This is a genomic window from Fodinibius salicampi (genome assembly GCF_039545095.1).
Taxonomy (GTDB): Bacteria; Bacteroidota; Rhodothermia; order Balneolales; family Balneolaceae; genus Fodinibius; species Fodinibius salicampi.
Genome location: NZ_BAABRS010000002.1, coordinates 346,030 through 776,849, shown reverse-complemented (window position 1 = coordinate 776,849; position 430,820 = coordinate 346,030). Strand labels below are relative to the sequence as shown.

Sequence of the window (430,820 nt, the reverse complement as noted above, 5' to 3'; positions counted from 1 at the left end):
CTATTTTGTTACCTATTCTCTTGATTCCAATCCCATCCCGATGGGTGGCTTGGCAGGCACTTTTTCGTACCCCTTTCATATAACAAGAGTCATTTCAACCGTTTTTGTTACAAAAAAGTTGGGGAAAATATAGAAAAGCCTAAATATGTTTGGGCGTTCTATTTTTATAAGTTAAAAACAGAATTATCTTTTCACTAAAGCTCTATATCTTCCACATCCTTTAGCAGGGTGTAGGCGGTCATATCATACTGAATGGGTGTCAAGGCGGCATATCCCTTCTTGAGTACGTTAATATCCAGATCTTCTCCTTCATCCAGAAGCTCTAATCGGCCGGTAAGCCAGTAATAGGACCGATTATTCGGATCTACTCGCCCCTCAAATTCCTCTACATAGCGGCTATCTGCCTGACGTGCCCATTTAATCCCCTTTAATTCTCCGGGTGGCACATTCAAATTTAAGGTAACGCCTTTGGGTAGTCCCTGACTGAGCACGTACCCAATTACCTTGCGTGCCGCATCCCTTGCTCCGCTCAGGTCTGCTTCTTCATCAAAATCCGTACAGCTTACGGCAATGGACGGATACCCCAAAATCGTACCTTCGGTGGCAGCACTTACAGTGCCGGAGTATAAAATATTAACTCCTGCATTGCTTCCGTGGTTAATACCGCTAACAACCAAATCCGGTTTTCGCTTCATTAGCTGATCGTGCGCAAGCTTTATTGAATCGGCCGGGGTTCCGGTTACGGCCTGCCCGTTAAATCGGCCATCCACCTGGAACGAACGGGAACGCAAGGGTGTATCTACCGTCACCGCATGCCCCACAGCACTTTGCTCGCGATCGGGCGCTATAATGTGGACTTCCCCAAACTCATCGGCTACTTCAGCCAAAGCCTGGATGCCCGGTGAAAAAATACCGTCATCATTACAAACAAGAATTACCGGGTCTTCAGAATTACTCATCGTATCTTTGTTAAAAGTTTAATGCGTTACAAATATAATGATCAGCAGCAGCTTGAAACAAAAGTAGTATAGCTAAATTAACTATCGTACTGTTCTTCTTCATTAGGAAAGTCCCCGGACTGCACATCCCGGATGTAATTTTGTACCGCTTCGGTCATTTTCGTATCCAGATCGGCATACCGTCGGAGAAAGCGTGGTTTAAACTCTTTATTAAGTCCCAGCATATCGTGTGCAACCAGTACTTGTCCGTCACATTTCTTGCCGGCCCCGATACCGATGGTAGGAATAGAAAGTTGATTTGTTACCTTTTCTGCCAGACCAGCGGGTATCTTTTCCAGTACTATGGAAAAGCATCCGGCTTCTTCAAGCTTTTTGGCATCTTCCAGCAGTTGTTGGGCTTCCTCACTTTCAGTGGCACGTACTTTATACGTTCCAAATTTATAAATGCTTTGAGGCGTAAGTCCGAGATGTCCCATAACAGGAATACCCGCCTCCACAATTTTCCGGATAGTCTCAACAACAGGCTTTCCTCCTTCTAGTTTCACACCGTGAACCCCTGCCTCCTTCATCATGCGTCCTGCACTAATCAAAGCCTCTTTAGGTGTTACCTGATAGCTCATAAAAGGCAGGTCTGCAATAACAAGCGCGGTTTCTACTCCGCGTACCACGCAGGAAGAATGATATATCATATGATCGAGCGTCATGGGTACCGTAGTATCGTAACCAGCCATTACGTTACTGGCTGAATCGCCTACCAGGATAATATCAATACCCGCCCGGTCAATAATTTTAGCCATCGTAAAATCATAGGCGGTGAGCATACTAATTTTCCGCTCTTCACCCTTCATATCCACGATAGTCTGGGTCGTTACTTTGGGAGGACGGTTTGGGGATTGTGTACTCATTCGTCTTCTTTAGGTACAATTGCAGAAGTAGCTTCAAGCTCGCAAACAACTTTATCATTCACACGTGCGGTTCCTTCCATAGTCGTAAAATTACGTCGGCGGTTAGTCAGAAATACCTCCATCATAAGCTGGTCGCCCGGCACTACAGACTTTCTGAATTTTGCCTGATTGATATTAGTAAAAACGATCAGACTTTCATCAGGATTCTCAATATGATTTTCAGTTAACATTATGCAACCTGTTTGTGCCAAGGCTTCTACCTGCAATACGCCCGGCATCAATGGTTTTTCCGGGAAATGACCGTTAAAGAAGTCCTCGTTTACCGTAACATTTTTATAGGCTAGGATGCGTTTTTCTTCCAGTTCTAAAACGCGATCTACCAATAAGAACGGATAACGATGTGGTAATACTTTTTTAATTGCTTCAATTTGCATTACTGACATGATAAAAGATGTTTTTCGTAGTAAAATTTAGGATTTAATATACACATTTTTATTTCACAGTACCCACATATACATAGGCAATGCCGCCGGTTAGCTTTTCGAACATCTGAGAAGTAAAAGCACCAGATTCTTTCATCAATGAAATGAACTCATTGCCAGCCGGAAATTTAGCACTCGTTCTGGGCAGATAAGAGTAGGCTTCCCGATTTCCACTAATCCACCCGCCTACTGTGGGCATAATATATTGGCTATAAAGCTCATAAGGATATTTTAGCAATCCTTTCGGCTGACCGAATTCCAGAACCACTACCGTGCCACCGGGCTTGACAACCCGCCCCATCTCTTTAAGAGCCTGTACCGGATCATCTACATTACGAATGCCGAATGCAATACTGGAAATATCGAAACGGTCATTTTCATAAGGCAGATTCATTGCATCCGCCACTTCGAACTCAACTTCCAGATTATGTTCTCTGGCTTTCTCCGGTGCGTGCTCAATCATTTCCTTACAAAAATCTGTACCTAGCACAGATCCACTATCACCAACAGACTCCTTAAATTTCAAAGCTAAATCCCCGGTACCCGTTGCACAATCGAGCACATTATCCCCTTCCCGGGCACCACTTAACTGTACCGCCCGATTTCGCCAGATATGGTGAACACCAAATGATAATATAGAATTTACCCGATCATAATCATCGGCAATATCCGCGAACATCTTGCGTACTTTTTCGCTCATAATTATTTAACCCTCAAATACTTTTCCAAACTATTGTAGCTCAATTCTCGACCATTTTTCATTCGATAATGAGTCCAGACTCCCATTTTTCAAATGATCAGTATTATTTAAAAAGACTGACCTAAACTGTTGGCCATCCCATTGAAGATGGTATAAAGCACCATTGCTGTGAGCAACTTTATGCATGGATGAGAGCCCCATACCTAACCAATGTGAAACTAAAATCCGAATAAGGCGGCCGTGAAGAACAAATAAGATATTTGACCTGTGTTTTTCACGAATGATGTTCTCTGCTCGTCCTCCGGCTCGTTCCAAGACCTTACGAGGACTTTCAGCTTTTTCTAAAGCAAATGAAACTTCCCCTGACTTCCAATTATCATGCAGCTGTTGCAGCTCTGATTCTATCTCCTCAATGGGGCGACCTTCCAATATTCCAAAGTTCATTTCATCCAGCTCCCGGTACGATTGGTTCTCCAGATTACAATATTTACCTACATATTCTGCTGTTTCCCGAGAACGCTTTAGGCTGCTGCTATATAAATAATCAATATCAAGGGTATGAATATGTGCTGAAAGGGCCTTCGCCTGCAGTTGACCGGTCTCATTCAGAGATACATCAATACCCCTGCCTTGTATTTGATTTCGTCGATTATATTCGGTCTCCCCATGACGGGCTAAATAAATATTCGATATACTCACGCTAGTTCCCTTTTTTCCTGCTTATTGCTAGTTCTTTAAATCGTTCTTCCATTGTTTGTACTTCAGCCGGTGCCATATTATAAAACATTGCATACCTCACCAGAATCATCTTAAATACACGATCGTTAAGTGTTAGATGATTATCGCTACCTTTATCCATCTTATCCCAAAGCATCTTAAGGAGTCCCAATTTCATTAGGAAAAAGAAGACTAGCCCTATTCCCACCGCCAAATACTGTCCGTCTATTCCTAAAAGGCTAATAATGACCAAAGAAGTCATTAAGAGGTACCCATCTTTATTCATAAACTTGAGCAGTTTGCCCAAGTAAATCGTAACAAAACCACTTTTAAAGCGATACCAAAAAAAATGGAAAGCAATAGCAATAACGGCTGCAAATATGGGATGGATAAAAAGCAGTAAAAGAAGCAACAAAGTCAAGGACAGGCTATCCGCACTACGCACCCAGGCAATAGCTTCCTCGACGAGTAAATCAAGTGATCGTTTCTCCAAAAGCCCTGGGACAAACTCTTTAATATGTTTGGATGTAGTATGGAACCAGTCTCCTGTTCGGGTAACGATACCCAGCTTTGTTTCTAAAAATAAGTTTTGACGTTGCGAGCTAAATCTATTCATAACCTTAAAAATATCCTTCTTTTTTTGAAAAAACGAATTAATACTGAGGATTAAGCCTGTGCAACCGTCAATACTACTATTTCTTTGGCACCACTATCTAAAACCGTATGAGCAAGCTCAAAAGTAGTGGCTCCGGTGGTAAAAACGTCATCTATAATGACGACAAGCTTATCTTTTATCTCAGCAGGCTTTTTTACCTTAAATGCATTTTTCAAATTTTGACGACGTCTTTTTAGAGAAAGTCCCGTTTGAGTGCGCGTATTTTTATCTCTTACTACGCTTTTAATATCACAAATAGACAGATCGTTCCAAACCTGCTGAAATCCCAAGCTTATTTTAAATGCCTGATTAAACCCCCTGTACCGAAATTTTAGATAGTGCAATGGGACAGGCAAAAGGACAGCTGGAAAAAAGCTTAGTTTTTGCTTCAACAAAGAATGCTTCTTTATTCGGACTCCCAATTCACGTCCCAAGTCAACCCCAATACCTGTCAGTTGTTCGTATTTCAATAAGTGTAATAAGTCCTGTAGGTCGCCCCCTTTGTCAAACTGCCATAGGGCGTGTTGGGCAATCACGCCTTCCGGTAAAATAATATCACTTGAAACAGGGGCATTGTCAGGATTAGCATCCTCAAACCGTTCCTGAAGGCAAAAAGAACAGAGCAGACGCTGATGTTCAGTATTTTCAAGTCCACAGCATGCACATACATTAGGGAAAACCACCCCTGAAATGCCTCTTACCATATTTTGAAACATCTTCTTCATTGAATACTTTTCTAGGTAAGATCATTTTGCAATCAAATCCTTACAAATAAAATTGTATTACCTATTAAAACTTTTGCCTACCGTCATATTTGTTTAGATTTACGGTCAATTCAACGGTTATTAATCACTTATAATCTGTCATTTATCCTATGCCATCACTTGGAAATGATTTGGCGATCATTCGGAAGGATCAAGGAATTAGTTTAGAAGAGATCCATCAGTCCACAAAAATTCCGAAACATATTCTAAATGCTATTGAGGATGATTCTCTTTTCCAGGATATCACCGGTACAACGACATATATCCGTGGCTATGTTCGCAGTTATGCCAGTACACTTGCTATTGATGAAAGGGAAATCATCCATGCGCTCGACCAGATGGAAAAAGGCCACTATAACGGCAGCCTTGTTGATGATGAGTTACGTCCGGAAGAACCGACAACGGATAAAAAAGAAACTAATTCCGAAAAAAGACAAAAAAACGACCCTGCTACCAGCACTACCCAAAAAGATATAGTTTTAAAAAGATCTGAAAAGGTTACTTCTATCGACTGGGTTAATATGGCTGAACGTTTTTCTCCATTCAGCAAGCAGCGACCAAAATGGAAGCCTGTCTTTTTTACCCTTCTTTTATTTGGTGTGGCAGCATTCCTTGTTTACTGGTTTTATTTTCGTCCACCGACAGAGAATGGCCAAAGCTCTTCACAGCAGGAAACGCCTATACAGGCGACCGTTCCATCTGGTACTCTTCAGTCCAGCTCTCCAGCTATAGAAAATAATGATAGTGCCGAATTGACTTCATCAACAAGAAATCAGTTAGAGGCTCCAAAAGACGAGCTGTCCGATACTCTTTCCATAGTACTTTATGCAGCACACGGTAAACTGGAACCTGTTCGTGTATTTACGGATGTTACCGGAGCTCTTAATCCATATTGGATTGAAGAGGGGGAAGCCATACGATTTAATTTTGTAAATGAATTTCAATTCCGTAATGGGATCAATAATATTGTTTTGCTAATGAATGGTCACCCTATTACTAATTTCAAGGAACAGTTTTTTAATCCACAAACGGGGCGCATAGAAATAAACAGATCTTTTTTCGAAGGCGATCCGAAATGGCTGCAACCTTCACCCGATTCTCTGGGAATTGGGGCCCCGCCTCCTTCGGTTATTCGTCAGCTCGAACGTCAATAAATTTTAGCAATGGATAAGAAACAGGCACAAGAACGTATCAATGAACTACGAGACTTACTTGAAAAAGCCAATAAAGCCTACTACCAGGAAGCCCAGCCTTTTATTTCGGATAAGAAGTTTGACGAATATCTATCCGAGCTAGAAAAACTTGAGAACAAGTTTGACCTTCAGGATCCGGATTCCCCTACTCGCCGCGTCGGTGGTGAACCCAGCAGTGATTTTGAAACGATCCAGCACCCAGTACCTTTACTAAGTCTCGATAACACTTATAATGAAGAGGAGCTGAATGATTTTGACCGCCGGGTACGTGAACGGCTAGATCACAGCAACTTCACCTATATGGCAGAGCTAAAATTTGATGGCACTGCCATTCGCCTTCGATACGAAGATGGGGACCTGGCATTGGGTGCAACTCGTGGAGACGGGGAGCGCGGCGATGATATTACCCGTAATCTCCGTACAGTCCGGGATATTCCATTATCTTTGGAAGGTGATTATCCTGAGGTCTTGGAAGTTCGGGGAGAAGCTTACATGGAGCGAGAGGCTTTCGCAAGGATGAATGAGCACCGGGAAGAACAAGGATTATCGCCATTTGCCAATCCCCGGAATTCTACGGCTGGTTCCCTTAAAATGCAGGATCCCAAAGAGGTTGCACGAAGACCTATTCGCTTTTTTAGTTTTGACCTGCTATTGGAGGAATCCCAGCCGCTCACCCAACTGGAAAAGATGAAGATGCTGTCTGAGTTCGGGCTTCCTGTATGCGAGTACTATCAAAAGTGTAAGAATATTGATGAAGTCCATCAACAGCTTGAAGAGTGGAAAGAGCTAAGACACAACCTACCGTTTGAAACGGATGGGGTTGTGATTAAAGTCAATGAAGACAAATTCAGGTCGCAGCTTGGTTCAACTTCAAAAGCACCTCGCTGGGCTATCGCTTATAAGTTTGAGGCGGAACAAGCTACGACCACCATTAATGATATTAGCCTGCAAGTGGGACGATTGGGCAAAATAACCCCCGTAGCCGAACTTAAGGCTGTAGAGCTAGCCGGAACAACAGTTAAACGAGCATCACTCCATAATGAAGATGAGATCCACCGTAAGGATATCCGTCCGGGTGACCGCGTTGTTGTAGAAAAGGCAGGCGAAATTATTCCCCAGGTGGTTAGCGTCGTTAATCCGAATCGGGAAGATCGTAATCCACCATTTAAGATGCCGAAAGACTGCCCGGCCTGTGGACATGAGCTGACAAAACTTGGGGATAATGTAGATTGGCGCTGTACTAACGCTGAATGTCCCCCGCAAATACGTCAGCGTATTGCCCATTTTGCTTCCCGGGATGCCATGGATATTGAAGGACTCGGGGAAAAAGTGGTTGACCAATTGGTTTCGGAAGGACTAATCAAAAATTATTCAGATCTGTATCAGCTCAACAAAGAACAACTTCTGCCTCTTGAACGCATGGCTGAAAAAAGTGCTCAAAATTTATTATCAGCCATAGAAAAGAGTAAAGAGCAATCCCTAGACAGACTCATTTATGCTCTGGGAATCCGCTTTGTTGGTAAAACAGTTGCCCGGGACCTTGCCAATGCTTTTGGAACAATGGAGGCACTTATCAAGGCGGATGAAGAGAGCATCTCAGAAATCGATGCTATAGGCCCTAAAATAGCGGAATCAGTGGTTACTTTCTTTAATGATGAGTCTAACTTAAAAATGGTCTACTCTCTCAAATCAGCAGGCCTTACTTTTAGAAAAGAAGAAGACAAACAGAAAACACAAAAACTAGCAGATAAAATCTTTGTTCTTACCGGTAGTCTGCCTGACTTTACCCGGAAAGAAGCTACCCAAAAAATTGAGGAACATGGTGGCCGGGTTACCTCCTCCGTAAGTGGAAATACCGATTACTTGCTGGCAGGTGAATCTCCCGGAAGCAAATACGAGAAAGCCCAACAACAAAATATTTCTATCCTTAATCAAAATGACTTTCTAAAACTTATTGAATAAACCACTACAGCATTTTATTGAAAAACATCACTTAATAAATTGTAAGTTGGTATAATTTGTTAATCAAAGTATCTTGCAGGTACATTTTAATGTCTTCCAAGTGTTTCTACCTCTTGAAAGACAGATCTAAAGATATTTATGAGCATTCTTGAAAAACTTGGGCTGGCCCCTAAAAAACAGCGAAAGGTTCCTGTAATCGGGGAAAAGAAAAAGCAACAAGAGCAATCTTCGTCTCTGCAAAACAATATCTATATTCGGTCTCTTATTATACTCGGCTTTTTGGGAGTATTAATTGCGTCCATCCCACAGACAAGCTTTAAAGAACCTATAAATTATAGTATCGGAGAACCATGGAGGGCTGACAATTTAACGGCCCCCTTTACCTTTCCCATTAAAAAAGATCAGGAAACCATTGCAATGGAGCGCGAAAACATCAGAGATGCTACGCTCCCGATTTACAACATTGATCCCCAGGCTAATGTACAAATACAAAACCGACTTGACTCACTATACAAAAGTCTGGAACCTGTTTTAAACAGCTACGAACAGTGGCAAATAGCCAAGGAAGATACTGCTACTGACAGCCGTTCAGACAGCCTTCAATTTGTAAACATGAAAAAAAATGCTCCTCTGGATTTTTCAGAAGATACCTGGAAGGCTTTGATAACCCATTATGAGCAAACGGTGATTCAAAATAAGACTGCTGCTTCCAGCTTTAATGTTCGTAATGAGTTTGTTCTCAATGTCTTGAAACAGCAGATTACTGATATTACGACACAGTTACTTGAAGAAGGCATTATTGATACTTCCAAAAGTGCTCTGGAGAAAAACAAAGTAATTGTCCGTGATCTCAAAGAACGTACTGAACGAACACGTAATGTTGCTAATCTGTACGATATAAAAGAGTCTATAGTATTTACTCAACAAACCTTATCTGAAACTTTTAGTGAGGACATTGTATCTGCCGGCACAAGAATATTTGAACAGGTTATTCAACCGAATATTCTTTTCGATCCTGTAGAAACTCAAAGCCATATTCAGGAAGCCCTGTCAGAAGTATCTACTACACAAGGAGCGGTAGCACAAGGACAGGTTATTATCCGCAAAGGTGATATTGTTACCGAAGAAAAGTTAACTATGCTTGAAAGTCTGGCTGAGGCCCGTTCCCAAAATGCCACTACTATGGAACGCTGGCTTCGCTACGGGGGAGATATCATAGCCGTAATAGCTATTGTCACCATCTTTTTCTTCTATCTGTACCTTTACAGACGTTATATCTTTAAGAATAATGCCCTGCTCCTGCTGGTGCTCATTGCTATGTCAATTATTTGTATAGGCAGCTCTATTGTCTACGAGCTGGATACAATTTCATCCTATATTGTCCCGGTAGCTATTGCCCCCATTATTCTCACAATCATATTTGACTCCAGGGTAGGATTATTGGCAACTATTACACTTGCGCTACTCACAGGACTTATTGACGGCAATAATTTTGAACACGTAACAGCAACTACAGTTGCGTGTAGCCTAGGCCTGTTCTCGGTTCGTGATATTAAAAAGCGTTCGCAGTTTTTCTTTACCACTCCCGGCATCGTATTTTTATCATATACTATTGTTGTGATAGCCTTTAGCATGACGGCTTTTCAGGGATGGACAGCACTGGCCAATGAGCTGTTTTTCATAGCGATTAATGCCATTTTCATCCTGTTTACCTATCCACTTATTCTCTTATTTGAAAAAACATTTAATGTTACTACTGACTTTACCCTATTAGAGCTGAGCGACACCAACCTGCCGTTATTAAAGGATCTTATGACCAAAGCTCCGGGCTCGTTCCATCACAGCCTGCAGGTATCTAACCTTGCGGAAGCGGCAGCAGGAGCCATCGGTGCCAATAGCTTGTTGTGTCGTGTAGGAGGACTTTATCACGATATCGGCAAAATGGAGAACCCCGGTTATTTTACAGAGAACCAAACTGAAAGCAATGAACATGATAAGCTGAAGCCCCGAATGAGTGCTCTGGTAATCAAAGCCCATGTATCCAATGGAGTAAAAATAGCAGAAGAGCATAAACTGCCGGAGATCATTATTGACTTCATTAAAACACATCACGGCACTTCCCTCATTAAATTTTTCTGGGATAAAGCACAGGAAAATGCTGATGAGGATAAAAAAGAGATTCGTGAAGAAGATTTTCGATATGATGGCCCCCTCCCCCAAACTAAAGAGACCGGCATCCTGTTATTGGCTGATTGTATTGAAGCATCCTCCCGGGCCATGAAAGACCCCAATTATCAAAAGCTCGAAAATCTTATTGATAAAATGATCGAGACTCGTGTGAGTGAGGGTCAACTTAGCAAGACTCCCCTTACCTTCAAGGATCTTACTACTATTAAGGAAACATTCCTTAATATTTTAGTCGGTATTTATCACAGTCGTGTCGAATACCCGGATGAAGAAAAAGAAAGTGAATCAACTGATCAGTCTTCAGAAGATAAAAAGCCAGAGAGATCAAAAATATCGGAAAGTAAACAAGCCGAAGAACAAGAAGAAGGAGACTCCACTCCACCTGTTGATGAGTATTATAACTCGTAACACTATGCACTACGAGGAAGAGTTACAACGCTATTTGCAGTTTATTAAACTTGAAAAAAGTCTCTCTGAAAATTCTGTTTTTTCCTACAAGAATGATCTCCAGCGATATCTGAGATTTGTTGCCCGTGACCTTCGGATTCATAATCTAAATGGAGTCACTCTTCAACATATAGAACAATATATAGAAGAGCTTTCTGCAATGGATCTAGCGGTAAGTTCTATTGCACGAAATATATCCAGTATACGCGGGTTCCATGAATTTGCTGTGGTAGAGGGAATGGCAGAAGCCAATCCGGCAGAATTGATTGAACTTCCTCAAAAAACGAAAGAACTACCTGATGTTTTAGATCCGGATGAAGTTGCTGCGCTTATTGACAGTCCCAATCGCGAAACCGATGCGGGAATCCGTAACGCAGCCATAATGGAAACCCTTTATGCCACAGGAATGCGCGTCAGTGAATTGACGGGACTTGAATTAAATAACCTCATCTTTGAAATCGGTTTTATCCGCGTACTGGGAAAAGGAAATAAAGAACGATTGGTCCCGGTTGGAGAGGCTGCTCAACTAGCTATTGAACATTATATTGAGACGGTCCGACCAAAATTTCAGAGTGATAAAAATCCTCAAAAATCCCAAAATAAAGTTTTCCTCAGTCAGCGGGGCAACCCACTGTCGCGCATGAGCATCTGGAATATTGTCAACGATGCGGCGGAACGGGCTGGAATTGAAAAGAATGTATATCCCCATATTTTTCGCCATTCCTTTGCCACTCACCTTTTAGAAGGCGGGGCCGATTTGCGCGCCGTCCAGGAAATGCTGGGGCATTCTTCGATCATCACTACAGAAATATACACTCATGTGGATCGTTCACTGCTGCACCAGGTGCACAAAGAATTTCATCCCCGGGCGTAAAATATTGTTATATGTGTAAGATATCAGCTATGAATATCTTTTATGTTTTGTAACCCCTAAAAGAGCATATATATTTAAAAAGGTCGTTGGAAAACTCAAAAGAACTGATTCGGGGATAATGAAAAAAAAGTCAGAGGTCACCAATCTGTTAATAAAAGTTCAACGGGGTGATGAAGAAGCCTATTCCCAACTTTTCCCACTTATCTACAAGGAATTAAAACGACTGGCCTATTCCCAACTTCAATCGGAGCATGGAGAAGTTACCATCTCGGGAACCGAATTAGTTCACGAAGTTTATATCAAGATGATTGATCAGGAGGCTATCGAGGCCAAAAATAAAAGTCATTTTATGGCCATTGCCGCCAGATGTATGCGTCAAATACTGGTTGATCATGCCCGTAAAAAGAAAGCAAAAAAACGCGGGGGAGATCAAAAAGACGTTACCTACGTTGACCAGTTGTTAAAAGTTCACCAGGAGTCAGAACAAATCATCGACCTTGATGAGGAACTCGATAAACTTGCTCAGCTGGATCAACGAATGGCCGATGTTGTAACACTCCGTTTCTTTGGACAGATGACCGTTCACGCTACGGCAGATGCTTTGGGAGTCTCAGAACGAACAGTAAAACGAGACTGGGCTAAAGCACGGGGGTGGCTCTACAAGGAATTAAAAAAGAAAGAGAGTAAATAGGTCTTTTTCGGTATGAATCAACAGCAGTGGAAGAAAATAAATAACATTGTAGATACCGCACTTGAACTGACAAAAAAAGAACGAGACGCCTATATACAGGAACAATGCAAGGGAGACAAGCAGCTCAGGCAGGATGTTACCGCCCTTATTGATGCTATCGAACAATCTGATACTGAAGGTTTCCTGGAAGAACTTAGCGATTATCAGCAACAGCTTGCCCAGGATGTTTTAAATGAAGAGGTCCAGAAGAAAGATGCTGCTCTTGTTGGAACTACTATAGACAGCTACGAAGTTATTGAACTCATCGGTCACGGCGGCATGGGTTCTGTATTTTTAGCTAAGAGAGCGGATGATACTTACAAACAACAGGTAGCTTTCAAAGTATTACGACGTGGATTGCAAACTCCTTCAAATGTAGCCCGATTCAAGCGTGAACGACAGATACTTGCAAAACTGAATCATCCCAATATTGCCCAACTTCTGGACGGGGGGCTAACCCCGGAAGGGTTGCCTTACTTGGTCATGGAGTATGTAGAAGGAAAGTCTTTATACGAATATTGCAACCAGCATTCCTTTTCCATTGAGGAACGGATCCAGCTCTTCCGGTCAATATGCCGCGCCGTTCAACATGCACACAAAAATGCTATTATTCATCGAGACCTTAAGCCATCCAATATTTTAGTTACTGAAGATGGGGAAGTCAAAATTCTCGATTTTGGCATTGCAAAATTACTTGAGCATGAAGACCCGGAACAACCCCTTTACCAGACCCAAACGGGAGCCCGCCTGCTTACCTACAGCTATGCGTCACCGGAACAAATAGAGAACAGGACGATTACCACTGCGACGGATATTTATACGCTCGGCATTGTATTTCACGAGTTGCTTTGCGGAGCACATCCCTTTGATTTTGAAGGGAAAAAACTGACAGAAATTGAAAATATAATCCGGACGAAGCCTCATTCGACACCCCGCAAGAGGTTTTTGCAATTACCGGATGATATTCGTCAAAAGAAAGCAAGAGATCGTCATACAAAGCCTACTTCACTTAGCCAAACGTTAAAAGGTGATCTGGATGCTATTGTTCAGAAAGCGTTAAGAAAGGAACCGGAAGAACGATACGATTCTATTGAACAATTTTTGGAAGATCTCCGGCGCTATAAACAAAACAGACCGATTATTGCCCGAAAGGATACATTACGTTATAAAGCAAAAAAGTTTATTAAAAGGCATCAAACAGAATTGGCAGCCACAATGGGTTTTATATTCCTGATTGTCTCATTTGCTGGCATTTATACCTGGCGTATAACCCAGGAAAGAAACAGAGCTCGTCTACAGGCAGAAAGAGCACAAGAAACTTCTGAATTTTTAGTCAGTCTCTTTTCTGCTAGCAATCCCGCTGAAACCAACGGAGAAACAGTACCAGTCAAATCTATTCTTGAAGAAGGACTCAACCAAATTGATCAGCTCGGTGAACAACCGGGGGTTCAAAGTCAAATGTTGCATACTATGGGAAGGGTTTATACAAATCTGGGAGAATATGACAGGGCCGAGATGCTGTTAAAACGTGCCCTCAACATTCAAACTAAAATAAATGGCGAATTAAATACTGAAGTTGCATCTATCTATAACGATCTTGGCGGGTTACACCAAAAAGCACAAGAAACCCAGCAGGCAGAACCATATTATGCCAAAGCACTGGATATCCGAAGAAATATTCTGGGTCCCAATGATATCCAATATGCCGAAACACTCAGTGATCTGGGAGCCTTGATGAGGTACAAAGAGAATCTCGATTCGGCTGAAGTACTTTATAATAGGGCTCTGGAAATTCGACAAAATAATTTAACGCCCAACCATCCCGATATTGCCAACAGCCTGAACAACCTGGGGGTCCTCGAAAAGTCAAAAGGAAATTTGGAAACAGCAAGACAGTTTTATCAAGAAGCCCTGAGAATAAGACAAAATAATTATGGCAATATTCATCCTAAAGTCGCCAACATAAAAAATAATTTGGCTGTCCTATACCGGACAAGGGGTGAGTTTGATTTGGCAGAGACTTATTATACTGAAACGTTGAAAATACGAAAAAAGATTTATGGTCTAAATCATCCAATAACAGCTCAAAGCCTGAATAATTTTGCCGGATTCCTTGTCGATCAAGGAAATTATGATCAAGCTGAAACCTACTATCGCCAAGCCCTCAAAGTCCGAAAAAACCTTTTAGGTTATTCCCATATACAAACCGGCACTGCTTACAATAATCTGGCAAATGCTTTGTTTGAGAAAGCACAACTGAATTCTGCAGAGCATGCCTACCGCAATGCTATCGATATTTACGCCTCATCACTGGGAGAAAACCATCGCTATGTTGGCATCGTAAAATCAAATCTGGCAAAAACGCTTACAGCTAAAAACAACCTTGAGGCTGCCGATAAAGTCTTCAAAGAAGCCCTTTCAATAATGAGGGATAGGTATGATTCCGAAAATATCAGTTTTGCTAACCTATACAGTTACAGGGCAAAGCTGGAATTAAAAAGAAAAAAAATTTCACAGGCAAAAGATTTACTGGAAAATGCTCTGGATATAAGAAAAGAGTTGCAGGGGACTGGACACCCGGACTTCCAACAGAATGTAAAGCGACTCAGCTCGGTTTATCAACAGCTTGGATACCATTCCAGCGCTGATTCTTTGGCAAAGACTTATTCATTAAAATAATTTTCCCACCATAGCTACATTTCTGCTTGCATATTTTCCTGCGATCAGCCTCTTGATTTGTTCCGTTAAAAAGCCCTCAGTGGCTTTCATACCGCTGAGGGCATTTCATGATTATCTACAGACTATCTCATTCCCCATCCACAAAATCCAAATAAATTACTTGATCAGTTAACCTAAAATCCTTCGGCAAACTGAAGCAGGTTATGGGCTGCACTTCCATGATACGGGCTGGCCAGCTGTGTACTCAGATTAGAATGGCCTCTTCTCCACCATCCCCAACTGGTTTCGCCGTTTATATAGCAACTGGGACAATTCTCAAAAGCGACAACCCAGGGACCTCCACTTGCTCCTCCGGTCATATCACAATCAACAATGGCAGAAGTACGTGGGCCTGGATTTGAACCGACGCCATCTGCACCGTCATATGGTGCGAAGCATTCCCACATCTTCTGTCCACTGAATAAATTACCAGAACCGGGATAGCCAAGCACTCTCCAATCTTTATTTCTGGAAGCATTAAACCACCATCCGAGCGAACCGGTAACGGAGGCAATAGGTCGTTCGTCGCGTTTTTCAACAACAACCGCACCTAAGTCATAGTTACGATTTCCGCCCGAATGCCAGGCAACTATCGTTGTTTTTACACGAGCTGACCATCTTCCAAGTGGCTCGTCCCCACTTTCATAAGCAGGTATAAAGATCCAATTATCATGCCAGTCTTCTTCTCCTTGTTCAGACACACAGTGCCCTGCGGTCCAAACCACACTCCGGTTCTCCGATGCTATAACTGAAGCGCTACATGAAAACCAGTTGTCATCTTTTGTAAAAAATACCTTACCCACTGATCGGTATGGATACTGAGTATAGTTCTCACTAACCTGGGAAGCATCACGTACCTGGGTATCTTTATTTACTCTCTTGGTACCCGTATCACTTCCCTTCATCACTTCAGGAGGATTTCCTTCCCTTTGCAGTAACTCCACGGATTCTCCAGGTACATCATAGTTAGGTTGTGTACCTGGAGGATCTTCCTCTTCGTGGCTTTCCCACTCAGGCTGATACGGTTCCGCTTGCTGTAGTCGCTCAGTGGTCCAGAAATCCCGGGCTTCTGCAGCCTCTTCAGTTGAGATTTCCTGATTAACAAACTCTACTTCTTCCTGTCCCTCCTTTTCTTCTGCCTGTTCCTCGGTAATATCACAGGCGGAGATTCCAAACAACAGGAATAAACCTGCAAATAAAATACCACCCTGCTTAACAATAAACCGAAGAGAAGATAAAAAATTAGAATTCTTAGTTGTTAAGTAACTTTTCTGTGTTCCCATAAAGGTCACCTCTTGAATTTAACTTGAATCATTGATTTGTCTTATAATTCTTCTACATAGTAATATGCGTGATTAAATACGGAATGAGGACAAATCGATCCAAATACCCACTAGCAGACTGTAAAGTTAGCTTCTCTGTCATCGCCTTTTCTAGTAGGAAATCACTCTTCTCTCATGAGCAAACCAAACGGTCGTATAGTTTGTTCTCTCTCCGGAGACTCTCCTGCAAGTTGAGCATACACCACGAAGAGCGTCTCATTTTCTTCAAGATCAACTTCTGATAAAATCGCATCCTCAATTTCAGAAGGAGACCAACTCTCATTCACTTCCCAAAGCTCAATATGTTCCTGAACCTTTGTATTATTCCACTTCAAGTTTATATCGGATATTACTTTCCAATCACCCCAACCCGGGACGTGAAAATCGATAGTTAAATCACTTCCAAGAATACCATCTCCGGATAGCATTTCAGAATTAGCCGGATAGGAATTAGTGGTAATTCGATCTATAATTTCATTATTTGCAATCTGGAAACCGGATAATACCAGTTCTCCTTCCCAGTCATTATCTGACTGAAGGCTAATTTGAATATTTGGCCCGAAATACTCCCAGGTAAAATCACTCGGAGTTTCTTCAATCATTTGTGTTAAATCATCAGAAGGTTCAGTTACAAATTCGAGGGGTTCTGGTTCGGTACCGGTGTTATCACAAGAAACAAAAAATAGTATTAACAGTGAAAAGAATAGGGTAAATATCGATTTTTGCATAATATTGAACTTTGGTTCACCTTTAAAAATTCTACATAGTACTATGCGTAATCTCTTACGGGATGGGGACAAATTCACATTTGCAATACCAAACAGAAAGTCTTGTTATGCATTGACGAAAATAAAAAGGCCCTGCCTTTCAGCAGAGCCTTTTGAAGTTTTACTACCTTCCAAACATATTTATGCTAATAGGTATAATCAGCGATTAAATACCATTCTTAACAACTGATTACTATTCACTGTAAAAGTTATAATAGTCCGCTACGGCTTCATAGTCGGAGGTATCCAAATCATCGGGAATGATGGAGTCCCCTTTCTGCTTGCGGTAATCCACCGTTTCACTGGATTCAATTCGTACGATCTCGATTGGATCATAGACCTCACCCGTGCCCTCTTTTAAATCAATTACCATAATGGCACTACTTGTAGCGTGATAAAATTTATAAACTGAACCATATGCCTCCCCGTTGGTAATTTGGTATTTCCATCCATTAGTACTAACCATATACGCAAGCCAGACACTTTCATTTACATCATCACCGTCTATATTTATTGATTCATTAAAGCTAGAATCAAATGAAAAGTCGTGAGCTGGGAAAATATACCGCGTTACATTGGCATTGCCATCCGCCCCTTTCAAGTTTATAGGAGTACCCCAGCCATTATTTGTTTTAGGTCCGTATAACTCATAGCTGCTTTTATCAAGGTAATAATCTCCTTCAACTCCCAGCGACGCATCGGGGGTACCCGTGCCGGCATAAATCTGGCTGCCGTCTTCCCCATCCTGTCCGTCATCGCCACTCAGGTTCGTGGGCGTTCCCCAGCCGCTGTCCGTTTTAGGGCCGTACAAATCCTTATTGGCGGTATCAAAATAATAATCACCGGTGGTTCCCAGCGAGGCATCAGGGCTTCCGGAGCCCGAATAAATCTGACTCCCGTCTTCCCCATCAGCTCCATCTTGTCCGTCGGCCCCATCTTCACCGTTCAGGTCAATCGCACTGCCCCAGCCGTTGTCTGTTTTCGGTCCGTACAGGTTTTGGTTAGCCGTATCGATATAAAAATCGCCCACTACTCCAACAGAGGCGTCCGGGGCTCCACTTCCGGCGTGGATCTGGGTACCGTCTTCTCCGTCAGCTCCATCCTGGCCGTCTTCCCCCATCAATACAATAATCGGATTCCCCCAGCCGTCGCTGTCTTTGGGGCCGTACAGCTCACCGGTATTTTGATTCAGGTAATAATCACCATTATCTCCAATATCAGCACTAGGTCCTCCTTGTCCTGAATACATCACACTACCGTCCTCCCCGGCCGGTCCAACCGGACCCTCAGGTCCCTGTGGACCTTGTGACCCGTTTGGTCCCTGTGGACCTTCACAGCCCAAGAAAAACGGTAAGATTATAATTACAATTAACGTCATGATTCTTGATAGTCGATACATAACTTTATAGAAATGTTATTTAGAAATAGTGAATAAATGAAAATCGATACATAGTTATATACGTAAGGTTCATACAAATTGGATCAAATCGATTCACCTGGCCGATATATCGAAAAACGATTTCTTTTCGTATCAATAAAATTTGGCCTTTTTTACATTTCCTTTACGCATATAATATTGGAAGGAAGGTAAAACGCCTTAGTAAAGAGAGGGACTATGAAACAACAACGGTGGAAAAAAATTGAATTAATAGTCGATCAGGCTTTATCACTAAACACTATACAGGAACAAAAAAAATTTATAAAGGATAAGTGTAAGGATGATCATAAACTCCTTTTGGAGGTACGTCTTTTGCTGAATGCAATACATGAAGCAAAACAAAACAACTATTTAGATAAATAGCACTCATCATATTAATTATTGATGGGTTAAGCCGAAAATTTCTTCGATATTTTATGCTTATCATTATATCAATCCATAAATCTGGATATGATCTATGATTAGGTTTCGAATTACAGTCGAATAAACCCACTCCGATTTGATGTGATTTCCCATAATTTTATATCTATACTCATTTCAGGAATAATCTCATTTATTGTATAGTACCCAGCACTCTCTATAAAATCACCCTAGCGAAAAAAATAAACAAAATGAGTAGGCTGATGAAGACCACGTATTTTTATCGATGTCCGTTTTGGATTTTTACTATATCTCTTTTTTTAAGCTTACCACTTGAAATCAAGGCCCAGATAGGATGGACAAAGTCTTATGAAAATGGAATTGTTGTAACCGCTGAAAAGCATGCATCTGAAGTTGGACGTCGTATACTCAAACAGGGTGGCAATGCCATTGATGCAGCAGTGGCCGTCCAGTTTGCTCTCGCAGTAACCCTACCCCGCGCCGGCAATATCGGAGGCGGTGGATTCATGGTGATTCACCTCGAAGACGGCAGCAGTATAGCCCTGGACTTTCGGGAAAAGGCCCCGCTTAAGGCAGACAAGGATATGTATATTCGGGATGGACAATATGTCCCCAAACTTAGTCGTGAAGGGGCCTTGGCTTCCGGGGTTCCCGGAACCGTCGATGGCATGGTGAAGGCTCTCAATAAATATGGGACTCTCTCCCTTAAAGAAGTTATTGAACCCGCCATTAAGTTGGCCCGTAACGGCTATCCGCTCTCCTATAAACAAACCGAAACGCTAAACAACTACCGGAAGGTTTTGGGAAAATATGAGGGGACATCACGCTACTTTCTGAAAGCAGACAGTACTAAATGGAAAGAAAATGAACATTTTGTCCAAGCTGATTTGGCCAAAACATTAGAGCGCATTGCGAAAAACGGTCGCGCAGGATTCTATGAAGGACATACGGCAGATCTAATTGTGAAAGAGATGGAAAATCAGGGTGGACTAATTTCCCACAAAGATCTCAAGGCTTATGAAAGTATCTGGCGGACACCCGTTCGTACTCCATTTAGAGACTTTAATCTCCATATAATGCCGCCCCCCAGCAGTGGAAGTATTGCTATTGCTCAAATATTGAATATGTTAAATCCCTATAATCTTAAAAAATTAGGATTTAACTCCGCAAAATATATTCATCTTTTGACTGAAACCATGCGGCGTGCGTTTGCCGACCGCGCCCACTTTTTAGGCGATCCCGACTTTGTAAATATTCCACAGGATAAACTTTTGGATTCTGCCTATAACAAAAAACGCATGAAGAGTTTTAGCTGGGATACCGTCTCAAACAGTGATAAAATTGATCATGGTGATATTCCCTTTCCAGAATCCAAAGAGACAACCCACTTCTCAATAGTAGATGAACAGGGAAATGCCGTAGCTGTTACCACTACTCTCAACGGTAACTTCGGTAGTAAGGTCGCTGTTGACGGGGCCGGTTTCTTTCTGAATAACGAGATGGATGACTTTACAGCCGAACCGAGCGAACCTAATATGTTTGGGTTGATACAGGGAAAAGCAAATGCTATAAAATCTCAAAAAAGAATGCTTAGCAGTATGTCGCCTGCCATCGTAACAAAGAATGATTCAGTACGCATGGTATTGGGGGCCGCTGGCGGACCACGCATTATCACTGCAACCCTCCATAATTTTTTGAATATGGCCGTTTTTGAAATGCCGACTCAAAAAGCAAACTCGGCCCCCCGTTTCCATCACCAGTGGATGCCCGATACACTCTATTATGAGGAGTATACTTTAAGTCCCGATACCCAACATAGCCTGGAAGAATTGGGACACAAATTAAAATCAATTGAAAGCTCAGGACAAGCTCATACTATTTATATTGATGAGACAGGAATCAAATACGGCGCTGCAGATCCCAGGGGTAACGGGATTGTAACCGGATATTAGAACTAAATTACAAAATATTAGAAATTTTACCCGCAAATCAATAAGTTTGGTCAAGATTGCTGATCCTTTCAAAGCTTAGCTTTTCCTTCAAAGAAAAGGGATCAGTTGGGGTACAAACAATTGGCTTCTTTGAAAAAATAATTTCTAGATTCTTTAGACAAAATAATATATGAGCAATGATAGCGATGCTGCTATTCAATCTATTGAATGGCGCGAAGACCATCTCCGCATTCTCGATCAAACTTATTTGCCTGGTAGAGAAGTCTATAGTGACATACGCGATGTGGGGCGCATTTGGGAGGCTATTCAAAAGGAACGCATACGAGGGGCTTCAGCCATTGGGATTGCGGCGGCCTACGGCTTATATCTCGGAATCAAAGAACTACCCAATGATTCTTTCCATAGTTTTTCTATCGAAGTAAAACGACTATCGGAATACCTGGAATCTGCTCGCCCATCTGTCCGGAATCTACAATGGTCATTAAATAGAATCCAAAAAACCATCCAGGCACATGAGGAGAAAGAAATAGCTGAAATTAAGGATATTGTACTTAAAACAGCTATTACCATCGATGACGAGACCAAAAGAGGGTGTAAAAAAATTGGTGAATATGGGATGGATCTCATCCCGAAAAAAGCTCGTATTCTTACCCATGCCAATACCGGAAGTTTAGCTACCGGAAAATATGGAACGGCCCTTTCCGCTATTTTTCAGGCTCATAAGAACAATACAGATCTAAAAGTTTGGGTAAGTGAAACGCGGCCTCTCCTCCAGGGAGCACGGCTTACGGCATGGGAGCTTAAAAATGCCGAAATTCCAATGACATTAATTACTGACTCAACAGCCGGACTATTAATGCACCAAAAAGAGGTGGATTTGATACTTGTTGGCAGCGATCATATTGCTGCTAATGGAGATTCGGCAGGTAAAGTGGGAACTTATCCCCTTGCGGTTTTAGCCAAGGAAAATAACATCCCTTTTTATGTTGCGGCTCCTTTTTCCACAATTGATATGGAACTACAGGCAGGAGATGCATTCTCCCATGAAGAACGGGAAAGTGAGGAAGTTACCCATTTTGAAGGGACAGAAATAGCTCCCTCAAAAGTTGAAGCTTATAATCCCGCTTTTGACATCACTCCCAATAAGTATATTACGGCTTATATCACTGAAAAAGGTATTGTGAAGCCTCCTTTTGAGCAGAACTTCAAAGAGCTTTTAAAGCGAAACTAAAGGTGTTCCCGCAACTTATCTGTAATCATATCCGACTGTATTTCCCGATGTGACCCATGCCATACAACCTCCCTGTCGTATATTATCAACAATTGAGGCGACTCATGGGTAATGGAAAACTCTTCTGCAATCGCATCGGATACTTCCCGCCAACCTATTACATCGACAAAATACAGATCAAGCTGCTCCCGTATAGTCTCCGGTATCTCTTCAATCTGTTTCTTTGCAAAGAAACAGACACTACACCGGGAACTGTGCTTATAGATTAATTGTGGACGATGTTCAGAGGCTAAAATAGCTGCTTCAATTTGGCTTATATTATCCAAATCGTTCCAAAAATCAGCACGCCCCGATGAAGAAAAAGCTTCTTTAACCGTATCGAAAATACCCATATTAATCCCCCAGGCAAACGCCAATATCTCTTGCAGTTTGCACAGTGTCACTATCCAGTGAAACAGATTTCATCTTACCTTCAATGCTGGTGATAGGAACACGCTTGAGTTGATTATCCTGTAAAACTACCAATTTATTATAATCATGTTCCTGCACGCAACGTATTGCGGCTGCTCCAAAACGGAGCGAAATGAGACGGTCATAGGTAGATGGAGATCCCCCTCTCTGTAAATGTCCCAACACAACCGTGCGCGATTCTTTCCCCGTTCGTTCACTCAACTCATCCGCAATGCGATCAGCAATACCGCCGAGTTGTACCTGTTGACCCACACTTTTACCCTTGGTAACAACTTCTCCGTCCTGTGCCTTGGCCCCTTCCGCCACCACAATCATCGTATAATGGCGTCCGTTGGCTTCTCGCTCTTTAATCTTTTCTTCGATGGAATCGTAAGAAAACGGTATTTCAGGAATGAGCACCACATCCGCCGAGGAAGCGATACCGGCATAAAGAGCAATCCAGCCTGCATACCGCCCCATCACTTCCACCACCATCAGTCGATGGTGAGATTCGGCCGTCGTAGTTATGCGATCTATGGCCTCGGTTGCTATATCAATAGCTGTATCAAAACCGAGCGTTACATCACAGCCATAAATATCATTATCGATGGTTTTTGGAACACCAACAATGTTAATCCCCTTCTTAATAAGCTTGCTGGCTATATTCATTGAGCCATCTCCACCTATGGCGATAAGGGCATCAATATCATATTCTTTAAAGGTTTTTACGAGGCGATCGGATACATCCTTTGTCGTCCATGTACCATCTTCTTTCTGATGAGGCATTTCAAAGGGATTACCCCTGTTTGCAGTACCCAGGATGGTCCCACCCTGCATTGTAATTCCGTGGACCGTTTCCGCATCCATTTTTATAAATGGTTCATCGGTATAAATAGATCCATACCCATTTTTAATGCCATAAACTTCCCAGCCTCTCTTTAAGGCGGCTAGCGTTGCTGCCCGAATAGCTGCATTGAGCCCGGGAGCATCCCCACCGCCTGTATTTATTGCTATTTTCATATAATTAATTTTAACTAACTTCCTCTAATGGTTCCCGTTGCATCCGAAACACTTCTTCCAATGCCTCCATTCCAAGGCCTTCTCTCAATAGCTTGGTATTATCATCGGTCATATCCAAAATAGATGTACCTCGCGATGGCAATTCTTGCTGATTGTCAATAATAATATCTACCTGCTTCTCAAATTCTCTCAAAAATGGTTCTCGTTCATAAGTATTTAAAGCTTCTTCCTCCATTTCCGGCTTTTTGGCTGTAATTGCCAGCATCGGATGTCCTACCTCCCGAACCAGTCCCTGAGCTATAGGATAGTCCGGCACCCGAATACCAACGGTTTTTTTCTTTGGATGAACCAACAGTTTGGGTACTTCTTTTGTTGCCGGCAGAATAAAAGTATAAGGACCCGGGATAAGTCGTTTAATCAGCTTAAAATTATGATCAGAAATATGAGCAAACTTTGAGATACCAGAAAGAGAATCACATAAAATTGTTAAGTGATCGTTTTTGTCCAGTTGACGGATCTCCCGGATTCTCTCAATACCTTTTTTATTTTTATAGTCACAGCCAATTGCATACTGGCTGTCGGTAGGAAAAAGTATTACATCCCCCTGCTTAATCTTATCAGCAATTTCAAAAATACGTTTAACATGGGGCGTTTCCGGATGTAATTTAATACGTTCTGCCATAAAAAACTCCTTAATAGTATTTAAGTGATCGTTTTATTTAGATATGCAACAAAGGTGCGGGGAATGATTCCGTTTAAAAAGTTGTGATAATAATCTAACTTCGATAGTGTGTATCATTCGCATGGAGCCTCCTGCTTTATGCACCTTTGAAACTCATTTATAACACAATGATTACGGATAGTCAACAGCTTTTTAACGAAAATCATAATTAACCTTAAATTTTGATTATTATGGAAACAGCAGTTCAAGCACAATGGCTGGGACATTCGGCCTTTAAACTTATAAGTCCCGCCGGGAAAAAGATATTAATCGATCCTTTTCTTTCACAAAATCCAACAACCCCAGATCAATATGCTCAGCAGGATGACATTGATTATATTCTGCTTACCCACGGACATGAAGACCATGTAGGCGATACTCTGGATATTGCCGAAAAAACCGGTTGTACGGTAGCTACGATGGTTGAGCTATCCCGACTGCTTGTTGGTAAGCACGGACTAAGTGAAGATCAGGCGGTTGAATTCAACAAAGGAGGCACCGTTTCATTCGATGATTTTTCCGTATCCATGGTATCCGCCAATCACAGCTCTTCTTTTCAGGGTGATTACGCCGGAGATCCCGCAGGACTTGTTGTTGCATTCGACGATGACATTACGTTTTACCATTTGGGAGATACCAATATTTTTTATGATTTGGAGTTATATGGAGAACTCTATGAACCGGATATTATTGCCGTACCTATGGGCGACCACTATACGATGGCTCCACAGGAAGCAGCAATGGCATGTGACTTAATCCAGGCCGATTATGCGGTGCCTATTCACTATGGGACTTTTCCTGTACTGACGGGCGATCCTGAAGATTTTAAAGAATTTACGGAAGAGTCCACAAACACAGAAGTTTGGATTCCGGAAGTAGGAGAAGATTTCTTGATTTAAACATTTCACCTAGTATCCTTACTGATAACCCTTTTATCTCTCTACTTCTATTATTAAAGGCCTCCATCGACGGAGGCCTTTAATATCCCCCCTGATCTTTGATCTTTACCTGCCTACAATCAAAAGATCAAAATTTCGTTTTACAGTCGGGTACTTATCTTAATCAGGAATAGGCACGGAGCATAAAAAATATCACAACCCCCGTTACCGATACATAAAGCCAAACCGGTAATGTTACTTTGGATACCTTGCGATGTAATTGAATTTTACCGGAAAACGCCAAATAAAAACTGGTTAGAATCATGGGCATGACCAGTGTCGAAAGAATAATATGAGATATTAATATGAAGAAATAGATAGGACGAATGTATCCCTCACCGGTAAAAGGAGTATCGCCATGAAAGTTGTGGTAAATAACATAACTGATAAGAAAAAGAGAAGAAGTTACGAATGCAGTCAAATTAAACTTCATATGCCGTGTAATGTTCTGTTGCTTGATAGCCTGGAAACCAAATAATAATAGTACCGTACTTGTACTATTTAATAAAGCATTAAGCGCTGGTAAGCTGGCAACTAATTCAGAACTGTAATCTTCCCCACCCTTGAAATAGATCAGCCAAAACAAAAAACCAAGTGCTCCCGCGCTAATAGCAAGGATAACTCCTATCGCTTTGGATAAACTTATATCCTTAAGGAGTTTCAAGGTATACGGATTTTCAGAATTCATTAAGAAATAGATCTAGAGTCAAATTTTAAACCGGGTATAATATACAAATAAGATTTCCACCTAGTGAAAGAATTCCCTCGCCTACATAGAAAAGCATTCTCAGCAAAAATCTTAATTTTCAGATAAAATAGACTTTAATTAAGCATCTTTTAAAAATAGATTATATCTTTGCCCATCAATTTGTACAGGCAGTTAATAAGGCGGTCCTATTTAGAATCGATTTAAATATTTGCCAAGGCATTTTTACGGGTTCTAAAAAAGGTGGATTTTCCATACCTTCAGGCCGAAACTATTACAATCATTTGATTAATAAGTAACGATAAATTTCACGTGACCTATGGCTCAGATTTTTCCAAAATGGGCAAATGATGTTCCACGCCAAATTCTTTTAGGGCTTATTATTATTGCGACAGCAACTGTAGCCGGCGTTTGGTACTACTTTTCCCCTGAATATACAGATGTTGGCTATGCTCCTGAACAACCCGTGCAATTCAGCCATAAGTTACATGCCGGTCAGCTGGATTTTGACTGCCAGTATTGCCACACAGATGTTTTTAATTCTGACAAGGCCAATGTTCCCGGAACCGAGACATGCATGAACTGCCACAGCCAAATTGATGGAACACAGAATCCAGAAGAAGTCCAAAAAGTTCGGGAGAGCTGGGAAACAGGAGAAGCCATTGAATGGATTCGAGTCCACAACCTTCCTGACTATGCCTTTTTTAATCATGCAGCACATGTAAATGTTGGAGTTGGATGTGAAAGCTGCCATGGCCGCATAGATCGTATGGATGTTGTTCGTCAAGTAGAACCCCTGAGTATGAGCTGGTGCCTTGATTGTCACAGAAACCCCGAACAACATGTTCGTCCCATTGAAGAAGTCACAACAATGGGTTATAAAGTTGAAAATCAGATAGAAAAAGGACGAGAGCTGGTATCTAAGAATAATATCAACGCTCCAACCTATTGCCAGAGTTGCCATTATTAATATCAATGGATGGAAGCAAGAAACCGAACGAATCTGAATTAATGCAATCGTAACCGAATGAGCGAAGAAGTAACAAGTCCCAATTACTGGAAAAGTCTGGGCGAACTTGCCAAAAATGAGGAGTATGAAAAGTTCGTCGAGCGTGAGTTCCCTGAAAATGCTACTGAACTAAATGATCAGGTATCAAGGCGAAGCTTCCTGCGTGTTATGGGGGCTTCTATTGCCCTGGCTGGATTTGCTGCCTGTCGACGACCGGTTCAAAAGATTATGCCTTATAGCGAGGAGCCGGAAGATATTGTACCAGGCAATCCTCTCTATTATGCTTCAGCAATGCCCTTCCAAGATGCATTGGCAGGTATTGTCGTAGAAAATAATGAGGGCAGACCCAGCAAGGTGGAAGGAAATGAGCTTCATCCCGCCAGCAAGGGCAATACCAGTATATTCGGCCAGGGATCACTGTTAAATATGTACGATCCAGACCGTTCACGCTATATCCGCAAGGATGGCGAACGGTCATCTGTCAGTGCTTTTGCTGAATTTTGCAGCGAGCATTTTGCCAACACCGATCAAAATATTGCTTTTATATCGGAGGCAAACTCATCCATTACCTACAGTCGCCTAAAGGAGCAGGCACTGGAGACATTCTCCAACGCACAGTGGATTACATATGAACCCTTTGGAGAAGATCATGCGCTTGAAGGCACAAATATTGCCTTTGGACAACGCCTGCGAACGTACAATCACTTTGGACAGGCAAATGTCATCGTTTCTTTTGATGACGATTTCCTGAATCCCGCGGCTAACAAAAATAGCGTTGAGGATACCAAACAATTTACGGATGGACGAAGCGTAAGCTCTCCGGAAGATGGTATGTCCCGACTTTACACGGTTGAGAGTACGTTTTCACTCACCGGATCAAATGCCGATAACCGATTGCGAATCAAGTCGGGTGATATTGAACTATTTGTCTATGCCCTGGCTGCTGAACTGTCCCAATCGGTAAGCGGACTAGAAGCCTTTAATGGATACAGCAATGAGTTTTCTGATCACGAATGGATTCCCGTATTAGCAGAAGAACTACTAGAAAACCGTGGTGATTCCATACTAACAGTTGGACGGGATCATAAACCTGCCCTGCATGCCACAATAGCAGCCATGAATGTTGCGCTTGGCAATGCCGGAGAAACGGTCAGTTATTATGATGTGCCCCACATTGAGGACCAGAACAATCAGGAAGCATTTACGGAATTGGTTGACAATCTTAACAGTGGAACCATTGATACAGTAGTATTAGTGGGAACCAACCCGGCATTTACCGCTCCGGCCGACCTTAACTTTCCTGAGGCGATCTCAAATGCCGAGCAGGTTGTCCATCTCTCCGACTATTACGACGAAACGTCTAAATTAGCTAACTGGCACATTAACCGTGCCCATTTTCTTGAGGCTTGGGGCGATGGAACTTCTTATACGGGGACGCGCTCCATCATACAGCCACAGATTGAACCGCTTTATTCCGGAATCAGTGAAATAGAGTTTCTGAATACGATTCTAACCGGAGAAGAAAGCGATGGCTTCGATCTGGTTCAGGAAACCTGGCAAGATTACTTTACCTCAAACTTCCAAGACCAATGGGAAAGAGTGCTCCATGACGGAGTAGCTGAAGAAGAGGAGTATCCCACTGTTTCGGTCAATATTGCGGAAGAGTTTGGTTCCCAGGCAGCGACCTTTGTCGGTGAAGCTCAGCCCTCAGAAGGAATGGAGCTTGTCATTCGGGCGGATTCAACCGTATTCGACGGTCGATATGCCAATAATGGCTGGCTGCAGGAACTTCCCAAGCCGATGACAAAAATAACTTGGGATAATGTGGCTTTGATGAGTAAAAAGACCGCAGACGAACTTGGAGTTACGGAGGCCGGACTTGGAAAATCAGAAGTTGAAGTGGTTTCCATCACTGTAGATGGAACAACGATTGAGATCCCGGCTTGGGTACAACCTGGACATGCCGATGACAGCATTACTATTACCGTTGGGTATGGACGGGAAGGCATCGGGCGTGTTGCCAATACCATGGGAACGGATACTTATCCGCTTCGCACTACTGAAAACATGCTTGTTGCGGATAATATTTCCATAGAAAAGACCAACAGAACTTACGAAATTGCCTGTACGCAGGATCACAATACAATGGAAGGGCGATCGCTGCTGCGTCACGCTACCCTTCAGGAATACCGTGAAGACCCTAATTTCTCTTCTTATGAATCTTCATATGATGCCGAAATGCCGGGTCTATCCTATGCGGAGGAACATGGCGAAGATCGTCCGCTCTCTATTTTTAACTCTATTGATGAGCAAGAATATCCAGCCGACGAGCCGCAATGGGGAATGGCGATTGACCTTAATGCCTGTACCGGCTGTGGCGTTTGTACTATAGCATGTACGGCTGAGAATAATATCCCAGTCATTGGTAAGCGAGAAGTAAGTGAAGGGCGCGAAATGCACTGGATACGTAACGACCGCTATTTTGACGGAGATGTAAACAATCCCAAAGCGTTACATCAGCCTGTGCCATGTATGCACTGCGAGCTGGCCCCTTGCGAGCAGGTTTGTCCTGTTGCGGCAACCACTCATAGTGATGATGGCATGAACCAAATGACCTATAATCGTTGTATTGGTACTCGCTATTGTGCAAATAACTGTCCCTATAAAGTTCGCCGTTTCAACTTCTTTAATTACTCTAAGGAATTTTTGACGACCGGCGACGATCCCGAAATCGTTCAGATGGCAATGAATCCGGAAGTAACCGTACGATTCCGTGGTGTGATGGAAAAATGCACCTATTGTGTGCAGCGCGTAAACCGTGCCAAGATCAATCGAAGCATTGAAACAAACGGTGAAACCAAGAAACCTAAAGATGGAGCTGTAGAAACAGCATGTCAACAGGCTTGTCCCGCAGATGCTATCTATTTTGGAGATCTTACCGATCCAGAAAGTGAAGTAGTTAAAGCAAAGAAGGACAACCGTAACTATCTGCTTCTTGAAGAGCTAAATACACGACCTCGAACGTCGTATCTTGCTAAACTTCGTAATCCCAATCCCAAATTGGCTTAATTTTCAATAAATTTACGATGAGCACAGATTATCAATACGTACCAGAGCCAAAACTCGTAAAAGGCGATCATAATTTTGGGGATATTACCGATCTTATTGCCAAAACTCCCTTATCGCCCACTCCTAAATTATGGTATCTGGCCTTTGGACTCGCAAATATTTTACTTCTTGTTCTTTTGGGAGCAATTGGCTATCTGATTTGGGAAGGTACCGGTATATGGGGATTAAACAATCCCGCAGGCTGGGGTTGGGCCATTATTAACTTTGTCTGGTGGGTTGGTATCGGTCACGCAGGAACACTTATTTCAGCGATTCTATTCCTTTTCAGGCAAGGTTGGCGAACGGCTATTAACCGCTTTGCGGAGGCTATGACGATCTTTGCTGTGATGTGTGCGGGTATTTTCCCTGCTATTCACGTAGGTCGTATCTGGGTAATCTACTGGGTTTTTCCTATTCCCAACCAGATGGCAGCCTGGCCTAATTTCTCAAGTCCGCTCCTATGGGATGTATTTGCCGTAAGTACCTATTTTACGGTTTCCCTACTTTTCTGGTATGTGGGACTTATTCCCGACTTTGCAACACTGCGCGATAAAGCAAAAAGCAAAGTTGCTAAAATTTCTTACGGTATTGCAGCTTTGGGATGGACTGGTAGTTTCCGCAACTGGTGGAATTATGAAAAGGCTTATATGATCCTGGCCGGACTGGCAACACCATTGGTACTCTCAGTCCACACTATTGTATCCTTTGACTTTGCCGTTTCAGTTATTCCCGGATGGCACAGTACTATTTTTCCGCCCTATTTTGTTGCAGGAGCTATTTTTTCTGGTTTTGCAATGGTTCTTACCCTGATGTTAATCGCCCGAAAAATTTATGGGCTCGAAGATATCATGAACATCGACATCATGGAAAAGATGAACCTTGTATTACTATTGACCGGTAATCTGGTTGGGTTTGCTTACCTAACCGAGGGTTTCGTTGCCTGGTACAGTGGCTACATATATGAACAAGGTATTTTTTGGCTATATGTGGTAGGACCTTATGCCTGGGGATTCTGGACACTTATGTTCTGCAATGTGGTTACACCCCAGTTTTTATGGATCAAGAGTATTCGGCGAAATGTTGTTGCGACATTCATCATCTCCATTATTGTAAATATCGGCATGTGGTTTGAGCGATTTATGATTTCTGTTGCCTCACTTGCAACCGATTTTATGCCTTCTGCGTGGGACTACTACTCCCCGACCATTTGGGATATATTGACTTACATTGGTACTTTCGGACTCTTTTTCACCTTTTTCCTGCTTTTTCTCCGATTCCTGCCAATGGTTGCCATTGCAGAAGTTAAAGGTGTGATGCCGCAAGCCGATCCACATAACTACGATGAGAATAATGAATTTGAAGAAGCGAAAACTGAGCCTGTAGTGGTTCAACAAGAGCAAACTGTTTAGAGAATAATATTTTATGGAATCTGAAAACAAACAAGTTCACGGTGTTTTAGCGGAGTTCCGTAATCCAAAAGAGTTGGTGGATGCCGCCAATTCGGTACGAAAATCCGGGTATCAGGATTTTGATACCTATGCCCCTTTTCCTATCCATGGGATGGAGAAAGCCATGGGTATTAAAGAATCCCCATTGGGCTGGATTGTATTGGGCGGAGCACTGACAGGCATGATTGGAGCCCTGTCGTTGATGATCTGGGTAATGGGTTATGAATATCCAATGAACATCAGTGGAAAGCCTTTTATTAACTATCCCATTTATGTTCCTATTACTTTTGAAATTACCGTGTTACTCTCTGCTTTTGCAGCTGTTTTCGGAATGTTATCCTTAAATAAACTTCCACGGTTTAACAACCCTCTTTTTAACGTTGATCGCTTTGATAAAGCTTCGGACGATGGTTTTTTCGTGTGTATTGAAGCCTCCGACGATCTTTTTGCCGAAGAAAAAGTATCTCAGCTGTTTCGTGAGAATGGAGCTTCACACATAGAAACCGTTTACGATTCGGAATAATTAACAAATACAATCTATAGTTTTGCATTACAATCCGATGAAAGCTACTAACTATTTACTTCTGGCGGCTATTACTTTGCCCATTGTCCTGACTTCATGCCGCGGTCAAACCTCGGAAAAGCCTCCGATTCATCCTAATATGAATATGGATCAACAGGAACGATTTGATCCACAAGAACGAAATGAATTTTTTGCCGATAATCGGGCCATGCGTCAGCCGGTTGAAGGGACGGTCGCCCGCGGCAAGTTAAAAGACGACAAAGCGTTATATTATGGAATAAATGAAGACAGCAGCTACGTACAAGAGATTCCCGTTGATCTCACAAAATCATTTATTTACCGGGGTAAGGATCAGTACGACGTATTCTGTACCCCCTGTCATGGTGGAACCGGGGCTGGTAATGGCATTATCATGGAAAATAACTATGGTTATGTGCCCGCGCCAAGCTTTCATTCCGATCGCCTGAGAAACCAAGCCGATGGCTATCTGTATTCTGTTATTTCGGACGGTATTCGTAATATGCCCGCATATGGTAAACAGATAGGAGTCAAAGACCGCTGGGCAATTGTTGCTTATGTACGTGCTCTCCAAAGAAGTCAAAATGCTACTGAAGAACAGCTGCGTAGCTATGACGTTGATATCGCTGCACTGCAAGATGAGTTTGAGCAGCAAATGGCGGACGCACAGGCTGAGGAACCTGCTGCTGAAGATGGCGGTGAAGTTTCAGTAGAGCGAGGAAAAACTATCTCTACAGAAAATGCATGTGGAGCCTGTCACTCTACGGATGGTTCCTCAATGGTTGGACCAACCTGGCAGAATTTGTATGGCTCGGAACGTCCTCTTGAGGATGGATCAACGGTAATTGCGGACGAAGATTATTTGCATGAATCAATTGTAGAACCATCGGCAAAAGTTGCTGAAGGGTATCCACCCTCTATGGTTCCCTATGATCATCTTAGCGAAAGCGAGATCAATTCACTGATTGAATATATAAAATCATTAAGTGACCAGGAACCGCCTGAAGGGAATATGGAACCTGAGCCAAGTAATAATGTATCTGCGCAAGAAACTTCTGATACTGCAACTGATGAGTCTCCTATTGCAAAAGAAAGTAAGTAACTCCGTGGATACCGACAATACAACAGATACGGTTACAACTGAACAAGCAGATACGCTTACAACCAGTGCTCAAAGGGGCAAAACACTTTTTGAACAACATAAATGCCAGAGTTGTCACCCTATTGATGGTTCAAATCAGCTGACACCACCCCTTAGAGGGTTGTATGGAAATGAGCGAAAACTTAAGAATGATTCCACAATAGTTGCTGATGAAGGTTATATAAAAGAGTCGATACAATATCCCGGTGCTAAGGTAGTACAGGGATACAACGATAATATGCCCTCTTTCAGAGATTTGATGTCTGATCAGGAGTTGCAGGAAATTACAGATTATATTAAAGCATTACGTTAAATTTTAAAATGCTTACACCAAAAGCTTAATTGTGTTTAAAAAATTATGAGCAAGCCTAAATTAACAGATACGCTGGACTTTCCCTCTGACCTGAATATTACCAAATCGCTATTTGGTGTTGGTGTGGTAGGGTTATTGGCCAGTGGTATTGGCTATTACTTAGACCACGGCCAGTTTTTCTTCTCATATCTGGTTAACTTTACTTTCTTTTCCAGTTTTGCACTGGCCAGCTTATTCTTTGTAATGGTTCAGCATTTAACGAGATCTCATTGGAGTGTAGCCATTCGAAGAATTCCGGAAGCTATTTCTTCAAATTTTTGGATTTGGGGCCTTTTTATAATTCCTATTTTCTTTGGAATGCACACGCTTTTTCACTGGACCCATGCGGATGCCATTGCACATGATCCCGTCCTGGAAGGAAAGGTTCCCTATTTGAATACTCCTTTCTTTATCGTTCGCCAGTTCATCTATTTTGGACTGTGGAGCTATCTGGGATACAGCTTGTATAGCAATTCCGTGGAAATGGATGAAACCGGTGATTGGGGACTTCAAACATTGATGCGTAAAGTGAGTGGTCCAGGATTATTTTTCTTTGCTATTACACTTGGCTTTGCCTCTTTCGACTGGCTAATGGTGCTCGATCCCCATTGGTATTCTACCATTTTCGGAGTTTATTACTTTGCCATGAGTTTCCAGGGGCTCTTTGCAGCACTCATACTTATCATATTCTTTCTTTGGAGCAAAAATTTACTGACTTCCACTATTAAAAAAGGACATATTTACGACCTCGGTGTCCAGCTCTTTGGGTTTACGGTATTTTACGCCTACATCGCATTTAGTCAATTTTTATTAATCTATTACGCCAACATCCCGGAAGAAACGCTTTGGTTTTTAGAGCGTCTTAGTGGAGGTTATGAATATTTGGCCTATTTCTATTTGTTCGGACGCTTTGTGATTCCTTTCATAGTTTTACTACCAAAAAGGGCAAAGTCCAATTCTAAGGTTGTAGGAAGCATTTCAGTGTTAATACTTGTCTCCCATTTTGTTGAACTCTACTGGATTGTTATGCCGGTTCTCGATCATCACGGCTTCCATTTTAACTGGATGAGCATAACCAGCTTTTTTGGACTTGGGGGGATTTTTCTGGGCTTATTTTTCCGTAAGTTTAAGCAAAGCAAAATGGTACCCGTTAAGGATCCACAGTTGGAAAGTTCTCTTAATAAACACTAAGTAAAATATTCAATACTTTTTAACGCAAAAGAAACACTCTGCTGCGTTCAAATAAAGATCTAATGTTATGCCTAACGAAGGAAATAAATACACTCCGGAGTTCAAGAAAAAGATTGCTCAAAAAGCTTTAGAAAATGAAAAACAAAATCTTGAGCAATTATCTGACCAATATGATATTCCTGTTTCCGTCATTCTTATGTGGGCAACGGAACTCGAAAAAGGAGGCGAAGAAGCATTTAAAGAAGCCTCGGATACGGAGAGCACTGCACAAAAAGATAAGTTAAAAGAAGCTGATGTAGATATTTCTGATGAAGAGTTAACAGACTCCATGCAACATGGCGTGATGTACGACAAACTCAACTATAAACGCCTCACTTTCTGGAGTGTTTTAGGTATTATTTTAGTTCTCGTATTTGTACAGGCGCTTTTTGAAATGTATCAATATCACATGGATACAACACAACTCCGTGTTTCTTCTGAAAGTGAATTTTACCAAGCTAAAGAATTAAAGGAAAATGCAGAAGAAAAACTGAATACTTTCGGTGTTGTTGACCTTGAAGAGGGTACCTATAGGGTACCTATAGACAGCGTAATCAATGAAATGGCTGTCAATGAAGAATAGAATAATATGAAATTATGCGCTCGGTAGGAATAGCTTTAGGAATATGTTGCTTGTTCCTACAACCAATGTACTCTGTTGCTCAGCTTAACAAACAAAAACCTGAAAATATTCAGGACGTAGGAGTTACAGAACAACTGGGAACAAAAGTCCCCTTGGATTTGAAGTTTGCCAATGCAAAGGGAGATTCCGTAACATTGGAAAAACTTTTTAATAATGATAAACCGATATTGCTGAACCCGGTCTATTATGAATGTCCGCAACTTTGTACTATGGTAAAAGATGCTATTTATAATGGCGTAAAAGATTTGAAATGGAATCCGGGCACTGACTATAATATTGTAACCTTTAGTTTTGATCCCAGTGAGAGCTATGAACTGGCAGCAGAGAACAAAGAAAAATATTTGAATAAACTAAAGCGTAAAGGTGCCGAAGAAGGCTGGTATTTTTTGACCGGCAATAAAGAAAATATCCAACGATTAACTGAAACAATTGGATATGATTATAATAAACTTGAAAACGGAGACTTTGCCCACGGGGCTGCAATCATGTTTTTAAGTCCCGACGGGACCATTACCCGATATCTTTATGGTCTTAAGTTTAATGAATTTGACATGAGGAATGCACTCTATGATGCAGCAGATGGAAATATCGGCAGCACAGCTGAACAGGTATTGCTCTACTGCTATCAATACGATGCGGATTCTAACTCTTATGTACCTGTTGCCTGGAGATTTATGCAGATAGGCGGCTTTGCCACCCTTATCATTCTGGGTATATTTTTAGGTTTCATGTGGTTACGGCACCGAAATTATACTAATGAAAAGCAAATAAAGGAACCGAATGGACGCGCTTAACGATTTACTATTACCACCGGCGAAATCAACGCTGGCCCATCAGACCGATACTCTCTTTTGGTTTGTTCATCTGAGCAGCTTGGTCCTTACCATAGGACTTATTGCTGTCATCGTATACTTTGTAATCAAATATCGACGGAAGTCTGAGGATGAGGTCACACCACTTATCACACATAATAATAAGCTTGAGGTAACCTGGTCTGTTATTCCGCTTATTATGGTACTCATTGTATTTGGATGGGGATATCAGGTTTTTATAGATCAACGTGTTGCCCCAGAGGATTCATATGAAGTTAACGTGACGGCGCAAAAATGGCTCTGGCAGTTTAGCTATGAAAACGGTGCTCGAACTACCGGAGAATTACATGTACCTGCCGGACGGCCTATTAAGCTGATTATGAATTCTAATGATGTTATTCACTCCTTTTATGTTCCCGATTATCGAATAAAGCAGGATGTATTACCCGGACGTTATACTGAAGTCTGGTTTAACGCCCCGGAACCAGGTGAGTCAATTATCTTTTGTACTGAATACTGCGGTACGGCCCACTCCGATATGACAGCCAATGTAATTGTTCATGAACCAAACGAATTCAAAAAATGGCTGGCTGATAATGCAGGTGGGGGTTCAGCACCTGAAGATATGGAGCCGGCAGAGTGGGGAGAACAACTCGCTCAGGAGTACGCATGTACAACCTGTCACTCTACCGACGGGACCCAACTGACCGGCCCAACCTGGCAAGGAGTCTTTGACAGCGAAGAAACCCTAACAGACGGATCTACCGTAACGGTTGATGAAAACTACCTCCGCGAATCTATACTCGAACCCAGTGCAAAAGTCGTTGATGGCTATCCTGATGTAATGAACACCTATCAAGGCCAGCTGAACGACGAACAGATCAATGCTATTATCGAATATATAAAAACACTGAATTAACATGGCTACAGCAGAATCAAACCTTGAGAAATTTCAGGTTCAACGCTTTGAACCTGAAGCAGACCCTGAGAAACACTATTTAAATGAGGAAACGGGCTTATGGGCTTGGTTAACTACCGTTGACCATAAGAAAATTGGCCTTATGTATCTGGCTTCTATCACCTTCTTCTTTTTTGTGGGAGGCATTATGGCCCTTTTGGTTCGCACTGAACTTTGGACCCCGGCCAAAACTTTTATTGAGGCCAATACTTATAATCAGCTCTTTACGTTGCACGGAGCCATAATGGTGTTCCTGTTCCTTGTGCCGTCTGTTCCTGCTGCCTTAGGTAACTTTTTTCTTCCTATCCAACTGGGAGCAAAAGATGTAGCATTTCCAAGGCTTAACTTACTGAGTTATTATCTCTATTTGGCCGGAGCTTTTATCGCAATTATATCTATTGTTAATGGTGGCATAGATACCGGATGGACATTCTACACCCCCTATTCATCAACTACGGGAGGTGCTGTCACTACCATGGTGTTTGGTGTTTTTGTTATCGGATTCTCATCTATTCTTACAGGTGTAAACTTTATAACTACGATCCATAAAATGCGGGCGCCGGGCCTCACTTGGGATAAACTTTCTCTTTTTTCCTGGAGTCTCTATGCAACCAGCATTATCCAGATTATGGCTACTCCTGTACTGGCGATTACGCTAGCCCTGGTTGGGATGGAACGGCTTTTAGGAATCGGTATTTTCGATCCGGCACTGGGAGGAGATCCTGTACTCTTCCAACATTTTTTCTGGTTCTACAGCCACCCCGCCGTTTATATTATGATTGTCCCTGGTTTTGGAATCGTCTCTGAAGTGATTACCACCTTTTCCAGGAAGCATATTTTCGGTTACTGGGCTATTGCTTTATCTTCCTTAGCTATTGCCTTTATTGGATTTTTGGTTTGGGGGCACCATATGTTTGTCTCAGGCCAGGCTTCATTGGCCTCTATGGTCTTCTCTTTTCTCACTTTCTTGGTGGGGATTCCAACAGGTATTAAAATGTTTAACTGGACGGCCACCCTATATAAGGGCTCAATCGATTTAAAATCCCCCCTGCTCTATATATTTGGCTTTTTCTTTCTCTTTCTTGTAGGTGGATTTACCGGAATTGTACTCGGCTCAATTGGCCTTAATGTACATCTGCACGATACCTACTATGTAGTTGCTCACTTTCACTTTGTGATGGTTGGTGGTATGGTGATGGCGTTCCTAGCCGGTGTTCATTACTGGTGGCCTAAAATGACGGGGCGTATGTACAACGAAACAATGGCCAAGATTGCATGCGGCATCATTTTCATTGGATTTAATGCTACTTTCCTTCCCCAGTTCGTAATGGGTTCTCTTGGAATGCCCCGACGCTATTTCAATTACATTGAACAATTTCAGCCTTTCCACCAAGCTTCTACTATTGGATCATACATCCTCGGCTTTGGATTTGTAATGATCTTCTACTACTTGGTGAAATCTATTTATACCGGCAAAAAGGCACCGGTTAACCCTTGGGGAAGCCGCGCATTAGAATGGCAGGTAAATAGCTTGCCGCCTCTTCATAATTTCAACTATACTCCGGTAATCATCAATGGCCCGTACGACTATCATAAGCCAATGGATGAATTCCAGCTTGGTCTGGCTGAAACCGGGCATGGAGAAGAGGCCGAAACAACTGATGAAATTGAAGCAAAAGCTGAATAATTGAGTATTAAACTATAAACAGCAGAATCTGAATTATGGCAAATCATTCAAGTTCCACACATTCTAAATTTTTACAGCATCATTTTGTAGATGCTGAACAGCAGTTTGATTCTGCAAAAATGGGGATGTGGGTATTTTTAGTAACTGAAATCCTCTTTTTCGGTGGCCTTTTCGCCGCTTATATCGTCTACCGGCTATGGTATCCCGAACTCTTCACCCTTGCTTCTGAGGAACTTAATACGCTTTGGGGTGGAGTTAACACTGTTGTACTTATCGGTAGTAGTCTGACGGTAGCAATGGCCATTAAATCGGCTCAGCTTAACCAGAAAAAAAATATTGCCATAAACCTTGGCATTACGCTGGCACTTGCTGCCGTCTTTATGGTTATTAAATATTTTGAGTGGACGCATAAATTCCACCTTGGAATTTTCCCCGGCGAATTCTATGCCTTTGAAGGTATAGATCATCCTAAAGCCAATGTCTTTTTTAGCCTTTATTATTTAATGACCGGCCTACACGGTATTCACGTGGTTATTGGTATAGGCTTAATGATTTGGCTTCTTTTGCGATCGATGAAGGGCCATTTTGATAGCGAATACTATACACCGGTTGAAATAACAGGCCTGTACTGGCACCTGGTTGACATTATTTGGATTTTCCTCTTCCCCTTATTCTATCTAATTGACTGATAACTAAAAACGTTTTTTCTCATGAGCGGACATCACATTTCATCCGATAAAACTTTATTAGGCGTGGCGGGCGCGCTTTTTATCTTAACAGTACTTACCGTTGGCGTTCATTACGTGCATATTCCTGATCCCTGGTCTATTATCGTTGCTATGGGTATAGCTATTTTTAAAGCTACATTGGTTGCTCTATTTTTCATGAATCTGTACTGGGATGACAGATTTAACCTGATGCTTTTTCTCGCCTCTATTGCCTTTTTTATCCTCTTAGTAGGACTTACTTTGCTCGATACCCTATTCAGAACGGATGTTGTACCAGGATTTTAAATTAAACTTTTTTAAATCCTTTTATCATCTTAAGCCGGCCTCGTTGGGTCGGCTTTTTATTTAGATATTTTCAATCTGGAATTAATAAAAAAATGTATTAAATAAAAGAAGGCTGCGAGTAACCTCGCAGCCTTTTTACTACCTAATTAATGTTATTAGAATCTACTTATCATCTCGTACGCAGTCGATTTTTGGTTCCTTCTTACACGGATCAACTGCTGTAGCTCCGCATTTTGGACATTCACTTGGTTTAGCCATAACTACTCCTCGGTTTTTTGTTAACCTTCATTAGGAACATACCAAAGTTTTGCTAAGATGATTCCCTGAATCCAAAATTTATACTTGATCTAAGTTAAATAGATATATTTACTTCCTTAATAATTAAAAACAGAAAAATCCTTACAATTATAGCTAAAACCACTTCTCATTTTTATCACCTTTTTTGAACATTCTATCACCCGCCTGTCGTTCAAATTTAGTAATTACGGAACCTTCTCCCTTCTGCCGTATAAAGCGTACAATGCGCGCCGATAAATAACATATAAAAAAGGCCAACAGCGCAGCTAAAATAGTACTTAGCGGTCGTTCAGCAAGATTTACATACACTTGCTGAAGATACTCGACTCCTTCATTAAGATAATCCATTACATAATTTACTGCCCCAGCCCCGTATTTTTGATTAAATTCAGCGGCGGTTAAGGTATTATAGTCATCAATAATATTACTTATCTCGGGAATATTACGAATCCACCAGATTATTTCCCTTACGGTATCCGGCAGCGAATGAAATCCTTCTAAAACTTTCTGAATAAAATTACCCGATGCGGCCATACTAATGATAGCAGATAGCGGTGCTGCCAGCTTAAGGGCAAGCTCAATCAGAAAAAAAATAGGTTGTATTATGTACCTCACGATATTATTTCTTAAATAAATTGTGATTCACCACTACTTAAGTCTTACCTTTAGCTTCAAGTAATATATCAAAACTCTTTAAGTTAACCGAAACGAATGCTCGCAAAACGAATTATTCCTTGTCTCGATATCAAAGACGGACGAACAGTAAAAGGGGTGAATTTTGAGGGACTACGTGATGCCGGAGATCCGGTAGAACTGGCCCGCCGTTATGCGAAGGAAGGTGCAGATGAGCTTGTCTTTCTGGATATAACAGCTACCAAGGAGAAGCGAAAAACACTGGTAAAGCTCGTAGAAAAAATCGCCCTTGAGCTGGACATACCCTTTACTGTTGGTGGTGGTATTGGAAGTGTTGAAGAAATAGCTGACTTGCTGCATGCCGGGGCCGACAAGGTATCTCTAAACAGCGCCATCGTACGCAATCCTGATTTGATTAATGAAGCTTCCCGACAATTTGGATCTCAGTGCATTGTTGCTGCTGTAGATGCCAAAAGTCAAGGAGACCAGTGGGAAGTTTTTATTTCAGGTGGATCTAAAAATACGGGCAAAAATGCTCTTAAATGGATTAAGGAAGTTGAAGAGCGGGGAGCGGGAGAAATTTTACTGACGAGTATGGACCGCGACGGTACAAAGTCCGGCTTTGATCTGGAACTGCTTTCAGCAGTGAACGATATCACCTCCATTCCTGTCATTGCCAGCGGCGGGGCGGGAACTTCTCAACACTGCATCGACGCCATTAAAAAGGCGAAGGCCGACGCAGTATTGGCGGCCAGTATTTTCCACTTCCAGGAAATTGAAATTCATGATCTCAAAGAAAAACTAAAAAATGCAGATATCCCGGTTCGAGAAACTATATAATTACCTTCTTTATCTTTGCTGTCAAAGATAAAGAGCTAAAATATGCCATAAGAAATTCACCATAACTATTTTAAAATGATTGATATTGATTCTATAGACTTTGACAAAGGAGACGGACTTATTCCTGCCATCATTCAGGATGCGGATTCATTTCAGGTGCTCATGCTGGGCTATATGAACCGCCCAGCTCTGGAAACAACTCTTGAAAAAAAACAAGTTACTTTCTTTAGCAGAAGCAAACAGCGACTTTGGACCAAAGGGGAAACCTCCGGCAACTATCTAGATCTGGTTGAGCTTCAGCAGGATTGTGATAATGATACGCTATTGGTACTGGCTCATCCGCAGGGTCCCACTTGTCATACGGGCAATAAAAGCTGTTTTTTTAAAAAAGACTTTAAACCAACCTCATCACCGGACTTTTTATCCCAGCTGGAAAACCTTATTGCCAGCAGAAAAAAAGAACGGCCGGAAGGCTCCTACACTACCCATCTATTTGATGAGGGACTGGACCTGATCACTCAAAAAGTAGGTGAAGAAGCCATTGAAACAGTTATTGAAGCAAAAAACAACAACCCGGATGAATTTAAAGGTGAAGTCGCAGACCTGTTATATCACCTGCTGGTGTTGCTAACCGAAAAAGGGATACGTTTAGATGATATTATTGAGCGATTACAAGAACGGCATCAATAAGAAAGAGCATTACTTCTTAACGGCAACCTTGTAAAGCCAGATAATAAAGAAGACCGCTGCCAGTCCGCCCAGCCAGTTTGCATAAGGAGTAAAGGATTCCGGAACAATACGAAGCGCATCGGTACTCTCCTGGATAGCGAACGGAATAGCCAAGACAATTCCTATCAGCGCCTCTCCTGTGATAAGTCCAGATGAAAAGAGTAAGCCGTTATTTTCAGCTTTTGTTTTGGCTTTTTCCGGATCTTTCCCTGCTTCTTTAGCCCGCTTAGCCACGACTCTTCCAGCAAACCAGGCAATCATACCGCCCACAAAGATAGGGACCGTTAATTCCAGCGGGAGATAGATTCCCACGGCTACGGCCAACACAGGTGTTTGAAAATCTGTTCCCCGCTTTTCCAGGAACTTATCCAGTATAATAATAGCCACCGCTATGGCTGATCCAATCCAGATCATATTCCACTCTAAATTGCGGGCAAATACCCCTTCGGCCACGGACTGCATTAATGTGGCCTGTGGTGCGCTAAGCATCTCATCGGGATTCATTCCCTCTCTTGGAAATACTCCTCCCATGCCATATGCATTAAAAAGAAGACTTAAGATAGGTGCAATAACAAGGGCCGCAGCTACCACTCCTATAATCTGCATAATTTGTTGCTTGTAGGGCGTGGATCCTACCAACTGACCTGCTTTTAAGTCCTGCATATTGTCACCAGCTATGGCCGCAGCACAGGCAACCATGGCTCCCACAACAATGGCAGCCGCGGCAGCAGCCTGAGCCCTCTCCGTATCAGCACTAAACTCAAGCTGCGATCCCAGCAGTACAAGTAAAATCAACGAGGTAGCTAAGATAGTTGCTATAGTTACTCCTGAAATTGGATTATTGGAAGAACCGACCAGTCCCGCCATATAACCGGCGACGGATGCAAACAAAAATCCGGCAATGAGCGAAAACAGCATCCCGATCGCCATCGTTGACCAGTACAGTCCGCTGCTAACGGGTAAATGGGAAGTGTCAATAACCTGGGTAAAAACCAAAAAAATCGGTAATGCAAGTCCTGCAACTCCCCACAGGACATAATTAATCGGCATATCCCTTTCTGTTCTAAGTCGGGTATCTTCTTCACCTGACCGTATTTTTTGAACGGTCTTCCATGATGATTGGATACCGTCTTTTAGGGGCTTGGCTAAGGAAATAAGAGCCCAGATACCACCAACAACCATAGCACCTACTCCCATATAGCGTATTTTCTGGCTCCAAATCTCTAGAGCGGCACTATAGCCCGAAGCCTCTCCCACAACAGCTGACACTTCAGCGGGATCCGTAAAAGCCATATACAACGGTATTCCGAATAGCCAGGAAATAAGTCCACCGGCAAAAACCAATACCGCAATATTAAGTCCCACGATATACCCCACGCCAAGCAACGCTACCGAAAGCTCTGTTCCTAATCCAAAAATAGAACGGCCTACTGTTACCGATCCACTAGCTGCTCCTGAAAATACCTTTAGCCCCGTTTGTCCCAGTTTAAATAACGCACCAGCCAATCCAGCCCATGCAATTTGTTTAATTCCCTGACCACCCTCGGTTCCAGCTTTCAGGACTTCCCCGGTAGCTACCCCTTCCGGAAATTTCAGATCCTGTTCAATAATCAAAGCGCGACGCAAAGGGATGGTAAAGAGTACACCTAGCACTCCTCCCAGCATGGCAATAGCCATTGTATCGAGGAAGGGGAAGTCCACCCAGTAACGAAGCAAGATAAGGGCAGGAAGGGTAAATATAACACCAGCGGCGAGTGATTCCCCGGCCGAGGCTGCTGTCTGAACGATATTATTCTCAAGAATATTAGAGTGCTTAAATAATCGCAGAACAGCCATTGAAATTACTGCTGCCGGGATAGAAGCTGAAACCGTCATTCCAACCTTTAATCCCAGATAGGCGTTGGCCCCGGCTAAAATTGCAGATAATAAGATACCCAATACTACCGCTTTGAATGTTATTTGCGGAAGGTCATCTTCAGCGCTAACAAAAGGCGTGAACTTCTTTTTTGAATTACTCAAGGGCACTCCTCTTTTTATTGGCTTGATAATTGATATCAAAACAAAGTTAATAGATGTAATTAAGAAAACAAGAGCATTTTAGCATTACATAGGATTATCTGATATTGGTAATGACCTTTCTTCCCCCATCCGATTTAATTAACTTCCGCCTGTCATTAAATAGTTAAAAAATTATTATATATGAAGATCACAGTTGAGCAGCTAAAAGGAACGCATATGCAGGCTGAAAATGAAGAAGAAGGACTTATTCGCATGGACGGCTCTACCAGTATTGGCGGACTTGAAGGTGGATTTAGTCCCATGCAGCTTCTGCTGGCCGGCGCAGGCGGATGCAGCGCTATTGATATTATTGGTATACTTGAGAAACAAAAGCAGAATTTAAAAGATCTTAAAGTTGAAATCGAAGGGGATCGACAGAAGAAAGATACCTATTCAGAGTTTACGACTATCCATATGCACTATATATTTACCGGAGATCTTGACAAACAAAAAGTAGAGCGTGCCATCAACTTATCTTTGGATAAATACTGTTCTGTCTCAAAAACCCTCGAAAAGACATCAGAAATTACCCATAGCTACGAAATCAAATCCGAATAATATTTTATTATGAGTGAGCAGCAAGCCGAAACAAAATCTATTCGTACCCAAACTGAACGCACTGAACAGCGCGAGCATTCTACTCCCCTTTTCATGACCTCCAGCTTTGTTTTTGATTCAGCTGAGCATGCGCGTGCACTTTTTGCCCGGGAGGTAGATGGAAATGTTTATAGTCGATACTCCAATCCCAATACCAATGAGTTTGTAGAAAAAATGTGTCGGCTGGAAGGTGCCGAGGACGGTGTTTCTACAGCTTCAGGTATGTCTGCTATCTTCTCGAGTCTTGCTGCTCTGCTCGAACAGGGAGATCATATACTGGCCTGTCGTTCTCTATTTGGATCCTCTCATCAAATTTTAAATGAGATTTTACCTAAATGGGGTATCGACTACTCTTATGGCAATATCGACCAACCGGAACAATGGGAGCAATATATACAGGATAATACCAAAGTATTATTTCTTGAAACCCCGTCTAACCCGGGGCTCGATCTTATTGATCTGGAATGGGCCGGGGAGCTGGCCGAAGCCCATAACCTGATTCTTATTGTTGACAACTGCTTTGCCACCCCATACCTTCAAAAGCCGATAGAATACGGAACCGATATCGTCTTACACTCTGCCACGAAGTTTATCGATGGACAGGGTCGCGGGATAGGGGGCGTAATCGTAGGAAAAGAAGAATATATTGAAGATATCAGTTTCTTTTGCCGGCATTCCGGTCCGGCCCTCTCCCCTTTTAACGCCTGGATGTTTTCCAAAAGTCTGGAAACCCTGCCCGTACGTATGGATCGCCACTGCGATAATGCGTTGGCCCTGGCTCAATTCCTGGAAGAACAGTCTACTGTTGAATGGGTAAAATATCCTTTTCTGCCGAGCCATCCACAATATAAACTGGCACAAAAACAGATGAAGAAAGGAGGCGGAGTCGTGGCCTTCAACATTGAAGGCGGATATGATGCTGCCAAACAATTCCTGGACAAACTGAATACTCTTTCTCTTTCAGCTAACCTGGGAGATACCCGAACCATTGCTACACATCCGGCCTCTACGACTCACTCTAAACTCACGGAAGAAGAGCGTGCGGTAGTAAATATAACACCCGGAATGGTTAGAATAGCCGTAGGACTTGAAGCAATAGAAGATATTCAGCAGGATATTGATCAAGCCCTGCATTAAATTTTCTGAAAACTATCTTCCTGCTTAAAGGAAAACATCAGAATTACATTATTTATCCGTAACGCATCCTTCGGAGGCTGAAGAAACCAACTTGGCATATTTGTACAGTGAGCCGCTGGTAACCTGCAGTGGAGGAGCTTCCCAATTTTGGCGTCGGTCTTCCAGCTCTTCGTCGGAAAGATCCACATTAATAGCTCGCTCATCGGCATCAATCGTAATGAGGTCTCCATCCTTGATCAATCCAATAGCTCCGCCAACTTGCGCCTCCGGTGTCACGTGACCAATGACAAAGCCGTGACTCCCTCCGGAAAAGCGTCCGTCAGTAATAAGTGCTACTTCCTTACCGAGTCCAGCGCCCATAATCGCTGCCGTTATCGACAGCATTTCACGCATTCCGGGACCGCCTTTAGGGCCTTCATATCGAATTACAACGACATCTCCTTTTTGCACCTCTCCGTCCTGAATTGCTTTCAAACTTTCCTCTTCTGAGTTATAAACGCGCGCCGGACCTGAAAAACGGGTTCCCTCCTTGCCTGTAATCTTGGCTACTGCCCCTTCCAAAGCCAGATTGCCATACAAAATTTCCAAATGCCCCGTGGACTTAATAGGCTTATCAACCGGTGCAATGATATTCTGTTCCTCAAAAAGTCCCGGTACATCAGCTACATTTTCTGCCAGCGTCTCTCCGGTTACCGTTAAACAATCCCCTTCTAAGTAGCCTTCTTCGAGAAGTAACTTTTGAACCGCCGGAACCCCGCCTACATTATAGAGATCTTCCATAACATATTTTCCACTGGGCTTGAGATCTGCCAAATAGGGTGTTTGGTTGCTAATTTCCTGAAAATCGTCAATCGTAAAATCCACTTCAGCTGCATGCGCAATCGCCAGGATATGCATTACGGCATTCGTGGATCCCCCAAGAGCTATAGTCATGGTAACCGCATTCTCAATCGCCTGCCGTGTAATAATGTCCCTCGGTTTGATATCCTGTTCAAGTAAAAGTCGGATTGCTTCTCCCGCTTTTTTGCATTCCTTGATCTTTTCGGAATGGGTAGCCGGGATAGAAGAACTAAAAGGCAAACTCATTCCCATTGTTTCAATAGCCGAAGCCATGGTATTGGCCGTATACATTCCTCCACAAGCACCGGCTGTGGGACATGCATGACGGAGCACATCCTTCATTTCTTTTTTAGTAATTTCCTCCGAGAGGTAGGAGCCATACGATTCAAAAGCAGATACAATATCTAACTTCTGTCCGTTAAGCTCTCCAGGTCGAATGGATCCTCCATATACCATAATTGATGGACGATTAAATCGAGCCATAGCTATTACGGCCCCAGGCATATTCTTATCACATCCTACAATAGAGATATTAGCATCATACCATTGGGCACGCATTACTGTTTCTATAGAATCTGCAATAATTTCGCGGGATTGCAGGGAATATTTCATACCCTGGGTACCCATGGAGATGCCGTCACTCACACCAATACTATAAAAATTTAATCCTACCAGCCCCGATTCCCATGCACTATCACGCACATGCTCAGCAAGATCATTTAAATGCATGTTGCAAGGATTTCCTTCCCATCCGGTGCTGGCAATTCCTACCTGCGCTTTATCAAAATCTTCATCAGTCAAACCCGCGCCGTATAACATAGCTTGTGAGCCAACCTGAGATTCCTCCTGTGTTAATCGAGAGCTGTACTTGTTAAGTTTAGGAGACATAGAGACGTTATTTACGATATATTTTCTAAAAAAGGTTAAAGAGATAAATAAAAAAGAACGCTGTAATCAACAGCATGCTAAAGCTAACATATTCGTAAAACTATACAAGGAGAAAAAGAAACAAAAATATTTGTTTTTTTATTTGACAAGCAACTCTCCATTATATATACTACTGCTTCTTAATTCAAAGAAACAGCCAAAATTGAATAAACCAGCATCACATACAAACTCTGTTGTCCAACTGGCGGAAATTCCTTCCAGCTTTAAAACAACTGATAGTATATCTGTACTGGTTGCTCTTACATTCATTTCTATTGTATTACCTATTATAGCTGTTTCTGTCTCTCCTGTGGTAGGTCTAATTAGCATTCTAATTGGTCTACCTATTCTAATTTCTGGCATTATTAACCTAATTCTAATTATTAGCTAACCAAAATAGCCAGAGGTTAGAAACTCACAGTCCACTAAAAATGCTGCTTTATTTCTGACCTCTGGTAGGAAAAGTATATCTACCGGATTACATATGGCACAGCCAAAAACAGAACCCGCTGAACACAAAAATAAGAACCAAGCTACGAATACGCCTGACACGGCTGTATTAAATGGAGCGGAGATTTTAATTAATACTCTAAAGGATGTCAATGTGGATACCATTTTCGGTTATCCCGGTGGGGCTGTTCTGCCTATTTATGATTCCCTTTTTGACGAACATGACATCAACCACGTTTTGATACGTCACGAACAGGCCGGCGCTCATGCCGCAGATGGTTATGCCCGTGCCACTGGAAAAGCCGGAGTAGTATTGGTGACTTCTGGTCCCGGTGGAACAAATACGGTTACCGGTATTGCTACCGCCGCCATGGATTCTATTCCCATGGTGGTTTTCACCGGCCAGGTTCCCACAGATATGATTGGAAATGATGCTTTCCAGGAAGCGGATATTGTAGGCATCACTCGTCCCATAACCAAGCATAATTATTTGGTTAAGGATGTCAGTAATCTTGAACAGGTTATCCGGGAAGCATTTCATGTAGCAACAAGCGGGCGACCGGGGCCTGTACTCGTTGATCTCCCAAAGGATATGATCAAAAGCGAGGCCCACTACAGCGGCTTAAAGAAAGTTTCTATCCCCAGCTATAAACCTACGCGTGAGGGACATTCCACACAGGTTTCCAAAGCAGCCCAAATGCTTAGCAATGCCAAGAAGCCGCTTATTTATGCCGGCGGTGGTGTTATTCTTGGGGAAGCCTGGGAAGAACTCACTGCAATGGCTGAACGTCTCAATATTCCGGTAACAACTACATTAATGGGCTTGGGTGGATTTCCCGAAAGTAAACCCCAATCACTCGGAATGCTGGGAATGCATGGCACCTATTATGCAAATATGGCTACTACCGAATGCGATGTACTTTTGGCCGCAGGCGCAAGATTCGATGACAGGGTTACGGGCCGACTCGATGGATTTTCTCCGCATTCCAAGAAAATCCATATTGATATTGATCCTTCTAATATTGGAAAGAATGTTCCGGTTGAGGTACCTATTGTTGGAGATGTAAAGAATGTCCTTTCAGCTATAGATCAACAGGCCAGCAAGCCTGATACTACTGACTGGTGGAATACTATTGAAGACTGGAAAAAGAATCACCCCCTGAAAGTTCCGAAATCTGAAGGGCTTATTAAGCCGCAACGTATGATTGAACGAATCTCTGAAGTAACAAATGGCGAGGCGATTGTAGTTACCGATGTTGGCCAACACCAAATGTGGGCTGCCCAACACTATACTTTTAATCATCCGCGGTCATTTCTCTCCTCAGGTGGATTAGGAACAATGGGGTATGGTTTCCCCGCCGCAATGGGTGCTGCTTTTGGTTGTCCCGATCGGCCGATTGTATGTATTACCGGCGATGGTGGATTTCAAATGACAGCATACGAATTGGCAACGGCTGTTGAATATGAAGTGCCGGTAAAAATCGCCATTATGAATAATGAATGCCTCGGCATGGTCCGGCAGTGGCAAGAACTTTTCTACAATAAGAGATATAGCCACTCTATCCTTAAGAAAGGAAATCCCGATTTTGTAAAACTTGCGGAAAGTTATGGCGCCGTTGGATATCGAGCCTCCAATGATGAGGAGATGGATGATATACTTGAAAAAGCAATGAAGATTAACGACCGGCCGGTCGTAATGGATTTCCGCGTTGAAGCACGAGAAAATTGTTATCCTATGGTTCCCTCAGGAGCCGCATTGAACGAAATGGTTGAAGGTCCAGAATAATGACAGTATCAAAAAACGGTATTTCATCTCAAACATCCGACAGACATACACTTTCCGTACTGGTTAGCTATAATCTGAATGCACTCTCCCGTATTATTGGAATTTTCAGCGGGAAAGGCTTTCACATTGACAGCATAAGTTTCGGTTCGGAAAAGGAATCGGACTTAGCACGAATTACGATTACTACCCATGGTGATGAGCAGATTATTGAACAAATAACCAAGCAGCTGCACAAAATAATTGATGTTGTTACCGTCACGGACCTCACTTATGAGCGATTTGTGGAGCGTGAGTTAGCACTGATTAAGGTAACCGCCACGCGATCCAGCAGATCTGAAATCATGCAGATTGCTCAGGTTTTTCGGGCCAAGGTAATCGATATAAGTCCCGGCAAACTGTCGATTGAGGTCACTGGAAATCGGGACAAAATCAATGCTTTTATCGGTATGCTGGATCCCTTTGGTATTGACGAAATTTCACGGACAGGCAGTGTAGCACTCAAAAGAGAATTTGAAGGATCTGTATAAGACAACGAACAACTCAAACATATTATAACTACAAACAATAAAGATGGAAGCAAAAACTTATTATAACGACGACGCTGACCTTAAGTATCTAAGCGACAAAACCGTTGCCATTATTGGATACGGAAGTCAGGGGCATGCCCACGCCTTGAATCTTAAAGAAAGCGGCGTAGATGTTGTAGTGGGCCTTCGGAAAGGAAGTTCTTCTCGTGAAGAGGCACAAAATGAAGGATTAGAAGTACTTAGCACTGCTGAAGCAGCAAAGAAAGGCGATATTGTGATGGTCCTCATTCCCGATCAATTCCAGGCTGAGGTATATAAGAATGAAATCCAGCCCCATTTGTCGGATGGTAATGTGTTGGCATTTGCCCATGGATTTAATATTCATTTTGGTCAGATTGAGCCGCCTTCAAATGTTGATATTTTCATGGTAGCCCCGAAAAGCCCGGGTCATCTGGTTCGTCGAGTTTATACAAAAGGATCGGGCGTTCCCTGCCTTATTGCTATTGAGCAGGATTATACAGGAACAGCAAAAAATACGGCTCTGGCTTATGCCAAAGGACTTGGCGGAACACGTGCTGGGGTACTTGAAACAACTTTTGAAGAGGAAACAGAAACTGATCTTTTTGGCGAACAGGCTGTTCTGTGCGGTGGCGTTTCTGAACTCGTTAAACAGGGTTTTGAAGTCCTTACCGAGGCTGGATATCAGCCCGAAATTGCGTATTTCGAATGCCTCCATGAACTCAAACTTATTGTAGATCTCATGTATGAAGGAGGAATCGAAGGCATGTATTACTCTGTAAGTGATACAGCCGAATACGGCGGGTTGACCCGCGGCCCCCGAATTATTGATGAGGTCACCAAGAAGCGAATGGAAGCGATACTCAGTGAAGTACAGGATAGTACTTTTGCTGATGAATGGATTGAAGAAAACAAAAATGGAATACCTAAGCTTAAAGCGCTCAGAAGTGATTTAGATAATCATAAGATTGAAAAAGTGGGTAAACAACTCCGCTCAATGATGAACTGGCTGGAAGAAGATAAAACTGCAGAAGCTGCTGAATAATGGACCAACAAATCCAAATATTCGATACCACCCTTCGGGACGGGACTCAGGGAGAAAAGGTCGCCTTTTCTGCTGAGGACAAACTGCGAATAGCACAACGTCTCGATAGTCTGGGCATAGACTATATTGAAGGAGGCTGGCCGGGATCCAATCCCCGTGATATGGAGTTCTTTGAACTGGCTGGCCAGGCTTCCTTCGACCATGCCAAAATTGTTGCCTTTGGCAGCACCTGCCGGGCTCATACCCCGCCGGAGAAAGATCGTAATCTTGCATTACTGGTGGATGCCGGTACGCCAGCCGTTGCTATTTTTGGCAAAAGCTGGCTCCTGCATGTAGAAAAAGCGCTTCAAATTTCTGCAGAGGAAAACTTAACTATTATCAAAGACTCGGTTCGCTATCTTAAAGAACACGACAAAGAAGTCATATACGATGCCGAGCATTTCTTTGATGGCTACAAGGCCAATCCAGATTATACGTTGAGTACTCTCAAGGCCGCAGAAGATGCTGGTGCTGATGTACTGGTTCTCTGCGACACCAATGGAGGAACACTGCCCCATGAAGTTTCGGAAATCGTTAATGAAGTTGGAAAACAGATAGATGCTCCGTTGGGGATACATGCACATAACGACTGCGAGTTGGGTGTGGCGAATGCTCTTTCAGCAGTCCAAAATGGGTGTGTGCATGTGCAGGGAACAATCAACGGATATGGTGAACGCTGTGGAAATACGAATCTCTGCTCGTTGATTCCGAACTTGCAGCTCAAGCAAAACTATCACTGTATCCCAACTGATAATTTAGACCAGCTTACGGCTGTTTCCCACTTCGTCAGCGAAGTGGCCAACCTCAATCCGGATATCAGACAACCATATGTGGGTCGCAGTGCTTTTGCCCATAAAGGAGGCATCCATGTAAGTGCTGTCATGAAAAATGAGGAAACCTATGAACATATACGACCACAACAGGTCGGTAATAGTCGTCGTGTGCTTGTTTCCGATTTATCCGGCAAAAGCAATATCAACTATAAAGCCGAACAGCTGGGTATTGAGCTGGAAAAATATGGCGACAAAGTACCTGAAATTGTTCAGAAACTGAAACAACTGGAAAACAAAGGATATCAGTTTGAGGCAGCGGAAGCTTCTTTTGAGCTCCTTGCAAAAAAAATGACCGGAGCTTGGGAAGAGTTTTTTACCCTCGAAGGATTCCGCATCATTGCTGAGAAAAATATTTCCGGCAATTCCCGTACCGAGGCCACTCTGCGCATAAAAGTCAATGACCAGGTTGAACACTGTGCCGCCGAAGGTAATGGACCTGTACACGCTCTGGATAAAGCACTTCGAAAAGCACTGATTAAGTTCTATCCGGAAATAAGCGAGATGCACCTGACAGATTACAAGGTACGGGTACTGAATGAAAAAGACGGAACTGGAGCTGATGTACGCGTATTGATTGATTCAGCTAAACGAAGCGACAGTTGGGGTACCGTAGGAGTTTCACACAATATTATTGATGCAAGCTGGCAAGCACTGACGGATAGCTTTAGTTACTATCTGGCAAAACAAGCGAAAAATATTCACCAAAAAGAAGCAATCTAATAACATGATTCGTTCTACCTGCAACATACAAACACTCCTAAGCAGCCAGACTGCTAACAAGTGCAATATGCTTTCACCTCAAACTAACCGATTTACGATTGTAACCTAATTCTGAATAGATCAACACTGCTTAATACTATGGAAAACCAAATTTCAATATTCGATACGACTCTTCGAGATGGGGAGCAGTCCCCAGGCTTTAGCATGAACCAGGATGAAAAACTTCGTCTTGCCCTTCAGCTCGAGCGTCTACAGGCTGATGTTATTGAGGCCGGTTTTCCTATTGCATCAGAAGGAGACTTTAAGACGGTTCGTAAAATAAGTGAACATATTAAAAGGAGTACTGTTGCAGCTTTATGCCGGACGCGGAAAAAGGATATTGAAAGAGCCGCTGAAGCAGTAGAACCGGCTCCAAAGCCACGCATCCATACCTTCATTGCGACTTCTGATATCCACATGAAGTATAAGCTCAAAAAGAACCGCGAAGAAGTATTGGAATCTGCTGTGGGAGCCGTGGAGCATGCCCGGAAATACTGTGACGAAGTGGAGTTTTCTGCTGAAGATGCATCCCGCAGCGATCCGGAATTCCTCTATGACATATTTACGGCTGTTATTGATGCCGGAGCAAAAATCATCAATGTCCCGGATACCGTGGGATATGCTATGCCCTGGGAGTATGGAGAACTCATTCGCAAAATTCGTGAAAATGTTCCCAATATCGACCAGGCAATACTGAGTGTACACTGTCATAACGATTTGGGAGTGGCAGTAGCCAACTCACTCTTTGCTATTAAGAACGGGGCTCAACAGATAGAATGTACTATTAACGGTATTGGTGAACGGGCTGGTAATGCCTCTCTTGAAGAGATCGTAATGGCTATTGCAACCCGAAAAAATATCATTGGGAAGGAAACCAATATTGTAACGGATCAAATTGTACCCACAAGTAAACTGCTGACAGAGATTACCGGGAACCAAGTCCAGCCCAATAAAGCGATTGTCGGTGAAAATGCCTTTGCACACGAAGCGGGCATCCACCAACATGGGGTGTTAAATAATCCGATGACCTACGAAATCATGACCCCGGAATCAGTTGGCCTGACCGGCAATAAAATAGTACTCGGCAAACACTCCGGACGGTTTGCACTTAACAAGAAGCTTCAAAAGCTGGGATATACTCTCGGTAAGGATGAACTGAACCAGATATATGTGAAGTTCACGAATCTTGCTGATGAAAAGAAAACCATAAAAGAGCAGGAACTCCTTGCGCTTGTCAGTGAAACCCTGCCCCACAAGAAAGTATCCGGCGATACAACAGTTACACAATAATAAATATTAAACAACGACATAAACGTATTTGAACTATGGGAATGACTCTCACCGAAAAGATTTTAGCAAACCACAGTGACTCCTCCTCCGTGGAGCCCGGCGAAAGTGTTTGGGTTGATGTGGATGTTCTTATGACTCACGATGTATGCGGGCCGCCATCCATCGGCATTTTTCAAAAGCAATTTGGAGAAGATGCCCGGGTATGGGACAAGGAAAAGTTAGTTATTATTCCGGACCACTACATTTTTACCGAAGATAAATACGCTAATCGTAATGTTGATATCCTCCGCGCTTTTGCTGCTGATCAGGACCTTCCCTATTTCTATGATGTAGGATCGGATGATTATAAAGGCGTTTGCCATATTGCGCTGCCCGAAGAGGGATTTACCCGTCCGGGTGAGGTTCTGTTCGGTACTGACTCTCACACCTGTACGGCCGGCGCTTTTGGACAATTTGCTACGGGTATAGGAAATACTGATGCCGCTTTCATCATGGGAACCGGCAAGCTCTGGGTCAAAGTACCAGAAACAATGCGTTTTGACTTTGAAGGCACCTCCATGCCTCCCTATTTGATGGCCAAGGATCTTATTCTGCAAATTATTGGCGATATAGGGGTTGACGGAGCAACATATCGCACGATGGAATTCGGCGGTCCCGGTATAAGTGCCATGACAATGGAAGATCGAATGACACTCACCAATATGGTTATCGAAGCAGGCGGTAAGAACGGGGTGGTAGAACCGGATGCGAAAACCGAAGCCTATGTCCGCGAACGAACCGACAAAGACTTTGAACCTGTTTACAGTGATGCTGATGCCACCTACCACAGCCGGTACAGCTATAATCTGGAGGATATGGTTCCAATGGTTGCAAAACCACACAGTCCGGATAATAAAGCCACTGCATTAGAACTCGAAGGCACCAAACTCGATCGAGCCTATATAGGTTCGTGTACCGGTGGAAAACTGTCGGATTTTGAAGCGGCTGCAGAAATTATTGCGGGCAATGAGTTGAAACTCGATACTTATATTGTACCGGCAACAACGGAGATAGCTGATAAGCTTGAAACTCATACCTTAAATGGCAAGCCGCTGATTCAAATTTTCAGAGATGCCGGATGCCATATTGGACAAGCTTCCTGTGCTGCTTGCCTTGGAGGTCCATCTGATACCTTTGGCCGCTTGAATAATGCTGAAGTTTGTATCTCCACTACAAACCGGAATTATCCCGGGCGTATGGGATCCAAGCAGGCCCAGGTATACCTCGCTTCTCCTTATACAGTAGCTGCTTCTGCTGTAACAGGAAAAATCACCGATCCACGCGTATTTATTCAAGAAACTGTTATTTAGAATTATTAATCGCTAATACAAATTATGTCGAACGAACAACAAATTGAAGGAAAGGCTTTTGTTCTTGGGAAAAATATCGATACCGATCAAATTATCCCGGCTGAGCACTTAGTCTATAGCCTCGATGATCCCGAGGAACGAAAATTTTATGGGCGATATGCCCTCTCAGGTGTCCCAGATGCTGAATCTGGTTTGCCTGAGGGTAATACCCCATTAGTTGAAGAAGATAAATTCGAAAGCGAATATAGTATTATAGTTGGGGGGCCTAATTTTGGATGTGGTTCGTCTCGCGAGCACGCTCCTGCATCTCTCGATATTGCAGGCATCCAGGCTATTATTGCGCCCACTTTTGCCCGGATCTTCTATCGTAATTCTGTAGATGGTGGCTTTGTCGTTCCCTACGAAAGCCTGGAAGACCTCAGTTCCAAAGTATCTACAGGCGATACTCTCCGGATTGATCCTCAAAATCGTTCGGTTCACAATATTACACAAGATGAAACCTATGAAATTCGCCCCTTGGGCAGTGTAGCAGATATCGTTCAGGCAGGCGGAATTTTTGAATTTGCACGTAAAGAAGGAATGATCCCATGTCAGTAACCAAAGAAATTGTTGTTTTACCCGGCGACGGTATTGGCCCGGAAGTAACCCGGGAAGCCGTAAATGTTTTAGAAACCGTTTGTAAACGTCACGGCTATAAGCTAAAAACCCGCTCTTTTGACGTGGGAGGTGCAAGCATAGATCGCTATGGACGCCCCCTCACCGAAAAAGCGCTCGAAGCCTGTAAAGAAGTACCGGCGGTTCTATTAGGTGCTGTTGGAGGCGACAAATGGAATGAAGAACCTAAAGATAAACGTCCCGAGGCTGCTTTATTAGGTCTTCGCAAGGAGCTCGGACTATTTGCTAACTTGCGTCCCATAACAACCCATCAATCGCTTATTCATTCTTCTCCGCTTAAAGAAGAAATTGTTAATGGAGTTGATATTCTCATCCTGCGTGAATTAACAGGTGGAATCTATTTTGGGCGACCGAGATTTATTGAACAAACTTCTGCCGGGGAACGCGGTGTTGATACCTTGGCCTATGAAACACACGAGATTGAACGTATCGCCCATAAGGCATTTGAGATGGCCACCGACCGTAATCGCAAGGTCACCTCAGTAGATAAATCCAATGTATTGGATTCTTCTCGGTTGTGGCGGCGTACCGTGATAGACTCAGCCAGCCAGTGGCCCGAAATTTCCCTAAGCCACATGCTGGTCGATAATTGTGCCATGCAGCTGATCCGCGATCCCAAACAATTTGATGTTATTCTAACTGGAAATATGTTCGGCGATATCCTGAGTGATGCCGCCGCAATGATTACCGGTTCTATCGGGATGCTTCCCTCTGCCAGTATCGGAGAAAAGTATGCCATGTATGAACCGGTTCACGGATCCGCACCTGATATAGCGGGACAAAATAAAGCAAATCCGCTGGCAGCTATTGCTTCTATAGCCTTAATGTGCCGCTATTCGCTCGATATGCCCGAAGCAGCTCAGGAAATTGAAGACGCCATACAGGCTACCCTTCAGGATGGGTTCCGAACCGGTGACATTGCTTCCAATCCTTCCAAGGAATATCTGGTTGATACTTCTGAGATGGGAAGTGCTGTTCTCAAACATTTAAATCCTAAGATGCAACCAGGCAACCTGTTATGAACCGTCAGTCGTCAGCCATTCCTCAGACAGCTAAACAGCAGGATTCTTCATTTCTCCAGGTAGAACGTAAAGGAGAAAGCCGGATTCATTCCGTAGATCTGGATAATCCTGGTTTTGGAGATGTTTTCTCTGATCATATGCTAAGTATGGAATACCGAGATGGGCAATGGCAGCAACCTAAGGTTGTACCATTTGGTGATCTCTCACTCTCTCCCGCTACTGCCACCCTTCACTACGGACAAACGGTTTTTGAAGGGATGAAGGCTTTCAAAAGCGAGGATGGCGACGTAAACATTTTTCGACTCCAAGACCATCTAAATCGATTTAACAATTCCTGTGCCCGAATGTGTATTCCTCAACCGGATGCCAATCTTTTGGGCAAGGCGATCAAAAAACTTATTGCTATCGATCGGGATTGGGTTCCGGAAAAGTATGGAAATGCACTATATATACGGCCAATAGTTTTTGCCGCGGATGCATGCCTGGGCGTTAAGCCAGCGCAGACATATCGCTTGATTGTCCTTACTTCACCCGTTGGTGCTTATTATGAAGAGGGATTTGATCCGGTTAATTTGACGACTACCGAAGACTATATTCGGGCTGTTAAAGGAGGATCCGGATTTGTAAAGACGGCATGTAATTATGGACCCACTCTTCTTCCGGCCAAAAAAGCCAAAGAAAACGGATTTACCCAAATTATCTGGTTAGATGCTCACGAGCACAAATATATTGAAGAAGTAGGTACGATGAATATCTTCTTCAAAATTAATGGTGAGTTGTATACCCCATCACTAAATGGTTCAATTCTGGGAGGAATAACACGTGACTCTGTCATTCAGCTTGCCGATAAATGGGATACACCCATACACCAGCGTCCCCTTACCATCGATGAGATCTTCGAAGAAGATGACAAAGGAAATCTCGAAGAAATATTTGGAACAGGTACTGCTGCCGTTATTTCACCGGTAGGTTCCATCAACCACAAGGGACAAACTATTGTAACAGATCGAGAACAAATCGGTCCCTTTGCTCAAAGACTTTATGATACCATTACTGGTATCCAATATTCAACTCTCGAAGACACCTATCAATGGATGTCTTCTATTGGCTGATATAACCTACCCGGTTGATAGCCGGGTAGGTTAATTTTTTATATATACTTACCAATTAGAAAAGGCCGGACATTAATGTCAGGCCTTTTTTATGTGATAGATGGAACCGAGTGAAAATAAAAAAGGCTCTAACCCAATAAGGTTAGAGCCAGGTAAAAGTAATGTTATGGTTCTATCCCGTTTAAAATATTATGCCCATGACTCCTCAAGAAGGTCATCTTTATCTTCCTTCTCAGCCCAGTCATCAGCATCCGGTAACGGATCCGTTGTTTCAGTGATATGGTGTTCCATCCACTTTTCGGACAACCGATCATTGAGATCGATATAGTGCTCCCACTCCAGGGGCAGTTCATCATCCGGATAAATTGCCTCTACGGGACATTCGGGTACACAGGCGTCGCAATCAATACACTCAAAAGGATCAATGACCAAAAAATTAGGTCCTTCCCGAAAGGCATCAACCGGACAAACAGCGGCACAGTGGGTATATTTACAATTAATGCAGGGCTCAGCTACAATATAAGCCATGGTTAAGTTTTGTTATCTAAATTATGATTATTGGGTTTAGTGTATAAATACTTTTCTTACAAAAATGTAATAGCAATCGTTATCATCACTCAATTAATATTTGTAGGTGCCCAAGGCAGCTTCCACTACTTCTTCGCCTACAATATCCGCAGTTCTCTGATAGGCTTCACTAATTTTTTCTTCTCTAAAAAGAGTAAGCACCTCCGAATCTATCACTTCATACCACAGTTTTTTACGAGTTTCAAACTTATCATGATGTTTGGACATTGGATCCCTCAGTTTCTGCATGAACTCCAGAAAAGTTCCATATTCGGGACCAAATTCTTTCTCGAAACGCTGTCGTAATCGAACAGATAAAGCAGGGGCTGCGCCACTGGTGGATATAGAAATAGTTAGTGGACCGCGTTTTACGATTGATCCAAAAGCAAAGTTTGCATGAGACAGATCATCCATTACATTGATTAAAATACCTCTCTCTTTGGCCTCCTGATAAGCTACCTTATTTGTATTCCCCTCAAATTGGGCTACAATTGCCATAAAAGCCCCTTCCAGATCACCTTGCTTATACCTTCGGGGAATCCATTCGAAGCGCCTCTCCCCTGCCCACCGCTGTAGTTTCTCTGTCAGGTGAGGGCTAATAACCGTTAACCTGGCATTTCGTTCGAGAAGCTGTTCAACCTTCCCTTCCGCTTCGTGGTCACCGCCGACGATCACCGTTTTACGCTCATCCAATCGGCGTAAATAAATGGGAAACATCTCCATAATATCGCTATTTATTGTTTGGTGTTAATTTATTTTTCTTGCCATTTTTTTGTTGTGTTGGCAGATGAATACCACACTCCGTTTTATCAGAGCCGTTCCAACGCCCGGTACGCCGATCATCGGTTTTTCCATCTGCGGGCTGTGTACAAGGAATACAACCTATACTAGGATAACCTTCATCATGCAGAGGATTGTATGGAAGTCCTTTAGAACGGATATAGTTCCATACCTCATCTCCGGTCCAGCTGGCAAGGGGATTAATCTTAACCACATTGTTCTCGGGATCCCATTCTACAAACTGGGTATCACGTCGGCTTTCAGACTGACTTCTACGAATACCTGTTACCCATGCCCTTTTATCCGAAAGATAATTACGGAGTGGGCGTACTTTTCGAAGGTAGCAGCAGCGATTCGGATTTTTGTTCCAAAGTTCATCACCATATTTTTCTGCTTGCTCGTCCACTGAAAGCTCGGGGGTCACCCTAGTTATTTCGAAATCATACCGCTCTTCGATGCGATCTTTGAGTTTATAAGTTTCATCAAACAGCAGATTCGTATCCAGGTAGAAAATCGGGATTTCTACTCCCAACTCCCAAAGACGATAGATTAAAAACATTCCCGACGGACCAAAGCCTGTCCCGAGTGTCATATCAGATCCAAAAGTATGGTATGCCCATAGCAATACCTCATCAGGACCAGCTACTTCAAACTGTGCATTAAGATTATCCAGCAGCTCTGGAGAAAGTTTTTGGTTTGGAATAATTTTTTCTTTTAGCTTCTGCATTGTTAATAGTTTTAACCTGCAAATTGCGTTCGTAAACTGGTATTAAAAGTGACTTCTGCCTTTTCTTCTGTCTGAAACCACGCTAAGTCATTGCTTTTGGCAGCTAATTCTCCAATTACGATTGTACCAGGTGGAGACAGCGACACAGCTTTCTCAGCAATATTTTCCAAAGTTCCTAATACCGTTCGCTGGGATTGATAAGTCGCCTGCTCAATAACAGCTACAGGTGTATCTGCTTTCCGGCCGTATCTTATCAAAATTTCAGCTATTTTTGGAAGACTCTTCATTCCCATAAGAATAACAAGCGTATCGGCGTTGACCAGGTGTTCCCAGTTAGCAAAAGTATCTGCTTTCTTAATAGTATGTCCGGTAACTACCGTAAATGATCGTGCCACATTTCGATGCGTTACCGGAATACCGGCAAAGGCCGGAGCAGCCAAGGCACTGCTAATACCCGGTACTATCTCAAACGGAATATCCTCTTTACGCAATGCCTCACATTCCTCCCCTCCCCGGCCAAAGACAAAAGGATCTCCTCCCTTAAGTCTCACCACCGTTTTACCTTCCTGAGCTTTGGTGATTAAAATGTGATTAATCTGTTCTTGCGAAACCGATGGCTTGCCGGGGCGTTTCCCGACATAAAGGTGCTCTGAGCGATCCCGGGTAAGTGACAAAAGTTCCGGATTAGCCAGCCGATCATATACAATTACATCGGCCTCTCCCAGCACTTTTGCCCCCTTAACGGTAATCAAGTCGGGATCTCCCGGCCCTGCTCCAACAAGGTAAACTTTTCCACAGTTCTGGTATTGATGTGGTTGAATACTCATAGTACGATGTTATGATTGTTATGCAGTAACTTGTTCGACTTCTTCAATCCCGACTCTTTCCCAGAAGTCTCCAAATGATTCGCCATTTACACGATTATCTTTAAAGTGCTCGAGTAAGGGACGAACCTCATTTACGAGATTTTTACGTTCAACCAGATCTTTGTAACGGCTATTTAACCGGGTTCCGGAAGGATCTCCACCAATAAAAATAGAATATTTATCAAGCGAGCGCCCTACAAAACCAATATCCGCTACATAGGGTCTGGAACAGCCATTTGGGCAGCCTGTCATACGCACAGACAGCTTCTCGTCTTCGAGACCAAGTTCATGGAGTACGTCATCCAAATCTCTGATGATATCCGGAAGCGCACGCTCCGATTCAGTAATGGCAAGTCCACAGGTAGGAAGGGCCGGGCATGCCATCGAATACTTGATTGCATTGGAAAGCTCATCATCCAGCAATACTCCATGCTCATCAAAGATCTGCTCTATAGCAGCTTTATCATCCTCAGATATATCCGTAAGAATGACGTTATGGTTCGGGGTCAATCGAACACCCGTCTCATACTCTTTAACAATCTTACGAAGTGCCGTTTTCAGCTGAAGTGCGCCCTCATCTTTGATGCGACCGTTTTCAATGGAGAGTCCTAAAAACCAGTTGCCATCCGACTGCTTATTCCAGCCAAGATAAAGATCCAGTTCAAAGTCCGGCAGCTCTCGAAAGGGCTCCAGCTCATATCCAAGGCGTTCTACGAGTTCGTTTTCAAATTTTTCCAGTCCCCATTTATGAATCAGGTACTTCATTCGGGCTTGCTTGCGGTTCTTTCGATCCCCGTGATCGCGCTGTATCTCAATGATTGTTTTAACCACATCTACCACTTTCTCTTTGGGAATGTATCCAAGATCATCACCAAGCCGGGGAAATGTTTCTTCTTTGCGGTGGTTCATACCCATGCCTCCACCGACAATCACGTTGAAGCCTTCGATTTCATTATCATCATCGAACAATGCTACCAACCCGATATCCTGTGTATAGGCGTCAATACTGTTATCTTTGGGCAGTGCGATTCCTACCTTGAATTTACGTGGCAAGTAGCTGTGTCCATACAGAGGTTCACTTTCCGTAACCTCTTCCTTTCCAGAATATACTTTATCCCCATTCAGCCATACCTCGTGATAGGCTTTACTGGCCGGAAGGAGAATATCCGAAAGATCATCGGCAAATGCCTGAACTTTAGCCTGACGGCCATCGATATCAGGTGCAGGTGTCGCCATTACATTTCGGACAATATCTCCGCAGGCTCCCAGTGTAGTAATCAATGAATTATTGATTTCCTGCAATGTTTCTTTGAGCTCGTCCTTAATGATCCCATGCAATTGAAACGCCTGCCGGGTGGTAACCCTCAGCGTCTGATCCGCATATTCATCGGCGATTTCATCAATCGCAAGATATTGTTCGGGAGTCATTTTACCACCGGGCAATCGTCCCCGGATCATAAAAATATAGTGTCGGTCTCGGCCTTCTCGGAGATCACGATCATCTTGCTGGTAGGTGCCGTGAAATTTAAGCACCTGGATCGCCTCCTTGCCGAAGTGGGAAGAATCATTCCCCACTTCTTCAGCAAGAGGCGCTCGCAGATAATCGCTGTTCTCCTTTATGACTTCGATTTTACTTTTTGTTCGTTTTCGTCGAGAACCCATAAAGGATTTCCAGTTGTTTATAGTTAGAAATTACCGCTCAATAGGTGCATTTACCAAGTTACCCCATTCAGTCCATGAACCGTCGTAATTTCGAACGGTTGGATACTCGAGCAACTCGTTAAGTACAAACCAGGAGTGTGCTGATCGTTCACCAATACGGCAGTATGCGATAATCTCTTTGTCTGGTGTAACTCCCTCATTCTCGTAAATTTTCTGTAATTCTTCCTTACTCTTGAATGTGCCGTCCTCATTGACCGCCTTAGACCAAGGTATATTGGATGCACCGGGTATATGGCCACCACGCTGAGCACCTTCATTTAGTCCTTCAGGACCCAGTTTTTCGCCACTGAACTCTTCAGGAGAACGAACATCCACCAAGCCAAAATCGTCGCCCTCTATAAGTTCGGCAACATCATTGCGGAAGGCACGATATTCTTTATTTACGCTCTCAATGGAATAATCACCAGCGCTAAGATCCGGCTCATCGGTCGTCAATTCACGATTTTCGGCTTGCCACTTCTTACGGCCACCGTCCAGAATACGAGCATCTTCGTGCCCATAATACTTTAATAGCCAGTAGGCCCATGCAGCAAACCAGTTGTTATTATCTCCGTAGAGTACAATTGTAGTATCGTTATCGATACCCGATTCTTGCAGTAACTGCTCGAAATCTTCTTGAGACGCAATCGAGCGCTGCAGCGTATCCTGCAATTGGTTTTTCCAGTTCCATCCTACGGCACCGGGAATATGACCGGAATCATAGGATTCGGTATCTACGTCAACTTCTACGAATCGGACGCCTTCATCATTAAGATGATCAGCGGCCCAATCTGTGGTAACAAGTACTTTTTCGTTAGTTAATACGTCAGGCATAATATTTATTGCTTTGTGTTTTTTGTTTTGGGTTAGGTGATTAAATAAATAGTCACAAAGCCCTTCTGACGCAGGTGGGTGGGTGTTTTAACAATCAAAAAAGCCCACTACCTGCGACAGGTAGTGGGCTTTTGACAGTCAGTTTCTATAACTCATTTTGACATATCAGTTCCACTACCTCTCGGCATACACATACAACAACACATACACATAACACACATGGTAGTGGGTATCATCGAAAAGTTGTGGATCTGATTTTGAGTATTCATAAAAAAAAATTCTATTGCTTACGATGGCATCGGCCCATCAGTGCGCCTATACATTAGAAACTATAATTATTTATGTCAACTCTTTTTTTAAAAAAATTACATCCCTTTAACATTCCGGCTGGAAAGTCAATTTCCGATGATAATCAGGAAACGAAAATAGCTGTATCGGTGTTAGAGATATTCCATTTATTACCGGATTAAAGCATTTTTCATTGGATTTAATAAAAAAATTAGTACTTTATAATTTATCATAAAGCACTATTTAAAGTGTCATTAATATGACTCAACTAACTTTGCTAACAGCAATTAATATATTACCCTCCCCTCTTTTCACGCACTTAACTTGTGCGTGTTGTTGCTGTTGTTGTAGTTAGTAACTAACCTGATTTTTCTCAATTTCTTATTGTAAAGCAGGTTTCAGTTCCGGTTCTTATCCCAACTTTTATCTCTGCCAATGATCTATCCCTTTATAAAATTTTATGATATAATTATTCCAATATGAAGTCCGCAAAATTTATTGAAAATAAAATAGACGACTTAAAGCAAAGAAGCCTAACTATTGGCTCTTATATCGGGGAAACCCCACTTTTTCCGATCCAAAAGCTTCATTCCAATAAAGATGTTAAGATCTTTGCCAAATTAGAATGGCAACAGTTCGGCGGAAGTGTTAAAGCACGTCCTGCCTATCGAATAATCCGTGATGCTATTAAAAATGGAAAACTTGACCAGACCAAACATCTGTTGGATGCAAGCAGTGGAAATACTGGTATTGCTTATGCACATGTTGGAGCAGCGCTTGATATACCCGTTACCCTGTGCCTGCCGGAAAATGCTTCAGAAGAACGAAAACAGATTCTAAAAGCACTAGGGGTTAATCTTAAATTAACCTCTCGTAGTGGCGGGACCGATGAAGCCCAGGGAGTCGCTAAATCAATTTTTGAAGAACAACCCGAGAAATACTTTTATGCCGACCAATATAGCAACCCAAGTAACTGGAAAGCGCACTACGATACAACAGGACCAGAAATCTGGGACCAAACGGATCACACACTAACTCACTTTATTACGGGCCTGGGAACGACTGGAACGTTTACGGGGACAGCACGTTTTTTAAAAGAGCAATATCCTGACATTCAACTTATTGGTTTACAACCTGATCTTGCGATGCATGGACTGGAAGGATGGAAACATCTGGAAACAGCCATAACACCGAAAATTTATGACTCTTCGGTTCCCGATGAAATTCGAACGGTAAGCACCGAAGAAGCCCACGAGGTTGTAAAATTAACGGCCCGTAAAGAAGGATTATTAATCAGTCCCTCTTCCGGTGCTAACCTGGCCGGAGCGCTACAGCTCGCTGAACAATTAGATGAAGGGGTCATTGTGACCATTTTTCCTGATGATACCAGCAAGTACGGGGAAATATTTAACCAACTTTTTTAACAATTATGAAACTTGAAATAACTCATAAGGAGCTACAGAAAATGCATCAGCACGCTGAAGCTGATTACCCCAATGAGTGCTGCGGTTTTTTCTACGGACAGGATCAGGAAGGAGAAATACGCCAGGTACAGTTTGTTCAGCAGGTTGACAATGCAAAGGAAGGAGATCAGAGCAGACGCTTTCAAATTGATCCCAATGATTACCGAAAAGCTGAAAAATATGCTATTGATCACGACTTGGATTTACTGGGGGTATATCACTCACACCCTGATCATCCGGCCGAACCTTCCGAACATGACCGGAAAGTAGCGATGCCCTGGTTTTCCTATGTTATTGTATCAGTGCAGAATGGAAAAGCAGCGGCTACCCGTTCCTGGCGCTTAAATGATGAACGGCAATTTGACGAAGAAACAATATCAGAAAAAGAACTTTCAACAAGCTAAAACCCTAAATACGTAATTACTATGGCAACGATTATTATTCCAACACCCTTGCGGAAATATACGAACCAAAACCGCAGTTTTGAGACTCAGGAAAACAACCTCTCGGATGCTATCGCACAATTTGTGGATGAATATCCTGAGGTAAAACAGAACCTGTTGGATGAGGACGGCAATATCCGGTCGTATATTAAAATCTATATCGAAGATGAGGAAGTGGATCCCGTTAAAAATGGTACCATAGAGCTCGATGAGGATACAGAAATAAGTATTGTCCCCGCTATTGCGGGCGGTTGTCAAATACCATACTGAATAAAAAATAACCTTAGACGTTTACCACTGGTTATTTGGTATCCGCATGAACCAGGCAATATTTAAGAATTTTAAAAATTACATACAGTTATGAGCAATTGGCAAGACATAGAGTTCTCGGGTGATGAACTCGGCCATTACAGTCGTCATCTTTCAATACCGGAATTTGGCATGGAAGGGCAGAAGAAACTAAAAGCTGCTAAAGTATTAGCCGTTGGTACCGGTGGACTCGGAGCACCCATGCTCCAGTATCTCGCAGCAGCCGGGGTTGGTACCATTGGTATCGTTGATTTTGACAAAGTCGAGGCAAGCAATCTGCACAGGCAAGTGTTATTCGGAGCTTCTGATGTGGGAAGATCCAAAGTTGAGGTTGCCAAAGAGCGCCTCCAGGAAATCAATCCGCATATAGACATCCAGGTTCACAATGTTCGGCTTACAAGTGAAAACGCTCTTGAAATTATAGAAAACTACGATGTAATTGCCGACGGGACCGATAACTTTCCAACTCGTTACCTGATTAATGACGCCTGCGTAATGCTGGATAAGCCAAACGTCCACGGTTCCATTTTTCAGTTCGAGGGACAACTTTCCGTTTTTAACTATGTAGATGAAGAAGGAAACCGCGGGCCGAATTACCGTGATCTTTTTCCCGAACCTCCCCCTCCCGGACTTGTACCCAGTTGTGCCGAAGCGGGCGTTTTAGGCGTACTCCCCGGTATTATCGGATGCCTCCAAGCCAGTGAAGTTATCAAGATTATCACTGGGATAGGTGAACCGTTAGCGGGACAATTATTCCTGTTTGATGCCCAGAATTTCAGCACCCGAAAAGTTAAAGTCACTAAGAATAAGGATAATCCACTGACCGGAGAAAATCCTGAGATTACTGAGCTCATTGATTACGAGGCCTTCTGCGGCATCCCATCTTCAGAAGAAGAGGAAAGCAAAGATTCCGAGGTTCCGGAAGTAACCGTACAGGAATATAAATCGTGGCTGGATTCCAACGAAGATGTACAGCTCATTGACGTTCGCGAACCGCACGAGGTGGAAATTGCTGAAATCGGAGGGGAACTTATTCCCCTCAAAACGGTAACTGAAAATGCGGATAAAATAAGCCGGGATAAAAAAGTGGTTGTCCATTGTCGTAGCGGTCAGCGCAGTGCCGATGCTATTAAACAGCTCCGGGATAAGTACGGTTTTGACAACCTATACAACCTAAAAGGGGGAATCCTGGCCTGGTCGCAGGAAATTGATGAGAGTGTTCCGCAGTATTAGTGATTGCTCTAGCTTTCAATTAAATTGTCGGACGGCTTAACAACATACGAGAGGCACTTCGCTTATCCCTGTGATTGGAGTAAGTTCAGCGGATCGGCTCAAAAACTTATCCGTATGTTTTGTTGAAATAACATATGCCATTTTGTAATTCACCTATGTGAATTTATAAATAACATATCTGATTTTTACATCCGGTGCTTACTTCTTCGCAGAGTTGTACGGTATACTTTCCTGTGCCGAAGGCATGAGTATAGAACTACTAATATCTTGTCACGATTTTTCTACCAACTCCAGTGAGGCGGAGTTGATGCAGTACCGAAGTCCGGTGGGCTCGGGCCCATCGGGAAAGACGTGTCCCAAGTGTGCATCACATACATTACACAGCACTTCAATACGGTTCATTCCCAGGCTTTGGTCCTCCTCATAGCGAACCACATTATCCTTAACGGGTTCGGTAAAGCTGGGCCAGCCCGAACCCGATTCAAATTTTTCTGAGGAGTCAAAAAGCTCGGTGCCACAACAGACACACGCATAAAGCCCCGGCTGGTGTGCTTCGCAATACTCCCCCGAATAAGGCTTTTCTGTTCCCTTATTGCGCGTAACCCTGAATTGCTCTTCGGTTAATTGCTCTTTCCATTCAGCCTCGCTCTTTTCTACTCTTTTAGGCGGTTCAGGACTGCCATTTACCGTCTTTTTATGAATTTCTTGCCAATCAATCATTACGATACTTGCTTCTCCTTCGCATTAAAAGTTAGGGCCAGAGTTAAAAATAAACTGATAGTCGGGACGACTGGATTTGAACCAGCGACCCCCACGTCCCGAACGTGGTGCGCTACCGGACTGCGCTACGTCCCGAATTTATTTCATAGGAAAATACTTACTTATATAAAGATACCCAAAGTTTAGCATTATTACTGCCTACCCCTTTTGACAATTCTTTTCAAACCGTCAGCTAAGTCATAAGGAACATAGCCCACGAGGAAGGAGTTTAACCCAACATTGTGTAAGACCAAATAAGCTTTTGGAAACCAAAGATACCAAGTCAAATCCGAGACGCTCTGATAATTTAGTTTAAACGCACAATATATGTCACCCAATCAGCCTGAAAATCAAGTAGATACCTCGTAAAGCGGTGCCCCTACCGGCGGGCGTGCTATTCGGGACATGTTTTCGACTGATGAGATTTTTTTTTATCGCATTGTTGCTACCGCCGAAGAAGAATTCAGCCGGTCAGATCGACTATTATTTTTAAGTGGTCTGACAGCAGGACTTTCTATGGGGCTCACTTTTCTTGCGCGTTCAACATTTATGGGGGCAGGCCCCTGGGATGGCTCCGGGCTGCTCGGGAACTTGTTATACCCGCTGGGATTCCTGCTCATTGTATAGGGACGCTATCAGCTTTTTACCGAAAACACGCTCACCCCGGTCACCCTTGTATTGACACGACTGACCGAATTACCGGTATTGCTAAGAATCTGGGGCGTTGTTTTTTTTGCCAACATTATGGGAGCAGCCCTCCTGGCTTTTCTATTATCCAATACCGGGATTTTCAATACCGATTCTGCCATGGCAGCCCTTCGGTTTGGAGAGCATGCGGCCGAATTACCATGGTGGGATCTGTTCTGGAAAGCAGTTATGGCCGGATGGCTTGTTGCCTCTATGGTCTGGCTGGTGCATGCCGCGCGCGATATGACCGGCCGTTTTATAATTGTTTACGTATTGATGTTTATGATCCCCTCAGCGGATCTGTTTCACTGTATTATTGCCTCCTGTGAGATGGCCTACGTAGTTTTTGAAGGAGCAGTATCGTGGCTGGATTATGGACATGTACTATCAGCTGTCACCATTGGAAATACTGTGGGTGGGGTGGTATTAGTTGCTATCTTAAACTTTGCCCAGGTCCCTAGCAGACGACTACCAGAGGGTAATAAAAAACAGGTAGAATAAGAGTATAGTCTCCAACATGAGTCCTAGCGGACCTACAGTATTTGATGACATATACATCTAAAAACCAAACCTCAAAAGTTCTTCCCAATAAAAAAGGCGGTGCATGAAAATCATACACCGCCTCAAAATCAAAAAGTACTGGAAGTTATATTAAACGATTCTGGTAACCAGATCAGCTGTACGTGCAGAATAACCTGCTTCGTTATCGTACCACGCTAAAATCTTAACTAACTTACCGTTCGCCTTAGTAAATCCGGAATCATAAATGCAAGAGTGCGGATCGCTCAGTATATCCGTAGATACCAGTTCTTCTTCGGAGTAGGCTAACACACCTTTCATTGGTCCTTCTGCAGCATTCTTAAACGCCTCGTGAACCTGTTCAACCGTAACGTCTTGCTCGACAATTGCCGTTAAATCCGTAAGTGAACCATCGGGTACAGGAACGCGAATAGCGCTTCCGTCGAGTTTTCCTTCAAGCTCCGGCAATACAAGTTCTACGGTTTGTGCAGCTCCCGTTGTTGTTGGGACCAAATTATGTGCGGCTGTACGTCCTCTTCTCAGGTCACCATGCGGACCGTCCAGTATATTTTGGCTACCGGTATACGCATGAGTCGTCGTCATGAATCCTTTCTCCAAACCAAAGGAGTCATTAAGTACTTTGACCATTGGAGCCAAACAATTAGTAGTACAGCTGGCATTGGAATAGATTTGGGTGTCGTCATCAATAATTTCATCATTGACCCCTAAAACTACCGTTTTCACTTCTTTATCTCCTTTTGCAGGAGCAGAAATAATTACTTTTTCAGCACCAGCTTCAAGATGTTTTGCAGCAGCATCATATGTTCGGAATAAACCGGTAGATTCAACTACAACGTCCGCTCCACGTTCGTCCCATTTTAGATTAGACGGATCGCGCTCTGCTGTAATACCGATCTCCATTCCGTCGATGGTAATACTTCCTTCACTTACATTAACTTCACCTTCAAAGGTGCCGTGAACGGAGTCACGCTTAAATAGATATGCTAATGTTTCCGCATCCGTTAGATCGTTGATACCAACAATATTAATTTCATCTTTGTGGTATGCCAATATGGATCGTGTAACCAATCGGCCGATTCGTCCGAATCCGTTAATTCCTACATTTATTTTAGCCATAAAACTTATTCTTTTTAGTTTAGCTCGGTTTAAGTGTAAAATACTTGTTTATAGCATGGAGTGTTATAAAACAGTACAGGCGATAATCAAGCCGCCTAAAAATAACAGTAAATCCCTACTTTGTAAATTATTGAATGATAATTTTAATCCTCTTCTTCATCCAGATCAAGATCCTCCGGAGGAATTTCATCAAGAGGAAAATCCTGCATAAAATCTTCGTCCTCTTCTGGTTCTTCTTCAGTTTCCTCTTTACTCTCTGCCGTAGCACCCGCTTTTCGTAACAGGCGGGCGATCTCCATATTATCATTATCGAGCGCCATGGCGAGGGCACCATTTCCATTCTTGTCTTTTCGTTTAACCGACGCCCCGTTATCAAGCAAATATTTCACCACTTCCAGATGTCCGTCTCGTGCGGCAAGCATAAGAGCAGTCTGCTCCCAACGCTGGGTGGCATTGAGGTTAGTCCCCTGTTCATGTAAGTAGCGTACGGCCTCCAATTGTCCCTCACGGGCTGCTGCAATCAGTGCCAGATCACCAATTTCAGCCCCATGCTCAATTAATAATTGGATCATCCCTATATTTCCGTTCTCAGCGGCCCTATTCAGCGCAGCTCCCCCCATAACGGTTTTCAAATTAGGGTCAGCGCCTTCTTCAAGCAGGTATCTAACGACTTTTTCCTGATCATGCTGGGCTGCCGTAATAAGAGCCGAAGCTCCATTTTTAATAGTTCCGTTTATATCTGCTCCTGCTTTAAGCAGTTTTTCTACTTCTTTTAAATCTCCTTTCTCAGCAGCTTTGAGCAAAGGTAACTGTTCCATAAAAAATTAACTTTTATCTGTTGATTAACTGAAATTTCCTGACAGGTATAATATTATTATCACATTAATTTTCCATAGAGAAATTTTACTTTAAAATACCAGCTCCATGGTAACCGTTGATAAAGTCACTTCCGCTCATTCGCCGCTTCCCTTCCAGCTGTACCTCCTTTAAAATAACGGTGCCGGATGCGCACCCCACCATGAGCTGGCCGTCTTCAACCTTTAACTCACCGGTTCTGAGTGCATCCTCAGGACCCAATTCCGAACGATACATATTGAATTTCAGTCCGTCGAGAGTCGCCCATGCCGTAGGAAAGGGACTTAATCCCCTTATATTATCATGTACTTTTTTAGACGGGCGGTCAAAATCAATCTTACAGTCTTCAGTGAATAATTTAGGCGCGGGAGTGGCTTTCTCATCATCCTGTTCGGTCAGTTCATAACTTTCGTGGTCAATTTCTTCTACTGCCTGAACCAACAAACTGCTTCCCATCTCTTTCAATCGGTTGTAGACATCACCAGTCGTTTCCTTGCTACCGATATCAGTAGCCTTCTGTTTAATAATTTTTCCCGTATCGACCTTTTCATTCAGGAAAAAAACCGTACAACCCGTTTTTTCTTCTCCATTTATAACCGCCCAGTGTATAGGGGCTGCTCCCCTGTATTTCGGTAACAGCGAGGCATGCAGATTTATAGATCCTTTGGAGGGCAACTCTAATATATCAGGAGGTAATATTCGGAAGGCCACTACCACATAAAGATCCGCCTCCAAGGCTTTTAGTTTCTCATAAAAAGCCGGATCGTCCAGTTCTTCCACTCCGATAACCGGTAATCCCAGTTCCAATGCCTTTGCCTTTACCGGAGTTGGTGATGGCTTAGCACCCCGCCCTCTGCGCTTATCCACATTACTGACTACCGATACGATTTCGTGTTCCGTCTGATTTAGTTTTTCGAGGCTTGGAATAGCAAAATCAGGTGAACCCATAAAAACGATACGCATAAAGGAACCCTCCGCTAGTTATTTATCCTTTGGTACAGTTGGATAATCAATCTCCTTTTCTCCGGATGCAATTTCCTTCAGTTTAGAACTGAGTAATTTCCGTTTAAAGAAAGAAAGGTGATCCAGAAACAGTATTCCATCCAAATGATCGGTTTCGTGCTGAACGATACGAGAAAGCCATCCCCCTATTTTCAGTTCTTTTCGGTTAAAATCACGATCAAGATAGCTTACCGTTATCTTTTCAGGCCGGCTAACCGTTGCATTCACTCCCGGAATACTGAGGCATCCCTCATCCATATCAACTTCCTCATCACTTTCTGAAGTTATTTCAGGATTAATCATGGCAATAGGACCATACTCGGGCTCATCCTCCTTTTCAGCCATCGGATCGGCATCTACAACAAAAAGCCGTTTAAGCTTCCCGACCTGGGGTGCTGCAAGCCCGACCCCGTCAGAATTATACATCGAATCAAACATATCATCGATAAGTTGCTGAATTTCTTCGGAATTTTCTGTGACAGGCTCTGCCTTTTGGCGAAGCACTTCATCATCATACGTAACGATCGGTAACACGGACATTCTCTGATTTCATGAATTCTATGTATTTCTGAAGAATAATAGCAGCGGCCGCCTTGTTAATACGATCCGACTCCCTGCGCTTCATTTTAGGAACTCCTGCTTCTACCATAGCCCGTACAGCTTCCTTAGAGGTATAGCGTTCATCCATCTTGGCAACTTCCATATCAGGAAAATGCTCTTCCAGCCGACTCAGAAAGCTACGAACCATCTTAATAGCTTTTCCTTCGTCGCCTTCGGGGGTGAGCGGCCATCCTACCACAAATTTTTCCACCTGTTCATTTTCAACAAGCTTTTTGAGCGCTTCCATTACTTCAGAATCGTGATAGGTCCCTATGGGATTTGCAACGGTTTTAAGCAAATCCGTACGTGCCAACCCAATCCACTTGGTACCGACATCGATTCCTATAAGTCTGCCATATTTAGCCACAATCAGCCTTCCATTTCTTCTATTTCCTCTTCTTCAAGAGGCTGTTTCAGAAATTGTTTTAAAAGTTTACTTGGTTTAAAATGCGTTTTTCGATGCGCGGGAACATAAATCTCTTCGTTTGTTCGAGGATTTCGCGCCCTGGGCTTAGCCTTGGTTTTCTTCACTTCAAAAACACCAAAATCCCTCAATTCGATCCGACAGGTAGGATCCGCATCCATCATGGTCTCCCGCAGGGCTACCAACACAGCCTCAACCCACGGCTCTGTCTGAACCATTGGTTCATCGAGCTGCTCTGCCACGCGTCGAACAATATCTTTTTTGGTATAAGTCATCATTTAAAAACCACACAATTAGTACTGGAATAAAGCACAAAAATCTATTTTTATACCTGTTTCCACGAGGTGGTTGATAATATTACTTTTATGACGGATTTGAAAGTTTTGCCAGTGATTTTGTATTGCTATGCTTAACATAGCCTTTTTTAACGGATTTCAAGCAATTATCAGCTAAGAACAGAGGTTAAATACTTCTGAATAAAATAGTTGATCAATCCTAAGTGATTATTCATAGCGGAACACGCTTTTCACCCCTTCGACTTTGTGCAATTTAGTGATCACACGATCAAGATGATCAATATTATCTACATAGACCGTCAGGATGCCCTCAAACATACCGCTGTCGCTATTAACGTTAATACTCTTCATATTCGTTTCCATGGATTTAGAAAGAATATCAGTAATATCGTTAATCATTCCTACCCGGTCTTCACCAACGATCTTAACAGCTCCCAGGAACTTAGAGCTAATATTCTTGGCCCAGGATACATCAATGACCCGTTCGCCGTCTGTTTGGATTAAATGATGTATGTTTTTACAGTTCGAGCGATGTACTTTGACATCACCTGTGCGGCTGATAAATCCAATTACATCGTCGCCAGGGATAGGATTACAGCAATTGGCATAGCTGTACTTGATATTGGAGATATTATCGTCGATAACCAGGGCCTTCTCATCACCTATAGAGCGGGCCGCATCAATATAGGTTTTTTGAATCTCTTCCTCAGTTATGGGGGTTTTCTTCTGTTCTTTTTCCTCCTTTTGGATACGCCCCTTTCCAGTGAACTGCTTGGCAGCTTTCAAAAGCTTGCTGACGTCAAAGTTGCCCTTCCCAATCTCGTAGAAAAGCTCCTGTGTCGACTCAAACTTCAGTTTATGAGCCACCTTCATCAGGTCTTGGTCAGAGATCACCACATTCGCACGCTTGGCTCGTTTTTCCCAGATTTCCTGTCCCTCATCGGCCACCTCGCGTTCCTGCTGTTTAATATACTGGCGTATGCGCGATTTGGCTTTATGAGTAACCACATCATTAATCCAGTCGGGATTTAAATTGATTTTATTCCCCGTAATAATCTCGACCTGGTCTCCAATTTCCAGCTTTTGCCTCAAGGGGGCCATCTTGCCATTTATTTTAGCTGCCATAGCCCGCTCTCCAATCTCACTGTGGATATCAAAAGCAAAGTCGATGGGCGTTGCTCCCTGCGGAAGCGTTCGAAGCTCTCCCTGTGGGGTAAAAACATAAATTTCATCCTGATATAGGTTCAACTGAAAATCTTTTACAAATTCAGTTGCCGCATCGGGGCGAGGATTATCGAGTACATCGCGTACCCAATGAACAAATTTGTCCAGTGTTTCAGAACCTTTTTTCCCTTCTTTGTATTTCCAGTGTGCTGCCAGACCTTTTTCGGCGATATCATCCATCTGCCGGGTACGTATCTGGACTTCAACCTTGCGCCCCTGCTTGGTTATTACGGTAGTATGTAAAGACTGGTATCCGTTCGCCTTTGGTACAGAGATAAAATCACGAAACCGCTTGGGGATTGGAGTATACCAATCGGTAATAATTGAATAGACGCGCCAGCAATCTTCCTTGCTGTGGGGATCTTCAAGGATAATTCGGATAGCAAACAGATCATAAATTTCTTCAAAAGGTTTCTGCTGGCGCTGCATCTTCCGAAAAATCGAATATATATGTTTGGGACGTCCCTTAATCTCGAAAGTAAACCCCTGTTTTTCCAGCTCTTCCTTAATGGGCTCCATAAACTCCTCGATGAAATTCTCCCGTGCCTCTTTCTTCTCCCGCAGTTTTCGGGCAATAAATTTATATGAATTGGGATCGATAACCCTAAAACAGAGATCCTCAAGTTCACTCTTCATATTAAACAGTCCAAAACGGTGGGCCAGCGGTGCATACAGCTCCATCGTTTCAGTGGCCTTTTGCATCTGCTTTTCGCGAGGAAGATGCTGTATCGTCCGCATATTATGAAGCCGGTCGGCAAATTTTATGAGTACTACCCTAATATCCTCCGCCATGGAGAGCAGCAGCTTCATAAACGTTTCTGCCTGCTTGGTATCCCGGCTTTTAAAGACACCCGAAATTTTGGTTACTCCATCTATGAGATGGGAAACCACCTCACCGAACTTTTCCTCTATGTCATCGAGGGTAACCCCGGTATCTTCTACGGTATCGTGCAAAAGAGCAGCAACCACCGATACATCATCAATATTAATTTCTGATGCAACAATTTCTGCCACAGCTACCGGATGCAGGTAAAAAGCTTCTCCAGAGGCACGTTCGATGCCTTCATGGGACAGGTAACACAGCTTAAATGCACGGGAAACCATCTGTTCATCAACTTCTTCCAGATGGTCTCGACATACCTGCAAAAGCTGATCCAGATTCGCCTGCTCGGGTGGGGCAAGCGTATGTGCATCCAGATCAATATTATATGTAGCTTTGGTTTCAGCCATAGAACCTTGTTAACAAAAAAAGCCTATTCGGTTTGAAGCCATAACGTTCGGGGCTTCTTATTTATAAGTAAAATAACTGTTTATTCAATTCCAATCATAAATAAAAAAGGCGGACACAACATGGTGTCCGCCTGATAAAATATCTTAAATTTAAAAATTAATAGAGACTCCAAAGATCAGCCGCCCATTTCCTTCTTTAATAGACTCATCTAAATTTTCATAATTGCTTACCTGCTCAAGGCGGTATTCTACAAAAGGAGTTAATAAAGGAACAGGACTAATTTCAGCGCCTACAAATCCATTCCAATAGATTGCGCTATCGCTTCCATCCTCATCGAAGGGGGAATCTTCTGGTAAATCATCACGATTTACATCCATCGTGCTTGATCCTAATCCCAATCCCACATATGGAGCCACAAGCCCAACCGATACACCGCCTACAGCAGCTAATCCGTAATCATAATTTGTAAGTTCCCTTGAGTAGGTTACTCCATCTCGCGAAAGGGAGTTTTCTTCATTGAAGTAACTAAAATGTCCGCGTAAACCCAGGTTTACAATCGGCAGACGCTGCAAAATATCTCGTTCCAGGCGAACACCGAACCCATTTTCCGGTTCTTCATCTCTTATCTCGTAAGAAGCGCCTAAACTCCATTGCGCCGCTACTTTCTGGGGTACAGAGCTTATTAATAGTGCAAAAGTAGCCAAACCAAATAATAGTTTTTTAATATCCATAGTAACTTTACCTCTTATATATAAATGATTTTTTACGTTCGTTTATTTACTCCGTCTTAAGGTAATATCCCGGACTTTTGAAAAGAATCAAAACATTACCCTGTTTCGGTAATTCTATGCATATAACAGATATATATGCTCTTTTATTCCCTTTTTCCGGAAAAAAGTTTTATAAACATCAATACCTGTTCAAAAAACGATATAAAATAAATATGGAAATTCCGTTTACAGATTATTATCTTGGTATGTTATATTTAATTCCCACCTATCGTGTGAACTCCTTTCCAGAATTTGACAACATAAATTCTAATCAAGGGATTAAACCGTAGGTGACAAAACAATACATAGTATAAATGGCACAACAAGGTAAAGTTAAATGGTTCGACGTAGAAAAAGGATTTGGATTTATCGAACCTGAGGACGGAAGCAAAGATGTATTCGTCCACCGAAACAACGTAGAAAACTTAGACTATAATCAAGGTCTTGAAGACGGTGAAAGTGTAGAATTCAACGTCGAAGAAACTCCTAAAGGATTGAGTGCAACTGATGTACGCAGTCTTGATTATAAGTAAATAATCGATTTATTGATTAAAATATAGAAGCCCGCTCATTTTTGAGCGGGCTTTTTTTATGTGAAATAGTTCCAAGAGTTCCCCCCCTCCTACCTTTACAGAAAATAATGAGAGATTAAGTTAAGCCCTTCAGAAAGTTGGGTAATTAAATAATTTGTGTTGTCCCTCCCCGCCGAAGTTCGATATCCATCAGCGGTTCATTGCTCTTCCAGGCCCCACCTGTGAAATCAGGCACATCCAGCGTTTCAGATCGGTTGGCAACAGACCGTTCACTTAGCGGGATAACCGAGCTCCACAGGGCCGCATCATAAACGGTCATATCCAGGGGCAAACCATTGCGGAGACAGTCAATCAGCTTCCAGTCCATCAACGTATCCATACCTCCGTGGCCACCTACCTGTCGGGCCATTTCTCCTACCTTTTTAGTGATTTTCGGGGTAAATTTCTCTTCCAGCTCGTTGAACTCTTCCTCTGAAATCCAACCACTGTGATCTGTTGCTATCTTTGCCGGCAATGGCCATTTTCTTGCCATTCCTTTGGTACCGCTCAACAGATGTATTCGAGTATAGGGACGGGGTGAAGTGACATCGTGCTGCAGCATAATTGTCCGTCCTTTATGAGTCCGAATGGTACTGGTATTCATATTTCCCCTGTAGTCCCAGTCGGCATACTGCTCCCAGAAGTCATCTTCTTCTGCCAGCTCATTCGCCTTCTCCCGCATCATAAAATCTTTGCTGGACATTGATACCATATAATCCATCTGATCTCCGGAATTAAGATTCATTGTCTGGGCGATCGGCCCTAAACCATGCATAGGATACAAGTTCCCATTTCTGTCCCTGTTTTCGTTCAAACGCCACATATTACTATAGTTATCCTTAGAAAAATTGTGGTTGATCAGCTGATGGATATAAGCGCCTTCCCCATGAATAATCTCTCCGAAAAATCCATTGCGAGCCATATTTAAAGTGACCATCTCAAAAAAATCATAACAGGTGTTTTCCAGCATCATACAATGCCGTCGGGTCTTCTCCGAGGTCTCAACCAGTTTCCAACACTCCTCAATAGTCTGCGCTGCTGGAATTTCAGTTGCCGCATGTTTTTCGTGCTCCATAGCAAATACAGCCATAGGGGTATGCCACTCCCAAGGAGTACATATATATATAAGGTCGATATCTTTCCGATTGCACACCTTCTTCCACTCCTCTTCACTGCCATAATAACCTTCAGGATTATGAGAAGTGTCCTTGATCGAATCTATGGCCGACTCGACCCTTTGCTGTTCCAGATCACAAATAGCTTTTATATCGGTCCCCTCAATACGGGCAAGCCGTCTGACTGCACCTGATCCCCTGTTCCCTACTCCTATAATTCCTATCCGCACGGTTTCCAGTGCTGGAGCGGCATAGCCGTGCATATTAAATCGCTGGATTTGTTTCTTCTTATACGATACTCCATGTTCAGAATCATCGGTAAAATTTGAAAAAAGACCTGTACCCGTAAAACCCGCTAATCCGATAAGCTTTAAAAACTCCTTGCGTCCAAAGCCGTTACTCATAGTCATTCACCTTAATTTATTTCCAATTTTATCTCCTTTATCGTTTAATAAACTACATAGAAACCATCATACCGATACTCAAACCTTCTTCCCCCACCCTTTAATATATATTGATATAATCATAGAAGCTTATACGATATGAATAAATTTGAATAATCCCTTAAGACTCATATCAATCATATAACTTACAATACGATCTGTAGAATCGTTTATATGATGAATACTTAAAATCACTTCAAAACACCAATAATTAATTAATTATTAAGCCAAAAACAATACTTTAGTTTTTCTTTCCTTTTTTATAGGATAATTATCTTTCATTTTGTTTCTTAAATAAATGCCATTATAGTTTAAAACAATTATCTGTCACTTTTTGTGTGATAAATATGGATAAATATTATGTCTGATAAACGTTGGTTATGGTATGCTGTATTAACAACATTTTTCTGGGGAATTTGGGGCGCATTTATAGAAATACCTGAAAAAAATGGGTTTCCCGCAACTCTGGGATATGCCGTTTGGGCGTTCACCATGATTCCTCCCTGCATCTTTGCCCTGTACCAGGTAGAATGGAAAGTACAATATGATACAAAATCAATCATATATGGAAGTCTGGCAGGTATACTAGGAGCCGGGGGACAACTTATATTATTTGAAACGCTGCGTTCGGGTCCGGCTTACCTCATTTTTCCCTTTATTTCTCTTTCCCCGGTCGTTACTATCATACTTGCCACCCTCTTTTTAAAAGAAAAAACCAGCTTTAAAGGCTGGATGGGAATTGTTTTGGCCCTTATAGCCATTCCCCTTTTATCATACCAGGAACCCGGAAACGGGATTACAAGTGGTTACCTGTGGATTTTCCTCTCGCTGCTTGTCTTCCTCGCATGGGGTATTCAGGCCTATATACTGCGTTTTGCAAACGAAACCATGCAGGCGGAAAGTATCTTTTTCTATATGACCATTACCGGTTTACTGCTAATGCCTTTTGCCCTGTTGATGACCGACTTTAACCAACCTATTAACTGGGGAATCTCAGGATTCTATTCGGCCATTATTATACAGCTGCTTAATGCGATTGGTGCTTTATCCCTTGTATATGCTTTTAGATACGGAAAAGCGATCGTTGTTTCTCCAATAACTAATTCCCTGGCTCCTGTCATCACTATAATTCTTTCACTGATGCTCTATGCTGTTATACCTCATATCATCATTATGGCCGGTATGGTTCTGGCGGTTATTGCTTCATTTCTGCTTGGGATCGAAGAAGAAACCGAAAACATAGCAGATGCTTAATTTTTCACATAAAAAGATTTAATAAACATATATACTTTCATTTTGTTTTTTTATAATTTAAGATACCTTCAATTGTTATGTATTTTTTCTGAGAGTTAGCATAGTGGCTAACCACATTTTGAGTTATTAGTCTAAAAGAAATTTTATGTTGTTAGAAAGTAACGGAAACGGTAAAAACACGGGCCGAGAAATTACCGCTCAACCTGATACATGGGCTAAAACGTGGAGAAAAATCCGTAAGGAAAAAGAAAACCTTACTACCTTTTTAAGCGAAGTCCTCGCTAATGAGCATGTACAAATCGTTTTAACCGGTGCAGGTTCTTCCGCTTTTATTGGAGATACTGGGATTTCTTCCTGGAATAAAGCCTGCGCCCAGACAGCCCGGGCTATTCCAACTACGGACCTGGTAACTCATTTTGATGAGCATATTAATTCCGCCAAATCCTTATTACTTATCTCCTTTGCCCGGTCGGGCAATAGTCCGGAGAGTACCGCCACTATTCATCTTGCAAATGAACACTGTGACAATGTACTCCATCTTATCATAACCTGTAACCCAAAAGGTAAATTAGGCCAGCTCAAAGATCATGAAAACACCTATGTTTTCTTCATTCCTCCCGAGGCAGAAGATCAAAGCCTGGCTATGACCAACAGTTTTACCAGTATGTCCCTGGCCGCCGTTCTTATCCCTCAAATTGTAACTGAACCTAAAAAAGAGGAAGAGCTAAACCAGCAGATCAAAACACTTTGTGATTACGGTCAACAACTTATTAACGACTTCAGTGACACCCTTTACGAGGTTTCTCAAGCTGATTTCAGTAAAATCGTTTTTTTGGGCAGCGGTAATAAATGGGGCATTGCCCGGGAATCGCACCTTAAAGTACAGGAACTTACCAACGGGAAAGTCATCGGGAAATATGATTCCTTTCTAGGTTTTCGACACGGCCCCAAGGCCATTATTGATAATCAAACACTATTAGTATACCTCCTTTCCAATAAAGAGGATGTCCATCAGTATGAAAGAGATCTGGTCACTCAGATTCAGGATCACGATATCGGACTAACGACTCTTGCCGTTTCTGAAAGTCCTTATGATACTGTAAAAGCGAGTTATTCGATAACTCTGAATGAAGAAACAAAGCTGAAAGATCATCTCTGGGCTATCGCCTGTACCATTCCCGCCCAGATTATCGGCTTTTATAAATCCCTGGCTTTTGGATATAATCCGGATAACCCTTCGCCGAATGGTACTATTTCCCGCGTTGTAGAAGGCGTTACGATCTATAATAAAGCCCCAAAAACACCGAATTTGTGATGTTTTTATTGGTTTTTGCCAATCCCTTGGTTAATTATCTCCTGTGCTACTCCAAAAGTATCCTGAATTAGTGATCACAGAACTAACAGAAAATATAGAAATCGAAACGATATCCTTTCATGGCTGATAAGAAAGTATTTAACCCTAAAGTTTTGGTGATCGGGGAGCTCAATATGGATTTAATACTGGATAATGTCGCCTCCTTTCCGGAATTGGGTAAGGAAAAAATTGCATCCGACTTTAACCTTACCATGGGCAGCTCCTCGGCTATTTTTGCCGCAAATCTGGCCAGGCTGGGCACCCCCACTGCTTTTTGTGGCATGGTTGGCAAGGATGATTTCGGCCACATGATCACCGAACAACTCCGGGAATTCGGGGTGGATACCTCCCATGTCACTACATCTCCCCAGCATAAGACCGGGCTGACCGCCATCATCCGACACAACAACGATCGGGCTATGGTTACCTATCCCGGGGCGATGGAGCACTTTGGTCCGGATAACTTTCCCGAAAATCTATTTACCAACATACGACACCTGCATATTTCCTCCATCTTCATGCAGCCGGTCATTCAAGAAAACCTGTTGGCAATAGTAAATAAAGCGAAGAAGCAAGGGATGACCATTTCTCTGGACACCCAGTGGGACCCCGACGAACGATGGGATCTGGATATCCCCGCCCTCCTTTCCAAGGTGGATTTCTTTCTGCCCAATGAAGATGAATTCCTGGCACTTTCGGGGAGCCCAACGATCGAAGAAGGCATCACCAAACTACAACCTCATCTTACTGATGGCACCATCATTATTAAACAAGGGACCAGCGGGGCTCTTTACTTTACTGCTGATGAGATACAGTCCATACCGGGCTACCATAATAAACAGCCGGTAGATGCGGTCGGGGCCGGCGACAGCTTCAATGCAGGCCTTATTCACCGGTACCTGCAAGGGGATGACATCCAGGATTGCATCCGGTTTGGCCATATCACCGGGGCCGTTTCCACCACGTCTGCCGGTGGCACGAAGGCCATCAAAAGTTTTGAAACCGTACAAAACATTGCCGTAAACCAATTTTCAATTACCGATGTCGATGACTTTACAGGATAAATTTGCTGAATTAGACCAGCAGAACAAGGCGCTTTTAGCTGTAAATTTCTACAACTTTGAAACCCTTTCTGCCACTCTTAAGGCAGCTGCTGCCCAAGACATTCCCATCATTTTACAGTCCACCAAGAGCACCATTGACTACCTGGGGCTGGAAGTGACGGCCCAGCTGGCGCGGGCGGCAATCCGCCAGTACGGGGTAGAAGCCTGGCTGCATCTGGACCATGCCCAGGATACCGAGCTCATCCGGCGAGCCCTCGATGCCGGCTACGACTCGGTCATGATTGATGCCAGTGAAAAGCCCATCGAGATAAACCGCGACATTACCCGGAAGGTCGTCGAGATGGCCGCCCCCTACGGAGCCAACGTCGAAGCGGAGCTCGGTTATATTGCCAAACTTGGCCAGTCGAAAGAAGAAGTGGCCTTTACCCAGCCCGGGCAAGCCCGCTCGTTTGTCGAGGATACCGGCGTGGACGCTCTGGCTGTGGCCATAGGATCGGCCCACGGTTTTTATGATATGGACCCTGACCTTGATATTGAGCTGTTAGGCAGGATACACGAAGCCACCCCGGCGGCCCTGGTGCTTCACGGAGGCTCAGGCATTCCGGACGACCAAATCCAGGCGGCGATCCGCAACGGCATCCGAAAAATAAACCTGGCGACGGAAATCAAGAACGGCTTTATGAATACCCTTCGGGAGCAGCTGCCCCAGTCAGAGGAAATTGACCTGCGCAAAGTATTTCCGGGGGCCATCGATCATGTGCAGGCGCTGCTGGAAGAAAAAATTACAATGATAAATCAAGCATAATCTTATGCCTGCTATCGATTCCTTTCCCAAAATTGACGCCCACGTGCACTACAATGCCGACCGACCCAATCTACTCGAGATGGCCCGGCGGTTTAACTTCTCGCTGGTAAGCATCAATACGGAAGTGCCGGACTTCCCCTCTATTGAAAAGCAGCGGCAGCTGGCCCAATCACACAGCGCAGAGTCTGATATTCCTCTCCATTATGCCACCACCGTATCATCAGAACATATTTTTTCGGACGGCTGGGCCAAATCAGCGATAACAAAAATTAAAAACGACCGGGCGGAAGGGGCCATTGGCGTCAAGTTCTGGAAGAATATCGGGATGTCCATCCGGCGCACGGACGGTTCTTTCTTAATGCCGGATGATCCGGAGCTCGAGCCGGTGTTTAGCTTTCTTGAGGAAGAGCAGATTCCGGTGTTGGGTCACCAGGGCGAACCCAAAAACTGCTGGCTGCCGGTGGAAGAAATGACCGTTAAAAGCGACCGGGAGTATTTCTCAGCACACCCGGAATACCATATGTACAAACACGATGAATACCCCGGTTACAGGGACCATATTGAAGCCCGCGATGCCGTTTTAGACCGGCATCCCAATCTTCGGTTTGTGGGACTCCACCTGGCCAGCCTGGAATGGAACCTGGATAAGGTGGAACAACGGCTGGAACGCTATCCTAATTTGGCGGTAGACCTGGCCGAGCGTATTACGCACCTCTACTATCACGCGGCAGAAAATCGCCAAAGTGTAATAGACTTCTTTGAGAAATACCAAGATCGCATCATCTATGGAACGGACATTATTAATGATCCCGGTCAGCCTGCAAAGACTATTAACGAGGAGCTCGAACGGCGATGGACTGCGCACTGGGAGTTTTTAACCACCGACCGCCCCATGGAGTCCGAACAGGTCAGAAAATCCTTCCAGGGGCTAGCGCTGCCGGAAGCCATTCTCGAGAAAATATATCGGCTGAATGCTGAAAAATGGTACCAATTGGAATAATATCCTCCTAATTAAAGGAGGTTGTACCTACACTTTCACCACTTCAATATCTCTCTCTTTAAATCCTTCCTCAAACTCCGACGATATTTTCGTATCGGTGATAACGGTTTCGATGGGCTCCAGGCCACAAATATAAGAGAAACTATGCCGTCCGAATTTTGACGAATCAGATACCAAAATAACCGTATTCGACCGTTCAACCATCATCCTATTAAGTTGTGCCTCCTGCGGATTTGGCGTTGTCAATCCATGGTCAAAATTCATTCCATCCACTCCTAAAAAGAGCTTATCGAAGTAGTAATTCTCCATCATCCGCTCCGCTTCCGGTCCTACCAGCGAATACGATTTATCCCGCAGCACGCCACCGGTAAGCATTAATCGCATCCCGGAAACTCCTGCCAGCTCAACAGCAATATTAATGGCATTGGTCATGAGCGTCAGGTCTTTTTTCTCCTTCAAACGGAGGGCAATTTCGCGCGTGGTGGTTCCCGAATCCAGGATAATAGAGTCTCCATCGCTAACCAATCCCGCTGCATATTCTCCGATTCTCTTTTTTTCCTCTACATTTATTTTCTGTTTTTCTTCCAGAGAAGGGTCGTTATAAACATTATTACGTAGAAGGGCACCACCGTAAGTACGATGAATCAATCCCTTTTCTTCAAAAAAATCCAGATCATTGCGAATAGTCACCGTGGAAACGTCGAACTCTTCACTCAGCTCATCAACACGAACGGATCCTTCGCTCTGAATTTTTTGTATAATTTTATCTCTTCGATCAACAGTAGACTTCATAGATTATTCATTTATTTATAGGAAGTAATATGATGCATTATGCTAATTTAGGGCAATATCGAATATAGGTAAAAAAAAGTAAATACTTAATTGGTCTTACCAAAGAGAACTCCGTTTTGTTCTTAACATTAACAAATCATAATACTTCCACTCGTTCAGATAAATTATCCAGCATATCTTCCACTATGGCCTCCAGATCGTACTGATGCTGCCATCCCCATTGTTCGCGTGCGGGAGCATCGTCAATGGAATCGGGCCAGGAATCCGCAATATCCTGGCGATAGTCGGGGTCATAATTAACTTCAAAGTCAGGAACGTGCTGCTTTATGACTTCGGCTATTTCTGCCGGCGTAAAGCTAACCCCGGAAAGGTTATAACTTCTGCGGACTTCAATATCTTTTCCATCGGCCTGCATTAACTGGACGGTGGCATTAACCGCATCTGCCATATACATCATAGGCAGAGCGGTATCTCTGGCTAAGAAACAGTCATAAGACTGTCGTTTTAGTGCTTTATGATGAATATCCACCGCATAGTCGGTCGTTCCACCCCCAGGCATGGATTTGTAACCAATCAGTCCCGGATAGCGCAGGCTTCGGACATCCACTCCGAAGCGCCGGTAAAAATAGGCGCACCACTGCTCCCCGGCTACTTTGCTGATGCCGTAAACCGTAGTTGGATTGAGTGCCGTATTCTGCGGGGTCTGCTGTTTGGGCGCATCGGGACCGAAAACCGCGATAGAGCTGGGCCAGAAAATTCGTCCGAGTGACTTTTCCCTGGCCACCTTAAGAATATTCAGCAGTCCCCCCATATTCAGCTTCCAGCCGAACTCTATATCCTGTTCGGCCTTGGCGGAAAGCAGTGCCGCCAAATGGTAAACGTGCTCGATTTTATACTGATCGATGATTTCTTCGGTACGTTCCCGGTCAAGCACATCCAGCTCTTCAAAGGGTCCCTCCCCCACTTCGCCCTCCGGGGGACGAATATCCGTGGCAATCACATTATCTTTTCCGTAAACAGATCGTAACTTCCCCGTCAGCTCACTTCCTAGCTGACCGCAGGCACCCGTAATTAAAATCTTTGTCATAAATAAAGGTTATGCGAGTTCTCTTTTGACTTCGGTAAAGGCTTCAATCGCTTGATCCAGATGTTCCTTCTCATGGACCGCTGAAAGCTGTACCCGAATACGCGCCTCCCCTTTAGGTACCACGGGGTAGTAGAAGCCGATCACATAAATGCCCTTCTCCAACAGGCGCTCGGCATATTTCTGCGCTTTCCTGGCATCATACAGCATAATAGGCACAATAGGATGCGAACCCTCCTTGATATCAAAACCGGCTTCCTTCATGCCCTCCCGGAAATAAGTGGTATTGTTTTCCAGTTTGTCTCGGAGCTCGGTAGTTTCATTCAGCAAATCCAGCACCTCAATAGACGCCCCGGTTATAGACGGAGCCAGCGTATTGGAAAAAAGATAGGGCCGGGATTTCTGACGAAGCATATCCACAATTTCTTGTCGCGCTGCTGTAAATCCACCGGAAGCGCCGCCCAATGCCTTTCCAAGCGTACCGGTAATAATATCCACTCGTCCCAATACGTCACGATATTCCGGCACACCGCGCCCCGTTTCACCTATAAATCCCGTAGCATGGCACTCATCCGACATGACCAGCGCATCGTATTCGTCAGCCAGGTCGCAAATTTTATCCAGCTGGGCAATCGTCCCATCCATCGAAAACACGCCGTCTGTGGCAATGATCTTCACTTCGGCATCCGAGGCTTCCTGCAGTTTATCTTCCAGCGACTCCATATCGTTATGGGCATATACGTAGCGATCAGCCTTGCAGAGACGCACTCCGTCGATGATTGACGCATGGTTCAGACGATCCGATATAATCGCATCTCCAGGTCCCAGTAACGGCTCGAAAATACCGCCATTGGCGTCGAAACAGGCGGCATACAGGATGGCATCGTCGGTATGCAGAAAATCGGCCAGTTTGGCTTCCAGCTTCTTGTGGATGGTCTGGGTGCCACAAATAAATCGCACCGAGGACATGCCGTACCCATATTCATCGACGGTCTTTTTGGCGGCTTTTAGCACCCGGGGATGGGAAGACAAGCCCAAATAGTTATTGGAGCAGAAATTAATCACCTCCTCCCCTCCTTCCGTATTGATTACCGCTCCCTGGGGTGTCGTAATAACGCGCTCCTCTTTATACAGGCCTTCTTCTTTTAGCTCGGAAAGTTCTCTTTTAAGACGTTCTTTAAGATTCTTACCCATGGTATTCTTTAGATCCTTCAGTTAGCATTACCGTTTGGCTGATATTTTTTATTTACCTATCGCTGATGCTTCAGCGTCTCCTATATATAAAAGTAGTTCAGTGAAAATAAGGAAAGTTTGACAAAATATTTTGTCCGATTCCGGCAGCCCGACAGACTCAGGCTCTAAAAGAGAACCTTATTTCTCTAAAAAGAATGTTGTAGATGTTGATATGAAACTATTATATTTAGCGTCTGATTTTGAGCAGGTTGCTTACAACGGAAGTAACATTTCGTTATATTTATTGTGTCCTTAACATATTGACTGATGCCCGAGTGGCGGAATTGGTAGACGCGTTGGACTTAAAATCCAATTGGTATCTAAATACCAGTGCCGGTTCGAGTCCGGCCTCGGGTACTTAATAAAACCCCTAAGTTGTTTTGTAACATCATCTTAGGGGTTTTTTATTAATATATGGTACAACATTAGTACAACAATTAATTATAAACTATAACTACCTCATTCTATAAATTGAATTCATGAATTTCTTTCTCGGTTAATTGGCTTTTAATAAGATCTGGATTAGTGCTATTAATCAATTTGAGAATGTTTTTAATAAGTTCTTCATTCTCCGTCTCTCTTCCCCACTCATCTTTTTTCATATTATCAATTAGCTTTTCACCAATTGGTATACCATCTTCAAATTTTTGTGTTAAATAAAGTTCCAATATTTCATGATCTAAATCATGAAAAGACTTTATAAGGCTATATAAATTCCTACTAAATTTGAAGGAAGAATCACAAGACAATGAATCTTTTATAATGATCCGTGCAAACTCTCTAGATAAATCTTCATTTAAACAAGACACCCCCTTTAAAAACCTACTTATTTCAATACCATCACTATGGTAAACTTTTTTACAATTACGAATCAACTCTTGTTTCCGATTTTGAATCCAATCATTAATCTGTCTTCTATCTTCTTGAGAATAAAGTAACATAACTCCTACCTGGTTTAACTCTCTATGAGGCGAACTCTTCACAAATTTCAGCCAATCATACCAATTAATTTCTTTAGCAAAAGATTCTGAATATTCTTTGGGGAATAATCTAATTAAATAAACTAATCCATTTGTAGCCATATAGGATGGCTTTAGATTTTTTGCAATATTTTTAAGATCTAGTCTGGCCAATAATTCAACATTATATTCTTCTAAATCAGAAAGTAATTTAGCTGCCTGATTGAGAGTTCTTTCATCAACTTTTTGAAACTCAGCCGCTATATGATCCCAATCTAGAGTTTCAAAAAGGCTATACTTTTGTTCCTTATTAAGTAGAACAAAATATAGGCTGATCAGATTAAATTGTTTAATGGAGCAATTGTTAATCTTATTTGCTATTTTTTTCTTATCTAATTTCGAAAAAATAAAATTCTTATGTTCTTCATCTAGTAATCTTACAAAGTTATAAAAACCATTAAAATACCGGATATTAATATCATTAAGCTCATTAATAATATTATCCCATTCCAAATTTTTAAAGATATATTGACGTCTATCTTTACCTAGAACACGAATGAATGTAGCTAGGGAGCTTAAGTATTTCGCATTAACATTATTTAATATGGAAACTACATAATCCCAGTCCAGACTGTTAATGAACTCATTCCTATATTCATCATTTAGAGAAGCTAAAAAGGATGAAAATTTTTCTAAATTATATATTTTAGAGCTGTTGAATTGGTCAATTAATCTAGACAGGTCAATATTTTTGAAGATCTTGTCTTTAGATTCTTCATCCAGCAAATTCAAAAAGTGCGTTACTCTATGAAGCCGGTTAATCTCTATGTGTTCTATATCAGCAGTAAATTTTTTCCACCTTATATGACTAAATAATTTACTTTTACTCTTTGGATTTAATTTTCCAATAATTGCAGAAAGTTTACTCACATTACGGATATCCATCTTTTGAATGTCCTCTGCCAAACTAGCCCAGTTGATCTCTTCAAGTATTAATTCTTGTTCTTTGGGTCCTAGATACTTTAATATCATTGATAGTTGATCAACATTTTGGAGCTTGATGGAACTCATTTTTTTGCCAATCAAACTCCAATCTATATCCTGAATAATGTCACTTTGGCTAGGCAGATCTAAAAAACTAAACAGATAAGCTACTTTTCCTAATTGTCTAGGTTTAGCTTTTTTAATTTCATCAACCAAACGATTTAAGTTTAAAGAAGAAATAACTCTTTTTTGGTACTCATTTGGAAGGTTCCGCATTAGTTGAAATAATTTATCAAAATTTTGTATCTCGGTTTTGTTTATTTCTTTTTCAACTATCGACCAATCTACGTTTTTTAAAAGATTAATTTGATTACTTCGCCCAATTAACCTTAGTAAATCACCGAGTTTGTCGAAGTATTCTATTGAAACAAATTCTATTTGTTTAGCTAACCTTCTCCAGTTATCTGCTTTGAAAAATTTGTAGAAGTCTTCAATATTCTGATTTAATTTCCTTAATCCTTCTCCAAGAACTTGAAATTGACTAGGATCGGTATCGCTTATTACATTTACAATTTGCTCCAAATTATTAGCCTGTAAAAAATCAAGATTTCCAAATATTCTCGTATAATCCCTTAAGCAATATTCCCATCTATTGATCTTTTCTATATGTGGATTTTTAATAAAATCTTGATACCAAGAAATATTCTCTTTTAGCAAAGACTTTAACATTTCATCATTTAAGCATTCATGGAATACTGATATAAACTGATTTAACTCATACTCTCCATCTTCTAACCATATACTAAAGGAGGATATTAACTTTCTGTAAAATACCTCAGTGTTATTATCAAAAATCTCTTTAATAATTTTAACGGAAAATCTAAAGTGCAGTGTCTTTACTCCTTCATTATATTCCTTTATAAAAGATGATCTTATTTCTATCCCTTCTTCCTTATTGCTCTGTAAATAATGTATGGCATTCACTATATCATTTATAGTAGGGAGGTAGGTTTTAATCCATTGATTACTCGAAAATTTAGCAGTTAGCTCGTCAATGTGAACTTCTACATCACCTCTAATGATATTTACTGCAGCTATATGAAATAAAACTATCTGATGGGCATCATTCAGTTTAGTTATCTCTCTTTTTAACCTTTCATCACCTTTTGTGGCGATAAAATTAAAATGCCATACATCATTAACATTTGTAGTTGGGAAACGTCTTTCTGAACCAACGCTTCTTTTGGCTTCATCAATACCTCCGATATTACCCTCAAGCAACCTATTTACTTGAGGGTCATTTGTGTTATAAAACCCTTCGACTAATTTATCTACAAATTTTTTAAATCGGATATTTATAAAAGATTGGCTGGGTTTCATGTATTCTTGATATAAAACCGTTTCGATCCAAATCAAATAAATATTATTACTTTCTGCTTCTTTTATTAATTCACTTTTTAAGCTTTTAGATTCAATTGTATGAGCATCATCAACTATGATAATCTTAATATTCCCTGGAAGTTTATCCAGTTCAAATAATACTTCCTCTATTAACCTTTCCTCTCTATCTTCATCAAGACTTTCTTGAAAAAATTTGGTTGTAAGCTGAAATACAACTCTATTGGCTCTATTTATTAAATTAGGAGGAAAAGTCATTGGTCTGAATCGATAGGCTAAATGATATGCAAGCAAGCTTTTCCCCTCACCTGGCTTTCCAATAATTTGACAATAACCATTAGTTGCTAAATTAATTTTACCCTTTTTAAACTCATCTGGTATTGGGGCAACATGTACGAATTGTGGTTGAGCTTTTTCGGAATTCAAAATTCCTTTAACAGTATCTTTTATAGCTATTTCATCTCCAGGTGATTTAAAGTTTACCTCATCGAAAAACTTTAGATTACTTTCCCCTTTCTTACTGATCTTGTTCTTAAAAAAGATAATATAGGATACTGCACAAAAGAAAAGGCAACTAACTATACCTAATAAACCCCAAATTGTATTTTTATTTAGACCCCAGCTAATTAATGGGATAAAAAGGGTAGCTAAAAAGGGTAGAAAAAAACTTAATCTTCCTTTAATTAATTTAATTAATCGTTTCTGTTTACGATTTAAATTGTTATTTCCCCGAAATAATCCCCATATAACCTTTAAGTGCCATTCGAAAGTAAAATTGTATGTGTGAACTTTACCCACTTGATATAATTTTATTTACAAACAATTTATACAAGTCTAAAAAGTTGGTTTTATAGATCGGAATCTAATCAAATTTTATCAAGTATTTAATTTGATTACAGTGCCCCTCAACATAATTTACCCAGTCAAAAGTAGAGAATAAGGAGTTTTTGAGCCTACTATAAGAAAATCTGATTGAAGTACGAAAGATCACCATATTTTACACAAGTTTAATCAGCTAATTGGTTTTAAATTTTCTATCTCTGTAACCCAATCATTAAAATGTTGACATTCGTTTCTCATGCCTTCAATACCTATATCTTCAGCAATCATTACCCCATCTGTTACTTTATCGTAGCCTTCATACATATTTTTAATCCTTTTTGATGGAGCAGTGTCAGGATTATCGTTTATATCTTCTGGTGTATTAAATTCATCTCTGACTTGTTGTAGATTGCTATTAGATACCTCATGTAAAATATTTAGACAGTCGTCAATTCTATTAACATCGCTAAAAAGAAGGGATTCGAATTCATGCGTTTGTATATATGGAATAAATCTTCGATTATCGAAGTGTGATATTAATCCCCGTTCAATTGTAATAGCTTTTGCTGATCCATTTTGTTCATTCATGGCAATAGAATAGTGAGGAAAGTCATTAGGTATCGCATAAAGGTCAAACATTGTTGTTACATATCTACTATCATCCTCATTTAGTAATTTTGTTAATTCATTTTCAACTTTTCCAAAAGTTGAGAGTCCACCTCTATAAACCCTACCACTTCGATAATCTGTTTTAGTAGTAACTCTATTGACTGTTGTAACAATATTAGTTCTGGCAAAGTGAGGAGCCAAAATACGGTTAACAAAACTTTCTTCAGTATCTCCCTCTACTAAGATGTGAACCCTAATCATTGAGGTCTTCCTCCTATTAGGTTCTTTTCCCAAATTTCACCAATGCTATAATCTTCAAGCCAATTATTTAGAGATTCAAGATCAAGATGTTCAAATTTTGTTTGAGCATCTTGTCGATCTAAAACCATAATATCAGAGGGATCAAACTCATTTACCAAATTGACTGATTGGGTGGAAATGATGAGTTGAGTTCTATGACTAGCTTTGCGAAACAGTGATCCTAAAATAGAGATAGCTTTAGGATGCAGTCCAAGTTCTGGCTCGTCAATAATTATTGTTGAAGGTAAAGAAGGTTGAAGCAATAACGTTGCCAAACTTATAAATCTAATAGTACCATCAGATAAATCATTGGCATTGAAATATTTATCATTCCCTTGCTCTCTCCATTCCAGTTTTATGGTATCTTCATTTAAACGTGATGGATGGAGCTCAAACCTACCAAAAAAAGGAATAATACGTTTTACAGTTCTTTCAATTAAAGAATAATTCTCAGGCGCTGTTTCTTTTAATCTGTATAAAAATGCGGCTAAATTAGAGGCATCTTTTTTTAGAGAAATATTATCATCTATTTTGCAAGTTTTCTTAACCCCAGCGTCATCACTAGTATCATGAAAATGATAAACCTTCCAATTTTTTAAAGCATCTTGTACATAATAAGGCACTCTACGTCTTAGATTCTTGCGTACTTTTTTATTAAGATTTGATTCAAAATTTGAGGAACCAATTTTTTCTGTATATGGGGTGTCATACCCTTTCTTATGAAATCGACAATATTCTTTTGAAATCAAAAGTTTATCATCGTGAGTAGGTTCAAGTACTATTCTGTAAGAATTTTGGCCAAAGAATAATTCAAATTCCATCTTGGAAGTTTCTTTACTTCCATAATGAAGCAAAGAATCTGCACCGCCTGACTTAGCTACATAGTTTTGGAGTTCTTCCTTAATAAGACTATTGAATAAATTAAATAGACTAATAAAGTTAGACTTTCCAATAGCATTTGGGCCAATTAAAACATTAATATCGGTAAGAGAAATTTCAGCCTCTCTTATTGATTTGAATCCCTGTATTTTAAGTTTATCTAGTTTACTCATTTAGTCCTTAGTCTAATCATCAAAAAGTAGAGATACAAAAAAATAAGTATTAAGGTAATTATATATGATATATTTATTTAGCTTTTAATTAAGGCATCATTTAGCAGTATTCAAATGAAATACGAAATAAAGTAGTTATTGATACGAATTGGGTAAGAACAGTTTTTAGAAGAGATTTTTAAACAATACTAACTTATCGAAACTTTCCGGCCGTAATTATTGCTAAAATTACCGCACCAATTCCACCAACAATTTTCCATGCTGTACTATCTTCTTTTTCATTAAACATTTCCATAATTTCATTTTTGTTCAATTCATGCATATGTCTTGCATGGGAAGTTAATCCTCTCATGTCCTGAAACGCTTTTTCACATTCTGGGCACGTTAATTCCTTCTCTTTCTCCGTGTTTTGCTGTTCTCTTTCTTCATCCATAGCATTAAGTTTTTAACATTATTTTTATTTTTCTCGGTCAAAAAGACTGAGAACCCATTTCAGCCGGGTAATTGTACCCAAATATTTTGGGTTTCCGGGATTGGAAACGGCACGGCTTTTGGGTCCTCATATCCTTTTCTAGCCTTTAAAAGGCTTTTTAAGAGTTAATCTTTTGATTCGTTTCGATTTAACATACTATTGATGCATTCTTTGTGGTAGTCATAATGCTCATTGCCGGCTTCATTTGATATACACACGGTAATTCTGACATTATTGTCGAATGCAATTCTACATTTTGAACATCTGTTATTCTCAATACTGCCGTAACTGGTAGGACGTTTCCTTTTCATAATCCCAGGTTACGATAATCCAGAGCCAACCGATCGTTTTCCGTTATCATATCACTATGAAGGTTTCGTCTTTCATCTGTTTGGTTACGTACTTACAGCAGTAGTTGGAGACCGCTTCCCGGGATTCAATCGTTTCCACTCGGGCACGGCCATATTTGTCGAACCATCGCTTCCAAATAGTTTGAGCTGTTGGCCGTTGATCAAAACGGAAACGTAACAGGCCGTGCAAATGGACTTTGCCATAGAGTTTTCCCGATTCAATGAAAAGAACAATAAGTTCTTTGGTCGTGAAACCGCGAAAAAATCGTTGAGCGGCCCGGCGTGCGCCGTTAGCAGAGATATCTTCGAACCGGAATGTTCCGGTGAAGAAATAGTCCCATTTTTCGGTTGATAACCAATTTGCGTACTGTTTGCGTTGTTTGTAGTTTTCATTTCTCATTTTACTGTTTGACTTGATAGTTAAACGAATAGGCGCACAGGGTGCTTCGAACACTCTGTCCGCCTTTTTTTATTCCCACTTATTGCTTCTTAGGCGTACCGGGGGGACAAGGATAGATCCCCCGGTACGCCAACAAGAGCCTTTTTCACAGCAAGTGCCAGTAATAGAGATCATCCTATGAGTTTATCCACACAGAGAAAGGGGTAAGAGAATCCCGGGAAGGATCTTTCCTCCCCGGGCTTTCTCCGTGTGGTCGGGGTGCTCTCCAGCATGGCCCGAAAATCGTATAGTTCTCCCATTAGTTGATGTTATTCTACTTTATGGCGGTTTAAAAAGGCTTCCACATCTTCGATGTGATACCGTATTGTCCGGCCATTTTGCGAGTATGGGAGTTGCTTACTATCCCTTAGATACTGGACGTGCCTACGGGAGCATTGAAGCATTTCCATTACTTCATCCGTAGTTAACCATTCTTTCCGGGTCGCTTTCCGTATAGCACCGGGAAGAACGTCGTTTACCGTCTCTTTAACTTTTCTGGAAATAATTTCTTCCAGATCTTCTTTGGTAGGGATATAAGCTTGCATAGTGAAAATGATTTAGTTCTTTTTTCATTTCACTACACATTAAGAAGGAGGGGCTAGCTTCAGCAATACCTACAATAGCTTCAATATAGCTTCATTCATCTTTAGGAGCGTTATAGTTGCGCAAAATATCAGCAGCATCATCATAAAATTGGATCCAATTCCGAATAGATCTACTAGCTTTATCTTTAGGTTTTAACTTCTCAGGACATTCAGGATCATTTTTTATTCTTGAGATCAAATCGGTAATAGTCTTTTCATTTCTATGGTCTCTAGCATGTTTCATCACAAAAGTATATTCCTTAATTGTATAAGGAGTTTTTGTATTCTTTGACTGTTTCTTGAACTTTTTCGCAACTTCTTTTGGGTTTGGATAAGATTCATTTGGCTCCAAAGTCTCATCCTTTTTTTTGTCATTTATCAATGGATTTAGATCTTTTACTCTCTTTAAAAAACGAACATAAACTGCAATGTGGTAGAAATCATTGTTAACATACTCATTTAAATTAAATGCCCTAATGTTCTCTGGTTTTTCAGCGTTGGGCAATATTGGTTCTATTATTTCTGTAATTAGATCAACTGAAAACTGTTGCGCCCTTTGCTCTATATTTTCATCAGGAACTTCAGAAGGATTCGCAATGTGAATTACCACTGGCTCATCGGGTAAATTGACGATTAAATCGTAGATTTTATAGTCAATTCCGCTAGAGTCCCATTCACCTTTTAAAACCTTTTTATAGTAATGTTTTGGAGCACTTTCTAGATACTCTTCAAGTAATTCGGTTTGAAGGCTAAGTAACTTTTCAGGATCGGGAGAGTCAATTAATGTTTTTTTAAAATTCTCTATTAATGCATCTACTGTAATCCTCACAGCTTTAAAAAATGCATCCTTTTGTGCATCCTTAATTTTTTGATACTCTTCTTCATATATCAGTCCTTTTTTGTTGACCTTATCAACTAAACGTCCCAATCCTTTTGTTTTAATACCTGGAATTCTACCTTCCTCAAAATCTTTATCAATTTTTCCAGTCTTCCAGTCTTTGAAAGTATATTTCTCTTTAGTCATTTTCAGAACACCTTTTTCATTGCTTTATCCGCCAATTGCTCATCTAATCCTTTCAAGTATTTTTGCGTAGTTTCGATCTTAGAGTGCCTAAGTGTTTGCATTAACTCATACATACTTAATCCCTGTTCAACGGCATACTGGGCAAAGCTATGACGTGCTACGTGAAAAGAAATATCATCAAGCCTTGGAATGTCAGAATCTTCTTTTTCCAGCTCTTCATTTACTTTGTCAACAATCTTTCCTAGCCACTTATTGATAAGAGCATTTTTACTGCTAATTCGTTTTCGCAAGAATGTAGGATCAGAATAATCTTTGTGATTATTCAAAATTGGAAAGATAAAATCTTCCGATTTTTTATCGGTAGAATAATAGTCTAATATTTCTTGTTGATACTCATTAAGCTCAATCGTAAATACCTTTTCGTTTTTGTTCATCTGATAAGATAAGCGGTCGCCTTTTATGTCATTCCATTTTAAGCAGCATAAATCTCCAAACCGGATACCACCACTATAAAATGAAAACATAAAATAATTCCGGGTATGCCACAGATTAGAAAACTGCTCAAAATCATAACTTTGAATTGCTTCAATCTGTTTTACAGAAAGCTTTGTCTTAGGTTTAGGTTTGCCACGTTTCGCACCTTCAAAATTAACTAGGGGATTAATCGTGATAAGGTGTTTTTTTAATGCCTTTCGAATAATCCCTTTTATAGGCCTAAAATTCTTACTTATCGTATTGGGATGGTTATCATACTCATCTTTTAAAAACCGTTCAAAACGTTCCAGATATTCAGTATCAATATGTCTTAAAGGTAAAGAGCGAGAACCTTCAAAAGCTTCTACCTTTCTAATAGCGACTTTGGCATTCTTATGAGTATAATGACTGCCTGTCTTTTTAATTTCTTCTAAATATTCATCCGCTAAATCAAAAAAATCTCCGGTTTGCTGATGTTTTAAGCGTTCCTGAATAGCTTTTGCTGAATCCTTCCCATGCTTACTTAATTCAGCCTGAACAGTTTCGGCCTTATCTTGTTCCCGATCCAAGATACTGTTTAAACTCTTAGAATTTCTGTGGCTCTTTCTAACCTCTTCTTTTTCTGGATTCCAAAACCTGGGCTTAACATAAACACCAGTGCTAACATACCGGGATTTACGGTTTTGAGTAATCCTTAAGTAAATAGGACACTCTCCGTTATCTCTCTTTTTATCTTTGCGTAAATAAAAATGATAAGTTGTTGCCATACTGTTGTACCTAAATTATAATGGTACAACAAAGGTACAACATTTTTTGAATTTCCCAACATCTAAACAATGAATAAGACACACAAATATGCTATTTAAAGCATATTCAGTGCTATTTGCACTTTATGCATGGATAAAAAAGAATAGAGATTGAGTCCGGCCTCGGGTACTCCTAAGGCCTTGTATCTCTTATAGCTATAGAGTTACAGGGCTTTTTTTTGTTAATTATTCATTTTCAAGAATAGCTTTTTTTATATCGGGACAACACAAATATTTTATCCCTCTCAATATTACCTCTCAAAATAGAACCTATTTAGTGTGTATTAGCATCCATTCAATTCTTTGCTTTAGTTGAATTAAAAATGATCAGTATGTTCAACCAATTAAAGAACAGTAAATAATGAGCAACAACGAAAAAGAACTTTCAGACAGGAAATTTCAAATACTGCAATCGAGATTAAGGGATCACGATAAATCTCACAGTGTCGCCTATGCGCTTTGGTTCTTTTTAGGGTACATAAGTTTTATATCGGGAAAATAGGAATGGGGCTGATATACATGGCTCTTTGGATAGCATCGATAATTGGAATTATAACGATATTCAATAATCCTGAAAATATAGTAGGGTCATTTTGGATATTTCCCGGTGGTGCCTTGGGGATACTGTTGCTTGTTGATTTGCTTACGATCCCAAAGCAAATACGTGAAGTAAAGCAAGAAGAAAAACAATGAATTATTGAGGAACTTAACCAATAATGATTTCTAATAACTCATGAGCAGTACTTAGATGATTATCAAACCACTTTATTGATATACAAAAGGTTGGGCCACTCTGGTTGGCACTTCGTGCGACTTATTTCAAAGAATAAAATAAGTCGTACCCAAAAAGTATATATATTTGAAAAAGGTACGGATAACTTGTTCATTTTTTTTAGTAGTATAAAATTGTTATACCATTCAGCACTAAAATAAAATCAAATGATTGACCAGTCCATTTACCTTTTATTAATTACCGTCATATCCATCGTTCTGCTGCTGGCACTGGTAATGAGGTTCAAAATCCATGCCTTTATCTCACTGCTGCTTGTAAGCAGCTTCGTTGGACTGGGAGCGGGAATGCCCTTCGAAGAGGTTTTAACGAGTATTGAAGAGGGTATGGGAGGGATACTCGGCTTTATTGCCATTATTGTAGGACTAGGTTCCATTATGGGTAAACTGCTGGAGGTGTCGGGCGGTGCCGAATCACTGGCCCGCAATATAGTGGGGATATTCGGAACCAAACGAACCTCTTGGGGACTTACGATTACGGGTTTTATCATTTCTATACCTGTATTCCTGGATGTGGGATTCATTATTCTGGTACCTATTATTTATGCCCTGGCCCGGAAGTCGAAACAATCGACCCTCTATTATGCCATCCCTCTCCTAGCGGGTATGCTGGTAACCCATTCGTTCATTCCTCCCACACCGGGACCTACTGCTGTAGCTGAAATTATGGAAGTACCGCTGGGGTGGGTCATTATTTTCGGAGTCATCGCCGGTTTGCCTGCCGCCATTCTGGGCGGGCCGGTTTTCGGCAGGTATATTGGAAGTAAAATTCACATTGATCCTCCTGATTTCAGTGACCTGAGTGAAGGGAAATCACCTTCTAAAACTGAGAAGTCTGATTTTTTCATGGTACTGGTGGTTGTTCTCTTGCCCCTATTTCTAATTGTGTCGGCAACCGTACTGGATATCCTACAGGAACGCATGATCCTTCCGGAAGAGTTATTCTGGATTAACCTCATACAATTCATCGGACACCCGTTCAGTGCCCTGACAATCGCCACTCTTATAGCAGCTTACTTCCTAGGGTATAGGAAAGGATTTACCGGTAAACAGGTAATGGAATTTTCAGACAAGGCTCTCGCACCGGCCGGACTTATTATTCTGGTAACAGGTGCAGGCGGTGTTTTCAAAGAGATCCTGGTAGACAGTGGCGTCGGTACCGCCCTTGCCGAGACTATCATGGCTTACCAAGTGACACCGATAGTTCTGGCTTATATTATTTCAGTTGTGGTGAGGATAACGCAGGGATCTGTAACTGTGGCAATGATTACAACCGCCGGAATGGTGGCACCTATTGTCAGTGAGTTCGGACTGTCTGTCCCGGAAAAAGCATTGATCGTTATTGCCATTGCAGCGGGATCATCCATCCTTTCCCATTTTAACGACAGCGGCTTCTGGCTCATAAACAAATACCTCGGTCTGACAGAAAAACAAACATTACGTTCATGGACAGTAATGACAACTATAGTTTCAGTTACAGGTTTTTGTATGGTGTTGTTATTGTCATTGCTTTTTTTCTAAAAAAATGAACTGACATAATTTCATTAATTGGCCGTTGGGTGGTAGGAGCAGATAACAAAAAACTACCCACGTTGTCATTCCGCATGACACTATTTTGCGGAAGTCGAGCCAAGCCAATTCGAATACAAATAGTTTCAGGTAATCTTTATATTGTCCGTTGGTATAGAACAAATAAAATCTTAAAGCGGCATTTAAATCAACATATATACAGGGAATATGGCTGAGGAAGACAAAAAAGATAAGGAATTACGCAGCAGTGAATGGTTTAACAGAACAGGAAAAGACGGTTTTATATACAGAGCCTGGATGAAGAAGCAGGGGATTCCCAAACACAAGTTCAAGGGTAAACCTGTAATCGGAATCTGTAACACTTGGTCTGAACTGACCCCGTGCAATTCGCATTTCCGGGATCTGGCACAATCGGTCAGAGAAGGTATTATTGAAGCCGGTGGCTTTCCGGTAGAGTTTCCTGTTATGTCGCTCGGTGAAACACTGATGAAGCCAACTGCCATGCTTTATAGAAATCTTGCCAGCATGGATACGGAAGAATCTATTAGGGCAAATCCGCTGGACGGGGTAGTACTGCTCTGCGGTTGTGATAAAACCACACCAAGTCTGGTGATGGGTGCCTGCAGCGTTGATATTCCAACGATTGTAGTTTCAGGCGGACCGATGCTTACCGGTAAATTCAGGGGAAAGGATGTCAGCATAAGCGATACCTGGCGCTTCAGCGATAAAGTTAAAACCGGCGAGATGTCTACCGAACGTATGGAGGAGGCGGAAGCCTGTACCTGCCGGAGTGACGGACATTGTGCGGTTATGGGAACAGCCAGTACGATGGCCTGTATGGTCGAATCGCTGGGGCTCTCCCTGCCCGGTAACGCGGCAATTCCCGCACCTGATGCACGACGGAAGGTAATAGCCCACATGTCTGGTATGAGAGCCGTTGAAATGGTAGAAGAGGAACAAAACCTGTCAGATATATTAACACGGGAAGCTTTTGAAAACGCTATCAAAGTAAATACCGCCATAGGGGGATCAACCAATTTTGTGATTCATCTGTTGGCCATTGCCGGACGCATCGGTGTAGATCTCGATATTGACGACTTTGACAAACTTTCGCAGGATATCCCCTTGATTGTAAACCTGCAGCCGTCCGGAGACTACTTCATGGAGGATTTTTATTACGCCGGCGGACTTCCGGCCGTTATCAAAGAACTGCTTCCTGAACTGCATACAAATGAAATTACGGCGGCCGGAGAATCAATGCAGGAGATATATAAAGATGCTCCAAATTATAATGAAGAAATCATTTCCAGCCGTGACAAACCGTTCAAAAGTGAAGTGGGACTGGCTATTGTCAAAGGCAACCTGAGCGAAAACGGAGCGGTAATGAAGCCTTCCGCAGCTACGCCCGAACTGCTGCAACACAAAGGGCGGGCTGTCGTCTTCGAAGACATTGAAGACTATAAAGCCCGTATCAACGACCCTGATCTCGATGTTAAAAAAGATGATATCCTGGTTCTGAAGAATGTGGGACCCAAGGGATATCCGGGGATGCCCGAAGTTGGCAACATGGGGCTGCCGGCAAAACTGTTGGAACAGGGAGTTACGGATATGGTTCGCATATCTGACGGCCGCATGAGTGGAACCGCTTTCGGTACAGCTGTTTTACATACCTCTCCGGAATCGGCTGACGGTGGCACTCTGGCCCTTGTTAAAAACGGAGATATAATCGAGCTGGATGTTCCGAATCGTAAAATCGAACTGCACGTTTCGGATGAAGAGCTGGAGAAAAGAAAGAAAGAGTGGGAACCTCTTCCCTTTCATATGGACCGAGGCTACTGGTACCTTTACCAGAAACATGTACAACAGGCGCATCTCGGTGCAGACCTTGACTTCATGCAGGGAAAATCGGGAAGTACCGTTAAGAGGGATTCTCATTAGAGTAGTATAAAAGTAGAAGGTAGCAGGTCCAATGTACAACCCGCAAAATCCGCACTAACCAATCCATCCACCCTCACTGGTTCAAGTTGTATTGTAACTTGGATCAGTATTTACACCGGCTGCTAACTAAATTAAGATAAATACCTATCTCATAATTTGCCAAACCAACGAATAGGTGCATCCAACCAGTAAAATACAGAGAAGAATTTATATATGTGATCAACGGAACCCTTGAATTTAAGGTAGGGGAACGACCTACGAATTGCAGGAAGGCGATAGTCTATATTTTAATTCTCTAGAACCCATGGCATGATGCCCGCCTCTGAAAAGTAGTCTACCTCGATATTTTTGTTTTATTTTATCTAAAACTTTGATCTATACAAATATTAATATATGATTATTGAATCCATAGAAACATAAACCACTAAAATTCTGAATATGCGGTTGATTCAATTGCAGCATTCTGAACAGGGACGGAGGGTAGCAAAGGTCGATGAACCTAAACTCACCCTTATAGATAAAAAATTCACAAGTTGTTATGCACTTTTCGGGGAGATCATTGAAAACAATCACTCTGCCGAAGAATTTATCAACGGACAGTTAACAGATCAAAAAATTGAATATAACCCTGTGTATGAAGGTTCAGGCAAGTGGCGTATCCTGCCTGCTTTCGATCATCCGGATAACTCTTTGGGTTGTATGCTTTCGGGTACCGGCCTCACCCACAAAGCCAGTGCCAAAAACCGGCAACAAATGCATAAAAAAATGGCGGATGAAGACGACCTGACCGATAGCATGGAAATGTATTTATGGGGAGAAAAAGGCGGCAAACCCGGTACCGGCAAAATCGGAGTTCAACCCGAATGGTTTTTTAAAGGAAACGGCTCCGCACTAAGGGGCTTAAATGATCCCCTGGAGGTTCCACCATACGCAAATGACGGAGGCGAAGAGCCTGAAATTGCAGGGCTATATTATATCGCCAAAGACGGCCGACCTTTCCGGGTAGGCTTTGCCATAGCCAACGAATTTTCAGATCACGTAATGGAGAAAAAAAACTATCTCTATCTGGCCCCCTCCAAACTTCGTTCGCCGGCCATAGGTCCTGAATTGATACTGGACGGCGACTTTCAAAATATCTCCGGCAAAGTTTCCATCGAAAGAGACGAAAACGAAATTTGGTCAAAAGAAATAAAATCCGGAGAACAAAATATGGCACATTCCTTGGAGAACCTAGAATACCATCACTTCAAGTACGAGCAACACAGGATACCCGGGATGGTTCATATCCATTTCTTCGGAGCCGATGCATTCAGCTTTGGGGAAGGCATAAGCCTTCAAGACGGCGACCGGATGAATGTATCTTTTGAGGGCTTTGGTAGAACGCTTCAAAATCCGGTGAAAGTAAGCGACAAGCAAGAGGAAGTGATCTCCTCCCTAAATATTGGTCAATTCTGACCTACCTACCCTTTCCAAAATTCTTAATAGGGCTTGAGAAGTTGTGCCAATTAGGATCCCTCAGCTTAAACCATTTAGTTACTCTTTTTATAGAATCATGCTACATGAGGCGTGAGAGGTGTTTTTATTGAAGTTTTTTTCGGAAGTGATATATCAAGCTCGCAGTAATACGGGAGGCCGACCTACTTTCGCCCTTAGCGTTGCAGGACAAGCACCTGTAACTGGTAACTGGCTTTTTAGCTTTTCGTTCGTTATCTAACTATTCAGCCATTTGTACGTGGGCTGGTTAATTACAGCCTACGTAGCTTCTCTACTTTGGTCTCCTACGCGCCATTGCATGTATTCTAACCATTTTGGAATGGAAATAATGCTTCGGCGACGGTGCGCGTAGTAGGCCCAAGGTCCTTAGGTAGCCAGCCACATAATTATGTTCCAGCAGTTTTTCTTTTGCAATACAGCCATCCGCCGAAGGAAATTAAAAACCAGAATAGCCCATAAAGCATTGGAACGAAGGTCAGGTAAATTCCTCCCATCACAACAGAAGGACGTTGTTCGCCCCCTGCTTGTACAGCCTCAAGCATTTGAAAAATTTGGATTGGAAATACAAGGAGTCCAACAAACAAAGCAAAAAGTCCGGTACCTAAAATATAACTTCTATCTTTTGGGGTCTGTTGAGTGGCATTAACCCTAACGAACTTAACAACACTTGCTAAACCAGAGAGCGTTATTACTATCATGAATAGTGGAAATTGTTCTATAAACGCATCTACAACATATTCAATCCACATAGTTAATTGTTTTTACATATTTCAATTGTCTGCTCTGGCCGTATTATAATAGTTTATATTTCCCTTGAAGCGGATTCTCGATGAATAACAGCTTAAATGCGATAAACAATGGCTATTTATTTGCTATCAAATTTGAATAACAAGCATAATTGGGTGAAATTTGCTAAAAACGAATAAACGATAGCTTTTGGAACGACAACAAGCTTTAATTCATAGCATCTACTGGATATCAGCATTCGTAATTTTTACGCTGTGCTATTCCTTTATTGATTCCATAAGCCAGGGGCTGATTTATGCCAGTGTTAGTGTACCGCTGACCATAGGCATAACTTATCTGTTTATTTATTGGGCCGTACCCTCCTTTCTTTTCAAGGGTAGAAATATTCTATTTGCACTTTTGACAGCAACAATATTACTGGGAGTTTTAAATATTCAGATCGTTTTCGCCTTAGTCCAACGCATTTTTTTAGCTGACAATATCGGTGCGGAATCTGCATTCATTCCATGGGATACCCTCTATCTGATCATTGCCACAATTCTATTTTCTCTACCGGCAATAGCATACGAAACGTTGCGAAATTGGAATAATAAGCAACAAGAAATGCTCCAGCTACATCAAAATGACAAAGAGGAATACATTCAGGTAATGAGTGACGGTAAAACATACCGAATCGCATGTGGGGATATCCACTTTATCGAAAGCTATGGAGATTATGCTCACATTCATTCAGCAGATCGAAAGATAATCACACGGATGACGCTCAAAAAGTTGGATGAGCTATTGCCAAATTTTGTACGAGTTCATCGTTCTTACATTGTAAACCCTGACTTCTGTCAAGCATTTAATCTGGATGAGATCATTATTGATAAAAAAGAAATTCCCGTTGGCCGGACCTATAAAGAAACCGTATCCAACGTTTTTAGTTCACAATAAAACGGTCACCTACCTCATTCAAAAAAGTTATTGCCAATCGGCTGGGTGGGATTAAGTGGCTGTCGCTAAATTCGTCAGTCTCTCTCTACTCCGCCGGACTCCAATCGTGCCCCCCTTCAGCAGATGATGCATTATCTGTTAAATTAACTATTAGTCCGCTGCCGTCGGCGTTTACCACATAGATATCCGAATCTTCGCGGTCGTAATCATAACTAAAAAAGGCAATTTTGGGTCCGTCCGGTGAAAATACCGGATTACTGTCAAGGGGCGAATCCTTGGTCAGTTGGGTCCGTCCGGTGCCATCAGCATTCATTACATAAATATCGTCATCTCCGTCACTATCGCTTACAAAGACGATCTCGTTGCTCAACGTATCGGTTGGCTCGGGTCCCGGTTCGGTAGGCTCCGGTTCAGATCCGGCGGGATCACTGCAGCTGACTATCATAACTGAAATCAATATCGTTATGATATAAACAGGAAGGCACTGTTTATGTTTTCCTCTGTAATACATGATATTCCTCGTTAAACTCTCTTTTAACCCCAAGTAACTTCGCTGTTTTTTCTGAACGGGCGCAAAATGGGGCTTTACTCGTCTCTTTCTTACAAGTAATAGGGAAAAGATCCCTATAAGGTTACAAATACATTGCTGCGCTTGTATTACCTTAGCGGAAGCGGCCTATCTCCTTCAAAAGGATCATATCAATCCTTCTTGCATCCGTTTGCAACAACTCAACCTATTATCCCGTAGAGGCACCTAGGTAAATAACTAATCATTTGTTAAACGGATGAAAAATACTGACAGAACTGTAAGCAAGAAAAGAACGCTGGTAATTTTTGTTTGTACGATCATTACAGGGTTTATCTTATTTGCTCTACCGAATGTATTCTTTGGCATTACAAAAATTAACGGTGGGCTATCGGGAGTAAATTTATTGTTCATTGCACTGTTCCAATGTATTACTGTTTGTTCGTTAATATATTTTTCACTCAAATTATTAAATAAGGATTTTCAATATATCGGGTGGTCCGGGAAAAACTGGAAATCAGATAGCATATTAGGATTACTTTTTGGATTGACATGGACCGCCCTGCAATTCGGATTCATCATTCCGAATACCGGTGGAGCGGAAAGGGCCGACATCTCCCAAATGGTCTCGATGTTTGACGGAACACCATTAGGCACGCTTTCTTTTATAGCTTTAGGGGTAATTGGAGGGGGTATTACGGAAGAGATCTATAACAGGGGCTATTTCATCAATGTTTTAAAAGATACGTTTAAGAATCCAACGATAGGAATATGGATCGCCGCAGTCTTATCCATTGTATTCTTTGCTATCGGACATTTACCGACCGATGCAATAAGCTGGTTCGATATTTTAGTTCCAACCATCGCCTACACGGTGTTATTCTTATATACCAAACGGCTCACGGCATCCATTATAGCCCACGGAATTTATAATATGACGGGCATCTTACTTACATACTATATGTATTATCAATAAAGCCATAGCAACCGATGTAATTACTATCATATTATACTTAGAAATATCAAGTAGTAACTTAACACTGGATTTTGCGTAGAAAGTAATACCCAAAAGGATCATTTTACTTAGGGAGCTGGCAAAATGGGATTATTTCGTTCTAAGGGATATGTCAGTACTTGAATGGAAAATTAGATATTTCCAACTATGAAAGGTTGATATGAAAAAAAATATTAATGATATCTCACCGCGCCAAGCCGCATCAGCTGCAGGATTCGGATTGCTGCTGATGGTCGTTCTGGCCCCCATCGCCTATTTCTCAGTACTCCAAAATCTTATTGTCTCCGGAGATGCCCAGGCAACCGTTACCAATATCACGAACGCATTGGGCTCTTTTCGGATAAGTATTGTACTCCTTTTAATAGTGGCCATTCTTGATATCATTGTATCCTGGGGACTTTATGTTTTACTCAAACCCATAAATAAAAGCCTGGCGTTATTAACCGCCTGGTTCAGAGTAGTCTATGCTGCAATTTTTGCGGTTGCAATTGCTAACCTTTATCACGTCCTGCCCATCCTGGAGGGTGCTGCATATGCCGATATGTTAGGTGCAGACCAACTAAACGCACAGGTGATGTTATTGGTCGAGTCGTACCGGATTGAGTGGGATACCGGGCTGGCGGTATTCGGTCTTCACTTGTCCATCCTCGGATATCTTGTATTCAAATCAGGTCCCAGGATTCTGGGTGTCCTCGTGGTACTTGCGGGTATCGGATACAGCGTTGACTCTTTTGGAAAAATGTTGATACCTGATTACAGCCTGACGATTAGCCTCTATACTTTTGCCGGAGAAATCCTGCTCATTGTTTGGCTCCTTTGGATTGGTTTCAGGGGTGTGCCGGACACTTTGAAGAGAGCTAAGTAAATAAGCATAATGAATTTCAAAAAATAATAAGAGATTGAAGAAAGTTTGCGTCATCGGTGCCTCAGGAAAGCTTGGAAAGTATATGGTCCAGCACTGTCTGGACAGGAACTATGAAGTTGTTGGTGTTTGCCGGGAAAAAAGCGTCGGGAAGCTGGATTCTTTTAGAGACCGGATAACAATTGTGCCGGGAATGACGAATGACCGGGAAGTGATCAAAAAAGCGGTAAAAGGATGCGACGGGGTGCTCACCGTGTTGGTACCCTGGGGAGTAAACAATTATTCCTCCGGGACTGCACAGGCGGTACTGGATTTTGCCGAGCCCGGTGCCCGCCTGATCTTTTCCTGCGGGTGGCATATTACCAAAGACGGAAAGGATGAATATTCCTGGAAGCTTGAGGTATTTTTAAAAGTTGTTGGCTGGATTGCCAAAGTGTTGCGCCTTATTGATATTGAAGACCAGGTAAGAGCCTGCAATCTGGTATTTACCAGCGATAAGAATTGGACGGTTGTACGGGGTAGTGGCTTGGAGGAAGGGGAAAGCCAAGGACTACCTGTATGGAGTGAGCATGTGGGAGATCCTATCCTGGAAAGCAACCTGACGCGCCGCATCGATTTTGCCCTCTTTATGGTGGAGGCCCTCGAAAATGATGATCTCATTCACAAAGCGCCCGCCATAGTTGGCTGCCAAACCCCTTCGGCACTTGCTCACAAATCGGAGACTTAGGTTTTTATCTTGTAATAAGTCCGGCACCTAACAACGGTTTCAATACGGCTCCCCCCCTGCTTTGGGTTTAAATTTAATAGTTAATAAAAGAGAGTTTTAATTAAATTACTTTTTCAACAAGGTCAGGCCAGTTAAACCGGAGGCCTGCGTTGTATAATTTATTAATAGAGGCCTATGGAAAACAAGGTAAAACAAAAGTTCAGCTCATATCCGGATGAGATCAAGCCAAAGATGGAGAGCCTTCGCAATTTGATTTACGAGGTGGCGCAAGCTACAGAGGGAGTAGGCGAACTGGAAGAAACGTTAAAATGGGGTGAACCTGCCTATTTAACCTCACAAACAAAAAGTGGAACAACCATCCGAATTGACTGGAAACCGAAGAACCCGGATCAAATCGGGCTGTATGTAAGTTGCAATACTACGTTAATTAGTACCTTCAGAACGCTTTTTGAAGATGATTTAACGTTCGAAGGTAACCGGGCAATCGTTTTTCCAGTTGATAAGCCCATACCCAAAAAACAGCTGATGATTTGCATACAGATGGCACTTCGGTATCACCTTGATAAAAACAGATAGGCAGGCGTCCAAGCTGGACAGGCCGCCGGGAAACGTGATGAAGAATAACGAGGATCGCCCTGGGTCGAAGCTCTTCGCAGCCTCTAATCCAATACAAAAATCAGGATGTCCAATTTCCGCAATCTCAATCATTATAAGAGGTAAGGAAACACTGAACATCAAATAAAGACGAAAAGGAAAGAAGCTATTATGACAAAAAGAAATAAAATCACCTATTGGATCACCACCGGCTTTCTTGCCTTTGGTATGACCGCAGGAGGCGCACAACAACTGTTTCAAATAGGTGGATATGTTGAGATTGTTAGCCAATTGGGGTACCCGATATATATGCTATCCATACTCGGGTTTTGGAAAATTTTGGGGGTTATCGCCGTGCTTGTCCCTAAATTTCCAATAGTGAAGGAATGGGCTTATGCAGGTTTCTTCTTTGCTATGTCCGGAGCGGCAGCTTCACATATCACGGTAGGTCAACCGTTTACTGAGGCTATTCCTTCATTGGTATTATTAATTATGACAGTGACCTCGTGGTATTTTAGACCTGCGGATAGAAGAATCGGGACCGTTAACCAAAAATAACAATTATGACTAAGCCAAAAGACGTTGATTCCTTCATTGCCAATTCCCCCACGAAGGCCCATCCAATACTCAAAGAACTCCGGGAAATAATAAAATCGACGATTCCGGAAGCAGAAGAAGGCATAAGCTACAATGTGCCGTTCTATAAATTTCACGGTGTTCATGTTGGATTCTCCGCCTTCAAAAATCACGCTACCTTTGGCATTGGCGCTGACGTACTTCAAAATGAAAATCGCAAGATGCTCGAAGAAATGGGTTATAAAACCGGGAAAGAAACCATACAAATCAAGTATGATCAAAAAGTTCCGGCCACTATCATAGAGAAACTTCTAAAAGAAAAAGTGAATAAAGCCAAAAAACGACAAAAAAATGAATCCCAAAGTCGATAAATATATAAGTAAAGCCCAACAATGGCAGGAAGAAATAGAGCAGTTGAGGATCATCTGCCTCGACTGCGGACTGAAGGAAGAATTGAAATGGGGAAAACCATGCTACTCATTTCAGGAAAGCAATATCGCTATCATACAGCCATTTAAGGTATCCTGTGCACTTATGTTTTTCAAAGGGGTTCTGTTAAAAGATCCCGAAGATGTTCTGGAAAAACCCGGAGAGCATTCGAGAATCGCCCGCAGAATTTCATTCACCAGTATTCAGAAAATCGTTGAGATGGAACCCATCCTGAAGGCCTATATCGATGAGGCCATTGAAGCAGAAAAAGCCGGATTGGAAGTGGATATAGAAGAAAAAAGAGAACCTATTCCTGAAGAGTTTCAAAAGAAGCTGGATGAAAATCCTGGCTTGAAAACTGCCTTCAGTAATTTAACGCCCGGACGACAACGAGGATATATTCTGTATTTTTCCGGTGCCAAACAATCCAAAACCCGGGAACGAAGAATTGAAAAATACATACCAAAAATTCTCGATGGAAAGGGATTAAGAGAATAAACTCACCTGAACAATGAGTGCGATTTGTCAATAATTGCATAATACCTCCTCGAATTTGTGAGGAGAAATTAAAACGGAAAATAAAATTTAGATATCCAATTTTCACAGTCTCAATCATTATCAAGTAAGATATAATACAAACGATCATCATTAAGTTAAGTAAAGAAGAAAATGGAAGAATTCATGTTATTGTTCCGACAGCCGAGTTATGACTACAGCGATGTTTCAAAAGAAGAGATGGCGGAACTCTCTAAAAAATGGACGGAATGGTGGAAAGGCATCGAAGCACAGGAGAAACTAGTCAGTCGTGGACCGCGCCTGGCGATGGAGGGCAAAGTACTAAAGCCTGGCGGAGTGGTTACCGACGGCCCGTTCGTTGAAATCAAAGAAAAGCTGGGGAGTTTTATTGTCGTTAAGGCGGAAAACCTGGAGGAAGCAACCACACTAGCTCATGGCTGTCCGGCATTGGACCAAGGCGGCAGTGTTGAAATCCGGCCTTTCGGAAATCCATGGACTGGAACGAAAGGATAGACCCTACAGGAAAAAGGTAACCAAGTGGTAGAGCAAACTATAAAGCAGTTATTTCACCAGGAATTTTCAAAAATGGTTGCAGTCATCAGCCGGCTGTATGGGTTGTCGAATATTCAAATTGCCGAAGATGTAGTGAGCGAAACCTTTCTGCAGGCAGCTGAAACATGGGGCATTGAAGGGGTACCCAAAAATCCGACGGGCTGGCTGTATGTGGTTGCCAAAAACAAAGCCCTGTACCATTTCCGACGTAAAAAAATCTTTGATCACAAAGTATCCCCTGAACTAACGATAAGACGTGAACAGGATCGTCGAATGCCGGAACCAGATTTTTCGTTGCGAAATATCAAAGACAGTCAGTTGCAAATGCTCTTTGCCGTGTGTCATCCTGCCATTGCCAGCGAAGCCCAGATAGGATTGGCTTTGCGTATTCTCTGTGGTTTTGGCATCGATGAAATAGCTGAAGCTTTTTTATCCAACAAGGAGACCATCAACAAGAGGCTATACAGAGCAAGAAAAAAATTACGGTCCGAAAATATTACGATGGAACTGCCTCCGGATAACAAAATTACCGATCGACTCGACAATGTTTTGCATATTATTTACCTGCTATTCAATGAGGGCTATTACTCAAAGACTCAAAATCAAATCCTGCAAAAAGACCTGTGCCTCGAGGCCATGCGGCTGGGACTGCTTCTAACCGAGCATGAGAAAACGGATAAGCCTAAAACAAATGCCCTGGTAGCGCTCATGTGCTTTCATGCTTCCCGGTTCGATGCCAGGCAAAACACAGATCCCGAAGTTTCGGAAATAATTTTATATGACCAGCAAAATGAGGAACTATGGGATACAGCACTCATTAAACAGGGTATGCACTTTTTAGAGCGCTCGGCCAGAGGCAAGGAAATAAGCTCATATCATTTAGAGGCACGCATCGCCTATTGGCATTGTATCAAAGAAGACACTAAGGAAAAATGGGAGGAGATCCTCCAGCTCTATGATCAGCTTGTTAAGATCAACTATTCCCCGAGTATTGCTCTAAATAGAGTTTATGCACTCTATAATGTAAAAGGAGCAAAAGCCGCAATTGCAGAGGCTGAAAAACTCAGCTTTGAAGAAAACCATTTCTATTTTGTACTTCTCGGCGAGCTTTATAGAAAAAAAGATTCCCAAAAAGCAAAAAAATATTTCCGAAAAGCATATTCTCTTGCCAAAACCAAACCCGAGAAACAAGAGATACAGAAAAAAATAAAAACCTTGGAGCCCAACACTTGAATCAGTCACTTGAAACGGACAGACTGATCACTTGCCAAACCACTGGCTTTTTAGCTCTCCGTTCGTTATTTAATGAATTAAGATTATACAATTCACACCTTAAGTACAGCCTGCATAGCTAATTTACTTTGGCGCAGTAGACCTGTAAGACCGTTAGATTATAATATTATGTCACAGAAATATTTAGCATTTGATATTGAAACTGCCAAAGTGCTGCCTGAGAATGTTAGTGACTTGAATAGCCACAGGCCCCTGGGAATCACCTGTTCCGCAATTTGGTGTACCGATGAAAGCGAGCCGGAAGTGTTTTATTCAACATCTGCCGACGGTTCTCCCGCTCCGCAAATGTCAAAACAAGATTTAACTTCCCTTATTAAATATCTTGAGACAAAAGTTGATTCCGGCTATACCATAATTACCCACAATGGACTTGGATTCGATTTCGATATTCTGGCAGAAGAATCCGGCCTTTACTCAGCTTGCCGCAGCCTTGCTATTCAACACGTAGATATGATGTTTCACTTTTTTTGTGGCAAGGGCTTTCCTATATCACTGAACGCTGCGGCAGAAGCCATTGGCCTCAGCAAACCGACGGATATTAATGGCTCTGTGGCACCGGCACTCTGGAAAGGAAATAATTACCAAGAGGTTCTTGATTATGTAGCTCAGGATTGTCGATTGACACTGGATATTGCAGAAACAAGTGAACAAAACAGCCGCATAAGCTGGATAACCAAAAGAGGCAAACGCTCATATTTTGAGCTCCCTTCAGGGTGGTTGACGGTTGAACAGGCTTCCGAATTACCTCAGCCCGACACATCCTGGATGGATAATCCCTGGCCAAGATCAAAATTTACGAAATGGCTTGCGTAAATATGCTCAAAGGCACTCTGGGGATAGCCGTCCTACCATAAAATGGTGAAACAAATACATCACAACAAAAAAAGGACCTCACCCCTTTTACAGGGTAAGGCCCTATATCATTAAAGATGATATATCAAAAAATAGAGATATATCATTTATAAAATCGTAAAACTGGATGAATCTTCCAACCTGTGAAACGAAAAATATGGGTTTATTATTCCTTTCAATACGAGAATACCCTTGCCTTCCCGTATTAATCTCTTGAATTTTAAGAGATTATCATAAAACAAAGAAAAGGCCAGCCGATCAAAGCTGACCTTTACCTATTCATTGTACCAAATCATCTAACATATGACTATAAGTAAGTACGTTTCAGGGGGCAATCCTTACAAACTTTTTTTATTTTTTTTTAAAAAGGGGCTTGCCGGGCATTACAGACACTTTAACTTTCTGTTAAATTTGTATAAGGCCGATGCCGGTAATACTTTGGCCGAGAATCCAAGCGGACATGCAGCCAGGCCACCCCTCCCCCAGCGGTATTTAGCCACAGCGGTCGGTCAGAAATCCGGTTTTGAGTCACCCGGCCCACCGTTTGCCACAGGTGGTGTTGCTGTTGCACCGGAGCATTTTCGGTAAACACTCCAATATGCGAATAATTCCGTTCTTGATCGGATGGCGCTGGTGCTATTAAGGTAGCGTCTTTCCCGAGGTTAGCAAAGGCTGTGGTTTCTTTATCCGGACTGAAATATGGCCGGAAGGGACCCGGATCAGGCGGTAAGTCAATACCGGGACTGTCAGAAACAACAAACTCAAAAAGCTGACTTGTAGTACCGGTCGTAACCGGCGGCGTTTCCCAATGGTAGGCCTGGAAAGAAATATCAGACAACAACCCAATAAAAAAGCACCGGAAGGTTTCATCCTCCTTTAAAGATGTGATAAAATTGATATAGCTCAATCGTTCTCCCTGCTTATGTAGCTTATATTTAAAGGCCTTCCCTTCCTTAATTTTTGTCTTCTCAAACTGATACATTGCGTTTAATTTAGATTTTGCTACTCCTCTTTATTGAATCGCTATTTGTCCCGGGCTGCTAACAATAATCTGGGGTGTCTCCTCATGGCTTTCGATCCTCCCAGTGACACAAACTTCCTGTCCTTCATACTGCTGTTCAGGCGGTTTGGTCCACTTAGCTCGATTATCACCCCAGATAACAGCCGTAAAGGTTTGGTTCGGATAGGGTCGCCCTAAGTTGATAAAAGTGGGCTCACCGCCCACTTGCTGCAGGTAATCGGCAGAAGCTACTTTCCCACAAACTACAGCGGGCGTACCAATGTGATCCCTTGCGTCCGCAGCTGTAATTCGCACTTCTGGTTCAGGAGATGAGGATTCCAGCTGGTAGATCCTAGAAAGGACAAGCCCGGCAATCATGATTCCTATCAGGACCGGAAAGATATATTTGAGGTTATTGCGAATGTTTTTCATGGTGCTCCCGGATACCAAAAAGGGATTCATCAGGAACTATTTTTGCTTACCCTCATTCTAAGCACTGGAAGGGAAAGAGCAAAATATCTATTCCATAAAAGCCAGCCGTACCAAATAATCGTCTAGCTTTTCCTGGGGGATTAGTTCGTCATCCAGATTCAACTTTTCGCGGATTTCAAAATTGCGATGGGTACATCCCCCATAAAACCAACGTAGGGCTTCCATATCTTTCAGAATAAGCTTTCCGATAAATTCTTCCAGCCGATTGTTTTGGATATGATCATCTATAACAACATACAGCAGCTCATCAGAAAGGCCCTGAAGATAATCACGCACTAGCAGCTGCTTATCACGGTTTAGTTCTAATTGAAAATACATGGGCGTAAACTTTTGGCTTAGCTGTCCGGGCAGATCAAAAGGAGTATTAAGACCATGTGTGGTGATATAGAGCTGCCGCAACAGTGCTCCCATAGCCCGCCTAACCCGTCCGTGACCCTTAAAAGCTCCATATGTGTACTCGGTATGTTCTTCCGGAAGATGCATACGAAGTTGAAACGTCACGACTTTATTCTTGGGAACAGCAGAAACATAATAGTAGGTTTCCGGGGTCTTCTTGGCCCGGTTAAATGGCGGGCGATGCCTGCGGATCAGCTCATTTTCCCGCAGCAAGGCCTTTTCTTCCGACGGCAGTTCTTCCAGGGCGATCTGCCGGACCAGCCGGACCAGCCTTCGCACTTTCCGGGAGCTATTATCGTTATTTACGCGCCGATAGGTAAACAGCCGGCTTCGTAAATTCTTGGCTTTTCCCACATACAGCAGGGATTTCTTACAGCCGTACATCTTATACACGCCCGAAGTTTTGGGCAGCTCATCGAAAAAACTTTTCCCAAGCCGCTCTTCCAGCGGATTTTGTGCCTCAAAAAGAGAATCAGTTTTCATCGTCCTGTAAACTTATTTTGCCCAACCATAAGAGGTGAGACTGACAACCTGTTGTCACCGCTTTAGTAAATTACGATCTACGAATGCTAAAAATTTCAAGTTGATCTGCTCCTCAACTGATTAATGACTTATCCCCTTACAGAAGTTTATGGTGAGAAACAAGGTGAGAGTATAATCCAAATCGATTACAGCAGCACTTTTATATTATCATTTCTCCTTTCTACCGCTTATAATCCTTTTTGTTACTCGAAAACTTAAAAAGGGATTATTGTGCAAGGGTATCTGTTAATAGGACTGCTGATTGCCGCCATCCTGTTTATCGTTTACAGTACTGCTAAGGTAAAGCTGCATCCATTTCTGGCTCTGCTGCTGGCCTGTTTTGGGGTTGGACTTCTTTCAGGCCTGCCTGCGGATGAAACCATAACCGCGATTACCGAGGGCTTTGGAGGTACGCTCGGCTCTATCGGCATTGTGATTGCAGCCGGAACTATTATTGGCTCGCTGTTGGAGAAAAGCGGGGGGACCATCGTTATTGCGAATCTCATTATCGGCTGGCTTGGGAAAGCGCGCTCGGCACTGGCCATGAGTATTACCGGGGCTATCGTCTCGATACCGGTCTACTGCGACTCTGGATTTGTCATTCTTTCCTCACTGAACCGCTCTCTGGCTTCCAAAACCAAGCAGTCACTGGCGCTTTATGCCGTGGCCCTGAGTATGGGGCTTTATGCCACGCACGTCTTCGTTCCTCCCACGCCTGGTCCCATTGCCGCTGCGGGTACGCTTAATGCCGATATTGGGACCGTCATCCTACTGGGAATCACCGTCACTATTCCCGTTATCTTCGTGACCTACCTCTTTGCCTTTACCATGGGAAACCGTATTTATATCGATCCCGATGACATGCCTACGGCAGATAAGGAAAATATGAGTTCTTTCCACAAAACTGTCGACGATGCCAATCTACCCGGCACTACAGCTGCGCTGCTACCCATATTAATTCCAATGTTGCTGATCGCCTTCGGTTCTATTGCCGATCTGCCAGCCGAACCTTTTGGTGATGGATGGATAACTGCAGCCATTCTCTTTCTGGGAGATCCCAATACAGCACTTATCATTGGGGTACTTTTGGCTTTTGGAACCGTTCCCAAACGGGGACCCGAAGTTTACGGCGACTGGGTCGGAAAAGGCCTCAAAAGTGCGGGCGTAATCATTTTGATTACGGGGGCTGGCGGAGCATTCGGCAATGTATTGCGGGCTACTGATATCGGCAGTTTTTTAGGAGAAAGCCTGGCGGCGTGGAACCTTGGCATACTCCTTCCCTTTATTATCGCCGCTGCCCTCAAAACAGCACAGGGTTCTTCGACGGTGTCCATTATTACTACAGCCTCTATCATTGTGCCCATGCTTCCCGCTATCGGACTGGCAGAGGGACTGGCCCCAGCCCTCGTTACCCTCGCTATTGGTGCGGGTGCAATGACGGTTTCACACGCCAACGACAGTTATTTCTGGGTGGTCAGCCAATTTTCGGGAATGGATGTCACCCAGGCATACCGGCTTCAGACATTGGGATCGGCCGTGGCTGGGGTAACAGGTATCACAGTGGTATTTATCCTGAGTCTGTTCCTGCTATGATCCTATTTGTCTGCATTTACTCCTTTTCCAAGCCTATCTGCCTAAATAATTCGGTCCTCATCACTTAAGTCCGGCACGGTTCCTCTATAGCCAAACAACCACTTGATCAGCTTCACCATCCAGGTGGACTGGCTTTGGATGTACCACTGGTCGGCTGCGCGCCGGGCTCCAAGCCCGTATGTGGGATATGGATAAATAGTATCCGCCATATTCCTAAGTGTAACCCCATTGCGCATGGCCAGGGCATACTCTCCGATCAGGTCACCGGCTTGCTTTCCATAAATCGTAGCACCCAATATTTTCCCGGTCATCTTTTTTGCAAAGATCTTTATTAATCCCTCTGTCGCCCCCTCGGTAATGGCGCGATCTATTTTATCATAGGGAAAACGATACGTTTTGTAGGAAGTGCCATTTTCCTGAAGTTCTTTTTCTGTTGCTCCTACATGCGCCAGTTCGGGATCGGTAAAGGTACTCCACGGCACATGATTTTCATCAATTTTCATTGGTATTTTTAGCAGGGCGTTGGTAGCTGCTACTTTGGCCATATGCTCCGACATGTGGGTAAACTGATATCGCCCAGTGACATCCCCCACTGCATAGATATGCTTTTTATTCGTCCGACACCGGTCGTCAACAGTGATGCCGTTTTTTTGATAATGAATTCCCGCATTTTCTAGTTGCAGCCTCTCATAGTTGGCAGTACGTCCGGTAGCAACAAGTATTTCGCTCCCCTCCCAAGTTGAAGATTTTCCATTAATTTCTGTTTCAACTTTAATATTTCCGCACGGAATTTCAGATAGCCTATTTACACTCGCGGAAAGCTTAAAATCAATGTCTTCTTTTTCCAACCGTTCCTGAAGCATTTCAGCCAATTCCTTATCATCTTTAGAGAGAATACGAGACAAGCGATCGAAGACCGTAACCTGCGTGCCCAGACGTTGAAACGCCTGCGCCATCTCAATGCCAATAGGTCCTGCCCCAATAATACCCAGGCTTTCAGGCTGTTCTTCGAGTTCAAAAATGGTTTCATTGGTAAGGTATGAAATATCATCAAGTCCCGGGATGGGGGGTACCATCGGTTTGCTCCCGGTCGCAATAATAATATAGCGTGCCGATATTTCCTCCTCTCCTTTTTGGGTTTTAATAATCACGGAATGGCTGTCTACAAAAGATGCGCGACCGAATTTAACCTCCACACCCATATTCCGGTATATTTCAGGATCGTCCGCTTCTTCATAAACCTCCTGACGTGTATTTCGGATATGTTCCATTACAGTTGAAAAGTCAATCACCCCGCCTGACTGAAATCCATATTTTTCTGCCTCAGTTAGTGTTTGGGATACTTTTGAGACATGGAGCAGTGTCTTACTGGGAATACAGCCATGCCAGGTACAATCTCCTCCCAGCTTATCTGCTTCGATCATTAATGTTTTAGCTCCAAAGTTTGCACCCATACCTGCTGCGGTAAGCCCCGCAGCGCCTCCCCCTATAACAATAAGATCATACTCATATACCATTATTGCCTCTTACTGTGATTGGAACGCAATTTTCTATAGATTCCATAGCTTCCATAACCAAGCAGTATAAAAACGACAATATAAACCCAAGTCGGTAGGTTATCTCCAGCAATAAACAAATATAAATAAGAAGAACACAGCCAAAAGGCGGTCGAAATAATCGGAATAGTAACAGGCTTTTTAAGTTTTTTATTGCGAATCGCCCATATCAAAGAAACCATAAAAAACGGAATAGCGCCCAAATAAATAATCGCGAATATATAGGGATCCACGCTGTAATTGGCTGACAAATTCATCAGCCACTGATTTACTGCCTTTAATTCCATCATTGTTTGCCCGCTCTTTTTTTGTCGTTGCCGGTATAATATATTTCATAATCAAAATTTTAAAAAATTATTAATATATCCTATAGCCATTTTACTCAAACAGACAGTACAATTCCTTTATTTCTTACCAATAAAGTATATGACTGAATTAGCCGATAAAAAACATAGTGAGGTGCTATATTTCCAATGTAGCAAGAAGATATCTTCTTAAATCCGAACCCACTTTATTTCATTTAGGTCTAAAATAATACGTAAGATCATACCGCTCTGTTTCGTCCATTGAAAAAATAAAGTATGGCCCGGTTGGCATAGTGTCTCATTGTTGTTTATTTACAGATGCCACCCACATAACACTTAATTCAAATAGCAATCTATACTTATTACTATGAGTGATACCTATTACAATCCTAAGGATTTAAAAAAGTTTGAAGACGTTGGAGAATTTGGTCCCGAACTGGCCGAGAAATTCTTCGATTACTATGGGGCTGTATTCGAAGAAGGAGCCCTGAGTGCCCGGGAAAAAGCATTAATTGCATTGGCCGTATCGCATACGGTGCAGTGTCCGTATTGCATTGATGCCTATACTTCAGAAAGTCTTGAAAAGGGGGCCAGCGAAGAACAAATGATGGAGGCCGTACATGTAGCTTCTGCTATCCGCGGCGGCTCCTCTCTCGTGCACGGAGTACAGATGATGAACAAAACAAAAGATCTGAGCATGTAACTTGTATTTACCTGCTCCTACTGCCCAAAGCACCTGTAAGTGAGTATAGAGTTTTCAAGAAGATACACCCGTTATGATCAAATCCCTTAAAACGCTTAATCACAATCTCTCCGATCCGGCTTACCAGCTGCACGTTCTTAATAACCATTCGGAATCTTTGCGTCAACAGCCAAAATTTGAGGAAAAGCTAAAAGATATTAACCTCTTTCCGCTCCGTCCAACAGGTATTGAGATCTTTCAAGTCAATCTGGGATATATGTGTAACATGACCTGCAAACACTGTCACGTGGATGCGGGTCCGGATCGGACCGAAGTTATGAGCAAGGAAACTTTACAGCACTGCCTGGAAGCACTTCGGCACTCCGATATATCCACGGTTGACTTAACGGGAGGCGCACCGGAGATGAATCCCCATTTTCGTTGGTTCCTCGAGGAAGTTTCTGAGCTTGGTAAAGATGTTATTGTCAGATCCAACCTGACAATTCTCACAACAGCTCCGAAGTACCAGGCCCTGCCGGAGTTTTTTGCCGAGCACCAGGTGGAAGTCACTTGTTCACTCCCTTTTTATAACAAATCGCGAACTGATCGCCAGCGGGGCGAAGGAACCTACGACCGTTCCATCAAAGCTCTAAAAAAGCTCAACGACATTGGATATGGCAAGGAGGAAACAGAACTGGAACTGAACCTGGTGTACAATCCAGCAGGAGCATTTCTGCCCGGCGGACAGGAGGGGCTTGAAAATGAATTCAAGCGACAGCTTGCCCGCAAACACGACATCACCTTTAACAACTTGTTCACCATTACCAACCTCCCGATCAGCCGTTATCTTAACTTTCTATTGGAATCCGGAAATCTGGATGAATATATGGATAAGCTTATTACCTCTTTTAATCCCGCAGCGGCCAAAGGGGTCATGTGCCGCAATACAATATCAGTGGGATGGGATGGAACCCTTTACGATTGTGATTTTAACCAGATGTTAGAGATGCCGGTGGAAGAGGATGCACCAAGACACATTAGCGAGTGGAATGAATCTGAACTCAACAGCCGTGAGATAAGGATAAATCAGCACTGTTTTGGCTGTACAGCAGGTGCCGGGAGCAGCTGTGGAGGCGCAACAACCTAAAAGCAGGACCTTATTTCAATGGACAATGGAAATACAAATATTAACGGAGAGGGGCAGGTACTTATGGTTTTTACCAAAAACCCGAAATTGGGAAAGGTAAAAACACGTCTGGCCCGAACTATTGGCGAAGAACAGGCCCTTTCGGTCTATAAAGAATTGCTTAGACTTACAAAATCGGTTACGGATCCACTGCAGGTTACCAAACAGCTTTGGTATTCTTCATTTATTAGCCGTAATGATATTTGGCCCGGTGATATTTATGACAAACGACTTCAAAAAGGCAGAGACTTGGGCAAGCGAATGCAGCATGCATTCCAAAAGGCATTTGATGAGTCATTTGAAAAAGCGGTGATCATCGGAAGCGACTGCAGCGCCCTTACCACTGATATTATCCGACAGGCCTTCCGGGCACTGGATAACCATCGCGTTGTTATTGGTCCTGCCCGGGACGGTGGGTATTACCTGCTGGGAATGTCGGAATACTATCCTGAAGTTTTTACAAACAAGTCATGGAGCACCCCTTCGGTCTTTGAAAAGACCATTGAACAGCTCCGCGAAATGGATATATCCTATTCACTGTTGCCAATGCTCAATGATATCGATACACTGGAAGACCTCAAGGCTTCAAAACTCTCCCATGAACTATGAGCATCAGCGTTATTATTCCTACTTACAATGAAGCTGATACTATCTCAGAGACTATAGAGAAAGTGCGTAGAGCCAGTGACAAGCAACTGACCGAAATTATTGTGGCAGATGGAGGAAGCACCGATGGTACTGTGCAGCAAGCAGAAGCGATGAATGTCAGAACGCTTAAAAGCCCCAAAAAAGGCCGGGCAGCCCAAATGAATCATGGAGCAAAGCAAGCCCGGGGAGACATACTCTATTTTTTACACGCCGACACACATCCCCCTTCTCATTTCGACACCTCTATAAAAAAGGCTCAAGAAAACGGTTACGAGTCCGGTTGTTTCCAGCTCACCTTTGACCATAACCATCCCCTGTTGCGATTTTATGCATGGTTTACCCGCTTCGATATTGACTTGTTCCGCTTCGGAGATCAAAGTCTATTTATCAATCGAACGATATTTGACCAAATCGGAGGCTTCAGGGAAGACTATATCGTGATGGAAGACCAAGAAATCACACGACGTATCAAGAAACATTCTTCTTTTATAATACTTGACAACTCCGTAACAACTTCCGCCCAAAAATACCAGCGAAACGGTATCATAAAACTGCAGTTGGTTTTCAGCCTGATTCTTTTCCTCTATTATCTGGGAGCGGACCAAAAGCAGCTGACAGCGATCTATAAATGCTTCATTGATTAGGAAAATGAATTGAGACTGATAAATGTATTAGTCCGCACTAAGTGGAAACTCTTCTACTTTCTCGTGAACAGCCCCATCCGGATGCAGCTTGCTTTCATATAAAACAAACTTATTAACGGGCACCTCTGGAAATCGCACCTTCTTATGTTGATTTACAAAAGACATCACATCACGCTTGGAGGTCCCTTTGATGCGGGCTAATGTTATATGGGGTACAAAAGGTCGATCTTCCGCTTTAAATCCCATTTCAACACATTGTTGCTCGATCTTTTTCTGGAGATCCTTCAGCAGTCCCGGGCTGGCAATGCCTATCCAAAGTATCTTGGGTCGTCCTTTTTCCGGGAAAATGCCAAATCCGCTGATCGTTATCTGAAAAGCGGAGTAACTGGTGTTATTTAATCTCCGGATGAGTTCAGGTAGCTGTTCGCGATCAGTTTTTCCTAAAAATTTGAGGGTGATATGGAACTGGCTTTGCGGCTGCCATCGCAATCCATCCATTGGCTGATACAATCCCGATACCTTTTCCCGGACCTCTTCGGGCAGTGGAGCAGCTATAAATAAACGCATCAGTGATAACGGATCTCAAAAGTATCATATTCCTCGTCAGCCTCTTCCACCTCCACATCTATATCGTCGACGCGGCTGGAACCGGGTCCCTGTTCACAGCGGTTTACCATTTCCCGGATATGATCCATCGGTCCCGCAAAGACCGCTTCTACTCGTCCGTCAGGCAGGTTTTTAACCCACCCATAGACGCCTACCTCTTCAGCATTAACCTTGGTAAAATGACGAAATCCTACTCCTTGAACTCTTCCTTCAATGAATACGTGCGCTTGTTGCATATAAATTTACTCCTGTTTTCTCTTTTAATTTGGGTAAAACAGTTCTATTCTATATCCCTTTAGCGCCCAAATGTACCAAATTGGAAGGAAATATCTAACTTTCAACGATTTATAATTCTAAAGTTTGTATAATTCGGTTAAATCAATGTATTATTTAGACTGAATAGACCCTCTTTTAGCATGACACTTACGCAACTTTCTTATATAGTAGCCGTTGACCGTTACCGACATTTCGCTACGGCAGCAGAAAAATCGTACGTTACCCAACCCACCCTTAGTATGCAGATTCACAAGCTTGAAGATGAGTTGGGCATTACGATCTTTGATCGTTCGAAATCTCCGGTAATTCCTACTGAAATTGGAGAGAAAATTATAGAACAGGCCCAAATAATCCTAAAGCAGTCTAAGCATATTGAGGATATAGCTTCTCTCTCAGACGACCATTTGCGCGGAACTTTCAGGATTGGAATTATCCCAACCGTAGCGCCCTACCTATTACCACTCTTCCTGCGTAATTTCAGAGATCACTATCCGGATGTACAGCTTATTATTGAAGAGGTTGTTACAGATGAATTGCTGGGCTTACTAGATGACGACTATCTTGATATCGGTATCATTGCTACTCCGGCTGACCGGGGACATATCTTTGAAGAAGAACTATACTATGAACCTTTTATAGGTTATGTAGCTCAAAGCCATCCCTTGGCCGAAAAAAAGTTTTTAACGGTAGAGGACCTCGAAGTTGCCAATATCTGGTTGCTGAACGAAGGACACTGTTTCCGGGACCAAACGGTAAAGCTCTGCAAGAAGTTCAGAAAAAACAAGCTTGATAATCCGGATATTGAATTTGAGAGTGGAAACCTTGAGACTCTAAAACAGCTGGTAGAACAAAATTTTGGTATGACGTTATTACCCTACCTGGCACAAAACCAAATTGACAGGCAGTGTACCAACGCATATATCCGTCATTTCAAAGATCCGGTGCCACGCCGAAAGGTACGTATGGTATACGGGCGGGAGTATCTGAAACAAAATATTATCAAAGCTTTTAAGCAGGAAATTATGGACGCCGTTCCAGATGAGCTCAAGGGGGAACAAGAGGGATTGCTGGTAGAATAAATCAATCGATATAATTAGAAATCTCTCTCTTTTACTCATCCGTTTATATCCTGACAAAACATTTAGTATTTCTGTCACAGGTTCCCTAATTTTGAGGCTTATTTTTAAACGAGAATGTAAAATATATTAGTGGAACACTCGCTACTGCTCTGGGCCGTATTTAATGTCTTTATTATCATAATGCTGATAATAGACTTGGCGGTCTTTCATAAAAAAGACACCGAAGAAAGTATCAGAGAGGCGCTCATCTGGACGGGCGTTTGGATTGCATTAGCCCTTGTCTTCGGTGTTGGTGTGTACTACTACATGGGTTCTCAAACTGCCCTCGACTACTATACCGGCTATCTTATCGAGAAATCCCTGAGCGTTGACAATATCTTTGTTTTCCTGCTGGTCTTCTCCTATTTCAATGTGCCCGCAAAATATCAGCACAAGGTACTCTTCTGGGGGATTTTCGGAGCTCTTGTCATGCGATTTTTCTTCATCTTTGCCGGGGTTGCACTCATCGAACGCTTCCACTGGATTATCTACATATTTGGTGGCTTCCTGGTGTTTACGGGTATTAAGCTGGCCCTTGACAAGGATAAGGAAGTCCATCCCGAACGTAATCCGGTGCTGAAGTTATTCCGTAAATTCGTTCCCACAACCAAAGGGTATCATGGTTCCCGCTTTTTCATTCGGAAAATGGGCAAGCTCTATGCGACACCTCTATTCATTGTTTTGATCGTCATCGAGACCACCGACCTCGTTTTTGCCATCGATTCTATTCCAGCAATTTTAGCGATTACCCGCGACGAATTCATTGTGTACAGTTCAAATGCCTTTGCTATCCTTGGGTTACGGGCCCTCTATTTTGCCGTATCGGGTATTATGAGGCTGTTCCATTATTTGCACTACGGACTCTCTCTTATCCTCGTCTTTGTGGGTATAAAGATGCTGACGGAGGAGTTCTTTCATATTCCCACCCCCTATGCCCTGGCTTTTATCGCTCTCACGCTTACAATTTCAATTGTAGCTTCTATTCTTTATCCGCAGGAGGAAGAAATTGTACCAGAAGAACTGGAACAAAAGCAGCCAACATCACAAGATAAATAACGACAGACCATGCCCTTTTCCACCAAATGGTTTCTGATTTATTATGCCATCCTGGGATTACTATTTATAAGCGGTGGATGCTATCTAACATTTCGTCCTACAGTTATCAAAAAATGGTTGCTTCGCGTTGCCGAGAATAAGAAACCTCCTGTTCTGCTCATTCGCATCCTAAAATATCTGACTCTTTTTACCCTCCCGGGACTTATTCTCGCTTTCCTCCCTTTTTCCTGGATTGAACTTCTGTTCTGTATATGGAGTTTATTACTTATGTATATTACAGGAGTTCAACTTGTCCGCTGGGACCAAAGCCGCACGCTCATCCAAAACAAGCAGGAGCAACTGGTTTCTTCCATCCGCAAGAGTGGTGCCATAATGGTGTCAGTGGGATTTGCTATACTTCTGTTAGCATACTCAGTTGTTGAACGAGCCATTTAAAAAGTAATGAATATTACCACTCCGGGTTATCAGGGCATCCTGTTGCCGGATCTGGATATCGGATTCGACTACAGTGGCAGCCACTCCAATTACACCTTTATTTCGCATGCGCATGCCGACCACATGCCACGCGGCAGCAGATCCCACATTTACTGTACACCCAATACCCGCAAGCTGATACTAAAACGCGGGTTTAAAGGTACGTCCGAAACGCTCGAATTTGAACAACCGCTGGAAACGGAGTATGCCCGGATCACCTTTTATCCCGCCGGACATATTTTGGGTTCGGCTATGGTTTTTGTGGAATCTGATCAAGGAAATGTGCTCTATACGGGCGACTACCGCACACCTCCTTCTCCGGCTTCGGAAGGATTTATACTTCCTGACAAAGCGATCGATTACTTTATTACTGAAGCTACTTTCGGCCTTCCCATCTACAAGTGGGATTCACATGACTACCTGGCCAAAGAGACACGACAGTTTGTTTCTAAAGCATTGAACGATGGCTATACTCCGGTATTCCTGGCTTATGATTTGGGTAAAGCACAAGAAGTGATGCAAATGCTGGCTCCCCTGAAGCATCTGGTCCAAGTAACAGAATCCGCCTTTTCTCTCTGCCGGGTATATGAGGAAGCGGGCTTTGATCTGGGAAACTATGAAATATATGATCCCTACTCCTGCGAAGGAAAAATTCTAATTACAACTACCGGGGCGATAAACGATGGTTTTGCATCGTCCATTTTAAAAAAACGCATTGCCTACTGCTCGGGATGGGCCGTGCATACCTCCAACCGTTCATACGTCACCGCTGACAAGCGAATAGCACTTTCTGATCACCTGGATTTTTTTGAACTCATTCGCTTGTGCAAAAAACTAAACCCCAAAAAGGTATATCTCACTCATACCCCTAATCCCGATGTAGTACAACATTATCTGGATAATCTGAATATTGAATCACAGCTGTTAATCTGAGCAGATATAAACGATACGAGCTATAAGATGTCTGACACTTTTCAACAATGGGCGGAAAACGCACAACAGATTTCTGAAGCACCGGATGCGCCTTCCAAAGTAGCGATATGCGCCAATTATTTCCGATCGCTGCATTCGGATACCGATATTAAACTGGCGGCTCAATTCCTGGGAGAAGGCCCAATGCCTGCACTCTCCGCAAAACGAGCCACAGCAGGCAGCCGAACTTACTCTATGTGCGCAGCCCGTTTTTGCGAAGTGGATTATCAAAAAGTGTTCAAACCCTGCAAAAAAGCGATTGGAAGTGCAGCAGAGGCTATTGAAAAACTGATGGAGAACATAGAAACAGCCCGGGAGAAAAGAGTACCCGCTAACCTTAGCTTGGTGGACATCTCCGACAGTTTTGAAAAACTTTCAAAACATACTACACGCACGGAAAAGCAGAAAATACTGGCCAGTGTCTGGCGCCAAATGACTCCGATAGAAATTAAATTTTATATTCACCTCCTCAGTCAAAAAACTCCGGGTATTGGCCTTGGCGAACAGCAACTGATTACCGTGCTGGCTAATGTTTTTGATCAGGAAACAAAAGAGGTTCGCTATGCTCATGCAATCTCCGGAAGTATCGGTAAGACAGCGGTTCTCTGTAAAAAAGATGCTTTGGATGAAGCACTATTTTCGCTCTTTCAGCCACTGCCATTTATGTTTGCATCTTCGTCCAGAGATAACCTGCCTCATGACCTTAGCCAATATGTGGCTGAAGAAAACTTTAGTGGCTTGCGTACCCAATTGCATATAAGAGGAAATAAGATCAGGCTGTACGCCGAAAATGGAGATGATGTCAGCCGTTTCTTCCCGGACATTGTACAGTTTTTCGCTAAACGAGAACTCCCGGAAACGGTCCTCGACGGTGAAATTTGCGTATTCAAAGAAAATGAAATCCACCCGTACCAAATACTTCATAAACGCTTAAAGCATACGGCCCATTCTGAAGAAATCCAGAATAAGTTTCCGGCTCTTTTCATTGCAAGTGATATACTTTATGCCCATCCCCAACCCACTATTAATCAGCAACTTGCAAAACGGCGAACAAAGCTGGAAGCTCTCGCTAAAAAATATCACTTTCCTATTAGCAATCAGTTTACTATTACGGATGAAGAAGAAGTAAATCAGTTATCCAAACGCGCAGTGGCTCGCGGCAACGAGGGACTTATCCTGAAAGATATAAATAGTAAATATAACCCAAATCATTCTGGTATCGCATGGATAACATTTAAAACTCCAGCCGGTACCTTGCATACAGTAATTATGTACGCTCATACCGCAGGCGGAAGCGAGGATAAAAACTATTCCAATTTTACGCTCGGTATTCGGGTAGCAGAAGATGAGCGCTATGAGGAAGAATTTATTCCCATTGGCAAAACAGAGATCCGTTGTCCTGATGACAAAATTCAGCAGTTTCATAAACGGATTGAAGAATTGACGGTAGAGACATATGGTCCCACCCTGGGACTCATCCCGGAAATTGTGGTTGAACTGAAATTTGATGACATTCAGGTAAATAAACGAACCAAAGCTAACTATAAGCTGAAGCTTCCCCGGTTTAAAAAAATCCGGTGGGATTTAGGTCCCGATGATATTGATACCCTTAAAACGGTAGAACAGTTATACCGTCAAATAATTGATAGGGACCGACTAAAACAGAGTAATAATCCGTCATTTCATTTTATCGACTAACTGTATATTATATTTTTATTCCTGTAAACCTAATTATTCAATAGCATGAAAAATCTGATATTTACTATTGTACTCATTTCCATATGCTCCCTCACATATGCCCAAGAACAAGAGCCAACGGAACCCGAAACCTTTCAAATGGAATGGGAAGGGGAAAAGGTCACGATGCAAAAGTATTTCATTGTCTTCTTAAAAAAAGGACCGAACCGCGACCAACCAGAAGAAGAAAGGCAACAAATTCAGGAAAAACACCTAGCATATCTTGGTAAGCTCTTTAAAGAGGGTGTTCTCAACATTAATGGTCCTACCGGTGATAACGGAGAGATCTCAGGTATTTCTGTTTACAGTACAGCAACCCTTGAAGAAGCCGTTGAACTCGCTGAAGGGGATCCCGCCGTGCAAGCCGGACGATTAGTTGTAGAAGCTCATTCCTGGTGGGTTGCTAAAGGCTCTTCCGTAAAATAATGAACAATCAGCAATTGGTTTACTTCATCACTGCAATGAATTTGAACCAGATCAATTTATCAACTCTTGCACTCGTTAATTCCTAATGACTAATTCATCTCCATGAGTAGCTGGACCCTAAAATCTATACCACCCCATGACTGGTTCTTGTGTCTCGATATTGACCAGTATTTCGATCACGAGCACAACCCCGAAGATGTTTTCGAAGAAGGCTTTCGCCGTCCCATCCCTGTAGGAAATCGTGATGTAATGGTGACCACTTTTTTTAACGGCAATCCGGAGCAGCCGGAATTTCATTTTGAGAGTAATGAAGCACTGGATAAATCCGAAATCGAAGAAGCTAATAAGAGCCTAAGCCGCATCTTTGGTACCGAACTTGATTTGCGTCCGCTCTACGATAAGGCCGCTGAGGATCCGGTTCTGGGTCCCAAACTTACTGACCTGTACGGACTAAAACGGATGGCCCGCGCCAACCTCTTTGAAGATACCATCAATCGCATTATCCAAATGCGGCTTTCCCACAAGCCTACAGCCAAGAAGATGGTTTACAAAGTACGCAAGAACTACGGTTCGCTGGTCACGGCACAGGGAGAAAATGTCCCTGCCTGGCCCCGGCCGCACCAGCTGGTTAAGGCCAATCCTATGAGTATCCGGAAACTGGGTCCCACCAAACGCAAAGGGGAATTTATTATCGGTTTTGCTGAAGACCTGCTTTCAGGCGAACAGGATCTGTCTGAATTAGAAAATTGCGATCCCCAAACATTTTATGATGCCATTAAGGAAGTGCGGGGCGTGGGACCTACCTCGGCGCAACAGCTGATGCTGTTTCGCAACCGTACGGATGCCGTCTTTCCCAGCAATAAGAGCAAAGGTAAAGAAAAAGGTCACCGACGGTGGATCATTATGAGCTATGGAGACGATCCGAATAATACTACTGAAGAAGAGTTTCAACAAATGATTTCCAGTTGGGAAGGCTTTGAAGCAGCTGCCCTGGAATTTTTGTTTGTCAACTGGGTACTCAATGAAAAAGAGAAGGAGGCTAAGAATTGATGCCTACTGATGTTCTACAGTTGCTTTCCTTACTACTACAGTTACTCGGAGTGGTAAGGTCAGGCACTCCGAGTAGTGCATGTAATTGCTCGGAGTAGTAAGGGTAAGACCTCGGAGTAGTCTACTACGAGCATATGTAGTAGTAAGGGGGGGGTACGGGTTTCGCTGATCGTTTCTTTTTTTGAAGTAATAGTTAATTAATCGGAGATAGCGTAAAGCTATAACTGCCGGATTCAATATCGAAGATCACGGTTCCTTCTTTCCTGGTTCCGTTTTTTATTCCATTCCCTGTATTTATAGCATTTCCCGCATCCCAAACAAGATCATCTCCCTCTGATATCTGCACCTCTTCATTTCCAAGGTCCGGTATGCTAACCATTCCCGTGGTGTTAGGTGGAATCGTCACCTTAAGAGAGAGTTCTCCATCCGCACGCTCCCACTCCGAAGAAATTATTCCCCGTATCGTCTCCACAGAAGCTTTGGCATGGTCCATGTCTGCGGGGATAAACGGTTTGATTTGAATATGCTTGTATCCGGTAGTCGTGCCCTCATCAGTTGGGGCCCTGATACCAGCCAGGTATTTATAAAAGTACTCGTTGACCGAACCAAACATCTGGTGATTATGCGAGCTCTCTCCCTCCCAGTTCTCCCAGAGCGTCGTTGCTCCATTTTCGAGCCAGTATCCCCAGCTGGGAAAAGTTTTTTGGGTTACCATCCGGTGGATAACATCCTCCCGGCCCTCATCCGAAAGAACACTAAAAAGGTGTTTGGTCCCTAGTATTCCAGTTGCCAGGTGTCCGTCTCTGGTTACCATGATATCCTCGATCAGGTTATCCAATACTTCCTGTCGGTGGCCGGCAGGAACTAAATCACCCGCCAAGGCAAACAGCAAATAGCTCTGATAAGGTTCTTCCGTGCCATAAAGGTTGGTTTTAGAATCAAAAAACTTCTGATTAAAGGCACCTTTAATCGAATCAGCTAAGGCCAGGTATTCTTCGCGATCCTCTTCTTTACCAAGAACCCCTGCTATTTTTGCAGATGTAATATTATTGAGGTACCAGTAATAAGTGTTCGTCAATGGATTAATCGGACCATTACGTTCTCGGATGGGTGCCTCCCACTCTCCCAGCGAGTCCCAATGCCCTCCGAACTCATTGATAATATATTTTTCCTCCGGGTTTTCATCCTCCTCTGAGGCCAGGGTTTTCAGATACTGCAGGTACCGTTTCATCGCGGGATAATGTTCTATTAATATCTCAGTATCATGATAGTATTGATGCATCCACCACGGGATTAAAATATATGCACTCCCCCAGGCAATACCTCCCCCCGTTCCTCCGAGCATCGTTGGTGATGTATTCGGAATACGACCGTTCTCATACTGAGCATCCCTCATATCCTGTATCCACTTCCGGTAAAAGGGTTGCATATGAAAATCATGCATCGAAGCTTCCGCAATTACCTGTCCGTCGCCGTTATACCCTCCTTTTTCGCGATGTGGACAATCAGTGGGGAAACCGTGCAAATTACCCCGCTGCGACCAGATCGTAGCCTCATAAATATCATTTAGCAAGGTATCTGAACTGCTAAAACGACCATTCCGCGGGATATCGGAATGCACAACTTGTCCGCTCACTTGTAATGAATTCAGCTGGTCTGGATGGTCTACCTGCACCTCAACATAGCGGAAGCCCGTATAGAAAAAGCGCGGTTCATAACTTTCGTTTCCCCCTCCTTTTAAGGTATAAGTAGTCCAGACATCCCGGTGATAGGCTTTATCGGTACTCAAGCTATCATCCGGCTTCAACGGGGTTGGAAACAGGGAATCGTTCAGCGTTTCTGCCCCCCGTATTTTTAGCTCTGTTCCCCGCTCACCTTCGACTTCCATACGCCACCAGCCCGGAATATTTTGTCCCAAGTCAAACAGATAAGTATTGGAATCCGGTTGGGTTTGCCTCACTGCTTCAATAGTCTGCGTCACCCGTATAGACGGCATCAGCTGAGAGTCGAGGGTAATATCAGGGTTAGCTAAAATCTCTGCCCTCTGCCAGGAAGAGTCATCAAAGTTAATCTCACTCCATCCCTCTTGTTCCAACCGAGCATCATAATCTTCGCCGCCGTATACACTATTATACGTAATGGGACTTTGAGCAGCTGTCCAGGATTCATCAGTCGTAACGACGGTTTCCGAACCATCGTCAAAACGGATATGAAGCTGGGCTATGCCCATCGGCTTGCCAAAATTATTATTCATTCCGTACCAAGCCCAACGGTCGTCGCCCTCCCTGAGTCTCCACGCGCCTTCTCCCAGCCACAATCCAAGGGCGTTGTTCCCTGAATTCAGCAGATCGGTTACTTCGTAGGTTTCATAGAGTATCCGATCATTGTAATCAGTAATCGCCGGATCGAGAACGTGATCACCTACTTTTTCTCCGTTTAGATACATCTCATAATAGCCCACTCCGGTTGTATATAGTGTAGCAGAGGCAATCTCCTTATCAATAGCAAAATCTTTTCTCAATAAGGGAGCCACTACGGCCGAATCCGGGTGAGCAATCCACTGTGCCTGCCAGTCATCTGTTTCCAACAGCCCCATCTGAAAAGAGTTCATCTCACTCCATGGGGTTGCACTATCATCTCCGTCCCAGGTCCGCACTCTCCAATAGTAGGTTTCACTGCTTTCCAGCTCTTTGCCCTCATATTGAATATTTACCGTTTCAGAGGATGATATTTTCCCGGTATCCCATACGGTTTCAGTCCCTTTACGAAGCTCCTCTTCATTTTGAGACACTGCAATCTGATAGGCGGTTTGGCTTGCACCCCGCTGGTTGTTGTTAAGAATCCAGGAAAAACGAGGAGCTTCTACATCCAAACCCACGGGATTTGTGATATACTCTATAGTAAGCTGGGTGGGTGCTTCCGTTCCGGAAGACGACTGGCAAGCAGCCAAGGCTATGCCCAGCAATATTAAGCAAAATACTTTGTTTATTTGACTGGGCATCATCATATGCAATGTATTAAATTTGATTTAGTTTCAAGGATGAACAACAACCCTGGCTACGACCGGCAAATGATCGGAATAATCTACATCTATCGTTTTAACATACAATATTTCCCAATTGGCATTTCTGGATAAAAATAAGTAATCAATTCTTCTGTCTGGTTTTTTAGAAGGAAAGGTTAGATTAGGAATTTTCTGGAACTGTAAGCTAGTATCGGCCCACCAATCCTGCATGAGCCTATGTGTACGGGTATCCGGCGTAAAATTGAAATCCCCACCAATTATAACCGGTACCTCAGTATCCAAAAAGTATTTATTAATTGCTCGTACCTGGGCTATGCGATTTTCCTCGTATTGATGACAGAGATGCGTTCCCGCAAAAATAAACGGCTGCCCTGATTTTGTACGTGTTTCTGTAAATAACAGTGTCCGTTTTTCTCCTCCTTTGGGAATGGGTAGCATCACTGTTTGTGGTGTTAATGATTTTTTTGATAACAATCCCTCTCCATACCCACCACCGTCATAATCGATAGCCTTTCCGAAATACCCTTCCATACCGGTAAGTGCCGCCAGGCTATCTACCAGGCTAAATCGCTCTCCCTCGTTTAGCGATGCGAGCCGTCCGGTCATCTCATCCACTTCCTGCAGGGCTACTAAATCGGGCTTCACTTTCCGAATCAAATCAGCGACCTCCTGAATATTACTTTTCCCTGCCTGATAAGCCTGTTCTCCGTGATAGATATTGTAGGACATGACGGTTAGGGTATCTTGTGCCGGGGCTATCGTCCACGACATTAGCAGGGAAAATACCATCAGGAATAAGGCTCTCATCATATTGAATTACGTTGTAGATTAAATCTGAAATACTGACCCATACTTGAACCCAAGATTTCCTAGGGACACTCTTTTATCTGCCCCTCTTCAGGCGCATACTCATTTTCCTGATCTAGCTTATAGATACGTTCCATCAGCTGCCATTTTTCATCAGCGGTAGCATCCTCATCTGTCTGCTGAAAGGAAGAAACATAGGCTTCCCATTCCTGTTGTCGCGGTTTCCCGGCAAGTTCTTCCATTGCCTCTTCATGATCAAAATCCACAACAGTATCCATAATCATGAACAGTCGATTACCCAAAATATAAATCTCCATATCCAGGATTCCCACTTCCTTCATCCCCTGGGATATTTCCGGCCAAACATTCTCCTTTGCATGCACTTCTTTATACTTTTCTATTAACCCGGCATCGTCTTCGAGCTCCATTGTTTTGCAGTAACGCTTAAATTGACGACTCATTTATTAGTAATGGTTAGTAGTTATTGGTGAATTGAGAAAGTTAATCTCAATCAGGTTTGCAATACATATTATGGCTGATTTTTCAGGCTACTTACTTGCTGTTTCTTTCAAGTCATATTTCTTATTGAGCAAACCATATAATGCAACCACCAGGAAACAAACCAATGGAATCCAGTAAGAAATGTGGATGCTCCCGGTAGCATCTGAAAGCAAGCCCTGCAGGGCCGGAAGCGCAGCTCCTCCGCCTATTGCCATAATAAGTCCAGAACTACCGATCTTTGTATCTTCGCCCAGTCCCTCAGAGGCCAATCCAAAGATGGTTGGAAACATGAGGGACATACTGGCGGAAATGGCTACCAGGGCTATAACACCTACATAACCACTTCCCGCAATAACAATAAAAGTAAAAAAGCTCCCCGCGAGGGCCGATCCCATAAGCAAGTTAGTAGGCTTGAGATATTTCATCAGGTACGTGTTTACAAAACGGAAAAAGGTAAATATCACCAAGGCCGCAATATAATAATTGGAAGCCGCTGACTCGGCAACATTCAGCTCATCCATCACATACCGAATGGTAAAAGACCAGACACAAATCTGTGCCCCCACATAAAAAAACTGAGCAACCACACCCATTACATATTTTCTGTTTTTACTCAATCGCTTGAGGGCAGGCCATAAGTCAACCGTAGTGGATTCGGTAGAGGCTTTGGGCATCTTTATCGAGGCGATAACAATCCAAAGAAAGAATAACAGAAGCCCAAGTCCTACATAGGGACCCATAACCGCATCCAGCTCGGCCTGCTGCACTGTTTGAAGCTGTTCGGCAGACATTGCCGCCCGCTCTTCGGCCCCGGCCATATCCAATTGAGAAAGGATATAGAACTTACTGATAATGACTCCGGAGATGGAACCGATGGGATTAAAAGACTGCGCCAGGTTTAACCTTCGGGTCCCCGTCGAAGGGTCACCCATTGCGATAATGTACGGATTACAGGACGTTTCCAGCACCGCAAGTCCCCCGGCCAGTACATAAAGCGCTCCCAGAAAAAGCCCGTACTGCATGGCTATGCTGGCAGGGTAAAACAGGAGGGCACCGAGCACGTACATCCCGAGCCCCAATAAGACACCTGACTTGTAGGTAAATCGCTTGATAAAGACTGCCGCCGGTAATGCCAGGCAGAAATAGGCTCCATAAAAAGCAATCTGTATCCAGGAGGTCTGGAAATCGGACAGACTCATAATTCGCTTAAAGGCTGCCAATAAGGTATCAGTAAGATTGTTGGCCAGTCCCCACATAAAAAAGAGACTAGTAATCAGGATAAATGGAAGTAGAGGCGCTTTTAGGCCTCCTGACTTATTTGACGATTGCTTAGCTTCTGACATTTAACTCAGATTTATATGCGGTTACAAGTTACGATTCCAAAAATTTTGCGATAATTTTGAGATCATCCAGCATCTCAGATTTATCAATAACTCAAAACTAAAAGAGAGAGGCAATAATCATATAGTATAAATCTGTTATAAAAACCAACTATTTCCAACTTTTTCAATTCCACTTCCAGCTCGATACTAATCTAAATAGCTTACCCTTATATGGATCCGTTTCGAGTGGTTACTTTAAAAACAACTGCCTTTGGGTTAGATATTCTTGAAGGAGTCTGCACTTCCAATTGGTCATCAGTCAAATTCCATTTTATATCTTCATCACTACCGAGTACCGAAATATTAGAAACTGACGGCGGCTGCTTAAGACTATCACGGGCAAATGCTTTCAGTTCTACCTGCTGATTAGCTCCGGGCCAACCCAGCAATATGGCATATATTGAACTTCCTTTTTGGGTATACCGGATATCCTCCCATGTATACTCTCCTGCATCAGTAAAACCTTCGAAGGGTCCCTTCTTCAATTTAGTAGGTCCTTCTCCATAAATCTCCCAAGGGCGTGTACCATATATCGCTTCGCCATTCACGTCCAACCAATCTCCTATTTCCCAAAGTACTTGCTTTTGATTTTCAGGAATACTACCATCTGCTTTGGGAGAAATATTCAACAACAGTTGTCCATTTTTACTTACAATATCAATCAGGGAATGCAGTACAACGGAAGTGCTCTTTATTGTTAATCCTTCGGTATAAGACCAACTGCCCTTGCTAATCGTATCATCAGTTAAAAAGGCCTGTTCAAGCTTTTCGCCAGCTCTACCTTTTTCAAAATCCTTTACTCCTACATCGGAAGGCAAATCTTCCTGTTTATACGTTACAACGACATCTTCATTCCATTCATGAGCCTTATTGAAGTAATACGCTAAGTAATCGGTCTTGACACTGTCAGGAATCTCATGCAGCCAAGAATCAAACCACATCAGGTCCGGCTGATATTTGTCAATGACTTCTTTCAACTTATTACTCCAAAGCTCCAAAAACTTTTCGCGGGACATATATCCATATAAAAAGGCATTTTCCTCATTCTCCAAGAGGGATGGAAAATCCTTCTTCACATATTCGTAATGCCCCGTCCAGCCTTCCCCTTCGGGCTTCCATAGATTATTACGAGCATGGTGAAAGGTAGTAACAAACTTCATTCCCTCTCCACGAATAGCCTTTGCCAGTTCACCGGTAATATCACGCTTGGGACCTTTATCTACTACGTCCCATTCCGTGTACTCGCTGTCCCACATAGAAAAGCCATCATGGTGTTCTGCCACCGGACCAGCATATTGCGCACCAGCCTGCTTGAAGAGTTTAGCCCATTCCTCGGCATTAAATTTCTCAGCCTTAAAGTCAGGAGCAAAATCAGCGTACTCAAACTCAAGTGGCGAACCATAAGTATCAACGTGATGTTTATAGGCCGCATGTTCTTTGATATACATATTCCGGGGATACCATTCGCTGTCGTAGGCAGGAACTGAATACATCCCCCAGTGAAAATAGATCCCAAATTTAGCATCCCGGAACCATTCCGGTTCGGGGTTATACTGGCTTAGGGATTCCCAATTTGACTTATAATCCACTTTGGCAGATTGCCGATCCTTGTTTGAAGTTTTGGTACAACCTACAAAGGTTATAAAACCACAAAGAATCAGAACAACTAACTTTTGGTTGTTTTTAATTTCCATAACGTTTAATACTTGTTGATTATCAGCCTTTGACTAATAATGAGTAGTGGGTATGCTCGTTTAGTCATTTATTGAAGATAGACCTATCCACCGGTTTGAACAGCAGCTGTGAAAAGATGTAAAGGTCATTTTTCCAAACCTCAAAATCATGACCACCGGGCTCTACGTAAAAAATATGTGGCACATCATGCTCTTCCAGGTATTGGTGGGTGCGCTTGCTGATCCGCATCAACCCGTCCTCATCGCCACATGAGATCCAGAGCACCTTTAATTTTTCTTTTGCTTGTTGCGGATCCGATAGCAGCTGTTCCGGCTCACTCGTATTCGGTGCTGAGGAGAATCCACCCACCCAGTCAAAAGTGTTGAGGTTTCCGAGCCCAAAATTCAGTGATTGTCCACCGCCCATTGACAGGCCGGCCAGTGCCCGATGCTCGCTATCCGTATATACCGGGTATTTTTCTTCAATGAACGGGACCAGATTATTGAGTAAATCTTGTTCGAATGTGGCAAAAGCTTTCACTTTATCCGGGGCGAATATATCACCGGTGGCACGATCATCTTTCATGGCCCGGCCATTTGGCATTACCACAATCATCGGTTCTATTTTTCCATCAGCGTACAGGTTATCTAGCACCACATTCGCATTCCCATTTTTGAGCCATGCATATTGATCTCCGCCAATGCCGTGCAGCAAATATAAAACTGGATATTTTTTGCTTTCAGTAAATCCTGGCGGGGTATAGATAATGGCCTCGCGTTCCGTACCGACTGTTTCTGAATTATAGACTACTGTGTCGACGGTTCCGCGTTCTATGCTTACCTGCTCTTCATCAAAACCCTCTGGTGCTTGTTGGATTATATCTTGTGAATGGACAAACTGGCTGATTCCCAAAATAAAGAGTGCTAATAAAGTGATCTTTTTCATAATAATTTATGGTGTAATTGCTGATAAATATTTTTGATTTTCTAAAAACCCACTTACTCAAAAACTAATCCGTGAGTACAAACCCGCCATTCGGCTGAATGGTAATCACGAGTTCGCCATCCTCAGGAACTTCTATTTGCTCCATGTACGTCTCTTTATCACTATCGTCATTGTACATAGCTACTTCTTGACCAGCTAACATCGGGAGCTCCAGCGTTAACTCCTTGGCTGACGTTTCAGCGTTTACGCCTGCAATGTACCACTGTTGACCATGACGACGAGCAAGAACGGTGTATTTACCCGGGTATCCATCCAGGAATACCGTCTCATCCCACGTGGTGGGCAAATTACGCATGAAATCCAGTTCAAAATCTGGTACATCATGCAGGTTGTTGGGGGTCAGGGCAAACATCTGCACCGGGTTCTGGAAGAGCACACCTGTGGCCAGTTGGAAGGCATCAGTGGTTTGCCGCTTTTGACCTCGCTGGTTTCCTTTATTCAGATAGTCGTTAAGTACGACGCCGCCAAACTCCATGCTGGCCACTGAATTACGGATAAATGGATGCAGTGAGGCGTAGAATGCCTCTTTTTGGCGAACGTCCTCTACAAATACAAGCATTTCTGATGCGAGAACCGCCTCATTTCCTACAAAATTGGGATACATGCGTTCCCAGCCGCGGGGAAGCGTGGTACCATGAAAGATCACCTGTAACCCGTGATCATTGGCATCCGAAAGAATGTTTTCATACAAGCGCATGGTGGTCTGTTTGTCTCCACCCATGAAATCCACTTTTATCCCTTCAACGCCAATTTCCTGCAGCCATTCCATCTCCTTTTTGCGGGCTATGGAGGTATGCATCTTATTTCTGGGCGTCTGCGGGGCATCATTGACTACGCCGTTGGAGTTATACCAAAGAAACACACCTACATCTTTCGACCGGGCGTATCGTACCAGCTCTTCCATCCTTTCATAGCCAATATTTTCATCCCACCACGCGTCAATCAGTATAAATTCAAAATCGAGGGCGGCGGCCAGATCTATGTAGGTTACTTGATCCTCATAATTCATGCTGTTGTCCTGCCAGATAATCCAACTCCAGGTGCCACGACCAAATTCATATAACTGAGAGGGCTCGTAAAGCGGATCAACAACATCCCATGAAATAGTTGTTTCAACAATTGGTTTCAGAGTCTCTCCAATCGTAATGGTACGCCAGGGCGTAGTACCCGGCAGGCCAATTTGTGCTCCCGTACTTCCAAAGCCATTGTTCTGTGCAGCACTGGGATATTCAACCGTGTACCCCCCATTGCTGTAGCTGCTTAGATGAGAAGCGTTGTAATTACTTCCTACGCCTGTTTCTGAAAGCAGTACCCATCCAGCATCTCCTACACGGAAAAGGCCGGGATAAACATACCCATAATCAGCGTTGGTATTTTCCATCGGTTCGTCGGCAACATATCCGCTCTCGTAGCTGGGAGCAGTGCGCGCGAAGCCGGTCATTGGAGTCATCATTGGCGAAAGGAATGCCATGGCAGTAGAAGGAAACTTGAAACCCGTGGCCTCTTCTTCAACGACAGCAGCCCTTCTATCTCCCCAGACGGGAAATTCATAGCGGAATGCAATGTCATTGTTGCTTACCTGGAATAAGACTGAGATCTGCTTTTCTCCTGCATTTTCCAGGGTAACATTCAAAGTATTTGCCTGGTATTGAACAAACGATTGCTTGATTTTTCGCTGAGTATATTCCTTGTCAACCTTACCGGTTGTTGACTCCACAAAACGCATCCCGGATCTGAAATCCCCTTCGTTGGTCACCAATCCCAGTGGAGAGTTTTCGAGCATGGTTTTCCCGTTATAGGTAACTGAATAAACCGGATTGCCGTTGTTGACCGATACATTTAATTCCAAGTTACCATCAGGACTGGATACCGTCATGGAATTCTGTGAATACGCCACTGATGCCATCAGCATACAGCATAAAACAAGTAATGTTCGCATGTTGTTAAGTGGTTATTTAATAATTGTTGATTAGTTGTTGATAAAAATCCCGGTAAATAGAATTAAATGGGACGACCTCGAAGTCTTTACAAATTTGAATTAATTGCCCATCCATTCAGAATTTGTCATCCATTTGAAAATGGGAGCCATCCACTCCCCGGTTGGTTCTGCTAACACAAATCCATGCCCGCCTCTGGGGTACAGGTGTAACTCTGCCGGCACTTTGTGATGCTGCAAGCTCTCGTAATAATCGATGCTGTTATCAACCACTACCAGCTCATCATCTCCTGCATGAGTGATGTAGGCCGGAGGACTATTTGGGGCAACCTGCAACTCATTTGAGTACTCGTCAGTTAGTTCTTGTGGAGGCGCTCCACCCAACAAATTGTTGCGCGATCCACCGTGAGTAAGACTATCCTGCATGCTAATTACTGGATAGATCAAAATCTGGAAATCAGGTCGCAGGCTGGTGTTATTTTCATTGGGGATCAAGGCTTCTTCAAAATGCGTGGCGGCCGTTGACGCCAGATGTCCCCCCGCCGAAAATCCCATAATCCCGATCTTATCTTTATCAATACCCCATTTATCCGCATTTTCGCGTACCACCTTGATCGCTTGTTGAGCGTCTTGCAGCGGACCTATTGTTTTATTCTCCATGGTGGCATCCCGGGGGAGTCGATATTTCAACACGAATGCAGTTACGCCATTGTTGGCAAATTCTCTGGCTGTAGTTACTCCTTCGCCCTCATACACCAACACACTGTAACCGCCGCCGGGACAGATCACAACAGCTGCACCCGTAGCTTTATCTTTCTCAGGAGCAAACATTTCCAGAGTAGGCGTTATCACTTCGCGAAACATGCCCGTCGTTACATCCGTGTCTGACTCTGTAAGATCACTGCTTTTTGCGCTAGGAATGGCACCGGGATACAATTTAATAACCTGCTGAGCATGCAATATACCAGGCGATAGTAACAGCAAAAAGATAAACGTTGCTATCACCGACATTTTCTGGATCAGTAAAAAACTTTTTTTTCGCATTTTTCTTCTACAATATTTGAGTGAAGCGAATCCATTCCGAGCCCTGAAATTATAAAAGAGCTCATAAAATATTATTGTTTTGCCCCCAAATCCCTTCTATGAAATAAGAGGTCTAAAACGGTAGTATTTCCAAACCTTCTGGTATCAAGCTAGTAAAAACCGGCATCGCTTTCATACGACACCGAGTGGTAATTTGTTATTATATCCATTGCCGATAGAAAGAACCGGCATCATTTATCAATTTCTTCTCTCTATTCAGGCGTGTAGGCATACATACCTATAACGGTTCCCACGAATCCACCGGCTTTGGTGGTACTGAGAATCGTTCCGTCGGCACCCTGGTACAAGGGTTGCCAGTCGTCTTCACCGATTCCGTATGAGAAATCGTATTCGGCGCCCCGTGCCTGAATTTTTAGGTAGTATTTGTTATCCGGGTTGTCTTCAATCACCTCAGAAGCAATGATCTCTTTTTGATTGCCTTCGGATTTCTCCAGGTAGATCTCATACTGGCCTTCTTCATTGGCCGTTACGCCGAGCAGGTAATAATAGTTTTCTCCCTGGAAAGCCACCAAACCGGCCACATTACCTTCTACTTTAGGATCAAATGTCATTTTTGTGGATACCGTAGCATAGGCGTTCTTTTGCCGTTTCCCGATAAATGACGGATTGCCGCGACCACTGATTATCTCAGATCGAGACTCAATCTCAAGTTGTCCATCATCCGAAATATTCCACCATTCTGACTGAGGAGTACGGATCATAGTCCAATAGTCGGCCAGTTCCGGGCTTTCAAAATCATCAGTGTAAGTAAAGTTGCCATTATTTGGCGGTACGGGTTCTTCACTCAGCGGCAGATCAGGGCGTTCCAATTTCACCGGCACGGTCTCTTTACTTTCATAGTCCAGGATAGTGGGCCAGTTGTCCTCCGTCCAGGTAACCGGCAGCAGGAACGTCTCACGACCTGTGTTAAAGTTAGAGCCGTCATACGGGCGAACTCCCAGGAATATAGCCCACCACTCGCCGTTCTGGGTTTCCACCATGTCAGCATGCCCTACATATTCCACGGGAAACTCACGGTTGGGTGAGATATGGCGCTGAGTCAGGATGGGATTCTGATCCCACGGCTCAAATGGACCCATCGGGTCATCTCCCTTGAACACTACCTGGGAGTGCTGAGGACCGGTCCCCCCTTCAGCGTTGTGCAGGATGTATTCCCCGTTCACTTTCATCATGTGCGGACCCTCGATCCAGATTGGCTGCTCGCTAATATCTACACCGCCATTTACAATCACCTTGGCCTCTCCAGCTGGCTGGTTTGCTTCAAGGTCATACGGCCGAATCCAGATGGCACGGTGCCCTTGATAGAGCGGTTCACCTTCAGGCGCATCATTGTTCAGAATATAGGTGGTTCCGTCATCATCAAAAAAGAGGGAAGGATCAATACCGCCCACTCCATTCAGCCACATTGGATCTGACCAATCTCCGGCGGGATCATCCGTTGTAACGATAAAGTTGCCGCCGCCCCCAACAATCGTGTTTACTACATAAAAGGTACCATCATTGTACTCAATAGTTGGGGCAAACACGCCTTCTGATATGCCCAGCCCATCCACCTGCAGTTGTGAAGGCCGGTCTAGCACATGACCAATCTGTTCCCAGTTGATTAGGTCTTTGCTGTGGAAGATGGGGATGCCCGGATAATAACTAAAGGAAGAATGGACCATATAGTAATCGTCGCCAGCCCGGGTGATGCTTGGGTCAGGATAAAACCCGGAATTAATCGGATTGATATATTCATCCTGGCCTACGGAAAGATCCCGGTAAATCGGATCGTTCCCAACATATTTATACCAGTCGAATTTCGGATCGGAGACCGTTGCATCAGATTGGTCTGTATCCGGCGGATTATCTGCGGATGGACTCAGATCTTGCGAACAAACCTGACCAGCCATCAGTAACAAAAATGCAGGCAGTAGCATCAAGGATTTTTTAAACATTTGTGTGACCATTGTTAAGCGTTGACGTTGGATATATTATTATTAAAAGTAATTTTTTATAGTATAAATCATTTATTATTGGTGATCAGGTAAATTATTTAGTCGCCTAAAGCAGTAGCGGTCTAACCATCTTCATTCAGCAGCCCGGGCTCAATCCTGAAATAATCAAAATCCACGGAGCCCCCCGTTTCCCTGGTAGCATAGCTAAACAGAGCAAACCGGTATCCCACAAAGTGATCCAGCGTATACTCCATCTGCAACATATCGCCAATTTGGTGCCATGATTCCCCATCCAGGCTGTAGTAGAAATAGGCCTTGTCAGTCATATCTTCAAAGTTAAATGCAATGCGGAGGTGCACTTTGTCCTGCTCCAGTGGAAGAGTCTCGATTTCCTCCTGCTCCTCAGGGGTTGCTTTCATCATCATAAGATACATTTCACCATTCTCTTTTTTAACGCCCACAAAGCCGTTCGTACCCTGCAAAGCACCCAGACCGGCATAATCCCCATTCTTCATATGTTGGATATCCATCAAAACAGTGCCAGTGGACTGAGGTCCAAATGTTCTTTGGGTCAGGGTATTCCGGGTATCAACCCAGCTGGTGTCAAACTCGGCGTTAGTTAGCCGTAAGTAGCCGGGGCGTTCGTTCAGTGACCAATGATCAGAATCCGGATTGTGATTCCACTGCCAAACAAGTGACAAGCCCTTCAAAATAGATGTTTCTTCATTGTACTGGGCAGGTCCTGCATTCCCGTCAAACTCATCTGAGCCGACAATACCGGCAGGATCATCATCCTCAGCCTGAATATCCAGCTGCTCAGGAACTTCACCATTTATACCAAATATCGGCCAGTTATTTTCCCAATGCACAGGGACCAACTGGGGGATGCGACCGACTGAGCCATGATCTTGAAACAAAAATCCATACCAGTCCCCTTCAGGAGTGTCAATAAGACCACCCTGTGCGATCCCGTCATCCTGCAGCGATACCTTACCTGTATACTCTCCCAGCAAGCTGTCCGACCGGTAGGTAAGCTGCGTGCGACCATCACCGGCTGGCCAAGAAATGAGTGAGACATAATAATACCCGTTTATTTTTCTGATGTGGGCTCCCTCGGCGGGCACATAAAACTTGTCTCCGGCAATGCTCTTCGAGTCGGAAATGAGTACCCGGTCAACGCCATTTGGTTTTAATGTAGTTGCATCAGATGTCAGTTCTACAATCCTGATGTCATCTACGCCATACAGCAGAAAAGCACGGCCGTCATCAAAAAACAGAGAGGGATCATGGAATAATCGGTTTATTGTAAAAGTCTCCCATGAGCCAGATTCAATATCATCGGTCGTAAATATGTATGTTTGCTGCGTAGTGTTCGAGAATGTAGCTAAATAAAACGTCCCATTATGATAGCGCAGGCTGCTGGCCCAGGTGCCTTCGCCATATGCATTCTGCCCGTTTTGGAGTAAAAACGGATCACTGTCATCAAGAGTATCATATACATAATTGACGATCTCCCAGTTTACCAAGTCATTCGATTTCATTATTGGGACACCGGGATTAAAATGCATGGTTGTGCTGCTCATGTAATATGAATCTCCCACCCGGATAATGGACGGGTCGGGAACATCCGCCCATATCACGGGATTCTGTGCGTAGGTAGTAGAATTTGTTTTTTTACCTGGCTCTATGGATTGTGATAATCCCGTTTGAGCTAAAAGAATCAGGAAAAGAAGGAAGGTCCCTTTTAACAAGTATGAAGTAGTTGAATTCATTTTTTATTACTGTACTTTACATTAATTCCCAGCTGCTTCCAAAACACCATGAAACGCTGCTTTCGGCTGGTACTCACGATTAAATAGCAGGGGATAATTTGTTCTGCCGGGAATAGGAAAATTATTGAGCCAGGAACCTCCATCATGCAATCCCCAAAAAGTTACCCGGCCTATTTTATCCTGGTGTTTTTTAAAAAGTTCAAACAGTTCCACATAACGATTCTTAAGTTGCTGCTGAACAGAATCAGGCAATCCCTCTGTGTACGGGTTTAGGGCCTCCGGAACATCAGCCTCTGCCCCTTGCCTTTCATCAGGATTATAACTCACATTCACGTCATCCCGAGAGGGTAACACGCTTACATCAAGCTCGGTAATCATCACCTTTACTCCCAGTTCAGAAAATGCTTTAATACTTTCCTCAATTTGTTTGAGCGAAGGACTTTCAAGGCCATAATGTCCCTGCATTCCCACTCCGTGGATCGGGACGTTGTTTTCTTTAAGGCGCTTGACCATTTTTACCACCGTCTCACGCTTATCGGGTGCCCACAGGTTATAATCGTTATAATATAATTCAGCATCTGGATCCGCTTCATGAGCGTATTGGAACGCCTTGCCTAAATATTCTTCTCCAATAATTTCGAGCCATTTAGACTGTCGCAATCCATCTGACCAAGTGGCCGCTTCGTTCACCACATCCCAGGCATCAACGCGCCCCTTGTAGCGTCCAACTACCGTATCAATATGATCTTTCATACGCTTAAGAAGCGCCTTGCTATCGAGTTCATCTCCATTCTCATCCAAAAATGTCCAATCCGGGATTTGAGAATGCCAAACCAGCGTATGGCCTACAATAAACATATCGCGATTTTCGCCAAATGTTACAAACTGGTCGGCGGCTTCAAAATTATATTCATCTGGTTCGGGATGAATCCGTGCCCATTTCATTTCGTTTTCAGGCGTAATGGAATTGAAATGCTTTCTAATGAGTGACTCCGCCTGCGAATTTTCACCCCTGACTTGCCACCTATTTAGCGCCACACCAATTTTAAACATACTATCATAAGTCTCAGATAACGACTTGGAAGGCTCATGAGCATTAACATTGGTTACTTGCCCATTGACCTGGTTACTTCCTGCTGTCAATATTAATATGGCGATGAGAATTATTATACCACTAAATTCAATTAACTGTTTTTTTATTTTCATGACAATAATTTAACGATCTGTTTATAAATAGAACTTATGAACTACTAATGTGAAAAATGATTTCTATTATTAAAAACTTGCCCTCTCCCCACAAAGGGTAGAAGGGAAAGGGACGACGGTTATCGTGGGATAATTGTACATAACCAATCGTTTCTTCTTCCGATTTGCCACTTCAACTAAGAAAGAAGAACAAGTTTGAAATAGATTTTTGTGTTAAATTTGGAAAACATTAGATTCATTTTGCTCCACGCATTTCTTTAGTTGTATTCTGGTACAAAATTATCCTATTTCATCAATAGAAAGTTTACCTTGATATCATTATCATTTGCCAACCAGCATATAGGTCTGGTCAGCGTCGGTTTCAAAATCATATTCATTAACATCAGCTATATTCAAAGTATTCAATTTAGCTTTGGACGATATTATGGGCTTTGGTGTTTCAGCAAGCTCATAAAAAGTATTGGGATTCGATCCGCTTGCTTTCTTTAACTTCAACCCTTCCAATCCTACCAGTTCATCAGATACGCGGATACGGGCATTACCACCGAGTGTCGATTTTATTTTAAGTTCAGAAACCTTTCCATCCTTCCATTTCAAAGATTCAATAACAAATCCACCGCGCGCCCGCAGGCCACTAATCTGGCCGCTGTCCCACTCATCGGGCAGGGCAGGTAGCAAGTGGATGGCTCCATCATGGCTCTGCATTAGCATCTCGGCAATGCCAGCCGTACATCCAAAGTTACCATCTATCTGGAATGGCGGGTGCGCATCAAACAGGTTGGGATAAGTACCTCCACCCCCAAGATTCCGATCAGATCCCACCGGCGCAAGCTGATCTTCAATAAGTTTCAATGCATGATTTCCATCCAGCAGGCGCGCCCAGAAATTTACCTTCCAACCCATTGACCAGCCGGTTGATACATCGCCGCGGTATTGCAGGGAGGTACGGGCCGCATCAAAAAGTTTTGGCGTACGATAAGGAGAGATCTGAGCAGCAGGATGCAGCCCAAACAAGTGTGAGACGTGGCGGTGTTTATCTTCGGGGCTGTCTAGATCTTCCATCCATTCCTGGAGCTGCCCCAGCCGACCGATCTGCATCGGGGGAAGTTTGGCTCTCTTTTTCCTAAGCGTTTTTGCAAATTCCCGATCTCTTTCCAGGGCCTCAGCGGCTCGAATCGTATTAGAAAACAGCTCGAAGACCAACTGGTTATCCATAGTAGCTCCGGCTGTAATGGATACATCCGGGCGACTTTGCGGAGCATTCTCGGGAGAATTACTCGGAGCTACCACCAGCCAGCCATTTTCGGGTTCTTCCACCAGAAAATCCACGTAAAACTCCGCGGCGCTTTTTAGCACGGGATAGACTTCTTGTAAATACTTTTCATCTCCTGTATAAAGGTATTTCTCCCAAAGTTGGTGCGTCAACCAAGCCCCGCCCATAGGCCACATGCCCCAGAACACCCCATCAATCGGACCGGTAATCCTCCAGATATCGGTATTATGGTGAGTTACCCAACCATCAGCGCCATACATTACTCGGGCAGTCTCACGGCCGGTTTCCGAAAGATCCTTTACCATCTGTATCAGTGGCTCGTGCAGCTCCGACAGGTTTGTCAATTGGGCCGGCCAATAGTTCATCTCCGCATTGATATTTAGGGTGTATTTACTGTCCCAGGGCGGCTGCATTTCCTTGTTCCAAATTCCCTGAAGGTTAGCCGGCTGGGTGCCCGGGCGCGAGCTGGAAATCAACAAATAGCGGCCAAACTGAAAATACAGCTCAACAAGTTGCGGATCAGCTCCGCGGGCAAAATCTGCGATTCGCTCGTCTGTAGGTTTCTGTGCCGCATCCGTGATTCCCAAGTCCAAATCTACCCTGTCGAAATAAGTCTGATAGTCCGACTTGTGGGCTTCAAATATCTCTTTATATGATTTGTCCCTGGCTTGATTCAGATAGTTACTAGCCAGGGCTTGCTCTTCTCCACTCAGATCATTGTACTTCTTGAAATTAGTAGCGATTGAAATACGAATAGTGACTTTGTCAGCATTACTCACTTCCACTGTTGAGTCTGTGGGCAAAACCGAACCACCTTCGGCGTCAATATCAGTAATTGACTGAAACCGAACTTTACCGGGAATTCCTTCGTGGTCGCCTGTCTTTCCAGAAATAATTAGCTCGTTATTTTTGACAGAGCCTGTGGTCTGTTGCGGGCTCTCCATGGAGGCGGAAAATGTAATGCTGCCCGGTTGACTTGCGGAAAGCCTGATAACAATGACCTCGTCGGGCGCAGAGGCGAACACTTTTCGAGAGTACTCTACATCATTTACCGAATATTTAGTGGTGGCCACTGCCGTCTCCAGATTCAAGTCACGATAGTAATTTTGGTAATCCTCATGTCCGGGAAACGATAATACCAGGTCGCCCACCGGCTGGTATGGCATTCCGTGCGGGCCACTGAAAAAAGATTCCCCGGCCAGCTCCTGTGCTTCGGCATGCTTACCTTCAAAAATAAGATCGCGAACTTTTGGCAGAGCCTGGCGCGCAGCGGGGCTGTCGTTTCGGTGGGGACTCCCCGCCCAGACGCTGTTCTCGTTCAGCTGAATGACCTCTTGGTTGGGATTGCCAAACACCATCCCCCCCAACCGGCCATTACCTACAGGCAATGCTTTTGTCCACTCATCGGCGGCTGGTTCATCATACCACAGGTAAAGATCCTCGTTACTTTGGCTTTTACCTACCTCCCCAATTGTTAAGAACAGCGAGAGAACTAATAAAAAAATATGACTTGATCTCATTTAAATCTCCTTTATTTATGGTTAACACAATATCAAATATGGCAAATCACTCCGAGTAATGGAAACAACAGCGTATCGGTCACATAATTGGTCAGCTCCCTCACCACTCGTAATCAGGATAAAAGGCACAATCGGTGCCCTGAGCCTTCCAGAATCACTTGAAAATATTTTCCAGTTCTAACATCTAACCTGTTATCGATTTCAGTTTAATTTCAGTTATAGTTTTTTACTTCAACAAACCTCCACCATCGCCTTTATAACATTCGATTTCGGATCCAACCAGCTGTCAAATTGATCGATCATATTTTCAAATGATGTTCGATGCGTGATCCAGGGATCGGTATCGATGCGGCCCTCTTCCACCGAACGAATAATCTGCGTAAAATCAGAAGCCAGGGCATTTCTGCTAGCCATCAGGGTTAGCTCTTTCTTGTGAAAATCAGGATCGTGAAATGTAACGTCCCCCTGAAAGAGACCGATATATACCAACTTTCCTCCGTGTGCTACAAGATCAATGGCTGTTTCCATCGATTTTTTGTTTCCGGTGGCATCAAGAACTACCGAGGGCAGATCTCCGTCAAACAAGGCCCGGAGCTGATCGCTAGCATCCTCTTCCCTGGGATTGATCCCGCCAACCAGATCGAACGACTGCCGACAGAACGCCATGCGTCCCTTGTCGATCTCCATAATTGCAACCTTCGCGCCGGTATCCAATGCAAACTGCAGGGCTCCCAGCCCAATCGGGCCGGCCCCGATAACCAACACACGGTCTTCTGATGTGATATTTGCCCGGTTCACTGCATGGCAACCGATACCCAGCGGCTCCACCAGGGCCAATTGTTCATAGGACAGTTGATCAGAACAATGAAGAAACTTAGCCGGAAATTTAAAATACTCCCGCATGCCACCATCCTCATGAACTCCCAGTACCGACATATGCTCTGCACAGTTGGGTTTACCTTGCTGTACAGCCTGGTCTTCGGGATTGTACCGGTAGGGCTCTACCGAACAGCGGTCGCCAACCGACACATTATCCACCTCATCGCCAATCTCTACAACTTCCACTCCCAGCTCATGCCCGAGAATACGCGGATAGCTAAAAAAAGGCTGTTCCCCGGCATAGGCATGCAAATCCGTGCCACAAATACCTATCCGATGTACTTTTAGTAGCGCTTCATCCGGTTGCAGACTAAAATCGAATTCCTTATCGGTCTGCTTAAAATTGCCCGGTTCTTGTAAAATAATCGTTTTCATTTAATCTAAGTAGAGTGAATATTTTTAAAAGTTTTTTGAGTTTATGCATCAACATTTTCATCAAATAGAGTATATAATCATTGAACTATTCAGCATTGCAATCCAATTCGTTCCAAAACGCTCTTAATTTTCGCTTAGTCCTGTTTGTTGCATATGGATTTTAAATACAACTGCTTTAGCATAGGGCGCGGTCGTAGGCGTTTTCAGTGCCAAATTTTGGTCTGTAAGCTCCCATTCAATCCGCTCATCACTACCCAGCAGTCCACACTTTAAATACCACATCCACCAGACTCTACCCAACCACTCGAAACAAAGCCAAGTCTGTTTACACTAATCATCCATTTGCTAATTTCAAACGTTTGAATTATATATAGAATAATAAACCAGCCTATTATTACAAAATAATTTTCTACACTGTCGAAAATTATGTACAATTTTCTATTTTAAATTGTATTAAAAGTTATATCAAACGTTTGAAAAAATATTCAAAATAAATAGGAATTCATTATATTTGTTTCGCATAGATTTTGTTTATTTAATTACACGAAAGTACTTATGGGGAAAAAGAGGGTTACCCTTACCGACATTGCCAATGAGTTAAATATTGATGTATCCACCGTTTCCAAGGCATTAAAAAAACATCCGAAGATTAGCGATGTTACAATAAAAAAGGTCAGCAAGGTTGCGCGCAGACTTAATTATCGTCCAAATGATATTGCAACAGCACTTGTCAAGGGGAGAAGTAATCTTATAGGAGTAATGGTGCCCCATACTGATGAAAATTTCTTTGCCTCAGCTATCAGGGGCATAGAAGAAGTTGCAAAAAAGAAGGGCTATAACATTACCATCTTCCAATCTAATGATGATACAAGTGACGAGAAAAGTAATATTGAAACTATGTATAGAGCAAGGGTTGACGGAATTATCGCCTCCCATGCAATGGAAACACATGAATTTGGACACTATCAGGATATACTCGACCAAGATATACCATTAGTTCTGTTTGACCGGTTCAATGATGCTATAGATTCAGATGTAGTAGCTATTGATGATTTCAAAGGTGCTTATAAAGCGGTTTCTCATCTGATTGATCAAGGGTGTACCCGAATTGCTCATATTGCCGGACAGCTTAGTGTTCATATCTATAAAGAGCGTTACCGGGGATATAAGCAAGCATTGGAAGATCATGGGATACCAAATGAAGAAAATTTAGTCGTTGAAAGTGATATGAGTTTAGAGGGTGGTAGAAAGCTAACTCTAACACTACTTAACAATAGAAAAAAGCCGAATGCTATTTTTGCCTCTAATGACTATACAGCCCTAGGAGCTATCCAGTTTTTACAGGAAAGCAATATAGATATTCCGGAAGAAGTAGCAGTAGTGGGATTTAGTAACGAGGCTTTCACCTCTTATGTCACGCCTACTATTTCCAGTATCGAACAGCATAGTCGCAAAATGGGTAAAATAGCAGCCCAACACTTGCTTGATCAAATTTCAGGATCAACAGAATCATCCAGTGCTAAAAGACCTTCTCAAAAAACAATTTTAACGCCAGAATTAATCATCAGGGAATCATCTAAAAAGAAGTAATCATACCAAAATTATTCTCTTCACTTATCATATTAAGCTGGGTTACACTATTTTGGATACTATACCTCCAAAACCTAGCTTTCAACCTCACTTCCCTGGACTTTGAACACCCAAGCAGGACCAAAGTCTGTATTTTCTCTCACTTCGTCCGGTACTTGTAAGGCCAATCCTTCATCTTCTCCAAACTCCCATTTAAGAGGTTCATCATAGCCCAACAATTTCACTTCGGAACCTTCATCGGGGCGCAAGACACTGAAGCTAATTGTTTCTCCGGGTTGCTCCAGCAGGATTCCATAAAAAACGGAATCTCCTTTTTGCTTGGTATAACGAATATTCTCTCCTTCTTTAAAACTATGCTGCAATCGTTCGGTCTCATAGATGGCCTCACTGTTTACCTCCATCCAGTCCCCCATTTTCGCCAGACGATCTACGCTGGCCTGCGGAATTAGGCCCTCTGCTGTGGGCCCGACATTCAGCAAATAGTTGCCGCCTTTGGAAGCGATATCCACCAGATTATGGATAAGGGTTTCAGCCGATTTCCAGTTGTCGTCATTTTTCTTGTATCCCCAGGTGTCGTTCATCGTCATGCATGCTTCCCAGTCAAATTCCCTGGTGCTTTCAAGGATCTCCTGTTCAGGCGTTCCAAAATCGCCGACAAACTCACCACCTTCTTCATTCATCCCCTGCATACCCTGACGTCCGACATCCACCCGATTGTTAATAATGAGATCCGGCTTCATTTGGCGCAGCCAGGTATAGGTCTCCACCCCGTGCTCGTGGGTCCATTCCGGAATCCACTCGCCGTCAAACCAGAGCACAGCGGGATCATATTTCTCCACTAGCTCTTTAAGCTGTGGCTTCATGTAGTTCTCAACATACTGATCAAAATTGGGATTACTCTTTTCGTCCGTATTATAATCCGGGTAGTGAGGCGCCTGGGCATTGGGATGGTGCCAATCCATTATGGAATAGTAAAACCCCAGCTTTATATCGTGTTTATCAGCGGCTTTCTTCAAATCAGCTAACAGATCCTGCTCGATAGCCGCAAAATCAACCGCGTCATAATCGCTTACTTCTGAATCCCACAGCCCAAAGCCATCATGATGCTTGGAAGTTATAATAATATATTTCATCCCGGCGTCTTTGGCTATTTTCACCCACTCTTCAGCGTCATATTGCTCGGGATTAAACTGCCGGGCATATTCTTCATATTCTGAAACCGGAATTTCAGCCCGATCCATAATCCACTCTCCGATTCCCTCTATTTCCTGGCCATCATGCACACCGGCCGGAACTGCATAAGGTCCCCAGTGGATAAACAGCCCGAACTTGGCCTCGCGCCACCACTCCATGCGCTCATTAAACGCCTGCTCCGACTCATTAAGAATTTCTTCCTCGGTCAGCGTTTGCTGCACTTCAGCCGACTCCTTTGGCTGGCATTGCATAATGCCAAATGCTACTACCGCAATTAAACAAAGCTTACTAATTATTTTCATTTTCAGATCCCTATTTGATTTATGATTTCACCTAATCCCTGCAATCTTAGGTATTTAAATTAAGAAACCCGCCGTCTATCGGATAGTTCGTCCCTGTTATAAAACCTGCCTGATCCGAGCAAAGGTAGAGCACAAGTCCCGCTACTTCATCGGGCTCTCCCATACGTCCGATAGGCTGTGTCCTGGAGAGTTGTTCAAACATCTCATCTTCCTTTCCGGGATAGTTCTCTTCCAGGAAGCCATCCACAAAAGGCGTATGAATCCGCGCCGGTGAAATGCAATTGCATCGGATATTATCATTGATAAAATCTTTGGCAACGGAAAGCGTCATCGTTAATACTGCCCCTTTACTCATAGAATAGGCAAAACGATCTTCAATACCCACCGTCGCGGCCACCGATGCCATATTCAAGATTACCCCTCCGCCCTGTTCGACCATCTGATCAATGGAAGCATACATGCAGTTATAGACTCCTTTAACATTGACATCATAAATTCGGTCAAAATCTTCTTCCGTCGTATCCTGTAGATTTCCTACATGGGCAATACCAGCGTTATTAATTAGGATATCTACCTTTTCCAGTTGTCCCGTAATTTCATCAAATACCTTTTGCACCTGCTGTTGGTCAGCTACATCACAGTAAAAAAAGCTACAGGCATACCCTTTATTTTCCAGTTCCTTACAGACCGACTGCCCTGCCTCTTTATCATAATCCAGAATACAAACATGAGCACCGGATTCTGCGAATTTATGACTAATTTTCTCTCCTATTCCACTTCCTCCACCGGTAATAACTGCGGTCTGATCATCAAATCGAATCTCCATATATAACTCCTCTTTTATACTATTGTTTTACTTCTAATTTCCTGCCATACCGGTCCATCGGGATAGGCATATTCCTTTAAACTCTTCTTTTTTATTTCAATACTAAATCCTGGTTGTTCGGGCAGCACGTAGTGTCCGTTTTCTATTTTAACCGGATCTTTAAAATGTTCGTGTAGATGGTCCACATATTCAATCATCCGTCCTTCCCGACTGCCGCTAATGGCAATATAATCGATCATTGAAAGATGCTGTACATACTCACAAAGCCCCACACCTCCGGCATGGGGACAAACCGGAATATCAAATTTAGCAGCCATCAACATAATCGCTAAATTCTCATTGACGCCCCCTACCCTACAGCTGTCGATCTGGCAAATATCCAGCGCGCCTGCCTGCATCAATTGTTTAAATATAATTCGGTTCTGGCAATGCTCTCCTGTTGCTATTTTGATAGGATTTATTGCTTTTCCGATCGTTGCGTGCCCCAGGATATCATCGGGGCTGGTGGGTTCCTCTATCCACCAGGGATCAAATTCAGACAGTGCTTCCATATTTTTGATCGCTTCATCAATATCCCACTTTTGATTGGCATCCATCATAAGTTGCCGATCGGGACCGATTTCTTCCCGGATAATCGCAGCACGTCGCAGGTCATCCTCTAAGTTGCCGCCTACTTTCATTTTAATACTACTCCATCCTTCTGCCACTGCTTTCCGACAGAGTCGTCGTATCTTGTCATCAGAATATCCTAACCATCCGGCAGAAGTCGTATAGGCCGGATATCCATCCTTCTGCAATTTCTGAATTCGTTCAGCTTTAGATCCTTCCTGTTTCCGTAAAATTTCTAATGCCTCTTCAGGCTTCAGGACATCCGTGATATAGCTAAAATCAATGCATCGCACTAATTCCTCCGGAGACATATCTGCCAGCAATTTCCAGAGTGGTTTCTCCTCTATCTTTGCATACAAATCCCATAAAGCATTAACAAAGGCTCCCAGTGCTAAATGGATAACTCCCTTTTCGGGACCCAGCCAACGCAGTTGACTATCCCGGGCCATCTGCTTCCAAAAGGAACCGAGATCATTGACGATACTTTCAAATGGTTTATCAAGAACATGAGACTCAAACTCTTTAATCGCTTGAACACACAGGTTATTCCCCCGCCCAATGGTAAAGGTGAGACCGTGCCCTTCAACCTCCTTATTTGTCTTTAAAATGAGATAGGCCGCTGAATAATCTGGATCCGGATTCATCGCATCTGATCCATCCAAACCCTGGCTGGTTGGGAAGCGTATATCCTTAACTTCAACTTCTGTTATAACTGTTTTCATGGTGGTGATAAAATTCTACGAACGTTATTTTCTTTTCGTCCGGAATAAATTTCAACTCTGTTTCATAATCTCTATACCACAAATAAATATCGGTCCTTTCTAATTTGCCAGTATTGTCTTCCGCAAGGTACCATCAGCCCAAAAAAAGTCAAGTGTGTAATTTTTACATGACCTATATCCTTCGACTAGATACGAAGTAAATCTGAATTCATTTAACATGAGTATCAGCTTAATTCTCAGATTCTGATCTGCTTAAATAGTATACTTACTTTATGGCACCCGTTTCTGTAGCTATTAATTGCGATGGCATCACTGCGTCATGAATTTCCAGCTGACATTACCCACGGTATTGGGTTTGTTCTTTTCTGGTGGTGAAATAGATCCCTCAAACCGTTTGTTTTCCAGCTTTTTTACACAGATTTCTCTAAATTGATATTCCCCATCTTCATAATCATAGGTTTCGCCATCATCATCATAAAGCATATATCTTCCCGCTTTTTCCCCATAGTGACGAACTTCGATATCTACCTTTTCCCCAAGTTTGGGTGCATGCATTCTGGGAGTCATCATTGGAATTATGCCTCCATCTTTTACAAAAACGGGAATATTATCCAATCCCGGAGTCACAGTAATCACCTCTCCATTTCCCACATAATCGCCGGTATAGAAATCATACCAACGGCCCTTGGGCAGTACGACCTCCCGGCTTTTCTGACCTTCAAACATAGGAGCTACCAGTAAATATTTGCCTGCCATATATTGATCCTTGATCTCCTGTCTAATTGCTTCTTCATAAGGATTTTTTGCTAGATTCTTCTCTTTCACTTCCTTCTTCAATTCCGAATGAAACCCTTCCTCTAAATTCATCGCACGAAATGGAGGTATCCCTTTGAAATGATATTTGGCATATTCGCTATACCAGTATGGCATCATCCGCATCCGAAGTAGGAACATCTCCTTAACTTCACGTTCTACTTCATCAAATGACCATGGTTTGGTTTCACTAGACCATGCATTGATCATAGCCATTGGTGAAAATACTACCGATTGTACCCTACGGAGCCATTCCTCTCCGGTTTCAGATGCCCTCACCTCTGGAGTCCAGAGCACGCCAGCATAACTGCTGTTGATAAGGGCTGTTATAAAGTTCTGATGATCATAATAATCGTTGTAGATAACATATGGGAAAGAAGTACCACCTCCATTTGAAGCTCTCACAAGCCCAAAAGTTCGACGATTTTTTTCTTCAAATAGATCTTCACTATAACGTTGTACTAGCAACCCATATGTCTGGCGCATTTGCTCACCGGTCAATCCAGAGGGAAACGTTGCCACATCAGGCCAAAGCCAGTGATCGTACCCATCCACTTCGTCAATTTTATATCCACTCACCCCGATATCTACCTGAGTTTCACCCAATTGGGAAAAGAAAATATCTCGTCCCTTATCTGTGTTGAAATCAGGAACAAGCCCAGCCCATACGGTGTGGGAGGAAGTAAATGGTTCTATAGATTCTGCAAATTGGGCGTCTGGGGATATATAAGGATTGATCCATAGGTTTAACCGGATACCCTTATCGAGCATCTCCTGAGTAAACTTGCGGGGCTCAGGAAATCGGCCTTCATCCCATTCTAAGGTCCCGGGGTACGATTTACTCTGCCAACCCGGTTCAAGACCGATAAAATCAAGCGGGTATCCCCTTTCTTCGAATTCTTTTGCCTCCTGTCTAACATCTTCCGCTGAATACATTCGGTGAACCCGCTGTGTAAAACCCAATCCCCATCTGGGTGGTAACGGGCCACCTCCGTTGAATAAGTTATACCGCCGTACCGCATCAAGTGGAGTAGGCCCGCCAAAGATATAAACTTCAGTTCCTTTCGCCGGAACAAGCAATTCCACACTATCCGAATATGGTCGCGAGGTCCAGTCTGGATCGGTATTTCGGTCTCTGGCAACCGGGGGATGCTCACTATCTTTTCGAACTGCTGTACCAGCATATACATCTATGTAGCGCGCCGAATTAATAAATACACCGTATCCCTTTGAAGAAACATAAAACGGAGTGGGCGCATGTGTTCTCCCATTATCCTCGTCCCCATAATGATCTACATGCAGTCGCAATATTCGTCCACGTTGATGTACGGTTTTAAAATTAAGTCCGAAACCGTAGACTTCTTCCTCCTGTTCCAATGGAAAACGCAGATACGTCTCTCCATCAACCAACTGGACATTTATATCCTTCTTGGATATAGGAAATGGAACATTTCCCATTTTTTCCAGTGCTTTTTTTCGAGGTTTTGCCCCTGATGCTGATAAAAGATCGTATACTTCTGGCTCGCCTGCTTCCGCTTTCCAGATACCAGGCTCCACCTCTTCCCATGATAGGTTTTGGGCCTTTATATCAGTTGCAGATAAGCCCAGAATAATACAGAATATAAAAAATTTATATAATTTCATCTCATAAAAACTTTGGGAGATTTATTTTTTTCGGAGTATCAAAATACCAATGTTATAACATTTCCCGGAGTCGTTTGGATCTCATAGTTAAAAGTCATCTTTGTTGAACCTTTAGCAGACTTACCCAAATTATTAAGCTTGTTATCTAAATCTTGAACCGGTATGGGAGTTCTAAGTCGTAACGGTCCACCTAAATGAGAATAAATAATAACTTTCTCCAATTGACCTTTCTCCCATGTCATATCTACAGTATAATTTCCGCGTGCTTTAAGTCCCTCTACACTCCCATCCGACCATGCATCCGGAAGAGCCGGCAGCAGTTCTATATATCCCGAATGCGATTGCAAGAGCATCTCAGCGATTCCTGCAGTTCCTCCAAAATTCCCATCAATCTGGAAGGGGGGATGGGTATCAAAAAGATTCGAAAGTGTGGATTTTCTAAATAGTGCCAGAACATTTTCATGGGCTTTTTCTCCATCGCCGAGACGAGCAAAAAAGTTAATAATCCAAGCTCTGCTCCAACCGGTATGGCCCCCGCCATGCTCCAGCCTTCGATCAATGGTTTTTCTGGCCGCATCGAATAGCTTTGGCGTATCCTCAGCGTTTATAGCATTACCCGGATGCAGGGAGTAAAGATGGGAAATATGACGATGCCCCGGATCTTCTTCTTCAAAATCCCGATTCCACTCCATGATAGTTCCGTTATCTCCTATCTGTACCGGTGCAAGCTTATCTTTTAAATTCTGTAACGTATCCCGGAACGCGGCATCCGTATCCAGCAGCTTAGCCGATTTGATGGTTGCTCCAAAAAGCTCATGCAAAATTTGCATATCCATTGTAGGTCCCATGGCAAGGCTGGCCACTTCTCCATTGGGTGCTATATACTGATTTTCAGGCGACATGGAAGGTCCTGTTACCAGATGCCCAGTTTTAGGATCTACCACCAGGTAATCCATAAAAAAGGTGGATACTTCTTTCAGTTGAGGATAGGCGCGCTTCTCTAAAAAGGTTTTATCCTGAGTGAATTCATAGTGATCCCAGAAATGCATTGACAGCCAGGCCGCACCCATCGGCCAAAGTCCCCAATAGGTTCGCCCGATAGGATCCGTAAAATGCCAAACATCGGTCGTATGATGGGCCACCATTCCGCGACTGTTATAGGTTTCTCGTGCTGTTTCCCGCCCACGTTCCCGTAAACTTTCCACAAAGTTGAAAAAGGGCTCGTAAGTCTCCGAAAGATTCGTCAGATCTGCCGGCCAATAATTCATCTGCAGATTCACGTTAATATGGTAGTCAGCATTCCAGGGAGGTGCCATTCCCTCGGCCCATATGCCCTGAAGGTTCGCAGGCAGTGAACCCGGGCGCGAGCTGCTGATCAACAGGTAGCGGCCATATTGGAAATAGAGCTCTGTAAGATGAGGATCAACTGCTCCTTCTTTTACCTTTTGGAGCCGCTGGTCGGTAGGCATCTCTGCAACCGGTCCATCAGTCAAATCTAAAGATACCCGATCAAATAGCTGCTGGTAATCCTCAATATGTCGCTTCTTAAGTTCATCATAAGTAAATTGAGCTGCATTTTTAAGGCGCCTATCGGTAAGCCTGTCAGGATCTTCACCACGATAGTCGGTAGCGGCAGCCAGAAATATTGTCACTTCATCGGCATCCGAAATATGGACGGTCGAATCGGTTGTGTTCACTGACCCTCCCGCTGTATTTAATTTAAGACGGGCCGTAAAACGAACGCCATCCCCATCTCCGGTATGTTCTTTCATTATTATTTCGTTCTCAGAAACAGCGATCTCTTTATGGGGACTTGGCCGGTTGAGCTGCAAATTAAATGAAAGCTGGCCCGGCTGATTGGCAGAAAGCTTTACAGCTATCAGCTGATCCGAATAGCTGGAAAATAACTCTCGTTTATAAGTTACTCCCTCCTTCTCATAGCTGACGGAGGCCACTGCAGTATGGAGGTTCAGATCCCTTCGATAGTTATTAATGGCGGATGAGTCTGGAAACCTCAGGTATAGATTACCAAGTGTTTGATAGGTGTGTTCTCCCTGCTCCAGCCGGGTTCCCATTATTTTATCCTGGGCCAACTGTTCAGCTTCGATATATTTTTCTGCAAACAAAAGGGAGCGAACTGAATCCATATAAGCCGGAGCTTCCGGGTTAGCCCGATCAATGGGATGACCGGTCCATACACTTTCCTCGTTTAACTGAATACGTTCTTTATGAGCTTTCCCAAATATCATAGCACCTAAACTGCCATTGCCTATAGGAAGTGCTTCTACCCACTCCTGAGCTGGCTGCTCGTACCAAAGCTGCAGATCAGTATCTTGGGCCTGTCCAACGGCGTAACCAATCATTAGAATGGAAAAGGAACATACGAGTTTAAAAACTTTCATAATGATTCGTTTAAACATTTAGCTTGTGATAAGTTCTAACTTTTCACAGGAGAGATTGAACTTCTTATTTCATACATCTAGAAAACACAGCCATGCTTTTCACCATAATCCCTTATACAATTATTTAAATTAAAAGTAATGCCTTCATATTCTACTATTATTTTTGCAAAAAGTAATACTTTCTTTGCATTTCATAGCAGAAATTATATATAAGTATATATAAAGTATCTATTTACAAAAAATAACCTTCCAGTGCCTATATGAAAGCGCAAGCTATCAGCAGATCTGTTGTAGAAGATCGTTCGGTCATGCTCAGAGAACACCTCTATGACAATTTTCTCAAGATATGGCATTACCATCCGGAAATAGAATTGGTGGTCGTTCGGGAAAGCACGGGGACACGCTTTGTAGGAGACAGTATTGAAAAATTTGAAGAAGGAGAGATTGTAATGATTGGTAAGAATCTTCCCCATCTCTGGCTCAATGATCCTGTTTACTTTTCGGAAGATTCTGATCTTAAAGCTCGGGCCCAGGTCCTTCATTTCAATAAAGATTTTCCGGATGTTCTTTCCTCTCTTCCCGAAATGGAAATGATTATTCAACTCTTTAATCGTGCCAAGAGAGGAATAAAATTTAAGGATCCGGCATCCAACTACAAGGTAATAGCTATGATAGATGCGATGTTCCACCTTCAAGGTCTGGAACGATACCTCAAGTTACTGGATGTGCTAAGGTTACTAGCTGAACAACAGGATTACGAGCTGCTCTCGAGTCCGGGTTTCCTACAAACCTTTGCAAAAAAAGATGACAAGCGAATGATGAATGTGCTGGAATATGTCATGGAAAACTTCACCCGGAATATCAGCCTGCAAGAAGTTGCTTCTCATGTAAACATGAACCCTTCGTCCTTTAGCCGATATTTCAAACGAACAAATAAAAAAACATTTACTCAATTCCTGAATGAAATTCGTGTCGGATTTGCCTGTAAACTCTTAATTGAGAAACGCTTCAATATATCTGAAATCTGCTACCGGTCGGGATTCAATAATGTCTCAAATTTTAATCGCAGGTTTAAAGACATCAAGGGCATGACGCCTACGGACTATATCAAAAAACATAACAGTCAGTAATAGCTAACCAGTTTTTCAAGCGAACTATAGTCCGTAAAACTGCTGGGCAGTCCCTCCCAAAATCATTTCCTGTTTTTCAGCAGAATAGGATGAGATATACTCGTGAATTATTGAATATACCTCGCTATAGTCAGCTGCAAGAGTACATACCGGCCAATCGGACCCGAACATAAGCCGATCCGCCCCAAAGACTTCAAAGATAACATCCAAATAAGGTCTGAAATCCTTTTTTTGCCAATTCTTCCAATCCGCTTCGGTGACCATGCCCGAAATTTTACAGTACACTTTAGGATGCTGAGCCAACTCTATAATTCCCTGCTTCCAGCTCTCCATTTCACCCTCTTTAATTCTGGGCTTGGCAATATGGTCTAGCACAAAGGGCTGATCCGGAAATTTTTCAACAAATTTAACGGCGGCGGGAAGCTGGTGCTCATAAATCAAAATATCATACGTCAGATTATATTCTTTAATCAAACTTATGCCCCGGCAAAAATCGGACTGAAGCAAAAAATCATCCGGTTCATCCTGAACAACATGACGCAATCCTTTTAATTTTTCATAGGAGCTATAATTTTCAAGTGCCTCCCCGAAATCAGGGCTCTTAATATCCAGCCAGCCAACAACTCCCGCTATGTAGGAATATCGATCGGCAAGACTGAGCAAAAAGTCTGTTTCCTCTTCCGTTTGGTCGGCCTGTACCGCCACACAAGCGTCTATATTTTTCTCATCCAGATGCGACTTTAGATCGGATGGCAGGAAATCCTGTTGCAATACCGACATACTTTCATCGATCCAGTTGTGCTTTTCTTTGTCATAATTCCAAAAATGCTGGTGGGCGTCTATTTTTTTTATCATCTGAAAATTTAATTATTAATATAGGTTCAACATTTGGTCAAAATTTAACCCAAATAAATTCAAACAACCAAAAAGGAAAGAAAAACAAATGTTTGCATGTTTCTTCACAAAAAATTAACTATGAAGCTCCTTTTTAATACAAAAATTTTTTGATCTGTGAAATTAACTACACTAAAAGACGGACAGTCAGTTGTCATTACTGACGATAAAGCTATAGCATTAAATAAATTAGGTTTTAACGGCTCGTTAATGGAACTCATCCAAGCTGAGGATGATTCTTTAGATCAATTAAATGAACAATTACAAGAATACTCGGGCAGCGGGCAAGTGGTAGATAAAACCCAGTTTGCCGCACCCATCTCACGTCCCCCAAAAATTGTTGCTATCGGATTGAATTACCTGGACCATGCATCCGAATCTAAGATGGAAGTACCGGATACTCCGCTTGTCTTTACAAAATTTACCAGCTCGATTGTTGGGCCCACGGATGAGATCCAAATTCCGGTTAATCTCACACAGGAAGTAGACTATGAAGTAGAGCTTGGGATTGTTATTGGCAAGAAAGCCAAAAATATTTCCCCGGAAGAGGCCCTTTCCCACGTTTTCGGATACACGGTTATCAATGATATATCCGCCCGTGACCTGCAGTTTAGTGATGAACAATGGGTTCGTGGTAAATCACTGGATACGTTTTGCCCTATGGGTCCGGTTATTCTTACGGCCGATGATGTTGCTGATCCCCAAAGCCTAGAAATTAGTTGTAGTGTAAATGGCGATACCTTACAGCAGGCAAATACCCGGGATATGATTTTTGGTGTAGCGGATCTGGTATCCCAACTTTCGCATTCCTTTACCCTGGAAGCCGGGGATGTTATTGCTTCGGGAACACCTCAGGGAGTGGGATTCAGCCGAAAACCTCCTGTTTATTTAACACCTGGAGATACTGTCCGCACCCGGATTAGCAGCATTGGAGAATTAAATAATCCAATTGTAAAAGCCTAATCCTTGAAGATATAATATTATATAGTAGCATGGATTTGAAGCTAACTGACAAAGTTATCATTGTTACCGGCGGGGGAGGAATGTCCGGCAGCATCGGCGAAGTTACCGTCCGCCATCTCGCTGAGGAAGGGGCCATTCCGGTCATTATTGACAAACATTCCCGAGGCAGGGAATTAGAAAATGACCTCAAAGATAAGGGCAAGGAAGCTTTCTTTATACAGGCGGACTTAACCCAAGAAGAGGATTGTCAAAAAGCCGTTGATAAGACAATCGAACAGTATGGAAGAATTGAAGGGTTAGTGAATAACCTGGGTATAAATGATGGAGTGGGACTAGATAGTTCCTATGAAGAATTTATGAACTCCCTGAAGCTCAATTTAGTTCACTTTTTTGCCGTCACCAAGCGGGCTCTTCCTCATCTCAAAAAATCGGGAGGTCCTATTATTAACATTGCATCCAAAGTGGCTCTGACAGGCCAGGGTGGCACTTCCGGCTATGCAGCAGCCAAAGGTGGGGTATTGGCATTAACCCGCGAATGGGCTCTCGATCTAAGGGAATATGAGATTAGGGTAAACGCCATTGTTATTGCCGAATCATTCACTCCGGGTTATCGGAAATGGCTCGATACATTTGATGATCCGGAACAAAAAAAAGCATCCATTACATCGAAAATTCCGTTTAAACAGCGAATGACTACCCCGAATGAAGTTGCGGATACAATCCTCTTCCTGCTCTCCGAACGCTCATCCCATACTACAGGTCAATTCATCCATGTAGATGGCGGTTATGTCCATCTGGACCGGGCTATAAGTTAAAGCAAACTACCCTTACTTATTATCCAGCACCAACACTTCCAGACGACGGGGCCCGTGCACGCCTTCTACGCGACTGAGTTCAATATCAGAAGTAGCAGAGGGGCCGGAAATAAACGTTATAGGCGGTCCATCATTTTTAATGGACTCTTCAAAATAGGCAAAGCCTTCCGGCACCAATTCCACAATTTGATCAGCCCGAACGATACAAAGGTGGTAATCCGGTAAAAGCGTTAAGGCCCTGCGTCCTTGTCCTGCACCCGCATCCAAAATGATCGTCCCCGTCTGTGCCACTGCCAGTGCACATGTCGTAACAACACCATCCGACTGGTCCAGTTCATCATGGGATAAAGGAGATTCCGGATCGTCATACTGCGGATGAATGGTATTGGGGAGCCAGTCGTCAGGGAAGCCCGGCGGTACCACCAAGTTCTCGACTTTCTGGGCTACAAATGAGGCATCCATTACTTGCTGCAATTCACTCTCATTAATACGCTTAACAGTTGCCTTGTATTCGGCCACTCGCTCCACAAACAGATCCACAATTTCTTCTGAGGAACGATCTCCCTGTTGCCGGTAATCTTGCCCGGAACGAATATTGGATTTCTGATCCGTTTCCGGCACATCCTTTAATGCGCCCTCAATCCTGCTTAATATCTCTTTTTTTGCTTCACTCATCGCGTTGCCTCCACCATTCTCTGAATGTTTGATCGGGAATAGCCTTCAAATCCCGTGTATTGGTCCATTTGGATAAATAGCCCGGCAATTTTGAAATAACTCCTTCATCGGCAAAAAGTTTTTGTCCGCTTCGGGCTACTTTCTGGGCCCGCTCATACCGTTTGCTATTGGCAAAAGCACGACTCAACAATTTCATTCCGATATGCTCGGGCTCAAATTTTGATTTTAATCCCCCGTTACGCTTCTGCTCATCAACAATTTTCCCTCGAAGATGAACTAGTACATCCGGAATATTAATTTTGACGGGACAAACCTCATAGCATGCTCCGCAAAGAGTGGATGCATACGGAAGCGAAGCAGCCCCTTCATCATCCAATCCCTTAAGCTGAGGCGTAAGAATTGCCCCGATGGGACCCGGATATACCGAATTGTAAGCATGTCCCCCGGTGCGTTCGTATACCGGACAAACATTCAGGCAGGCACTGCACCTGATACAATTAAGCGTCTGGCGACCCATCTCGTCGGCCAATACTTTGGTCCGCCCGTTATCCAACAGCACAACGTGGAATTCCTGCGGGCCATCCCCTTCGGTAACCCCTGTCCAAAAAGAATTGTAAGGGTTCATTCGCTCGGCAGTAGAAGAACGCGGCAAAAGCTGCATGAACACTTCAAAATCGCGCCAGCGTGGAATCACTTTTTCAATTCCCATTACGGTAATCAAGGTATCGGGCAGTGTTGTACACATTCGTCCGTTCCCCTCCGATTCCACTACTGCTACCGTTCCGGTTTCAGCCACGGCAAAATTTGCTCCACTGATCCCCACCTTGGCATTTAAAAACTTTTTCCGAAGATAAAGGCGCGCCGCCTCAGCCAAATCTTCCGGACGATCGCTTAATTCATCCTTATTCAATTTCTCCTTAAAAAGTTCGCGTATCTCCGCCCGGTTTTTATGGATGGCAGGCACTAAAATATGAGATGGCTCGTCTCCGGCCAGCTGTACGATAAGTTCTGCAAGATCGGTCTCTAAAGCCTGTATTCCTTCCTCAGCCAGTGCCTTGTTAAGCCCAATCTCATCCGTCGTTATTGACTTTACCTTTACGGCCTCGTTTACCTTCTTACCTTTGACCAGCCCGGTAATAATTTGATTGGCCTCTTCTGCATCCCGGGCCCAATGCACCTGCCCCCCAGCTTCTTGCACCGACTCTTCTAATTGAAGCAAGTACTCATCCAAGTGACGCATGGTATGTGTTTTAATAGCATCTCCGGCTTCACGGAGCGCTTCCCAGTCGGGCATTTCATCAACGACATTCTCTCGCTTATCACGAATGGTATGGGTAGCATGACCTATATTTCTGCGAAGCTGTGTATTATCAAGGTATGCCTTTGCCGACTCCTCGAATGTTGGCGTATGTTCCGCTTTTTTACTCATATCCGTTATTCCGTAGAGGCTAAAATTTCTGCCAGGTGTACTGTTTCCACTCCAGAACTCTGCCGTTGCAATCCTCCGCCAATATGCATGAGACAGGAATTATCGGCGGCGGTACAGACCTCCGCACCTGTACTTTTGATATTACACATTTTGTCGCCCAGCATAGCTGTGGAGGTCTCTGCATTTTTAACAGCAAAAGTTCCCCCAAATCCGCAGCACTGCTCAGAATCAGGAAGCTCAATAAGTTCAAGTCCACGAACATTACGCAATAATCGCACAGGGGCGTCTCCGACATCCAGCATACGTAGAGAGTGACAGGTCGGATGGTAGGTCACCCGATGCGGGTAATACGCTCCCACATCCTCCACACCCAGCTCTTCCACTAAAAACTGGGAAAGCTCAAAAACACGGGGAATCATTTTATCTACCTTCCCGGCCAGTACTTTGTCATCAGCTCGATCGGCCACCTTGGGATAAAATTCCTTAACCATTCCCACGCAGGAAGCGGATGGAGCAACAATAGCTTCAGCTCCTTCAAACACATCCACAAACTTGCGTACCAGCGGGATGGTTTCTTCCTGGTAGCCGGTATTATAATGCATCTGACCGCAACAGGTCTGTTCCATCGGAAAAGTTACGGTGTGCCCCAACCGCTCCAGCAGCTGCACCATCGCCCTTCCCGTCTCGGGGAAAAGCGTATCGTTAAAACACGTTATGAAAAGGGAAATTTGCATATTCTATTATTCTTTATATCAACCGTTCCAATAATAACTCTTTATAGCATATTTGATACTGGTCTGCCAGAAACTAAAAGAAAACCTTAATTACGGATTAAACAAAGCATCAAAGTTACCTTTCACCCATGCTCTAAAACCCACAGTAAACTATCAACTGCTTAGCATGAGGGCAAAATTATTGGCTTGCATCACTTAGCCTGCCCGAGCCTTACCCATGAATAACCCTGAAGGTTCAACCCTTCCACGGGTTGATGACGCTTCATTCCCAGTTTAGATTTGAGATTTAGCTTATCGATTTCCCTGCTTGGTATATCATTGACTACCAAAGCGGCTCCCAATGCCGAAGCGTTAGGCAATGAGGCCGTATAGACGGTTTTATCCGGAAAAAAGGATGCCAATAAGCTCACATAAAAGTCATTTTGACTAAATCCGCCGGTAATAAGGATTTTTTTTACATCTTCCGATCCCTGGGCAAGCTTTATAGATTCAGCTTGAATAGCAACCAAATCGAGCATTAACTGATGATAAGCTTCTTGGTAAGAATCAAATGTTTCAACCTCCCATTCTTCTGGTTCATCAGTGGGATAAGGACCAGAGCTATATGCTTTCTCGAGCTTTAGCTTTTGATGGGAATTATCTTCCTCAATACGTTTCCGGATCAATTCCACATTCAGTGAAACATCATTCTGCCAGCCCTCATTAAAGTAATCATGCAGTTTTTTTCTCTGATGCATATACTCATTACCGAGGAAAAATCGAGCAGCCTTTACCTGGTCACCATAGATATTAAGATAGCAGAGGGCATCCCGTTCTAATTCCTGGTACGTCAGGGACTCCTTATTAAAAGGATTAAATGTAATACTCCAAGTCCCGGTTGAAACCAGCATAAAAGGATCATCAAGCGCAATAAGATAGGGAGCCAGCGCGGCCGAGCTGTCATGTATACCAATCCCGGTTTTAAATTCATTATCCTGGTAATTTGACTTCCAAACATTAGAAACAGGAGATACGGAAGGTAACAAAGGCTGGATTTCTTCCTGCTCGGTCCATTCATGGTACTCCTCCGACTCATAATCCCACAGGGCGGTATGGCATCCGATACTGGTTAGCTCCGTACTTGTTTCCCCTGTAACCAGATAACTCAAATATTGCGGTAAATGAAGGCTATGTCGAATTTCCTGAAAAACAAGAGGTTTCGTATGCTTTAACCAATATAACTGAAAACCTGAATTGAGCATACCCATGGGCGGTGAAGCCGTTTGCAGAGACAATTTTTTCTTTCCACCATAAGTATCACAAAACTGCTCAAACAGCTCCTCCGGATAAGGTTTCAAGTAATTATAGAGAGGAGTTACCGCCTCACCATTTTTGTTCAGATGAACTAAGCTTGCTCCATAGGTAGAAAAATTTAATCTGCGGATCTGTATTGTCCTATCCTGCAATGTTTCTGCAATTTTATTTTTCACCCAATGAGATAGTACTTCCAGATCTTCACAAGGATCTCCGTCTTCATCCGTCGTTTGCTCTAGTGAAGTTTGCTGTTTCCGAACGACCGAAAAATCCTCATCAAAAAGAAAAAACTTTTTATTCGTCTTTCCGATATCAAAGACAGCGGTTACCGGTATAGTATTAGATGCCGTCAACTTAATGAAGTTATTGATTCAAAATTAAAGTCCGGTTGCAATGGTCTCGGTTCCCCGTTCTTCGATTAGCTGCTTTCGAATATCCAGGTCCCGATAAAGTCCGATGGGATCGGCTGCGGCTTTGTCGCGCATACGAGCTTCACGGAGAAGCGGACGTACATCAGTCTGAAAAGCATCTTGCAGTATCGATTGTGCCCCGGTGGGATCATTGGATTCACGGGCTTCTTCCAAACGCTTTCTATCTACAAGTAACGCTTTTGCATAGGCTTTTTTAATAGCCTCTACCGACTGCAATAAGTCCTCAAGGGGATCCTTCACATTATGACTTGCATCAATCATCCAGGCGATACTTTCCACAAGGTCATCGCAATCATCTGTTCCATCAATGAGCTCGTTAAAAATCAGGAACAACTGGAAGGGTTTAATAGAGCCGGTTGTAAGGTCGTCATCCCCATATTTCGAGTCATTGAAATGGAATCCTCCCAGTTTTTTTTCCAAAAACAGAGTCGCGACAATCTGCTCAATATTTGTATTGGGAAGATGATGGCCGAGATCTACCAGTGTTTGTGCCTGATCACCCAGCTTATTTGCCAATAAGAGTGATGTCCCCCAGTCAGGAATGACCATTGAATAAAAATTAGGTTCGTACGGTTTATATTCAATGAGCATTTCCCAATCCGATGGTAATTCAGCATAGATTTCCTGGAGCGATTCGCTAGTTCTTTTCAGTGCTTTTCTAAAGTTCTGCTGGCCTGGAAAATTCGAGCCATCAGCCAGCCACACCGTTAACGCTTTAGAACCCAGGGCTTCTCCGTATTGGATCACTTCTATATTGTGTTCAATCGCCTGTTGGCGTACAGCTTTATCCGTATGGGAAAGCGATCCGAATTTATAGGAGTATTCCTGATCATCCTGATCCTGAAATGTATTTGAATTGACCGCATCAAAAACTAAATCATGTTCTCGAGCTAATTCCTTAATTGCTGCGGTATCTTCCGGGATATCCCAAGGAATATGCAAAGAAATAGCGCCACTGGAACGATTTAAGGCATGTAAGATGCCCACATCACTGATCTTTTCTTCGAGATTTCCCGGCTCACCTCCAATAGGAAATCTACCAAACCGTGTCCCCCCGGCTCCCAAAGCCCAGCTGGGTATAGCCACCTGAAATATAGCTATTTGGTTTATTAATAGGTCTACATCTATTCCTTTTTTTTCTAATTCCTCTCCTATAAACGCAAAAGGGGATTCATGTGCATCACGGGCATTTTTATTATGCTCAGAAATTTGTTGTTGAGTAATTCTCACGATTACATACTATTTTTAATAATGGTTAAAAGAGTTCCATAAAATCAGACTAGCTATATAACAAACAACATTTTTTTGCTATTAACACGCTATAACAAAACTCATTTTAACCAAACTAAAGTTCTTGTTCTTTCATCCAGAAGGGTGAGGTCCCAAACCACATTAACATGCCTACAATCATTAACTGCTTGTGGGCTTCCATCGAGATTTCCTGAATAAAGACCAGTACTGACGGTACCACCGTCAGTACTAATCCTATTATCGATATTATGATGAGTATTTTTCTCATAACCGGATATCCTAAAGATTAGCGCAAAAAGGCGTCTGTTAGTCCACCATCAACGGGGATTATATGACCCGTTGTGTTTTCAAACCTGGAACTAAGCAATGAGTAAATGGCTTCACTCTGTTGCGATAGCTCAATAGGTCTTTCCGTAAGAGTACGTCCGGCATAAAAATCTGCCAGTTTATCACGTAATACTTCAGTACTATCGTCTTCATCGAAATCGAGTCTGTACTTTGTTAATGAAGCAATCACGCGGTCTCTTGGGAACATACTACTTCCCTCCACAACGGTAGCTGGTGCAACACCGTTAACCCGTACTTTGGGTGCCAGTCGAATGGCAAGTTCCCGGATCAGATGATTAGCCGCAGATTTACTAGTATCATAGGCCATGCTTCCGGCTTTGGGAACTACTGCATTGGCACTGGTGGTAATCACCATACTTCCCTGCAGGTCCTGAGCCTCCCAAATATTGGCAACCTCATCTGCTACGATGTGATTTCCTTTTACATTGACAGCAAAACTTTTATCCCAGGCGGCATCACTTACCGTGCCGTCTTTATCAGGTGTGGGATAAAGTCCCGCTGTTACGGCAACATTATCAACACCTCCATAAGCGATAACCACTTGTTTCAGTGCTTCTTGAACCGATTCCCGATCCGTAATATCGCATCCGAGACCAATAATGTCTCCTGATCCACTGATATCTGAACCGGCAACTCCTATACCCATACCGATTTCATCCAGTATTTCATCGGCTGTTTCCTGGGCAGCTTCTTGATCAAGGTCAAGTGCGGCCACAGTTCCTCCCTCTTCAATTAAACGAGAGGAAAGGTCTTTGCCAATACCGCTTCCTGCACCGACTACGGCAATAACCTGTCGAGAGAGCTCATCTTCTGGTGGCATACGTTTAAGTTTTGCAATTTCAAGAGCCCAGTACTCAATATCATAGGCTTCCTGCTTGGAAATTGCGGTATAATTGCCCACCGACTCAGCCCCACGCATAACCCCGATAGCAGCAGTATAAAATTCGGCCGTTACGCGTGATTCGCTCTTGTTTTTACCCCAAGTAATCATTCCAAGACCCGGAATAAGAATAACAGTGGGATTCGGATCCCTCATATCAAATGGATCTTCCGGACTGCAATTTTCGTAGTATTCAATATAATCCTCTCTGTATTGTTTCAGTCCGCTACTAATCTTGTCCTTCAATTGATCTATATCTTCATCCTGCGGATCCCAACCAATATATAAGGGCTTTATTTTAGTTCTAATGAAGTGATCGGGGCAGGAGGTCCCCAATTCTGCAAGTTCAGGTGCATCCTTTGAATTAATAAACTGCATGGTAAGATCATCATCCTGGATCGTACCAATAAATTTATTTTCTTTGCTTATCTGGCCTCGGATATGGGGTAGAATTTCAGAAAGCACTCCGCGCCGTTCTTCTTTTGGCAGAGATTCATAATATTGTCCACCGTAAGACTCTTCTCCCAACTCATGTTCAGATAGGTAATCTGCAGCTTGGTTAATCAGCTCAAGGCTAAGTTCATAGCATTCTTTATCATCATTAGACCAATTTATCAGCCCATGACCTCCAAGGATGATACCCTCAATACCCGGATTTTCTTCAATAGTTTCCTCTAGTTTAAGCCCAAGCTCAAAACCGGGTCGCATCCAGTCAACCCAGGCCAAACGATCGCCATAGATCTCCTTCATCAGCTCTTCCCCGTTATCAGCCGTGGCAATGGCAATAATAGGTACCGGATGGGTATGGTCAACAAACTTATATGGAATAAAACTGTGCAGCGGGGTATCAATGGACGGAGCGCGAGGGTTCAGATTGAATGTACAGTGTGGGTACATCTCAGTCATCTTATCCTCGGCCGGGGTCTTCAGGCCGGTATTCTCAAAATTGGCATACACCTCCTGGAGGTCCAACAGGCGTTGCTGATACAACGAAGCAAAATTAGGTTTGGTCGCAGTACGCAAATCACCACCCGAACCTTTCACCCAGAGTACTTCAACCTCTTCACCGGTTATAGGATCTTCTTCCATTACCTTACTCGAGGTATTTCCCCCACCTGTATTATTGATATAGGCATCACTTCCGAGCAAATTCGAACGATACACCAAGCGCGCCAAAGGATCTTTACCCTTAACCTCTTGCGCGTTCCACTTGCTTTCAACTTTTCTAAAATAGGATTCAACAGTACTTTTTGCCATTTTCTTATAATCGATATTTAATGCTAATTTGATTTAATATTTCCAAAATTTGACTAACCTTGATTTCAAGGTGACATATTATCTACTCACTTTTTTTGCTCACATTTTTATACTGTTTTATTCTCGATTGTTCTAAATATCATTTAAACATCAGTTGGCAGAACTCTTAGCAACAGCGGGGCGATAATCTTTTTGGTAATAGTAACTTAAACCAATATACAGCAATACAGCGATAAACCAGCCTGGCAGCCCCAGAAAGAAGATTTCAATGCCCATATAAAAATTAATAAACAGACATAAGAGCAGGGTCACAAACCATGTCAAACCCGCTGCCCAGTTAAAATTTAGGCCTACAGCTTCCGCAAGGTTGCTTTGCAAATTCATTTTAGGGAAGACCATCACATCCAGAAAGATAACCGCTCCCATGGGCATCAACACTAACCCATACAGTGCTACAAAGTCCAGCAGTTTCATCACAAGAGCGGGGAAACATGCAAAGATCGTAGTGACCAAGCCTGTAAACAGTGTTACTTTCCATCGCTTCCAGTTGGGGGTAACAGCTTGAAAAGCCAATCCGGCCCGATAAATCGTCGGATTGGCAGTCGTCCATCCGGCAATAACCACACAAATAGCACCAGCTACCCCCGCACTGTTATAGGCAATAATTCCAGGAGCAATAGCACCTGCTGCGGCAGCGGTAAGAATACCCGATGCCATCCAGGCAATAAAATGTCCAAAAAACATTCCTGTTGCCGAGGAGAATCCATGTTGCCACTTTTCTGCGAATCGTAATATAGACATATCTGACATTCCGATATGCATCGCCATATTGGCAAACCAAGCGAAAAACATGACGTGCCAGAACGTAAACTTGCTTTGTCCCTCAGCGGGAACCCCAGTCCAAATACTTTCTTTGGCAACAGGCCAAAAATCAGAGATCGAGGTAACACCCAACTCAGGCAATACGGCCAATGCAGCTGCAATAAATACCAAAATCATCCAGGGGAATGCAATATTAGCAAAACGTGCTACATAGTCATAACCTAAGATTGCTATAATAGTTATAACCAAACCCACTACAAAGACCGTTAATATCCATCCCAGGCTCGTAGGTAACCAATCACCCAGACCCGGCATATCTATGCCAAAGGGTAAACCTACTGCTGTAGCAGCAACGGCAATCATCGATCCCGCTAAAAAGCAGAACATCAGTGCATTGACAATGTTATAGATCAGTGCCAATTTTGATCCACAAATTTTTCTCAGTTGCCAATATAAGGTAAGTTTTGTTTTTACTGCTACCGGAGCACATAAAAAAGCCCAGCTTAAAACAGCCAATATATTGCCCAGGATCAAACCCCAGATAAGGTCAACAGCAGCTACGCCATGGGCAACAAAAAGCGGACCGATAACGAATTCGGTACCCGCGGTATGCTCCCCGGCATACATCCCTAAAAAACCTTTCCAGCCTTTACGCTTATTTGCGGGAACTGCTTCCCGTTCATACTCATCTATAGAATCAAGTCGAGCATCTAACCGCTGAAGAAAATTACTCATAAATCATTATCAAAAGTTTCTTCTTTTATTTTTTTGACATACCAAATCCATAGTGGCACGCTTTTATTAATAAGAGACAACCACTAATAGTATCTACTCTTATTTTTTAATATTATTGTTTATAGGTAAAATCAGATACCCCAATATCAGTGGATTATATTGCGATGCTTTAACCATGATTGAAGTTGGTTCATCCATCCAGAAAGCAGTGGATGATCTTCACCCAAACCAAAGCCATGGGGCCCCTCCTCAAAAATATGCATCTCAGCAGGAACTCCAACTTTTTTTAGTGCCTGGTAAAAAACAAGACTATTCTCCACAGGCACGGCCCCATCATTGGAGGTATGAATTAAAAAGGTAGGGGGCGTGTTGGATGAAACCTGTTTTTCCGATGAAAGTGAATCTACCAATGCTGAGTTGGGATTTTCTCCCAACAGGTTGTTCCGGGATCCCTGATGAGTGATTTCGTCAGTCATAGAAATCACCGGGTACACCAGTACCATAAATTCCGGACGGGAACTCATTTGCTCAACCGGATCTTGGTCATTAGGATTTCCTTCCTCAAAAAGTGTTCCGGCTGTTGAAGCTAAATGCCCACCCGCTGAAAACCCAATAACACCAATATTTTCAGGATTCACATTCCATTCCTTCGATCTATGCTTAACCATTCGGATGGCCCGCCGGGCATCACGCAACGGAACCGGGTGACCATATTGCTTCCCATGCCGGTATTTTACCACAAAGGCTGCAAGTCCCATCTCATTAAATCGCTCCGCCACATCATAGCCCTCATGCTCCATTGCCAAATGACCATAGCCACCACCAGGAAAAATAACAACTCCACTTCCTGTAGCTGCTTCCTCTTCCGGAAGAAATATTGTTAGTGTGGGAACGTCATCCTCGCTGTCTCCGACCGCGTAGGGAGGTTCTTCCGGCCAAAGCGGATAGGTTTCCTGGGCATGGAGCAGCAATACACTACTCAACACTATGCCCGTTGTGACAATTATACAACGAATATATTTCTTCATGACCACTTCCTTAAGTATTCCTTAAAAATTAATTTAAATGATTTACCGGGGTTAAGGTTACCGGCCCCAGAAGACCCGATGGCCTTGGTTCCCAATCCGACGCATCAAATATTCCATGTTCATTCCGGTTTTGCCCCTGCCGGGCGGACATATTGATATTGTAGAACTTTTTCCAGGGGATGCCTTCCCGATCCATATATGCAATTCTATTCGCCATCAGGTTAGCCACCTCTATTTCGAGTTCATTGGTTTCCTGCATCATGTCCTGGTCGATATACACCTTAAAAACCGGACCAGGTAATATACCCAGATCCTGTCCGTTGAGCGCAACTCGGGCACTTTGCTCCACTTCTCCCAAATCGAGTATCCATCCATCACTGTCGCTATCCGGTGCATTAAAGGATAGGCTATAACTTGCTGTTCCCGAGAAGTTTTCAACCGCGTCTCCACCAAATTCTGTCCAGGATTTCAAGGTATCAATTTCAACCGGCTCCGGCAATTCAGGTCCCCCTTTGATAAATTCTACACTCCATGTTCCCGCCAGGGATGTAGCTTCTCCCTCCTCTTGCACATAGGGGTAGGTAGCCTCGCTTTGGCCGTCCTGATAGGTTTGTACTATAATTGACTGTCCGGGCTCCAGCTGCAGATACACTTCTGAAGTTCCGGCATCGCTCGACCTGAAATCAGCAAACCCTTTCTGTTTTTTCATCGGATCAAATAATACTGCTGATTCAGCAGATACGCCGAGAGGAATCCAATCGTCAATCCTTTGTTTACCCCAATTTGTAATAAAGTAGGTGTTCCCCTCCTCGTGGCTTCGGCGCAGGTATTCAATGCCTCGGTCGGTCATTGACTCCCGCACTACAGAAGCCTCCTCCAATAATTCATCAAGGTTGTCACCGAGCAGGAAACGCCCTTCACCCGCCTCTGCTTCTCGCACTGATCCTTCATCAGAGTCAGAGAAGTCGATATTTTCTACCAGCTGTTGGAAACGCTTGCGATTGGTTTCCAGGTCAGACCAGCCTGCTACCTCAGACGGCAAATCCTGGTAAAAGAGCACCGTCGCTCCACTGTTTGCCAAGTCCACGATTCTTTCAAAAGTTGAAACCGGAATATATTTGCTGGCCGGAACTAACAGGGTTTTATAGCTAATGTCACCCGCTTGTATTTGCTGTCCGGAGCTGGCCACCTGCTGCAGTTGGCGGTCTGAGATGTAATCGAAGCCATAGCCCCGACTTTGCATTTCCTCAGCAGCTTCTTTAAAAGCGGTTCCCTCAAATTGATCTTCAATTCCCCCATCAAAATGCTGCAGGAGTCCCGGGCCGGTTTCGGCCCAGCGGTCATGAATAGGCAAATAGAGAAGTACATCATTATCAGGATTACCCCGCTGCAAGAATGACTGTGTACGAGCTACGTATTCATTAAATGCTTTAAAATGATCCCAAAATGGATTCTGCGGATTGAAGTGAACGGCCGCATAAAATAACCAGCCCGGCCATTCTTCATCCTGTGGAGAATAGGCCGAACCGTGATACACAATATGGTTAACACCACCAAGGAAAAATCGATCTACGGCAGTCTTAAGGTCAGATAGAGAGGAACTGAAATGCTCATTCAGCCAGGTGGCGGCCTCTGAGCCCACCAACTGTTTATCCGTCACATTAGCGGCTGATGAAGCCATCTTAGCCCGGAAGATATCGGTCCCTTCAGTTTCGGGAATATCACTGGCGGCGTAGAGATCCAAAATATTGGCAGGCGACCCGTGCGCCTGGTTACGTATATGAGCACCTTTCCCATCAGCCCATTGGTTCCAGGGACGGGTAAACTCATCCAGCAGCAGATCCGAAACAGTTTGCCGGTAATCACTCAATATACGACTGTTTTTTTCATCAGAGCTATTGCCTAATAGTGCCGGAAGATGTTCTCTTAAATCATATCCGCGGCGCTGCTCAAATTCTTCCAGGAAATAACGAGTCCAGTTAGCCTCTCCCCGGGCATCGTCTACCTCATAGGAATCGTTAAAAAAGCTTCTTAATCCTGAAATATCATAACCCGTAAATGCCTCATTGAAATAGGTCAAATAATCAGTAAGCACATCTTCATCAAAATGATCAATTGCCAATCCTTCTCCTCCGGGTCCGGCACGTTCGACCATTTTTCCATGTATTCCCTGAAAAAATGCATATAGCGTCCAGTTTCCTTCCGGAGCAGTCCATGCCAAATTCCCTTCCGTGTCAACGCTGTCTGTAAGATCAATGGATTCCCCTTCATTTGAAAAAGCCATCAGAGTGACAAGCGGCAATGATTTTTCAAATCGAACCTGTTCCAGTGCCAGCGATTGCAAGTTATCATTGGCAGAAACTGGTTCTTCCAGATCATCAAGTTCAATCTCCTCGCCAGGTTCTATAGCAGAACCGCTTTCCACTCCAAACATACGATTACCGAGTGCATATACGAACGGCTCCTGAACATATTCAATAGGAGTAGAAAGGCTTTCTCCCTCCTGCAGCTCATATGTTTCATAAGCCACATACTTCGCCGCTCTTGCGTCGCCTACCATTGGTCCGCCAAAGGGCCATCCCGTACCGGTAGCCATATCAACACCTATATCCAGGCTGTCTCCTTTCTGCAAGGTATGGGTTAGCATTTCCATCCACTCCGGCGACAGAAAATCAATAAATTCATCTTCATATCCGGCTACTCCATAGATCGGGGTGATTTCGACGCCCCCTATATTGGCCTCTTTAAAGCTTTCCAGCTCCAGGGTCAGATTTTCTTTATCTACGGCACTGCCCTGCCACCACCATCGGGTCCAAGGTTTATTTTCTGACGTTACTTCCGGCCATTGTGGTTCCGGAGGCTCTTCGGTTGTACACCCAACCATAAAGCTTAGCAATAATATCCCTATCGTAATTACTGTCCGATTACTTTGCCTATACATCTTTTATATTATATATGTGATTATTAATTACTGAGTGCCTGAACTTATTTTTTCAGGTATCATACTCTTTAAAACCTGGCCCAATCGATTCCCATACCTCTGCTGAACCAATGTAGTCTGTAAGATCCTCTATCGCAATAATGTATTACCATTATATTGTTTTCAGACCTGCGAAATTTCTTGTTCCCTGTCGTGGTTGTTTGAACTAACCATTTCTATTTTATTTCAACAACTTTAATATCCGGACGACTGTACTCCTCCATAAAATTTTCCATATAAAAGCTGGGATGAGGCGGCTGATTATAGGCCACATTTTGCCAGGCCAAAGCCAGCCGGTATTGCCGATCGTGCAGTAGCGTATACATGCGATGATCGGTCGGAATAGTAGTCGTGTAAATTCGAAGCTCTTCATTATCTTCGGAACGTAGAATTACCTCTTCCCGCCAATCTCCCAGAATATCTCCACTTAAAGCGGGTGTGGCTTTGGTTCCGTTATTAGAGGTTGCTCCTTCAGCCACAAGCACAGAATTTAATTCTTCTGCTTCCCAATCCCATTTGGCAATAACATTCCCGTCGAGAAGCTCTCGCAACAGGTCGCCATCCCACCAAACGCCAAAATTACAAAATTCGGGTTTTTGATTACTGATCGTTTCCCCTTTCGCATTAAACATCCCATCAATATTTGCGCCATGTACCCAAGCCTCTGCCCCGGGGTGACGGGGATCTATATTAAAAGCGTTACCTCTTCCCGGTCCCTCTCCATCATCGCCTGCCTTAACCGAAGGTTTTTTCCAGAGGATTTCTCCAGTAGCCGCATCCCTGAAGTTGGCACCCGCATCATCAAAACGTTCCTGGATGTTAAAAATCTCTTGTCCGGGATGCCCGGGATCCAGATCTGAAACATGTAGTGCATCACCATGACCCAAACCGGTAGAATATAATCCTTCACCATTGTGATCTATCGCGGCTGCACCGTAAATAATTTCATCCTTCCCATCTTCATCAACATCAGCAATGCTAAGCTGATGATTTCCCTGTCCCCTGTAAGCCCTGTTTCCCGGGGTTCCGTCGTCACTATCAAAGGTCCACTGATGGGATAACTTTCCATCGCGCCAATTCCAGGCAGTCAGCACGGCTCTGGTATAATACCCGCGGGCCATAATAAGGCTGGGACGCTCCCCATCCAGATAGGCCACACCGGCCAAAAAACGATCCATGCGATTTCCATAGCCGTCGCCCCAAATCTCGTCCAGCTGCTCTGAAGTAGGTTCAAGCGTCTCCGGATGACGGGGTGGAATATAGTCTGTCGTTGCCAGTTCGCCCCCCGTTTCTCCGTCAAAAATAGTCAGATATTCCGGTCCTTCCAGGATATATCCTTCTTCATTGCGATAGTCCGCATCCGGATCGCCAATTACCGTCCCCTCTCCGTCCACAGTACCATCCGCCGTTTTCATAGCGATCTCTGCTTTTCCATCGCTATCCAAATCGTAAACCATAAACTGGGTATAGTGAGCCCCTTCGCGGATATTTATTCCCAGGTTAATTCTCCACAAATGAGTGCCTTCCAATGTATAGGCATCGATAATAGGCGGATCTGTAAAACCGCTTTGGGAATTGTCCCGGCTTTCCCCGGTATGATGAATGACAATCTCATATTGTCCATCGCCATTCAAATCGCCAACAGAGGCATCATTAGGAGTATAACCGCTGGGCGTTTCCAGCGGAACTGAAAGATAAGGATGTGCTGAGTCCAGCTGAAATGCCTTACTTTGAGACCGCTCCTTACCATTTACCACGGGCCGTACTACATACGCTATATCCTTCTCCGGCTTTACATTCTGATCCACAAAATTCGTTGCCCCGATTATTGGCTGTTCATTAATTTTAGTAGCTTTGCCATTGTTTGTTTTTCGATACAGGTTAAAGGCTGTCCCTTCTGGGTCAGTGGCCAGCAATCGCCAACTTATAAATACTCCACCATCTTCTTGTGGTGCGGCAACAAGGCCCCGGTCAAGATCTTCCATGAGTGGCTGTGCCTGGACTTTTATGGGTAACAAGCATCCTACTGTTACAACTAATGCAATACAAGTTATCAAATATGATTTCATGGTCTTATTCCTACCGGTTATTTTTTAAATGACCTTATCTGAATTTTCGGTTCCTATATCTACTGATAGATACAAACTAATCCATGTGGAAGACCTCTTTGAGAGGAGTCGTTACGGGTGAATTATCAGGATTCGTTTCCATAATATCTTCCATATAATCCCACCACTTTCTAACGATGGGATTGTCTATAATATCCTCATCGTTGTAATCGTCCTCCAGTTTCTGGACTGCAAATAATGTGAGCGTATCTTCATCCAGGAAGATAGAGTAGTCATGGATACCGGCTTCGGAAAGAATTTCTTTAAGTTCAGGCCATATTTCATCATGACGCTTTTTGTACTCTTCTTCGCATCCGGGTTTTAATTTCATCGTAAAAGCATGGCGTTTCATAAGATTAAAGCATTTGTAGTTAAAAGATAAATTTTGTCATTCCAGGGTGTAGTTCACTTCATCCACATCTTTTTGGAACTCTTCCTCAAGCTTCTGCTTCAGTTTAGAAACTATTTCCGTATATTCAGTAATCACATTTTTTTCTTCTTCGGGATCTTTCTCAAGCTGATATAACTCATACTCTGTTTCTCCTTCTGCATGTCTGGTTCTAATAAGTTTCCACTTCCTGGTTATGAGACTTTCCTGCAGATGGCCCCTGACATAAATCATACGGTTTTGCCGTTTTTCTTCTCCATAAAGCAAGCTGGCAATGCTTTTTCCTTCAACATGTGCCGGTCTCTTTTCCGTGTTAGCAATTTCTAAAAATGTGGGCATCCAATCGGTAATACTTACCGGATTTTCAAACGTTCCTTGCTCTAACTGACCTTTCCAAGAAAGAACAGTCGGGACTCTGATTCCACCTTCATAGTTCGAGGTTTTCCAGCCTCGCAAGGGACTATTACTTCCGAGCGTCGGGTTGGGTCCATATTTCCCATCATACTGCTGATCGGGATACCATTCCTTTTGTGCCCCGTTGTCGCTCATAAAAAGTACCAATGTATTCTGCTCCAGTTCTTCCTTTTTCAGGGTCCCAAGAATCTTTCCAATTCCAAAATCCATATGGGTCATAGCCGCGGCATAATGTCGACGAGAAGTATCACTGATAACTCCGTTGTACATTTCTTTCCACTTCTCTTCCTCCTGCAATGGAACATGGGGAGCACTATAAGCCACCTGCAGGAAAAACCTTTTGTCCGCACTCCTTTTCTCGGTCAGCCAGTTAATTGTTTCCTCAGTAATCAAATCCGTAGCATGACCTTCTTCTTCAATAAAATTGCCGTTTCGATGCCAGCTTTGATCTCCATTTTTGTAGGTATGGGCATAATGATCAATTTGTCCATGTAAAAATCCATAAGAATAATCAAAACCATAGGCCATAGGTCCACTTTCAGGCTTGAGACCCAAATGCCATTTACCCATGAGTGCCGTCTCATAGCCAGCTTCCTTCAGTGCCTGGGGAAGGGTAATAAGAGAATCGGGCAATGCCTTTTCACTCCTTCCACTTATAGGGGCCACTATCCCCATTCTACTGGCTGGTATCCCGGTAAGGAAAGCTGCACGGGATGGCGAACAGGTTGGAGTGGCATAGAAACGATTGAGCTTTACGCCGCCCTGCGCCAGAGCATCAATATTGGGTGTTTCTATTTCAGACCCGTTGTATCCTACGTCATTCCATCCCGCATCATCAGCGATGATAACCAAAATATTGGGCTTCTGCACCTCGCTGGAACACGAAAGGCAGAAAACAGAAACGATAAGGAAAAATATTGATATTGATGCATGGCATTTCATAAAATGATTCCCTTGTGTCATTTAGAGACGACTACGGTAATATCCTCTTCACTACTTTCTGAGAGCCTTATATGAAGCTCTCCTGCTTCTTCATCAAAATACCATCCTGCTTGCTGCTGGTTTTCTTCGTACTCAGATCCAGAAGAAAAGGAGTTGAGCTGTTTCGATCCTTCCTGTACAGATTGGGGCGCCGTATCGCTGTGAACATTCAGCTTATAAGAACGCTCCGGCACTTGGTATTCACCCTGAGGCGCCTGTATTTTGATCACCGTCTGCCCACTATCATCGTTGGCCGTTACTTCTGTAATCGCATATTCTCCATCCTCATAATTTTTACTCTTGCCATCATCATCGTATATCTCATAAGAGGACTCTCCATCCGGAAAAATTTCCAGGGTAAGCGTATCGGCAGTTTCCTGTCCCAGGTTTAAAACTCTTTGCTTTGGAAGGATACCACCGGCCTTCACAAAAATCGGCAGTTTTTCCAGTGGGGTTACGATATTATAGTACTGTTTACCCTCATAGGATTCTCCATTCCAGTAATCGTACCAGGTACCTTCGGGTAGATACACCACCCGGGTTTGGGCACCTTTAGTAGTAACGGGAGCAATGAGCAGGTTGCTGCCGAACAGATACTGATCATCAATGCCGTATACATTTTCATCATTTTGGTATTCCAATACCAGTGCCCGCATTATAGGCATACCGGTTTTATGCATTTTATAAGCCTCACTATAGATATAGGGAATAAACCGATACCGCATGCGGTCATACTTTTTAAAAATACGTTCGGCTTCCTCTCCGTAATTCCAAGGTTCTTTATACCCGGGATGGTCCATCCCAAAAAGGTGAGCCATGGGACTAAACAATCCGAATTGGGTCCACCGGATATAAAGCTCCGGATCAGCCTCATGTTCAAATCCTCCCATATTATGGGACCAATAGCCAACGCCGGAGAGCCCTATATTAAGTCCGGCCCGAATAACGGGTTTAAAGTATTGCCATTCGCTGGGCCAGTCGCCCGCCCAAATATATGGATAGCGCTGAATACCGGCATAGCCCTCGCGCGTCAGGTTAAAACCACGCATTTCGTTGTGATCACTGAATCGCTCAAATGGGGCTTTGGCATATGCAAGCGGAAACAGGTTGTGTAAACGAGCTGCTTCTTCTCCGGTTGGACCAGTTTTATCACTCTCATTGGCCTTTCGTCCGAATGCACTGCCTTCATCGGTTTTAAAAAACATTGCGCCCTGGGAAACAACCTTCATTGCTCCGTTTTCCCACCACCAGTCAACGGCAGTAGAATCAAAAAAGTTGACAAACTCACCAGAATTATTCGGTTCCGGATAAACCATTCCCTCTTCTCGTGCACGGTCTAACAAATTATATTTCTCACCATTATCATAACGAGGACGTACGTGGACCCCAACCATATCATATCCCATGGCATAGAGACTGTCGAACATCGCTTCCGGATTGTTAAAAGTTTTGCGCCATTCAAAAGTAGTAGCACCACTTCCCCCATGCTCACCAAACATTCTCCAGGTAGAATCCAGATGTAAAAGGTCGGCTGGAATTTCTTTTTCACGGAACTTACGTCCTAAATTAACGACATAATCGGTAGATGTATGCTCCTCATAGCCCCAGGTACCACCACTATAAGTTCCTACATGCAAACCATGAGTAAATTTTGGCAAGAGAGGAGATTTACCGGTAACCGAAGTATAATCATCTAAAATAGAGGGGAAATCAGGGCCGTACATGAAATAGTAATCCATTTCGCCTCCCTCGGCTTTGAAGGAATAGGCATCCGGATTGGAATGCCCCATATCCCATTCGGTCGTGTATGGTGTATTGAAGAAAATACCATAGCCGCGAGTACTCATGAAAAAGGGTACCGGACTGTAATTCGCTTCCAGAATATTATAAGCTCCTACAATATGAGGTCGACCGATACCACGACCAACAGTTAGGTTTAACTTTTTGCCCCGCTGATTTACAAAATCCATGCGTTCGCCAAAGCCAAAGAACTGCTCATCCCTAAATAGTTTCTTCCGAACCGAAACACCTTCATCTTCTTGGGTTATTCCTCGGGCATCTTGATCAAATTTTTCGGTCGACAATAACTTTCCGTCAGCTGAATAGAATTCTACAAGTAACGGTGATTTATAAACCCGGACTTTTAGATATTCGGTTTCAAAATCCAAAAAGTCTTCCTCTTCTGTCGATTGGATATCTACCGGTGGCCAATCATGTTTTGTAACCATCAATCCCAAAGATTTTTCCTCATTGAATTCCCGATCCCAGCTACTGCGTACACGAACCATTGAAGGGGTACAGAATTCAAGCTGTACTTCAGCGTTAGTAGCTGACATCATTATAATATTACCCTTTTGTTCAATATCCGACTGGAGTGTTCCTATCGATTCCTGTGCCTGCCCCACAACAGGAATGGCCATGGAGATCAAGAAAAAAACAAGGACAAAAAAGTAGTGTTGACAATTATTCATAGCGATATATGTTGACTGCTAATTAATTTAGAATTAAAAAATTCGAGACTGCTGATGCCCCATATATAACATTTCAACAATTTAAGGCGGTTACTTCTTTTACATACTTATCTACAAATATTTCTGCAAAAAATTCAGGAATATATCCCAATCAGAAGGGATGGTACCATGGCCGCCATCATGCATGTAATAACTAATTGTGCCCAAAACCGGCTCCCCGGGTGAAGGCCATTGATCAGTACCCAGTCCCTGTTTACCCAATAACCGGTAAACCCGTCCGGCATCGACGGCTGCCAGAAATTCGCCCTTCGGATCAGACCATAGATCTTCATCTCCTGTTTGCAGAAGCACCGGACGAGGTGCAATAAGGGAAAGTAGCAAATTGCCGTCTACTGGGAGCTGATTGACATGTTTAGCAAACACGTGGTAGTTTGGAGCAAACTGATACGGATAGCGGGAAGGTGCCGTCAAATGAGCAACGGTCTCCCCAAAATCACGACGACTTATAGCCGCCCCTCCCTCACCTGAACAACTGGCAATGACCGCAGCAAAACGCTTATCCCGGGCAGCAGTCCATAATACGGTTTTTCCAAGTCGTGAAATACCCATCAGAGCTACCCGATCTGAATCAATATTCTTATCCTTTTCAATATAATCCATTGCCCGGCTCAGTCCCCATGCCCAGGCAGAAATAGCGCCCCACTCATCCGATTTTCGTTTTTCCTGTCCTTCTTCCCGATAAAGTCCTGTAACACCATATTTAGAACCCCCATCAAAATCCGGCTCAATATCTTCATAATAAACTGTGGCTACCCCAACGCCGTTAGAAATAAGAAGTGGAACGTCTAATTTTCCAAATGGACTATCTCCAGGAGCAGGAGCTCTTTCATTTTCCCGGTTCCATATTTGTCCGCGCTTGACACCGGGATCATCTACCCTGCTATAATTCGGAAAGAAACCTGGCATTAACAATACCGGTGCTGGGTCCATTGTATCGGCCGGTAAATAAATTAACAGATCCATTTTGGGACCTTCTTTGTCATCAGAAAAATATATTGTAACCTGTTTGCGAACAGCAGTTCCATCATATGCCGGGGTCCCATCGTCAAAAAGGTTATAATCCAAATCATCAAGAGGACCGGGTGTATGCCCATACTGGAACTCCTTGAACAGTTCAAGAATCTCTGGACGTCGTTTTTCAAACCATGTGTCAGCATTATCTACGGACTCTCCATTAGCAAGCTTTAGCGGATCGGGAAGCTGGTATTTACCTACTTTCTCCTCATCATAATTAACCGGAATCCCCGCTACTGTGTCAGGTGCCTGGCCCTTTACTGGATAAGAAACCAATACCACCAAAAGAAGAGTTAACGGAGCATAAAAGCACTTACACTGCTTCCTGCATATTTCAGATACAATCCCTGATTTATTCATAATCTTGTTGGTTTTTTGTTGTCAAAACCTTAATTGTGACGGGTCCAAGCAGTCCAGAATCTTTCAGGGTACGTGGCGCGCCAAATCGGGGAATACTCGTAGAAAGTATTTTCTTCCCATCAGGAGCAGACTGATCTCCAATCAATCTATTTGTCCATTGGTTGGTTACGCTCACTTCCAAATTATTAGTGTCTGGTTCTAGCTCATCAGTAATATTAATCTGATACGGGGGTTTCCATAGTATGTCCAGTGGCTTACCATTAAGCGAAATTTGAGCTATATCCTTAACATTGCCAAGATCAAGTACCACTTTTCCCTCTGAATTAAGCCAGCTCGCTTGGCTCTGAAAGGACTGCTTATAAGTAGCGGTACCAGAGAAATACTTTATTCCCTCATTATCATTTTTGGTCCAAGACTCCAATTGGTCAAATTGAACTTTTTCGGGAGCCCCCAAATCAGGCGAAAAACTAACTTCCCAAGGTCCCTCTATTGTTGTAACCGATTCTATTTGGCTATCGGGAATGCTATATGAAGAATCGGAAGCTGTCCCTGAAAAAACTACGAAGACTGATTCACGTTCAGATAAATTTAGGGGAATGGTCGTAAAGCTACTCGACATCCGGTACTCTGCAGGCTCGATTGTTCCTTCATCGGGATGCCAGATCTCTGCCTTCTTGCCACTTACACGGAACCGAACATTTACCTCCTGGGAATGATCATTGCTATTGGACACATAGTAAATATCTGAATTGCCTACACGACGGTGAATCCATTCCAGGCTTGAGTTAATAAGTTGATCGTATGCAACATCCTTCTGGACCTCAATCATTGGTAAAACATCGGAAAGCGAAAGTCCCCAAACAACCATTCCCTCTCCATAATAGTTTATCGTTCGGTTGATACCATCAAGGTCCCCCCAGATTTCGGCAGCAAGTTCCTGTACTTCGTGATCCGTATCCGGATATCCCTTCAGGCTTGGTGATTTTTCTGGTTTGGGTCCGAGAACTGTTGCGCCCTTCTCAGCTAACTCACGAATTTTTCGAATTACAGGCAATGTCATTTTACTTGTTTCCGGTAATACAAGCACACGGTACTTCATCCCACTTGGCAGAACAATCTGTCCGCCGGAATCAACAGACATATAATTGAGCAGGATATCTGTATTGACATAGTCATAATCGTATCCATCAGGTAACTTCGGTGTAAGCCCATCCCCCCAGAAAGGCATTGTTGAAGGGGCTCCTTCTTTCAACAGATAAGCTACATCTGCTATATATTGCCCCTGTTGCAACATAAATGATATTCTGCTCAAATATGAAGTAAAAGGTTCTGCCAGCTCTGCCCAAGTTATGTTTCGATTTATATGCGTCCCTACCATAGTATTTCCGGGCTTTGTGTCCAGGGGTTGCAGGGCAGTACTGTGGAAGACAATACGATTTACGCCCTGGGCAAACCAATAATCGGCCACTTTTTTCAGTGTATAAGGAGCCTCATAATCCCCTCCCGTAAAAGATTCTGTGGCCACATAGGGTTTACCATATACATGAGCGGCCGATGCCGCACCCCGCACATCAACATAGTACATAGAGCGGGGATGAAGATCATTTACCCAGAACTCCCCCATCGGGATGTCAACATTCTTCTTGGTCAGCAGGGCATCTTCCAGAATTTCCAACGATACACCCGAGGCCTCTCCATACGTCTTTAATCCCCGTTGATTCAAATAATCCGTTACCACACCATAGAAATTTTCGGCAAACATATCTGCCAGTGTACGCCTGAAATCCCAGAGAAACCGGTCACTTATTTCCGAACTTTCCACGACATGACCTGCTAATACCGGTAAGTAGGGCCTTGGATCATATCCGCACCGTTTCTGAAACGCCTCTATCATACCTCCCGTCCAGTTTTGCATTCCAGCTTCCCAGCTGTCTAAAGTCACATGGTTCAAACTATTCCCAAAAAGCGAGCCCAAAGTATCAGCAATAGGATCTAAATAACCATGAAGATAGCTTTTGACATACTGCGGATTTAACTTATCCACTTCGTAACCCGAACCATTGGGACGGGGAGGTCTGTTTCTTGCACCTGTTAGAGAATATCCCATCCGTAAAATCGTCCAGTTACCTTCAGGTACCTGCCATTCCAGCCTGCCATTGTCATCAACTCTGGACGTCAGATTAATAATGTCTGATTGTTTGATAACTGCTGATGAATCAAATGACGGGATTGAAGAAGATTTATAGTCGAACAGAAACCGGTAGTAACCGGCTTTATCCTCAAAACGATTAACGTAAGCATCTGAACTTAGCCTGACCTCTGTAAGCGCATAGGCACTATCAGGCTTTGGTTTCGGCTGAGACATTACTTCTTCAGGGCTCATAGATGCTCCCGTAATTTCGACTCTAAAGTACCGCGCCGTTGTCTCAGGAAAAGAATATGTTTGTACATTACCGGCACGATAATTTTGGGGTCCCGGAAGCATTGCTATGGTATGATAACTACTACCATTGTCACTGGCCTCAACACGACCAAAGGGGACCCCCTCTCGGGCGGAAATTGTAATGGCGCGGGCTCTAAAAGGTTGAGCGAACTCAAATTCTATCCACGCCGTACTGTCTCCTTCAGGTGTAGTAATAATGACGGCACTATTGTAATCGTGATCCATCAGCGCTTTGCCGTCTATCGGACCTGTATTTGCAGAAACTTCCGGATGGGTTTCCTTCAGTTTTGTTTCAGTCGAGGATGTGCGGTAGGCAAAGGTCGCAATATTCTGATAATACGTTTCTTCCTGGCTTCCACCCGGCGACATATTTTGAAAGGGACCATTATTAGAGGGGGGAGCCGGCAATTTGGTATTGAATAGCTGGGAGCCTGTTATACTGGTATCACTCCAAACCACTTTCTTCATCGCCTCCTTGGGCTTAACCCAAGGACCCCCGGCAAGGCTCCATCCCGGGGAACTAAATATAGACATTTCTAATCCTAACTCAGCGGCTTTTGATGCAGCAAAACGCACATGATCAAGCCATTCCGGGCTTCCGTAGGGTACCTTTTGTTCAATGCTTTGTCCTGTCCCAAAACCTAAGTCGGCTAACTGAACCCCTTGAATACCCACCCGCTTCATCCACTCTAAATCTTTTTCAATACCCTCGCGATTTATATTCCCATTCGTCCAATGCCAAAAGGTTCGTGGCTGGGCTGATTGTGGTGGATCTTTAAATTCTTTTTTAAGTAATTCAACCGAATCCTGAGCAAGTCCAACACTGCCCATCATAAGCATAACCAAAATAGTTATACAACTTATGGCCATATATTTGCCCATTTTAAACCAGTTATGCATGATTAATAGTTTTATAGATTCCTAAATGTAAAAGGGGCTTATAAATCCTAAACCCTGTAGTTATTTGCTTTAATCCTAATGCGATTCATTCCTTCCATAATCAGTTAATTAACCTACCCTATCTTGCTAGACCTCACTCATATTCATTTTCATCCGGATACAAGGGTACTCACTTAATATCTAGATTTGCATACCTGCTCAAACATAATAGAGACATACAGATTCCGTTCCTACTTGTTAAAATTTATTAGAAACGGACTGAATAAACCAGCCAATGATATTTAGTTTCCAATCCCGGTTTTTTTAACTTTAGTTTTGTTGGGTCCAATATTCTATTTACTCGACTGATTCAAGACGACAAACCCTAAAATCAGAATAAATATGATGGGTATTTACCAGGCGAAAGCCAAACCATCCTTCATTATATGATGGAAAACGTTCCGGGGTATAAACCACCTGTTCCTGTGTGCCATCCGGCCGGAAAACGGTTACAGTGTCTCCTTCCTGTATTTCATAGTATACATTCCCATCTACGATATATTGAATTACATCGTCATAAGTAACTAGTTGAATAGTATGGGTGTGGTCCGGCCGGATCAGAAACTTTTTGCGGCCATCTCTTTCCGATAAAGCGATATGTTCAACCGGTTCCCCGTTGCGAATGCGCGGGTATCGCCTGAAGCGGGTAGTGGTATTATCTCTGCCTCCCATACTTGCGTAATATCCCTGTTGTTTATGATAGGAACTGAATGCTCCTGTGTACTTATCGGGATTAAAAATATCGTCTGGGACATTCGGATCAGATGCATGCCAAAACGTATTGATATCCCGCACTACTATTCCCAATTCCTCCACATAGGTTGAGGGGGCTTTCACTTTATATGTAATAGCCACATTACCACTGAACTTATTTCGGTTCCAAATAGTTGCGCCCCGACCGGGCACTACCACCTCAAGAAAACCATTCCAGAAATCTATGCGTGGTTCTGTCTGCGCATCGGTTTCTTCAACTTGCGGTACCCATTCATCTGGGTTTGTAAAATCGTCACGATATAAAAGTTCCCCAACTTCAAAGCGTCCTTCGCCGTATCCGGTCACGACCGGGCCGTTCATCTCTTTGGTATCTTTATTTCGCATTTCTACAGTTTCCGCTTTTTTAGAAAACCAAGGCTCAACCGGATTTTGTTCTAGCCCTTTTAAAGTCGCGACAACCATTTCTGCACTAAACTCAGCTCCTTCCCGTGTTGTATGCACGTTGTCATCAACAAAAAAGTCCTGAACTTTATCCCGTCCTACTTTTTCATATTCGCGAGCTATTATTTTATTTAAATCGAGGAAGCGAACTCCTTCAGTCACCGCCACTTGTTCCGCCCATTTCGCAAATTGGTCTTCTTTATCTATCACTTTCCCATTAGTGGGCACCAGCGAACAGATGATTGGCGTAGCTCCCTTGTTCTTAATGTCTGAAATATAGGTTCTTAAATAAGAACCATAGGTATATACGGTTTCTACCTTTTTGGTTAACTTATTAAAGATATCCTTTTTTTCTTCACCAATACCATCGAGAACTCCTCTTGCACGACTTGTGTCGTTAATGGGACTGGCATCGTTATGTCCAAATTGAATTAGCACTACATCTCCGGGTTTTAACAACTCTTTTTGTTGACTCCAGTATCCCTGAGTAATATATGTTCGGCTGCTACGCCCTCCTAATGCTCGATTTACTACATTTACTCTGTCAGTATCAAAATAAGAGGACAAAACGCTTCCCCATCCCCATTGTCCATTTGCCCCGTCACCAGATCCGTTTCGAACAGTTGAATCCCCAATCAAATAGAGGGACGGTAATTCGGAATTTGTTGGAACAGGAAGCTGGATATTTCTTTCATTAGCGTTTTGCGCCTCGACCGAATTAGCCATAAACAGGCTGATTGTAAGGAGTATCCCTCCAAAATACATCAAGTATCTATTCACATGATTCATAAATGTTATCAACTGTAACGTTAAAGTTCATTTAAAAACTATATACACATTAGATCCTGAGTTCACCACATAACAGCACCCCATACCGGGTATTCCTATCAGGAATGAGGTGCTTATTTGCTACTCAACTTTATAAGTAGCAAACTGGTATTTATTTAGCTATCTGAAACTATCTTTTTGAGAGACATCCAAAATATTGTACATACTCCTTTTTATTGAGACTCTAATCACAAGTTCTATCAGAAATAAATACCAGGTCTGTCCAGTCTATACTCAACAAGGATCATAACTGGTATATAACTTTCCCACCACGGAAAAGATGTGAACGAGTTATCTGTCTCTTAGAAATTAAAAAATGGAGCTAAACTGCCAGTGAAAGAAGACTTACTGCATTTTTCGCAGGCCTTCCCACTTGATATCCCATTTCCCATTATCAGGGAAACCAGGGGTATCAATATCAGGACCATCCTCCCATCCGGCCGCCATCATGGCCACCGCCGTTAGCAGTCCGCCATTGCCCGGCAAATAAAGTCTGAGACGTTCATCCTGATAATTATGGCCATTTTTTAAGTACGTATTCTTTTGAACATCCATAAAAAGTGCGTCCACCGCTTTTTCCGGCATATTGAGCCTTGCGGCAGCCATTGCCATCATGGGATAATCCCACCCCCAGGTACTTTCCCATATCCAATGGTTTTCAATTTCATTGAAAGTATTTTTCATGATCTGCTCATCCACTAATTCTGCCGAGGGAATTAGTCCATACGCTCCCACCACCATTGGATGGTCATGACGGTATTTGTCGTTTGTATAGGCATCCGGAGTAAGGGCATTTGGAAGATATAAATTGTCCTTTTTGGGCAACGGGGCAAGGTTATTCGCAACTTCTTGCCATTTTTTATTGATCGGCAGGTCTAATCGCTCTTTCCATTTTTGGGCAACAGAGAGTCCATAATGCCAATATGCGAGCTCAAAAGGAGGGTTTTTCGTATTCATCGTTTCAAACAGTTCTTGGGCAGGTTTAATGGGACGCGTCAGATGGTAATGGCCATCCGTTGAATCGTAGGTTGCAAAAGAAGCCATAAATTCGGCAGTCTCGAAGACCCGTTCCTTATATTCATCTAAAACTTTCTGTGTAGGATTTTGACGATAAATCTCCTCTGCAAAATATATGGGATGAGGCTGCTGCCAAACTAATACCTCTCCTACACCCGAGGGACTTTTCCTACCGCCCGGACCGGTCATCTTCTGCCACCGTACTCCCTCATAACCCTGCCACTGGGCGGTTTTCCGTGCCCCTGACATTGCTTTGCTATACCAATCTAAACTATTTTCCAGTAAATGAGTGCGATCCCAGAGAGAATAATGCACCCCATGCCACCAGTGCATTTCTAAGTGAAATTTTCCGTACCAGCTATTCATGGTTAAACCGGTCTCTTGCGGGGGAAGAGAACCGCTCGTCTGGATCTTCGTTAGGTATTGGGACAGTACGACCCTTCGCTCCAGCTCATTGGCCCTGGGATCGGTGGAACCGGAGAAATCTATTGCTCCTCCTTCCGACCAAAATTTCTCCCATTGCTGCTGGCTGTTTTGGCGGGTTGCCTCAAATCCATCCGGAGCCTCTTCAAATTTTTCTTGGCGAAATAATACGCTGAATACAAAAGTATCTTCACCCGCATCCGGCGTCAAATGAAATAAATGCTTTTCCTCTTCATTTATTTGCGCCTTAGCTTCCCAACTGACATCAGTTACATAGCTCGTTGTATCCAGTTTTCTCTGAAGAAAAACCCTGTTTTCAGATTTGTTTGTTAACAGCGTCTCATGCTTTTCCGGTTTACTCCAATCATACCCAGGACATACATGGCAGTCACTTCCATAGGGAAATCTAAATTTCACCTTCAGGCGTTCTTCTTCGATGAGCGGGGAATGAATACGTACGGATATCTGATCCCTGTCCTGATGCCCGTATAGCTCCACCTCTACCGGCTCCCCATCAACCGTATATCGGCTGTGTATTTTACCTGTCCACAGATTCAGTTTCTGATCGACATTTTTTATATCTGATATAGCTGCTTCTTCGCCATTTTCCTTAAGCAGTACTAGTCCCACAATTCCTAAATGAAGCCGCTGCGGATTAGTTCTCAGCCAGTGCGTGGCCTCCGCTGCTCTTCCGGTATCGTGTTGGGTAGCATAGGGTACCTCCCGGCCATCATCAGTGGTGTAATACTCAGCCACATCTTCCATTGTATAGTTCCCGGTATTAGGGAAGCTGTGCCAGCCCCATTGAGATTGGGTCCCCAACGACATTCCATTCTCATAGAACTCTGGGAAAGATTGCAATCCAGTAGCTCCCACGGTAAAAGCAAATTCTCCATTTCCAACGGAGAGGGAGTTCAAAGAATCAAACTCAGTAATTTCTACATTATGACGGTTAACCAACGCATGCCGGTCAATGGATTCCTGGGCACCTGCCGTATTCCAGAGGCCCAAAATAAAACACATTGATAAAACCGGAATAAGGAATCCCAGTTTAATGAAAAAAACTATTTTCTTACTTGTAATATTCATAATCCTATATTTGATCTTTTTTATAGAGTGGCAAAAGAAATTCTTTCTCCTGCTATTCATTTTGTTCAATCTTGAACACAAAGCCGGATGAGGTTTTATATTTCCCTCCCTGTGTAGCCAGGAAAAGATGCGTCGGTTTCCCATTATTTATCAACAGCTGGGGGCCTTTTAAATCTGCCGTATTTGGATAAATGATCGGGTGGTGGCGGCTGTTGTTTGCAGAAATATTTTCTTATCCATAATCACTGGTTTAAATTGCTCAGCATTTGATCTATAGCTTGCAGGTTTTCGTTTGATATACTGAATTGCCCGGGTAGACTCTGCGCCGCTCGCTCAAGAGGATATCCCATTACCTGACTCAACCAGGGAGAGTCCATTAATTCTGGCAGCTCTTCATTTAATATCTGCCTGGCATCCTTATCGGCAATTAATGCGGCAAGCTTATGGTCTATAGCTAAGTCTTTTTCTTCACCGCTTTTATTATTTGTATCACTATTTCCCGATTTCTTTTCCAGGTGTTGCCAGCCATAAATAAAGTGATAAGTACCGGACCCGATTTTTACTTCAACATTATCTCCTTTCTTTTCTATCCCGTGTATTCCTTCCGTATCTGTTAAATCCTTACCTCCTTCAGTAATACTATCTGGCGTTGTATTGAGAAAAGTGACCGTTGCTCGCGTGTTAGCAGGAATGGTAACGGTATGAAAGAATTGGTCTCCATCAATCGTCCAATCCGATTCCACCCTTCCATACATTGTATTTAAAAGACTTCGTGCATGGGTCAAATTTCCACCTATTTGTGGTGCAATGGTAATCTTTTTATAACCTGGAGCTTCAGCTTTAATACCAGCTACATTTTTATGAAGCCACTCGCCAATAGCACCATAGGCATAATGGTTAAAGGAGTTCATTCCCGGATTTTGAAAACTACTGTCCGGCTTTATGCCGTCCCAACGCTCCCAAATAGTAGTTGCATCTATTGTTACCGGATAAAGCCATGAGGGATACTCTTTACGGTTCAGTAATTTATAAGCCTCTTTGTCATGTCCGTATTCACTGAGAATAGGATTCAAATGTGGCGTCCCTAAAAATCCGGTCGTAAGATGCCCGCGTTCATTAATATCTTCGACTAAATGCCCTACTGCATCCTGCTCCAAACTATCGGGTAGAAGTCCAAATTTCAGGGCTAATAAATAAGCAGTCTGGGTATTTGACATTACCCTACCACTCGCTGTTATATACTCTCTTTGGAACGCTTTTTTAACCTGTTCCAACAGATTTGCGTATTCTTTAGCATCTTCATTGTTACCAAGAATTTCTGCCGTACGGTGAAGTAAATCCGTAGAACGGGCGAAATAGGCTGTTGAAATTAATTCTTTATCGGTATAGGCCCCTGGATAATCAGATGCATCACTGTTAAAGGAGAGCCAGTCGCCAAAAGTAAAAGTATTGTCCCATAAATAGGTAGTCTCATCACTTTGGGCTTCCTCTCTCATAAACTCAACCCATTCCTTCATGCTTTCATACTGGGTTTCCAGGATGCGTTTATCGCCATAGGACTGATACATTGTCCAGGGAACAATCACACCGGCATCAGCCCAGCCGGCAGCACCAGCCCAATCCTCTCCCAGCACGTTGGGCACCACGTGTGGAATACTTCCATTACTTAATTGGTCGGCCTTTAAATCGCGCAGCCATTTGGTTAAAAATCCGGCAGCATCCATATTTAAACAGGCTGTTCCGGCAAAAACCTGAATATCGCCGGTCCATCCTAATCGTTCATCCCGTTGCGGGCAATCTGTGGGGACATCCAGGAAATTACCTTTTTGGCCCCAAACAATATTATGCTGTAATTGATTTATTAGGGGATTAGAGCTTTCAAAATGCCCTGTAGGCTCCATATCAGAATGAATAACCACACCCGTTACGCCATCTTTGGTAAGTTCACCCGGATATCCTTCTACTTTTACATATCGAAACCCCTGAAACGTAAATCTCGGCTCCCATACTTCTTCGCCTTCACCCTTTAATGTGTAGGTATTAATTTGGTTAGCAGCGCGAAGATTTTCAGTATAAAAATTTCCGTCTTTGTCCAGCACCTCGGCATGCTCCATAGTTACTTTCGTACCTGCTGATCCCGACACCTTCAACCGTATCCAACCAACCATATTTTGTCCCATATCCACAACGGTATCTCCTTCGGGAGTCCTCAGAATTTCAACCGGACGTAACTCCTGAATTTTGCGAACGGGAGGACCCTCAGGTGCTACGAGTTGTTCTTTACTTTCAGAATCAGAAACAACACGAACCCCAATCCAATTACGGTCATCATAACCGGGATTTGCCCATCCCTCCTTTTCAAGGCGGGCGTCATAAGCCTCCCCATTATAGATATCCGACTTTAATATGGGACCCGTAGTGGCTTTCCAGGAATCATCAGTACCAAAAGTTTCTGTTGTGCCATCCTCATAGGTAATCTTTATCTGGGCTAATAAGGCAAGGTTTTCTCCATAATAATTCCGCTGATTGTTAAATCCGATATAACCGCGATACCATCCATCCCCCAGCATAACTCCAATGGCATTATCGCCAGACTGTAAGTATTCAGTAACATCATATGTTTGATACTGCAGCCGGTTATTATAGCTTGTCCACCCCGGGGTGAAGACCTGATCGCCTACTTTTTCACCATTTATCTCCATCTCATACAATCCGTGAGCCGTCACATAGGCCCGGGCTTCTTTAATTGCTTTAGGAACAGAAAACTCCGTCCGCAACATGGGCACAGGCTGAGGTTCAGAGGAATCCTGATCTAATCCCGGCTCAATCCAATCAAACTGCCAATCATCAGTATTTAAAAGTCCCATTTCCCAAAAGGAGGTATTACTCCATTCTGATACTCCATCATTTTGATTCCATACCCGAACCCTCCAGTAATACCGCTGGCCTGATTCAAGATCCGGTCCCTCATATACATTGTGAATAGAGGACTCAGACTCAACTCTACCCGTGTCCCAGATGATATTTCCACTGGAAAAGTCATTTTCTCCTTTTGCTACCTGGATTTGATAGGCAGCTTGCAAGGTATTTCGCTCACTATTCTTAAGCTTCCAGGCTAACCGTGGATTGGCTTGATCTATCCCAATAGGATTTTCAAAATATTCTGTTTGTAAATTTGTAACACTTAATTCCCCATCATTACCAGCAGAACAAACAGGTGATGAAATTCCAACTATAATTATGAGAATTAATATTAAATATTTTTTCATACACCAACTGTTTATGAATTATGTTTAATATTAAAATTGCAGAAGAATAAGTATCCCTGGCAGACTCTAACTTGTATAATTTATACCGTTATTAAAATATATATGGTATATCTTTTCCATATTTAAAATATTCTTGTCTCAAATCCCACCAGTTTTACAAAAAAAAATAAAAAATGCCAGGGCTGCCCTCAGACACACAACAAGAGCAACACCTGGCATATAACCTATAACCAAGGGGATAGGGTTATAGTATCTTCTTTTAAAATCATCTTAACTCAATCAAACTGCTTCCTGCCTAGTTTTATAGCCCAACTCTATTTATAAAGAGGAGGCCAGACGGTAATCCTACTGCTAAAAAAATGAATAAATCTTATTTCTCCTTTTCACACCGCATTCTCAAATATATCGATTTACCTTAGCTGTACCTGTTCCTGCATCTTACTAATGGCAGTTGACACATGGTTATATACACTCTGTCTGTTAATATTCATTACCTGCGAAATTTCCTTATTTGACAAGCCATCAAAATATTTGAGAGAGATGGCTTCCTTCTGGCGCTGACTAAGCGATTGCATTGCATTTTTCAATTGCTCCTTGCGCTCTTGGCCAGCTTCAAGATGGATCATCATCTTTTCTATGTTCCCGGCCTCTTGCAGTTGGTAGTCCTTATAATCATGATTTCTTTGGGTACGATTCCTCTGTTTTTCCAGCCGCCGAAAAATGATTCTCCTTAGAGAGGCAAAAAGATAAGAGCGGACTGATTTGGCCTCATTTATATCCGTTCTTTTCTTCCAAAGAATTAAAAAAAGTTCCTGTATAGCGTCCTCAACAAAGCCTGATCTTGGAATTATCTTATAGCCATAATTGAAAAGCCAGGAATAAGAAACGCAATATAGATGGGATAATGCTTCGGTATTGCCCTCCCGAATTCCATACCAGTAATCTTCTAAATCGCTTCTGTTCTTGCTACTACTATACAGTGATCTTGTAACTTCTCCAATCATATCAAATCCCCATTTTCAGTAGGTGAATCAAGTTGTAATGAACAATCTATCCCTGGCAATCTACTTGAGCTACAATTCTCAAAAAGCGTTTATTGAACATTTGTTCACTTATGAATATTTGTTCTTTTCTTAATTTACAATTTTATTTTTTAATGTCAACTAAACTTTTTTTAATTGTTATTTCTTATTTTGAATATCTTTTGCCTTTGAATATTTAACCAAGAATTGCATTTAAGTATTACGACTATCCTCCTTTCTAATAGATCAGTAGCTAAAATCATGAAACAAAAATTCATTAAGCTTTAAATTTCTGTTTTGCCAAGCTTTACTTATTTTGCAAACAGTGGTAGCGGGCACTAAAAGACATTTACGTATTATGATATCAAGTAAGGCTAAATTTTGTATATGCTAAGAGCTAATAAATCCATTGAGAACCGCCTTCTAAGCAAAGTGAGCTCAATGTACTATGAGCAGAAATATAATCAGCAAGAAATTGCTAACCGCTTACATCTGTCTCGGCCAAAAGTATCCCGCCTACTAAAACAAGCCAGAGAGATTGGAATCGTACAAATATCCGTACTCTCACCTAACAATAGCTTTGTAGAATTGGAAAACGCTTTAGAGGATACCTATCATCTACAAGAAGCGTTAATTGTTGATTCCGAAGAGGAAATTTCCGACAAAATAATCAAAAAACAGATTGGGTCTGCTGCCGCAGATTATTTGCATCGGACCATATCGGAAGGTGAAACCATTGGTGTAACCTGGGGAACGACCCTCCAGGCCATGGTTGATGCCATGCCTTCAAAACAAGTGGATAATACGCACGTCGTACAAGCCCTTGGGGGCGTAGGTCCTCCGGAAGCAAAGGCACATGCAACGGATATTTCCCGGAGGCTTTCTCAGCTCTTAAAGAGCAAACTTACGCTCCTACCGGCCCCGGGAATTGTAGATAGTAAAGAAGCCAAACAGGTGCTCCTTGCCGACCGAAAAGTCAAAGGTGCGCTTGATCTATTTTCAACCATTGATACACTTTACGTTGGTATCGGAGCACTCAAAACGAACCCGGTACTTGACCGGGACCACGAAGAACTACCTCCCAAACTATACGAAAAAATTACTCATTCCGATGCCGTAGGCGATATTGCCTTACGATTTTTCGATAAAAACGGTAAGGAGATCGATTCGCCACTCAAAGAGCTGGTTATTGGAATATCAATAGAAGAACTGAAAAAAATAAAAACAGTTGTAGGAATAGCAGGCGGATCCCAGAAAGTAGATGTAATCCATGGGGCTCTCAAAAACAACCTTATTGATGTACTCATTACCGATCAGCAAACGGCCCAAAAGCTTGTCTAGATCATGATCACCGAATTAAAAATATTCTCACTAACGGATCCAATACATTCTTAAAAACTCCAGTTCAATAACTGTATCTGTACGCTCTAAGTACTCTTCATCCAAATAAAGGAACATCCCTTCTTCAATCTGCTTTTATTCGATCAATTCGCCGTTCGAAAAGAATTTCGCGTATCACATTTTGGAAGGAAACTAATCCAAACCATCTGTATAAGGAATCATTATCAGCTACTCATACAAGTCATCGGGATTCATATTGATAAGCTTTCGCCAAGCCTTAAAAAGCATCATAGAAGCAACTATAGAAACCACTGTAATAAAGCCTGCAAGAATCCAATTGCCGTAAATCCAATAACCGGTAGCGAAAAGCGTTCCATAAACAGCGACACAGGCTAAAACCATACAGAAAATTCCCTGTGGTACACGCCATGCTTCATCCTTATATTTTTTGACCTTTTTACCTTCGTTCTCCGCCATATTTAATACTCTCTCCCATCCGGGTCCGCCGGGTCGTGCTATCTCATAGAAACGAAAGAGTGTTTCCTTGGAAGTAGGACGAATCATATAAGTGGCCGAAACCCAACCAATCGTCGTTATAATAACTCCAATGACAATTTCCTGCCAGCCCGTCAATTCTGGAAGTCCGGTATGGACATGAAAAAATTGAAAATACATAGCAATAACAAAGGAGATAACCATCGCTGCAATTTCGCTACCGGCATTAATGCGCCACCAGAACCATCGCAGAATAAAGAGCAATCCGGTTCCTGCCCCAATCTGGAGAAGAATCTGAAAACTATCCAATGCATTCTGCATTGCCAGAGCTAAAAATCCGGCCACAATCATTAAGAAGACTGTGGAAAGTCGCCCCACCATTACCAATTCTTTCTCTGAACTTTCGGGTCGGATAAATCGCTGATAAAAATCATTTACTAAATAAGACGATCCCCAGTTGAGATGTGTGGATATTGTTGACATATAGGCCGCTGTCAGTGAAGCCACCACAACGCCCAGCCAACCGGTAGGGATAAAGGTCAGCATAGCGGCATAGCCCATATCATCATCCGCTACCGATGCCGCATCCGGGAAAGCTTCCTTCATAGCAGCCACATCCGGGAAAACGATAATTGAGCAAAGTCCAACAATAATCCAGGGCCAGGGACGCAAAGCATAATGAGCAGCGTTAAAAAAGAAAACAGCCGCAATGGAATTATTTTCGTCTTTGGCCGCAAACATACGCTGAGCAATATAACCGCCGCCGCCCGGCTCCGCACCTGGGTAGTATACGCTCCACCACTGAACAGCTAGTGGAATAATAAAAATCCCTATTGCCTGAGAAGGATCGGAAAAGTCGGGTAAGATATTGAGCTTACTTACCACATCTTTGTGTTGAAGGAGGCCTTCAAAACCACCCACATCAGGATGATTAAGAGCCACATAAGCAGCGATGAAACTTCCCCCTATAGCTAGGAAAAACTGGAAAAGGTCCGTTAGTAAAACCCCCCGCAGACCACCAAGCGAACTATATATCACAGTTACCGCTCCCGTAATAACAACTGTTTCCACGGGCGAAAGCCCCATTAGCACCCCAGCAATTTTAATGGCAGCCAGTGAAACCGTCGCCATAATAACTACATTGAAAACAAACCCGAGATATACAGCTCGAAATCCCCGCAAAAAAGCCGCCATCTTACCGCTATAGCGCAACTCATAAAACTCTACATCTGTGAGCACGCCAGAACGCTTCCAAAGGTGGGCATATACAAATACCGTAAGCATACCCGTAAGCAAAAAAGCCCACCAAACCCAGTTACCTGCAACGCCATCGGTCCGGACAATATTAGCGACAAGATTGGGAGTATCAGTTGAAAAAGTCGTTGCAACCATTGAAATACCCAGTAGCCACCACGGCATATTTTTACCGGCTGCAAAGTATTGAGTTGAATTTTTCCCTGCCTTCCGGGCTACATAGATACCAATCACTAATGAAAAGAGCATATACGCTCCAATCATTACCCAATCAATAGTTGCAAGTTCCATAGTTAAACAATCTGTAAAAAATCCCTTTAAGATTACTGATTTTAAAATCCGAACTTCAAAAACAAACGTATTTTTTTAATCAAAACCAACTCCCTATTTGCAAACTTCTGCAAATTCAGTATTATAAATAGCCAATAATAAAACAATTCCTCAAATTATTGATTAGGAAATGAAAGAAAAGAGCTTTCTTTTTGTTTTTTTAACCCTATTATTCATTACAATCCTGGGATGCCAAGATGGAAATCATTCTTCCGAGTGGCCGGGTATTTCTCCGGATGAGGTAAGACCTACTACTCAACAAATTCAATACCAGCAAAAAGAAAAGGTGGCCTTTGTACACTTTGGAATCAACACCTTTACCAACCGGGAGTGGGGTACCGGAGATGAAGATCCCGAGTTGTTCGACCCTACCAATTTTGACGCCGACCAATGGGCTAAAACCCTTAGCGAGACAGGATTTGAAACGCTGATACTAACAGCAAAGCATCACGATGGTTTTTGCCTTTGGCCCAGTGAATATACCGATCATGATATCGCCAACAGTCCCTATAAAAACGGTGAAGGTGATATCGTAAAAGAAGTCTCCGAGGCCTGCAAAAAATATGGATTGGATTTTGGAATCTATCTTTCGCCCTGGGATATGCACGAGCAAAGTTATGGTACGCCCGAATACAATGAGTTCTATATGAACCAGCTCCGCGAACTTCTTACCAATTATGGCACTATTTCTGAAATCTGGTTTGACGGAGCTAAAGGAGAAGATGCAAAAGATATGGATTACGACTTTGATGAGTGGTGGTCAATGGTACGTGAATTGCAGCCCGATGCGCTTATTTTTTCGGATGAAGGTCCCGATATCCGCTGGATTGGAAACGAACACGGCTTTGCAGGACGTACCAACTGGTCAACCATTGATCGGGATTCCGTGGAGATCGGTCAGGCCGGGCAGACTGATTATCTTAACAGTGGAGAACAGGGAGGGTCCGATTGGGTAGTAGGAGAATGTGACGTCTCTATCCGTCCGGGATGGTTTTATCATCCGGAAGAAGATGACGAAGTAAAAACGGTAGCGGAGCTTACTGAAATCTATATGAAATCAGTGGGAAGGAACTGCACGCTGTTACTGAATATTCCGCCCGATACCACGGGACAATTTCACCAAACGGACACCGATCGTTTATATGCTTTCTCCGATACTCTGAACACCTTATTCGATGACAATCTGGCCCCGCAGGCTACGGTGGAAAGCAGTAGTGCAGGTGAACGATACCCCGCCGATCTGGTTATCGATGAAAGTTGGGAAAATTTCTGGATTGCTTCGGAAGAAGATGATCAGCCTTCATTGATGCTTAATTTTGATACTCCCATTACCTTTGATTTGTTGTCTCTGCAAGAGTTTATCCCGATTGGGCAACGCATATCCAGGTTCAGTGTCTCCGTGCAAAATAATGGGGGTTGGCAGAAAGTAGCTGATGAAACAACCATCGGCTATAAGCGCATTCTCCAGCTGGATGAAACAACTACCAGCGCAATTCGAATTGACCTTGAAGCGTTTTTAGCCCGACCGGCAATCACCGAAATCGGTATATACAAATCTGACTAAGCCGCTAACATTGAAGTTCATATTTTTTTAAAGGCATATCCAAAAAAACAATGACAATGAGTAACTACAACTGCTTTATAAAACGTTTACAAGTAATATTCATTCTCTTATTAGTTGGCATCTTTTCCGTTAATACCATTCACGCACAAAATAGTGACAGTATCTCCATTATTCCGGAACCAGTTTCAATGGAAGTACAGGAAGGGTCCTTTCACCTGGAGCGAAATACCGTTATTAAAGCTGACCTTTCCCAAGAAGAGATAAAAAGTATTGTCAAACAACTTAAAAAAGCCATTGATTCTGCCACTGGTTACGATCTACCTCTTGTAGGCTTAGATGCTGATCAATATCCGGAAAATATTATTTCCTTATCTATTGATAAAGAGTCTGTCGATCACAAAGAAGGATACCAATTAAGTGTAACGGATGGAGAAATCTCCCTGAAGGCATCCACATCCACTGGATTATTTTACGGGATACAATCGCTGCTGCAACTTCTGCCTGCACAGATTTATCAAACAGACTATACTTTAGTCCCCCAAGATACAGAATGGACGATCCCTGCTGTAGAAATTGAGGATTACCCGCGCTTCGCCTATCGTGGACTCCATCTGGATGTGGGACGGCATCTGTTCCCGGTTGATTTTATCAAGCGCTACATCGACCTGATTGCGATGCATAAAATGAATCGTTTCCATTGGCATCTGACGGAAGACCAGGGCTGGCGCATTGAAATCAAGCAATATCCCAAATTAACGGAAATAGGTGCCTGGAGAGATTCGACGCTTGTCGGTCACTATGGCTCGGATATTTACGACGGCGAGCGTTACGGCGGTTACTATACCCAGGATGAAGTGCGCGAGATCGTTGCTTATGCACAAAAGAAGCAGGTTACGGTAATACCCGAAATTGAACTTCCGGGTCATGCTTCGGCTGCATTAGCAGCTTATCCCGAGTTAGGATGCCTGGAAAATAAAAATTATAAAGTTCAGACAACCTGGGGAGTATTTGAAGATATTTACTGTCCCAGTGAAGAAACCTTTACCTTTCTTGAGAATGTACTCACAGAAGTTATGGAGTTATTTCCCAGCGAATACATCCATATCGGCGGAGATGAAGCCCCCAAAACGCAATGGGAAAATAGCGAGCTCGCCCAGCAGGTTATTGAACGTGAAGGACTCGAAGATGAACATGAACTTCAAAGCTATTTTATTACCCGTATTGAGGAATTTTTAAACGAGCATGGCCGACAAATTATCGGCTGGGATGAGATACTGGAAGGTGGTTTAGCTCCAAATGCAACGGTAATGAGCTGGCGCGGTATTCAAGGAGGAATCGAGGCAGCGAAACAACATCATGATGTGGTTATGACACCCGGCACCCATCTATATTTGGATCATTACCAGGCTACTCCCGATTCTGAGCCCTTGGCTATTGGTGGGTTTACCACATTAGAAAAGACATACTCCTATGAACCCATACCGGAAGAACTTACAGAGGAAGAATCTCAGTATATTTTGGGAGCCCAGGGAAATGTATGGACTGAATATATGCACTCTCCTGAAAAAGTTGAATATATGGCTTACCCTCGCGCATCGGCACTGGCAGAGGTTAACTGGTCCCCCAAAGAAAAAAGGAACTGGGAACATTTCTGGCAACGATTACAGACTCAATTCGATCGTTTTGAAATATTAGGCATTAATGCGGCAGAACATTTTCGCGGGAAGCAACCCGAACTGGAAAATCCGGAAAAATAATTCTATTATTCTATAAGAAGTATCTTGAGATTCTCATGCTATACTGATCCTCTTTCAGTATCCACAGAAAGGACTCTAGATGCTCTATATTACGTTGGTTTTAAAAGTTCCTGAATAGGGTATTCAGGATGACACAAGGTTTTGTAAAAACCTCAACAAAATACATAGGCGGGGAACAAATCATATGACAAACTTACTTACTACATTTAAAAATATTCTTTCGAGTGGGATTATTCTCCTGTTATTAGGGAATTCCAATATTGGTACAGCCCATTCTGTTCATGAGCATGGCCCTAATTCAAATACCGGAATTTCCCCAACCATTGATGATACCATCTCCGCCCACTCTAAATACAGTCAAGCCTTGACAGAACTCATTGATATTTTTCACAAAAAAGAATATCAAACATCCCATTTATTTCAGGATGAGCGTTTTGAAATCTATGGAGAAATTGATCAACGGTTTAAACGATCCGCAGAACGTAAATCTATAAATTTAGAAGAATATAAACAGATTCTGGGCTTTGAAGAAAAGAAAAGACGGGCTGTAACCTTTATGCAAGAACATTCCGACCAACTGCAAAAGGCCGAACAAGAATACGGTATTTCCAAATATGTTATTACCGCCATTATCGGTATTGAATCAGATTTTGGTCAGAATATTGGCAGTTATAACCCCTTTAACGCCTATGTATCCATGTATGCTGTGGGATATCGCGCCGATTTTGCAAAAGCCCAGCTAATTGAACTACTTGACTTTACTAAACGTCACAATATTGACGTCTTTGATCTAAAATCCAGTTATGCAGGTGCGATGTCCTCCGCCCAATTCATCCCCTACTCCTTGAATAAATGGTTTGTGGGAGACGATATTTTTGACATGGATAATAATATCATGTCGGTCGCTAACTATCTGGCACATTTTCAAAAGCGAACGAATGATCTGCGAACTTCAGTGTTACGATATAACCCCAGCGGTCTTTACGCGGACACTGTACTAGCTTTAGCGGATGAAATTAAACAGCGCCAACTGTCTACTGCTGCAAGATGATAGCCATCCAAAAAAAGAGGAGCCTTTGTATAAGCGGCTCCTCTAATGATAATGCTATTATTGAGGATGTAGTCAGTACACCTCATAGCTTTCTATTCCTCTTTCAGTAATCGTAATAAGCTGTTTAAAATTGTTCGTTGGATAATATCCTTTACTACCAAGCACTCCTCCAATATCTTTTTCCGGCGGAGTTAAGGTAAAGCTCGTAATCGGAGAAGCACCGGTAAGATTATATACATAGATATTTTCTTTCCCGGATAACAATCGCCTCATCTTGACGATAAGAAAACGATCATTTATCTCATAGCTTGTTAATCGTCCATTCGGTGACTCACTGAATAACATAGTCAAATCTCCTTTATCTACTATTGCCATACCTTTAAAACCAACTAAAACAAGCTTATCACCAGATTCGTGTATATATTTTATCTCTCCTATCTCATAGTCTTCATAAGAAGAGTCGACTAAGACGGTTCCATCGTCCAGACTGAATTTGTATAGGGATTCTCCACCTGCTGCCCAAGCTTTATTTTCTCCATATACAACATTGGTTACATGATTTTTAAAAGGTTCACTAAGCTGCCAGTTAAGTGTTCCATCTTCTTGATTAAAAGCATAAAATCCTAAATCCTTTACACCACCTAATATATTTGAAACATTCCCTGACATGGTATCAGGTAATTGGGAGGACAGACGTACGATTACGTTATTATCCCACAGTAACATATCCCGAATATCCGTGGTCTTTTCCAGTTCTATATCCCATAGTACTTCTCCTGTTGCATAGTCAAACTTCTGAATCTGCTTATCAGGCAAACCTACTGCTTTTATATTTTTGGGATTTACAGCATACAAATACTCCCCATCAAGTTGAGGAGCAGCTGTTTCAATCGTTTCCATTAAATTATAGTTGCCGGTAAAGCTGGCTAACTTAGTATTCCCTTCAAGTGATCCGTCGCGTGTACCCCAAATACGCTCGCCATCCAAAAAGTTAAATATTTCCATCGATCCACCGTTAAAATTCAAATGAACCTTGTCATTTTTGACCGCGATGCTTTTTACCTGCTCACTGCGTCCCTGATATTCCGATTTCCATGAGAGGTCCCCGGTATTCGCATCCACAAGAATAAGTTGCTTTAACTCTCGCTCCTCATTTACATTTTCGAGTACATCTCGAAGACCCGACATACTGCTTGCAATTAGGAACTCGTTGCTCTGTGGCAGGTAGTTCACTGCTGCGATACCCGTACCAACCATCGCTTCATTTTCCCACAGTACTTCTCCCGTCTCATGGTTAATTAGATAGAGTTTCTCAACCGTACGAAACAGAAACGCATCCTTTTCCGGCACTTCCTGAATCATGCTTTGAATTAACCTGGTTTGGAGGGCAACGGCCGACATACCTTTAGCTCCCAAACTACCTCCCATGAGTTCATTAATAGCGATATTCGCAATATCCTCATATTTGTCCAGATTCCAGACGTATGAAGTAGAAGACCATTTTTCTTCGCCTGTTTTGAGGTCATAACTTTGCACCTGATCTCCTTTCTCTACCTGGTTAAACAGCAGTATCGTCCCCAATTGAGGCAGTTCCTTGTGAAAATATTTGATATTCACCCGCTGACTCACTAGCAAGTCTTCTTTAACCTGTTCTTTAAAGTCACGGCTAATCTCTGAGAAAAATCCTCCCCTTTCACGGATATCGTCCACTACAATGCGCCCGTCATTCCCATCCAATAATACCATATCCTCCTTGCTCTGAACAATAAGATAATCGGATTTCGTTGATTCTGCACTGTTATAGTTTTCCCAATTCAAGTTATAGGTCCATCCCCTAGGTATTGTAGCCTCATTTGTGGATGCACAGTTTTGTAATAACAGCGCTAAACACACTAATATGATCCCTTTAAAACAGCTTCTCGTATTCATTGTCATAGTCATTTTATTCCTTGTATACATTTTAAATATCAATCAGTATTTAATACGAAAATGACTATCCAAATAGGTCATAAGAATAAAAAAGCCTCACTCCCGAAATAGAGAGTGAGGCTTTTAATAATTGCAGTGCGGTTAATCCCGCAAGGCGTTAAAAGAATGGCGCAATTTACATCATGCCACCCATTCCGCCCATGCCGCCGGGCATACCGCCGCCCATTCCGCCGGGCATACCGCCGCCGCCAGGACCGCCATTATCATCGTCATCATCACCTTTAGTAGGCTTATCAGAGATGAGGGCTTCGGTTGTCAGCATAAGACCAGCAACAGAAGCGGCATTTTCAAGTGCCGTACGTGTAACTTTTGTAGGATCGATTACACCTGCTTTGATAAGATCTTCATACTGCTCGGTTCGTGCGTTGTATCCAAAGCCGCCTTCACCTTCAAGGACTTTCTGTACAACAATTGAACCTTCAGCACCAGCGTTATTGGCAATAATTCGAAGTGGCTCTTCAAGCGCACGACGAACTATGTTAAAGCCAACTTTCTGATCAGGCACTTCAGCTTCTAACTTATCCAGTGCTTTTCGAGCACGAAGCAACGCAACGCCACCACCAGCTACAATGCCTTCTTCAACTGCGGCGCGGGTAGCGTGCAGAGCATCTTCGACACGAGCTTTTTTCTCTTTCATTTCAACTTCAGAAGCAGCGCCAATATTCAGTACGGCTACACCGCCACTGAGCTTAGCCAGACGTTCCTGAAGTTTTTCACGATCGTAATCAGAAGAAGTATTTTCAATCTGACCTTTAATCTGATTTACACGACCTTTGATGTCGTTGTCATCTCCTTTTCCACCAACAACAGTCGTATCGTCTTTGGTGATGTTTACACGGTCAGCTGTACCCAAGAAGTCGAGTGTAGCATTTTCAAGCTTATAACCACGCTCTTCGGATATAACCGTACCGCCGGTCAGGATAGCTATGTCTTCCAACATCTGCTTGCGTCGGTCACCAAATCCAGGTGCCTTAACAGCAGCAATTTTGAGAGAACCGCGGAGCTTATTAACAACCAGAGTAGCCAGTGCTTCGCCTTCAATATCTTCAGCGATAATCAACAGTGGCTTGCTAGTTTGAATGACTTTTTCCAGAATAGGAAGCAGATCTTTCATATTACTGATCTTACTGTCGAAGATCAGGATATAAGGCTCTTCCATTTCTGCAACCATATTTTCGGAATCGGTCACGAAATAAGGTGAGAGATATCCGCGGTCGAATTGCATACCCTCAACCGTTTCGAGATAGGTTTCGGTACCTTTGGCTTCTTCAACCGTAATGACACCGTCTTGGCCAACTTTTTCCATAGCATCGGCAATGTTCTGGCCAATCTCTTGATCACCGTTGGCAGAAATGGTACCAATTTGCTTGATACTTTCAAGGCTGTCACCAACAGGTTGACTGGTTTTACGAAGCTCTTCAACAATAGCTTTAACGGCAATGTCGATACCACGCTTCAATTCCATTGGATTAGCACCGGCTGTAACATTTTTCAAACCGGTTTGAATGATGGATTGTGCAAGTACCGTTGCCGTTGTTGTACCGTCACCAGCATTATCACTGGTTTTGGAAGCAACTTCCTTCACCATCTGAGCACCCATATTTTGTCGTTTGTTGGACAGCTCAATCTCTTTTGCTACAGTAACACCATCCTTTGTAACTGTTGGTGCTCCAAATGATTTTTCGATTACTACGTTTCGTCCACGCGGTCCCAAGGTGACCTTGACAGCATTTGCAAGCTTGTCAACACCCTGCTTGAGAGCATCGCGTGCTTCCATATCGTAATGAACTAGTTTTGCTGACATAGTTGTCTATTAATTTTTAAGATTTTGTAATTTAATTTTGTGTAATAGGAAATGCTTAGTCAACGATTCCAAGAATATCGGCTTCACGCATGATCAGATACTCTTCACCATCCAGGGTAATTTCCGTACCTGAATATTTTCCATAGAGCACTTTATCACCTTCTTTTACCGACATATCAATCTTGGTTCCGTTTTCTACTTTACCGGGACCTGCAGCAATAACCGTTCCTTCCTGCGGCTTTTCTTTAGCCGTATCGGGAATGATAATTCCGGAACTGGTTTTTTCTTCAGCAGGTTCTGGCTGAACCAAAACGCGATCACTTAACGGTTTGATTTTAGATTTAGCCATAAGTATGACTCCTACAATTTAAGTTAATAGTTGAAGTTGAAATTTATCATCAGCATAAAAATGCTGGTAATACTTTTTATAAACTCGTACTAAAAATATGCTTCTTATTTTAGGTTAATAGAGGAGCAAGTACCATACCAAACTCTCATTAACTGCCATTTAATTTTCAAGTTGCCCTCTGATGATAGATTTAAGCCTCTCAGGGTGGTTCCCAGGAAAAATTAAATTTATAGAAAGGATGGGTAGCCGATTTTTCAGGTCAAAATGCCATTCTGCTCAAAATAGTCTGTCAACTTTTCATATATGGAAGGTGGCCATGCTTCAGCCCGTTTATCGAAATCAAATCCCTCAGGCAGCTGATCCTTCGGGATAATCGGCTTTAGGGCATTACTTAATTTTTTACGACGCTGATTAAATGCAGTACGTACTACCGTTTTAAGATTCTTATCACTACAATTCAGCTTACCCTTATCAAAGGTAAGCTTCACCATTGCACTGTCTACATTCGGCTGAGGATTAAAGCAGTTCCGGGATACGGGGAAAAGTATCTCCGGGGTACTCATCAGTTGGGTTTGAACACTTAAAATACCATAATCCTTTGTTCGAATATCAGCGATTAATCGCTCTGCCACTTCTTTTTGCATCATCAAGATAGCACCTGCAAGTACCGAACGATTTTCGAGCAACGAAAACAAAATCTGGCTGGTAATATAATAAGGTAAATTACCTACTACATGGGTTTTGCTTTTACCCACAGAAATATCTTCCCAATCCAAATCCAAAACATTTTGCTGATATATCTCTACATCCTTAAATCTTTGTTGCAATACCTCTACGGCACGCTCATCAAGCTCCACGGCCAGCAGGTCACTAAATCGATCGCTTAAAACACGGGTAAGTGCTCCGGTGCCCGCCCCAACTTCTATAACCCGATCACCTTTTTGGGCCGGAATGGCGTCTACTATTTTATTTATAATATTTTCATCTTTCAGAAAATGCTGTCCTAAACTCTTTTTGGGTCTAATACTCATTGTAAAGTAGGAATTGGATTATGACATTTATTTAGATGTGGATTTAAAATCGTAATTCCACATTCTCAATTCTTAATTGATATTTTGCTTACTGTAGCTACGAAGATTAAATTATTGGGTCTAATATATCTGCCCAAACCCTATTTTATGGATATTAAACCACTCAAAACTGAACAAATTGGCATTCAGACGTTAGAAAAACGGTTAATGAAGTCTGAATCTAAAATCTCTCTTAAAATAGGGCTTCCCAAAGAGGTCTCCAACGATGAACGGCGTATTTCTTTAACACCAGGTGGTGTTTCCATTTTAAAAGCAAATGGGCACGAGGTTTTTATGGAACAGGAGGCGGGAGAAGAAGCCAACTTCTCTGATCAGGAATTTGCTGATGCAGGTGCAGAAGTAGCGTATAGTATAGAAGAAGTTTATAAAAAAGCTAACTTGATCGCTAAAGTAGCTCCGCCCACCCAAGAAGAACTTGAACTGCTTGATAATAATCACATATTACTATCGGCCCTTCATTTGGGCAATGCTACGGAAAAATTTATTAATACCCTTATCAATAAATGTATTACCGCTATCGGCTTTGAATTTATTAAAGGAGAAGATAAAGAATTCCCAATCGTACGGATGATGCACGAGATTACTGGTTCGATGGCGGTTCAAGTTGGCGCACACTACCTTGAGAAAGGAGAAGGTGGACAAGGTATCATGCTGGGAGGCATTTCAGGTATTCCACCGGCTACGGTCGTCATTCTCGGAGCTGGCATTACTGCAGAATATGCTGCCCGGACTGCCCTAGGATATGGTGCCCAGGTTTTTGTTATGGATAACGATTTGGCACGACTCCGGCATCTTGAAAATGCTCTTGATCGGCGAATTATCACGGCTACTGCCAATTACCAATATTTGTCTTCTGCTCTTGAGCATGCCGATGTGGTTATCGGAGCAGCAATGCAGGAAGGGGAACGGGCTCCCTGTCTGGTTAGTGAACCTATGGTGGCCAATATGAAAGCCGGCAGCGTAATTGTAGACACAGTTATTGATCAGGGCGGATGCATTGCTACAAGCAGGGCTACCAGCCATTCTATGCCTACCTATACCGTCCATGATGTTATCCATTACTGTGTACCCAATATTCCATCCAATGTTGCCCGGACAGCTACCTACGCACTCAATAATGTACTTGTTCCCTATTTATTGGCTATTGGAGATGCGGGGGGTATTAAAGAATGCCTATGGAGCAACACTGCTCTTCGCAACGGTACTTATGTGTATAAAAAACATCTCACAAAAAAATCGCTGGCTGAACTTTTTGACATGCCTTTCCGGGAAATAGAGATGCTTATAGCCAGTCAAATTTAAAGCAGGATTATTTGGTCTTCTCTATGGTTCACCCCGAATTAAGATCCAAAAATTTCAGGCGTATCAGTGTTATAAACTGGCTGCTTATCCTTCCCCTTTTAGTTCTTTTTGCCTGGCCCTTTTTTTATATCGCTCAATTTCTAAATATTTCAACTAATATTAGCTATACTGGCGCCTTCTTCTTTGCCCTCCCCTTTACCATAACTATTTTGCACGGCCATGTAACTATGGCACTCGGAGAATTACACAGGCATCACTACTACAGCTGGCTTAAAACAAAACCTTATAGCTATGGATTGCTTTTCCATCCCCTTTTAAAACGTACCCGGTTTAGACTCTTCTTATTGTCGGCAAGTCTAATACTCTTGATTATCGGCTCCGTTATAGCATAATAAAAAAGCCGGTACCTGTTTAGGTACCGACTCTCATAAAGGTTAAAAAATCAAACTATACAGTTCAGAATGCTTCTCCTGCTCTGATCTCCTCAACCACTTCAGGATTTAAAAGGGTGGAAATATCTCCCAAATCATCAGCCTCACCAGCTGCAACCTTACGCAAAACCCGGCGCATAATCTTGCCCGACCGCGTTTTGGGAAGTCCGGATACAATCTGGACTTTTCCTGCTTTCGCTATCGGACTAATAGTCTCCGTGATTAAATCGTTGATTTCCTCTTTGAATGTTTCCGGATCGTCGATATCCTGGTTACAGATCGTAAATGCAAAAACACCTTCTCCTTTCACATCGTGTGGATAACCAACTACAGCCGATTCCACTACTTTTTTGTGATCGTCAATAGCATCTTCAATTTCAGCAGTTCCCAAGCGATGCCCGGATACATTCAACACATCGTCTACCCTACCAGTAATGCGATAATATCCATCCTCATCACGTCGGCAACCATCACCTGTGAGATAGTATCCCGGGAATTTATTAAAATAAGTATCCATATAGCGTTCATGATTCCCCCAGATACCTCTCGTTACCCCAGGCCACGGATTAGAAATCACCAAATTGCCCTGCCCTTTAGTTTCGGTAATCTCGTTCCCTTCGTCATCTAACAGGGCGGGCTCTATACCGGGTAGCGGCAATGTTGCAAATCCGGGTTTGGTTGGAGTTACACCAGCTAATGGAGAAATCATAATACCTGCCGTTTCTGTCTGCCACCATGTATCCACAATGGGACATTCTCCATTGCCTATTTCTTCATCGTACCAGTGCCATGCCTCTTCATTGATAGGCTCACCAACCGTACCCAGTACCTTCAGCGAGCTCAGATCATAGCGGTGCACATAATCAATATCCTCCTTCATCAGTGCCCGGATGGCTGTTGGAGCGGTGTAAAAATGGGTAACATCATATTTTTCAACAACTTCCCAAAGCCGGCCTGGATCTGGATAAGTAGGCGTACTTTCAAAAATAATCCCGGACACTCCATTCAACAAAGGACCGTAAATGATATACGAATGCCCCGTAATCCATCCGGCATCGGCGGTACACCAGTATACATCATCTTCTTCAATCTGAAATACATTGCGAAGAGTATAACTGGTATACACCATATATCCTCCACAAGTATGAACCTGCCCCTTGGGCTTGCCCGTGGAACCGGAAGTATATAGAATAAACAGTGGATCTTCGGCATCCATGGCAACCGCTTCATGCTCCTTAGAAACATTGCGCATCAACAAATGCCACCATTCATCTCTTCCTTCTTCCCATTCAATCTCATTATCGGCATGCTGGCATACAATTACACTTTCAATAGTCGGACAATTTTCCAACGCCTCGTCAGAAATTTCTTTGAGGGGAACCAATTTATTTCCGCGCCGAAGTCCATCGTTAGTAATCAACATCTTGGCATCGCAATCCTGGATACGATCAGCCAGCGACTGTGCAGAGAAACCGGCAAATACAATAGAGTGAACTGCCCCAATACGAGCGCAGGCCAAAGCAGCAATGGCTATTTCCGGTGTCATAGCCATATAAATAGCAACCCGATCGCCTTTCTTTATTCCTTTTGATTCTAAAACATTCGCAAATTTGCATACTTCTTCGTGAAGTGTTTCATAAGAAATAGTACGCTTAAGAGCATCCGGCTGATTGGGCTCAAATATAAAGGCTGTCTTATCTCCCCGTTCTTCGAGATGACGGTCCAGGCAATTCTCAACAATATTCAGTTTACCGCCTTCAAACCACTTAACATTTCCTTCTTCAAAACTGCCACTCTGCACTTTATCCCAGGGCTCATGCCAGTCAAAAGTCTTTGCATAATCAGCCCAAAAATCTTCTGGCTCCTCAATACTTTTTTGATAAACTTTTTTATAATCCTCAAAAGAACTAATCGTATGCTCCTTCATAATATTTGCCAATTCAATTGTAATTAGTTATTCATTTTCCCTTTAAGCCGTATGTTACATAATTCAGAGAGATAATCAAGTTTTACATAATTTTTTACGTTTCTTTTTGCCCTAACATTTTTTTCGGGATAAATATACATACTTATATATATTCTCGTACTAAAACAATTTCCCTATTCCTCCACGGCCTCCTGGGGATATCGGATTTTATCTACCAACTCCCTTATTTTTTGGGGAGGCGCCTCAGTCATTCGGGATACGGTTATCGCTACCGTTAAATTGACCATCATAGCCACCGAGCCAAATCCTTCCGGAGAAATACCGAACCACCAATCCTCTTCGACACCACCGCCGAAACCACCCAGCTTGTATTTAATCATATAAAATAGCATTAAAAGCATTCCTACTATCATTCCGCTGATCGCCCCCTGCCGATTCATTCGCTTGTCAAAAATTCCTAACAGGATAGCCGGGAAGAAAGAAGCAGCGGCCAATCCAAAAGCCAAGGCAACGGTTGCTGCTACAAAGCCCGGGGGATTAATCCCAAAATAGCCCGCGACTCCGACTGCAAATCCGGCGGCTACGCGGGCCCAGATAAGCTCTCCTTTTTCCGTAATTTCAGGCATAATCTGTTTCTTAATCAAATCATGCGATATACTGGTAGAAATAACCAACAAAAGACCCGCAGCTGTAGAAAGGGCCGCGGCCAGTCCTCCAGCCGCAACTAATGCAATAACCCAGTTAGGCAAATTTGCTATCTCCGGATTTGCCAGCACCATAATATCCCGGTCAATAGTAAGTTCATTTCTTTTCTCATTAGCCACATACTGAATCTTTCCGTCTTCATTTTTGTCATCAAAGCTTAACAGACCGGTTTTTTCCCAATTATTAAACCAAGCCGGTACTTCCGAATACTCTTCCTCGGAAACGGTTTCTATAAGATTGGTCTTGGCAAAAGCGGAAATAGCCGGGGCCGTTGTATAAAGAATAGCAATAAATAGAAGAGCATACCCTACCGACATCCGGGCATCCCGAACTTTGGGAACCGTAAAAAATCGAACAATGACATGGGGCAGTCCTGCTGTTCCCACCATCAGTGCCAAAGTAATAGCAAAGACATCAATAGTAGACTTTGTTCCTGATGTATATTCTGCGAAACCCAGCTCCACATGCAGTTGGTTCAGCTTCTCCAACAGATAAGTCCCCGAACCGTCGGCAAGAGTTCCTCCAAATCCAATTTGGGGTATTACATTGCCCGTTAGCTGAAAAGAAATAAAAAAGGCAGGGACCATATAGGCAAAAATAAGGATACAATACTGGGCAACCTGCGTGTAGGTAATCCCTTTCATTCCACCCAATACGGCATAAAAGAAAACCACGATCATTCCAATATACACACCAGTATTGATTGATACTTCAAGAAAACGGGCAAAAACAACGCCCACCCCTCTCATCTGTCCCGCTACGTAGGTAAACGAAACAATGACTGCACAAATAACGGCTACCGTTCGTGCTACATTTGAGTAATAACGGTCCCCAATAAAATCAGGAACAGTAAATTTCCCGAATTTTCTAAGGTAAGGAGCTAACAACAGAGCCAAAAGTACATATCCGCCGGTCCAACCCATAAGGTAAACCCCTCCATCATATCCCATAAAGGCAATAAGACCCGCCATCGAGATAAAAGATGCTGCTGACATCCAGTCCGCAGCTGTAGCCATTCCGTTGGCCAGGGGGTGGACTTTACTGCCGGCTATATAGAAATCTTTTGTAGACCCTACCCGCGCCCATATAGCAATACCTATATATAAGATAAAAGTGAGCCCTACCAGTAAATATGTCCACGTTTGAATATCCATAAGCAAGCTGTAAATCGGGGTTAAAAGTCAGTCTTCTCGTACGCCATATTTTCTGTCAAGGCGGTTCATCAGCCATACATACACAAAAATCAGGATCACAAACACATAGATAGATCCCTGGTGAGCAAACCAAAACCCCAGTTTAAATCCACCTATCCGGATGGTATTCAGAGGTTCTGCCAATAGAATGCCAAATACAAAAGAAACCAGAAACCAAATTCCCAAAAGTATTCCCACATAGCGAAGATTGGCCCGCCAATATGCTTCCATTTGTTCTTTATTTCCCATATCTACCTATTATTTAATCCCTTACTGAAGTTAAGATACGCTTGTCTTAACAATCTATTTATCCATCTGACAGTATTAATATAAATGGTCCGTTATAATCCCTATAGCGAAAACATTCTCAAAAATTTTAATTCGTAACTATATAAATATAGGCGTGAAATGCAAATACTCTCTCAACCTCTATGAACTTTTTTCGAACCCGTGGGATGATCATCAAAGATTGCTGCTGGTAGCCCTATAAAATGGGAACAAGAAGCAAAATGGCTGGGGAAATTTTTAAGCAATTTTTTCTAATCACAAAGACGAGTATAATAGGAATAGATAGTTCTTAGAAAGGCATTCCTGAACATCGAAAATAATCAAAGCAATGACCTATTTATTCCATTTCCGCTGGAAACAGTAATGAAGACGCTCTAAAATTCGCGATTTCCGGGTTCTCATACTGGCTTGTGAAATCCCAAAATGCCTGCTTGCATCTTCAGTAGAAATATTTGGCCGCTCCATCAGATATTCGATAAACTCCCTATATTCTTCTTTTAGGTTATCCAGGCAGGCCTCTAAAATTTTCTGCCGGTCTTCATCCATCAGGTTTTGGACCTGGTCCCCGGGGTCCACAAAGTGTCCTTCATAATTATCTTGTTCTTCATAATCATGATTATCTAAAGACTCCAATCGCCGGTTTTCTTTTTTAAGCGTGAAATACTCGTTGCGGCATATTTTTAACAGGTAAGCAAATATCCTTTTCTCATCCTTGATGTTTCCCTGTATAATCTGCTCATATGCAATGGTAAGCGCTCGCTGGACACATTCTTCCCTATCATCCTGACTGGCATCCAGAACCACACGCATGTAGTCCCGCAAACGGTAAGTAAGTTCTTTCAACAGCTCGTTTACCTCTCCCTCCCGATTCTGTTGAAGAGCATCAATAATTTCGGAATAATCGACTTTGGAAAAACTCAAAATGATATATGCATCTTATTTGCAGAAAAAATAGGTCCCCAATCAACGGTATCTTCTATTTTGAATATATAACTATTCTCTTGCCATCCAAATTACAATCCGGCTTCCTTAAAAACCAATTCCTCTCTAAATAGTTGTTTTATATAAAGTTATATTATATAGTTAATCTATATTTATGCTGTTTTGCAAGAAAATAACTCAAAAATAAACTTTTTTGTAACAAATTGCTTGCAAAATACTCTTGTATAAATGAAGGGGGTCTGTATGTTTATCTCGAAGCAGGCTCAATGGCTTATTTTCACTTTTATATTAATTACTCATAATCAAATAATAAAAAGGACTCATTATGAAATCTCTCATTAAAAAATTCGTCGCTCTCACTTTCATCGTAGCTTTATTCGCCGGTTGTGCTTCTTCTGTTACTGATCCCGGACTTTCTCAGCAGCCCGAACAGCCTGCAACGGAGCAAGTAACGCCCGACCAGCCTGACAACCCCGGTTTTGGTACAGATGCTGAAATGAGCCCTATTGTTGACAAGCCAGAATAACAAATATAATCAGTGATATTTCTTCTACAATTATAGCTGTAGTCAAAAAAAAGATAAATTATGAAATCTCTCATTAAAAAATTCGTCGCTCTCACTTTCATCGTAGCTTTATTCGCCGGTTGTGCTTCTTCTGTTACTGATCCCGGACTTTCTCAGCAGCCCGAACAGCCTGCAACGGAGCAAGTAACGCCCGACCAGCCTGACAACCCCGGTTTTGGTACAGATGCTGAAATGAGCCCTATTGTTGACAAGCCAGAATAAAATTTTTGGAATTTCTTCTGTAATGCTTGACCAATCATCAGTTCAAATATTTTCTTTCAGGTCTCAATGCAGTGTTTGGGCAAACCAGTTCATTATTATGAATCATTCTAAATGCCGGAAGGTAGAAGGGCCGTCACATTAAAATAAATTTATGTTTCGATAAGTTTGGGATATTTCTTTATATCTTTAGTTAACAAGCCCTCATTAACTCATACTTATCATCGCAATGCGGCTCCTTCTACTTCTTGGCATTCTTCAGCTTGTACAGGGCCCGGAAAATCATCCTGAAAATGTACGGCAGGCCTTTACCCAGGCGGAGCATTATATACAGGAAATTGAGGAAGGACGAAATACGGATGAAAACCTGTGGGCGCTTACTCTCATAACCTCCGATAACAAAAACGTAAAAACTTTTGTCGAACAGAAAGTCCGTGAACAAGGACTTAACGAGGGCCCTCTGTCTCTTTTTAAGAGTATTGAGAATTCAACTGCTAAGCAGCTGAAAAAAGTGGTGTTTGAAACGGGTTCGGCCGATCTCCTGATCGCCCTCCTGCTTCAAGATCTCCCCAATAAGCGGCAGCTGTACGAGGATTTTACTTCTAACCATACTTTTCCAGGAGGTTTTAGCAATATCAATTACCAGGATATGAGTAATGCGATCATTGCCAATGACCGTATTACAGATGAAATGCTCCCCACAAAATCCTTTCGGCTGCCTCATTTTTTCCTGCTCACCCACCCAGATCGACGCCAATATTTATCCGAGAGCTATATTACACAGCTAGCTTACCAATGGCAGAATAACCGATCTGTAATCAACCATAGAGGACCTCACCTACCCGCCTTTACTTTGATGCAGGCGCTCTACCTGTTGGACCGCTATTCACAAATTACCCCACTCTATAATACGTTAATAAATGATCATTGGTTTCCCGCTTCTTCGCTTAAGTTAAGAATTTACCGGTACCTTGATTATGCCATGTATAGGACCGGATATTTTGACCGCAACTTAACCATTACAAGAAATTATCTCCTGCCCCTCACCAAATATACAAATGACAAAAAGGCGGAACTCAGTGTCAGAACCTTGCAAGGGGTCTATTTATATAGTATTGGAAAAATACAGCGAGCCAAAGAAGTGTATACCCAGGTATTGGAAGAGGCAAATAGCAATAATATTCCCATTAATCGCTCTTCGCTCTATAACAACCTGGGAATCACCTATCATAAATTGGGAGAATATGATCGGTACCTAGACCTTCAATTCCAAGCCCTGGAAACAGCCCAACAACAAGGGAACTATTCGCACCAGCTGGAAATCTATAACAATCTTTTTGTTTACTATAAACAGACTAATGATTTATCCAATGCTCTAAATTACATTGAACAGGCTGAAAAACTAGCTAAAGAACTGGGGAATCCTACTGACTTGGGGAAAATTTATACCTTTTTAGGTTCATTCTACCGGGAATTCCAAAATAATTTTGAAAAAGCACATGAATATTTTTTAAATGCTGAACAAGCCTTAGATCCACAAAATGACTCCAGATACTATATCTACCTTCTCAATGAAGAATCGCAGACATTTGAGAAACAGCAAAAATTTGAAAAAGCCTTAATAAGATATGATCGGATTATCGAACTAACTCCACAAGAAGACAACCCCAACTATATCGATGCGATAGTGAATAAAGCTAGGATTCATCTGAAACAGCATCAAATATCAAAAGCAGAGACTCTTGTTAAAGAATTTAGTCAGCTTGACCTAAGCAAACTTAACTTTGAACAGCTTGTGAAAGCCAATACCGTCAGGGCGCAGCTGCTCCACGAAAAAGGTCAGCCTGAAGAAGCACTGGCGATTTTAACTCCTACCATTGAGCAGGTCGTGGAACGGGCTCAAAGCAGCACGGACCTTCAGTCCGGGTTTTGGCATGTCGCCGATGAATATATTGATGCTTTTGAGCTAACGGCGTCTATTTATAGGGATAGTGATCAGCCTGCCCAGGCCGTCAACCTTTTAGACCGATTAAAAACCATTAATGATGCGTCCATTTATCAAAATCCACTGATCCGGGCCAGCCTGCTGAGTGAGTCGGAACTCACTCAGTACAAAAATATTACGAACCAGCTGGACGCCAAACGCAAGAGATTACTTACCCTTCCCCAGGATGAGCAATTTCAGGTTCAGCAGGAAATCAATGAGCTTAATCTCCAGAAAAGAAAGTTTGACCGGAAAATCTCTTCACAATCTGATGTACAGCCGATACCCATACCTGAAGTCCAGCGTAAGCTTTCTGCTCATCAATTGGTACTACACATCACCGAACTGAAGGACCAATACTATATAGCCAAAATTACCCGTTCTGATGTAAATGTTGATGTCATTCTGCTCGATGAAAAAAGACGTAAGCTCTTTGAGGGTTCTGTCGAGCAACTGGCCAATAACTCAACGAATCTCGACTCACTGTACGCCGTCTCTCAACTGCTGAATATTGATGAGCTGCCCAGCCGCATTGAAGAAATTACCATTATCCCGGACAGTTACCTCTATCAGCTTCCGGTAGATGTCTTACCTATAGAAAAGCCGGCTCATAAATTCAGTTACGGGGAAAGCCGGTATGCTATAGAACGTTTTGACATCCACTACCTGACTTCTCTGAACGACTTTAAAACGGAGGCACAGACCAATAATACCGATTCAACGAATGAGTGGAATTACATAGGTTATGGGGTATCAAACTTTGACGGCTTCCCAAGCAAAAACCTGGTTCCCCTTCCCTTTGCAGAAGCAGAAGTGAATACCATTAAGGACCGGTTGACGCGCCTTAACAATCTCAAAACTTATACCAATAATGCGTCACAAAAAGAAACTTTTACCCAATCTGCTCAAAATGGACGAATTCTGCACTTGGCCACACACAGTGAAGTTTCTGAGAGAGATCCGCTTTTTTCAACGATCTACATGGCTAATAACTCAACAGAAAAAGACAGTGCATTTAGTAATCAACTATTTGCATATGAGCTCTTTGAGTTAAATCTCAATAATGAAATGATCATGCTTAATTCCTGCAAGTCGGGGTCGGGACCCTATATCCGGGGATCCGGAATCATGGGATTCAGCCGGGCCTTACAATATGCCGGAGCACAATCGCTCGTACTGAATATATGGTCGGTCAATGATATGCTCGCCTCAGACTTTGCAATCCATTTCTATGATCAGCTTAATGAGGGGAAATCCAAATCTGAAGCCCTTCAAGCTACCAAACGATACTTCCTGGAGACAAAGAATGCAAGTCCGCATCTCTGGGGTCCTTATATGCTGATTGGTGATACCGAGCCTATTGTACATCCCAACCGAAGAACAAATCTGGCTATAGCTGGGATCTTCTTACTCTACTTTTTGATTATTATAATATTGACTTTGTTCAAAGAGAAGGGAGTCCTATTTCAATCTTCTAACGGCTCAGTATCCGTATAGTTGTATAAGATGAAATAGGAATATTAGAAATTTAACTAACTGAGTTGATATAATGTAGATGTAGTACCAGACTCTATTATATAGTAGTAACTAACTATATATATCCTACATACACTATCCTTATCTAGTAGTAGTATTATTATTGTTGTTATTCAAACTTTTAAGATAGCGTTCTGTTACGCGGCGATACGCTCCGTTCAAGTCATAGGCTTTTCTAATATCAGTTTTAGCTTCTGCAATTTGATCCTTCTGCAAATAAGCGTTTCCTCGATACCACAGTGCTTTTTCCAGCAGTAAGAGTCCCAATTTTTCTTTATCTGCCCTTTCTATAATCCAGCTGTACTGTTCAATTGCCTTATCGTACTGCTCTTGGTTATAGAACAAAGATCCCAATGTCATATTCAAGCGGGCTATCTGTTCTGTTTCTTCAACCTTATCTATCTCTTCTTCTAAGAGAGAAATAGCTTTATCTATTTCACCACTATTTGCAAGAGCTACGGCATCACGTATCAACTTATCACTATCGCGATCGGTAACAGTGCCATCTGCAGAACGATAATATTCAAGTTCAACATCCGGAATCGGGCTAACCAATCCGACAGATTCTTGATTAGATAAGTTCATTACGCCCAATACGGCAATTAACAATGCTATCACTGCAGCCGCCGCATAGTAAATATAGCTTTTCTTCGTCTCCTGTACCTGCTCTTCCTCTTCTTTTTTGTCTTCTACTACAGACTTCAAATTAGCTACACTCTTCATATAATCCAGATACTCCCCCTTCTCTACAAGCTCTGCCCAAAGTTCATCTACTTCCCCAGGCGAAAGTTGGCCATCCAGATATTGTTCAATTTTTCCTTTTAGCTCTTCGTTATTTAGACGCTCATTCATAATTCCACTTTTTAAAATTTATGCAGAAAAATACATTGTGAGATCAAAAGGTATTATATATATGAGTCTTCATCACTCTTTACTCACAACAATTATTGCTATTTATTCCAGTTGTTGCCTTGAGGACTTCCCCTAATCAGACATTTAGATCATCCCCTCAATTAACAAGAGTGTTTAACAAGCAATTTGTTACAAAAAAGTTTGAAAAACTTTTATTGATGCTCTACAGGATCACTCAAGAACTATCTCAATGAATAATGCTCTTTTCTTGTTATAAGATTAATCAAATCAATCTGTCTTACAAATTTTTTCTACTCATTTTTTAATGATAGATTATTGCTTCCTTATAGGACTTATTGTCTCTAGTTAAAACTTTCTGACAAACGGTTATCCCCAAAATGTATATATACGCTCACGTTCATATAACAATACTCCTTGGACTTTGCACGTTACTGCTCATCGGTTGTGAGAACAACTTTGAAAACGGCAACGGCAAGCAATCTAATAATATCACTTCGATTGAAGGAGTTATTGATTATGTAGGCTCTGCAGAAATATATATCAGCAAGCAGCCTATACACTATAAATATGCAGATAAAATAACTTATCCCTTTGAGCCTGATAATAACGGAAATTTTCAGGTTGATCTCCCCGTGGATTCAACCCAGCTCGTGCGACTTTTCATTGACGATCAGCATTACCCGCTACTCGTAGATCCTGGTAATTCGCTTAATCTAACAATCCAACGCAATCAATTCCCTAAATCGGTAGAAGTGAAGGGCTATTCTGAACCCTGGGACAGTCTTTATGCGGACTATTGGAATGAAGAGCAGCAGATACTCTCTCAAATAGAGAAACAACTCCCGGCCTTCCGAGAAGGTGAATCAACACAAGTCACCAATCTATATCAAAAACGTTATAAACTTGCAGAGAATTACTTTAAGGATACTCCCTTGCGCCCCCTGTATTATCGCACGGTAGGCGAATACCTTGTAAAACGGCTGGAAGATATTCGTTACCGAAGAGAACAGCCCGAATTTGCACCCGACAAAGAACGTCAGGCTGTAATAAAAGAAGCCAAAGAGCTTCATTTTTTTGAATTTAATACTCTCCATGCCCAACGGGCCGGCATCCGGGACTTTACCAATGCCTATGCAAACACCTTTGGCGTAGCGGATAGCATCGAAGAAGAATACGGGCAGTCACTTATGGAATATGATATCAAACGTCTGGGTTATGAAACTCTTGATTCCGCCCGTACTGCGGTTTTACAGCATGTCGAAGATCGACGGGCCAAAGCATACGCCAGAATGCACCTCGTCGCAGAAAGATTAGGTGAAATGCCCCTGGAGATCGCCACTCCCAGTTATGAACGGTTTATTGAGGATTATTCATCCGACTATCCGAGATACACAGACTTTCTTAAAAACTTTTATGAGGAGCTAAAACGTGTCTCCCCGGGACAACCAGCCATCCCCTTCACTCTACCAAATAGTGAAGAAGAAATAGTTGAAATGAAAGATTTCAGAGGGAAGTATGTACTCCTGGACTTTTGGGCTAGCTGGTGTATTCCATGCCTGGATGAATTTGCATCGATGAAAAAACTATATAATACCTATTCACGCGATGAGTTTGAGATTGTAGCAATATCCATTGAAGAGGATAGTCTGCGCTGGAGGCAGGCCATACAGCAGTTCGACAATCCCTGGCCTCAACTTTACGGCGGAAATGGATTCCAGCAATCTACTTTTAAATCGTACCGGGGTGGAGGCATTCCCTTCTATATCTTGGTTGATCCCGAAGGGACTATTATACGATATAACGATATTCGTCCCTCTTTTAATTTACCAGAAGTGTTAGACAGCCTCATTACCAAGCCTAACGAATAGGAATCGCAGACTTATGAAACCACTAATACTCTCACTTGCCTTACTTTTTACCTTTGCTGGCAGTGCGTGCAGCCAGCAGGATACCAACGAATCACATACTGAAGATGTCTCTCTCAATAAAAAAATTGGAGAAATGCTGAACATTGGTTTCCGGGGGATGACTATTGCAGATACCAATCATATCGTACGAGATATCACCAAATACCATCTGGGCGGTGTCACTTTATTTGATTATGATGTACCCCTCGGCAAGGCGGAAAGAAATATCAAGTCACCAGAGCAGTTAAAAACCCTGATAAATGACTTGCAATCGCTCTCCGAAACTCCTTTGATCGTAGCCATTGATCAGGAAGGAGGAAAAGTAGCGAGACTTAAACCTAATCGCGGTTTCCCGGCCTCTGTATCCGCACAGTATCTGGGTCAACTAAATAATTTGGACAGTACCCGTTATTATGCCCGACAAACAGCGGAAATGCTTTCTGACCTCGGTATAAATACCAATCTTGCACCGGTAGTGGACGTCAATACCAATCCGGATAACCCGGTTATTGGTGGACTTGAACGTAGTTTTTCCTCAGATCCACAGGAAGTTACAAATCATGCCAAAACCTATATAAAGGTCCTTCATGAACATGATATCTTAACTACCTTAAAACACTTCCCCGGGCACGGGAGCTCAGAAAAAGACTCACATCTTGGGGTTGTAGATGTGACGGATACCTGGTCAGCTAATGAACTCATTCCTTACCGGGAGCTCATTGACTCAGGCTTGGTCGATTTAATTATGACTGCTCATATTTACAACGCCCGATGGGATTCCTCCTATCCGGCAACTTTATCCAAACCGGTCATTACCGGGATGCTTCGGGACAGCCTTAGCTATGACGGAGTCGTAATCTCTGATGATCTGATGATGGGAGCTATTCGCAAAGAATACGGACTTAAAACGGCTATCCGGCAGGCAATCAATGCCGGGGTCGATATTCTTTCTTTTGCTAATAACTCCGTATATGACCCAGAGATCGTTCCCAAAGCAAACCGCCTTATTAAAGAACTACTAAAGGAGGGAGAAATATCCGAAGATCAAATTGACCAGTCTTATAACCGTATAATAACGGTGAAGGAGGAGTTGTAATATGCAACAAAATAATTGAAGCTAATGGTATTTATCTCCGGAATACCAATCGCTTCTGAGGGATGCATTCCAATACGGACGGATCCTTCGCCCAAAACGCTGTGTAAATACTTGTGTAAAAATAGCACCAATTAGCATGACCTGAACATTGTAGTATATCCAAATAAGATAAATCACAAATGATCCGGCCGCTTTGTATACCGGCTGAAGAGCAGAAGCGCTCAGATACCAATCAACCAATGCCTTTCCGACCAAAACAAGAATTGTAGTCACCAGCGCCCCCACTGCAATATCCCTGAAGCGGGCTTCGATATCGGGTAAAAATTTAAATAACGCGGTAAAAAAGGTAAAAGCCAACACAATATTGGTCAATCTGCTGCCCAGCTGGATTAAAAACAAGTCATCCCTACCAAAGAGCGGCATCAACACTTGATCCATCACATGCAGCACGCTTTCAGAAGCTAATCCCAGGATAAATAATAAACTGAGGGAGCCCACAAACAGCAACCCTTTAAAACGGTCCCATAAAAAATATCTAACTACCCCAATTTTCGGATTTTCAATCCCCCATATTCTATTCAGCGTATACTTTACCTGTGAAAGCAGCTTTGTGGCACCAAATATAAGTACAACACTGGCAATCACGGAAGACCAGAATCCAGTCATATTTTCTGTTGAAGACCGGATCATCCCCTGTATGGGTTCAGTAAGATTAGGACCTGCTATTGAACTCAACCATTTTATGAGTTCCGCTTGTCCCAGTTCACTGCCCAGAAAAATACTGACCAGCCAAATAATAATTATCAGTAACGGAACCGTAGAAAATATAGCGTAAAAAGCAATAGCAGCGCCATACAGGCCGATATTAATTTCTGATACTCGCTTATAGGTTACTTGAAGAAGCTCTTGTATATTCTTTAATAGTTTCACAACATTTTATTAAAAGATACTTGCTACTAAATTAGCTCAAACCCTCTTTTTTTAATTTACCATGCAATATAGCTATAGTTGGTATATCCATCAGTTTGAGGAATCTAAAGAACAGGCGAATCAATTCCTTCATTCCATTGATAATACATACTTCTTACGACGTCCCAACCAAGACCAATGGTGTGTTGCCGAATGCTACGACCATCTCATTAAATTTGGAAATATTTACCTGGATAATTTGTCGGAGCAGCTTTCCACAGCTCAACAAGCTGGTGAGCTTCCACCAACCTTCCCACCACGTTGGCTATGGAAAAAAGTGGCGGATTTCTTTGAGCCTCCCTATACCCTCAAGCTTAGTACCATTTCCTCGATGCAGCCTGATATAATACAGGCCGAGTATACTAAAGCGGATTTATTAAATAAATATATCGAACTACAGGACCGATACATCAATCAATTGAAACATTCCAAAGATAAGGCCATTCATTTAAATGAAATGTGGATCCCTCATCCTATCATGTCCTTTTTAAAACTAAGTGCCTCAGAATATTACCTGTTAGCGGCCGCCCATCAGCGGCGCCACCAGTGGCAGGCTGAGCAGATATTGGATACCTTAAAAAATAGCTAAGTAAGTAATAGAGTAAATAGTAAGAACGATCTAAAACCTAGTTACTCTCAGTTGAGGTCTTTATTGCGTATTATTCAATAACAGTATAAAAGGTAAGCTTGTATTCCAGTTTTGGTTTAAATTCCCCTCACCAATAAACTGCCGGGAATGATTACCCAATATGATATCCAAATCGCCATCTCCTTCAAAATCACCTACATCCATGGTTAACCAACGACCCAAATGGTGAATATCAAGCGTCTTAGGGGTAAATGATAAGGGCTGATCTTGTTCCAGATAGACAAAAGATTCCGAGGGATCATTTTTAAGATCAGCGAAGAATGCATGGGCTACAATATCTAAATCGCCATCGCCATCAAAATCTTTAGCAACCGCCTCTGTTGCACCATTCAGTTGATAAAAGTATTCCTGCTCAAAGGTAAAATCTCCCTGATTGATGAAAATATAGATGCCATGATAGGGTTTTAAAATCTGTGAATAATCTGCATTATCACCTGAGGTATAGAGGATATCAATATTCCCATCCCTATTAAAATCTTCCAGCTGGAAACTGGTTGAACCGTAAACAGGCGGTAAACGAATAATATTATCTTGATTAAATCCGCCTTTTTTATCATTTAGCATCAACCAGATACCTTCATCTCCATGCGCGAACAATACCATAATATCGAGCCAACCATCACTGTTAAAATCGCCGGTTTCGGCATCAACTGCTCCCGGGACCGGACGAATAATTTTTTTCTTAAATTGGCGATTACCCTGCTGTTCAAGCAGATATAGTCCTCCTTTTTGATGACCAAAACCACAGACGACCCAGTCTTGGAGCCCATTATTATTAAAGTCGCCACTAACAGAATGTACAGGTCGTGGAAGCCCTTCGGCAATAGTTCTAATAGAATCATTTTCCATATTTAATTCCCACACCTTCCCGTTTGCAATATCTACAGGAGGCAATGTCCCAATTGATGTAAATATTCCGTATTGCTGTCCCGTTGAGTCTTTCAAAAATGAACTGTGGACTCCTGCTATTTTTAACTCTTCAATGGGAGAAGGCTCTAAATCACGGTTCCACCGGAATAGCCTTTTCTGCGTGCCATCACTGGTATAGATGGTATGGTTGGAAGGATGAAAAGCGACCAAGGTGTTAGCAGCAACATTTTTCGAGGTATCGGCTTGGTGAGGCTTACGGATTGAAAACAGAGAAGAATCCTTCTTTACCTGGTGATTGCTAGAAGGAATTTCAAGAGAATCGGGAGCATTTTGTGCAAAGAATCTAACAATTTTCTGCCACTCTTCAATGGAAACTTGCGAACCTTTGGGATCCGGGTAGTATTGCTTTTTTCTATATACCCTGATACCTAATTTAGGTGCCATTACAGGTAATATATTATCCTGCCAAGTCTCTTTATCCAAATATCTGGGAGCTACAGGCGCATGGCAACTACCACAATATTGATTTGCCAGTCTTTCTCCTTCCCGCATATTAATATCCGTAGCCCCGGGGGAAGAATTATCACTCTGACACCCCAACATGAAACAAATAAATAATGTAAACAGTACTCTGATATATGTTTTATTCATTTCTATATCTTTTACTGGGATCTATCATAAACAAAAGGAATCAAGGAATCTGGCTTGGCTTTTTTAATATAAAAAGTTATTGGTTTGAAAACTTTGCAACTCTAACCAACGATTAATGGTCCTGAATCTGAATTTGATGTAATCTGTTTATTCAAATGAGACTGATCTCGATTCTCCCTCATAGTCAGTAATTTCTATGGATTGTATTTCTTTACTTTTCGGAATAAAACGTCCGGAGGAAGAAAGGAAGGAGGAGCCATAATAGAATTCTACTTTTTTACTACTCCCATCCCGGTAATTCATAACTGCGGATGCATCCAGCGGCTTTGCCTGTATATATTCTTTTGCTCGCTTATTGTTGAAAACCTTTAAGGGACCTCTGTTTTGGCTGGCCGCTATATAATATGAATTATTTGCACTTCGCAATTTTACCAAGGCTTTTGCATCCCCCGGCACAAAGAAGCCGCTCTCTTCAAATTCAGTAACCATGAAGCTGCCGCTTCCTTTTCCCATTAAAACCAATCCGTTTAATGCATCATGCCGGCCGGAAGAGACCTCCATACCGTAATCATTTCCGACAAGCATTAAATCAGTATTTCCATCACTATCAAGGTCTTCGGCCATACATCCGTATATTGGAGCCCATTGTGCTTTATCAGGCAATGGGGTAATAGCAAATTCACCGCTGCCCTTATTTTCAATATACGATGATTTCATATAGTTCGCTTCTTTCACCAATGTTTCTGTAGCATTAAATCTTGAGAGAATATCATCCATGTTGGCCAATGCAAATTCTTTATATGATTTAAACATTCCGTTCAACGGCGGTACCTGTTTTCGCACATCCTGTTTGATATGGAATGGAGCTTCTACTCTTTTGCCTTCCTTATTTTTGACGTAAAATGCAGGGATAGCGTCGTATTTGCCATTATTGTCAAAATCATTTGCATAAACACGCAGCGGATATTCATCGCTAGCTCTGAAGTACGAATTTGTCCCAAGGTTCCCCGCCACATAATCTGTATCTCCATCGTTATCAAAGTCACCGCCACACAGGCTATTCCACCATCCCTTGTACTCAGCTAGGCCAGATTCCTGAGTTACATCGACTAAAGTACCCTCATCATTTTCTAAAAACCGAAGAGACATCCACTCCCCGGCTAAAATTAAATCAGGCCATCCGTCGTTGTTAAAGTCTGTCCAAAGAGCATCTGAGATCATACCTAAATCAGTTAGTGAGGGCGCCCTGGAATCATTGACGATCTCAAATCGTACTTCTCCCTCTTCAGTCCTATTTTCCAACAAATAACTGTCCACCGGTTTGGGATATTCATGTGGATGAACCCGTCCTCCCACAAATAGATCCAGATCGCCATCTTTATCAAAATCAGCTGCCCTTACTGTTGAACTGCTGGCCAGAAAATAGTTTGGCAAGGCATCTTCAGCTAGTTCAAATTTGCCGCCCTTGTTGATAAATAGACGGTCCTGGTAGGCTTCATCAGCGAATTCATACTCGTACCCACCGCTCGCTATATACAGATCATCATCGCCATCCCTGTCAGCATCAAAAAACAGTACTCCCAGTTCTTCTTCTCTGTTTTCGGAATCGACTCCTTCCAATAAATTTTCCTCACTAAAGGTCCCGTCCTCTTGCTGAATCAAAAATCTTCCTTCATAACCATTGGCTCCTGATATGTATATGTCATCCAGCCCATTTCCGTTGACATCGCCTACGGCCAATCCTGGGCCGTACTGCGACAATTTATGAGGCAGCAGTGGCTGTATCTCATAGTCGTTAAAATCGTGTTCCTGATGAACGTAATCGATTCCAAGTTTTTCAGTGACCTCCTGTACTAAATGTTCTGACTTCTGTTGTTCTTGTTGATCATCTATCAGTGTATCTTGTTCTGCTGCATTTACAGCATTCACTGTTAGCACCTGGTTGGCTTTAATATCTCGGATCACTTCTTTCGATCCATTCGGCCAGGTTATAATTAGCTCACCAACACTATTAGCATTCCCCAGGCCAAAATGTGCAATCGGCTCAACACTGGACAAATAACCGCGGTAGGGAGTATGCTCATGGTATTGTTTCTTTCCATCTCCATACTTTATTTCAAGTATGGCCCCTAACCCCATCCTGTTTTCATTCGCTCCATTAAAGCGGACTCTCAAATAATTGTTACTATCAGGATTTAACTCCGCTTGCCTATTACGAAAGACAAAAGCCGAATCATTGATATTATTAACGACATAGTCCAGATCTCCGTCATTATTCAAGTCTGCAAAAGCTGCTCCATTAGAAAAGGAAGGAATATCCATTCCCCACTCTTCAGTTACATTTTGGAACGTTAGATCTCCATTATTTTTAAATACATAATTACTTAGCTTTACCGATGGGATTTTTTCCAGAATTTTTTCCATCGATAGATAGTTATAATTTTTTTCTATAAATGTTGCAAAGTCGTGATTAGTGATATCCTTTGGAAAGCCGTTCGTGATAATGATATCGCGCAGTCCATCGTTGTTAAAATCAGTAACCGAGGGAGTCCAGCTCCAGTCAGTTTCCGAGATACCAGCAAATATTCCTATATCACTGTATGTGGGTATATCCGTCTCAGGATGATCACCTCGATACAATTGCAGCTGATTTCTCACGTATTGGTAATCATAATTGTACTTCTCGTTATTTCTATAAGCAGAATAACTATTCGGCTGGAGCATAGTCTTTTGCCGGAGATTATCTTCCGGACGCATATCTACCATCAGTACATCCGGATGGGTATCATTGTTAATATCAGCTATATCTACTCCCATTGAGGCATATGCCGTATGTTTGAAAAGCTCTCCGGCTTTGTCCGTAAATGTACCATCCCCATTATTCATATAAACCACTTCGTTAGCGATAAAGTCATTTGCTACGTAGATATCTTTCCAGCCGTCCTTATTTAAATCGGCTATGTTTACACCTAACCCAAATCCTTCAATTAAAATACCCGCTTCATCACTTACATCCGTAAAATACGGATGTCCGAGAGAGTCCGATCCTTCGTTACGGTATAGTCGATCGGTAGTAATTGATTCTCCCTTAATCATTTTTTCATGGTAGCGGTCCATTGAACTATGCCTGGTAAACTTATTAACCAGCAAAAACAGATCCAGGTCACCGTCATTATCATAATCAAAAAAGGCAGGCATGGTAGTGTGTGTAGTATCTGCCAGATTATATTCCTTCGACATCTCTTTAAAGATGGGAATATCCTCATTATTAACTCCCTGATTAACATACAATAAGTTGGACCTCTGCTCAGGTTCTTCAAAAGAAGTAGCCCCCATATATAAATCCATAAGACCATCACTATTTATGTCCACGGCGGCAACTCCTGAACTCCATCGCTCACTTCCGGCCACTCCCGCTTGGTCTGTAACATTTTTGAACTTAAAATCTCCCTGGTTCAGATAAAGCTCATTATCAACGACATTGCCAGTAAAATAAATATCCAGTTTCCCATTATTATTAAAATCTGCTATCGCTACGCCACCTCCATTATAAATATTCGTGTGACTGATAATATTCCTCTCCTTGTCTCCGGTAACCTGATTGCTAAAAGTAATGCCTGTCTCACTTGGATCCAGCTGTTGAAACAAAGTTTCTTCACCAGAGCAGGAGATCATAAGCATTGATATCAGAAACCAGCAAAAACAAAACAGTAATTTATTAAAGGAACCCATCTTCATAGAACGATACATCACAATTAGCATTACCTGAATATCATAAGGTCATCATCATTCTTAGAAATGATAATATGGTTTTCTCCCTCAACATTTACGCGAATAGCATCTCTGACTTCACCCTTTATAAAAACATCCGTCTGATCATAAGGAATAAATTTGAAGTTCATGTCTCCCTGATTCATTAAAAATACCCCGTAGTTATCGGCCAATCGGCCAACCTCCGGTTTAAGTCCATGCATGTTTCCAAGAAGCAGGATATCAATCAAACCGTCGTCATTAAAATCCTCAGCAACTATTGCATACACTGGTGAAACCTGGGCCTCTATTGGCAAACTTTGCAATTCATATTTTCCATCATGCTTGGTCAATATTGCGGACTCCAGTGTTTGAACTTCTTTTTTCAAAGCGCCTTCACGCTCTTCATTAGTAAATATATCTTCATAGGTCATCTCCGCATACTGTCGATGACTGGTAATTCTTTCTTGTAAAAACGGCATTTCACTCATTAAATCATTATAAGTTGGGAAAGGATAAGAAGTATCATCACCGGGTTGATAGGTATTAATTAGAAACTCCGTTTCCTCGTCATCATTGAAGTCATTAACAAACATGGTGAGAGGGCGTTTTGGGGAAGCTTTAAATTTTGAATTTAATCCCCAGTTACCTAATACATAATCCACCTGGCCATCTCTGCCTAAATCCACTTCTTTTATAGCAGACCACCAACCAGAGCTCTGATCAAGCGCATAATCAAACTCAACTGTTCCATTGTTATTCTTATAAAAAGTAACCGGCATCCATTCTCCAACCACGATCAGATCCTTATCTCCATCGCTGTCATAGTCGGTCCAAATTGCATCGGTCACCATTCCCGGATTTTTTAATTCAGGCGGCGTTATATCGGTCCAATTCCCATTTCCATCATTTTCCAACAAATAACTCCGGGGATCTTCGCCATATCTTTGGGAGTTGATCCTTCCCCCTATAAAAACATCCTTGGTTCCATTGTCATCAAAATCATGGGCTTTGACACAGCAAGCATCAATAAGTATTTCAGGTAACATGTGGGAAGCCCTAATAAAATTGCCCTTGCCCTGATTTTCATAAACCTTTAGCTCATTGTGGGCTGAATCCTGTTCGTATTGATTTCCTCCATTGCCAACCATCAAATCCAAATCTCCATCCCCATCTATATCAAAAAAATCGGCTGCGGTACCTTCAAAGATATTGTCCTGAATCAGATCGGGAGTAATCCGAGGTTCAAAGCTACCGTTATTCTGTTGAATAAAGAGCTTTCCCGGATCATTCAGTCCCCCGGTTACAAATAGATCTTCCCGACCATCCCCATTAACATCTCCGCTAGCCATTTTAGGGGCCCGGGTAGAAAGCATATGAGGGAGCAATGGAGTGCGATTAAAGTCGATATAATCATTTTCTTTATGTGTGATATTACCAGAGATCATTTCTCCAGTTATATCCTCAATTAATGGCGAGCTATCTTCTGTGTTTACGGGTACAAATTCCTTGGTTGATGATGAGTGTTTTAATGTTATTTCCTGATTTACCTTAACATCTTTCAATACTTGCATCTGATGATCGGGCCATATCACTTTTAATGAATCTATTCGGTTGGCTTCTCCCAGGCCGAAATAAACCTCAGGAGGCACCGAACTCTGGAAACTACGTGAAGTCATATTTTCAGCAATTTGCTCATTGCCATCAGCATAGAGTTTAACATGTGCCCCAATGCCAAAAGAATTTTGCCCTTCACCTTCAAATTTTACTTTCAAAAAGTGATTATTTTGATATCTATCGGTATTATTTCGAAATATTGATGTTTCATCATCAATATTATTGACTACAAGATCCAAGTCTCCGTCATTATCCAAATCTCCATAGGCAGCCCCATTGCTAAATGTAGGTTCATAAAAACCCAGAGAGTCTGACCTATTCGTGAAAGTTTTATTCTTGTTATTAGTGAAGGCTGCATTTTTAATTTTTTGTGAAGGCATCCGCTTCAGAAAATCCAAAATATTAAACTCTCCTTTTTCCTTCACTATTCTCGCAATATTACTCCTGTCACTAATAAAATTACGGAAATCTTTATCAGTTACATCCCGGTAGATCCCATTACTTACAAAAATATCGTTCCACCCATTGTTGGTAAAATCAAATATAAGGGCACCCCAGCTCCAGTCAGTGGCCGCAACTCCAGACAAAAATCCGATTTCACTGAATGTCCCGTTCCGATTATTAAGCTGCATGGTATTCTGCACATATTGGTAGTGATAACTACCATGATAATTCATGTCTTCAAAATGATAGTCATCAAAAACGGTCATCGTTTTTATTCTCGAATGATCTGTAGGCAGCATATCTGTTGTAAAGATATCCATGCTTCCATCATTATTGATATCAGCCATATCACTTCCCATGCTTGACTGAGATATATGGCTTGTCCGGTCAACAAGCTCCTCTGAAAATTTTCCATTTCCCTGATTTATATAGAGATAGTCTCGTTCCCAAAAATCATTACTGACATAAATATCGGGGAGGTGATCACCGTTGATATCGCCCACAATAGCCCCCAATCCGAAACCAATTTCTCCCTGGTAAATACCTGCCTGCTGGCTTACATCGGTAAATACTCCATCATCATTTCGCAATAATTTATCTCCTCCACTCTCGCTTATGCCATTCCGATCGAGCCTAAGCAGCCGTTTCATATTTTCATCGGCGCCCTTAAAGCTATTGTTCACCAAGTAACAGTCCAAATCTCCATCCTGGTCATAGTCAAAAAAAGTTGCATGGACAGAGTAGCCGTTGTCATCGAGGTTATACTCCCCAGCCTCCTCTTCAAAGGTAAGATCTCCTTGATTTATAAATAGTTCATTTTTACGGTTATTACCTTTAATATCTGCAGAATTTAAGACATATATATCCAACAGCCCATCACCGTTGACATCAGCCATGGTAACTCCCGTACTCCACGGTCGACTACCAGCAACACCCGCTGATTCTGTAATATCTTTAAATTTAAAATCCCCTTCATTGATGTACAGGACATTTTGGCCCTGATTGGAAGTCAAATAAATATCATCAAGACCGTCGTTATTGATATCTCCAATGGCTACACCGCCCCCGTTATAAAAATTTCTGTAGTTGAAAATATTAAACTCCTGTTCAGCTGAAATACTATTCGAAAAGGAAACCCCCGTACTATCACTCGGTAAATCGACGAATAAAGGATTTTCAGGCACTCCGTCATCATTTACACAGGAAACTAACAACACGATTAAGCCCACCAACAAATATATTGTCTTATACATCCGGCTTATATACTATTATTTGATTATAAAAATTATGAACGATGCTGAGTTTCAAATTAAGAAAGTCATACCAGAAATTATGAATTACATGTTAATCAACGCAGATCTAATAAAAACTAGACTTTCCAGCGTATTAATGACTTATAGAAAAGGCAAAGTATATAATATTGTTATCCAAGTACCTTTAAAAAATAAACTATTACAAAATAAAACTGGAAGATAAACATGCAATCTTACTAATTAGAAATTAGTTAAAAAAAATCCCGGAAAGTGAATTGTTCTCACCTCCCGGGATAAATTTTTAATTAGCTGTAAAGGTTACCAGCCTGGATTTTGCTCCAGTGTTGATTCTCCATCCACCTCACTAAGTTCTCGCTGAACAGAAGGTATCGGATATAGGTTATTGCGCTCCTGATAACCATCAGAACCCGTCAAATATTCACGGCGGGTTTCTTCAACATCCAGATAGTTATTCAATGTTTCTTGAGCAATGCCCCAACGACGGAGGTCGAAATAACGATGACCTTCCATTGCCAACTCAAGGCGACGCTCAACACGTACGGCCTCTCTGGCTTCAGAAGCACTTGTCCAAGGAGTATCGTAGGTACCAACTTGATAATTGGCCCATGTAATTGCGGGATCATCAATTGGCACTTCGATATTATCCAAGGAAGTACCAGGACCTTGTGCGGCCTGTCCAGCACGCTCACGAATACGGTTTACAATAGTCCGGGCGTTCTCAAGAGATCCCACTTCCACCTCTGCTTCGGCCAATAATAATAGTGCATCAGCATAACGATACAGATGCAGATTTTGAAAATGCAGCTGGAAACTGGACCATCCAACTGAGCTACCTGCGTCGGTACCCTGTTCCCATACTGTTTTTTTCGCACTATACGGGCCAGAATAACCACGGTCACGTATCCAACCTGGCGCATGCTCTCCCCAATCAAGGAATGGTACTCCATCCCGGCCTACTGTCCAGTCGAGACGGGGATCTACCGGTGTCATATCTCCTGCTGCAAAGTTGTCGTCATCGCTGTTCCAGTTATTCGGATCTGTAATCGGCAATGGAAGTCCAGTACCACCGTCTACCTTAAAGGCATTGACTAAGTTCTGTGAAGGCTGATGAAATCCGCAGCATCCAAATGGACTACCACTATGTGGAAAGTTCAAGCGATCAGGATAGTTCCCATTAGCACCACCAGGCTCTCCATCATTAACAGAAGCCTGATAAGCAAGGATAGTTTCTGACCCATTACCTCCACTGGCAGAAAACACCTGGTGGAAGTTATCTCTCAGCGCATATGGCCCGCTTTGTTCCACCTCACGCAAGGTAGAAAGAGCACTCTCCCAATCTCCGGTGTAGGCTTCCACCCGACCTTTATAGGCCTTGGCGGTCCATTGTGTTACACGTCCAGCCTCACTTTGCGAAGTAGGAAGCAATTCAATTGCGTCATTCAAGTCCGCCAGAATACTCTGAATGGGATTATTTCCGGTGTTAGGCTTACGGAAATCTTCAGCTTCTTCGGTGTAGTAAGGGATATTCTTCCACATTTTCCACGCCTCAAAATGGTAATGGGCGCGCAAGAACTTGGCCTCTCCCTCAATACTCGCTCGATCCTCACCTGTGACTTCATCAACCGATGCCAAAAGCTCTAAAGTTGCATTAGCCCGGTTAATACCATCATAGGTAGAACTCCATTTATCATTCACGTAAGTGTCTACCCCACTGGTACCCCAATTGTAAAATTCTACATCAGCAATGGGTTGCTGGTCACCTGGCTCCGAACCCTTGTAAGCATTATCACTCGAAACACTTCCAAAAGTCCAGTTACTGGCAGCTGTTCCCCAGCCACCATAGTTGCCATACCCATCAAGCATTGAATATGCGGCAATAAGATTCCCGTCAACTCCATCTTCATTGGCCAGTACGTCGGAACTTAATGTCCCTTGCGCCGGACTGGATAAGAAGGAATCTGTATCGCAGGCATAGATGGTCATAGCCACCACAAGCGCTGCTCCAACTATTCCAAATAATCTTTTTATTTTTTCCATAATATTTATGCTTATAGTCTCTTCAATTAATTTGTGAATTCTTTGTTAAAAACTGGCATTGATTCCAAACCCAAAGATGCGGTTATTCGGATAAGTACCCTGATTGATACCTCTAGCCTGGTCACTGGCATCTACTCCATCTCCAACAGGTTGAGCTGGCATAGCCGGATCAAGGTTATCATAGCCCGTTATGGTAAACAGGTTCTGTGCCTGCACATAAAACCGAACCCGCGATAATCCCGGGATCATCCCTGCTGGAGCATTATAGCCTATCTCCAGATTCTGCATCCGCAGATATGATCCATCCTTGACATAAAAGCTGCTGTATTCACTACTGAACTGGTCATTTTGATCTAACCTGGGATATTTAGCATCCGGGTTTATAACCTCGCCATTCTCGACTATTGCTGACTTGGTCAGGCGATCCTGCCTTACATTCGTATTGAAAAGACGGAAAACGGTAAATTCATCGGTTATATCAAATATGTCATTACCGATAGATGCAAACAGGAAGGTATTAAAATCAAAGTTCTTCCATTGCATTCCGAGATTTAACCCACCGGTAAAGTCCGGATGATAGGATCCGATTACCTTTTTATCTTCTGGCGTGATTTGACCGTCTCCATTGACATCTGCAAACCGAAGGCGACCGGGTGCAGCTCCATCCTGATCAGCATGAGCATCTACTTCATCTTGATTCATAAATAAGCCGTCAGCTTTATAACCATAGAAGGCTCCAATTGGGCTACCCAACTGGTTAATCACCATCTGGCTGCCACGACCTTGTGCGGGGCCATAGAAAAAGTCCTGCTGCCCGTCTATGCGTATGATCTCGTTTTTGTAATGGCTACCGTTTATATCCACATTCCAGCTGAGTTCACTACCAATAGTTCCTCGATACCCAAGCGAAACGTCAATACCTTCATTCTGCATTTTTCCAACGTTCACAAAAGGAGGTGCCGCATTACCTTGTGTTGCAGGTATGGAAGGATTAAACAGAAGGTCATCGACTTCACGATGATAGAGATCAACCACTAAGCTCATTCGACCATCGAGAAATTCCGAATCTATACCAAGATTGTAGGAGACATTTTCTTCCCATTTCAGGTCATCATTACCGATGGCTGTTTTACGAAACCCCTGCTCAACACCGGTGTTGGACCCCGTAATGTCGTAAAAGGTTTCACCAACTGCACCACCGAATTCGTCAACTGTACGACCGGTCGGTATTTGCTGATTTCCGGTCACTCCATATCCGAAGCGAATCTTCAGGTCACTCAGCCCGGATAATCCATCCATGAAGGATTCTTCCGATACTCTCCAACCTACACTAAAGGCCGGGAAGGTACCCCATCGGTTATTCGCTCCAAGTCTCGAGGATCCGTCGTGCCGTAGTGTAGCACTCAAATAATATTTCTCAGCGTAGTTATAGTCTGCTTTACCAAAGAATGAAAGCAATGTACTATAACCGCCGAATGAGTTTACGGCCTTCGTTCCGGGATCTCCCAATGCATCCCTGATGTAGCGGGTATTGAGCGAAGTGCTCGAATATCCAGCCATGGAAGCGCCAATAGAGCGATTATTTTCACGATTGGCCTCCGTACCAGCCAGTACATCCAGGTTGTGATTTTGATTAAAGGTCTTGGCATAATTAAGCGTATTACTCCAATTCCAGTTGGTATAAACACCAAAGTTTTCGTTTAGTGAGGTAACTGAATTAGGCTCCGAGTTCTCGGGGGTGGGCAGAGCCATCCCTTCAAACCTATTACGACCGATATTAAATCCAAAATTACTCTTAAACTCGAGATTCTCCATAATAGAGGCCGTTGCAAATGCATTACCTACAAACGCATTAGTCTCTGTTACATCATGGCGGTTTTTCCAGACCTGTGCTACAGGATTACTACCGTTCCCCAATGTATTTGCTTTGGCGCCAGCATAATAGCCTCCTATATCATGTACGGGTATAATCGGCTGCATTTTTATCAGCTGACCAATTGGTGTATCCTCGCCCATAGCCCCGGACTGCATACCTCCTGACTGCTGGTCAACCGTAAAGCTGGCATTTTCTCCAAAGGTAAAAATACCCGCCTCAAATTCCGTATTCACACGGATGGTACCCTTTTTATAAAAGTTATATCTCATAGTACCTTCCTGGTCGTAATAGTTAAACGAAAGATTGTAAACGGCTCCTTCATTACCACCGGAAATATTCAGGTTATAGCTTTGTGTCAAGGCTGGATCAAAAAGCTCATCCCACCAGTCCGTTCCCTGGCTAGCCGGCATAATCAACCGATCACAATTACATATTTCATAATCTTCCTCAGTAATTCCAAACTGGGCCTGCAGATCCATTGTCTGATTGGTCCCGTCATTCGGCCAAATATAATTTGGAATGGAAGGATTTTCAGGATCTCCATAAATATTAGTAGGAGTAGATAAACCCGCATTATCATGACTCCGTTTAATAATTTCATGATAATTAAATGGATCCTGCATCAGAATATCACTATATCCACTTACCGGAGTAGCAACTCCCCAGTTAGCATCAAATGAGACCTCGGGAGCCCCGGCAGATCCTTTTTTTGTTGTAATAATTACAACCCCATTGTTAGCACGCGATCCGTAAATAGAAGCTGCAGAAGCATCTTTTAATACCTGCATGGACTCTATGTCATTTGGATTCAAGAAATTATTATAATCACCTTGAATCGGTGTTCCATCAATAATATAAAGCGGATCATTGTTTTGGAAAGAGCTAACTCCGCGAATCCTTACTGTATTAGCAGAACCTGGTGAACCGCTGGACTCTACGTTAACTCCGGCAATGCGGCCCTTCATTTTGTCCAAAAAGCTGGCGGAAGTGGTTCTATTCATATCCTCAACACTAACTTCGGATACGGCCCCAGTAATATCGGCTTGTCGCTGAGAAGTATATCCAGTAACAAAAACCTCATCACCTTCAATAGCCTGCGGCTGCAACTCAATATCCAATGATGTCCGGCCGTTAATGGGTATTTCTGAACGAGTGTATCCAACATAAGATACAACGAGCGTATCATTTAATGAGGGAACATCTAGTTCGTACTCCCCATTTAGGTTCGTTGAGGCTCCTATTGCTGTTCCTTTAACTAAAATATTCACTCCAGGCAGTGTTTCACCTGTTGCCTGGTCGGTAACTGTTCCCGATATCGTTGAAGTATCCTGTGCCATTGTCACGCCAGAAAACATGAGCGCTAGCACAAAAACCCCCAATGATATCAATGCTTTAAAATTAACGTTTCTTGGTATATGTGTCTTCATATATATCCCCTTCGAGGTTATAGTTATATATCCCATTTTAAATTATGACCAACATTGAACTTGGAAAGCACCTAGAAAAGTATCCCTACATCAATAAGTAACCCTACAAGTTTTCCCACCAAAGCGAATTGGCAATGCAAATCATTTGCTTATTAACTAAAATATTTTTCTGATAATAGGCAAATTATTTTCGAAACCAAGTCTTTACTGACCAACTATCACCAATATATATAGCCATATTCTCTATATATAGTAGATAGGCCTTCTCTTTTTCATTCTTTCATCTAGAGATAAATAGTCCTTTTTACTTCCATTTACACTTTAATTCACAATTAAAATTAAATTCTAGTTCGAATAGACCTCGATATTATGGACCAATTTATATTTGTTTTAATTATTTCACATCCTCTGATAGTAAAGAATTTACAATTGAATTGGTTATCTCCTTTCACTGAATCTTTCAAATATCTCTTTCTGTCTGTTCATAAACATTTTTAAATATTTTTTATGCATCTATGCAAAAAAATTATCTTATGTCCTATTGCAGACTTGCAATGAACGAAGTCCTACCAATAATAATGTCCCTATTAAAAGGCACCTCTACCAACATTTTAAAGAGGTTTAGAGATAGATCGTAATTCTCACATTTCTGGTACAACTATTGCACTATTAAATAAACAAGAAATGTTAAAAGCATCTTAAAAAGTCAATAGACTAATTTTTGATGCTCTACAATTACAATAGGAGGTGCCATTATGAAAGCCCTTGTTTATCACGGTCCCAACAATCGCGCATATGAAGAAAAGCATAAACCCAAAATTCAGGAATCAACCGATGCCATCGTCAAGATAACCAAAACCACAATCTGTGGAACAGATCTACATATCATGAAAGGGGATGTGCCCACTGTTACGGACGGACGTACCCTTGGCCATGAAGGGGTCGGAATCATTGATGAAGTAGGTGAAGGCGTTTCCAATTTTAAAAAAGGAGATCCGGTTCTCATCAGTTGCATTACTGCATGTGGCAAATGTGATAATTGTAAGAAACAAATGTATTCACACTGCGAAAACGGTGGATGGATTCTAGGAAATACTATCGACGGTACTCAAGCCGAGTATGTTCGCATTCCCCATGCCGATACGAGTCTCTATCACATCCCCGAGGGAGCCGATGAAGAAGCATTGGTAATGCTCAGTGATATTCTGCCAACGGGATTTGAAGTTGGAGTGCTTAACGGAAAGGTGAAACCCGGTGATGTGGTTGCTATCGTGGGTGCTGGTCCCATCGGTCTGGCCGCACTGTTAACTGCCCAGTTCTACTCCCCGGCCGAAATCATCATGGTCGACTTGGATGATAACCGACTGGAAGTATCGAAAGAGTTTGGGGCCACTAAGACGGTAAATAGCAGTCATGGCAAAGCGATTGAGAAAATCATGAAGCTCACCGAAAAAAAAGGAGTAGACGTTTCCATCGAAGCGGTAGGAGTTCCTGCTACTTTTGATATCTGCCAGGAGATCGTCAAAGCCGGTGGACATATTGCTAATGTAGGTGTACATGGAAAAAGTGTTGAACTTAAGCTCGAAAAGCTCTGGGTTCAAAACATCACCATGACGACCGGCCTGGTTGATACTTATACCATACCGATGCTGATGAAAACCGTAGGTTCAGGCAAACTGGAACCCGAACAGCTCATTACGCACCACTTTAAATTAAGTGAGATCATGGAAGCCTACGACACATTCGGAAATGCGTCCAAGGAAAAAGCGCTTAAAGTAATCCTGGAGAATGAATGAAAGCCAAATTCGTAGTGCGGAAATTAATCCTAAATACAAAATATAGATAAGCCCGAATTGAAACTTGACAGTTCCCTGTTCAGGTTTGTTTATCTATTTAATCAGCAACCGACATCAATAATAAAGCCTGCCGAAATATTCCGGCAGGCTTTATTAATACTGAATACTGAGCTCTCTGCCAATTGATTGATAATCAGACAGATAGGGACTATCAAGTTGAGCAAAAGCTGATTCCCCTGTCCTTTTCCTCCTTTGGCTTGCTGTTAGGCTGACAAGAGTAATTCACAACGTGAATCATATCAAGGGAACTTACTACTACATCCTTTCTGACATCATAATGTCTTGCTATCAGACATCTAAATGTCATACTATACGACATTAGGATGTCATATTATACGACACTTTAATGTCGTATTTCCTGACATACTCATGTCGGATACCCTGAACTTACAAGGACGGGCTGCATGAGAGACCAGCACACACTACAATGTAGTGATACAGAGTGCTGGCTGTACTTATGAACTACTGATAAAGCGGCCGCTTTATCACGATAATCCGCAATACAGCTAAATAATTGAGCTACCCAATTATTTTAGTGGGGCTATTTATCGGATCTTTCTATCTTTAAGAAGCGCGCGTTAATAGCCACCACAACAGTACTCATCGACATCAGAACTGCTCCAACGGCGGGGCTTAAAATAACACCCGCCCATGCAAAAACTCCTGCGGCTAACGGAATAGCTATGATATTATAACCACTGGCCCACCATAGGTTTTGGATCATTTTACGGTACGTCGCCTTGGCCAAAAGTATAGCCGCTACCACATCATTAGGGTTATTCTTAACCAGAATTAAATCTGCCGTTTCAACGGCTACGTCCGATCCCGCACCAATAGCAATGCCCACATCGGCCTGCGCCAATGCCGGAGCGTCATTTACCCCGTCGCCAACCATTGCCACAACAAGCCCACGGCTCTGCACCTCTTTTACTTTTTCGGATTTCTCATCGGGCAGTACCTCTGCAAAGTAGTCCTCCAGTCCCAGTTCATCAGCCACATATTTAGCTACCTGCTTATTATCCCCAGTCAGCATCATGCATTGAATTCCAGCCTCTTTCAACTTTTTCACAGCTTCGTAGGATTCTTTACGTATCTGGTCGCCAAGCGCAATAGCTCCTTCCAGTGAATCATCAATCAAAACATAAACAATGGTTTTGCCTTCCGATGCCAGCTTATCCACCTGTTCACGATCAGGAATTTCAATATCCTGCTCTTCCAGATATCCGGGGCTTACCACCGCGAGCTGTTTGCCCTCAACCTTGCCGGTTACTCCTTTTCCGGTAATTGAATTAAAATCAGAAACCTCATACGTCTCGTCTACAGCTTCAACGATACCCTGTGCAATAGAATGTTCGGATCGTGTTTCAAGTGAAGCTGCAAGCTTAAGCAATTCCTCTCTGGAATAATTCTCTTTAAACAATTTGACATCCGTAACGCCGAACTCTCCCTGCGTTAAGGTACCGGTTTTATCAAAAATGATAGCATTGACATTCCGAGCCTGCTCAAAAGCCGTCCTATTTCTAATCAGAAATCCCTCATTAGCCGCTTTTGAAGTAGATACCGAAACCACCAGCGGAATGGCCAAACCCAAGGCATGGGGACAAGTAATAACCATCACCGTGACCGTACGCTCAATGGCAAACACGAAATCCTGCGACGACCAGAAGGACCATCCGAATAGAGTCAACGCTCCTGCACCAAGTGCGGCAAACGTCAACCATGCCGCCGCGCGATTGGCCAGATTTTGCGTTTTAGATTTACTTTGCTGGGCATCTTCGACCAGGGAAATAACCTGGGACAAAAAAGATTCATCCCCGGTTTTAGTAACCTTAATGGTGATGGATCCTTCTTTATTAATAGCCCCACCAATTACCTCATCGCCTTCCTCTTTGGAAACCGGCTTGGATTCTCCAGTTAACAGCGATTCATTAACCTGGGTCGCTCCTTCGATGACCTCCCCATCTGCCGGAATTTTTTCACCGGGTTTTATCACCAGTCGGTCACCATTTTGTAGTTCCCTGAGCGGCACCTCTTCGGTACTGCCATCTTGTTTGAGACGATGGGCCGTATCCGGCATCAGCTTGGCCAGCTCTTCGAGGGCGCGCGAAGCGCTCATCACCGATCGCATCTCAATCCAGTGTCCCACCAGCATAATAAGTACAAGCGTGGCCAGCTCCCAGAAAAAGAGTTTGCCCTCCAATCCGAATACCACGGTCGAACTGTAACCATAGGCCACAGTAATGGCCAGCCCGATCAGGGTCATCATACCGGGCTGTTTATCACTTATCTCATCATATGCCCCTTTGAGAAACGGCCATCCGCCGTAAAAGAATACGAAAGTAGAAAGAAGAAAAAGAATAATCGTATCCCCCGAAAAGTCCAGCTGCCCGGCAATTCCCATAAACTCCTGGATCATGGGAGACAATATTAAAATCAGAGCGGTGGGTAATAGCGAAATGAAGAATCGCTTTTTAAAATCCTCCAGCATATGGGCATGATGATCGTGGTGGCCATCCCCGTGGCTTCCCTCTTGGTGTTGGTGTTGATGCTGATCGTGATCCATGGATTGTCTAGTTTTCGTGAGTGTTTTGCCTAAATGTCTGTAAAATTGAGTGATGAGGCGTTACAACTAAATAAGAATTTTGTGTAAAACTTTTAGGCTGCAGTAGTCAACCGTCACTCCCAAATAGTTTTCTTAATCATTCCCATTTATGTTGCTTTTGATTTTATAAATTCCGCCACCTATTCAGTAATGATAAAATCTAGACATCATAAAAAAACCTGAAATGGATAAGACTACAAGCTTAATACTTCTAATACCTGGACAAATAGTTAATCATTTAAGAAATAAATTAAACTGTATACCTCCGCTCTTCCCCATCCCGGACACGAATACTCCGTTCAACCGGCAGTACCACCATGAGGCCGTCTCCCGGATGTCCTGTACTGGCATTTTTATGTATAATCTGAACGATATGATCAACATGTTCTGCTTTCGAGATCATTTCCAGCTTAACCACTTTGGAATGTAGCGCCGGAAATTTTAGAGAGCTATGCCGGTCTTTAGGATCACTGTAGCTGCCCATACCCTCGGCCTCCATTACAGTCATACTTGTATAGCCTTCTTTGTTTAGAGCCCTATGGACTGTTTCAAACATATCGGTACGTATATAGGCTTTAATTAATTTCATAATAATAGAGTATATTTGATTACAAATGCTAAACCTTTATTTCTTCGATAATTTCACCACACGCTGGCATTTTTTTCCCTAAATAGGGATTATTAATTTCCTTCTCTTCACTGAGCCAATAAGCGCCCTCTCCATTAAAAGCCATGGGACAGAACTGATAGTATAAAATCCCATCAATACTGAATTCGCGGACACTTTCCACCAGCGCTTCTGACAACAGAAAAAAAGCTCTTCGTTGGGTGTTGAGTTCATTATATCCGGCAATTTGTTCGGCCTCCTGACTTAACTTCTCGTGCAGTTCCATCCAGCGATCGTGTGGCTTCTCTTTCAACAGCGACATATCAATATTTCTCAGTTGCTCAAGGAAACGTTCGGCATGGTTCGAAACTTCTTCCGGATCGGAGTCCTCCACCAAAGCATCTTTAAGATCCAGATATTCGCTAACCACCTGTTTTAACTGGTTGCGAAATCCTTGCGGAACTTCGGCGTTGATTCCACTTATCTCTGCCCGACTATCGGTATGCTCGCTATGGTCTTCTTCCTGTTGTATCTGCTGCTCTTCTATTCCGCCGTGATCATGTCCTGCCTGATTTGCTCCACTCCCTGGTTCCCGATTCATCATACTGAGGTTATCCGCCAATTGAGCAGCGCTGTCGAGCTTGAAGTTGCCGTGAGTAACCACTTCTTCGCCTTCTTCCAATCCCTCCTCTATCACGTAGTAATCACCGGCACGCTGACCCAGCGTAACCAATCGGGGCTCAAAAGAAGGAACATCTTTATCTTCTTGTTTCACAAAAACAACCGAACGCTTGCCGGTCCACATAACCGCTGACCTAGGGATCATGATTTTTTCTCCATTATCAGCTGTTCCGCTTACTACGCCCCGGGCAAGCATGTCTGGTTTTAACATGTTCTCCGTATTATCTACTTCTGCCCGTACACGGGCCGTCCGCGTTTGCGGATCGATAAATGGATCGACATAGGTAATTTTTGCTTCAAAGGTTTTGCCGGGATAACTGCGGACCGTAAAGTTGACTGAATCTCCTTGGTCTATGGCTCCGATATCAGTTTCATAGGCATCGAACAGTACCCAAAGCGTTGAAAAATCAGCTACTTTATACATAACAGTTCCTTCATCCACATAATCCCTTGTATCAACATTTTTCTGGGTAACATAACCACTGCGTGTCGCTACAATGGGAAGCGTATCGGATACTTTTCCGGATGATTCAATGCGCTGAATTTCACTTTCGGGAAGCCCCCACAAACGTAATTTCCTGAGTGTTGATTCATACAATCCAGGATTAGTTTGCTTGTTTCGGGCCGCTTCAAGTAGTTCCTGCTGTGCAGAAATCAGTTCCGGAGAGTAAATTGAAGCCAGTTTTTCACCTTCTTCAACATACGTTCCTCTGAAATCGACAAAGAGCTCTTCAATGCGCCCCGAAAATTGCGCAGTAATGGAGGATATTCTTCGTTCATCGGCAGCCACACGTCCCGGCAGGCGAACTTCAAGCTCAGGAATGCGTCGTTCAACGGTCGACGTTTGAATATCTGCCAGCTTAACGGCGGCTTCAGTCATGGTAAAGACGGTTTCACCCTGCTCTTCTGCCTGGTCGACTGGGATGAGCTCCATGCCGCAGATGGGACAATTCCCGGGCTCATTTTGTCGGATCTGTGGATGCATGCTGCAGGTGTAGACGATATTCCCCTCCTCGTCGGTATGCGTTTCTTCCACATGCTGGTCTATATCTGTTGCATCTTCCCTGGCAGAGCCGCCAAAGAACAGCCAACCTAAGAAAAGTCCAACCAGTAATAGACCGAGTATTTTGCTTATTTGTTGTATATCAGGTGTTTTCATAGTTGTGGTATTTTTGCAGCAGTAGTGGCGTAATGCGTTACGCCACTACTGCTTATATATTATTCTATTTCTTCAGGATTAGTATTATACTCGCCAGCAAGTGCTTCTAACTCAGCTGTAGCAATATTTTGCTCCACGTAAGCTGTGTTAAGCATCATTTCATATTCCAGCAGCTGTTGGTGTAACTGAATGATCTGTTCAAAGTCACCGCGTCCCCCGGCATATTCAGACAATGCTATTCTGAGTGCCTGACGCGTCTTCGGTATCAAGCGTTCCTCGTGCAGAGCAATTCTTCGTTCCGCATCACGATACTGCTGTAGCAGGGATTCTACCTCGGCGGTCAGGCGGTTTGTAACCTCCTGCTGCTCTTCGCGTGCAATCCGAGCTTCAATACGAGCTTCTTGCCGTTGAGCACGATATTTGGAGCGCGAAAGTGGAACACGTATGGTCAAGGATCCGGTTAATCCCGCTCGTTCGCCAGACATCAAGGGCATATACATGTAATTCTTATTCATGACCATCAGTCCCAGACCAAATGACGGGAGCCCCTGCAAGCGTGCCTGCTCTTCAGCAACAAGAGCCGCTTCTTCTTGAAGCTCTCTTCCGCGAAGCTCCGGATTGCGATTGTAGATACTCTGCCGCAGAAGTCCCTCACTCTTTGTCAGTTGCGAACTATACATTACATCCGGTATTTGAATCTTTGTCTCTGCTGGTCGATTCAGCAATGAATTAAATCGAACTTTCATCGCCTCTAGCTCCTCTTCGGTATTTACAATCCGCGTTTCCAGGTTGTCCTGTTCAATCTGGATGCGAAGCAGGTCCACCTGGCTGACATCCCCGCTTTCGTATCTCCTTTGTACTTGCCGTTCCAACTGCCCCAGCAAATCCATATTTTGATCAAAGATCATCAAATGGTGGTGGAGTTCATGCATTCGGTACCAGCGCTCTTTGACATTTTGTACAACTTTGTTGCGTGCCTCTTCAAAGGCGGTCCACTCCACTTCTGCCACCTTTTCCACCCGTTCCTCTCGCTTATTGAGCGTTCCAAACCATGGGAACCGCTGTGTGGCACTCACAGTAGTTCGGGTCAGAGGATTACTCTGCTCCATTGGATTAATATGGTATTGAAACATTATTTCCGGATCCGGCAGAGCGCCAACCTGCGGAACCTGTTCCATCCGGGCATAAAACTGCTGAAACAACCCTTCGACGCGCGGATTATTGGCCAAAGCCTCTTGTATATACTGGTTTAAGGCCAGGCTGTCTTCGACTGCTTCCTCGGATCCCGGTGAAGGATGATCCTGTGCCTGGAGGTTCACACTGATCAATAAAAAGAAAATCAGTACAAGCAGGATTTTCAAGCAAGAAAGTCCCTCCTTGAGGAGGGTGGCCAATTCGCGGGTTTTCGAATTGTGTCGGGAGGTGTTATCTCCACAATCAATCGAGTAAAACACCCCTCGTCTGTTCCGACTATTTTCGGAACAGACACTCCCCTCAAGGGAAGATATATTATACCTACAGGCTAAGGTGTATTTTTGAGCCATAATCAAACTATTAAATAAATTACTACTTGCCTGTCCCGATTTTTTTCTAGGAGGCCAGGAGGATTGATCGCCGGTTATTATTGGATTTTTCATGGTACTTCGTTTAGCTCATTTCGTTATTAGTATTTTCTATCAGCGGCAATTGCTCCATTTTCTCTTCCATCTTCCACTTAGATTCCTGCCAGACGGCATAGAGCACGGGCACCACGAAAAGTGTGACAATAGCAACCATCATGCCGCCGAAAGTTGGTATGGCCATGGGGATCATAATATCGGATCCCCGTCCGCTTGAAGTAAGAATTGGCAACAGTGCCAGTGTAGTAGTAGCGGTAGTCATCAGGGTCGGGCGAATACGTAAGCTTCCGGCTTTTATGATGGTTTCATGTAGTTCCTCGATACTTTCAGGTTTATGCCGGTCCATCAGCTGGTGGATATAAGTGGCAATAACAACAGCACCATCAGCTGCAATGCCGAATAGAGCAATAAACCCAACCCATACGGCAACACTGAGGTTTACGACCCCCATCTGGAACAGATCGCGCATATTAGTACCGAATAGTTCGAAATTCATAAACCATGGCTGTCCATACAGCCAAAGCATAATAAATCCCCCCGCCCAAGCCACAAATATGCTGCTGAAGATCATGGCCGTCGTCGAGATAGATCGGAACTGGAAATAGAGAATAAGGAAGATGATGAGCAGGGTAACAGGCATTACGACCGCGAGACGTTTCTCGGCCCGTACCTGATTTTCATAATTCCCGGCAAATTCGAAGCTGAGTCCCGAAGGTACGGAAAGCTCTCCATTATCAATCTTTTCATCGATAACCTGTCGAGCTGCTTCCACAACCTCTACCTCAGAAAAACCATCCCGCTTATCAAAAGTCACATAGCCCGTCAGAAATGTATCTTCACTTTTAACGACCTGCGGACCCTGCCGGTACTTGACTTCGCCGAGCATCCCCAACGGAATGTTCGTGCCCGACGCCGTTGATATGAACATCCGCTCGATATCTTCCGGACTATCGCGGTACTCCCTGGCATATCTGACCCGTACCGGGTACCGCTCGCGCCCCTCTACCGTTTGGGTCAACGCCATCCCGCCCATAGCAACTTCCAGGTACTGCTGTACGTCCGCAATTTTTAACCCATAACGAGCCAGAGCTTCCCGATCCCATTCAATTTCCAGATAGGGTTTCCCGACAATGCGATCTGCAAAAACAGTCTGGCTTTGCACTCCAGATACTTCCCGAAGCACTTCCTCCAGCTCAAGCCCAAATGCTTCAATTGTTTCAAGATCGGGACCTTTCACCTTAATCCCCATGGGGGCCCGCATCCCCGACTGCAGCATAATCTGCCTGGTTTCAATCGGCTGCAATTTGGGGGCTGAAGTCAGACCCGGCACACGACTGGCATCAATTATTTCATTCCAGATATCATCCGGGCTTTGGATATGATCACGCCACTGCCGGTAATACTTCCCGTCTGAGTCAGGGATTAACTCTCCGGATTCATCGCGCACATATTCTCCATCCTCATTGACCGCAAAGCGAATTCGTCGTCCATCTTCATCTCTCTTATACTCACTTTTATACTGAATAATATTTTCATACATCGAAACCGGTGCAGGATCCAGTGCGGTCTCCGCTCTTCCAAGTTTTCCTACGACCATATCCACTTCAGGAATAGACGTGACCGCCATATCAACTTTTTGCATATAATCTTTTGCCTCCTCTACACCGACATGGGGCATGGTAGTGGGCATCAACAGGAAAGCACCTTCATCCAGCGGCGGCATAAATTCTTCTCCGAGTCCGGGAAAAGTTTCTTCCATGGAAGTCCAGACCGCTGTCTCCTGCACCGGAACGCCTACCGAGTCAAATCCTTTTTCGACCCATCCGAACATGGTACCATATCCCAGCCAGATGGTCACTCCCAAGATCACCAGTACCAATGGAATGGAAAGAAAGGTTTTCCGATAATAGAGCGCCCATCGTAGAATGGGACGGAAATAACGAATAAAGAGGAAGAAGATCCCTATCAAAACCGCAGCAATACCGCCTACAAAAATGAAATTTACAAACAGGGATACTTCCGGCCCCAATGGCAGCCAGGCTTTTGACAATAGCCATGTGACGACGATGGCGGCAACAAAATTATTAATCCGAACAGCCTGCGGTTCATCGTATGCTTCTACATAAAACGAAGCAAGTGTGTTGACTCCAAATAACAGTAACAGCCATCCGGCCCAGGGAAGTACAGAAAAAATTATACTTATTAATCCCAACACAACGATGAATCCATTCCAGGCGATTTTCAGCGGACGCTTTTTGATGCGCACCGAAAAGAACCAGTGGGCAAAGGGCGGTATAATAATCAGTGAGATAATAATAGATGCAATCAGTGCAAATGTCTTGGTATAGGCCAGCGGAATAAACAGCTTTCCTTCGGCGGCCACCATCGTGAAGACGGGCAAGAAACTAATAACCGTCGTTGAAACAGCGGTAACCACCGCCGAAGCGACCTCACTCGTTGCTCTGAAAATCACCTCCAGCAATGGCTCCTCATCGCCGGCTTCGTCAACATGCCGGATCATATTTTCGGTGAGGATCACCGCCATATCCACCATGGTACCTATGGCTATGGCAATACCGGTAAGTGCTACAATATTGGCATCCACGCCGCCGTACTTCATGGAGATGAAGGTCATTAACACGGCTATGGGCAGCAAGCCAGAAATCAATACCGATGATCGCAGGTTCATCACCATGACAATAACCACAATGATGGTCACCAGAATCTGCAAGAATAGGGCCTCTTCCAGCGTGCCCAGCGTCTCCATGATAAGTTCCGTACGGTCATAAAATGGCACTATAGTAACTTTCGATTCGGTACCGTCATCCAATGTTTTTGAGGGCAAGCCCGCAGAAATTTCACTGATCTGCTCTTTCACATTCTGAATTACCTGAAGCGGGTTCTCTCCCTGGCGTGCTATAACCACACCACCCACCGCTTCGGCACCGGACTTATCGAGAGCGCCCCTTTGCATGGCCGGACCGTATGTAACATGTGCAATATCCTGAATACGGATAGGCGTATTATTTCTACTTACCACCACCGCTTTTTCCAGGTCTTCGAGACTTTTGATGTAGCCCAGTCCACGGACCAGATACTCCACATTATTCATTTCCACAGTCCGTGCACCAACATCAACATTGCTGCCGCGAACCGCCTCAAAAATCTGCTGCATGGTGATATTGTATACCTGCATCGCCTCCGGATCCACGTCCACCTGGTATTCCTTGACATATCCACCTACGGGAGCTACCTCGGCTACACCCTGAGCTGAAGTCAGAGCAAAATCCACCGTATAATCCTGAATTGTGCGCAGTTCCTGGGGATCCCAACCTCCAGCCGGATTTCCATTGCTATCCCGTCCCTCCAGGGTATACCAGAATATTTGTCCGAGCCCGGTGGCATCAGGTCCAAGCGATGGTTGTACGTCCCCAGGCAAAGTACCTGAGGGAAGCGCATTAAGCTTTTCCAGGATACGTGATCGGCTCCAGTAAAATTCGATATCCTCTTCGAAAATTACATAGATCGTGGAAAGTCCGATCATAGAGCTGCTTCGTACACTTTTAACTCCGGGAAGCCCCAACAACTCTGTCGTCAACGGATAAGTTATCTGATCTTCAATATCCTGTGGGGAACGTCCCGGCCATTCTGTATGAATGATCTGCTGATTTTCACCAAGATCCGGGATAGCATCTACCGGAACCGGATCGCGGGGGAAGATATCATCCAGCTGCCAGTTAAAGGGAGCCACGGACATGCCCCATCCCACAAAAAGAAGCAGCAGGAGCACTGATATGAGCTTGTTTTCAAGAAAGAAACGTATAATTTTGTCAAGCATCGAATTAGCGGAGAGTTATTGACCAATGAAATTAAAAATGAATACCAATACGTAATACGGTTCACTACAAATAAAATCGTAGTACGCAGGTATGCCCAAAAAAGAATTCAGGCTAAGAAAGAGAGGTCAATCACTAATTCAGAAAAGCGCTGTTTAGCAAAAAGATAGGCGGAGTAGTACTCGCTGTATTTAATTCAGACAGGGAAGGATTAATCTCGGAGTAAACGGAAATCTGAGCAAAGGGATCCGTATATCCAAGCACAGCCGTAAACGCTTTGGCAACCTGGGGAATGGCCTTTATCTCATTCTCCTTAAGGGATAAGACTTCTTTGCATATTTGTTGATAGTTGCATAGCTCGTTATCTGAAAACAAGGTATTGTCAGACTGAGCAGAGGAATGCATACCTAAACAAGTATGGGCACCGCCATGATTGGCTTCCATTTCCATATCACAAAACAGACTGCTCGCAGTAAGGCCAACAGGCAGTACTATACTGTTGAGAAACAGAATCAGCGTAAGGGCTGAGAGGTAACGATATGTCTTGTTAATAACTTTCATCTAATCAGCTAGATAATATCGAAATAAATGGTTTTCTGAAAGGTTATTCACGGGGAAGTAATTTTTTTCGCCCAGCAGGCGAGAGTAAGTATTCAGATACAAAAATAGGGATTCTTTCTAAATTAATTGTTTACTGCTCCCTGAAATATATGCTTTAGATGTAAGATCATTTCCTAAATAATAAAGGGAATAGAGTAGTAATAATAGTTCTTGGTTAAATAACAAAACATTCAACCTTCAGCACGAAGCTCAAATTCAGGAGCTATTATCATTGGATTCTCCTCAATTCAATTCGGAGTCCATCCCTTGAAATTCATACCCCGCTCCCTGGATAGCCTGGTCAAAGTCATTCTCTGAAACCGTATCCTGATTATAGGTTACGGCAGCAGAGTTATTTTTAAGATCTACGGCTACCTCTTTTACACCTTCAATATTATCAAGGGCTTGCTGAACAGAAGCGGCGCAGCCGCTACAGGACATTCCGCCAATATTTAACGTTGTTGTTTGTGTGTTCATCCTAATGTTGGTTTGGTAAATTACTTACATTCCACCCCAAAAGGTATTGAACAGGAACGCCGGATCTCTTACAAAATTGTTGGTACTTATTGTAGAATTTTCAGGGCTTATTGACCTTCGATCCCATCTAATGGTTTTCGAAAGGAATCCCGGGCTTTCTTATAGTCGGTAACTGACATCCCCGTGATTTTTTTGAACTGATTCGAAAGATAGGCTACGCTACTGTAGTTGAGCCGATAGGCAATCTCACTCAGCGTCATCTCTCCATATGATAGCAGTTCCTTGACCCGCTCTATTTTGAGGTGGATCAAGTATTTTTCGATCGTCGTATCCTGGCTTTCGGAAAAAGCGGAACTCAACGAAGAGTAATTTTGATGCAACTCCTTTGCTAGATAATCCGAAAGTTTCGGGCTTTCTTCCGACTGTTCGGATTCTTGTATATAACGTATCAGAAGTGTTTTAATCTGCTCTATAAGCTGCTGGTTTCTGTCCCGGATGAGCTCAAAGCCATATTTTTTAAGTTCTTCTTCAACACGATCCATTGAAATTGATTCATCAATCTGAACAAGGGCTTGTCCCAGTTCTACCTCCAACACCTCAAATCCAAGCTCCTCAAGCGTCTGGCGTACCACCATCAAACAACGGGGACACACCATATTCTTTATATGTAAAGTCATCATTTTAGAATCAGAAATATCCATTGCAATAGATCTTAGATAATCAATTGGTTAATGGTCACTTAAAATAGCACTAATATGGACTTAGTAAAATAACTCCTGAATGAACTAATTCTGAGTTAAAAGGTCGGGAATAGTAATAAAGATTAGTTCCTACTCTGGACCCATTATCATAGGGGAGCCCAAAAGGGCAATAAATTGTTTTTTTACTTCAGATAACTTGGGGCTGGATTCCTATGTGCACAGTTGAAAGCTCAACGATAGATCTAAAAAACAATAATTCAATTTATTTTTCGCGAATATGTGACTCTGATAGTCATGAAAATCATTTTTTTGCCCTTGTTATTAGACTTGGGCCTTGACTAAAATAGCGGATGTTTCCGAATAATCTTCAGGATCAGATGATACAGCTCGTCCTGATTATTATTGTATCGAAATTCTGATTCCTTAAGATGTAAAAAGTAAGTATGAGAATGGATGCCCTTAAATTTTTCCAATCGGGATTTTGCATATCCCCAAAAACCATCGATACGATTTATTTTAGAACGATTATTTTTCTGTAACCGGGTCCGGTCTTCGATCCATATTTTCTGATCTTTTTTTAGATCGATGATCACATCCATTTCTTTTGATTTGAGATCTCTAACATCATTTTTATCCCCAATTTTGGTATTTGCATCCATAAGCCGGACACAAACTATCCCCTCTTTCTCAATAATTCCAAGATATCTTAACTCTCCATCTGGCCATTGCCTCAGAGACTTCACACGATCTGAAATCGGTCCAGTTATTTCACAGTATTCAGCCAGACGTTTCCTTATCCCCTTGATATACCGATTGACCGTATTTCGATTAAGTCCCGATAACTTAGCTATCTGAGTAGCTGTTAAATCCAAGGAAAATAGCTTAACTAGCTCCCGAAATTTAGCCTCTGATATTTTTGAACGATTAACATATTTGTTATCCATTGCGCATCAAGGAGTTATATAACTTTTAGAATTCTCGTTCTAGTCAAGACCAATCCTTTTATCTATTTGATTGAAATCAGAATCTGATATTTGATTGATCACATTCTTTTTATTTAGAATTAATCTAAATTATATTCTGATGCTTATTTAAAGATGGTTTAAATAAAAGTCAAGTTTTAAAACAAGAATGAAAATTGTCCAATCCCTTTGTCTCTTATACTTGGGACTAATCATAGTAACTCCAGCCAAAGCTCAAAACAGTACTACCGTACGGGGCAAAGTACTCACTCAACAAGGAGAACCGCTGGCACAGGCTCACCTGACCATTCAGGATCACTCAGTGCATACGGTTACAAATAGCAATGGTGAGTTTGCTTTTACTCAGCAACTTCCGGCTGGGACATACAACTTGGAAATCAGCCATATCGGCTACCGGACCCTACACCAAACTATTGAAATTGACCATTCATCAAGAGATACGCTCACTTTTAAACTCAGGCAAAAGCGGTATAGATCGCCCTCCGTTGTAGTGACAGCCACCCGAAGCCGCCGGGATATCGAGGATGTCCCAGAGCCGGTAACCGTCATTTCCGACCAAGAGATTCAAACGTCCGGAAGCACCCGGCTCAGCGAAATCCTGGCCGAACAGACGGGGCTAACGCTTACCTCCGACCACGGAACCGGCATCCAAGTGCAGGGATTTGCCTCCGATTACACCAAAATAATGATTGATGGTCAGCCGCTCATCGGCCGAACGGCTGGCACGCTCAACCTGGATCGGATCTCGGTAGGTAATGTACAGCAGGTAGAGATGATCAAGGGTCCCTCTTCGGCCCTGTGGGGGAGCGATGCTCTGGCCGGGGTCATAAATGTCATAACCGAAAAAGGAAGTCGCCCCTTCGAACTGGACGTCAATTCGCGGTACGGCAGTAATCAGACCGGAGATATTGGTATTGACCTTTCCGCTAAAAAAAACGGCTGGAAAAATAATCTGTTCCTGAATCGTAACAGCTCGAAAGGATACCGCCTCCGTCCGGATGCCATTTCCCAGACCGTCCCGGAGTACTATAACTACACGGCTTCCTATCAAACGACTGTTCCTCTTTCGGACGCAATAAAAGTTGAGTACAGGGGAAGGTATTATCGTGAAAATCAGTCCAGTACCGATTACCTGGGATCCTCTGAAAACCCTACACTTCTCAACGGCGAGGCCCTCCAGGAAGATTATAGCTTGGCGCCATCGCTACATGTCGAATTGGGAGCCGGACTCAGTGCGGAACTATCCCACTACTACACACGCTACCGCACCAACAAGCGCTATCACTACCAGCAGGGAGACAGTCTTTATGAGCATTCCACATTCGATCAGAGCTACAACAAATCGGAACTCCAGCTTACCAAGCGATGGAATACCGAGCATATTTCTACCATAGGCAGTGGATTTAAGCATGAGCAACTGAAAGCCCAACGTTATTCCGATGATCCGACTTTCGACAGCTATTTTCTATTTGCTCAGCACGAGTGGACACCCTCAGGAAAATTGGATTTTATTGGCGGACTCCGTTATGACAGTCACAGTGAATATGCCTCGCAGCTGAGTCCCAAGCTTTCGGCTCGCCACAAACTGTTCAGTTGGATACACCTTCGTGCATCGTTGGGCAGTGGCTTTAAAGCACCCGATTTTCGGCAACTGTTTCTGAACTTTACCAATCCCACTGTCGGATATACCGTGGTCGGATCCAGTAATGCAAAAGGGCGAATTGAAGAACTGCAGAATCAGGGACAAATTGAACAAATTTTAATTCCACTCGACCAGCTTAGCAAAATCCAGGCCGAGCAGTCGTGGGCTTACAATACCGGTTTTGATCTCTTCTCCACAAACAATATGGAACTGCGGGTCAATCTTTTTTATAACGATGTCAGTAACCTTATCGAATCAGCTCCGGTGGCCACCAAAAATAATGGACAGTCAGTATACACCTATTTCAACCTCGAAGAAATATATACCCAGGGTGTAGAAACGCAGCTCCGCTGGGAGCTGTCTGACCAGTTTGAGATATCTGCAAGCTACCAGCTGCTGGATGCGCGCCGCAAAGTTGAAGAGACCCAAACCGTACAGGATGAGGATGGAGAAGTCATTGAAAAAGAATTCAGCTCCTACGAGCCGATGTTTAACCGATCAAAACATTCCGCAAATATCAAAATGTATTATTTCTGGGAGGCCTTGAATATCGATGCCAACATCCGGGGCAACTGGCACGGGAAATACGGTCGCATCGATGCAAACGGAAATAGTTATGTAGATCCCGACGAATATGAAGATGGATATATGGTATGGGATGCATCAATTGCCAAAACCGTAAACGATCGGTACACGCTACGTCTCGGCATTGACAATATTTTTGATTTTATGCGTCCCGCTGATCTCTCCCATTTACCCGGAAGACTTTTCTATGGCCAACTTTCACTACAACTCTATTAACCTAAAATCAATCAGATCAAAAACATCATGCTACCAACGACAAAAAAACTATACTCACTTACGCTCATAGCTGCGACTCTTGCTTTTGTATTCACCGCCTGCAGCAACGATACCACCGGATCCAACGGCGAAGAATCTCAGCTTGAAACGCATACTGTAACCGATATCTCAACAGGTGAACGCGGCAATCCTCAAATTGCCTACTACAGCCTTCGTGAGAACACCTTAGTCCAGGATTCTGCTTCCACGGAGTGGGATATCGCTTTTTCCAGAACAACCATTTATACGAATAGCGGAAGTAGCGGGCCCGGTGACGGAGGGGCCATTGTTTTAGATCAATCATTTGAGGCTACAGCTATGGCGCCATCCGAAGGATATGTGATTGATACTTCTTCCACAAACCTTGCTATTCCTACAGGCTCTGACAACGGATGGTATCATTACAATCCTTCCACGCATATCGTTACCCCCATTGAAGGAAAAACTATCGTGATTCGAACAGCTGGCGGCACACAGTATGCCAAAATAAACATCCTGAGTTATTACAAAGGCAATCCCGATCTCTCAGGCGATGAATTCAACAACAATCCCGATAATTATCCATCCGGACATTACACCTTCGAATACGCTATCCAGTTACATGGATCAAGAGAGCTGCAATAGGGCCTTCCTGTCCTATTGTCCGTCTTTTTTGCCGCAGGGAGGGTTTCTACCCTTGCTCTCCCTGCCGGCAAAGGGACGGCCTAATAAAAAACTAAGTACAATCCTTAAAACGTATAACCATGACTAACTACAACCGATATTTCTTCTTCCTTGCACTGTTACTCTTTTTCCATGTTTCTGCCGTGTCTTCCCAGGATACGGGCGTTCTTGTCCTGGCCCACGGAGGCAGCGAAGAATGGAATAAAACCGTTATAGAAGCCACAGAACCGCTTAAAAAAGAACACAAAGTAGAAGTGGCCTTCGGGATGGCCAACTACGTGACGATGCATAACGGCATCAAAAAGCTGGAGGAACAGAATGTTTCCAGAATTGCTGTAGTGCAGCTCTTTATCTCCAGCTACAGCCCGATTATCCGCCAGAACCGGTATCTGCTGGGCAAGCACGACTCCCTGCCCGAACGACCGATGCCGCTGATGCATCACATCGATGAATATAAAGAGATGCATGGCATCAAACAGGATTCAGCTGAGCATTCCTCCGGCGACCATGGATTCTATATGCCGGAAAACCTGCAGCCAATTCCCATTGGAACAGAAATTACGCTAGCTCCGCCGTTGGATGATCATCCTGTAGTAGCCGAAATACTTAATAAGCGAATTCAAGAACTCAGCTCCAATCCCGCCAATGAAACAGTGCTGCTGGTCGCTCACGGACCTAATGCCGAGGGCGACAACAAAAAATGGATAGAAACAATGGAGAGCCTGTCTCACAAAATTCAATCCCTCCAAAAAGAGCAAGGGTCCCCTTACAAACAGATTTTTGCTACTACGGTACGTGATGATGCTTCTGATGAAATTTTCAACCAAGCCAAAGCAAACCTGCGGGCCCTCGTTCGACAGGCCGGTCAGTTTGGCGATGTCATTGTCGTACCGCTATTTCTCTCTTCCGGGGGACGTGAACAGGCGGTAGCCGATCGGCTTGAGGACCTCGATTTCAAATGGAGCGGCAAAACCCTGCTGCCCGATTCACTAATTACTGATTTCCTCCGGCAGTCGGTAGAAAAAACCTTTGCTCAGCAATCTCAAAACAAAGAGAAACTTTAGATTCAGGATTGTTATTTAGATCAAATCTACATAATATTGCCCCCCCTATTTATAATTGATTTAAATAGATGGGAAATCTGGCATTTATACTGAATTAAAAGATCTAATAAACTTAGACTCTTAAATATCTATCAGATTATGAACATCATCACAAGTATTACCCATAAGTTACTTTTTGCAGCCGGAATCTTTTTGAGTCTGTCAACGGTTGTCCTTGCCCAGCACGGCCAACTTGAGGGTACCGTTACGGAATCCGAAAGCGGGGCAACACTGCCTGGTATTAATATCGGTATTGAAGGCACTACCCTTGGCGGGGCAACCAATGCTGACGGATTTTTTACGATTGAGCGCATCCCCGCTGGAACGCATACCATCCAGGTATCGGGAATCGGTTATCAAAAAGTAGAGCGCAAGATAACCATTCAGGAAGGTGTCACCAGAAATATTGCTATTAAGCTCGAAAAGGATATCCTTGGTATGAATGAGGTTATCGTTTCTGCAATCCGTAGTGCTGAAACGATTGATGAAGTTCCGGCTTCTATAAGTATAATCAACTCTCGGCAAATCGATAAAGGAATGACGATCAATTCTGATCTCAATGACATGTTAGCCAGGGAGGTTCCAGGCTTCTCACAAAGTACAGAATCGTCCAGTAACTGGGGACAAAATCTCCGAGGCCGTGATTATCTTGTGCTGATTGACGGGATCCCACAGTCCACCCCGCTGCGTGCGGTGAGTCGCGACCTGCAAACGATCGATGCCGGGGCGATTAACCGTATTGAAATCATTAAGGGAGCGACGGCCATTTATGGAAATGGTGCTACAGGGGGACTAATTAACTATATCACCGAACTTCCCCGGACAGAGGGATTTAGCTCGACCTCTAAAATCGGCTCCAATGTATCATTGGCTTCTCCTGATAACAGTCTTGGCTACCGGTTCTCTCAATATTTTAGCGGATACAGTAACGGTATAAGCTACAACCTGAGTGGTTCACTCGAACAAAAAGGATTATTTAAAGATGCCCAGGGCGATATCATTCCCACTAATCCACAGGGACAAGGGGGATTGTCCGAAGCTTCGGTCTATAATCTGCATGGTCAGATCGGTTACGACATTGCCCCTAAACATCATATAGAAGCCATGTATAACTTTTATTCTAACGATCAGGAAACAGATTATGTGACCGTTGCCGGCACTTATCCCGAACAGAAAGCGACCGCAGAGAAGGGCGAAGTACGTGGAGAACCACAGGGCACCCGCGGGAATCATAATGCGCGACTGAATTACCGCTGGCTGGATATATTGGGCAGCACCTCGCTGGATGCCACCGCTTACCTGCAGGACTATGAAACCCTGTTCGGTTATTATGATGGATACCGGGATGGTGGGCAAAGCTATCTACAGTCGGAAAAATATGGGATTCGCTTTAACTTCAAATCCCCTTTCACTCTTTCCGATCAAGTTCAGGGTTCTGTTGTCTATGGTGTTGATCTGCTCAGTGATAAGACCCAGCAAGCCCTGCTCGACGGCCGAACGGTGACCCCTGAAATGACTATGGCCAGCTATGCTCCCTACGCACAGCTTAAGACAACCTTCTACGACCATTGGGTATTCAAGGGTGGCATGCGGTTCGAGGCATTAAATATAGACGTTCCGGATTACACGACTGCTGAAATGGTGAATCCGGATGGCAGCTACAGCGGTGGCGTAGATATAGAGGGCGGTTCGCTTGACTACAGTGCACTAACCTATAACCTTGGGCTCAGCTTTAAAAAATTCAGCACATTTAACCCGTTTGTGAGTATTTCTCAGGGATTTTCTGTGGCCGACCTGGGGCGTACCCTGCGAAGTGCGACGGAGTCAACGACGGTTCAAAGAATTGATCCGGAACCAGTAATCATACAGAACTACGAACTTGGCGTAAATAGCTCATTTGATATCTTCCGGGGCTCTATTTCCGGCTTTGTGAGCAGCTCCGATCTCGGTGCCTCCTATCAAGAAGATGAAAACGGAAACCTCGGTATCGTACGATCTCCGGAAATCGTATACGGAGTTGAAGTGAGCGCTCATGCACGTCCCACTAACAAGCTGGGAATTGGAGCTTCCTATACCTTCACCGAGGGTCGCACCGATAACAATGATAATGGTAGTTACACCGATCCGGTTGATGAGTTCCTTGTCAACAGTCGTATTTCGCCTCCCAAATTTACTGCTTATACTGAATATCAATTCACTTCGAAACTAAGCACCCGAATCAGCATGATTCATTCCGCGGAACGCAATCGATTTGAACGACTTGAAAACGGGAGTTTCCCCGCCTACAAGAATAAAGTAAATTCTTATACGGTATTTGATCTGATCTCAAGCTATGAACTCCCATTCGGATCCTTCAGCCTTGCCGTTGACAATTTGCTGAATACAGACTATTATCCCGCTATTTCTCAGTGGGCCGGTGCTGCCTTTAGTACAGGCTATGCAAAAGGTCCGGGTGCCAGGCTGAATGCAACACTGACGGTAAATCTTTAAAGATACTTGCGGTAAGCTGCCGAACCTTTTTTAAGTTCGACAGTTTTATTCTATGGACAAACGATTTCTTCTTTCTATCCATAAGTGGCTCGGCCTAATAGCTGGCATCTTCATTCTTATCATGGGCTTAACCGGTTCTATACTGGTTTTTGACGATGAAATCGAACACTTCATCCAGCGCGATGTTATCTACGAGCCGGATTCTGATCTACCCGTTTCTCTCGACAACGCCTACTCTTCGATCATTCAAAAACATCCCAACTGGGATGTACGATTGACCGTTATTCCCGAAAAAGCTGACCGGGCAATTGAAGCCGAGATACGTCGGCCCGATACCCGTCGATATTTGTACCTGCATCCGGTGACGGGTGAAATCCTGCGGGATCTTAATAGAGAAAGTACTTTCTCTTACTGGATGCTTAAGCTCCACTATCAGCTGCACTCCGGCTTTATCGGCGAGGTTATTCTGCTCATCTCGGGATTGATGTTTATATGCTCCCTCATCACCGGTTTTTGGTTTTATCGCAAGGCCATAAAAAAAGTACTTACGTTTAAAATACGTCCCCGTTTCCGAAACTTACAGTCTACCTCCTCAGAGCTGCATCGTACCGTCGGTGTTTGGGCCCTCATCTTCAACTTGATAACCGCCATAACAGGCGTAGTTATTATGTTGATTATTGTTCAGACGCATATCAAATCCGATGACGGGTCCGCTCCCCTTCCTGATCCTCCTGCCATTGAAGCATCTCTGGACAAAGTGATAGAAACTGTCCAAGAATCTTATCCGAGCTTTGATCCTTCTTACGTACGAATGCCTGCACAACCAGATCGCCAGATTACGCTATATGGACATATGGAATCAGACTTACCCATCCATTATGAATTTTCAAACTATGTACAATTTGATCCCAAAACTGGAACAGAAAGCAATGCTTTCTTTATCCAAAATCAGCCGGTTACTACACATCTTCTGAGTTTTACCTACCCGCTTCATTTTGGAGACTGGGGAGGCATTATCATCAAAATATTATACTGTCTGTTCGGATTAGCCCCGGCGCTCCTATCTATCACTGGCTTTATCATCTGGCGAAAACGAGAACAGAAAAAGCGGGAATTAAAAAATAGAAAGCATTATAAGCCTTCCCTTCCAGGTACTAATAGGAACAAAAAAGAAAAAGAAACAACATTGCCCTGACTATTTATGTCAAGCACTTAATAAGCCAGGCCTGAGTATTCTTGGGCCTGGCTTTTTTATTTGACTTCCCAATTATATAAAACCTTCAACTCTATCTTCATTTAATCTCTAGTGTTTCCTGTTAAAGGATATGCCCGCAACTCCCTAAATTTAGCCTTGGCTAAATATTATATAAGTCTTATATTAAATTTAGTTAAGGATAAATAAATAACGGTCAAATGTTTTTTCCCAGTCGTGTCGCCATAATATGTTTTATTATCACTCTTTTCTCATTGAGCTCCGCATTGGGTCAATCCAATACAGGTATCATCGAAGGAAAAATAACGAGTAGTGAAGGAGAAGCTGTAGCAGGGGCCAACATTGCCATCCAGGAAAACCAAAAAGGTACTTCGAGCGATAACAAAGGCAAATTCATTATTAAAAACATTCCTTCCGGAAAATATACTCTCATTGTTTCAGCAGTGGGCTATGCTGAATATGAAAAACAAATATCCATCCAATCCGGCCAAACAGCAAAGTTAGAAATAACGCTAGAAACGACAACCGAAGAGCTCGGTGAAGTGGTGGTCACCGGGACTATGCGAAAAACTTTTACCAGAGAATCCCCGGTAAAAGTTGCGGTCGTCACTCCCAAACGTCTTGAACAGGGTAAAACAAGCGCTAACATTATGGATTTAATCGATAGTGTTAACGGTCTTTCCACCCAGCTAAACTGTGGGGTTTGTGGTACAAATGCCATCCGTATCAACGGTGTTGAAGGACCCAATACAGCGGTATTAATCGATGGCATGCCCATTATGGGAGCTTTAGCTTCGGTCTACGGGTTAAATGGCATAAGTCCATCCATCATTGACCAGGTTGAAGTTATTAAAGGTCCACAATCGACCCTGTACGGTACGCAAGCTTTAGGAGGAGTCGTTAATATAATTACCAAAAATCCAGCCAATACTCCCTCCTTTTCATCTGATATTTATACAAAAAGCACACGGGAGGGAAATATTAACCTGGCTGCTTCCCCAAAAGTTGGTCGTTTCAAAAGTTTTATCAGTGGAAATCTTGGCCGCATGGCGCACTATTTTGATAACAATGACGATGGCTTTAATGATATGCCTAAACGATCCCAGGTGGGCATTTTTGGCAAGGGCACCCTGGAAGGAAAAAATGGGGAACAACGAATAAATATTGCTGCCAAATTATATGATGAAAATCGTACAGGCGGCACGCAAGATTATTCGGATGCAGTACGTGGCTCCAATCAGATTTACGGAGAATCAATCTATACCCGTCGAGCGGAATTAATGACTGACTATCATCCTGCGGGATTGGATCAGCAGCTGCGCATTAGCGGAGCGCTTACCTATCACGACCAAGACAGCTACTACGGCACCGAACATTATAAAGCCCGGCAAAATATTCTCTATGGGCAGGCTACCTGGAATCAAAAAATTACGGAATCAATCCAATTGCTGACGGGCGCTACTCTTCGTTATCAAACCTACAATGATAATACGCCAGCTACCTCCGAAGGAACGAATAGTCGCTTTATCCCGGGCCTTTTTGCCCAAGGTGAGCTCTCGGTCGGTGCAGCAACATTTTTGGGCGGCTTCCGTGTTGACCACCATACGGAGCACGGCTTTATAACAGCTCCTCGTCTCTCCGTCAAGTACAGTCCAACCAATTATACAACCGCACGAATAAGCGGAGGTACGGGCTTTCGGGTTGTTAATGTATTCACCGAAGACCATGCCGCCCTTACGGGATCGCGAGAAGTTGTTTTTAGGGAAGATTTACATCCGGAAAAATCTAAAAGCATTACTGCTAGTATTGAACATATTATTCCTTTCGGGGCAAATCCATTGACAATAGGATTAGACGGATTCTATACTCGATTTTCCAACAAAATCATCCCCGACTACGATCAGGACCCTAACCTAATTGTCTATGAAAACCTGGACGGCTATTCCGTTACTCAAGGGGTTGCTATTAATCTGGACCAAAACTTTACTTACCTACCCATCAGTTACGATATAAGTCTAACATTGATGGACGTGTTTACCAAAGAAAGTGATATCCGCAAAGCCCTGACCTATGCCCCGGATTTTACCGGATCATTTGGGGCGACTTACCAGCTGAATAAATGGGACATGACTCTCGGCTACTCTGGCAATCTCGTAGGTCCCAAGCGAATGCCAGACAATTATGTAGAGAATTTTGGGCGCAACCGATGGTCTCCTACTTTTTCTACCCATGATCTTAAACTGACAAAAGAATTCAGCAACGTAAACCGATCGCACGGAGTTGGCATCGAAGCCTATTTCTCAGTCGAAAATATATTTAACTACACGCAGGGAAGTCCATTGGTCGATGCAGCAACCCCATTTAGTTCCGAATTTGATACCATTTATACCTGGGGTCCCATTGTTGGCCGCACCTTTTCACTTGGGGCTCGGCTCAATCTCAGATAAAATAAAAAATAATAGTCAATTTGGAGATAAACCAGAGTCATGATATCAACTAAAACCCACCTTTGGTTCAAATGCTTACTGGCAGCCCTCCTGCTTGCGGGATGGCACCTTCCAGCCACTGCTCAAAGTAATGCAGAGGTGGAGTGGCAGCCTTTTGAGACAGCGATTGAGATAGCCGATTCAAGCAACCGTCCTATTTTGATCCATGTATGGGCACCCTGGTGTGGTTGGTGTCAAAAAATGGAGAGGGAAGTGTACCCCAGGCTGACGCCTGAATTATCTGACCACTTTATCATAACCCGTCTCAACCGGGGTGACCATGAAACCACGCACCAATATAAAGGACAAAAACTTACCTCCTTCCGATTAGCCCAAAAACTAACAGCTGAAAGTGTTCCTACTATTATATTTCTTTCATCAAATGGAGATTATCTTCTCCGGTTACCGGGTTTTATTGAAGCTGACAATCTTCATCCGGTATTAAAGTATATATCTTCCAATGCGTATGTGCAGCATTCTTTTGAGGCCTTCAACAAACGGAGAAAAGAGTTCTAACCCGATTAATTCGATTGTACTTTTACTATTAAATTAAATGCTATGCCTCAGCTCACTCACCTAAGGTAAGTAAACAAATTACCCTCAATATTATTAAAGCTCCGCAACTAAAATATTTTGAGCCACATCGTTTCCAATTACCTTCTCATTCCCTTCAATAAGGATGGTAATCGGCCCTTTAAAGGGACCTTTTTCTTTAATTTTAATCTTAATTCCCGGCAATAATCCTATTTTTTCGAGATATCTGAGCAGATCCGGATTCTGATCCTTCACACGATTTACAATGTACTCCTGATCTGTCTCTGCATTTACCAAGGGATCTGCCTTCATTTCAGGCATTAAACCGTCTTTAGTAGGAATGGGATCCCCATGGGGATCGTGAGTGGGATCATCAAGTAACTGGGCAATCTTTTCTTCAAATTGCTCGGAAATATGATGCTCAAGTTTTTCCGCTTCCTCGTGCACCTCATCCCAGGAATAGCCCATTACTTCCAACAAATAAAGCTCCAGTAATCGGTGATGACGTATAATTTCAAGAGCAATTTTCTTACCAGACTTGGTAAGTGATGCCCCTTTATAGGACTCATAATCCACCAATCCCATTTTTGATAGACGTTTTACCATATTGGTAGCGGAAGCTGAAGACACCTCAAGTGCATCGGCAACTTTGGTAGTTGTTGCCTTATTTCCCTCCAGTTCGATTCTGTAAATAACTTTTAAATAATCTTCAACAGCTTGACTTAAAACCATAATTCTTAATCGTTCAGAAATCGAATATCTTTGTTTAACCTTACTAACAGCGGAGTATCGTATTTATAAAATATAACTATTTTATTTCAATACTGTGATCCATTAGATATTCCTCAAAGGTGTTTGAAATGCTCTAAATTTTTTAGCTAATGATTCTTCGGAAAGTCGTTCGCCATTAAACTTAACGATTGCAACTGACTCAATATCGAGAAGTACACCATTAAAGTATTTCCCAAGGCTGACAGTTACAGCCTGTGTTGAGAAGACTTCATCATCCATTTTTTGGCAGTACCCACATCATTCAGCTTCCGCAAAGATGAGCACTTTTTTGTCTTCTTCAGAAGCTTTAGTCTGTGCCTCCTGCAGTGATACCCAATCAATATCCTGGCCCAAAACACTTAAGCTCCTAAAACAGAGAAAGAGAAAAATCACAAATCGTCTCCATACAAGTATCATTCCTTCAATAGGCCACTTTCCTTATTCTTAAGCTTCATAACAATCATTGTCATATCATCATGCTGCTTAGCTTCTCCAATATAAGATTTTATATCGTTCGATACGGTATCTAAAATTGTTGAGGCAGATTTATCTGATTGCTTTTTCAACAAATTATGCAATCGATGGCTTCCATAAAAAGTTCCTTTTTCATTTAATGCTTCTGTAATACCATCAGTATAAAGTACTAAGGCATCATTATCATAAAGCTTCAGGCGTACTTCTTCAATCTGATTGTCAAAAGGAGAGCCTAATGATAGCCCGAGACCAATTCCCCTGGGTTGTAACTCTTCTATCACAGACTCCTTAGTATTCATACGTAAAATAGGATTATGACCTGCCCTGGCAAAGTGGAATTCCTGTTTATTCAGATCAACAATGCCATACACCAGAGAAATAAAAATACCCCGGGAAGCATTGTCATAAAATAATCGATTAGTTTTTTTCAATAATTCTGCCGGGGAATCAATCTCCCTGCATAAGCTGTGTAAAATGCCCTTTATAAAAGTCATATAAAAAGCGGCTTCAATCCCTTTTCCGCTCACATCTCCAATGGTTACGGCAACTCGGTTATCATCAAGTGGAATAAAATCATAATAATCTCCACCGGTTTCATAAGCAGGTTTACAAATAGCTGCCAACTCGAGATGCTCAAACTCTGGTGTTCGAATAGGTAAAAATGACTGTTGCACCTCCCGGGCAATTTGGAGTTCCTGTTTAATGCGCTGTTCCTGGGCCAACTCTTCTACATATTCGGGAACAAATCTTGTTAATACTTTTTCATCCTTTCCTTTTAAAATTGTCCAGACTCCTGCTACAAATATGGATGCCATTAGTCCCATCTGGAAGATAAAAATATAGGCATCTATTGAATTTTCGACGACCCATCCACCAGCGGATGTCAACAGTCCCAGAAATAAAAAGTGACTTAATAATAGTGTCACGACTTCCCATTTCAAATAGATAAGCACCAATGCTATTCCCACAATTGATGCACTTCCAATCTCCTTTATAGCAGGACCATAATCTCCTGCTATAGGGACCACTATAGTGCAAGCTAATACCATAAACAGCGATGAAATAATACTGTTTTTTGTCTGTGCATATGCTTGTCCCCCCAGTACTAAAAATACTCCCAGCGTTACGCTTAAGGCAATAGCACCATTTTTAAACATAATATATATAGGTGGCCACATAGCCTGTTCATGGAGAAATACCTGCTGGATATCCAGGTACATTTTAGGAAATAACCAGAGTACTAGCGTCCACAGACCTGCCAAAAGAAACGCACATAGAACCGATCGTATCAACATATAGCCCACCGGCTTATTAAAAAGCATACCTTGACGTATATAATTGTACAGGCTTAGCTTCTCAGACCAATGTTGACGGGTTATGGAATCACCTATGGCAGAAAAAACAAAAAAGGCTAATGCGGCGGCGGCACCGGATACTCCCGTAACGACCAGAATTAAAATACTTGTGGTTAAATCTGTAGATTCGGTAAAAATATCGGTTTGGACAATGGTTGAAAGCAGCATCTGCACAGAAACCATGACTCCCGCCAGGATGGCTATCACCAAAGCCGGTTTCGTATCAATAGCCCGCGCCCTTATCCTAAAAAAGAAAATAATGACTCCCGCCAGGCAAAATAGGAAAATAAGCATAGTACGTAATACAGGCCATAACTCATGAAAGGTCGTATTTCCATTACCATCCGGATTATACGTCGATTCTATTGATAAAAGTCCACCTGTAGCCGTAACACTCACATCAATACGAACTTTTTGCCCCTGTTCTTCCTGAGCTCCCTGGAATCGAGCGTTAGCAGTATTTGTCCCATTCGTCCGACCAAGACGAACCGTATCTTTTACAAAAGCGGTTACATCCCATCCGGTCTGTCCCAAATAATAAGAAGTTATATTGAAGATACCTGGCTCTGTCAATCCAACCCGGCCTCCTTCGTCTAATAACGTTTCTAAGCGTTCCAAAGACCATTGAGCCACTGATTCTGTATCTATATCGCTTCGCTGTACATCAATACCGAATTGCCGGCTAAGTGAAGAGTCCGACAATGATGATAGCAGTTCACCAATTCCATCTTTTCCAGGTCCAAAAGCTGCTCCTAAAGCCGGGCGATTTACCGCCTTATTTGGTATTATCGCATTAGGATTGCGTACCTCTATGAGTTCGCCCTGCATATCAAAACGCAATTCGATATATTCATCGTTTTCTCCGGGTGGTCCATCATTAGAATCCTCTGTACCTGCTAATCCTATAATAGACGAACGGCCTTCAGTGGTAGGGGTGAATCTAACCTGCCAATAAAACGGTTTGAGATTTTGAATCTCACCAGACTTTATTTTTTCAATCAACTCCGATCGACCAAGTTCTTTTTGAAGAGAATCCAAAAGACTACGGTGAGCGTCGAAATTAACCTCAGAACTATAATGCTGGGTAGCGAATCCAAAGCCACCGAACGCTTCCTTTGCCTTCTGTTCTACTTCCGTTTTTTCTAACGAAAGATTTATACTGCTGCGTGGGTCCTGTGTAGGATAGCCCACAAAAAACCACACCGCTGCAAGCAGGGAAAGTACAAAAAAGCTATATTCACGAATGGTAAGACTCACTTATCTCAAAAAATAAAAGTAGTTCTGGTCTCTAGTTGTATTCTTTCACGTAGAATATGTAAAAATGTTTTGAGAATTAATATTCTATAATCCTTGTTCTTTAAGTTAAAAGCCCAAAATCTATTTATATACACGGAATATGTGTCTTATTGTTTTTGGTTATAACGCGCACCCAAACTACAGGTTGATCTTTGCTGCCAACAGAGATGAACAGTACGCACGCCCTACCCGGGGTGCCCAGTTCTGGAATTCGCATCCGGATATACTTGCTGGCAAGGACTTGGAGGCAGGAGGAACCTGGATGGGCATTAGTCGCGCAGGGGAATTTTCGGCAGTCACCAATTACAGGGATCCCAACATAACCAAAGAAGATCCTCCGAGCCGCGGAAAATTAACGCTGAACTTTTTAATTAATAAAACCGATCCTCTTTCCTACCTGCAGGAGCTTCATCAGGAAGCTGACAACTATCAGGGATTTAATCTTCTGACTGGAAATATCAATACACTGGGCTATTATTCAAACCAGGAAGGAATTGTGCGGTCATTATCTCCCGGTATTTACGGACTGAGTAATCACTTGTTGAATACTCCATGGCCAAAAGTACAACGTTCAAAAAATAAGTTAAGCCATGTTCTCAACAAGCAAAAAGTTTCAACAGAAGCCCTTTTTGATCTTTTAGGCGATGATGTAAAAGCACCCGAAGACCAATTACCCGACACCGGTATCCCCAGAGAGGTAGAAAAAGAAATTTCCCCTATTTTTATCAAAGGAGAAGAGTATGGCACCCGATGCTCTACAGTATTACTGATTAATAAACATAATACCGTCACATTTATCGAACGGCGTTACAAGCCCGCCACACAGGAAATAAAAGAAGAGAACAGCTTTGAGTTTGAGATCAAAATCCCACAGATTAACTGATAAAGAATCTTTACAAATTAGTCTAACCGGGTAGAAGCCGCCTCTTTGCCTTCGGGGGCATATTCTTCCGGATCTGGTACTTTTCCAAACTTGTAGATAATACCAACAATTAATGCGATTCCTACTGGATATATAATCCAGAAAGAGATTCCCGCTACCAGGACACAGATCATCCCAACAATACTTATACCTCCAACAATCATGGCATAAGGCAGCTGGGTGTTTACGTGTTCCACATGGTCGCATTGCGTAGCAATAGAGCTAAGAATCGTTGTATCTGAAATAGGCGAACAATGATCCCCCCAAACAGATCCTCCTAATACAGCGCTTACACTAGCATAGATGATTTGGTAGGTCATTTCGACTGGAAGGCCGTTATTACTGCCAATTTCCCAGGCCAAAGGGACCACTAACGGCATCAAAATGCCCATGGTTCCCCAACTCGATCCCGTAGCAAAAGCCGTCAGGGCCGACAGGATTAATACCAAGGCAGGCAGCCAATAAGGATTCAGTGTCTCGCCAAAGACAGACATCAAATAATCCGCTGTACCCAATTCTACTGTAATCGCACTCAATGCCCAGGCCATAACAAGAATAAGCAATCCATCGAACATCGTATGCATTCCCTCCATCATGCCTTCAAGCATTTCTTCAACATTTAATAGTTTTTTGCCCAGGGTCATGACTACGGCCACAGCAATTGAAAGTAGCGACCCCCAGAGCAAGCCCTTGTAAGAATCGGCGGTCTCAATTATTTCCTGAACTGTACTCCCCTCTCCTGTTATAAAAAGTCCCCCGATGGTACCGAAAACGAGGGTAAAAATAGGAATAGCAGCGTTCGACCAATGAGAAACTGCCTGCTTCTCCTCGTCATCCTTAATTTTATCCTTCCAAAGGTTATAGGTGTCCAGCTGGGGATTATGTTTAGCCTTATAAAGATTGATACGTGCTTTTAACATAGTAGAAAAATCGCGTCCCGACCACGCAATCATCAGTACAAAAAAGATGGTAAAGAAAGCATAAAAGTTATAGGGCAGGGAACTGAGAAATACTCCGTATGCCGCTTCATTAAATTCAGGCATTTTTTCCTGAGCATCCGCAATGAATCCAACCATGGCTCCTATCCAGGTACTTACCAGCGCAATAGTTGCAATGGGAGCGGCAGTAGCGTCCACCAAGTAAGCAAGCTTCGCCCGTGAAATGCGCAACTTATCGGTAAGGGGACGCATTGTATTGCCCACCACCATTGTATTGGCATAATCATCAAAAAAGACGATAAAGCCCATTAGTGCCGTCATGAGCTGTCCGTGCACTTTGGTTCGCACCAGTCCGCTAATACGCTGTATGACTCCCCGGGTGCCTCCATTATCCGTAATAATTCCCACCATGCCGCCAATTAAAAGCGTAAAAATCACAATACTCATATGACTTTCATCGGCTGTAGCTGGAACAATATAGCCACTAAGCGTCGTAAAAAAACTGGTGAATACACCACCGAACGAGATATCTCCGACTAAAAAAGCCCCGCACCATATTCCTAGAAAAAGCGCAAACAATACCTGCCGAAAAATAAGGGCAATTCCAATAGCTACCAGCGGAGGCAATATACTGAGCCATGAGCCAACAATATCCGGAGAGGACTTACCTCCCTGAGCCGCAATGGCTTCAGGAACTCCTATCATATTAAGGAACAAAAACAGAGCACTCAGTCCGGCTATCCAATACAGAACCTTCCACTTCATCAATGATACCTCACTTATCTGTTAGGCTGATCTTCGCATATATTATTGATCAGTGAAAATACAATCTCTGAATTAATTTGCCAGATTTTTTTATCCTTCTTACCGTCTCAACTAAAAAACCTGGCAGGAATTTTATATTCTGCCAGGTTTAAATTTTTTAACTCCGAGTAAATTAACCCAGTCGTTTTATAGCGGTTTTAATCCGCCGGATCGTAGTTTCTTTACCTAAAAGCTCAAGCGTAGGCGTTAAATCAGGGCCGTATCCCATGCCGGTAACTGCTACACGAAGAGGCATCATCAGCGGACCAAAGCCCACGTCATGTTCATTGATTACCTCTTTAATTTTATCCTTGAGTTTTTTGGCTTTAAACTCTTTCACATTCAGCTTTTCAATCTCATCCACATAGGCCTGTAAAAGATCAACGCTATTATCTTTCCATTTTTTCATGGCCTGGTCTTCGTACTCCTTGGGATCTTCAAAGAAGAACCGTCCCATCGTAACAAAATCCTCTATCTTACTTACCCGTTCCTTCATCAGTGGTATGATCTCTTTCATATATGCCTCATCTGGCTGAATACCATGCTCTTCAGCGATAGAACGTACACGGGGAAATAGCTCATTAGCCGATTTTTCACGGAGATAATGCTCGTTGTACCAAATCAGCTTTTGATAGTCAAATACGGCCCCGCCTTTACTTACCCGATCCAGCGAAAAGAGTTCAATAAGCTCGTCCATGGTATGGAGTTCAGAATCGTCACCGGGACTCCAGCCCAGATAAGCCAGGAAGTTAATGAGGGCTTCCGGCTCGAATTTTTGCTCAATATAATCCCGTGTATTAATGGGAATACCTTCACTTTCCGCTTTACGCTTGGAAAGTTTTCCTCCGCTGGGAGACATAATAAGTGGCAGGTGCGCCATTTTCGGGGGCTCCCATCCAAAATACTCATACATCAGGATATGTTTGGGAGTACTGCTAAGCCATTCCTCTCCGCGAATAACATGCGAAATTTTCATTAAGTGATCATCTACCACATTAGCCAGATGATACGTAGGCATGCCATCTGATTTCAGCAATACCTGATCATCCAGTCCTTTACTTTCAAATGAAACAAACCCACGTATCTCATCCTCAAATCGGATGGTTTCGCGCCGGGGTACTTTCAACCGGATCACATACTCATCTCCTTCTTCCAGCTTACGCTCAACTTCTTCCTGGGGAAGAGTCAGGCTATTCTTCATGGACATACGCGTAATGGCATCATATTTAGGTGCGGGATTGCCCGATTTCTTCAAGCGTTCGCGCATTTGATCCAGTTCCTCCGGCGTATCGAATGCATAATAGGCATTACCCTGTTCTATGAGCTGCTCGGCATATTCTTCGTACATCTCCTTGCGCTCACTCTGACGATAGGGACCTACTTTTCCGGGTTTGCCGGGTGCTTCATCGAATTCTATACCGCTCCACAGCAACGATTTTACAATATCCTCTTCTGCTTCTTCCACATATCTTTCCTGATCGGTATCTTCAATTCGAAGAATAAAATCGCCGTCATTATTTTTGGCAAAAAGATAATTATACAGGGCCGTCCGCAGGCCACCAATATGTAATAATCCGGTGGGAGACGGTGCAAATCGTACACGTACAGAACCTTCCATAAATATTTTCTTTAATTTGTTTAATCTTGATCTGTAAACGCTAAAAATAAAGCTTATAAAGCATTAATTACAGAACAATTAATATATCTTTTCTATCTTCATTAGGAGATACGGTTACAGAAACAATAGTTCCGAAATTACGTTATTAATTATCCACTTGGAGAACGTCGTTTTTTAGGTGTAGATCATGAATTAATTCTTATAACCTGAAGTGCTGCTATGCTATTATGAAACAGACGTCTATTTTAATCTTTATAGTGGTCCTCGCTATCATACTTGTGATGGAAAGCTGTAAGACTGTCAAGCGAACCTTCCAACCAATGAGTCCCTATGAAAGTTATGAAAAGTCCCTGTTGGATAGTCCCATAGGCGATAAGCCGATGGTCCGGGAGTGGAGACAGGCTGGAGACTCGGCCCTTTCACAGGCGGTCGAAACTACCATTCCACATAAAGTTACGGTATCGTATTTCAAAGACGAACCGGTTGCGTATTCCTGGCAATTAGATATAGAGCGGGGAAGAGTTCTCAATGCCAGAATATCTCCAACAGATACGACTCACCAGCTATTCATGGATCTGTTTGCTTTTGAGGATGGGAACGAAGAACCATCCAGAATAATATCTGCGGAAGATTCCCTGCTGCATTATGAGAGTAACCAAAATCAAACTGTAATACTGAGATTACAGCCAGAACTTTTGGTTAGTGGATCCATAACTCTCTCTATAACAGATGATCCATCCATGAGCTTTCCGGTTGCCGAAGCAAGCCCGGCCAATATCAAAAGCTTTTGGGGCGCTCCCCGCGATGGGGGCGCACGCCGGCATGAAGGAGTCGATATCTTTACAGGCCGTGGCACCCCTGCTATTGCAGCGGCAAAAGGACAGGTATCACGTACCGGCACCAGCAATCTCGGCGGAAATATCGTTTGGCTGCGTTCAGATGGACGTGGATTATACTATGCCCATCTGGATTCCATCACGGTCCAGAGCAGGCAGCAGGTTGAAGTTGGGGATACACTGGGCTTAGTAGGCAATACCGGCAACGCCCGAACAACTCCTCCTCATCTCCATTTTGGTATTTATGACAACGGCGCCGTGAATCCTCTTCCCTTTATTGATGATCCTAGTCCAACAGCATCTGATCCGGATGTAGATACCTCGTTAATTGGAAAATGGAGTCGAGTTCAAAATGCAAAAGCAAATGTTCGTCCCCTGCCTTCCACCCAAAGGCCTCCTATTGCAAGCCTGAATCAAAATGAAGCTGTACGAATTCTCGGAGCTACCAATTCGTGGTATCAAATTGAACTGCCGGATGACAGAAAAGGATTTATTTACGGTTCCTTGCTGGAAGCCACTGAGGAACCTCTCGAAATGATATCAACTGTAACTGGAGACTCCCTTTTTGAGCATTTTTCCGCCCGAAATCCTCTACTTGTAACGGCATCCGAACAGGAAATACCAGCCTTTGCCCACTATGGAAATAAGCAGTTAGTACGATATAAAAAACGTCTGATGTGGATAAAATCAGGCAGCTAATGTAGAGAAGTTGGAAGCTTTTAAGTAGCTTTGTGTAAAATGGATTTGTCTTTTTCTAATACGTAAATCCGACGGCTGGATAACTGCTGTAATAGTTATCGTTAATGTTTACTAATCCCGAAAAATCTCTTTGAATTGAAGTTAGCCCTGCTCCTTCCCCAATTTGCTCCGAATTTATACGACTTGTCTGTAATGTTACAGGCCGATCGAATTATTCTGCAGGATGTGGAACGATGGTCGCGCAAAAGCCGGGTTCACCGCGCCAAAATTCGCGTCCCAAATGGGACGCAGTGGATTAACATCCCCATTCGAACCGAAGACCGAAAAAAAGCGATTCGAGAAGTACGAATAGATCATTCCGAGGATTGGATTCTTCCCTTATTACGCAGTATCGAATATAATTACCGGAATAGCATCTATTATGATTTTTATGAACCGGAAATAAAAGCCGATTTCAAATCGGCGAAGGATTACACCTATTTGATGGACTTTATTCTCTATCTGCAAAAACGCCTGTTTCGTTTTATGGATATTAGCATGGAATATGAATTGGCAAGCAACCTGGCTGATTATACTTCTGATCCGAATCTCTTGGCCGAACGGCTGGGAGCGGAGACTCTCTTTCAAGAATATGACAGTCGCCATTACCAGCGGCAAGCGGAGCTGAAATCGGTTCTTGATTTCAGCCATCCTCAATATCATCAACACTTTGACGGATTTGAACCTTGGTGTAGTATTCTGGATGTGCTTTTCCAATTTGGACCAGAAAGCTTTCGGATAACTGATACACTCAAAGGTTAAAAGCAAAATTTAACGGTTACTCTTATTTCAATTTATTACTTAATTACACTCATTAACCATCAGCAATAAAATGGATTGTCAAAAGCACCTGTTTTCCCTTCCCGATAATCATCATTATATCAACTGTTCTTACCTGGCACCACTCCCCAAGACCGTTGAAGAAGCAGGTATAAGGGGAATCAGACAAAAAAATCGTCCCTGGGAAACCGCTCCCGAAGATTTTTTTACAGATAGTAACCGACTGCGTGTATTATTTGCTCAACTCATAAATGCCAAACGGTCTGCCGATATTGCCATTATGCCTTCTGTATCCTATGGACTGGCAACAGCAGCACAGAATATCGATTCTTCAAAGGGAAATACCGTCATCATTGCCGGAGAACAATTCCCCAGCAACGTTTATGCATGGAAACGGTTTTGTAATGAGCATGATTGCAAGCTACAGATTATCGAAGCTCCTCCCCTTTCCGAAGGACGGGGCCGACAATGGAACAAGCACATACTGAAAGCTATAAATTCAAACACGTTATTGGTTGCACTTGGAAACGTACACTGGACGGATGGTACCCTTTTCGATGTAGAAGAAATAGGAAAACGTATCCGGAAAAACGATGGATATTTTGTGATTGATGGGACGCAATCGGTAGGCGCCCTTCCCATTGACGTGCAAAATGTCCGGCCCGATGCTTTGATTTGCGCCGGTTACAAATGGTTGATGGGCCCCTACTCTATGGCACTGGGTTATTTTAGTTCCCGTTTACAAGAGGGACAACCGCTCGAGGAGGGGTGGATTGTACGTAAAAACAGCGAAGACTTCAGCGGACTCATTGATTATAAGGAAGCATATCAACCTGGTGCCAAACGATTTGATGTGGGAGAACGCAGTAATTTTATTCTCGTTCCCATGATGATTGAGGCATTAAAACTAATTCTGGAGTGGAATCCTAAGAACATCCAGCAATATTGCAAAAAATTAACGACAAATTTTATTCAAGAACTAAAAACGTTCGGGTACCAGGTCGAGGACCCTGCCTGGCGTGGACATCATATGTTTGGAATACGGCTGCCGAAGAAGATAGATATGGATAATTTAAATAATCGCTTAATCAACCGGAACATTCATCTTTCTCTGCGGGGCAGTTCCCTTCGTATTTCCCCCAATGTATATAATGAGAAAAAAGATATCGATGCCCTGCTGGATGTATTAACCGATATTGACATATAAAAATAATCTAAATACCGCTCTACTCCGATCGGTGAAATGTCATCACTGTATCCTCATCATGCAGTAAAAGCAGCCGCTCGTTGCTTATATCATATTTATTAGTTTCGCTTAAGGCTTCCTTGAACTGTGATTCGAGTTCCCTTGCATCCTGATCCTGACATGCCACTTTGGTAGTAATGAGTTCCCCAAAAGACAAGCTATCCTGGCCAATTGTCAACTTGCCATTTAACTGGTTACAGCCTGTATGCCCATGAACCTGTTGTTTATTAAGGTTAATCTGTAATGCCGGTAACTGCCTTAAAAAGGCCTCTTCGGATATTTCAGCATTGTTTAAAGAATGAAGGGTCCAGAAATCATGCAATTTATAGCGATCAGTGATCATGCTCCCGCATCCCCGATACGTTTCTTCTCCTATTTCTACGATAACACGATGAGTAAATAATATACCCGACATGCTATCCGTACATCCAATAGGAGAAAATAAAGCAGTAAAAGATCCTGATTCTGTTTCAGCTTTTATAAGACGTGCTTTACTGGTTGAATCCTTTTCTATCTCAGGAGTTGATATTACTACGGTATCTCCGTCCAAAACTTCGAAGCGGGTATTATTATCAAAGTCTATTTTTAATCGCCAGAACGGCTCGTTACCCGCTCCGCGGAAGTCAACACCTTCCTTTTGCAACTCTGTCCATTGGGAATGGCGTTCTGCAGTTTTTAAAGGCTGCTTGTCTAAAATATACCGATCAGTGAGAGATCCTGTAATTTCCTTTCCTTGCTGATCCAACATTACCAGTAGGCTGTCGTCAATTGTAAATTCTTTAGAAGTACCTGATTTTTCTTCCAAAGCCAGCAAGGTATCTTCTTTTACACTCCAAGTACCCTTTTCTATAAAAGGACGACTACTTTCCCCAATATAAACTGATGAACTTTCATACTTTTGGTTTTCTTTCAAAGTAAGTTCAAACGCTATTCCCTCGCAGTCTGCACATGGAATAATGCTGCTATAGGTTGATCCCTCCAAGCTTTCAACAGTTGACGAAAAATTATTGTTGGAATTATCACATGCAGTAAATAGCGCTATTATAGCTATAAAAAGAACTATTCTGTTTTTCATCAGCTGCTAAGTTAATATTGTTATTATCTTTTAGCTGTTAGTAGTCATTTTGAAACTTGTTGTTCCGAAAATTTATCCAAAATAAAATTCAGTGTTCAATCAATAAAAAACCCCGGTGATAAACCGGGGTTTAATAATTAATATTTGCAATTATTTAGTTTGAAAATCAGCTATTCGGATCCAAAATATTTTCAATTCGTTGTTCTGCATCCGCAAGGTGTACACGGGTTGCCCGGTCGCTGACCCGACTTTGAGTGCGCTGTATGTCCCTTTGCAACGTTTCAAGCTGATCACGTACGATGGGGCGGATATCAGATTGACTAACATCTACATCGGTCCATCCGTAGTATTCCTTCATCTCCCCGGACACATCCGGAAGTTCCTCAGTCATCAGGTACGCCATCCGTTCAATATAAGCACGCTGTAAGTTCCGGCGGTGCACTCCAATAGCAGTATTGTTTTCCAATTCGCTCCAGATAATGCTTCTGACATCATCCATCATTTCAAAAGTATCATAGGTATCATCACTACTGCGGGCATCGAACTCAATGAGCCGGGCAATACGTTGTGGATTGGTAAGATCGTTAAGCACATTTACCTGGGCGCTACGTAAATTATTAACGACCGTAGACTGATTTATACGATCCAGGATGTCTTCATTGAGCATCCATTCAGGAGTTGAAAAGGCAAATTCCCCCAGAAATGTCATTGCCCTTTCCTGGGTCTCTCTGGGCACAAACTGATAAACAGGTCCATTCTGACTATAAGTTTTATGATTTTCATAGACACCACCCACGTTTTTGGTTACGTGTCCCATATAGCGCCCCCATTGGGTCACCACATTATCATAGAGTTCTTCCAGCTCATCGTAGTCGGCCCCTTCGCGGTGGGTCCACTCGATAAGGTTATCGGTAATGCGTTTCAGATTTTCAATACCCAGCTCACCTGCTTTCATGGCATCATTACCGAGATCTTCATTTTGAGAACGGGGATCAATTTTACTGCCCGTTTGTCGGCCATAGAAATAACGAGGATCATCAGCGCGCTCGCGCGTCCATTCATTTAGGGTAGCCTGCTGCTCTTCCTGACTCATATCCTCGGGGAACCACGTATAGCCCCACTTAATTGACCACTCATCGTATTCACCGATGGCGGGTCCAAAACTTTCCACGCCGTCACCTGGCTGAGCAATATAGTTAAAACGGGCATAGTCCATGATAGAAGGAGCGGTTCCATGCTCTTCTGTAAAGCTTGGAGATCGCAGTGAATCTACCGGATAGGCATAGCTGGAACCCCAGTTGTGGGGAAGGCCCAGTGTATGTCCTACTTCATGGGCCGACACAAACCGAACTAATTCTCCCATAACTTCATCCTCAAACTGTACCGAACGTGCCTCTGGATTGGCAGCGGCCGTTTGTACAAAATACCAGTTTCTCAATAAATTCATCACGTTATGATACCACAGGATATCGCTCTCGAGAATTTGTCCCGTTCGCGGATCGTGCACATGCGGACCCTGGGCATTAGGAATATCATTTGCTATATATCGTATTACTGAATAGCGAACATCTTCGGGCGTAAATTCGGGATTCTCCTCTTCAGAGGGGGGATCCTTGGCAATAATAGCATTTTTAAAGCCTGCTTCCTCAAATGCTTTCTGCCAATCTTCTACGCCCTGTTTTAGATATGGACGCCACTTTTTGGGTGTTGCTGGATCTATATAATAGACAATGGGTTCCACCGGTTCCACGAGCTCTCCATCGAGATAGGCTTCCTTATCCTTAGGCACCAATTCATACCGCGTCACAAACTGTTTTTCATCAGCCCGATGCCGCTCACCGCCATATTTAATTTGTTCGATCGAAAAATAACCTACACGATCATCAACAACTCGTTTCTCCATCTGTTGATCCGGAAGAAGAATCATCGACTGGTTCATTTCCAAAGAAATAGTCCCTGTAGGAGCGTCATCCGGTGGACTACCGGACTCATAGGTCAGGATATGTCGGGTTTCAATATTTTCCGGATAGGCACGGATACTGTCAATCAAACTACGTTCTCCATCCAAACGACGTACTTCAAACTGCTTGCGCTGTCCATCACTTAAACCACTAATCAACGGTACATCAGAAGTAAAAAAGTCGGTAACTTCAATAACTTTGGTATTTTCCGAAACCGAATCCTTTTTTATAGTTTCTATATCAAAACTATGTACGATTGGTTCATAATTATTATTCTTTACAGATTCATATATGGGATTATTTTCATCTGCGATACTTTCATATGAGACATGACGCAACAGAATATTATCATCCTTTATCTGCCAGCGTACTACTTGTTGGGAACGGGCTTTCATTCCTGCTCCTCCAAAACTGAGATCATTTTGAGTACCGGCAATACGACTAACCAGCAACATCTCCTGATTCAAGACTGAATCAGGAATTTCATAGTAATACTTATTGTCTACTTTATGGACCGTAAATAACCCTTCATCCGATTGGGCCTCATCCGTTATAACCTTCTCATAAGCTTTATAATCTCCATTTTCACCGTTCTCTTCTTGCGAGGCGGACTTACCGGAACTTGTTGTTTCTTTAGAAGTGGCGCAACCTGCTACCAAACCAATTGATAGCAGTAACACTGCCCATCCTTTATGACGCATGAAATTCAAATAATCCATATTTGCTAGACGTTAATTAGAGTTATTCTTATTGCCTGATATTGTGCAAAAAGTTCTTTTTAAAACAACAATGAGTCAACAACAAAAGCTTATTTAGATGTAAAAAAATTTAATAATGAATACTTTAAATTTTTTAACTATACAAAAACCTCTGTCATTATTATAATTCATCAGATTGGAATTTTTAAAAGTAAGAATATCATTATTAGTCAAATACCTCCAGCTTTATTACATTTAGGCAACTATGGGAAAAAATCCGGCAAAACCACTTAAACACCTTCTCTACTTTTTTAAAGACTTAAAACAGGTTGGGGCTGTTGCACCCAGCTCTAAATTTCTTGCTAAAGACTTGGTAGCTCGCTTTAAAAAAGAGTTGGCTGATGGAAATTGTAGTCCCCTCAATATTTTAGAAATCGGTCCGGGAACGGGTCCACTAACCAAACAGATTGTTAAATATTTACGTCCGCAGGATAAACTGGATGTAGTAGAAATCCATAAAAAGTTTTTCCAAATTGTTAAAACCCGGTATAGGCAATCTAATATCCAGGCATACCATACAGATATTTTACAGTTCCAGCCGGACTACAAATACGATTTTATTTTTTCCAGCTTACCCTACGAAAATATGCCTGCTGAGGTTAGTCAGGAAATATGGAAAAAAAAGCTAAGCTTATGCACTGAAGAAGCTTGTATTAGCTATTTCAAATACGTGAAATTTCGGAATTTCAAGAGTGATTTTGAAGAAGAAATTGTCCGAAAATACGGACGTAATAAAAAGTTCGTCCTCCTCAATTTACCTCCGGCCAAAGTATACACGCTTGAAGTTAACCGAGAAGAAACCTCTACCCCTGCTGTCGATAATTTGAGTGTAGCCTGATTAAAAGAAAATTACATTCAACAGCGAAAGCAGAATACTAAAGCCAAGCGCCCACCAAAAGTTATCGATATCCACACCATCTACCAGTGCGGCAATCAATAGCAGCATTAGTGCATTGATTACCAATAGAAAGAGCCCCATCGTCAGAATAGTAATAGGGAGCGTCAAAAATATGACTACAGGTTTAACAAAAGCATTTACAATCGCAAGTAAAATAGCGGCGCCAAGTGCTGCCCAATAGTTTTTTATGTGTATTCCCTTCAGTATGTAACCAATAGCAAAAATTCCTATGCTGTTCACCAGTATTTTCGTAATCATATTTTCCTCTTATTTTATTGGGTTTTGTTACTTCTACGGGAGTTTTACCTTAATGTTTTGAAAACATTGCGAACTAAACTTTACTCTTGGATCCCGGTTATCCACAAAGTTTTCCACAAACATATCCTAAGGTGTGGATTCATGTGGATAAGTCTGCATTTTGAAGTCGGCGCGAGTTATAAACTACGTTCACAGAGCTGAATGCCATAGCCGCTTCCGCCAGCAATGGATGCATCATACCCATCACAGCTAACGGGATCATTACTACGTTGTAGAAAAAAGCCCAGAAAAGATTCTGTTTTATTTTTTTAAAGGTGGCATTGCTAAGCTTAACCGCCTGAACAACTGAGGTCAAATCTCCGCGAACAAGTACAATATCTCCGGATTCTATAGCCACATCGGTGCCGGTTCCAATAGCGATACCAATATCTGCCTGCGTTAGTGCCGGGGCATCGTTAATACCGTCTCCCACCATGGCTACTTTCTTGCCCTGTTCCTGTAAATGTTTAATCTCATCGGTCTTCTGGTCCGGCATCACCCCTGCTATTACTTCATCAATGCCTACCTGTTGGGCTACAGCTCTAGCCGTTCGCTCATTATCTCCTGTAATCATAACTGGCCTCATGCCTATGGATTTCAGTGCAGAAATCGCCTCCATACTGTCCTCTTTAATTGGATCGGCTACGGCTATGATACCAATACATTTCTTACGAGCAGCAATAAAAACAGCGGTTTTTGCCTCTTCCTCTAATTTCCGGGCCTCGCCTATCTTTTCTTTTCCAACATCAATATCATGACTTTTCAGTAAACTAGGCCTTCCCACCAATACTTCCTCCCCCTTTATTTGGGCGCATACCCCCTGACCCGTAACTGCCTCAAAACCTGAAGCCTGGGGAATCTCTTGCTCTTTTTCATCGGCGTGACGAACAATCGCTTCTCCAATTGGATGCTCCGATCCTTTCTCTACAGCCGAAGCCAGGCGCAAAACCTCTTCATACGAAGATTCTTCTGAGGCAACTAAATCGGTCACCGATGGATGACCTTTGGTAATAGTTCCTGTTTTATCGAGTACGATATGATCAATCTCCCGAAGAAGCTCTACGGCTTTTCCCTGCCGAATTAAAATACCATTTTCAGCTCCCATTCCGGTTCCAACCATGAGCGCTGTTGGCGTTGCAAGTCCCAATGCGCAGGGACAGGCAATGACCAGTACCGCAATTGCAGCAAAGAATGCAAGGGGGACTGCACCCATTTCTGGATTGACCCAGGGAGTAAATCCCGATGCCCAAAGCGCGATCTGTCCAAAGAAGTCTGGGAAAAGCATCCAGGCCGCCCATGTAACTACTGCAAGTCCGATAATAGCCGGTACAAAAATAGCCGTTATCTTATCAGCAAACTCCTGTATCGGGACTTTGGAACTCTGTGCTTCCTCTACCATCCTGATAACCTGATTCAGGAAAGTCTCCCGACCTACTTTTGTAGCTTTTACCTTAAGGGTTCCATTTTTATTAATAGTTGCGCCGATTACCTCATCTCCTTTTTCTTTGCGCACGGGCATAGATTCGCCCGTAGCAAGTGATTCATCCACCCGGCTCTCCCCCTCCACGACTTCTCCGTCAGTGGGTATTTTATCACCCGGTCTTACAACCATGACATGTCCCGCCTCAAGCTCAGATACCGGGATTTTTTCCTCTTTCCCGTTCCTAATAATGGTAGCCTCCTTGGCTTCGAGCGTCAGTAGTTTCTTGATAGCCTCAGAAGCACGTCCCTTCGCTTTAGCCTCTACATAACGTCCAGTCAAATGAAATGCCATGATCATGCCAGCAATTCCGGCAAAGCTGTGAAATGGTGGAGCCAGTCCAAACGTATGCAAAAGGGCGACCACTCCTGTTGCCAGGGATGCCAGCGTGCCCATTGCAATAAGTACATCCATGTTGGGAGATCCTCCGCGAGTTGACTTCCACGCTCCCCTCAAGGTTTCCCATCCGGGGTAGAAAATTACTACACCAGATAGCAAGATCATTGTCCCGTGATAAACGGTTTCCCCTCCTAATGTCCACCCCCATATCATTTCAGGAAGCATCCAGAGAATAATCGGGATCGTGACACCCCAGGACCACCACATATTCTTCCGGGCATTTTTAAATTTTTCATCATCAGAGTCCACCCCCGATGTTGAATCCTGTACTGCCTCTTGCTCTTCTTTTACGTCATAACCTGCTTTTTGAATAGCCTGAATGAGAGCCTCATCCGTAACATCACCATTAGAAAATTCAACGAAAGCCTTTTCCGTAGCCAGATTAACGGATGCCTTTTGTACACCTTTTACCTCTGAGAGATGCTTTTCTACACTGTTTGCACAGCCAGCGCAGTGCATTCCTTCTATTTTGAGGGATTTTTTAGTTGCCATAACCCAGATTGCCAGATTTGTTATTATTCATACTCATCAGTTTCCAATGCGAATAATAAAATAATGTTTAACTCGCCCAAGATTGTTACAATCTATTAGGAATGATGTGTAAAATTTTCAGGTATTCTCAATAATCTGGGGGCTAATAATTAACGGATAGCATCTAGTGATTTACGGTCTAATTCATCCAATTCTGATCTAAAATCGCTGACCGTTTGGCCGGTAACCTTTTTAAACTGGTTGGAAAGGTATTGGACACTGCTATAATTAAGCTTCCACGCTATTTCACTGAGCGTCATTTCCTGATACGTTAGTAACTCCTTCACCCGTTCAATCTTCAGCCGGATCATATACTGCTCTATGGTCGTCCCCTCAAGCTTCGAAAACCGGTTGCTCAGATAACTGTAATTGCGGTGGAGTTTATCCGAAAGAAACGCTGATAATTTGGGCGGATCTACCTCGTTCTCAATCCTTTTTAAGTAGCCGATAAGGTTCGACTTCACATCCTCGGTGAGGGCAGACTGGTTTTTATGTATCAATTCGAATCCATCTTGACGTAATTTATCCGCATTATCATGAAGTTCATCCTCCGCAGGAGTCTCAGATATGACGGCCTCTCCCAAGCGTACGGAATTTACCTCATATCCGAGATCGTTCAACAGACGCCGTACCGTTGAGATACAGCGATCGCAGACCATATTCTTAATTTTCAGCGAATACAAAGTGTATTTAACATCGGATGTATTCTTTTCGTTTAAACCCGATAAATATCCTATTCAACCGTTACACTCTTGGCCAAGTTCCGGGGCTGATCTACATTGCATCCACGATTAACTGCGATATAATACGACAGCAGTTGAAGCGGAATAGAGGTTAACAGTGGAGAAAGACAATCCTCCGTTTCCGGTATCGGACAATTAAATTCTGCCAGATCCATAACTTCTTCATTGTCTTCGCCGGTAATAGCTATAATACGTCCTTTTCGGGCCTTTACCTCCTCGATATTACTAATCATCTTATCATTGGTATGATCGGTGGCCGCAATAACCACGACGGGCATCATTTCATCAATAAGTGCAATAGGTCCGTGCTTCATTTCTGCTGCAGGATAACCTTCGGCATGAATATAGGAGATTTCTTTAAGCTTTAACGCCCCTTCCAATGCCACCGGAAAGTTATATGTTCTTCCGAGATACAGGAAGTTCGGAGCATAGGTGAATAGCTTTGCCATTTCCTCAATTGACTCACTGTTTTCAAGAATTTGCTCTACTTTTCCGGGAATCCTGTCAAGTTCTTCAATAAGCCGAGCGGCATATTCTTTTTCAAGAACACCTCTTTTTTGTCCGAGCAAAATAGCCATCATAGCCAGTACAGAAACCTGGGTAGTGAATGCCTTGGTTGAGGCCACCCCGATTTCCGGTCCCGCATGGGTATATACCCCGGCATCGGTATCGCGGGCAATGGTTGAACCGACAACGTTACAGATTCCCAAAGTAAGTGCTCCCCGCTCCTTTGCCGTACGCAATGCAGCCAGTGTATCTGCGGTTTCTCCACTCTGAGAAACAACCAACATCACATCATCTTCATCAATAAGGGCTTCCCGGTAGCGAAACTCTGAAGCGTATTCTACTTCAACGGGTAACTTGGCCAGATGCTCAAACAGGTATTCACCCAACAGGCCAGAATGCCAGCTGGTCCCACATGCCGCAATAACCAGTCGTTTGGCATTGACCAACTTATCCAACACATCAACAAGACCGCCAAGCTGAATAGAATGGTTCTCAACATCCAGGCGGCCACGCAGGCAATCGGCGATAGCACGGGGTTGTTCAAAAATCTCCTTGAGCATAAAATGAGGATATCCGCCCTTCTCAATCTCCTCAACACTCATGGCAAGTTCATGAACCTTCTTGGTGAGCGGTACATCCTCAATAGTCTTCACTTCATAGCCATCTTTAGATACCACGGCTATCTCACCATCATCCAGATAAACCACCTTTTTGGTATGTTCAACAATAGGAGAGGCATCCGATGCTATAAACATTTCTCCATCTCCAATCCCCAGCAACAACGGAGAACCTTTTCGAGCCACCACAATCCGATCGGGTTCTTCCGTATGTAAAATAGCTAGGCCATACGTACCCACAACCTGTTTCAAAGCCATCTGGACAGCCTGCTCAAATGTTAAATCATCGCCATTACCGTTCTCATAAATTTCTTCAATAAGCTGGGCAACAACTTCGGTATCCGTATCCGTGTGAAAAGTTCGTCCTTTATTTATAAGTTCTTTTTTTAGAGAATTATAATTTTCTATAATTCCGTTATGTACGAGCGCGATCTTACCAGATTCACTGACATGGGGATGCGAATTAATATCATTGGGCTCACCATGTGTGGCCCACCGTGTATGGCCAATACCTATTTTGCCCTTTGAAGGATTAGCCTCGAGCTTATTCTTCAGGATCTGAACCTTACCTTTGCCCTTCTTGATGTCTAATTCACCATTTAACAATGCAACGCCAGCAGAGTCATAACCGCGATATTCCAACCGCTGAAGCCCCTTGACAATAATATTACTAGCTTGCTGTTCTCCAATATACCCTACAATTCCGCACATAAATAGTATCTAAAGTTTTTGATCTTTTTTATTATACTGTCTCTCTGTCAAAAAAATGACCTACTAAATTTATCATTCTGACAGGGATTTTAAAATAGTTGTATTAAAATAATTAAAAGGGAAAATCGCTTATGCAGTTGTGTTTTTTTGAAGATAAAAAACTGCCTAATTTTCATCCTCTAACCCTCAGCCGGCCGATTGATGATCTCCGTATCGGGATCTTTACAATCAGGCAAAAATGGATGCATGCTTTAGATGCAGATTCCTTTGCCCGCACTGTTCGGCCAAACCTTGAAGGTGTTTTTGAAGCCGGTAAAATACATTCCGACCAAGCCTGCTTATGGATTAATGCTCGTTATCTTCCCTCAGGCGCGTTGCTGGATGAAGTCCAAAACCTAAACAATGGTACTTGCCTTCGGTTTGATTCTACTGTTATAGCCGCGCGTGTTGATGGCCAAACATCCCAAAAATGGGTAGCAGAAGGAAATCCTGATTTTAGTAATCTGCTCGTGGTAGAATCCCAGTCTTTCGACTGCTTTGAGCATCTTTGGGACCTCTTCCAATTTAATGGCCGGGAGATTATAGGTGATTTTAGGCTTGCAGGTTCCAATGACTCAGAGAATATATCTATCTCCCCGGCAGCAACCCTTGAAAACCGAACGGATATCACCTTGAAAAGTGGTGCTGAGATTGAAGCAGGCTGTGTAATTGATGCCCGGAAAGGACCGGTATATATTGGAAAAGATGTGACAATTATGGCAGACTCTGTTCTCCGTGGGCCCATAGCGGTCTGTGAAGGATCTATTGTAAAAACAGGGGCTAAAATCTATAAAGACACTACCATCGGACCGGTTTGTAAGGTTGGGGGGGAGGTAAGCAATACTATCTTCCACTCTTATTCAAACAAAGCACACCACGGCTATATAGGAAATTCTGTAGTGGGACAATGGTGTAATTTCGGTGCGGGCACCACCGTCTCCAATCTAAAAACGAACTACAGCAATGTAAGAGTTCATGATTGGGAAAACGGCAAAGAAAAAGACAGTGGTCAGCAATTTATTGGAATGATCATGGGAGATCATTCCAAGACGGCTATAAATACGGTTATTAATTCTGGCACCGTGACTGGTGTCAACTGCAATATTATTTCACGGGACTTTCCGCCTAAGCTTATCCGCTCATTCAGTTGGGTAGGATCCAACGTCATCCAACCCTACAAGCTAAATAAAGCCTTAGAAACTATGGAGATCATGATGGATCGCCGGGATGTAAAAATTACCGAGGGCTATAAAAATATGATGCGCAATATCTTTAATAACCGTCAGGAGCAATAACAATAATCAGCGAATGAAATAAGGTACTTAAAGAAATATTTTCAATTTAGGTTGAACTTTCTCTGTAAAGCTTCCTATATTTGAGGGCTTTAAACCCAAGCCCAAGTGGCGGAATTGGTAGACGCACATGCTTCAGGAGCATGTGAGCTAACGCTCGTGGAGGTTCGAGTCCTCTCTTGGGCACTCAAATCCCTGTAAGTTATTGACTTACAGGGATTTACTATTTTAGGTATAAATATTAGTACAAACAATTACTTAAAACTAATGGGTGTTAATCCAGCTAATAAATTCTTTTACCTCCTCAGGCCTATCACCCACCTTTTCCCAATTTTCTCCCCTTTTAATTCGTTGGTCAAAATATTTTGCCCTATTCTTTGACTCCAGCCCAAGTGTACTTTCAAGATCACCACTCCTCCAAAACCAGTAAACTTCATTAGATAACTGGTTTTGGATTTTTTAAGAACAGGGTCAACATCTTCAATATCTGCAAAAAGTTGATAGGTATTTTCTGAAATTTTTCTATCTCGTTCATATCCTTGCCATTATGGCCTTAATCGTCAAATAAATAACACCAAGCGCATCAACTGGGAACGCGGATGTCTATCAATTACCAAAGCTTCTTGCTTCTAAATTTAAGTTACTCAAGAAATACAACCGTTTTTTGTCACATCTTCGCGATCACCTCAACGGTTCGCTCTACCTCCTCCTCATTGTTAATAAGACTCGGGGCCAACCGAGCGTGAGAATCCCGGTATGGGGTCGTACTAGCGGTAATCTTATGCCGGTGAAACTCCTCTACAACCTGTTCTGGTGAATAACCATCTACATCAAAACAGACTAACCCTGAGGAAAGCTCAGTACTCATAGGTGTGTGAAGCTGTACATGGGGCATTCCCGCGAGTGCCTCCTTGGTCATTGTATTCAGCGTATGAATTCTTTCTTGCACCCTTTCCTTTCCGATATCGAGATGAAACCGAAATGCTTCAGCCAGTGCCCAGCGGTGTTCAAATGAATGGAAGCCTCCGGGGGTAAAAAAGTTGCCTGGAGTAATGAGTGGAGTATCTACCGGTAGTGCACCGATCCAGACACCCGCGCTTGGGCCAAAATTTGGAATGATTGGATCGAGCGCTTCCCATGCTTCATCCCGCCCCCAGATAATACCTGTACCACGGGGACCAAAAAGCCATTTATGGGTCCCGGCTATAAAGAAATCACATTCCAAATCATCTACCCTCATATTTTCAATGCCAAACCCATGGACGCCATCCACGCACAGCAATATACGATCTGCCATCTCACGAGAACGGTTCATCTCTTGCAAAACCTGTGCTATCTCCTTAATTGGTAGCTTCACTCCCGTGGAAGAATGAACCCAGGTCACCGCAATAACTCGTGTCTGTTCAGTGATAGCACTTTTTGCCCGGGAAACAATCTCATCAACCGAGGCTTCCGCCGGGTTGTCGTATAGAGAGATCTTTCGAATCTTGGCCTTGGTGCGTTCTGCCCGGTGTTTGAGGGATAAATCCGTAGAAAAATGACCGTGCGTGGTAGTAACAATCTCTTGTCCTGGCCGCAGTTTCAGCATTCCGTAAACTAGTCCCAGCCCCATCGTGGTGCTATCGGTAAGTGCAATATGATCGGGATTGGCGTTTAGATATTCGCCTGCAGCAGCCTGCTGCTGTGGTTCAGCCGTCATAAAATGTTCTTCCCAATAGTGAGCCGGATCTTCATCCAGGGCATTCCTATGCCGTTCAATCGCTTCCGCCACTGGCTTCGGATGGCTCGATAGCAAAAAAGTAGACATATGTATATGAGAGCGTCTAAGTTCAAACTGATCGCGAATTTCCGACCAGCTCATTGGATCATATGTTGTTGAAATCTCAGATTTGGAAGCCGCGGTAAGTGAAGCCGATCCTAAGGTTGGCAATGACCCGAGGATCAAGCCGGTTTGTTTCAAAAATTCTTTACGTTCCATCGTTTTTGTAGTTTGACCGTTCACGTTTTAAAATCTCATTTCCCAGTTCATTTCTCCTCTTTATTTGTAGCTGAGGAGTATAATGGCTTGGCGTATGATCGTCACAGGAATTAGGGCCTATGGTATACTTTACTCAATGCCTACTCGATCCATATTATCTTAAACTCGCTTCCTAGCTATTGGTTTTCAACTAGTAAGTACCCTCTCCTGTTTTTTTCTCCGACTATCTCATGATTACTAGTCACTGTCCTCCTGCACATCTGAAGGATTATATTTAGGCATAGGTGCCATAACATGCACGTAAGGGGTATTTCGCCACATCACCCATGGCCCGCCTGACTCAGGGGTTACCGGTAGCCCTTCAAGCATGCTATTATTGGGCACAATAATCATCAAATGGGGGACGGCATCAGTTATCCACTCATTGTCATCAGTTGGCCCTTCAGCGTATGGATCAGTATTGCTTTCCGGGGTGCCACCCTGCAGCATATAACCGAATCCCATTTTTGATATATTTACTTCTTTCTGATTCATCCAGGCGTCCGCCCATGTTAACCAGGGCTCATCCAAACACATAGGATCATTACCGGGTGTACCAGGCATATCGGGCAGACACGTATACTCATTAGTACCTTCACGGAGCAAGGCCATTTCTTCACCTTCACTTGCGGGCCAGTCTCTAATGGTTGCATTCTTTGCAATAGCGTATGGAGCAGCACTCATAGCGCTATTGATCTTGGCTTGTTTATCGCTGCTATCCCCGGTAGGCGACTGAGCATAAACGGAACCAACAAAAAGTATGATTCCAAACAGTAAAGTGATTCTTTTTTTCATAGCTATATCTCCACATTATTATATATGTTGTATTTTCGAGGTAGGACGCTGGAGATGACAGCAATATGTAAATATATATTTACAAGTAAATCAATATCCTAATTAAAAGCTATTTAGTAATCACCCTTTAGGAATAAATCTGTTATTATGATATCAGAACTTTCTAAAGCTAAAATCAGGATGCTATTTTAATCTCTCGTTCCATAACTGTTGTATATGTCTGCGTATTATTATCATGACCTGCGTTGATCAATTCATCAAAGTCCTCGATCATATACCTAAGACGGAGATTACATCCTGATATCGGATTATCGTATTCTTTGTTATACGTTACTACTTTATTTTCTCCTATATCTTCCATAATTGCTACCCCAATATTATTTTCTTTTAAATGAACTCTACCTTGATGCCCTGAGACATTATGTAATATTTCGCAATCAAATACAGGCAGATGGGAGCTTTCTAACGTACTTAGGAGACTTCTAATCTATTTAGGGATTTCCTAATACTTTGTGAGGAATGTTTCTTTCCTCATAATTTATCTAGTCCTATTCCCCCAACATAGTATTAAGGACCACTTGTTTTGGACTAGCAGCTTCAACGGTAAAACTATTTTAAATTAAGAATTATCTAGGGCCATCTGCTTAAATATTTTTTTTAATGAAAGATTTAGCCACCCATCCTTTAAGTTTTACTTCTACCTGGTACCACCTGTTAGACTCATCTACAATATTTACAGGCGTACCTTTTTGAAGGGGATTGGAAATTTTTTGATTCTCCGCAGAAGGACCCGAACGTATGTTTAGCAATGATGCGGTTACAACTCCGGGATTGTCAAAACCTTCTGTTTCCTCCTCTTCTTGCTCACTTCGGTCGGCATGCAGTAGTTTATCCCGCATTTTATCAAGTGGAAACGCGGGCCCGGGATCTATCTTCCGGCCCGGTGATATCTCTTCATGGCCCAAGATCGTTTTAATATCATAGGCATTAATCAGCAGCTCACAAATCTCGTATGTTTTTGTAATCTGTTCTTCTGTAAAGCGATGCCAGAAACTGGGATCTTCTTCATTTCTATGAACAGCCTCAATCGTCTGGTCTTCAGGATATGCGCGGCCAAACCAAGAAATATACTGATCACCACTTTTCGTAAGTCGACCAGCGTTATCCAGTTCAATGCCAATAGAATATTTATTCAATCCCTGCCGATCTCCCCAAGCACTTTTCCCAGCATGCCAGGCAATGGTATCAAAGGAAACTAGCTGAGTTATGGAACCATCGCGGCTGATCACCAGGTGAGCCGATGCCCTAACATTCGGATTAGTGAGAGTTCGAATAGATGATTCTCCCGAACTCCCTGCTGTATAGTGGATTACAATTGTATCCGGTAAGTCTTTGGAGAATTTTCCACTATGATTGGGGGATTCAACAAAATCTGCAGTTTCTTCGTCTAGCTTTCCATTTTGTGTCTTCATAACTCAAGCTATTTTCTAATTTAGTTTTTTGTTTGTCACCACTTGATTTTAATTACTTGGCTACATCCAGAATTAATTTTGGTAAGTCGAGACCATTCGACAAAATTTTTACGTTTCTATATTGAACAGCTAAAAGATTTCATCCAAACATTTCAGAGGCCGAGGTTATCACTGAATCTACAATAGAACTTTTATATTGATCCAGCTGTGCTTTCGCAATTCCTTTGTGTTTTAAGGCTTCCATTTTTGCAAGATCCTTTTTCCCATTTACCAGAAATTTAAGGTCCTCTTTTGTGAGCTTCCCCTCCGCCATAAGTTTAGTCCAACGTTTAAGATCATCTTCGGCTTCTTCGGCAAACGTTCTCCCATCCTTTATAAATTCGTCTTTAACCTCATCACCTAACTTGCTGGCACGATTTACAAGCTCATTTTTTAATTGGTCGATAAAGTCATTAAAGTCGGGCATATCATTTCTTTTTATTGTTCTCTTTTACCACTTTCCAATTCCATAATAATATCAAATCCCTCTTCGATATTTCCCTTTGATTGCTCTATCAATGTTGAAGAAACTTCTCCTTTTTCTTCCCATATCCGAAGGAATCCTCCCAAAAGTGAACCTTCAGGATCAATCATAATCCCCCATTGCTGGGTGCTTTCCGTATTTTGGGGACGCCCTTTTGCATATTCGTATGCTTTTTGTAGCTCTATCCTTAATGCCTCTACCTCCTCTTGATGGTTGTCATAAGATTCTGTTGCCTTGTCCATTAAGTTCAATGATTCAACCTTCAATGTTACCGCTTGTTGATAAGCTTGCTCACTATACAGTGCCTGCATATTTTGGCAGCCTGTTATAAACAAAGAAAGGATAAGGCAATACAACGCATTGGTTCTATAACTTTTAGAATTCATGAGTACAAAATCAGGATTTAAGGTCAAATTCTTCGAGGTCGGTGTTTATTTTTTCCATGATAGCATCTACTATTTTGCCCCTTTTTAGGCCTGCAATTCTTTTTGCCAGCCACCGTGTAAAACCATCATCAACATATTGTTCTATTAACCGGTTGATCACCACTTTCGTCCGATTGCTTATCAAGCTCTTCAGTTCCTCGAGTTCCCGGCTACCCAACTTTAGAGTATTCCACCCAAGCGGAAAAACTTCTTCTTTAGCAGAACCCATCAGAGGAATCAAAGGGATAATATCAGTCCCATCTTTTTGAAAAGAAAAGCGCTCAAAATCAGCCTCCGTATAATCGGCAAATACAGGATTTTGACGTGCTTTATCTACCGGTATTGAAAGATAATTCCGAAGAAACTGTTGACAATTTCGTCGGCCAAGTTGAAAATCATGCATCCTAAACTTTTTGGAGAAAAAGCCCCCGAAACCATTCAAAAATCCAGAAGCAATAGGATAGTTAGCCTTTGTCCCATCAGGATTTCTGCGGGTAGGAGCTACCAAGTAGCGACTATAGATGCTATCTGAATTGGCAAGCATCAACTCGTCCGGTTTAAAGCGTGCCTGTGACATCAGGCTGCCAAACAATTCAGTAAAAATACTAACGATGTCATAATTCTCCAGCTCTTCCTGTGATTTCATCTCTGTCTTCTTTTCACTAGGAAAAGGATCGATCATAATTACTGCACGTTCTGCACTTTCGGGTTTCCTGGGATTGAAGCCCTGCTTACCCGCCAGAGTCCGGCGTGCCAGTTCCATCGGCTCATTATCCATGACGCCTCCATCAACCGATAAGAAATTAAACCGATCAGTATGATCGGCAGGCCATGCTGGTTTTATATTTACCATCCTGACGCATTCCGCAGCCCCGTCCGATTCTTTTGGGCGCTGGGGGACGGGCCAAGATCTAAACTCATAATGATCAAAATTCCTTTGCAATTGTCGGGGCGCTAACCCACCCGGGAATGCCCCAGTGGCAAGAGCCGTACGTTTTAGCAGGTGCCAATTTTTGGTGTTACTGTTACCCGGATCCAACCACTCGGCTTCTTTTAACTCCGGGTTATTCTGACTGAGTACAAAATGCAGAAAGTCGGTATGCTGAGAAATGGAATGTCCTCTTCCAGTATTCCCCTGAAACTGAATATCATATGGGACTCCCTGAAGATTCGTGAGAGTAAGATACAGATGGAAGGGCTTCGATATGTAAGGTTTCCATTCTTGAGTAGGTGAGAAACTGACGGCTGATTCAGCTATTTCATCTAGTACGGATGAGTCCAGCAGGGATTTTACACTACTGTTTCTTTCTTTTAAATCGCTATTCTCAAGCAGGTCTCTAATATCAATATCATCAACCCAGGATTTGTATAATTTATTTCTGTTTATTTCATCACGGGTGGGTTCTTTACCGGGAAGGGAAGTGATGTGTGAAAATTCTTCATTCATCATCGCCGTAAATATGGCCCCCGTCATTCCCCCGGCAGAAGCACCCGAAATAACTTTTATTTTAACGTCATGAATCGGGGCACTACCTTCTCCAGCATCCTTTGCTTTTTGCCACTCCTCCAATGCCTGAAGCAAAAAGTCTATCACACCTGCAGTATAGGCTCCTGCCGAAACGGCACCGGCCATAACTAAACCGATTTCAAAAGTTCTATTTTCTTGCTCTGGTGGCAATTTATGATATTATATTATATTCGGTGGCAAGTTAGTATCCCCATTCCAGCCAACATTTATTAACTTCTACATGAATATTATACGGGATGAGACAATATTATCTACGGACATTCTTTACGAAACCCCAAATTATACTTCCCTACAAATTCAAACTACTGTACTATTTATTAGAAGAATGATCATCCCTGTAGACCTCCTCTCATCTATCTACTCGTTAATATATTGCCTATCATATTAACATCTATCAATACCTAATTTTACTACCGAATAATTCAAATGCTACCCTGAAAGGCTTTGAAGTCAATTACCGTAACGACGGCAAGGGCCAAGACCAATCCGAATTTAACCAAAAAATTTGCTGACAGGTCAACATCTTTCACTAATAAAGTTTTAAGATACATCTCTGTATCATGATACTACCTTCCGATTTATGGCTGCAGGCAAGCGACTTATAAATTCGTTATTTATAGCATCACTTACTTCAGTAAAGGATTTAATAGTAATGGCATTTTTTTCCTGGCTTCCAATCATTACTACTTCATCACGGATCTGGACATTTTCGATATCCGTCACATCTACCATGAAAACATTCATATTTACAGATCCCACAATAGGAGCACGTTCTCCCCTGATGAGTACATGTCCTCGATTCGAAAGGCTACGTGCATAACCATTTCCATATCCCACTGGAATCACCGCTATTTGCATGTCACGGGATGCACAGTAGGAAGTACCATAACCAATAAAATCACCCTTTGGTACTTCCTTGAGATGCATAATATCAGTTTTCCAGCTTAGTACTTGTTGTAAAGGATTATCCGATACCTTGTTTTCCTCCAACAAATGCAGATTATAAATATCCGGACTTGGCCACAGCCCGTACTGTGCAGTACCAATCCTAACTAAATCCATAACCGTCTCCGGAAAAGCAAGCGCTGCCGCCGAACAAGCCGTATGCTGCAGCCTTGGATTAATACCTGATGATTGGATATAATCGACCATTCCCCCAAACTTTTTTAGCTGCTGTTGAATACGAGATTGATTAGAAAGCGACTCTATACCTGCGTAATGGGTGCAAACTCCTTCCAGTATAAGTTGGTCTGAATGCTTTTTAATCTGTTTGATAACCGCATCCAACTGATCTTCTTTCAGACCGGTACGATTGCCACCTGTTTCCAACTCCAGATGAATATGGGCTTTTTCATCTATCTTTTCAGCTACTTCTATCACACGTTTTAATCGATTGTAATCATAGACAAAAAACTCAATCTGTTGCTCAATTACCCAGGGAAGGTCCTCAGGATACAATATCCCCATGATCATGATATCTGCATCGGTAGTCCGGGCGTCAATCACTTCTTCCGCTTCATAGCTTGATGCTACCGCAAAATGGCGGATACCACACTTTTCAGCCATAGGAACAATTTCTTGTATACCGTGCCCATATGCATTGGCCTTTACAACGGAAGATATAACCGTATCATTACCGGCTTTCCTGCGGATAAAATCAAGGTTGTTTTGCAGCGCCGACTGACTTAGTTCAATTCGGGATGAATGACGTTGCATATCAGATGAATTTCTTTAAACTGGTTAATCAGACCACGTATAAGACTTGCCCCAACTGTTGCGTGCCATTTCAATGATTTGCAAAACTTTTTTATCCGGAACGGTCTGCGGATCAGCCAGATCAGCTTTTAAATAATGAAAAGCATATATCCGCGAAGCAAATTGGTAAAAGGGAAGTGAGGACTCCCCATAGCGCTCACCTTTTCCGGCCACGGTGGGTTCGAGTCCCGGTCCCCAGGTCTGCCGACCTTCGTTATTGGGATTGAGAAAATAAACACGCATCTCTCCCGCATGTTCTGCGACGCGAAGAATAGAAACCGCATGAAATCCCAAAAGCTTACCGCTTGATGAGGTAATAAAGATACCTACAGGATTTGGATAGGCTAGATCGTGACCACCGTTATAGGATGGGTGATGTGTAGCATAAAAGGTTCGAACGAACTCCTCGTAGTTCGTAATAGTATCAGTCGTAACATTATAAGCCGACATAAACCCATTCGGAATCCAGTGCCCGTACATTGCCGGATTTACCCATTTATGGCCATCCTCAGGGCGGAGTGCACAGCGGCGCATCATTTCATTATACAGGCGGTCTAAATGGGGTACCAGTACAATAGAAACCATATCCAGATGGTAATCCAACTCCTTAGCCAACCCCTTGAGCAATTCAGATGAGTTCAATTCGGTTCCTTCGAAACGCATAGAGAGATTATTCTCGGTAGCGGCAGCAATAATCATATTCAGCAGCTTACCTGGGGCGTGACTGCTCCACAAACTAATTCCACGGGCCGACTGACAAGTGGGATTCCATCCCTGGCCAACGCCAAGCGGTTGTCCCAACACACTCAGGGCATCTGCGGTAAGCAGTGCTTCCGGTGTTGGATTATCCGCCTTATGGGCAAGGGTAGATTGAAGAATATTTTCCCTGACCGAAGGGTCCATCTTTAAATTTAAAAGGCGTTTTAACCCTGTTTCAACTGGTTGGTGTGACAACAAATTTCTCTCTAAAAGTTTACCCAGTCCATATATACTGCTATGGGTAGCCGGGGTTATAACTCGGGTAATCAGCTCTTTGACAAATGCTTTATGTTTCATCAGTTCCGCCTTCCCGGATTGATTCAAAGCAAGCGCCTGATGGATTCGTATCGGTTGATTTACCACCTTGTTAAGCAGAATACTATTCCACGGAGTGGTTAAACCGGTTGAACTCATTGCCTGCCCCAGTTGCAGGCATTCTGATTTAAGCTGTTCAGGATCAGCCTGTTCGAGATATTCCCCATAGGCTTCCAAAGATAACTCCGGGTTATTACGTAAATAAAGTGTGGGACTGTACAGGCAATCCACATATTCACGAAGACTTTGGTCGGTGGCCGATTCTGAATTAAGGCTAAGCTCTTCCTTAACAAACTGAAGAATACGCTGTACGCGGTCGGTTACAATCGGCCGCTGAGCACAGATCATTTCTACCTCTTCCAGAAGATTTTCCTTTATCCCTTCCAGTGGAATTTCCTCTACCAGTAACTCAAACAATTGCCTGATCTTGGCCCACTGTTCTTTTGAAGTTTTGCGGGCTTCTTCCGTACTTTCCGGAAAAAGAAATTCCAAATTATTGGCCAAAACTTTCTGTAGAAAAGTTCGGGCTTCAGCGGCAGTGATATTTTCATCCTCAATACGGCCTTTGGCAATAGCGAGAAGGCGCAATTCACTCAATATCTCAAAGTCTGCTGCTTCGCCGCCTGATTTTAATGTGCCCCCTACCAGGGTGGGTACTAATGAATGAGGATCTTCCCAAGCTGATCCCTGAAAGATCTGAGCTTCATAAAGCTCTTCAATACGATTATATAGAAACTGAAGACCATCAGGGCTCTCCGTCAGGCGATGGACGGCACTCATAAGCCGGGGTTTATACTGTTCTACACCAAATGATTTCCCCTCACTCAAATTTTTAAGTGCCTTATCAAATTGAGCAATAATCTTTTTAGGAGCGTCAACAGATATCTCCATTAAATGGGGATAAAATTAAATTCGTATTGCTATTATTTTCTTATACATAGAAGTCAACCTCTCGGTAATGACGAAGTAACTCCTGCATCCGTTTCGGATCTTCTCCCTTAAAGAAAATAGTGCCATAGTGGTTCCCAAATCCTTCGCGGTCATTCACTTTATGCGGACTTGGCGGATAAAGCGTATGCTCTTCAAAATACGAGTCTTCTTCCAGCTCTTTCGGAAATTCCAGCTTGGTGATATGACCTCGTTTAGGATACACCATCAGGCTTCCGTGATAGACATCAGTTTTAGTATCATCAGGAAAAAAGTCGTCCAGTTCCTCCGAAGTTGTACCCGGATCGCTGCATAAAACAAGAGCCTGTATGGCATCAAATCCATATGATTTGCTCACCAGTTCCAGAATATGTCCCCCCGGTATGCGACAGGCTACCTCTCCAAAGCTCAACTCATCGTTTTCTGTGAGAAACCATTCCGGATGAATCATTCCGTATTCTATACCAAAAGAATCTACCAGCTTTTGCATTGCCTTTTTGATTGCCGGACGTTTTTCCTGCAATTCCGGACCCGCCGGTACAAAATTGGAGTATCCGAGACGGACATATTCAGTAATATTCAAAAATTTAATCTCCCCTTCATGGATAAAAGCCTCACAGGAAAACTCCTTTCCAGGTAGATGACTCTCAACCAAGCAGGGAAAATCCTTATCAACAACTTTATCCTGTATATCACTGCGGGAGCGCAGCAGTTTATGACCTACGGTCCCGGCTGCGGCAAAAGGCTTCAGATGTATCCATGCATCCTCTTCGCCCTCCAGCTGTAGGTTAGCTTCATTGAGTCGGTCCATAAACTGATGGATTTGCGAGGTGTTGTATACCTCTTCAAATAAACCGACCCGCAAACCGGCTAATAGTGCCTTCCGCTTCATCATAGCTTTATTTCGGAACAGGTAAGACCGGTTCATTAGCCTGGGATCTTCACGGAAAATCGAATTTAATGCTCCGGCCCATTCCACCGTTTCCTCAAAAAGAGGTACCGCATAATCCGCATCAAAGGCTTTTAGCTTTTCAGCAAGCTGCAGGGAGTTTTGGGTTTCATCCCAGTGATTAAAATCCCAGCTTACAAAAGGAATATCATGTTCGTTGGCATAATTTTCAAAATCGGGGAAACTGACAACTACATAAGGTTTATCCAGTTTCTCTACGCTTTCAATGGCAGGGAGACTCCATCCAAGCAGGACAACACAATTTGACATAAATATTATATTTGATTCAAAATCCCGTGATCGTGATAAGGTTGTACAACTAATTTTATAAGCTTATCGTTTATACTCTTTCATACCTAAACTTTTCTGCCTCTAATAATAAACAGGCAGAAATTCCGGATTTATAGAAATCTCCCAATATTACTGATGAAGTACATTCAGCTCACTATAGCTAAACTAAATTTATAACATTAGGTAGTATATTCGGCATTGATACGGATATATTCATAAGAAAGGTCAGGTCCCCATCCTGTAGCGCTAACCGATCCTTCGTTGAGATCAAGGATTATGACGATATTCGAATTCTTCATTGCTTCTTTGACCTCGGAGCGGGCTTCTTTTATAGGTTGCCCATTTTTAAGAATTTGCACGCTGTTCTCGGCATTTGAACCGATATACAGGTCAAGTTTATCGGGATCAAAACTTACCCCTGCACGTCCGGCAGCTCCGACAATTCGACCCCAATTGGGATCGGAACCGAATACAGCCGTTTTAACCAGGCTTGAATCGGAAACGGTCCGTATGATCTTTCGCGCCTTCTCTTCGGTAGCCGCCTGTCGTACCTGATACTCAATCAACTTGGTGGATCCCTCACCATCAGAAACGATCAACTTGGCCAGATGAGTACAAAGCTCTTCCAGATTATTATAGAATTTCTCGTAGTTTTTGTCCTTTTCGGTTATTTTTTCATTGCCAGCCATCCCGTTGCACATAATGCCCACCATATCGTTTGTGGAGGTGTCCCCGTCAACGGTAATCATGTTAAATGTTTTGTTGACGGCACTGCGGAGTGCTTCATCCAATAGGCTTTGGGAGATAGCAATATCGCAAGTAATAAAGCCCAGCATAGTGCCCATATTCGGATGAATCATACCGGATCCTTTAGCTATCCCGGCCATATTAATGTTCGTCCCGTTGATATCAAAGGAAGTGAATCCTTCTTTGGCGTAGGTGTCGGTTGTTAAAATAGCGTTGGCCGCCAGAGATCCCGCCATTTCACGATCAGATAGTTTTTTTACGCACTCGCGAATTCCATCCAGCACTTTTTCGGTCGGGAAGGGTTCTCCGATAAGTCCGGTAGAAGCAACCTGAACACTTTCTTTTGGGATACCAAGAAGCTCTGCCGTCGTTTCCGCCATCGCTACAGCCCCTTTCCATCCTTCTTCGCCGGTACAGGCATTTGCATTTCCTGAATTAATGATGAAAGCCTGGGCCTTGCCACCTTTTATATGCTCGCGGCTTAGCTTCACTGGTTCAGCGCAAAATACGTTTTGGGTGAATACAGCCGCAGCCGTCGCGGGTACTTCGGAATAGATGAGGGCAATATCTCTCCGTTTGGATTTAATGCCCATGTGAGCGCCCCAACACTTAAAACCTCGAACGTGAGTAATATTATTCAGCATGTCTGACTAAAATGTATATTGGTTAATAATTTGGTATTGATAACAAATACAATTGGATTACGGACTCAGCGGGATGATGTCAAGTCCGGTGCGTTCAATATATCCGAACATAATATTCATATTTTGAACTGCTTGCCCCGCTGCTCCTTTTACAAGATTGTCGATCGTAGAAACGGTGACAATCTTGTTTGTTCGCTCATCATAAGTAACGTAAATATCGCAATAATTGGACCCACGAACATTTTTAACATTCGGGGGATCATCAACAACCCGTATAAAATGCTCTTTTTCATAAAAGCTGAACAAGGTATCCTCAATAAATTTTTTATCTAACTTCCGTTTGGGTGTGGAATATGTGGTCGTCAGAATTCCCCGGTCGATTGGAATCAGATGGGGAGTAAAGAGAATTTCTGTCTTATCACCGCTGTACCTTTCAAGTGAGGTTTGAATTTCCGGAGTATGACGATGATTTCGAAGCCCGTAAGCCGAAAAATTTCCGAATACATCGGGGAAATGGGTTTTGGGGCTGGCCGTTGCCCCGGCCCCGGTCACTCCCGATTTCGAATCGACAATAATATTGCTCTGATTGATAAAATTATTTTTCAACAGGGGAGCCAGAGCCAGTATTGCCGACGTGGGATAGCAGCCGGGATTGGCTACCAGTTGGGCATTGCGTATCTCGTTCCGGAACAATTCAGAAAGTCCAAAAACTGCGTCGTCGATGGAGTCGGGATCTAAGTGTTTCTTCCCGTACCACTGCTCATATATTTCTGCCGACTGTAGACGGAAGTCCCCGGAAAGGTCGATTACCCGAAAATCCTCATATCCCCAATCCTTAATAAAATCCATGGAAACGCCGTGGGGCAGCGCCAGAAAAACAAGATCGAGATCATAGTCCTGAAGCTTTTCAAGCGGTTCAAGTACCATGTCGGTCAACCCGTTAAAATGGGAATTTACTTCCGAAAACTTCTGTCCTGCTTTGCTTTCCGAGGTTATTATGTCAATCTGTACCTTGGGATGATTCGTCAGCAAACGAACCAGTTCCGAACCGGTATAACCGGTAGCTCCAACAATTCCTATTTTATGCTTTGGCATGTTCTTTCTCTACTTCTTTTATAGATTCAACGAGTACATCAAATATTTTGTCCAGTTCATCCTTTGTGATAATTAGAGGCGGCACAATTCTCATCACTGTATCGGAGGCGCAGTTCGAAAGCACTCCTCGCTCCATCATTTCTTCAACAACTTTTCCGCCTTCAAAGTTAAGTTCAACGCCTATCATCAGGCCTTTTCCGCGCACTTCTTTAATGGCATCCCAATCTTTGGCTACGGTGCGGACTTTATCCATAAAGTATTCGCCCTTTTCGGTTGCTTGTTCGGCTAAATCGTTATCGATAATGGTATTTAATGCAGCAAGAGAAGCAGCACAAGCCAGTGGATTACCGCCGTATGTAGTTCCATGCTCACCGTGACTGATAGCCGAAGCTACTTTCTCCTGAGCGATAACAGCTCCTATGGGGAATCCACCGCCCAGAGCTTTGGCTGATGCTATGATGTCAGGTTTAATATCGTAATGTTGATAAGCAAACATCTTGCCCGTACGACCAATACCGCACTGAATCTCATCCAGGATAAGCAGGGCATCGTGTTGATCACATAACGCTCTTACTTCTTTTAAATACGTTGATTCAATCTGATGAATACCTCCCTCACCTTGTATAGGTTCTATGATTACTCCAATAGTTTCATCATCAATCTTACTTTTAATCGCACTAATATCATTCTCCGGCACTTGTTCAAATCCACCGGGCAGTGGTCCAAATCCTTTCTGATATTTTTCCTTCCCCATGGCAATGGTCCCGAGCGTACGCCCGTGGAAGCAATTTTTCATTGATATAATTGATCCCTTCTTTTCTTTGGTCGATGCATATTTTCGGGCCAGTTTTATAGATCCCTCTACCGCTTCGGCACCGCTGTTACACAGAAAGGCGCGGTCAAGTCCGGATACTTCTGCCAGCAATTTCACCAGTTCGCTCTGGGGCTCGCTGTAGTAAAAGTTTGAGATATGAATTAACTTAGCTGCTTGATCTTGTATCGCTTTAACAACCCTGGGATGACAATGCCCTACGCTGTTCACGGCAATGCCGGCCAGGGCATCCAGGTACTCTTTGCCATTTGTTGCCTTAACATAAATCCCTTTCCCTTCGGTGAGAGTTAGAGGATATCTTCCGTAGAGATCAACATGATAATCATTTGCAATTTCCTGTGCGTGATCTGGCATGAGTGTAATATTTTATGTTTGATTAATCAGTTTGACAGTAGTATAAACAGAAATTTCCAGCTTTTATATTAATCAAGTTTCCTTACTGATGAGCGTGCCGGAACGCCCTTCTGTAAAAAGTTCCTCTAAGATACTCCGCTTTTTGGTTCCATTGATAATACGAGCTGACTCCACGCCACCCTTCAGTGCAATTATACAAGATTCTACCTTGGGAATCATTCCACCTACGATGGTCTTTCCCATTTCAGCCTCGGCTTTTTCCAACGTAATATCTTTTACAAGTGATTTTGGATCATCTTTGTCAGTAAGCAGGCCATCAACATTGGTCAGGGCAATATAACATGCAGCATCTAAGGCGCCCGCCATGTGTCCAGCAAACATATCGGCGTTAATATTATAATCACGGTTGTCTTCGCCGGAGGCTACAGGTGAAATTACAGGAATATAATCTGATTTAATAAGTGTTTTCACAAGGGCCGTATTAATCTGTTTAACATCACCAACATGACCGAGATCAACTTCCTGTTCTTTACAGTCCACCGTTAGCTTATGGACGCGTTTTTGTGCTGTAACCATGCCTCCATCCTTACCGGATATTCCCACAGCCTTATGTCCGGCGGCATTGATCATCCTAACGATCTCTGAATTGACACTGCCACTTAGGGCCATTTCCACATATCCCATTGTCCGGCTGTCAGTCTTGCGGTGACCTTCAATAAATTCCGATTCTACGTCTACCTCATCCAGCAGCTTTTTGATAGCAAGTCCGCCACCGTGCACAATAACTGGTATTATCCCGTTATCCCTGAGCGTTATGATATCAGAGATAACATTCCTCTTTACATTATCATCTCTCATAGCGTTACCGCCGTATTTAATAAGCACGATCTGATTCTGCAGCTTCTTAACAAGTGAAGCGTTATAAGTTTCCGTTATTTCCAAGGTTTCTTAATTGGATTATGGATTATTATGAAGAAAGAAAACTAGAATTAGGATGAATTAATTTCACACTTTGTTTTTTAGGGAAAGTTTTTCTTTAAGCTACCTCTTATTGTACTGATACGGCCAATACAATTTATATAATAAATTCAACATGGCAGTCGAATCAGTAATTTAGGAAGCTTACTGTCCTTCCTCTGCAATATGGTCCTGTTCCGCCTCATCAACCAGTGTCTTGCGACGCCACCAATTTGCAAGAGCGGAACCTGAAACATTCATCCATGAACCAAAAATGACAGATGGCACCCCAACTGTTGCGATCTTACCCATTTCAACAGCAATACCCGACGCCATTCCGGCATTTTGCATACCAACCTCAAAGGCGATGGTACGGCATGACTTTTCATCCATTCCAAACAGGCGGCATCCCCAATAGCCCAAAAAGTAACCGGATAAATTATGGAGTATGCCTGCCAGAATAATCAGAAATCCGAGTGTTAGAATGGAATCCCGACCTCCAGCCGTCATAATGCCAAGAATTACGACAATGGCCGTCATTGAAATAGTGGGCATGATGTCATCCAGCCATTTGGCTTTGCCGTGCAGATAGCGATTAAACAAAATGCCAAGCACAACAGGCAGAATAATCATATTGATGATACTCCACATCATCTCCAAAAAGTTGATGGGGACAAATTGTCCGGCCAAGAGCTGCATAAGTGATGGAGTGAGTATAGGAGCCAACAAGGTACCGACAGCTGTTAAGGTGACCGACAGAGCCAAATTTGCCTCGGCAATATAAACCATCACATTTGAAGCAACTCCTCCGGGAGAAGAACCTATCAATACGATACCGGCTGCTATTTCCGCAGAAAATCCAAAACTCAGAGCCAACGTAATTCCGAGAACGGGCATAATCGTAAACTGGCAAAGAAGTCCAATCAAAACTCCTTTGGGCATCTTTACTACCTCCACAAAATCCTGAATACTCAACGAGGTCCCCATGCCAAACATAATAATCTGGATAAGTGGCACAATAAGAGCACTCAACTCAAAACCACGAAGTTCAGTAAAATACCCTGGATAAAACATAGCCGCTGCTACAGAAGCAAATACCCAAATGGAAAAGGCGAAATCTTTGAATATCGTATCCGTGCCCCGAACTCCTATTGCCAAGGCTATAAACATGGCAACAACAAATATCCCAATTATTCCCGAACTGTAACCCAACATTAACAGCACAAATATCAACCCAAAGCAAATAAGGCTTACAAATCGTAAAATCTTGTACAGTAGATTCATCTAAAGGTAATTATCTTTAATAATTTTACATTTTATACTTCAAAAAGATTATCAAATAGTGCCTGGATAAAATCGATCCGGGTGAGAGTTAAAGATACCGGATACTTCTCCATGCTGATTTGCAGCCGGACTGATCACATGGAAGCACCCGACTAAATCGATTGGTTATTCAAAAAAGGGATATCCCTCCGTAGCATACTTGCGCATTCCTTCTTCATTAATCTCTACCCCAATACCGGGCTTTTCGGATACCGGCAGATATCCATCCTCATCAACCATCGAGCCCTCAAAATCAACGATTTCCTTGAACATTTCATCTTCGTGGAAATAGATCTGCCACTCCATGATCATAAAATTAGGCACAGAGGCGCAGACATGTGCACAAGCCATCGCCCCCAGGTAGGAAGACACCATATGTGGTGCAAAGGGAATGTAATAGAGTTGGGCAAGATTAGCGATCCGCTGCCCTTCTCCCAGCCCCCCGCACTTCTGCAGGTCCGGCATAATCATGTCAATGGCTCCGATCTCAAAAAGCTCGCGAAAGTCATTAGCGAGATATAGATTCTCCCCGGTACACAAAGGGGTAGTGGTTTCCTCCTGGATATACTTGTACGCCTCAGGATTTTCGGCCGGAATTGGATCCTCCAGCCACATTAAATTCAGGGGCTCCAATTTACGGGCTATTTGTTTGGCCGAGGGAAGATCATAACGACCGTGCATATCGCAACAGAGGTCAACATCGGGCCCCACCTGTTCGCGGGCAGCCGCAATCTGGTTATACATTCGTTCCACTTCTCCCTGGCTGGCCGTCCAGTTATACCGGTCCCACCTATTTGGATCATTGGCTTGATCCAGATCAAATTTAACAGCCGTCATTCCGTAATCCACAGCCGTTTGGGCATTTTCTGCAAAATCCTGGGGAGAAGGCTGACTCGACTGATACAGAGCCGTATCCATATACACCCGTACCCGGTCGCGAAATTTTCCACCCAGCATTTGATATACCGGAACTTCCAACGCTTTACCTGCCAGATCCCACAGAGCCGTTTCCACCGCTGCCAGGGCTGCCAGATACATCCCCGATTGAGCGCCGCCAAAAACCCCACTTCTCCGTATCTCGTAAAACAGACGATGCACATTTAAAGGATTTCGCCCCTTTAATCTCCTTCCCCATCCTAATACAAGTTGATCGGTTCCACGAACAGCATCGGCCCCTTCACCATGGCCAACGATATCCTGATTGGTATAGATCTTGACAAAAAGATGGCTGCCGCCGCGAATGTACCCTACCTTTAGATCGGTGATCTCGAGATCAGAGGGGCGGGAGTATTTTTTCGTATTTTTCACAGCACTTTCCAGCTCCTTGCCCATACCGGCAAAGGGTGCCGCTGCAAGCGCTCCCGCTCCCAGCACACCCTTAGATAAAAAAGACCTTCGGGAATACTTATTGTCTGAATTTTCCATGATAGAATTGTATTAAGATTTATAAATTACATTTCCTGAATGGCAGCCATTCACCTGTGTCACCTACCAGGTTCGCTCATCCAGCAACTCCTGTATCTGTTCTTTCGGAACCGGCAGTTCATCCATATGATCTTCGAGCCATTGTGAGAAATCTTTTTCGATCTCTTCCGTCCAGCGGGCATCAATCTGATCGGCCCCGTAAACCCCTTCCCGTATTCGCTGCTGGCCAAACATATCCCGAAGCCGTACGATCTCTGAGGTTGTAACTACTCGCTCGGCCAGATGCGGCGGAATAAATATAACTCCTCCATCTCGTCCCAGCACTATATCACCCGGCATTACCATCACTTTTCCAATGCGGGTTGGGGCATTAATGCTTACCAGGGTAGTATTGAGTTCACCCTCCGGATTATTAAGATGATGAGACGGATGGTAACTGCGGAAAAAGGAAGTAAAATCTTCGATTTCTTTCAGCCCCGCTACATCACGGAGGGCCCCATTATAGACAATGCCATTACCGGAATTGGTATAAATAGCATTTCCGACATTATCGCCGATAGTGGGCCCATCTTCATGAGCTCCGAATTGGTCAGCCACATAAACATCCCCCTGCTTAAGCATCGCTACCGGCCAGGCGTTTTGGGATCCCGTCCGACCGGCTTTTTCTCCTGCACGTTCAAGTACTCTCTGCACATCGGGCCGGCCGGGCATAAAAGTTGCGGTTAGCGCCCGTCCAACCAGTACACTATCTGGGTTGATGGTTTCCCAATTTTCGGTATACTGGTGCTCAAAGTTCTCATTACGCAGTACTGCCCAGGCTTCCTCGAGCGTCACTTCTTCCATGCGTTCCAGGATTCCTTCAGGAACTTTCGGGCGTCCATCCGGATAGCGCTCTCCCTCCCACTCAGGTGTTAGTGCAATGACTTCCTGTTCTGACATCTGCACATCCACATCCTGAGCTATTACAGATGCCTGAATAAAAAGGCAAAATAGGAGTGTAACAACCGAAGAGAAAATTATGTTCTTTTTTGTCATTTTTTCAGAAAGATTTTAAAACGATTAAGATTATTTATCAAATCAATGATAGGGGAAGATATTCCCTCAACATGAACCAAAAGAATTAATTTGTATTATAAGACTTAGTATCCCGTCAAATTCAAATATTTGGCTTGTCGCCAACAGTATCATCCCCCAACACATTGAGGATTATAACTAAGAGGATCATTAGTACTTGGCAACCTATCCCAGAAAAAAAGAGTACAATATCAAATCCTTTTATGCAAAAAGATATTTTTTTAAACAAATACGAGCTGAAAAACATCCAAATTCTCGTCTTCTCCTGTACTTAGGATTAGTAGTTTTCCCTAAAAGAACGTCAGGTAGCCACATAGACAATATTGAAATCCCTTTATTTTCTATCTAAGAATGCTCTTTACCCAGATTTTTATCTTTTATCTTTTGCTCCAGATCAAACCTTTTAAAAAAGTCAAATTTAGAAAGGTATTCCCCAACCATATAACTAAGTAGCCAGGTATAAATATAGAAATTCAAAAGAGGGAGCACTGACAACAAAAAACCGAAAACAGAACTTTCCAACGGAATAAACTGATTAATAACGAATGGCAGAATCACGACTGCCAAAAAGACGATAATTGACTTGTACCATTTTGCCCTGAACAATTGCCAAAGCATAAATGGGGTAAACAAAACCGCTAATACACTAAGACCCAGCATAATTAAGCCATAGGGAAACCAAACAATTCCTCCTCCCAACATCCACGTGTGCTTTTCGTACTGCAGCCAATAGTATAACTCCCTGAGCGAAGACTCGTTTAGCGTTTCTGTATTGGCCAGTATATCCGCTTCCTTTATTGCCATAATAATATTAAACAAGGAACAACATCATCCGGTATTCAAAGTTTATCATAAGTTACATATTTGAATGGGATCCGGTTTTCTTTTCCTTAAAGCTGAATTTTAATTCAAATCCATCTTCTGTATCCACATCAAATTTTGCTTCGAGCTGCTTTAACAACATTTTAACAATGGTTAGGCCAAGGGTTTCTGAATTATCAAAATCCCTCCTGTCAAATCCCCGTCCATCATCCTGATAATGTACCTCGTAGCGATCTCCGCTCTTGCAAACATTAACTTCTATAACACCCTTCCCCTCCTCACTGAAGGCATATTTCAGGGAATTTGTCAATAATTCATTCATCAACATTCCCAAGGGAATTACTTCATTAATATTCATATCAATGTCATCTAACTCCAGGTGGATATGAATATTATCGCCTTTTTGGAGAGTCATCATAGCCGTATCCGTCAACTCAGATATATATCTTTTGACGTTGACGTATGAAAAGCTTGCGGACTGATACAAAAGTTCATGAACTTTGGCAATGGAATGAATACGATTTATGCTTCTTTCAAGAGGCATTTGGCCGTAACTATCTTGTGATAATTCCTGCAACTCAAGAGACAGGAGACCAGAAATTATAGCCAAATTATTCTTTACCCGGTGGTGAATTTCCTGAAGTAATACCCGGTTTTCTTCTTCTGTTCTTATCCGCTTTGTGACATCAATTCCACTGCCTATTACGTAATTTTTATCAGCCAGTTTTATCTGACTTCCATTCATGTAGTAATGATACTCTTTCCCGTCCTTTCCTATTAATATCGTTTCCAGCTCGGCGTATCCTTGCTGAAATGCTTTTCCTATCAGTCGTTTTGCCCTCTTCTGCTCGCGGGGTGCTACAAGAGATAACGCATTTGTTGCCTGTAATTCCTCAGCCGATAACCCAAACAACTTTTCAACATTTTTATTTGTTCTGGAAAAGGTAAGATCTTCACCAACCATATAGAATAGTCCCGGCAGGCTATCCAAAATATGGTTCAAAAGCGAGACCTGCCTTTTAATATGATCTTCCAATTCTTTCTGATTGGTAATATCCAGTATTACGGCCACATATACTGGCTTGCCATTGTATCCCTCTTTCCGCAATCGTACATCTATCGGATATACAGACCCATCAGAACGCTTGTGGATTGTGCTAAATGTCACTACTTCTTTATTAGCAAGATCTAACGGTCTTAGATATTTATCAAAATTCTGACAAATTTCTGCATCTTCAATAAGATCCAACGGTGTCATTTCCTGCATCTGATCTTCTGTATAGCCGGTATGATCCTTGGCCAATGAATTGAAGTAGACGAATTCCAGAGAATCTGTTTCGAAAATATAAACTTCATTCAGACTTTCTTCTATAATGCGATAAAGCTCCTGCTGCTTATTTTTTGCCTGTTCCTGCTCTGTTATATCCAACAGAATGGTATCCCAGATAATACTTCCATCCTCTTTCTTTTGGGGCGTTCCCCGGCCATGGATCCATTTCTCCCTTCCGCTCGGTGTTTCTATCTTCCACTTTTGATTCCATTTACTTAAATTCCTGGCCGAAATATCTACCGATTTTCTCACCTCCTCAATGTATCCGTCATCAATCTGTGACCACAAGACACCAGAATCAGCCAGCACTTCTTTGGGAGTAACTTCATGCAACTCTCTGACGCCCTCGCTAACATAAATAAATTCATCATGTCCATCCGGAAATCGCTGGTATCGATGAACCATACCATCAATATTATTGGCTATATTTCGCAGCTGAGATTCCTTTTCTTTAAGCTCTGTGATATCCGTCATACACCCTACCATTGCCACAGTCTTTCCCTCATCGGTGATAGGAGATTCATTGACTTTGACCCAAATTGTCCGACCATCAGTTCTTTTTAACTGCAGCTCATAAGGAGGCTGGGGATGACCCGTTTTAATAGCCTTTTCGGTCTTCTTAAGACCTTCTTTATTTTTAGGATGATCTGTAACAAATGACGTCCACTTTTGCTTTCCTTCTTCAGGCGTACATCCTAAAAAATATTCTGACTGTGGACTGAGATACTGTAGGTGGTGATCAGTATCGTGTCGATAAAACATTACCGTACTATGCTCAATGATGTCGCGCAGCTTTTGCTGAGCTTTCCGGGCTTTCTTTTCCGTCTTTTTAAGCTCGGTAATATCCTGTGTACTTCCGAAGAGGCGAATACACTTGCCCTCCTTCATCTTAGGCTCACCTATTGCTCTAACCCATCGCTCATTGCCCTTGTGTGTAATAATTTTGGACTCAAAAGTAAATGGCTCTCCTGCTTCAATGGCCAAATTTACAGCCGAACGAACTTTTTTACGATACTCTCCCTCTTTATAAAACTCAATAGCACGTTCTAAATCCGGGGTATAATCGGAATCAACCTCGTGGAGCTTTTTTATTTCATCAGACCAGTAAAGTTCTTCATTTTCTATATCCAGCTCCCAGTGTCCGATGTTAGCCAACTGATACGCTTGTTTTTTATACCGTACCTGCATAGCGACCCCCAATCCTGCATATGATATAAGCCCTTATCTATAAAGGCTTATTTAAAAAATTAGTGCTTTTTTCCCACTATAACAGATTTGTTTTAGAAATCCAATCAAAGAACAGTTTTTTACTATGATAAGCAATAAAAAGACAACACTTAACCAAGTGACGAACTTTAAATATCCCTCTCTATAATAGGTTCTGCAGCATTTTCTCAACGACTTCAATTTTTTCCGCTCCTATCCCTTTCATTTTGATAGTCCCGTCACTGTCGATTAAATAAAAAGTAGGTGTAGCGGTAATGGGATTAAAGGTATTCCAGGCCTCATCGTTACGAAGAACAAATATGCCTTGCTTAGGATTCTTTTTCAGATGTTCCTTCAGCTCATTCCGGTCTGTTTCCCGGGCCATCGTCATAAGTGTAAAATCCTCACAATATTCTTCTTGCAGTTGGTTTAAATCAGGTCTTACCTCTTTACAATAAGGACAGTATTTAGACCAAAACTCCAAGAGGACCGGTTCCCCAAAATACGAATGCAGGTTATGCTCGTTACCTTCCAGATCTGTTGCCTGAAAGTTGGGTGCCGTTAACCCGCGAACCGGGGCTTCTGTTTCATTACTTGGTTGCAGAAAAATTTGGAATCCCGTTGAATCAATGTAACTGACTTCATACGTATTCCCATTAATCAGAAAAGGTTGGGTAATATCAATCTTTTCGCTGGATACTAATGCCCCCCTCATCGGTAATCTGCCATTGGCCTTCAAACTCCCCGTTTTTATTAGCGTCAAGAAATAAGACAGTTCCAGAGTCTCGTTGATATATGGGCTTTTCTTTAGAGCGGGGACGAAGAAGAATATCAAAAGATTCTCCACCCAAATTGAGCGTGCCCGTTCTATGTTCGCTAATTCGGCCGTATCTCCAATCATCGATTTTTACAACCTGAAAATGTACCCGAATGCTGTCGACATTTAACGATTCCGGATAAATATCAACTAAAGCATCTGCAACCAAACGATCTCCCTGACGGACAAAATAGAGACTATCTTCATCAGTAAAGTCCGAATTAGCGTTTGTATCTACATAATATGTAGTATCACCCTTATTATTTTCATGTCTCAATACATGAATGTTCTTAAAGTCATCCCCTCGCGATAAAACAGCAACCTCCGGATATTCCCATTGCGAGGGATAGATAAAGTCCTTATTCAAATCTTCAAAGAAGATATTGCTCTTTCTTCCATATCCCCGTTCCCCGGACTCAGCTTCCGTCACTACCCTTTCTAGATCTACTTGGATTTCTCCTTCTTTATGCTGAGAGCAGCCGAAAACAAGCAGGCACAAAATAACCGTTAACAGCGTTTTCATAATGGAGATACTTTAAAATCTATATGATATCATTAAAGCGTTTATGAACATTAAAATACCTGTGCAATTTTGACTAGTTAGTTTGCTAAATCTAAATCTGAAATATTAGAGCGAATTTAGATTACAAAAAGCAATTGGAGTCCAAAACTCAGTTTTTAAAACTGAGTTAAGAATAGAATCAAAATCGAAACAAGATACTTGTGCAACTTTCAATACCTCTAGAAAACTGGAAGCATCCCAAAGCTCAATGGGTATAATACTTTTATTTGCTATATCGGCAGTGGCTCTAGAAACTTTGGTGAAATCCGAAGTCGTCACAAAGATTCCTTTTGTAAATCCTCCTAATATCAATGCCCCAACAAATGAGCGAATTGTATCAATCTGAATTTTATTTTTGGTCCTTTTTACCTGAACTCCTATACAATCTGAGTCGTTTTCAAGTAAAATATCAATCCCATCATCATGATTATAACTTGTCAACTTAACATCATATCCCAAATCTGAAAAAACACTTGCAACCACTTCTTCATATTTAATGGGATGCAATATATTCCGAGTCTTATATCTTCCGGACAGGAAAGATCGAATATCCTGAATGGGAGTAGATATATCAGATATATCGAATTCCTTTAGTACAGCTGATACTCCTGCTATAACCTCCCAAATCATATCTTTAGCTGCAAGAAATCCTCTATAGTCAGCAATCCACCAACCGCAAAATTCACATGCATAACAATATGAATATAAATCAGAAGATTCCTTATCCAGGATCTCAAAATATGAATCTGGAAGATCTGTGAAATATTCTGGAAATTTTCTTCTTGTTACATCAAGAAGATCTGTTTTGAACATTGAAATAAGATCCGGGGCATGGGTAAACTCAGTAACATCTAGAGCCCTTGAGTTAAGTTTCGCACCACAAAAAAAGCACGGCTTAAAACAAGTATTATAAAAGTCTAAGTTACAGAGTTTATTCAAATCTCTATACAGTTCATGATGTTGCCATATACTCATTGATCATATATTGCTCTCGCAATATCAAATATTTTATCAGCAGTATCGGTCCCATTTAAAATTTTAAGAGCGGTTTTTCCTTATTTATATGCCCCCCTTCTCTTTAAAACCGATTCCGCAATCATCAATCCATTGTATCGAATTTATAAATAGTGGTAGAACTGTAATCATCATCCGGAGTTATTAAGGTAGAAGGAAAATGGGAATGATGGGGCGAATCGGGGAAATGCTGGGTTTCCAGACAAACGGCCGATCGCGGACCGTAAGCATGTCCTCCTTTCCCAACCTGGTTGCCTTCGCCGGTAAGTCCGTTAGCGGTATATACCTGCAATCCGGGTTCGGTGGTAAACACTTCCATAATGCGTCCGGTTTCGGGCTCTATTAATCGGGCGGCCAGATCCATTTCTCCCGAATCCTTATTTAGTACAAAATTATGATCATAACCTCCTACATGCTCAAGCTGCTGGTTATCAGCATCAATACGGGCACCAATGGGCGTGGTTTCCCTGAAGTCAAAGGGCGTTCCTTCTACATCGCGCAACTCACCGATGGGAATGGCAGTCGAGTCTACCGGCGTAAACTGATCAGCATCTACATAAAGCTCATGATCCAAAATTTTTCCTTCCCCTTCTCCTTTCAAGTTAAAGAAGGCGTGATTCGTCATATTCAGGAAGGTAGGCTTGTCGGTGCTGGCAGAGTATTCAAGTTTAAGTTCATTATCATCGGTGACCGTATAGACAACACTCACATCCAGATTCCCCGGATATCCTCCTTCCCCATCCTCTGAGAAAAGGGTCAGCCTAAGGGTCTGGTCGTTTATCTGCTCAGCATCCCATACCTGGTGCCTGAAGCCTTGTTCCCCTCCATGAATGGAATGTGCACCATTATTTTCATCCAGGTAATACGTACTGTCATTGAGATTAAACTGGGCATTCGCAATCCGGTTGGCATAGCGTCCCATAGTGGCTCCAAGAGAAGCTATACCGTCAATATATTCCTGACCCGTTTCATATCCCAGTACTACATCGCCAAGCTCACCATTGCGGTTGGGCACTAACAAGGAAACGATCTTTCCCCCGTAGTTGGTAATTTGCACTTTCATACCTTCTTCGTTCTCCAGCGTATACAGATCAATCTGCTTCCCATCGTGTTCGGTACGGAATTCAGACTGCTCCACAGGAACATAGTTCGGGGATTGATCTTCATTAGTACAGGCAACAACACTTCCAACGATTAAAAGAGATACTAGTATTCGAATATATGAACGCATAGAAAACAAGTTAAGAGGAAAAAATTAGTGTTAGTGTATGACTTTCTAACATTGTTATGAATAAATATGTAACAGCAGTTTTGACATGCATGAGAATTACTCGTGCACAACAATTCGTTTACAAGACTCTTCTGGCCCCAAGGTATCTATTGGCCCAATACTTTTTGTTCAGCTTGCTTATAGTTACCCCGCTTGAAGTTGAAGCATGCATAAATTGTTTCTCATCCATGGCAATGCCCACATGGAGCGTTTTTCGTCCCGTTCGAAAGAAAATTAAATCACCGGTTTGGATAGCAGCCCGCCGGATGCCATTCCCCACATTCAGCTGAGTACGGGTATTGGTTGGCAGCTCCTTTCCAAAATACTCATCAAATACAATGTTGACGAAACGGGAACAATCGACTCCATTGGAAGAGTAACCACCTAAAACATAGGGCGTGCCCTTCCATTCGCTGTAGGCTTGCTCCAATAATGATTCGGTGCTATTCGCCTTCGAGGAAACGCTCATTGCCGTGATGGAATCTTGCCCAAACCCGGCTTTATCCTCGGTTCTTTCTTCTTTATTCGGGGATTGTGAATCCTCAGAAGCTTGCGAGGCTACCGGTTTGCCCGTCTGGCGGGCCACTCCGCACCCGATCAACAGGCATCCTGCCAGGAAAATGTTAACAATATTCTTCGGAGAAATCATGATTTTCTTTGTATTACAGCTTAAACTACTCCACTAAATGATCTATATTTAAAGGTTTAATTACAACTATAAAAAATAAGGCGCATAAATATATGCAACTTTTGGTAAATGTTGATCATGTTGCGACACTCCGTAATGCCCGCGGAGAAGGATATCCCGATCCCACTGAGGCCGCAGAAGTATGCGAAAAAGCAGGTGCAACCGGCATTGTGTTTCACTTGCGAAAAGACCGGCGGCATATCAGAGATGAAGATGTACACAAATTAAAAAAACAGGTGCAGGGTACGCTCGATTTTGAGATGGCGGCTACTGACGAGATGCTGGATGTATGCATTGAGGTAGATCCCCATTTGGTTACACTGGTTCCGGAAAGCCGGGAGGAACTGACCACGGAAGGCGGATTAGATATGGCATCGGTTTTTGAGGATTTTAAACAGCGGGTATTTTCCCGGCTGCGGGAAACCGATATTGCTACTAGTCTTTTCATTGATCCGAATAAGAAAGATATTGAACTAGCGGCTGAGTTAGGCAGTGATGCCATTGAACTGCATACAGGAACCTATGCGAACGCTCCGAACAAAGAGTCGAAAAAGCACGAGCTGGAGCGGTTAAGAAAGGGAGCGGTTTTAGCCCACGATCTTGGCATGAAAGTGAATGTCGGCCATGGACTTAATCTTACGAACCTGAAACCGCTGGTGGAAACCGTACCCCATCTACATGATATCAGTATTGGCCACGCCCTGGTCTCTTCGGCCCTTTTTTATGGATTGGATACGACCGTTAAGAAGTTTTTGCAAATTATGGAGAATGCATAACCCCTAATGGGAGCAATTGATGTTTCCCATCATTAAGTTTATTACCTATGGAAAATACCAAAGATCATCGATCCGGTTACGTAGCTATCATCGGCAAACCCAACGCCGGCAAATCCACGCTGATGAATCGCCTGCTCGGCAGTAAAGTCTCGATCACCACACACAAACCCCAAACTACACGCCACCAGATTCTGGGCATCCACTCCGAAGAAGACATGCAGATTATCTTTCTGGATACGCCCGGCGTTATTGACCCGAGTTATGAACTCCAAAAAGCGATGATGAAGACGGTAGATCGTGCCCGTACCGATGCCGATATCATTTTACTGATTGTGGATGTAACGGATTATGAAGTACCGGGACGTATTTTTAAAATGTTCTCCTCGATGAAAAACAAGAAGATTTTCCTGGTAATTAACAAGATTGACAAAACTTCGGAACAGCAGGCGGAAGTCGTTGCCAACAACATTCAGGAACGATTTGATTTTGATGACACGCTTTTCGTTTCGGCCCTCAACGGGGAGGGACTCCAGAACTTGATGGATACGATTAAGGCAGATATCCCATCCGGACCGCCATTCTATCCCAAAGACATGCTCAGCGAGCAGCCAGTGCGCTTTTTTGTGGCCGAAATGATTCGGGAACAGCTTTTTCTGCTTTACCACCAGGAAATACCATATTCCTCCACCATTAATATCGTGCAGTACGATGAACGCGATGATCTGGATTATATCAGTGCGGATATTATTGTAAACCGTGAATCACAGAAAGGAATCCTCATTGGCAAGGGAGGCAAAGCAATCAAAAAGCTTGGAAAAAATGCACGGGAAGTCATCCAGAAGTTTGTTGATAAAAAAATATACCTGGATTTACACGTAAAGGTGCGCGAAAAGTGGCGCGAAAATCCAAGCCATGTGCGTCATTATGGATATTAAACTACCAGCCAAAAAGAGCCCACTCTTATTTTCCCACTTAACTCTCTTTATCAAATATTATTTGACTGACATACTAAAATTTTCATGAAAAATATCTCTATAGTTCTGTATTGCAGTTTCCTACTGTTACTTATTACAGCCATAACCTTGCCGGCTACCGCTCAGAACTCCGGCGTACTTGCTACTCAAGCCGACAGTCTCCGGGGATCCATCACGCCACAGCGCGCCTGGTGGGAAGTGGTCTATTATGATCTGAATGTGGCCGTTATGCCTGAAGATTCAACGATCAGTGGATATAATAATATTACCTATCGTGTCACCGATCAACCTGCCCGGCTGCAAGTTGATCTGCAGGACCCCTTGAAAATTGATCAGATTAAGCAGGATGGGGAAGAATTATCCTATGAGCGTGCAAAGAATAGCTACGCTTATTTTGTGAATATGCCTAATAATCTGCAAAAAGACTCGCTTTACACCCTTTCCGTATATTACCAGGGAAAACCGAAAGTAGCTGAAAATCCACCTTGGGATGGCGGCTTTATATGGGCACAGGATTCACTCGGCAATCCCTGGATCGCTACTGCCAACCAAGGACTTGGTGCCAGCGTCTGGTGGCCAAATAAAGATCACCAGTCCGCCGAGCCCGACAGTATGAGCATCAATATTACGGTGCCTGATGAAATTAAAAATGTCTCGAATGGTCGATTAAGAGATACCACTCGGCATGATAATGGCATGACCACTTGGCATTGGTTCATTTCCAATCCCATTAATAACTATAATATCGCCGTTAATGCCGGCAATTATGTAAACTTTAGCGAAATCTTTGATGGCGAAGACGGCACGCTCGATCTCAGCTATTGGGTTCTGGAACAAAATCTCGACAAAGCAAAGAAACAATTCCAGCAAGTTAAACCGATGATGCGCTGTTTTGAAGACTGGTTTGGACCTTATCCTTTTTATGAAGACAGCTTTAAGCTGGTAGAAACGCCTCACCTGGGCATGGAGCATCAGAGTGCGGTAGCCTATGGGAATCAATATCAAAACGGATATATGGGCCGGAATCTTTCCGGTTCCGGCTGGGGACTTAAATGGGATTTTATCATTATCCATGAGGCTGCTCATGAATGGTGGGGCAACAATATCACAACCAATGACATTGCCGATATGTGGGTCCATGAAGGCTTTACCAGTTATTCGGAATCTATCTATACCGAATGTCGCTTTGGAAAAGAAGCCGCACGGGAATACACTATTGGATTACGCGCTAACATTGAGAACCGGGAGCCCGTGACCGGTCAATACGGACTTAATAATGAAGGGTCGGGGGACATGTATTATAAAGGACATAATATGCTCCATACTATTCGCCAGATTGTAGACAATGATTCTACCTGGAAAGAAATTCTCCGGGGAATCAACCGGGATTTCCGTCATCAAATTGTAACTGCTGATCAAGTTGAGAAGTATATTATAGAACAGTCGGGCAAAGATCTGGATGATCTGTTTGACCAGTACCTGCATTATGCGAGCATTCCGGTTTTCCAATACTATATTGATGATCTAAATCGCCTGCACTACCGATGGAAAGCAGACATTTCGCATTTCAATATGCCACTGAAGATAGCCGAGGGTAAAGGAGATTATTATTTTATCTATCCGGTATCTAACCGTTGGAAAATAACAAAGGTAGACAAAGGAAAAGATTTCAAGACAGATCCCAACTTCTATATTGATACAGAGCGCATATCCAACGAGGAGTCGGTCAATGGGAACAATTGATCTTTACATTTGTAAGATTTACGAAAATAAGTTATGTTAGGCTTGAAATTAAAAACGACCTATGAAACAAATTATTAAACATATTGCCTGCTGGATGTGCATTATACGGCTATGTATGCCTAATACACATCCGAAGGACTAATTTGTTTCATTCTTGAGACAGTTTAAAAAGCCCTTCGGAAAATCCCGAAGGGCTTTTTTGATTTAGTGAATGATCTTATCAAGAAAGGCTGAGGGATCAGGCCCGAAGAAGCCTTAGCAACCGCTTGGTGCGTTAGCGCCAAGGTTAGGTGCTACATCCTGCTCCGGTAGCTCGGAGGAAGATAAGCGAGAGGTTACCATAAAAGGTAAAATTAACATAAGCCTCTTTCGAAATCTTCTCCCGACGACTACCGGCAGATTTCGAAAGGGGCTTTTTTGATTTAATGATTTTTTGAAATTGATACATAAATAACAAGCGGTAATGCGTACGACTTTTAACAACTGGTACGATGAAAAGATGCGGGCAACCGAGGCACTTAATGCCGAAACCGACCGTGCCGAAAAGACGCTGGAGGAGGCTACGACCATTGCCATTGTCGGACTTTCCCGCAGCTTTCATAAGGATAGCCAGTTTGTCGGACGCTATCTCAAAAATGCCGGATATAATATTGTGCCGGTAAATCCAAAGGCAGATGAGATTTTGGGCGAAAAATCCTATCCGGACCTCAAAAGCATTCCGTTTCCTATTGATGTAGTGGATGTCTTTTTACCTCCGGACGTACTGCCGAAAGCAGTTGACCAAGCCATGGAACTGGATCCCAAACCCAGGGCCATTTGGTTACAGCTGGGCACGGGCGACCAACCGGCAGAAGAAGAAAAACTAAAGGGATCCGGTATTGAACTTTATCAAAATCGTTGCATTAAAGTAGATCATCAATTTCTCATTCGACCGAAAGAAAAATCAACATCTAACGCTTAATATATAACACCATGAGTACTAAAGAAGAACGCGATCTAAAATTTGAGACGCTGCAACTACATGCAGGACAAGAACCCGATCCAACTACAGGATCACGGGCGGTTCCGATCTATCAAACAACCTCTTATGAGTTTGATGATACTGAACATGCCGCTACACTTTTTGCATTAAAAGAGTTCGGAAATATTTATACCCGGATCATGAATCCCACCAGCGACGTTTTTGAAAAACGTATAGCTGCACTGGAAGGCGGTGCTGCCGCAGTTGCTACTGCCTCCGGACAATCGGCACAGTTTATGAGCATTGCTACTATCGCCCAGGCTGGTGACAATATCGTATCTACTCCTTTTCTGTATGGAGGAACCTACAACCAGTTTAAAGTAACACTCCCTCGTCTCGGTATTGATGTAAACTTCGTTGAAGAAGATACCCTTGAAAGCTATGAGGCAGAAATTGATGAAAATACAAAAGGTATTTATGTAGAATCGATCGGGAATCCCCGGGGAAATGTACCTGACTTTGAAGGGCTTTCCGAAATTGCCCAAAAGCACGGTATTCCACTGATTGTAGATAATACGTTTGGAGCAGCCGGAGCTATTTGCCAGCCAATAAAACATGGTGCCAATATTATTACGGAATCGGCTACCAAGTGGATTGGCGGACATGGTACCAGCATTGGCGGCGTGATTGTAGATGCCGGTAACTTTGACTGGGGTAACGGGAACTTCCCGCTTTTTACGGAACCTTCACCGGCTTATCACGGACTTAATTTTTGGGAAACCTTTGGTCCCGACGGACCTTTTGGAAATATTGCGTTTGCTATTCGTGCTCGTGTAGAGGCCCTGCGCGATTTTGGATCGGCACCTTCGCCTTTTAACAGCTTCCTGCTGCTGCAAGGTCTTGAAACGCTGTCACTACGTACTGAGCGGCATTGTGAAAATGCGCTAAAACTGGCTAAATGGCTGCGGGAACAAGATGTTGTTGATTGGGTCAATTACACCGGACTCGAAGATCATCCGTATCATGAGCGTGGAAAAAAATATCTAAACGATGACAAATTTGGAGCTGTACTCACCTTTGGTGTCAAAGGTGGATTTGATGCTGCCCGTACATTCATTGAAAACGTGGAAGTTGCCAGCCACCTGGCGAATGTTGGAGATGCCAAAACGCTGGTTATCCATCCTGCATCAACCACGCACCAGCAATTGAGTGATGAAGAACAGGCATCCAGTGGCGTGAAACCAGATCTCATCCGGGTATCTGTTGGTATTGAACATATTGACGATATCATCGAGGACTTTGAAGAATCCTTCAAAAAAATAAAATAGGACTCAATACATCATATGTGCCTTGCAGGAATCCCTGTAAGGCCATATATAACATTTATTATCAACTTATGAGCACTGTTAAAGAAAAAAACAGTCTTGATAAAAATATCATCAAGGCGGTACAAACACTGGCCAAAGATATAAAAGGCAACCCTAAAAATGCGGATGTAACTTTTAAAGCCGAATCAAAATTGGAACAGGGCTTACAATCAAAGGTCAATATCCGTGATTTTCATTTTATTTCAGATGAGCCAGAAAGTCTGGGCGGAACTAACTTGGGGGCGAGTCCGGTAGAATACGTTCTTGGTGCATTAGCTGCCTGTCAGGAAATTGTAATTAAAGCACATGCGCTGGCACTTGGAATAGAGGTAAAGTCTGTTACGGTTCAAGCGACTGGAGATTTAGATTTGCAAGGATTTCTAAATTTATCAGACGATGCAAGAGCAGGCTTTAAGAATGTTGAATTATCGACTGAAATTGAAACAGATGAGAAGGATCAAGAAAAATTAAATCAGCTTAAAGAAATTTCCTTCAAAAACTGTCCGGTTTTGGACATTATACAAAATCCCGTCCCAGTTCAAGGCAGTATTAATTTCGTTAATTAAAATGTGTTAAATTGACTAAACTGTTTAGATCTGTCTGACAGCGATACAAAGTTATGAGTAAAGGCATACAGCAATATAAGTTTAAAGAACCTTTTGTTACCGAATCGGGTTCAGCTATTTCCAAACCGGAAGTGGCTTACCAGACCTGGGGTGAGCTTAATAAAACCCGTGACAATGTTATACTTGTATGCCATGCGTTAACCGGTAATACGGCAGCTGATGAATGGTTTAAAGGTATTTGGGGTAAAGGAAAAACACTTGATCCCCAACAACATTTTATTATTTGTCCCAATGTATTGGGCAGCTGTTACGGTAGCAGCGGTCCTACCAGTATCAACCCGGAAACGAGCGAACCATATCGGGCGGACTTCCCGACAATTACGATACGCGACATGGTTCGACTGCAGCAAAGATTAATGGATGAACTTCAAATTACCGGTATAGAGATGGTAATCGGTGGTTCAATGGGCGGAATGCAGGCCTTGGAATGGGCCATTATGGATGACAGACCGCAATCAGCTGTTCTCATCGGCATGGGAAAAGCTCACAGCCCCTGGGCAATTGGAATTAGCCATGCCCAGCGACAAGCCATTTACAACGATCCCAACTGGAAAGAAGGCTACTACTCGGAAGAACATCCTCCCAAAGAAGGACTTGGATTGGCCCGCATGATTGCAATGATCAGCTATAGAACCGATGCCGATTATGAAAACAAATTTGGACGAGAACCCCAACCGGAAACGGATCAATACCAGGTAGAATCATATTTGAACTACCAGGGCAAGAAGCTGGTAGAACGCTTTGATGCTGTTTCATACGTTCGACTTACAGAAGCGATGGATTCACACGATATCGCTCGGAATCGCTCCTCATATAGACAGGTTCTGGGTAAGATTGATATTCCGGTTATGGTTGTAGGGATCGATACTGATTTGCTTTATCCGGTACAGGAGCAGAAGGAGCTGGCTGATTTGTTACCCAATGGCCGTTACCGGCTGATACAATCAGAACACGGACACGATGCGTTTCTTATTGAATTTGAACAACTCAATAATATTCTGGTACCTTTTTTAACTGAAAAACCAACATCGACGATTTATCCTCAGCAATGAAGAAATCCTCTTCAAAACATATCCTGAAATTTGGTGGTACCTCGCTGCAGAACAAAGCTTTTATTGAACAGGCCACCCAAATTGTAATCGACCGTGCCAAATCGGTAATGCCTGTGGTAGTTGTCTCTGCGGTCGAAACGGTCACAGATGCGCTCATTGAATTGACGGAAGGGGATAAAGATACTGTGACTATCGATAGCAAAATCGATAAATTAAAGCAGAAACATCTGGATCTGTACGATCAGCTTGCAGACCCCACCGATCCCCGCCGCGAACAACTGCTAAATCTTTTTGAAGAACTTCGCCAAACGATTGATGATGTGCAGTTGAAAACTTCTGACTTTCGGGCGTGGAAAGATCGTATCTTATCAATTGGCGAACGCGCTTCCGCAAATATATTTGCCGCTACCCTTTCTAACAAGGGACTCCCTGGCAAGGCTTTTGAGGCTTATCAGTTTATTAAAACAGACTCCACCTTTGGACAGGCGAACGTGCAGGCCGACTCCACCCGTAAGCTGGTGCGTGAATTTCTCCAGGAATCAAATGCCATTCCGGTGGTCACCGGTTTTATCGGTTCGGATGCGCAACAACGTATCACTACATTGGGGCGGTCGGGATCTGATTATACGGCCGGACTTGTTGCTGATGCCCTTAATGCAGATCAACTGGAAATCTGGACCGATGTAAATGGAGTACTGACAGCTGACCCACGATGGGTCCCTACTGCCGAACCTATTGAAGAACTCAGTTTTACTGATATTGGTGAATTATCAGCTCATGGGGCCAAGGTGATCCATCCCAAAACCATTCGCCCTTTAAATGACAAGGATACCTCAATTCTTGTTAAAAACAGTTATAATCCGTCTCATCCGGGAACTCGTATTAATGCTACGCACAAATCTAATGGTTCTTTTAAAACAATTACCGTGACGGGACCTTTTATTCGCCTCCAGACCGATGACCAGTATAGCTACAACTTGCTGAAAAATCTGGAACAGTGGCTGCAGGAAGAACCCGACTCCGAAGCACTTTCCTATAATCGAAATTCTGCATTTGAACCGGCCCGTTTTTTACTGCGACAATCGCTGTATGAAAAACATAAAGACCGGCTCCAAAAATGGGCAGAAAAGCAAGACATAACGCTAGAGCCGAAGAAAGATATTTATAAGGTCAAAAAATTCAGTAATCACTTCCAGGATGAACAGCTAACCGAACGAATTTGGAACCTTTTAGCTTCTAACAATCTACGACCGCTTCATATTAACAGAAATAGAGATGAACGTTTTATTTCTTTCCTGTTTGAAGAAGATGAAGCTCGTCGCGCCGCCCGCTTGTTAAATGATTACCTGCAGCATCATCGAACAACGATTGATCTCTTTATTGCCGGTACCGGAGCTGTTGGACAAACACTACTTAACAAGCTCCAGACAATGGATACCGACAAGCACCAGTTCCGCTTACTGGGAAGCTGCAACAGCCGATATGCCCTTTGGGATGACCGGGGTCTGAATATTAATTCTGACCTGGACTGGTCGGATGCATCAGAAACCGACTGGAATATTTTATTGGATAAACTTATCCAGCCATTCCGCCACAACCTGATTTTTGTAGATGCTACCGGAAGCGAAGAAGTAGCAAGATTATATCCTAAACTTTTTACACACGGCATACATGTTGTGACTCCCAGCAAACTGGCCAATACTTTTGAACAATCATTTTTCGATAAGTTACAAGCCGAGGCAAAGAAAAATAATGCCTATTTCCGATATGAAACGACTGTCGGAGCTGGCCTCCCCGTTATTTCTACTATTGAAAAGTTGCTGGATAGCGGTGATCAGATTCAGGAAATATCGGGAGTTGCATCAGGTACCATGACTTATCTTTTTAATCAACTGGAAGAGGGCGTACCGTTTAGTAAAGCTACCGTCAAGGCACGCGAACTCGGATATGCAGAACCTGATCCGCGTGACGACCTATCCGGGGAAGATGTAGCCAGAAAATTTCTGACACTGGCCCGAACCCTTGGATATAAGATTGAACGCAATGAATTACAGGTTGAATCACTTATACCTGACGAGCTTGCGGATGTTGACAGAGAAACATTTCTAAACCGATTAGCAGAATATGATCATTACTGGGAACAGCGGATGCAAGAAGCACAAGAAGAAAATAAGACACTCCGCCATACTGCCCTGTTAACTAATGGTACTATCAAAATAGGTGTTCAAAAAGTACCGGTAGATTCCCCTATCGGGCAACTTCGAGGCACTGATAATCTAATTCAAATTATTTCTGATTTTTATAACAAAACACCTTTAATTATCCAAGGTCCCGGAGCAGGTAAGGAAGTGACGGCTGCGGGCGTTCTTAGTGATATTGTCAAAACAGCAAAATCGCTGACTTAAGGGTTATTATTTTTTAGCAATCAATCATTTCACCTCCATCAAAACAAACTAAATTAGACATAACATGTTTCAAGATCAGGGTTTATATCAATCCCGCCACGAACATGACGCATGCGGCATAGGATTTGTAGTAAATTTCAAGGGTAAAGAATCGCACAAGATTATAAACCAAGCACTTACCGTGCTTCACAATCTTGACCACCGTGGTGCTACCGGAAGTGAAAGCAATACCGGAGACGGTGCCGGAATTCTAATACAAATACCACACAAATTTCTGACCGAATCCTGCAGGGGATTGGGTATTGACCTGCCGGGCCGCGGCCAATATGGGGTAGGCATGATCTTCCTGCCACAAGAACGAGAAGACCGCCTGGCCTGCGAAGAAGTAATTGAAGATATTGTCCGTAAAGAAGGACAGGAAGTACTCGGATGGCGTAAGGTCCCCACTGATAACTTTTACCTGGGACAATCTGCTAAAGATTCTGAACCATCGGTCCGTCAGTTGTTTATCGGCCGAAACCCGGATATCGAAACCCAACTTAATTTTGAGCGAAAGCTGTATGTCATTCGTCGTAAAATATCCAAGCGAATTGAAGAAAGTGATCTTAATCAAAAGGATTTCGTATATGTTCCGAGCCTTTCTTCACGCACCCTTATCTATAAAGGGATGCTGACGTCTACTCAGCTGAAAGCTTTTTATCCTGATTTATCCGACCCCCGTATGGAGTCGGCACTCGCACTGGTACACTCTCGTTTCAGTACCAATACATTCCCCAACTGGAAACTGGCGCATCCCTTCCGCTATCTTATCCATAATGGTGAGATTAACACGCTGAGGGGGAATCAAAACTGGATGCACGCTCGCGAAGCTCAGCTCTCAACCGATCTTTTTGATGAAGACCTGGATGAGATTACGCCTATTATCCAGGAGGATGGAAGTGACTCGGCAAAATTTGATAATTGCCTGGAATTCCTTTTACTAAGCGGACGTTCTCTACCTCATGCTATGATGATGATGATTCCCGAGCCCTGGGAAAAACATGAAAGCATGGACGACGAGATGAAAGCTTTTTATGAATACCACAGCTGCCTGATGGAACCATGGGATGGCCCTGCTTCTATCGCATTTACAGATGGAAAAATTGTGGGAGCTACGCTGGATCGGAACGGACTCCGTCCTTCCCGGTACTATGTGACCAGCGATGACATGGTTGTCCTTTCTTCGGAGGTAGGCGTGCTTGATATTCCACCAGAAGATGTGGTATACAAAGATCGCCTGCAGCCGGGTCGCATGCTCCTCATTGATACAGAGGAAGGGCGCATAAAAAGTGACGAAGAAATCAAACATGAAATTGCCCGTGAGCACCCCTACCGAGAGTGGTTGGATGAAAATATGGTTGACTTCCATGATATTCCTTTCGAGGAAGAAAAGAAGTCACCCCCTGAGCATGATGAGATTATCCAACGACAAAAAGTATTTGGCTATACTTATGAAGACCTTAATGTGAATGTAGGTCCGATGGCCGAAGACATGCTGCAACCGGTCGGCGCTATGGGAAATGATGCCCCTATTGCCGTACTCTCCAATGAACCGCAGCTGCTTTATAATTACTTTAAACAACTTTTTGCACAGGTTACCAATCCACCGATAGATCCCATACGGGAAGAGCTCATTACTTCTACCGAAACTATTTTAGGATCGCAGGGGAATATTTTGGATGTTTCTCCGGAAAACTGCCGGCAGATACGTTTAAAGTCCCCCATACTTAAGAATGAGGAAATTACCCAGCTCAAGGATATTGATCTGGAAGGATTCAAAAGCAAAACGCTTCCCATCCTTTTTGATGTCGATAAAGGAGGTGATGGCCTGGAAAAAGCACTGGATGAACTTTTTGCCGCGGCCGATGCCGCTATTGAAGAAGGAGTTAACATCCTGATTCTTTCTGATCGAAACTTTAATCGCCAGAAAGCTCCTATTCCGGCGCTGCTGGCTGTAGCAGGACTGCATCATCATCTCATTCGTTCAGGAAACAGAACGGACGTTGGGTTAGTACTGGAGTCGGGTGAGCCCCGGGAAACACACCATTTCTGTACGCTGCTCGGATATGGCGTAGAGGCGGTAAACCCATATATGGCTTACGAAAGTATCCATGACCTTATTGAACAGGGTCACCTTGATCTTTCTTTCAAGCGGGCACAAAAAGGATATAACAAAGCCGTTCTTAAAGGTATTGTAAAAGTGATGTCGAAAATGGGTATCTCAACGATTAAATCGTACCGAGGCGCCCAAATTTTCGAAGCGCTTGGCCTGAATAAAGAACTGATCGACAAGTACTTCACCTGGACCGACTCTCGTATTGAAGGTATCGGTTTGGATACGATTGCCGAAGAGGCCAAGCTTCGCCACCAGCAGGCCTATCCTAAATATCGCACAAATGGACAGGTACTCGATGAGGGCGGGGCCTATAAATGGCGAAAAGACAGTGAATATCACGCATATAATCCAGAAACGGTCCATACGCTTCAATTAGCTACCAAAAATGGAGACTATGAACTCTATAAAGAGTATGCCAGTTTAATAGATGATCATTTCGATCCGCCTCCCACCCTGCGGAGTTTGCTGGACTTTGATATTGATGAATCGCAGTCTATTCCTATTGAAGAAGTTGAATCGGTTGAGAGCATATGTAAGCGCTTTAAAACTGGTGCTATGTCTTATGGATCAATTAGTAAGGAAACGCATGAAGCATTGGCCATTGCCATGAATCGCATTGGAGGAAAAAGCAATACCGGTGAAGGCGGCGAAGATCCCGAACGCTTTACCCCGGAACCCAATGGCGATTCAAAAAACAGTGCCATTAAACAGGTTGCCTCTGGTCGCTTCGGTGTAACCAGCGAATACCTGACTAACAGCAATGAAATCCAAATTAAAATGGCACAGGGAGCCAAGCCCGGTGAAGGCGGCGAGCTTCCCGGCAAAAAGGTTTACCCATGGATTGCCGATGTACGGTTTTCAACTCCGGGAGTGGGACTTATTTCGCCACCACCGCATCACGATATCTACTCTATCGAAGACCTTGCTCAGCTAATTCATGACCTGAAGAATGCTAACAAAAATGCCGACATCAATGTGAAGCTGGTAGCGGCCGTGGGCGTAGGTACTATTGCCACCGGGGTTGCCAAAGGACATGCTGATGTTATTCTCGTAAGCGGCCACGATGGGGGTACCGGGGCCTCTCCGCAAACCAGTATCAAACACGCTGGCTTGCCCTGGGAGCTGGGAATCTCAGAAACCCATCAAACCCTGGTTCTGAATGATCTGCGAAGCCGGGTCAAACTCGAAACGGATGGACAGATTAAAACCGGACGCGATATTGCTATAGCTGCACTTCTGGGAGCCGAGGAATTTGGATTTGGCACCAGTGCTCTCATTACGCTCGGCTGTATCATGATGCGTGTATGCCACTTAAATACCTGTCCCGTGGGTATTGCCACTCAGGATCCCGAACTGCGTAAGAAATTTACCGGCGATCCCCAGTATGTGGTCAATTTCATGAAGTTTATGGCCCAGGACTTGCGCGAGTATATGGCAAAATTAGGTTTCCGCACAGTTGACGAGATGATTGGTCGTACCGACAAGCTTTATCAACGGGATACCGATCACTGGAAAGCCAAATATCTCGACTTATCGCCGGTACTTCATAAGCCCGATGTTGATAAAAGTGTTGGTATTCGACGCACAAGAACCCAAAATCACGGGCTGGAAAACGCGTTGGACATCCAGACCCTTATGGATCTTTCACAACCAGCCCTTAAGGACGGTAAAAGTGTACGCGCCACCTTGCCCATCAAAAACACCAACCGCGTTGTTGGTACTATACTGGGCAGTGAAATTACACGTAAATACGGGGCAAAAGGTCTTCCCGAAGATACCATCCACATTAAGTTTGATGGTTCGGCGGGACAAAGTTTTGGCGCCTTTATACCAAATGGAATGACACTTGAACTGGAAGGCGATGCCAATGATTACTTTGGCAAAGGTCTTTCTGGGGGTAAGCTTATTCTCTACCCGTCTAAAAATGCCCGATTTGATCCGGCGGAAAACATTATTGTCGGAAACGTCTCATTTTACGGTGCTACTGAAGGACAGGCTTATATCCGTGGAAAAGCGGGAGAACGTTTCTGTGTCCGTAATAGTGGCGTCCATGCTGTGGTTGAAGCTGTAGGAGATCACGCCTGTGAATATATGACCGGAGGACGTGTAGTCGTTCTTGGTGAAACAGGACGTAATTTCGCAGCCGGGATGTCGGGTGGAATAGCCTATATCCTTGATCTCAATCAACAGTTCCATAAAAAATGCAATACCGACCGGGTATTACTGGAACGCCTGCAGGACGAGGATGAGATTAAACAAGTCTATGAGATGATCCGCCGACACGCAGAATACACCGATAGTCACCGGGGCTGGAAAGTATTGGGCAAATGGAATGAAATGATTCATCGTTTTGTAAAGGTTATGCCCAAAGACTTCAAAAAAATGCAGCAATCCATTACAGAGGCCGAAGAAAAAGGACTCGACAAAGATGAAGCCGAAATGGAAGCCTTTCTGCAGAACAGATAATCATCTAATCGATTTCATTGTACAACAGTAAATAAAGAATATTGTAATAATATAGATTTAATATTATGGGTAAAATAACCGGTTTCATGGAGTTCGAACGTAAACCGTATCCGAAAAGAGATCCCAAAGAGCGAACCAAAGATTGGGATCAGCTCCATGAATCTTTAAGTGAGGAAGAGCTCGAAGAACAAGGCGCCCGATGTATGGACTGTGGTATTCCCTTCTGCCAGACCGGGGAAGCTAAAAATGGAGCAACCATGGGTTGCCCTGTCAAAAACCTTATTCCGGAATGGAATCACCTGGTCTATAAAGGCAAGTGGAAGGAAGCGCTGCATCGTCTTCTCAAAACAAACAATTTTCCTGAATTTACCGGGCGTGCCTGTCCGGCTCCCTGCGAAGGTTCATGTGTTCTTGGCATTATTGATCCTCCCGTTGCTATAAAAAGTATTGAGCAGGCCATTATTGACAAAGGTTATGAGGAAGGATGGATGCAACCAAATCCCCCTGAAGAGCGTACCGACAAAAAAGTGGCTGTTGTGGGATCTGGTCCTGCGGGATTAGCCGCTGCCGATCAGCTCAACAAGGCAGGACATAATGTAACGGTTTACGAACGGGATAAACGCATTGGCGGTCTGCTTATGTATGGCATCCCCAATATGAAGTTAGAGAAATCTGTCGTCCAACGCCGGGTCGACCTAATGACTGAGGAAGGCGTGAATTTCGTTACAGAAACTGAAATAGGTACGGATATTCATGCTACTGAACTCAATCAAGAGTACGATTCCGTTATTTTGGCTGGTGGGGCAACCAACCCAAGAGATCTCGAAATAGAAGGACGTGAATTGGACGGCATTCACTTTGCAATGGAATTTCTCCATGCCAACGTCGAAAAATTCCTCGATGATGAGCACAAGAATGAGTTTATCTCTGCAAAAGATAAAGACGTCATTGTCATTGGCGGTGGAGATACGGGAACAGACTGTGTAAGCACCTCTATGCGTCATGATTGCAAAAGCATCACTCAATTCGAGATCTTACCCCAACCTCCCGAGGATCGGGCAGAAGATAATCCGTGGCCCGAATGGCCTCGTATCTACAAACTGGATTACGGCCAGGAAGAAGCCAAGGCTGAGTTTGGGGACGACCCCCGGGAATACTTGGTTATGACCAAAAAGTTTGTAGGTGACGGAGAAGGTAATGTTAAGGAATTGCATACCGTTCGGATTGAATGGAAAACCAATGAAGACGGTCGCAAAGTTCCTCGTGAAATTCCGGGAACCGAAAAAGTTTGGGAGGCTGACCTCGTACTGCTGGCAATGGGATTCTTGGGACCTGAAAGTCCAGTCCTGGAACAGCTTGAAGTTGAACGCGACGAGCGATCCAATGCCAAAGCAGAGCATGGGGATTATCACACCAGTGTAGATGGGGTGTTCGCGGCCGGTGATATGCGCCGGGGACAAAGCCTGATCGTTTGGGCAATTAATGAAGGACGCGGAGCCGCCCGTGAATGCGACCGCTACCTTATGGGCGAAACCGAACTTCCCTGATGATTGGAATTACATCTTAATTGGGAGGAAATTACTAGGTTCTTATAGGACTTTCTAACCTTGGTTAAATTTCATTCATAATTAAGCTTTTGATCTGGATATTTTGCAGTTTACTCTCAGAGATGCTGGAGAGTATTAACCATCAGGAAAGCTTACTTAAAAAAATTAGTAATATTCAGAGCATCAAAAGCTAATCATCTATATAAAGCTTATTACATAAAGAGATCAAAAGGCCGATCGGGAGATTGGCCTTTTCTTTTTTAATATCTTTTCCATTTACTCTGTTGCCCTATCAGATTTATATCTCCATAAGTAGTCGATCCTAAAAAAAATTGAGAGACAAATAGCTCGGGTGCGGACTCATGATTCATGTCAATAAAGTGCCCTAGAAGCGGGAGGAACACATCGTATTAACCTTGAAAAAGGATTCTGCCTATCATAAGTTCAAACTTTCTGAGGGAAAGCTTCCATGAGTAGCATTCAACCGGATAAACGCATTTTACTTAGAAAGTGATGAATTAATTGTGTAAAATTTATTCTCCGTTAAATTCTCAATTGCCTTTTCATATCATGAAAAAACGACTGTTTTTACTTTTTTTATGTCTTCTTTGTATCGTGAATGCCGGTAGATTGCAGGCCCAAAATCAACCGGAATTTTATAAAGTTATTACGGTACAGAACGAAACATTTGTCGGGGAGTTGATTTCTGAAGATGATAAAAGTATAACTTTACAAACGGAGTCCCTGAGCCGGGTGACCATTGAGCGGGTAAACATTGAAAGCATAGAAAAAATTAGTGCCGATCGAATCAAGAATGGTGGGTACTGGTTCGAAAATCCACAGTCTACAAGATACTTTTTCTCTCCAAATGCCATTAGCCTACGGAAAGGCAAGGGGTATTACCAAAACACATGGGTTTTGTTTAATAATGTGAACTATGGAATTTCGGATAACCTTTCTATTGGCGGAGGCTTAGTTCCGTTGTTTCTTTTTGGAACTGGAGAAACTCCAGTTTGGCTTTTACCGAAAGTTTCGATTCCTGTTGTTGCAGAAAAGCTATACTTAGGTGGTGGAGCAATGATTGGTGGAATTGTGGGAGCAGATACGGAAGCTCTTGGGATTTTATACGGTGTTGGAACTTTTGGAAATCGCGATAGAAACCTAAGTGTATCTCTGGGTTACGGATATGCAGGCAGTGACATCTCGAACACGCCGGTTATTAATATCAGTGGATTGATACGAACCGGACGTAAATTTTATCTGCTGACTGAGAATTATTTTGTCCCGGGTGTGGATGAGAGTGGAATCATTTCTGCGGGTATTCGATGGGCTCCAGAATCTTTCGCTCTCGATATTGGGTTGTTCCGTCCCCTTGTCGATGCCGGCGGCCTTATCGGAATTCCGTGGCTTGGCGTCACAATTCCTTTTGGCAGCGAATAAATAAAATTGCCATCCTCACGCACCAGCATTCTTTATTTGCTGAGGAGTATGCTTGTGATGACAAAAAATGGTTAAAAGAAATAAAAATATTTAACTGCCGGAGTTACTACTTTATTTGTTTCAGTCTCCATTCTTAAAATTAATCGGTCGGGACACATCGTGGAGTTGTAATAAAGAGAGCTATCATAAACCGCAAGGTTTTTGACACAAAAGAAAGTTATTAGGGAACAACTACTTTAATTCAGTCATATCTTTGTTGGCAAGATTTCCCAATAATATCCCACTCTCTACCACTTTTTATCCTAAAATGACCAAAAATACGATTTAAATCTTAATAAGACCTTTTAAAGCTGATCAAGAAGGTTTTTATCCAAAAACTCATCCTTAAACTAGCTCCAAAAATAATTATTTGATATTTCTGCAATAAATTCTTGACATATTATAACCTTTCGGGGTACATTGTGGGGTGAAGTGGGAGAATGTGGGAGTTCAAATCCACTTGTCGAATTCGATAACAATTGCTGTAATTCTGGGGACCTTATAATGCCGAGCTTTAAAGGCCAATACGAACATAGTGTCGATAATAAAGGACGCGTTAGCTTCCCGGCTAAACTGCGTAAAGCTCTCAGCCCCCAGGCACAAGAGCGTTTTACCATATTGAGAGGTCTTGAACCCTGCCTTTATCTCTACCCAGAGGATGAATGGCAAAAAGTAGAAGACCAACTTGCCCAGATCAACAGCTTTACCAAGGAAGGTCGAACCGTAAAGCGCAATTTCCTGCGTTTTGCAGAAGACCTGTCTCTGGATAACCAAAACCGCATTCCTCTACCTTCACAACTGACAGACTGGGCCGGCATCGATGGCAAAGCCATTTTTATTGGCAGCGGCGAACGCATAGAAATATGGTCGCCTGAAAAACTAGAAGAGGTCGATTCCGGCTTAGATTTCGAATCGTACCAAGAACTTTTTGAGCGGGTAATGGGCGACGATGATAACCATGACCAAGAATGATACATATTACGAGCATCAGCCGGTATTGCTGGAAGAGTCCGTAGAATATTTAATTACGGACTCCCAGGGTATCTATATCGATGCTACACTTGGCGGTGGAGGACACAGCCAGGCATTGTTATCTCATCTCGACAGCAACGCTCAACTCATTGGTATAGATCAGGATGACGAAGCCCTGTCTGCAGCAAATGCACGCATTGGCCAAGATAACCGTTTTTCTTCCATAAAAGGCAATTTCGGATATCTCACCCGGCTATTATCCCCAGAATTACACGGTGAGATATCCGGAATCCTTCTCGATCTCGGTGTTTCAACTCATCAAATAAAAGAAGCCGACCGCGGATTTACCTTTCAAAAAGAGGGTCCGTTAGATATGCGGATGAGCAACCTTCGGGGAATCACAGCATATCAGGTTGTAAATGAGTACTCCTATGAAGAACTCCGTGATGTGATCTATCATTATGGCGAAGAACGGTTAAGCCGCGAAATCGCAAGCGAAATTATTGATCGCCGTCCTATTGAAACGACAACTGAGCTGCGCGACGCCGTTGAGGCCGTAGTATATGGCAAACACCAAATCAAAAGCGTAGCACGTGTTTTTCAAGGCATCCGGATAGAAGTAAACCGGGAATTGGATATGCTGCGCCAGGTCCTCGACCAATCGCTCGAGTTGCTAAAGACCGACGGACGTATTGTAGCGATCAGCTATCATTCGCTGGAAGACCGAATTGTCAAAAGATTCTTCAGAGCAGGAAACCACAAGGGAGAAATAGAGAAAGATTTTTATGGCAATCCCCTCTCTCCCATCGAAGAAATATCGGGAGGTATTATCCGTCCCTCTGAAGAAGAAGTCGAACAAAATCCGGCTGCCCGAAGTGCCAAGATGCGGGTAGCTCAAATCATAGATCCCCCGGAGGTGTAGTTATGCTGATAAAATCTCCGATGAAGAAAAAAAAGGTTCGACCCAACAAACGCAAAAAAAGCAGCGAGGGCAGTAAACAATCATCTAAATCCAAAAAGAAAGTATATGGTAAACGAGTAAATAATAATGGCAAGAAGAGTCGTTTTTCGCTTCCAAAAGTTACACTTAAACCCTGGAAAGTAATCCTCGGGGCCGTGGTGTTGGGAATATTGGGCATGTTGTATTTAAATCATGTCTTTGCAACCCAGGAGCTCCTACGCGAGGTGCAACAATTGGAACGCGAATACAATCAGGCCAAGCGGTTGCACGGCAGTTATCAGCTTACATACGACCGCATGATCGGTCCCGCAGAAATCTATGATAAAGCAAAAGAAAACGGATTCATTAACGGTGGTCCGGCAGAAAAAGTAATTAAGGTGGAAAAATAAATGGCAAAAGAACATTCCGGCATATTAAACCGAATGTTTGTAGTCTTTGGACTGGTACTATTAGTACCATGTGCCATTGGTATGCAGCTTTTCCGCATCAACTTTATCGAAGGACCTGAATTACGACAGCTATGGAGCGAACAGGCCATTGACTATATTTCTATTCCTGCCCAGCGCGGCAATATCTACGATGCCGACGGCAGTCTTCTTGCAACCAACTCCGTTGCCTATAAAGTAGCTATTGATCCCAAGATATCAGGACTTACACAGGGAGAGATCCACCAAGTCTGTGATACACTTGGAAAATATGGCTATTTATCATCCCAAGGCTATTTTCAAAAAATTAACCGGGCCTCTCAGCGATCCCGATATGTGGTTCTGGATAAGAACGTGAAAGCCCAGGCATACGAAGCGCTTCGACAGATGGATATCAGAGGGGTCATTCTGGAAGAAAATTATGAGCGGCGCTATAGCTTTAATTCACTTGCAGCACATGTTTTGGGGTTTACAAATTACAAAATGACAGGAGTAACGGGCCTTGAAAAGGAATACAATGAACAGCTGCATGGCGAAGATGGTGTCCAACAGGTTCGGCGAGAGCGCAACGGAAGCATTTATGCCTATGTAGGTGCGCCTCGTAAGCAACCTCAGCAGGGACATTCTCTTTATACCACCATCGATTCGCATATACAAGCTATTGTTGAAGAAGAGTTAAAGGCAGGGATCGAACGAACTTCATCCGCTTATGGATCTGCTATTGTTATGGATCCGAAAACAGGAGCCGTCAAAGCAATGGCCAACTATCCTACCTACGATCCTAATGATCCTTCGACACTGGGTAAAAACAACCGGCGGAACTTTGCTATCTCAGACATGATTGAACCCGGCTCTACATTCAAGCTTGTAACCGCCATTGCTGCTGTTGAACAGGGGAAGGTTGACTTTAATGAAAGTTTTGAAACGCCGGAGAACGGACGAACAAAAATCCATGGACAATGGATGCGTGATCATGATCCATTGGGTACGCTCTCATTTCCCGAAGTTATTGAACAATCCTCAAATGTTGCTACTTCTGAGATAGCTATGCGACTTGATGAGGACACTTTCTATCAGTACGCCCGAAACCTGGGGTTTGGAACGCTGACTAATATTGATTTACCCAGTGAAGAGCCAGGGCGTCTGCCCAAGCCCTATGAATGGAGTAAGGTAACTCTCCCATGGATGTCTATTGGGTACGAGGTTCAGGTTACGCCCCTCCAAATAGCACAGGCTTATGCCGCTTTTGCAAACAAGGGCAAGATGATGCGCCCCTATATTGTTGATAAGGTTGTTAACAGCGAAGGCAGCACAGTATGGAAGCAGGATCAGGTTACGGTTCGTCAGATCGCTAAAGAAGAAACAATTAATAAGCTTTTCCCGGTTTTTCAGCGTGTAGTCTCTGACTCCGGTACGGCAGATCTTGCCCAAGTGGAGGGACTCTCTATTGCGGGAAAAACAGGAACAGCCCAAAAGCTCGTCAATGGTCGCTATACCAACTCTTACCGGTCATCTTTTGTCGGTTTTTTCCCGGCTAATGACCCTAAATATGTAACTCTGGTCTTATTAGATAATCCAGATACATATCCCCCTTATGGCGGGCATACAGCCGGGCCTATTTTCCAGCAGGCGGCCAATCGCATTGCAGGACTCGATAACGATATCGAAAAACAAATTTTAGACCAAGAGATTGCCACCGAAACCTGGGCTATGGCCCCGGACTTAACAGGACTTACAAAGCAAGAAGCTGCTACCCTGCTCAACAAACAGGATATCCCATTTAATATAGAAGGGAGTGGCGATTGGATTGCTACCCAAACTCCCACTGCAGGAACGGGTCTTTCTCCAACGGATCAGATCACTCTTCAGCTCTCTAATCAAACAGCTGAAGTTGATACGACTGAACTTCCGGATGGATATTCCATCATCCCGGATGTTGGAGGAATGAGCATGCGCAATGCAAGCCGTCTAATCGCCGGTCGTGGCTACGAAGTTAAGCGAATCGGATCGGGAACTGTATATACTCAATTTCCTCGTCCTGGTGATCAAATGCAGAAAGGACGCACGATTACGATCCGGGGAAAAGCAAAATCTCTCAATAATCTTGTAAGCAAATAGCAAACTACTGAAGCTAAATACTGGACTTGAATTTTAACGAACTCATATCGCTTTGTAATCCCACAAACGTCTCCGGTCCGGAGCCGAATGATATTGGTGTGCTTCAGCACGACTCACGGAAAGTAAGCCCGGACGATGTATTTATTGCTATTCGAGGTATCCAGGCGGATGGACATGAGTACGTCAAAGAGGCCGTTGCACGAGGAGCTTCCGTTGTTATCATTCAAGAACCAGTTTCAACTGAAGAAGAAGTTTGCATAATACAGGTCGCAGATACACGAGGCCTTTTAGGTCCCCTTGCTCAGGCTTTTGCCGGCAATCCCGCTCAGAAAATGAAGATCATTGGTATTACCGGTACTAACGGCAAGACAACAGTAGCCACATTAACCTACCAAATACTCCAGCAACTAAATGTAACCCCTGCCCTCTTGGGGACTACGGGGAAATGGGTAGGAGGCCAAACAATGGATAGCAATCTCACCACTTCCGATCCGGTGGAGCTGGCCAAAGATATGCAGCAGGCAAAGGAAGCTGGCGCCACGCATTTGATAATGGAAGTTTCCTCGCACGCGCTTGATCAACAGCGGGTAAACGGTATTGATTTTGATATCGCTGCTTTTACGAATCTAAGCCATGATCATCTCGATTACCACCAAGATCTGAACAATTATGCACAAGCCAAGGCCAAGCTTTTTATCTCATTAAATCCGCAAGCTAAAGCCATCATCAACGGTGATGATGAGTACGCCATTCATATGATCGAAGAATGCCAGGCTGAAATTATTCGCTTTAGCTTCAATAAAGCTCTGGAGGTAGAATGCCAGGTATTGTCCAACAACACGGAAGGCCTTGTTATCCGCATAGGGAAAATACTTATTGAAAGCTCTTTGATGGGTACTTTTAATGCTTATAACATAACGGAAGCTTTCCTGATATGTCGATCATTTGGCTTTAAGAAAGAAGCCATTGCCGAAGCACTTGGCAAAGCTAATGGAGCACCGGGACGACTTGAACGACTCCCGCGTAAGGAAAAAACTCAGCCCTTGGTTTTAGTAGACTATGCTCACACTCCCGACGCATTAGAAAATGTACTTCGTACGCTGAGCGATATTAAAACCGAGCAGGAAACTCTCCACGTAGTATTCGGATGCGGAGGAAATCGGGATCATTCAAAGCGACCTAAAATGGCCGCCATTGCAGAAAAATATGCCAACAAAGTAATCCTGACTTCTGACAATCCCCGGGACGAAGATCCGGATGCTATTATTGAGGAAGTTTTAAGTGGATTTAAAAATCCGGAAAATATTGAGCGCATCACCGATCGGCGTAAAGCAATTGTCAAAGCTGTAACGAACGCTGACAAAGATGCTATTATCCTGATAGCTGGCAAGGGACATGAAACCTACCAGGAAGTAAAAGGAGAACGACATCACTTTGATGACAAAGAAATTGCTCTTGATGCATTAGACAACCGTAAGTCGAACGCTAAAAATACGGGGGGCTAATGTTATACGAACTCATCAGCTGGCTGGAAATTAATTACGAACCCCCTGGATTTGGGGCCTTTGAGTTTATTACTACACGAGCGGCTATCGCTGCGGCTATGGCGTTGTTTATCAGCATCATGATTGGAAGACAAATCATCAAATGGCTGGAGCACATGCAACTTCGCGAAGTTATTCGAGAGGATATCGGACTCGATAATCACCTTGGCAAAGCACACACACCCACCATGGGGGGACTTATTATCCTGTTAGCGATTTTGATTCCCGCCCTGTTATGGATGCCTATGGATAGTATTTATACCTGGATGATTATTCTGGTCACCTTAATCCTGGGCGTAGTAGGCTTTGTTGATGATTATATAAAAGTAGTTAAGAAAGATAAGTCGGGTTTAAGCGGCCGCCTTAAAGTAGCCGGTCAGATTACAGTAGGTCTTCTTTTGGGATGTACACTCTATTTCTGGCCGGAATTTCAGGATTTCAATACACTAAGCACCGTCCCTTTTCTTAAAAGCGTAAATATTGATTACGCTATTCTGGGAGAAGCACTTGGTTGGGTCATCTACATACCTATGGTTGTATTTGTGATAACGGCTGTAAGCAATGCAACAAACCTAACTGATGGCCTTGATGGACTTGCTGCCGGTACTTCTGCCATAGCGGGACTTATTCTAGGAATTTTTGCATACGTATCCGGTCGAACAGACTTTTCCAGCTTTCTGAATATTATGTATCTACCCGGTTCTGGAGAACTGACCATTTTTTGTGCTTCACTTGTGGGAGGATGCATGGGCTTTCTTTGGTATAACACGCACCCTGCCTCCGTATTCATGGGGGATACTGGATCGTTGGCCCTCGGGGGCGCTTTTGGTGCCCTTGGTCTCATGCTCCATAAAGAACTTTTACTGCCGATTGTTTGCGGCATCTTTTTTATCGAAACGATATCAGTCATCATCCAAACAACCTATTTCAAATATACGCGGCGAAAATACGGAGAAGGGCGCCGGGTTTTTCTGATGACCCCAATCCATCACCATTTTGAGAAAAAGGGATGGCCGGAATCAAAAATTGTAGTTCGCTTTTGGATCATTGCCGTTCTCCTTGGAATTCTAAGCCTCTTAACCCTAAAACTGCGATGATAGATGTAACTGACAAACATATCGTTGTGATAGGAGCTGCCCGCAGTGGCTTTGCTGCTGCCGTTTTATTGCAGCAGAAAGGGGCATCGGTATTCGTGACCGACCATGGTACGATTACTCCTTCAATCAAAAGGCAGCTGGAGAATCATAATATCCCTTTTGAAGAAAAAGGTCATACTAAACAGGCCCAAAAAGGAGATTTCGCGGTATTAAGTCCGGGCGTACCTACAGAAGCGACAGTCGTGCAATATTACCTCGAGTCCGGCAAAAAAGTATTTTCTGAAATAGAAACCGCCAGCTGGTTTACTGATGCGTCCATTACCGCAGTAACCGGGAGTAATGGCAAAACAACCGTTACCAGCTGGCTAGACCACACCTGGTCGTTGGGTAATATTAGCCATGAAACAGCCGGGAATATCGGTTATGCCTTTTCAGAGGCGGTGACCACCGATGCGGTAGATGACATTCTGCTGGAGGTCAGCAGTTTTCAGCTTGATCATATTGATACTTTCAAGCCGCATATCAGCATAATACTAAACATTACTCCTGATCATCTGGATCGCTACAATCAGGATTTCTCTAGTTATGCGGCCTCAAAATTTCGCATTACAGAGAATCAATCAGCTGATGACTGGTTTATCTACAATTATGAAGATTCAACAATCAGGAAGCATGTTGAATCCCTTAAAAAAAAAGAACGTCATCCAAAACTGTTGGCCTTTTCCGATCAACAGGAAATCGTCAATGGAAATGGAGCTTTTGTTCGAAATCAAAATATAATTCTAAAATTCAATCAACAGGAAGAGGTTCTAATGCCTACAACTGATGTAAAGCTTTCTGGTAAACATAATTTAAATAACGGCCTCGCTACGGCACTGGCCGCGCGGGCATCTGAAATTAAAAGTGATGTTATTCGCGAAAGCCTGAGCACATTCGAAGGAGTTGAACATCGATTGGAACAAGTGCGAACTGTCAACGGTGTCAGCTATGTCAATGACAGCAAGGCGACAAACATCAATGCGGTATGGTATGCACTGGATAGCTTTAACGTGCCTTTAACACTAATTATGGGCGGAAGAGACAAAGGAAATGATTACAGCGAACTTGTGGATCAAATCCGTAATAAGGTACATACAATTATAGCGATTGGAGAAGCGAAACCTCTGATTGAAGAGCAACTTAAAACGGTCGTTCCTCATTTTAAAACAGCTGAAAATATGAATGAAGCCGTCAGAACGGCAAAGCAGGGAGCCAAGCGCGGAGAAGCCGTATTATTGAGCCCCGCCTGCTCCTCGTTTGATATGTATGACAACTATAAACACCGTGGCAACGAATTTAAAAAAGCAGTAAATCGACTTTAGAAAGTAATCAGCTTTCAGTTTTCAGCTGTCAGAATTACTACTCTGATAGCTGAAAACTGAAGACTGAAAAAAAACATTATGCTATACACTACGCCAAATAAAAGTATTTCCTCAATCATGGGCACTGGTCCTGATGAGATGGATACTCCTACCCAGGGTAGCGATCGTATCCTTCTTGTATCGGTAATCATCCTAATGATTTTTGGTACGCTCGCAGTGTATTCAGCAATCGCCTATTTTGCGGAAAGCAATCAAACAACGGCCGGCAGCCTGGTATTCGGACATATCATTAAACTAGGTATTGCTTTCCTCGCAATGCTGTTTATCTCAAAAATAAATTATCATGCTGTTGCCAAATTCAGCCGCCTGGCTGTAATCACCAGCTGGATATTGCTAATTATCGTTGCCATATCCGGTAATGAGGTTTTTGGGGCCAGGCGATATCTGGATATCGGCGGATTCTCATTCCAGCCGTCATCTTTTGCGACCGTTGCACTACTTATTCATTTGGCAGTGCTGATCGATAACAAACAGGATTACATCAAAGACTTTAAACGAACTTTCTTACCCCTGATGGTTTGGGTAATCATCACCTGCGTACTGATCGGTATAGAGGATTTCAGCAGCGCTGCTATCCTTTTAGGTATTTCAATGCTCGTGATGTTTGTCGGACGAGTAAGCGTGTTACAGCTTGGTACCCTGGTTATCATCGGACTGCTGGGTTCATCTATCCTAATTTGGCAATCACCAGAGCGCCAGAGCCGCATCGATCAGTATGTTGAGCAAATTGTAGAAATAAACAGCGAGGAATTTAATGTGGGAAGCGGGTACCAGGCCCAACAGGCACATATGGCTATTGCCCAGGGCGAAATTTTCGGGGTTGGTATCGGTAAAAGTACCCAGCGGGATTTTCTCCCCGCCCCTTATAACGATTTTATTTTTGCGATTATCGCCGAAGAATATGGCATTGTCGGCTCAGCAGCCGTACTCCTTATTTTCGGAGTTATACTTTTCCGGGGCATTGCCAAAATAAGTAAGAATGCACCCGATGTATTGGGGGTACTCATGGCAACAGGTTGTACACTCACAATTGTACTATATGGATTTGTAAATGCCGGTGTTGCCAGTGGGTTACTTCCGGTCACGGGACTGCCTATGCCTTTTGTAAGCTATGGCGGAAGCAGTACCCTTTTTGCAGGTATCATGATTGGCATCTTAATGAATATTTCAAAACACAGTAGCGCTAAAAAAGCCGTGTTCTATGCATAATAACTTTTCAACGGATGTATCATCACACGACGGACCAGACTCCGCTGTTATAGGTACGATCAACGTACTTATAGCAGCAGGAGGTACTGGTGGTCATGTGTATCCTGCTATTGCCATAGCAGATGCGCTGCAGGAAGAGTATGAAGATATTGAAATCCTTTTTGTGGGAACTAAAAACCACATGGAGTGGGAAGCTGTGCCCCGCGCCGGCTACGATATTACCGATATTTGGATTAGCGGTTTTCACAGGAGATGGACGCTTAAAAATTTGCTTTTCCCTGTGAAACTGGGCACAAGCCTCTTTCAGAGCCTAAGTATCCTGAGAAACTTTAATCCTGATGTAGTGATATCCTGCGGAGGTTATGCGGCAGGCCCCGTCTGCTGGGTGGCGGCCCAAATGGGCATTCCCGTAGTTATACAGGAACAAAACAGCTTTCCCGGCGTCACTAATCGCCTGCTTGGTAAAAAAGCAGAACTTGTTTTTACAGCTTTTAAGGATGCCAGAAAGTTTTTCCCGAAAGAAACCACCGTTATAGAAGCGGGGAACCCCACAAGAAAATCGCTTTCTAACGTGGATCCGCTGAAGGCACGAAAAGAATTCGGATTCGAACCGGAACATCCGGTACTCTTGGTTTTAGGTGGCAGCGGTGGAGCTAAAAAAATTAATAAGGCAATGTCCGAACATATTGCAACACTCCATGACGATATGGAACTACAAATTATTTGGCAATGCGGCAGCCGTTACTATGACCGGCTGCGAGAGAATATTCAACCCAAGAAATTTAAAAATCTGCTGCTTACAGATTTTCTATATAACATGCCGGAAGCTTATGCAGCAGCCGACTTAGTTGTTAGTCGGGCCGGAGCTTTATCGTGCTCGGAGCTGGCCCTAACCGGAAGCGCTAGTATATTGGTCCCTTCGCCTAATGTGGCCGGCGACCATCAAACAAAAAATGCACAGTCAATGGTAAAGGAAGGAGCTGCGAAATTGGTCAAAGATGAAAATCTCAATAATACCCTCACTGATTTGGTAAATCGTTTAATAACGGATCGAAACCGACTTAAAGAAATGCAGCAAGCAGCACTCAAACTGGCAAGGCCGGATGCCGCTAAAAATATTGCTAAAGAAATCTTAAAACTGACAACAAAAAAAATATAACCCAAATGTAGTGCTGAACTTATTTCAGCACCTATAAAATATATTGAAGATCCTGATCCGCCAGCCCTTGTGGAATCCGACGATGTCGGGCCACTTCGAGGCATTCCGCAGGGCCAACTGGTAAAAAGGATGACATGTAGTCTTGAAAAACGATCAAAAATGAGTAATCAAATACAAACACAACCCATATTTGGACGCACCCGCCATATTCACATGGTTGGTATCGGTGGAATAGGTATGAGCGGTATGGCCGAGATTCTCCTTCAGAAAGACTATATCGTCTCTGGATCGGATGCTAAAATGGGTGAGACTATTGAACGACTTCAAGATCTTGGAGCAAATATTTCAATTGGCCATAATGAGCAGAATATTGAAGGAGCTGATGTAGTCGTATATACCAGCGCTGTCCAAGCCGGTGAAAATATTGAGACCCGTGCTGCCCTGGAAAAAGGTATCCCTGTTATCAAGCGGGCTGAAATGCTGGCAGAACTGATGCGTATGAAATATGGCGTCGGTGTAGCCGGCACTCATGGTAAAACGACAACCACCACCATGATCGGCCACGTTATTCAGGACGGTAACTTTGATCCGACCATCATTGTGGGCGGTAAAGTCCATAGCTTTTCTGAAACCAATGCGGTAGTAGGTAAAGGCGATATTATCATAGTAGAAGCGGATGAATTTGACCGCACCTTCTTGCGCCTCCACCCTTCACTGGCCATAATTACCAATATTGAAGCCGAACATCTGGATATATATGACAATCTCGAAGATGTAAAAGAAGCTTTCGTAGAATTTGCAAACAAAGTGCCCTTTTACGGAGCCGTCGCACTCTGCCTCGATGATCCTAATGTCCGAAGTATTATTCCGGACATCGACCGCCGCACCATTACCTACGGTTTAACGCCTCAGGCAAAGATTCGAGCTATAAATATTGACGTAGATCATTTTAACAGCACCTTTACCGTCATCAATGAAGGAGAGGAACTTGGCCGAATAGAGCTTCGGGCCCCGGGTGAACATAATGTAAAAAATGCCCTCGCAGCTGTTGCCGTTGGACTGGAACTTGATATAGATTTTAAAAATATAAAGAGCGGACTGGAACGTTTTGAAGGTGTATTCCGCCGATTTCAGTTAAAAGCAGACAAAGACGGGGTTATGGTCATAGACGACTATGCTCACCATCCTACTGAGGTACAGGCCACTCTGGATGCCGCCCGCAAGGGATGGGAAAAGCGTCGCCTTGTTGCTGTATTTCAACCTCACCTGTACTCTCGCACACAGGAATTATATGAAGAGTTCGGACTCTCGTTCTTTGACGCGGAGGTGTGTGTTATCACCGATGTTTACCCTTCCCGGGAAGAACCTATTGAAGGTGTTACGGGCAAACTTATTGCAGATGCAGCTAGAGAATATGGTCACCGCCAGGTTTATTACCTGGAAGATAAGGAAGAGCTGCCGAACCAACTGAAAGAGATCGTACAGCCCGGTGATGTGGTAATAACAATGGGAGCCGGAGATATCTATAAATATGGAGAAGCTTTTATAAAGGATTTAGAAAATGGAATTTCAAAATTGAATCAAAACAACTAAAACTATTTGAACCAACTGAAATAAAATTATCTCTTAGGGGAATCTTTTACCAGAGGAACTTTTAAGAAAATAAATAACCGTTACCAACTGAATGAGCAAAAAAAATTCACATAACGAGGAGCACTCAACCCAAAAGAGAAATAATCCTCTCCCTTGGGTAGGTGGGGCTATACTGATACTCGGACTTGCCATATCCGCAGGCTTCTACTGGAGCTCTATGATGACGGTTCAGGAAGTCCGTTTTGAAGACCATAAACTGGTATCGGAGGAAAAACTGCGTGAAGTAGAAGTACCTACCGGAATCAGTCCCGATAGCCTGAATGTGATGAATATTATCACCCAGTTTGAAGAAATCCCTTACGTAGAAAGAGCGGCTGTAGACGTAGAGCCTAATGGAAATATCACTATACGGATTTCAGAGCGGCAACCCATCGCCATGCTGGTTGACGGCAATCAAGAAATGTATATCGATAAGGAAGGCACACTGCTTCCATTTACTCTGGGAGAAACAGTGGATGTTCCACTGCTCTACGGTTTCAGGAGCAAATCTCCGGGAGATACGTTGAAACAATCGCAATTTAAAGCTGCCGCAGATTTTCTCACGGAACTTCAAAACAGACCCGTTAGTAATGCCACCATTAGTGAAGTGGCATGGACCGATAATGGTATTGTTGCACTAACAAATGATAATGGAGTAAAAGTAACCTTTGGAAAAGATAGCTTCGGCACCCGGCTTCGAAACTGGGAAGCCTTTTACGGCGAAGTCATCAAACAGAAAGGAATGGAACAAATGCGATCAATTGACCTAAGGTTTGAGGGACAGATCGTAACGCGTGAACAATGAATGATCATATAACAAGTACGTGACTAAAATTATGGAAGAAAAAGAAGACAGAATTGTTGTTGGATTAGATATAGGCACTACCAAAGTATGTGCAATCGTGGCCTCTATTGATCCCCAGGATCGCATTCATATTCTGGGTGTGGGACGAGCTCCCAGCGAGGGACTTAATCGCGGGGTAGTCGTCAATATTGACAAAACGGTTAACGCTATTCAAACAGCCATTGAACAGGCTCAATTGGCTTCCGGAATTGAAGTCAATTCGGTTAATGTCGGCATTGCCGGCGACCATATCCGTAGCATGCGTAGCAAGGGCGTTATTACCATTAACAACCGGGATAATGAAATTACGGTGGATGATGTCGAACGACTGCTCGAAGACTGCCAGCAAATCATGCTTCCTACCGATCAGGAGATTATTCATGTAATCCCCCAGGAATTTGTAGTAGACGGGCAGGATGGCATCAGCGATCCGGTAGGCATGAGCGGTATGCGCATGGAGGCGGAAGTCCACATCATTACGGGACTGGTTTCCGCTGCTAAAAATATCTATCGCTGTGTAGAACGCGCGGGGTACCAAGTTGCAGATATTATTTTGGAACCTCTGGCCTCTTCTTATGCCGTGCTAGATGAAGAAGAGAAAGAAGCGGGTGTGGTACTGGTGGATATTGGCGGAGGAACAACAGACGTAGCGATCTTCCGTGATAATACCATCCGACATACCGCTGTCATAGCAATCGCCGGCAAAAAAGTCACCGACGATATCCGGATGGGATTGAGTGTGCTCGAAGATCAGGCGGAAAAGTTGAAGCGCAATCATGGTGAAGCTTATATCGATCTTATTGAAGAAGACGAAGCCATTACCGTTCCCGGCATTGCGGGACGTCCTCCCAAAGAAATTACCAAAAGTATTCTGGGCAAGATAATACAGGCTCGAATGGAAGAGATCCTGGAAATTGTGGCCATTGAAGTAAAACGAAGTGGTTATGCCGATTCTCTCAGTGCTGGCGTGGTACTGAGCGGCGGCGGATCACTCATCAAAAATGTATGTCCCCTGGCCAATGAAGTATTGGGGATGGATGCAAAAATTGGAAAACCTATAGGGCTCAGCGGGGGACTTACTGAAGAAGTAAACAACCCCATTTACGCAACCGGTGTGGGGCTTGTTATGCACGCCATCAAAACCGGTAGCGGACCTCAAAATGAGGCAATCATACCTTCTTCTACCAAAGGATCGAGTGTAGAAAAGGTCATGGAACGACTAGCTGACAGAATGAAAAGCTGGTTTAAAGAACTTTAAAATAGCATAGCAATCAAGTAGCAAAAATAAATAAAAGCAATCTAAACAAGGAGTCAATTATGAGTAATCTTAATTCTCGTTTCAGTTTTGACATCGACAGTCAAGACAATGCGAAGATAAAAGTCATAGGTGTTGGTGGCGGCGGAGGTAATGCCGTCAACAACATGATTCATAAAGGTCTGACCAGCGTAGAATATATTGCGCTGAATACCGATGCACAGGCCCTCAAGAATAGCATGGCAGATGTTACCATCCAAGTGGGAGCAAATCTCACAAACGGACTGGGAGCCGGTGCACGACCGGAAATCGGTCGTGAAGCGGTAGAAGAAAACAGACACGAAATAGAAGAGGCTATCGAAGGAGCCGATATGATCTTTGTTACAGCCGGCATGGGTGGCGGTACAGGTACAGGAGGTGCTCCTGTTGTATCTGGAATTGCCAAACGTAAAGGTATACTTACGGTGGGTATTATCACAACCCCCTTTGAGTGTGAAGGGCCCAAGCGGATGAAGTATGCCCATGAAGGCATCACAGAGCTCAAAAAGAATAGCGATACTGTTATCGTTATTCCGAACGAGCGCCTGATGGATATTGCCGATGAGGATACGACACTGTTGGAGGCTTTTGAAGAAGCCAACCAAGTGCTCTATAACGCTACCCGAGGTATTTCAGATCTTATTCTGATGCCGGGGCTTATTAACCTCGACTTTGCAGATGTACGCACCACCATGCTCGACGGTGGAGCCGCCATCATGGGTGCCGCGAATGCTACGGGAGAAGATCGCGCCGAGATTGCTGCACGTGAAGCAATCAACTCTCCCCTACTCGATGGCGTAAGTATTCGGGGAGCCCGCAATGTATTGGTTAATATTTCATCCGGAGCTAATCTCGGGATGAAAGAAACCACTACGGCTACCAGCATCATTCAGCAAGAGGCCGGTGAAGATGCAGAGATCATTCTGGGTACCGTACTCGACGAGAGTTTTGATGACGAACTGCGCGTTACGGTTATTGCCACAGGATTTGATCTGGCCGAAAATCGTAATGAAGCTCGGGTTGCTCCTAATAAGAAGGAAGCCAATCAGTCTTCCCAAAATAAAAAATCAAGCAAAATGGATATCCCTAAAGCAAGTGATGTTACAGGGCAAAGCCGTTACTCCTCTACCAATGAACCTTTCTATAAGGGAGAGAAAAATTTAAAACACATGGATCAGCCGGCTATCCACCGCCGGGGACTCAAAAATGTGCACTCTCTTAATAAAAAGGAAGAGCAGGAGCAAGATGAACAAAAGGCAAGTGAACAGAAACAAGGTGACGAATTACTAAATAACCGCCGTGAACGAATCGATAAAACGGATTCTGATCAGCCGGCTTTTCTCCGTAAAATTATGGATTAAACAAGGCTGATCGTGATCCTTTTTAGATTGCTATATTTTTTTAACTCCCACAACTGATTTTTTAATCAGTTTTCCCCATCCCGTATCTAATGCGGGATAGATTGCTAAACTATAAAGGGAGTCCTTTGATCGGGACTCCCTTTCTTTATTATATAAAAACCTGTTTCTTCGGGATTACTTCCTTTCTCCCAGGTTAGAATTCATCATTTCGGCTAAATAAGCTTATATTTAAGACAAAAGTACCTATTTAACGAATCTTAACAGATCTCTTTTTAGGACTAAGAAAATAATAATATCCACAGCTTTTCATGCATCTATTTCCCCAACAATTAACAGAAAAGATTGGCTTTGAACGAATTCGATCTTCCGCAATTGAGAATACGCGCTCTCCTATGGCTCGTGAGCAGCTTTCTTCGATGACCCCCTTTTCGGATCCACAACTTATACAGCGGCTTCTCAAACAAACCAAGGAAATGATGGATCTGCTTCAAAATGATTCGGCATTTCCATTGAATAACCTCCATGATATTCGGGAGCAGCTAAAGAAGTCGCGCGCCGAAAATAGCGTACTTCCCCTCCCCGTTTTTATGGAAATACTTGAAGTTTCTGTTACTGCCCGGCGTATTAAATCATACTTGAATAACCGAGAAGATTACTATCCTGAGCTCAAAGAAGTTTCAATTGGACTCATACCACTAAAAGAATTGGAGAATGCTCTTCAAGATGTCCTAAATGAAAACGGAGAGCTTCGCAGTGATGCTAGTCCACAGCTACAATCTATTCGCAAACGGTTAAATAATAAACGCAATGATCTTCGCAATACTATTAATCGCGCAATGAGCCGCGTTTCCAAGCAGGGTCGTGCCTCTGATGAAGGTCCCACTATCCGCAACGGCCGCATGGTTATCCCTGTACAAGCGGAATACAAACGCAAGGTAAAAGGATTTGTTCATGATGTCTCATCCTCGGGCCAAACCGTTTACCTGGAACCAGTGGAAGCGCTGAATATAAATAACGAAATTCGTCAGTTGGAGTCAGAAGAACAGCGGGAAATCGAACGTATCCTTAAAGAACTTACTGCTACCGTTCGTCGGCATCGGGAACATCTCCGGCAAAACCTGGAAGTACTTGGTACTATAGACATTATTGCAGCCAAGGCACAGCTTAGTATAGATTTGGATGGATTCGTTCCGGTCCTCTCAGAAAATAATCATCTCTATTTAAAGGAAGCCTACAATCCGCTGCTATTGTTAAAAAATAATGGACTTCCCAAAAACCAGCAGGAGAAAATTGTCCCACTGGATATGGAACTGGAAAAAGATGAGTGCTGCCTGGTCATTACGGGCCCCAATGCCGGCGGTAAATCCGTAGCCCTAAAAACGCTAGCTCTCTGTAGCCTTATGATGCAGTGTGGCTTTGCCATTCCTGCGCGGGACAGTTCCGAAATTCCTGTCTTTAGTAATATCTTTGTAGATATGGGTGACGACCAATCTATTGAGAACGACCTAAGTACCTTTTCATCGCGTCTTGAATGGATGAAACATACTCTTGATCATGCGGATGAACACAGCCTGATTCTTATTGATGAGGCCGCAGCCGGGACCGATCCCGAAGAAGGAGGAGCGCTGTTTCAGTCTTTAATCGAGCAGCTTATTGAACAAAATGCCAAAGTACTGGTAACCACTCATCACGGATCACTGAAACTTTTTGCCCATGATCATCCTCAGGCCGTTAACGGATCAATGGAATTTGACCAGGATACGCTTTCTCCTACTTACCGCTTTAAAAAGGGCATACCGGGTAGCAGTTACGCTTTTGAAATAGCGGAACGCATGCAGCTGCAGGATACGCTGCTTAGCCGTGCCCGGAATCTACTGGGGGAGGCCAAAGGCGAAATGGAAACACTAATTTCTGAACTGGAGGCCAAAACGCAGGAGGCCGAAGAACTGAAACAGAAATATGACGAGCTGAAAGCCGGCACTGAGAAAGAACGACATCGTTATGAAGAAAAGAGATCAGCTATTGAGAAAGAGAAGAAGGAAATCCGCGAAAAAGCCCTCCAGGAGGCCAAACATATTATGGACTCCGCCAATAAAAAAATTGAAGAGGCGGTAGAACGGATTGTACAAAAAGGGGAAAAAGACAAAGAGACAATCAAACAGGCACGAAAAGATGTTGAAGAATTCAGGGAGCAGGTAGATGACGAACTGGAATCTATAGAAGCAGAAGAAGCGCAACCATTTCAGGACTCCGAAGAACGACCAAAGGTAGGCGACCGGGTACGATTGCAAGACGCAAATACCACGGGAGAGCTAAAGGAAATTAGCGGGAAACAGGCAGTAGTCTCCGCCGGAGGACTTCGACTTAAAACAAAATACAAGAACCTGATTAAGGTAGAAGATGCTTCTAAGAAAAAAAAGAATCAAAAAGTTAAAGTTAATTTTGTAGACGGCGACCGTTACAAAGTAGTGAAACCCCAGTTAGAAATTCGGGGCATGCGGGGACGAGAAGCCATAAAAGAAGTACAGCATTATTTGGATAATGCTCTCGCCTCAGGACGAAATCAGGTTCACATCATCCATGGGAAAGGGGAAGGAATTTTAAAAGGACTTGTACATGAATACCTGGATAATCGCAAAGAAGTCCAAAGTTATGAAATGGCTCCTATCCAACAAGGCGGGGCTGGCTGTACTATCGTTACATTCAAATAACTTAATATCTTTTTAGCTTCCGGTATCCAACGAATCAATGATTAGAACTCACTGAATTGTTTCAATGATTGACCTCCAACTCCCTTCTGCCTGTTCATCGGTTTGAATTCCTTCCTTTTCCAGTTTTTCAGTTACTGCCTTATCTCCTGTCACGATATGCATACTTTGAAAATGCAGGTCTGGAAAAGCTGCCAATATTCGGTTAACCGATCTTCGGGAATGAAATATAACTGAGGTAGGTTCTTGCTCGCTGACGCTTTTTCGAAATTCTTCAAGCTTGCTTTCTCCTGGTCCTTCCAACGTAAATAACACCAGCTCCTGCACCGGGATATCAAGCTCCCTCAATAACCCCGGTAAGTCTTCGGCCGTTTTATCTCCGCAAGGATAAAGGGTGTCTCCTATACGTCGCACCCTAAGCATAAATTCCATCAGGTTAATGGCCTTACCTTCTGCATGAGGATGAATAGCTGGAATACCTTCTTCCTCCAGATAATCAGCCGTAACCTGATCAAGAGCTAAATTCAATTGTTGACGGGCCTCTTCAAGTACACCATGTTTTTTGACCGTCTCAATAAAAAACTGAGCATTACGTTTGCTACCATGGACAATATTTTCGAACTGGTCCAGTTCATATAAAGTTTCGGTTATGGTATCATTCTCCTCAATAAGTTCGTAGTGCTCCAACGGGCAATGAAGAACTGAAATATCGTTTTCGCCTAAAGTTTTTCTAACCTGCTCGGTATCTTCGGTGGCAGCCGTTAGTAATACAACCTGATTCATATTAGCTGTCGCTAGATTTTTTTGATATTTAGATTATTAATTATAGTACTAAAAAAGATATCCTACCCCCACATAAATCCTGGATCCCTCCTCAGAAAATCCAATATCTCCCCGTAATACAAAATCTGGACTCAACACAGACAATGCCCCTCCGAACCCTACTGTTTTTTTATATCCTTTTAATAAATCATTAAGGTCATTTTCTTCAGTAAAAACCCTCCCTGTATCTGTAAAAAGCTGAAGACCTAATTTCATTTTATAAAAATCCGGGAATCGGACTACCCAACTTCGAAGCTCTAATGTATAGGCAACAGAAGAATTGCCCCTGAAGCGATTCATGGCATATCCCCGCAATACATTACTGGCGTCATCAGCCATCGTCGAAAGCTCCCAATAAGGTACATCCCCGAATGCATGACGCGCCTCCAACCGGTTTGCAATTTTAACCTGATTGAAGAGTTGAAAATACTGCCTCATATCCAGATAAATACTCCCCATGCCATATTTACTAATAAGCTCTGGGGCATAGCGTAATTCGAAGATAGCCTTATTGCCGCGGCGTGGATCAAATTCACGATCTCTGTTTTCCCAATCCAACCCGGCCTTTACAAAATTAAGCCACCCACCCTGCCGGCCAAGAGGATCAGCCTCTGAAAAAGAAGAGGGTTCCTTGTTGATATAGGGTATGTAATAACTGGTTTCAATACCTCCCATCAAGTCCAGGCGCTTTTTCTTTTCACCTTCATTGAATATCGGGCGACGTAAATCAATATCCAAGCCAAAAGAAATAGATTCAAAATGATAATATCCTTCCTCCCAACGTTCGGAATTAAAGCTTGATTCATTGCCCTTTTCAAAAAAATTATCCTTTGGAAACCGACGGAAGTATATGCTCGTCACAGATCGAATTGGCTTTCCGAAGTTTCTTGTCCGGTCATAACTGCCATTAATTTCTACTAATCCCTTTACCGAAACCAAGGCAGAAGATTTTAGATAGCTTTTAAAAGGTTTGATGTCACCCAAATAGTTATATCGATTGTACGCAAGTCCCCCAATTAAACCCGCACTGGATGTGTATCCCACTGCCGGCACTAAGGCACTAACAATGGCATCCGATCCTTCAAGAGAATCGGCTTGTTGTCCTTGTGCCAGATGTATACCCATCAACACAAACAGGCTTACGATAACGAAAAAGCGTACGACCATACATTTATTACCCTTTCTCTTTTAGACTCCCTTCCTGGTCCAACAATTCAAGTGTTTCCATGGCGTGACGTAAATGTGGGATTACTATACTGCCGCCTACGACAAGGGCAACATTCATCGCATCTACTATTTCTTTTTTTGTATAACCAGCCTTGGTGCACTGTTCCAGATGGTAATCAATACAATCATTGCAACGCAGTACTGCAGAGGCGGTTAATCCCAGCAGCTCTTTTGTCTTACCTGGCAGGGCCCCATCCTTATAGGCATTGGTATCAAGATTAAAAAAGCGTTTGAGTCCAAGGTGATTGGCTTCCATTACCTTTTCATTCCCCTCGGCTCGGGCTTTGCGAAAATCATCTAATCGGTTATTTTCTTTTTTGACCATCTATTCACTACCTTCAAGTTGGAAAATGCTCTCAAAGATACTATATATTCTCAGGAACTCGAACTGCAAATTCGATTACAGATTTAAAAAGCTCTCCTAATTTATAAGTGAATAATTCAAAACCGAAACACAAGTTGGCAGTAATTGGAGACAGCCTCAGCCAAGGCTTCCAAAACGGTGGTGTCTATCGCACAGATCTTAATTTTCCCAATTTCTTGCGAAACTGCTGGGAACCTTCCCCGGACTTTACCCAACCACTCTTCACGGCCCAAGCTGGCATCCCTTTAAATTTAGAAATTTTGGTACGGGGACTTTCTGATAAATATGGAGATACCATAGAGTGGAATGAGTACCTTCCCGCCCTGTCACACGTTTATTCCACCCTAAGACGCATCAAACGATATTGGGAGGGGGAACTTAAACCACTTAATAATATCAAACAAAAAGAACCCTACCATAACCAATCGGTATGGGGATTCGCCATGAATGACGCCTGGATGGTCACCGAAAATTTGAGTAGCCGATTTGTCAAGACCCGTCCCGATACCTATTCTATTTTTGACATGTTACCGGATCACGCCATGTATGTTACTGCGGGACTGGTACTGAACCCCACGCTGGGCAAAAAGTTTTCCCATGCCACACAGATCAATAATATTCAGCACCTGCAAGACAATGGTGGGATTGAAAACCTCATCGTCACGATGGGACATAATAATATTATTGGTGCTGTTTCAGACCTCAAATTTATTCTCTCTGAAGAAAAGGATCTGAAAAGCTTTCCTTCAGAACGACAGTATACGGTATATCGCCCCGAACACTTTGAGCAGGAATATCGAACACTTGCTGAAAAAGTAAGTAAGGTAGGAGCACAGAGTATTATTACCCAGACGATCCCTTATGTAACTATACCCCCCGTTTCAAGGGGTGTTAACTCCGACAAATCCCGCAGAGGCCATTCGGGATATTTCGATTACTATACTCGCTTTTGGATATGGGATAAAGATTTTGATCCCGATAAACACCCTCATCTAACAAAAGAACAGGCCATAAAACTCGACCAGCATGTGGATGAATACAACCAAATCATACGACAGGTAGCCAAAGAATACGGATGGATAACGGTCCCTTTAAACAAATATCTAAGTGGCATTGCCCGCCGGCGGCTCGGTGGTCGGATGAAAATAAGATATCCAGATAGTTTTCGTGATGCCATGAAGGACCATCCCATGACTGAGCATCTTGTCACTGATGAGGACGATCCTAAATTCAGCACAGACTACCTGCGCATTGATCGAGATACCGGAAAGGTTTATAAAGGTGGCCTCTTTAGTTTGGATGGTATCCACCCCACAACCATAGGCTATGGTCTGGTTGCTCATCTATATAAACAAACAATGGAGAGTAACGGTATTACATTTGACAAACCCCTTGACTGGGAATATATCATCTCAAATGATACGCTTGTTACGGATCCCCCCTATCTACTTGTAGAACTAAGAAAATTGTTGCGTTTCTTATCACTGGGCCGACAAGATAAGTTATCAATAGTAGGCAATGGATTGCTGAACCAGCTTATGGATGTTTTCTCTTTCAGATAATCGTTTTAGAGCCTAAAAGCACAACTAAAAGAAGAGAGATAAAAAAATATTTTTATTTAGAATTAATCTACACAGTTATTATTTTCCCTCCCTGCTAATTAGATTTAATTTAAATAAAAATTATAAAAATGCATCGTTTAACGCTGACCCAATTATTATTCCCAGCCCTGGTACTTAGCCTGCTAATATCTTCCTGTGATGTTAGTAATAGTGATACTGATGACCCTTCCATTACTCCTCCCGAAACCTATGAATTCACCCGTAACGGTGAATCAACCGTCGCCTACCCTGGTCAAACCGACCGTCTGAATATGGTTGAAGAAATGAAAGCATACATCGCAACGGCACACAACGGTGAAACCATTTCCGAACAAGCACTCCTCGATATGTTTGAAAATACCGGCGGAGATGGCGGTGGCAATTTCTCTTTTGAGTCTGAAAAACAACTCAAAAACAAAACCTTTGGCCCTGATCTGGATAACAATCTGTTTGAAGATATTTTTGCCGATGCTGCCGATGCCAGCGAAAACGGCAGCGCCCGTATTCGCGCAAAGGATGGAATTGCCGGACTCTTGGAACGCGAGAATAGCGGTAATGATATATTAGTTGACGAGAAAGGACGCGAATTTACCCAACTCGTAGAAAAAGGGCTGATGGGCGCTGTCTTATATAATCAAATTTTCAACGAATACCTGACCGATAGTAAAATTGGCCCCAACGTTGAAAACAGTGAAACCGAAGAAGGTGCCAATTACACCACCAAAGAACATCACTTTGATGAAGCATTCGGTTATTTTAACGCTCCCGCTGACTTTGAATCCGACTGGGCAGATTCTCGCTCCGATGAACTTCGATTCTGGAGCAAATACTCCAATGGATCTGATGAACAGCTTGGATTCAACGATACTATTATGGAAGCCTTTATTCATGGGCGCACTGCCATTGTCAATGACAACCAAGGCGAACTTGATGAACAAGTTGATGTATTATATGAAAATCTGGAGTTGCTGGCCGCAGCTACCGCCGTACATTATATAAACAGTACACTTTCACATTGGAATGACGGCAACCAGGGCGAAGCATTTCATGCACTTTCAGAAGCCTGGGCGTTTGTCAACGCACTTAAGTACAGTCCCAATAAAACCATTACGCTAGACCAAATCGACCAAATTCTGAATAGCGATTTCGGAGAAAATGGCAACTTCTGGAATGTTACTCCAGAGGGACTTAATAACGCTAAATCCACACTCGTAGATACCTACCCCGATCTCGAATCCGTTCAAGATCAACTGTAAGATTTATTGAATATTGATCCGAATTTTGCCGGTAAATAATTTCGGCAAGGTTCGGTTCATTTAAAACATTCATTCCCTATGATGATACACTCAAGAATCACTTATTTTTCCGCTATACTGATGCTCTCGCTATCATTTGCAGCATGTAGTAACAGTACATCTCCGGATGAACAAGATAATTCCGACCGGTCCGAGATGCTCAACAACTACGGTAACAATATTATTCTACCTGCCTTTGAGGAAATACAAACCGCTGTCAAGGAATTACAGGTTGCAGCTCAAGATTTTGAAAACGAACGCACCCTTGAACAACTGGAAAATCTACAAGTAGCTTTAAAAGACGCTCGAATAGCCTGGCAGGATGTCAGCCCTTTTCAATTTGGCCCGGCAGAATCCATTCTGCTGCGATCATCTATCAACACCTATCCGGTTGACGACAATGAAATAAATGACAATATCTCTTCCGGTGATTATTCTTTTGGTGGTATCGATAACCAGGATATAGCGGGACTCCCCACCCTGGGATACTTACTCCACGGCGTGGGCGAGAGCAATGAAGAAATTCTGGCCATGTATACAACCGATGCCGAGGCCGAAAATCGCATGACTTACCTGCTCGACAATATCACTTTTGTAAAAGATAAAATCGATACGGCCACCAGCGAATGGCAGTCCTCTGGCGGCGACTATATCGGAATGTTTTTAAGCCAGGAAAACGCCGGTACTGATGCGGGAAGCTCACTAGGTATGCTTATTAATCACTATGTGCGCCATTACGAGCGATTCCTGCGCGACGGCAAAATAGGAATCCCTGCAGGAGTACGCAGTGCCGGTAATCCACGCCCAAAAGCCGTTGAAGCCTATTATGGTGGATATTCAGTGGAACTGGCGATTGCAAACCTAAATCAAATAGAGCAAATTTTTGCAGGGGCTGGTGGCAAAGGCTTGGATGACAACCTTGTCTCTATTAATAATAGGGTAGATTTTGATACGGAAGAGCTTACTAGTGATATCAAGTCGCAGATTGGAGATGCTCAGTCGGCACTTGAACAGCTCAGCGATCCGCTTTCGCAACAAATCGAAAATAATAATGAAGCGGTGTTAACTTCTTTTGAAGAACTTCACGCCCTCGTTTCAATGCTGAAAGCTGATATGACTTCAGCACTGGGTATTACAATTACATACCAAGACAACGACGGTGACTAACTCCTAATGATTCCCGAATCGGTAAAAAAGTATATTACGCCGCAAGTATCAATCGCACCCCTGGCGGTTTTCCGATTCCTCTTCGGATTCATCATGCTGGTGAGCATCATCCGCTTTACACTTAAAGGGTGGATTTATGAGCTTTATGTAGAACCAGACTATTTTTTCACCTACTATGGCTTCGACTGGGTCACCCCGCTGGGCGAAACGGGGATGTACCTGCTCTTTTTTGTAATGGGACTCGCAGCCCTGTCGGTCATGCTGGGCTACTATTACCGCTTTGGAATCATCCTTTTTTTTCTGTGCTTTACCTATGTCGAGCTCATTGACAAAACCAACTATCTCAACCACTATTATTTTGTAAGCATTATTAGTTTTTTGCTGATGTGGGTCCCGGCCCACCACAGCTTCTCACTCGATGTACTCCGCAAGCCATCCCTACGCAAAGAATACGTACCGGCCTGGACGGTTAACATCTTTAAACTGCAACTGGGACTTGTTTACTTTTTTGCCGGGGCGGCCAAACTCAATCCAGACTGGCTGGTTAACGCCATGCCCATGCGAATCTGGCTCCCTGCCAACGCCGATCTCCCGATTATCGGTCCCCTGCTGGAATACACTTCTACCGCTTACATTTTCAGCTGGGCCGGAGCGGTTTATGACCTAACGATTGCCTTCTTTCTGCTCTGGAAGCCTACACGGATTTTCGCTTACATAACAGTCATCATCTTCCATATGATGACCTATTTCCTGTTCCAGATCGGCATGTTTCCCTTTATCATGATCTTGTGTACGCTCATTTTCTTCTCCGCCGATTTCCACCAAAAAATTATTGGGGCCATTTCCGGTTTAAGGAAGCTTCTGCCCTTTTCTGTTCCCAATTCTGAACCGACTCCCAAAAAAAGTGAAGAATTTCAGCTTAGTAAAAACAGTACAAATGTTATTGGCGGGATTTTGATTATTCACTTCATACTGCAGCTTTTAGTTCCGTTACGTTTTGCCCTTTATCCCGGCCACCTGTTCTGGACGGAGCAGGGATATCGTTTTTCGTGGCGCGTTATGCTAATGGAAAAAGCGGGACACATTACTTTTAACGTTACCGATCCTGCTACCGACCGTCAATGGCAGGTACGAAATTATAAATACCTGACACCCAACCAGGAAAAAATGATGTCTACTCAGCCCGATATGATTCTACAATTTGCCCATTACCTCGAAGATGAATATCAGAAACAAGGCATTAATGATATCAAAATTACTGCCGAAAGCTATGTGACGCTCAATGGTCGACGCAGTCAACCGATGATTAATTCTGATGTAGACCTAACGAATCAGGATCGCGGATTTACCCATAAAGACTGGATCCTTCCATTTAACGAAAATCAACAAAATTGGTTCAGAAGTCTGCAATAATGAAGTACAGCACATTTTTTCCCTTATTAGTCTCTCTGCTCATATGTTTCTGTACCAGTAGCGTCATGGCTCAAAACTATACCCTGTCCGGTACAGTAACAGATAACAGTGGAAATCCCATTGTTAATGCTGATATTTATCTTGCTGATAACAAACAGGATAACAACGAACATACCTTGCCGATTCAATATCAATCTAAAACCACAACCAATAAAAAAGGTTATTACGAAATTAAGAATTTGGCAGCCGGTCAATATCAAGTTATCGTCTATTACCCAGGGAAAAGAACCCAAAGCAGGGAAGTTATTCTTAAAAATTCTGATATAATTCAAGACTTCCAGCTTAAAATGCTGGGAAATATGCTCGAGGAAGTCATTGTAGGAGGAGAGAATGAATCCACGAGTGGCATTACACGGCTTCAATCAGTTGAAGGGGTTTCCATCAATGAAAGTAAAAAGAATGAAGTCCTTGTAATTGAAGACATGACCCTGAACAAGGCCAGCAACAACAGCCGGCAGGTCTATGCCAAAGTACCGGGACTTAATATCTGGCAAAGCGATGATGCCGGAATTCAAACCAGCGTGGGCGGACGGGGTCTGAGTCCAAAGCGTAACTCCAATTTTAATACCCGCCAAAATGGATACGATATTGCCGCCGATGCACTCGGCTATCCCGAAAGTTATTATACGCCGCCCGTTCAGGCGCTTGAACGGATTGAAATCATACGTGGAGCTGCTTCCCTTCAGTATGGAACGCAGTTTGGAGGCATGCTCAATTTTGAGTTTAAGGATGGTCCCCAGAACACCCCCTTTCAACTTAAAAGCACACAATCCTATGGTTCATTCGGACTTTTCAATTCTTTCAATAGTGCAGGTGGCTCTACGGCCGACATAAATTATTATGGGTTTTACCAGTACAAAACCAGTAACGGCTGGCGTCCCAATTCCGAACTTGACCAACATACGGCTTACCTTTCTTTTGATATTGATATAACACCTGATTTTACTATTACACCCGAATACACCCATATGTATTATCTGGCGCATCAACCCGGTGGACTAACCGACGCCCAATTCCGTAACGATCCCAGCCAGTCACATCGGGAGCGAAACTGGTTTAAAGTCAACTGGAATCTATTTGCCTTGGACGCCGATTATATTTTCAATAGCAAGACTCGAATTAATAGTCGCTTTTTTGGGTTAGTTGCAGGACGTGATGCCCTCGGCAACCTTCAGCGAATTGACCGGCTTGATCAGGGAGGTGAGCGTGATCTGTTAAAAGACGACTTCCAAAATTGGGGTAACGAAATGCGCCTTATACATCGCTATCCCCTACTCAACGAACTTTCGGTCTTTTTGGTCGGCACAAGGATCTACAATGGTTATACGCACCGACGGCAGGGAAACGGATCCGATGGAAGCAAACCGGAATTCCGGTATTTAAATCCGGATAATTTAAAAGGATCAGATTTTGACCTGCCTAGTCAAAACCGCTCTATATTTGTTGAAAATATTTTCAATATCACTCCTAAATTTAGCATAACTCCCGGTGCAAGGTTTGAATATATCAACACCGAAGCTGACGGCTACTATCGCAATATAGTCAAAGATCTGGCGGGTAACATTCTTATGGATGAACGTATTGAAGAAGAGCGAAGCCGGGAGCGCTCGTTCCTGTTTTTTGGTGTGGGCTCAAGTTATCGTCATGACAGCCAGCTCGAACTCTATGCTAACTACTCGCAGAATTATCGGGCTATTAATTTTAATGATATCCGAGTGGATGTAGGCAATCTTGAAGTGGACCCGAACATGCAAGACGAACGGGGGTTTAATTTGGATCTGGGTATTCGGGGTCAAATTGATGATCTCTTTAGCTATGATATTACCGGTTTCCACCTTTCATATGAGGATCGCATTGGCACCGTATTACGCACTGAGCCAAATCCTAAATTTAATGGCCTCGTTGACCGTACTTTTCGCTATCGTACCAATATCGCCGATGCCAAAATTTACGGTATCGAATCGTTTACGGAAGTAGATTTACTTTCACTCTTTGGTTCTACCCGGGATGCGCGCCTTTCCCTGTTTACCAATCTGGCGGTTATAAATGCTACATATACGAATTCCAATGAAAATGGCATTGAGGGCAACGAAGTAGAACTTGTTCCTCCCTTTAATCTTAAAACAGGTCTTACCTTCTCTAAAGCGGGCTTTGAGGCTTCTTATCAATATACCTACGTGGCTGAACATTTTTCGGATGCTTCCAATGCCCACCGCACTCCAACAGCTATTGAGGGCATCATTCCTGCTTATCAAGTGATGGATTTTTCGGCTCAATACCACTTTGATCGTCTTAACCTGGAAGCCGGGGTAAATAATCTTACTGATGAAAAATATTTTACGCGTCGCGCTACCGGCTATCCGGGACCGGGCATCATTCCTGCCAAAGTTCGCAACTTCTATATTTCTCTGGGGATTCAAATTTAATAATACATATAGGGAATATAACTGACCCTGAACAATTCAAATCTTCAGTTTTAGTACAGATTTCATTCATGTTTAGTACATATTGCGCTCTTATACTAATTAAGCACCCCACATAGGTAAGGATTTTTACTGTATTGGTTTTCTTTAAATCTTATTACAAAATTTTATTAAGTCTTTTCTTTATACTTGTATCCGTTTGCGGGGTAAAAATAGAAATCTTGAAACAGAGATTATGATGTCTCTAAATAGTTTTAAAAAATAATGCATAAAGCATATCTATATCCTCTTTTTGCGCTACTCCTCTTTTTTGTACCCGAAACATTACTTGCTCAAGATTCTACAAAAACGATTGATGTATATCTGGATTGTCGCCGGGCATGCGATGAAGGTTACGTTCGAGACGAAATTAATTTTGTCAACTACGTACGAAATCAAGAAGATGCCGATGTTCATCTTCTGATAACAAATCAGCGAACAGGTAGTGGCGGAGAGGAATACACTCTAAAATTTATTGGTGGCAATGAGTTTAAGGGAGTGGATCGAACCCTTACTTACTTTGCCGCAGAATCAGATACTCAGGATGAGGAGCGCATTGGCCTTAACCGATACATTAAAAGAGGCCTGTTTTTCTACCTGATTGATCGGCCTATCGCTGATGAGCTGAATATTAATTATGAGGCTACAGAAGGGAGTTCCCAGTCAGACGCAGAAAGTGACAGTTGGAATTACTGGGTGTTTGATATACGGGCTGATACTGACATTGAAGGGGAGGAATCTGAGAAAGAGTTCGGGCTCAGGGGCCGTATAAGTGCTGAGCGAATAACACCGGAATGGAAATTTGAATTTGATGTAAGTCAGTTTTACGAGCGTCAAACCTTTGAGGACGACGAAGAAACCAGAACCTTTATAAGAGAAAGTCGTGGCGCCGATCTGTTATTAGTTAAAAGTCTGAGTGACCATTGGTCGGCGGGCATTTTCACAAGAGTAGGTCATTCTACCCGGAACAATTATGATCTGCGTATCGAAGGAAGTCCCGCTGTAGAATACAGTGTTTTTCCCTACCGTGAATTCACAGAACGACAAATTACATTTATGTACAGGTTAACTGGTGGGTATTATGATTACAATGATATCACAATTTATGGTAAAAACTCTGAACGGCTAATGCGACAACAGCTGAGTTCTGATATTGAATTCACTCAGCCCTGGGGAGAATTTGAAGCAAACATAAATGCCTCTGCTTTTCTTCATGATTTTAACAAAAATCGACTCGATACAGAAGTTCAGCTTGACTTTCGAGTCTTTCGCGGACTCTCGTTTTATATCTCTGGTGAATATGCATGGATCAATAATCAGCTTTCCATACCTGCAGGAGACATCACAGACGAAGAGCAGCTGCTTAACCTTCGTCAACGGCTTACTTCTTATTCGTACGAGGTGCGTTTTGGACTTGAATTCAGCTTTGGCTCTATTTATAACAATGTAGTTAACCCTCGTCTTTAAGTGACCTATACATATATAAAGGAGGCTTTGCAAAGCCTCTAAAAATAAAAAAGCCCTGCCGAAAAAACGGACAGGGCTTTACTAATTAAATCTCTTGTCAACTTTAAATTATTCCAACCTCACGAAGAAGATTCAGCGTACCTTCGAGCTGCTGTAACTGTTCAAAGTCATAATCGGGACTCAACTGTAGAGCTTCATCCGCTTCCAGCATATAATCGGGAAGTGCCACATTATCCATCACCGGATATTCATTAACCGATTCGGCGGCATACTCCTGTGCCTGTTTTGACAGCAAAAAACTCAAGAATCTTTGGGCTAGCTCCGGACTATCCGCTGTCTGAAGTTGAGACGCTCCCGTTACCAATGCCAAGTTACCAATATCACCTTTTGCAAAGTGATAGGTCTCAATACTGGCATTGGGATCTGGCTCTGCTTCACCATAGTGCTCATGATCCTCAAAATATCCTTCCTTACCGCCGTATTTTGTCTGGATTACGTAGTAGTGATTTGTAAGCCCCATATCAATTTCTCCCGCTAAAATTGCCTGTACCATCGGCGTATTTGAGCTGTAGGCTTTGGGATCTAGCGATTGCATATTATTGAGCCAATTCTTAGCAACTTCATCACTTTCAGTAAGTCGTAATGCCGTGATAAAATCGTAAAAGCTGGAGTAGGTAGGCGTCCATCCAACACGTCCCTGGAGCTCTTCCATTTCGGGTAAATCAAGCACCGAGCCGGGAAGATCGGATGTATCAACATTTGCAGGATTATAAGCTAATACTCGAAATCGGACTGTCACAGGAACCCACTTCCCGGAAGAAGATCTGTATGCTGCTGGTTTTGAAATCAGTGAATCTGGCAAGGTCGTCAACATCTCCTGCTGGGATGCATTTGCCAGTGCACCGGTAGTATTGGCCCAATAGACATCAGCGGGACTTTGGTCTCCCTCTTCGCTCATTACTGCAAGCAGTTCTGCATCATTGCCGTATCGAACCTTTATATCTATACCCGTCTGTTCTTTAAAATCATCCACCAAGGGATCCACTAATGCTTGGCTTCGTCCCGAATATACTATCAGCTCGTCACTATCAGTTGATCCACCACAAGCAGTTAGTATAACTGCAGATAGTACTACTAATATTGTTGTTGAAAAATAATTCATCATATTCATTGTCTGTTCTTCACTGTTCATTTATATGTAATGCCTATTATTAATAAACTTATCCTGGTTTTGATTGACAAAAACAGGCATGCATTAATTTAGATTAGTTCTAATTAAGATGCCAAAAGTATAGATTTTCTTACACAATGACTAAAAAAAATTCAACGGTTGGTATTTTGGGAGCTGGCATATCGGGACTTAGTACCGCATATGCTTTATCACAAAAGAATATTAACGTAACGGTTTACGAAAAAGAGGCCGTAGTAGGGGGAGCTATTAAAACTGCTTCTATTAATGACTGGTTAGTTGAAGAAGGTCCCAATACATTAATGATTAAATCGCCGGAATTATGGGAGCTTCTTGACAGTCTAGGACTTAATGACATAATAGTAGAAGCCAACAATATTGCTAAAAAACGTTATGTTGTTAAGAATAATCGTCCAATCCCTCTCCCTTTATCTGTTTCTGATTTTCTAAAAACAAGCCTACTCTCCTTAAACGCTAAGTTCCGACTTCTTAAAGAACCTTTTGTGGCAAAGCAAGAGCAATCGGACGAATCAATCGCTTCCTTTATTAGCCGCCGACTTGGTTCCGAACCGCTGGATTATGCCATTAATCCTTTCGTATCTGGTATTTATGCAGGAGATCCAAAAAAATTGTCCGTTAAGCACACCTTTGCCCCACTCTGGGAAATGGAGCAGGAGCATGGCAGTCTCCTCAAAGGAGCTATCAAGCGAGATCGGAAGAATTCATCAATAAAACGGTCGCTCATCTCTTTCAAAGAAGGCAACCAAACGCTCCCAAAAGCTATGGCCGGAGCTATTTCCGGGACCATTGATATAGAGACTGAAATAACCTCTATTACTAATAAAGATTCCCATTGGGAAGTAGGTGGCAATACTAAGGGTATGCCTTTTACTCAGACCCACGATGTTATCATTTCAACCCTACCTGCCCACAGCCTTTCTTCGATCTTCAATATATCGATACCCGACGAACTAAACGAGCTTCCTTATGCTCCAATAAGCGTAATCGCACTGGGATTCAGATCTAGTCAAATCGAACACCCATTGGACGGCTTTGGAATGCTTATTCCCGAAGTGGAAGATCGCCGGACTCTGGGTGTACTTTTTTCATCCACCCTCTTCCCGAATCGGGTACCCAAGGATCATGAGCTGTTGACTTGTTTTATTGGAGGTGCCCGAAATCCCGGGCTGGCTTCCAAGCCTAAGCAGGAGCTTCAATCTATTATTATGGATGAAATAGGGGAATTGCTTAATATTTCAGGCGATCCGATTTTTACTCATCATCGCTATTGGAAAAAAAATATCCCTCAGTATGAGGTAGGATACGACCAGTATTTAAAGCAGATCGAAGAGATCGAAAAAAAGCATAACGGTCTTTTTCTGGATGGTAATTTCCGAGGCGGAGTTTCCGTACCTGATTGTATTCTATCCGGATTCAAAACTGCTAAAAAGACCGAAACATTTCTTGAATCACTTTCCAGTTGATGAATGACCATGCCATCAATTCTGTAAAATTTTTTATACCTTACAATATTGAAAAAATAAGTATTCCGCAGTCAAGAAAATCCGAAAACAAAGCAACACAGAATTATGTCTAATGCATTTTTTGAAATTCGGGAACCGGAGAACGAGTCATATAACTCGTACGCCCCAGGCACTCCCGAACGCGAAGAGTTACGTGAAGAGATCAATCGTTTAAAGAATCAAGAAATTCAAATTCCGGCCATTATCGGCGGCAAGGAAGTAAAAACTGATCGACAAGAGGATGTGGTAATGCCTCACAACCACAGCCACAAGTTAGGAACCGTTCATTTATGTGGCCAAAAAGAGGTGGATATGGCTATAGAGGCAGCCTTGGAAGCACGCAAACAATGGGCTGACATGCCGTGGGAAGAACGCGCCTCCATCTACTTAAAGGCTGCTGACCTTGTTACCGGTCCTTACCGATACACCATGAACGCCTCTACCATGTTGGGGCAGTCCAAAACCCCGCATCAGTCCGAAATTGAAGCAGTAGGAGAATTTGCTGATTTCCTGCGATTTAATGCCTATTACCTGCAGGAAATCTATGAAAAGCAGCCCTACTCTCCAGAGGGCATGTGGAACCGCATGGAATACCGCCCACTCGAAGGTTTTGTGTTTGCAGTTACCCCCTTTAACTTTACGGCCATAGCCGGAAATTTGCCGCTGGCTCCTGCCCTCTGCGGTAACGTTTCCCTCTGGAAGCCCGCAACTTCCTCTATTTATTCCAGCTACTTTATAATGAAAGTATTGAAAGAAGCAGGAATGCCTGATGGGGTCATTAACTTTCTGCCAGGTAGCGGTGCAGACGTGGGCGATCCGGTTATTAAAAGTGAACACCTATCGGGATTACATTTCACCGGATCTACCAATACTTTCCAATACCTTTGGAAAAGTATTGCTGAGAATATCGAAAAATATAATACGTATCCACGCATTGTTGGTGAAACAGGCGGTAAAGATTTCATCTTTGCTCATGAATCAGCGGATGTCGATGCCGTAGTTATTGCTGCTATTCGGGCCGCTTATGAATACCAAGGTCAAAAATGCTCGGCGGCCTCCCGCATGTATATCCCCGACTCGATATGGGATGAATTTCGTGACAAATTCCTCGATGAAGTTAAGGATGTAAACTATGGCGATGTAGAAGACTTCACTAACTTTATGGGGGCAGTAATCGACCAGAAAGCATTCGACAATATCACTTCGTATATCGACTACGTGAAAGAGTCGGACGACGGTGAAATTCTCTATGGCGGTAATTATGATGACTCCGAAGGATACTTTGTAGAACCGACGTTAGTGCTGGCCCATGATCCAAAATTTAAGACTATGGAGGAAGAAATTTTTGGTCCGGTACTTACCGTTTATGTCTATGAAGATGAAAAATTCGAGGAAACGCTGGAACTCTGCGATAATACCTCCCCATATGCATTAACTGGTGCTATATTTGCCCAAGAGCGCTATGCGCTTAAGAAGATGGCCGATTATCTGCGTCAGGCCGCCGGTAATTTTTACATCAATGATAAACCGACCGCAGCTATTGTCAACCAGCAACCTTTTGGAGGTGCCCGAAAATCCGGAACCAACGACAAAGCCGGCAGTGCTGCCAACCTAATGCGCTGGATATCGGTTCGATCCATAAAAGAAACAACCGTACCGGCCAAAGATTGGACCTATCCTTATATGGATGAAGAGTAAATCCCTGAAAGATCTGCAGTACATTATTTTTCAACTGAATATTTATACAAAAGGCCCGATCATGAAATCGGGCCTTTTACTCCATTCACTAAGAAAAAACTATTAGCTATTGAGACTTTTCTATCCCCAAATCTGCTTTTAATTCCTGGAGATCTTCTTTAAAGCTTGAGTATTGATCTTTCAAATCACTTTTTATGGATTCAAGGTTCTCAATTGAACCGGATTTCACCTCTTCGTAAGTGGCATTAAGCTGCTCTCTCTGTTCCTTCAGATTATTCCATCGTTCTTCAACTTCGGGCTCGATCTCTTCTGATTGATCATTAATGGCTTCCTCAATCTGTGCCATCTCTTTATCAAGCTCTTGCTCCAGTTGCTCCAGTTCGCTCACAAATTCCTCACTCATTGAGTCCATTTGATCCTGCATGGAATTCATAGCGTCCTCGGTTGTCTGCTCCGCGTTTTCCTGCATCTGACTAGCCTCTTCCTGAGAATTTTCGGAGCAAGCCGAAAATAGCAACGCAAAGGACAATACAATGACTGATAAAATAGTATGTTTCATAGTATTTGACTGTTAAAAATTATTAGTTAACATTAATAGCTGTGATAGCAATTCGTTACTTTATGATACTTAATTATATTTCAGATGTTCCTTGCACTAACAAATCTTAATAGCAAATGTCCTTTCCGGACAAACCATTTTTAAGACCTATCTATTATGGTAATTAGCATTTTAGGATGTGGGTGGCTGGGCCTTCCTCTTGGAGAGCAGCTTCGCGACAAAGACAATATGATTAAAGGATCGACTACCAGATCCGATAAACTAGCACTTCTCAAGGGCAAAAATATTACCCCCTACTTAATTAATTTCAATCCTGAAATAAATAAAGAAGCAAATCAAAGCTTTTGGGATTCAGATCTGCTAATCCTGAATATCCCTCCGGGACGTAAACGAGATAACGTCGAGACCTTCCATGAACAACAGATAAAAGCTATTATAAAACAGCTAGAAGACTCAACGATATCTCATCTTATCTTTGTAAGCTCTACTTCAGTCTACCCTCCCAAACCAGGCATTGTTACCGAAGAAGATGCCCAGCCGGGCAAAGCAGCCCGAAACTCCGGAAATGCTCTCTTAACAGCCGAAAAGCTTTTACAGCAGCAACCCGCATTTGATACGACTATTATTAGGTTCGGAGGACTTTATGGCTACGATCGTCACCCGGTTACTCATTTGTCGGGACGTAAGAATCTCAAAAAAGGGAATGCTCCTGTTAACTTAATTCATCGGGATGATTGTATAGGAATTATTCGGGAAATTATTGATCGGGATATCCGCAACGACGTCTTTAATGGTGTTTCAGATGCCCATCCCCCTAAAAGAATGTATTATCCGGCTGTAGCCAGAGAGCGGGATTTACCACCACCACAATACGCAGAAGATGAAGAGGAAGGCTATAAAGTCGTTTCCAACCAGAAACTAAAACAAGTTCTCAACTATAAATTTAAGTATCCTAACCCAATGGACTTTTGAAAGTAATTGCTTTGTATTGTATAGTAACTAACCATGATTAAGGTAATCTTATCAATTCTGAAATAGCAAAGCTTCCATGAAATTAAATATTCACAATTACGAAACGGATGATATTACTGTTGAATACGACCAGGAACGGTGTATCCATGCTGCTGAATGTGTAAAAAACCTTCCCTCCGTTTTTAATCCTGATAAAAGGCCCTGGATCCAACCTGAAAATGCAACTATAACCCAGATTAAGCGGGTAGTACAGAGCTGTCCCACCGGGGCTTTAAAATACCGCGATGCTGATTCGGAAGAACAACCGGAACCTCAGAATGCCATTATTATCTCACCCGATGGACCGGTTTACTTTCGGGGAAATATAGAAGTACGAAATGCCGAAGGAGAAACGGTACTCAAAGATACTCGTATGGCATTATGCCGTTGCGGACAGTCTGACAACAAGCCGCTCTGTGATAATTCACACCGGGATATACTTTTTGAAGCGCCTGCGGCTTTTGATCCCGAAAAACTGGAATCACCTACAGAAGAAAAGGAAGACAGTGAAAATCCACTCATTATAAAGTTGATGAAAAACGGACCTGCCTTAATTGAAGGTGAGTACCAAGTATTTTCTATTACAGCCCAACCGGTAAGTAGTACAAAAAATATAGCGCTGTGCCGCTGTGGCCAGTCGTCTGCCAAACCGTTCTGCGATGGCACACATAAAGAAGTAGGATTTAAAGGATAAATATCCGCCCACCTGTCGCATTCATTATTTCTTCATTTACATCGGGTATTTTTACGACAGTAATTTATGTAACGGCCAAGTTAAGTATCAGTTTTAGTTGCAAAAAATAAGCTATGCAAAAACTATTTTTAATACTGGGATCTATCATTATGGCTTTGGGGGTTATGATAGGGGCATTTGGAGCTCATGGTCTAAAGAGTATACTCTCCGAAGAGATGATGGAAATTTTCAAAACAGGTGTCCAATACCACTTCTACCATGCTATTGGATTATTCATTGTAGGTATAACGGCGCAATACCTACCCAATTCCAGCCTGCTATACTGGTCAGGTATTTTAATGGTGGCCGGAATCATCATCTTTTCGGGAAGTTTATACCTGTTGTCAACCATGGGATTACGCTGGCTCGGTGCTATTACACCTGTAGGTGGCATATGCTTTATCCTCTCGTGGCTACTCCTTGCCATAGCTGTCTGGAAAGGTTTTTAAAAACGTAGTATTACAATATTACAGACTATAAACTTATACTTGCAGTTCCCATTCATTATTATATCTTTACATTAATTATAAAAGTGCTCTCAAAAGCCCTGACTGCTGCTTGTAAGATATTCTCTGGCACAGTTTTGCAATATACTGTAATAAATCAGCCTGTTTGTTCACCAGCATGCTTAAAAAATACACACATAGGATATTGATCATGCTTTTTTTGGGACTTTTCCCCATGCTTTTACAGGCCCAGAATGAAGTTGACAGGGAACGTAGCTCTCTTAAAGGGATACAGTCGATGGGTTTTTCTGTTAATTATGAAGCACCATCTTCGCTCATAGAAGCTGAAGAAATTGATATATCCTCTTTGCAGAAAATGGGAGAACAATTGCTGAATGATAACAATATAACGGTTATCTCTGAAAAAAAGCTCAAGGAATCGGATCAATTTCCTCTTCTTTACGTTCATATTAATGCTATGAATGCCGGACGGGGACTTATTCCCTTTGCTATTAATGTATATTTCTACCAGCCGGTAAAACTAAGTCTAAACAGGGATCTTCAAACAACTGCAAACACTTGGGAGACTGCAACTTTGGGACTTGTATCATATGATCAGCTAGATGTCATTAATGAATCTGCAAAAGGGTTGATTAATGAATTTATAAATGACTACAAAATGGTTAACAACTAACTCATTTTTTACTACAAAAATTAGCTAACGCCAATAATCTATCACATATAATTACCTTCATGAAGTTAAAGGATTTTAAAAAGTTTTGTCTATCATTCAACGGTACATCAGAAGATTATCCCTTCGATGATAATAACATTTTAGCTATTAATGTTATGGATGAGGTTTTTGCCATAACCGACACAGACAATTTTGAAAGCATAGAAATTAAATGTGATCCGGTTAAAGCAGCTATGCTTCGGGATCTTTATGAGGAAGTTCAACCGGCTGCATATATGGATAAACGGCACTGGAACACTATATATCTCAATGAAGATCTTGATGATGAGCTTATTAAAGAATGGATCAAGGATTCTTATAGCTTAGTCGTAGATTCTCTTGCCCGTAAGAAACAGAAAAAGCTTGAAAAAATGGAGGACTAGCTCTTCTCTCTGATAAACAAGCTTTTTATACGGAGGAGGCTTTTCTTTTCAAAATTCCATACAAATTCAAACTGTCCCAGTATAAAGCCATAAAATAAAAAAAGTAGCTGGTAGGCAGGAAAGACAATGATGATCCAAGCCACGATTTCAATCCAAAGAGGAGTCTCCCCATCTATCCCCAACCAGCTAAAGGCGGCACTTCTAACAAAGAGCACCGATATCCCTGTTATAGAAAAAATAACCAGGATTATCAAAACACTTCCCAGCGTTTCCACTCCCCATCTTTCTTTCATTTTTTCAATAAATTCTCCCATATATCCGATACTTATATCTTATTAAGAGCTTGCTCTATCGATGCACCAGCAGCATCCAGTGTTTGATCCAGCATCTCTTTTGTCAGTGAATTTGCTAAAAACAGCGACTCGAAGGGAGAAGGAGGTAAATAAATACCATTCTTAAGCATGGCATGGAAAAAGGCTTTAAACAATTCTTGATCTGTGGTATTTGCCGTCTCAAAATTAACAACTTCTTCTTCCGTAAAGAAAAAGCCCAGCATAGAACCAACACGATTTAAATGTACCGGCACATCATAGTCAGTAAAAACTTCGGATAATCCGGTATACAGATAGGTAGTCTTTTCCTCCAATTCATCATAATGTACAGGGTTTTCATGTAATTCAGACAAAAGCGTGTAACCGGCAATCATCGCCAGCGGATTACCAGAAAGCGTACCAGCCTGGTAAACAGGCCCGTCGGGTGACACTACTTGCATGATCTCTTCCTTTCCGCCAAAAGCCCCGACCGGTAAACCGGCACCAATTATTTTGCCATAGGTGACCAAATCAGCGGTAACTCCATAACGTTGCTGGGCACCCCCCTGAGCTACACGGAAACCGGTCATTACTTCATCAAAGATAAGCACAACATCATGGCCATTACAAAGTTCACGGAGCCCGCTCAAAAATCCCTTCTGGGGAGGAATGCACCCCATATTTCCGGCTACAGGCTCTACAATAATAGCAGCGACCTCATCTTCAAATTCATTCAGCAGCTGCTTTACTGAATTTAAATCGTTATAGTCCGCTGTTAATGTATCATTTGCAGTTCCTTCGGTTACCCCCGGGCTACTGGGAGTACCGAGTGTGAGAGCGCCGCTACCGGCGTTAATAAGGAAGGAATCCCCATGACCGTGATAGTTCCCTTGAAACTTGATCACTTTATCTCGCCCGGTATATCCCCGGGCCACACGGATAGCGCTCATGCATGCTTCGGTCCCGGAATTTACCATGCGAATCTTATCCACGCCCGGTACCATACGCTTAACCAACTCCGCCATTTTAACTTCCAGTTCAGTCGGCGCCCCAAATGAAGTTGATTTGGCTGCTGTTTCCTGAACCGCTTCGATAACTGGCTCATAAGCATGTCCCAGAATCATTGGTCCCCAAGACCCCACATAATCTATATATTCTTTACCATCTACATCAGTGAGAATCGATCCTTCAGCTTTTTCCATAAATACCGGTGATCCGCCTACGGAGTTAAAAGCGCGTGCGGGAGAGTTTACTCCACCGGGAATGGATTGCTTAGCTCGTTCAAATAATTCTTTACTTGTTTCTAACATATTCTAAAATAAATTCTCTGTCATTTCGAACGTAGTGAAAATCCGTGTTCTATTTCTACTAACAAAGATCTCTCCCTTACGGTCGAGATGATTATTTTTTATTATTCAATATCTTTGAAGCTACCTTGGCAAAATACGTAGCTATTAAATCAGCACCAGCCCGTTTAAAGCCAACAAGTGCTTCCATCATTGCTTCTTCTTCATTAAGCCACCCTTTTTCAGCAGCAGCCTTTAACATAGCATATTCACCTGAAACATTATATACAGAAACTGGTACCCCAATGTTCTCCTTAACGGCCCGAATTACATCCATATAGGGTAATCCGGGCTTGACCATCACGATATCAGCGCCTTCCTGTTCGTCCAGTTTTGCTTCTTTAATTGCCTCCCTGACATTAGCCGGATCCATTTGATAGGTCTTCTTATCCCCAAACCCGGGTGCAGAATCCAGGGCATCGCGGAAAGGTCCGTAATAGCTGGAAGCATATTTGGCGCTATAGGCCATAATTCCAGTGTGTTCAAATCCTTCCTGATCCAATGCTTTACGCATGGCCCCGATGCGGCCATCCATCATATCAGATGGCGCGACCATATCAGCTCCTGCTTTGGCATGACTTACCGCCATCTTTGATAACACTTCAACGGATTCATCATTTAGGATTTCACCATCTTCAACAATGCCATCATGACCGTAACTCGAATACGGATCCATCGCAATATCGGTCATTACCAACATTTGAGGAAACTCATCTTTGATTGCTCGTACCGCCCGTTGCATCAGTCCATCGGGATTAAGCGCCTCAGTTCCTTTGTTATCTTTCAACTCATCGGGCACCTTCGCAAACACTAATACCGACCGGATACCCACTTCTTTGAGCTCCCGGATTTCATCCATCAACAGATCCAGTGTATAACGATAGTAATCCGGCATAGAAGGAATTTCCACCTTCTTACCTTTCCCCTCCATTACAAAAACGGGAGCGATAAAATCAGCGGGTTTAAGATTGTGCTCGGCCACCATTTCGCGGATAGCCGCACTCGCACGCAATCTTCGTCCCCGAATATATGGAAATTGTCCGTGTGTCATAATTATAAATAATAACTGTTGGGTCGTATCGCGTTACGATCCAACTTATTTTTATTCACATTTAAAAATTCTCGTTCTCACCATATGCAATCCAGTCAATGGGATTTTTTAAGCGATCAAGAAGATACGCTTCACGGCTTCCTTCTTCTATTTCGAAATCATAATCCCATCGAACGCGCGGTGGCAAACTCATCAAAATTGACTCCGTTCGCCCGTCGGTTTTCAGACCGAACAAGGTACCACGATCATGGATCAAATTAAACTCCACATATCTGCCACGCCGGATTTCCTGAAAATAGCGCTGCCGCTCATTATAAGGCTCATCCTTTCTTCGTTCAACAATGGGCACATAGCTATCCAGGAAAGCAGTGCCCACTTCTGTTGTAAATTTATACCACTCTCCCGCAGATCGTTCTTTAGTAGGACGCAGGTAATCAAAAAACAATCCACCAATACCACGTCCCTCCGAGCGGTGATCGTTATAAAAATACTCGTCACACTCTTTTTTAAACTTGGGATATAATTCCTTGCCATGTTTATCACAGGCCGTTTTCAGGACTCGATGAAAATGTACGGCATCTTCATCCCAAAGATAATAAGGAGTCAAATCTGCACCGCCGCCAAACCAGCGATCCCGTATTTCACTCATCCCGGCATCATCGTACAGTTCAAAATAACGAAAATTCGCGTGTACCGTCGGCACCATTGGGTTTTGGGGATGAATAACCAGTGAAATCCCACCTGCCCAAAACCAGCCCTGTTCTACCTCAAAACGTTTTCGAATGAGCTCGGGCAATTCTCCATGTACAGAGGATATATTCACTCCCCCTTTTTCAAAGTAATCGCCTTTTTCAATAATACGGGTGTGTCCTCCGCCTCCGCCATCTCGCTCCCAATCGTCGTGGCGGAACCGTGCCTTTCCATCGATCTGCTCCAATCGATCACAGATTTCATCTTGCAAGTTACAGATGTAATCTTCGAATCGGTTTTTGATATTCTTTTCTTTCATAATTGTTTTAGCTACAGATTATATTGGTTGACACCTGCATTAATCTGTGGCTGAATATTCTTTTACCGTATCTACAAAAGTACGGGCATTATCTACGGCGATATTCGGTAATATTCCATGCCCTAAATTCGCAATATACTTCTGTGTTCCAAAACGGTCGATCATACGTTTGGTTTGGCGACGTATCTCTTCTCGTGGCATCATTAGTTTTGAGGGATCAAAGTTACCCTGCAATACAGTATTTCCTCGGGTAGCCTCACGGCCATACTCCGGTGTTATCGTCCAATCCAGACCCAGCGCCGAGGCATTGCTTTTAAAGCTGAGGCGCTCCAGTGCATACCAGCTGCCCTTGGCAAACAAAATTACCGGGACCTCATCAATCGCATCACAAATCTCCATTAGGTATGGCATGGCCCACTTATTAAAATCTTCGGGACTCAATAATCCGGACCATGAATCAAATAGTTGCACTACCTGCGCGCCAGCCTCAATCTGTGCTTTTAAATAATCGATGGTAGCCTTTGTTAACTCTTTCATCACGTGTTGGGCTGCATCAGGGTGCTGATACATAAACGCTTTAGCTTTTGCAAAATTCTTCGATCCCTGTCCCTGTACCATATAACAGAAAAGCGTCCACGGTGCACCGGCAAAACCAATTAATGGCACACGTCCATTGAGTTCTTTGCGGGTAAGTGTAATGGCTTCCATCACGTGATTGAGCTTTTCGGGCACATCCTCCGCAAAAATAGCAAAAGCATCATCTACGCTCCGGATGGGATTATCCATCACCGGTCCCACGTCTTTAACCAAATCCACATCGATACCCAGAGCTTGAGGGATAGTCAGGATATCCGAAAAGATGATAGCCGCATCCGGCTCGAGTTCATCTATGGGCTGGATGGTAATCTCGCATGCCAGTTCAGGAGTTTCTACCCGCTCAAAAAAAGTATATTTTTTTCTGAGCTTCATGTACTGGGGTAAATAACGGCCTGCCTGGCGCATCATCCATACCGGTGGTCGTTCAACTTCTTCTCCGTTGAGTGTGCGTAGCAATAAATCATTTTTTAGCTCTGGAAAATTGTGGCTCATACAAAAATTTTTCTTACTTGAAACGGGAACAGTATTCCCTGTTAGCTTAAGTTGAGAATCAACATTTCTCCTACTTCTTTGAAGGAGAATGTTCGACCTGATTAAAAATGTAGTCTGATGTGGTACGGAGAAGTACTTCGGTATCGGGTTGTCTGGCAATCTCTATATGCTGATCGGTGTGTTCCTTTAAAGCCTTACCGGTGGTAGGACCAATAGCAAAAAGCGGAGGCAACTCCTTCTCAAAGCCTTCACCCTGTGCAAATCCTTTAACTGCACTGGGACTATAAAACAGGATAGCGCTTATCGTTTTTTCGGGCATTTGGACGGGATTTATAACCGTTTCATAAACTTCCAGTTCAATAACTTCAATACCATTCTTTTCCAGCCGCTCAGTCATTTCATCACGACTGAGATTACCATGAAAATATATTACTGAATTAATTTTGCCTTCTTCAATAATTAACTCAGCCAAATGCTTGCTGTCTTCAGTTCGGGGAATTTTGGCTTCCAGTCCCAATTCCTGCAATGCCTCTTGTGTTTTAGAACCTACTGCAAAAAGCTGTACCTCAGGACGTACCTGCAGTCCGGCATCCATCAATTCTTCCAATGCCTTTACACCATTGGTACTGGTAAAAATCCAGTCCGACTTCGAATGTTCTGTAATAACCTTCAGCACTCCATCCCAATATTCCGGAAAATTAAATTCAAGAGCAGGTTCAATAATCGCCTCCAATCCCAATATACGGGCATATTCAATTTGCCGTGCGGATAAAGGTCGCGTAACTAAAATATTTCGTTTGTCTTGTCGCATTGATCACTAATTATGGTGTCATGCTAAATTTACTTCAGTATCTGAAATATTAAGCTAATCACTTACAACAGATCCTGAAATAAATTCAGAATAACATAAAATCTTAGTTCGTTAAAACCTATCTTTTCATCCGAATGTAAGATGAACAATCTTAGGCATTCAATCTGCTAAAGCTCTTGCCCTTAGGTCTAGATAAGGCATTAGAAGAAATTACCGTTTCTTCATTTCTTCGATAACCTTAATCGCTCCTTCACTCAATAAGGTTTGAGCCGCAGAATGACCAAGCTCCCCAGCTTCCCCCACCGATACGCTATCTTCATAATCATATTTTTCACGGCCATCAAGCGTAAGTGCCACTGCCTTAAAATGTACTTCTTCATTCTCTATAAAGGCATAAGCTCCCACCGGGGCGCTGCATCCAGCCTCCATATCGTGCAAAAAATCACGCTCTATGGTTGTACAAATAGCCGTTTCATCATGATTTAGCTGTGAGACGATCTCTTCCATCTTCGTATCTCCTTCACGGATCATCACGGCCATTGCTCCCTGAGCAGCCGCTGAAACCATCCAATCCAGGTATGCACTAATATGATGGCCAAGATCGATACGCTCGAGGCCCGCCGCTGCGAAAATAGCGCCATCCCAATCATTTCTTTCCACCTTCTTCAAACGGGTATTCACATTCCCGCGTATATTTACAATCTCATGATTCGGATAGGAATGCAGCCACTGCGCACGCCGCCGGTTACTGCTGGTGGCAATAGTGGCCTTATAATCAGGATCGTCCAGAAATTCGGTACCATCGGGCGCTACCAGCGAATCGCGAGCGTCTGCTCGCTCCATAATAGCCGCTACTTTTAGCGGAAGCGGGTTTTCTGTTGGCAAATCTTTAAAAGAGTGCACCGCAATATCAATTTCATCGTTAAGCTGGGCACTGTCCAGTGCCTTGGTAAACACCCCCTTGCCTCCCATTTCGGTCAATGGTGTAGTTAAATCCAAATCTCCTTCTGATTTAACAAAAACAAGCTCGGTATTATGCCCAAGCTTTTGCAGTTCCTGAGCCACCTGCTTTGCCTGCCAGGTTGCCAGCTGACTGTCGCGGGTACCAATACGAATTGTTCTTTCTTTTGTCTTATTCATCCTCGGGTTGGTGTTCAAGCTTGAACATATCGTTAACGACCTGAGTTACCTGCTCCGATTCATGATGATCCCGAAGATGTTCAATTGAATAAGCGGCAATTTTATTCACAATGCGCCTGGTAAGATTCTCCACTTTATCCCGATCCGTATCAGAAATCTTATTCTTGAAGAACTCGAATTCGTCTTCGCGGATGGTATCAAATTTATTCGTAAGTGCCTTGATCGTTGGCACCACTTTCTGCTTGCTCAACCAATTCTTATAATCCGTGAGTTCATCTTCGATTATTTTCTTAACAAGAGGGATATTTTCTTCGCGTTTTCGATATGCTTCATCTGTCACATCAGTCAAAAAGTCCATATTGGCCAAATCGATAAACTCCATTTCGCCAATCTGCGGATCAATGTTTCGAGGTACCGACAGGTCTACCATCACCTTAAACTTCGGATCAAGCAGCGAGGGCTTCATGTCATCCAGCGTAACCACCGGTTCTTTTGCTCCGGTTGCAACAATAACAAGATCTGCTTCCGCTATTTCATCTGCCAGCTTATCCATTCCAGCTACCTCGAGGTCGAACTTGTCTGCAACAAATTCTGCACGCTCCCTCGTACGATTAATGAGCGTAAGTTTTTGGACTCCCAGATTGATCAAATTCTTGCAGGTTACTTTGCCGATTTTCCCGGTACCAACCAGCAATACATTTTTATCACGCAGGTTATCAAAAGTCTTGATAGCAAACTTAACGGCAGCATAGGCCGTTGTTGCGGCTCCCTCACCAAGAGAAGTCTCGTTTCGGGACCGCTTGTGTGCTCTGAATACATGTTGCATCAACCGATGCAATTCGCCATCCACTGCATCCAAATCACTGGCCAGATCATAGGCCTCCTTGACCTGTTTTACAATTTGCAGGTCGCCGAGTATCTGGGAATCTAGTCCCACCGTTACCTGAAAGAGATGTTCGACCGCTGCTTCTCCTACTTTTTCGAATCCATAGTTATGGAATTCTTCCAACGTTGCCCCCGAGTAGGTTACAATCAACCGTATAAGCTCCTGGGGTGAAGCATCCTGTGCAAAGATTTCGGTTCTGTTACAGGTTGAAACCACGATAAGGCTCTTAATGCCTTCTCTTTTGGCTCCCTGAATGAGTTCCTTTGTCTTTGTACTACCCAGGCAAAATTGTTCACGGATACCTATGGTAGCCTCCCAGTGGTTTACGCCAACGGCAGAAAAATCCGATATTTTAGGATTCTCAATGGACATCTATTCAGCTGAAATTTTTTGAGATTCAGACTTTACTTTGTTTTCAACTTCGATCTCATAGTCCAACTTGCTTAAAACCTGATCAGCTAATGCCTGTATATATTGGGGATGGTCATTAATACCCGGCATGACCTTTAGATTTTCAAACTCATATCCTTCCTCTTCCAGGTCTTCCACAAGCTCAATACCCAGCTCAAAGAGCGTTTCCACGTGATCAGTCACAAAAGCGATGGGAATCAGCAAAAAGTTTTTAATTCCATACTCAATATGTCGCTCAACCAAATCCACAGTATTCGGCTGCGTCCATTTCTGTGGGCCCACTTTCGATTGATAGCCTAACCAATATTCATGATCGTAGCCACGTTTTTCCATAATAGCTTCCATCGTCTGGTTAATTTCCGTCGTATATGGATCGCCACTCCTTACTTCGAGTAGTGGAGTACCATGTGCACTAAAAATAAAGTGCGTTTTGTTGCGTGTCTCCTCATCCATCTCTTCCAGTGCTTCATCAATACGATCATTCATCGCATCCAGGTAATTTTCATCCAGATGGTAATTCTTAACATGAAATTCTTTCCAGGGAGCATTCTCTCCAAATTTTTCACCGCGCTTGGTTTCCCAATCTCTAAAACTACTGCCCGTAGTCGTCCACGAAAACTGCGGATACAGGGGCACCATTACCGCATGAGTGATACCATCTTCGACCATATCCTCCATAGTTGTTTCCGCAAATGGCAACCAATAGCGCATGCAGGTATATACCTTTACAAACTGATCGGGCATTTCATTCTTAAAATATTTTTCTAACGCCCGGCGCTGTTTTTCCGTAAGGCTATTAATCGGGGAGCAGCAAGTTGAAGTAATACTGTTTTTGCGATTCAGACAGTGTTTGTTGCCCATGCAGCCTTTTGGGCAACCGTTGATCTCTTCGTAATCTTCCTGCACGTTGGGCGCACGAAATTTTGAAATGATTTTTGCAAAGAAATCCTGAAACCTACCACCCCCCAGCTTGATAATGTCTTCGTCACGAAAAAGGTTGTACAAAAAGGGCCGTACGGCGTAGTCTGCTGTGGGACCACCTAGGTTCATAAGTACTACACCAATTCGTTTTTCTTCTTCTGCCATTTGCTGATCAATTTGTTTCTATTGGCATTTCTAGATGCCAGATTTCGGTTCCACGGTAATTTCTATCTGCTATAGCTTATTTCATGGTAAAGAAACCCATCCTTTGTGAAGGTAATTTGAAGAAAGGCCGCTATATTTTATTTAGAACGAATCTATTCATTACAAATAAATGTAAAGTTATCATCCGGGGGGGAGATAAAACCAAAAACAAGTCCCTTCATTGACCGTACTTTCCACATGAATTTCGGTATCATGCGCGTTTAAAATCCCCTTAACGACAGCCAAGCCCAAGCCGGTTCCCCCTTTATCTCGGGAACGGGCCTTATCTGTACGGTAAAACCGGTCAAAAAGCCGATCTAAATGTTCATCCGAGATCCCAATACCGGTATCCCTCACTTCAATCTTAATCCTCTCTCCTTCTGCAGTATAGCGAAGCGTGACGCTCCCTTCGGATGTGTACTTTAGTGCATTAGAAATCAAATTATCAACAACCTGTTCTATTTTGGCCGGGTCCCCTATTGCCCGACATTCATGCTGATCAACCTCCAACCGGATATCCTTCTCGTCCGCTCTATCCCCATGCCAGTCAACCATATGCCTGGCAATAAGCGAAAGGTCAAATCGCTGCATCTCCACAAAATGTTCATCAGAATCATATCTCTGCAGTGTTTTTAAATCTTTAAATAAGCGGGATATTCTCTCGGTTTGCTTTTTAGCCGAGTTTAAATACTTCTCCTTTTTATCAGAGGGCAGATCTTTCAGTTCTAACATCTCAAGTGCCCCTGAAATAGTATGTAGGGGATTGCGAATTTCATGGGTAATGTCAGCAAACAACTGCCGCTGTTTTTTAGCGTATTGCTTAATTTGCTTTGTATCTTCCCGCAACTTAAAAGCCATCTGGTTTAGCGATGTGGCCAATGTTCCAAACTCGTCACTTCTTTGAATATCGATTTCCCGACCTACATCCCCATCGGCAATATCCTGAGCGGCATTTTTAATTTGTGTAATAGGCTTCGTCAAATACCGCGATATCCAAATACTAACCACCACTACTAATCCAATTGAAATAAACATCCCGTAATAAATAATCCATCGAATAGTTTTGATGGGAGCATAAATCTCATCTTTAAGTTGTGCGGCCTGCAGATAGTGCAGTGCACCGGATCTATCCGGATCCGGTAAGACCACATAGCTGGTTAAGAGCTCAGAATCAGGATTTCGGGGCATAAGCGGGAGGTTATCACGAGCCGACAAACTTTCCATAATACCCGCAGATAGGTTTTGATCCGGTACAAAAGTTGTGTCACCGCCGGTATATGCATACGTTAAACGGCCCGTAGAATCATACAGTGCAATTTGGTATCCCGAAGTGCGGGCGGCATCATTAAACCGGCGCTCAAAATCACCGTCTTTTACCAGATTTGAAACCGTAACGGCAAGCCAGCGGGTATCCTGCTCCATCTCTACCCGTCCCTCTTCAAGCAAATAATCGCGAATAAACAAAATGGAATAACTGCTGATAGACGTAATTCCAAAAATGAGCAGCAGAATAAATGTCCAAGCCAGTTTCGACCGGATTTTCATAGATAAACCTGTTTTTTCTTTCTCAAAGGGAGATCCGTATTATACCTTGACGATCTCGCGATTCAATCCATATCCAATACCACGATATGTTTTAATAACTTCTCCTGCATCGCCCATTTTAAGACGCAGATTTTTTACATGCACATCTACTGTTCGGTCGAACACAAAATGATCTTCTTCCGTAATATGCTCTAAAATTTCCTGGCGGGTATAAACACGCTTGGGATTTTTATAAAAGAGTTCAATCAACGTATACTCTGTTGAAGTGAGTTCTATCTTTTCATTATCCACATAGAGCTCTTTGGCATCGGTATCCAGATAGGTATCCCCGTACTGCAGCCAATTCGCCTTCTGTGGGTTTTGCCGGCGCAAAAGTGTCTCTACATGTGCTTTGACCAAGTTAAGACTTGCTGGCTTGGATATATAATCATCGGCTCCAAGCTCCAATCCTTTTATTTCATCTTCTTCTTCATCTTTTGCGGTAAGAAAGATAACCGGGATATCATTTAACACCGGATGCCTGCGAATATGACCACAAATTTCTTTTCCGTTTACATTAGGAACCATAATATCCAGAATAGCCAAATGTATTTCCCCGGCATACTCTTCGATAAGCTCCAATGCCTTATTGCCCTCATGGGCTACCAACACCTTATAATCATTCATCTCAAGGAAATTAGCCAGCATCTCGGCCGACTCCTCTTCGTCTTCAACTAATAGTATGCTATGCTTTGGCTTCACAATAATAGTTTTTGCTTATTACGTATGTATATGATTCAGAGCAAAACAGAATTCCTTCCAAAATCGTTTTACTGTTAAAATAGCAAACTTTAACGAGTATCTGAATAAACCAAAAATCAAACCTTGTCAAGCTGACCTCCTTTCCGCATTTTCAGTCTACATTCAACTATTTACATACATAATTGCAACGATATGGCATTTAAAAATAAGGTTATCTGGATTACCGGGGCTTCTTCCGGCATTGGTGAAGCACTTACTTATGCCCTGCACAAACGCGGAGCAAAACTTATTCTTTCATCCCGTCGGGGGGGAGCTCTCAAAGAGGTGAAAGAAAATTGTTCCGGTGATGCCTCAGATATTCATATCCTTACCCTGGATCTGGAAAAAATAGACGGACTTGCTTCAAAAGCCCAAGAAGCCCTAAACATCTATGGCCATATCGACTACCTCTTTAATAACGGGGGTATTAGTCAGCGTTCCAGAGCCATAGATACTAAGCTGGAGGTAACACAAAAAGTGATGGATATTAACTTCATGGGATCAGTTGCACTCACTAAAGCCGTTCTTCCGTCAATGATTGAGCGAAAAACCGGACATATTGTTGTTACCAGCAGTGTCATGGGAAAGTTCGGAACCCGACTGCGGTCGAGTTATGCGGCATCGAAACATGCTCTGCACGGCTATTTTGATTGCCTGCGCCAAGAAGTCTGTGAAGATAACATTCAAATTTCACTGGTCTGCCCGGGATTTATTAAAACGGATGTTACAAAAAATGCCCTGGAAGGAGACGGCACCAAACATAACCAAATGGGTACGGGACAAAAGAGAGGAATGTCCCCGAATGACTTTGCAGAAAAAGTACTGCCAAAAATTACGAAAGGAAAAGACGAAATATACATCGGGGGAAAAGAGATAGCTGGAATCTATTTAAAGCGCTGGGTTCCAGGCTTACTCAAAAAAGTGCTCCGTAATTCAGAAGTCACTTAATACCAGCTCAATAAATAGCATCTGTCTATAATCCGATATTTTAATTTCTTTAGAGGAGTTTATTCTTTCAGACAATTGCTTATCTTTGAGATCTGACTTTTGAAATTAAGGATATCTTTTCATCAATATCCCTTAACCCATATAGACTATGGCGCAACTCATTACAGCAGCGGATCAACTTGATTTCGGTATCGACGATATTCCATCCATGCCCCTCCCCACGAAGGTACTGATGGTACGTCCCCTGCACTATACTGTGGATTATGTTATCAATCCCCATATGGCCGACCAGGTAGGTAAAGTTGATACCATACAGGCGCACAACGAATGGGAACTCGTACGCAATCTTTTTGATCAGATCGGAATTGAAGTGCGGATTATTGAAGACCAGGACGGACTCCCTGATATGGTTTTTTGCGCCAACCAGAGCCTGCCCTATATAGATAAGGAAGGCAATCGTCATGCAATTATGAGTATTATGCATGCCGATCAGCGAAAAAAGGAAGTCCCCTACATCGAGCAGTGGTATCGACAAAACGGCTATGAAGTACATTTTCTGGATGAAAATAAAATTGAGGATTTTGAAGGATGCGGTGATGCAATCTGGCATACGGGCAGACGCCTGCTTTGGGGTGGATACGGATTCCGCTCCTCACACAAAGCCTATGAAGCCATTTGTGAAACTTTTGAGGTACCGGTTATTACACTCGAACTTGTAGATGAATCGTTCTACCATCTGGATACCTGTTTCTGTGTATTGGATGAACATACTGCTCTTATCTATCCTGATGCATTCACAGAAGAGGGACTTAACCTTATCCACAATCTTTTTGATGAGGTTATAGAGGCATCCAAATATGAAGCAGTAGAGCTGTTTGCATGTAATGCTTCCTGTCCAGACGGACGTAATGTTATTATCCAACAGGGTTGTACAGACGTCAACAAGAAATTACGGGACGCCGGCTTTGCAGTTCATGAGGTCAGCACCTATGAGTTTCTGAAAAGCGGGGGAAGTGTTTTCTGTATGAAGATGCTCTTGTGGTAATACGCCTTACTGATAAGGGAACTCTTCGGATTCCAAAAATACCCTTCCTCCTCCCGCATACTGCTTTTGGACCCCATATTTCTATTTTCCACCGATCAAAAAGTAACTTTAGAGACCAGTTCCATGTATGATTAAGAGCCGGTAAACTCTAAATATTACAGTGATTTATTCTATATCTAAGGAGGTACGACTATTCCCTTCCTATGAAAAAATGATTTTATTTGATTATATATCATGTTACTCCTTTATATAACTTCAGCACCTCAAAAGAAGGTGCTCAAGAATTTATAAAAATGGGGAAAGCAATAAACTCTTTCATAATCGCAACGGGATTGCTGGGATGTATTTTGTCAACCACTCTAACCGGCTATGCACAACCAAATAAAGACTCCCTTTCGGTAGTTCCAACCCAAAAAGACACACTTCTCGATCAGAATTGGTATTACAACTTAGAAACCGATTTTAACGGTCACCTTGATAATCCACTGAAACTTCTCCAGGGCCGCCTACCGGGCCTACTTATTAGTCATCCAGGCTCCGATCCCAACAGACAATTTGATGTTCGCCTTCGCGGATTCAATACCTTGCTTAATAACGAGCAGCCCCTCTATATCGTAGATGGTGTGCCAGATATCCCTTTTTCACTGGTAGATCCCCGTGATATCGCTTCCATCAAGGTTGCAAAAAATGCTTCGGTGGCCCAGTGGGGACTGAGGGGTGCCCGTGGTGTAATACATATTCATACACAACCGGCTCAGGCAAGCAAACCGACCATCCGTTTTCGCAGTTATTTAGCTATGGAGCAACCTGGACGTTCATACAATGTGTTAGATGCCATAAATTATCTTTTGCAGCAAGAAAAAATATTTGGCTCCTACAACAGGCCCAGCCCAGAGAACAACGACTGGATAGAGATTATAACTCAGACAACACTTTCGACAGTTAACAGCCTTTCTATATCAGGTGGTACCAATGCCTTACACTATCGGGGAGCCCTGAATACGAGGAATATAGAGGAAATCGCCCTAAATAAGGGATACGATAAGCTCAACGGAAGAATCCGTCTCGGAAGTACGCTTCTGAATGAGCAGCTAGATCTCGGCCTTAATCTTTCAAGAAGCAGTAAGCAATCTAAAATCGGTTTCAGAGAGGCCTTTCAATATGCAATATCTTTTAACCCAACTGTGCCTCGCGAAATAGATAACCCTCAGTTCGGAGGATATTACCAACAACCGGTATATGACTACTATAATCCACTGGCTATACTGGAACAGAACCAACACGACGGAAACGACCGACTGGCCTCGGGAACCTTCACTGGTACTTACCAATTTGATTCAAAACTAAAAGGACTTTCGGCACACCTCCTTCTATCAGAAACAAGGGAAGAACTTTTCAGAGGTGAATTCTACCCGGCTGACAGCTTTTTTCGCGGCTACGATTCAAACGGTTATAGCCGAACAGAAACAGATACTAAAACAAATCGGATGGCAGATATTCATTTTAACTGGAATGCCCCACTCCATGAGAGCATCACGCTTAATGCAGATATGGGATTTTCAGCTCAGAACCTATACTACAGACATGTATTTAAAGAAGCCCGAAACCTGTCTGCTGCGGATAGTTATACGGTTATAGAAGATAAAAATGTTACGAATATGGGGGGACCACAGGAAGTTGATGAAAATGATCATCAGCTGACCGCTTTTTGGGGAACTACCCGTATCAGTAATGATACTTGGTATCTGGATATGGGACTTCGTTATGAGGGCTCATCCTACTTGGGCGAAGAAAATAAATGGGGCCTTTTTCCGTATTTTCAAGCTGGCTTTGACCTTGACAACCTGCTGAACTTTTCATTTGCCGATTCATGGTTAATCCGGGGAGGCTATGGCATAGCAGGGAACGTGCCCAAAACAACAGTTGGTCTAAGGCCATCTATGAACCACGTGGCTACTACTTTTCGGATGGGCAATATCTTCCTTCCTACTCGCAAGTGCAGAGTGAAAACCCAGACCTAAAGTGGGAATCTACGGAAATGTGGAACGGTGGATTTAATTTTGTAACTGCCGAAAAAAAATCAGGGGCAGCTTCGATTTTTTTCTACATCGCAGCACCGACTTGATTATTAATGCATATTTGCCTGTTCCACCTTATCTGGCCTCCAGCGGGTATTTAAATATGGGCGAAATGACTAACCGGGAATGGAGGTAAGACTGCAGTATTAAACAAACATCAGAAAAGACTTTATCTATACTACCGATCTTAAACTTCAGTATGATCCGAACATCCTATAATTCCTTGTCGAATCCACTATACAGTATGGACGGAATCCCCATAAGATATCCCGGAGCTGGAGGGTGTTCTTGCACTGGTTTTATCCGAGTCAAAGAGAATGAACCTGCTGGACAATTTTACGGACCCGTCTTTCAAGGTATAGATGATGACGGAAAATGGATATTAAGTAATGAGATGGACCATCAAAAAATTGGCAATGGTCTTCCAACTTCGTTTTTAGGCTGGAGCCACAGCGTGCACTTCAGGAACTTGAAAGTCGACTTACTGGTAAGAGGAATATTCGGTCATGACCTTATTTCAGTTACCCGAATGCTCTATGAAAACAGAAATATAGGTACCCATAACATATTGAAAAGCACTCCAAAAAATCTGGACGACTTCAATACCTGGAGTAGTGATTATTTAAAGCTCGACAACCTAACATTCTCCTATCATTTTCCTCAAAACAGAAACAGGATTCTGAAAGAAGCCCGTATCTTCGTAAGTGTGGATAATCTCCTGACTATAACCAAATACTCAGGAGTGGATCCTTCGGCACGCCTTACGAACCAAAGTTCATTTTCGCAATACAATGTCATGGGGCCCGGTATTGACCCTCCGTCGACATGGCTTGATTCACGCACGTTTATGGCGGGATTAGATCTATATTTCTAATGATAAACGGGAAAAGAAGATATAACTCACAAATAACCTGCACAAACGTTAACAAAATACGGTATAAAACAGGTTTTCCCATCCATGAGATATACTCATAAAAACACCTTTCTCATAGAGAGATTATTGCCACAGAACCATTTTATCACCCATTATCTATAATTCTCTAAACAAAAAGAAGAGATCTCAAAATATCGTTGATAATAGAATAATCGATTTATATCTTTATACAGTTTTGCGCTGAAGTTAATTATCAGTGAACAAAAATATTAATACTATAGGAATTAGCACTTTAAGTTGACTCCCTTTTCCACTTCTTTAATGTGCAAAAAAGGTCGCTTCCCTTTAACAGAACAATGGAAGCCATCTATCGATTACCCCTCGTGGGTCGATAACCCCCTCCCGTTTTTCAAATCCGACACCTATTTGGTGTTCGGATTTTTTTTATACCTAAAATTTGAACCTATCAACAGATTTAGTCTCAATCACTATGTCACTCTATAACAGAGATAAAGCAATTATAGCCCTTTCAGACGGCACCGTTGAACACGGCTATGCTATCGGTAAAAAAGGAACTACCGGTGGCGAACTGTGCTTCAACACCAGCATGGTCGGATATCAGGAAATTTTTACCGATCCCAGCTATTACGGTCAGCTCATGATGATGACCTATCCACATATTGGAAACTACGGAACCATGAATCGGGATGATGAGGCCCGGAAAGTCATGATTGCCGGACTCATCGTACGATCTTTTTCGTGGGAGCATAGCAACCCTCAGGCCGATGGCAATCTTCAGGCTTATCTGGAACGCAATGAAGTAGTCGGTATCAGTGGGGTTGACACTCGCAAACTCGTACGGCATATCCGCTCCAAAGGTGTAATGAATGCCGTTATTTCATCTGCCGAACTCGACGAGGAAAAACTGGTTGAAAAAGCCAAAAACTGGGAAGATATGGTAGGGCTTGAACTGGCAACGGAAGTTACCAGACAAGAACCTCAAACCGTACACAGCGACGGACCATTTAAAGTAGCGGCTTTTGATTACGGGATTAAGCAAAGCATTATCGATAATTTTGTAGATCGAGGATGTACGCTGCGTATATTTCCCGCCAAAGGCAACTTTACGGAAGAACTTAAGGAATGGAACCCGGACGGATTTTTCTTCAGTAACGGCCCGGGCGATCCCGATGCAACGGCCAAGTATGCCCTGAAGGTAGTCAATTATGCCAAAAAAACAGGAAAACCAATATTTGGTATCTGTTTAGGCCACCAGTTGATGGCCCTTTCAGAGAATATTTCTACCACCAAAATGTTTGTAGGTCACCGGGGCGCCAATCATCCGGTTAAAAATCTGGATACCGGGCTAGTTGAAATCACCACCCAAAACCACGGCTTTGCTGTGGATGAAGAGGCCCTGGATAAATCAAAAGTTGAGGTGACACACAAAAATCTTAATGACGGTACAATAGAAGGGCTTCGTTTTAAGAATTTTCCCGGAATTTCGGTACAGTACCATCCCGAAGCTTCTCCCGGGCCGCACGATTCCCGTTATCTCTTCGATCAGTTCCTGGATATGATCAAAGAAGGAAAAAAAGAGATGGCTTAAAACACCGGGTAAGGGCGTATTGCCATACGTCCGAAATATCAGATCCTAAAAAATCATAATTTACTAACAGACAGAAACCTAAAACCAGAATGCCACGACGCGACGACATTAAAAAAATTCTTATAATCGGATCCGGACCCATAGTAATTGGCCAAGCCTGTGAATTCGACTATTCCGGTTCACAAGCCTGCCGATCACTTATGGATGATGGCTATGAAGTAGTACTCATCAACTCCAATCCGGCTACAATAATGACTGACCCGATGATGGCAGATGAGATCTACTTGAAGCCGCTGACCATCGAATCGATCAAAGAAATTGTAGAAAAAGAAAAGCCCGATGCCGTACTGCCCACAATGGGCGGACAGACGGGACTGAATCTCACCCGCGACCTGCAACACGAAAACTACTGGACAGAACGGGATATCAATATAATCGGTGTTGATATTGACGCCGTGGATATCACCGAAGACCGACAGGAATTTCGTGATCTGATGGACGAAATTGATATTCCCCAGTGCCGCAGCCGTGCAGCAGAATCCATGCTGGAAGCCAAGGAAATTACAGAAGAACTCGGCGGACTCCCCATTGTAATTCGTCCTTCCTTTACCATGGGCGGAGCCGGAGGCGGTATTGTATGGAGTGAAGATGAATTTGAGCGTAAAGTACGCCGCGGGCTGGAAATGAGTCCGGTACACCGTGTACTCATCGAAGAATCTATTTTTGGATGGAAAGAATATGAACTTGAACTCTTGCGCGACCCCAATGATAACGTAGTCATTATCTGTACGGTCGAAAATATTGATCCCATGGGCGTCCATACCGGAGATTCTGTTACGGTAGCTCCTTCGCAGACGCTCACCGACAAGCAGTTCCAGATGCTACGTGATGCCGCGATTAAGATGATGCGTTCTATCGGTACTTTCGCTGGAGGATGTAACGTACAGTTTGCCGTTGAGCCGGGCAGTGACCGTTTTGTTGCTATCGAGATCAATCCACGGGTTAGTCGATCTTCTGCTCTGGCATCTAAAGCAACGGGATATCCCATTGCCAAAATTGCTACCAAGCTCGCCGTAGGCTATAACCTGGATGAGCTTCCCAATCCCATTACCGGGAATACCTCGGCCTGCTTTGAGCCATCAATCGATTACGTAATTGTTAAGACTCCGCGCTTCAACTTTGAGAAGTTCCCCAACGTAGATGAGGAGCTCACTACACAAATGAAAGCTGTGGGAGAAGCGATGTCAATCGGGCGTAACTTTCCCGAAGCGCTGAACAAGGCATTCCAATCCCTTGAAATCGGACGCGCCGGACTGGGAGCCGACGGTTATGAAGAACTTGACCGCAAGGAGGTTCGTGAACGTCTGCTGAAACCCTATTGGGATCGCATGCTCAACATACGCAATGCCTTCAAGTTGGGAGCTTCTGTTGAAGAGATTGCTGACATTACCAAGGTCGACCCTTGGTTCCTGCAGCAGATCCGCTATATGGTATCGCTCGAAAACCGGACGGAGGGGCAAACCCTGGAAAGCATCTCCAAAGAAGACTTTTTTGAATTGAAGCAAGCAGGTTTTGTAGATGAACAAATCGCCTGGATGATCAGTCAAAGTAATGGGGAGGTTACAGAAAATGAAGTGCGTGCCCGACGTAAGGAACTGGGCTTAAAACCTTCATTTAAAGTCGTGGATACCTGTGCCGCCGAATTCCCGGCCGAAACACCTTACTACTATTCCGCCTACGAAGGCGAAAATGAAAGTGATGTTTCTGACCGAAAGAAAGTTATGATTCTCGGCAGTGGACCCAATCGTATCGGTCAGGGGATCGAATTCGACTACTCCTGCGTACATGCCGTTAAAGCAGTGCAAGATATGGGCTACGAAGCCATTATGGTAAATTGTAATCCCGAAACCGTTTCTACAGATTTCGATATTGCAGACAAACTCTACTTCGAACCAGTCTTCTGGGAGCGTGTGCTTGATATCTACGAGCACGAGCAGCCCGAGGGCGTTATTCTCCAGGTTGGAGGTCAAACAGCCCTTAAGCTCGGCAAGCGCTTTGTGGAAGAGGGGATCAATATCTACGGCACGGACTTCGAAATGATCAATTTTGCCGAAGACCGAGGATCTTTCTCGGAGTTTCTCAAGAAACTGGATATCCCGTTTCCCTCCTACGGCACGGCCGAAGATGTAGAGGGTGCCATTGAGATAGCCAACCGCATCGGTTATCCTGTACTTATCCGTCCAAGTTATGTACTGGGAGGACAGGGAATGCGCATCGCTGTCAAACAGGAAGAACTCGAGTTTTACACCGAACGCGTACTGGCAACACATCCGGAAAACGCTTTTCTGATTGACAAATTCCTTGAAGACGCTGTAGAGGTAGATGTGGATGCCGTCTATGACGGAGAACAAATGCATATTTCTGGTATCATGCAGCATATAGAGCCGGCCGGTGTACACTCGGGCGACTCAACCGCCGTTATTCCCACATACTCCCTCAGCGATGCCGTTCTGGATAAAATCCGAGAGTATCATGAAAAAATAGCGGAAAACATGAATATTAAGGGCTTTTTAAATGTACAGTATGCGGTTAAAGATGAAAAAGTATATGTCCTTGAAGCCAATCCGCGTTCAACACGAACAATTCCATTCCTGGCCAAGGCAACGGGCCGGGCAGAGGCACAGATTGCCGTGAAGGTTATGCTTGGTGCCAAGCTCAGTGATTTCAGCGAGAAAGAACTGACCTCCACACTTGACAAATGGGCCATTAAAGAGCCGGTCTTTCCATTCGATAAATTCCCGGAAGTAAAGAAAGAGCTGGGACCCGAAATGAAATCCACCGGCGAAACCATTTACTTTATGGAGAACTTCAACGACGAACACTTTAAAAAGCCGTATGAATTCAAGAACCTGTATCTTAGTAAATAAAATATACAGGCTACGCTGATTACTTAATTATTAGCAAACTTGACCGCTGATTGTATTGATGTACTGAGATTCAATTACCTCATGCATCAATGCAATCAAATTAACCAATTCAATTCGCGATCACATGATCAAAGAAGCACGTAACAAATTAAATAACGTTTTTGGGTATGAAGATTTTCGTCCGTTGCAGGAAGATGTTATCTCCCAGGTACTGGACAAAGAAGATGCCCTTGTTATTATGCCAACGGGAGGTGGAAAATCACTCTGTTATCAAATCCCTGCCCTTATTTTCGACGGACTTACGATTGTAGTTTCTCCCCTTATCTCCCTGATGAAGGACCAGGTAGAACAGTTGCGCCAGTACGATATTCCGGCCATCTACCTCAACAGTTCCCTCTCTCCCGAAGAATACCAGCATAATGTAAACAAGCTGAAGCGCGGAGAAGTGAAGATGTTATATCTCGCGCCGGAAACGCTTCTGATGCCTAAAACCCGTGAGTTGTTATCTACCCAGGATATTGATCTCTTTACTATTGACGAAGCGCACTGTATCTCGGAATGGGGGCACGATTTCCGTCCGGAATACCGCCAATTAACTGAAGTACGAAAGGATTTTCCCGAAGCAACCTGTCTGGCACTAACCGCTACCGCTACCCCGAGAGTCCGAAAAGATATCAAGAAAATTCTGAAGCTGGATGATTCAGAAACCTTCCTGGCCAGCTTTGATCGAAAGAACCTCTTCCTCAAAGTAGCAGACAAGGATGATCCCCTTGAGCAAACACTGGATTTTCTCTATACCCGTAAAAAACAGTCGGGAATCATTTACTGTTTCTCCCGCAAACAAGTGGATGAACTCTATGTAGAACTCAAAAAAGAGGGGCACTCCGTAAAGCCTTACCATGCGGGACTTTCAAAAAAAGTACGGGGCCGCAATCAGGAACTGTTTATTCGGGATGATATTTCCATTATCGTAGCAACTATTGCCTTTGGTATGGGTATTGACAAACCAAATGTGCGTTTTGTTATGCACTACGATATGCCCAAAAATATTGAATCTTATTACCAGCAAATAGGTCGCGCGGGTCGTGACGGGCTGCGAAGCGACTGCCTGCTGCTCTACAGCCGTTCTGACAAGCAGAAGATACAATACTTCATTAACCAGAAGGAAGACAAAGAAAAAGAAGTTGCTGAAAAGCATCTCAAAGACCTGATGAAATTTCTGGAAACGGATAAGTGCAGGCGTGTACCTCTGATGAAGTATTTTGGTGAAACATATCCTCACGATGATTGTGGCATGTGTGACAATTGTCTTTCAGTAGATGCAGAGGTAGAAGACTTGACGGTACAGTCACAAAAATTTCTTTCCTGTATCGCCCGAACTGATGAAAAGTTTGGAGCCTATTATATTGCGGATGTACTGCGCGGCTCTAAATCAAAGAAGGTCCTTGAAAACGGACATGATGAACTTTCAACCTATGATATCGGTAATGAATGGTCGAAAGAACAGTGGATTCTACTAGGGCGGATGCTCGTCCGACAAGGTTACCTGAGTCGTGAAGAAAACTATGGCTCTCTTGAACTTGAAGAGCAGGCAAAAGCGGTACTAAACGGAAAAGAAAATGTATTTGGTGTTCTGGATCGTACCGATACTGTTATAGGTGATGAAGCGATCGAACGCACATCTTCTGATGTGGAAAACGAATATGACCAGGATCTTTTTGAGCGTTTACGTGAGAAACGAAAAGAGATGGCCGACCAGCAGGGCATTCCTCCCTATGTTATCTTTCCCGATACAACCCTTATGGAAATGGCCTATTACTTTCCCCAGAATAAAGACGATATGTTGCCAATATATGGGGTAGGTTCGATTAAGCAGAAAAAGTACGGCAAAGATTTCCTTAAAATCATTACTGACTACTGCCAGAAACACGAGGTAGAGCCGCGAAAAAAATCCCTCAAAAAGAAGAAAAAAGAATCCTCAAAAAAGAAAAAGTATGAACAGGTGGGCGAAGCTTTTAATGACGGACAGTCTATCGAACACCTGGCGGAAGAGCACGGAGTTAAGCAGGTAACCATCATCAAGCATCTGAAAACGTACCTCGAAGAGGGACATAACCTGAGAACCGAGGGCATTGCTGCCGCCTCTTCTCTCTCGATGCGCAAGCAGGATGAAGTGATGGAGATCATGAACGAAATTGCCCCTCATATGCTGCGTCCTATCTATAACAAGCTCGACAAAACCGTCAGCTACAGCGAACTGCGTATCATGCAGCTCTTTTATATGGCCCAGAATAAAGACGACTAAATTTGTGACTATTAATATCACATCTGAAATCATCTTTTCTTATCATTAAGCGAATTAACTGCAACGATGATAGGAAGATATGAGTGATAAAAATATTGTTGTCGCTTTTGGCGGCGTCTCTCCCGAACATGAGGTTTCTGTACTTTCGGCGATGCAGGTTATCGCTGCACTGGAGGATAGTCACTACAATCTCATTCCCCTTTACGTGAGTAAATCCGGTCGCTGGCTCACAGGAAAACCACTACTCGAGCTGGAAAACTACCAGGATCTGGATACCCTTATCAAAGAGGCTTCTCCCTGCACTTTTACCCATAATAAACTAGGAAAACCGGTACTTCAGGAAACAGAATCAGGATGGTTCCAGTCGCCCGAAAGTTCTACCATCCATGCGGTAATACCCGCCTTTCACGGTTCTGAGGGAGAAAACGGATCTTTCCAAGGGACCTGCGAAATGTACAACATCCCCTATGCCGGCAGCGGAGTTTTTGCATCCAGCCTGGGAATGGATAAAGTAAAAGCCAAGGAGTTATGCCGTGCTCATAATATCCCGGTCGTCGATGGTATCGATTTTTATGAGCAGGAATGGGCAGAGAAGCAGGAAGAAATAATCGAAAGAGCTGAACAGCTCGACTATCCTCTGATTATTAAACCCGTTACTCTTGGCAGCAGCATTGGGGTAAACAGGGCTGAAAAAAGGGATGAGTTGATCAAAGCAGTGGAAACAACCTTTCGCTTTGATAATAGCCTGATGGTAGAAAAAGCGGTGACCCCGCTACTGGAAGTGAACTGTTCGATACTGGGCACCCCCCAAGAGATGCAACACAGCGTATGTGAACGTCCCCTTGGACAGGATGAAACGCTGTCCTTTGAAGACAAGTATCAAAATGAAGAAGGGACACAAAAAGGGATGGCTTCGGCCGATCGCCAAATTCCGGCCGATATTTCAAACGAACTCACCCAAAAAATCCAATCACTCTCGCGTAAGATCTTCAGCCTATTTCGGGCAAGTGGTGTAGCCCGACTCGATTTCCTGATTAATGAGAATACCAAAGAGGTCTATTTTAATGAAATCAATACTATTCCAGGCTCCTTCTCTTTCTATCTCTGGGAAGAAAGCGAAATAGATATGCAGGATTTAATGCTTGAGCTTATTGATATTGCTATTGAACAACATCAGCGTAAAATAGGACGCATACGTTCATATGAAACGAACCTACTAAGTGAAAAGGCTGTTAAAGGGATCAAAGGATTAAAAGGAACAGATAATAAATCATAGCATACATCCAGATTATCCTATATTTCCAAAAGGATACTGGACGGAATGATTACTCAAATATTCATATAAATAAATACCAGATAATGAATTTATCTTCCGCAAAGCCGCTTTTAGCTTTTCTCATTGTTCTAATGGCTTTAGCATCTTGTAAACAGCCGGAAACGGTAATTGTCGACCGTGAACCGAATACGGCTGTCGCCCACGACACCACTACTCAAGAAGATACAACTAAACGCGATGCCAGCTTTCGGCAGCTAGTTATTGGGGAATATCAACCTATTACTACACTCGATCCTCTTCAGGCTTCTTCGGCTACCGAAATGCGTGCGGTTCAATTGCTATATGAGGGATTAGTACGATTTGATGGCGAAGGGAATATAACCCCGGCAATCGCCAGGGATTGGTCCGTCGAGAATGACAACAGGAAATACACCTTTCGGCTGCGTACTGACGTCTATTTCCATGACAATGATCGCTTTGGCAGCGGAACGGGACGCAAACTAATGGCTAAAGATATAAAGTTTGCCCTGGAGCGATCTGCCCGAAGTGGTGTTTCTCCAAAAGCTGCCCATCTTTTCATGGATATCAGTGGATTTGAACCTTATTTCCAAGAGCAGCGTAACCTTTACAATCCAGACCACAGGCAACTTGATGGAGTATCCGGGATACAAGCGCCCAATGACTCTACCGTTGTGATTACCCTAAATAATACAGATCCGGATTTTCTTCATAAACTGGCAACACCTTTAGCTGTCATCTATCCAAAAGAAGCGGTTGGTAATAATAACTCATTTGAACCGATTGGAAGTGGTCCTTTTACGTTCTCCCGACAGCAAAATGATTCTACCCATATTTTTTCAAAATTCGATAACTACTATAATTCTTCAGATATCTCCCTAAACCGGGTAGATATCATTAGCAGCACTGACGGACAGACTCTTTGGAATAACATGCAAAGCGGAGATATCCACTACCTTCCGGAATTGGGACCTACACTTAGTCAGCAACTGCTCAATGAAAATGGTAATCTTACCTCTTCCTATTCCAATCGATACCAAAAAATACTAGCAGAAGGCGAAATCACGTTTACGCTCCATCACAATCCAAATTCTAATTTGCCAAATGATGTTGTCACCGGCATAGGTCAAATTGTCCAAAGTAATGCTTCTGCTCTTTTTGAAAATATGGATTACAGGATAACGGAAACTTCTTTTAAAGAAGATAATAATGGCAATAGTATCTCTTTGGATTACCGGACGGTCAACATAGCTCGTATTACGGGTCATCCATATTCTCAACAATTGCTGAATAATTTATCAATGCTTTTGGATCAAAATAATGCTGATCTTTCTATCAGCAATAGCCGGATACCTCATCAGGGTATTGGTTTGTTTATAACGGAACGTCAGCCGCTTATCCCTGAACGCCAGTGGGCATTACAACCATCAATACTGCAATTTTCCGTTCAGTCCATTGCAGTAGCACGTTCGGAGATTAAAAATCTCACCCAGACTCCCTATCCCTGGTGGATTGATGTTCGCAATATTCTGCTTCCACCCATTGAAAACTTAAATTGACTTGACATGAAACTTGCCGTCGTAGCTAATCCTAAAAAATACTCGGTTAAGGACTCTTTTATTGATATCCTGCATTGGGGAGACGAGCACGAAGTTGACATTATCTTTAGCTCTGATCTGCAGGAACTCTATCGCGGAGAAGAGCATTCCTCTGCTATGGTCGTAGAAGATGAAAAAGAAGCTATTGACCAGGCAGATATTATTATAGCGGTTGGCGGGGACGGGACCATGCTATATACAGCCCGGCTCATGAAAAATATCCAAAAACCAATTCTGGGAGTGAACAGCGGACGATTGGGATTTATGGCTTACACCCAGAAAGAAAATATCGACCAAGCGCTGGACTATCTTAAGGAGGGGACCTACCGTATCGACAAACGCTATATGCTGGAAGCAGAGGATAACGAAGGAAATATCTACCACGCTCTGAATGAATTCCTTTTTGCCAAAAAGGATTCTACCTCCATGGTAAACGTTAGCGCAGAGTATAATGAGATGTTTATTAACAACTATTGGGCTGACGGACTTATTGTAGCCTCCCCCACAGGCTCAACGGCCTATAATCTTTCGTCGAGCGGACCTATTGTCATGCCCAATTCCGATGTAATGGTTCTGACACCTATTAATCCACATACACTTACGACCCGTCCATTGGTTCTTCCCTCGGATAAATCACTAAAAGTAAGTGTACAGAAGCAAGAGCATGAAGTACTATTTTCCTATGATGGTCAAATTAAAGAGATCCTATCCTATCCATTTGAGGTGTACATCCGCCGGTCTAACTTTACAATTGACCTGATTGAACTACCCAACCAGAGCTATTTTGATACGCTTAGACACAAACTTATGTGGGGCGTAGATTCGAGAGAAGATTAGTGAGTTATCCATCCACAACTCGATCTGGAACGAGGATCAGAAAAGATAGCGCACGGAAAACTGATACTGCATGTTAAGGCGATCGTCACGGGGCCGACTATTCCAGTTGATATTAAAATCGCCGTAGCCAAATCGTCCGTAATTGTACTTCTTATTCCATACCACGCCTGCTCCCAACATAATATCGTAGATTCGATAATTTGCATCCAGACCGATATTTACATCCACTCGGTGGCGATACATATCCCCGTACCATCCGGTTTGGTACCAGCGCTGATAATATTCATAATGTAAATGGTTATTATCCACCGTCCGCTGCACGAAAAAGCCTATCCTGCCCTTTTCAAAATACGACTCGGCCCCAATATACTGGCTGGTTGAGCCCGGTCCAATTGCTGCTCCCAATACTTGCCCCCGGTGGGTATGCCCCTGCTTTACGCTTTTGTGGGAATAGAGATACGTTTGGGGACGAATATCATCAAGGCGGGTTGACATCAACGAATTAATCTCCGCATTTACTTTCACAAAATCGAGCCAGCTATAACCACTTTTAATAATCTTTTGGGCGCCTATGGTATAAGCCCTTCCGTGTTGTGGCTCCATCAGGAAGTCCCGAAAATTCCAGCTATGTGAATCCTTCATATATTCTGCATATACCTCGGCATTACTCTCTGGAAAAACCCAACGAAAGTAAACCGAAGACAAAGGATTGATCTCCTCATAATGACTGGCGTCTCGAGCAGCACTCAATGCTTTCTCATCCGGATTTGGGAAAGACCTAAAAATCGCCAAGTAATCTCCTGCGGTCATTCCACTTTCCGGGATATATTGGTGGATGATTCGACTGGTTCCAATATGAAAGTTGGGCAAAAATGATGGGGAGTAAACAATATTCAACCCATTCATAAATCGACGGCGAAGAAATTTCTCCGGACTCTGATGCGGGCGGGTTGCATAGGCCTCTTTCAAATCGAAATACTTTGAGTCCTTAGGCCATCCCCAAACCCAGCGGAACTGAAACTGACCAATATTATAAGGTAACTCAATTGGTTCCCGGTTCCCCAGAAAAGCATGGGGTACACCACCGGCATTATTACTAAGCGTAAGTGCATATTGTACTCCCGGTCCCCACCATAGCGGCTCGGAACTCAGTCCAATCTCCATATTATACCGGTGAAAACGAACAGACGAATGGCCCCAGTTAATGGTGGTATAGCTATCTGGGCCAAAACGGAAAGGGCGGTCAATGCGCTCAGCAAGTGTATCTTCCGGCAGCGTTCCCTGTGCCACATAACGAATATTTCCATCCCTGTCCCGCGGGATAAATCGGGGCACTTCAAAATCTTCATTCTGCTGATGCACAATTTGGGGATGAATAGTTATATCCAAAAAATGGGAATTAATATAAAATCCTCCTTTAAATTCTGTATTCATGCCCCGCCCATACCAGGCCGCGCCGTTATTCTCACCATAAGGCAATTTGTGGTTATAGGTCCCCTGTATTTCCGGCTCGTAAAATCCTAGGGTAAAATCATCCGTAAGTGGTATCTCGGGTGATACAGATGAATCAGCCCACCAGGAATTTTCCGACTCTACATGCTCAAAAGCTTTCTGATAACTTTTTCGGCTAATAGGTCTATTGGTAAAGGGTAACTCAGCGGTAGAATCTGAAAAAAGCTGCATCAATCTTATCTTCTCCTCCTGAAGATCTCCTACTGGTATTGTTTGTGCTTTCAGTTGTGCTGGCTGTATAACCATTCCAACCAGCAGAACCAACAGCCCGCTTTTTATAAAACCCAATATTTTTTCCATTAAAATTTCTCGTGGCATATTTGTCATTTTATGAAAACCAACTAACATACTTGCTCATAAATAATCACTTTCCTCTACGTTCTTACCCATTTATCTAAAACAGGTACCGGGCAGAGAGTTGCAGATGCAGATTAACTTTATCGTGTTCACCAACAGTATCAAAACTTATATCCGGATCGCCATAATCATATCGACCATAGTTATAATTTTTATTCCAAATGAACCGGGCATTTAACAGAAGAGGTCCCGTTTTATATGCTCCTTTAAGTCCTATATTCAGATTTATCCGGTGGCGATAGATATCGGAAGTTGGCGGATTTGGAGAATTAGTATCATAATATTCATAATGGAAGAAGTCGTTATCTTCTACTCGCTGTACAAAGAGTCCCAGCATGCCATCTCCCCAAAATCCTTCGGCTCCCAAATACTGGCTGCCCGATCCCGGTCCCACAGCCGCACCTAATACTTCTCCCCCGTTGGTATGACCCTGAACAACCCTAGAATGTCGGTAATAATAGGTTTGGGGACGTACATCATCAATGCGATTGGGTACCAGGGAATTAATCTCAGCATTTATTTTCACATAATCGATACGGTTGCCCTCCACGATCTTCTGAATTCCGATGGTGTAGGCCCGGTCGTGATCCGGCTGCATAAGGAAATCCCGAAAATCCCAACTGTGATCTTCCCGAAAATACTCTCCATACAGCTCCGCATTACTTTCCGGAAAAGCCCAGCGAAAATAAACTGAAGCGAGTTGGTTTTTTGCGTCGACTCCTCCCTGTTCTTGTAATTCTTCAAGCCTAGTCTTCTGAAAAGCCTCCAGAATACTAATGTAATCTGAAAGCTCTAATCCTTCTTCCGGTACATACTGGTGAAAGGTTCGGGTAAGTCCCACCGTAAAACCCGGCATAAACGAGGGAGAAAAGCTGAAATTAAGCGCATTCATAAATCGCTTATTATCATTGGATGTAAAGTATCCTGAATCCTCCGGCCAGCCCCACACCCAGCGAAACTCAAGGCTTCCGATATTAAATGGAATCTGAAGAGGATCGCGTGTTCCAAAAAAAAGCTGACGTACTCCCGGTGCATTATTACTCATCATTAACGCATACTGCACTCCCGGACCCCACCAGAGGGGTTCCGTTCCTACACCAGCTTCTATGCTTTTATAATGGATGCGGGCAGAGGAGTGGCCCAAATCGAAATCGCTATAGGATTCTGGTCCAAAGCGATAAGGCATATCAATATTTGAAAATATAGCCCTGTATTGGGGATTTCCATCCTCGTCGGTAGGAATAAATCGAGGTTTGGGAAAATCACGATTCTGTGTATAGCTCAAATGGGGACGAAATGTGAGCGTTAAATAATCTGATGTTAAATATACCCCTCCCTGAAATTCAGTCGTTAAGCCCCGTCCATACCAGGCCGCCCCATTATTCTCTCCATAAGGAAGCTCACTATTATAGGTATTCGTCAGTACTGGAGCATATATTCCCACATCAAAAAAGTTGGCAATTCTCTTTTCGGGCCCACGCATCGATTGTGCCCACCAGGAATCCGCAACTTCTGGATTTTCTTTTAACAAATCATCGTATCCAGAATACCACAGAGGACGATTTGTAAGTGAACTATTAATCGTAGAATCTGACAGCAGCTGCAGTGTACGATACTGTCCATCAGCCCAATCTCCTACTGGAATCGGTTGGGCTTTTAGAGTATTTAACGTCAATAGAGGAACCGCTAAAAAAAGTATAAATACCGTGCTAAGGTAACGGCACAGGATGCATCTGTTCATGTGGAATTCAGTCAAAGGCTTCTTGATCAGGAATTATTAATGAATTCAAAGGTAACAGGATGAGCTTAAAATAGCTAAATTCAATAAACCTGTATCAATTATCTTTTCTTTTCGTATGTCTTTTTAGCAGCAAGGATCCTTATATATAGTAATAGTATAATTAAAGGTACCACAAAGCATGAATAAAAAGGATTGAAGCTATTTTCCTTACTGCCTAAAATTTTTTACTGTTAGATATATTATAAACTCATTAAAAATAAAACACGGTACGATGCGGCATTTTCGATTGGCAATACTTCTTATCAGTTGTTTCCTACTTAGCATTTCTACTCTTTCTGCTCAAAAACAAAAGCTTGAGCCCAAGGACTATGGTCAGTGGCAACGCATAGGGGGTACGGAGCTGTCACCTGATGGGGAATGGTTTTCCTATAATATTAGCCTGGAAGATGGGGATGGCTGGCTCATAATCAAAGAAGTGGGAGCAGACACCACCGCAGAACATAAGTTCATGCATGGCGTGCGACCTGATTTTTCGAACGATAACAAATGGGCCGCCTTCCTGATTGGTGTTTCTGAAGATGAACAGAAAAAACTTGAGGAGCAGAACAAGAGTGTGCGCTATAAGCTGGGACTGATGAATCTCGCTACCACCCAGGTAGATACCTTCAAGAATGTACAGAGTTTCGAGTTTTCCAATAATGGCCACCATTTGCTGATGCGTAAATACAAACCTGAAGAAAGCAATACTGATGGAGCCGATGTCATCATTCGTAATCTACGGCAGGGTACCAATCAGCTGGTAGGCAATGTTTCAGAATATGAGTTCAATAAAAAGGGAGACAAGCTGGCCCTTCTACTGGATGCTACCGAAGATTTCGGAAATGGAGCGCATCTCTATGACTTGGCATCCAACAGGATAAACATTCTGGATAGCGATACGACGAACTACAAAGAACTCAGCTGGAATAAAGAAGGTACGGCCGTGGCCTTCCTCAAGGAGCTGGAAAAAGAAGACTTTAAGGACCCCACCCACTTAGTATATGCTTTCAGGAACCTAAATCAATCACCACAGAAACAGATTTTTGACCAGCAGGAATTCCAGACTTTCCCGGATAGTTTTCGCGTAGTTGATTATCAGGAACCGCGATGGTCAGATGACGGAGGAACCCTTTTTATGGGAATTAAAGAATGGGAGAAAGACCCGGAAGAAGCCCCCAAGAAATCTGATGCAGATTCTACTGCGAAAAAGAACGATGATGACGACCTGGACCCCTCCAATGTAGAAGTATGGCACTGGAAGGATGCGGATATACAACCCCGGCAGGAAGTAATGGCCGATGCCGAACGACGTTCCAACTACCTTTCCGCATGGCATTTGGATGATGATAAGTTTGTACAGTTGGGAGCGGAAAATCGCGAGCAACTGCAGCTGACCGGGGACCAGAAACATGTCGTGGCCTATAATCCCAAACCTTACGAACCGGCCTTTGAGGAGGATTGGCGCGAGGTATATGTACTTGATGTGGCCACTGGCGAAGAAAAGAAAATATTAGACCGGCATGAGTTTGTACGCACCTCTCCCGATGGTCAGTATTTACTTTACTTTAAGGATAAAAATTGGTGGACCTACGATATCAGCGAAGATACGCACACCAATATAACAGGTGATATAGACAGTCGCTTTGAAAACTTTACACGGGTAAACGGCCGTGAATATCGGCGTCCCTTTGGGAGTGGCGACTGGGCTGAGGATGATCAGTGGGTATTGATTTATGACCGATACGATACCTATAAGGTATGGACAGACGGCAGCAACTACAACCGGCTTACTGAGGGAGCCTCTGACCGTATCCGCTTTCGTTACACATCCATTGACTACGGCGACGATCAGGATGGGATAAAGGATGATCAACCGATATTTTTCAGTATGTATGGCGATACTACAAAAAAACGGGGTTATGCTCGCTATACTGACGGCAACCTGGAAACACTCATATACGAAGATCAAATGTACAACCGTTTCTCCCGGGCTGATTCTACCGATCGTTTTGTCTATCAGATGCAGTCGGCAACAGATTCTCCCGATATGTTCCTTGTCGATAACAGCTTTGATGATCCGGTTACTCTTACTTTTACTAACCCGCAACAGGAAGATTATTACTGGGCGGACGATGAACTTATTACCTTTACCAACGAAAGGGGCGATCAATTAGAAGGACGGCTCCTCTATCCCGCTAATTACGAACCCGGAGAAACCTATCCAATGGTCACCTATATCTATGAAAAACGCTCTCAAACCATGCATAGTTATAGCATGCCCTCCCGGAAAAGTCCCTATAATTTTCGAAGATTTTCTTCAGAGGGGTACTTTGTCTTTCAGCCGGATATCAACTATGAGCTTAGAGATCCGGGTGTTTCTGCGGTTGAAAGTGTAGTGCCAGCAGTTGAAAAAGTTATTGATACCGGCATGATTAACGAAGATCAAATCGGTTTAACGGGACACTCATGGGGCGCTTATCAAACAACCTTTATCATCACCCAAACCAATCTCTTTAACTCTGCTGTAGCTGGTGCCCCGCTCACGAATATGATTAGCATGTATAATTCTATATACTGGAATAGCGGCATGACGGATGCCAAAATTTTCGAGGTTAGCCAGGGACGCTTTCCCGATCCATGGTGGGAAGACTGGGACAATTTCGTTGATAATTCTCCCATTTTTAATATGGAAGGAGTCAATACTCCACTACTGGTCGAATTTGGAACCGACGACGGCGCTGTAGATTTCAACCAAGGTGTAGAGCTCTACAATACCATGCGGCGGATGCAAAATCCTTTTGTAATGCTGGTGTATGAAGGTGAAAATCACGGACTGGCACGTGAAGAAAACCAGATTGACTATGCAACTCGTGCGTTCGAATGGCACGAGCATTATCTGCTAGGCAAGGAACCCGCCGACTGGATAACCGAAGGGCTACCCTATCTCGAACGGCCGGCTATACAGGAAGAAGAGCAGGAATAAGTTAAAATACTTCGGCCAACAGCTTAATTGCCATCCCTATGGCTAAAAAGGCAAAGGCGTATTGGAGGTAGCGGCGATTTATTTTGAGATTAAACAGGGCACCCACGAACCCACCCAAAAGTCCGCCCAAAGCCAGTGGGAATGCGGCGCCAAAATCTACATATCCGATATTAAAAGCACTTAAAGTTTCCGTTGTTCCATTAAAAAATGCCAGTTGCACCCAGCCGGAAAGCGATATAAAGACGATAGCCAAAGAAGAAATACTAACTACTCTGGCAAACTTTTTTTTATACCAAAGATTCATCAGTGGCACCATAACGCCTCCGCCACCAATACCGGCCAGTGCAGCCACAAAACCTCCGAGTCCCCCGGTAACCGCTGATTGTTTAAACGTTACCGGTGTTTCGTCCAGATAAATATGTTTTTCTCCCTGGGAGCCGCGCCGATAGAACATATAGGCCACATACATTAGCAATACACTGAAAAAAATAACAAACTCTTGCTGACTGTAATAGTCCGATGTAATAACCTGCTTTCCCAATAAAACACCAACGGCTCCCAGAGACCCAACTTTCAATCCCTCTGACCAATAAAAGTTTTGTTGATGATATTGTCGAATGGAACTTCCAGCTGCCGCTATAAAAGTACAGAAAAGTGAACTGCCAATCGTAAGTACCACCGGATCAGCGATACCGGCATCACTGAATACAATAAACAGAATAGGCGTAAACAAGATCCCCCCGCCTAGTCCAAAAAGTCCTGCAACAAGACCTGCAACAATCCCCAATACAAGCAATAGTAACAATTCCATTATAATAAAATAGTTCCCTCCAGATAGGTACATGCTTCTCCACTCAACACAACGCGATCTCCCTTATACTCGCAATATACCGTCCCACCACGCTTAGATATTTGGCGGCCAATCAGCCGTTTTTTACCCAAACGCTTGCTCCAATAGGGAGTTAGCATCGTATGGGCTGATCCGGTAACCGGATCTTCATCCACACCCACAGCGGGAGCAAAAAAGCGGGATAAGAAATCAACATCTCCAATGCCTGGAGCCGTAACAATTACTCCCCGGGTATTTAGCTGTTTGAGCAACCGGAAATCGGGATCCATATTCCGAAGCTGCAATCCGTTGTTTACTACGTAAAGAATATCAGTATCTTTATAGACTTTTGTCGGTGGAAGCCGTAAAGCCTCCTCAAGAACTGCAGGCGGTTCGAAATCATTGAGCTCGGCAGTAGGAAAATCCATTGTCAGCTGATCTCCTTTCCTACGCACACTCAGGATACCGCTGTTGGTATGGAAACGAATCACCTCTTTTTTATATCCCATATGCTCAAAAAGTACATGAGCCGAAGCAAGGGTCGCGTGTCCACACAAATCTACCTCGGTTTGAGGGGTAAACCAGCGCAGGGCGTATCCCTCCTCCTCTTTTACAAAAAAAGCCGTTTCGGCAAGATTATTTTCCATGGCAATGTTTTGCATCTGCTCCTTCGCCAGCCACTCCTCAAGGGGACATACCGCGGCGGGATTTCCATGAAAAATGGCTGAAGCAAAAGCATCAACCTGGTAGATTTTAAGATTCATAGTTATACTTTTTATATCAGTTGCTATTATTGATAGCCATAAGATAGCAGAAACTTCAGGACATTCCAGAACCATTTATTTTCCAAATCACTCACATAAAAAATATCATAATTGGGGTCTTCTCCAGTTTAAAACTTTACGTTGTATTATCTCTGTATTTTTATATTTTCAGTTTTACAAAAATTTAACATAATACTTCATGGCAGAAAATAAGCTACAAAAATCTCAAAATTCCTCTGACGAAGAAGACGATGACCGTAAACCGGATATCATCAGCCGGTACCGTCCCGGACATATAATTGATCATGAAAGGAAAGGACAGCAGTTCACCTTTCACACCGAAAACAGGGTTAAACTTCAAATTCAAATACATAACCCCGATATCATTCAGATTCGATATTTCTTGGAAGGGGATGTTCAGTCCGACTTCTCATATGCTATTGATCCCGACTTTCAATCGGAAGAAGTGGATATCTCTTTTATTGAAGAAGACCGACTTTTTGAGATTTCAACAGCAACGCTCAGCTGCATCATCACCAAGAAAAATATGCTGGTCCACTTCTTCGATGCAGAAGGAAATATGATTTGCGAAGATGAACATGGTTTCTATCGTCGCGAAAGCCTGATGAAAGGAATCAGTGAAATAAAGGTAACCAAGAAAGCACCTAAGGGCGATCGCTATTATGGTTTGGGGGATAAAGCGTATAAACAAAATCTCCGCGGCAGAGCTTTTGAAAATTGGAATACCGATGCTTATGCCTATGAGCGGGGCGAAGATCCCTTATATAGGAGTGTCCCTTTTTATGCAGGGTTACACCAAGATCGGGCCTATGGCATCTTTTTAGACAATACCTACCGTACGCGGTTCAGCTTTGATCGCAAAGAAAATAATATTAGTAGCTTTTCCGCAGCGGGCGGGGTCATGAACTATTATTTTATTAATGGTCCTACCCTCACCGAAGTAAGCGAACGCTTTGCACGACTAACCGGTAAACCGGAAATGCCTCCAATGTGGGCAATAGGCTATCATCAGTGTCGATGGAGCTACTATCCCGAATCACGCGTGCGGCATCTCGCCTCTACTTTCCGTAAAAAGAAGATCCCTTGCGACGCCCTCTATCTGGATATCGATTATATGGACGAATACCGGGTTTTTACCTGGAATAATGATCTGTTTCCCAATCCGGCTGAAATGATTAGCGATCTTAAGAAACAAGGCTTTAAAACGATCGTTATGATTGATCCGGGTGTTAAAGTGGATGATAATTACCCAGTATACACAGAAGGACGGGAGAATAGATATTTTTGTACACGTCCCGATGGTGAAATGATCATCGCGCCGGTTTGGCCGTCGAAATGCGCCTTCCCGGATTTTACTCACCCGGATGTCCGTGATTGGTGGGGCGACCTCTATGAGGACCTACTGCAAGAGAAACATATTAGTGGCATCTGGAATGATATGAACGAGCCGGCCGTCTTTGAGATAGAGGCCAAAACCTTCCCAGAACACGTACGGCATCATTTTGAGGGTCATCCATGCAGCCATAAAAAAGCGCATAATATCTACGGCATGCAGATGGCCCGTGCCTCACTGGAGGGTATAAAGAAACACAACCCTGATAAACGACCCTTCCTGCTCACCCGGGCCAATTTTGCAGGTGGACAACGATACGCCGCCCTCTGGACCGGTGATAATATTGCCAGTTGGGACCATTTAAAATTAGCCAATGAACAATCCCAGCGATTAAGTATTTCAGGCTACTCTTTTGTTGGATCGGATGTAGGAGGGTTCGTTGAACAACCCTCTCCCGAGCTTTTCAGTCGCTGGCTGCAGCTGGCTATTTTCCATCCCCTTTTCCGCAATCACACCATGGGTTATAATGTGGATGGAGCGGCAGCCGTAAAGAAAGAAGAGGTAGAACTCCGAAAAGCCCAGTCAGATCTGGATCAGGAACCCTGGGTATTCGGGGAGAAGTACACCGATATCAACCGCTCTATTATTGAACTTCGTTATCGACTTCTTAACTACCTCTATACCGCCTTTTATAACTACGTTCAGCATGGAACGCCCATCATCCGTCCCCTTGGATTTTATGATCAAACGGATAAAAAAGCACTCGAAGAAAACGATGCTTTTATGTTTGGCGACCACATCCTCGTCTCCCCGGTACTTGAGAAAGGAGCTGAAGAAGTTGAAACATACCTTCCTGAAGGAAAATGGTATGATTTCCGATCCGGTGACCTCTTGGAAGGAAGACAAACTCATATGGTTGAGGCACCTTTAAGCGAAATTCCATTCTTTGTAAAGGCGGGTACGGTTCTCCCCTTGCGCGAAGTCATGCAGTATACACAGGAGCGGGATCCCGAATTGCTGGAACTTAATGTTTATGCAGGCTCTTCAGATCAGACAGGACAACTTTATGAGGACGCTGAAGAAGGTTATAATTATAAAGAAGGTGATTATAGGCTTACGAGTTATAACATCGAGATCAGAGAAAATAGCTTAACAATCACTGCCAGCCGTGAAGGGAAGTTCAAACCAAAATATGATACAGTGCTGCTGAATATCATCGGTTTGTCATTTGAGCCAGATTCCCTTACTGTTGATGGAAAAGCCCAATCCCTTAAAAAGGATGACGGCAGATACACCGTTCAGGCAACGCCTGACTTCAATAAAATTATCCTTTCCAGATAAAATAAATGGCATCTATATAGCTTTACTGCACTTCCAAAGTGTGGTAAAGCTTATATAAATATTTATTATTTATTCGTATTTCCTGATTTCTTTTACTATGCGTTCTGCGGTCCGACCGTCCCAATAAAGTGGTTTTGCCTCTTTATAGGCGTCATCAGAAACTTCATCTCCCAAATATTGGGCTATCTGCTTGAGAATAGCATCTTTTTTCGTACCAACCAGGGTATTTGTTCCTTCGGTAATGGTAATAGGACGTTCCGTATTTTCGCGGGCCGTAAAACAGGGAACGCCTAACGCCGTAGTTTCCTCTTGTATGCCACCCGAATCAGTTAAAACAAAGCGGGCACAATCCATCAGTTTTACATTATCTAAATAGCCGACTGGCTCCAATAAATGCAAGTTCCCAATTTCCCCAAGACGTTCCCACAAACCAAACTCTTTGGCCCTGTTCCGGGAACGAGGGTGCACCGGCCATATCATTGGTAAATCTCTAGCGCTCTGTTCCAGAATTTCGACAAAACTGCTTAGTGTTTCTTTCTGATCAACATTCGATGGACGATGAAGTGTTACCAATCCATAGCTCTTTTCTATAATCCCCAAATCATCCAAAATCGAAGATTCCCCGGAGCGTTTGCGCATATTGAACAGCGTATCAATCATAATATTCCCCACAAACCTGATTTTGCCCTCAGGAATCCCTTCTTTCACCAGATTCATATTCCCATCAATAGAGGGAGTCAGCAGTAAATCTGCGATACTATCCGTAAGCACGCGATTAATTTCCTCGGGCATATTTCGATCATAACTTCGAAGTCCGGCTTCCACGTGGGCCACCTTTACTCCCATTTTATTGGCTACAATAGTACAAGCCATCGTGGGATTTACATCTCCCACCACCACAACCCAATCGGGCTGCTCCTTTCGTAATACCTTTTCAAAAGCTACCATTACTTTGGCGGTCTGTTCGGCGTGACTTCCACTACCCACTCCCAGGTGATGATCGGGTTCAGGTATGCCTAATTCATCAAAGAATATTTTGGACATCTCATAATCATAATGTTGTCCCGTGTGCAGTAGCTGTGCCTCTATATCATCATTTTCCTTATATGCTTCAAGTAGCGGAGCTACCTTCATAAAGTTTGGGCGGGCACTGGCCACGTTAATAATCTTCATCCGTTTGTTAAATTTCTTAGTTCCCTGTTAATAAGTTTTCTAATGCCAACTGATAATAACCATTTTTTGTGGATCTTTGAAAAACACCGGTAGGTTATTTTCCATAAACTTCCTGATTTTGTACTTATATAGCTTGAATCCCAATTGCCAACATCTTATTCATTGTACTGAACATTAATGTAGTAAAAACCATTATACTTAATCGTACGATACACACTGCCAAAGAAAAGTTTTATTAATAAGAATTAGCTTTCTATTGCTACTAATTTAAATTAGCAAAAAGGATAAAGACCGCTTAACTTTCTGACACTTATTAACTTTAGCCCTAATTAAACTGTGCAGAAGTACAAAAAATTCTGGCGCATTTTTACCAAGTTATTAAAGAAGATAGATATTTTCTTCAATGCTTCGGCTATTACTTTTAATCTTTTTCTTTGTGCTATCCCCTTCACCCTGCTGATGATCTCCATTATCGGCTTTGTTTTATCCTACGATGCTGCCTTTAACGAGATTCTCCGTTACGGCCGCGAACTATTCCCCAATTTTGCCTATGAGTCCGAATCGGGAGATGTATACCAGGGAGCTATTACACTGGAAGCTCTGCTTGATCCCCTGATAGGTGCACGCCGTATTTTCGGTATTATAGGTATTATTATCCTTGCATTCTTTTCCCAAGGCCTGTTTCATACCCTAAAGCACGTAGTTTTTGACATTTTCGATATTGAGGATCGACGCCATCCCATTCTGGAAATGGTCTATAATTTTTTCACCTTCGGACTGGTAGGAGGAGTATTTCTTTTCTTCAGCCTTATCATTTCTCTTATTTCTCTGGTCTCTATAAACCAGCTTGCGGTACCCTTTACCGAGATAATTCTTGAACTAAGCTGGATCTATGAACTTCTTAACAGGGTAGTACCCTTACTCTTTACCTTTCTGCTATTTTATATCATCTTCCGTTATATTACCGAAAAACGAATGCAACCCAGGGTAGCACTCCTGGCTTCTTTTATATATACTGTACTTTTTGAACTTGCTAAACTGGGGATTGGTTGGTATCTCGGATATGCACTGCACGCTTATCGCTATTACTACCAGGGATATACTATTTTAGTGATTGTGGGTGTCTGGGCTTTCTATTCCGCAGTACTTTTTATATTCAGTACTATTGTAGCACGAGCATATCAACAGGCCTTCGTAGAAGAGAACCCCATACCAAAAAATCCATATACCGTGATCTCTTAGATCTCTATGTCCTATCCCAAGATCCCCCTCTCGTTTTACCGGCAAGGTGATGTACTTCGTATCAGCAGAGAACTCATAGGCAAGGTACTTTGCACCAATATTGATAATTCATTGGCCGCTGGTATCATCACAGAAACAGAAGCCTACTCCGGTACAGATGACCGGGCATCGCATGCTTATGGCGGGCGGCGCACTGATCGTACTGAAACCATGTATCAACCGGGAGGGGTTGCCTACGTTTATCTCTGTTACGGTATTCATCATCTTTTTAATGTTGTCACTAATAAAAAAGGGAAAGCGGATGCTGTACTTATTCGCGCTATAAAACCTATAGAAGGCATCGACACCATGCTAGACAGAAGAAATTTCGATACCCTTAAGCCCGCACTTACGGCCGGACCCGGACGGCTGACCCAAGCCTTGGGAATTACAATCGATTACGATGCTCAATCACTAAATACAGATATTATCTGGATTGAAAACCGAAATAATAGGATTAAACCGGATCACATAAGTTCCGGTCCCCGTATTGGAGTCGACTATGCAGAAGAAGATGCCGAATTACCTTGGCGTTTTTTCTTAAGCGAAAGTTCCTGGGTAAGCTAAAAATAAAAAAACCCGTCCTTAAAGACGGGTTTTAAAAGTTAAATAATCTAAAGCAGTATATTACTGCATATTACCGTTTCCACCGTTACCAGAAATTTCCTGGAAACGCTTCATAACTTCTGGATTGGTACGCACGGCCTGCATTAACTGTTGAAAACGCTGTGGTTCCAGTCCGTTGTCCTGAATAATAGAAACCATTTCCTGCTGAGCTTCCTGTTGCATTTTCATCAGCTGAGGCTGAATCTTTTTCATCGAAGCCTTTTCTTCTTCAGTAATATTTGCTGAATCAGCAGATTGAGGATTGCGTTGACTCATCATAATCTGACGAAAACGCTCCATCTCTATATCATTCTCATCAAGAAGGCTATCAACCTGATTTCTCATTTCTTCCTGAACTTTTTGAGACTCCTGCGAAACTTGCGCAAACTTTTTAAGTTCTTCGTCTGTGATGCTATCCGGATCTATCTGTTGTTGCTGCTGTTGTTGAACCTGGGCAACTGCAGAACCAGCTATAAGTAACATCCCAAGCAATAAAGGCAAAGTGTTTTTAAAAAACTTCATAAAATGTAATCTGAATTTAAGATTAAATACTCTTATCTAATAAGTTGGACTAATATATTGATTATTTGTTCCGATATAAAACAACGATACCTGTCCAATACTTCTTTTAAAGAGTTAGAACATAGATTTAGATTATTTAACGAGTTTGAATAGAATAGATTGCCGGCCGTCCTAAAATTAATTTAACATTAAAGGAACGTTTCTTACTACAATTTGATTTAAACTCTCTATATTTAACAACCAATCTAAAAAGAAACAAACTTAATGAATACTTCTAGAAAACTATTTTCAACTATACTGGTGCTTCTTTTCTTAACAGCGAGCGGCTTTACTATCCTTAATAATAGCACCACCGTTAATGCTACTCAATGGGAAATTGATAAAGCCCACAGTAATATTTCATTTGAAGTAAATCACTTTTTTACAGCCGTTTCAGGTCAATTCAATGATTATACTTCCGAAGTGTATTTCGATCCGGAAAACCTTGATGAAAGCAGTATCTCTGTAGATATAAAGGTCAATAGCATTGATACAGATAATGAAAAACGTGATGGGCACCTGCAATCCGACGATTTTTTCAACGCTGCTGAATACCCCAGCATTACCTTTGAAAGCAATGAGATTATCTCTAAGGGCAATAACAATTTTGTTGCCATAGGTACGCTAACCATAAAAGATACCTCTACCGATTTTGAAATCCCCTTCACCTTATTGGGCGTACAAGACCATCCTATGCGGGAAAATACCAAGGTAGCTGGCATGGAATCTTTATTTACTCTGGACCGCACAGATTACGGTGTAGGTGTAGATGACTGGGCTGCTACGACTGTAGTTGGAGATGAAGTAAGTGTAAAACTTGCACTGGAGTTAAACTCTTCAAATTAATAGCACTCCCATTTTAATAAAAAGCAGTCTGTTCTCTGTTCGAGACGGACTGCTTTTTTTATTTTAAGATACATTCTTATTTATAATGAGTACCGATAACGTACACTCACTTTATACAAGTCAAAAATATGCGCATTGTATCTCTGCTACCCAGTATTACCGAAACTATTGCCTCATTGGGGAGGTACCACCAGTTAGTAGGGCGATCTCATGAATGTGACTTCCCGGAAGAAATTAAGACGCTGCCTTCCTGTACCGAGCCAAAATTTGATCCCGATGGTACCAGCTATGAATTAAACGAACGGGTGGAAGCTATTCTGCAGGAAGGACTTTCGGTTTATCGCGTAGATGCAGATCGGCTGCGAGAACTAAATCCTGATATTGTTTTAACACAGGATCACTGTAAAGTCTGCGCTACGTCGCTGGAGGAAGTCAAAGAAGCCGTCCGATCTTCTTTGGATGCCGATGTCGAAATTATTTCGGTATCACCCGATGACCTCAGCTCTGTAGTTTCCTCCATTCGTACCATCGCTACAGCTATCAATGCAGAAAAAGAAGGAGAAAAACTGGTAGCGGATATGAAAGAGAAACTACAAAACATCCAAAAAAAAACCCTCCCCCTTCATCCTCCGGAGGTGCTTTGCCTGGAATGGTTGGATCCTCTCATGTCTGCCGGCAACTGGATGCCGGAGCTACTCCAGCTTGCAGGAGGCCAGCCGGTATTGGCCAAGGCAGGGGAACACTCCTCATGGCTCGAATGGAAAAAAATTCAGCAGTCTGATCCGGAAATCATTACTATCACCCCCTGTGGATACAGTATTTCAGAAACACTATCGGAATGGTCGACCCTTACCAATCGCCCGGGCTGGAATCAACTCAAGGCCGTTCAAAACCACCAAGTATATATTATGGATGGCAACCATTACTTTAACAGACCCGGTCCCCGGCTGGTTGATTCAACCCGTATATTAGCTGAAATAATCCATCCTTCCATTTTTCGCGAAAATGCCGAACGGGTGGGCTGGATTAATGTATACAACTATCAATTCCAGCAGAACATAAATTCCAGTTTTCATGCCTAAAAAAGCGATTATTACCGGGGCAACCTCCGGTATCGGACGGGCGCTCGCCATTGAAATGCATCGAAAGGGCTACGTAGTGGGCGCCACTGGTCGACGGACGAAACGCCTCGAAAGCCTCAAAGAAAAACTAGGCGACCGTCTGTTCATTCAACAAATGGACGTAACAAATATGGATAATGCGGTAAGTAAACTCGGTGAACTGGCAAGCCGTATGGGCGGGCTGGATATCATTGTGCTCAATGCCGGGATCTCTAACCTTAACGAAGGCGATGGACGGGGAAACGACCTCAGGGTCATTGATGTTAATATCCGAGGTTTTGCCAACCTGGCCGCCCACTGTTACAACTTGTTCGAAAAACAAGGGCATGGACAACTCGTAGGAGTATCCTCGGTTGCCTCACTTTTTGGCTGGGGGCAATCTGCTTCTTATAACGCTTCTAAAGCATTTGTAAATACCTACCTTCAGGGATATCGTCAAAAGGCTAATCACACCGATGCCGATATTACCGTTACCAATTTGATTCCCGGATTTGTTAAGTCAGAAATAACCGAGGGTAGAGAAGGACTGTTCTGGATAGCACCAACAGAAAAGGCCGCCCGACAAATGCTCCACGCTATTGAATCCCGTAGAAATACTGCTTATATCACACACCGATGGCGAATTATCGCCTGGCTTATTAAACTATCGCCACAGTGGATTTGGAATCGAATGTAAGGCAGTGAAATTCTATAATTTTTTTATATCCTTATTAAATTAACCTCTTTCAATGTACAAAGTTTCTGCAGGCATTCTTCTTTTTCGCCGGAAACCAAATCTGCAATTACTGCTGGCTCACCCCGGTGGCCCTCTCTGGTGGGATGAAGATGAAGGGGTTTGGTCTGTCCCCACTGGAAGGGTAACGAATAGTCAATCACCTCTTGAAGCGGCACGCATTCAATTTCAAACAATCTTTGGATTTATTCCGGAAGGCAGTTATCTGGAACTAGGCACAACCAAGACTTCCGATGGAGGGCAGATTCACCTGTGGGCCACAGAGCATCAAATTTCGGATGACTTCATTTTTGAACCTGAGCTCTTTGAAATGGAATGGCCGCCTGAATCAGGCCAAAAGGAAACCTTTCCCATAATTGATCGTATTGAATACTTCGGAGCTTTCGAGGCTCGACAAAAGTTAGTGGCGGAGCAACGAATATTTATCGGTAGGCTTATTGACCAATGCAGTAAAAAAGAACGTTAAGTTCTCAAATAGAGTTGTTAAAATAACACCTAGTGACTAACAAAATTTCAAACTAAAAACAGGATAGCATTATGGCTGGGAAAAAATTATTAATGATTGTAGGCGATTTTGGTGAAGATTACGAAATAATGGTTCCTTTCCAGGCACTGCAAATGGTTGGGCATACCGTTCACGCCGTCTGCCCGGGAAAATCAGAAGGCGACTCCGTCAAAACTGCCATCCACGATTTTGAAGGAGACCAAACCTACTCGGAAAAACCGGGACATAATTTTACCCTTAATGCCACTTTTGATGAGGTAGAACCCGAAGACTATGATGCATTAGTACTGCCCGGTGGACGTGCCCCGGAATACCTTCGGCGGGAAGAAGGAGTCATTGCGATGATCAACCATTTTGTAGAAACTGACAAACCTATTGCGGCTCTTTGCCACGGACTTCAGCTTCTTTCTGCTGCCAACGCTGTTGAAGGCAGAACGCTTACTGCCTATCCTGCATGTGGTCCTGAAATGCAGGCAGCCGGGGCAAACTATAAAGATGTTGCCGTAACGGATGTAGTAGTGGATAACAACCTCGTCACTTCTCCTGCATGGCCGGGACATCCCAAGTGGCTAGCGGCATTTTTAAAAGTATTGGGTACCGACATTTCACTTTAATAAGATTAGTTGTTTTATGTACATTGTGGTGAAGCGGTTAAGCCGCTTCACCTTTATTATTTTTAATTGACAAAAGGCATTTCATCAGATACATTACCTTACTTTAACATCCACAGACGGCAGCCACCATAGATGATACGATCCCAAAGGCAAAAACAACTGAGAAATATCGGACTGCTAATTTTACGGCTGGGGCTGGGCCTCATGTTTATATTGCATGGATATCCCAAAATTTTTGGAGGACCCGAAATATGGACGGAAATTGGGACTTCCATGCAGTATGTCGGCATAAATTTTGCCCCTATGTTTTTTGGTTTTATGGCAGGCATAACCGAATTCTTCGGAGGCATATTTCTTTTACTGGGTTTATTTTTTCGGCCTAGTGTAATTCTTCTGATTGTTGTCATGGCCGTTGCCACAGCCACCCATATTGGCTCCGGTGATCCTTTCTCTGACTATTCCCACAGCATTGAACTGGGTATCGTATTTATAAGCCTTCTCTTTATCGGTCCCGGCAAATATAATCTTGATAAGAAACTGGAAAAAAGGAACCGGCGATATTGATCAACCGAGAGCTTTGATATCGATATATTTCCCTTCTGATAAAGAGGACCATTCTTTGTATCTTTGCCATTAGCCAAAAAGACGACTATTTAATTTATTTCAGCCAAAAAAACTTCTGATATGCATGATATTGTACTCATTCCCGGAGATGGAATAGGTCCGGAGATCACCAATGCTGTTACCACCATATTCGATAAAGTAAATGCTCCCATAAAATGGATTCGATGTTCCGCGGGACTCTCGGCCCATGAGGAGCAGGGAGATCCTCTGCCTGATGATACGCTGGAGGCTATTGATAACTACCGCACTGTCCTTAAAGGTCCGCTAACCACTCCGGTGGGTGCAGGATTTCGTTCTGTAAACGTAGCCCTGCGTAAAAAATTTAAGCTTTATAGCAACATCCGTCCGGCCAAAACCTTACCCTATATAAAAAGTCGTTTCGATGATGTTGACCTGGTAATGTTCCGGGAAAATACCGAAGGTCTTTATATCGGAAAAGAGCAATGGATCAAAGAAGATAGTCATGCCGAAAGTATAGCAGTTGTGACGCGCGAAGCCAGCCAGAAGATAATCCGCTCCGCTTTCGAGTACGCCAAGAAAAAGAACCGTAATAAGATTACCCTGGTCCACAAAGCCAATATTCTAAAATTCACCTGTGGACTCTTTATGGAAGTCGGTGAAGAAATCGCCGAGGAATATCCCAATATTGAATATGAGGATCTCATTGTAGACAATATGGCTATGCAGATGGTTATGCGTCCTGAGCAGTTCGATGTCATTGTAACTACAAACCTTTTTGGCGATATCCTATCTGATTTGGCCTCCGGACTCGTAGGAGGACTAGGACTCACCGGAGCTGCAAATATTGGTGATGATGCAGCTATGTTTGAGGCCGTTCACGGGTCAGCTCCAGATATTGCTGGAGAAAACAAAGCCAATCCTATCGCTTTCCTGCTCTCTTCGTTAATGCTGCTTGAACATGTAGGAGAAGAGAAATTAGCCGACCGTATCCGCCAGGCAATATTCTATACCCTTAAGGATAAATCTGTTTGCACCCCGGATATCGGTGGACACGGTTCAACGACTTCATTCACAGAAGCAGTTTGCAATTACTTGTAAGTAATCCTCTTTATCAGATCCACATTATGTAGATGTTTTTATTGTTACATAATGTGGATTCATTCTTTTTACCTCTCTTTTTTTATAGTCCGACCCGAATATATAGAGCTCCAACTGGACTTTTTATTAATCACACCTTTTTGAGCTATTTCTATTCGTAATTTCGTATACATTATATGTTACCAGTAGAAAGATTCCCAAGGGAACACAGAAAAGCTTTTTGATAAAGCCAATCGAGTATTGACTGATTCATTCAGAGAATTCACAATCACAGTTATAAAAAGAAATCACTATGAAATACTTAAAAAAAATTTGTCCAATTGCCATGCTCAGTGCAGTGCTGCTGATGGGTAATGTCTTAAATAGTCAGGCTCAGAACTTTGAAGGCATCATCTATTATCAATTTGCTGAAATGGAACAAAGTGGTATGGATGAGCTTGAATATATGATCAAGGATGAAAATATCCGAATCCAATTTGGAGAAGGTCAACACCAAGGGGCTATGATTTTTATTCCGGAAAGTTCAAAAATGCTGTTTGTACTTGAAAATATGAAAAGCTATATGGCTATTGATATGAACGAATGGGCTGACCAAGAGGTTGCAGATGAAGAGTGGCAGGAATCGGATTATCAAAAAACTGGGGGAACAAAGGAAATTGCCGGTTACACTTGTGAAGTATGGGAAATAAGTAATCAGGAAGGAGATGAACTGTCTATGTGCATGGCCGAAGGAATGGGAACTTTTATGACTCCTGGGAACCCTATGGCCCGCCAGAATGCTCCCGAATGGGCAAAGAAAATTTCCTCCGAAGGTTTTATGCCTTTGGAAGTGATTGAAAAATCCGCCAATGGCGAATCTATTACTCAGCTGCGTGCTAATAGAATTGAGGAACAAGCGCTAGAAAGCTCTCTTTTTAAAGCACCGAATGGCTATAAAGATATGAGCAGCATGATGGAACAGATGATGAAACACAATAACTGATAGTTAGTTATTCGCGTTAAAGTATCAAAAGAAAGTACCTAGCTGTTTTAAGGTTCACGCCTGAAACAGCTTATTCCAGCTCGGATAACAGATCACGGGCTTTATCGCGATAGCTAGAGGATCGGGAGGCTTCGGCAACTTTTTCGAGATAGTGTCGGGCCTCTTCATGCTCTCCTCTTTTCGCTAATATATTACCGGCTTTATAGCCTGAAACCATCCAAAAGCTACGTTCCCTTGTATTGGGTAATTCTCCACCTAATTCAAAAGCACTTTTATACAGCGCCAGTGCTTCTTCGACATTACCCATCCGCTCTACAATCTGTCCTTTCCAGGTCCACAGCTCTTCCTGAAGTATCTTTTGTTTGGGGAAGCCCTCATTATCCCAATGCCTCAGCGTTGTTTTGATATACTCAAGTGCTTTACCGTAGTGACGCAATCGATAATAACTTTTTACCAAAAGACGAGCATAATAATTATTCCGGGGATACTGCCTCTGTAATTCTACAAAATGTTGAACTGCTTCCATATATTCCTTCTCATAGTTGAACGCAATATTTCCCAGAAAATAAGTTGCTTCCGCCCGGGCAAAAATGGCATTTTCAGAAGCCTCCCTAAGCAACTCTAATCCTTCTCCTTTATCTCCCTCTGGCAGCATCCATGAGACTGTTTTAACAATAGGATACGCTTCCGGCAGATAAGCTGCGTAATAACGCTTTAACCCTTCTGCAAGCTTAAGATCTGCTAAGCCAGATTCCTGATTCTTTAATTTTTCATTCGCATTCAACGCCTTGCGAGCATAATTCAGGCTACTAATCCACTCTTCACGATTGGAATATTGACGGGCTATATAACCATTACTAATTGCCTGAATAATAAGGGCATCAACATGACCCGGCTGCTCATCCAACAGTTTACCGGCCTGATAATTAGCCTTTTTCATCATATTAATAAACTGTTCATCGTGAGATGTATCCTGAAGATCTGAAAGTATTTCCCACCAAAATTTCATACCCTCCATTAACGTCCACAGCGGATGCTGAGGATACTTCTCTTTCCATTCAGAGAGCCGCCGGTCCGCTCCCTCAAACTGAAAGTTATAAATCGAATCTACTGCTGCTTTTGCATCGGGACGGAATTCAGAATCCGTTACCAATTCAGGGACTTGCGCAGCTCCACTCAAGGGTAAAAGCAAGCAGAGCAGTAACAGTAATTTCAGAGTTTTCACAACTTTTTTACCCATTAACAGTTTTCACCCGGATCTTATTGCAAATAATTCTGAAACCACTCCCTAGTTGCAGTAACCACTTCTTGAAAAATATCAGGAAAATCTTCACCATCAAAAGGATGGGAGGTATCAAAAGTGTGGCCTGAGTCAGGCATGAGTAAAATTTCTTTCTGCTCTGAGGTACAATGTTCATATAATTTTTCAGCTTCGCTATATGGGACAGCCTCGTCCCCTCTGGAATGTACAAAGAGAGCAGGAATACTGAGTTCTTCAACCCGCTTAACGGCCATCAGCCTATCTGCATTCTCTAAGGCATCTTCATGCACTATTTTCTTGACCGGCATGATTTGTCCCGTACGCCCGTTTATAATTTCCGTCACGCCTTTTTCCTCCCAATCACTGACCATTTCCGAACTCCATCGGGCATTATAATCCGCAACCGCAGACCATGTTACCAGGCATTTGACTTCCGGATACTCTGCAGCAGCCGCTACCGCGGTATGTCCCCCGCGCGAGTGTCCTACTATACCAATGACGTCGGTATCCAGCTGAATACCTTCCGACATTTCTATTTTACTATTTTTGAGAGCTGCAATGACTGATCCTACATCATCAAGATCCTGGCTCAATGTTTCCCGGGCAAAGCGATCCAGCTGATCAAATTCTGTCATGCTCTCCCCTACTCCATTCAGGGAAAAGTTCATTGCCAGCACCGCAAATCCTGCCCTGCTTAATTCGGCACACGCATCAGGGAAAGCTCCCCAGTCTTTAAAGCCCTTAAAACCGTGCAGGAAAAGCACCACCGGCAGCGGTTGACCAGAGGACCACTCATCCGGTGTATACAAATCATAATAAATGGGCAGATTTTCACTGGAAGGAACAAAACCAGACTGTTTCATAACCAAAAGATATCAATCAAAATTTTTTAAATGTTATATGACTTCGTACGATCTTTGCAGGAATATCTTCTAAAAAAAAATACCCATTACCCAAGTGAACTACTTCTTAAAGTTCAAAGGCTCCAGCTTAACCAGCTTCCTAAGAGCATTAATTTCGCGTTCCTCGAGATAGCGCCACTGCCCCATCTTAACATTGTTAAGATTCAGGCCGGCATAGTCAATACGCTTCAATTTCGTTGCCTCCGTGCCAAAATACTCAACCATTCTACGTACCAGCCGGTTACGGCCCTCAAAAATAGTCAGGACAAAGCCGTTGGGAGTACGGGCGATACTGTGAGCCTTAGCAAAACCATCTTCCAATTCGATCCCCTCCTGGAGTTCCTGCAGCTCATTATCCTTTAACTTTCGTTCGGTTTCCACCTCATATGTCTTACGCACCTCATAGCTGGGATGCATCAGCCGGTTTGCCAGATCTCCGTCATTTGTCAAAAGCAACAGCCCCATGGTATGACGATCGAGGCGACCTACCGGGTAAACACGCTTTCCCGTAGCATCTTCAACTTTATCCATCACGGTATCACGATTACGCGGATCATCTGTGGTAGTAATCGTATCTTTCGGTTTATTAAGGAGAATATATACCAATTTTTCAAGGTTCAGCTGTTCCCCCTCTACCACTACGCGATCGGTACGCTGCACCTTGACTCCCATCTGCGTTACTACCTCATCGTTTACCTTCACCTTGCCCGCCGCAATATAGTCATCTGCCTTGCGACGGGAACAAAATCCACAGTGGGCGATATATTTATTCAGGCGTATATCCTCATCCTCGCTGTAATTTTGATCTACAGCATGGGGTGCTTCCTTACGATTTCGCTGATTACTCCTCCTCTTTCGTCGACTCATTATCTGGTTTTTCTATCGATTCAAATTCTTTTTCTTCCTGCTCATCTTCCTGTGTATTTACTTCTTTATCGCTATCCCCTTCCTCTTGCGCCTCCTCTTCCAGGGTTAACTCTTCAGCGGTATACTCCTCGAGGTCAGGCACTTCATCCTCATCAATTTTATCAACAGCCTCAATAAGCGAGAGAGCTGTTTCCGTGGCATCCTCATCCTCTGCCTTTTCCTGTAACTCTTCAAGTTCGAGCTGCCGGTCAAAAAGGAATTGGCGATGTTCGGCCATATCATCATCCCGGAGAATCTCCTCAATTTCCCGCGGCTTGGGCAGTTCATCAATGGAGTTGATGCCAAAATGCTTCAAAAAATGCTTGGTAGTTCGATACAACAGGGGCTTTCCCGGCGCATCCAATCGGCCAGAGACCTCAATCAATACTTTCTCCAACAGTTGGCGCAGGATATAACCGGAATCCACTCCGCGGATGTCATCCACTTCAGGCTTGGTTACAGGCTGTTTATAGGCTACGATAGCCAGGGTTTCTATAGCAGACTGTGAAAGTTTCCGATAGGCATTTTCATGCTGAAAAATGCTCAACCATGGCTCATAGCGCTTTTTAGTCGCAAAGGTATATCCTCCGCCGACCAGGGTAATTTCAAATGCCAGACCGTTCTCTTCATACCGCTGATTTAACTTATCTACAAACGGCTCCACAGCCTCGGTTTCCAAACCCAGATTTTCTTCTCCTTTGGCAATAATTTCACAGATCTTCTCCGCAGATATAGGCTCCGGACTCGAAAAGATAAGCGCCTCAATCACTGAAGAAAGACGCGTGCCGTCAACAAATTCGTAATCATTCATAACCTAAATTCATCTGATCGCGGGATTCCATCTCCCATTTCATAGAGTGGAAAATAAGAAAAATTGTTAAGCTTCGTGCTCTTTGATAATAAAGAATCCGTCATTCCCCTGCTCCTGGTATAACGGCATGAGGATATAGCCATCACAACGGGCTTCAATTTTTCCTCTGCGGTCGGAAGCCAGCCATTCTCCCTCTTTAACCTTCTGAAAATTACTATAGCCAGGACGCATTTTAAACTCATCCCCATCCTCTATCATGTGCTGGTATACCAACTCGGTTTGGGCAGGAAGCTGTCGGGTATGAGACTGAAGATGTTCCCGAAATTTGGCTATCTCAGGGTAATGTTCTGACTTAATACAGCCTAAGGCCTGCAGCAGCAAAAATAAGGAAGCCGTAATGTTGTACTGCGTTAACTGATTGGTATGCTGTCCCCCTTCCAGGGCAAATGAAAGAATCCCGCGCTTCTGATAATATTTCAATGCCGTTCCACGCAGCGATTCCCCGATTCCAAATACCATTGGTGCATAGATTTGGGATAACAATTCGCGATGCTCGTTTACCTTGCCGGGGATCGTGAACATAGCTCCCTCTGCCGAAAACGTATGAACATCGGCAAGAATCACTTTTTCACTGCTGTTCTCCTGAAGGCGATCAAGGATTCGCAACAACCGCTTAACTTCAACGCGCTCGCTTGATCGCAAATGATGTTCGGGCTTAGATCGAATATCTTCAATAATAGAAGTAAACCAGATGCGGTTCATATCCTCATCCACATAGCGCACTCCATGCTGCAGGGCTTGCAGATTTGCGCGTATTCCCAAGAGCCTTCCCCGAAACTCTTCCTTTCGCTGTTCCAGAAGTTCAAGAATACTACTCACCGCCTCCACACCAGCCGTTTCATTGCCGTGCATTCCGGTTAAAAGAATAACCAACGGACCCTTTTTGGGCCCCTCCAGTGATCCAATAATCCGCTTTGACGCTATTTGTATGTTATCTTCGGTTGTAGCCGTTTTATTCATTAGGATCGTTATTCGAATGTAATACTTTCAACAGTCGTCCTGCTATTTTCATATAGTTATGTTCTGTAATAATACCTACCAGACGGTTATTTTTAACCACTGGCAGGCATCCAATCTCCTGACTGTCCATAATATCCATTGCCTCCATGATTGAAGCTTCCGGATGAATCGTAATCGGATTATCAATCATGATATCCTCGACCGATTCTACCACATCTTTTCCCTGATTCACTGCCTTACTATATTCATTAAACATCATGCGCATAGTAACCAATCCCACCAAATGTTTCTTTTCGTCCTCTACCGGAACATACTGAATACGCCGCCAGTCAATCAAATTAGCTACAAATTCCAGGATGTCATCCTTCTGCACCGTGAATAGATCAGTGGTCATAAACTCCTCTACAATCAGGCTCGAAGGCTCCCAGTGGTCCAGGTCTTCAATCCGAACTCGACCCCATTTATGGACGGGCTCACCCTTTTTCTGATTCTTAACCATCGCTGTGGTGATAGCCGCCAGCGTGTGTTCTTTGGATTCATTTTCCTTCATCAAAGCGGCATAATTATTCAGCATCCAATACGATGGTGTTTGGCCGGAAGAAACCCGATCCCGAATCAATCCCAGGTAATCAGATATATCGCTATTGGCGATATCCACTTCCTCTAGTCCCTCGCGAGCAATAGGGAGTAATTCCTCGGTAATAAGGTCGACAGCATTTATTCGCTGGTCGTCGAACCAGCGGAACTTTGTATCCAGTCCCATTTTGGAAGCCGCAACAAAGTTCATCCGTGCATCATCAAAATCCATTTTTTCAGATATATTAGGATAATAATCATCCATCTTATTCATCAGTCCCAGCCAAAAAGCTGAATTGGCAACCTCATCCGTTACCGTGGGACCTGAAGGCATCATGCGATTCTCAATACGCAAGTGCGCTTTACCGTCCAATAATCCATAGCAGGGACGATTCCACCGATAGACTGTTCCGTTATGTACCTGCAAAGCTTTCAAGGCTGGGGGTGTCCCCTCATCCAGCATCTTCTCCACATCTTCAGTTACTTCCGAACTCAACATTACACGATAACGGGCGGTATCTTCCTGAAAAATTTCTAAAATACTCTCTTTTACCCATTCATTGCCAAATGTAACCCGGGGGCTGCTTTCACGCAGGTGGTCGCCTACGGTTCGGGTATCCACTGATTGCTGGAAAAGTGCAATACGAGTTTCATTCCACAGACGCTTGCCAAACAATATAGGAGAGCCTACTGTTCCTGCAAGTACCGGTGCCGTAACCAGCTGGGCAATATTATATTTAGTAACAAACTCCTCCGGATCTACCTGCAGATGTACCTGAAAACCAGTGTTACAGGCCTCCAGAAGCGGTGAATCAAACTTCATCAACAGCTCATCCATCCCCTGGATGCGCAGATCAAAATCCTCACTTCTGAGTTTCGTAATAGCCTCGCAAAGAGCTCTATACCGCTGCAGAGGCGTCATATTTTTCAAATCTATATCCATCTTCCGGATGGTTGGAAGGATACCTGTTAATAGTATTTCTCCTCCCATATCTTCTGCTACTCTTCGTACTCGGTCTATCTGCTGTTGAAGGTTTTCCTCCATCTGCGACAGGCAATCGCCGGTAAATTCCAGTGGTTTTAAGTTTATTTCCAGATTAAACTTGGCAAACT

General features: G+C 43.1%; 343 protein-coding genes, 3 tRNA genes, 3 pseudogenes and 1 riboswitch (1 of these 350 running past the window's edge). Of the genes and pseudogenes, 166 read left to right on the top strand and 183 right to left on the bottom strand.

Translation table 11 applies throughout. From position 1 onward, the window contains the following. Positions 1–194: 194 nt before the first annotated feature. From surE to ABEB05_RS11070, 7 genes are all read right to left on the bottom strand, one after another. A complete protein-coding gene (gene surE / locus ABEB05_RS11100; protein WP_265790128.1) occupies positions 195–959 on the bottom strand; it encodes a 5'/3'-nucleotidase SurE in 765 nt (254 codons plus the stop codon). 77 nt (positions 960–1,036) lie between these two features. Continuing rightward, on the bottom strand, positions 1,037–1,864 hold the full coding sequence (gene panB / locus ABEB05_RS11095) for a 3-methyl-2-oxobutanoate hydroxymethyltransferase (protein WP_265790127.1): 828 nt from the start codon (positions 1,862–1,864) through the stop codon (positions 1,037–1,039). Then, positions 1,861–2,307, bottom strand: coding sequence for a 3-hydroxyacyl-ACP dehydratase FabZ (gene fabZ, locus ABEB05_RS11090; protein ID WP_265790125.1), 447 nt, complete (start codon positions 2,305–2,307; stop codon positions 1,861–1,863). Before fabZ ends, panB begins: the two co-directional genes overlap by 4 nt. Before the next feature lie 49 nt (positions 2,308–2,356). Further along, positions 2,357–3,046 carry a bifunctional demethylmenaquinone methyltransferase/2-methoxy-6-polyprenyl-1,4-benzoquinol methylase UbiE gene (gene ubiE, locus ABEB05_RS11085; RefSeq protein ID WP_265790123.1) on the bottom strand — a complete coding sequence of 230 codons (690 nt, stop codon included), beginning with the start codon at positions 3,044–3,046 and terminating at the stop codon, positions 2,357–2,359. A gap of 30 nt (positions 3,047–3,076) precedes the next feature. After that, the gene (locus ABEB05_RS11080) at positions 3,077–3,745 is read right to left on the bottom strand and encodes a histidine phosphatase family protein (protein ID WP_265790122.1); all 669 of its coding nucleotides are present in this window, start codon (positions 3,743–3,745) and stop codon (positions 3,077–3,079) included. Position 3,746: 1 nt separating this feature from the next. After that, entirely contained in the window at positions 3,747–4,379 is a 633-nt protein-coding gene (locus ABEB05_RS11075) for a hypothetical protein (RefSeq protein ID WP_265790120.1), read from the bottom strand. Positions 4,380–4,429: 50 nt separating this feature from the next. Beyond that, positions 4,430–5,143, bottom strand: coding sequence for a ComF family protein (locus tag ABEB05_RS11070; RefSeq protein ID WP_265790119.1), 714 nt, complete (start codon positions 5,141–5,143; stop codon positions 4,430–4,432). Positions 5,144–5,292: 149 nt separating this feature from the next. Here ABEB05_RS11070 and ABEB05_RS11065 point away from each other — a divergent pair, with 149 nt between their 5' ends. The 6 genes from ABEB05_RS11065 (at position 5,293) to ABEB05_RS11040 (ending at position 15,254) form a co-directional block, all read left to right on the top strand. Further along, a complete protein-coding gene (locus ABEB05_RS11065; RefSeq protein ID WP_265790118.1) occupies positions 5,293–6,336 on the top strand; it encodes a helix-turn-helix domain-containing protein in 1,044 nt (347 codons plus the stop codon). A gap of 9 nt (positions 6,337–6,345) precedes the next feature. Further along, positions 6,346–8,337, top strand: coding sequence for an NAD-dependent DNA ligase LigA (gene ligA / locus ABEB05_RS11060; RefSeq protein ID WP_265790117.1), 1,992 nt, complete (start codon positions 6,346–6,348; stop codon positions 8,335–8,337). 138 nt (positions 8,338–8,475) lie between these two features. Further along, positions 8,476–10,932 (top strand): HD family phosphohydrolase, encoded by a 2,457-nt coding sequence (locus tag ABEB05_RS11055; protein WP_265790116.1) that lies wholly within the window; start codon positions 8,476–8,478, stop codon positions 10,930–10,932. Continuing rightward, the gene (gene xerD, locus ABEB05_RS11050) at positions 10,913–11,845 is read left to right on the top strand and encodes a site-specific tyrosine recombinase XerD (RefSeq protein ID WP_265790114.1); all 933 of its coding nucleotides are present in this window, start codon (positions 10,913–10,915) and stop codon (positions 11,843–11,845) included. Before ABEB05_RS11055 ends, xerD begins: the two co-directional genes overlap by 20 nt. A 118-nt stretch (positions 11,846–11,963) precedes the next feature. Next, positions 11,964–12,536, top strand: coding sequence for an ECF-type sigma factor (locus ABEB05_RS11045; protein ID WP_265790113.1), 573 nt, complete (start codon positions 11,964–11,966; stop codon positions 12,534–12,536). Positions 12,537–12,548: 12 nt separating this feature from the next. Further along, a complete protein-coding gene (locus ABEB05_RS11040; protein WP_265790111.1) occupies positions 12,549–15,254 on the top strand; it encodes a serine/threonine-protein kinase in 2,706 nt (901 codons plus the stop codon). 173 nt (positions 15,255–15,427) lie between these two features. On the opposite strand, the gene ABEB05_RS11035 is transcribed toward ABEB05_RS11040, so the two are convergent. The 3 genes from ABEB05_RS11035 to ABEB05_RS11025 form a co-directional block, all read right to left on the bottom strand. Continuing rightward, positions 15,428–16,576: a trypsin-like serine peptidase gene (locus ABEB05_RS11035; protein WP_265790109.1), complete on the bottom strand. Its 1,149-nt coding sequence runs from the start codon at positions 16,574–16,576 to the stop codon at positions 15,428–15,430. 161 nt (positions 16,577–16,737) lie between these two features. Beyond that, a complete protein-coding gene (locus ABEB05_RS11030) occupies positions 16,738–17,343 on the bottom strand; it encodes a hypothetical protein (RefSeq protein ID WP_265790107.1) in 606 nt (201 codons plus the stop codon). 232 nt (positions 17,344–17,575) lie between these two features. Then, positions 17,576–18,760, bottom strand: a complete 1,185-nt coding sequence (locus ABEB05_RS11025; RefSeq protein WP_265790105.1) for a collagen-like domain-containing protein — start codon at positions 18,758–18,760, stop codon at positions 17,576–17,578. A 237-nt stretch (positions 18,761–18,997) separates the two neighbouring features. Between ABEB05_RS11025 and ABEB05_RS11020 the strand changes: the two genes are divergently transcribed. The 3 genes from ABEB05_RS11020 (at position 18,998) to mtnA (ending at position 22,384) form a co-directional block, all read left to right on the top strand. Next, on the top strand, positions 18,998–19,183 hold the full coding sequence (locus ABEB05_RS11020) for a hypothetical protein (RefSeq protein ID WP_265790103.1): 186 nt from the start codon (positions 18,998–19,000) through the stop codon (positions 19,181–19,183). Between the two features lie 260 nt (positions 19,184–19,443). After that, positions 19,444–21,153: a gamma-glutamyltransferase gene (ggt, locus tag ABEB05_RS11015; RefSeq protein WP_265790100.1), complete on the top strand. Its 1,710-nt coding sequence runs from the start codon at positions 19,444–19,446 to the stop codon at positions 21,151–21,153. A gap of 169 nt (positions 21,154–21,322) precedes the next feature. After that, entirely contained in the window at positions 21,323–22,384 is a 1,062-nt protein-coding gene (gene mtnA / locus ABEB05_RS11010; RefSeq protein ID WP_265790098.1) for an S-methyl-5-thioribose-1-phosphate isomerase, read from the top strand. On the opposite strand, the gene ytxJ is transcribed toward mtnA, so the two are convergent. From ytxJ to ABEB05_RS10995, 3 genes are read right to left on the bottom strand one after another with little or no spacing between them, the layout of a single operon-like run. Next, positions 22,381–22,776 carry a bacillithiol system redox-active protein YtxJ gene (ytxJ, locus tag ABEB05_RS11005; RefSeq protein ID WP_265790096.1) on the bottom strand — a complete coding sequence of 132 codons (396 nt, stop codon included), beginning with the start codon at positions 22,774–22,776 and terminating at the stop codon, positions 22,381–22,383. The two genes, mtnA and ytxJ, sit on opposite strands and share 4 nt — an antisense overlap. Before the next feature lies 1 nt (position 22,777). Further along, the gene (locus ABEB05_RS11000) at positions 22,778–23,854 is read right to left on the bottom strand and encodes a 6-phosphofructokinase (protein ID WP_265790094.1); all 1,077 of its coding nucleotides are present in this window, start codon (positions 23,852–23,854) and stop codon (positions 22,778–22,780) included. A 10-nt stretch (positions 23,855–23,864) separates the two neighbouring features. Beyond that, the gene (locus tag ABEB05_RS10995) at positions 23,865–24,536 is read right to left on the bottom strand and encodes an L-threonylcarbamoyladenylate synthase (RefSeq protein WP_265790092.1); all 672 of its coding nucleotides are present in this window, start codon (positions 24,534–24,536) and stop codon (positions 23,865–23,867) included. 230 nt (positions 24,537–24,766) lie between these two features. Here ABEB05_RS10995 and ABEB05_RS10990 point away from each other — a divergent pair, with 230 nt between their 5' ends. After that, positions 24,767–25,474 carry a metal-dependent hydrolase gene (locus tag ABEB05_RS10990; protein ID WP_265790091.1) on the top strand — a complete coding sequence of 236 codons (708 nt, stop codon included), beginning with the start codon at positions 24,767–24,769 and terminating at the stop codon, positions 25,472–25,474. A 163-nt stretch (positions 25,475–25,637) separates the two neighbouring features. Here the strand turns inward: ABEB05_RS10990 and ABEB05_RS10985 are convergent, their stop codons facing one another. Continuing rightward, entirely contained in the window at positions 25,638–26,177 is a 540-nt protein-coding gene (locus tag ABEB05_RS10985; RefSeq protein ID WP_265790088.1) for a DUF420 domain-containing protein, read from the bottom strand. Positions 26,178–26,538: 361 nt separating this feature from the next. Between ABEB05_RS10985 and ABEB05_RS10980 the strand changes: the two genes are divergently transcribed. The 13 genes from ABEB05_RS10980 (at position 26,539) to ABEB05_RS10920 (ending at position 40,161) form a co-directional block, all read left to right on the top strand. Continuing rightward, positions 26,539–27,189, top strand: coding sequence for a cytochrome c3 family protein (locus ABEB05_RS10980; RefSeq protein WP_265790087.1), 651 nt, complete (start codon positions 26,539–26,541; stop codon positions 27,187–27,189). Between the two features lie 57 nt (positions 27,190–27,246). Further along, complete coding sequence (locus ABEB05_RS10975; protein ID WP_265790086.1) at positions 27,247–30,297, top strand: TAT-variant-translocated molybdopterin oxidoreductase; 3,051 nt, start codon at positions 27,247–27,249, stop codon at positions 30,295–30,297. Between the two features lie 17 nt (positions 30,298–30,314). Beyond that, positions 30,315–31,745 (top strand): NrfD/PsrC family molybdoenzyme membrane anchor subunit, encoded by a 1,431-nt coding sequence (gene nrfD, locus ABEB05_RS10970; RefSeq protein ID WP_265790085.1) that lies wholly within the window; start codon positions 30,315–30,317, stop codon positions 31,743–31,745. A 13-nt stretch (positions 31,746–31,758) separates the two neighbouring features. Continuing rightward, positions 31,759–32,307, top strand: a complete 549-nt coding sequence (locus tag ABEB05_RS10965; RefSeq protein ID WP_265790084.1) for a DUF3341 domain-containing protein — start codon at positions 31,759–31,761, stop codon at positions 32,305–32,307. A gap of 37 nt (positions 32,308–32,344) precedes the next feature. Beyond that, positions 32,345–33,427, top strand: a complete 1,083-nt coding sequence (locus tag ABEB05_RS10960) for a c-type cytochrome (RefSeq protein WP_265790083.1) — start codon at positions 32,345–32,347, stop codon at positions 33,425–33,427. After that, the gene (locus ABEB05_RS10955; RefSeq protein WP_345694274.1) at positions 33,408–33,779 is read left to right on the top strand and encodes a c-type cytochrome; all 372 of its coding nucleotides are present in this window, start codon (positions 33,408–33,410) and stop codon (positions 33,777–33,779) included. The genes ABEB05_RS10960 and ABEB05_RS10955 overlap by 20 nt, the downstream gene beginning before the upstream one ends. Before the next feature lie 45 nt (positions 33,780–33,824). Beyond that, positions 33,825–35,009, top strand: a complete 1,185-nt coding sequence (locus ABEB05_RS10950; protein ID WP_265790081.1) for a hypothetical protein — start codon at positions 33,825–33,827, stop codon at positions 35,007–35,009. 67 nt (positions 35,010–35,076) lie between these two features. Then, entirely contained in the window at positions 35,077–35,631 is a 555-nt protein-coding gene (locus ABEB05_RS10945; protein WP_265790080.1) for a hypothetical protein, read from the top strand. 65 nt (positions 35,632–35,696) lie between these two features. Then, a complete protein-coding gene (locus ABEB05_RS10940; RefSeq protein ID WP_265790079.1) occupies positions 35,697–36,485 on the top strand; it encodes an SCO family protein in 789 nt (262 codons plus the stop codon). Continuing rightward, on the top strand, positions 36,472–37,422 hold the full coding sequence (gene coxB, locus ABEB05_RS10935) for a cytochrome c oxidase subunit II (protein ID WP_265790077.1): 951 nt from the start codon (positions 36,472–36,474) through the stop codon (positions 37,420–37,422). The genes ABEB05_RS10940 and coxB overlap by 14 nt, the downstream gene beginning before the upstream one ends. 1 nt (position 37,423) lies before the next feature. After that, positions 37,424–39,148, top strand: coding sequence for a cytochrome c oxidase subunit I (gene ctaD, locus ABEB05_RS10930; RefSeq protein WP_265790076.1), 1,725 nt, complete (start codon positions 37,424–37,426; stop codon positions 39,146–39,148). A 35-nt stretch (positions 39,149–39,183) separates the two neighbouring features. Then, positions 39,184–39,837 carry a cytochrome c oxidase subunit 3 family protein gene (locus ABEB05_RS10925; protein WP_265790075.1) on the top strand — a complete coding sequence of 218 codons (654 nt, stop codon included), beginning with the start codon at positions 39,184–39,186 and terminating at the stop codon, positions 39,835–39,837. Positions 39,838–39,858: 21 nt separating this feature from the next. Beyond that, entirely contained in the window at positions 39,859–40,161 is a 303-nt protein-coding gene (locus ABEB05_RS10920; protein ID WP_265790074.1) for a cytochrome C oxidase subunit IV family protein, read from the top strand. A gap of 411 nt (positions 40,162–40,572) precedes the next feature. On the opposite strand, the gene ABEB05_RS10915 is transcribed toward ABEB05_RS10920, so the two are convergent. Continuing rightward, positions 40,573–41,073: a hypothetical protein gene (locus ABEB05_RS10915; RefSeq protein WP_265790072.1), complete on the bottom strand. Its 501-nt coding sequence runs from the start codon at positions 41,071–41,073 to the stop codon at positions 40,573–40,575. Between the two features lie 96 nt (positions 41,074–41,169). Here ABEB05_RS10915 and hisF point away from each other — a divergent pair, with 96 nt between their 5' ends. Next, positions 41,170–41,931, top strand: coding sequence for an imidazole glycerol phosphate synthase subunit HisF (gene hisF, locus ABEB05_RS10910; protein ID WP_265790070.1), 762 nt, complete (start codon positions 41,170–41,172; stop codon positions 41,929–41,931). Between the two features lie 75 nt (positions 41,932–42,006). Next, positions 42,007–42,621, top strand: a complete 615-nt coding sequence (gene hisIE / locus ABEB05_RS10905) for a bifunctional phosphoribosyl-AMP cyclohydrolase/phosphoribosyl-ATP diphosphatase HisIE (protein ID WP_265790068.1) — start codon at positions 42,007–42,009, stop codon at positions 42,619–42,621. A 9-nt stretch (positions 42,622–42,630) separates the two neighbouring features. Here hisIE and ABEB05_RS10900 read toward each other — a convergent pair whose 3' ends face one another. Next, on the bottom strand, positions 42,631–44,679 hold the full coding sequence (locus ABEB05_RS10900; protein WP_265790066.1) for an OPT family oligopeptide transporter: 2,049 nt from the start codon (positions 44,677–44,679) through the stop codon (positions 42,631–42,633). Positions 44,680–44,859: 180 nt separating this feature from the next. Here ABEB05_RS10900 and ABEB05_RS10895 point away from each other — a divergent pair, with 180 nt between their 5' ends. Then, positions 44,860–45,276 carry an OsmC family protein gene (locus ABEB05_RS10895; RefSeq protein ID WP_265790064.1) on the top strand — a complete coding sequence of 139 codons (417 nt, stop codon included), beginning with the start codon at positions 44,860–44,862 and terminating at the stop codon, positions 45,274–45,276. 9 nt (positions 45,277–45,285) lie between these two features. After that, complete coding sequence (gene metZ / locus ABEB05_RS10890; protein ID WP_265790063.1) at positions 45,286–46,452, top strand: O-succinylhomoserine sulfhydrylase; 1,167 nt, start codon at positions 45,286–45,288, stop codon at positions 46,450–46,452. A 48-nt stretch (positions 46,453–46,500) separates the two neighbouring features. Here metZ and ilvD read toward each other — a convergent pair whose 3' ends face one another. Further along, entirely contained in the window at positions 46,501–48,180 is a 1,680-nt protein-coding gene (gene ilvD / locus ABEB05_RS10885; protein ID WP_265790061.1) for a dihydroxy-acid dehydratase, read from the bottom strand. Positions 48,181–48,318: 138 nt separating this feature from the next. Then, positions 48,319–48,582, bottom strand: a complete 264-nt coding sequence (locus tag ABEB05_RS10880; RefSeq protein WP_265790059.1) for a hypothetical protein — start codon at positions 48,580–48,582, stop codon at positions 48,319–48,321. A 121-nt stretch (positions 48,583–48,703) separates the two neighbouring features. Here ABEB05_RS10880 and ilvB point away from each other — a divergent pair, with 121 nt between their 5' ends. From ilvB to ABEB05_RS10835, 9 genes and pseudogenes are all read left to right on the top strand, one after another. Next, positions 48,704–50,455 (top strand): biosynthetic-type acetolactate synthase large subunit, encoded by a 1,752-nt coding sequence (ilvB, locus tag ABEB05_RS10875; protein WP_265790057.1) that lies wholly within the window; start codon positions 48,704–48,706, stop codon positions 50,453–50,455. Next, entirely contained in the window at positions 50,455–50,982 is a 528-nt protein-coding gene (ilvN, locus tag ABEB05_RS10870; protein ID WP_265790055.1) for an acetolactate synthase small subunit, read from the top strand. The genes ilvB and ilvN overlap by 1 nt, the downstream gene beginning before the upstream one ends. A gap of 43 nt (positions 50,983–51,025) precedes the next feature. Next, positions 51,026–52,045, top strand: coding sequence for a ketol-acid reductoisomerase (ilvC, locus tag ABEB05_RS10865; protein WP_265790053.1), 1,020 nt, complete (start codon positions 51,026–51,028; stop codon positions 52,043–52,045). Continuing rightward, positions 52,045–53,637: a citramalate synthase gene (gene cimA, locus ABEB05_RS10860; protein WP_265790051.1), complete on the top strand. Its 1,593-nt coding sequence runs from the start codon at positions 52,045–52,047 to the stop codon at positions 53,635–53,637. Before ilvC ends, cimA begins: the two co-directional genes overlap by 1 nt. Before the next feature lie 138 nt (positions 53,638–53,775). Next, positions 53,776–54,924: pseudogene (locus ABEB05_RS10855) on the top strand (2-isopropylmalate synthase); the annotation flags it as partial. Positions 54,925–55,001: 77 nt separating this feature from the next. Further along, positions 55,002–56,315: a 3-isopropylmalate dehydratase large subunit gene (locus ABEB05_RS10850; protein WP_265790048.1), complete on the top strand. Its 1,314-nt coding sequence runs from the start codon at positions 55,002–55,004 to the stop codon at positions 56,313–56,315. A 24-nt stretch (positions 56,316–56,339) separates the two neighbouring features. Further along, complete coding sequence (locus tag ABEB05_RS10845) at positions 56,340–56,912, top strand: hypothetical protein (protein WP_265790046.1); 573 nt, start codon at positions 56,340–56,342, stop codon at positions 56,910–56,912. Next, complete coding sequence (leuB, locus tag ABEB05_RS10840) at positions 56,903–58,012, top strand: 3-isopropylmalate dehydrogenase (RefSeq protein ID WP_265790044.1); 1,110 nt, start codon at positions 56,903–56,905, stop codon at positions 58,010–58,012. Before ABEB05_RS10845 ends, leuB begins: the two co-directional genes overlap by 10 nt. Continuing rightward, complete coding sequence (locus ABEB05_RS10835; RefSeq protein ID WP_265790042.1) at positions 58,009–59,124, top strand: branched-chain amino acid aminotransferase; 1,116 nt, start codon at positions 58,009–58,011, stop codon at positions 59,122–59,124. Before leuB ends, ABEB05_RS10835 begins: the two co-directional genes overlap by 4 nt. A 189-nt stretch (positions 59,125–59,313) precedes the next feature. Here ABEB05_RS10835 and ABEB05_RS10830 read toward each other — a convergent pair whose 3' ends face one another. The 6 genes from ABEB05_RS10830 to ABEB05_RS10805 all read right to left on the bottom strand — a co-directional run bounded on the left by ABEB05_RS10830 (position 59,314) and on the right by ABEB05_RS10805 (position 64,599). Then, entirely contained in the window at positions 59,314–59,652 is a 339-nt protein-coding gene (locus ABEB05_RS10830; protein ID WP_265790040.1) for a ferredoxin family protein, read from the bottom strand. A gap of 93 nt (positions 59,653–59,745) precedes the next feature. Further along, positions 59,746–60,414 carry a precorrin-2 dehydrogenase/sirohydrochlorin ferrochelatase family protein gene (locus tag ABEB05_RS10825; protein ID WP_265790038.1) on the bottom strand — a complete coding sequence of 223 codons (669 nt, stop codon included), beginning with the start codon at positions 60,412–60,414 and terminating at the stop codon, positions 59,746–59,748. Positions 60,415–60,421: 7 nt separating this feature from the next. Beyond that, positions 60,422–61,198: a phosphoadenylyl-sulfate reductase gene (locus ABEB05_RS10820; protein WP_265790036.1), complete on the bottom strand. Its 777-nt coding sequence runs from the start codon at positions 61,196–61,198 to the stop codon at positions 60,422–60,424. Positions 61,199–61,209: 11 nt separating this feature from the next. After that, positions 61,210–62,025, bottom strand: a complete 816-nt coding sequence (gene cobA / locus ABEB05_RS10815; RefSeq protein ID WP_265790033.1) for a uroporphyrinogen-III C-methyltransferase — start codon at positions 62,023–62,025, stop codon at positions 61,210–61,212. 18 nt (positions 62,026–62,043) lie between these two features. Beyond that, positions 62,044–63,726, bottom strand: coding sequence for an NADPH-dependent assimilatory sulfite reductase hemoprotein subunit (locus tag ABEB05_RS10810; RefSeq protein WP_265790031.1), 1,683 nt, complete (start codon positions 63,724–63,726; stop codon positions 62,044–62,046). A gap of 30 nt (positions 63,727–63,756) precedes the next feature. Beyond that, complete coding sequence (locus ABEB05_RS10805; RefSeq protein ID WP_265790030.1) at positions 63,757–64,599, bottom strand: sulfurtransferase; 843 nt, start codon at positions 64,597–64,599, stop codon at positions 63,757–63,759. A gap of 767 nt (positions 64,600–65,366) precedes the next feature. On the opposite strand from ABEB05_RS10805, the gene ABEB05_RS10800 reads away from it, so the two are divergent. The 4 genes from ABEB05_RS10800 to moeB all read left to right on the top strand — a co-directional run bounded on the left by ABEB05_RS10800 (position 65,367) and on the right by moeB (position 68,335). Beyond that, positions 65,367–66,311 carry a PLP-dependent cysteine synthase family protein gene (locus tag ABEB05_RS10800; RefSeq protein ID WP_265790028.1) on the top strand — a complete coding sequence of 315 codons (945 nt, stop codon included), beginning with the start codon at positions 65,367–65,369 and terminating at the stop codon, positions 66,309–66,311. Positions 66,312–66,316: 5 nt separating this feature from the next. Continuing rightward, complete coding sequence (locus ABEB05_RS10795; protein ID WP_265790026.1) at positions 66,317–66,754, top strand: M67 family metallopeptidase; 438 nt, start codon at positions 66,317–66,319, stop codon at positions 66,752–66,754. A 21-nt stretch (positions 66,755–66,775) separates the two neighbouring features. Next, positions 66,776–67,063: a MoaD/ThiS family protein gene (locus ABEB05_RS10790; protein WP_265790025.1), complete on the top strand. Its 288-nt coding sequence runs from the start codon at positions 66,776–66,778 to the stop codon at positions 67,061–67,063. 90 nt (positions 67,064–67,153) lie between these two features. Beyond that, positions 67,154–68,335, top strand: a complete 1,182-nt coding sequence (gene moeB, locus ABEB05_RS10785) for a molybdopterin-synthase adenylyltransferase MoeB (RefSeq protein ID WP_265790023.1) — start codon at positions 67,154–67,156, stop codon at positions 68,333–68,335. 270 nt (positions 68,336–68,605) lie between these two features. Here moeB and msrB read toward each other — a convergent pair whose 3' ends face one another. Together msrB and ABEB05_RS10775 are read right to left on the bottom strand one after the other, a co-directional pair. After that, positions 68,606–69,055, bottom strand: coding sequence for a peptide-methionine (R)-S-oxide reductase MsrB (gene msrB / locus ABEB05_RS10780; protein WP_265790022.1), 450 nt, complete (start codon positions 69,053–69,055; stop codon positions 68,606–68,608). 61 nt (positions 69,056–69,116) lie between these two features. Continuing rightward, positions 69,117–69,190, bottom strand: a tRNA-Pro gene (locus ABEB05_RS10775). Positions 69,191–69,499: 309 nt separating this feature from the next. On the opposite strand from ABEB05_RS10775, the gene ABEB05_RS10770 reads away from it, so the two are divergent. Together ABEB05_RS10770 and ABEB05_RS10765 are read left to right on the top strand one after the other, a co-directional pair. After that, the gene (locus ABEB05_RS10770) at positions 69,500–69,721 is read left to right on the top strand and encodes a hypothetical protein (RefSeq protein WP_265790021.1); all 222 of its coding nucleotides are present in this window, start codon (positions 69,500–69,502) and stop codon (positions 69,719–69,721) included. A 15-nt stretch (positions 69,722–69,736) separates the two neighbouring features. Continuing rightward, a pseudogene (locus tag ABEB05_RS10765) lies at positions 69,737–70,282 on the top strand (formate/nitrite transporter family protein); the annotation flags it as partial. Between the two features lie 150 nt (positions 70,283–70,432). Here the strand turns inward: ABEB05_RS10765 and gap are convergent. The 8 genes from gap to ABEB05_RS10725 form a co-directional block, all read right to left on the bottom strand. Further along, positions 70,433–71,437: a type I glyceraldehyde-3-phosphate dehydrogenase gene (gap, locus tag ABEB05_RS10760; RefSeq protein ID WP_265790020.1), complete on the bottom strand. Its 1,005-nt coding sequence runs from the start codon at positions 71,435–71,437 to the stop codon at positions 70,433–70,435. Positions 71,438–71,580: 143 nt separating this feature from the next. Further along, positions 71,581–72,255, bottom strand: a complete 675-nt coding sequence (locus ABEB05_RS10755) for an ankyrin repeat domain-containing protein (RefSeq protein WP_265790019.1) — start codon at positions 72,253–72,255, stop codon at positions 71,581–71,583. 85 nt (positions 72,256–72,340) lie between these two features. Beyond that, positions 72,341–73,255: a methionyl-tRNA formyltransferase gene (gene fmt, locus ABEB05_RS10750; RefSeq protein WP_265790017.1), complete on the bottom strand. Its 915-nt coding sequence runs from the start codon at positions 73,253–73,255 to the stop codon at positions 72,341–72,343. An 18-nt stretch (positions 73,256–73,273) separates the two neighbouring features. Then, positions 73,274–73,834, bottom strand: a complete 561-nt coding sequence (gene def / locus ABEB05_RS10745; RefSeq protein WP_265790015.1) for a peptide deformylase — start codon at positions 73,832–73,834, stop codon at positions 73,274–73,276. Next, a complete protein-coding gene (ruvX, locus tag ABEB05_RS10740; protein WP_265790013.1) occupies positions 73,806–74,261 on the bottom strand; it encodes a Holliday junction resolvase RuvX in 456 nt (151 codons plus the stop codon). The genes def and ruvX overlap by 29 nt, the downstream gene beginning before the upstream one ends. 2 nt (positions 74,262–74,263) lie before the next feature. Then, positions 74,264–74,596: an HU family DNA-binding protein gene (locus ABEB05_RS10735; RefSeq protein WP_265790011.1), complete on the bottom strand. Its 333-nt coding sequence runs from the start codon at positions 74,594–74,596 to the stop codon at positions 74,264–74,266. A gap of 225 nt (positions 74,597–74,821) precedes the next feature. Further along, positions 74,822–77,068: a RelA/SpoT family protein gene (locus tag ABEB05_RS10730; protein ID WP_265790010.1), complete on the bottom strand. Its 2,247-nt coding sequence runs from the start codon at positions 77,066–77,068 to the stop codon at positions 74,822–74,824. Between the two features lie 150 nt (positions 77,069–77,218). Continuing rightward, entirely contained in the window at positions 77,219–77,800 is a 582-nt protein-coding gene (locus ABEB05_RS10725) for an outer membrane beta-barrel protein (RefSeq protein ID WP_265790008.1), read from the bottom strand. Between the two features lie 353 nt (positions 77,801–78,153). On the opposite strand from ABEB05_RS10725, the gene ABEB05_RS10720 reads away from it, so the two are divergent. Then, positions 78,154–78,372, top strand: coding sequence for a cold-shock protein (locus ABEB05_RS10720; protein WP_265790006.1), 219 nt, complete (start codon positions 78,154–78,156; stop codon positions 78,370–78,372). Positions 78,373–78,517: 145 nt separating this feature from the next. On the opposite strand, the gene ABEB05_RS10715 is transcribed toward ABEB05_RS10720, so the two are convergent. Continuing rightward, on the bottom strand, positions 78,518–79,930 hold the full coding sequence (locus ABEB05_RS10715) for a Gfo/Idh/MocA family protein (protein ID WP_265790005.1): 1,413 nt from the start codon (positions 79,928–79,930) through the stop codon (positions 78,518–78,520). 399 nt (positions 79,931–80,329) lie between these two features. On the opposite strand from ABEB05_RS10715, the gene ABEB05_RS10710 reads away from it, so the two are divergent. From ABEB05_RS10710 to ABEB05_RS10690, 5 genes are all read left to right on the top strand, one after another. Then, positions 80,330–81,223: a DMT family transporter gene (locus tag ABEB05_RS10710; protein ID WP_265790003.1), complete on the top strand. Its 894-nt coding sequence runs from the start codon at positions 80,330–80,332 to the stop codon at positions 81,221–81,223. Positions 81,224–81,368: 145 nt separating this feature from the next. Continuing rightward, positions 81,369–82,538 (top strand): SIS domain-containing protein, encoded by a 1,170-nt coding sequence (locus ABEB05_RS10705; protein WP_265790001.1) that lies wholly within the window; start codon positions 81,369–81,371, stop codon positions 82,536–82,538. Between the two features lie 119 nt (positions 82,539–82,657). After that, a complete protein-coding gene (locus ABEB05_RS10700) occupies positions 82,658–83,641 on the top strand; it encodes a carbohydrate kinase family protein (protein WP_265789999.1) in 984 nt (327 codons plus the stop codon). Then, on the top strand, positions 83,619–84,446 hold the full coding sequence (locus tag ABEB05_RS10695; protein ID WP_265789996.1) for a class II fructose-bisphosphate aldolase: 828 nt from the start codon (positions 83,619–83,621) through the stop codon (positions 84,444–84,446). Before ABEB05_RS10700 ends, ABEB05_RS10695 begins: the two co-directional genes overlap by 23 nt. Before the next feature lie 4 nt (positions 84,447–84,450). After that, the gene (locus tag ABEB05_RS10690; protein WP_265789993.1) at positions 84,451–85,446 is read left to right on the top strand and encodes an amidohydrolase family protein; all 996 of its coding nucleotides are present in this window, start codon (positions 84,451–84,453) and stop codon (positions 85,444–85,446) included. Between the two features lie 27 nt (positions 85,447–85,473). On the opposite strand, the gene agaR is transcribed toward ABEB05_RS10690, so the two are convergent. The 3 genes from agaR to kbl form a co-directional block, all read right to left on the bottom strand. Next, positions 85,474–86,238 (bottom strand): transcriptional repressor AgaR, encoded by a 765-nt coding sequence (gene agaR / locus ABEB05_RS10685; RefSeq protein WP_265789991.1) that lies wholly within the window; start codon positions 86,236–86,238, stop codon positions 85,474–85,476. Between the two features lie 136 nt (positions 86,239–86,374). Continuing rightward, the gene (locus tag ABEB05_RS10680) at positions 86,375–87,325 is read right to left on the bottom strand and encodes an NAD-dependent epimerase/dehydratase family protein (protein WP_265789988.1); all 951 of its coding nucleotides are present in this window, start codon (positions 87,323–87,325) and stop codon (positions 86,375–86,377) included. 9 nt (positions 87,326–87,334) lie between these two features. Beyond that, positions 87,335–88,516, bottom strand: a complete 1,182-nt coding sequence (gene kbl, locus ABEB05_RS10675) for a glycine C-acetyltransferase (protein WP_265789986.1) — start codon at positions 88,514–88,516, stop codon at positions 87,335–87,337. A gap of 308 nt (positions 88,517–88,824) precedes the next feature. On the opposite strand from kbl, the gene ABEB05_RS10670 reads away from it, so the two are divergent. Further along, positions 88,825–88,912 (top strand) — tRNA-Leu (locus ABEB05_RS10670). 107 nt (positions 88,913–89,019) lie between these two features. Here ABEB05_RS10670 and ABEB05_RS10665 read toward each other — a convergent pair. The 8 genes from ABEB05_RS10665 to ABEB05_RS10630 form a co-directional block, all read right to left on the bottom strand. Beyond that, positions 89,020–92,694 (bottom strand): hypothetical protein, encoded by a 3,675-nt coding sequence (locus tag ABEB05_RS10665; RefSeq protein WP_265789984.1) that lies wholly within the window; start codon positions 92,692–92,694, stop codon positions 89,020–89,022. A gap of 213 nt (positions 92,695–92,907) precedes the next feature. Beyond that, positions 92,908–93,588 (bottom strand): DUF4276 family protein, encoded by a 681-nt coding sequence (locus ABEB05_RS10660; protein ID WP_265789982.1) that lies wholly within the window; start codon positions 93,586–93,588, stop codon positions 92,908–92,910. Continuing rightward, a complete protein-coding gene (locus ABEB05_RS10655) occupies positions 93,585–94,679 on the bottom strand; it encodes an AAA family ATPase (RefSeq protein WP_265789979.1) in 1,095 nt (364 codons plus the stop codon). The genes ABEB05_RS10660 and ABEB05_RS10655 overlap by 4 nt, the downstream gene beginning before the upstream one ends. Before the next feature lie 193 nt (positions 94,680–94,872). After that, a complete protein-coding gene (locus ABEB05_RS10650; protein WP_265789977.1) occupies positions 94,873–95,112 on the bottom strand; it encodes a hypothetical protein in 240 nt (79 codons plus the stop codon). Between the two features lie 396 nt (positions 95,113–95,508). Then, positions 95,509–95,901, bottom strand: a complete 393-nt coding sequence (locus tag ABEB05_RS10645) for a hypothetical protein (protein ID WP_265789976.1) — start codon at positions 95,899–95,901, stop codon at positions 95,509–95,511. 308 nt (positions 95,902–96,209) lie between these two features. Then, positions 96,210–96,485 (bottom strand): helix-turn-helix domain-containing protein, encoded by a 276-nt coding sequence (locus ABEB05_RS10640; protein ID WP_265789975.1) that lies wholly within the window; start codon positions 96,483–96,485, stop codon positions 96,210–96,212. A 91-nt stretch (positions 96,486–96,576) separates the two neighbouring features. Next, positions 96,577–97,548, bottom strand: a complete 972-nt coding sequence (locus tag ABEB05_RS10635; protein ID WP_265789974.1) for a hypothetical protein — start codon at positions 97,546–97,548, stop codon at positions 96,577–96,579. 2 nt (positions 97,549–97,550) lie between these two features. Then, complete coding sequence (locus ABEB05_RS10630) at positions 97,551–98,789, bottom strand: site-specific integrase (RefSeq protein ID WP_265789972.1); 1,239 nt, start codon at positions 98,787–98,789, stop codon at positions 97,551–97,553. 558 nt (positions 98,790–99,347) lie between these two features. Here ABEB05_RS10630 and ABEB05_RS10625 point away from each other — a divergent pair. The 4 genes from ABEB05_RS10625 (at position 99,348) to araD1 (ending at position 104,540) form a co-directional block, all read left to right on the top strand. After that, positions 99,348–99,521 (top strand): hypothetical protein, encoded by a 174-nt coding sequence (locus ABEB05_RS10625; protein ID WP_265789971.1) that lies wholly within the window; start codon positions 99,348–99,350, stop codon positions 99,519–99,521. A 246-nt stretch (positions 99,522–99,767) separates the two neighbouring features. Further along, positions 99,768–101,138, top strand: coding sequence for a GntP family permease (locus ABEB05_RS10620; RefSeq protein WP_265789970.1), 1,371 nt, complete (start codon positions 99,768–99,770; stop codon positions 101,136–101,138). A 216-nt stretch (positions 101,139–101,354) separates the two neighbouring features. Next, complete coding sequence (locus ABEB05_RS10615) at positions 101,355–103,085, top strand: IlvD/Edd family dehydratase (protein WP_265789969.1); 1,731 nt, start codon at positions 101,355–101,357, stop codon at positions 103,083–103,085. 438 nt (positions 103,086–103,523) lie between these two features. After that, positions 103,524–104,540 (top strand): AraD1 family protein, encoded by a 1,017-nt coding sequence (gene araD1, locus ABEB05_RS10610; RefSeq protein WP_265789967.1) that lies wholly within the window; start codon positions 103,524–103,526, stop codon positions 104,538–104,540. 425 nt (positions 104,541–104,965) lie between these two features. Here araD1 and ABEB05_RS10605 read toward each other — a convergent pair whose 3' ends face one another. Next, the gene (locus tag ABEB05_RS10605; protein ID WP_265789965.1) at positions 104,966–105,328 is read right to left on the bottom strand and encodes a hypothetical protein; all 363 of its coding nucleotides are present in this window, start codon (positions 105,326–105,328) and stop codon (positions 104,966–104,968) included. A gap of 187 nt (positions 105,329–105,515) precedes the next feature. On the opposite strand from ABEB05_RS10605, the gene ABEB05_RS10600 reads away from it, so the two are divergent. After that, on the top strand, positions 105,516–106,262 hold the full coding sequence (locus tag ABEB05_RS10600; RefSeq protein ID WP_265789964.1) for a LytR/AlgR family response regulator transcription factor: 747 nt from the start codon (positions 105,516–105,518) through the stop codon (positions 106,260–106,262). Positions 106,263–106,347: 85 nt separating this feature from the next. On the opposite strand, the gene ABEB05_RS10595 is transcribed toward ABEB05_RS10600, so the two are convergent. Beyond that, positions 106,348–106,707, bottom strand: a complete 360-nt coding sequence (locus ABEB05_RS10595) for a TolB family protein (RefSeq protein WP_265789962.1) — start codon at positions 106,705–106,707, stop codon at positions 106,348–106,350. 340 nt (positions 106,708–107,047) lie between these two features. Between ABEB05_RS10595 and ABEB05_RS10590 the strand changes: the two genes are divergently transcribed. The 10 genes from ABEB05_RS10590 (at position 107,048) to ABEB05_RS10545 (ending at position 114,165) form a co-directional block, all read left to right on the top strand. Next, positions 107,048–107,764 carry a CPBP family intramembrane glutamic endopeptidase gene (locus ABEB05_RS10590; protein WP_265789959.1) on the top strand — a complete coding sequence of 239 codons (717 nt, stop codon included), beginning with the start codon at positions 107,048–107,050 and terminating at the stop codon, positions 107,762–107,764. A gap of 199 nt (positions 107,765–107,963) precedes the next feature. Continuing rightward, the gene (locus ABEB05_RS10585; protein ID WP_265789957.1) at positions 107,964–108,668 is read left to right on the top strand and encodes a DUF4386 domain-containing protein; all 705 of its coding nucleotides are present in this window, start codon (positions 107,964–107,966) and stop codon (positions 108,666–108,668) included. Positions 108,669–108,702: 34 nt separating this feature from the next. Further along, positions 108,703–109,392 (top strand): NAD(P)-dependent oxidoreductase, encoded by a 690-nt coding sequence (locus ABEB05_RS10580; protein ID WP_265789955.1) that lies wholly within the window; start codon positions 108,703–108,705, stop codon positions 109,390–109,392. Positions 109,393–109,566: 174 nt separating this feature from the next. Further along, a complete protein-coding gene (locus tag ABEB05_RS10575) occupies positions 109,567–109,968 on the top strand; it encodes a DUF1801 domain-containing protein (RefSeq protein ID WP_265789953.1) in 402 nt (133 codons plus the stop codon). Positions 109,969–110,157: 189 nt separating this feature from the next. Further along, positions 110,158–110,544 carry a DoxX family protein gene (locus ABEB05_RS10570; RefSeq protein ID WP_265789951.1) on the top strand — a complete coding sequence of 129 codons (387 nt, stop codon included), beginning with the start codon at positions 110,158–110,160 and terminating at the stop codon, positions 110,542–110,544. A 5-nt stretch (positions 110,545–110,549) separates the two neighbouring features. Continuing rightward, positions 110,550–110,933, top strand: coding sequence for an iron chaperone (locus tag ABEB05_RS10565; protein WP_265789949.1), 384 nt, complete (start codon positions 110,550–110,552; stop codon positions 110,931–110,933). Continuing rightward, entirely contained in the window at positions 110,914–111,489 is a 576-nt protein-coding gene (locus ABEB05_RS10560) for a YdeI/OmpD-associated family protein (RefSeq protein ID WP_265789947.1), read from the top strand. Before ABEB05_RS10565 ends, ABEB05_RS10560 begins: the two co-directional genes overlap by 20 nt. Before the next feature lie 171 nt (positions 111,490–111,660). Further along, positions 111,661–112,020 carry a YciI family protein gene (locus tag ABEB05_RS10555; protein WP_345694273.1) on the top strand — a complete coding sequence of 120 codons (360 nt, stop codon included), beginning with the start codon at positions 111,661–111,663 and terminating at the stop codon, positions 112,018–112,020. 72 nt (positions 112,021–112,092) lie between these two features. Then, the gene (locus ABEB05_RS10550; protein ID WP_286669122.1) at positions 112,093–113,292 is read left to right on the top strand and encodes an RNA polymerase sigma factor; all 1,200 of its coding nucleotides are present in this window, start codon (positions 112,093–112,095) and stop codon (positions 113,290–113,292) included. 168 nt (positions 113,293–113,460) lie between these two features. Next, positions 113,461–114,165 (top strand): ribonuclease H-like domain-containing protein, encoded by a 705-nt coding sequence (locus ABEB05_RS10545; RefSeq protein ID WP_265789940.1) that lies wholly within the window; start codon positions 113,461–113,463, stop codon positions 114,163–114,165. Between the two features lie 433 nt (positions 114,166–114,598). On the opposite strand, the gene ABEB05_RS10540 is transcribed toward ABEB05_RS10545, so the two are convergent. From ABEB05_RS10540 to ABEB05_RS10530, 3 genes are read right to left on the bottom strand one after another with little or no spacing between them, the layout of a single operon-like run. Then, positions 114,599–115,186, bottom strand: a complete 588-nt coding sequence (locus ABEB05_RS10540) for a DUF6940 family protein (protein ID WP_265789938.1) — start codon at positions 115,184–115,186, stop codon at positions 114,599–114,601. Positions 115,187–115,216: 30 nt separating this feature from the next. Continuing rightward, complete coding sequence (locus ABEB05_RS10535) at positions 115,217–115,666, bottom strand: hypothetical protein (RefSeq protein WP_265789936.1); 450 nt, start codon at positions 115,664–115,666, stop codon at positions 115,217–115,219. 57 nt (positions 115,667–115,723) lie between these two features. Further along, on the bottom strand, positions 115,724–116,575 hold the full coding sequence (locus ABEB05_RS10530; protein ID WP_265789934.1) for a nucleotide excision repair endonuclease: 852 nt from the start codon (positions 116,573–116,575) through the stop codon (positions 115,724–115,726). A gap of 270 nt (positions 116,576–116,845) precedes the next feature. Between ABEB05_RS10530 and ABEB05_RS10525 the strand changes: the two genes are divergently transcribed. After that, positions 116,846–118,207, top strand: a complete 1,362-nt coding sequence (locus ABEB05_RS10525; protein ID WP_265789932.1) for a GntP family permease — start codon at positions 116,846–116,848, stop codon at positions 118,205–118,207. Positions 118,208–118,248: 41 nt separating this feature from the next. Here ABEB05_RS10525 and ABEB05_RS10520 read toward each other — a convergent pair whose 3' ends face one another. Continuing rightward, a complete protein-coding gene (locus tag ABEB05_RS10520) occupies positions 118,249–119,724 on the bottom strand; it encodes a dihydrolipoyl dehydrogenase family protein (protein WP_265789930.1) in 1,476 nt (491 codons plus the stop codon). A 189-nt stretch (positions 119,725–119,913) separates the two neighbouring features. Beyond that, on the bottom strand, positions 119,914–120,099 hold the full coding sequence (locus ABEB05_RS10515; RefSeq protein WP_265789928.1) for a hypothetical protein: 186 nt from the start codon (positions 120,097–120,099) through the stop codon (positions 119,914–119,916). A gap of 336 nt (positions 120,100–120,435) precedes the next feature. Here ABEB05_RS10515 and ABEB05_RS10510 point away from each other — a divergent pair, with 336 nt between their 5' ends. From ABEB05_RS10510 to ABEB05_RS10495, 4 genes are all read left to right on the top strand, one after another. Next, positions 120,436–120,771: an arsenosugar biosynthesis-associated peroxidase-like protein gene (locus ABEB05_RS10510; RefSeq protein ID WP_265789926.1), complete on the top strand. Its 336-nt coding sequence runs from the start codon at positions 120,436–120,438 to the stop codon at positions 120,769–120,771. Positions 120,772–120,847: 76 nt separating this feature from the next. Beyond that, positions 120,848–121,897, top strand: a complete 1,050-nt coding sequence (gene arsS, locus ABEB05_RS10505; RefSeq protein WP_345694284.1) for an arsenosugar biosynthesis radical SAM (seleno)protein ArsS — start codon at positions 120,848–120,850, stop codon at positions 121,895–121,897. 18 nt (positions 121,898–121,915) lie between these two features. Then, complete coding sequence (locus ABEB05_RS10500) at positions 121,916–122,545, top strand: TIGR04282 family arsenosugar biosynthesis glycosyltransferase (RefSeq protein WP_265789922.1); 630 nt, start codon at positions 121,916–121,918, stop codon at positions 122,543–122,545. Further along, positions 122,542–123,228, top strand: coding sequence for a TIGR04283 family arsenosugar biosynthesis glycosyltransferase (locus ABEB05_RS10495; RefSeq protein ID WP_265789920.1), 687 nt, complete (start codon positions 122,542–122,544; stop codon positions 123,226–123,228). The genes ABEB05_RS10500 and ABEB05_RS10495 overlap by 4 nt, the downstream gene beginning before the upstream one ends. Before the next feature lie 27 nt (positions 123,229–123,255). On the opposite strand, the gene thpR is transcribed toward ABEB05_RS10495, so the two are convergent. Continuing rightward, positions 123,256–123,795, bottom strand: coding sequence for an RNA 2',3'-cyclic phosphodiesterase (thpR, locus tag ABEB05_RS10490; RefSeq protein ID WP_265789918.1), 540 nt, complete (start codon positions 123,793–123,795; stop codon positions 123,256–123,258). Next, positions 123,795–124,070 (bottom strand): acylphosphatase, encoded by a 276-nt coding sequence (locus tag ABEB05_RS10485; RefSeq protein WP_265789916.1) that lies wholly within the window; start codon positions 124,068–124,070, stop codon positions 123,795–123,797. The genes thpR and ABEB05_RS10485 overlap by 1 nt, the downstream gene beginning before the upstream one ends. A gap of 180 nt (positions 124,071–124,250) precedes the next feature. Here ABEB05_RS10485 and ABEB05_RS10480 point away from each other — a divergent pair, with 180 nt between their 5' ends. From ABEB05_RS10480 to ABEB05_RS10450, 7 genes are all read left to right on the top strand, one after another. Next, positions 124,251–125,189, top strand: a complete 939-nt coding sequence (locus ABEB05_RS10480; protein WP_265789915.1) for a hydrogen peroxide-inducible genes activator — start codon at positions 124,251–124,253, stop codon at positions 125,187–125,189. 129 nt (positions 125,190–125,318) lie between these two features. Continuing rightward, a complete protein-coding gene (locus ABEB05_RS10475; protein ID WP_265789913.1) occupies positions 125,319–126,284 on the top strand; it encodes a TerC family protein in 966 nt (321 codons plus the stop codon). A gap of 9 nt (positions 126,285–126,293) precedes the next feature. Then, positions 126,294–126,719 (top strand): hypothetical protein, encoded by a 426-nt coding sequence (locus ABEB05_RS10470; RefSeq protein WP_265789911.1) that lies wholly within the window; start codon positions 126,294–126,296, stop codon positions 126,717–126,719. A gap of 6 nt (positions 126,720–126,725) precedes the next feature. Continuing rightward, the gene (locus ABEB05_RS10465) at positions 126,726–127,691 is read left to right on the top strand and encodes an MBL fold metallo-hydrolase (RefSeq protein WP_265789909.1); all 966 of its coding nucleotides are present in this window, start codon (positions 126,726–126,728) and stop codon (positions 127,689–127,691) included. Positions 127,692–127,718: 27 nt separating this feature from the next. Beyond that, positions 127,719–129,428 carry an ATP-dependent DNA ligase gene (locus ABEB05_RS10460; RefSeq protein ID WP_265789907.1) on the top strand — a complete coding sequence of 570 codons (1,710 nt, stop codon included), beginning with the start codon at positions 127,719–127,721 and terminating at the stop codon, positions 129,426–129,428. A gap of 45 nt (positions 129,429–129,473) precedes the next feature. Next, the gene (locus ABEB05_RS10455; protein WP_265789905.1) at positions 129,474–129,893 is read left to right on the top strand and encodes a YciI family protein; all 420 of its coding nucleotides are present in this window, start codon (positions 129,474–129,476) and stop codon (positions 129,891–129,893) included. A gap of 102 nt (positions 129,894–129,995) precedes the next feature. Next, complete coding sequence (locus tag ABEB05_RS10450; protein ID WP_265789903.1) at positions 129,996–130,943, top strand: DNA-3-methyladenine glycosylase family protein; 948 nt, start codon at positions 129,996–129,998, stop codon at positions 130,941–130,943. A gap of 193 nt (positions 130,944–131,136) precedes the next feature. Here ABEB05_RS10450 and ABEB05_RS10445 read toward each other — a convergent pair whose 3' ends face one another. From ABEB05_RS10445 to ABEB05_RS10380, 14 genes are all read right to left on the bottom strand, one after another. Beyond that, positions 131,137–133,950, bottom strand: a complete 2,814-nt coding sequence (locus tag ABEB05_RS10445; RefSeq protein WP_345694272.1) for a family 78 glycoside hydrolase catalytic domain — start codon at positions 133,948–133,950, stop codon at positions 131,137–131,139. 27 nt (positions 133,951–133,977) lie between these two features. Continuing rightward, complete coding sequence (locus tag ABEB05_RS10440) at positions 133,978–134,778, bottom strand: endonuclease/exonuclease/phosphatase family protein (protein ID WP_265789899.1); 801 nt, start codon at positions 134,776–134,778, stop codon at positions 133,978–133,980. 59 nt (positions 134,779–134,837) lie between these two features. Continuing rightward, positions 134,838–135,236 carry an L-rhamnose mutarotase gene (locus tag ABEB05_RS10435; protein WP_265789897.1) on the bottom strand — a complete coding sequence of 133 codons (399 nt, stop codon included), beginning with the start codon at positions 135,234–135,236 and terminating at the stop codon, positions 134,838–134,840. An 87-nt stretch (positions 135,237–135,323) separates the two neighbouring features. Beyond that, the gene (fucP, locus tag ABEB05_RS10430; protein WP_265789895.1) at positions 135,324–136,619 is read right to left on the bottom strand and encodes an L-fucose:H+ symporter permease; all 1,296 of its coding nucleotides are present in this window, start codon (positions 136,617–136,619) and stop codon (positions 135,324–135,326) included. Positions 136,620–136,825: 206 nt separating this feature from the next. Beyond that, positions 136,826–138,352, bottom strand: a complete 1,527-nt coding sequence (locus ABEB05_RS10425) for an alpha-L-fucosidase (protein WP_265789894.1) — start codon at positions 138,350–138,352, stop codon at positions 136,826–136,828. Between the two features lie 64 nt (positions 138,353–138,416). Then, positions 138,417–139,277 carry an alpha/beta hydrolase gene (locus ABEB05_RS10420; RefSeq protein WP_265789893.1) on the bottom strand — a complete coding sequence of 287 codons (861 nt, stop codon included), beginning with the start codon at positions 139,275–139,277 and terminating at the stop codon, positions 138,417–138,419. Between the two features lie 64 nt (positions 139,278–139,341). Further along, entirely contained in the window at positions 139,342–141,276 is a 1,935-nt protein-coding gene (locus ABEB05_RS10415) for a glycoside hydrolase family 97 protein (protein WP_265789891.1), read from the bottom strand. A gap of 99 nt (positions 141,277–141,375) precedes the next feature. After that, positions 141,376–142,317 (bottom strand): alpha/beta hydrolase, encoded by a 942-nt coding sequence (locus ABEB05_RS10410; RefSeq protein ID WP_265789890.1) that lies wholly within the window; start codon positions 142,315–142,317, stop codon positions 141,376–141,378. Between the two features lie 251 nt (positions 142,318–142,568). Continuing rightward, positions 142,569–144,314, bottom strand: coding sequence for a glycoside hydrolase family 43 protein (locus ABEB05_RS10405; RefSeq protein WP_265789889.1), 1,746 nt, complete (start codon positions 144,312–144,314; stop codon positions 142,569–142,571). 122 nt (positions 144,315–144,436) lie between these two features. Continuing rightward, on the bottom strand, positions 144,437–146,086 hold the full coding sequence (locus ABEB05_RS10400; RefSeq protein WP_265789888.1) for a glycoside hydrolase family 43 protein: 1,650 nt from the start codon (positions 146,084–146,086) through the stop codon (positions 144,437–144,439). A gap of 21 nt (positions 146,087–146,107) precedes the next feature. Continuing rightward, positions 146,108–147,292 carry an endo-1,4-beta-xylanase gene (locus ABEB05_RS10395; protein WP_265789887.1) on the bottom strand — a complete coding sequence of 395 codons (1,185 nt, stop codon included), beginning with the start codon at positions 147,290–147,292 and terminating at the stop codon, positions 146,108–146,110. A gap of 321 nt (positions 147,293–147,613) precedes the next feature. Beyond that, a complete protein-coding gene (locus ABEB05_RS10390; protein ID WP_265789885.1) occupies positions 147,614–150,085 on the bottom strand; it encodes a glycosyl hydrolase family 95 catalytic domain-containing protein in 2,472 nt (823 codons plus the stop codon). Positions 150,086–150,316: 231 nt separating this feature from the next. Continuing rightward, entirely contained in the window at positions 150,317–151,339 is a 1,023-nt protein-coding gene (locus ABEB05_RS10385) for a zinc-binding alcohol dehydrogenase family protein (protein WP_265789883.1), read from the bottom strand. 123 nt (positions 151,340–151,462) lie between these two features. Next, positions 151,463–151,621: a hypothetical protein gene (locus ABEB05_RS10380; RefSeq protein ID WP_265789881.1), complete on the bottom strand. Its 159-nt coding sequence runs from the start codon at positions 151,619–151,621 to the stop codon at positions 151,463–151,465. A 273-nt stretch (positions 151,622–151,894) separates the two neighbouring features. Here ABEB05_RS10380 and ABEB05_RS10375 point away from each other — a divergent pair, with 273 nt between their 5' ends. Further along, positions 151,895–152,929: a LacI family DNA-binding transcriptional regulator gene (locus ABEB05_RS10375; RefSeq protein WP_265789880.1), complete on the top strand. Its 1,035-nt coding sequence runs from the start codon at positions 151,895–151,897 to the stop codon at positions 152,927–152,929. Between the two features lie 74 nt (positions 152,930–153,003). On the opposite strand, the gene ABEB05_RS10370 is transcribed toward ABEB05_RS10375, so the two are convergent. The 5 genes from ABEB05_RS10370 to ABEB05_RS10350 form a co-directional block, all read right to left on the bottom strand. Further along, positions 153,004–154,425 (bottom strand): alpha-L-fucosidase, encoded by a 1,422-nt coding sequence (locus ABEB05_RS10370; protein WP_265789879.1) that lies wholly within the window; start codon positions 154,423–154,425, stop codon positions 153,004–153,006. 46 nt (positions 154,426–154,471) lie between these two features. Continuing rightward, complete coding sequence (locus ABEB05_RS10365) at positions 154,472–155,251, bottom strand: SDR family NAD(P)-dependent oxidoreductase (RefSeq protein WP_265789877.1); 780 nt, start codon at positions 155,249–155,251, stop codon at positions 154,472–154,474. A 14-nt stretch (positions 155,252–155,265) separates the two neighbouring features. Continuing rightward, complete coding sequence (locus ABEB05_RS10360; RefSeq protein ID WP_265789875.1) at positions 155,266–156,582, bottom strand: L-fuconate dehydratase; 1,317 nt, start codon at positions 156,580–156,582, stop codon at positions 155,266–155,268. Between the two features lie 309 nt (positions 156,583–156,891). After that, positions 156,892–159,039, bottom strand: coding sequence for a glycoside hydrolase family 31 protein (locus ABEB05_RS10355; RefSeq protein WP_265789873.1), 2,148 nt, complete (start codon positions 159,037–159,039; stop codon positions 156,892–156,894). Between the two features lie 38 nt (positions 159,040–159,077). Beyond that, complete coding sequence (locus tag ABEB05_RS10350) at positions 159,078–161,441, bottom strand: glycoside hydrolase family 95 protein (protein ID WP_265789871.1); 2,364 nt, start codon at positions 161,439–161,441, stop codon at positions 159,078–159,080. 260 nt (positions 161,442–161,701) lie between these two features. On the opposite strand from ABEB05_RS10350, the gene ABEB05_RS10345 reads away from it, so the two are divergent. Further along, positions 161,702–162,571: an AraC family transcriptional regulator gene (locus ABEB05_RS10345; protein ID WP_265789869.1), complete on the top strand. Its 870-nt coding sequence runs from the start codon at positions 161,702–161,704 to the stop codon at positions 162,569–162,571. 24 nt (positions 162,572–162,595) lie between these two features. Here the strand turns inward: ABEB05_RS10345 and ABEB05_RS10340 are convergent, their stop codons facing one another. Beyond that, positions 162,596–163,426: an amidohydrolase family protein gene (locus tag ABEB05_RS10340; protein ID WP_265789868.1), complete on the bottom strand. Its 831-nt coding sequence runs from the start codon at positions 163,424–163,426 to the stop codon at positions 162,596–162,598. Between the two features lie 156 nt (positions 163,427–163,582). Here ABEB05_RS10340 and ABEB05_RS10335 point away from each other — a divergent pair, with 156 nt between their 5' ends. Together ABEB05_RS10335 and ABEB05_RS10330 are read left to right on the top strand one after the other, a co-directional pair. After that, positions 163,583–164,428, top strand: coding sequence for a fumarylacetoacetate hydrolase family protein (locus tag ABEB05_RS10335; RefSeq protein WP_265789866.1), 846 nt, complete (start codon positions 163,583–163,585; stop codon positions 164,426–164,428). A 29-nt stretch (positions 164,429–164,457) separates the two neighbouring features. After that, positions 164,458–165,243 (top strand): SDR family oxidoreductase, encoded by a 786-nt coding sequence (locus tag ABEB05_RS10330; RefSeq protein WP_265789864.1) that lies wholly within the window; start codon positions 164,458–164,460, stop codon positions 165,241–165,243. Between the two features lie 12 nt (positions 165,244–165,255). Here the strand turns inward: ABEB05_RS10330 and ABEB05_RS10325 are convergent, their stop codons facing one another. The 20 genes from ABEB05_RS10325 to ABEB05_RS10225 form a co-directional block, all read right to left on the bottom strand. Beyond that, positions 165,256–165,918, bottom strand: a complete 663-nt coding sequence (locus ABEB05_RS10325; protein ID WP_265789862.1) for a LutC/YkgG family protein — start codon at positions 165,916–165,918, stop codon at positions 165,256–165,258. After that, the gene (locus tag ABEB05_RS10320) at positions 165,911–167,347 is read right to left on the bottom strand and encodes a LutB/LldF family L-lactate oxidation iron-sulfur protein (protein ID WP_265789860.1); all 1,437 of its coding nucleotides are present in this window, start codon (positions 167,345–167,347) and stop codon (positions 165,911–165,913) included. Before ABEB05_RS10320 ends, ABEB05_RS10325 begins: the two co-directional genes overlap by 8 nt. Positions 167,348–167,352: 5 nt before the next feature. After that, entirely contained in the window at positions 167,353–168,081 is a 729-nt protein-coding gene (locus tag ABEB05_RS10315) for a (Fe-S)-binding protein (protein WP_265789858.1), read from the bottom strand. Positions 168,082–168,272: 191 nt separating this feature from the next. After that, positions 168,273–169,727, bottom strand: coding sequence for an FGGY-family carbohydrate kinase (locus ABEB05_RS10310; protein WP_265789856.1), 1,455 nt, complete (start codon positions 169,725–169,727; stop codon positions 168,273–168,275). 24 nt (positions 169,728–169,751) lie between these two features. Then, the gene (locus ABEB05_RS10305) at positions 169,752–171,035 is read right to left on the bottom strand and encodes a sugar isomerase (RefSeq protein ID WP_265789854.1); all 1,284 of its coding nucleotides are present in this window, start codon (positions 171,033–171,035) and stop codon (positions 169,752–169,754) included. 115 nt (positions 171,036–171,150) lie between these two features. Then, positions 171,151–171,324, bottom strand: a complete 174-nt coding sequence (locus ABEB05_RS10300; RefSeq protein ID WP_265789852.1) for a hypothetical protein — start codon at positions 171,322–171,324, stop codon at positions 171,151–171,153. Between the two features lie 18 nt (positions 171,325–171,342). Continuing rightward, a complete protein-coding gene (locus tag ABEB05_RS10295) occupies positions 171,343–173,541 on the bottom strand; it encodes a bifunctional rhamnulose-1-phosphate aldolase/short-chain dehydrogenase (RefSeq protein ID WP_265789850.1) in 2,199 nt (732 codons plus the stop codon). Between the two features lie 150 nt (positions 173,542–173,691). Further along, positions 173,692–175,098 (bottom strand): purine-cytosine permease family protein, encoded by a 1,407-nt coding sequence (locus tag ABEB05_RS10290; RefSeq protein WP_265789848.1) that lies wholly within the window; start codon positions 175,096–175,098, stop codon positions 173,692–173,694. A 146-nt stretch (positions 175,099–175,244) separates the two neighbouring features. Then, positions 175,245–176,126: an alpha/beta hydrolase gene (locus ABEB05_RS10285; RefSeq protein WP_265789846.1), complete on the bottom strand. Its 882-nt coding sequence runs from the start codon at positions 176,124–176,126 to the stop codon at positions 175,245–175,247. A gap of 28 nt (positions 176,127–176,154) precedes the next feature. Continuing rightward, positions 176,155–179,010: a glycosyl hydrolase gene (locus tag ABEB05_RS10280; RefSeq protein ID WP_265789844.1), complete on the bottom strand. Its 2,856-nt coding sequence runs from the start codon at positions 179,008–179,010 to the stop codon at positions 176,155–176,157. 272 nt (positions 179,011–179,282) lie between these two features. After that, positions 179,283–181,175: a rhamnogalacturonan lyase gene (locus ABEB05_RS10275; protein ID WP_286669106.1), complete on the bottom strand. Its 1,893-nt coding sequence runs from the start codon at positions 181,173–181,175 to the stop codon at positions 179,283–179,285. 76 nt (positions 181,176–181,251) lie between these two features. Next, entirely contained in the window at positions 181,252–181,566 is a 315-nt protein-coding gene (gene rhaM, locus ABEB05_RS10270; RefSeq protein WP_265789842.1) for an L-rhamnose mutarotase, read from the bottom strand. Between the two features lie 36 nt (positions 181,567–181,602). Further along, on the bottom strand, positions 181,603–182,979 hold the full coding sequence (locus tag ABEB05_RS10265; RefSeq protein WP_265789841.1) for a sulfatase-like hydrolase/transferase: 1,377 nt from the start codon (positions 182,977–182,979) through the stop codon (positions 181,603–181,605). Continuing rightward, complete coding sequence (locus tag ABEB05_RS10260; protein WP_265789838.1) at positions 182,976–185,468, bottom strand: glycoside hydrolase family 31 protein; 2,493 nt, start codon at positions 185,466–185,468, stop codon at positions 182,976–182,978. The genes ABEB05_RS10265 and ABEB05_RS10260 overlap by 4 nt, the downstream gene beginning before the upstream one ends. Before the next feature lie 111 nt (positions 185,469–185,579). Continuing rightward, entirely contained in the window at positions 185,580–186,902 is a 1,323-nt protein-coding gene (locus ABEB05_RS10255; protein ID WP_265789837.1) for a glucuronyl esterase domain-containing protein, read from the bottom strand. After that, entirely contained in the window at positions 186,895–190,215 is a 3,321-nt protein-coding gene (locus ABEB05_RS10250; protein WP_265789836.1) for a glycosyl hydrolase, read from the bottom strand. Before ABEB05_RS10250 ends, ABEB05_RS10255 begins: the two co-directional genes overlap by 8 nt. Before the next feature lie 366 nt (positions 190,216–190,581). Then, complete coding sequence (locus tag ABEB05_RS10245) at positions 190,582–192,165, bottom strand: DUF6250 domain-containing protein (RefSeq protein ID WP_265789835.1); 1,584 nt, start codon at positions 192,163–192,165, stop codon at positions 190,582–190,584. A 447-nt stretch (positions 192,166–192,612) separates the two neighbouring features. Next, positions 192,613–194,796, bottom strand: a complete 2,184-nt coding sequence (locus ABEB05_RS10240; protein ID WP_265789833.1) for a hypothetical protein — start codon at positions 194,794–194,796, stop codon at positions 192,613–192,615. Between the two features lie 242 nt (positions 194,797–195,038). Next, the gene (locus ABEB05_RS10230; RefSeq protein WP_265789831.1) at positions 195,039–198,065 is read right to left on the bottom strand and encodes an alpha-L-rhamnosidase; all 3,027 of its coding nucleotides are present in this window, start codon (positions 198,063–198,065) and stop codon (positions 195,039–195,041) included. Between the two features lie 410 nt (positions 198,066–198,475). Further along, positions 198,476–199,069, bottom strand: coding sequence for an RNA polymerase sigma factor (locus ABEB05_RS10225; RefSeq protein ID WP_265789830.1), 594 nt, complete (start codon positions 199,067–199,069; stop codon positions 198,476–198,478). 459 nt (positions 199,070–199,528) lie between these two features. Here ABEB05_RS10225 and ABEB05_RS10220 point away from each other — a divergent pair, with 459 nt between their 5' ends. After that, complete coding sequence (locus ABEB05_RS10220) at positions 199,529–200,428, top strand: sugar-binding transcriptional regulator (protein WP_345694271.1); 900 nt, start codon at positions 199,529–199,531, stop codon at positions 200,426–200,428. Between the two features lie 228 nt (positions 200,429–200,656). Here ABEB05_RS10220 and ABEB05_RS10215 read toward each other — a convergent pair whose 3' ends face one another. Then, a complete protein-coding gene (locus tag ABEB05_RS10215) occupies positions 200,657–202,468 on the bottom strand; it encodes a sodium:solute symporter family protein (RefSeq protein ID WP_265789826.1) in 1,812 nt (603 codons plus the stop codon). A gap of 169 nt (positions 202,469–202,637) precedes the next feature. Here ABEB05_RS10215 and ABEB05_RS10210 point away from each other — a divergent pair, with 169 nt between their 5' ends. The 3 genes from ABEB05_RS10210 (at position 202,638) to ABEB05_RS10200 (ending at position 206,879) form a co-directional block, all read left to right on the top strand. Then, a complete protein-coding gene (locus tag ABEB05_RS10210) occupies positions 202,638–204,071 on the top strand; it encodes an alpha-L-fucosidase (protein WP_265789824.1) in 1,434 nt (477 codons plus the stop codon). 56 nt (positions 204,072–204,127) lie between these two features. After that, positions 204,128–205,828, top strand: coding sequence for a beta-N-acetylhexosaminidase (locus ABEB05_RS10205; protein ID WP_265789822.1), 1,701 nt, complete (start codon positions 204,128–204,130; stop codon positions 205,826–205,828). 184 nt (positions 205,829–206,012) lie between these two features. Beyond that, positions 206,013–206,879, top strand: a complete 867-nt coding sequence (locus tag ABEB05_RS10200; RefSeq protein WP_265789820.1) for a lytic murein transglycosylase — start codon at positions 206,013–206,015, stop codon at positions 206,877–206,879. A 72-nt stretch (positions 206,880–206,951) separates the two neighbouring features. Here ABEB05_RS10200 and ABEB05_RS10195 read toward each other — a convergent pair whose 3' ends face one another. The 4 genes from ABEB05_RS10195 to rsmA all read right to left on the bottom strand — a co-directional run bounded on the left by ABEB05_RS10195 (position 206,952) and on the right by rsmA (position 212,052). Then, the gene (locus ABEB05_RS10195; protein ID WP_265789818.1) at positions 206,952–208,808 is read right to left on the bottom strand and encodes an outer membrane protein assembly factor BamB family protein; all 1,857 of its coding nucleotides are present in this window, start codon (positions 208,806–208,808) and stop codon (positions 206,952–206,954) included. Positions 208,809–208,983: 175 nt separating this feature from the next. Then, positions 208,984–210,672, bottom strand: coding sequence for a chaperonin GroEL (gene groL / locus ABEB05_RS10190; protein WP_265789816.1), 1,689 nt, complete (start codon positions 210,670–210,672; stop codon positions 208,984–208,986). 55 nt (positions 210,673–210,727) lie between these two features. After that, positions 210,728–211,021: a co-chaperone GroES gene (gene groES, locus ABEB05_RS10185; protein WP_265789814.1), complete on the bottom strand. Its 294-nt coding sequence runs from the start codon at positions 211,019–211,021 to the stop codon at positions 210,728–210,730. A 254-nt stretch (positions 211,022–211,275) separates the two neighbouring features. Beyond that, entirely contained in the window at positions 211,276–212,052 is a 777-nt protein-coding gene (gene rsmA, locus ABEB05_RS10180) for a 16S rRNA (adenine(1518)-N(6)/adenine(1519)-N(6))-dimethyltransferase RsmA (protein WP_265789812.1), read from the bottom strand. A 147-nt stretch (positions 212,053–212,199) separates the two neighbouring features. On the opposite strand from rsmA, the gene ABEB05_RS10175 reads away from it, so the two are divergent. Beyond that, entirely contained in the window at positions 212,200–213,414 is a 1,215-nt protein-coding gene (locus ABEB05_RS10175) for an alanine dehydrogenase (protein ID WP_265789810.1), read from the top strand. A gap of 456 nt (positions 213,415–213,870) precedes the next feature. On the opposite strand, the gene acs is transcribed toward ABEB05_RS10175, so the two are convergent. The 4 genes from acs to ABEB05_RS10155 all read right to left on the bottom strand — a co-directional run bounded on the left by acs (position 213,871) and on the right by ABEB05_RS10155 (position 218,879). Continuing rightward, positions 213,871–215,772 carry an acetate--CoA ligase gene (acs, locus tag ABEB05_RS10170; protein WP_265789808.1) on the bottom strand — a complete coding sequence of 634 codons (1,902 nt, stop codon included), beginning with the start codon at positions 215,770–215,772 and terminating at the stop codon, positions 213,871–213,873. A 173-nt stretch (positions 215,773–215,945) separates the two neighbouring features. Then, positions 215,946–217,631, bottom strand: a complete 1,686-nt coding sequence (locus tag ABEB05_RS10165) for a sodium:solute symporter family protein (RefSeq protein WP_265789807.1) — start codon at positions 217,629–217,631, stop codon at positions 215,946–215,948. A 27-nt stretch (positions 217,632–217,658) separates the two neighbouring features. Next, positions 217,659–217,919: a DUF4212 domain-containing protein gene (locus ABEB05_RS10160; protein WP_265789806.1), complete on the bottom strand. Its 261-nt coding sequence runs from the start codon at positions 217,917–217,919 to the stop codon at positions 217,659–217,661. Between the two features lie 372 nt (positions 217,920–218,291). After that, positions 218,292–218,879, bottom strand: a complete 588-nt coding sequence (locus ABEB05_RS10155; RefSeq protein WP_265789805.1) for an RNA polymerase sigma factor — start codon at positions 218,877–218,879, stop codon at positions 218,292–218,294. 346 nt (positions 218,880–219,225) lie between these two features. Between ABEB05_RS10155 and ABEB05_RS10150 the strand changes: the two genes are divergently transcribed. The 3 genes from ABEB05_RS10150 (at position 219,226) to ABEB05_RS10140 (ending at position 223,165) form a co-directional block, all read left to right on the top strand. Then, positions 219,226–219,426, top strand: coding sequence for a hypothetical protein (locus tag ABEB05_RS10150; RefSeq protein WP_265789804.1), 201 nt, complete (start codon positions 219,226–219,228; stop codon positions 219,424–219,426). Positions 219,427–219,486: 60 nt separating this feature from the next. Next, positions 219,487–219,687 (top strand): hypothetical protein, encoded by a 201-nt coding sequence (locus ABEB05_RS10145; RefSeq protein WP_265789804.1) that lies wholly within the window; start codon positions 219,487–219,489, stop codon positions 219,685–219,687. A gap of 226 nt (positions 219,688–219,913) precedes the next feature. Further along, positions 219,914–223,165 carry a CHAT domain-containing protein gene (locus tag ABEB05_RS10140; protein ID WP_265789803.1) on the top strand — a complete coding sequence of 1,084 codons (3,252 nt, stop codon included), beginning with the start codon at positions 219,914–219,916 and terminating at the stop codon, positions 223,163–223,165. Positions 223,166–223,285: 120 nt separating this feature from the next. On the opposite strand, the gene ABEB05_RS10135 is transcribed toward ABEB05_RS10140, so the two are convergent. Continuing rightward, entirely contained in the window at positions 223,286–224,056 is a 771-nt protein-coding gene (locus ABEB05_RS10135; protein ID WP_265789802.1) for a tetratricopeptide repeat protein, read from the bottom strand. A gap of 398 nt (positions 224,057–224,454) precedes the next feature. Here ABEB05_RS10135 and ABEB05_RS10130 point away from each other — a divergent pair, with 398 nt between their 5' ends. Both ABEB05_RS10130 and ABEB05_RS10125 read left to right on the top strand, forming a co-directional pair. Next, positions 224,455–225,945 carry a TlpA family protein disulfide reductase gene (locus ABEB05_RS10130; protein WP_265789801.1) on the top strand — a complete coding sequence of 497 codons (1,491 nt, stop codon included), beginning with the start codon at positions 224,455–224,457 and terminating at the stop codon, positions 225,943–225,945. Between the two features lie 13 nt (positions 225,946–225,958). Continuing rightward, positions 225,959–227,080, top strand: coding sequence for a glycoside hydrolase family 3 protein (locus ABEB05_RS10125; protein WP_265789800.1), 1,122 nt, complete (start codon positions 225,959–225,961; stop codon positions 227,078–227,080). A 21-nt stretch (positions 227,081–227,101) separates the two neighbouring features. Here the strand turns inward: ABEB05_RS10125 and ABEB05_RS10120 are convergent, their stop codons facing one another. Then, complete coding sequence (locus ABEB05_RS10120; RefSeq protein ID WP_265789799.1) at positions 227,102–228,010, bottom strand: YihY/virulence factor BrkB family protein; 909 nt, start codon at positions 228,008–228,010, stop codon at positions 227,102–227,104. Between the two features lie 61 nt (positions 228,011–228,071). Here ABEB05_RS10120 and ABEB05_RS10115 point away from each other — a divergent pair, with 61 nt between their 5' ends. After that, the gene (locus ABEB05_RS10115) at positions 228,072–228,638 is read left to right on the top strand and encodes a DinB family protein (RefSeq protein WP_265789797.1); all 567 of its coding nucleotides are present in this window, start codon (positions 228,072–228,074) and stop codon (positions 228,636–228,638) included. Positions 228,639–228,698: 60 nt separating this feature from the next. Here ABEB05_RS10115 and ABEB05_RS10110 read toward each other — a convergent pair whose 3' ends face one another. The 5 genes from ABEB05_RS10110 to ABEB05_RS10090 form a co-directional block, all read right to left on the bottom strand. Further along, a complete protein-coding gene (locus ABEB05_RS10110; RefSeq protein ID WP_265789796.1) occupies positions 228,699–230,219 on the bottom strand; it encodes an FG-GAP-like repeat-containing protein in 1,521 nt (506 codons plus the stop codon). 147 nt (positions 230,220–230,366) lie between these two features. After that, positions 230,367–233,894 carry a VCBS repeat-containing protein gene (locus tag ABEB05_RS10105; protein ID WP_265789795.1) on the bottom strand — a complete coding sequence of 1,176 codons (3,528 nt, stop codon included), beginning with the start codon at positions 233,892–233,894 and terminating at the stop codon, positions 230,367–230,369. An 86-nt stretch (positions 233,895–233,980) separates the two neighbouring features. Then, positions 233,981–237,283 carry a VCBS repeat-containing protein gene (locus tag ABEB05_RS10100; RefSeq protein WP_265789794.1) on the bottom strand — a complete coding sequence of 1,101 codons (3,303 nt, stop codon included), beginning with the start codon at positions 237,281–237,283 and terminating at the stop codon, positions 233,981–233,983. A 318-nt stretch (positions 237,284–237,601) separates the two neighbouring features. Further along, a complete protein-coding gene (locus tag ABEB05_RS10095; protein ID WP_265789793.1) occupies positions 237,602–239,341 on the bottom strand; it encodes a RagB/SusD family nutrient uptake outer membrane protein in 1,740 nt (579 codons plus the stop codon). A 45-nt stretch (positions 239,342–239,386) separates the two neighbouring features. Beyond that, entirely contained in the window at positions 239,387–242,644 is a 3,258-nt protein-coding gene (locus ABEB05_RS10090; RefSeq protein ID WP_265789792.1) for a SusC/RagA family TonB-linked outer membrane protein, read from the bottom strand. A 755-nt stretch (positions 242,645–243,399) separates the two neighbouring features. Between ABEB05_RS10090 and ABEB05_RS10085 the strand changes: the two genes are divergently transcribed. After that, positions 243,400–244,440: a zinc-dependent alcohol dehydrogenase family protein gene (locus tag ABEB05_RS10085; RefSeq protein WP_265789791.1), complete on the top strand. Its 1,041-nt coding sequence runs from the start codon at positions 243,400–243,402 to the stop codon at positions 244,438–244,440. 601 nt (positions 244,441–245,041) lie between these two features. Here the strand turns inward: ABEB05_RS10085 and ABEB05_RS10080 are convergent. The 9 genes from ABEB05_RS10080 to ABEB05_RS10040 all read right to left on the bottom strand — a co-directional run bounded on the left by ABEB05_RS10080 (position 245,042) and on the right by ABEB05_RS10040 (position 257,726). Next, positions 245,042–247,063: a copper-translocating P-type ATPase gene (locus tag ABEB05_RS10080; RefSeq protein WP_265789790.1), complete on the bottom strand. Its 2,022-nt coding sequence runs from the start codon at positions 247,061–247,063 to the stop codon at positions 245,042–245,044. Between the two features lie 289 nt (positions 247,064–247,352). Then, positions 247,353–247,691: a P-II family nitrogen regulator gene (locus tag ABEB05_RS10075; RefSeq protein ID WP_265789789.1), complete on the bottom strand. Its 339-nt coding sequence runs from the start codon at positions 247,689–247,691 to the stop codon at positions 247,353–247,355. 28 nt (positions 247,692–247,719) lie between these two features. Further along, on the bottom strand, positions 247,720–249,549 hold the full coding sequence (locus ABEB05_RS10070; protein WP_265789788.1) for an efflux RND transporter periplasmic adaptor subunit: 1,830 nt from the start codon (positions 249,547–249,549) through the stop codon (positions 247,720–247,722). A gap of 59 nt (positions 249,550–249,608) precedes the next feature. Next, positions 249,609–251,186, bottom strand: coding sequence for a TolC family protein (locus ABEB05_RS10065; protein ID WP_265789785.1), 1,578 nt, complete (start codon positions 251,184–251,186; stop codon positions 249,609–249,611). Positions 251,187–251,196: 10 nt separating this feature from the next. Next, on the bottom strand, positions 251,197–255,006 hold the full coding sequence (locus ABEB05_RS10060; RefSeq protein WP_265789784.1) for an efflux RND transporter permease subunit: 3,810 nt from the start codon (positions 255,004–255,006) through the stop codon (positions 251,197–251,199). A 133-nt stretch (positions 255,007–255,139) separates the two neighbouring features. Next, positions 255,140–255,565: a hypothetical protein gene (locus tag ABEB05_RS10055; protein WP_265789782.1), complete on the bottom strand. Its 426-nt coding sequence runs from the start codon at positions 255,563–255,565 to the stop codon at positions 255,140–255,142. 282 nt (positions 255,566–255,847) lie between these two features. Further along, a complete protein-coding gene (locus tag ABEB05_RS10050) occupies positions 255,848–256,081 on the bottom strand; it encodes a heavy-metal-associated domain-containing protein (RefSeq protein WP_265789781.1) in 234 nt (77 codons plus the stop codon). A 107-nt stretch (positions 256,082–256,188) separates the two neighbouring features. Next, the gene (locus ABEB05_RS10045; RefSeq protein WP_265789780.1) at positions 256,189–256,782 is read right to left on the bottom strand and encodes a helix-turn-helix domain-containing protein; all 594 of its coding nucleotides are present in this window, start codon (positions 256,780–256,782) and stop codon (positions 256,189–256,191) included. Positions 256,783–257,120: 338 nt separating this feature from the next. Next, on the bottom strand, positions 257,121–257,726 hold the full coding sequence (locus tag ABEB05_RS10040) for an IS1595 family transposase (protein ID WP_265789779.1): 606 nt from the start codon (positions 257,724–257,726) through the stop codon (positions 257,121–257,123). Positions 257,727–257,913: 187 nt separating this feature from the next. Between ABEB05_RS10040 and ABEB05_RS10035 the strand changes: the two genes are divergently transcribed. From ABEB05_RS10035 to ABEB05_RS10005, 7 genes are all read left to right on the top strand, one after another. Next, positions 257,914–260,208: a TonB-dependent receptor gene (locus ABEB05_RS10035; protein WP_265789778.1), complete on the top strand. Its 2,295-nt coding sequence runs from the start codon at positions 257,914–257,916 to the stop codon at positions 260,206–260,208. A 27-nt stretch (positions 260,209–260,235) separates the two neighbouring features. Continuing rightward, positions 260,236–260,871, top strand: coding sequence for an HmuY family protein (locus ABEB05_RS10030; RefSeq protein ID WP_265789775.1), 636 nt, complete (start codon positions 260,236–260,238; stop codon positions 260,869–260,871). Positions 260,872–260,990: 119 nt separating this feature from the next. Then, positions 260,991–261,974: a sirohydrochlorin chelatase gene (locus tag ABEB05_RS10025; protein WP_265789773.1), complete on the top strand. Its 984-nt coding sequence runs from the start codon at positions 260,991–260,993 to the stop codon at positions 261,972–261,974. A 138-nt stretch (positions 261,975–262,112) separates the two neighbouring features. Beyond that, entirely contained in the window at positions 262,113–264,503 is a 2,391-nt protein-coding gene (locus ABEB05_RS10020; RefSeq protein ID WP_265789771.1) for a TonB-dependent receptor, read from the top strand. 52 nt (positions 264,504–264,555) lie between these two features. After that, positions 264,556–265,698: a PepSY-associated TM helix domain-containing protein gene (locus tag ABEB05_RS10015; protein ID WP_265789770.1), complete on the top strand. Its 1,143-nt coding sequence runs from the start codon at positions 264,556–264,558 to the stop codon at positions 265,696–265,698. Between the two features lie 284 nt (positions 265,699–265,982). After that, positions 265,983–268,163: a TonB-dependent receptor gene (locus ABEB05_RS10010; RefSeq protein ID WP_265789768.1), complete on the top strand. Its 2,181-nt coding sequence runs from the start codon at positions 265,983–265,985 to the stop codon at positions 268,161–268,163. 39 nt (positions 268,164–268,202) lie between these two features. Beyond that, a complete protein-coding gene (locus ABEB05_RS10005; RefSeq protein ID WP_265789767.1) occupies positions 268,203–268,718 on the top strand; it encodes a thioredoxin family protein in 516 nt (171 codons plus the stop codon). A gap of 93 nt (positions 268,719–268,811) precedes the next feature. On the opposite strand, the gene ABEB05_RS10000 is transcribed toward ABEB05_RS10005, so the two are convergent. The 3 genes and pseudogenes from ABEB05_RS10000 to ABEB05_RS09990 all read right to left on the bottom strand — a co-directional run bounded on the left by ABEB05_RS10000 (position 268,812) and on the right by ABEB05_RS09990 (position 272,593). Next, entirely contained in the window at positions 268,812–269,468 is a 657-nt protein-coding gene (locus ABEB05_RS10000; RefSeq protein WP_265789766.1) for a metal-dependent transcriptional regulator, read from the bottom strand. Positions 269,469–269,570: 102 nt separating this feature from the next. After that, positions 269,571–269,753: pseudogene (locus ABEB05_RS09995) on the bottom strand (hypothetical protein); the annotation flags it as partial. 167 nt (positions 269,754–269,920) lie between these two features. Continuing rightward, positions 269,921–272,593 carry a PP2C family protein-serine/threonine phosphatase gene (locus ABEB05_RS09990; RefSeq protein ID WP_265789763.1) on the bottom strand — a complete coding sequence of 891 codons (2,673 nt, stop codon included), beginning with the start codon at positions 272,591–272,593 and terminating at the stop codon, positions 269,921–269,923. 139 nt (positions 272,594–272,732) lie between these two features. Here ABEB05_RS09990 and ABEB05_RS09985 point away from each other — a divergent pair, with 139 nt between their 5' ends. Then, positions 272,733–273,515 (top strand): NRDE family protein, encoded by a 783-nt coding sequence (locus ABEB05_RS09985; protein ID WP_265789762.1) that lies wholly within the window; start codon positions 272,733–272,735, stop codon positions 273,513–273,515. A 17-nt stretch (positions 273,516–273,532) separates the two neighbouring features. Here the strand turns inward: ABEB05_RS09985 and ABEB05_RS09980 are convergent, their stop codons facing one another. Continuing rightward, the gene (locus ABEB05_RS09980; RefSeq protein ID WP_265789761.1) at positions 273,533–275,257 is read right to left on the bottom strand and encodes a Na+/H+ antiporter NhaC family protein; all 1,725 of its coding nucleotides are present in this window, start codon (positions 275,255–275,257) and stop codon (positions 273,533–273,535) included. Between the two features lie 172 nt (positions 275,258–275,429). Next, the gene (gene gltX / locus ABEB05_RS09975) at positions 275,430–276,914 is read right to left on the bottom strand and encodes a glutamate--tRNA ligase (RefSeq protein WP_265789760.1); all 1,485 of its coding nucleotides are present in this window, start codon (positions 276,912–276,914) and stop codon (positions 275,430–275,432) included. A gap of 227 nt (positions 276,915–277,141) precedes the next feature. Here gltX and ABEB05_RS09970 point away from each other — a divergent pair, with 227 nt between their 5' ends. The 3 genes from ABEB05_RS09970 (at position 277,142) to ABEB05_RS09960 (ending at position 280,475) form a co-directional block, all read left to right on the top strand. Further along, on the top strand, positions 277,142–278,449 hold the full coding sequence (locus ABEB05_RS09970) for a M23 family metallopeptidase (protein WP_265789758.1): 1,308 nt from the start codon (positions 277,142–277,144) through the stop codon (positions 278,447–278,449). Between the two features lie 135 nt (positions 278,450–278,584). Continuing rightward, positions 278,585–279,250: a WbqC family protein gene (locus tag ABEB05_RS09965; protein ID WP_265789757.1), complete on the top strand. Its 666-nt coding sequence runs from the start codon at positions 278,585–278,587 to the stop codon at positions 279,248–279,250. 70 nt (positions 279,251–279,320) lie between these two features. Then, positions 279,321–280,475 carry an aminotransferase class V-fold PLP-dependent enzyme gene (locus tag ABEB05_RS09960; protein ID WP_265789756.1) on the top strand — a complete coding sequence of 385 codons (1,155 nt, stop codon included), beginning with the start codon at positions 279,321–279,323 and terminating at the stop codon, positions 280,473–280,475. A gap of 19 nt (positions 280,476–280,494) precedes the next feature. Here ABEB05_RS09960 and ABEB05_RS09955 read toward each other — a convergent pair whose 3' ends face one another. Then, positions 280,495–281,589: a copper resistance protein NlpE N-terminal domain-containing protein gene (locus tag ABEB05_RS09955; protein ID WP_265789755.1), complete on the bottom strand. Its 1,095-nt coding sequence runs from the start codon at positions 281,587–281,589 to the stop codon at positions 280,495–280,497. Between the two features lie 166 nt (positions 281,590–281,755). Beyond that, on the bottom strand, positions 281,756–284,269 hold the full coding sequence (locus tag ABEB05_RS09950) for a zinc-dependent metalloprotease (RefSeq protein WP_265789753.1): 2,514 nt from the start codon (positions 284,267–284,269) through the stop codon (positions 281,756–281,758). A gap of 244 nt (positions 284,270–284,513) precedes the next feature. On the opposite strand from ABEB05_RS09950, the gene ABEB05_RS09945 reads away from it, so the two are divergent. Then, positions 284,514–285,146 carry a class I SAM-dependent methyltransferase gene (locus tag ABEB05_RS09945; protein ID WP_265789751.1) on the top strand — a complete coding sequence of 211 codons (633 nt, stop codon included), beginning with the start codon at positions 284,514–284,516 and terminating at the stop codon, positions 285,144–285,146. Here the strand turns inward: ABEB05_RS09945 and ABEB05_RS09940 are convergent, their stop codons facing one another. The 4 genes from ABEB05_RS09940 to glmS all read right to left on the bottom strand — a co-directional run bounded on the left by ABEB05_RS09940 (position 285,147) and on the right by glmS (position 290,491). After that, a complete protein-coding gene (locus ABEB05_RS09940) occupies positions 285,147–285,464 on the bottom strand; it encodes a phage holin family protein (RefSeq protein ID WP_265789750.1) in 318 nt (105 codons plus the stop codon). 139 nt (positions 285,465–285,603) lie between these two features. Beyond that, a complete protein-coding gene (locus ABEB05_RS09935; protein ID WP_265789749.1) occupies positions 285,604–287,874 on the bottom strand; it encodes a heavy metal translocating P-type ATPase in 2,271 nt (756 codons plus the stop codon). 149 nt (positions 287,875–288,023) lie between these two features. After that, the gene (locus ABEB05_RS09930; protein WP_345694270.1) at positions 288,024–288,596 is read right to left on the bottom strand and encodes a helix-turn-helix domain-containing protein; all 573 of its coding nucleotides are present in this window, start codon (positions 288,594–288,596) and stop codon (positions 288,024–288,026) included. A gap of 50 nt (positions 288,597–288,646) precedes the next feature. Continuing rightward, complete coding sequence (gene glmS / locus ABEB05_RS09925) at positions 288,647–290,491, bottom strand: glutamine--fructose-6-phosphate transaminase (isomerizing) (RefSeq protein ID WP_265789746.1); 1,845 nt, start codon at positions 290,489–290,491, stop codon at positions 288,647–288,649. Between the two features lie 131 nt (positions 290,492–290,622). Here glmS and ABEB05_RS09920 point away from each other — a divergent pair, with 131 nt between their 5' ends. After that, positions 290,623–291,825, top strand: coding sequence for a putative sugar nucleotidyl transferase (locus ABEB05_RS09920; protein ID WP_265789744.1), 1,203 nt, complete (start codon positions 290,623–290,625; stop codon positions 291,823–291,825). Between the two features lie 99 nt (positions 291,826–291,924). Beyond that, positions 291,925–292,008 (top strand) — tRNA-Leu (locus ABEB05_RS09915). A gap of 481 nt (positions 292,009–292,489) precedes the next feature. Here ABEB05_RS09915 and ABEB05_RS09910 read toward each other — a convergent pair. The 24 genes from ABEB05_RS09910 to ABEB05_RS09795 form a co-directional block, all read right to left on the bottom strand. Next, a complete protein-coding gene (locus ABEB05_RS09910) occupies positions 292,490–293,800 on the bottom strand; it encodes an aminotransferase class V-fold PLP-dependent enzyme (protein ID WP_265789742.1) in 1,311 nt (436 codons plus the stop codon). 237 nt (positions 293,801–294,037) lie between these two features. Beyond that, complete coding sequence (locus tag ABEB05_RS09905; RefSeq protein WP_265789741.1) at positions 294,038–294,634, bottom strand: hypothetical protein; 597 nt, start codon at positions 294,632–294,634, stop codon at positions 294,038–294,040. Positions 294,635–294,809: 175 nt separating this feature from the next. Then, positions 294,810–294,995 carry a hypothetical protein gene (locus tag ABEB05_RS09900; protein ID WP_265789740.1) on the bottom strand — a complete coding sequence of 62 codons (186 nt, stop codon included), beginning with the start codon at positions 294,993–294,995 and terminating at the stop codon, positions 294,810–294,812. Between the two features lie 283 nt (positions 294,996–295,278). Continuing rightward, positions 295,279–296,106, bottom strand: a complete 828-nt coding sequence (locus ABEB05_RS09895; RefSeq protein ID WP_265789739.1) for an N-acetylmuramoyl-L-alanine amidase — start codon at positions 296,104–296,106, stop codon at positions 295,279–295,281. 139 nt (positions 296,107–296,245) lie between these two features. Beyond that, on the bottom strand, positions 296,246–296,572 hold the full coding sequence (locus ABEB05_RS09890; RefSeq protein ID WP_265789738.1) for a hypothetical protein: 327 nt from the start codon (positions 296,570–296,572) through the stop codon (positions 296,246–296,248). 11 nt (positions 296,573–296,583) lie between these two features. Continuing rightward, positions 296,584–296,940 carry a hypothetical protein gene (locus tag ABEB05_RS09885; RefSeq protein WP_265789737.1) on the bottom strand — a complete coding sequence of 119 codons (357 nt, stop codon included), beginning with the start codon at positions 296,938–296,940 and terminating at the stop codon, positions 296,584–296,586. A gap of 85 nt (positions 296,941–297,025) precedes the next feature. After that, a complete protein-coding gene (locus ABEB05_RS09880) occupies positions 297,026–298,732 on the bottom strand; it encodes a patatin-like phospholipase family protein (RefSeq protein ID WP_265789736.1) in 1,707 nt (568 codons plus the stop codon). 408 nt (positions 298,733–299,140) lie between these two features. Further along, positions 299,141–300,298: an alanine racemase gene (gene alr, locus ABEB05_RS09875; protein WP_265789735.1), complete on the bottom strand. Its 1,158-nt coding sequence runs from the start codon at positions 300,296–300,298 to the stop codon at positions 299,141–299,143. A 24-nt stretch (positions 300,299–300,322) separates the two neighbouring features. Beyond that, positions 300,323–302,302, bottom strand: coding sequence for a hypothetical protein (locus ABEB05_RS09870; protein ID WP_265789734.1), 1,980 nt, complete (start codon positions 302,300–302,302; stop codon positions 300,323–300,325). Between the two features lie 40 nt (positions 302,303–302,342). Then, complete coding sequence (locus ABEB05_RS09865) at positions 302,343–303,557, bottom strand: ATP-grasp domain-containing protein (protein ID WP_265789733.1); 1,215 nt, start codon at positions 303,555–303,557, stop codon at positions 302,343–302,345. A 200-nt stretch (positions 303,558–303,757) separates the two neighbouring features. After that, positions 303,758–304,969 carry a bifunctional glutamate N-acetyltransferase/amino-acid acetyltransferase ArgJ gene (gene argJ / locus ABEB05_RS09860; RefSeq protein WP_265789732.1) on the bottom strand — a complete coding sequence of 404 codons (1,212 nt, stop codon included), beginning with the start codon at positions 304,967–304,969 and terminating at the stop codon, positions 303,758–303,760. A 57-nt stretch (positions 304,970–305,026) separates the two neighbouring features. Continuing rightward, positions 305,027–306,064, bottom strand: coding sequence for an N-acetyl-gamma-glutamyl-phosphate reductase (gene argC / locus ABEB05_RS09855; protein ID WP_265789731.1), 1,038 nt, complete (start codon positions 306,062–306,064; stop codon positions 305,027–305,029). Further along, on the bottom strand, positions 306,051–307,250 hold the full coding sequence (locus ABEB05_RS09850; RefSeq protein WP_265789730.1) for an aspartate aminotransferase family protein: 1,200 nt from the start codon (positions 307,248–307,250) through the stop codon (positions 306,051–306,053). The genes argC and ABEB05_RS09850 overlap by 14 nt, the downstream gene beginning before the upstream one ends. 72 nt (positions 307,251–307,322) lie before the next feature. After that, on the bottom strand, positions 307,323–308,192 hold the full coding sequence (gene argB / locus ABEB05_RS09845) for an acetylglutamate kinase (protein WP_265789729.1): 870 nt from the start codon (positions 308,190–308,192) through the stop codon (positions 307,323–307,325). A 180-nt stretch (positions 308,193–308,372) separates the two neighbouring features. Then, positions 308,373–309,491 (bottom strand): bile acid:sodium symporter family protein, encoded by a 1,119-nt coding sequence (locus ABEB05_RS09840; protein WP_345694269.1) that lies wholly within the window; start codon positions 309,489–309,491, stop codon positions 308,373–308,375. Positions 309,492–309,656: 165 nt separating this feature from the next. Further along, positions 309,657–310,955: a mandelate racemase/muconate lactonizing enzyme family protein gene (locus ABEB05_RS09835; protein ID WP_265789727.1), complete on the bottom strand. Its 1,299-nt coding sequence runs from the start codon at positions 310,953–310,955 to the stop codon at positions 309,657–309,659. 63 nt (positions 310,956–311,018) lie between these two features. Then, positions 311,019–311,990 (bottom strand): RraA family protein, encoded by a 972-nt coding sequence (locus ABEB05_RS09830; RefSeq protein ID WP_265789726.1) that lies wholly within the window; start codon positions 311,988–311,990, stop codon positions 311,019–311,021. Positions 311,991–312,374: 384 nt separating this feature from the next. Further along, a complete protein-coding gene (locus ABEB05_RS09825) occupies positions 312,375–312,833 on the bottom strand; it encodes a hypothetical protein (protein WP_265789725.1) in 459 nt (152 codons plus the stop codon). Between the two features lie 52 nt (positions 312,834–312,885). Continuing rightward, entirely contained in the window at positions 312,886–315,369 is a 2,484-nt protein-coding gene (locus tag ABEB05_RS09820) for a PAS domain S-box protein (protein ID WP_345694268.1), read from the bottom strand. Between the two features lie 181 nt (positions 315,370–315,550). Continuing rightward, positions 315,551–316,102, bottom strand: coding sequence for a TlpA family protein disulfide reductase (locus tag ABEB05_RS09815; protein WP_265789722.1), 552 nt, complete (start codon positions 316,100–316,102; stop codon positions 315,551–315,553). After that, the gene (locus tag ABEB05_RS09810; RefSeq protein ID WP_265789721.1) at positions 316,068–316,727 is read right to left on the bottom strand and encodes a hypothetical protein; all 660 of its coding nucleotides are present in this window, start codon (positions 316,725–316,727) and stop codon (positions 316,068–316,070) included. The genes ABEB05_RS09815 and ABEB05_RS09810 overlap by 35 nt, the downstream gene beginning before the upstream one ends. Before the next feature lie 105 nt (positions 316,728–316,832). Beyond that, a complete protein-coding gene (locus ABEB05_RS09805; protein WP_265789720.1) occupies positions 316,833–317,741 on the bottom strand; it encodes a restriction endonuclease in 909 nt (302 codons plus the stop codon). 124 nt (positions 317,742–317,865) lie between these two features. After that, positions 317,866–319,011, bottom strand: a complete 1,146-nt coding sequence (locus tag ABEB05_RS09800; protein WP_265789719.1) for an aldose epimerase family protein — start codon at positions 319,009–319,011, stop codon at positions 317,866–317,868. A 118-nt stretch (positions 319,012–319,129) separates the two neighbouring features. Next, a complete protein-coding gene (locus tag ABEB05_RS09795; RefSeq protein WP_265789718.1) occupies positions 319,130–319,699 on the bottom strand; it encodes an NlpC/P60 family protein in 570 nt (189 codons plus the stop codon). A gap of 92 nt (positions 319,700–319,791) precedes the next feature. On the opposite strand from ABEB05_RS09795, the gene ABEB05_RS09790 reads away from it, so the two are divergent. The 25 genes from ABEB05_RS09790 to ABEB05_RS09670 all read left to right on the top strand — a co-directional run bounded on the left by ABEB05_RS09790 (position 319,792) and on the right by ABEB05_RS09670 (position 356,037). Further along, positions 319,792–320,514: a pyridoxine 5'-phosphate synthase gene (locus ABEB05_RS09790; protein WP_265789717.1), complete on the top strand. Its 723-nt coding sequence runs from the start codon at positions 319,792–319,794 to the stop codon at positions 320,512–320,514. Positions 320,515–320,561: 47 nt separating this feature from the next. Beyond that, a complete protein-coding gene (gene era, locus ABEB05_RS09785) occupies positions 320,562–321,449 on the top strand; it encodes a GTPase Era (RefSeq protein WP_265789716.1) in 888 nt (295 codons plus the stop codon). A gap of 84 nt (positions 321,450–321,533) precedes the next feature. Then, entirely contained in the window at positions 321,534–323,231 is a 1,698-nt protein-coding gene (locus ABEB05_RS09780; RefSeq protein ID WP_265789715.1) for a M1 family metallopeptidase, read from the top strand. Between the two features lie 214 nt (positions 323,232–323,445). Then, positions 323,446–323,561: riboswitch (SAM riboswitch) on the top strand. 133 nt (positions 323,562–323,694) lie between these two features. Next, positions 323,695–324,192: a CoA-binding protein gene (locus ABEB05_RS09775; protein ID WP_265789714.1), complete on the top strand. Its 498-nt coding sequence runs from the start codon at positions 323,695–323,697 to the stop codon at positions 324,190–324,192. Between the two features lie 11 nt (positions 324,193–324,203). Next, complete coding sequence (locus ABEB05_RS09770; RefSeq protein WP_265789713.1) at positions 324,204–325,520, top strand: O-acetylhomoserine aminocarboxypropyltransferase/cysteine synthase family protein; 1,317 nt, start codon at positions 324,204–324,206, stop codon at positions 325,518–325,520. Between the two features lie 68 nt (positions 325,521–325,588). Beyond that, on the top strand, positions 325,589–326,125 hold the full coding sequence (locus ABEB05_RS09765; RefSeq protein ID WP_265789712.1) for an OsmC family protein: 537 nt from the start codon (positions 325,589–325,591) through the stop codon (positions 326,123–326,125). A 53-nt stretch (positions 326,126–326,178) separates the two neighbouring features. Further along, positions 326,179–327,237 (top strand): homoserine O-acetyltransferase MetX, encoded by a 1,059-nt coding sequence (gene metX / locus ABEB05_RS09760; RefSeq protein WP_265789711.1) that lies wholly within the window; start codon positions 326,179–326,181, stop codon positions 327,235–327,237. Next, positions 327,234–329,642: an aspartate kinase gene (locus ABEB05_RS09755; protein ID WP_265789710.1), complete on the top strand. Its 2,409-nt coding sequence runs from the start codon at positions 327,234–327,236 to the stop codon at positions 329,640–329,642. Before metX ends, ABEB05_RS09755 begins: the two co-directional genes overlap by 4 nt. Positions 329,643–329,706: 64 nt before the next feature. After that, complete coding sequence (gene gltB / locus ABEB05_RS09750) at positions 329,707–334,263, top strand: glutamate synthase large subunit (RefSeq protein ID WP_265789709.1); 4,557 nt, start codon at positions 329,707–329,709, stop codon at positions 334,261–334,263. A 65-nt stretch (positions 334,264–334,328) separates the two neighbouring features. Beyond that, positions 334,329–335,810 carry a glutamate synthase subunit beta gene (locus tag ABEB05_RS09745; protein WP_265789708.1) on the top strand — a complete coding sequence of 494 codons (1,482 nt, stop codon included), beginning with the start codon at positions 334,329–334,331 and terminating at the stop codon, positions 335,808–335,810. Between the two features lie 570 nt (positions 335,811–336,380). Continuing rightward, the gene (locus tag ABEB05_RS09740; protein WP_265789707.1) at positions 336,381–337,250 is read left to right on the top strand and encodes a hypothetical protein; all 870 of its coding nucleotides are present in this window, start codon (positions 336,381–336,383) and stop codon (positions 337,248–337,250) included. 543 nt (positions 337,251–337,793) lie between these two features. Continuing rightward, on the top strand, positions 337,794–338,261 hold the full coding sequence (gene mraZ / locus ABEB05_RS09735) for a division/cell wall cluster transcriptional repressor MraZ (RefSeq protein ID WP_265789706.1): 468 nt from the start codon (positions 337,794–337,796) through the stop codon (positions 338,259–338,261). Further along, positions 338,248–339,183, top strand: coding sequence for a 16S rRNA (cytosine(1402)-N(4))-methyltransferase RsmH (gene rsmH, locus ABEB05_RS09730; protein WP_265789705.1), 936 nt, complete (start codon positions 338,248–338,250; stop codon positions 339,181–339,183). The genes mraZ and rsmH overlap by 14 nt, the downstream gene beginning before the upstream one ends. Before the next feature lie 20 nt (positions 339,184–339,203). Then, entirely contained in the window at positions 339,204–339,611 is a 408-nt protein-coding gene (locus ABEB05_RS09725) for a hypothetical protein (RefSeq protein WP_265789704.1), read from the top strand. Next, the gene (locus ABEB05_RS09720; protein ID WP_265789703.1) at positions 339,612–341,765 is read left to right on the top strand and encodes a penicillin-binding transpeptidase domain-containing protein; all 2,154 of its coding nucleotides are present in this window, start codon (positions 339,612–339,614) and stop codon (positions 341,763–341,765) included. 26 nt (positions 341,766–341,791) lie between these two features. Then, complete coding sequence (locus ABEB05_RS09715; RefSeq protein WP_265789702.1) at positions 341,792–343,270, top strand: UDP-N-acetylmuramoyl-L-alanyl-D-glutamate--2,6-diaminopimelate ligase; 1,479 nt, start codon at positions 341,792–341,794, stop codon at positions 343,268–343,270. After that, complete coding sequence (mraY, locus tag ABEB05_RS09710) at positions 343,270–344,406, top strand: phospho-N-acetylmuramoyl-pentapeptide-transferase (protein ID WP_265789701.1); 1,137 nt, start codon at positions 343,270–343,272, stop codon at positions 344,404–344,406. Before ABEB05_RS09715 ends, mraY begins: the two co-directional genes overlap by 1 nt. Then, positions 344,403–345,767 carry a UDP-N-acetylmuramoyl-L-alanine--D-glutamate ligase gene (gene murD / locus ABEB05_RS09705; RefSeq protein ID WP_265789700.1) on the top strand — a complete coding sequence of 455 codons (1,365 nt, stop codon included), beginning with the start codon at positions 344,403–344,405 and terminating at the stop codon, positions 345,765–345,767. Before mraY ends, murD begins: the two co-directional genes overlap by 4 nt. A 78-nt stretch (positions 345,768–345,845) precedes the next feature. Further along, on the top strand, positions 345,846–347,036 hold the full coding sequence (locus tag ABEB05_RS09700) for an FtsW/RodA/SpoVE family cell cycle protein (RefSeq protein WP_265789699.1): 1,191 nt from the start codon (positions 345,846–345,848) through the stop codon (positions 347,034–347,036). Beyond that, the gene (gene murG, locus ABEB05_RS09695) at positions 347,029–348,195 is read left to right on the top strand and encodes an undecaprenyldiphospho-muramoylpentapeptide beta-N-acetylglucosaminyltransferase (protein WP_265789698.1); all 1,167 of its coding nucleotides are present in this window, start codon (positions 347,029–347,031) and stop codon (positions 348,193–348,195) included. Before ABEB05_RS09700 ends, murG begins: the two co-directional genes overlap by 8 nt. 186 nt (positions 348,196–348,381) lie before the next feature. After that, entirely contained in the window at positions 348,382–349,788 is a 1,407-nt protein-coding gene (murC, locus tag ABEB05_RS09690; protein WP_345694281.1) for a UDP-N-acetylmuramate--L-alanine ligase, read from the top strand. A gap of 91 nt (positions 349,789–349,879) precedes the next feature. Continuing rightward, a complete protein-coding gene (locus ABEB05_RS09685) occupies positions 349,880–350,632 on the top strand; it encodes a cell division protein FtsQ/DivIB (RefSeq protein WP_265789696.1) in 753 nt (250 codons plus the stop codon). Positions 350,633–350,663: 31 nt separating this feature from the next. Next, positions 350,664–351,929, top strand: coding sequence for a cell division protein FtsA (gene ftsA / locus ABEB05_RS09680; RefSeq protein ID WP_265789695.1), 1,266 nt, complete (start codon positions 350,664–350,666; stop codon positions 351,927–351,929). 59 nt (positions 351,930–351,988) lie between these two features. Next, positions 351,989–353,326 (top strand): cell division protein FtsZ, encoded by a 1,338-nt coding sequence (gene ftsZ, locus ABEB05_RS09675; protein WP_265789694.1) that lies wholly within the window; start codon positions 351,989–351,991, stop codon positions 353,324–353,326. Positions 353,327–353,634: 308 nt separating this feature from the next. Beyond that, positions 353,635–356,037, top strand: coding sequence for an endonuclease MutS2 (locus ABEB05_RS09670; protein ID WP_265789693.1), 2,403 nt, complete (start codon positions 353,635–353,637; stop codon positions 356,035–356,037). Between the two features lie 48 nt (positions 356,038–356,085). Here the strand turns inward: ABEB05_RS09670 and ABEB05_RS09665 are convergent, their stop codons facing one another. From ABEB05_RS09665 to ABEB05_RS09655, 3 genes are read right to left on the bottom strand one after another with little or no spacing between them, the layout of a single operon-like run. Beyond that, positions 356,086–356,817, bottom strand: coding sequence for a uroporphyrinogen-III synthase (locus ABEB05_RS09665; protein WP_265789692.1), 732 nt, complete (start codon positions 356,815–356,817; stop codon positions 356,086–356,088). Positions 356,818–356,865: 48 nt separating this feature from the next. Further along, on the bottom strand, positions 356,866–358,023 hold the full coding sequence (locus ABEB05_RS09660) for a BamA/TamA family outer membrane protein (RefSeq protein WP_265789691.1): 1,158 nt from the start codon (positions 358,021–358,023) through the stop codon (positions 356,866–356,868). 7 nt (positions 358,024–358,030) lie between these two features. Beyond that, positions 358,031–358,408 carry a carboxymuconolactone decarboxylase family protein gene (locus ABEB05_RS09655; RefSeq protein WP_265789690.1) on the bottom strand — a complete coding sequence of 126 codons (378 nt, stop codon included), beginning with the start codon at positions 358,406–358,408 and terminating at the stop codon, positions 358,031–358,033. A 134-nt stretch (positions 358,409–358,542) separates the two neighbouring features. On the opposite strand from ABEB05_RS09655, the gene ABEB05_RS09650 reads away from it, so the two are divergent. From ABEB05_RS09650 to ABEB05_RS09625, 6 genes are all read left to right on the top strand, one after another. Continuing rightward, the gene (locus ABEB05_RS09650) at positions 358,543–360,009 is read left to right on the top strand and encodes a hypothetical protein (RefSeq protein WP_265789689.1); all 1,467 of its coding nucleotides are present in this window, start codon (positions 358,543–358,545) and stop codon (positions 360,007–360,009) included. Between the two features lie 128 nt (positions 360,010–360,137). Beyond that, positions 360,138–361,304, top strand: coding sequence for a DUF4856 domain-containing protein (locus tag ABEB05_RS09645; RefSeq protein WP_265789688.1), 1,167 nt, complete (start codon positions 360,138–360,140; stop codon positions 361,302–361,304). 78 nt (positions 361,305–361,382) lie between these two features. Continuing rightward, entirely contained in the window at positions 361,383–362,510 is a 1,128-nt protein-coding gene (locus ABEB05_RS09640; RefSeq protein WP_265789687.1) for an imelysin family protein, read from the top strand. A 6-nt stretch (positions 362,511–362,516) separates the two neighbouring features. Next, a complete protein-coding gene (locus ABEB05_RS09635) occupies positions 362,517–363,923 on the top strand; it encodes an HTTM domain-containing protein (RefSeq protein ID WP_265789686.1) in 1,407 nt (468 codons plus the stop codon). A 65-nt stretch (positions 363,924–363,988) separates the two neighbouring features. Further along, entirely contained in the window at positions 363,989–366,409 is a 2,421-nt protein-coding gene (locus tag ABEB05_RS09630; protein WP_265789685.1) for a TonB-dependent receptor, read from the top strand. A 261-nt stretch (positions 366,410–366,670) separates the two neighbouring features. Continuing rightward, complete coding sequence (locus ABEB05_RS09625; protein WP_265789684.1) at positions 366,671–367,912, top strand: hypothetical protein; 1,242 nt, start codon at positions 366,671–366,673, stop codon at positions 367,910–367,912. A 103-nt stretch (positions 367,913–368,015) separates the two neighbouring features. Here ABEB05_RS09625 and ABEB05_RS09620 read toward each other — a convergent pair whose 3' ends face one another. Beyond that, entirely contained in the window at positions 368,016–369,077 is a 1,062-nt protein-coding gene (locus ABEB05_RS09620) for an iron ABC transporter substrate-binding protein (RefSeq protein ID WP_265789683.1), read from the bottom strand. Between the two features lie 143 nt (positions 369,078–369,220). Here ABEB05_RS09620 and hemG point away from each other — a divergent pair, with 143 nt between their 5' ends. Together hemG and pruA are read left to right on the top strand one after the other, a co-directional pair. After that, the gene (gene hemG, locus ABEB05_RS09615; RefSeq protein WP_265789681.1) at positions 369,221–370,585 is read left to right on the top strand and encodes a protoporphyrinogen oxidase; all 1,365 of its coding nucleotides are present in this window, start codon (positions 369,221–369,223) and stop codon (positions 370,583–370,585) included. 105 nt (positions 370,586–370,690) lie between these two features. Next, positions 370,691–372,322 (top strand): L-glutamate gamma-semialdehyde dehydrogenase, encoded by a 1,632-nt coding sequence (gene pruA / locus ABEB05_RS09610; protein ID WP_265789680.1) that lies wholly within the window; start codon positions 370,691–370,693, stop codon positions 372,320–372,322. A gap of 106 nt (positions 372,323–372,428) precedes the next feature. On the opposite strand, the gene ABEB05_RS09605 is transcribed toward pruA, so the two are convergent. Then, positions 372,429–372,881: a hypothetical protein gene (locus ABEB05_RS09605; RefSeq protein ID WP_265789679.1), complete on the bottom strand. Its 453-nt coding sequence runs from the start codon at positions 372,879–372,881 to the stop codon at positions 372,429–372,431. A gap of 156 nt (positions 372,882–373,037) precedes the next feature. Between ABEB05_RS09605 and ABEB05_RS09600 the strand changes: the two genes are divergently transcribed. From ABEB05_RS09600 to ABEB05_RS09580, 5 genes are all read left to right on the top strand, one after another. After that, the gene (locus ABEB05_RS09600; protein ID WP_265789678.1) at positions 373,038–373,853 is read left to right on the top strand and encodes an NAD(P)H-binding protein; all 816 of its coding nucleotides are present in this window, start codon (positions 373,038–373,040) and stop codon (positions 373,851–373,853) included. A gap of 76 nt (positions 373,854–373,929) precedes the next feature. Then, complete coding sequence (locus ABEB05_RS09595; protein ID WP_265789677.1) at positions 373,930–374,586, top strand: CDGSH iron-sulfur domain-containing protein; 657 nt, start codon at positions 373,930–373,932, stop codon at positions 374,584–374,586. A gap of 113 nt (positions 374,587–374,699) precedes the next feature. Next, complete coding sequence (locus ABEB05_RS09590) at positions 374,700–375,074, top strand: DUF423 domain-containing protein (protein WP_265789675.1); 375 nt, start codon at positions 374,700–374,702, stop codon at positions 375,072–375,074. A 208-nt stretch (positions 375,075–375,282) separates the two neighbouring features. Then, positions 375,283–375,765, top strand: a complete 483-nt coding sequence (locus ABEB05_RS09585; protein ID WP_265789673.1) for a hypothetical protein — start codon at positions 375,283–375,285, stop codon at positions 375,763–375,765. A 59-nt stretch (positions 375,766–375,824) separates the two neighbouring features. After that, positions 375,825–376,187, top strand: coding sequence for an MmcQ/YjbR family DNA-binding protein (locus ABEB05_RS09580; RefSeq protein ID WP_265789672.1), 363 nt, complete (start codon positions 375,825–375,827; stop codon positions 376,185–376,187). On the opposite strand, the gene ABEB05_RS09575 is transcribed toward ABEB05_RS09580, so the two are convergent. From ABEB05_RS09575 to ABEB05_RS09525, 11 genes are all read right to left on the bottom strand, one after another. Next, entirely contained in the window at positions 376,184–376,501 is a 318-nt protein-coding gene (locus ABEB05_RS09575; protein ID WP_265789670.1) for a DUF6787 family protein, read from the bottom strand. The genes ABEB05_RS09580 and ABEB05_RS09575 overlap by 4 nt on opposite strands. 11 nt (positions 376,502–376,512) lie before the next feature. Then, positions 376,513–377,808 carry a glutamate-1-semialdehyde 2,1-aminomutase gene (gene hemL, locus ABEB05_RS09570; protein ID WP_265789668.1) on the bottom strand — a complete coding sequence of 432 codons (1,296 nt, stop codon included), beginning with the start codon at positions 377,806–377,808 and terminating at the stop codon, positions 376,513–376,515. A 91-nt stretch (positions 377,809–377,899) separates the two neighbouring features. Next, on the bottom strand, positions 377,900–378,895 hold the full coding sequence (gene hemB, locus ABEB05_RS09565; protein ID WP_265789666.1) for a porphobilinogen synthase: 996 nt from the start codon (positions 378,893–378,895) through the stop codon (positions 377,900–377,902). A gap of 61 nt (positions 378,896–378,956) precedes the next feature. Further along, on the bottom strand, positions 378,957–379,889 hold the full coding sequence (gene hemF, locus ABEB05_RS09560; protein ID WP_345694280.1) for an oxygen-dependent coproporphyrinogen oxidase: 933 nt from the start codon (positions 379,887–379,889) through the stop codon (positions 378,957–378,959). A gap of 54 nt (positions 379,890–379,943) precedes the next feature. Beyond that, on the bottom strand, positions 379,944–380,993 hold the full coding sequence (hemE, locus tag ABEB05_RS09555; protein WP_265789663.1) for a uroporphyrinogen decarboxylase: 1,050 nt from the start codon (positions 380,991–380,993) through the stop codon (positions 379,944–379,946). 70 nt (positions 380,994–381,063) lie between these two features. After that, complete coding sequence (locus tag ABEB05_RS09550) at positions 381,064–381,804, bottom strand: uroporphyrinogen-III synthase (protein ID WP_265789661.1); 741 nt, start codon at positions 381,802–381,804, stop codon at positions 381,064–381,066. Between the two features lie 210 nt (positions 381,805–382,014). Continuing rightward, a complete protein-coding gene (hemC, locus tag ABEB05_RS09545; RefSeq protein ID WP_265789659.1) occupies positions 382,015–382,944 on the bottom strand; it encodes a hydroxymethylbilane synthase in 930 nt (309 codons plus the stop codon). Next, positions 382,937–384,202 (bottom strand): glutamyl-tRNA reductase, encoded by a 1,266-nt coding sequence (gene hemA / locus ABEB05_RS09540; protein WP_265789657.1) that lies wholly within the window; start codon positions 384,200–384,202, stop codon positions 382,937–382,939. The genes hemC and hemA overlap by 8 nt, the downstream gene beginning before the upstream one ends. Then, positions 384,203–385,327, bottom strand: coding sequence for a ferrochelatase (hemH, locus tag ABEB05_RS09535; RefSeq protein ID WP_265789655.1), 1,125 nt, complete (start codon positions 385,325–385,327; stop codon positions 384,203–384,205). A gap of 180 nt (positions 385,328–385,507) precedes the next feature. Further along, complete coding sequence (locus ABEB05_RS09530) at positions 385,508–386,911, bottom strand: sensor histidine kinase (RefSeq protein ID WP_265789653.1); 1,404 nt, start codon at positions 386,909–386,911, stop codon at positions 385,508–385,510. A gap of 39 nt (positions 386,912–386,950) precedes the next feature. Further along, a complete protein-coding gene (locus ABEB05_RS09525; RefSeq protein ID WP_265789651.1) occupies positions 386,951–387,652 on the bottom strand; it encodes a response regulator transcription factor in 702 nt (233 codons plus the stop codon). A gap of 192 nt (positions 387,653–387,844) precedes the next feature. On the opposite strand from ABEB05_RS09525, the gene ABEB05_RS09520 reads away from it, so the two are divergent. The 10 genes from ABEB05_RS09520 (at position 387,845) to ABEB05_RS09475 (ending at position 403,206) form a co-directional block, all read left to right on the top strand. Further along, entirely contained in the window at positions 387,845–388,639 is a 795-nt protein-coding gene (locus tag ABEB05_RS09520; protein WP_265789649.1) for an SDR family oxidoreductase, read from the top strand. 148 nt (positions 388,640–388,787) lie between these two features. Beyond that, entirely contained in the window at positions 388,788–389,684 is an 897-nt protein-coding gene (locus tag ABEB05_RS09515) for a dimethylarginine dimethylaminohydrolase family protein (RefSeq protein WP_265789648.1), read from the top strand. 293 nt (positions 389,685–389,977) lie between these two features. After that, a complete protein-coding gene (locus ABEB05_RS09510) occupies positions 389,978–391,705 on the top strand; it encodes a TonB-dependent receptor plug domain-containing protein (RefSeq protein ID WP_265789647.1) in 1,728 nt (575 codons plus the stop codon). A 301-nt stretch (positions 391,706–392,006) separates the two neighbouring features. Further along, entirely contained in the window at positions 392,007–392,636 is a 630-nt protein-coding gene (locus ABEB05_RS09505; RefSeq protein ID WP_265789646.1) for a hypothetical protein, read from the top strand. 490 nt (positions 392,637–393,126) lie between these two features. Further along, positions 393,127–394,245 (top strand): glutamine-hydrolyzing carbamoyl-phosphate synthase small subunit, encoded by a 1,119-nt coding sequence (gene carA / locus ABEB05_RS09500; RefSeq protein ID WP_265789645.1) that lies wholly within the window; start codon positions 393,127–393,129, stop codon positions 394,243–394,245. Positions 394,246–394,334: 89 nt separating this feature from the next. Beyond that, a complete protein-coding gene (gene carB / locus ABEB05_RS09495; protein ID WP_265789644.1) occupies positions 394,335–397,172 on the top strand; it encodes a carbamoyl-phosphate synthase large subunit in 2,838 nt (945 codons plus the stop codon). A 124-nt stretch (positions 397,173–397,296) separates the two neighbouring features. Continuing rightward, the gene (gene recQ / locus ABEB05_RS09490; RefSeq protein ID WP_265789642.1) at positions 397,297–399,477 is read left to right on the top strand and encodes a DNA helicase RecQ; all 2,181 of its coding nucleotides are present in this window, start codon (positions 397,297–397,299) and stop codon (positions 399,475–399,477) included. 79 nt (positions 399,478–399,556) lie between these two features. After that, a complete protein-coding gene (locus tag ABEB05_RS09485; protein ID WP_265789640.1) occupies positions 399,557–400,753 on the top strand; it encodes a D-alanine--D-alanine ligase in 1,197 nt (398 codons plus the stop codon). A gap of 83 nt (positions 400,754–400,836) precedes the next feature. Then, positions 400,837–402,330 carry an ABC transporter substrate-binding protein gene (locus ABEB05_RS09480; RefSeq protein WP_265789638.1) on the top strand — a complete coding sequence of 498 codons (1,494 nt, stop codon included), beginning with the start codon at positions 400,837–400,839 and terminating at the stop codon, positions 402,328–402,330. A gap of 6 nt (positions 402,331–402,336) precedes the next feature. Next, positions 402,337–403,206 carry an NAD(+)/NADH kinase gene (locus ABEB05_RS09475; protein WP_265789636.1) on the top strand — a complete coding sequence of 290 codons (870 nt, stop codon included), beginning with the start codon at positions 402,337–402,339 and terminating at the stop codon, positions 403,204–403,206. 36 nt (positions 403,207–403,242) lie between these two features. On the opposite strand, the gene ABEB05_RS09470 is transcribed toward ABEB05_RS09475, so the two are convergent. Together ABEB05_RS09470 and ABEB05_RS09465 are read right to left on the bottom strand one after the other, a co-directional pair. Next, complete coding sequence (locus ABEB05_RS09470) at positions 403,243–405,036, bottom strand: capsule assembly Wzi family protein (RefSeq protein WP_265789634.1); 1,794 nt, start codon at positions 405,034–405,036, stop codon at positions 403,243–403,245. 76 nt (positions 405,037–405,112) lie between these two features. Beyond that, positions 405,113–406,750 carry a capsule assembly Wzi family protein gene (locus ABEB05_RS09465; protein ID WP_265789632.1) on the bottom strand — a complete coding sequence of 546 codons (1,638 nt, stop codon included), beginning with the start codon at positions 406,748–406,750 and terminating at the stop codon, positions 405,113–405,115. A gap of 352 nt (positions 406,751–407,102) precedes the next feature. Here ABEB05_RS09465 and ABEB05_RS09460 point away from each other — a divergent pair, with 352 nt between their 5' ends. Further along, positions 407,103–409,838, top strand: coding sequence for an alpha/beta hydrolase family protein (locus ABEB05_RS09460; protein WP_345694267.1), 2,736 nt, complete (start codon positions 407,103–407,105; stop codon positions 409,836–409,838). 1 nt (position 409,839) lies between these two features. Here the strand turns inward: ABEB05_RS09460 and ABEB05_RS09455 are convergent, their stop codons facing one another. Then, entirely contained in the window at positions 409,840–410,649 is an 810-nt protein-coding gene (locus ABEB05_RS09455; RefSeq protein ID WP_265789629.1) for a sulfite exporter TauE/SafE family protein, read from the bottom strand. Beyond that, a complete protein-coding gene (locus ABEB05_RS09450) occupies positions 410,649–411,431 on the bottom strand; it encodes a PhzF family phenazine biosynthesis protein (protein ID WP_265789627.1) in 783 nt (260 codons plus the stop codon). Before ABEB05_RS09450 ends, ABEB05_RS09455 begins: the two co-directional genes overlap by 1 nt. A gap of 199 nt (positions 411,432–411,630) precedes the next feature. On the opposite strand from ABEB05_RS09450, the gene ABEB05_RS09445 reads away from it, so the two are divergent. After that, a complete protein-coding gene (locus tag ABEB05_RS09445) occupies positions 411,631–414,126 on the top strand; it encodes a glycoside hydrolase family 31 protein (RefSeq protein ID WP_265789625.1) in 2,496 nt (831 codons plus the stop codon). A 69-nt stretch (positions 414,127–414,195) separates the two neighbouring features. Here ABEB05_RS09445 and wecB read toward each other — a convergent pair whose 3' ends face one another. Then, the gene (wecB, locus tag ABEB05_RS09440; protein ID WP_265789623.1) at positions 414,196–415,299 is read right to left on the bottom strand and encodes a non-hydrolyzing UDP-N-acetylglucosamine 2-epimerase; all 1,104 of its coding nucleotides are present in this window, start codon (positions 415,297–415,299) and stop codon (positions 414,196–414,198) included. A 336-nt stretch (positions 415,300–415,635) separates the two neighbouring features. Between wecB and ABEB05_RS09435 the strand changes: the two genes are divergently transcribed. Together ABEB05_RS09435 and ABEB05_RS09430 are read left to right on the top strand one after the other, a co-directional pair. Beyond that, a complete protein-coding gene (locus ABEB05_RS09435; protein ID WP_265789621.1) occupies positions 415,636–416,541 on the top strand; it encodes a YihY/virulence factor BrkB family protein in 906 nt (301 codons plus the stop codon). Between the two features lie 6 nt (positions 416,542–416,547). Then, a complete protein-coding gene (locus ABEB05_RS09430) occupies positions 416,548–417,147 on the top strand; it encodes a DNA-3-methyladenine glycosylase (RefSeq protein WP_265789619.1) in 600 nt (199 codons plus the stop codon). 60 nt (positions 417,148–417,207) lie between these two features. On the opposite strand, the gene ABEB05_RS09425 is transcribed toward ABEB05_RS09430, so the two are convergent. Further along, entirely contained in the window at positions 417,208–417,708 is a 501-nt protein-coding gene (locus tag ABEB05_RS09425) for a DUF4168 domain-containing protein (protein ID WP_265789617.1), read from the bottom strand. Between the two features lie 264 nt (positions 417,709–417,972). Here ABEB05_RS09425 and ABEB05_RS09420 point away from each other — a divergent pair, with 264 nt between their 5' ends. The 8 genes from ABEB05_RS09420 (at position 417,973) to ABEB05_RS09385 (ending at position 424,231) form a co-directional block, all read left to right on the top strand. After that, positions 417,973–418,593 (top strand): YceI family protein, encoded by a 621-nt coding sequence (locus tag ABEB05_RS09420; protein ID WP_265789615.1) that lies wholly within the window; start codon positions 417,973–417,975, stop codon positions 418,591–418,593. Between the two features lie 128 nt (positions 418,594–418,721). Then, positions 418,722–419,675, top strand: a complete 954-nt coding sequence (locus ABEB05_RS09415) for a cobalamin-binding protein (RefSeq protein WP_265789613.1) — start codon at positions 418,722–418,724, stop codon at positions 419,673–419,675. Then, positions 419,668–420,390 carry an SDR family NAD(P)-dependent oxidoreductase gene (locus tag ABEB05_RS09410; RefSeq protein ID WP_265789611.1) on the top strand — a complete coding sequence of 241 codons (723 nt, stop codon included), beginning with the start codon at positions 419,668–419,670 and terminating at the stop codon, positions 420,388–420,390. The genes ABEB05_RS09415 and ABEB05_RS09410 overlap by 8 nt, the downstream gene beginning before the upstream one ends. A gap of 52 nt (positions 420,391–420,442) precedes the next feature. Continuing rightward, positions 420,443–420,913, top strand: a complete 471-nt coding sequence (locus ABEB05_RS09405; protein ID WP_265789609.1) for a hypothetical protein — start codon at positions 420,443–420,445, stop codon at positions 420,911–420,913. Between the two features lie 71 nt (positions 420,914–420,984). Beyond that, on the top strand, positions 420,985–421,566 hold the full coding sequence (locus tag ABEB05_RS09400; protein ID WP_265789607.1) for a DJ-1/PfpI family protein: 582 nt from the start codon (positions 420,985–420,987) through the stop codon (positions 421,564–421,566). Positions 421,567–421,698: 132 nt separating this feature from the next. Beyond that, a complete protein-coding gene (locus ABEB05_RS09395) occupies positions 421,699–422,130 on the top strand; it encodes a DoxX family protein (protein WP_265789605.1) in 432 nt (143 codons plus the stop codon). Positions 422,131–422,250: 120 nt separating this feature from the next. Then, positions 422,251–423,249 (top strand): isocitrate/isopropylmalate dehydrogenase family protein, encoded by a 999-nt coding sequence (locus ABEB05_RS09390; protein WP_265789603.1) that lies wholly within the window; start codon positions 422,251–422,253, stop codon positions 423,247–423,249. 292 nt (positions 423,250–423,541) lie between these two features. Continuing rightward, positions 423,542–424,231: a DUF4412 domain-containing protein gene (locus tag ABEB05_RS09385; RefSeq protein WP_265789601.1), complete on the top strand. Its 690-nt coding sequence runs from the start codon at positions 423,542–423,544 to the stop codon at positions 424,229–424,231. Positions 424,232–424,301: 70 nt separating this feature from the next. On the opposite strand, the gene ABEB05_RS09380 is transcribed toward ABEB05_RS09385, so the two are convergent. From ABEB05_RS09380 to ABEB05_RS09355, 6 genes are all read right to left on the bottom strand, one after another. After that, the gene (locus ABEB05_RS09380; RefSeq protein WP_265789599.1) at positions 424,302–425,456 is read right to left on the bottom strand and encodes a tetratricopeptide repeat protein; all 1,155 of its coding nucleotides are present in this window, start codon (positions 425,454–425,456) and stop codon (positions 424,302–424,304) included. A 35-nt stretch (positions 425,457–425,491) separates the two neighbouring features. Beyond that, on the bottom strand, positions 425,492–426,355 hold the full coding sequence (locus ABEB05_RS09375; protein WP_265789597.1) for an alpha/beta hydrolase family protein: 864 nt from the start codon (positions 426,353–426,355) through the stop codon (positions 425,492–425,494). Positions 426,356–426,454: 99 nt separating this feature from the next. Continuing rightward, entirely contained in the window at positions 426,455–427,261 is an 807-nt protein-coding gene (locus ABEB05_RS09370) for a pseudouridine synthase (protein WP_265789595.1), read from the bottom strand. Continuing rightward, positions 427,236–428,111, bottom strand: coding sequence for an SMC-Scp complex subunit ScpB (scpB, locus tag ABEB05_RS09365; protein ID WP_265789593.1), 876 nt, complete (start codon positions 428,109–428,111; stop codon positions 427,236–427,238). Before scpB ends, ABEB05_RS09370 begins: the two co-directional genes overlap by 26 nt. Before the next feature lie 66 nt (positions 428,112–428,177). Beyond that, a complete protein-coding gene (locus tag ABEB05_RS09360) occupies positions 428,178–429,131 on the bottom strand; it encodes a succinylglutamate desuccinylase/aspartoacylase family protein (RefSeq protein ID WP_265789591.1) in 954 nt (317 codons plus the stop codon). Further along, positions 429,124–430,820: the 3' portion of a glutamate-cysteine ligase family protein gene (locus ABEB05_RS09355; RefSeq protein WP_265789589.1), read on the bottom strand. It continues 247 nt past the right edge of the window; only the last 1,697 of its 1,944 coding nucleotides appear in the window; its start codon lies beyond the right edge, outside the window; it ends in the stop codon at positions 429,124–429,126. The genes ABEB05_RS09360 and ABEB05_RS09355 overlap by 8 nt, the downstream gene beginning before the upstream one ends.

Excerpts from the sequence above, each read along its gene's own strand:
- surE (WP_265790128.1), bottom strand. The coding sequence starts at position 959 with ATGAGTAATTCTGAAGACCCGGTAATTCTTGTTTGTAATGATGACGGT.
- panB (WP_265790127.1), bottom strand. The coding sequence starts at position 1,864 with ATGAGTACACAATCCCCAAACCGTCCTCCCAAAGTAACGACCCAGACT.
- fabZ (WP_265790125.1), bottom strand. The coding sequence starts at position 2,307 with ATGTCAGTAATGCAAATTGAAGCAATTAAAAAAGTATTACCACATCGT.
- ubiE (WP_265790123.1), bottom strand. The coding sequence starts at position 3,046 with ATGAGCGAAAAAGTACGCAAGATGTTCGCGGATATTGCCGATGATTAT.
- ABEB05_RS11075 (WP_265790120.1), bottom strand. The coding sequence starts at position 4,379 with ATGAATAGATTTAGCTCGCAACGTCAAAACTTATTTTTAGAAACAAAG.
- ABEB05_RS11070 (WP_265790119.1), bottom strand. The coding sequence starts at position 5,143 with ATGAAGAAGATGTTTCAAAATATGGTAAGAGGCATTTCAGGGGTGGTT.
- ABEB05_RS11065 (WP_265790118.1), top strand. The coding sequence starts at position 5,293 with ATGCCATCACTTGGAAATGATTTGGCGATCATTCGGAAGGATCAAGGA.
- ligA (WP_265790117.1), top strand. The coding sequence starts at position 6,346 with ATGGATAAGAAACAGGCACAAGAACGTATCAATGAACTACGAGACTTA.
- ABEB05_RS11055 (WP_265790116.1), top strand. The coding sequence starts at position 8,476 with ATGAGCATTCTTGAAAAACTTGGGCTGGCCCCTAAAAAACAGCGAAAG.
- xerD (WP_265790114.1), top strand. The coding sequence starts at position 10,913 with ATGAGTATTATAACTCGTAACACTATGCACTACGAGGAAGAGTTACAA.
- ABEB05_RS11045 (WP_265790113.1), top strand. The coding sequence starts at position 11,964 with ATGAAAAAAAAGTCAGAGGTCACCAATCTGTTAATAAAAGTTCAACGG.
- ABEB05_RS11040 (WP_265790111.1), top strand. The coding sequence starts at position 12,549 with ATGAATCAACAGCAGTGGAAGAAAATAAATAACATTGTAGATACCGCA.
- ABEB05_RS11035 (WP_265790109.1), bottom strand. The coding sequence starts at position 16,576 with ATGGGAACACAGAAAAGTTACTTAACAACTAAGAATTCTAATTTTTTA.
- ABEB05_RS11030 (WP_265790107.1), bottom strand. The coding sequence starts at position 17,343 with ATGCAAAAATCGATATTTACCCTATTCTTTTCACTGTTAATACTATTT.
- ABEB05_RS11025 (WP_265790105.1), bottom strand. The coding sequence starts at position 18,760 with ATGACGTTAATTGTAATTATAATCTTACCGTTTTTCTTGGGCTGTGAA.
- ABEB05_RS11020 (WP_265790103.1), top strand. The coding sequence starts at position 18,998 with ATGAAACAACAACGGTGGAAAAAAATTGAATTAATAGTCGATCAGGCT.
- ggt (WP_265790100.1), top strand. The coding sequence starts at position 19,444 with ATGAAGACCACGTATTTTTATCGATGTCCGTTTTGGATTTTTACTATA.
- mtnA (WP_265790098.1), top strand. The coding sequence starts at position 21,323 with ATGAGCAATGATAGCGATGCTGCTATTCAATCTATTGAATGGCGCGAA.
- ytxJ (WP_265790096.1), bottom strand. The coding sequence starts at position 22,776 with ATGGGTATTTTCGATACGGTTAAAGAAGCTTTTTCTTCATCGGGGCGT.
- ABEB05_RS11000 (WP_265790094.1), bottom strand. The coding sequence starts at position 23,854 with ATGAAAATAGCAATAAATACAGGCGGTGGGGATGCTCCCGGGCTCAAT.
- ABEB05_RS10995 (WP_265790092.1), bottom strand. The coding sequence starts at position 24,536 with ATGGCAGAACGTATTAAATTACATCCGGAAACGCCCCATGTTAAACGT.
- ABEB05_RS10990 (WP_265790091.1), top strand. The coding sequence starts at position 24,767 with ATGGAAACAGCAGTTCAAGCACAATGGCTGGGACATTCGGCCTTTAAA.
- ABEB05_RS10980 (WP_265790087.1), top strand. The coding sequence starts at position 26,539 with ATGGCTCAGATTTTTCCAAAATGGGCAAATGATGTTCCACGCCAAATT.
- ABEB05_RS10975 (WP_265790086.1), top strand. The coding sequence starts at position 27,247 with ATGAGCGAAGAAGTAACAAGTCCCAATTACTGGAAAAGTCTGGGCGAA.
- nrfD (WP_265790085.1), top strand. The coding sequence starts at position 30,315 with ATGAGCACAGATTATCAATACGTACCAGAGCCAAAACTCGTAAAAGGC.
- ABEB05_RS10965 (WP_265790084.1), top strand. The coding sequence starts at position 31,759 with ATGGAATCTGAAAACAAACAAGTTCACGGTGTTTTAGCGGAGTTCCGT.
- ABEB05_RS10960 (WP_265790083.1), top strand. The coding sequence starts at position 32,345 with ATGAAAGCTACTAACTATTTACTTCTGGCGGCTATTACTTTGCCCATT.
- ABEB05_RS10950 (WP_265790081.1), top strand. The coding sequence starts at position 33,825 with ATGAGCAAGCCTAAATTAACAGATACGCTGGACTTTCCCTCTGACCTG.
- ABEB05_RS10945 (WP_265790080.1), top strand. The coding sequence starts at position 35,077 with ATGCCTAACGAAGGAAATAAATACACTCCGGAGTTCAAGAAAAAGATT.
- ABEB05_RS10940 (WP_265790079.1), top strand. The coding sequence starts at position 35,697 with ATGTACTCTGTTGCTCAGCTTAACAAACAAAAACCTGAAAATATTCAG.
- coxB (WP_265790077.1), top strand. The coding sequence starts at position 36,472 with ATGGACGCGCTTAACGATTTACTATTACCACCGGCGAAATCAACGCTG.
- ctaD (WP_265790076.1), top strand. The coding sequence starts at position 37,424 with ATGGCTACAGCAGAATCAAACCTTGAGAAATTTCAGGTTCAACGCTTT.
- ABEB05_RS10925 (WP_265790075.1), top strand. The coding sequence starts at position 39,184 with ATGGCAAATCATTCAAGTTCCACACATTCTAAATTTTTACAGCATCAT.
- ABEB05_RS10920 (WP_265790074.1), top strand. The coding sequence starts at position 39,859 with ATGAGCGGACATCACATTTCATCCGATAAAACTTTATTAGGCGTGGCG.
- hisF (WP_265790070.1), top strand. The coding sequence starts at position 41,170 with ATGCTCGCAAAACGAATTATTCCTTGTCTCGATATCAAAGACGGACGA.
- hisIE (WP_265790068.1), top strand. The coding sequence starts at position 42,007 with ATGATTGATATTGATTCTATAGACTTTGACAAAGGAGACGGACTTATT.
- ABEB05_RS10895 (WP_265790064.1), top strand. The coding sequence starts at position 44,860 with ATGAAGATCACAGTTGAGCAGCTAAAAGGAACGCATATGCAGGCTGAA.
- metZ (WP_265790063.1), top strand. The coding sequence starts at position 45,286 with ATGAGTGAGCAGCAAGCCGAAACAAAATCTATTCGTACCCAAACTGAA.
- ilvD (WP_265790061.1), bottom strand. The coding sequence starts at position 48,180 with ATGTCTCCTAAACTTAACAAGTACAGCTCTCGATTAACACAGGAGGAA.
- ABEB05_RS10880 (WP_265790059.1), bottom strand. The coding sequence starts at position 48,582 with ATGCCAGAAATTAGAATAGGTAGACCAATTAGAATGCTAATTAGACCT.
- ilvB (WP_265790057.1), top strand. The coding sequence starts at position 48,704 with ATGGCACAGCCAAAAACAGAACCCGCTGAACACAAAAATAAGAACCAA.
- ilvN (WP_265790055.1), top strand. The coding sequence starts at position 50,455 with ATGACAGTATCAAAAAACGGTATTTCATCTCAAACATCCGACAGACAT.
- ilvC (WP_265790053.1), top strand. The coding sequence starts at position 51,026 with ATGGAAGCAAAAACTTATTATAACGACGACGCTGACCTTAAGTATCTA.
- cimA (WP_265790051.1), top strand. The coding sequence starts at position 52,045 with ATGGACCAACAAATCCAAATATTCGATACCACCCTTCGGGACGGGACT.
- ABEB05_RS10850 (WP_265790048.1), top strand. The coding sequence starts at position 55,002 with ATGGGAATGACTCTCACCGAAAAGATTTTAGCAAACCACAGTGACTCC.
- ABEB05_RS10845 (WP_265790046.1), top strand. The coding sequence starts at position 56,340 with ATGTCGAACGAACAACAAATTGAAGGAAAGGCTTTTGTTCTTGGGAAA.
- leuB (WP_265790044.1), top strand. The coding sequence starts at position 56,903 with ATGTCAGTAACCAAAGAAATTGTTGTTTTACCCGGCGACGGTATTGGC.
- ABEB05_RS10835 (WP_265790042.1), top strand. The coding sequence starts at position 58,009 with ATGAACCGTCAGTCGTCAGCCATTCCTCAGACAGCTAAACAGCAGGAT.
- ABEB05_RS10830 (WP_265790040.1), bottom strand. The coding sequence starts at position 59,652 with ATGGCTTATATTGTAGCTGAGCCCTGCATTAATTGTAAATATACCCAC.
- ABEB05_RS10825 (WP_265790038.1), bottom strand. The coding sequence starts at position 60,414 with ATGGAGATGTTTCCCATTTATTTACGCCGATTGGATGAGCGTAAAACG.
- ABEB05_RS10820 (WP_265790036.1), bottom strand. The coding sequence starts at position 61,198 with ATGCAGAAGCTAAAAGAAAAAATTATTCCAAACCAAAAACTTTCTCCA.
- cobA (WP_265790033.1), bottom strand. The coding sequence starts at position 62,025 with ATGAGTATTCAACCACATCAATACCAGAACTGTGGAAAAGTTTACCTT.
- ABEB05_RS10810 (WP_265790031.1), bottom strand. The coding sequence starts at position 63,726 with ATGGGTTCTCGACGAAAACGAACAAAAAGTAAAATCGAAGTCATAAAG.
- ABEB05_RS10805 (WP_265790030.1), bottom strand. The coding sequence starts at position 64,599 with ATGCCTGACGTATTAACTAACGAAAAAGTACTTGTTACCACAGATTGG.
- ABEB05_RS10800 (WP_265790028.1), top strand. The coding sequence starts at position 65,367 with ATGAAGTCCGCAAAATTTATTGAAAATAAAATAGACGACTTAAAGCAA.
- ABEB05_RS10795 (WP_265790026.1), top strand. The coding sequence starts at position 66,317 with ATGAAACTTGAAATAACTCATAAGGAGCTACAGAAAATGCATCAGCAC.
- ABEB05_RS10790 (WP_265790025.1), top strand. The coding sequence starts at position 66,776 with ATGGCAACGATTATTATTCCAACACCCTTGCGGAAATATACGAACCAA.
- moeB (WP_265790023.1), top strand. The coding sequence starts at position 67,154 with ATGAGCAATTGGCAAGACATAGAGTTCTCGGGTGATGAACTCGGCCAT.
- msrB (WP_265790022.1), bottom strand. The coding sequence starts at position 69,055 with ATGATTGATTGGCAAGAAATTCATAAAAAGACGGTAAATGGCAGTCCT.
- ABEB05_RS10770 (WP_265790021.1), top strand. The coding sequence starts at position 69,500 with ATGTTTTCGACTGATGAGATTTTTTTTTATCGCATTGTTGCTACCGCC.
- gap (WP_265790020.1), bottom strand. The coding sequence starts at position 71,437 with ATGGCTAAAATAAATGTAGGAATTAACGGATTCGGACGAATCGGCCGA.
- ABEB05_RS10755 (WP_265790019.1), bottom strand. The coding sequence starts at position 72,255 with ATGGAACAGTTACCTTTGCTCAAAGCTGCTGAGAAAGGAGATTTAAAA.
- fmt (WP_265790017.1), bottom strand. The coding sequence starts at position 73,255 with ATGCGTATCGTTTTTATGGGTTCACCTGATTTTGCTATTCCAAGCCTC.
- def (WP_265790015.1), bottom strand. The coding sequence starts at position 73,834 with ATGTCCGTGTTACCGATCGTTACGTATGATGATGAAGTGCTTCGCCAA.
- ABEB05_RS10735 (WP_265790011.1), bottom strand. The coding sequence starts at position 74,596 with ATGATGACTTATACCAAAAAAGATATTGTTCGACGCGTGGCAGAGCAG.
- ABEB05_RS10730 (WP_265790010.1), bottom strand. The coding sequence starts at position 77,068 with ATGGCTGAAACCAAAGCTACATATAATATTGATCTGGATGCACATACG.
- ABEB05_RS10725 (WP_265790008.1), bottom strand. The coding sequence starts at position 77,800 with ATGGATATTAAAAAACTATTATTTGGTTTGGCTACTTTTGCACTATTA.
- ABEB05_RS10720 (WP_265790006.1), top strand. The coding sequence starts at position 78,154 with ATGGCACAACAAGGTAAAGTTAAATGGTTCGACGTAGAAAAAGGATTT.
- ABEB05_RS10715 (WP_265790005.1), bottom strand. The coding sequence starts at position 79,930 with ATGAGTAACGGCTTTGGACGCAAGGAGTTTTTAAAGCTTATCGGATTA.
- ABEB05_RS10710 (WP_265790003.1), top strand. The coding sequence starts at position 80,330 with ATGTCTGATAAACGTTGGTTATGGTATGCTGTATTAACAACATTTTTC.
- ABEB05_RS10705 (WP_265790001.1), top strand. The coding sequence starts at position 81,369 with ATGTTGTTAGAAAGTAACGGAAACGGTAAAAACACGGGCCGAGAAATT.
- ABEB05_RS10700 (WP_265789999.1), top strand. The coding sequence starts at position 82,658 with ATGGCTGATAAGAAAGTATTTAACCCTAAAGTTTTGGTGATCGGGGAG.
- ABEB05_RS10695 (WP_265789996.1), top strand. The coding sequence starts at position 83,619 with ATGTCGATGACTTTACAGGATAAATTTGCTGAATTAGACCAGCAGAAC.
- ABEB05_RS10690 (WP_265789993.1), top strand. The coding sequence starts at position 84,451 with ATGCCTGCTATCGATTCCTTTCCCAAAATTGACGCCCACGTGCACTAC.
- agaR (WP_265789991.1), bottom strand. The coding sequence starts at position 86,238 with ATGAAGTCTACTGTTGATCGAAGAGATAAAATTATACAAAAAATTCAG.
- ABEB05_RS10680 (WP_265789988.1), bottom strand. The coding sequence starts at position 87,325 with ATGACAAAGATTTTAATTACGGGTGCCTGCGGTCAGCTAGGAAGTGAG.
- kbl (WP_265789986.1), bottom strand. The coding sequence starts at position 88,516 with ATGGGTAAGAATCTTAAAGAACGTCTTAAAAGAGAACTTTCCGAGCTA.
- ABEB05_RS10660 (WP_265789982.1), bottom strand. The coding sequence starts at position 93,588 with ATGATTAGGGTTCACATCTTAGTAGAGGGAGATACTGAAGAAAGTTTT.
- ABEB05_RS10655 (WP_265789979.1), bottom strand. The coding sequence starts at position 94,679 with ATGAGTAAACTAGATAAACTTAAAATACAGGGATTCAAATCAATAAGA.
- ABEB05_RS10650 (WP_265789977.1), bottom strand. The coding sequence starts at position 95,112 with ATGGATGAAGAAAGAGAACAGCAAAACACGGAGAAAGAGAAGGAATTA.
- ABEB05_RS10645 (WP_265789976.1), bottom strand. The coding sequence starts at position 95,901 with ATGAGAAATGAAAACTACAAACAACGCAAACAGTACGCAAATTGGTTA.
- ABEB05_RS10640 (WP_265789975.1), bottom strand. The coding sequence starts at position 96,485 with ATGCAAGCTTATATCCCTACCAAAGAAGATCTGGAAGAAATTATTTCC.
- ABEB05_RS10635 (WP_265789974.1), bottom strand. The coding sequence starts at position 97,548 with ATGACTAAAGAGAAATATACTTTCAAAGACTGGAAGACTGGAAAAATT.
- ABEB05_RS10630 (WP_265789972.1), bottom strand. The coding sequence starts at position 98,789 with ATGGCAACAACTTATCATTTTTATTTACGCAAAGATAAAAAGAGAGAT.
- ABEB05_RS10625 (WP_265789971.1), top strand. The coding sequence starts at position 99,348 with ATGGCTCTTTGGATAGCATCGATAATTGGAATTATAACGATATTCAAT.
- ABEB05_RS10620 (WP_265789970.1), top strand. The coding sequence starts at position 99,768 with ATGATTGACCAGTCCATTTACCTTTTATTAATTACCGTCATATCCATC.
- ABEB05_RS10615 (WP_265789969.1), top strand. The coding sequence starts at position 101,355 with ATGGCTGAGGAAGACAAAAAAGATAAGGAATTACGCAGCAGTGAATGG.
- araD1 (WP_265789967.1), top strand. The coding sequence starts at position 103,524 with ATGCGGTTGATTCAATTGCAGCATTCTGAACAGGGACGGAGGGTAGCA.
- ABEB05_RS10605 (WP_265789965.1), bottom strand. The coding sequence starts at position 105,328 with ATGTGGATTGAATATGTTGTAGATGCGTTTATAGAACAATTTCCACTA.
- ABEB05_RS10595 (WP_265789962.1), bottom strand. The coding sequence starts at position 106,707 with ATGATAGTCAGCTGCAGTGATCCCGCCGGATCTGAACCGGAGCCTACC.
- ABEB05_RS10590 (WP_265789959.1), top strand. The coding sequence starts at position 107,048 with ATGAAAAATACTGACAGAACTGTAAGCAAGAAAAGAACGCTGGTAATT.
- ABEB05_RS10585 (WP_265789957.1), top strand. The coding sequence starts at position 107,964 with ATGAAAAAAAATATTAATGATATCTCACCGCGCCAAGCCGCATCAGCT.
- ABEB05_RS10575 (WP_265789953.1), top strand. The coding sequence starts at position 109,567 with ATGGAAAACAAGGTAAAACAAAAGTTCAGCTCATATCCGGATGAGATC.
- ABEB05_RS10570 (WP_265789951.1), top strand. The coding sequence starts at position 110,158 with ATGACAAAAAGAAATAAAATCACCTATTGGATCACCACCGGCTTTCTT.
- ABEB05_RS10565 (WP_265789949.1), top strand. The coding sequence starts at position 110,550 with ATGACTAAGCCAAAAGACGTTGATTCCTTCATTGCCAATTCCCCCACG.
- ABEB05_RS10560 (WP_265789947.1), top strand. The coding sequence starts at position 110,914 with ATGAATCCCAAAGTCGATAAATATATAAGTAAAGCCCAACAATGGCAG.
- ABEB05_RS10555 (WP_345694273.1), top strand. The coding sequence starts at position 111,661 with ATGGAAGAATTCATGTTATTGTTCCGACAGCCGAGTTATGACTACAGC.
- ABEB05_RS10550 (WP_286669122.1), top strand. The coding sequence starts at position 112,093 with ATGGTTGCAGTCATCAGCCGGCTGTATGGGTTGTCGAATATTCAAATT.
- ABEB05_RS10545 (WP_265789940.1), top strand. The coding sequence starts at position 113,461 with ATGTCACAGAAATATTTAGCATTTGATATTGAAACTGCCAAAGTGCTG.
- ABEB05_RS10540 (WP_265789938.1), bottom strand. The coding sequence starts at position 115,186 with ATGTATCAGTTTGAGAAGACAAAAATTAAGGAAGGGAAGGCCTTTAAA.
- ABEB05_RS10535 (WP_265789936.1), bottom strand. The coding sequence starts at position 115,666 with ATGAATCCCTTTTTGGTATCCGGGAGCACCATGAAAAACATTCGCAAT.
- ABEB05_RS10530 (WP_265789934.1), bottom strand. The coding sequence starts at position 116,575 with ATGAAAACTGATTCTCTTTTTGAGGCACAAAATCCGCTGGAAGAGCGG.
- ABEB05_RS10520 (WP_265789930.1), bottom strand. The coding sequence starts at position 119,724 with ATGGTATATGAGTATGATCTTATTGTTATAGGGGGAGGCGCTGCGGGG.
- ABEB05_RS10515 (WP_265789928.1), bottom strand. The coding sequence starts at position 120,099 with ATGAAATATATTATACCGGCAACGACAAAAAAAGAGCGGGCAAACAAT.
- ABEB05_RS10510 (WP_265789926.1), top strand. The coding sequence starts at position 120,436 with ATGAGTGATACCTATTACAATCCTAAGGATTTAAAAAAGTTTGAAGAC.
- ABEB05_RS10500 (WP_265789922.1), top strand. The coding sequence starts at position 121,916 with ATGGACAATGGAAATACAAATATTAACGGAGAGGGGCAGGTACTTATG.
- ABEB05_RS10495 (WP_265789920.1), top strand. The coding sequence starts at position 122,542 with ATGAGCATCAGCGTTATTATTCCTACTTACAATGAAGCTGATACTATC.
- thpR (WP_265789918.1), bottom strand. The coding sequence starts at position 123,795 with ATGCGTTTATTTATAGCTGCTCCACTGCCCGAAGAGGTCCGGGAAAAG.
- ABEB05_RS10485 (WP_265789916.1), bottom strand. The coding sequence starts at position 124,070 with ATGCAACAAGCGCACGTATTCATTGAAGGAAGAGTTCAAGGAGTAGGA.
- ABEB05_RS10480 (WP_265789915.1), top strand. The coding sequence starts at position 124,251 with ATGACACTTACGCAACTTTCTTATATAGTAGCCGTTGACCGTTACCGA.
- ABEB05_RS10470 (WP_265789911.1), top strand. The coding sequence starts at position 126,294 with ATGCCCTTTTCCACCAAATGGTTTCTGATTTATTATGCCATCCTGGGA.
- ABEB05_RS10465 (WP_265789909.1), top strand. The coding sequence starts at position 126,726 with ATGAATATTACCACTCCGGGTTATCAGGGCATCCTGTTGCCGGATCTG.
- ABEB05_RS10460 (WP_265789907.1), top strand. The coding sequence starts at position 127,719 with ATGTCTGACACTTTTCAACAATGGGCGGAAAACGCACAACAGATTTCT.
- ABEB05_RS10455 (WP_265789905.1), top strand. The coding sequence starts at position 129,474 with ATGAAAAATCTGATATTTACTATTGTACTCATTTCCATATGCTCCCTC.
- ABEB05_RS10450 (WP_265789903.1), top strand. The coding sequence starts at position 129,996 with ATGAGTAGCTGGACCCTAAAATCTATACCACCCCATGACTGGTTCTTG.
- ABEB05_RS10445 (WP_345694272.1), bottom strand. The coding sequence starts at position 133,950 with ATGATGATGCCCAGTCAAATAAACAAAGTATTTTGCTTAATATTGCTG.
- ABEB05_RS10440 (WP_265789899.1), bottom strand. The coding sequence starts at position 134,778 with ATGATGAGAGCCTTATTCCTGATGGTATTTTCCCTGCTAATGTCGTGG.
- ABEB05_RS10435 (WP_265789897.1), bottom strand. The coding sequence starts at position 135,236 with ATGAGTCGTCAATTTAAGCGTTACTGCAAAACAATGGAGCTCGAAGAC.
- fucP (WP_265789895.1), bottom strand. The coding sequence starts at position 136,619 with ATGTCAGAAGCTAAGCAATCGTCAAATAAGTCAGGAGGCCTAAAAGCG.
- ABEB05_RS10425 (WP_265789894.1), bottom strand. The coding sequence starts at position 138,352 with ATGGAAATTAAAAACAACCAAAAGTTAGTTGTTCTGATTCTTTGTGGT.
- ABEB05_RS10420 (WP_265789893.1), bottom strand. The coding sequence starts at position 139,277 with ATGAAAAAGATCACTTTATTAGCACTCTTTATTTTGGGAATCAGCCAG.
- ABEB05_RS10415 (WP_265789891.1), bottom strand. The coding sequence starts at position 141,276 with ATGCGAACATTACTTGTTTTATGCTGTATGCTGATGGCATCAGTGGCG.
- ABEB05_RS10410 (WP_265789890.1), bottom strand. The coding sequence starts at position 142,317 with ATGCGAAAAAAAAGTTTTTTACTGATCCAGAAAATGTCGGTGATAGCA.
- ABEB05_RS10405 (WP_265789889.1), bottom strand. The coding sequence starts at position 144,314 with ATGTTTAAAAAATCCTTGATGCTACTGCCTGCATTTTTGTTACTGATG.
- ABEB05_RS10400 (WP_265789888.1), bottom strand. The coding sequence starts at position 146,086 with ATGAATTCAACTACTTCATACTTGTTAAAAGGGACCTTCCTTCTTTTC.
- ABEB05_RS10395 (WP_265789887.1), bottom strand. The coding sequence starts at position 147,292 with ATGAAAATAAAAAAACAGTTAATTGAATTTAGTGGTATAATAATTCTC.
- ABEB05_RS10390 (WP_265789885.1), bottom strand. The coding sequence starts at position 150,085 with ATGAGATCAAGTCATATTTTTTTATTAGTTCTCTCGCTGTTCTTAACA.
- ABEB05_RS10385 (WP_265789883.1), bottom strand. The coding sequence starts at position 151,339 with ATGAAAACGATTATTTTACAAGAACCGGGCAATTTTAAGCAGACCGAT.
- ABEB05_RS10380 (WP_265789881.1), bottom strand. The coding sequence starts at position 151,621 with ATGTGGTATTTAAAGTGTGGACTGCTGGGTAGTGATGAGCGGATTGAA.
- ABEB05_RS10375 (WP_265789880.1), top strand. The coding sequence starts at position 151,895 with ATGGGGAAAAAGAGGGTTACCCTTACCGACATTGCCAATGAGTTAAAT.
- ABEB05_RS10370 (WP_265789879.1), bottom strand. The coding sequence starts at position 154,425 with ATGAAAATAATTAGTAAGCTTTGTTTAATTGCGGTAGTAGCATTTGGC.
- ABEB05_RS10365 (WP_265789877.1), bottom strand. The coding sequence starts at position 155,251 with ATGGAGATTCGATTTGATGATCAGACCGCAGTTATTACCGGTGGAGGA.
- ABEB05_RS10360 (WP_265789875.1), bottom strand. The coding sequence starts at position 156,582 with ATGAAAACAGTTATAACAGAAGTTGAAGTTAAGGATATACGCTTCCCA.
- ABEB05_RS10355 (WP_265789873.1), bottom strand. The coding sequence starts at position 159,039 with ATGAAATTATATAAATTTTTTATATTCTGTATTATTCTGGGCTTATCT.
- ABEB05_RS10350 (WP_265789871.1), bottom strand. The coding sequence starts at position 161,441 with ATGAAAGTTTTTAAACTCGTATGTTCCTTTTCCATTCTAATGATTGGT.
- ABEB05_RS10345 (WP_265789869.1), top strand. The coding sequence starts at position 161,702 with ATGAAAGCGCAAGCTATCAGCAGATCTGTTGTAGAAGATCGTTCGGTC.
- ABEB05_RS10340 (WP_265789868.1), bottom strand. The coding sequence starts at position 163,426 with ATGATAAAAAAAATAGACGCCCACCAGCATTTTTGGAATTATGACAAA.
- ABEB05_RS10330 (WP_265789864.1), top strand. The coding sequence starts at position 164,458 with ATGGATTTGAAGCTAACTGACAAAGTTATCATTGTTACCGGCGGGGGA.
- ABEB05_RS10325 (WP_265789862.1), bottom strand. The coding sequence starts at position 165,918 with ATGAGTGAAGCAAAAAAAGAGATATTAAGCAGGATTGAGGGCGCATTA.
- ABEB05_RS10320 (WP_265789860.1), bottom strand. The coding sequence starts at position 167,347 with ATGAGTAAAAAAGCGGAACATACGCCAACATTCGAGGAGTCGGCAAAG.
- ABEB05_RS10315 (WP_265789858.1), bottom strand. The coding sequence starts at position 168,081 with ATGCAAATTTCCCTTTTCATAACGTGTTTTAACGATACGCTTTTCCCC.
- ABEB05_RS10300 (WP_265789852.1), bottom strand. The coding sequence starts at position 171,324 with ATGAGAAAAATACTCATCATAATATCGATAATAGGATTAGTACTGACG.
- ABEB05_RS10295 (WP_265789850.1), bottom strand. The coding sequence starts at position 173,541 with ATGGCAAAAAGTACTGTTGAATCCTATTTTAGAAAAGTTGAAAGCAAG.
- ABEB05_RS10290 (WP_265789848.1), bottom strand. The coding sequence starts at position 175,098 with ATGAGTAATTTTCTTCAGCGGTTAGATGCTCGACTTGATTCTATAGAT.
- ABEB05_RS10285 (WP_265789846.1), bottom strand. The coding sequence starts at position 176,126 with ATGAAGAAATATATTCGTTGTATAATTGTCACAACGGGCATAGTGTTG.
- ABEB05_RS10280 (WP_265789844.1), bottom strand. The coding sequence starts at position 179,010 with ATGGTTGGGTGTACAACCGAAGAGCCTCCGGAACCACAATGGCCGGAA.
- ABEB05_RS10275 (WP_286669106.1), bottom strand. The coding sequence starts at position 181,175 with ATGAAATCATATTTGATAACTTGTATTGCATTAGTTGTAACAGTAGGA.
- rhaM (WP_265789842.1), bottom strand. The coding sequence starts at position 181,566 with ATGAAACGCCATGCTTTTACGATGAAATTAAAACCCGGATGCGAAGAA.
- ABEB05_RS10265 (WP_265789841.1), bottom strand. The coding sequence starts at position 182,979 with ATGACACAAGGGAATCATTTTATGAAATGCCATGCATCAATATCAATA.
- ABEB05_RS10260 (WP_265789838.1), bottom strand. The coding sequence starts at position 185,468 with ATGAATAATTGTCAACACTACTTTTTTGTCCTTGTTTTTTTCTTGATC.
- ABEB05_RS10255 (WP_265789837.1), bottom strand. The coding sequence starts at position 186,902 with ATGAATAAATCAGGGATTGTATCTGAAATATGCAGGAAGCAGTGTAAG.
- ABEB05_RS10250 (WP_265789836.1), bottom strand. The coding sequence starts at position 190,215 with ATGGCCATAAGTTGTATAACTATTTTGGTTATGCTTATGATGGGCAGT.
- ABEB05_RS10245 (WP_265789835.1), bottom strand. The coding sequence starts at position 192,165 with ATGGCTAATTCGGTCGAGGCGCAAAACGCTAATGAAAGAAATATCCAG.
- ABEB05_RS10240 (WP_265789833.1), bottom strand. The coding sequence starts at position 194,796 with ATGAATATTACAAGTAAGAAAATAGTTTTTTTCATTAAACTGGGATTC.
- ABEB05_RS10230 (WP_265789831.1), bottom strand. The coding sequence starts at position 198,065 with ATGAAAAAATATTTAATATTAATTCTCATAATTATAGTTGGAATTTCA.
- ABEB05_RS10225 (WP_265789830.1), bottom strand. The coding sequence starts at position 199,069 with ATGATTGGAGAAGTTACAAGATCACTGTATAGTAGTAGCAAGAACAGA.
- ABEB05_RS10220 (WP_345694271.1), top strand. The coding sequence starts at position 199,529 with ATGTACTATGAGCAGAAATATAATCAGCAAGAAATTGCTAACCGCTTA.
- ABEB05_RS10215 (WP_265789826.1), bottom strand. The coding sequence starts at position 202,468 with ATGGAACTTGCAACTATTGATTGGGTAATGATTGGAGCGTATATGCTC.
- ABEB05_RS10210 (WP_265789824.1), top strand. The coding sequence starts at position 202,638 with ATGAAAGAAAAGAGCTTTCTTTTTGTTTTTTTAACCCTATTATTCATT.
- ABEB05_RS10205 (WP_265789822.1), top strand. The coding sequence starts at position 204,128 with ATGAGTAACTACAACTGCTTTATAAAACGTTTACAAGTAATATTCATT.
- ABEB05_RS10200 (WP_265789820.1), top strand. The coding sequence starts at position 206,013 with ATGACAAACTTACTTACTACATTTAAAAATATTCTTTCGAGTGGGATT.
- ABEB05_RS10195 (WP_265789818.1), bottom strand. The coding sequence starts at position 208,808 with ATGAATACGAGAAGCTGTTTTAAAGGGATCATATTAGTGTGTTTAGCG.
- groL (WP_265789816.1), bottom strand. The coding sequence starts at position 210,672 with ATGTCAGCAAAACTAGTTCATTACGATATGGAAGCACGCGATGCTCTC.
- groES (WP_265789814.1), bottom strand. The coding sequence starts at position 211,021 with ATGGCTAAATCTAAAATCAAACCGTTAAGTGATCGCGTTTTGGTTCAG.
- rsmA (WP_265789812.1), bottom strand. The coding sequence starts at position 212,052 with ATGAGTATTAGACCCAAAAAGAGTTTAGGACAGCATTTTCTGAAAGAT.
- ABEB05_RS10175 (WP_265789810.1), top strand. The coding sequence starts at position 212,200 with ATGGATATTAAACCACTCAAAACTGAACAAATTGGCATTCAGACGTTA.
- acs (WP_265789808.1), bottom strand. The coding sequence starts at position 215,772 with ATGAAGGAGCATACGATTAGTTCTTTTGAGGATTATAAAAAAGTTTAT.
- ABEB05_RS10165 (WP_265789807.1), bottom strand. The coding sequence starts at position 217,631 with ATGGATATTCAAACGTGGACATATTTACTGGTAGGGCTCACTTTTATC.
- ABEB05_RS10160 (WP_265789806.1), bottom strand. The coding sequence starts at position 217,919 with ATGGGAAATAAAGAACAAATGGAAGCATATTGGCGGGCCAATCTTCGC.
- ABEB05_RS10150 (WP_265789804.1), top strand. The coding sequence starts at position 219,226 with ATGAAATCTCTCATTAAAAAATTCGTCGCTCTCACTTTCATCGTAGCT.
- ABEB05_RS10145 (WP_265789804.1), top strand. The coding sequence starts at position 219,487 with ATGAAATCTCTCATTAAAAAATTCGTCGCTCTCACTTTCATCGTAGCT.
- ABEB05_RS10140 (WP_265789803.1), top strand. The coding sequence starts at position 219,914 with ATGCGGCTCCTTCTACTTCTTGGCATTCTTCAGCTTGTACAGGGCCCG.
- ABEB05_RS10135 (WP_265789802.1), bottom strand. The coding sequence starts at position 224,056 with ATGAATGAGCGTCTAAATAACGAAGAGCTAAAAGGAAAAATTGAACAA.
- ABEB05_RS10130 (WP_265789801.1), top strand. The coding sequence starts at position 224,455 with ATGTATATATACGCTCACGTTCATATAACAATACTCCTTGGACTTTGC.
- ABEB05_RS10125 (WP_265789800.1), top strand. The coding sequence starts at position 225,959 with ATGAAACCACTAATACTCTCACTTGCCTTACTTTTTACCTTTGCTGGC.
- ABEB05_RS10115 (WP_265789797.1), top strand. The coding sequence starts at position 228,072 with ATGCAATATAGCTATAGTTGGTATATCCATCAGTTTGAGGAATCTAAA.
- ABEB05_RS10110 (WP_265789796.1), bottom strand. The coding sequence starts at position 230,219 with ATGAATAAAACATATATCAGAGTACTGTTTACATTATTTATTTGTTTC.
- ABEB05_RS10105 (WP_265789795.1), bottom strand. The coding sequence starts at position 233,894 with ATGATCTCCTGCTCTGGTGAAGAAACTTTGTTTCAACAGCTGGATCCA.
- ABEB05_RS10100 (WP_265789794.1), bottom strand. The coding sequence starts at position 237,283 with ATGTATAAGACAATATATTTGTTGGTGGGCTTAATCGTGTTGTTAGTT.
- ABEB05_RS10095 (WP_265789793.1), bottom strand. The coding sequence starts at position 239,341 with ATGGAAAAAATAAAAAGATTATTTGGAATAGTTGGAGCAGCGCTTGTG.
- ABEB05_RS10090 (WP_265789792.1), bottom strand. The coding sequence starts at position 242,644 with ATGAAGACACATATACCAAGAAACGTTAATTTTAAAGCATTGATATCA.
- ABEB05_RS10085 (WP_265789791.1), top strand. The coding sequence starts at position 243,400 with ATGAAAGCCCTTGTTTATCACGGTCCCAACAATCGCGCATATGAAGAA.
- ABEB05_RS10080 (WP_265789790.1), bottom strand. The coding sequence starts at position 247,063 with ATGGATCACGATCAGCATCAACACCAACACCAAGAGGGAAGCCACGGG.
- ABEB05_RS10075 (WP_265789789.1), bottom strand. The coding sequence starts at position 247,691 with ATGAAATTAATTAAAGCCTATATACGTACCGATATGTTTGAAACAGTC.
- ABEB05_RS10070 (WP_265789788.1), bottom strand. The coding sequence starts at position 249,549 with ATGAAAACACCTGATATACAACAAATAAGCAAAATACTCGGTCTATTA.
- ABEB05_RS10065 (WP_265789785.1), bottom strand. The coding sequence starts at position 251,186 with ATGAAAAATCCAATAATAACCGGCGATCAATCCTCCTGGCCTCCTAGA.
- ABEB05_RS10060 (WP_265789784.1), bottom strand. The coding sequence starts at position 255,006 with ATGCTTGACAAAATTATACGTTTCTTTCTTGAAAACAAGCTCATATCA.
- ABEB05_RS10055 (WP_265789782.1), bottom strand. The coding sequence starts at position 255,565 with ATGAAAGTTATTAACAAGACATATCGTTACCTCTCAGCCCTTACGCTG.
- ABEB05_RS10050 (WP_265789781.1), bottom strand. The coding sequence starts at position 256,081 with ATGAACACACAAACAACAACGTTAAATATTGGCGGAATGTCCTGTAGC.
- ABEB05_RS10045 (WP_265789780.1), bottom strand. The coding sequence starts at position 256,782 with ATGGATATTTCTGATTCTAAAATGATGACTTTACATATAAAGAATATG.
- ABEB05_RS10040 (WP_265789779.1), bottom strand. The coding sequence starts at position 257,726 with ATGGATAACAAATATGTTAATCGTTCAAAAATATCAGAGGCTAAATTT.
- ABEB05_RS10035 (WP_265789778.1), top strand. The coding sequence starts at position 257,914 with ATGAAAATTGTCCAATCCCTTTGTCTCTTATACTTGGGACTAATCATA.
- ABEB05_RS10030 (WP_265789775.1), top strand. The coding sequence starts at position 260,236 with ATGCTACCAACGACAAAAAAACTATACTCACTTACGCTCATAGCTGCG.
- ABEB05_RS10025 (WP_265789773.1), top strand. The coding sequence starts at position 260,991 with ATGACTAACTACAACCGATATTTCTTCTTCCTTGCACTGTTACTCTTT.
- ABEB05_RS10020 (WP_265789771.1), top strand. The coding sequence starts at position 262,113 with ATGAACATCATCACAAGTATTACCCATAAGTTACTTTTTGCAGCCGGA.
- ABEB05_RS10015 (WP_265789770.1), top strand. The coding sequence starts at position 264,556 with ATGGACAAACGATTTCTTCTTTCTATCCATAAGTGGCTCGGCCTAATA.
- ABEB05_RS10005 (WP_265789767.1), top strand. The coding sequence starts at position 268,203 with ATGATATCAACTAAAACCCACCTTTGGTTCAAATGCTTACTGGCAGCC.
- ABEB05_RS10000 (WP_265789766.1), bottom strand. The coding sequence starts at position 269,468 with ATGGTTTTAAGTCAAGCTGTTGAAGATTATTTAAAAGTTATTTACAGA.
- ABEB05_RS09985 (WP_265789762.1), top strand. The coding sequence starts at position 272,733 with ATGTGTCTTATTGTTTTTGGTTATAACGCGCACCCAAACTACAGGTTG.
- ABEB05_RS09980 (WP_265789761.1), bottom strand. The coding sequence starts at position 275,257 with ATGAAGTGGAAGGTTCTGTATTGGATAGCCGGACTGAGTGCTCTGTTT.
- gltX (WP_265789760.1), bottom strand. The coding sequence starts at position 276,914 with ATGGAAGGTTCTGTACGTGTACGATTTGCACCGTCTCCCACCGGATTA.
- ABEB05_RS09970 (WP_265789758.1), top strand. The coding sequence starts at position 277,142 with ATGAAACAGACGTCTATTTTAATCTTTATAGTGGTCCTCGCTATCATA.
- ABEB05_RS09960 (WP_265789756.1), top strand. The coding sequence starts at position 279,321 with ATGGATTGTCAAAAGCACCTGTTTTCCCTTCCCGATAATCATCATTAT.
- ABEB05_RS09955 (WP_265789755.1), bottom strand. The coding sequence starts at position 281,589 with ATGAAAAACAGAATAGTTCTTTTTATAGCTATAATAGCGCTATTTACT.
- ABEB05_RS09950 (WP_265789753.1), bottom strand. The coding sequence starts at position 284,269 with ATGGATTATTTGAATTTCATGCGTCATAAAGGATGGGCAGTGTTACTG.
- ABEB05_RS09945 (WP_265789751.1), top strand. The coding sequence starts at position 284,514 with ATGGGAAAAAATCCGGCAAAACCACTTAAACACCTTCTCTACTTTTTT.
- ABEB05_RS09940 (WP_265789750.1), bottom strand. The coding sequence starts at position 285,464 with ATGATTACGAAAATACTGGTGAACAGCATAGGAATTTTTGCTATTGGT.
- ABEB05_RS09935 (WP_265789749.1), bottom strand. The coding sequence starts at position 287,874 with ATGGCAACTAAAAAATCCCTCAAAATAGAAGGAATGCACTGCGCTGGC.
- glmS (WP_265789746.1), bottom strand. The coding sequence starts at position 290,491 with ATGTGCGGAATTGTAGGGTATATTGGAGAACAGCAAGCTAGTAATATT.
- ABEB05_RS09920 (WP_265789744.1), top strand. The coding sequence starts at position 290,623 with ATGCAGTTGTGTTTTTTTGAAGATAAAAAACTGCCTAATTTTCATCCT.
- ABEB05_RS09910 (WP_265789742.1), bottom strand. The coding sequence starts at position 293,800 with ATGGAACGTAAAGAATTTTTGAAACAAACCGGCTTGATCCTCGGGTCA.
- ABEB05_RS09905 (WP_265789741.1), bottom strand. The coding sequence starts at position 294,634 with ATGAAAAAAAGAATCACTTTACTGTTTGGAATCATACTTTTTGTTGGT.
- ABEB05_RS09900 (WP_265789740.1), bottom strand. The coding sequence starts at position 294,995 with ATGGAAGATATAGGAGAAAATAAAGTAGTAACGTATAACAAAGAATAC.
- ABEB05_RS09895 (WP_265789739.1), bottom strand. The coding sequence starts at position 296,106 with ATGAAGACACAAAATGGAAAGCTAGACGAAGAAACTGCAGATTTTGTT.
- ABEB05_RS09890 (WP_265789738.1), bottom strand. The coding sequence starts at position 296,572 with ATGCCCGACTTTAATGACTTTATCGACCAATTAAAAAATGAGCTTGTA.
- ABEB05_RS09885 (WP_265789737.1), bottom strand. The coding sequence starts at position 296,940 with ATGCAGGCACTGTATAGTGAGCAAGCTTATCAACAAGCGGTAACATTG.
- alr (WP_265789735.1), bottom strand. The coding sequence starts at position 300,298 with ATGCAACGTCATTCATCCCGAATTGAACTAAGTCAGTCGGCGCTGCAA.
- ABEB05_RS09870 (WP_265789734.1), bottom strand. The coding sequence starts at position 302,302 with ATGGAGATATCTGTTGACGCTCCTAAAAAGATTATTGCTCAATTTGAT.
- ABEB05_RS09865 (WP_265789733.1), bottom strand. The coding sequence starts at position 303,557 with ATGTCAAATTGTGTTGTCCTGCTTGGATGGAGTCTCCCTGCCATTGAA.
- argJ (WP_265789732.1), bottom strand. The coding sequence starts at position 304,969 with ATGCTGAATAATATTACTCACGTTCGAGGTTTTAAGTGTTGGGGCGCT.
- argC (WP_265789731.1), bottom strand. The coding sequence starts at position 306,064 with ATGCCAAAGCATAAAATAGGAATTGTTGGAGCTACCGGTTATACCGGT.
- ABEB05_RS09850 (WP_265789730.1), bottom strand. The coding sequence starts at position 307,250 with ATGCCAGATCACGCACAGGAAATTGCAAATGATTATCATGTTGATCTC.
- ABEB05_RS09840 (WP_345694269.1), bottom strand. The coding sequence starts at position 309,491 with ATGAATCTACTGTACAAGATTTTACGATTTGTAAGCCTTATTTGCTTT.
- ABEB05_RS09835 (WP_265789727.1), bottom strand. The coding sequence starts at position 310,955 with ATGGAAAATTCAGACAATAAGTATTCCCGAAGGTCTTTTTTATCTAAG.
- ABEB05_RS09830 (WP_265789726.1), bottom strand. The coding sequence starts at position 311,990 with ATGACAAAAAAGAACATAATTTTCTCTTCGGTTGTTACACTCCTATTT.
- ABEB05_RS09825 (WP_265789725.1), bottom strand. The coding sequence starts at position 312,833 with ATGGCAATAAAGGAAGCGGATATACTGGCCAATACAGAAACGCTAAAC.
- ABEB05_RS09820 (WP_345694268.1), bottom strand. The coding sequence starts at position 315,369 with ATGCAGGTACGGTATAAAAAACAAGCGTATCAGTTGGCTAACATCGGA.
- ABEB05_RS09815 (WP_265789722.1), bottom strand. The coding sequence starts at position 316,102 with ATGAGGGGGGCATTAGTATCCAGCGAAAAGATTGATATTACCCAACCT.
- ABEB05_RS09810 (WP_265789721.1), bottom strand. The coding sequence starts at position 316,727 with ATGAAAACGCTGTTAACGGTTATTTTGTGCCTGCTTGTTTTCGGCTGC.
- ABEB05_RS09805 (WP_265789720.1), bottom strand. The coding sequence starts at position 317,741 with ATGAGTATATGGCAACATCATGAACTGTATAGAGATTTGAATAAACTC.
- ABEB05_RS09800 (WP_265789719.1), bottom strand. The coding sequence starts at position 319,011 with ATGCGTTCATATATTCGAATACTAGTATCTCTTTTAATCGTTGGAAGT.
- ABEB05_RS09795 (WP_265789718.1), bottom strand. The coding sequence starts at position 319,699 with ATGATTTCTCCGAAGAATATTGTTAACATTTTCCTGGCAGGATGCCTG.
- ABEB05_RS09790 (WP_265789717.1), top strand. The coding sequence starts at position 319,792 with ATGCAACTTTTGGTAAATGTTGATCATGTTGCGACACTCCGTAATGCC.
- era (WP_265789716.1), top strand. The coding sequence starts at position 320,562 with ATGGAAAATACCAAAGATCATCGATCCGGTTACGTAGCTATCATCGGC.
- ABEB05_RS09780 (WP_265789715.1), top strand. The coding sequence starts at position 321,534 with ATGAAAAATATCTCTATAGTTCTGTATTGCAGTTTCCTACTGTTACTT.
- ABEB05_RS09775 (WP_265789714.1), top strand. The coding sequence starts at position 323,695 with ATGCGTACGACTTTTAACAACTGGTACGATGAAAAGATGCGGGCAACC.
- ABEB05_RS09770 (WP_265789713.1), top strand. The coding sequence starts at position 324,204 with ATGAGTACTAAAGAAGAACGCGATCTAAAATTTGAGACGCTGCAACTA.
- ABEB05_RS09765 (WP_265789712.1), top strand. The coding sequence starts at position 325,589 with ATGAGCACTGTTAAAGAAAAAAACAGTCTTGATAAAAATATCATCAAG.
- metX (WP_265789711.1), top strand. The coding sequence starts at position 326,179 with ATGAGTAAAGGCATACAGCAATATAAGTTTAAAGAACCTTTTGTTACC.
- ABEB05_RS09755 (WP_265789710.1), top strand. The coding sequence starts at position 327,234 with ATGAAGAAATCCTCTTCAAAACATATCCTGAAATTTGGTGGTACCTCG.
- gltB (WP_265789709.1), top strand. The coding sequence starts at position 329,707 with ATGTTTCAAGATCAGGGTTTATATCAATCCCGCCACGAACATGACGCA.
- ABEB05_RS09745 (WP_265789708.1), top strand. The coding sequence starts at position 334,329 with ATGGGTAAAATAACCGGTTTCATGGAGTTCGAACGTAAACCGTATCCG.
- ABEB05_RS09740 (WP_265789707.1), top strand. The coding sequence starts at position 336,381 with ATGAAAAAACGACTGTTTTTACTTTTTTTATGTCTTCTTTGTATCGTG.
- mraZ (WP_265789706.1), top strand. The coding sequence starts at position 337,794 with ATGCCGAGCTTTAAAGGCCAATACGAACATAGTGTCGATAATAAAGGA.
- rsmH (WP_265789705.1), top strand. The coding sequence starts at position 338,248 with ATGACCAAGAATGATACATATTACGAGCATCAGCCGGTATTGCTGGAA.
- ABEB05_RS09725 (WP_265789704.1), top strand. The coding sequence starts at position 339,204 with ATGAAGAAAAAAAAGGTTCGACCCAACAAACGCAAAAAAAGCAGCGAG.
- ABEB05_RS09720 (WP_265789703.1), top strand. The coding sequence starts at position 339,612 with ATGGCAAAAGAACATTCCGGCATATTAAACCGAATGTTTGTAGTCTTT.
- mraY (WP_265789701.1), top strand. The coding sequence starts at position 343,270 with ATGTTATACGAACTCATCAGCTGGCTGGAAATTAATTACGAACCCCCT.
- murD (WP_265789700.1), top strand. The coding sequence starts at position 344,403 with ATGATAGATGTAACTGACAAACATATCGTTGTGATAGGAGCTGCCCGC.
- ABEB05_RS09700 (WP_265789699.1), top strand. The coding sequence starts at position 345,846 with ATGCTATACACTACGCCAAATAAAAGTATTTCCTCAATCATGGGCACT.
- murG (WP_265789698.1), top strand. The coding sequence starts at position 347,029 with ATGCATAATAACTTTTCAACGGATGTATCATCACACGACGGACCAGAC.
- ABEB05_RS09685 (WP_265789696.1), top strand. The coding sequence starts at position 349,880 with ATGAGCAAAAAAAATTCACATAACGAGGAGCACTCAACCCAAAAGAGA.
- ftsA (WP_265789695.1), top strand. The coding sequence starts at position 350,664 with ATGGAAGAAAAAGAAGACAGAATTGTTGTTGGATTAGATATAGGCACT.
- ftsZ (WP_265789694.1), top strand. The coding sequence starts at position 351,989 with ATGAGTAATCTTAATTCTCGTTTCAGTTTTGACATCGACAGTCAAGAC.
- ABEB05_RS09670 (WP_265789693.1), top strand. The coding sequence starts at position 353,635 with ATGCATCTATTTCCCCAACAATTAACAGAAAAGATTGGCTTTGAACGA.
- ABEB05_RS09665 (WP_265789692.1), bottom strand. The coding sequence starts at position 356,817 with ATGAATCAGGTTGTATTACTAACGGCTGCCACCGAAGATACCGAGCAG.
- ABEB05_RS09660 (WP_265789691.1), bottom strand. The coding sequence starts at position 358,023 with ATGGTCGTACGCTTTTTCGTTATCGTAAGCCTGTTTGTGTTGATGGGT.
- ABEB05_RS09655 (WP_265789690.1), bottom strand. The coding sequence starts at position 358,408 with ATGGTCAAAAAAGAAAATAACCGATTAGATGATTTTCGCAAAGCCCGA.
- ABEB05_RS09645 (WP_265789688.1), top strand. The coding sequence starts at position 360,138 with ATGCATCGTTTAACGCTGACCCAATTATTATTCCCAGCCCTGGTACTT.
- ABEB05_RS09640 (WP_265789687.1), top strand. The coding sequence starts at position 361,383 with ATGATGATACACTCAAGAATCACTTATTTTTCCGCTATACTGATGCTC.
- ABEB05_RS09635 (WP_265789686.1), top strand. The coding sequence starts at position 362,517 with ATGATTCCCGAATCGGTAAAAAAGTATATTACGCCGCAAGTATCAATC.
- ABEB05_RS09630 (WP_265789685.1), top strand. The coding sequence starts at position 363,989 with ATGGCTCAAAACTATACCCTGTCCGGTACAGTAACAGATAACAGTGGA.
- ABEB05_RS09625 (WP_265789684.1), top strand. The coding sequence starts at position 366,671 with ATGCATAAAGCATATCTATATCCTCTTTTTGCGCTACTCCTCTTTTTT.
- ABEB05_RS09620 (WP_265789683.1), bottom strand. The coding sequence starts at position 369,077 with ATGATGAATTATTTTTCAACAACAATATTAGTAGTACTATCTGCAGTT.
- hemG (WP_265789681.1), top strand. The coding sequence starts at position 369,221 with ATGACTAAAAAAAATTCAACGGTTGGTATTTTGGGAGCTGGCATATCG.
- pruA (WP_265789680.1), top strand. The coding sequence starts at position 370,691 with ATGTCTAATGCATTTTTTGAAATTCGGGAACCGGAGAACGAGTCATAT.
- ABEB05_RS09605 (WP_265789679.1), bottom strand. The coding sequence starts at position 372,881 with ATGAAACATACTATTTTATCAGTCATTGTATTGTCCTTTGCGTTGCTA.
- ABEB05_RS09600 (WP_265789678.1), top strand. The coding sequence starts at position 373,038 with ATGGTAATTAGCATTTTAGGATGTGGGTGGCTGGGCCTTCCTCTTGGA.
- ABEB05_RS09595 (WP_265789677.1), top strand. The coding sequence starts at position 373,930 with ATGAAATTAAATATTCACAATTACGAAACGGATGATATTACTGTTGAA.
- ABEB05_RS09590 (WP_265789675.1), top strand. The coding sequence starts at position 374,700 with ATGCAAAAACTATTTTTAATACTGGGATCTATCATTATGGCTTTGGGG.
- ABEB05_RS09585 (WP_265789673.1), top strand. The coding sequence starts at position 375,283 with ATGCTTTTTTTGGGACTTTTCCCCATGCTTTTACAGGCCCAGAATGAA.
- ABEB05_RS09580 (WP_265789672.1), top strand. The coding sequence starts at position 375,825 with ATGAAGTTAAAGGATTTTAAAAAGTTTTGTCTATCATTCAACGGTACA.
- ABEB05_RS09575 (WP_265789670.1), bottom strand. The coding sequence starts at position 376,501 with ATGGGAGAATTTATTGAAAAAATGAAAGAAAGATGGGGAGTGGAAACG.
- hemL (WP_265789668.1), bottom strand. The coding sequence starts at position 377,808 with ATGTTAGAAACAAGTAAAGAATTATTTGAACGAGCTAAGCAATCCATT.
- hemB (WP_265789666.1), bottom strand. The coding sequence starts at position 378,895 with ATGACACACGGACAATTTCCATATATTCGGGGACGAAGATTGCGTGCG.
- hemE (WP_265789663.1), bottom strand. The coding sequence starts at position 380,993 with ATGAGCCACAATTTTCCAGAGCTAAAAAATGATTTATTGCTACGCACA.
- ABEB05_RS09550 (WP_265789661.1), bottom strand. The coding sequence starts at position 381,804 with ATGCGACAAGACAAACGAAATATTTTAGTTACGCGACCTTTATCCGCA.
- hemC (WP_265789659.1), bottom strand. The coding sequence starts at position 382,944 with ATGAATAAGACAAAAGAAAGAACAATTCGTATTGGTACCCGCGACAGT.
- hemA (WP_265789657.1), bottom strand. The coding sequence starts at position 384,202 with ATGTCCATTGAGAATCCTAAAATATCGGATTTTTCTGCCGTTGGCGTA.
- hemH (WP_265789655.1), bottom strand. The coding sequence starts at position 385,327 with ATGGCAGAAGAAGAAAAACGAATTGGTGTAGTACTTATGAACCTAGGT.
- ABEB05_RS09530 (WP_265789653.1), bottom strand. The coding sequence starts at position 386,911 with ATGAAAATCCGGTCGAAACTGGCTTGGACATTTATTCTGCTGCTCATT.
- ABEB05_RS09520 (WP_265789649.1), top strand. The coding sequence starts at position 387,845 with ATGGCATTTAAAAATAAGGTTATCTGGATTACCGGGGCTTCTTCCGGC.
- ABEB05_RS09515 (WP_265789648.1), top strand. The coding sequence starts at position 388,788 with ATGGCGCAACTCATTACAGCAGCGGATCAACTTGATTTCGGTATCGAC.
- ABEB05_RS09510 (WP_265789647.1), top strand. The coding sequence starts at position 389,978 with ATGGGGAAAGCAATAAACTCTTTCATAATCGCAACGGGATTGCTGGGA.
- ABEB05_RS09505 (WP_265789646.1), top strand. The coding sequence starts at position 392,007 with ATGGACGGAATCCCCATAAGATATCCCGGAGCTGGAGGGTGTTCTTGC.
- carA (WP_265789645.1), top strand. The coding sequence starts at position 393,127 with ATGTCACTCTATAACAGAGATAAAGCAATTATAGCCCTTTCAGACGGC.
- carB (WP_265789644.1), top strand. The coding sequence starts at position 394,335 with ATGCCACGACGCGACGACATTAAAAAAATTCTTATAATCGGATCCGGA.
- recQ (WP_265789642.1), top strand. The coding sequence starts at position 397,297 with ATGATCAAAGAAGCACGTAACAAATTAAATAACGTTTTTGGGTATGAA.
- ABEB05_RS09485 (WP_265789640.1), top strand. The coding sequence starts at position 399,557 with ATGAGTGATAAAAATATTGTTGTCGCTTTTGGCGGCGTCTCTCCCGAA.
- ABEB05_RS09480 (WP_265789638.1), top strand. The coding sequence starts at position 400,837 with ATGAATTTATCTTCCGCAAAGCCGCTTTTAGCTTTTCTCATTGTTCTA.
- ABEB05_RS09475 (WP_265789636.1), top strand. The coding sequence starts at position 402,337 with ATGAAACTTGCCGTCGTAGCTAATCCTAAAAAATACTCGGTTAAGGAC.
- ABEB05_RS09470 (WP_265789634.1), bottom strand. The coding sequence starts at position 405,036 with ATGCCACGAGAAATTTTAATGGAAAAAATATTGGGTTTTATAAAAAGC.
- ABEB05_RS09455 (WP_265789629.1), bottom strand. The coding sequence starts at position 410,649 with ATGGAATTGTTACTATTGCTTGTATTGGGGATTGTTGCAGGTCTTGTT.
- ABEB05_RS09450 (WP_265789627.1), bottom strand. The coding sequence starts at position 411,431 with ATGAATCTTAAAATCTACCAGGTTGATGCTTTTGCTTCAGCCATTTTT.
- ABEB05_RS09445 (WP_265789625.1), top strand. The coding sequence starts at position 411,631 with ATGGCAGAAAATAAGCTACAAAAATCTCAAAATTCCTCTGACGAAGAA.
- wecB (WP_265789623.1), bottom strand. The coding sequence starts at position 415,299 with ATGAAGATTATTAACGTGGCCAGTGCCCGCCCAAACTTTATGAAGGTA.
- ABEB05_RS09430 (WP_265789619.1), top strand. The coding sequence starts at position 416,548 with ATGTCCTATCCCAAGATCCCCCTCTCGTTTTACCGGCAAGGTGATGTA.
- ABEB05_RS09425 (WP_265789617.1), bottom strand. The coding sequence starts at position 417,708 with ATGAAGTTTTTTAAAAACACTTTGCCTTTATTGCTTGGGATGTTACTT.
- ABEB05_RS09420 (WP_265789615.1), top strand. The coding sequence starts at position 417,973 with ATGAATACTTCTAGAAAACTATTTTCAACTATACTGGTGCTTCTTTTC.
- ABEB05_RS09415 (WP_265789613.1), top strand. The coding sequence starts at position 418,722 with ATGCGCATTGTATCTCTGCTACCCAGTATTACCGAAACTATTGCCTCA.
- ABEB05_RS09410 (WP_265789611.1), top strand. The coding sequence starts at position 419,668 with ATGCCTAAAAAAGCGATTATTACCGGGGCAACCTCCGGTATCGGACGG.
- ABEB05_RS09405 (WP_265789609.1), top strand. The coding sequence starts at position 420,443 with ATGTACAAAGTTTCTGCAGGCATTCTTCTTTTTCGCCGGAAACCAAAT.
- ABEB05_RS09400 (WP_265789607.1), top strand. The coding sequence starts at position 420,985 with ATGGCTGGGAAAAAATTATTAATGATTGTAGGCGATTTTGGTGAAGAT.
- ABEB05_RS09395 (WP_265789605.1), top strand. The coding sequence starts at position 421,699 with ATGATACGATCCCAAAGGCAAAAACAACTGAGAAATATCGGACTGCTA.
- ABEB05_RS09390 (WP_265789603.1), top strand. The coding sequence starts at position 422,251 with ATGCATGATATTGTACTCATTCCCGGAGATGGAATAGGTCCGGAGATC.
- ABEB05_RS09385 (WP_265789601.1), top strand. The coding sequence starts at position 423,542 with ATGAAATACTTAAAAAAAATTTGTCCAATTGCCATGCTCAGTGCAGTG.
- ABEB05_RS09375 (WP_265789597.1), bottom strand. The coding sequence starts at position 426,355 with ATGAAACAGTCTGGTTTTGTTCCTTCCAGTGAAAATCTGCCCATTTAT.
- ABEB05_RS09370 (WP_265789595.1), bottom strand. The coding sequence starts at position 427,261 with ATGAGTCGACGAAAGAGGAGGAGTAATCAGCGAAATCGTAAGGAAGCA.
- scpB (WP_265789593.1), bottom strand. The coding sequence starts at position 428,111 with ATGAATGATTACGAATTTGTTGACGGCACGCGTCTTTCTTCAGTGATT.
- ABEB05_RS09360 (WP_265789591.1), bottom strand. The coding sequence starts at position 429,131 with ATGAATAAAACGGCTACAACCGAAGATAACATACAAATAGCGTCAAAG.